Source organism: Deltaproteobacteria bacterium, from assembly GCA_016178705.1.
GTDB lineage: Bacteria > Desulfobacterota > Binatia > HRBIN30 > JACQVA1 > JACOST01.
The window spans coordinates 113880-575252 of record JACOST010000014.1 but is presented as its reverse complement, the minus strand read 5'-3'; the positions used below and the strand labels follow the sequence as shown (position 1 = coordinate 575252).

Here is a 461373-nt window from a genome sequence, read left to right as displayed (position 1 = left end):
ACGCGTCACCACGCTCACGCCGACCCAGAGCGCCGCGAGCACCGCCGGCAGTTCGAGCACGTCGATCGCAGAATAACTGCGCCCGCTGAGCGCAAAGAGTGGCATGGTGATGCTCATCTCGACCACGTGGGTGAACATCGTACGGGCTTGCTGCAGCGGGCCGAACTGATCGCTGACAAACACTATTGAACCGATCCAGACACCGATCTTCGGGATGAGGAGTGTCAATTCGAGAATGCCCTGCCACGGGAGCTGCATTCCCGGCGACAGCTGCCAGCCCAACCGTCGGGCGATGAGGAGAGGAAGACGGCGACCGACACGGCGCAACGCCCAGTGGACGAACGCGGCGCCAGCGAGAGCCGCGAGCGACACGAGCATTGCTCGCAAAAGTTCGGGACCGTCGATCGGCATGGTGAGTAACTGTTGCACGGTACTTCGATGCTGCGAATGGCCGGCGGTGTCACCGACGCCGGGAGCCGTTCAGGGCCCAACCAGCAGCATCGCGTGGCCGTCGGGATCGCGCACCATCAATCCCGAGCGAAATCCCAAGGCGGTCCCGGGGAGAGTTGTCAGACTCGGTGACACGAAGCCGACCTTGAGCCCGCGCAACACCTCAGCTGCCTTCTTCGGTTCGGCGGTGATTAGCCGGGTTTGCCAATGCGCGAGATCGTTGCCCCGCAGACCGTCCGGTATCGGCCGGCCGTCGCGCGGGGCCAGGTACTCGAGGAACTCGATGCCGGGACCGGTTGCCGCGCGCAGACTGGTGATCAGCAGCCGCGCTCCGAAGACATTGTTCAGGTGCTCTTGCTCCGTGCCGAAATTCTCGCTCGTGCCCGCGACCTGCAGTCCGAGCGCATCGCGATAGAATCGCAGGCTCGCCTCCGTATCCCCGACGACGATCGCCGTGTGATCGATCCCGAGGAACAGTTTGTCGGCCGCCGCCGCGTGCCATTTGGCGGCGCCCTTGTTGGGTGGGAAGTGCAAGATTTCGAGTGAGTGCCCATCGGGATCTTTGAAATAGAAAGCCTCGATGCCGCCGGCGTTTGGATTCCAGTCGGGCAGGCGTTGCGGTCCGCTCGACGCGTGCTCGACCTTGTTGTCGCGCAGCCAGCGGTACGCACGATCCATATCGCTGACGATGATCGCGATGTGTTGGAACCAACGGTCGTTGCTGCGCGAGTCGACCGGAACGGGCCGGCCACGCGGCGCGAGATACTCGGTCAGTTCGAGCCGTTCGTCGCCCAAGTGAAGCGTAACGACGCGCATCCGCAAGCCAAACACGCCTTCGAGATGCTCGTACGCTTCGCCGGCGACCTCTACATCGGACACCACCGCGAATCCCAGCACGCGCGAATAGAAGTCGAGCGAGCGATCGGCGTCGCGCACAGTCATGCCGACCGCATCCACCGCCGTGACCAATGGGGCCGCGAACGTCGACGGTGGCCGCGACGCATTCAGCGCCAGCGACCACCAGGCGACGACGGCGATCAGGAATCGGCGACGCATGACGAGAGGTCAACAAGGACGCGCTACGCCAGCGCCGTCGACGTGCGGCGCGCAGCCGACGGAGTCGTCGCCGGCGCGGAGAACACGCACCCGATCAGCCAGTCGAGCGACAGCGGGCCGGCGCCGTTGGTGGCGAGGAAGAGCAGCAGCGCGATGTAAAGGAACTCGGCGAGACCGAAGAGGCTGCCGAGCGAATCGATCTGCGACCACAACGCGGTGCGCAGCGCGACGGTCATCGTGATCATCAACGGCACCGCCGCGAACCGAGTCGCCAAGCCGAGCAGCAGCAGCGAGCCGCACACCAATTCGGTCGTCGACGCCAACATCGCTTGGAACGCCGGGGCCGGCAGCCCGAGTTCGGTGAAGTAGTCGGTGACCTTGGCGAGGTCATGGAGCTTGCCCCACCCCGATTGGGCGAACACGACGCCGACCGTGAGGCGCGCGACGGTCAGCGGCAACCACCTCAAGGCGTTGCCAATGCGATTCGCCAGCCGGTCGGCGAACGCGAGCAATTCAACAATGCGATTCATGATGAGTCTCCCTTCGCGGCCGCACGCAGCGGCGTCGTTCAGCACTTCGATGCTGACTGCGCACGAAGGTTTCGACCCCATCGCCTAGTCAGCCGGCTCGCGGCTGCAGCAGCTTCGCCACCAAGCCGGTCCAGCCGGTTTGGTGCGAGGCGCCGGTGCCGCGCCCGGTGTCGCCGTCGAAGTACTCGTGGAAGGGAACGTAGTCGCGGAAGTGCGGATCGTTCTGCAGCTTCTCGGCGCGCCCAAACACCGGCCGGCGGCCGTTGGCGTCGCGCAGAAAGATACGCGACAGGCGACGCGAGAGTTCGTCGGCAACTTCATTGATGGTGACGAAGTTCCCCGATCCGGTCGGACACTCCACCTTGAAATCATCGCTGTAGTAATAGTGAAACTTCCGCAGCGACTCGATGAGCAAGTAGTTCACCGGGAACCAGATCGGTCCGCGCCAGTTCGAGTTGCCGCCAAACAACCCCGAGGTTGACTCGGCCGGTTGGTAGCCGACCGAGAACGACTGACCGCCGAACGCGAGCGCGTACGGTTGGTCGCGATGCTGACGCGATAGTGAGCGGATGCCGTAGTCGGACAGAAACTCGGTTTCGTCTAGCATCCGTTTGAGCAAACACTTCATGCGGTGGCCACGCAGCAGCGAGAGCAGACGGCGGTCGCCGTGGCCGGGCTCCTGCCAACGCGACACCAGCCGCGCCAAATCCGGGCGGTAGTTCAGAAACCATTCGAGCCGCTTGCGGAACTCCGGTACCTTGTCGAGCAGCTCGGGATCGAGGGTCTCAACCGCAAACATCGGGATCAGACCAACCATCGAGCGCAGCCGCAATGGAATGAGCGTGTTGTCAGGGAGATTGAGTACGTCGTAGTAGAACTCATCCTGGTCGTCCCACAGATCGATGCCGCAGGCGTTGTTCATCGCCTCGGCGATTTGCAGAAAGTGCTCGAAGAATTTGGTGGCGATGTCTTCGTAGACGGGGTTGTGCTGCGCCAACTCGAGCGCGATGCGCATCAGATTGAGGCTGTACATCGCCATCCAGCTCGTGCCGTCCGACTGATTGATGTAGCCGCCGGTGGGCAGTGGCGCGCTGCGGTCGAAGACCCCGATGTTGTCGAGCCCGAGGAAGCCACCTTGAAAGATGTTGCGCCCGCCGGCGTCCTTGCGGTTCACCCACCACGTGAAGTTCAGCATCAACTTGTGAAAGACGCGTTCGAGGAAGCCGAGATCGCCGGCGTCACCGCGTTGCGTGCGGTCCATCTCGAAGACGCGCCACGTGGCCCACGCATGCACCGGCGGATTGACGTCGCCGAAGGCCCATTCGTATGCCGGCAGTTGGCCGTTGGGGTGCATGTACCACTCGCGCGTGAGCAACAGGAGTTGCGACTTGGCGAACTCCGGATCGACCAAGGCGAGCGAGATGCAATGGAACGCCAGGTCCCATGCGGCGTACCACGGGTACTCCCATTTGTCGGGCATCGAGATGATGTCGGCGTTGTTGAGATGCTGCCACTCGCTGTTGCGGCCGTGGCGACGCTCGGGCGGCGGCGCGGGTTGCGCCGGGTCGCCGGCCAGCCACACGGGCACATCGTAATAGAAGAACTGCTTGCTCCAGATCATTCCCGCAAACGCCTGGCGCTGAACACTGCGCGCATCCGCATCGGCGATGTCTTTCTGCAAGTCGGCGTAAAACTCATCGGCTTCGCGTTGTCGGTCGTCGAAGCACGCATCGAAGTCGTCGAAGGGGCGCGTCATCGGTTGCGCCGTCAAACGGACCCGGACCGACACCGCACCGCCCGCTGGCGCGGTCAAGGTGTAGTGAGCGGCGGCCTTGGTCCCGCGTTGCGCGGGATTCACTGCGGCCCGATCGCCGCCGACTACGCAGTCGTGAAAGGCGTCCTTGAAATGTCCAGCCGCGCCATTGCCACCGAACAGCCGCAGCGTGTTCGTTTCGTTGTCAGCGAACAACAGCTCTGGCGCGCCATCCGTATAGAGATAGTAGGTTCCAAGCTCCGCGTGGCGCGCCGCGGTCGTATTCTCTTGCACCAGACCAAGATCGGGCTTGGCGGAGACGCCATCCCACGTCCAGGCGTTGCGAAACCAGAGCTGCGGCAGCACGTGAATGTCCGCCGACTCCGGGCCGCGGTTGTGCGCGGTCACGCGCATCACCATGTCGTCGGGCCCGGCCTTGGCGTACTCGACGAACACATCGAAGTAACGATCGTCGTCGAAGACGCCGGTATCGATCAGCTCGAACTCCGGTTGATCTTTGCCGCGGCGGCGGTTCTCCTCCACCAGCCAGTGGTAGGGGAACTCGCGCTGCGGATACTTGTAGAGCAGCTTCAGATAGGAATGCGTCGGCGTGGCGTCGAGGTAGTAATAGAGTTCCTTCACGTCTTCGCCGTGGTTGCCCTCGCTGTTGGTCAAGCCGAACAGGCGCTCTTTCAAAATTGGATCGCGGCCATTCCATAGCGCCACGGCGAGGCACAGCCGCTGCTGGTTATCGCTGATACCGGCGATGCCGTCCTCGCCCCAGCGATAGGCGCGGCTGCGCGCGGCGTCGTGCGAGAGGTACTCCCAGGCGTTGCCGTGCGGGCTGTAGTCCTCGCGAACCGTGCCCCACTGGCGCTCGCTGAGGTACGGACCCCACTGCTTCCAACGGCGCTCGCCACGCGTGTCTTCGGCCAAGCGCTCGCGCTCGGCTAGCGCATTCGATGGCGGGCGGCGCGTTGTCGACGGGCGAGTGGTTTCAATGGTCTTCATGTTCGTGCCTCTCGTGTGCGGCTCATCACGGGCGGACTCCAGCAATGTTGAGCCGCATGCGATACAGAGCGCTGCGACCGCAGAGGTACAACGTCTTCGCGTCCTCATCGCCCCACGCCATGTTGTGCACGTGCTTCGGCGCAATGATGGTGCCGAGGTGCTTGCCGGCGGGCGACAGCACCCACAGTCCGCCCGGACCCGACACGTAGAGATTGCCCTGCTGATCGACCTTCACCCCGTCGAGCGCATCATCACCAGGAGCGCTGGTCATGTCGAAGAACACCTCGCCATTCGCCAGCGTACCGTCTGCCTTCACTTCGTAGCGCATGACCACCTTCTTCTGTTCATCCCAATCGGTGAGGTAGAAATACTTCTCATCGGGCGAGAAGGCGAGACCGTTGGGCCCCTTGAGATCTTTGCTGACCAGTTGCAGCTTGCCGTCGGCAATACGGAAGACGCCGCTGAACGGCAATTCCTTGCGTGGATCGTCGAAGAACTTTGGCAGCCCGAATGGCGGGTCGGTGAAGTACAGCGCGCCGTCGGACTTGTAGACGAGGTCGTTCGGACTGTTCAGCCGCTTGCCGTCGTAGCGATCCGCGAGCACGACGAGCTGGCCGTTCCTTTCGAGACGCGTGACGCGATGATTGCCGTGCTCGTTGATCGTCAGCCGCCCTTGCTTGTCGAGCGTGAGTCCATTCGATCCCGGCTGACCGTACTCGGCGATGTCGGCGCCGTCGTAGCCGCTGGGCTGGCGGAACACCGAGAGCTGTCCGTCCTTGCTGTACTTGTAGATGATGTTGCTGTTGGGATCGCTGAACAGCAGATACGCGCCGTCGCGCACCCAGATCGGACCTTCGGTGAATTTGAAGCCTTCGGCGAGTTTGAAGATCTTGGGATTGACACCGACGATGACATCGATCGCCGGATCGATGCGCACGACTTCGACATTGACTTCGCTCGGGATAATCGCCACCGGGCCGTGCGCGCCGGGATAGAATTCGAGCTTGGCGAAGCGCATGTAGATGAAGTTCGTCGGCGGATTGGACAACGGACCGTTGGCGCCGAACACGGCGAGTTGGATCTGTTGCCCGGGCCTCACGTTGCGGCCGACGACGAGACGGTTCGATGCGTTCCAGCCGCTGATGACGGATCCGCCCATCTGTCCAAGCGCGCGGGGCAACTCGCCATCGACCCACACTTCGGCATAGTCGTCCACGGAGGTCTCGAAGACGACGGTGGCGCCGGTTGGATTGTACTCACCGATCCGCTCGGGAACGGTGAGCTTGATCCGGTACCAGTTAAAGCACAGACGGCCGGCGCCGCGGCGCTCGCTCAGCGTGGTTGCGCCGATGGTCTCCCACTTGGAGTCGTCGAAATCCCCGCCACCGGCGTGCGGCGTGTAGTCGTAGGTTTTGATCGGGCTTCCCGTCGGCTGGCCGTCCGGCCCCGGCGCTTTGAAATCGACGTCGATGATCTTGGTGTCGCTGTAGCGCCACTCTCCGTTCACCAGCCTCGCGCCATCGACCGTCGCGAGATCGATGGTTGCGGCAGGCGATCCGGAAGGAACCGCAGCCGCATTCTGCGCGCGGACCGCGCCCGCACAGCCGACGACGATCGCCATGCCAAGCAACAAGCGATCACACGTCTTCATCTTCATCACCAATCCTTCTTGCTGTAGGGGCGACGCATGCGTCGCCCTCCGGCAACGCGCGGCGCAACGAGAAGAGGGCGAGGCATGCCTCGCCCCTACGCCGGATGCGACGCCAATCGCACATCAGCGAACCTTCACGACGTAGTACGTCAGCACACCCGGCACTTCACGGAACCAGTGCGGCGTCCCGTTGGGAACGATGATGACGTCGCCCTTCGCGATGTGGCGCGTGTCGCCGTCACGGATGCTGGCGCCGCGGATTTCGTCGGGCTCGGTGCTTTTGCCGTCGACGATGGTCCCGCCGGTTACGAACGTCGCGCCGCCGTCGAGCACGTAAATGATGTCGGTGTCCTTGGTGTGGATCTCGACCAGGCCCGGCTTGTCGCGGCGGCTGGCGTGCACCATGTAGTTACGGCCCGCGCCGTCGAACAACACGGCCCCCTTGGCGAAGGCTTGCGCCACCGCGTCTTTGTTGAAGAACGAAACTGCCGGCGGCACGCTCGCGCTAGCCGCCGTCATGAAACTCTTTGCAGCCGCAGCGCCGGCAATCGCCAGCTCCTCGTCCTGCGCGGCGCTGGCGGCGCCACTGACCCCGACGCCGCCGACGATCGCGCCGTCGACTTCGATCGGAATGCCCCCCTGCAGCGGCGTGAAGTCATTGAGCGCCGTCATCGCCGTCCGGCCCTTGTTGATGATGTCCTCGAAAACTTTCGTGGGCTTCTTGAATAGGACGGCGGTACGGGCCTTGCCGATGGAGATGTTGGCTCCGGCCGCAAAGGTACCGTCAAGCCGCGCCAACGCCATGAGGTTTCCGCCGTCGTCGACGACCGCGATCACACCGCCGGGCGCGTTGAGCTTCTTGGCCTCGGCCGTCGCGGCGGCGATGACCAAGTTGGCGCCATCCAGCGTGAGTCCCTTTCTCTCGATGATCTGCGCCGAAGCGCTCGCTCCGGCGATCAAGATCGTAAGCGGCAGCGCAATCAAGCGATATACGGACGACGTCATGGTCGCAATCCTCCGCCACCTTCGATGCATCCGGGGCCGCGGGGTTTCGCGCTACGTCGAGATGATGGATCGAGAACGTCCGAGCAGCGGCACAGACGCTCTCCGGAATTCGAGCGGTCTACCAATGGCAGACAACGTGATTTTGTTGTGTGATAGACGCTGCTTGCATCAACACAACGACCCGGTCAGAATGCGCCCGTTCAAGAACCATTCGTACGTATGGCCCACGAGCACTCCCCGCCACTGCGCGCGCTACACGTCGATCGCGCCCAACGCCCGATCACGATTGATGAGACGAATCGTCAGCCTGAATTGCCTCAGGATACGTTGGCGGCGCTGCTGGGCATCAGCCAAGCATTGAGTAAGCACCGCGATCGCGAAGGGCTCTTCGGGGCGATCGCTGAAGAGATGGAGGGGCTGCTGCCTGCCGAGCGGCTCATCGTCCTGGTTCCCGACTCGCAGGGAGCCGCAGTCAGCGTTTACGCCGTGCACGGTGTGGTGAAGTTGTTCGAGGGTGAGCGCATTCCGGAAGAATCGGTCGCGGCATGGGTTGTTCAGTACCGGCAGCCGATGGTGGTGTCGTCGCCGGAGCAAGTCCGCGAGAGTTTCCCGACGACTTACCAAAGGCTCGTCGAAGAGGGTATGCAGTCGCTTGTCGTCCTGCCGCTGCTGGTGCAGGACCGCTGCCTCGGTGCACTCGGATTTATGGCGCGCGCCACGGGGGCCTTTGAAAGCTGTCCCCAGCGTTTGCTCGACGAGATCGCAAACTCGGTGGCGATCGCGCTCGACAGCTGCCTTGCGTTTGAGCAGCTTGATCGCCTGGATCAGGAGCGCAAGGCGCTGCTCAAGGTCAACGCCGCCGTCGGCCGTCACCTCGAGCGGGACGAACTCTTCGGCGCCATGGCCGTGTGCTTGCGGGATTTGGTGCCGACCGAGCGCTTCGGCATTGAGCTTCCCATTGAGGGCGACCGACTCCAGGGGCATCTTCTCACACCGCGGAGCGCGCACGCAGAACCGACACATCCCACGGTGCTGCCGGCAGCTGGAACCGCCTGCGATTGGGTCCTGCGGCATCGTCAGTGGGTCGTGACCTCCTCGCGGGACGAACTGCGGGAACGCTTTCCCATCACGTTCCGGGTCATGAGCGAGGGGGGCATGGAATCGCTGTGCGCGATGCCGCTGGTGAGCGGCGAACGCTGCCCGGGCGTGCTCTTCTTCATGGCTGCGCGGAAAGGGGCCTACGAGGGCTTGCGCCGCGATTTTCTCGAACAGGTGGCTGGCGCTGTGGCGGTGGCTCTGGACGACTGTCTCGCACACGAGGAAGTCCGACAGCTGCGCGATCGGTTGGCGGCGGAGAATGTGTACCTGCAGGAGGAAATTCTGCAGGACCACAACTTTCGCGAGATTGTCGGCGGCAGTCAGCAACTGCGACAGGTGCTGTCGCTGGTCGAGACCGTAGCGCCGACGAGTTCGACGGTGCTGATTCTGGGCGAGACGGGGACCGGCAAAGAGCTCATCGCACGGGCGATCCACGATCGCAGCCCGAGACGCGAGCGGCCGCTGGTCAAAGTGAACTGCTCGGCGATCCCGGCGGGACTCGTGGAAAGCGAGCTGTTCGGTCACGTCAAAGGTGCGTTCACCGGCGCGATGACGGCGCGGAGTGGTCGCTTCGAGCTGGCGGACGGAGGGACCATCTTCCTAGACGAGATCGGGGAGCTGGCGCCGGAGACGCAAGTGAAGCTCCTGCGCGTGTTGCAAGAGCGCGAGTTCGAGCCGGTCGGTAGCAACCAGACGCGACGGGTGGATGTCCGTGTGATCGCAGCGACGAATCGTGACCTCCAGCAGGCGGTGGCGCAAGGTCGGTTCCGCTCAGATCTGTTCTTCCGTGTAAACGTGTTGCCGATCCGCGTGCCGGCGCTGCGCGAGCGCCGGGAGGACATTCCGCTCTTGGTGCATTTCTTCGTCGAGCGTTTCGCGCGGGAGATGACTAAGCACATCGACGGGGTATCGCAACGAGCCATGGAGCAACTGATGGCCTACGACTGGCCTGGTAACGTCCGCGAGCTGCAGAACATCATCGAGCGCAGCATGGTGTTGACGAGTGGACCCATGCTCGAACTCGGACCGGATTTTGTGGTCGCCGCTCCAAGCGATCAACGCTCAGCCCCCCAGTCACCCGCCGCCATCGCGCCGGACCCCAAGACATCTGAACTCCGTAGCCTCGACGAGGTAGGCAAGCAGCACATTCTGTCGATCCTCGAACGCTGCAGCTGGGTCATCGAAGGCCCGAACGGCGCCGCGCGCCTCCTCGGACTGCAGCCGAGCACATTGCGCAGCCGCCTCAAGAAGCTGGGGCTGCAGGCACCTTCCTCATCCACCCGCTGAGTCAAAACGGCTGTGGCCGGAATGGAGCATGCCAGCCGATTGCGGCGCCCATCGGATAGGGCGCTCTCCCCACAGCGCCTTCGCGTCCTTCGGGCCGCACGTGTCGAAGCCTTCGCTGAACCAGGCGTAGGGAGCGCCGCTCGCCTCGCGGCCCAACGCGCGAGCCTTGGCGACCAGCAAAGCTGCTAAGTCGGCATCAGCACTGACACCTGCGCCGCCGGCAGCACCTTACGACCCAAAAAGGGCGAGCCGCGAGACACGCCCGGCCTTAGACATGAATCTACACGCCCCCAAACCATTCGTAGCCTTGATCTTCCCAGTATCCGCCGCTGCGGTCTGGGAGGAAATTAACCTCGGTGAGGTACTTGACCATTTTGTAGCCGAGCTTCACCGCCGAGTAGAGGCGCAACGGCGCGCCGTGATCGGGATAAAGGTCGCCGCCGTTCATACCGTAAGCGAGAATGGTCTGCTTGTGGAGGGCGCTCTCGCGATCCCATGACGACCAATACCCGGCGTCAAACGAGCGGAACTCGACGTAACGCGCTCGGGGATCAACGCCGACCGCCTCGGCGATGTCGCAGAGGCGCACACCGTGCCACGAAGCGACCGCGGACCAGCCTTCCACGCAGTGGTGTCGAAGGCGCAGGTTCGTTCGTGTCATCCCGCGCAACTGGTCGAGCGACAACGCGACGGGGTTGGCAACCAGTCCGCCGATCTTCAGCACCCAATCATCTGGTGCGACCGGCATACTGGGAGAGATGAAGTAGCTTGGAAAGTCCTCATCCTCGGTCATGTCGGCCGCACTGGGTTCGGGAGCCAGGCGCTCTCGAGAAAACGCAAAGCGATCCACACGCTCGTTCCAGCGCCCCATGACGCGAAGAAAGGTCGATCGAGCTCTCAGCCCCTCAATCGCCGCGAGTACCGAGCCTGCGGCGATTGCGGTCACAACGGCGCGACGTGTGATCTGGCTAGCCACGGCGGCCTCCTGTCAGCATGTCGAGAATGGCGCGCGGGTGCAGCGCGACCATGACGAGGTGAGCGGCGGTGAACAGCACCAGGAGAACGAGCCCCATCAGATGGACGGCGCGCGCCCCGTCGTAGCCGCCGAATAGGGCTGCGAGCCAGTGGAGCTGCACGGGTTTGTAGATGGCCAAGCCCGAGAGCACCTCGACAAGTCCGAGCCCGATGGCGGAGCTGTACGCCAGGCGTTGCAGCCCGTTGTAGAAGTCGACCGCTGGCGGCTCGGCACGCAGCCGCAGATAGTATCCGATCATGCGCAACGCATTCCATGTATCGCGCTGCGGCAGGAAGGCACGCCGCCGCCACTCGCCGCGTGTACAGACGTAGAGCAGATAGATGACAGCATTTCCGACAAGCAACCAGGCGAGCGCGAAGTGCCAATGGCGGGCACTGCCCAGCCATCCACCGAAGCGCACCCAGGCCGGGGGCGGCACTTCTTGGAACGGATACCACTCGTACAACTCTCCGCGCGGTCCCAGCGCCGGATATGCCTTGAAGATTTGCAGGCCGCTCCCGGCCATGAAGATAAGTAGCGGAACGTTTGCCCAGTGCGCGAAACGAATCAGAAGTGGTTGGAGGCGCCCCCTCTTCCGGGCAGCTTGGTCGGTCATTGCCATTGAACCACCGTTTTCTCTGCCGTCGATCTTCGGCGGGGTTCGGACCACGCTCGAGTATGCTGCGCCTCGGCTGGCTTCGGGTTCTACCACTCTTCCGATTGCGCGGAAACGAAGTCGAGCGAGTCCTTCAGTGCCGGCAAGAGTCGGGCGACGTGCCTGACCCGCAAGCCGGCGGACACTGCTGCCTTCGCTATTTCTCCATCCCCATCGCTTTGCCACCACCCATCATCTTGCCGTCCATCATCATCATCTGACCGTCCTTCATGTGCATCTCTTTACCGTCCTTCATCATCACCTTCCCGTCCATCATGACCTTGGTGCCGTCGGACATCGTCATTTCCTTTTCCATCGCCCCGGCGACCTTACCGTCCTTCATCATCATCATCTTCCCGTCCTTCATCATGACGCCGTCCATACTGGCGGCCTGAAGCCCACCGGCTAGGAACAGAACGGATACGAGGGTTACGGCTACGAATGTGACAACGCGGTGCTTGGTCATTGGCAGATCCTCCGTTTGCAGTAGTGGTGGAGAGAACGAACCACGTAGGAACCTCCGGAGCGTGTGCGGGGCGGTGGTCCACGCCCGCCTTGGAGGTGCCGCGATGCCGTATTGTGCATTGACCGCTGGGCACCCGCCCCTACCTGAGCATTTGGTCGCTACGCTGTCTTCCGCATCGCCACAGTGCGGGGAGCTGGCGACATCTTCTCGTCGTAGAAGCGCCGAATGTTGCTTACGATCGCGTCAAGGCAGTCTTCAACCGCGAAGTGTCCGGAGTCGAGCCGGTGCATTTCGGCGTTGGGCAGGTCTTTCAGGTATGCATCTCCACCCTCGGGGGTGAAGAAGATGTCGTTCTGTCCCCAGAAGATCAGCGTCTTTGGCTGACGGTCGCGCAGGAACTTCTGCCAAGCTGGGTACAGATCGACGTTCGTCCGGTAGTCGTAGAAGAGGTCGAGCTGTACGCGGCGTGCGTTCGGACGCTCCATGAATCGGAAGTCCATGTTCCAGTTGTCGGGGCTGATCAGCTCAGGCCGCTGGTGCCCGTGGAGGTACACCATTTTGATGCCATCGAGTGCGAGAAACGGCATCAGCGGCTCTTCGGTTTCGGGACCGCGCTTCTTCCACAGGGCGTGACGGATCCCATCCCACGCCGACGTGAAGCCGACTTCGTAGGCGTTGGTGTTTTGCAGGACAAGCCACTCGGCCCATTCAGGATGGCGGCCGACGATCCGGAAGCCAATGGGGCCTCCGTAATCCTGCATGAAGAGGCCGAAGCGGTCGAAGCCAATCTGCGCTAGCAGGCCTTCCACGACCTCGGCGAGCTTGTCGAAGGTGTACGGGAATTGGGCCGGGTCGGGCATGTCGGTGTTGCCGAATCCCGGGTAGTCGGGCGAGATGACGTGGAACTTGTCGGCGAGAGCCGGGATCAGATTGCGGAACTGGTGCGAGGACGCCGGGAAACCTCCCAGCAGCACCAGCTTTGGAGAGTTGCGGTTTCCTGCCTCGCGGTAGAACACCGAAAGGCCATTTATGGTTGCTGTCCTGTGTTGAATCATAAGTTGCTCCTTTGTGCTGTGATGCCCGGACGCTGGAATAGTTTCATCAAGGGGCTTCGCAGCACCTTTTGTATGACCACGTCCTCGCATCGAGGGCGTTCGGGGCTCAACACAAAATCCTTGCTGACAAATTCCAGGTAGTTTCCGCCGTGACAACCCGGTACACCCTGGAACGCCCAAGCCATTGACGCAGACCGCATCGAGGGTCCGCGCGGGCTTTCCTTCAATAACATCGTCATCCAGTTCGTCGCCGAAGGAGACATTGCCCATCCGACCGACGCCGCATTCGTCAGGGATTTGTGCGGCTCGGGCACCGCGCAAGTGCTGTCGATGGTTGAAACCGTGGCCCGGACGGGTTCGACGGTACCAATCCTGGAGAGACAGGGACCGGCAAGGAGCTGAGCAACAGCAGCTCGGTCATCTTGTTAGCAAGATGCTCGCGAGCCTCGTCGCGAGCGAGGACCAGGCTCGCACCGTCTGCCGGGTCTGCGACTACGGAGTCTGTCCTGACGAGGTGTGCCCTGTCGCGCGTGCTCTTTCCTCCTGAAGGGGCGTTCACTGAGGCGAATGATCGAGAAGTTCGACCGCATCGCCGACCGACAGCGTGCCGCCGCGCAGCACGGAGCAATTGAGCGCGAGCGCGCCGCCGAACTCGCGGTGGATGTGCTTGAGCACCTCGACATCCTGATCGAGGGTGTCAGGGTCGAAGGTCGTCATGATGCAACGCTGCCGCAGATCCTGCACGCCGATGACGACAGTGCCCATGCGCAGGACGCGCCCTTCCCACCCGCGCTCGGCCAGACCCGGAACACCACCGACGACGATATTGGGACGCAGGCGGCGACGGTCGTAGCCGAACGCCGCGATCGCGCCGTCGGTGGCCACCAGGAGCGGCAAGATGTCGAAGCGTTCGGTGCCGTCGAAATGAACCAGCCGCGTCCCATCGCCCGCCGCCGCGACAACGTCGCGCGCGACTTCGGCGCTCCTCCACGGTCGCCCATCGACGAGTGGTTCGCCGTTGGCGTCGAGCCGCCCCTGATGACCGAGGAGCCCTGGTCGGTTGCGGGAGGTTACGGTGCGTCCCGACATGTCGTTACGCACCTGGACGACTCGATCGCCGCGGATGCCGTCGGCCTGAATCTCCGCGGTGCGCAGTGGTTCGCCGGCCATCGACTTCACCGGATAGCGCCAGAGTTCAGCAACCCACATGACTGCTCCTCACTGGACCGTTGGCGCCCGATAGCGCCGATCGCATTCCTGAATCGGAATGTCGTTGGCGCTCATGTCGCGGCGCCGCATGAGGCCGTCGCCGTCGAATTCCCAATGCTCGTTGCCGTGGGTGCGGAACCATTGATCGGTATCGGCGTCGCGCCACTCGTACTCGAAGCGCACGGAGATGCGGTTGCCGGTAAACGTCCACAATTCTTTCATCAGACGGTAGTCGAGCTCCTTGGTCCACTTGCGGTGCAAGAAGGATTTGATCGCCGCGCGCCCGACGAAAAATTCCGTGCGATTGCGCCACTGCGAATCTTCACTGTAGGCCCGCGCGACGACTTCCGGATCGCGTGTATTCCAGGCGTCCTCCGCCGCCTGCACCTTGGCGCGGGCCGTGGCGGCGGTGAACGGCGGACGAATTGGTGGTGGCATCTTCTTCACTCCTACGGTGGCGGCGCGCCGCGTATCGCGTGAGGCGTGAGCGGTCTCAAGCCGACGACTCTCGCGTCGCGAATGAAGGTCATGGGTATCAAGCAATCCCGATGACGACGGCGCGATCAACGACAGCGGTGCGGACAATTCATCGCCAGCGGCTTCCGTCAATCCTCGGATAGCAGCGACTGAATCTCGTGCTCAGTCTCGGCATAGGCGCCCTCACCAACGTGCACATGTCGGAGGATGCCTCGCTTGTCGATCAGATACCAAGTCGGCCAGGCGGTGGTCGCGTAGCGCTTCCAGGTGGTGAAGTCGCCATCGATCGCGATCGGATACTGAATGTCGTGATCGTGAAGGTAGCGCTCGACGTTCGCGACGTCGCGTTCGTAGGCGGTTTCCGGTGTGTGCACACCGATGACCGTCAACCCACGCTCAGCGTACTGCCGGTGCCACTCCTTCACGTGGGGCTCGACGTTACGGCAGTTGTAACAACCGAAGGTCCAGAAGTGGATCAGCGCCACGCGCCCCTTCAGTTCGGCGATGCTCTTGGGTGTCGAGTTGAGCCAACGGCTCGCCGCAATCTCGGGAGCCGGCATGCCGACATCCGCGGCGGCGGAAAGTGGAATGATCGCCGACATGAACACGGCTGCGATCACCACCATTCGCTGGAACACGTTTGCGCTCATCCTGCCAATTCGATCATGACCTGCAAACACGCATTCGCGTCCGCGAGTTCCCGCGCTCGGCGTTACTGTAGCGGGTAGGGACTCAGCACGAAGTCTTTGCTCACAAACGCCCGGTAGTCTGCGCCGTGACAGCCCGTACACACCGGCACGCCCAATCCATTGGCGAACGCTGACGTGCCGTAGCCCTCGTACCAATACCACCCTGACCCACCGGCACTGTCGGCCCGCGCCTTGATCTCGACCGCCCAGCCTTCGGGTTGCGTATCGTCACTCGATCCGTACAGTTCCTTGACCAGCGCTGCGCCCGTCGGGTGCGCGGCGTTCCCTGCGGCGAGGGATTGCAAGACGATGTCGTTCAAGAAGGTCCGCACGAATCCCCCGTGCGGTCCACCTGACGCATGAATCGACGACTCCGCCGTCCATTGCCGATACCTTCCGGCCTGCAGCCACGGCGGCAGGGCCGAGCCGGTTGGCGGAACGAGATCGTCGGGTCCGGTCGGTGTGGCGGTTGGAGTAGTCGTGGGCGACAGCGTTGGGCGCGTTGATGTCGGCGTTGGTGTCGGTGCGTTCAGCGGTGGGCAACTACTCAACGCGACGTCGACGGCTGCGATCAACTCGTCGACCGTGACGCTCTGGTCGCCGTCAACGTCGGCGTTGCGGCAGTTGCTGAGCGGACCACCGAGCGCGATGCCAACGCTGGTAATCAATTCGTCGACGGTCACGGCGTTGTCGTCATCGCAGTCGCCAATACAGCCCGCGGTGGCGGGACCCGGAACGAGAAGCAGCACGACGCCCAATGCGACGCAGACCAGCCACGACAGAACGGGCATGCGGGCGATGGGAACCGAGTACATATTCTTCACCGATCGGGATCTACTTGAACGCGTCAGCGCCGGCGCGGGCGATGTCTTCGTCGATTTGCGGCGTGTTGCCACTCACTCAATAGCACCAATCACTTTGCCGTCAGCAACACGTGCCCACGGTCGTCAACAACAGCAATCACCACCAATTGGTTCCTCGTTTTCGCGTCCGCCGCGACGGTCTCGCGATCGGATGCTTGCGCGGGCAGGAGGAGCGGTCACGAGGGGAGGCGACCTTGGATGGCGTCGTCGAGGGAGCGGCAGAGTTTGGGAAAAGCAGCGAGCAGAGCCTTGTCGTCGGTGACGAGCACCGTGTTGAGTGCGTCGGCCAGCGCCACAAATTCGCAATCGTAGGCGGAGCATTTGGAGCGGGTGACCAAGCCCAGCACGGCCTCGTCGGCCACTACGTGCTCACCGCCAAGCAGGGAGCTCGCGGCATGGCGCACCGCGCGTTCGGCCTCTGCGACCGACAGGCGGCCCGAGCGGATATAACCCGCCAGGACATTCCGGAACTCCGATCGCCACAGCAGCGGTGCCGCCCACTCCATATCGAGTCGGGCCAATGCCTCTGTCGCGCTCGCCCTGCGACCGGGCAGCCAATGGTAGGCGAGTACGTTGGTATCGACGACGATCACGCGCGACCTATACGCTTGAGCGCATCGATCTCGGCGGGCCGGGCTTTGAACTTGAGGGAATCTCGGAAGCGCTTCGCGTTGGCCAACATCGCCTCGACGTCGACGCGGCGAGAGGGTGCGACGGCTTCCTCCAGCACCGCGATCACTTCCTGATTGAGGCTCCGCTTGTGCCGCGAGGCGCGGGTCTTAAGGGCGCGATGCAACGAAGGAGACAATGCTTTGAGTGTAATGGCAGCCATAACGCAACCAATATGGTTGCCGCGCTTTGAAATGTCAAACTGTCAGCCACGCTGTTTTGCGTGAGCCGCGACGATCGCTTGCACCAGTTCCTCGGGCACATCGGCACTGGCTGAGTCGTCGGACGCCGTCGCGGCCGCTCGACCGAGCGCGATGGTCTCACGATAACTCTGCAGATACGCCACGCACTCCGGACACGCGGCGAGGTGCGCTTCGAAGGTGGCAAGCACCGGCGACGGCAGGTCGCCTTCGACGTAGTCGATGATGAGCTCAGTTAATTCCTTGCAAGTCATGATGCAGTTCCAGGGCAACGCTGCTTAGGTGCATCGGTGCGCAAGTAGTTACCATCTCGATCACCGTCGATACCCTTAGCGCGTCCAGGCCAGCCAACGCTGGAACAAGCGTTTGACGAACGGCGTCAGTCGCGTGCGGTTGTAGGCGTCGCCGAGTTTGCGGATGGCCTCGGCTTGGGTTGGATACGGATGAATCACGTTGGCGATGGTGCCGAGGCCGATCTTGCCGACGATCGCCAGGGTGATCTCGTTGATCATCTCTCCGGCATGCCGCGCCACCACCGTCGCGCCCAATATCTGGTCCGTGCCCTTCTTAACGTGAACCTTCGCAAACCCGTCCTCGTCCCCGTCGGCGACCGCGCGATCGACTTCGCGCAGCGGCATGATGAACGTGTCGACCGCAATCCCCCGCTGCGTCGCATCGCGCTCGTACATCCCGACATGCGCGATCTCCGGGTCGGTGTAGGTACACCACGGCATCACCAGACCGCTGAGCTTCTTGCGGCCGAAGAACAGCGTGTTCTGAATCACGATGCGGGCGGCAAAGTCCGCGGCGTGGGTGAACTTGGTGTCCATGCAGATGTCGCCGGCCGCGTAGATGCGTGGATTGGTGGTCTGTAAATTGTCGTTCACCTCGATGCCGCGCTTGCTGTATTTCACGCCCACGCCTTCGAGGTTGAGTCCCTCGACGTTGGGCGCGCGCCCGACGCCGACGAGGATCTCATCGACGGCCAAGGTCTCCGTGGTGTTGCCATTGGTGAGATGGAGGATCTTGTCGTTTCCCGCGCGGGTCACGCTCGCCAGCCCAGTGTTGAGCTTCACGTGAATGCCTTCGCGCTGGAAGGTGTCGGCGAGGATCTTGGCGGCGTCAGGATCTTCGCGGACGAGGAACTGCGGCGCCATCTCGATGATCGTGACCTCTGACCCCAAGCGCCGAAACGCTTGCGACAACTCGCAGCCGATGGGCCCGCCGCCAATCACCGCCAAGCGGCGCGGCAGCTCGGTCAGGTTGAATATCGTCTCGTTGGTGAGGAAACCGGTTGCGGCCAATCCCTCCACCGGTGGATGAACTGCGCGCGCGCCCGAAGCGATCACCGTTCGCTTGAAGCGCAGCGTCTTGCCATCGACTTCGACCGTGTCGGGGCCGCTGAAGCGAGCCTGGCCGAGGAAGACGTCGATGCCGAGTTCGCGCTGAAACCGGTCGACCGAATCGTGGTGGCTGATCTGCGCGCGCAGTTTGCGCATGCGCGCCATCACCGCGGCGAAGTCGGCCTGCGCGCCAGGAGGGACGGCGATGCCGAGCTGCGCCGCATCACGCAGCTCGCCGATGACCCGCGAGGAACGAATCACGCACTTCGAGGGCACGCAGCCGACGTTGAGGCAATCGCCACCAAGATGATGCCGTTCGATCAGCGCGACCTTGGCCCCGAGGGCGGCGGCGCCCGCCGCGGTCACCAATCCGGCGGTGCCGGCGCCGATCACCACGAGATTGTAGCGCGGCGCCGGTTCGGGGTTCGGTCGGTCGGCCGGGTGCACGTTGGCCACTAACGTCCGGTTGTGCGCATCCATCGGCGACACGGCGACCGGCTCGGGCATCGACTCGCTCATAGTTGTCCTCGCTTCAGCACGAGGTGATAGCGGTCCACTGCGTCAATCAGCAAACGGTCGGCATCGGCGTCGAGCGTGGGTCGATTCTGGACCATGTCGATTCGATGCCGCCCCTAGGGGCAGGTTTCACTGCGATCCCATGAAACGCGCACGCAAGCTCGGCATCTCAACCCGCGAACGACACTCAAACGCGCACAACGCGCAGAAGGAGATTACATATGGCAACACGTTCGAACACCGGCAAGGTACTCTTGGCTTCCGCCGTCGCGGGGATTCTGGCGCTGGGCGCCGTCGGCACGGTGCAAGCCGCCGAAGGCGAGGGCGCCAAAGTGAAATGCTACGGCGCCAACAAGTGCAAGGGTCAGGGCGGGTGCGCCGGCGCCGGTCATGCCTGCGCCGGCAAGAACGCCTGCAAGGGCCAAGGCTTCTCCGAGGTCGAGAGCAAGGACGCGTGTCTCAAGATGGAAGGCGGGCGGCTGACGCCAGACAAGGGCTGAGGTCGTGACGCGTGACTGGTGGTTGGTGACTGGTCGGGCACTTCGTGTCGCCACTCACCAACACCAGTCGCTCCGTCATCACGCGCCTCGACCAGTGAGGGAATGACCAACTTCTCCCACCTCGGCTTCGGCGTCGGCCTCCGGAGTGAACACTACGCCGACGTGTTGAGCGGTCCCACCCGCATCGATTGGTTCGAGGCGATCAGCGAGAACTACATGGATACCGGCGGCCGCCCGCTGCATGTGCTGGAGCAGGTTCGGCGCGATCATCCCGTCGCTTTGCACGGCGTCGCGCTCTCCATCGGCGGTACCGATCCGATCGACGCGCGATACCTGGGTAACCTGCGCAGGTTGATCGATCGCATCGAGCCGGCGCTGGTGACCGATCACTTGTGCTGGACCGGCGTCGATGGCCGCAGCCTCTACGACTTGCTGCCGCTGTCCTACACCGAGGAAGCGCTCGCGCATGTCGTGCGCCGCCTCAGCGCTGTGCAAGATGCGCTCGGCCGCCGCATCGCGCTCGAAAATCCGTCGACGTACATCGCCTATCGCCATTCGACGATCAGCGAGTGGGAGTTCCTCGCCGCTCTCGCCGAGCAAGCCGATTGCGGCATCTTGCTCGACGTCAACAACGTCTACGTCAGCGCCTACAATCTCGGTTTCGATCCGTTGCGCTATCTCGACGCGTTACCGCCCGAGCGCATTGCGCAGATTCATCTTGCCGGCTTCACCGACATGGGCACGTACCTGTTCGACACCCATAGCGCGCCCGTGAGTGATGACGTGTGGGCGCTGTACGCGCATGCCGTGCGACGCTTCGGCGCCGTGTCGACGCTGGTCGAGTGGGATGCCGAGATTCCTTCGTTCGACCGCTTGCGCGCCGAAGCGGAACGAGCCCGACTGATTGCGGAGACAACCAATGACCCTCACCGAGAGTTCGCCACCGACTTTGCACGAGGATCGGCGCTGCGCCTCGCTCCGCGAATTGCAGAGATCAATGGCGTCGCTGATCTTGCATCCCGAGCGGCTTGAGCACGAGGCGCCGGCGCTCGCGCTCGCCGCAGTGCCGCGCGGCACGATCACTGAGCGCCTGCACGTCTACCTCGACGGCTATCCGGCGCGCCTGCACGACGCCCTCGTCGAGACGTTTCCCGCAGTCGCTCACATGATCGGTCATGGGGCGATGACGCATCTGACGCGCCGGTACCTCGGCGCGCTGTCGCTGGAATCGTACAATCTCAACGATGCGGGCGCCGAGCTGCCGGCGTTTCTGCGCGCGGATGAATTGACGACACAACTTCCCTTCCTGGCGGATCTCGCGGAACTCGAATGGGACATCGCTTGTGCGTTCCACGCGCATGACGAGTCGCCGCTAGACCCCAGCGTGTTGACATCATGGACGCTCGACGACTGGGAAGGCGCGCGTCTGCGCTTCCAACCTTCCGTCGCCTTGGTGTGCTCGCCGTGGCCGATTCGTGAACTCTGGGAAGCGCGCGAAACCCCGATCGAAGCCATCGCGCTGGATGTGCACGATCGGCCAGATCGCGTGCTGGTGTACCGCACGGGTCTGGCCGAGTGCTGCGAGTCCGTGGATAGCGCCGAAGCCGCAGCGCTGGAATCGCTCTTGGACGGCCACACGCTCGCCGCCGTCACCGCGCATCTGGCCGCGCACGGCCACGATCCCGCCGCCGTCTCGGCATGGTTCACGCGCTGGATGAGCCAGGGAATGATCCGCGGCTGCGATCGCGGCGTGCGCGACGAGTAGAGCTGAGTTCATCGCGGTGCGCGAGGCTTGCGCATCGGGCGCAACATTGTGCTAACTCCCTTGCGCCGTGACCCGATTCGCCACCGCGATTGCAGCGCTGCGTCACTCTCGTCAGGGGACGCCATGACCGAAGCCGCACCCGACCGGCTGTCGCGTTTCTTCGCCTTCGTCATCGCCAAACGCTGGTGGGTGTTGGCGCTGTATGCAGTGCTGGTGCCGCCGAGCGCGTACTTCGCGGCGCAGGTCGGGCAGGACAACTCGATCGACCGACTCATCGTCGCCACCGACCCCGACTTCATCGCCACGCGGCAGTTCGAGCAGGTCTTCGGCTCCGGCGAGTTCGCGCTCCTCATCATCGAAGCCGACGACCCGTTGTCGCCCGCGGTGATCGCCCGAGTCGACGCCATCGAGCACGCGCTGCAACCGATCGCGCGCGTGCACGCCAACTCCGCACTCTCGGTGTTCCGCCGCGCCAAGGCCGGGTTCCAACCCACCTCCGAACAGATTGAAGCGTTCCGCCAATTCGCGACCGGCACGGATCTCTTTCGACATCAAGGATTGCTCGGCGATCACTATCTTGCCGTCGGGCTGGTGCTCGAAGTCAGCAGCGCCGAGGACCGCTTACAGACGCTCGCCGCCATCGAGCGAGCCATTGCGAGCGTTGGCCGCAACCCGGCTGGGCCAGCTGGGATGGATTTGCACGAACTCGGCCAGCCCTACGTCAACGTCTACCTCGACGAGACGCAACGCGGTGCTTGGAAATACTTCGTGCTCTTCGTCGCCTTCGTCATTGTGCTCAACATCTCGTCGTATCGCTCGCCGCGCACGCTCGCGGCGTTCCTCATCACGCTCGGCGTGTGTCTGGCCGTATCGCTGGGATACGTCGGGATCACCGGCGGCACGCTGACGATCGTCTCGCCGATGGTGCCGATGACCATTCTCGTCACCGCCACGGCGACGCTGGTGTACCTGCACTCGCGTTTCGTCGACCGGCCGGCGGAGCGCTCGGTCGCCGCGCACCAAGTGTTCGCGCTCACCAACAAATTCGTCGCCTGCACCGCATCGATCTTCGCCACTGCCGTTGGCTTCGCTGCATTGCTGGTCTCCGACATCCGACCGATTCGCGAGATGGGGGCCTGGGTAGCTGTGGGACTCGGGTTCACTTGGATCATCGTGTTCACGCTGTTTCCCGCGCTGCAGACCGTGCTCAAGACGCCGACGCAGCAGGAGCGGCGCGCCGCCGGTGCGTGGTTCATCCGTGTGGCGAACTGGTTGCCGCGTTTCACATATCGTTGGCGCTGGCCGCTGGTCGGATCGTCGCTGCTCTTGAGCGCGCTCGGCGCCATCGCGTTGTTCGGAGCGCCCGGGATCGTAGCGCCGCTGCGCATCCTCACCGATCCGGTCGAGTACATGGACCACGACTCGCCGCTGTATCGGGACATTCGCCGGCTCGGCAATGTGATCCCCGGCTTGTCGATCACCCAAGTGTGGTTGAAGGGTGGCGTCGGCAGCATGTCCGAACCAGCGGTGCTCAACGGCCTGCACGACTTTCAGCAAACGCTCGAACACGATCCGGACATCGGCGCGGCCGTCGGCCCGACCACGATTCTGCGCATCATCCGCTACATCGGCGGTGCCGGCGATGACTGGCCGACCAATGCCGAAGAGCTTAATCAGTTGGCCGGCGACCTCGAGGGTATGGCGTCAACCGAACCGATGCTGCAGCGCTTCGTGCAAGCTCATGGACTGTCGCAGGCGCAGCTCACCGTGATCTCGCGCACGGCGGAGCACGAAGGCTTTGAGCGTCTCGCCGTGTCCATCCGACGACACTGGGCCGACGCGGTCGCGCGCAATCCGGCGCTAAAGGAGTTGGAGCTGAAGACGGTCGGGCTAACGCCGTTGCACGCCAAGATGGCGCAAGGCTTGGTGCCGACGCTGGTGGAAAGCTTCGGGCTCACGGTGATGATCATCTTCGCCGCATTCCTCGTCGTGTTCCGCAACGGCGCGGCACGTCTGATGGCGATGATCCCGTCGATCTTCGCCATCCTGGTGATGTTCCTGGTCATGCGGCTGACCGGACTGACGCTCAACATCGCCACCATCCTGATCGCCTCGACCGTGCTCGGCACCTCCGAGAACGATCAGATTCATTTTTTCTACCACTTCCTCGAACGGCGACGTGACGGCACGGTAGAGCAGGCGCTGCAGCACACCTTGCTGATTGCCGGCCGCGCGATTTTCTTCGCCACGATGATCAACGCCGGCGGTTTCCTCGCATTCGGCCTCGCCGATCTACCGCCGATGCGCCAGTTCGGTGTACTCGCCGCTCTCGCCTTCGTGCTGTCGATGGTCGCCGACTTCACTGCCTTGCCAGCGGCGTTGTGGATCTTGTTTCGCGCCAAGCCCGATGCGGCAACGACGCCAAGCCGCACCGCCGAGGCACAGGCGCGCTCTGCACCTCGGCGGTGACTCGCGAAGAGACGACGGCGATTCCTCTCAACCTCCTGCCGGCGCGCAGGATGAGGCGGGTCCACACGCCGGCGCACCGGCATCAGCTAGGACTGTGTAGATTTCCCACGGCCGATTGTCCGGCCCGTCGACCCAGAACTTGTCCTGCAGCGCGTAGCAACAGGTGACGCCTGGTTCGTGGCGTAGCGCGAATCCGGCGCCGCCGAGACGCGCGGCTTCGGTGGCGACTTCGCCCGTCGATTCGACCTCGACCCCGACATGATTGAGCGTACCGGGTTCGCCCACACCTTCGATCAGCACGAGTTTGAGCGGTGGATCGGCGACCACGAAGTTCGCGTACTGCGGCCGCCGCTTCGCCGGCTCGACACCAAAGAGCTGGCGATAGAACGCGACCGCTTCATCGACGTTGCTCACGTTGAGCGCCAATTGCATACGAGACATTGCCATGACCTCCTTCTGAAGTGATTTGCTTGTATCGATACTCATCGATATTGCGCCTTACATCGATCCGTGTCAATATAGCCAGCATGAAAAATCGATCGGCTAGCACGCAATGCTGCCCGCCCGTTCTTCACGCGAAGTTGGCCGCCGATGACGCCGCTCAGTTGGCGCAGGCCTTCAAAGCCATCGCTGACCCGGCGCGATTGCGTTTGCTCAGCTTCATTGCCGCGCAACCGTCCGGCGAGGCCTGCGTCTGCCATCTCAACAAGCCGCTCGACCTCGCGCAGCCGACCGTGAGCCATCACTTGCGGGTGCTGTTCGAGGCCGGCCTGTTGGAACGCGAGCGGCGTGGCACGTGGGTGTACTACCGCATCGTTTCGAAGCGGCTGGCGGCGTTACGCGCCGCGCTGGCGCCGCCGGCACGCCGGAGCCGCGCGTGAGCGCAATCGAACCCACGACGTTGCCGACCGCATTGGTCTCTGCGCAATTGCCGAAACGCCTGAACGTGTTCGAGCGCTACCTCAGCGCTTGGGTCGCCCTCTGTATCCTCGCCGGCGTGACGTTAGGGAGATTCGCGCCGGGGATGGTGAGCGCGCTGCGCCAGCTCGAGTTCGGCCGCGGCAGCCAGGTCAACGTACCGATCGCGGTGCTGATCTGGCTCATGATCGTCCCCATGATGATGAAGGTGGACTTCACCGCGCTGCGCAACGTCGGCAAGCGCCCGCGCGGGCTGCTGGTGACGTTGTTCGTGAACTGGTTGGTGAAACCGTTCTCGATGGCGTTCATCGCGTGGCTATTCTTCCGTCACGTCTTTGCGGCGTGGATTCCGCCGGCCGAAGCGGCCCAGTACATCGCCGGCTGCATCATTCTGGCGGCGGCTCCGTGCACCGCCATGGTGTTCGTGTGGAGCCATCTCACCGACGGCGATCCCGCCTACACGCTGGTGCAGGTATCGCTCAACGATCTGATCATGCTGTTCCTGTTCGCCCCCATCGTCCGCTTCTTGGTGAGCGGGGCGTCCTCGCTCGCCGTTCCATTTCAGGTACTCTTCTATTCCGTGGTGGCGTTCATCGTCATTCCGTTGCTGCTGGGGATGGTGCTGCGCCGCGGGTTCACCCACCGGCACGGCGCCGACTGGTTCGAAACCGTGCTGTTGCCGCAACTGGCCCCGGTCACGGTGATCGCGTTGCTGGCGACGTTGGTGCTGATCTTCGCGTTCCAGGCGGACAATCTCTCCACCAAGTTCATCCACGTCGCGCTGATCGCCGTGCCGATTCTCCTACAGGTCTACTTCAACGCCTCGCTGGCGTACGGACTGATGCGGCTGCTGCGCGTGCCCTACGTGGTGGCGGCGCCCGGCGCGTTGATCGGTGCCAGCAACTTCTTCGAGTTGGCGGTGGCGACAGCCATCGTGCTGTTCGGAGCGGGTTCAGGCGCGGCACTCGCAACCGTGGTCGGGGTTCTGGTCGAAGTGCCGGTCATGCTGTCGGTGTGTTCGGTGTGCAACCGCACGCGCCATTGGTTCCCCACTGACGTCGGCTGAGGTCAAGGACTGTGAACAGGGAGGCCCTCGATGCGTTCGCTCGGCTGACTACTCGGGCAAACGGAAATTGAAATGGTGTGAGAAGGAACCGTTTCCCCGAGTAGCAGCCCCGAGTAGAAGCCGAAGGCTTCGTACCGAAGGGCTGCGTATCGAGGGGCTCCTTCTTGTGCATGCTGAGTTGGCGGACTGTCTTTGAGTCGTCGATGATCACGATAATCTTTGCTTGCGTGCACAACGCCGGGCGATCACAGATGGCGGCGGCGTTCTTCAACGCGTTGGCTGACACGTCGCAAGTCCGCGCCCTGTCCGCCGGCACCGAGCCGGCGGCGCACGTGCATCCGCAAGTCGTTCACGCCATGCGCGAGGTCGGCATCGATCTGTCGGACGCTGTGCCAACACAACTGACCGATGAGATCGCCGCGGGCGCGCAACGGCTCATCACCATGGGCTGCGGCGAAGCCTGCCCCCTTGTCCCCGGGCTTCGTCGCGACGATTGGACTCTCCCGGATCCGAAGGATCAACCCATCGAGCGCGTGCGCGAGATTCGCGACGAGATTCGGGTCCGCGTCCTTGCACTGCTCGCCGCGGAGGGATGGCTGGCCGAAACGCGCGCACGCTGACTCCTCAAGCAAGAATGCATCGGAAGTCGTCATTGCGAGGAGCGGAGCGACGAAGCAATCTCGCCAAGCATGGTGTCTCGTTCGACGAAACCTCCACCGTATTCTACGATCCGCTGTCGGGGAGCTGACTTTGAAACTCACGAGGCAAGGAGTGCTGGAAACTTGTCGCGGGAAGATCGACGCTCCGTCGAGCTATCCGCCCAAGGCGGCCGCACAAGCACATCACGTTCATTGCAGCCGGCGAATCGCCGGTGTTAGGATGACCGGGCATGCAGCGTTTGGAGCAATAGGCCGACCGGCCGAATACGTTAGGCTGCTCGACGCAGGTCCAATCAGATGCGAATCTTGACCTGGAACTGTAATCGGGGTCCTGCGGCCATGAAGCTCCCGCTCATTGCCCCGCTGAAGCCGACGATCAGCGTCCTCCAGGAATGTCCTCGGCCGAAAGAAGACGATCCGTGCACACTGTGGTTCGGCGATAACCCCCGGCAGGGCATCGCGGTCTCGGCGTCCTCCGGCTACCGTATTTCCACTGTTCCGGTCCGCGAAGTGCCCCGATATACTGTCCCGATACAAGTCACCGGCCCAACGTCCTTCCTGCTTCTGGCGGTCTGGGCAAAGACCGACCTTAACTTTCGCTACGTCAAGGGAATCATTCGTGGCGTCGAATGCTACGCCGACTTGATCGCGGCGCAACCGACGGTCATCGCTGGTGACTTCAACTCCAACAAGAAATGGGACTACAAGCGTCCTAGCCATTTGAACCATTCCGGCCTGGTGCGAAATCTTGCCGCACTGGGGCTTGTTAGTGCGTATCATCACTTCCACGGCGAGGAGCAGGGAGCAGAGTCGCGTCCCACGCTGCACATGCTAAAGAACCGCGGGCGACGCTATCACATCGACTACTGCTTTGTCCCGAAGTCGTGGACGGCGCACATCAACTCCGTCGATGTCGGCACGTACGAGGCATGGATCAAGTACAGTGATCATTGCCCCCTCGTGGTGGATCTGGCATTGCCGGAAGCGGACTAACCCGTCGTTGCAGCGGCGGCGCGTTTGCGCGCCGCTGAACTCCAATCGTCGCCGGTCCGTCACCACTTCTTGTCGCTGCCTGGCCACAGCGGGGCGATCAATTGAAACGGTAACGATAGCGTTCGCTCCATTAGCCCCAACAACTCTCGGCCGACGGCCGAGGGCGACAGTGGCGTCACCACTGGGTTGTTGATTGATCCGCTCACCGCGACCGGGATCGAGACCAACTGGCCGCCGAGGATACCGCTGATGACCGGGATACGGCTCACGCCCTCGCCGGAGTTCGTTAGCCGGGCCGAGGGGCTCCGTGCTAAAGGCCTACGGGAGGAAGGCAAGCATGGAGGTTCGCAAACCTCTGATCACAACGTCGCCGGGGCGATTGAGCGGAGCTCCCGTGTTCGCTGGTACGCGAGTCCCCGTGCAAACACTGATCGACTACCTTGAAGCCGGCGATTCCTTGGACGCGTTCTTGGACGACTTCACCAGCGTCTCTCGCGACCATGCGATTGCTGTCCTGGAAGTCGCCAAGTCCGCACTCCTCCTGTAATGCCTCGATGCGCGAATGCCGATTCGGTTCGAATGGGATCCGCGGAAGGAACGGCGCAATCTAGAGAGGCATGGGATCGGCTTCGACGAAGCGAGCACCGTGTTTGTCGACACGCTGTCGATCACGATCCCCGACCCGGAGCATTCGGACGACGAGGAGCGTTGGGTGATCATGGGCGTCTCGCATCGCCAGCGCCTGCTCGTCGTGGTACACATGGAAGACGATGAACAACAGATCGTCCGAATCATCAGCGCGCGTCCGGCGGACTCGGGCGAGCGGAGGGAATATGAAGAAGGCCGCCCTCGAAAAGGATGAGATGCGCGAGCACTACGACTTTTGTGGCGGGGTCCGCGGCAAGTACGTGCGGCGGTACGCCGAGGGAACAAACGTCGTCGTGCTGGATGCGGACGTGGCCAAGATGTTTCCCGACCGGGAGTCCGTCAACGAAGCCCTTCGCGCGGTCGGTCGTGTTGTGGAGATGCGCAATCAACGGCGAGGTCGACTCAAAGCTTCCACTCGACGCGCTTAAGGACGCCAGCGCTTGATGCCCCGCGTTGCCAGCCCGTCGCCACTTCATGTCGCTGGCCAGAGCTGTGCGATTAGTTGGAATGGCAACGTCCTCAGCGACTGCCAACGGCAAGCCGCGCCCGAGTGGCTCGCCGTCAGATTGAGCGGGCGGAACTGGTACGAGAGGTGAGGCGTGAGTCTCGACGTCACCGGCTTCGCATTGGTAGCGACCATCCTCACAATCAGCCCGGGTCAAGACACCTTCCTCGTCCTTCGCAACGCGACACTGGGAGGCTTCGCTGCGGGCATCGGTACGACCGCCGGTGTCTGCTCAGGGCTCTTCCTCCATGCCACGCTCTCCGCTCTCGGACTCTCAGCGATCATCATGAGTTCGGCCGAGGTCTTTTCGGCGGTAAAGTTCCTCGGAGCCACATACCTCATCTGGCTCGGCCTTCAGTCGTTGGTGCGAGTTCGACAACCGACCCGCTCGGGCGACGTGATCGCCGCCGATAGAGGCGACATCTCTACCAGCGTCGCCGCACGCCAGGGGTTCCTCTCCAACGCTCTCAATCCAAGGACTGCCGCGTTCTATCTGGCACTGCTCCCGCAGTTCGCGGTGTTCCCAGACAGCGTGCTGGTCGATTCGCTCGCGTTGGCTGGCGTCCATTTCGTCATCGCGTTCGCCTGGCTCACTCTCCTGGCTGCGGCCGCCCACCGCGGCCAACGGCTTCTGCGGAACACGCAGGTATCGCGAGCAATGGACTTCATCGCCGGAGTCGCACTGCTTGGCTTCGGCCTTCGCCTCGCGTTTGCGAGGCGGTAGCCGGATCTCTCGCGGAGGCCGCGTGTTCAATTCGAGCGAGACATCGCTGGTTCTCTTCGACCTGGGCGGAGTTGTATGCAAGTTCCTCCCGGAACGCCGACTGGAGCAGCTCTCGTTGGTGTCGAGGAAGCCGGCCACGCTGATCCGAGAGCTGCTCTGGGATTCCGGCTTCTCGAGGCGCTGCGATCGAGGCGATCTCAGCGCCGCGGAGATGCACCAGCGAGCGTGCGAGATCCTTGGGTGGACGGCCGACTACGCCGAGCTCCGACGCGTCTGGGCAGCCGCGTTCGAGCCAGATTCACGCGTGCTGGCCTTGGTCAATGGTCTCCGGCGGCATCGCAAGACTGGCCTACTCACCGACAATCCCCCTGTGATCAAAGACGCCCTCGGGCATGAACTCAGGGAAGTCGGACTTGCTTTCGACTACCTCGGCTTTTCCTGCGAGCTTCGAAGCCTCAAGCCCGACCCGATCATCTTCCGAACAGCGCTCGTGCGCGCCGAGTCAAAGCCCGAGGAGGTGTTGTTCATCGACGATGTCCAAGCGAACGTGGATGCAGCCAGAGCCATTGGCATCACTTCCTTTCTCTTCACCAACGCGCATGCCCTCGAAGCTGACTTGGCTCGCGTTGGCATCTTGGCCGATTCCTCGCAACGACGATTTCCGTCACGGCCAAACTGAGACACTACCCACGAAGGGACCTTCACCCAATGTCCGATCGAAATGCGAGTCGCACGGCGCTCGGAACCGCATACATGCGGGCCGCGCATCAGTTGCTTGATGCACCGCCGCAGATACTCGAAGATCCGCTCGCGGTGTTGCTGCTCGGACCGGCCGCCTTGGAGCGGATCACCAATGCGGCGAATAGCTACCAAACTCCCCAACGGCGCGCATTGCGCGCGCATGTCGTGCTGCGTTCTCGGTTCGCCGAGGACCGCCTCGCCGCCGCGGTTCTCCGCGGCGTGACGCAATACGTCGTCCTCGGTGCGGGCTTCGATACCTTCGCACTCAGGCAGCCCGCATGGGCGCGATCATTGAAGATTCTCGAAGTCGATCATCTAGGAACCCAAGACATGAAGCGCTCGCAGCTCGCTGCAGCCGGCCTCGCCATGCCGGAGAACGCAGACTTCGCCGACATCGACTTTGAACACGAGTCGTTGCGCGATGGCCTCCTCCGGTATCGCGTCTCGCTAGACGAGCCGACCTTCTTCTCCTGGCTCGGTGTGACGATGTATCTCAAAGAAGACGCCGTTGACGCGGTGCTCCGGTCTGTCGCGACGTTTCCGGCAGGCAGCGAGATCGTGCTGACATTCGCGCCGCCAGGCGACTCCCCTTCACCACTGGACCAGCGCGCCACCGACCTTGGCGAGCCCTGGGTGAGCTACTTCGAGCCTGATGCGATCGAAGCCAAACTACGCGACGCTGGCTTTTCCAACGTGGAGTTCCTTTCGCCAGCGGAGGCTGAGGCGCGCTACTTTCGGCAGCGCCCAAAGGATCTTCCAGTACCGAAGCGAACCAACCTCGTGTGTGCGGTGCTGTAGCCCCGGCATTACTTTTTCTCGCCACCTGGCCACAGCGGGGCGACCAATTGGAACGGCAACGATAGCGTTCGCTCCATGAGGCTCAACAACTCGCGACCCACGGCCGAGGGCGACAGTGGCGTCACCACCGGGTTGTTGATTGATCCGCTCACCGCCACCGGGATCGAGACCAACCGGTCACCTAGGATGTTGCGAATGACTGGGATCTGGCTCACGACCGAGTCGATCTTTCTCAGCGGCGCCACCAGCAGCGTGACATTGAGAGTCTGGTCGATGACGTTGATGGAGCCTTGGCCCACCATCTGCACCGTCGGACCATCGATGATCGCTTCCCGCAGCACCAAGCTACCACCCGCGAGATCACCGATCGCCTTGATGGACGCGTAGGGCAAGTCTTCTTTCGTCAACCCTGCTACCTCGCCAAACGATCCGGTGGCGACGCTGAGGGCAGAGAGCAGCTGCGCCCCACGCCCGACGCGCGCAACGCGTCCGTTGCGGGCGGTGAACTCGACGTGTCCATTGAGCGCGCGACCGAGCGCGCCGACTTCGGCCAGCGTGCCGCGCCCGCTGATCTTCGCACTGAGATCGAAGCGGCCCGTGAGGGCTCCCTTCTGACCGCCGAGACAGGTCACGGTCGAATCCAACTCCTGGCCCTTCGCCGCGGGTTGGAACGCCACGCTCAATTCAGACGCCGCGATCGCAATGGTGCCCGGCGTCGCGATGCCGCACAGCTTCCCTTCCGAGATTCGGATGGTCGGCCCGCTCGCGGCGAGCGTGACCGTGGCTCGCAGAGCATCCCAGGTGAAGCCGCTGTAGGTGAAGGAGTCGGCGGCCACGCGGACCCGTCCGCGCAATGGCGGCACTGGTAGCCGTGACGCGGCGCTCTCTCCGTCACCGTCGTGCGGCAGCAGCGGCGTGAGCTGATTCCAATCGAGCCGATCGCCGGTCACATCAAGATCGACGACGAAGTCTCGCGGCGATGGCATCACGCTGCCGTGAACGTCGAGATGGCTCGTCACCGGGGTGACGAGCGTTGCATCGATTGCGATGGTGCCGGCACTACCAGTGAGCGCGAGATGCGCCAGCCGCACGTCGTCCGCACCGGGGCCAGACACATCGCTCGCCTCGAGCTTGCCCGCCACCGTCGAGCGCATCGGGTCGTCGATGAGGATGCGGGCGCGAAAGTCGCCACCCAGCCAGCCGCCGAGTAGATGATGATCCGGCACCAATGAGTCGAGCGTCGCTTTGGTCACCTTACCTTTGAACTCGAAGTTCGCCTCATGCGCCGTGAGCAGCAGCGCGACCGAGGCATCCGACTCGGCGTCATGAACGACGAGGCGCTTGATGTGCAGCGCATCGGCGCTCGACATCAGGTCGACCTCGCCGCTGAGTCCGCGTTGCGCAGCGAATTTTCCCGAGGCGGATATGCTCGCGGTCCCCTCGCGCATGAAGCGGAGCGCGGACAGCGAAATCGGATAGCGCAGCGCGAGGCGTTCGCGCAACGGCGCCGAGTCGATCGCGAGTTGTTCCACGGCGCCGATCAAATCGACGCGCCAATCACTGGGTTCGTCGGCCGGCCCGGCGATGCTGAGCGAATCCGCCACGACGGTGCCGCTGATCGCTTCGGGATTCCACGGCACGTCGCGCAACCATCGGCTGGCGAACGAGAAGGCCTCTGCCAACACAACGCGCGACGGGCCGACCGTCGCGGCAATCGATGTGCGGGCGTTGCTCCAATCGAGGTGTGCGGAGACGTGTGACAGGGTCGACCCGCCAGTGGTCACCTGAAGGTCTGTCGCGGCAAGGCCGCCGGATGCATACGCGACGTTACCCCCCTCGATGCGCAGTGGCTCCTTCATTCCTTCCAGGCGAGCCGAGAGGCTGAGTGGCGCCACATCCACAGTTACCGCCACGTCGCGCGTGGTGCCGTTCAAGGCCAACTTCGCCGTGGCCGTGCCCTCGACGTTGCTCAGCCGATCCAACTCGCTCGTAAGCGCCGCATTGGCGACGAACCGCTTGAGCAGATCCGGAACTTCCGCCGCATCGGCCTCGACCGTCGCCTCAACGTGAAGCTCGGGTGTCGGTCCGACCAGACCGAGGCGCAGCGTTCCGTCGTGCACGCGCGCCTTGCCGTACCGCGCGATCAACCGCTCGCCACGCAGGACGCCATCGGCAAGCGCGACATCGCCGGACACATCGGTGAGTTCGAGCGCCGCTTTCGGGTTCTCGGCCTGCGGGACACGGACTTGGCCGTCGACCAGCGACCCATCGATCGTCAGCGCGTTCAAATTCATCAAGTCGGCGAATGACGGGCCCTGCGCCTGCAACTGGACACGCGGAACTTGCCCGCCGCTCAGCACACCGAAGATTTCGCGCGGAACTTCTGCCCCCGCCGCGAAAAAAGTTGTGACGGTGCGCGCCGCCGCCACGTCCACATCGCGGGCTTCCAATTGCACGCGGGCCAGCGGAGCCCCGGGATCGAACGAAACCTCACCTGACAGCTGCAGTCGAGGCTGCGCGAGTTGCAGGGTGTGCAACGAGAACGTGGTGGTGCTGTCATCGATCAGTAGCGAGGCGTTCACAGTCTCGCCGTTGATCACCAGACTCTCGTCGCCGCGGCGCAGTGTCAGCAGTGGAAGCGAGCCATCGATCTCCGCCTGCAGCACCGCACTCTCGTCAAAGGTGACGCGGGCGCTGAGACTTGCGTCGGAGTCTTCTACCTGCAGACCTAGCTCGGGCAGAAATTGCGCGACGAGTAGGTGCGGCCGCAAGTGACTCATTTCGATGTTCGCGTCACCCTCGAAATGTGCCGGCTCCATTTCGGCGTGCAGCGTCAGATGATCCCACAGACTCGAGCGGCAGGTCAGATCGAGGCGCAGCCGCTCAGGCGGTAGCTGCATCTGCAGCGCGACATCGGTGAAGAGCACGGCGCGCGCGTGGCTATCGAAGAGATGAACCGAGCCGCTCTCGACGACAACAACCAGCCCCGGCGCCCGCGCGGCCGCAGCCGACGAGAGCGCGGCCAGGGCACCCGCGGCGGCCGCTTGCAGTTGCGCGGGAGAATCCGTCATCGCGGGAGAAGCCGCTATCGATGCTCCGTCGGTTCCGTTCGCCCGCGGCAGCCGTATCGTGACGTCGCGGGCCGTGAGCGAGGCACGCACGGGCTGAAACTCGCCCCGCACGAGAGCAGCAAGGCGCGGATACACCGACACCGACTCGAACGTGGCGCCGAAGGAATCCGGGATCGCCACGCTCGCGTCAGTCAAGACCACATGCGGCAACGGCAAGAGCGACAGGCGCAGCGCCTCGATCTTCACCACGCCACCGAGCCGTTGCGACAGCTCGGTCACGATCCGAGCCTGCACCGAAGTAAGGGAAACGAAGTACGGTACGAGCAGCGCCGCCGCCAGCAGTAGCGTGAGGCCACTGGCGACGATTACCGCCAGTGTCTTCCAGCGACTCATCGCGCGACGACTTAGCACAGTTCGATTGTCGACCCTACGCGCGGACCCAGGGCCACGATCATCCGCCGATACTGGCCGGCCACGCCGGTTTCGGGTAGATCAAGCGTCGCAGTGGATCGACAGCTATCTCACGACGAAAGGACTCGCTGATGTCGCGCACACCAATTCTCATCACGTTGCTGATGATCACGCCACTCGCCTGTTCGTTCTCGGACAGTTCGAACAGCCTATCGCAATCGATTTCGAGCCCGATCACGAGCTCGTCCAGTTCGTCGCCAGGCGGGGCGGAGCGCTCCTATCAGGTCGACGTGCGTGACTACACGCAGGCCTTCGTCACCTCCGGTGGCGACGTCCGCAACTTCCAATCCGATCTCGGGCAGCTCGCCAAGAAGCACGGCGTTACCAACTGGGAAGAGAACATGTCCACCTACGTGGGTATCGGCGAAGGGCTCGGAAAGGCCAAGGTCAATCCGTCGCAGCTGAAAGCCTACCAGCGCAACCTCGGTGGCTCCGACCAGCGCAAGATGGACGCGATCCAGCAGGGGTACGATTCCACGCACTAGGGACCGAGAGCAGCGCGCGATGATCGCCCTCGGCACGCTGCTCGCGTTGGTGCTGACACCGCTGTCGACCGGGGCGGACACGGCGGCGTGCTTCGTCGACTACGTGTACGTCGAGGGCAACGAAGGCGGATCGAGCGGCGGGCACGCGGCGATTCGCTTCGGCGAAGAGACCTTCCACTTCCAACACGACCCTTCCAGTGTGTTGCGCCTGCATCGCGATGCATGGGCGGACTTTCTCTACGCATATGCGATGCTGGAGAATCGCGCCGTGCATGTCAGCCGCATCGCCGCGGCGGCGGACACCTGCGCGCTGCTGCGCGATCGCTTCAGCACCTACCATCTGATCCAAAGCCGGCAACTCGATTTGCTCGACGACGCCGGCAGCGATCGCGAGTTGTTGCAGACACTGCTCGCGCGCGACCGCGGTGAGCCCGACGGCACCGGCGTGCGACTGCCGGGCGCGGGGTTTTTCTTCGCTGAGCCAGTGATGGCTGCGACGCCCGCCATTCCGAGAGAGGCGTCATCTCCATTGGCTGCGCTGCGGAAACGCGTGCTGCAGGAATACGGCGCGCACTTCATTGAGCAACGGATGCGAGAAGTGCGGGATGAAATCGCGCAGCTCACACCGGACGAGCGCGACGAACCGACCGCCCCTCTCTCGGAAGCCTATCCGAGCAGCGCGTACGCGTTCTCGTCGCACTACCGCGATTTGATGACTGGATGGTTGGCGCTGCGCGCGCTCGACCAAGCCCTGCCGCTGCAACAGAATGCGTACTACGCACCGGCGCAGCCGGAGTTCCGCCTCGATGCGCGAGAGGTGGAAGCGCTGCATGTCTTCTCAGCACAACTGGCGACTGAAGTGACTCGGCTGCTGCGCTCGCAGCGTCCCGATTGGGGGTTCGCGTTACTCGTCGGCATGGCGCGTCTGGCGGCACTGCACGAGTCCGAGCAGCGTGGGCGCTTGGTCTTCCTCGACGCCTTTCCACGCGAGGCGACTGTGATCACGCACTCGGCGCTCGCGTCACGCCGCGACATCTTGCCGGACCTGCTCGCCGAAGCGCGTGAACAGTTGCAGCGCGCGCGCACACCGCTGGTCGCACCGAGCCGGATCGGCGAAGCCGAGTTCAACACACTAGAAGCCGCCGCCAATCGCTTTCTCGCACTGCACGAAGCGATCAACGAGGGGCAGGATCTGCGCGTGCATCCGGGTCTCCTCCTGCCGTCGCGCACCGTCAGGTGGTCCGACCTCACTCATCCGCACTCGAGCGAGGCGGAGTTGCGTGCAAGCCTGGAGCGAGCGAACGCCCGCGAGCAGGGCTACCGCGCCCAGCTCGCACAGATCTACGGCTACAACCTCGTCACGAGGAATTGCGTCTCGGAGATTTTCCGGGTCGTGAACCGCACATTGGAACCAAGCGAATCCGCGCAGCGTCTCGGCGGCTACGTTGACACCCACGCGTCGCTCAATTTCATTCCGTTCGTATCGGCGGCCGCGGTGAACAGCGCGTACCGCGTTGCGGAACGCGGCGAGATTGCGTCGTACCGGGGGACGCGCCTCGCCGAGATGTACCGGCACGAGAATGGACTCGCGGTTTACCTGCGCGAATCGACCACACTCACGTCGACCGTCTATCGCCAACGCCCGGAAGACTCGATCTTCTTGTTCTTCACTGACGACGCGGTCGCCACGCGCCCCATATTCGGTGCCCTGAATCTCGCCACCGGCGTGGCCGCGAGCGTCGCGGGCGTAGTAATGGCGCCGTTCGACCACGGGCACACGCTGGGCGCGGGACTGCGCGGCGTCCTCTTCAGTCTCCCCGAGCTGGCGTTCTTCAACGTACGGAAGGGCTCGTTCGACTACGTCCGCCGCGAGTACCGCCCGGCACTCGACGAGCCCGCAACCGTCGCCGAGATCGCACTACGCGATCCGCCGTAGCCGGCGACTTACTTCGGTGCCTTCAGATCGAGGCTGACTTTGCGCACCGGGATCCACTTGTCCAGCTCTGTTTCGACCTGGTCGGTGTTCTGCCAATGCAACAGCGTGGAGTTGAGACGCTCGCGCAGCGGCTCGTCGCCCTTGCGCACTGCCCAGGCGAGATACTCCTCCGTCAACATTCGGTAACGGCCAATCAGTTCAGGATCCTTCTTCTCGAAACCGCCGGTGACGCGCCAGATCGTCGGCGCGTCGTGGATGAAGACGTCGATGTCACCCGCGCGCAAGGCGGCGATGCCGGCCTCGGGTGAATCGAATCCACGCAGCGTGGCGTGCGCGAGCTTGCGCCGCACGTACAGCTCGCCAGTGGTGTCGGTGTGGTAACCCACGCGGGTGGCCGGTAGATCGAACGTAGCGTAGTCGCGGTAGCGGTTGTAATCGGCGCGACGAATCAGCGCCATCTGTCCGACGCGCAAGTACGGTTGCGTGAAGGTGACCAGTTTGCTGCGCTCTTCGGTAATCGACATGCCGGACATGATCACATCAATGCGACCATCGACGAGGGCGGGAATCAGCTCATCCCAAGTCAGCTCAACCAACGTCACCTTGATCTTGAGATCCGGCGCCAACATGTGCGCGAAATCGGCTTCCACGCCCTTGAGCTCCCCGTGGTCCTTGAACGCGAGCGGTGGATAGACAGGCGCGATGCCGACGCGCAGGTCGGTGGGAATGCCGTCCACCTTGGATGTCTCGTGATGGCATCCGGACACAACCGACAGCGCCACCAGCGCCATCCCAATCGTCGCCGCAAACCTTTTCATCGATTGGCCCCTCCGTCCGCTCTTTCTATATGTGTGGACGCCGACGGAATCCATACGTGAGGCGGGATCGGCTTTCGCTCAGACAGCCGCTTGATTTGCGGGCGACGCATGCGTCGCCGCTACAGGTCGCAAGAAACAAACCTTCAGTCAGGAAAGACGATGTCGCCGGTGTTGGCGTCTTCCATCGACTCGAGCACCGACGTGTCGTCCCAGATGGGAATGCCTTCGCGTTGGTAGAGTTCGCGTGAACGCTCGGTGACCGCGCCGACGCGGACGAGCGCCGGCATCATCAGGTCGCGGAAGGAGTGGAGATGGCCGGGAGGAATCTTCATTCGGATGCCGGCGGCGCCGGCCTCATGCAAGGCGGCGATGAAATCCTGCAAGTCGATGCCGCTGCGTTCGAGCACTTTGAGGAAGCCGGGATCGGCTTTGCGTTGCCCACTACCGTCAACGCCACCTTGGGCGTCGACCATGCCCTTGACCGCCGCGAATGCGAACTCCGCGACGTCTTCGCGATCGTCGGCATGCATGTCGGCGAGCGTCTGCTTGAGGTAGACGTTGCCGAACGCGACGTGGCGCGACTCGTCGCGGAGCACGTTTTCGGTCAGGCTGCGCAGCAGCTCGCACGACGTGTCCCGGCGCATGTTATGGAACGCGGCGAGCGCCAGGCCCTCGACGACCATGTTCATACCGACCATGATCTTGGCGTAGTGATTCGCCGCCAGCGTCGCGTCGATCAGTTCCTTGAGCCATGGCGACATCGGATACACGAGCGCGAGCTTGTTGATGTAGCGGTGGTAGACCTCGACGTGGCGCGCCTCGTCCATGGTCTGCGTTGCGCAGTAGAGCTTGGCGTCATAGTCGGGCACGGCATGAGTGAGAGCCGACGCTGTCATCAGCGCGCCTTGCTCACCGTGAAGGAATTGCGAGAGGAGCTGCGCGGTGGCGTGGGCCGCGAAGGTCTCGCGTTGCGTCTTCGATAGCCGCTGGAAGAAGGGCATGCGCAGGAAGAAGTTGCGCTCTTCGTCGATGATCGGCTTCGACGGATCGATCTCGATACTCCAGTCGAGCTGCTGCTCGGCGTCCCACTGCGCCTGTTTAGCCTTGCGGTAAAGGTTGTCGAGCTTCTCTTGCGAGATCGCGTAGTCGAACTGCCAGCACACTTCCATCGGCGCTTTGAAGCCGTCGATCTGCCGGGCGTCGGGGGTTTCCACGGTTTCATCGTTGATCATAGGCAGTCCTTCGTGGCCGAAATCGGTGCGGCCAAAATTGGTTACGCCTCCATTGCCAGACACGAAACGTACTTGGAGCTGACGCTATCGTCAACTGGGGTTCCATGAGCTTCCCTGTTCCCTGTAGGGGCGACGCATGCGTCGCCCCTACTCAGAGAAGATCGCGTGTTACAAACACTGGCGAGACACGACATGAGTTGCCCGGCGAATGCCCGACCATCCATCAACGTCAACAATCGTCGCTCGGCACTTCCAAACCAGCGTGCGACAGCGATATGGTACGCAACGATTCGGAAACGGAGGGACGATGGCGCGGAAAACTGGTTGCGGTCCACTGCTAGCTACAGCTCTGATCGCCGTGATGATGAGCGCAGGCTGCGCTCCCGAGGAGCACGAGGCGCGGACGCTCGATCCCGCTGCCCAGCGGATGACGTCGTCAGGAACGGTCGTGGGCTACGTCGGCCAATACGGCAATCACGCCTGGCTCGGGATTCCGTTTGCCGCGCCGCCGGTTGGTGCGCTGCGTTGGCGCGCGCCGCAGCCACCGCCGGCGTGGACGGGGACGCGCGAGGCGATCGAGTTCGGCTCGCCGTGTACCCAGTTCGCCAGCCCGCTCGGCGGCGTCAAGGGGCGCGCCGGTGAGCCGGTCGGCAGTGAGGACTGTCTCTATCTCAACGTGTACGCGCCGAAGATGGCGGAGACTAACGTGCCGAAGAACGACGCGCGCCTGCCGGTGATGGTGTGGATTCACGGCGGCGGCAATTCGATCGGCGAGGGCGGCTTCTACAACGGCGGTAACCTCGCGGCGACCCACAAGCTGGTCGTCGTCACCATCAACTATCGCCTCGGCCCGTTCGGCTGGTTCCGTCACCCGGCGCTGCGCGGCACCGGCACCAGCGATCTCGATCACTCGGGCAACTTCGGCACGCTCGATCTCGTGCGCGCGCTGCAATGGACGCGCGACAACGTGGCGGCGTTCGGCGGCGATCCGCACAACGTGACCATCTTCGGCGAATCGGCGGGCGGCACCAACGTCTTCACGCTGCTGCTGTCACCACAAGCGAACGGTTTGTTTCAACGTGCCATCGTCGAAAGCGGCGGCTTGGGCCTGAGTGATGTGATCGAGGCCGAGCACTTCAGCGACGATCCCGAGCCGGGCTCCGCGAACAGTTCCAACGAAGCGCTGCTGCGGCTGCTGATCGCCGGCGGCCAGGCCACCGATCGCGCGTCGGCCAAGGCCCGTCTGGCCGGAATGAGCGGCGCCGACGTCGAACACTACCTGCGCGGACAAACGAGCCTCAGCGTTCTCAAAGCGTATACGCCGGCGCGGGGCATGGGTATGATCGATATGCCCAAAGTCTTTCGCGACGGCGTCGTGCTGCCGGCCGACGATCCAATGCAGCGCTTCGCGCGCCCGAGTGGCTACAACCAAGTACCCGTGATCCTCGGCACCAATCGCGATGAAAACAAGCTGTTCATGTTCGGCGATCCGGCGCGCGTGCGACGGATCTTGTGGCTCATCCCGCGCCTGCGTGACGAGCAGCACTACGTCCTGACCGCCGAGTATCTCGCCAAAATGTGGAAGGCGACGGGCGCCGACGAGCCCGCGTGGCAGATGCGCAACACGCAAGGGCCGAGCGTGTTCGCCTATCGTTTCGATTGGGACGAAGAGCCGCACCTGCTCGGCGCCGACCTCTCGGTGATGCTCGGGGCCGCGCATGGCTTCGAGATTCCGTTCGTCTTTGGCCATTTCAATCTCGGCCGCGAAGGCAACCGACTCTTCACCACGGACAACGAGCCCGGTCGCCACACGCTCAGCGCGCAGATGATGTCGTACTGGGCTGAGTTTGCTTACCGCGGCGCGCCGGGGCGTGGGCGTGACGGTCAGCAGCCGTCGTGGGCCGCGTGGGACGACGGCAGCGCGACGAGCGCCAAGTTCATCGTCCTCGATACGCCAGCGGGCGGCGGCATTCACATGTCGTCGGATTTTGTCACGCAAGCGAGTGTGCTCGCCGCCGTCGATAGCGATCCGCGCCTGCCGACACAGAAGGACAAGTGCGGCATCTTCCGCGAGCTGGCGAATTGGTCGCGCGGCTTCACCAAGAAAGACTATCCCACCGCTGGCCAGCGCGGCTGCAAGGAGTTCCCGTTCGACGCGTATCCGTGGGAGAGCTGAGCCCGAGCAGCATGAATCGCTTCTCGCTCTATCTCCACATTCCGTACTGCCACGCGAAGTGTCCGTACTGCGACTTCAACTCGCACGCGGCGACCCGTTGGCCTGAAGCCGAGTACACTGATGCGTTGATTTGCGAGCTGGACCACTACGCGGCGCAGCCGGATTGGCAGGGGGAAGTCGGAACGATCTTCTTCGGCGGCGGCACGCCGTCGTTGTTTGCGCCCGAATCAATCGCACGCGTCCTGGCCGCCGTGCGGAGAATATGGCCCGCCGAGTTCCCTGGGTCTGCCGACTGCCCCCTGCCGACTGCCGACTGTCCCGAGATCACGCTCGAAGCCAATCCCGGCACCATCACGCTCGACAAGCTGCGCGGCTTTCGCGATGCAGGCGTTAATCGCATCAGCTTCGGTGTGCAGTCGTTCAACCCGCGGCATCTCAAAACGCTCGGCCGCATTCACGACGATCAGGAAGCCATCGCCGCGATTCATCTCGCCCACGCGGCGGGCTTCGACAACCTCAATCTCGATCTGATCTTCGCCGTCCCGGGCCAAACACTGGAAGAGTGGGAAAGCGACTTGCGTACGGCGATCGCCCTCGCGCCCGATCACATCTCGGCCTACAACCTGACCTTCGAAGAAGGCACCGCCTTCTACACCATGCGCGCCAAGAAGCAGCTCACTCAAGCGCCGGAGGAGATCGAGGTGGCGATGTTCATGCGAACCGAAGAGCTGCTCGGCGCCGCCGGTTACGCGCACTACGAAATCTCGAACTACGCACGCGCTGCGCGCGAGTGCCGCCACAATCTCAACTACTGGCGCGGCGGTGCCTACCTCGGCGTCGGCGCCGGTGCGCATTCGTTCTGCCACGTCCCGGTTCCGGGACGGCGGTGGAGCGATGAGAAGAGCCCGACCGGGTACATCCAGAAGGTGAACACGCACGGTCACGCGCGGGTCTACGCAGAAGCACTCGCGGACTCGCAAGCGCAAGGCGAATTTGTGTTTCTCAACTTGCGCCTGCGCGACGGCTTCGCAGCAAGCGCGTTCGCCGACCGCTTCGGCGTCGATTTTGTTTTGGCATTCCCGCACGCCGCCGAACTGCGACGCGACGGATTGCTGGAAGCGAACGCGTCGCGCTGGCACCTCAGCGAGCGCGGCCTGATGCTCGCCGACAGCGTCTTCGCGACGTTTCTGTAGTAGCTCGGAATCATTCGTAGCCGCAGGCTTCAGCCTGCGTCCGAAACGGCGCCGGAACAAGGCGCAGGCTAAAGCCTGCGGCTACGGCTTGAGCGGTGGCACTGCCGCGATTGGAAGGCCGTCCTTCACCAGCGCTTGGATGTACGCAGCCGCGCGCTCCTGGAAATCCCCAACTCCGTCGAACGTCTCGAACAGTACGCGCTTCATGTGCGTCTTGCCCTCGTTCAACGTGACCTTGAACTCAATGACGCCAACGGCTTGCGTATCGGCGGCGAGGGCCAGCTCGGCATCGATCGCGGTGATTCCGCTCTTGTGCTCCGCGGTCCACGCTTCGAACTGCTCGCGCGTGATTCCGCTCTCCGTCCAGAATTCGGTGAGCCCGTACGGCAGCTCGCGAAGACGTGTGGTCACGAAGTTCCGATCGAGGAACGCCAAGAGATTGCCCGCCTTGGGGCCGGAGTCGCGCGCCAACAATGCCAGATAGACCGCTTGGAACGCCTGCGGCTGCTCGATGGGCGTGAGCCGCGCCACGGCGAAGATGCATTGCTGTAGCGCGTCCTCGTCCCACGCGGCCGACTCCAACGCCAACGCCAAGCGATGGAGGAACGCGACTTGCGTCGGCCGCAGTCCACGGGCCGCGGACGGCAAGGTCTGCTGCAAGACGATCTTCTCGTCTTCGCTGGCGTAGAACTCGAGCCAGTGCGCGGCGGTTGCCACGCGCCGTTGGAGGTGCCGCAGCTCGACATCCGTCAGCGGTGCGCCTTTGCGCTTCGCCACCTCGCCTTCCAAATCGAGGAGGTGCGGGAGCTGAAGCAGGGCCAGCACCAATTGGAAGTTCGCTTCATAGAAGTCGCCTTCCGGTTGCACCTCCGAGAGGAGGTACGCGTGCTTCTCGTCCTCGGTCACTTTCGGATCGTGGTACGAGCGCCAGTGCGTGCGGTCGAAGTCGCTGAACAGTTTCGTGATGTTCTTTTCGTCTGCGGCGAAATTCACCGGCTGGTTGGGTTTCGTGCGGATCATCAGGAAACGCAACACCTCGGCGGGAAGCAGCGTCGCGACCTCTCGTGCGGACACGCCGACCCCGCGCGACGAACTCATCTTGGCGCCACCCACCAAAAAGAACTCGTACGGAATGTTCGTCGGCGGCGCCTGCCCGAAGATTTCGCGCAAGCACGCGGCGCCGACATCGCGTGAGCCGCCCTTGGTGTTGTGGTCCTTCCCCGCCCCCTCGATGGTGACACCGAGCACCTTCCACTTCGCCGTCCACTCCAACTTCCACGGCAGCTTGCCGCGTCCGTCGAACGGCGACACCTTTCCGCGGTATTCACATCCACGCGCCCAGGTGACCAGATCCGGTCTGCACGTGTAGACGACTTCGCCGCCTTCGTAGGCGGTCACTTCGGTGGTGCCAACGCGGCCGCAGCGTTCGCAGATGACTTGGAACGGATACCAATTCTCCGCGCGCTTGGAGCCGCTCACTTCGCGATAAATGCGGCGCACGACCGCGGCGTGCTGCAGGATCGTGTCGATGGCTTCATTGAATCGGCCCGAGCGGTAGACATCGCGCATGCGGTACTGCTCGGTCCGTACGCCGAGTTCCGCGAAGACCGCGAAGAATTCTCCGATGAAGTGCTCCGCCACATCGCTGGCGTGCGAACCCGGCGGTGCGGGCACGTTGCACAACGGTGCGCCGAGGAAGGGCGTGAAGTGCTCGGCCTGCCCGGCGGGAATCTCATCGAGTGGATCGTAGTCGTCGACACCGAACAAGTAGCGCGCGGGGACGCCATGCTCTTGCAGGGCGCGAAACACCGCGTCGTGAATGATCACGCCGCGTAAGGCGCCGACATGCACACGCCCCGACGGCGTCTTCGAATCATTGACGATCTGGGGTCCGCTGACCCGGCGCGCCACTTCCTCGGTCCAAAACATCACCAACTCCGCGCGTTCTCTGCTAGCGGAATCATCTGCGCTCCGCCAGCGCGAGGAAGAACGAAACCGCCGATTCACGCCGATGGGGATTTGGATAGAATTCAATCCGTAGGGTGGGCACTGCCCACCAGGACCGGACGGTGGGCAGTGCCCACCCTACTTCTGCCGCTGCTATCGGCGTCGATCGGCGGTTCCTGGCGCCAACCCTTCACGGCATTCCGATGATGGTCATGCCGCAGGTCTGCGGTGCGCCACCGATGTTGTGGCTGAGTGCAACGGTCGCGTTCTTCACCTGCCGCTTGTCGGCCTTGCCTTGGAGTTGCTTGTAGTTCTCGTACAGCATGCGCACGCCGGTGGCTCCGGTCGGATGGCCGAAGGTCTTCAGGCCGCCGTCGGTGTTAACCGGCAACTCGCCATCGAGCGCGAAGGTGCCGCTGGCGATGTGATCCTTCGCCGAACCCTTCTCGCACAGCCCGAGATCTTCATAAGTCAGTAACTCTGTGAGGGTGAAGCAGTCGTGCACCTGGGCGATGTCGATCTCCTTGAACGGATTGGCGATGCCGGCCTGCGCGTACGCTTGCTGCGCCGCGTAGACGGTCGGCTTCCAGCGCAGGAAATCGAACGACGGATCGCTTTGTGGATTGGGCGCGAGCGCAATGGCAACGGCTTTCACCAACACGTAGTCGTCACGGAAACGCTTGGCCAGCTCGCGCTTGGTGATCACCGCGACAGCCGCGCCGTCGGACTGCGCGCAGCAGTCGTACAACCCGAACGGCCACGAAATGATCGGCGCCTTCAACGCGTCCTCGACCGTGATCTCGCGCTTGAGCATCGACTTCGGCGCGAGCGTGCCATTGTGGTGGTTCTTCACGGCGATCTTGGCGAGGTCTTCGCGGCCGGCGCCATAGGTTTCGAAGTACTTCGCGGCGCACAGTGAAAACCAACCGGCCGGCGTCATCGGCAAGCCGCGGACGCCGGTGGTCACCGCGCTGGGGCCCGACACGCCACGGTCCTTCGGTTTGTCGAAGCCGACCACCAACACGGTGTCGTACATGCCGCAGGCGACCGAGAAGACGCCGTAGCGGAACGCGTCGGTGCCGGTGGCGCAGTAGTTCGTCACCATGCTGACCGGGCGTCCGAACAGCTTCAACGCGTCGGCCACTTCGGCCGTGCCTTTGTTCGGATACACCGCACCGCAGAAGACCGCTTCGATCTGTTCTTGCGGATTCTCGATGCCGGCGTCTTCGTAGGCTTCGAAGGCGGCTTCGACAATCATGTCCTCCGGCGACTTGTCCCAGTTCTCGCCGAACTTGCAACAGCCCATGCCGACGATGGCAACTTTGTCTCGGATCGCTTCGGGATTCATGGTTTCTCCTCCGGAACAGCTTACAACGGATTAAACGGATTGAACGGATTCCGATCTAGCCCAAAGCACGTTCCTCACTTTTTTCCCAATCCGTTTAATCCGTTCAATCCGTTGTAAACCCTCCGTCACGATCGCAGCGGCGTGCACTTCCAAAAGTAGTTGGGCGTGCCGCCATACTCGTGGATCTTACGGAAGGCGAACTCCACGGGCAACTCCAACTTCACTTCCTTCGGCGACGCGTCGGTCATCTGCAAGTAGACGCGCGCCCCGCCGTCGACCTCGGTCATGGTGACGATCAGCGGCGGATTGGGGCTGCCGGCGAAGAAATCGAAGGTGAACGACAGCAGCTTGCCGTGTTTGTCCGACAGCCGGACTTGCTCGAAGTCGTCCTTGGCGAAGCACTGGAAGCAAACCCGCTGAAACGGGAACTGCATGGTACCGCAGCGCCGGCACTTGTGGCCGCGAAAGCTGATGTCCTCGTCGCGATCCCGAAAATGCACCGTGGCGGACATGCCCTGGCCGCCGCGGCGATCGACATCCGAGGTCTGCAGATTGCGGAAGTTGAGATACGTATCGTAGTCGCTCAACTCAGCGCGGCGTTCCATGTGCCACTTCATCCCGCGTTTAGTCCACAAGCGCGCGACGTGCTCGGTGACGTTGATCGCCAGCGCTTCGGCCCCGTCGCCGTAGTTCGCGAGCAACAGGCGACTGCCGGGTTTGGATTGTTCCAGCGCCGCAACCAACAGCATTGGCGCGAACGCCGCACCGGTGTTGCCGAGCTTGCCGAACAGCAGGTCCTGCACTTGCGTCTTAGCCTCGAAGCCGGTCGCGCGCGCGACGCCGGCACAACTGCGAGCGTCGGGGCTGTAGAGCACCGCCTTGGAGAAGTCCTTCGCCGCGAGTCCGCTCTTCTGCAGCAGGCCGTTGATGGCATCGACCATGTTCGTGGTGTAGCCGTGCTCGACCACGAAGCGATCTTCCCACGACTTCACGAAGCGATCGCTCTCGGTCCGCCAGACGTCGATGATCTCGTCGGAGATGACGTGGTGATGCTCGACCGTCGCGGCCACATCGCCGGTGCCGATCAAGAAGGCGCCGGCGCCGTCGCCGAAACTCTTCTCCAATGCCGAACGGGGGGCAGCCACACGGCAATCGCTGGCGATCACCAGCACCGTGCGCGCGGAGCCCGCCTTCACCGAATCGATCGCCGCGCGCAGCGCACTCGTGCCGGCGCGCAGCGAGTCGGTCAGGTCGGCGGTGGCCACATCGCGGCGCAGGTCGAGCGCCTTGGCGATGACGCTCGCGGCTTGCTTCTCCTTGTATGGATACGATGTCGATGCGAACAACACACCGTCGACCGAGGCGCGATCGATGCCGTCGAGGCAGTTCATCGCCGCCGCGACCGCCATGGTGACGCAATCTTCGTCGAAGTTCGCGACCGCGCGCTCGCCGCCGCCCGGCCCAGCCTTGCGCCCACCACCACCAATCGCCCCGAGCTGCAAACGCAGCATCGGCACGTACGCTCCGTATGAAATGATCCCGACCATTTGATCCCCTAAGAACGACTTACCACCGAGGCACCGGGTTCACAGAGGGAAGACACTGAGCCGTGCGAATTCCAGCACATTTCTAGTCCGCCTCGGTGTCCTCTGTGCCTCGGTGGTGAAGTCCTATTTCTTCTGCTCCGCCCGCGCGCGCATCTGCGGGATGCCGATCGGTTGCAGATGTTCGAGGAACACGCCGTCGAAGTTGGCGGCGACTTCGCTCGCGCTCAGGCCGCCCGGCTTGTACATCATTGCCAGCGGCCGCGGTTGCTGAAACAGCGTGAAGGCGTAGCCGCGGCGGCCGAAGATCTGGCCGTTGACGTGTGCGGCCTTCTCGGACGCCAGATACGCGATCATCGGCGCATTCAGCGCGACGTTCATCTCGGGCGGCGGGTTGTCCTTGTCGATGCCGGGGATGGTGCCGGTCATACGGGTCATGCCCGCCGGCGCCATCGCGTTGACCGTCACGCCGTACTTCTCCATCTCGATCGCCCACACCAACGTGAGGCCCATGATGCCGGCCTTGGCGGCACCGTAGTTGGACTGGCCGAAATTGCCGCGCAGCCCAGCGCTCGATGTGATGTTGATCACGCGGCCGTAGTTCTGCTCTTTCATCAGTGGCAGCGCGTGGCGGCCGCAATTGAAGGTGCCTTTCAGATGCACCGCGATCACCGCGTCGAAGTCGTCCTCGGTCATCTTGGCGATCGAACGATCGCGCACGATGCCGGCGTTGTTGACCAAGATGTCGATGCGCCCGAACGTGTCGACCGCGGTCTTGATGATGTTGGCGGCGCCATTGAAGTCGGACACCGAGTCGTAGTTCGGCGCCGCGTCGCTACCGAGCGCTTTGATTTCCTTGACCACCTGCGCGGCCGGATCTTCGGCGCCGCCGCGACCGTCGATCTCACAGCCGACGTCGTTGACGACCACCTTCGCGCCTTCGCGCGCCAGTTCCAGCGCGATCGCTCTGCCGATCCCGCGCCCGGAACCAGTAACCACGGCAACCTTGCCCTGAAGCAACATCGAAGCGTCCTCCCGTTGAGCGTAAATTCTCGATGATGATGAAATGATGCCCGGATGAAAGTTGACTTGCGGTACCACTTCGCCATATTCGAGTCAATCAAGTGATTGAAATGTCGTGAGTCGTGCTCGTGACTCGTGACTTGGCGGACGTTCCGAGTACGAACTCGATTCACGATTCACGAATCACGACTCACGCCCATGGACTTCACGCCCTCTCCCACCCTCGAACGCACACGCGCGGAGTTTCGCGCGTGGTTGGACGACAACCTGCCGGACCGTCGCGCGTGGCAACGGATCGAAGCGAGTGACGACACCGCGGCGCGCATCGCCTTCTTGAAGGCATGGCAGCGGCGCGTCTACGAGGCGCGCTGGGTAGCAGTGCATTGGCCGTCGGCGCACGGCGGGCGCGACGCCACGCTGCTCGATCATCTCGTGGTGACCGAGGAGCTGCTCAAAGCCGAAGCCCCGCCGCTGATCAACGCCCATTCGATCAGCATCTCGGGTCCGACCCTCCTGACCTTCGGCACGTCCGCGCAGAAGGCGCGCTATCTCCCCACGCTGCTCAGCGGCGATGAGATTTGGTGTCTGGGATTTTCCGAACCCAACGCCGGCTCCGACCTCGCGTCGCTGCGGACGCGCGCCGTGCGCGACGGCGATCATTGGGTCCTCAACGGGCAGAAAGTGTGGACGACGTACGCCAATCAATCCGACTTCGGCCTGTTCCTCGTCCGTACCGATCCGAGCGCGCCGAACCACAAGGGCCTCAGTTGCCTGATCGTGCCGCTGCGTAGCGACGGCCTCACCATCCGCCCGCTGCGCGAGATGACCGGCGACAACGATTTCAACGAAGTGTTTCTCGACAACGTGCGTGTGCCCGCGAGCAACATTGTCGGCGAGGTCGACAAAGGCATGCAGGTGATCATGACCGCGCTCGGGCACGAGCGTGGCACGCTGCTGCTGGTGGATCGCGTCCGCATGCGCCGGCAGATCGAGCGGCTCCTGCAGCTGGTACGCCGCGTCGCCCACGGTTCGGATCGTACGATGCGGCAACAGGTCGCGCAGTACTACACCGAAGTCGAGATCATGCGGCTCCATTGCGTGCGAGTGATGAGCGATCTCGAACAAGGCCGGCCGCCGACTGACGTGTCGATTCTGAAGCTGTTCGGCAGCGAGTTGGCGCAGCGCCTCGACGACTTCGCGCTCGCCGTGCAAGGTCCGTACGCGCAGTTATGGAAAGGCGCGCCGCGCGTCATCGACGACGGCGATTGGCAACATGGCTGGCTGATGGCGCGCGCCCTCACCATCGCGTCGGGCACGTCGGAGGTGCAGCGCAACACCATCGCGCAGCGGATGCTGGGCTTGCCGCGCAGCGGGTAGGCTGGGTGGAGCACGCTCCACCCCTCAAGATCCAAGCCGCGCCAAGCGCGCCACACGTCTTCACGTCTTGAGGGCGGAGCGGTGCTCCGCCTTTAGCGCGGGCGCGTAACCCGTCCCGCCACCACCATCGCACTCGCCAGCAGCAGGGCGGCGAGCAGGAAGGGCGCGCCGGGTAAGTGCCACTCGCGGTGGCTGATCGCAGCGGCGAAGCTGGTGGTGAACAATCCCGGGCCGATCATGAACGCCACGCCTTGCAGGCCCGAGAGCGCGCCTTGCAGACGCCCTTGCTCTGAGCTGTCGACGTGACGCGTCATCAGTGACTGAGTCGCCGGGCCGGCGAGACCCCACAACGAAACCAGCGGTATCGCCACGCAGAACAGCGCACCGGTGGGGGCGAGCGCGTAGATGGTAAAGCCAACGACGCCGCACGCCAGACCCGCCAGTAAACTGCTTCGTTCTCCCAGCCGCGCAACGACCGGGCGCACCAGCCCGGCACCGACGACGGCACTGAACACGCCGACCACGGCCAACGTCAACCCGACCGTGCGCGCGTCCCAACCGTAGCGATAGTCGGTGTAGAGCACCCACATCGTCGGCTGCACCTCGTGCGCGACGCCGGAAAGAAACACCACGCCGGCCAGCCCGAACACGGATGCGTGCTGGCGCAACATCGTCAACGCGCCGACCGGATTCGCGCGTCGCCATTGGAAGCGCGCGCGTCGCTCCGCGGGCAGCGACTCGGGCAAGATGAAGAAGCCGTACGCCGCATTGGTCAGACTCAACGCCGCGGCGACCCAGAACGGCAAACGCGTCTCGATGCTGCCGAGCAGTCCGCCGACAGCTGGCCCCACTACGAAGCCCAACCCGAAGGCGGCGCTGAGCATGCCGAATCCGGCCGCGCGTTTTTCCGGCGGCGTGGTATCCGCGATGTACGCGCCGGCGGTACTGAAGGTCGCCGCGCAAATGCCGGAGATCACGCGGCCGACGAGCAACCAGCTCACCGAGGGCGCCAGCGCCATCACGATGTAGTCGAGACCCAACCCGAGATTGGAGATGAGGATCACCGGCCGCCGTCCGAAGCGATCGGAGAGCGCGCCCAACAGCGGCGAGAAGAGGAACTGCATCGCCGCGAACGCCGTAGCGAACACACCAAAGATCGTCGCGGCGCTGGCACTGTCGCCGCCTTCGAACGCCAGCACCAGTTTTGGCAACACCGGCACGATGATGCCCAGCGCCAGCATGTCGAGCACGACGGTAACGAAGATGAACGCCAGCGCCGCCTTGCGCGCACTGGCCGGCCTGCTGGCTTCGTCGTCGCTCACCGGACCATCTCGATCAGTCGCTCATCAACCATAACCGACGAAGCGGCCAAAAGGGTACGGTGGCGCGGTGCCTTGCACAAAGGGCCCGCAACAGTGGGCCTGTCATACCGGCGAAGGCCGGTATCCAGGCGGAGTGTGAGGCGCGATTCTGGATTCCGGCTTTCGCCGGAATGGCGAATGGGGAGGCCGCTCCCTTGTGCAAAACCAAAGGGAGTGGAACTCGCGCCCGCCCCCTTCGTTGCGAAGACCGTGCGTAGCGGTTTACGGGAAGCGTGCTGCCATGTTGCCGTTCTTGTCGACTTGCGGGTTGCTGCCCAAGAACGTCACCAGCGGCCCCGGCGCGAGTCCAACCGATTTGAACAGACCAGCACCGAAGTCCTTTGGTTTGGCGTTGTACACGACGTCGAAGGTAGTGGGATTGACGGCCGGACTCATGTCGGAGGGCAAGCTCGACACAATCGCCGCAGCGATCAGCGTGCCGCTGGGCAACTTCTGCGTCGCGATCGCGGTGGTCGGACAAGCGCCCGTACCGCCGACGATCACCGACTTGGCCGGGCTTGCGAACAGGCCCACGACCGGCGCTTCGAACGCAGCGCCACAACTGCCGTGCGCCGCGACTTGAGTGGTGTTCGCACCAAAACCACCATATGTCCCACCGACCGGCGTGACGCCGGATTCCGCTGCGGCGACAAACGGAGCGGGATATGGGGGGGGGATAGGAGGCCCGGGCGGGGACGAGTTGTTACCACAGGCTGCCGCCAACGAGAGCGATGATGCCTGTACAACCAGTGCGGTATCCGTAGCTGATACGGCGCCCGACTTGGCGGGAAAAACCAGGTAGCTGTAGAGCGAAGCGGTGTATCCCGGTGGAGTCACGCCCGCGCCGATACTGAGTCGGGTATCGACAGGGAAGTTTGCATAGGTAGCGCCGGCGCCGGGCCATGGTGGGGCACCACAGGTAGCGTCGCCTTCGCGCACGGCAGTTCTGGAAGCCAAGAGCGACGAGGTGACGAATATCCCGGTATCGTTCGATGTCGTGACCGGAGGTACGAGGCTCGAGTCGGTAGCCACGACGCCCGGAAACGCGATGATGGAGATGCCCAACGCGGTGGCGGCGGAGTAGGCCGAGATGGTCGTCTTGGCGTCGAATTCTTTGAACTTCGCGCCGGCCGGGAACGGTGACGGCGGCGCGGTCATGCCGCCGCCGATCCCCTCTTGCGCCCGGATGGCCCCACCGACCGGCGCGATGCCCGGCAGTGATCCCAACACCATGTCAAAGATCCCGGTGTCCGAAGTCGCCGGCGGTCCTCCGAGGGCCTTGTACCGAAAATAGATATGGATGTAGCAACTGCCCGGGCCACCGTCGTCGATGGTGATCGCCGGGTTGGCCTTCGTGGTGTCGAACTTGTCCCAAGTGCCGCCGGTGACGGGATTGAAGAGACTCTCGATCGCGACATCGGTGATCGTGCCGGTGAGCGAGTCGTACATGAAGATGCCCGTGTTGGGCGGCGCGGCCGTTACGGCCTTGGCGGCGAACGCGACCAGACTTCTAGCTGGACCGCAACCCGAGAGGCCTGCGTATCCCGCAATCGAAGCCTTCGCCTTGGTGCCAATGGCCGCGAAGGTCTTGCCCGCGAAAAAACTTCCGCCTGGAAATAGATCGCCCTTCGCAGCGATGTCCGTCCACAGGCCGGTGCTCGCGTCACGAAAGCCGAAGCCTTCGGCACGGGCCACTGTTGCCGTTGCCACGGCGATCAGCGTCGATAGAACGATCGATCGCAATCTCATAACCCCTCCCTTTCGTAGAAAGCTAATGGCTCCAGACAGTATCGACGGACCGAGGGTTGCTCGTCAAGGAAAAAAGCAGGCAGTTGCCGAGCGGTGCCTCGAAGAGGCGTCCTATCACTTCTCAGCTCGAGGCGGCCGGCGCGATCGATGGCGTAGGCGAATCCGGAACGAATCAATCACCGACCTCTGCGATGAGTTCGACTTCGAGACAGATATTCCACGGCAGTGAGGAGTAACCAACCGCGAGGCGTGCGTGCTGTCCGGCATCGCCGAAGACTTGCACCAGCAGATCAGAGGCGCCATTGATGGTCTTGGTGTGTTCGAGGAAATCCGGTGTCGCGTTCACAACACCGTTGACCTTCACGATGCGCCGAACCTTGTCCAAGCTACCCAACTCGTGCCGCAGCGTGGCTAACATCCCGAGGCCAGCAACTCGCGCCGCTTCGTAGCCGGCGTCCGCGTCGAGATCCTGACCGAGCCTCCCAAGTATCACTGAACCGTCGGCGCGAATGGGTGGATGACCGGTGAGAAACAGAAGATCACCGGTTCGGACCGCGTGCACGAAGGTTCCCGCTGGTGGCGGGATCGATGGCAGCTCGATGCCCAACTCACGGAGTCTGGCTTCTGCAGAGACGGTCGCTTTGAAATCGCTCATGCTGGCTCCTAACCTCAATCCGAAGAAAGAATGGAAACCGCCGATGCACGCCGATGAACGCCGACCCGGACTTCAGCGCGATTCATCGCCTGATCACCAAATGCATTGCGATGACGTTTGCGGATCTCTCCGGTTCTTGCGGATAGCTTTGATCGGCGTGTATCGGCGTCCATCGGCGGTTTCCATCTATTTTCGCTTTGGGGTAACGGGCTTGTGCGAGACCTGTCAGCTCCTTGATCGACACGGCATCAGTACCCCGGTGCCGGCTGCCAGAGATTGAAGTGCGTGCCCTGATCGTCTCCGCAGGCCGCGCTCCACCCACTCGGGCTCTCCTGTGGATCATCGGCATGGCCGCCGAGTTCGCGCACGCGCGCAACCGCCGCCTGAATGTCGGTCACCTTGAACCACACTTGCGGACTCGTTGCTGCGGCGGCATTCAGCCCGCCCGGCGGCGTGGTGTTGCTGATATGGGCGTAGCGGTCGTCCGCATCCGGCGCGAACTGCCAGCCGAACAATCCGCCGTAGAAGCGCTTGCCGCGCGCCACGTCGGTAACCGGGATTGTGAAGTAGCCGAGATCACCAGTCATCGTATTTTCCCTTTCGTCTGCGTTCGCGCCGAGTCCGCTCCGGTTCTCGTCGTTGGTTGCGTGTGGTCGAGCCGCGCACGGCGTCGCCTCGGAGCGGTCATCCGGTAGCTCTCCTGCGCATGCGTGGCAACTTCGTCCCAGTCGATCGTGATGTCGAGGCGCACGCCGATCCACCCCTTATGGCCGACGTAGGGCGGCACGAAGAATCGCTTCGGGTCGGCTCCGACAAGAATGCTCTGCACACCTGGCGGGGCTTTGCACCACATCGAGATCCGTCCGTCACCGTACTTCATCATCGCGAAGATCTTGTCACGCACTCTGAACGTGGGATCTCCCCACGCTTCCTTCTCGGTCGATTCCGGAAGGGCGAGACAGATCCTTCTGAGCCTGGGTAACGGATCGTCAGTCATAGGTCCCGAGGTATTGCGCGGTCGCGCAGCCCGTCGTTGCCTCTGTGCCTTCATCCGTTGCGTTCGGTCTCTCAGCTTTCATGTCGTGGGTCTTGTGCCCACGAATGCTCATTTCCCTGCCGCGGTGTGGCGTAGAGATGCGTCACACCGCGCGGCGCGTTCTGCCGGTGCCACAGACCCTTGGGGCAAACGAAGACGGAACCTGCACGCACGGAAGTGTGAACCGGCCCATCGTTGGTCAGGACAGTGACATCAACCTCGCCGTCGAGCGCGTGGAGCAACTCGTCGCCGCCGGGATGGCGTTCCCACGGCGATTGTCCCGAGAAGCGAAACAGACCGACGACACACTGGTTCAACGACGCGAGCTCTCGCCACGCTCGCTCGGGTAGATCGCTCAGCGCACCGTCGACGTCGTGAGCGACCAACGTTGGATCTTTCGCGCGTCGGCCCCTTCCGGCGCTTTGCCGCGGCGCCCGAACGCGGCCCTTGCCCCCAGGTTCGAGCCGTGGGTCTTCTGCCGCGGAAGCCTGTGTGCCTTCCCCCGGCGTCGCGAAGAGCATCGACACCGGCGAGCGCGGGCGCAACTGGTGCCACAAGCCCTGAGGACAGATGAAAACCGAGCCGGCGCGCACGGTCGAATGAATCGGCCCGCCGTCGGCCAGTGTGACCACGTCGGCCTCGCCGGCGAGAAAGTATAGGAGTTCGTCGCCGCCGGGATGACGCTCCCAATGCGAGGGCGTCGAGCCGCGCGACACGCCGATCGTGCACTGGTTCAACTGCGCCAGAAACCGCATCGTCATCTCGGGCAGATCGCTTAGTGCGGCAGCGACATCATGCGCCACGAACTTTGGTGCGGCGGCCAGTTCTTCTAGCCGGGCGTAGATGTCGTCCTCGGTCACCAAAGGTTTGCCGTAACTCGGCACCGCCGCGGCACCTTCGCCCGTGCCGTGCACCGTCGACAGCAGCTCCGCCTTGAGACGCGCCTTGAACGTCTCGCGGGGGAGATCGTGCAGCTCGCCCGCGATGCGCAGCAGCGACGCGATTCGCGGAGTCACCGCGGCGAGCGATGTATCGCTTTGGTTGGCCATAGTCGCCGTCACCGCGTCATCGAGTTGTTCGGACAAGCTCCGTTTAGCCATTCGTATCACCCAACTTCTCACCCATCGCCCAACTTGGTCCGCAGATTCTGCAGCCCACGAAATTGCAGCTGCTTGACTGCACCCTCGGTGCGCCCGAGGTCGGCGGCAATCTCGCGGATCGTTTTCTGCTCGGCGAACCGCATGACGATGACGCGGCGCTGATCCGATGGCAGCCCGTCGACCAGGCGGAAGAGCCGCGCACGGTGCTCGATGTCCTCCAGGCTGATCGGCTCAGGATCATCGAGACGGGGCAGCTCGCGCTCCCTGGCAGCACGTTGCGCACGCGCAAAATGATCGGCAATCGCGTTCGCGGCGATCCGGAAGAGCCATGCGGCGAACGGCACGCCGCGCCATTCGAAGCGCGCCAGATTCGCCAGCGCTTGGTGAAAGACGTCGGCGGTGAGGTCCTGCGCTTCATCGCGGTCGCGGACTCGGCGCACGACAAACGCGTACACCCGTTCAAAGTGGAGTTCGTACAGCTCGGCGAAGCAACCGGGATCGCGCTGCGCCGCCTCGATCAGCAACCGCTCGGCGGTTTCGCTTCCGACATCCTTCACAACGGACGCACGACGGGCCATCTCCACAACCTATACAACCGGCGAGGGGCAAGAAGGTTACGGTTGGGGACCCGGAAGTACGTACGCCGCCGGCGATCGATCGACCAGCCGGACTCGAACGGGTCGAATCCGAACCTCGCGACGATGATCCCAGTCGACGTAAGCCACGTCGTTCCAATCATTCCCGAACAGGCGTTTCAGATAGGATCTACATTCTCTCGGCGCCGGAAGTTGCAGCGGCCCGAAAGGCCGGCGGACCAACGGCAACAACTCGCCCTGAAGAAAGTAGCCGGCCGCCCACTTTTGCCGCAGGCTGCGATCGACGTAGTGAATGAATTCCGTCTCCGCCTCGGTGGCCATCGCGAACAGGTCGACAAAGGGATAGCGCCAGTGGCGTCCGGCGATCGCGATGCCGCTATTGGGGAACAACTTGTAACCGCCGGCGCTCGACTCGATCAACGTGTACCCGTAGGCATCGAACACGCTGCCAAGCGCGAGCAACCGCTGCACGTCCCGCTGGAAAAACTGGACGTCGGCGTCATCGTCCCACGGAATCAATCCGGCATGACGCACGGCGCCGAGCAGTGTACCCCCTTCCATCCAGTAGGCGATGTCGTGCGCGGTCAGGACCGTGTCCACGAGTTGGAGCGCGCGATAGTATCGGCCGGCGATGAGCGGGTCGATGCGGCGCAAATGGCGATCGGTGACGAACGGTAGCAACTGCGCGCTCACGGCGGTGAGCAATTTTGCCAGCGTGCGGTGACGCGTCGAATCGTGCGACAAGAACAGAATCGCCGCGTCACAGACTTGTTTCGCCCGGTAGAGCAAACGCTCCGGCATGATGAAGCCCATGCCATATCGCCTCCGTGGAGACCATATGCGATCAGCGACCGGCGCCCACTCGACCTCGCCTTGGTTGCGACATCCGACTCATCAGCAGTGGCGCAAAACTGATCTCAGGATTCGCCAAGCGCGGTATCATCCCGGAGAGCGGCGGGACCTGGTATCTGCCCCGCCCGGTCGGCTCCCACCACGTGTTGATGCAGCTGCTGTTGCTGTTTCGCTCGCACGACCTTCAGGAAGGCATCGCGTCATTCCTCGAGAAGCGCCCGGCGGTGTTTGCGGGACGCTGAGACGCAGGAACCCGCGAAGCGGCTACGCAGCGCGGCGCCCCGGGGGTCTTAAGATCTTGACGCGCTGAAGTCGCATGTGATTTGGGAGTCCACGCGTTTCTGATGCAGTCGTACATGCGGACGGTGAGGCGATCGAAGCCCGGAGGGATTCGAATGGCACTGGACCAGCGCGGATCGCAGGAAAGCGAAGTCAGCCAGATTCAGCGGCGCCTACAGACGGCCGCACTTCACAACGGCTCGGGTGGTTAGGTGCGACTGGAGTAACACGCACAACCGAAGCATTTCGAGCGAAGGGCTCCCTTGAAAATTCATGACGCCAAGGACCGAGACGCGCTGCCAAGACTGGGGCGCGCGCCGGATGACGGAGTGGTGGACGATTTACTGCATCGGTTGGGTCACGCGGTGATCCTCGTCGACGAGCGAGGACGCGTCGTGCGCATGAACCAGCGCGCCGCCGAGATCGTTGCGCAGGGCGACGGCCTCTTGATTCAGCACGGCGTGCTCCGAGGAGTGCGCCCAACGGACACGGCGGCGCTCCACCGACTCATCGGGGAATCCGTGCACAGCGAGCCCACCAATGGATGTGCGGCCGGCGTCGGCCTGCGGCTTGAGCGGCCATCGCGCCGCTGGCCGCTCACAGCCTTGGTGACGCCGCTCACCTCTCTGGGGTCCCCACCGAACGGTCACGCCGTCGCGGCCGTGTTCGTCAGTGACCCGGAACATTCTCCCGCTATCGATGTCGGCATGCTGCGCCAGTGGTTTGGTCTCACGCCAGCGGAGGCGCGGCTGGCGGTCGTTTTGGCGCAGGGGCACAGCCTCGCCGAGGGTCTCGATCGCCTCGGCGTCGGCGTCAACACCGCGCGCACCCAGCTCAAGGCGATCTTCGGCAAGACAGGAACGAAGCGCCAAGCAGAACTGGTTCGCCTGCTGCTGACGGCCCCGACACTTACGGCTCCTAGAGTCAGCAAAGAGCGACCGTAAGTTTTTCCGCCGAAGCCTCACCCATTTGGGTGATGACGGCTCCGGACGAGTGGTCCAAGCTGCGGCGCAAATGCACGTGGGGGATCTGCGTTGCAAAGTGACGGCGGTTTCGTTCCTGCCCCGCCAGGATGGGCCGCGCGCGACGTCGGGCCGCTGGCGAACCTCGAAGATCGAAAGGTCATCAACAAGACCGATTTCCGAGGCGAGGAGCGGATGCACTTGGGACGGAAGGGAGAACAAGGCTATGCAGAACTGGAAGGCAACTCGATTGGTGCACAACCGGCTCTTGATCTGTGCTGTTCTAGCCGCGAGCTGGATGGGAGTTCCACCTCACGCTGCGGCTGCAACCCCCACGCCTACCCTCACGCCCACTCTCACGCCTAGCGTCACGCCTACTGCTACAGGCCCCGTGCCCGCAGTCATCATTGGCAATTCGCAAGACAACTTTCAGGGCGATAGGGTGACGTTCCCTGTCCAAATGCAAGTTAAGGTAGACGCAAAGGGAGACGGGGTCCTTACGTCCCGTTGCCTAAAGGCGGGTACTACCCTCCGAGGTGTCGGAAAACAGGATTCAACAGTGTACTTCGTCGTCACCTCCTGTAGTCCCACTTTGGGCTTCATGGCTTGCGAACCCGGCAATACCGACGGTACGTGGTGGCTCGGCATCCCGTGCAAACCAATTCCGCACGACTGCAATGTCCTCTGCGATGAGAAGGATCTTCCTCCCGACGCCACTCATCCCAACGGCGCGCCGAACCCCCAAAACGACTTGCCGACTGGATCTACCATTCAAATTCAGCTTTCAGAGGTCGCAAAGAAGCTACCGAATAGGTATGGCTTCGCATACGGCACCTTAGTGGTTCCATTCAAGTTCCAATTGACCGGCGCGCATCAGTTGACTGGTTCGGCCACGCTAGGACCCTACTTGGGGTATCGGTTTGATGCTGAGAACTATGGCTTGGCGACGACGCTGGCGGTTTTCGGCGGGATATCCAACATCTCGGTCGCGAAAACCACAACAGATCCGGCTACGATGATGACCTCCACGTCAACGCAACAGATTGCCGGATTCGGCTATGGCGGGGCGTGTATGCTTGAAGTCAAAGGGGGGTTCCAGGCAGGTGCGGTACTTGGGTTCGACAGCGTTGGCAGTAACCAGGGCTTTCAGTACAACAACAAGCCTTGGCTTGCGCTAGAGTTGGGATACTCGTTTTCTCAATAGAATGCTCCAGCGGCAGCGTGGCGTCGGTTAGTCGTAGCGGTGTGACTAAAGACTGTATCCAGCCACGGAGTTCGCGGAGTCGGCGAGGAGTAGCGACCACGAGGCTCTGACGGCTGCAGGATACCCTCGTCGCTGGCCAGTATGGAGCCAGCCAAGGACTGTGAATGTCCCGGGCGCTTCTTGCGCGTTCGCGTCGCTGCGGCGGTGCCGATCGCAAAGGCTCAGAACCCCCCGCGACTCTCGTCGTCACTCTGAGTCGGTCGGGACTTGCACACCTGACTCCGCGGCGCGGGCTCGCACGTGTTCGGCTTTCTCCCGGCGGCCAAGCCTTTCGAGGACGCGAACCTGAGCGTGCCACGCCGGGGCGAATTTCGGATCGAGCTCGGTGGCGTGCTGATACTTCGCACTCGCTTCTTTGTCTCGGTGGAGATCTACCAGCGCCTCGCCCCACCAAAACCAGGGATTTGGCAATTTCGGATCGAGCTCGGCGGCGTGCTCGGACTTCGGGATCGCTTCGTCGTCTCGCTGCAGATGTACGAGGGCGATGCCCCAGTTGCTCCAGGGAATTGCGTCCTTCGGGTCGAGCTCAATGGCGTGCTGGTACTTCGCAATCGCTTCTTCGTCTCGCTGTAGATGTAACAGGGCGTTGCCCCACCCAGTCCAGGGAGGTGCGAATTTCGGGTCGAGCTCGATAGCGTGCTGGTACTTCGCAATCGCTTCTTCGTCTCGCCGTAGATCGAAAAGGTCGTTGCCCCGCCCATACCAGGGAAATGCGAATGTCGGATCGAGCTCGGTCGCGTGTTGATATAACTCGGTGGCTTTGCTTGGCTGCCCCTGATAGGCAAAGATGAGTCCTCGCAGACTAAGTGCACGAACCTGCTCCTCCGCGTCTCCGGCATTGAGCGCCTCGTCGAGGATCTGTTGGCACTCGTCGGAACCCCCCTCGGGGCAGAGGTACGAAGCCAGTACGTACGGCTGCATCCGGCGGACCACCACCTCGCCCGCCTCCTCGAAGAGTTTCGGTAACTCCTTCGCATCACCGTCGACGGTCACGCGTGGCTTGCCACGGACGTGCATTTGAAGGCGGACCTTCACTACCTCTCCCTTCTTCTCCGTAACGACGATGTCTCCGGTTACACGATCCTGCGGCGTACCGAACAGACTCCGAAGCGGTGACAAGACCGACTGCACGGTTGTACCGATCCCCGGAATCGGTACGCTTGCCGTCCCATCGTCTTCATGGAGGACAAATTCGCGCCTTCGCATAGGGGTACTGGCCTTACGGTTGATCTCCTGCACCCGCTCGGCCAGCCAACGTGCCAGGACTTCGCCGGAATAACCCAGCTTCTCGAGATCTTCGGGAACGGCGAGTGGCTCGATCAAGACAACGGGCCTGCGGGCTTCTACCCCGACGAACCAACAGAGGATGACGAAGATGATCAGCGCCGTCGCGGCCCGCGCAACGTTGAAGATCGCCTCGCCGACGCTGGACACGAGAGCCAGCCAACCCTTCTGCTCTTTCGCCGCGGTCGCACGTTCCGGGGCTAGCGCGTTGTCGGCGGACGACGCGTCAGCGGGTGGCCGGTGAACGCCTGTGAGCGCCAGCAGAAGCGCAACGCCCATTCCTACGAAGCCCCACTCAACGAGGGGGCGAGATGCAAGCGCGCCACCGGCGAGTAGCAATCCAGCCAACGCAAATGCTGCGGCGACAATTGCGGAGCCGCTAACCACGAAGAGACGCCCCGCGATAAGAACCAGCGCGATGCCGATCAGAAACCACTTGCATGACGCGGCGAGACTGAGCCCTGCTAGCACCGTCTCATTGAACGTCCCGGAGTCCAAGGCGGTGAAGACCATCTTGATGTGCTGGTTCTCCAACCAGTCAAAGGCACCGGCGCCGACTGAAGCCCCGAGGATGAGGACACTCAGAACCCGGCTCCACCGAGTGGTAGTGCTTCCTGCCACGAACCCTAGCGCGACAAGCAATGAGACGTAGAGTGGGATGACGAAGTACGTGTCCAGGATCAAGGAGATGCGTGCTCTGCCGATCGGCTGTCTGGCCGGGCTCAGGGCGACGCCGACATCATGGCTAGTCTCCGCAAACTCGAGCGCCATCCCCGGAAGATGAAAACCGCTGGGCAGGAGCGATTCTCGAGGGCTCGAAAGGTATGGAAGGGTCAGGACAAGGATGCCAACACCCGCCAGCGGAGCAGCAATCCGTACAAAGCGCGCCAATCGGCGCTCAAGGCTCGACATCCTGGAAGACCTCCCAGATGGAGGTGCTTCTATCTCCGAGTCCAGAGAACGTTGTCAAGTGATCGGACCCAAGGGCGTGACTTCTAAACTTCCACACAGCGACGCGCGGCACTTGTCACCATGTGTCAACGCAAGGACGTTTCTTCCGCGTCCATCGCTCTCGCGCAGGTGCTGAGCGCAGGGCGTTCGTCACCCACCGCCGCGACTCCGCCGGATCGATCACATCGTCGATCTCGAAGTGCGTGGCCATGTTCAGCCCTTTGCCGTGTTCGTAGGCGCGGGCGACCATGTGATCGAAGAGTTGCTTGCGCTCTTCGGGATCTTCGACCGCGGCGAGCTCTTTGCGGAAACCCAACTTCACTGCGCCTTCGAGGCCCATGCCGCCGAACTCGCCGGTGGGCCATGCCACGGTGAAGAGCGGTGCTTTGAAGCTGCCACCGGCCATCGCTTGCGCGCCGAGGCCATACCCTTTGCGCAGGATGATCGTGCAGAACGGCACGCTGACGCTCGCTCCGGTCACGAACATTCGACAGGCGTGCCGCACCAGCGCGGTCTTCTCGACCTCGGGGCCAACCATGATGCCGGGCGTGTCGCACAAGGACAGAATCGGAATGTCGAACGCATCGCAGAGCTGCATGAAACGCGCGGCTTTGTCCGCACCAGGACTGTCGATCGCGCCGGAGAGGTGCTTCGGATTGTTCGCGATCACGCCCACCGGCCGGCCCTCGATCCGAATCAACGCGGTGATCATGCCGAGACCGAAGTGCGGGCGCAGTTCCAGCATCGAGCCGGTGTCCGCCAGCGTCTCGATCACCTGCCGCACATCGTAGATGCGCAGGCGATTTTCCGGAATGACGCCGCGGAGAAGTCGCTGATCGGCGCACTCCGATTGCTTCAGCGATCCTTGGAAGTAGGAGAGATACTGCTTCGCCACACGCACTGCCTCCGCTTCGTCCTTCACCGCGATGTCGACGACACCGTTGGGCACTTGCACTGACATCGGGCCGATTTCATCGGGACGAAACACGCCGAGGCCACCGCCTTCGATCATCGCCGGGCCGCCCATGCCGATGTTGGAGTTCGCGGTCGCGATCACCACGTCGCAACAGCCGAGCAGCGCCGCGTTGCCAGCGAAGCATCGGCCCGAATTGATGCCGACGAGCGGCACCAGACCGCTGAGTCTTCCGAAGAGATGAAAGGCCATGCAATCGAGGCCCGCCACGCCGGGTGCATCGGTGTCGCCGGGTCGCCCGCCACCGCCCTCGGTGAAGAACACCACCGGAATGCGCAAGCGCTCGGCGAGCTCGAACATCCGGTCCTTCTTGCGGTGGTTCTGAAAACCCTGCGTGCCGGCCAGCACGGTGTAGTCGTACGACAGCACGGCGCACTGCGTCTTGGCCTCATCGAAGAGATCGCCGTTCACGCGGCCGACGCCGGCGACCAGTCCATCCGCCGGCGTGCGCTCGATTAGATCTTCGAGCGACCGCCGTTGCCGCTGCGCCGCAACTTGCAAGGCGCCGTACTCGACGAACGTCTCGGGATCACAGAGGTCAGTGATGTTCTCGCGCGCCGTGCGCTGGCCGGTCTTGCGCCGGCGGGCGACCGCATCGGCGCGCGCTCCGTCGAGCGTGATCGCATGGCGCTGCCGCACTTCGGCAAGATCGGGACGAATGTGATCGAGATCGATGGCGCCCTCGACGACGGACGAGTCCATTTCGAGTTCGCGCGCTTCGATGAACACCAACGGATGTCCCTCCGGCACCGTGTCGCCTGCCGCGACGGTGAGCCGCCGCACCACGCCGCTCGCCGGTGCCTGAACGACGTGCTCCATCTTCATCGCATTCATGATGAGGAGCGCCTGCCCTCGCTGCACCGCATCGCCTTCGCGGATCTCGAGACTCACAATGGTGCCCTGCATCGGGGCGTGGATTCCCACGCAGTCATCGAGGCCCGTCGTGTCGTATTTTCTGAGATCACCCTCACCCTGTCCCCTTCGACCCGGCTCAGGGCAGGCCTCTCCCCTCCGGGAGAGGGGACCTGATGATGTGGCGCCACTCGCTGAACCTGGAGTCTTTCCGTATGCGAGAACCGCGAGTGGATCGTTTGCGTCGACTTTGGCACCGGTGAGTGCGGCGCCGATGGAGCGGCGCCCTCCATCTTCCTCGCTCGCCGCCAGTTCGGCGATCTGGTCTTCGACGAATCGCGTATGAATGCGGTTGGCGACGAAGTCAGGGTGCGCCAGCAGCCGTTGCAAGAATGAGATGTTGGTACGGACGCCCTCGATACGCAGCTCACCGAGCGCGCGGGCAGTGCGCGTAACGGTGTCGGCAAAGTGCGGCGAGGTCGAGTGCCCGATCAACTTAGCGAGCAGCGAGTCGAAGTTGGGATTGGTTTGATAGCCAACGTAGCCGCAGGTGTCGGTGCGGACGCCGTGACCCGACGGCAACTCGAACTCCACCAACGTCCCGCTCGCCGGCCGCGAGACGCCGTCGGTCGTGAACGTCTCGGTGTTGATGCGCACTTGCACCGCGAAGCCGCGCGGCGCGGGAATGTCCGATTGGCGGAGACCGAGTTCGACAAGCGACTGGCCGGCGGCGATCTGCAACTGCATGCGAACGAGGTCGAGGCCGAATACTTCTTCGGTCACTGTGTGTTCGACCTGCAATCGCGGGTTGGCCTCGATGAAGGCGTATGCCGAGGTGTCCGGCGCGCCGGCATCGACGAGGAACTCGAACGTGCCGGCGTTGAGGTAACTCACCGATGCGGCCATGCGCACGGCGTCGGCGGTGAGGCGTGCGCGCAAATCGAGCGACAGGCTCGGGCACGGCGCGATTTCGACGAGCTTTTGGTGCCGCCGCTGAATGCTGCAGTCGCGTTCGCCCAAGTGGCTGATCGTGCCGGAACCATCGCCGACAATCTGCACCTCAATGTGGCGCGTACTCGGCATGAACCGCTCGACGTAGACATCGCCGTTGCCGAATGCCTGGCGCGCTTCCGATTGGCAGCGGGTGTATGCATTGTCGACTTCTTCGCCGCTTCGCACCACCCGCATGCCACGGCCGCCGCCACCGGCGACCGCCTTGATCATCATCGCGCCCCCCGCGCCCAGCGACGCGAGAAACCGCTTCGCTTCGTCGCGCGTGACCGCGCCCGCTGTGCCGCGCAATACGGGAACTCCGCAGCGCTCGGCCAGCGCCCGCGCTTGCGTCTTGTCGCCGAAGATCTCCAGCGTCTCCGGACGCGGCCCGACGAACGTGATTCCCACCGACGCCGCCCGTCGCGCGAATGCGGCGTTCTCACTCAGAAAACCATACCCCGGGTGGATCGCGTCGCAGCCGCACTGCTGGGCGATGGCAAGGATTTGTTCACCGTCGAGATAGGCGGCGACACCGACGCCGCTCAACGGACGCGCTTCGTCGGCTCGCTGCGCGTGCAGCGAGCGTGCGTCGTCCTCCGAGAAAATCGCGACCGTACGGACACCGAGCTCCGCCGCAGCGTGCATGATGCGCACCGCAATCTCGCCGCGGTTGGCCACCAGAAGGTTCTTCATGGCAATTTGCTTTCACAAACGTCGGGAAAAGAGAACACCCGCACGCGGCTCTGCAAAACGCCCGCAGCAATGGGTCCGTCATACCGGCGAAAGCCGCATCGAGACGGGGCGTGGGGCGTGACCATGGATTCCCTAAGTTCGCAGGAATGACGAGTGGGGAGGCCGCTCCATTTTTTGTGCGGAGCCCCGAGGTGGGGACTTCAAATTGACCGCTCTCTCACCGTCACATTGTTTGTATTCGCCGACGGCCTTTGCTACGTGGCTGCGCCTAGTTGCTCTTCCGATTGATTCCCATGGTCCGTCTCCGCCATCTGCTGCTAGCATTCGTCGCCGTCTGGTCGTGCGCCAGCTCCGTTGTGCACGCCGAGTCGGACGGCTTGGCGCTGGTCACCGACACCTGGGCGCGTTATCGCAGTGTGAAGACCGAGCGAGAGGAAAGCGAGATCCTCATCGTCAGCGCGCCGCAGGCCGCCGGTTTCTCGCGCGCCGAGACCGACGCCATGGTTCGGGATGCCCGCGCCGGGGTGATTCACAAGCGCGCCGTCCGGCACGTGTTGTACGCCCCTGACCACCACGACAAGATCCATCTACTGTTCTCGCTGCCTGCCGATGACGCCGGCCTCGGCTTTCTGGTCTGGCGCCAGACCGACAACACTCCCGACGACATGTGGCTGTTCATGCCCGGCTACCGCGCTGTGCGGCGCGTCCCGGTCAGCAGCAAACAACGGCTGGCGGGCACGGATCTGCTCTACGAAGACGTGCGCGAGTTGGCCGGCGAACGGACCGATCGGTTCGTCTACAAGACCGTTGGCACCGAGCCGGTTGACGGTCGCACCGCGGACATGGTTGTTGCCACACCGAAGGCGGACACTGAGAGCGCCTACGGCAGCCGGAAGGTCTGGATCGACAAGGAGTGGCTCTTTCCGCTCAAAGTGGAGTTCTACGACGCCGCCGGAAAGTTGTGGAAAGTGTTGCGCAACACCGAGGTCAATGAAGTAGCCCCAGGCGTCCGCCGCGCGGATTTGGCCGAGATGCGCGACGTGCAGCTCAACGAGTGCACGCTGTTGCTGGTGACCAAGCGGAGTGTTGGCAGCGAAATCCCGGCCCAGGTCTTCACCGAGGACTACTTGGTACATCCCGGCGCCGACTGATCGAATCTACAATCGAACCTGTAAAGGACTGCGAGCGTGTTTGGGCGTTTCTTTCGCATGCCGCGTCGTTTCTTGCGCGGCAGCTATGCACGGCTGACTCTGACGGTCCTCGCCCTTGCGTGTGGCGTCGCGCAGGTCACGGCCGACGACTTGGCCGGCCGCGAGACCTTGCGCGCGTTCGTCGAGATCATCGATACCGTGGCCGGACGCGCCGCTTTGCAAGTGAGTGCAGGTGAGGGCGCGCTGTTCGCGGAAGACGTCGCCAAGACCATCGCCGCGGTTCCGGGTGTCGAACTCGTCGTGCCGGTCGTCAGCAGCACCGCGTTCATGGCGGACGGCAGTGGCGAGCTGCTCACCGTGCAGGGGATGGACATCGCCAACAAGAAGGCTGCGGCGGTCTACGAGCTCAGCGACGAGGAGCGCGGGCTCGATGACCCGAAGCTCTTTCTCGCCGATGCCATCGTCATCCCGCACGCATTTGCCGATCGCCGCGGCATCAAGCTCGGCGACTCGTTCAACATTGACACACCCGGCGGCCAGCACCACGTCAGCGTGCGCGGCATGCTCGATCCCCACGGTCTGGCGCGCGTATACGGCGGCAATCTGTTGCTGATGGATTTGGGTAACGCCCAAGACATGTTCGGTCGCGCGGGATTCGTCAATCGCGTCGACGTTGTGGTCGAGCGCGATGGCGACGTGCAACGCGTGGCCGATGCGATTGCGGCCGTGCTTCCGCAAGGACTGCATGTGGAACGACCGAGTCAGCGCAAGGCCGATCTGCAAACCGTCATGCGCGCCTTCCAAGTGCTGCTGTGGGCGTTGGGCTTGTTGGGTCTTGTCGGATCGTTTCTGATCGCCTTCAATAGTCTGGCCACCTTGTTCGAAGGGCGAGCGTGGCAACTCGGTGTGCTGCGCGCGATTGGCGTGCGGCCGCGCGTGATGTGGCAGGAGCTGTTGAAGGAGAGCGTGCTGCTGGGCGCGGCGGGCGTGGTCGTCGGCATTCCGTTAGGGATCGGATTGGCGGTGATGCTCCTGCCCATGATCACCACCGCCGCGGCGTTGAACTCAAAGCTCGCCACGCCCCACGCACAGTTGATAGTCCAGCCCGCATCGCTCGCACTCGCCGCGGGGCTGGGGCTCGGCGCCGCGTTGTTGGCGGCGGCGCTGCCGGCGTGGCGCGCGACCCGAGTCGGGATGGCGCAGACGATGCGCGGGCGCGGCGTCGAGCAACAAGGGATCAGCGCGACGTCGCGCTGGGCCATCCGCGCGGCCGTGGCCGTCGCCATCGGTGTGACCGTCCTCCTGCAGTCCGCCACCGGCGTCGCGATTTGGGGACTGATCGCCACCGGATTGATCGCGGTGGGCACGTCGCTGGCGGCGCGACCGCTCCTCGATCTCATTCGCCGTCCATTGCTGACCGGATTTCGGTTGCTGGCAGGACCGACCGGCGAACTGGCGATCAAGAACATCACGCAGAATCCGCGTCGCGCCGCATTGACGGTAGCGATGCTCGGCGTCGGGCTCGCGGTCGTCTTCTGGCTGTGGATGGTGGCGCACAGTTTCCAGTCCTCGGTGGTCGACGCCGTCAGCGGGGCGATGCGCGCCGACCTCGTCGTCAGTTCCTCGCATATCGAATCGGGGTTCCTCGAAGCACCAGTTTCGGATGAACTCGTCAGCGAGCTCAAGCAGATCGCCGGGACCATCGAAGCCGTCGGCGAACGCGGCGCCGATTGGCAGTTCGGCGGTGGGCCGATCACCATCGACGCCTACGACCCGGCCTACTTCACGAGTCCAGAGTTCGGCCAGTGGCCTCTGATGGGACGCGGCCTGCCCGATCTCTGGCAGATCGTGGCGCGTGGAGAGGGCGCGGTAGTGTCGAGCAACTTCGCCCGCAACTTGCACGTGCAAGTCGGCGATACGATCACGCTCGACAGCCCCAGCGGTCCGCTGGCGCTGCAAGTGGTCGGAGTGGTCACGCACTTCGCGTCGCCGCGCGGCACCGTCGAAATGAGTCGCGATGTGTACAAGCGGATGTGGCGCGACGGCAAGATCACGCGGGCGTTTGTGCGCACCGACCCGAAGGCCGACATGGCGGCGGTGCGGGCGGCCATCGCACAGCGCTTGGGCCGCACGTACAACCTGCGGATTCTGTCGGCCGCGGAGATCGTCGAGTACTTCGCGTCGCAAGTCCGCCGCGGGTTTGCCGGCGTGTACATCCTCGCTGTGCTCGTCCTCTCGGTCGTCCTCGTCGGCATGGCGGATACGCTGGCGGCGGGTGTGATCGAGCGCACGCGCGAGATCGGCGCGGTGCGTGTCGTCGGCGTGCGCCGACGCTACGTCCGCCGCATGGTGCTGATGGAAGGGCTCGTGCTCGGGATTGTCGGGCTGGCGCTCGCCGCCGTCGCGGGGCTCGCGCTCGGTACCCTGTGGGTGGATGCCACGTTCCCGGCACTGCTCGGCTGGGTGCTCGAACTCCATGTGCCGTATGAACAGGCCGGCGTGGTCATACTGCTCACCGTCGCCGTCTGCGTGCTCGCGGCGTTGGCGCCGGCGCGCCGGGCCGCCGCGCTTGAGCCAGCGGTGGCGCTGCGATACGAGTGACCATCATGCCGCAGACCTCCGCCATCCTGCTCGAACGAGTGTGCAAACGCTACGGCACCGGTCCACAAGCCGTCGAGGCGTTGAGCGACGTGAGCCTGCGGGTGGCCCCTGAGGAGTTTCTCTCCATCATTGGCCCGAGCGGCTGCGGCAAGAGCACGCTGCTCAATCTGATCGCAGGGATCGATACCCCGACCAGCGGTCGCGTCTGGGTGGCGGGCCACGAGTTGGCGAAACTGTCCGACGACGCGCGCAGCGACTTGCGCTTGCAGCGCATTGGATTCGTGTTTCAGAGTTTCAATCTGTTTCCCACCTTCACCGCCGAAGAGAACGTCACGTGGCCGCTCGAATTCCTCGGCGTCCACTGGCGGGAAGCGCGCGAACGAGCCGACGCCACGCTGGCGGAAGTTGGTTTGGAGAACGGGACCCGCAAGCGGCGCCCGGCCCAGCTCTCCGGCGGCGAACAGCAACGCGTCGCCATCGCGCGGGCGCTGGTGACCAAGCCGCGCCTGCTGGTGGCCGACGAGCCCACCGGCAATCTCGACTCCCGCACCGGCCAATCTATCCTCGATCTCTTGCGCTTCCTCAACAAGGAAGAACATCTGAGCATCGTGCTGGTCACTCACAGCTCGGTGGCGGCCAGTTACGGGCATCGAATCGTGGAACTGCAAGACGGGCGCATCCTGCGCGAGAGCACGCCGAGCCTTGCCGCCGTGGCCGGCGTCTAGCGTCGGCTCCGTACATAGTCAGCTCCTTCCGAAGTTCGCGCCGGGTGCGGTAGTCACCGCGTGCGAGAGCCCGCGATGAACTGTCCGTCATGCAATCACGACAACCGCGCCGAGCGCCGCTTCTGCGCGGAATGCGGCGCGGGACAGGTTGTTAGGATGTTACGCTGTTAGGGTGTTCGGAAGAAAATGGCAGAAAGGTGCTGTGCGCTGCGCAGCGTGTGGGCGGGAGAACCCGGCAGCGGCGAAATTCTGCGATGGCCTTGGGCGCGCTGGCACTCGGGGTCGCGCTCGCCGAGCAACTGGGACAGCACTTTCTTTGATGCGGAGATCCACCGGCTGCGGGGAGAGATTTTGATTGCGCAGATCACACCGATCGCGAATAGGTTCCTTCGCCCCCTGGGAGAGGGGGTGGATGAGGGCTCCGTTGCGGCGGCGGTGCGCAGGAGCCTTCACCCCAGCCCTCTCCCAGAGGGAGAGGGGGTGGAACAGGAAGCGGAGCAGTGTTTCCAGCGCGCGCTCGATATCGCGCGTGCGCAGGAGGCCAAGACGTTCGAGCTGCGCGCCGCCACCAGCCTGGCGCGCCTCTGGCAGCGCCAGGGCAAACGCGACGCCGCCCGCGCGCTGCTCGCCCCGCTCTACGCCTGGTTCACGGAAGGCTTCGATACAAGCGACTTGCAGGACGCGAAGCGACTACTTGATGATCTCTCTTGACGAGCACGAATCACGAACACGAGTCACGACACTCAGTTCGAAAGCAAAGCCGCGGAGCACCGACTCAACGGCTCAGCACCAACGCGACGTATTGCGAGTGCCGCTGAACATCCGAATGCGCGCGCGCCGAGCGGGCGAACTCTCGCCAGTCTTCGTCGGTGAGCGCGCGCAGTAGTGGATTCTGCTGCAGCAGCAGGGCGCGACCCCAGGTCCGCTGGGCGAGTCCGGCGACGCACTTGAAGATCGTGCGCAGCGGCGCCGTGACATGCGATGACCAATCGAGACAGGCTTCGACGTTGAAACCATTCGTCCGCGCATTGTGCTGATACGCTTGGACCGAATCGAAATTGTCCCACTGCCACGTGCTGCCCACCAAACGGCGGGTCGCCTCGCTGCAGTGGTGGCGCGCCTCGTCGTTCTTCCACATGAAGTCGACGATCACGACGCGTGTTCCCGCATCCACCACCCGATTAAGCTGGCTCAGGAAGCGGGCGCGATCGGGGAAGTGGAACGCAGCCTCGAGGCAGAGGACGCGATCGAACGACCGCTCGGGGAAGTCGAGGTTCATCGCGTCGCCCTCGCGGTAACTCAGATTCGGCGTATTGCCGTAGAGGGTACGCGCGACGGCCATGTTTTCCGCCAGCAGGTCGATGCCGGTGACGTGCGTGTGCGGAGACGCGTTCGCCATCATGTACGAGCTGGTTCCGCGGCCACAGGCGACATCGAGCACGCGGCGACCGCCGCGGAGATCCAGCAGTGCAACGCTCTTCTTGACCAGGTTCATCTGCGCGGCCGGCAGGCGAAAGAACGGCGTCAGGATCAGCGGCGTCACCAGGAAGTTGAGCAGCGTGAGCGGCTTGCCGAACGGGTAGTAGCCGAGATTGAGCAACGGACCCCACCCAAAGGCGCGAAGAACCCGGAAGGTCACGTTCGACGCGTTGTACGCGGTGCCGATTGCCGGTTCGGATACTGTCCGGTTCACCGAGTGCGCGTGACCGATTTCTTCTGACACGTCTGGGCCTTTCAACCGGCCGCACCGGGCGCGCAAGAGTGCGGAGGCTTCGGCGTTCGTCCCCAATTCGTGTCCACGCAGAACTTCATGATGTTGCCGAAGTAGTGCTTCACCGACGGCGCGGCGATGCCGGTCGCGGCCAAGTCGGTCCCGGCCGCCGCGGTATCGAACGACGCGCGGTACGAAAAATACGGGAAGTATTGCTCGCCGGTCCGTAGCAGCGCCCGCCGCTTGCCCCAAAACATCGTGTACAACAGCGGCCGGGCGATGCGGTAGGAGATCTGCGGCGGAATCATCCACGGGTGGCGGACGCCAAAGAACGCCGCGCCCATCTCCAACAGCTCACCGATCGAACTGTGCTGCTCAGGACCGGCCGCGAGGTGATAACATTTTCCCACCGACTGCTCGCTTCTGCTGAGGGCTTCGAACGCCTCTACGACATAGTCGATCGGCACGACATCGACGATCCCCTGCCGGTCGGCGGGTACCACGACCACCAGGCCACTGGCCAGAATCTTCAGCGGCCAATACAAGACGCGGAAGTTCGATGTGTAGCCGGTCTTCGAGTCACCGACGACAACGCTGGGCCGGTAGATCGTGATCGGCAACCGACCTTGCGCCTCGCGGACGATCTGCTCGGCTTCCCACTTCGTTTGTTCGTAGGTGTTGTTGAACTGCGTGCGATCGAGCCGGTCCTCATACGCGCGGCCGGCGGTGGTACCCGCGACGAACGCGGTGCTGAAGTGATCGACGCGGCGCAAGCGACCGCGAGCCTGCAGCGCCTCGGCGAAGCGCAGCATGTGGCGCGTGCCCTCGACGTTGATGCGCCGCGCCTCGGACAACGGCGTATCGAACTTGACCGTAGCCGCACAGTGAATGATCCGGTCGACTTCGCCGAGAAGCCGGTCGCGCATCGCCGGTTCGAGTAGCAATTTGTCATCAACGATGTCGCCGGAAACCGCATGGCAGCGTTCAAGCGCGTCGGCGGGCAGTGGTCCGCGTTCCGGCGTAAGGAGCGTTTGCAGACGCTGATCGACCGGCACGCCGTTCTCGGGACGCAGCAGGCAATAGATCTTTGTCGCGACCTCCGTGCGCCGCAGCAGATTCCAGAGCACGTGACGACCCAAGAAACCACTGACACCAGTCAGCAGGATCGTCTCAGATGAAGACGACATGAACGAGCCGATATCTCACTTGGCCGCAACGCCCCGGCGCGACGCGATCAGAAGTCATATTCGATCCGGGTCCCGAGCCGATCCTCGTGTCGGATGCTGGTGAAATAGGAATCCTTGTTGTTGGTGTACGACGCCTTGCCCACGCCGGTCACCTGCCCGAGCAACGTCACCCACAGCGTTTGCCAGAGCCGGTACGAAACCTCGGGCTCCATCAACGCAAACTCGCCGTTGGCATCGTAGCCGCCGCGCAGGCGTCCGCGAAATCTTCCTCCGGCGTCGTAGCGCGCTTCGCCGGATATGAAGCTTTGAAAGAAGCGGCGCTCGCCTTTGTTGGTGACTTCTTCGCGGGCCGCGATGATCTGATCGTCGCGCAAGTAGTTCAGCACGAAACGCCAGTCGTCGAGCGCGTACTCGACCCCCCAGGCGTTGTGGAGGAAGTCGTCGCGATTCGGGTCGGGGCTATTGAAGTACACCGCCTCTCTCCGAAACAGCAGCCGATCGCCCCACGGATAGGATGCGCTCACGCCGCCGGCGCGCATGGTTGGAAAGGTATCGATGATCTGTGCTTTGAATGTCGGCACCCCGTTTTCGATGATGACGATCAGGGGGCCGGGAACGAATATCGCTTCCGTGTCGCGCCCAACGTAGCCGATCAGGCTCGCTTCGAGCGAACCGATGTGTGTGCCGACGCGCGCGCCCGCTTGGGTTTCGTTGAGCCGCACCGGCGGCTGGTTCTGCACTTCGACAACGTCGCTGCCTTGGATGATGTTCCACCGTCCCTGCGGCAATCGCGATGGCGTGCTGGCCAGTGGGACCACGACGAGTTCGGCAAACGCACTGCCGACGCTGTAGTGAACGGAGATGCCGTTGACACCTTGCTCGACGCGATGGAACGCGTCCGACTCGTCATGCGGCGTCATCAAGTTCGCCGGCCCGAGTTCGTCGAAGACGCTCCAGTTGACGAGCTGCTTGCCGACGCTGACGCGCACCTCGGGCATCGGCCGATAGTCGAGCAGAGCAGTAATCAATGAAAGGTACGGGCGGCGGCGAGTCGCATTGCGCAGTGAATAAGCGCCCGCGGTGTAGTCCGCATCGTCGGCCACCGCGCGTCCTTCAAATTGCCAGGTGAGGGTGGAACCGAATTGGCCGGTGCCGCGCGCCGTGGCGGCGAACAAATTCTCCCAGCGCTGCCCGAGCGTCGCGGAGTCCGGGTAACCGAAGGTGTCGTACTCAACGTGTCCGTTCAGCGTCGGTGCCGCCGCGACGACGGAACGGATGCCGAGCGCCAGCGACCCGATTGTCACGGCGAGAGCGATGGCGGCGCGCCATCCTCGGTTCCTCAAGGTGCTGATGGATTGGGCGCACACCGGCTCGATCACCGCGCCACCGGCACGCCGCCGATCGTGCCGCCGGACAATTCGTGTCTAGTGGTGAAGGTGCCGTGCTTCTCCAGCCGCAGGATGGCGCCGATGCCGGGTGCGAAGTAAATCTCGTCGGTCTCCATGTCGCCATTGAGGTTCGTGCTGCCGCCGAGATGCACGACCTGCGTATAGGTGCCAGCCGCTACGGTGATGGAGTCGACGATCTCGATGGGAGTAAAGGTGTCGGTTCGATCGATGAAGCCGATCGGCGTGTTGTCCCTCCGGACGGTACAGCGGCTGACCGTGGAGAACATCTCCTGAGCGATGAGGGGCATCCTCAGGCGCAAGAGGAGGGGATTGCATGTCGTACTCAGCCCCCGCAGTACGTCGCTCCCACCCACAAAGAATAGCTGCGTGATCGCATCGGAGTAGGACTGCGTTTCATGTTTCACGACCTTCTGACCATCGAGCTGCTGGTCGTCGAGCACGAAATTACCTAGGGTATCCAAGCTGGTTACTATCGTCGTCTCGATGGTCATCTTGCCCGCCGGATCAGTGATCTTGTACACGAGCTGATCGCCCACCCCGTGGGGCACGAACTCCGCCACGGTCCCGTCGAACAGCAACCCCACGGGGGTCGCGGTTGGCGTTTCGGTGGCCGTCGGTGATGGTGTCGGGGAGAGCGTGACGGTCGGTGTCGGCGTTGGGGTTTCCGTCGGCGACGGGGTCGAGGTGATCGTTCGCGTCGCTGTACTGGTCGGAGTGTCGGCGGGTGTCGGCGGAATTTCGCGCGGGAGCAGAAGAACGTCGGCGACGGTGAGGACGCCATCGCCGTTGGCGTCCAATCCACCGGGATCGGGCTGGCTGCCGAAGATCACATCAATCAGGGTCTCTTGACCTACAGTAGCCGCGAGAGCGGCGCCGGCCAACACCGCGGCGCAGATGCATGCGAGCAGCGCGAGGAACCATCGTGACGCAACGATGCGGCGCGGCCGGCGCGGCCAGGACAGTGTGCGAATCGAACGCATTCGGGCTCAGGTGGGGGCAGGTTTCTCCAACCGCAGGCGCAACTTGTATGGAACGGGTGCGAGACTGTCAATCCATCAATTTGCCAAGATTTGCCAAGATTTGCGATGATTCCGCGTCCCGCCCGCAGCGATCCCGCGCGGCCCGCGTTCGCCCTCACCGCGCGCGATTTCAGTGCGCCGAGAAATTGAAGATGGTGGCGATGTCACCAACCAGCATTTGGTCGATCGCCGGAGCACTGAGCACCAGACGGCCGCGCTTGCTGTCCTGCCAGTCCGTGCACGAGAAATTCTCGCCCTGAACGTCGAAGTTCAAAGTGTGCCCGAGTTCGTTGTTGGCGTTCAACACCAACGATCGCGAATGGCCCGTGGTCAACGCAAAGGGAAGGCGCATGGCCGGAGGACCTTCGTCACCGCAGGGCAGCGCCTGCTCGAAAGTGAACTCAATTGGCAATCCGTTCAGCTGCACGGCTGGATCGGGATTGGGGACGATGAACAGTTCGCCGGGCCCCGTGTCGCCAGTGCCGAATCCGGGAACCAACGAGCCGTTGCAAACCCCTGGATGCGGCCTCCCGCAATGGCCGTCGCCGCCATCGACATCGCAGTCGATATCGTGCTCGCACACGGCGCCGACCTTGCCGGCGGTGCACGTCGACGGCGCATGGGTGCACACGCCATCGTTGGTGGTCCCCGATGTATTGCAGTCGGTATCGACATCACACGCTTGCCCGACGGCGCCGGCGCTACACAGCGCGTATGGAAGTTCGACGGTCCCACGCTGCGCCGTGCACTGCGCGAGGGTGAAGCCATCGACGCCGACTTGTCCGAGATGATGGTCTACGTTCAGTGAAATGCCGATGTCCATACCGCCGTTGCAGCCCAGCACGCCCGCCGACATCACCGGCACAATCGGTTTGATGCAAAAGACAATCTGAGCCAAGTCGGAATTTACAAAGATGTAATCCGAGGCGCGGAGGACGTTGATCCGGGTAACTCCCTGAGCATCGGGCTGGCCGGCTTCAAGATCGAGGAATGCCGGTTCGGTCTGGCCGTTGGTTTGGCCTTGGAAACTTCCCAAGTCAATCGACAGCCCGCCGGCGATCTTTACCTTGAAAATACTCTTGGCCGGATCGAGGACGAAGTGGCGCACACCCAGCACGCCCAGCGTGTTGGTCGCCGTCGGCGTGGCGGTGACCGTCGGTGTGACCGTGGGCGACGCGGTGTCCGTCGGGGTGAGGGTCTCCGTCGGAGTGGGAGTGACGGTCGGTGTGAGGGTTTCGGTCGGCGTCAGCGTAACGGTTGGGGTGTCGGTAGTGGTGAACGTCGGCGTGGCGGTGGCGGTGTCAGTCGCGGTGGGCGTGGTTGTCGCCGTGTTCGAGGATGTTGAGGTAGCCGTCGCAGTGGCGGTGAGCGTCACCGTGCTCGAAGAAGTTGCGGTGGCGGTCGACGTGAGGGTGGCCGTCGATGACGGTGTAGTGGTCAAGGTCGGCGTGAGCGACACAGTGGGGCGTGGCGACAGCGTGCGGGTTTGTGTGGGAAGGCTGGTCGCGGTCGGCACGAGCGGGGTGTCGTCGCTACTGCCACAGCCGCTGACAGCGACGCATCCCGCCGCAACCAAGGCGGCAATGGCCATTGTTCTTGCGCGATTCATCGGTCCCCCTGCATCGGCCACCGCTCGTATGCTGATTGTGCGTCTAGTGCAAGACATCTCTTGGGGCAGACACGTGTTTCGTATGCACTCGAAACTAGTGTAGAGCCGCCCGGCCGTGTACCATCTGACCTGGAGGAATCAGCGACATGAGGAACCTCGTGCTGTTGCTGCTCGTCGTCATCGCACTCATCGCATGGACCCGGTGGCGTCACTCGCCGATCCAAGAGACGCACTCGCCGTCGGGTGGCCCGGTGCGTCAGGTAGAGCGTGAGCCCAGCGACATGATGGCCCGCGAAAACGCGCTGCCGCCACCGGGAGGGATCGGCCCGAAGGCGATGTTCGACAGCGTTGGCCAAGGCTTGCAAGGCTTGAAGAAGCCCGACGAGCGATAGGAGCGTGCGGCTCGGAAGTGGCGCTTCATGTCCGACCACCGCTCTCCAAAACACCCACGACTTGGAACCACGGCGGATCGGGATCGGGATTGCGCTCGATCCGCATTCCCAACTTGCGCATGACCGCCATCGACGCAGCGTTGTCGTGCGTCGTGGTCGCCACGATGCGATGCAGGCACAGATCATTCAGCGCGTATTCGATCAAGGCGCGGGTCGCTTCGGTGGCGTAGCCACGGCGTTGGTGCGCCGGCGAGATCGCGTAGTACAAACCGAACTCGGCGCGAAACGATCGTCGCGTCTCTTCGGCGACTCGCCACGATGGCAGTTGGCCGAACGGCGCCAGGCAGGGCACAAACCCGCACGCACCGACCAACTCGTTCGTATCCTTCACCACAACCGCCCGATCACCATACGGCGGCTGATTGAGTTGACCGAGTTGCTCGTAGTTCATGATCGACCATGTCAACCACTCTCGCCGCTCGTCGCGGGTTTGCACTCCTTCGGTGCCGAAGTCGGCGTCGCTCAGTTCGCGGTCGAGGATGCGATGAATGGCGTCCAAGTCGTCGGGCTCGAACGGGCGAATGACGAGTCGCGCGGTGCGAAGGAGCGGAACCCGCATGCCGGCGACCCTAGCACGAAGCGTCGCAGCGACGCGATTCAGGCACGTCAGAAGAGACGATTCAATCCGTTGAGCGCGGCGACGCGGTAGGCTTCGGCCATGGTCGGGTAGTTGAAGGTGGTATTGACGAAGTACCGGATCGTGTTCGCCTCGCCCTTCTGCGACATGATGGCCTGGCCAATGTGAATGATCTCCGACGCCTGATCGCCGAAGCAGTGCAGGCCGAGGATCTGCAGCGTCTCGCGATGGAACAGAATCTTCAGCATGCCGACGGTCTGCCCGGTGATCTGCGCGCGCGCCAGACTCTTGAAAAACGCGTGGCCGACTTCGTACGGCACCGAGCGTTCGGTGAGCTCGCGCTCGCTGCGACCGACTGAGCTGATCTCGGGCGTGGTGTAGATGCCGGTCGGAATCAGATCGATCAGGTGCTCACAGGTGCCGGTGAGCAGATGCGAGACGGCGAAGCGTCCCTGGTCGTACGCCGCGCTGGCGAGGGCGGGAAATCCGATGATGTCACCGACAGCATAGATGTGCGGCAGGGCGGTCTGGTAGTCGTGGTTCACCGGAATGTTGCCGCGCGAGTCAGGTATGATGCCGAGCCGATCGAGGCCCAGGCCGTCGGAATTTCCGGTGCGACCGTTGGCCCACAGCAGGATGTCGGTCTTGAGCTTCTTGCCCGACTTGAGATGCAGCACGACGCCGTCGTCTTCGCCTTCGACGCGTTCGTACTCCTCGTTGTGGCGGATCAACGCGCCTTGTTCACGCAAGTGATACGAGAGCGCGTCGATGATTTCGTCGTCGAGGAACTCGAGCAGCTTCTTGCGCGTATTGACCAGATTGAGTTTCACGCCCAGGGTGCGGAAGATCGAGGCGTACTCGCAACCGACGACACCGGCGCCGTAGATGGTGATCGACTGCGGCGTATCTTCAAGCCGCAGGATGGTCTCGCTGTCGAAGATGCGCGGATGGTGGAAATCGACGTCGGGCGGACGATACGGTCGCGAACCGGCGGCGATCACGAATGCGTCCCCTTCAAAGCGTTCGTGCGCGCTTTTGTCCTCTTCGACGTCGATGATGTGCGGATCGATGAACGATGCGCGCCCTTGCACGAGTCGGACACCGTTGCGCTCGTAGAATCCTTGACGGAGGTTGACCTGCTTGCTGATGACCGAGCTGGCGCTCTGCAGCAGCTGCGCGAACGTCAGTCGCGCCGGTTTGAGCAGCTCATGAAACAACGGCGCGTGGGTGAGATCCATCACTTGCCGCACCGCGTAGCGCAGCGCCTTGCTCGGGATCGTGCTCCAATGCGTGCAGCTGCCGCCGACCTCGGCTTGCCGATCAATCACCAAGACCGACTTGCCCTCCTTGGTCGCGCGCATCGCCGCGCCTTCCCCACCGGGTCCGCTGCCAATGACAACGAGGTCGTAGCGAGTTTGCATCGCGCGCAGTGTAGCAACAGCGGGGAAGGAATGCAGCGGCTGGTTCGCGGGGGAGTGCCAGTCCTTAGTTGGTGGGCGAATCGTGCAGCCAGACAACTAGCAGGCGAGGACGCACCGGTCCGTCGGCGCGCGTCTCACGCAGGCGGGCGATGTCGGCACTCACCACGACAACACTTCCTCATCACCCGAACGTCGCCACACGCGCAGGCCCGTGTGGGTCACTCGGACGACAGTACCCATCCGCCGCCGGCGTGTGTTGAGCCTGCGATGGCGCAGCATGCGACGAATGAAGGTTGCCGCCTCGTACTGCTCGACGGCGAGACATACCAAGCAATAGCGCGGATGGCAGCGCGCGGTCTGGCAGAAACGGAGGTCGCGAGTAAAGAAGGTCGCCGATCCCAACCGGCGCAACAGCGAAACGATCGCGTCGTCGGCCAGCCCTTGGTGGCCGAGGTCGTGCCCGATCTGTTGGACGCGGACGCGCCAGCTCCGCAGGAGTTGCCGCTGATTCTCCGGGATGTTCTCGTCTAGAACGATCACGAGCCCGTCATGCGACGGGCCGGCTGGTCGGCGTGGTGTACCAGCGCTTCGCGCGCTAAGCGCACTGCCTCGGCGATGGCGTCTTTGGTGATCGCGCTGCGCCACTCATCGACGATGGCCTCCCAGGCCATGCCACTCGCGACTTGTTCGAGTACATCAGCTACCAAGATGCGCGTCCCGCGAAAGGTCTGCTGCCCGTGGCAGATGTTCGGGTCTGCGACGACGTACCGCCCCAGGGATGTGGCTTTCATCGTCGTTAGTTTACTCCTGCGTTCCACCGTGTCGCAACCGTGCGAAGAGATCACACCGGTGCGCTGCCGACCTCGGCTTGCCGATCGATCACCAGGACCGACTTGCCCTCCTTGGTCGCGCGCATCGCCGCGCCCTCCCCACCGGGACCGCTGCCAATGACAACGAGGTCGTAGCGAGTTTGCATCGCGCGCAGTGTAGCAACCGCGCGGAAGAAATGCAGCGGCTGGTTCGGGGCGATTGTGCCCGTCTTTGCTGGCGGCGCGTTGGAGATTTGGCCGCGTGACGCGAGCGTGCTACTTGAGAACACATGCCGGATGGGCTTCGAACAGCTACGCAAGACCTACGCGAGATGCCGTCCTACCGGATCACAGAGGCGGCCCACTACCTTGGGATGCCGCTGGCGACGCTTCGGGCTTGGACGCTCGGTCAGCCCTATGCGACTAGAACCGGGCCACGACTGTTCGCGCCGCTCATCGGCATCGCGCAGAGGAAACCCCCGCTCTTGTCGTTTCTGAATCTGGTTGAGATCCACGTGCTGGATGCGATCCGGCGAGAGCACAAGTTGTCGCTGCAGAAGGTTCGCAAGGCGCTGCGCTATCTCCGTGAACAGTGTCCGTCCGCACACCCGTTGGCCGATCAGAAGTTCATGACGGACGGGTTGGATCTCTTCACCACCCGCTATGGCCAACTCATCAACATCTCGCGAGCCGGCCAGTTGGCGATGCGCGAACTGCTGGAAGCGCATCTTCGCCGCATCGAACGCGACCCGGCAGGTATTCCGATCAAGCTCTATCCTTTTACGCGTAGGCACGATGCGGACGAACCGAAGCGCATCGTAATTGATCCGACTGTATCGTTTGGTCGCCCGGTACTTGCAGGCACCGGCATTGCCACCGCGGTAGTCACCGAGCGGTACAAAGCGGGAGAGTCTGTGGACGACCTCGCGGAGGACTATGGTCGCGACCGGCTCGACATCGAAGAAGCGATTCGGTGCGAGCTCGAAGTCCAAGCCGCCTGAGCGAATCGTCTTCTTCGTCGATCGGTCGCTTGGAAGGAAACGAATTGCCGAAGCGCTGCGCGCGGCGGGCGCTCAGGTGCACGTGCACGACGATTTCTTCGCGGCCGATGCTCCCGATGAGGCGTGGTTACAGCACGCTGGTCGGGAGGGGTGGATCGTGTTGACCAAGGACCGCGCGATTCGCTGGCGCGCCGTCGAGTGCGCGGCACTGATGACCGCAGGAGTTGGCGCCTTCACGCTCACGAGCGGCAATCTTCAAGGCAAGGAGATGGCGGAGATCTTCGTCAAAGCGCTCGGGGCGATCCGCCGTTTCGCCGTCAAGCACGCCCCGCCTTTCATAGCCGCCGTTGCGAAGAGTGGCAGGGTCACGCCGTTGCTGAGCGGCAAGCAGTGGCATCGCCAACGGCAAGGCCGCTGAGAGTGGGCGCTGCATCATCTTGTCCGCGTGCGTGCTTCTTCCGCTGCGATCTTGAGATTCAGCTCCAGCAGCCGGCGTAGCAACTCCCGCCGGACGGTGGGGCTGATGGTGCGGCCGCCCGAGCGGGCCACCGTCGATGCGAACGGAAGGGAACAAAGAGGACATGGAGACCCCCGTCTCCCCCTACTCGTTGGGCTCAAGCAAGGCGGTAACTTTCCGCAGGCACTCAACAACCGAATCCACGCAGAGCACCCAGGCGGACCGAGGTCTATCCGGTGGGCTGGTAGTTTCGAACTCTCGGAAGGCCGCCGCCAAATCGGGCACGACTGGATGTGCAGCCGCAACTCGCAGCCGATGCAAACCGCGAAGCGGCACCACGATCGAATGGCCATCGTCCTGCGGGATCTTGCAGCTTCGCACGAAGAGTTCCTCCAGGAGGCGGATCTGCTTCCAGTCTTTGTCGTACGCTGCCTCGCCCAACGCTTTTCGCAGCGCCTTCACGCTAATCGACTCGATCACCCACGAGTAGGCGATCTTTGTTAGATCGAGAAGCTCGCGGAAGTCGTCGGTGAGCGGGCCGACTGTCAGGCGACAAAGGTCGCGCTCCTCGGGTTTAGCGGTCTCAAACAAACTCCCACCAAAGCGCGCCTCAAAGGCAACCTCGATATTGTGTTGAGCCGTCTCGAAGAGATCAATCACACCCGGCGAGTTCGGCGGATCCTGCTGCATCCTGGTTTGAAACATCTCCTCGCAGATTTCCCCGTTTGGTAGCGAAGAGAAAGACGCCCAGTATGACTGCTCGGCAACACTCAGCCGCCCAAGATCGGGCGCGAACGCGTTCACGAGTCCGTGCGAGTTGATCCCGACGTCGATCGTGTAGTCGCTGCCCGGAACGGACGCGCCGCCCCAATTCCTCATGTGGAAGGCGACGCGATAGCCCGGCGTAGTCAAGTATTTCCGGAGGACATCCGCGCGAAAGTACAGATACCCAAAGAGCGGGGGACGCGGAGGGCCATCACAGGCGAGTGGTGCCCTTCGTCCCTGCTCGTCGACGATGAAGAGAGGCGGCTGACCCTCCGCTGCATGCTGGCGGTCGAAGCACCACCAAGGGCTGCGCCCAACTCGAGGCGTCTCGTGCGGCCGAATGATGAGGTTGCGACGAAGGGTGGATCTCGCCTGCCACCATTGCGAGGGCCAACCGGCGGGAGCGTGCACCTTTGACGCGAGCCAGGTCCACTCGCCCACCTGTTCATCGTCGACGTCCTCGGCCCCAAGCTCTTGCCTCGTCACGGCGTTGGCAAAGCGGTCGGCACACAGACAGATCAGCAGTCCCATGCGGCGTGCCGCAAGGTAGTCGCGAAGAAAGTCGACATGCACAGTGACACTGGCCGTTGGGTCGTACCACGGGTGGGTGTCCACCTTGGTCTCTGCCACGACGAGCCCCTGAACGGGATGGTAGTACTCTGTGGCACCTCTGCGATCCAAAGAGTGATAGCGGACGAAGTCTTGCCTCAACTCCACGAGCAGTGACCCGTCAATCGGATGCTTCCTCGTTAAAGCCCACGCATGCACCGTGATTCCGCTGACGCACGCTGTCTCGGCGAAATCGAAGTCGGATGAAGTGCGCCAAGAAGGCCTTAGATCAAGGGATCTTTGGGACACACGCTCCGCAGCGGAGGAGAGTTCAGCAACCGGGACGAGGGCAGAGCGGATGAGCCACTCTTCGCTGACCCAGTCCGGTGACTCGATATCTCCGCTGCTCTCGTGCGAGAACCCATCCGTTGTGATCGTGCTGCCGAGCGTTGGATTGTTCGGGGCTTGATCCCGATCGGCGTAGTAGAACCAGTCACGGCTTCTTGGTGTCGCCATGGCGCCTTCCCGCGTCTTCCATCACCGAGCGAGGATGATGCGGACTCGACGTTCGACTTGAGCCATCGCGACACGAAGTGCAGCTGTCGTCCAGATGCCTCGAGGTCTTTCGCTGCTCAGTACTTCCGCATCACCGCCACCACCACGCCACGGATTGTGACGGCGGCGGAGCTGACGCGGATCGGCTTGAGCGTGTCGTTGGCGGGCTGCAGGCGGATGATGCCGCCTTTCTCCCGATGGAATCGTTTGACCGTCGCGGCGCCGTCAATGACGGCGACTACGGTTTCGCCGTTCTCCGGTACGTGGCGTTCTTCGACCACGATGTAGTCGCCGTCGAAGATGCCGTCGTTGATCATCGAGTTGCCCGCCACCCGGAGTACGAAAGTGTTCTGCTTGCGGACGAATTCTTCGGGTACCGCGATGGTATCTGCCGTCTCCAGCGCCTCGATCGGCTGACCGGCGGCCACCCGCCCGAGTAGCGGGAGCTCGACCGCGCGCCGTTTCTTCTGGCGCGACACCACTTCAATCGCACGGCTGAGATTCGCTTGCCGCGTGATCAGTCCCTTCTGTTCGAGGTTGGTGAGGTGCTTGTGGACCGTGGCGAGCGACGACAACCCGAACTGTGCGCCGATCTCTTCCAACGTCGGCGCGAACCCGTGGCCGGTGATGTATCCCTCGATGTAGTCGAACAACTGCTTCTGTCGCTTGGTGAGAATCATCTCCCCCACTCCTCGCAATCCGTGCCGCGACACTAGCGAAAGTTGGGCGAAGACTCAACTGGAATGCGGAGTGAGGAATTCGGAATGCGGAATGTGGATGCCGGCCCGGACGAATTGCGGAACGCAGAGTGTGGAATGCGGAATGTTTGAGGTCGGTCCGAAATTCCGCATTCCGAATTCCTCACTCCGCATTCAGTACAGTCTGGCTTCGCCTTCCGGCCGCGTCTTCCACCGCTTGTGAAACCAGATCCAGTGATCCGGGTGCTGGCGGACGATCGCTTCGAAGACCGCGGTGCAGCGCTGCGTCGTGACGCGGATGTCGGCTTCGCGATCTCCCGTGCGCGCCAGTTCGATCTCGGGCAACACGACGATACGATGACGCTCGCTGGTACCCTCGCGCACGATGAAGACCGGAATGATCGGCGCGCCGGTCAACATCGACAGGCGCGCTGGGCCGGCCGTCGTGCAGGCGGGCTTGCCGAAGAAGTCGACGAACACGCCGAAGCTGCGCACTTGGTTTTGATCAATCGGAATCGCCACCAGCGCACGCGCCTTGAGCCGTCGCAGCGCCTCCTTCGCGGCCGCCTTCTTCGGAATTGCTTGCGTGCCGGCACCGCCGCGCAGAACGCCGATCTCGCGATCAACCAACGCGTTGCGCATTCGGCGGTGAATCAACGTCACCGGTTGGCCGAGGAGTCCGCACGCATAGGCCAACAACTCCCAATTGCCGAAGTGCGCGGTCAAAATGATCGCGCCGCGCTCGCGGGCCGTGGCGACGACGGCATTCCAGCGCGCGGGATCTTCCGCCCGAACGTAGCGCGCCAACGTTGCCACGGTCAGGCGCGGCATGTGGGCGATCTCGAACGCCATGCGGCCGAGGTTGCGGCAGGTCGCGCGCAGAATGCGGCGATGTGCGGCCGGCGGCTGATCGGGGAACGCGAACGCCAAATTGATCAGGGCGATGCGCCGGTCACGCGCATCGAACAGATAGAAGAGCTGCCCCAGCGCCGCGCCTAGTTTCAAACTCCAGCGCCACGGCACTGCACCGCAGACCGCCAGCGCTGCGCGCATGATGGCATACTCGAAACGGTCCATCCCCGACGGTGTTGGCATTGACGGCGGGCGCGCCGGCGATGCGCGACTGGTATCAGCCGCAGCCGTTGGCCCAGCCGCGGCAGTGTTGCTCATAGTGGTGTGACGGACGGGTCGCAGACCCGCTTCGATACGCGATAGGCGAGGCGCGACTCAGCTGGCCGCCGGGGCGTGCGCGAGGCCGCCACCGAACTCCTGGCGCTCCTTTTCGAGCAGATCGTTGTACACCTGCCGATCAATCTCGCGATACTTCTCCAACGCCGCTTCGACGCGCTCGGAGCCGCCCTCGGTGGCCGCCAGCTCGTTGAGCTTGGCGCGAATCCAGGCGATGTGCCATTTCTCGTCGTGGGACACTTCCTTCAACACCGCCAGTGTCTCCGGATCGATGTCGGGGCGTGCCGCGTGTTCGACGTAGCGCTGATGCGAGCGTTCTTCGACCACCACGGTCAGGGCGAGGATATCGATGACGCTGCGCGGAACCGTCTTCAAGCCGATGCGTGACTGGTAGCCGTCGGCGATCGTCTTCGGTTCGCCGCCAAGATCCGTGATGCGCTTGGTCCATAGCCAAGCGTGGTGCGTTTCTTCCGCCAGGTGCAGCGACAGCTTCACCTGCGAGTCGGAGTCGTCGATGTGATTGATGAGCCGCATGAGCAGGTTGGCCCCGCGCAGCTCGGCGTCGCGATAGTAGCAAAACAGCTTGATCAGCCGTGGATCAGCACTCATCCCCGGGTCCTCCTCTCGCGTACTCTCTTACAAACCAGAGGGCGAGTACGCATATGGCAATTCCCGGTCGAGATCAAGGTCGGTGAGCGGTGCGGGCCACCAGCGCCGGTGCCACCACACCCATTCGGCTGGATTCTTACGGATCTGTTCTTCCAGCGCCTCGCTGATTATCGCCGTGAGATCGCGAATATCGGTCGGCACGTCGCCGCTATCCGGCACCGCAAAAGGCGGCAAGATCGTGATGCGATGTCCGCGCTGTGGCCGGCGTTGAATGAAGGCGGCGAACACCGGCAGCTTGCGCCGAACCGCTAACGAGGCCGCCGCAGCCGGCGTGTGCGCCGCCCGGCTGAAGAATGGTACGGATTCGGAAGCGGCCTTCGGTTCCTGATCGATCACGATCGCCAACAAGCCGTGGTTCTTGAGCACCCGGAGGAGATCCCGCGTGGCGTTCGGACTCTCGAGCAAGATGGTCTGCACGCCCTGCTGGCGGCGAAGATCGACGATGAGCTGATTGAGGCGCGGCTCGTAGGCGCGACGGGCGATGGTGGCCATCGGCAAGCCCTTCCACGCGAAATAGGCGGCCATCAATTCCCAATTGCCGACGTGGCCGGTGATGACGACCGCGCCGCGGCCTTGGTCGAGCACCGCTTGCGCGTGATCCCAGCCGTCGATCTCGATGTAGTCGCCGAACTGCGGGCGCAGCGTGTCGATCTGGGCGATCTCGCAAAAGCAGCGCGCAATGTTGATGAACGAGGCGCCCGCCAGCCGCACGCGTGACGCTTCCGAGAGCTGGTCACCGAACGCGATGCGCAAATGCTCCACGGCGAGCCGTCGCGGTTTGCGCAGCACTCGGAATAGCAACGCACCGGCACGTTCGGCCAGGTTGAGCGCAGCATCTGGACTCAGGCGGTTGACCCCCCACAGCATGAAGCGCGTTGGCCAATAGACCCCGGCATGCTTGATCCGACGGACTGCCCGCCGCAGCCGCGGCAATCGCTTAGAGAGACGACGAAGCGGATTCGTCATGACGATCCTGCCTTCGCTTTCTAGACCACGCCGGCGTGCAGCAGGTCGTGAATGTGCAGGATGCCAACCGGCCGGCGCGTGGTGTCGACGATGAAGAGCGACGTGATGCTGAAGCGCTCCATGATGGCGAGCGCCTCAGCAGCCAGCGCGGCGCCGTCGATGGTCAGCGGCGCACGATCGACCGTCTTGGGATTGCTGGTCATCAACTCGCGCGCGGTGAGCAGGCGGACGTCCGGGGCGCGCTCGAAGGCGCGACGGAGGTCGCCGTCGGTTACCATCCCGAGCAATCCCCCGGCGCCATCGACCACGCCGGTAACACCGAGCCGCTTGCTCGTAATCTCGATCACGGTTTCCTTGAACGGCGTATCGGCGACCACCGATGGAATCGTGTCGCCGCGATGCATGAGATCCTCAACCTTGAGCAGCTGACGGCCCAGCGCACCCGAGGGATGCAGATGCGCGAAGTCGCTCGCCTTGAAGCCGCGCCGTTCGAGCAGCGCCACCGCCAGCGCATCGCCGAGCGCGAGTTGCGCGGTCGTGCTCGCGGTCGGCGCCAACCCGAGTGGACAGGCTTCTTCCGGGACCGCGACATCGAGCACGACTTCGGCCGCCCGCGCCAGCGCCGAGCGTGGCTGGCCGGTGAAGACGATCAGCGGCAGCGCCATCCGCTTGAGAAACGGCAGCAACTGCACCAGTTCGGTCTCGCCGCTGTACGACAGCGCCACCACCACATCGCCGCGCGCCAGCATGCCCGAGTCACCGTGCAGCGCTTCGGCGGCGTGCATGAACAACGACGGAGTGCCGGTGCTCGCCAAGGTCGACGCAATCTTGCGCGCGATCAGCCCGGATTTGCCCATCCCGGTGACCACGACCTTGCCGCGGCAGCCTTGCAGCAGCATCAACGCGCGATCGAAGCGCTGATCCAAATGGTTGGCAACGGCGGCGATCCCCGCGGTTTCGATCGCGAGCACGCGCCGCGCGCGTTTCACATCTTCGCTCGCTTTGCCACGGCGCACTGCCGGCGGGCGTCGCGCTTTACGTGGTAGAGGCATCGCTTCGCCCAAACGTGGCCAGAGTGGAATGAATGGCTTGCAACTCGCGCAGCAGGGCCGGCAACTCGCTCAGACGATACGAGTTCGGGCCGTCGCTGAGTGCGCGATCGGGATCTTCGTGGGTTTCGAGAAACACGGCGTTGACCCCGACCGCAACGGCGGCGCGCGCCAGCGGGCGGATGAATTGGCGCTGCCCGCCCGACGCCGCCCCTTGTCCGCCCGGTAACTGCACACTGTGGCCGGCGTCGTAGACCACCGGGTATCCATGCTCCGCCATGACTGCCAGCGAGCGCATGTCGGCGACCAAGTTGTTGTAACCAAAGCTGGCGCCGCGTTCGGTGATTATCAGTTGCTGATTGCCGCTCGACGCGACTTTCTCCAGCAGCGGCCCGATGTCCCAGGGCGCGAGAAATTGCCCCTTCTTGATGTTCATCGGTTTGCCGGCGCGCGCCACCGCGAGCAGAAAATCCGTCTGCCGGCAGAGGAACGCAGGGGTCTGCAACAGATCGGCGACCTCTGCGACGGCGGCAATCTGCGGCGTTTCGTGGACATCGGTCACCACCGCCACGCCGATTTCGCGTTTGACCTCGGCAAGAATTTTCAAGCCCTCGTGCAATCCCGGGCCGCGGTACGACGACAGCGACGTGCGGTTGGCTTTGTCGAAAGACGATTTGAACACGAACGGCATGCCGAGTTTGTCAGTCATCGCTTTGATCGCCGCGGCGTGCCGCAGCGCACTGTCGCGACTCTCGATGACACACGGCCCGCCGAGATACGCGAGCGGCTGAGCGCCACCGATGCGTACGGAGCCGACGATGACTTCACGAGCCGGCATGCCTACCGCCACAAGGGCTGTGCACAAGAAGGCCCTCGATACAATCGCTACGCGATCTACTCGGGCAAATGGGTGTTGGGCCACCAGAGAAAAAACCGCTTCCCCGAGTAGCCGTCCTGAGTAGAAGCCGAAGGCTTCGTATCGAAGGGCGGCGTATCGAGGGGCGGCACCTACCCGGACACGAGAAATCGGGCGCAGACAACATCAGCGCGCTCACTGCACCGCGCGCACCGCCGTGAGCAGCGGTGTCCGCGTCGTTTCGGCTTTGTGCTGGACCGCGGCACGGATGAATCCCTTGAACAACGGATGGCAGTCGAACGGCCGCGACTTGAACTCGGGATGGAACTGGCAGCCGACGAACCACGGATGATCGGCCAACTCGATAATCTCCACGAGTGATTCGTCAGGCGACACGCCGCTGAGAATCAGACCGTGTTTGGCGAGCGTGTCGCGATACGCGTTGTTGAACTCGTATCGATGCCGATGGCGCTCGCTGATCTTGCGCTTGCCGTACAGGCGCGCCGCCAACGAGTGCTCGGCGAGCGTGCACGGATAGGCACCCAGCCGCATCGTGCCACCCTTCTTGGTCACCATGCGCTGCCCTTGCATGAGATCGATGACCGGGTGCGGTGTCTGCTCGTCGACCTCGGAGGAGTTCGCCCCCTTCAATCCGCAGACGTTGCGGGCGAACTCGATGACGGCCATCTGCAAGCCGAAGCAAATGCCGAAGAACGGCACGCGTTCCTCGCGGGCATAGCGCACCGCGGCGATCTTGCCTTCGGTGCCGCGCGGACCGAATCCCATCGGCACCAGCACCGCGTCGGCCCGCGTCAGCGCGTCGGGTAAGTCGTCGGCTTCGATCTTTTCCGAGTCGATGAAGTCAAGCTCGACCTTGCACTCGTTGGCGATGCCGCCGTGCGCCAACGCCTCGTTGAGGCTCTTGTACGAGTCGGTGAGATCGACGTACTTGCCGACCACGGCGACCCGCACGCGCGATTGTGGATGCTTCACCACCTGCACGATTTTTTGCCATTTCGCGAGATTGGGGGCACCGGTCCACATGTTGAGCTTCTCGATCAGGCAATCGTCGATACCTTCGTCATGCAGCGCCAGCGGCACCTCGTAGATGCACTCGACGTCGCGGGCGGTGATCACCGACTTCTCGTCGACGTTACAGAAGTGGGCGATCTTGCCCTTGATCTTCGGTTCAAGCTGGCGATCGGTGCGGCACAGCAAGATGTCGGGCTGGATACCGAGGCCGGTTAGCTCCTTGACGCTGTGCTGGGTCGGCTTGGTTTTCACTTCGCCGGCAGTCGAGATGAACGGCACCAGCGTGAGGTGAATGTAGAGCACGTTCTCGCGGCCGCGATCCCATTTGAATTCCCGGATGGCTTCGAGGAACGGCAAGCTCTCGATATCGCCGACCGTGCCGCCGATTTCGCCGATGAGGATGTCGCAGTCCTCCGCGGCTTCGAGGATGCGGCGCTTGATCTCGTCGGTGATGTGCGGGATCACCTGCACGGTGCCGCCGAGGTAATCGCCGCGGCGCTCGCGGCTGATCACCGCGTCGTACACTTGGCCGGTGGTGAAATTGTTCTTCTGACTCATCCGGACCGACAGAAAGCGCTCGTAGTGGCCGAGGTCGAGGTCGGTCTCGGCGCCGTCGTCGGTGACGAATACCTCGCCGTGCTGGAACGGACTCATCGTGCCGGGGTCGACATTGATGTAGGGGTCCATCTTGAGGATGGACACCTTCAGCCCGCGGCCTTCGAGCAATGCGCCGATCGATGCGGAGGCCAGTCCCTTGCCCAGGGACGAGACTACGCCGCCGGTTACGAAAATAAATTTGGTGCGCTTCGCCTCGATCGCCATGTCCCCCCTCCTTCGGTTACGCGCCCGCGCCGATCAGCGCCCGGGCGCGTTCCAGATCGCGCGCGGTGTCCACTTCAATGGATGCCGCCGCGACTTCCACCACCTTGATTCGAAACCCCCATTCGAGTGCCCGCAATTGTTCGAGCTGCTCGGCCTGCTCCAGCGGCGTCGGAGCCAGCCGGGCGAATGTCAGCAAGAAGTCGCGCCGGTAGACGTAGAGCCCGATGTGCTTGTGAGCGAGGACATCAGCCGGAGCGGCGCCGTCGCGCCAGTATGGCAGCGGACTGCGCGAGAAGTACAGCGCGAAGCCGTCGCGATCGGTCACCACCTTCACGACGTTCGGGTTGCGCAACTCCTCGTCGCCGCGGATCGCGGTTTTGATCGTGGCCATCGGCAGACCGCTCTCGGCGCGCAACGGCGCCACCGCCGCCGCCACCATCGTCGGATCGAGCAGCGGCAGATCGCCCTGCACGTTCACCACGATATCCGCGTCGAGATTGGCGACGACCTCCGCGATGCGGTCCGTACCGGTGCGATGCGCGGCGCTGGTCATCACCACCTCGCCGCCGAAGTGCGCGACCGCATCACGAATACGCGCATCGTCCGTCGCCACCAAGACACGATCGACGCCGGCGGCCCGCTGCGCGCGTTCGTACACGCGCTGAATCATTGGCTGGCCGTGAATATCCGCGAGTGGCTTACCGGGGAGACGTGTGGACTCGTAGCGTGCGGGTATGATTGCGACAACGCGCGAGCCCATAAAAGAAAACCCGTGGCTCGGAAGCGAACCACGGGCAGGAACTATAGCAAGCGCGAGCGGCAAGTCAAAGTTGCGTCCTGACTGGTCCTCGTGGCTCGTGTGTGGTCGTGTTGCAACGACCGGTAAGGGTCGGATAGTAGCTGCGGCGGAGCGGGGTGTTCGAGTGGCTTTCGGGGGAGGCGCAATCGCGGCATGAATCTTAACGAGCGCGACAAGCAGATCATCAAGGAGCACATCGATCGCGGCGAGTCGCTGCCACCGAAGTACAAGCTCATGCTGTTTGCCGACGCGCCGGAGGTGGAGCTGATCTGGCAGGGCAAGTCGAGCGAGGTCACCACCGTCGCGCTGCCGTTCCAGTCGATCGAGCAGATCGACGAGCCGCGCTCGGAAGACCTCACAGGCAAGACACTCGACCTGTTCACCGCCGACGCGCAAAGCGGCCGGCAATCGAGCGGCTGGACCAACAAGCTCATCTGGGGCGACAACAAGCTGGTGTTGGCGTCGCTCAAGAACGGCCCCTTGAGGCGCGAGATCGAAGCCGCCGGCGGCTTGAAGCTCATCTACATCGACCCGCCGTTCGACGTCGGCGCCGACTTCTCCATCGACATTGAGGTCGGCGATGAGACGCTAACGAAGGAGCCGAGCTTTATCGAGGAGCGCGCATATCGAGATACATGGGGTAAGAGCGGCGAGCGATACCTTCAATACATCTACGAGCGGCTCCGGATCATGCGAGACCTGCTAAGTGACGACGGAAGCATTTTTGTCCACATTGACTGGCATGTTCAGCCGATCGTCTGGTTGGCCCTAGATGAGCTCTTCAAGCCGGAGCATTTCCATAACAGCATTGTTTGGGGTTATCACCGGTTCGGAGTAGCGGCACAGAAGCAATTTACGAGGGCGCACGACACCGTCCTTTGGTTCTCAAAGTCCAACAAGTGGACATTCAATTTGGACGACGTTCGACTTCCGTACTCCGAAAAGACCAAGGCCAATTTCGTTGGTGGTATCGGTGGGTCGGGCTTTGGATCGGGTGAGCTCAACGAACTGGGGAAAATTCCGGAGGACTATTGGGTAATCGCTCCGGCCTATAAGTCCCTCAACGAAGTACTCCCATTTCCCACCCAGAAGCCTGAGGCATTGCTCGACCGGATCTTGAAGGCCTGTTCTAAGAGGGGGGATTTGGTCGCGGACTTCTTTTGCGGCTCAGGTACAACACTCGCGGTCGCGGAGAAGCTCGGCCGCAAGTGGATAGGATGTGATCTTGGACGCTTCGCGATTCACACGACGCGTAAGCGGATCATCGGCGTGCAGCGCGAGCTGAAGGCGGCGGGCCAGCCGTACCGCAGCGTCGAGATACTCAACCTCGGCAAGTACGAGCGCCAATACTTCGTAGGCATCGACGCAACCCTTCCCGAGGAGCAGCGCCGCGCGCAGACGATCCAGCGCGAGGAGCACTACCTGACGTTAATGCTGTCGGCGTACAAAGCCGAGCGGGTGTTCCAGACGCCGCCTTTCCACGGTCGGAAGGGTGCCACGATGGTGGTGGTCGGGCCGATCGACGCACCGGTGACGCTGGCGCAGGTCAACGAGGTCATCGCCGAGTGCCGGCGCAAGCAGATCAGCAAGGTGGATGTCCTCGGCTTCGAGTTCGAGATGGGCCTCACTCCCGCAGTGCAAGACGAAGCGCGCGCCAAGGGCATCGGCCTCAGCTTGAAGTTCATTCCCAAGGACGTCTTCGACAAGCGCGCCGTCGATCGCGGGCAGGTGGTGTTCTACGATGTCGCCTACGTCGAGGTGCTTCCAAAAGTGAAGGGCCTGAAGGCGACGGTCACGCTCAAGGACTTCGGCGTCTACTACCGGCAAGACGACTTGGATGCGCTCGGCGAGAAGCTCAAGGCCGGCGGCAGCAAGGTCACCGTCGAGAGCGGGCAAGTCGTCAAGATCAGCAAGGACAAGCAGGGGACGGTCAGCCGCGAGGTATTGACGAAGAAGTGGACCGACTGGATCGACTACTGGGCGGTGGACTTCGACTACGAGAACCGCCGCGAAATCATCCGGGTCGTCGAGGACGGGGCTGAGAAGGACATCTGGACCGGCAACTACATCTTCGAGAACGAGTGGCAGAGTTTCCGGACGCGCAAGAGCCGCACGCTGGAGTTCACCAGCGCCGAACACGAGTACTCGAAGAACAAGCGCTACAAGATCGCGGTAAAGGTCATCGACATCTTCGGCAACGACACGACCAAGGTCGTCGAGGTCAAGGTGTGACGACCTACTCCGAGCCGGACATCGAGCGCTTGATTAGCTGCGCCAAGATCATTTCCGATCCGCCGCGGAAGGAGATGCGCGTCGAACGCGGCAGCCGGCGCGACGACATGCGGCTGCGTTCGCAGGAGGGCGAGTTGGAGTTCTCGGTGTTCATGCGCGTCAACGAGGACTTCCCCGAGAATTTCTCGATCGGGCTGGAGTATCGCGCGCCCGATGAGCGCAGCAGTATCTGCTTGCTCCGATGCAACGGACCGCACGGGGAATTTGTCGGCGGGCCGGAGTCAGCGCACTTCCTCCATCACATTCACAAGGCTAAGCCGGAGAACATTGAGGCCGGGCTGCGGGCGGAACGCGGCGGAGAGCCGACCGATGCGTACGCCTCGTACTTGGAGGCCCTGCGGTACTTCCTCAAGGTCATCAACGTGACCAACACCGACGAGTATTTTCCGAACCTGCGGCAGCTGCCGCTCAACCCCGAATGGGAGGAGCGAAAGACATGAGCTATCTCGATCTCCTCAAGGAGCAGTTCAACCATCACGTCGCCTTTCGGGAGCGCCGGCCGGGTGTCCTGCAGTTGCTTGCCCCGCTGTACCACGAGGACGGCGACATGATGGAGATTTTTCTGGAGCCGAAGAACGGCACGCAAGAGCGAGTGCGCATATGCGATCACGGGATGACGCTGATGCGTTTGTCGTACGCGTTCGATTTGGACACGCCGAATAAGGAGCGCATCTTCCAGAAGATCCTGGCAGAGAATCACGTCGCCGAGGAAAACGGCAACCTGTTTGTCGAGACAAAACCCGAGAGCTTGTATCCCGCTGTCCTGCAGTTCGCGCAAACGGTGGCGAAGGTTTCCAACATGCAGCTCTACAAGCGGGAGGTTATCCAGAGCCTCTTCTACGAGTTGCTGGCCGAGTTCATCGAAGAATCACTGGTGAAGTATCGCCCGCGCCCCGGCGCGCTGCCGATCCCAAGTCGCGACGACCTAGAGGTCGACTTCGAGTTCGATATCAAGCCGCGCCCCATCTACTTGTTCGCCGTAAGAGACACAGCGAAGGCGAGGTTGGCCGCGATCTCGTGCCTGGAGTTTCAGCGCGCCAAGCTGCCGTTTAAGAGCTTCGTCGTGCACGAAGACTTCGAAGCGTTGACTAAGAAAGACCGCAGCCGAATCACCAGCGCGGGGGACAAGCAGTTCGTCTCCCTCGACGATTTCAAGAAGAACGCGGAACAGGTGTTGGAGCGCGAGGCGGCCTGATGGGCCTGCATCCCGACTTCCCGACCGATCCGCACGTCCTCCTCGACCCGAGCATCCGCTGGTATCCGGGCGAGGAGCTGTTCACAGAGGACGGCTACGCCACATTGCTGCCGCCGCTCGTGTACAAGGTGCGGCACGGCGTGAAGGCCTGGCGGGACACTGGGTATACGGGGGCCAGCGATACGACGCGGGCGTTGCTGTACCACTGGTTCAAAAGCGATCACCTTCTGCCGTTTGCTGATGGTACCTTACAGCCCTTCCGGTACTTCTTCGCGCAGCGCGAGGCGGTGGAGTCGGCCATCTGGCTGTATGAGGTCGAAGAGGCGCGCGATCCGTACGCGCTGATCAAGTTCGATTCGTCGGGTCGGGTGTCGAAGGGAATGTTCGCCGAGGACTGGACCCGCTACGTGATGAAGCTGGCTACCGGCGCCGGCAAGACGAAAGTGATGAGTCTGCTGATTGCCTGGGCGTACTTCCACAAGCGCTACGAGCGCGGATCGGACCTGAGCACGAACTTCCTGGTCATCGCCCCGAACATCATCGTGCTCGACCGGCTGCGCCAGGACTTCGACGGCCTGGGGATCTTCCACAAGGACCCGGTCCTGCCGGAGAATGGCTATGAAGGGCGTGATTGGCAGAACGACTTTCAGGTCACGTTGCATGTGCAAGATGAGATCGGTGTGGTGTCGGACACCGGCAACATCTTCCTGACGAATATCCACCGTCTGTACGAGAACACTTCGACGCCGTCGTTCGAGGACGACGACACGACCGACTACTTTCTCGGCCGCAAGCCGACGGGCAAGACGAATCAATCGCGCGTCGACGTGGGTCAGATCGTGCGGGATGTTCCGGATCTGATCGTGTTGAATGACGAAGCGCACCACATCCACGACCCGGAGATGGCGTGGTTCAAGAACATCGAGGATATCTCCAACCAGCTCCGTCTGAAGGACAGCAAGCTGTCGGCGCAGTTCGATCTCACTGCAACACCGAAGCACAGCAACGGCGCGATCTTCGTGCAGACGATCAGTGACTACCCGCTGGTGGAGGCCATCCGACAGGGTGTGGTGAAAACGCCGGTGCTGCCCGACGCGGCATCGCGGGCCAAGCTCAACGAACGGCAGAGCACCAAGTTCACCGAGCGGTACGAAGACTACCTGCATCTGGGCTATCTCGAGTGGCAGAAGGTGTCCGAGCAGCTTGCTCCGGCGGGCAAGAAATCCGTGCTCTTCGTGATGACTGACGACACGCGGAACTGCGACGAGGTCGGCGAATTTCTGGAAGCGCGCTATCACGACCTACAGGGCGCGGTGCTCGTCATCCACACCAAGAAGAACGGTGAGATCTCTGAGGCGGCCACTGGCAAGAGCCAAGAGGAGTTGGGAAAGCTCAGGGATCTCAGCCGGAAGATCGACGAGACAGACAACCCCTACAAGGCGATCGTCTCCGTCATGATGCTGCGCGAGGGGTGGGACGTGCAGAACGTCGTCGCGATGGTCGGCCTGCGGCCCTACAAAGCCGCCAGTCAGATTCTCCCGGAGCAGACGCTCGGCCGCGGGTTGCGGCGAATGTTTCGTGGGCAGCCGGTGGTCGAGAAGGTCAGCATCGTGGGAACCGATGCCTTCATGGATTTCGTGGAGTCGATCCGCAGCGAGGGCGTCGACCTCGAGTACGCGGAGATGGGCGAGCACAGCAAACCGAAGGCGCCCATTGTGGTCGAGGTGGATCGCGACAACGAGAAGAAAGACATCGCTCAGCTCGACATCGAACTGCCAGTGTTGGCGCCACGGATCTACCGCGAGTATCTCAACCTGGATGAGTTGGACCCGGATGCGCTGCCGCGACCGCACCTTCCCATCAAGGCGTTCTCCGAGAATGAGCAGCGGGAGATCGTGTTCAAGGATCTCAACATCGGCGCTGTGAGCCATACGACGGTGATGGACTCAGCATTCACCCCGTCGCATCAAAGTGCGGTCGGCTTCTTCGCCAGAGCGATCATGCGTGATATCCGCCTTGTCGGCGGATTTGATGTCCTCTTCGGCAAGCTCAAGCAGTTCATGCAGGCGCACCTCTTCGATCGAGCGGTCGACCTCGATGACCTGAACGTCTTGCGCAACCTGTCTGAGATCGAGGTCACGCGCGCGGTGATGGAGACCTTCAAGACCGCCGTAAACGCGCTCACGGTGCAGGACAAGGGCACGACAGAGATCAGAGACACGATCAAGCTGAGCAGAACCCGACCGTATGTGGTGAACGATCAGCCGTACGTGGTGCCGCGAAAATCGATCTTCAACAAAGTTGTGGCCGACAGGAGCGGATTCGAGTTGGAGTTCGCTGCCTTCCTGGACGGCTGCGACGACATCATCTCGTTCGTGAAGAACAACCGCAGCACGGCCTTTCGAATCGAATACCGGACAGCCGACGGGGGTATCGCGAACTACTACCCAGACTTCGTTGTGAAGGAGGCAGAGTCGGACATTTGGCTGATCGAGACGAAAGGGCGCGAAGATCTTGACGATCCACTGAAGTGGGCTCGCCTTTGCCAGTGGTGCGAAGACGCGACGGCGAAGGAGCAGACGCGCCGATTTCGGCCGCTCTTTGTCCGGCAAGAGACGTGGGAGCAGTACCGGCCGAAGACGTTCGAGCAGCTACGGGCTGCGTTCGTCGTCTGACGTCGCGACACAAGTCCATTGTGCCACGGACCTTTCGCGAAAGGACCGCCATCGCCATGTCATCTGCAGCCAGCAGATCTTGGTTACTGGTAAGATAGGAGCAGTGGCCGTTCCGCGTCGAGGCGCGCAGCGTGACTCAGCGAAACGCCGGCAACACCTCGCGGGCGAACAACTCGGTGGCGCCCAGGCGATCGACGCGGCCGAACATGCCGATGAAGTGAGTGACACCGATTGCGGTGTATTGCTTGATGCGCGCGATCACTTTTTCGGGCGTGCCGCTGATCGTGCTGTCGTCCAACTGATCGGCGGCGGCGCCGAGCCGCGCCGCGCGCTTGGCCAGGCGCTCTTGCAACCGCTGCTCGCTCGCTTCGATGAGAATGTTGCCGAACCAACTCTTCTCGATCGCGTCGAAATCACGACCGACCGCGCGGCAATGCGCGGCGAGGATCGGCAGTTTGGTCTGGAACTCCTTCACGCTGCCGCCGAAGTTCCAGCGGTCGGCGTACTGCGCCACGATGCGCAGCAACACCTTCTCGCCGCTGCCGCCGATCATGATCGGTGGATGCGGTTGCTGCACCGGCTTGGGATTGCACCAGGCTTTTTCAACCCTGTAGTGCCGACCCGCAAAGGTCGCGCGCTCTTCAGTCCACATCAGCTTGCAGATGTGCAGCGCTTCTTCGAGTTGCCGTAGGCGCGTGCCGATGGCGGGGAAGTCGTAGCCGTAGGCGGCATACTCCCGCTCATACCAACCGGCGCCCAATCCGAATTCCAGACGGCCGTTGCTGATGTGGTCGACGCTGGCGGCCATCTTCGCGATCAGCGGCGGATGGCGGTAGTTGTTGCAGCCGACCAGCGTGCCGAACCGAAGCGTCGAGGTCTCGCGAGCGAGCGCCGCCATCAACGTCCAGCACTCGAGCGAATCGTCCGACGGTGGCGTGATCACCCCATAGAAATGATCGTCGAGCCAGACCGAGTCGTAGCCCAGGCGTTCGGCCGCTTGCCAGTGGCGCGCGAGCGCCTCGAAGGTCGCGCCTTCGAGCGGGGTTTGGATACTGAAGCGGATGCGAGGCGTCGTCATGGCGTGTCCTCCTGGCGCGGTCGGGTGAGGTCTGTTACTCGGCGCCAAAGCGCTCGTCAATCAGGCGGCGAAAGCGTCGCCCGTAAATCAACTCGAAGGTGTCCGTCTTGTCGGGAAACAGTTGCAACACCTGCACGCGCAGCGCGCCAACCACGCGCTCCGCGTCGGCTCGGGACAACGGGTAGCCACGCACCGCAACAGTCGCAATGTCGACCAGCAGCCGCAGCCGACGCATCTTGTGCTGCTCGTCATTCGCCGCCGCCGCGGCATTGAACGCTTTCACCATTGGGCCGACACTTCAGTTCAGGCAGGATTTTCGACCGGATGAGATCGTGCCACGGACACTCGACACCGACAACCGCCCTGAGGCAGGCAAATGGTTTGACAGCGTGAGCGATTGCCGGTACGAAAATTGAGCTTCGCATGCCGGCTCACCGTGGTTGCCCCACCCGTTCATCTTCGACTCCGGTCACCTGACGCCCCGGGGCACAGCGCCCGCGGGACCGGATCAGCTCTGAGCGGCGAGCCGACAAGGAATCGCGATGATCGAATTACACGTCAAGCGTCACCCCGAGCGACGCATGCGCACGTAGGAGGACTTCCGTGGAAGGCTTGAGCATTCTCGACATGATCCAAACCGGGTGGCTCGCCACCTATCCGCTGATCATCTTCTCGCTCGTCACTGTCACCATCATCTTCGAGCGGCTGTGGTCGTTGCGTAACCTGATTTCCGGCAGCCTCACCCTGGCGAACAGTATTTGCCCGACGTTGGAGACGGGTGACTTCTCCAACGCGTTGACTGCGACGCGCGCCCAGGGTGGCTTGCCGACCGGGCGGATTTTTTCCGACGTCCTGGCGCGCCACCAGAAGGACTCGCTCGAATACCTCGCCGGACTCACCGAAGAGAAACGCTTCGAGGAACTCGAAGCGCTCAAGGGACCGCTGTGGGTGCTCGGCACGGTCGCCTCGAGCGCGCCGTTCATCGGACTGTTCGGCACGGTGGTCGGCATCATCAAAGCGTTCCACAACATGGCGCTGATGGGCAGCGGGGGATTCTCGGTGGTCGCGGCCGGCATCTCGGAAGCCCTGGTGGCCACCGCGCTCGGGTTGGGCGTCGCGATCATCGCAGTGGTCGCCTACAACTACTTCCAGACCCGCATTGAACGGATCGAGTCGGCGATGACGATCGCCTGCAATCGCGTGATCGACGCCATTCACCTCGGACGGCAGGTCAATGGCTCTCGGTAGCTTTCGGAAGCGGGCGAAGTCTCCGATCGTGGCGGAGATCAACATCACGCCACTCACCGACATCTTCCTGGTGCTGCTGATCATCTTCATGGTGACCAGCGCCGCGATGGTGGAATCCGGCGCCAAGATCTCGCTGCCGGAAGTCGATGCGACTACGTCGCAGCCGCGCGAGATCACCATCATGATCACGCCGAGTAACGATATCTACGTCAACAGCCAGCCCACGGCTTTCGACGACCTCGAACAAGTGCTGCGCGGTCTGGTCAGCGCGCGACCCGACATTCCCGTCGTGCTCGAAGGCGATCGCGAGGTGTTGTTTGGCAACGCCGTGAAGATCTTATCCACGGCGCAGAAAGCGGGCGCGCAACAGGTTGCGATCGCTGCGGAACGCCACGTCGCGCACTGACCGCTCGCGATGGCCGACGATTCTTCCAAACGACCGGACCCGGTGCGGTTCGATCCGTGGTCGGGCAAGCGGCTCAGTGGGCTGCGCTGGTTCGGCGTTTCCGCCGCGGTGCACGTCGGCCTGTTGATCGTTCTCGGCACGGTGACTCTCACGGTGATCAAGAAGGCCGAGCAAGTGAAGGTCACCGTGGTCGAAGACGTAGCGGGACCAGATGACTGGCAAGGCGCCGCGTCGCTGCAGGATCTGGAAGGCGTGCTCAACGTCCAGCGCGCGGTGCCGCAGCAGGCACGACCGCGCGGACCGGTGGTCCAGAACGTCAAGGCGCCCGAGATGCCGCGCCTAGCCGGCTTGGGACCCAAGCTCGGAGCCGGACCTACGATCGACACCGCGGCCACGACGCTGTCCTTCGGCTCGGGCGGAATCGGCGGCCTCGGCGGCGGCTTCGGCGACTACGTCGGCGGTCTGCGTAAGACGGGCCTCGACATCGCGCTCGTCATCGACACGACCGACAGCATGCAGTTCGTCATCGACGATGTGAAGCAAAGGCTCACGCAACTGGTCACCACGATGCAGAAGATGGTGCCCACGGCGCGCATCGGCATCGTCGTCTACCGCGACAAGGGTGACGACTACGTGGTGAAGTGGAGCGACCTCAGCTTCCGCACCGACAAGCTGCGCGAGTTCCTCTCTCACGTAACCGCCGAAGGCGGCGGCGATTGGGAAGAGGCCGTCAAAGAAGGCATGGACGCCGCCGTGAAGGAACTCAGTTGGCGCAAGCAGTCGAAGAAGATCATCGTGCTCGTCGGCGGCTCGCCGCCGCATCCGGAAGACGTCGAGGATGTCCGCGACCTGGTGCGCAAGTGGCGTAAGGACGGAGGCTATGTCAGCACCGTCGACGTCACCCGGCGGATGCACGAAGAGTTTGATCACCAGATGTGGCGCTCGCTGCACGGCAAGGAGCCGTTCCAACCGTCGCCAATGCCGGAATTCTACAAACAGGTGTCGCAAGTCTTCGGCGACATCGCGGCCGATGGTGGCGGTGAGTTGATCCAACTCGACCAGCAGAAGGCGTTGATGAAGGAAGTCGTCGTCCTCACCTTCGGCTCGCGCTGGAAGGTCGAGATGGCCAAATTCCTCGGCGAGCTGTCGTGAACCGGTTACGTAACGGAGTGGCGCGCGCGACAGTCGCGTTTCTCCTCTTCGCCGCCGTCGGCCGAGCAGCAACTCAATCAACGCCGGCCGACTTGCGGGCGCGCGCCAAGCAGATCGCGAGCGACATCAGCGCGCAACAGGCCGCCAACCGGTTCGACGCGCGCGCCCAGCAAGCCGCCATTCAGCAACTCGGCCAGCTCGGTTTAGGCTTCATCGATCTCAGCGACAAAGCCGTGCGCGCCGGCGCCGAAGCGCGCGAGAAGGAGACGCTCCTCGGGGTCTACGAGGCGGTGAGCGCCCCCCTCGATCGCATCTACGACAGCAACAGCGGCAAGCTGGAACGACTGGCCAAGAACATCATGGACCAGGACGGCGATCTCGATGCCCTGTACGAGTCGACCGAGTGGAAGGAGTCGCAAGCGGTCGCCGCGCAAGCGCTCTACTTCCTCAACTGGCTGCACTACTACGGCGCGCGGCTCTACACCGGTGAGCCGCGCAAAGAGCTGCTGGAGAAGGCCGAGCGCGGGTTCTCGGAATTTGCGGTCGGCGATCGCCGCAGCGAACTCATCACCGAGAGTTTGCTCGGCCGCGGGCTGTGCCACTTGGAACTCGGTAACTATGATTGGGCTATCCGCGATTTTCAGATCGTCGTCGACGACAAGGATGCCTCCGCCGAACGCCGCGGTAAGGCGCGCCTCGGCATGCTCGACGCCTCGTTTCGCAGCGGCAAGTTTCCGGAGACGATCCGGCTCGCGGACACTTTGCTCGCGGCCGACTCGGCCGATGCGTCGCTGATCCGTTACTACCGCGTGCGGGCGCTGCTGGGCGCCGCCAAGACGGGCGGATCGCAAGCCGGACACTATCGGCAAGAGGCGCTGGCGGCGATGGATCAACTGCGCCGCGCCGGCCCGGGATGGCAAGAGAAGGTCGACGGCTTGATGCAGGCAGAGGAGAAGCCGGAAGACTTCAGCGCCAACGCCAACAGCCCAGCCGCCAAATGGAGCGTCGCTCGCCTCCTCATGCAGAAGAACGACTACAAAGCGGCGCGACCGCTGCTCGAAGCAATCGTCGCCAGCAGCGATGCCGACTCGAAACGCGTCGAACAGGAAGCGCACTACCTGCTGGGACTCTGTGTCTTTCAAGCCGGCGACTATCAAGCGGCGGCGACGCAGTTCGCGGCGGCGCTGGCAAAAGGCGACCCAGCCTACGGCGCCGACGCCGCCTATCTGCGCTTCAAGGCGCTCGAAGCGCTCGCCGCCAAGAGCCCGGAGGCCGACACCCAAAGCTACGAAGACGCGATGCGGACGTACTTGTCGCGTTACGGCGATCATCACAATGCCTACGAGGCACGCTATCGACTCGGCGAATGGCTGCAGGCGCACAAACAATTCGGCGTCGCGCTCGATGCCTACCAGCGCGTCAGTGGCGATCCGGGCTTCGAATTGCGGGCGCGCTTCGGCTCGCTGCAGTGCCGCTTCGAGATCTTGCAGGGCGGCGACGAGAAGAAACCGACCGGGGCTGAGCGCGACGCGGTCATCGCCGCCATCGGCCAAGACCTTGCCCAGTTCACCCAGGCCTCGACCGCGTACGAGCGCAGCGGCGACAAGAGCGTCCCACTGCCGGAGCTGCGCGCGAAGGCGGCGGTGATGAACGCCGTCTACGCGAGTCTGGCCGCTGAGCCGCGCGACGATCAGGCGCTCGCCGGCTTGGCCGACTTCGAGAAGAAGTATCCCGATGAGTCGGATCTGTTCCCGCAGGTGGTGCGCCTGCGCTTGGGCGCGATGCAACGGCTCGGCCGCTTTACCGACGCGGAAGCCGAGATCCGCCAGCACGGCACGGTCCTGCGGGCCGACGGCAAGAATGAGGCGATCGAGGCGTTGGCCACCGCCTTCATCAAGGAAGGGACACGACGCAAGGCGAAGGGCGATGCGCAGGCGTGGCCCGCGGCACAACAGGTCGCGCTGCGGCTCTACGAGCTGCTGCCGACCGAGTCCGAGGGCGGCAACAAGACCAAGCTCACACTCGCGCGCCTCTACGAAGGTGCCGACGAGCTGGAGAAGGCCAACGCGTTGTATCAAGAGGTACTGAGCGCAGACCCGAACTCGCTGGCCGCGTTACGCGGGCTCTCTCACATTGCCGAGGGGCAGAAGAACCTCAACGCCGCACTCGGCTACTGGCAACGGTTTCTCAAGGTCGCGCGAGCGGGCGACGTGCCGTGGTACGAAGCATCGTACGAAACCGCGCGCCTGACACTGGCGACCGGGAAGAAGGACAAATCGTGCGAGCAGCTCACCGCGCTGAAGCCCGCAATGCCGGGTCTGAGCGACGCGGAGCTGAGAAACAAACTCAGTGATCTGTACAAGAAGGCGTGTAACTAGAAGACGATCTATCGCGGGTGGCCCGCGACGGGGGGATCGAAGGCACGCTGGGCAGCGGCGGTGTGCCGCTGCCCAGCGATCGGTGAGAGTTACTTCATCTCTCCGCCGGCAGGCTTGTCTGCCTTTGGTGTCTTCTTGCCACCCTTCTTGTGGCCGCCCTTCTTGCCACCCTTGTGGCTCTTGCCCTTGGCAGGCTGGTCGGCAGTCGTGCCTTCGGCCTGAGCCATGGCGGCGAGCGGAGCGCCCGCGAGTAGCAGGGCGGCAAGAGCAATCGTAATCATGCGCTTCATAGGTCTCCTCCAGTGGTTGTAGTTACGGTTCCTTGTTACCAACTCTTTAGTGCCGTCGCTCGACCCAACGTCGAACGCAACGGGGCTTCAAATAGTAAAAACCCAACCCGTTGTAAACGGGTCTGGCGGCGGTTTCTACGGCGGCCCGCGGCCACAGAAGCTGGCGGCCACCGCCGCTCCGCTCACTCCAGGCGAAGCACCGCTCACTTCAGAGTCGGAAGCGGTCAACCTTTTTGAGATCATGGCCAGGGAACGCAGCGGTTACGACGGTCTAACGACACACCAGCCCAGAAGTTGCGGTCTTTCCAAAACTGATCGTCGGCATCGGCCACGTACCTCGGCACTCCAGCGCACTCGTGCCGGCTTCAGTTGGCGTCCACACCTGGCAGTTGAACGCCCGCCTGCACCAACCGCGCGAAGAAGGTGGCCAACGCGGGAGGCATCGCGACTTCCTCGTCGATCGTGGAATCAGGCATCGATTCAAACTGTAGGATATTCAGCTCGGCGTACTTGGCCCGGACCCGTGGGGTCAGCAGTCCGAGCCGTTTGAGGTTCGGAACGATCTTCGAGAACAGCATCTGGCGGAAGCCGATCATGAACGGGGTCGACAGCGACCAAGGTAGCCACACCTTGGGATCGAGCCCGATGCGGTCCCACACCTCTTCCATCAGCAGCCGATCGCGCATCAGCACGGTCGCCTCGATGACGAACTCCTCGCGCTCGCGCAGTTCGGTCGACGACAGCTCCTTCGTGTAGAGGTCTTGCAGCGACAGCACACCGAAGGCGACATGACGCGCCTCATCGCGCATCACTGCGGACGTGATCTGCTGGATCAGCGGCTCGTCCGCTTGGGTGAACTTCATCAGGCCAAATGCCGCCAAGGCGAGGCCCTCGACCATGATCTGCATGCCGAGATAGATCATGTCCCAGCGCGAATCGCCGATGATCTGATTCAGCAACGTGCGCAAGTGCGGATTGACGGCGTAGCTGAGCCCCATCTTTTCGGTCAGGTAGCGGCGATACACCTCGACGTGGCGGGCTTCGTCGGCCACTTGATTGGCGGCGTAAAACTTCGCCTCGATCCACGGAACCGTGTTGACGATCTCGGCGGTGGCCAGCAGCGCGCCTTGTTCGCCGTGCATGAACTGCGACAACATCCACGCGTTCATGTGATGATTCATCCGCCGCCGCGCGCGCGTGTCGAGCTTCTGTGGCGGTTGCAGGATCGCGTCCATGACGTCGTGGTCCTGGACGGTCTCGCGCTCGGGATCGACGTCGATGGACCAGTCGATATCGGTCGACGCGTTCCACTGCATCTGCTTGCCCTTCTCGTACAGGCGCATCAGCTCATCGTGACGCGTTTTGTATTCCCAATTGAACAGCGACGGGAATGCCGTCGCGACGCGCTCTTCGGGGCCGATGGCGGGTAGCTCGATGTCATGATGCATGGTGGTCACACAATCTCCGTCGTCTAGCTTGCAGCAGCCTGGGCGTGTCGATGCAGATCGAAGCGCTGCCCCAAGAATGAATCGATGGCCGCATTGGAGTGGCGATTGTAGTCCCCGCGCCAATCAATCTGGAATGCGTGCGGGGCACCGTCGAGGACCAGCAGCTCGACTTCCCGACCGGCGGCGCGCAATGCCTCGGCCATTCGTTGCGATTCGCGATGCGAGACAACTTGGTCCCCGGTCCCATGAATGAGCAAGGTCGGCGCGGTCGCATGCGTGGCATGCAACACCGGTGAGGCCAGGGCTGCCCACTCGGGCTCGGCATGCCGCGGGCCGAGAAACCCGGCGATAGCGTCGGGTCCGTCCGTTACCAGCCGACGACGCAGATCGAATGGCCCGTAGTGCGCGATGACGCCGCGCACGTCCTCCGACACCGCGCGCAACGCAACCGGGAGATCCGGTGCAAGCTGCGGCAACCCGCGCGCGACGTGAGCGAGCATGACCAGATGGGCGCCTGCCGACATGCCGAGCAGCACGAGACGGCTTGGGTCGACGTTGAACTGCGCCGCTTCGGCCCGCACAAAGCGTAGACCCCGACGCACATCATCGAGTGCTGCGGGAAACGGGTGCAGCGGTGCCAAGCGATACGAAATCGAGATCGTGGCGATGCCGCGACGCGCAAAATGGAGGCCGTAGCCGGCCGCCTGGCTCGGGTCGCCGTTCGCCCAACCACCGCCGTGGACGACGACAACGGCCGGCGTCGGTGCATCAACGCGCAGCGGGCGATAGAAATCGTAGCGCAGCGGCACGCCGGCTACTTCGTCGTACACGACGTCTTCACGGAGCTCATGATGCTCCGACGCTCGCGGAATGCCCGGCACTTGCCGCGGAAAGCGCGCCTCGCTCATCGATTCGTCTCCTGCGCCCGCCCGCTGTCACCGTGGCGCTTGATCAGTTTGTGCAGCTCGTCAATTTCGCGCTGCAACGAGTGGTTCCGGCGCCCGATGCTGGCGATGTACAGAAACAGGAGCACCCAGATCGCCGTGTATGCCGCAAACAGGAACGGAAAATTTGTCATGGTCTCGATCCGATCAGCGTTCGTGCTCGGCGAGGAGTTGCTGGTGCAGCACCTCAACCTCGTCGTGCAGGCGCGCGCTTTCGTTGCGCACCCATAGCAGCCAGCCGAGCAGCGCCGCAAACGCGAGGAAGCTGACCAGCAACGTCGCCTGCATGCGCGGATCTTCAAGCCCGGAGCCGCCCTCGCGGGTGACCAAGACCGCCGGATGGATGGTGCGCCACCAGTACACGGCGCGATTGATGATCGGAATGTCGATCGAGCCGACAATGCCGAGCACGGCGGCATAGCGCGCGGCTTGGTCACTGGTCGCGGAAAATTCGCGCAGCATGAGATACGCCGCATAAATCAGCCACAGAATCAGTGCCGACGTGAGGCGCGCATCCCAGGTCCACCAGGTCCCCCAGATCGGCCGCGCCCAGATCGTGCCGGTCACCAGCATTAGGGTGCAAAACATCATGCCGACTTCCGCCGCCGAGTGCGCCAAGCGATCCCAGAAGCGCGTCCCTCGCCACAAGAACAACGCGCTCGCCAGCGCCACGAGACCGAAGGCGACAAAAGTCAGGATGGCCAACGGCACGTGGAAGTAGAAGATGCGTTGCACGATCCCCTGCACCTTGTCGCTGGGCACGTAAACAAAAACCATATAAAGCGCGAGCAGCATCGTCACCCCGCTGAGGGGCGCGAGCACTACATCGGCAAGCCGGCGTCCGGTCGACATCATCACCTCAGACGAACGTCATTCTTCGACAGCATATTCAAACAGCAACCAGCCGACAACCAGGAAGACCAGATCAAAGCCGAGCAGCAGATGCAGCCACTGGCTGACGTCGCCAAGAGTCTTGCCGGCCAGAATGCGGTCGCTCGCTTTGACCCCCGCGATCAACACGGGGACTGCGAGCGGCAGCAGCAGCAGCGGCAGCATGACCTCGCGCGCGCGGGTGCGCACGGCTATCGCCGCGAACAGACTGCCCACCGCCGCGAAGCCGATCAGGCCGAGCAGCACCACCGCCGCCAAGCGGAGCAACGCCAAAGTCAGCGGCAGATTGAAAAACAGGACGAAGATCGGTCCCACGATCAGTTGTGCCGCCACCATGAAGAGCACATTGCCGGCGACCTTGGCGAGATAGATCGTGCCGCGATCGACCGGCGCGAGCAGCAAACCGTGTAAGCACTCGTTCTCGCGCTCGGTGAGGAACGAGCGATTGATCCCCAGCACGCCGGCGAAGATCACCACCACCCACAACACCGCCGGGGCCGCCTCGCCGCGCAGCTCGCTCATAGGATCGAAGGCAAAACTCAGGATCAACAGCGTCAGCAATCCGAGCATCAGCAGCGACGCCAAGGTTTCCTTGGTGCGAAACTCGATCTGCAGATCCTTCCAGAGCAGCGCGAACACGGGACGGCACACTCACGCGGCGGCCGCGTGCGGCCGCGGATGAATAGCGGCGAGAAAGGTGCGTTCGAACGCGTCCCCATCATCGGCCGACACCGCCCCGTCCCACACCAACGCGCCGCGCGCGAGGATGATAGCCCGGTGACAGATCGCGAGGCCCTGACTGATGTCGTGAGTGGTCATCAATACCGCAGCACCGCGGGCATGGGCGGCGCTGAGCACCGCGCGCAGTGTTGCGCTGGCATCGACATCGAGCCCGGTGAACGGCTCGTCGAGCATGAGCAGATCGGGTTCGTGCAGCAGCGCGCGCGCCAGCGCGCAGCGTTGTTCGAGGCCACGCGACAGCGTGCGCACGGGCCGGTTGGCCCAGCCGATCAAGCCCACCTGATCCAACAGCGCGTCGACGCGACGCACCGCGTCGGGTACGGCAAACAGGCGCGCGTAGAAGAGCAGGTTCTCGATGGGCGTCAGATCGGGGTAGAGGAAACTCTGGTGCGACAGAAACCCTATGCGACGCCGGATCGCCGCGGCGCCATCACGCCCATCGTTTGCGAAGATCTTCACCGACCCCGCCGATGGCCGAAGCAGCGTCGCGCACAGGCGCAGCAGCGTCGACTTGCCCGCTCCGTTGGGACCGAACAGCGCGACGGCTTCACCAGGTTCGAGCCGAAAATCCACGCGCCGCAGCGCCGGCACGCCGCCGAAGGTTTTGCTCAAGCCGCGCGCGTCGATCGCCGGCACCGTCATAGCGCCGGGCTTATCGGAAGCAGTTCGAAAAGGAAAGGATGCGGTTCGTGCACGCTCTTTGGAAGCATTGCGACCATTTGTACTGAGCGACCGGGCAGCTATAGTGCGCCGGCTGATATTCACAGATGGCGCCTGACAGTCGGCGCCCCAAGGTCGGAGCGAGATGAAATCAATCACTGACATCGGACCAACCACCACACTGTGTGCCGTCATCGGCAATCCGGTCGCGCACTCGATGTCGCCCGCGATTCACAACCGGGCGTTCGCCGAGTTGGGCCTCGACTACGTCTACGTGGCGTTTCGCGTGGAAAATGTCGGCGGCGCGGTGGCGGGTATGCGCGCGCTCGAAAACTTTCGCGGCATGAGCGTCACCATCCCGCACAAAGTATCGATCATCAAACACCTCGACGAAGTCGCCGACGTCGACCGCGGGATTGGTTCAGTGAACACCGTGGTCAACGACGGCGGACGGCTCAAAGGTTTTGGCAGCGATGGTCCCGGGGCGCTCCAGGCGATCAGCGCTGCCGGAGTCAAGCTGGCCGGGAAGAACGTGACGATTCTCGGGTCGGGTGGCGCCGCGCGCGCCATCGCGTTCACTCTCGCAGCCAAGGCAAAGCCCGCTGGGCTCTTCTTGCTCGGGGTCATCGAACCCGAATTGAAGGCGCTCACTCGCGACATCGTGCGCAAGACCGGCGCGCGGGCGACCTGCGCGCTGCTCGAACCGAAAACGCTGGCGGCGCGGCTGGCCGACAGTCAGGTGCTCATCCACTGCACCCCGGTGGGGATGCACCCCAAGACCAAGGAGAGCGTCGTCCCCAAGTCGTTGCTGCACGACGACCTCGCGGTGATGGACATCGTCTACAACCCGCTCAAGACCAAACTCCTCGCCGACGCCGAGGCGCGGGGGCTCAAGACGATCTCCGGGATGGAGATGTTCGTCAATCAGGCCGTGATTCAGTTCGAACTGTGGACCGGCAAAACTGCTCCCCGTGCGATCATGCGCGACGTGGTGCTCGAACACCTGGGAGTCAAATCGAGGCAACGATGAATCTGGTGCTCATCGGATACCGGGGAACCGGTAAGTCAACGGTGGCTGGGCTGCTCGCCAAGACACTCGCGATGGAAGTGGTGAGCCTGGACCAAGAGATCGTCCGCCATGCCGGCTGCGCCATCCCCGAAATTGTCGCGGAACACGGCTGGCCGCACTTTCGCGACATCGAGTCGGAAATCACCAAGCGGTTTTCCGAGCGCGACAACATTATCATCGACGCCGGCGGTGGAGTGATTCTGCGCGCAGAGAACGTGAAGAATTTGCGGCGCAATGGCACTCTATTCTGGCTGCGAGCTTCGGTGCCCGCCATCGTCGCCCGCATCGAAGGCGGAACCCAGCGTCCCGCGCTCACCGCCGGTAAGTCGTTCACCGAAGAAGTTGAGGACGTGCTACGCGAACGCACACCGCTGTACGAGGCCGCCGCCCACCATCAGGTCGACACCGACTCTCTCAGCTCGGATCAAGTAGCCGCTGAGATCGCCCTCCTCTACAGGCGGTAGGCTGACTGCGCATCACTACCGGCGACGGCTCGGGCCAACGTCTCTCAGTAGTTTTCGACGAAGTTCTCCACCACGATGGCGCGCACGCGCTCGGTGAGTTCGTCGCGGGCGTGCACCGAGAGTCCGGTGACCTCGATCGGGGCCGCGAGGACGATCTTCATGCGACCGCCGGGACGGATGATGGCGTGGTGCTTGGGCAAGAACTTGTGCGCCCCGCTCACCGACATCGGGATGATGGGCAACCCGGTCTGAATCGCGAGAATCGCACCACCCTTCTTGAACGTGTGGACCTTGCCATCAGGGCTACGTGTACCTTCGGCGTAGAACAGGATGCAGAAGCCTTCGTTGATGCGCTCGCGCGCTTTGCGGCTGATGATGGCGATGGCCTGCTCGGGTTTGCTGCGGTCGATGATGATGTGATCGCTCAACGCCAGCGCCTGTCCGAAGACCGGGAAGCGTAACAACTCCTTCTTCGCCACGAAGCGGATCTTGGCCGGCACGCAAGCGAGGGTCGCCCAGATGTCGAAGTTGCTCAGATGATTGGAGATGATCACGTACGAGCGCCGCGGGTCCGCGTGTTCGAGGCCTTCGACGTCGACCGTGATGCCACACAGCACCAGAATCCAGCGGCACCAGATCGGCGCGATCACGTCGGCGAGCCACGGCTTGCGCAACAGGAGGATCAGCGCGGCACACAGTAGCCCCCAAAAGATCGTGATGAAAAAGATCCCGATCGCGGCGCCGAGGCCCCAGAGAAAATACAGCGGAGTCTTGAACGGTCCGGATGCGGTGGCTTCGGCAGCGGTCATACGCAGTGCGTGCCGGTGCTGCCCATTGCGTGCAGACACCGGCGTGACGGAGTTCCCTAACCTACCGACCACCCTCGCCGCAATGACCCCGTGTGCCGATCAGCACGCGGCCAAGTCGTCGAGCGCGCCGTTGCGAAAAGCGAGCGGCATGTGAGAACTGCTGCGCGCGTGGCCGATGCGACCGAGCGGATCGATGACGATCACGCCGACCGGAGCCGGAACGCGCGCCATCAGACGCGTCACCGCTTCGTGCGCGGCCGCCATAGGAGCGCGGCCGTCCGCGAGTAGGTCCACGGCCATCCTTGCCAACCCGATGCGAATGATGGCTTCGCCAACTCCGGTGGCCGACGCCGCGCCGAGACGATCATCCGCGTACGTTCCCGCCCCGATCACCGCGCTGTCGCCGATCCGACCCGGTCGCTTGCAGAACATCCCGCCGGTCGAAGTCGCCGCCGCCACATGGCCGGCTCGATCAACGGCGACGGCACCGACGGTGTTGCCCGTATTCGCGGTTTCAGTCGCGCGTTGTTGCCAGCGTCGACGTTGCCGCTCGGTGATCAAGAATGCGGGCGGGCAGAGCGCCAGTCCACGCTCACGCGCCAATGCGATCGCCGCATCGCCAACGAGAAACACGATGTCGCCGGTCGCCATCACCGCGCGCGCCAACCCGATCGGATTGCGCACTTCACTGACGACGGCGCACGCGCCGGCGGCGAGCGTCGCACCGTCCATGATCGACGCATCCGTCTCCACGGTCCCCGCCGAAGTGAGCACCGACCCAACGCCAGCGTTGAAAGCGGAATCGTCTTCCAGCACGACCACCGCGGCCGTCACCGCGTCGAGCGCTGTGCCGCCACCATCGAGGACCTGCCAGCCCGCACGGGTCGCAGCCGCGCAGCCCGCGGCACACGCGCCAGCATCGTCCGGGGCCACCACGCCCGCGCCGCCATGAACAATGAGTGCGGGTCGCATTACTCGGCAGTGATCTGTTCGGCGAATTGGTGATGCATACATGCGTGCTGAGTTGCTAGCGGTGGCGGAGAGCCTTGTCGTATTCTCGAAACCGGGCGCGACGCTGCCAAATAAAATCTACCGGTTACCAACACGTTGCGATGCTGTGCTGGGCGCAGATAGAGTCACAATGACCGCCGTTGACCTCGGCGGGTCACCGCATCGCGGGCGGGGTTTGTTCGAGCACCACCTGTTCCGCCAGCAAAGTCATGGTCGAGCGCGGAACTATGCGGAGCGCATTCGCACGCGCCCAGTTGAACCATCCCGAAATCACCGACGGCTGCTGACCCAGCGCGTCGAACGCGAGTGCGACCACGTTCACGGCCGGCTCGCCAGTACCGCGCTCTTCACCGGCGACTTCGCGGAACTCCGACTCGGTCGGTCCCGGTTCAAGCACCAGTACGTCGACGCCGGTGCCGCGCAGTTCAGCCCACAGCGCTTCGCCGAACAGTTGATCAAACGCTTTGGTGGCGGCATAGAGCGCGTGGCGCGGCAACGGCTGGCGTCCGGCGATCGAACCGGTGACGATCATCGCACCGCGTCCGCGCTCGCGCATCGCCGGCAACAGCCGGCTCGCCAACACTACCGGCGCGACGCAGTTCACTTGCACCATCGCGCGCAAGCGTTCGGTGTCTTGCTTGTCGAAGCGGCCGGCGTACCCGAAGCCGGCGTTGTTGATGAACACGTCGATCTGCAGATCCTTGATGGCATCGAGTAACTGGTCGGTGCCGTGCGGATCGACGAGGTCGGCGGCGACCACACGCGTCGCGACGTGGTATTGCTGCTCCAGCTCCGTTGCCAATGTCCGCAAGCGATCTTCGCGCCGGGCAGTGAGCACGCACGACAGGCCCTCTTGGGCAAGCGCGCGCGCGAACTCGGCGCCGATCCCAGCCGAGGCACCGGTGATCAGCGCCCAGTCGCCGTAACGCTCGCGCAGCGATTGGCGCGGGCGGCCGAATCGATCGCGTTCGCGCCACAGCGCACTGGTCAGCACGCCGAATGGAACCAGCGACAGCAGACCGGTGAGCCAGCCGCGCGCGCCGCCGACGTACACGACGTTCCACACCAACATCCCGAACGCGACTTGGCCGGCGTACACGGCCGCCCACGGCCACATCCAGGCGCGCATGCGCCAGAAGCCGAACGCGCCGGCGGCGTAGATCGCCCAGTGCAGCGGCTCCGTCACCTTCGCCCACCGCCCGCGCAACAGGATGCCGAACCACGCCTCGGCATCCTGCGCCGCCGGCTTGACGAAGAAGTCCCACGGAATGTGGATCACCGCCAAGTACGCGCAAAACAGCATCAGCGCGTTCATCCACCACGGCCGCTGCTTCAGTCGTTCACGCCACCACTGTGCCATGAGCACTTCCTCCGTGTTGCGTTTGCGTTCGGAACCGAGGCCCCACCCTTAGCACACTGAGGGCAGCGGGAAAGTCCCGCCCTCCGACGGGCGCCAAGCGGCAAGGCCGGGGCTTTGGCGGGTTGACTCAACCCAGTTCCTATGCAACGCTTCATCCGGATTGACGGATTGAATGAGCAGCGCCACCCCCGACATCATCGGCTGGATGAATGCCCTCGCCGACGCCACTCGCGCGCGCACGTTGCGGCTGGTCGAACAGTACGAGCTGACCGTCGCCGACTTGTGCGCGGTGCTGCAGTTGCCACAGTCGACGGTGAGTCGCCATTTGAAGCTGCTCGCCGACGAGGGCTGGGTGAGCGCGCGTCCGGAAGGCACCAGCCGACTCTACCGCATGGATGTCGACGACCTCGAACCGGCGGCACGACGGTTGTGGAATCTCCTGCGCGAACAGACGGCATCGACCCGGGTCGCGGCGCACGACGCGCAGCGGCTGGCAACGATCTTGTCGGCACGGCAGACGCGCTCGCAGGCGTTCTTCAGCTCCGCCGCCGGGCAGTGGGATCATCTACGCCGCGAGATGTTCGGCGATCGCTTCGATCTCACGGCGCTCGCTGGGCTGCTCGAAGACACCTGGGTGCTCGGTGATCTCGGCTGCGGCACCGGGCAGGTCTCGGTGGCGGTAGCACCGTTCGTACGTCAGGTGATCGCCGTCGACAGCTCGCGCGCGATGCTCAAGGCGGCGCGCCAGCGGCTCGGAATGTTTCCGCACGTGGACATCCGCCACGGCGATCTCGAAGCGTTGCCGATCGACGATGCGACACTTGATGCCGCGGTGACGTGCTTGGTCCTGCATCACGTAGCCGATCCGCCGGCTGTGTTGCGCGCCGCGGCACGGACGCTGCGCCCCGGTGGACGATTGCTGGTCATCGACATGTTGGCGCACGAGCGGCGCGAGTATCAACAACAGATGGGACACGTGTGGCTGGGCTTTGAGCCGGCGCAAATCAGTGACTGGTTGCGCGATAGCGGATTCGAGCGCACTCGTGTCCAACCGCTACCACCGGCGCCGCAGGCCAAGGGCCCGGCGTTGTTTGCCGCCAGCGCGCGGCGTGTACCCCGCAACGGACATTCCAAACAGAGGAGGATTCACGATGAGTAAGAGCGCACAACTAAAGGCCGTGGTGCCCGCGAGCGAACGGCCCCGTTTCAAGGTGAAGGATCTGACCTTGGCCGAGCTCGGCCGCAAGGAGATCCGTTTGGCCGAGCAGGAGATGCCCGGTCTGATGGCGCTACGCGCTCAGCACGCGGCCACCCAACCGCTGCGCGGCGCGAAGATCATGGGCTCGCTGCACATGACCGTGCAGACCGCGGTGCTGATCGAAACGCTGATCGATCTTGGCGCCGACGTGCGCTGGGTCTCGTGCAACATCTTCAGCACGCAGGACACCGCCGCCGCCGCGGTGGCCGTCGGCCGCACCGGCACCGTGAGCAACCCGCAAGGCACTGCTGTGTTTGCCTGGAAGGGCGAGACGCTCGAAGAGTACTGGTGGTGTACCAACGAGGCGTTGGTGTGGCCCGACGGCTCGGGCCCCGATCTCATTGTCGATGACGGTGGCGACGCGACGCTGCTCGTGCACAAGGGTCTGGAGTTCGAGAAGGCCGGACGCGTGCCTGATTTCGATCTGAAGAACGATGCGGAAGAGTGGGGCATCATCCTCGACCTCGTGCGTCGCTTGCAGAAGGAAGCGCCGGGTCAGTGGCAGCGCGTCACCCCGAACATCCGCGGCGTGAGCGAAGAGACGACAACCGGCGTCCATCGCCTCTACGAAATGGCCAAGAATACGACGTTGCTGTTCCCGGCGATCAACGTCAACGACTCGGTCACCAAGAGCAAGTTCGACAACATCTACGGCTGCCGTCATTCGCTCATCGACGGACTCAACCGCGCCAGCGACGTCATGCTCGGCGGCAAGGTCGCCGTCGTTTGCGGCTTCGGTGAAGTGGGCAAAGGCTGCGCCGAATCGCTGCGCGGCCAGGGCTGTCGTGTCATCGTTACCGAGATCGATCCGATCTGCGCGCTGCAGGCGGCGATGCAAGGCTACCAAGTCGCCACGCTCGAAGACTTCGTCAGCACGGCGGACATCTTTGTCACCACCACGGGCAATTTCGGGATCATCACCGCCGAGCACATGACGCGGATGAAGGACAAGGCGATCGTCGGCAACATCGGCCACTTCGACAACGAGATCGACATGGCCGGGCTGGCGAAGGTCCGGGGAATCAAGCGCATCAACATCAAGCCGCAGTACGACGAGTGGGTGTTCCCCGACAACCATTCGGTGCTCGTGCTCGCCGAAGGCCGCCTGCTCAATCTCGGCTGCGCCACCGGACACCCGTCGTTCGTGATGAGCGCGTCATTCACCAACCAGGTGCTGGCGCAGCTCGAGTTGTGGCAGCGGGCGAAGGAATACGAGCGCAAGGTCTACATGCTGCCGAAGCGGCTCGACGAAGAAGTTGCCCGCCTGCACCTGGCCAAGCTGGGCGTGAAACTGACCACACTCACGCCGAAGCAAGCCGAGTACATCGGCGTGCCGATCGACGGACCGTACAAGCCCGAGCACTATCGCTACTAAGGGACCAAGGCACCCCTCGATACGCCGGCCTTCGATACGAAGCCTTCGGCGTCTACTCAGGCCGGCTACTCGGGGAAACGGTTAGCTCTTCGAGGCTCCCAAAATCCGTTTGCCCGAGTAGATCGCGTAGCGATCGCATCGAGGGCCGCCTCAACGCGGCGGGAATTGGGTCAACATTTCGCGTACGGCTTGGTTGACGCGCTCGCCTTGATTCTCCGCCTGATTCGGATTGACTGCCGCCTGCGCGTAGGCGCGCCAGATCATGCGCTTGCTGGCGGGATCGACGATGTCGAGGAACAGCGTGCCTTCTTGATAGCCGATCACGTACGCGTCTTGCGGACTGTCGGAACCACCGCTCTGGCGATACCAGTAGTAATCTTGAAACGTCTTCACGGTCGTCTCGCGCACACGGATGCGATAGCCGATGAGAAAATTGGCGCCGCCCGGACGCTTGATGTAGCCCTTCGCCGCCAACTGATTCTCCACCGCTGTGCGGATGCGCCAATCCGCCATCTCGGTCTGCCCCTTCGGTACCACCGGCGACTCGGTGGCGGCCGGTAGCCAATCGTAGGTGCGATAGGTCGAGAAACTCGCCGACGGATCGTACTCGACCTTGACGGGAATGGTAGTCGAGCACGCGGCGAGTGCGACGAACGTGAGCGCGGCGAATCGTTGGCCCATCCGCTGCACGGGTCGCCTGCGCCGAAGCGGGACCATCTTCATCGCGTTTTTCTAGCGCACCCGAGCGACGGCGTCACGTGGTCGCCTAGGGCCTCTTTCATCGAAGGACTCGTTTGCGTCTCCGCTGCTTTCCGCTAAGTATCGCCGCCGTGAGTTGGGACGAGCGAACAATCGAACGCCAAGACCAGAAGGGTCCATCAACCTTCTTCTCTGCATCGCTACGGCTCTGCGTCTGTGCGGTGGGCATCTCCCTTGTGTTCCACGGAGTCGCCGCCGCCGAGTTGGCGACACACGGGATGGTGGTGTCGGAGCACGCGCTGGCGTCGGCGGCGGGGGTCGAGATTCTGCAGAAGGGCGGCAACGCGATTGATGCGGCAGCGGCAACGGCGTTGGCGGTCGGGGTGACGAACCCGACCTCCTGCGGCATCGGCGGCGGCGGCTTTTTGCTCGCGTATTTCCCTGGCACGCAGCGCGCGGTGGCGCTCGACTATCGCGAACGCGCTCCGGCGGCGGCCACGCGCGAGATGTTCATCCGTGACGGCAAAGCGGATCCAGCGCTGAGCCGCAGTGGTGGATTGGCGATTGCGGTGCCGGGCGAAGTCGCCGGTCTGACCCACGCCGTCCGTCGCTACGGCCGGTTGCCGTTTGCAACCGTGATCGCACCGGCCGTACGTTTGGCGCGCGACGGTTTTCCGATCGGCGCGCACTTGGCCGAATCGATCGCGCACAATCGCGACGTGATCCAAACCTTCCCCGCGCTCGCTGCGGTGCTGCTGCATCCCGATGGCTCGCCGCGCGCCGCTGGTGAGCCGTTAAAGCAACCGGCGCTGGCGCATACGTTGGAGAACATTGCCGAACAGGGGCCGGATGCGTTCTACCGCGGCGCCGTCGCCGCAGACATCGTCGATGCGACCCGCACGGCCGGCGGCATTCTCACCGTCGAAGACCTTGCGCAGTACCGCCCGACGGCGCGCACGCCGCTGCGCGGCGGCTACCGTGGCCATGAAGTGCTCACCATGCCGCCGCCCAGTTCCGGTGGCGGCGTGTTGCTGGAGATTCTCAACATCATCGCGCGTGACGACCTCGTTGCGCTGGGCCACAATTCGCCGACGACGTTGCACCTGCTGGTGGAAGCCATGAAGCACGCGTTCGCCGATCGCGCGGAAGTCTACGGCGATCCCGACTTCGTGTCGGTGCCGTTGCCGCGCCTGCTGTCGCTGCGTTACGCGACGGCGGTACGCGACAGCATCAGCACACGCACGACCTTCGATCGCGACTTCTACGGTGCCGCCGAGCCGTCGCGCGACGCCGGTACCTCGCACCTGTCGGTGATCGACGCCGACGGCAATGCAGTGGCCGTGACGACGACGGTCAACACCGCCTTCGGCTCGATGGTGCTGGCGCCGCAGAGCGGCGTGATCCTCAACAACGAGATGGATGACTTCGCCGCGCAGCCAGGTGTGCCGAATGTGTTCGGTTTGATCGGTGCGGCCGCCAACGCGGTGGCGCCGCACAAGCGGCCGCTGAGCAGCATGACGCCGACGATCGTGCTCGATCACAACCGCGCGATGTTGATTGCCGGCGGCTCGGGCGGACCGGTCATCATCACCGCGACGTTGCAGACGCTGCTCAACGTCGTCGACTTTGACTTCGACGTGAACGCGGCAGTGGCGGCGTCGCGGGTACACGATCAGTGGGTGCCGGAAGTGTTGGCGGTCGAGCCGGGCATCGATGTCATGACGCGCACGGCGTTGGAACGTCTCGGGCATCATGTGCGCGAAGTCCCGAACTTGGCAGCGGTTCAGGCCGTGCGCGTGACCGCCGGCGGCTACACCGGCGCGGCCGATCCGCGCAAGGGCGGCGCGGCGCAGGGGTGGTAGCGCATGCTGGAACACTTCAAACGGGCGCTCGGGTCGTTCTGGTTCAAGGCCGGCCTGAGCACGGCGCTGCTCGCACTCCTGATGTACAAGACCGACGTCAGAGAGTTGGCCGGAGTGGTCCGCCGAGCACAACCCGGGTGGGTGCTGCTGGCGTTCGCTGGCTACCTGAGCAGCCAGATACTGAGCGTGCAGCGCTGGCGCATGCTGGCGCGGCCGCTCGGCTTCGACGAACCGTTCAGCCGCTACTTCACCTGCTACTTCAGCGGCATGTATCTCAATCTGTTTGCGCCAAGCACGGTGGCGGGCGATGTCGCGCGGGCGATCTTCCTCGCCGGCGGACAAAAGCGCCGGACGCTGGCGTTCACGTCAGTGATCGCCGACCGCGGACTCGGCTTCATCGCGCTCATTTGGGTAGGGGCCATCGCGATCGTGTTGCAGCCTTCGTATAGGATTCCAGCCCCACTGTACTATGGCGCGTGGATCGTGCCGCCGGGCACGTTAGCGGCCTGGCTGTGGGGTCCGCCACTGCTGGTGCGCTCGCTTCCGCCATCGAACAAGTGGCGGATACTAGTCGAGCAAGAGATCGCCGCCTATTGGAATGACTGGCAACTGCTGGTGCGAACGACTCTGCTGGCGATGGTGTTCCACGTGATCCAAGTCGCGACCCAAGTCGTATTGGCGTGGGCCTTGAACATTCAGGCGCCGGCGTCCTTCTTCTTCATCTTCGTGCCGGTGGTGAACACGCTCGGGATGATCCCGATCAGCTTCAGCGGGGTTGGCATCCGTGAATACGGCTATTCAGTTGCGCTCGCGAGCGTCGGCGTCGACCACGAAATGGCCGTCGCCCTCGGTTTGCTGTCGAGCGTGGTCGTGCTGGCCACCGGGGTGTCGTCCGCGCTGGTGTTCTTGACCAACAGTGCGCCGCGAGTCGTTCCAGCGGAAGAGTGAGTTCGTGGATCGTGTCCGGAGGTGAAACTCGCGACGATTCGCGAACACGTCCACGACTCACCCATTGAACGGATTGGCGAGGACGATGGTCTCTTGGCGGCGGACGCCGACGCCGATCATCATCATCGGCGTGTTGGTCAGCTCTTCGAGGCGGCGGATGTAGCGCTCGGCGTTCTCGGGAAGGTCGGCGCGTTGGCGCGCGTTGCTGAGCGGTTGCTGCCAGCCGGGGAGGTCCTCGTAGATTGGGACAACGCCGCGCAAGACGGCGGCGCTCGCGGGCATCTCGTCGATGCGCTTGCCGTTGAAGTCGTAGGCCACACACACCTTGATCGGATCGATCCCGGTGAGCACGTCGATCTTGGTGAGCGCCATGCCGTTCATGCCGTTGAGGCGCGCGGCGTGGCGGACGACCACCGCGTCGAACCAGCCGCAGCGGCGCGGGCGACCGGTGGTGGCGCCGAACTCATCGCCGTCCTGTCGCAGCTTGGTGCCGAGCGCGTCGTGCAACTCGGTCGGAAACGGCCCGGCGCCGACGCGTGTGGTGTAGGCTTTGGTGATCCCCACCACGCTGGAGATGCGGCGCGGCGCGATGCCCGCGCCGGTGCAGGCGGCGCCGGCAATGGTGTTCGAGGACGTGACGTAGGGATACGTGCCGTGGTCAACGTCGAGCATCGTCCCTTGTCCGCCTTCGAGCAAGATGCGTTTGCCCTGCGCGAGGGAGCGATCAAGGTACAGGCTGGCGTCGATGACGTGGACGGCGATGCGATCGCGCATCGCGCGGTACTGATTGTAGATCGTATCGAAGTCGAGCCGCTTCTCTTTGAGGATGGCGTCGAGGTAGATGTTGCGCTCGTCCATGGCGCGGCGCAGGGCGTCTTCGAACACGTCCTCGTCGAGGAAATCGGCGACGCGGATGCCGATGCGCGCCATCTTGTCTTCATACGTTGGACCGATGCCGCGACCCGTCGTGCCGATACGGCCCTCGCCGCGGACGCGCTCGCGGGCCTGATCGATGGCGCGATGAAACGGCATGATCAGATGCGCACGGTCGCTGATCTTGAGCATCTGGTCGTCGACGAGGTAGCCACGCTTGCGCAGCGCATCGAACTCCTTGAGCAACTCTTCGGGATCGATGACGACGCCGTTGCCGATGACGCACACGGTGCCGTCGTGCAGTACGCCGGACGGGATCAGGTGGAGGACGGTCTTCTCGTCGCCCACCACCACCGTGTGGCCGGCGTTGTTGCCGCCTTGATAGCGCACGACGACATCGGCGTGCTCGGCCAATATGTCGACGACTTTTCCTTTTCCTTCATCGCCCCATTGGGCACCGACAACAACGACAGCAGGCATGACTTGGGCCTCACACGCGCGCGGATGTCCGCCAACGCTACAACGTGATCAACTGCGCCGTCACGATCGGCGGCAGAGTGCGGAGTTTGGCGAGTACGGTGGGTGTCACCGGCTCGTCGATATGGAACAGTGAGATCGCCAAGCCGCCGACTTTCTCGCGGCCGAGTTCGATGCTGGCAATGTTGATCTTTTCCTCGCCGAGTAATGTGCCGATGGCGCCGACGACGCCGGGCACATCGCGATTGGTCGACATGAGAATGTACCCCTCGGGCACGGCTTCGAGATAGAAGTCGTTGATGCGCACCAAGCGCACGACACGGCGGCCGAAGATGACGCCCGCCACCGTGCTGTCGCCTTGGCTCGTGACCACGCGCACGGTGACCTGGTTGACGTAGCCTTTGGCCTGACTGGTCTTCGACTCAACGACCTTGATGCCGCGATCGCGCGCGATCGCGGCAGCGTTGACGTAATTGACCTCGCCCTTTTCGAGCACGCGGTTGAGCAGCCCGCGTAGTACGGCGAGCGTGACAGACTTCACGTCCTGGTCGGCGACCTCGCCGGCGTACTCGATCTGCACCTCGCGCGGGGCGCCGCTGAGGAGTTGCCCCTGCAAGGTGCCGAGCTTCTCGGCGAGCGTGAGATACGGCGTGAGGATTTCGAGCAACTCGGGACTCATCGACGGGACGTTGACCGCGTTCTGGATGACCCCGTCGCTGAGATAGTTGACGAGCTGCTCGGCGATGGCGATGGCGACGTTGACCTGCGCCTCGCTGGTGGCGGCGCCGAGGTGTGGCGTGCAGATGACCTGTGCGAGCTTGAGCAACGGATGATCCGGTGGCGGCGGCTCTTCGGCAAACACGTCGAGTGCAGCGCCGGCGACTTTACCGCCTTCGATCGCTGTCGCGAGTGCGGCCTCATCAACAATGCCGCCGCGCGCGCAGTTGATGAGCCGAACGCCCTTCTTCATCTTGTTGAAGGCGGCGGTGCTGACGAGGTTGCGGGTGTCGGCATTGAGCGGCGTGTGAATGCTGATGAAGTCGGCGCGCGCCCACAGTTCGTCGAGGGTTACCAACTCCACGCCGAGGCGCGCGGCGGCTTCGGGAGCGATGAAGGGATCGAAGGCGATGACCTTCATGTGCAAGCCCTGCGCACGATCGGCGACCAGGCCGCCGATGTTGCCGATGCCGACGATGCCGAGGGTCTTGTTGGAGAGTTCGGTGCCCATGAAGCGGCCCTTCTCCCATTTGCCGGCTTTCATCGATGCCGTGGCTTGCGGGATCGAACGGGCGAGCGACAGCAGCATGCTGATGGCGTGCTCGGCGGTGGTGACGTTGTTACCGCCGGGCGTGTTCATGACCACGACGCCTTGCTTCGTAGCGGCCTCGACGTCGACGTTGTCCACGCCGATGCCGGCGCGGCCGACGACTCGCAGATTTTTGGCGGCGGCGAGCACGGCCGCGGTGACTTTGGTTTCGCTGCGGATGATCAGGCCGTGGTAGTCGGGAATCTTGGCGACAAGCTCGGCGGGCGTGAGCCCCGGCTTGTGATCGACTTCGATGCCGGGGGCAGCGCGCAGGATATCCATCCCTTCGGCGGCGAGTTTGTCGGACACCAGTACGCGCTGCATGGCCGCTTCACTCTAGCTGCGCGGAGGCAGCGCTTCCATGAGCACCGCTTGCGCAGCGGCGACACCCCGGCCGAGTTCGAGCGGGTGGCCGAAGTGGCGTAACGCCATCTCGAAGGCGGCGATGGCGGTGATGATATCGAACGCGCCGGTGTGACCAAGGTGGCCGATGCGAACGATCTTGCCCTTCAGTTGATCTTGGCCGCCCATGAACGTGACGCCCATCCGATCGCGCAAGTAGCCGACCAGCTTACCGCCGTCGACATCGTCGGGAACGAAGATCGAGGTGAGCGCCGGGCTGGGTGCATCGGGAGCAACCAGTCGGAGGTTCAACGCGGTGGCGGCCGCGCGGGTCGCCGCAGCGAGACGGGCGTGGCGCGCGAAGACGTTAGGCAGCCCCTCTTCTAGCATGATCGCAAGCGCTTCGCGCAATCCAGTGATCAATGAGATCGCCGGCGTCCATGCGGTGGTGTCCTTGGCCAGGTTGTCGCGTTCGCGCGCGAAGTCGAAGTAGAAACGCGGCAGCTTGGCTTCCTTGGTGCGCTGCCAGGCGCGTTCGCTCAACGCGGCGAAGGCGAGACCGGGCGGCAGCATGAGCGCCTTCTGCGATCCCGTGATCAGCACGTCGACGCCCCAGCGATCCATTGGGACATCGAACACCCCGACCGCCGTGATGCCGTCGACGATCAGCAGCGCGTCGCTCTGCCGCGTCAGCTTGGCGATCTCTTCGGTCGGATGCAGCGCGCCCGTGGAGGTCTCGCTGGCTTGCATCAAGACGCCGCGGATTGAGCGGTGCTCGGCAAGTGCCTGGCGGACGGACTCGACATGGGCGCTGCGACCCCATTCCACTCTGAGCTCGCGGGCCTTCAATCCGTACGTCGTCGCGATCTTGGTCCAGCGCTCGCCGAACTTGCCACCGTTGATGACGAGCACTTCGTCGCCGGGCGAAAACAGGTTGGTGACCGAGCCTTCCATCGCGCCGGTGCCGGAGGCGGCGAGGATCAGCACGTCCTGCGCGGTCTGGAACACCGACTTCAAGTCGCGTTTGGCGTCGGCGAAGATGCTGCTGAACTGAGGTGTGCGGTGGTGGATTATGGGCTGAGCCATCGCCAACAACACGCGGGGCGGCACGGGCGTCGGCCCGGGGGCAATCAGGTAGTTCTTGATCACTGGAGTACCTCGTGTGGCCAAAAAAAGGCCTGAACCTCAACAGCCAGAGGCCCAGGCGAACGGCCAACTGACGGGACGCACTTCCTCGTGGTTACTTCCACGCGCGCCAGTCGTGCAACCCGAAAAATCCGCTGCGTCGCTTAGCCTATCGCTGGTGGCCGTGTCAATGTTGTCAGCCCGCGACCGTTGGTGTTCGCGTCGACGGGCGTGGAACTAGCGTGCATTGCCATTGTGAACCAGCGTCATGAATTCCTGCCGGGTCTCCTGATGATTGCGGAATACCCCGAGCATGGCGCTGGTAACGACGATGGAGTTCTGCTTTTCGACCCCGCGCATGCGCATGCAGAGATGCTCGGCGTGCAACACGACCGCGACGCCGAGCGGATCGAGAGTATCCATAAGCGTGTTCGCGATCTGGGTGGTCATCCGTTCCTGCACCTGCAGCCGGCGCGAATAAACGTCGACCAAGCGGGCGAGTTTGCTGATGCCGACGATGCGGTGCTGGGGGATGTAGGCGACGTGAGCTTTGCCGAAGAACGGCAGGATGTGGTGCTCGCAGAGGGAGAAGAAGTCAAGATCGCGCAGCACAATCATCTCTTGGTAGTCTTCGGTGAACAACGCGTCGTTGATGACCTCTTTGGGGTCTTGCGAGTAGCCGCGGGTGAGGAACTCGAGCGACCGGGCCACACGTTGCGGCGTCTTCGCCAGTCCCTCACGCTCGGGATCCTCCCCGAGGTGGCGGAGCATCTCGCGCACCAATGGCTCGATTGCGGGCCGGTCTGGGCTGCGGCTCATGGTCGGACGATCTTAGTGGAAATCCGGATCGTCGCAAGTAGCGACGGCAGCTGGCGGAAACTAGCGGCGCTTGGCGACCGCCTTCACCTTCTGGTACTTGCGGTAGTCGTACCCGGTAGCCATCGCCATCAGGAGCGCTTCCATGCCACCTTCGCGTTCACGTCGCAGGATGCGCAGCCGATCGTAGAAATCCTGGAAGTCTTTGTTGATGCGCTGGCGTTCATCGACTGGATTGAGAAAGAAGTCGCGCAGCCGCGTAACCGTGAAACGGAAAGCGGCGAAGCGCAGCTCGTTGGGGAATGCGTCCCACTCTGCGAGTGACAGCGTGCGCAGCGCCTCGTAGCCACCGATGAGAGCTTCGAACCGCTTGATGGAGTAACCGGGGCCAGTCTCGAAGCAAAGGGAGTTCACAGCGGTGGCAAGGTCGAAGACAAACTTGCCGCGGCAGGCCGCCTCAAAATCGAGCACGCCGACCACCTTCTCACCCTTGAACATGAGATTATCAGCAAACAGGTCACCGTGAATGATCCCTTTCGGCAACTTGCCTTCCAGGTAGTGATGCAAGTACTCGATCTCGTCATCGAGGGTGCGCGTAATTTTCTTGAAGTAGTGCGGCAGCCGCCCGCGCACATCGAGATAAATCTCGGCGACGCGGTCAAACCCGAAGCGGTTCTCGATCCCCTTCTTGTAGGCTTTGCCGAAGAGATGGAGGTCGGCGAGCACGCGGCCGATGTTTTCCAACTGGGCTAGCGAGACATCCTCCGGATCGATAAAGCGGCCGTCAATGTGGCGATACACCGAAAGAGACTTGCCGCCCCAGTCGCGATAGTGCCGGTTGTTGCGATCAGCGAGGGGTACCGGGCAGGGGAAGCCGTGCTTACGGAGGAACACGAGCAGGTCTTGCTCGCGCTTGACGTCGATCTCGCTCTTCACCTCGTCGATCTTGACGACGTACTTCCCTTTGGCCGTCTCGACGAGGTAGTGCGTGTTCACGGATCCCTGACGGATCTCGCGCACCGAGGTCGCCTTGGGAAGGCCGTAGGTGGCGATGATCTCGCCGATCTCTCGCTTACTTAGCACTGTGTAGACCGCCATAAGTCCAGCGTGGGCTTCGCGTTCTGACGCAGGCGCGAACCCGCACGATTTTATAACAGAATCACCGTGCCTATAGCCCCTTTCGGCAAAAATTGTCAAGAAACTTTTTCAGTACGACCAGCAATGGTGTCCGATAATTTTTGAGTTACGAGAGCTTCGAGTCGGAGTTCCGCACCAGCGTGTCAACGAGCGCTTTGACTTCCTCGGCTGCCTTCGAGGCGGCGGCCTGATCGCGCATCGCCATCGGGGTTCGTCGCCTCAAAACATCTTCCGCATCGAGCGCCATCTCCGCTTGTACGGCATAGACGGCCTCTCCCCTCGTATACGGCATTCCTGCGACGAGCGGATGGGAAAGATCGGCCCGTTCTTGCATCAGCGCCATGACTTCAGGAGCCCTTTCGCCGTAGCGCTGCTCCAGCCGATCCGCTTCGACGCGCCAGCGCCCATTCTTGTGTGCGGTACCACCCGCGAGCGGAACCTTGTGATGGCGTCGCCGCCGACGAGTGGGTTTGCCCCCGAGCTGGCCAATAATGTGATCGGTGACGGTCGCTGCGACGGCTCGAAAGGTAGTCAGCTTCCCCCCCGCGAGCGTGACCAATCCCGATGGGCTGCTCAGGATGCGCTCCTCGCGCGAGACCGCGGAGGGATTGCGAGCATCTTCAGGGGCCACCAGCGGTCGCAGCCCGGCAAAGCTCCCGACGACATCGCTGCGGACCAATCGGGCATGTGGATAAAATGCATTGACTGCTTCGAGCAGATACTCAACGTCTTCGGGGTCAACCGACACGGTGTCGGGTGATCCGGTGAAGTCCGTATCGGTAGTTCCGATTAGCGTACGATCGTCCCACGGAATGACGAACAAAATCCGACCATCGCGCGGCGCGCGCAGGACGACGGCGAAGCGATTGTCGACCCGCGACCGTGGTACGACGATATGCGCGCCTTTGGTGAGCCGCAGGCAAGGCACCACCGCCGGATTATCGAGCCGGCGAACCTCATCGACCCATGGACCGGTCGCGTTGACCACCACGCGTGCATGGATGGTGTAGCGACCGGCGCCTCGCTCGTCTCGGATCTCGGCTCCCGTGATTCGCCCTCCGTCTTTCACGAGTTCGAGTAGTCGGACGTAGTTGGCTACCACTGCCCCGGCTCCGCTCGCGCCCAGAATCGTTTCGAGCGTCAGCCTGGCGTCGTCGGTGGCGCAGTCATAGTAGAGTTCGGCGCCTTTCAGCTGGGCTTGCTGCAGGCCTGGTTCCAACTCGGCCACCCGCTTGGGCGACAGCAGGCGGTGCATCCTAATGTTGCGAAAGGCGGCGAGCAGATCGTAGACCCACATGCCGACTTCGAGGCGGAAGATTCCGACCGGGTCCCCACGATAGACTGGAAACAGAAAAGGGATCGGTTTGACGAGGTGGGGCGCTACGTAGCGGCGCAGGCGATCACGTTCGAGGCAGGCCTCGCGTACCAGGCGAAAGTCCCCCAACTCCAGATAGCGCAATCCGCCGTGGATCAGCTTCGAGGATCGGCTGCTGGTCCCGCTCGCGAAGTCGCCCTTTTCGATGAGCGCGACCCGGAGGCCGCGCAGTGCAGCGTCGCGCGCGATGCCCGCGCCGTTGATCCCGCCACCGATCACCAGCAGGTCAAACTCTTCGCTGCCGAGCCGCGCCAAATTGTTACGGCGCACCGCCGGTGAGAGTGTGGTTGGTCCGCGTCGCGTGGGATCGAGCTGAGGCACGCATCTACTCCTGATCGCTGTAACGTTCCTCGGTCCACGGATCGCCGTGGGTATGGTAGCCGCGCGATTCCCAGAAACCGCGTCGATTCTCCGTGGCGAACTCGATCGCGCGGACCCATTTCGCGCTCTACCAGGCGTAGAGCTTCGGCACCACCAGCCGCAGTGGCCAGCCATGCTCTGGAGTGAGATTGTGGCCGTCGTGTCGATGGGCGAAGATTACGGCGGGATCGAGAAACTCGTCCAGAGTCAGGTTGGTGGTGTAGCCGCCATCGCAATGGACGAGAACGAACTGACCCTCAGGCTTGCGATCGACCGCTGCGACCAGATCGCGTGCCAGCACTCCGTCCCATCGGTTATCGAGCCGCGACCAGGTGGTGACGCAATGGAAATCGGTCAGGACAGAACTCTGAGGCAACGCCCGAAACTGTTCGAACGAGAACCGCAACGGCGACCGCACTTCGCCGAAGACGCGAAAGTCCCAGGTCGCCGCGTCGACTCGCGGTGTCGGACCGTAGCTCAAGACCGGCCATTTCTGGGTAACCGATTGCCCGGGCGGCACACGTGGGCGTTCGGCCGTTGGGTTCGTGCGAGTCACTGGCAATCGATTGTAACCGAAATCCGTCTGCTGTCACGCACAAGTCGCGCGACTATTGGATGCCGAGCAACTTGTGCGTCTGTGGCAGCACTCGCACCCGCGCGTGGTGTTGGCGCGCAATGGCAAACAATCGAGTCAGCGTTGATCCGTCGATCTCCGGTCGATGCGCGGCGTCCATGATCGGCTGCAGATACATCGGTACGTCGCCGTGGGCGGCGACCAATGCTGCGGCGCGCGCGATATCGGCATCGCTGGTGGTTCGATCCACCAAGACCTTTACGTAGATCTCCTTGCCATCGGCAACGCGAAGAAACTCCTCGTGCTCGTCCCAAAACGCCGCCTCGCCGGTGTTGCTCGGCGGTTTTATATCCATGCTAATGATGCCGATCCACGGCAGGACCAGCGCGAGCTTTTCGGGCAGCACGCCGTTGGTCTCCAACAGTATCGGTACCGGAAAACGTGCGTGGCTCAGGAAGGCGGCGAGAAATTCGGCTTGCACCAACGGTTCGCCGCCAGTGACGGCGATGGCATCAATGGGCCCCTCACTCTCCAGAAACGCACTCGTGTAACCGACCAGCTCGCGACGGCTGATGGGGTTCGACACACGTCTGGGCTCCTGCCCAGCGCGACAGATCGTGCAATGTGAGGTTCGCACCAAGCTGTCGGGCGTGTCGCAGTAGCGGCAGCGCAGATTGCAAATCGCCAAGCGAACGAACAGGTGGCGTTCGCCAACGTGCGATCCTTCGCCTTGGAAGGATGCAAAGATCTCAGAGAGGTAGCCGTGATCCACGAAGTGCTGCTCGCCGCGGTGCCCGTTCCTACCACACGCTCTGAACCCGAGCTAGGCAATCGGCGGTGCCGAGCCGACGAGTGCGATCTTGATGTCCATCACGTTGGTGCTGGTCGGCCCGGGCTGGAACAGATCGCCGAGGGCGGCGAAGAAGCGGTAGCTGTCGTGCGCCGCGAGCGCATCCGACGGGTCGCAGCCGCGGGTGCGCGCTCGTGCGCTCGTCGAGCCGTCGACGAATGCACCGGCCGCATCGGTCGGACCATCAACACCGTCGGTGCCGGCGCTCAAGAGGACGATATCACTCCCGGCGAGTTGCGCGGAGCAGGCTAACGCGAACTCTTGATTGCGGCCTCCACGTCCAGGGTTGGGGCCGAGGCTTACAGTCGTCTCGCCGCCGGCAAGGAAGCATGTCGGCAGCAGCCGCGGGACGCGCGTGATCCAGGCTGCGAATGTGCGCGCCGCCGCGGTCGTGTCGCCTGACAACGGCTCGTCTGCCACGATGGGTTCGTAGCCCGCTGCGTATGCCGCAGCGGCCGCGGCACGCAGCGCTCCGGCGTTTGACCCAATCACGACATTGCTGACGGCGCCTAGTTCGGCGGCTCCGGGCTTGAGCGTCTCATCCAATTCTCCGCGTTGGCCGGCCTCGATCCGGTCCAGCACCGTCGATGGTAACGACGCCGACAGCCCGTAGCGCTGCACGATCTGGTACACGTCGGCAAACGTGGTCGGATCGGCAGCGGTAGGCCCCGATCCGATATCCGCGGGATCGTCGCCAATCACGTCGGACAGAATCAGCGCAACCAGCGGACGCCCGTGGGCGAGGCGCACCAAGCCACCACCCTTCACCTGCGAGAGATGTTTGCGAACCGTGTTGAATTCTTGAATCGAGGCGCCGCACGCCAGCAGCGCCGCAGTGGTGGCGATCTTGTCGTCGAGCGTTACCGGTGGCGTCGGTTGCACCATCAAGCTCGACGCGCCGCCGCTGATCAGTGCGAGAACCGCCGCATTGGGATGACTTGCGAGCAGCGTCATCAATCGGCGTGTTGCGCGTTCGCCGTCCACGCTTGGCAACGGGTGGCCCCCTTCGAGGCAGTTTATCTCGGCGATTGGCCGGAGCCCGGCGCGCGGCGCGATCGCGACTCCGCTGGCGAGGTCAGATCCGAGAGTCGCCGCGGCGGACTCGGCCATAGGGATCGCGGCCTTGCCGACGGCGGCGATGAGGGTGAGGCCGCTCCACGAGGTCGAGGTGTCGCTGATCACTACGCGCGGGCCATCGCGCAGCAGACGCTGCGCCACCAACGCCGCAGGATCGACGGCGCGCACGGAGGCGGCGAACAGGCGCGCCAGCAACTGGCGGATATGAGGGGTGGCGTCTGGCATATCGCCGCAGAGGCGATAAGCGCGGGTGAAGGGGCTAGCTGTTTTCCTCGTCGACGTCGGTGGCGCTGAGTTTCCGATAGGTGCGCTCGTCGTCGAAGCGACGCGCTTGCTTCAGTTCCTTCTCGCGGTCCGATTGGCAGCTCACGCACAAGCGGGTGAAGGGTAGGGCTTCGAGGCGGCCTGCGGCGATTTCGCTTTCGCAGCTCTCGCACATGCCATAGCTGCCATCCTCGATGCGCTCCAACGCCTCTTGAATCGCTTGCAGCTTGCCGCGTTCGCGGTCGCTGAGGAGGAAGCTGATCTCGCGATCGCGCTCTTCGCTCGCCAGATCGTACGTATCCATGCCGTCGTCTTTGGCGCCCTCGCGGCCTTGCTTGAGGTCGTTGTCGATCTCGCGCATCACCTGCCGCCGCATCTCCAGCAGCTTCTCGCGCACGTTCTTCAGCAGTGCTTTTCTCATGGGCCTCTAAGGGGGCGGGAATTTAGAGGCAATCCCCTGCACTGTCAACTGGGGTCGCGCGGCAACCCTCAAGATCATAGATTGTCGCGTCGACAATCGTTGTGTCCACGATGGCGCCAGGGGTGTCGGCTCCGTCGAGATAGACGACCCCGTCGATGTCGGGTGCCTGCGCCGGCGAACGACCGTACCAGCGGCCGGCGGTATTCGTCCCGCACACCAACACCGGCTGCACGGAGCCGACGCGCTCGCGGTTGAGCGCGGCAGCAACACCAGCCTGGGCGGTCATCAGCCGGTGGTAGCGCTGCTGTTTCACGCGAGCGGAAACTTGTTGGTCGAGGGTCGCGGCCTCGGTGCCCTCTTCGCGCGAGTAGCGGAAGACGCCGACGTTGTCGAAGCGCGCCGCGGGGATGAACGCTTCCAACTCGGCGAAGTCAGCGTCGGTCTCACCGGGGAAGCCGACGATGAACGAGGTCCGCAGCGCCAGCCCCGGCACGCGCGCACGCATGCGGCTGACCAGCCGCCGCACGGCGTCGCCGCTGCGTTCGCGCCGCATACGCGTGAGCATCGTATCGCTGATGTGCTGCAGCGGCATGTCGATGTAGCGGCATATCTTCGGCTCGTTGGCGATGGTGTCGAGCAACTCGTCGGTGACGTAGCGCGGATAGGTGTACAGCAGCCGAATCCAACGGAGCCCGTCGATCGCGGCCAGCCGTTGCAACAACGAACTCAGCGATGAGCCGTCGCGCCGATCCTTGCCATAGGCCGTGAGATCCTGCGCAATGAGATTCAGTTCGACCACACCATCGCGGACCAGCGCCTCGGCCTCGGCGATCACACCGTCGAGCGTTTTGCTCTCGTGTCGACCGCGGATCTTGGGAATGATGCAGAAACTGCAGCGATGGTCGCAACCCTCGGAGATCTTGAGGTAGGCGCTGAAGAAGTGTCCGGTGCGCGCGCGCGGCACATCGATGCTCGGTAGCAGATGGGCCGCATGGCGGTAGGCGCTGAGATCAGCGGTGCCCGGAGCGTCGAGCAACTCGGGCAACCGCGTGAAATCACCGGTGCCTAAGAAGCCGTCGACTTCCGGCAGCGCTTGCGCCAACTCTGACCCGTAGCGCTGCACTAGACAGCCGGTGACGATGAGCCGCTTGCCCGGCGCTGATTGCTTGAGCTGTGCCAATTCGAGGATGGCTTCGATCGATTCCTTCTTGGCCTCGCCGATAAACCCGCAGGTGTTGACGACCAACACATCGGCGTCGGCAGGATCGAGGACGATCTCGGCGCCGGCGCGCGCCGCCAGGCCGAGCATTTGCTCGCTGTCGACGAGATTCTTGGGGCAGCCCAGGCTCTGCAGGTATATGCGCCGTGCCATGTGAAGAGTGGCAGTGTAGAGGCTCGCCCCGCCCGAGGCAATGGGCGATGCCGGTCGACTTACGCTCCGTCGCTCCCGACTGCTATAGCGAGCGCGTGGTCGACAAAGTGCTAGCACGCGCTGCGCAGCTCGCTCTTCTCGGCTTCGGCATCGTTACCGCTGCCTTTGCGCTTCCCGTCTTCGACGTATGGGCGCGACTAATCATTGCCAACGCGGCCCTCGCTGCTATTGGCCTGGCCGCACTTGATGACGATCGCCGCGCACGACTGCGTCCGACGCTCACCGGCACTGTACTCGGCGTGATCAGCGCTGCGGCGTTGTATGGTGGCGCGTGGGTGATCAGTCGAGTGCCTGCGGCGGCGGCGCAGACGCATCAGTTCGTTGCGTGGACCGCCGGTCATTCCGTTGGCTTCGTCGCGGCGACGCTGCCGATCGCGGTACTCGGTGAAGAGCTGTTCTGGCGCGCGGCTCTGATAGACCCGCTGCGGCAGCGCCTACCGTTGCTGACTTCGGTCGCGGCGAGCACAGTTGTCTACGCCCTCGCGCACATCGCGTCAGGGACTTGGCTCCTACCGTTCGCGGCCTTCGGTGCCGGGCTGGTCTGGGCCCTGTTGTTTGCGGCGACCGGCAACCTCACCGCTTCAGTGGTCTCTCATCTCGTCTTCGATGTGCTGGTGATTCTCGTCGCACCGCTGGCGTGAGCGGAGATCGTAGATATCGCCGCCGGCGTGCAGAATCTTACTCGCAAGTTCGTCGGGCCTCGAGAAATACGCGGAGTGACTTGCATCGATCGACAATACTTTCCGGCACGGCATTGCCGTGTACATCTGCCGCTGCAGCGCGGGTGACACCGCTCGATCTTGCAGGAGTTCGATGTAGACCCGTGGAATGCGTCCGAAGCGTTGGGCCGTTGTCCGCATCGGTGTGTTTGTCGGACCACTCGGTTCGGGAGTAAGCAGCGCGTGGGCGAGCGCCACGTCGTCCTCGGAACAATCGGCGTAGAGCGTCGCCTTGAAGGCGTCACGCCGTAGCATGTCCCAGCCCGCGTCCTGATCGACGTCGAGGTTGGGCATGATGAGCGAATCAGTGTCCGCGAACGCGAGCGGAAGAATCGTCTCACCATCGCCAATGAGGAACGCCGCCAGGTACACCAGCGAGCGAATCTTCTCGGGGCGCTCTTCCGCCGCTTGCGTGATCGCCAGCCCGCCGCGACTGTGGCCGACCAGCACGACCGGCTCGTCTGCCGCGTCGAGGACTCGGCCGATTGCCTCGACGTAGTCGGCCATCGACACGTCACCCGGCGGTGTTCGATCGCGCCCGTGGCTGGGCAAGTCGAGGGCGACGACCGTGTGGCCCGCCTGTTCGAGTCGCGGCACGATCTTGTACCAACACCACGCGCCATGCCACGAGCCGTGAACCAAAACATATGTGCTCATCAAGAGACCTCCTTTTCGAGTTCGATTTGTCCGTACAACACTCGACGTGGGCGCAACGTGAAATCGCAACCGGAACGTCGGTTCGCGTTTCACATCGCCCCCTACTGGAGTGTTACAAGGGGCAAGATGAATCCGCCGTCGTCATTCGCTGAATTCGCCGAGCGCCATCGATCGGACATTCTGCGTTATCTGGTACGAATGCTCGGCAACGAGCCCGACGCACAGGATGCGTGTCAGGATGCGTTCCTGCGGGCGCAGCGGGCGTTTGCCAACTTGGCACCCGACTCGAATGTGCGCGCGTGGCTGTATCGCATCGCGACTAACGGCGCGCTCAACGCCATGCGCCGGCGGTCACGGCTCGCCGCGCGGGCGGTTGAGGTCGACCTTGACACGCTGCCGGCAAGCGTCAGTGTGTCCGCCGATCAGCGTCAGGAGCTGCGCGCGGTGGCGGACGCCGTACGGTTACTGCCACCGCGCCAGCGCGCGGCGCTGATGCTGCGGCAGTTCCACGATATGAATTACAGCGAGATTGCCGCCGCCGTCGGCGGCAACGAGGCGACCGCACGCGCCAACGTCTACCAGGCGATCAAGAAACTGCGCGCGGTGCTCGGAGGTACACAATGAAATCTCATGATGATGAACTGATCGCGATGCTGATCGATGACGCGAAGCCGTCGGTCGCTTTGCAACGCTGGCTCGACAGCGATCGCGGACGGCGGAAGTTGGCCGAGTATCAACGCGTGCTCAGCGGGCTTCAGCGTTTGTATAGCAATGTCGCCGGCGCCATGGCTCCTCGCGCGGCCTACTACGATTCCATCACCACACCGATCGGCCGCGTGTTCGTCGCCACCATCGAAGGCGGGTTGGTGCGCGTGTCGTTCCGTCGGAGCGAATCGGCGTTCGCCAGTGATCTACGCCAGGAGCTCGGGACAGAGGTAATGAAGTCCGCCTCAAAGACGAAGGCGGTTGTGCATCAGATCCGGGACTACTTCGCCGGTCGTCGGACCGCATTCGATGTGCAAACCGATCTCAGCCACGTCACTCCGTTTCAGCGGCGGGTATTGCTCGCGACCGCGCAAATCCCGCGGGGCCGCGTGGTGTCGTACGGCGACATTGCCAAGCGAATCGGCCGCCCGCGTGGCAGCCGCGCCGTCGGCCAAGCGCTCGGTCACAACCCGATCCCGATCGTCATCCCATGCCATCGCATCATTGCGACCGACGGCAAACTCGGGGGCTACACCGGCGGTCTGACGATCAAGAGGAAGCTGCTGCGACTGGAAGGAGCGTTGGCGGCGAATGCGTGAGATGGATCGAAACGCTGGCGCGCCGGTGCGTCACAACCCGAATCGCTTCATCATCCGGTACAGCGTTGTGCGGTCGATGCCGAGGGCGCGGGCGGCTTCGTTGCGTTGGCCGTTTGCACTATTGAGCGCCGCGCGGATGCGCGCGGCGGCGGTGTGATCGAGGGCGTGGTGCAGGCTGCCGTCCCGAGTTGACTCGGCGGGCCCACCGCGGTGCTCCAGCAGGAGGTCTTCCGGCGTGATGACTTCGGTGCGCGCGAGTACGACGGCGCGCTCGATGGCGTTCTCCAGCTCGCGGACGTTGCCGGGCCACGGATGGGTGTTCAGGGTCTCCTCTGATTCGGACGCAAGGGTCAGCGCGCGCCCCGCTTCGGCGGCATGGCGATCGAGGAAGTGGCGCGCCAGCGGCAGGATGTCCTCGCGACGCTCGCGCAGGGGCGCAAGCTGGATCGGGATCACGTTGAGGCGGAAGTACAAATCTTCGCGGAAGCGGCCGGCCGCAATCTCATCGCGCAAGACGCGGTTGGTGGCGGCGACGACACGCACGTCGATGGTGCGCGGCTGCGTGCCGCCGACGGGTAGCACCTCGCCGTCTTGCAGCACGCGCAGCAACTTGGCTTGAAAATCTGGCGCGGTCTCGCCGATTTCATCGAGGAACAGCGTGCCGCCGGTGGCCCGCTCGAAGCACCCGATGCGCGCCGCCGCGGCGCCGGTAAACGCACCCTTCTCGTGTCCGAACAGCTCGCTCTCTAACACTCCTTCAGCGAACGCCTTGCAGTTCACGGGCACGAACGGGCGGCCGACACGATCGCTCCAATAGTGCAGCAGGCGGGCGATCAGTTCCTTGCCCGTGCCACTCTCGCCTTGAATCAACACCGTCGCCCGACTCGGCGCGACGCGGCGCACGAGATCGAGCACATCCTTACTGCGAGAACTCTCGGCGACCATCGCGGCCGGCGCGTAGCGGCTGGCCACCTCTTGTCGGAGGTAGCGGTTCTCGCGCTCGAGGCGCGTTAGGTCGAGGGCGCGGGCGACGATCGCGCGCAACTCATCGTTGTCGAACGGTTTCGTCACGTAGTCGAACGCCCCGTCGCGCATCGCGGCGACCGCTGACGGCACGCTGCCGTGCGCCGTGACGAGAATCACCGGCAGTGCCGGCTGGCGCGCATGCAACTGCCGTAGCAGCTCGATCCCGTCCATCTGCGGCATCTTCCAATCGGTGACGACCAAGTCAGCGGGTCGCGCCTCCAAGGCTTTCAGCGCTGCGGCTCCGTCGCTGCACGTTTCGCACTCGTACCCGGCGCGCCCCAGCGCCATGGCGATCACCGTCGCCATGCGCGTTTCGTCATCGACGATCAGAATGCGGGGCTTCATGCTGCCAGCGCGGCATCGCGCGCGATCGGTAGCGAAATGGTGAAGCGCGCGCCGCCACCGTCACGCTCGCCGACTTCGATGCGGCCGCCGTGCGCTGCGACGATCTGGCGCGCGATCGCTAGCCCGAGCCCGGTGCCACGTGTGCGGGTGGTGAAGAACGGTTCGAAGATTTGCTCGCGCAAATCCGCCGGCACGCCAGGGCCGGAGTCGGTCACGTCGATGGCGATGGTACCCTCAGTGGTGCGCGCGCGCAGCGCAACCTCACCGCCGGGTGATACGGCCTCGCTGGCGTTGGCGAGCAAGCCGAGCAGCACCTGACTGAGCAGGTCGGGATCAGCCTGCACGGCGGGCATCCCCGATTGATCGTCACGTTCGACGCGAATCCGTTTCGCCGCCAACTCTTCGCCAGCGAGCAGCAGGGCGCGATCGAGCAGCTCCGACACGCCGACGGCGCGCGGGCGCACGTGCAGCGGCCGCGCGAAGGCAAGCAGCGACGTGATCACGTTGTTCAATCGGTCCACCTCGGCGATGATGAACGAGCAGGCCCGTCGCCCTTCGTCATCCGTGCCGATTGCCGAATCTCGGCCGTCCGCCGACTCGGGGGCGACTACCGACTCGGCGAGTCCCTGTGCTGCCGAGCGGATCACGCCGAGCGGGTTGCGTACTTCGTGCGCGATGGCCGCCGCGAGCTGTCCGAGGGCCGCCAGCTTCTCGCTTTGCGCCAGCCGTGCGCGGGTTGCGTTGAGCATCTCCAACTGTGATTGGATCACGATCGCCGCGCGATGGTCGCGCCGCCGACTCGCAGCCAACAATCCGACGAGGTAGCCGAGCAGTGCGAAGGTCAGTCCGAAGTACGCGCCGACCAGCAGCGTCGCGTCGTGCCCGTTGATCGCGAAGCTGACGCCCAGTTGCGTGAGGAAGACCGCATCGAACAGGCCCGTGGCGAGCCCTGCCAATGCACCCCACCAGCGCCAGTGCGCGCTGCGAGTCCATGCGGGCGCATGTGCGGACGGCGTGAGGTCGTTCATGTCGTGGTCGTTCATGTCGTCGATACGAGCAACTCCAATGCCGCATTCTTCCGCAGTCGGCGTCTACGAAGCAAGCGGTCGCCAAGCGATTGCGCGCGGTCGACGTTGCGCTCGCGCAACGTGTCGTTGCCGCGGCACCACGGCGCCGCGAGCAGTAGAGGTCAGAATCCATCCCCGTGTCATCTGTTCGTCGTCGCTTGCTGGCGGCACGGGGTTTGGAATGTGACTCGACCAAATCTCAAACGCGGACCGGACTCCGGCCGCAACGAAAGGAGTGCAGTATGAATTGGAAACGACTTGGATTGATGGTGGTGTTGGCTGACTTCGTCGCGCTCACCGCCTACGCGGTGTACTACCACGGGTACCTCGCGTTTTTTGATCTGCACGCAACCAACGCGATCGGCGTGCAGGTCTTCACCGACCTGATCATCGCGCTCGGATTGTTCTCGCTGTGGATGGTGCGCGACGCCCGCGAGCACGGGATTTCCCCAGTGCCCTATCTGTTGCTGATCCTCACCCTCGGCAGCATCGGTGCGCTGGCGTACCTCATACGGCGCTTTAGAGACGAACCAGCGAGCACGACGGTCGACGCGCGGAGCCACCTGGCGGTCAGCGGTGCCAGCCGTCGCGCCTGACCCTACCCGTGCTCCACAACACGTCCTCATTGTGCGGCCAATCCTCCTGGGCTACGGCTGTTCGGTAGCCCACAGGAGGATGCCGCATGCCACGCCTTCGCCAAGTACCGCGCAGCGACGCAGCACCCGAAGTCATCGAAATGTACAACCTGTTGTTCGGCGACCGCGACCCGGTCGCGCAACCGGGGACGGCGACGGGGACGCCGGGCGACTGGTGGACTGTGTTCGCGCTGGTTCCCGATGTGTTCCGGCACGCGGTCGCGGGCTTCGGGTTGTATCGCAGCCCGCAGCGCACGCTCGATCCGCAACTGCGCGAACTGGGACAGACTCGCGCCGGCTTCACGCGCGGCAGTCAGTTCGTGTTTTCCCAGCACTGCAAGTCGTGTCGCGCGGTGGGGCTGAGCGAAGAGAAGATCGCGGCGATCCCGGCGTGGCAGACGGCTGACATCTTCACTCCGGTCGAACGAGCCGTGCTCGCCTACACCGACGAACTGGTGCTGCAAGGTGGCCGCGTGCAGGACGCAACGTTCGATCGACTGAAGGCCGTGCTCTCCGACGAACAGATCCTCGAGTTCACGTACATCACCTGCACCTACGAGATGCACGCGACGATGTGTCGCGCGCTGCGCCTCGAGTACGACGACGTCGCCGAACGAATCACTGAGATCGCGGCGCCGAGTGGCGGTGCCGCGCGCGACATCATGCGCGACATCAGCCGCCCCAGCGACAAAGAGTGAGACCTTCTACGACGGAGCCTGCCAGCGCTGCAGTTTGAACGTCGCGCGATCGTGGATGTAGATCTCGCGGCCACGCATCGCACCGGCGACGATCGTCGCCCAGTCGGGGGCCAAGAACGGCACCATCGCGCCATCGACGATCACGAGGTCGGCTTCGCTGCATCCGTACGCGAGCGCGGCCACGTCGCCTTCGAAGACGCAGACGGCGTGTCCGATATACGCGAAGCCCATGAGCATGCCGATGAAGGGAATAGCCTTCGGAAGATCGCGCTGAAGCGCGCTCAGTTCGGTATACGCGATCGCCACGATGGTTCGCTTGGGTTCGGGTGCGATCATCTTCTTGATCCCGGCGACTTGTGTTTCCGGCATCGAACCAGGGGGCGGGCACGGCTGCATCATGAGGAGACGGCCCGGCGTGACGATCACCACGTTGCGACCGGCCGCTGGCCGTTCGTTGTCGGCGGCAGTAGCACGCGCCTGCGCGAACACCGCGGCGAGATTCGCGCCCGCTTCCACGCTCGGCATACGCGGCTCGAACAGCGACGCGCCTTCGCCCCGCTCGCCGCCAAGGCGTTGCAGTAGTCGTTTGAGCAGGGTCATTCCGCTTCCCCGATATCTAACTACACTCGGACAGGAGGCGAAAGCGATCTTTCGCGCCGGTCACTGGAAAAATGCTTGACGGCCGCCGACCTTCCTTGCTATCGGCTGTGACACATTAACCTGTCATGGTTTGTTCGTAGCGACCTGAATTTTCACGGCCCGGTTGATTCCGGGTCGAACGGGGGGAACTCATGGACCTGCGCAAAACCTTTCGCCGTCTCGCCTTGGGTGTGATCTCGCTGGCGATGCTATGGGGTGCGCCCGCGCGCGCCACGCACATCGTGCCGACCGCGATCACGTTCACGCTCTTGCACGCGGATTGCGCCGGCGGAACCGGCAACTTTGACTTGTACGTCAACAGCACTTTGGTGGCGGCGGCGGTGCCGACGACGCAAGGTTGCGCGTGCAACTCCAGCCCGCTGGTGGTGACGTTGAGCGACGCGACGACGTTGGCGGCGTTCGATCCGACGATGTGCAACGGCTTCCACGTCGATGTTCATGGCTTCGTCGCCCTCGCGTTTGCGCGCGTGACCGTATCCACTTCCGGTGCGCCGGCGGATCAGTGCATTTTCGACGGCAGTCCGTCGAATCCCAACCCCACCTGCGCCAGCCGGGATCTCTGCAGCGGGCCGTCGTTTACGTTTGGCCCGCTATCGGCGGGGAGTTCAGATCCCGACGCCGACGGGAAAGTCACCGGCATCGGCGACGACTGCGACAATTGCCCCGCGGTTGCCAACTCCGACCAGGCGGACAGCGACGGTGACGGTGTCGGCGACGCCTGTGACAACTGCCCAGGCCTGTCCAATTCCGACCAGGCCGACGGCGATGGCGACGGCATTGGCGACGTGTGCGATCCGTGCACCGGCCCCGATTCTGATGGCGACGGTCTCTGCGACGCCAGCGACAATTGCCCCTTCACCTTCAATCCCGACCAAGCCGACACCGATGGCGACGGGGTTGGCGACGCGTGCGATTTCTGCGCTGGACCGGGCGCGAACGACAGTGACGGCGACGGCTTGTGCGACGGGGCTGACAATTGTCCGTCTGCCTATAATCCCGACCAGGCCGACACCGATGGTGACGGGGTCGCCGATGCGTGCGACAACTGCCCCGACATTGCAAATGCCGACCAAGCCGACAGCGATTTCGACGGCATCGGGGATGTGTGCGATCCGTGCGTCGGTTCCGATTCTGACGGTGACGGCATTTGCGACGACTCCGACAATTGTCCGTTTGCCTACAACCCGGACCAAGCCGACAGCGACGGCGATGGGTTTGGCGACGCGTGCGATTTTTGCGCTGGCCCCGGCACCAGTGATCCCGATGGCGACGGTGTCTGCGATCCGGGCGACAACTGCCCGTTTGTAGCCAACGCCGACCAGACCGACAGTGACGGCGATGGTCTCGGCGATGCGTGCGATCCGTGCCCCGGCGCTGCCGGCGACGGCGCGGTGATCGGCAACGGTACGGTGACCCTCGGCGTCAATTGCGCCGGTCATCTCAACGTTCCTTTTACCCCTGACCCGCTCGCTATCGGCTTCATGGGACTGCGCTACGTACCGACCGGCGCCGCGTCGACCGAACCCGGCTGTCAGTGTGAAGGCTGGGGCGCGGCGGACGTGACCACCGCGATCACAGGCTCCGCCAACCGCGATGTCGGCGGCGTGACCAACATCTCCGTGCTGAGCTTCAGCGCCTCGGCCACTACGGCGGTCTCGAAGGTTAGGATCGGCTCGACCTTCGAGGTCACCCACGATTATCATCCGTCCGGGACGACGGCTGATCTGTACGAAGTCTTGGTGAGCATCAAGAACATCAGCGCCAACCCGGAACACGTGCTCTATCGCCGGGTGATGGACTGGGACATCTACCCGACGCCCTTCAACGAATACGTCACCATCAACAACGGCTCCGCGGCGGATCTGTTCCGCACCGACACCAACGGCTTCAACAGCGGCGATCCGTTCTCGTTTTCCAGCTACCAGCCGGGTCCCGTGACCGACGCTGGCCCGGCTGATCACGGTGCGCTGTTCGATTTCGATTTCGGCATGCTGGCCCCGGGCGCCACCAAGCAGTTCAAGACGTTCTACGGCGCCGCCGCGACCGAAGTCGCGGCGCTCGCGGACGTCACCTCGGTGGGCGCCGAGGCTTTCTCGTTCGGTCAGCCGAATGTTCCGGGTGGACCCGATCTCGGCATTCCCAACACGTTCATTTTCGCCTTCGCTGGCGTCGGCGGCAATCCGGTCTTCTGCGGCGACGGACACGTTGATACGGGTGAAGAGTGCGACGACGGCAACAACATCGATGGCGACTGTTGCTCGGCGCGTTGCAAGTTCGAAGACACCGCTACCTCATGCACCGCCGACCAGGATGCGTGCACGCTCGATCACTGCGATGGCGCCGGCGCCTGCGTCGTTGGCGATCCTGTGAAGGTTGACGATGGTAACGCGTGTACGAAGGATACGTGTGACCCAGTCACGGGTCAGGTGAGCCATACGCCAGTCGACAACGGCACTGCTTGCGATGATGGTAGCGCCTGTACCCAGACCGACACCTGTCAGGAGGGTCAATGCACCGGCAGCAACCCAGTGACGTGTTCGGCGAGCGACCAATGTCACGTCGCGGGCACGTGCGATCCGAGCACCGGCGTGTGCTCGAATCCGGCGAGACCCGACGGTAGCGCGTGCAACGACGGCAGCGCGTGCACCCAGACCGATACCTGTCAGGCGGGTAGCTGTAGCGGCAGCAATCCGGTGACCTGTTCGGCGAGCGACCAATGTCACGTCGCGGGCACGTGCGATTCGAGCACCGGCGTGTGCTCGAATCCGGCGAAACCCGACGGCAGCGCGTGCAGTGACGGCAGCGCGTGCACCCAGACCGATACCTGTCAGGCGGGGAGCTGCACCGGCAGCAATCCGGTGACCTGTTCGGCGAGCGATCAATGTCACGTCGCGGGCACGTGCGACGCGAGCACCGGCGCGTGTTCGAATCCCGCGAAGCCGGACGGCAGCGCGTGCAACGACGGTAGTGCGTGTACTCAGACCGATACCTGTCAGGCGGGGACTTGCACGGGCAGCAACCCGGTAACGTGTTCGGCGAGCGATCAGTGCCACGTCGCCGGTGTGTGCGATCCGAGTACCGGTGCGTGTTCGAATCCCGCGAAACCCGATGGCAGCGCGTGTGATGATGGCAACGTCTGCACGACGCCCGATGTCTGCCAGCAGGGTTCCTGTGTCGGCGGCGCGGCGCTTAGCTGCGACGACGGCAATCCATGCACCGACGATCAGTGCACGGCGACCGGTTGTGTGCACAGCAACAACACCGCTCCGTGTGACGACGGCTTCGCCTGCACCACCAACGACACGTGCAGTAACGGTTCATGCGTCGGCGGCACGCTGCTCAGTTGCGACGACGGCAATCCCTGCACCGACGATCAGTGCACAGCGACCGGCTGTGCGCACAGCAACAACACCGCCCCGTGTGACGACGGTGTCGCCTGCACGATCAACGACACGTGCAGCAACGGTTCGTGCATCGGCGGCACGCTGCTCAGTTGCGATGACGGCAATCCCTGCACCGACGACTCGTGCGGCCCGACTGGCTGCGTGCACACCAACAACACTGCGCCGTGTACCGTGAGCGGCGAAGACGATGGCGACGATCACGAAGGCGGGCAATGCCACGCTTCGGGTGAACCCGACCAACACTTCGGATTCTTCGGCGGCGAGCACCACACCGGCGACCATCACGGCGACGGCGGCCATGATGACGGGGATGATGACGACGACGGCGGCGTCGGCATCTGCAGCGAGGGTGTCTGCGTTCCGGTTTGCACGCGGGAGAGCTGCAGCGATCATGACGCCTGCACCATCGATGCGTGCGATGCGGCGGGCGCCTGCACACACACGCCGGTCAGCGTCGACGATCAAAACGCCTGCACTCGCGATACCTGCGACCGTGAAGAGGGTGTGCGACACAAGCCAATCGACATCGACGATCACAACCGCTGCACCGTCGACGCCTGCGATCCGCTCAACGGGGTCAGTCACACACCGGTCCCGGTTGACGACGGCAACGCCTGCACGGTTGATTCCTGTGATCCAAGGAGGGGTGTGCGACACGAGTCGGTAAATGTTGACGACCACAACCGTTGCACCGCCGATGCGTGCGATCCGCTGACCGGATCCGTCACCCACACGCCGATCCCCGGATGTCGGCGCTGAGACCAACAAGCAAGGAGCGCCCATGAGAACGTTACGAATCGGAATTGTCGCGATCACCTGGTGCTTGCTGGTGCATATCCCAACGGCCGGCGCGCAGGGCGTCGATGGCTGCTCGTTGAACTGCGACGCCAGTCACGCGGCCTGCGTGCGCGCCGCCGGCTCGAGCTCGGATGAAGCCACGGCGAAGAAGCAGTCGGATTGTGGCGAGCACCACGTCCGGTGCCTGCAGGGTTGCGAGCGGATGAAGCAGCCCGACGCGGGTGCCCAGCAGCCGCACTAGGCGCCCACGTTCGGCGCCTTTTCTCGAAAGTCTCGGCCGCATGGGGCGCAGCTCCGCGTCGCCTGCGGCCGTATCGCTGGTTGGAGGCGGGTCGACTCTGCGGCGATTTGCATCCGCTTCGCTGGCTCACTGAAGATGTCAAGGTCAGCACGGTCTGACAGAACCCATGACGGCGACGATCGAGGATGTGCAGGTGGCCAACGCTCGCCTGCAGGCGGCGTTCGCGCAAGAGGAGTATCAAGGGTTGCGTCTGGCCACGCGCGTGCGCCTGATCGTTATCGCGGTGATCTCCGTGTGGATCACCGTCGAGAACCCGTATCCCGAAGTGCTCTTCTTCTTTGCGATGGTGGCTGGGTTCGCCCTCCTCGGCGTGGCGCCGTTGGCATTGCGGCGCGCCGGGCTCGATGCGCCGTGGCAGCGTTACCTCTTTCCGCTGCTCGACATGACGCTCTTGACGATTACGGTGATGGTGCCGAATCCGCTGAGCCAGCAGCCCGCTCTGCCACCCCCGTTGCGACTCCGCCTCGGTAACGAGCTCTACTATTTTGTGTTCCTCACGGCGTCGATGCTCACCTATTCGCCGCGCGTGGTGCTGTGGTCCGGTGTGTGTGCGGCCGTCGGCTGGTCGGTGGCGACAGGGTGGGTCGTGGCGCTTCCCGACACCTTCGCCATCGTGCGCCGATCGCAGTGGTCGAAGCTGACTCACGAACAGACGGTAGCGACGCTGCTCGATCCGCATTTCGTTCACCTCGGCATCTGGGGTCGGCAGGTCGTGCTGATGCTGGTGGTTGCCGGCAGCTTGGCAGCCATAGTATGGCGCGTCCGGCGCTTGGTGCTCCGGCAAATCGAAGCGGAACGGGCGCGCAGCAACCTGTCGCGCTACTTCTCGCCGAACATGGTCGAGGAACTCGCCGGCTCGGACGAACCGCTGCGCGTGACGCGTACGCAATCGGTGGCGGTCATGTTCGTCGACATCGCCGGCTTCACCGCGCTGAGCGCGAACCAGCCGCCGGCCGCGGTTATCAGTCTGCTGCGCGAGTTTCATCGTCTGATTGTGCGCGCCGTATTCGATCACGGCGGCACTTTGGATAAGTTCCTCGGTGATGGCGCGCTCGTCACCTTCGGAACGCCGCGCGTCGGCGCCCACGATGCGAGCAATGCGTTGCGCTGCGCCCGCGCCATCCTGCAGGCCATCGCGACGTGGAACGGCACGCGCGCGGAACGTGGGGAGGCGCCCATCCGCATCGGCATGGGCGTGCACTACGGCCCGGTCGTCCTCGGTGATATTGGCGACGAACAGCACCTCGAATTCGCTGTCATCGGCGACACCGTCAACGTCGCCAGTCGGCTGCAAGAGCTGACGCGCAGCCTCGGAACCGACGCGATCGTGAGCCAAGACCTGATCGATGCCGTGAAGTCAGACGCCGAACCCGCAGACCTCACCGGGCTCACCGAGATTGGGCCGCAGGCAATCCGCGGGCGCGAAGGCACGCTACGAGTGTGGGCCGTTGGCGCTTCGCGTGCCGTCTTGTTTCCTTGAATGATCCGCTGTCATTCGCGGAATGAATTCCAAAGCAATCGTCCGCGCTGTCAGCATCGACGGCCTGCTAGCGAGCGGCTAGAGGAGCCGACGGAACTCATCGACGGTCAGACCGGCGTCGCGGGCAATGCCGCCCATTGTGAACGCGTTCACTGGATTGTGGGCGGGATGTTGGAATGGGCATGCCGCCGGTCATGACGACGTGCTTTCCTTGCCGCGCCACGCGAAACCCTGCCTTCTCGAGTGCTCTCACGGCATCGATGCGGTTGACGCCCGCGAGCTTCGGCACGTCTTAGACGACCTCAACCTCGCGCACGTCCGCATCGCGGACCAGTTCGTCACGGACGATCAAGTATTCGGTGATCGCATCGCGAATGTTGGTGATCGCTTCCGCTTCCGTCGCTCCTTGCGACCAACAGCCGGGCAAGCCGGGCACTGAGACGCTATAGCCTTCGGGTGTCCGTTCGAGCGCGATCTTGTATTTCATGCGCGGATACTCCTCACAGCAATGTAATCGAGCCCGCTCCGTTCTGCGAGCGCTATCCGATCTGGCCGGCTGCAGGGCGATACTGAAGACGCCGCCGTCCGAGTCCGCTACACCCCGGCACGGCGCACCAGCCCCAGCCTCGGGCAGCGGTCGGTATCCAAGCTACCCGAGAATCCGCTCGTGGAATCGAACCGACCGCGACGCGTCCCACGGTCAGGTCAAGGTGGCTGAGGGAATCTCGAATCACGATCTCGCTCGCGGGTACTGGCTAGCGCCCAGCGGCTGAGCGGCCGGCGCACCGACGCTCACGAGCAGCGGTGAAGCCGGACCGATCGAGGCGCTTGTTAGCCCTCCACCTTCCCATCATTCGCGGTCCCGTCATCAGGGATCGATGCCACCATGCTGCTCGGGAAGATCGTCAACCCACGCGGCAATCAACTCAGCAAGAACCGGCACCGGACAGCCGAAGGTGATCCGTTCATGGGGGAGCCAGGAACTCTGAATCGCGACAACCCAGTATGCCATCGGTGGCCCAAATCTGAATCCCAAGATCGGTCCGCCGCTCATGCCCTTGATGCTGCCGATCTGGAGATCCGGATGCAGCTGTCCGATGAAGCGAGGCAACCGTGTGGGCCTGCCTGGGGGCGCCTGTTCGAGCCGCTTCAACGGAATCATCGTCGGTGAAACCACTCCCAGTACATATACCTCACCGCACGAGCTTTCGATCCTCGATGTGATGAATTCATCCGGGAAACCGATCATGGCGTAACCGTCAAATTCGATCGTGTGCTGGTTTATCCAGTTCTCCTCGAAGATCGCCTTAACTCCGTTTCTTGCAAGCAGGCGAGCATAGTACGGCCGCAGGGAGATTAGCCCGAAATCTAGGCCTTCCTCGTCGTCATCGATGTAGAATCGTGGCTCGTTCACGAAGTCGAACGGTATCGGCTCCACCGTCACGCATTCCGAGCCGAACGTATCTGCAAGCGCCGCGCTGATCACTCGGACCTTGCCTTGCTTGAGCAACTTGTCCCAGTCCTTCAACGTATGACCGGCAGTCAGAAACGCGCCAACGCCGCGAACGCAAATTATGGTCCCGGGGCAAGCGAAGAACCGCGGCTCCCCAGTTGGGCCGGACTCGTTGCACTCCTGATAGGTGACACACAGCGCCACCAAGTGTCGGCAGAGGAACTCCAGCGCTGTCGACGACCGCTCTGACCCTTCCATGGTGTCTTCCGATCTCAGCAGTGGGCTAACTGTCGTGGCGATGAGCTGCGCCCCTCGTTGGCGTCGGTCTCCATCGTCTTGTTATGTTCGTTTGTCGCTACGCCGCTTTGGATCCACCACGCGAAGGCCGCCTGCCTGCTCGTCGTATGCAATCAGTGTGGGTCGTCCAACGACTCGTCCTTCACAGATCTCCTCCGCGAGGCTGGCACCCAGCTGGTTGGCGTCGTACGCGGCTACGAAGTCCAGGAACGCTACGATGACGTCATGAAACTGTTCCTCGGTCAAAGAGTCCTGAATGAGCAGCTTGAATTGAACGCTGCCGGCTGCCTCAGCTACTACCGACAGTGCGAACGAGTAGTCGCCCTTCAGGATCTTGCCACCGGTCGTGACCCTCCGCGGGTTGACTTTGCGCTCCCTGCTGAGAAGGGTTCTCCACAACCATGACATGCCGGACTTCAGCAGGTGGTAGTGGTCTTTCCCCGCCTCCTTCAGGAAGGCATCAAAGTATGACCTCGCAAGGAGGACGAAGACCGCGGTTGACAGGAGCAATTCAACTCCCGATTGAGGGCCGCGCGCGGGACGGGATTCGACTCGCACGTGCAGCCCCTGGTCATCTACCGCGTTCCGAAAGCCGACGCCGATCTCCGCGGGAATGCTCTCGTCGTAGCTGACCGTAATCTGTGGAAGAGAATCGTTCATACGATGCGTAGCTCAGAGAACATAACCTTGAATTGGCCCGCGGGGCCCGACCCACAAGTTGCGCGAGCTTCGCGGGCTAATAGCTCAGTGACCATTGTGCCGTCCTCATACTGCGGCTGGGTCTGCCCCGTCCAGCGCCTTCGCTGTTCGTCTACTTGCCCACGGCGACGCGATAAGCCGCGAGGCTCGCGGGCTATCGGCCGAAGCGCTCCCCCGCGAGGAGGTGGGTCCGCCGGACCTCGATGCTGCGGCCGCTGCGGTTGAGGACGTGCGGTGCTCACAGACCGAGCACTAACCGCAGTCCTTCTTCTACTGCCGCGAGTTTCGGCGCGGCCAGCGTTCCCACGCGGTTGAGTAGTGCTTGCTTGTCGATCGTCGCCACCTGCGACACGTTCACGACGGAGTTCTTTGACAGACCGGTGTCTCGGCGACGACAGAGAACATTGCCAGGGGCCGCGGCGAGATCAAGGTTGGAAGTGATCGCTGCTACGATCACTGTGCGGATCGGGCTGTCGTTGAAGCTGTTGGTTTGCAAGATCACGACCGGACGGCGAAAGCCTGGTGCCGACCCAAACGGCTGACCCAGTGCCGCCCACCAGATCTCGCCTTTGCGCATCACCACTTCTCGCGTAGCGCGCGCGCCTGGAGCTCTGTCAGCACCGCATCGAGCCCTTGCGCCGTGCGCCCGTATACCGCGTCGAGTGATTCGCTCACGCTCTTCCCGCGATGCTTGGTCACAAACTCCTCGATCGCTTGGGAGTAGACGCGGCTGCGCGACACGCGCAGGCGTTTCGCCACCAGTTCGGCTTCTTCGAACACCCGATCGGGTACGGAAATAGCAACCTTCATGCGGAAAGTATGACCGAGTATGACCAACTGGTCAACTTGCTGCGTCGCTCCGGCGATACGCCGCCGCATCGATTCCGTACTCGGCGAGCTTGAGTTGGAGATGTTGTCGATACATGCCGATCTCTTCGGCGGCCTTCGAGATGTTGCCCTGATGCCGTGTGAGCGCGGCGATGATGAAGTCGCGCTCGAAGCGCTCGACGACGTGCTGCTTCGCGTCTTTGAAACTGAGCGCGCCATCGCCAGAGGCGTCGGGCACCACGGCCGCGCCGGGGTTCAATGACGCGGGCAAGTCGGCGAGTTGAATCTCTGCTCCGGACGCCAGTGCGACGGCGTGCTCGATGGCGTGCGCCAGCTCGCGGACGTTGCCGGTCCATTGGTGTGTGAGCAACGCGCGCGACGCCTCGGGCGCCAACGTCTTCGGCTCTCGTCGTAGGCGGGTGGTGGTGGCGATGAGAAAATGGTCGATGAGTAGCGGCAGATCCTCCGGCCGCTCGCGCAACGATGGCAGATCGATGGTGACCACCTTCAGCCGATAGTAGAGGTCTTCGCGGAAGCTGCCGTTTTTCACGTTCGCTTCCAGGTCCTGATTGGTCGCGGCGATGATGCGCACATCGACCTTGAGCGTTTGGTTGCCGCCGACGCGTTCGAACTCGCGCTCTTGCAACACGCGCAGGATCTTCGCCTGGGTTTCGGACGGCATGTCGCCAATCTCGTCGAGGAACAGCGTGCCGCCGTCGGCGATCTCGAACTTGCCTTCACGGGCCGTGATCGCCCCGGTGAACGCCCCCTTCTCGTGGCCGAACAATTCGCTCTCGACCAACTCGCGGGAGAACGCCGCGCAGTTGACCTTGATCAGCGGCTTGGTGCGCCGCGGGCTGTGAAAGTGCAAGGCATTGGCCACCAGCTCCTTGCCCGTGCCGCTCGGCCCGCGCACGAGCACAGTGAGGTCGGTATCGGCGACCTTGCGGATGACGTCGAACACGCGCTGCATCGCGGCGCTCTTGCCGATGATGTTCTCGAACCGATAAACATCGGCGGCGTTTTCTTGAAACAGACGCAGATCGCGGCGCAGCGCCAGGCCCTCGAAGACGCGCGCGACCACCAACTCCAGCTCGTCGTTGTCGAACGGTTTGGGAATGTAATCGGCCGCGCCGAGCTTCATCGCCTCGACCGCGATCTTCTCCGAGCCGTACGCCGTGATCATGATCACCGCCGTCTGCGGCGTGTGCTGCTTGATCCAGCGCAGCAGATCGATGCCGCTGAGCTTCTTCATGCTCAGGTCGGTGATCACCAAATGATAGACGCTCTCTCCGAGCTTCGCGACCGCGTCTTCGGCCGATAGCGCGGTGTCGACCGTGTAGCCGCGACCGGTGAGCAGGCGCTGAATCGCGATCCCGATGGTGCGCTCGTCGTCGACGACGAGAATGGCCCCCTTCATGCGTCTAGTCCCGTGTCTCTAGTCTCTAGCCCGGAGTCCCGAGGCAGCGTGATGGTGAACGTCATCCCATCGCTGTTGGCGTTGGCCGCGATGCTGCCGCGGTGCGCTTCGATTGTGCGTTTCGCGATGGCGAGCCCGAGCCCGGTGCCTTGGGGTTTGAGCGAGAAGAACGGCTCGAAGAGGCGCGCCAGCGCCTCGGGTGGAACGCCCGGACCGGTGTCGCTCACCTGCAACGTCGCGCTGCCGTTGTGGCGGGTCACCACGAGCGAGAGCCGCTTGGCGTTGGTGTTCTCGTCGGCGAGCGCGTCGCGCGCGTTTTCGATGAGGTTGATCAAAACCTGGCGCAGCTTCTCGCGATCGGCTTGCGCCGTGATGCCAGCGGGCGCGTCGATCGCGACGGTGATGCCCGCGGCTTCGAGCCGCGGACGCAACGCGTCGACGGTGGTGCGCGCCAACTCGCCGAGGTCCACCGGCGCAAACTGAAACTCTTCGCGCCGCGCGAAGCGCAGCAGCGCGGCGACCTGGCGCTCGACGCGATCCAACTCGGTCAGAATCAAGCCAGCATGGTCGGCGTTGAGCGGAGAGGCCGGCTCCTCGGCGAGCTGCTGCGCCAGACTGCGAGCGGCGGTAACCGGATTGCGAATTTCGTGCGCTACGCGCGCAGCCAATTCGCCGATCGCTGCGAGTCTTTCGCTGTGTGCCAGCGACCGTTCGACCGATACGACCCGTGCGAGCAACTCGGCGCCATCGAGGATCAACGCCAGTTGATCGGTGAAGGCTTCGATCGTCTGCACATCTTCCGCGCTGAAGGTCGCCGCCAGCAGACTCGTGCTGATGAACAAGGTGCCCCACGCGTGGCGGCCGCCGACGATGGGCGCAACCCCAACGATGCCGGCATCGCTGACCACGCCTTGCAAGGCAACCGGCAACTCGCGCAGCTCGTAGCCCACGAGTGCGCGGTCGGGCAAGACGCCGGTATCGGCACTCCTCGGCCACTCGCGCGCGATCGCCGCGACATTGATCGCCCCCTGCTCAAACACGTCGCCGTTGTCCAGGACGATGGCGACCCCGCGCAGTGGCATGACACGCTCGACCTCGACCAAGGCGCGCCGGCAGCATCTCGCGGCCCCTAACTCGGGCGACAGCGTGTGCAGAAAATTCTGCAACTCTTCTCGCCGACGGCGTCGGCGGCGGAAGATCAGATGATCGACGGCTCCGCGCAACCACGTGTGCCCGGGAACCAGCAGCAGAACGAGCGCGGCGGTGAACGCAAAATTCACCAGGGGGCGAAACGCTTCGAGTGCGGGAGCGGCCGCGGCTATCATGACGCCATGACTGAGTACGCCGGCGATCAGCAGCATCGCCGCGGTGATCACGAAGCCGCGCACCACTTCGCCGAGAATGCGCACCGCCAGTGGAGCGACGAATCCGATCCCGGCGATCATGTCGAGCGCGACGTTCGACGGCGTCGGCTCCCACAGTTGCGGCGGTGTCTGCCAACCGCGGAGCGCGAGCAGCACCAACCAGCTCAGCATGCTCAGCAACCCGCCGCCAAGAAACCACGCATCCGCTCGTCGCGGCATCCATACGCCGCTCCATGAACCCCATCCCCCCGGACGCGCCAGGCGCACGACCGTGAGGAGAATGCTGCTCAGCATCACCACCTGGTAAACGATGCGCAACGCCGCATACAGCGCCGCGTACTGCGGCAGGAGCTGTACCTGGGAGGGCCCGATGCAGAAAATATCCAGCGCGCTGATCAGCACCAGCGAGCCGTAGTTCACCGCCAACCACGCGCGGCTCGGCAGTCGTTCCGGCGTGGGAAAAAAGTAGGCCATGTGCCGCGCTAGGGCGACCACGGCAAAGATAATCCAATCGTTCCAGACGAAGAGAGCGATGACTCCGGTCAGATGTTGCCGTTCGATCTCGATTGGAATGAGGCAGATGAGCGAGAGCTGCAGGTAGTTGATGGCGACCGCAGTGCCGACCCACGGGAGCATCCGGAAGAAACGGCTCTGCGGCTGACGGGTGCGGACGAAGCGCCAACTGTTTTGCGCGACGATGACCCAGATCAACGCTGGCACGAAATGCACGCCCGCGGCCACAATCTGGAACGCGCTTGGACCGGTCATTCTGCGCCTCTGACGATCACGATCATCGCACTGTCGCCTCGCTTTGACACCATCGCATCAGCCGTGCGGCCACCGCAAGCGCAGTGCCATCGCGGCTGCGGTCTCCTCCGCCGACACCCGACGTGGCGCGTCGCCTTCTGCGTTATGCAACCGTGCAGTCTCGTTTACGCACCCAAAGCGTCGGGACGGATTGCTGCCGTGGCGACACGCGGTGGCACAGAGCGTGCGGAATGATCGGGGCAGGAGGTGTCAGCATGGATCACGGATCTGCCGATCTCGGGAGATTGGAATGGCGCCGCGCGTGGCGCGCCTTGCGCGGCCTGATTGCCGATTCCGGACGCACCGATCTGGCCATCGAAGTCATCGACGCGTTGGCCGGCGGCAGCTTCGAGCGCGTTTTCCAGAAGTTTCACGCCGACCCGGAAGGGCGCCGATTGTTGGCTGAGCGTCCTTCGCTGCTCGCTACGCTGATGAATCGAGACGCGCTGCAGGAGTTGCCCGCTGGTTCGTTCGGGCGCGCGTATGTGGACTTCATGCAAGCCGCCAACCTGCGCGCTGACGGCTTGGCCGAGGCTGAAGCGATCGTAGTACAACGACACGGGCTGCGCCCCGCCCCCGACGCCGACCATGACTTCTTCGCGCAACGTGGTCGCGACATGCACGATCTCTGGCACGTGCTGACCGGTTACGGAATGGACGAAGCCGGCGAGGCGGCGCTTCTCGCGTTCAACCTCGGTCAGGTCCCCAGCCTCGGGATCGCGTTGATCCTCGGTGCGAGCGCAGTCATTGGCCCCAACGATCTGCGCGGCTCGTGGCCGCGCTACCTGTTCCGCGCCTGGCGCCGTGGACGGCACGCGGTACCGCTGATGCTCGTGCCGTACGAACGATTGCTGGCGCAGCCGCTTGAAGACGTGCGACGGTTGCTGCGCATCCAACCGGCTCGCGAAGCCCATCCCGACGGTATCCTCGTGGGTAACCGCTCGCCGACCACGCAACAGTGGATGCTGGCCGCCGTCCGCTGACGCGGGCTCGCTGCGGGTTTGTACATAGATCCTCATCAACCCGCACCCTTCGAGACGGCGCGGAGAAGATGGGCCTCCTCAGCGTGAGCGGATGAAATTATGTTGAAGAAACAAGACCCACCCGCTCGCCCTGAGGAGTCGCCCTATTTTGGCGGCGTTTCCGAAGGGCGCCCGCTGGGGTTTGTGCGCAAACCCATTGACGCGCTTACCGCCGTCGTCGTCATGCGGCGACCGCAGTCGCACGCGGGTGGCTGACTCCGTCTCGTGGCTTGCGTTCGAGAGGGAGCGAGAGCTCGCAGCGCGGCACACCTCCTGCTCAATGCCGGCCGAGAGGAGGGATTTGCCATGCATCGACTCACATCCATGTTGCCGGCCACGACCGTACTTATCGTGATGTGGTGCACTGCCGGGTGCGCGAGTTGGAAGCGGTTTGCCTACGAAGGATTCGGACGCGATGCGTGGCAAAAGCCGGATGAGGTCATTGCCGCCCTCGCTATCCACCCGGGCGAGCAGATCGCGGACATCGGCTCCGGCGGCGGCTACTTTACCTTCCGCTTCGCGCAGGTGGTCGGGTCGAGCGGCAAAGTGTACGCCGTCGACATCGATCAGGACATGACCGACTACGTTGCAGCACGGGCGCGCGACGAGGGACTGGCCAATGTCGACGTGATTCTCGCGCGCGTTGGCGATCCGCTGCTGCCGGCGGCGGGGGTCGACCTCATCTTCACGTCGAATACGTATCACCACATCGAGAATCGCGTCGCCTACTTCGCCAATGCGCGCAAGTACCTTCATCGCGATGGGCGCGTGGCGGTTGTCGAGTTGGCGGGCAAGAGTTGGTTCTCAAAATGGTTCGGGCACTACACCCCGAGCGAAACGATCCGGCGCGAGATGGAGGCGGCCGGGTATCACCTCGAACACGAGTTTTCCTTCTTGCCGCGGCAACACTTTCTGGTGTTCTCGGTTGCGGTGAGGTAAAGCGCGGACCAAAGCGATCCAGGTACCAAAGCGATCCAGGTTATGGGGGACGAACGACTGCCGTTGCGCAGCATCGCGGTTTACAGCCTGCCGATGCTGGGCATCGGTTACATGTTCGGTCTGGTGAACTTCTACCTGCTGAAGTTCTCCACCGATGTATTGCTGGTCGCGCCGGCGACGATGGGATTGATCTTCGGCATTTCCAGGCTGTGGGACGCGTTCTTCGATTTGCCCGCAGGTTATCTCAGCGATCGCACGGTCACGCGGCTCGGGCGCCGCCGCCCGTGGCTGCTCGCATCGGTGGTGCCGATCAGCGTGGTGTTTCTCGCATTGTGGAGTCCGCCGGATGGCCTGAGCGGAACCGCGCTCACGCTGTGGATGGCCGCCGGCGTCATCTTGTTCTACTCGGCGCAGACCATCTTCAATGTGCCGCACAGTTCGCTCGGGGCCGAACTCACCGTCGTCTATCACGAGCGCACGCGGGTCTTCGCGGCGCGGCTGATCGCAGACACCGGGGGAGTGTTTCTCGCGCTGGTCGGGATCTTTCTCTTGGAACGGTCGAGCGCACCACGCGCGATGGCCTATCGTCTCAGCCTCATCGCTGCGGTGGTGACCGCCGGGCTGATCCTGTTCTCGATCGCACAGCAACGGGAACGCGCAGAGTATCAAGGGCGCGGCAGCACCAATCCCTACACCGCGTTCGCCGACGTCTGGCGCAACCCACACGCGCGGCTGCTGTTGGCGACGTTCTTCATCGAGCTCCTCGGCGTCGCTTCGCTGTCAACGCTGATTCCCTACGTCTCCGAGTACATCCTGCACACCCCCGGCTACACGTCGTACTACTTGCTCGGCTATCTCTTGCCGTTCGCCGTCTCGATCCCGGTCTGGATTCCGCTCTCGCGTCGGTTCGGCAAACGCAACGCGTGGGTGGCGTCGATGGTGGTGAAGGGGCTCGCCTTCGGTTCGTGTTTCTTCCTCGGCGAAGGAGATTGGCTGCAAATCATCGCCGTCGTCACCGTCGTCGGTGTCGCCGACGGCTGTGGCCGGACGATCGCACCCTCGTTGCAAGCCGATGTGATCGACTACGACGAATATCGGACGGGGCAACGCAAGGAGGGCGCGTACTTTGCCGCGTGGAATCTGGCGGCGAAAGGCGCCATGGCGGTCGCCGTCGTCCTCACCGGGTTTGTGTTGCAAGCCTCGGGCTTTCGCCCCAACGCCGAGCAGACCGAGACGACCAAGCTGGCGCTGCGGGTGTTGATGGCGATCTTCCCGCTGGTGTTCTACGCCATCGCGGCCGTCATCGGCAGCCGCTTTCGTCTCAACGAATCCGAACACGCCGAGATCCGCGCCGCGCTGGCAGCCGGCGTGTCGTAGACGCCGAAGCGTCAGGCCTCGACTTGCACCCCACGCCAGAAGGCGACGTAGCCGGTGATCTGCTGGGCTGCGTCCTTCGGGATCGGGTAGAACCACGCCGCGTCCTTGTTGGTCTGGTCGTTGACGACGACATCGTAGTAACTCGCCGTCCCCTTCCAACTGCACACGGTGTGGGTTTCACTCGGCTTGAGATAGGCGGGATTCACCGCGTCGATCGGAAAGTACTGATTGCCTTCGACGACCACGCAGCGATCACTCTCGGCGAGCACTGCACCGTTCCAAATTGCCCGTGGCATTGTGCACCTCCGTAACTGCCTACTGCCCTCTGCCTACTGTCTACCGTCCCATCGGATGCTGTTTGAAGAACTCCCAAATTCGCGCCGTCGCCTCCGTCGGCCAACGGTGCATGAAGTCACCTTCGCAGTACTCGACCACCGCACCGTCGCGGCACTCGCGATGCCACTCGCAGCCGTTGCTGGAGTGGTCGCGGCATTGATTCACAGCGATCCAGGCATCACGCGCCTGGTGCGCGTCGGCGAGCGGAATGCGCTCGTCTTGCCGTCCATGATGAATGAGCACCGGCACCCCGCGCGGCGGCTTGCACTCGATTGGAATGCGCCCGCCACTCACCGGCGCGATCGCGGCGATACGATCACTCATCACGCAGCCGAGCAGGTGGCTGAAGTATGCGCCGTTGGAAAAACCGGTGCTGAACACACGAGCGCGATCGATGCAGTAGGTCTGTTCGAGCTGGTCGAGCAAACGTGTGGTGAATTTCAGATCGCGATTGCCGTCGATCGAACGAATCTCCCAACCGTTCCCCTCGAACTTTTGCTCCCCGCGTTGGAGCACGACTGGCAAGCCGTCGGGATAGACCGTGATGAACCCCTCCCGCTGGGCGATGTCGCGGAAGCCGGACACACTCCACACGCCACCGCCACTGTGGCCGAGGCCGTGGAAGTCGAGCAGCAGCGGCGTTGGGACGTGCGCCTGAACGCGCGCCGGCACGTCGAGAATGTACGCGCGCTTGACGCCGTCGATCTCGATGGTGCGCTCCAAGTGTTCGCCGGTCTCGATCGTCGTCGCAGTGCATCCCGCGCTCGGTCGGGGCGGGACGTCCCCCGCGTATGAGAACGTTGCAGCGAGCACCAGGGCAAGCGCGATCATCACTGGCGTGAGCCGAGGCATGCTGCGGCTATGACATGCACGGTTAGTTGGTTCAAGACGGCCGCTTGCGCGGCCAGCTTGCACCCACTGGGGTGGCACAGGCATCTTGCCTGTGATGCACCGGCTGGAAGCCGGTGCCACCAACATCAAGAAGGAGGGGGACCCGCTGCATGACTACCCCAGTGCGCTTCGGATTGTTCGTGCCCCAGGAAATCGCCGACGCCGGACTGCTGCGCGAGATCGCGCAGACCGCCGAGCGCTGCGGCTATCATTCGCTGTGGGTGTACGATCATCTTTTCAACTACCCAACGCCGGGCAATCGCGTGGTGCTGGAAGCCTTCACGACGATGAGCCTGCTTGCGGCGTGGACGCAAACGATTCGCATCGGCGCGCTGGTGCTGTGCGACGGCTACCGCAATCCGGCACTGACGGCGAAGATGACGGCGACGCTCGATGCGCTCAGCGGCGGACGGATCGAGTTCGGCTACGGCGCCGGCTGGCACGAAGGGGAGTACCGCGGTTACGGTTACGACTTCCCGCCGGTCGCGACGCGGATCGCGATGATGGAGGAGGCGCTAACGATCATCACGCGCTTGTGGCAAGGCGGTCCCGCCACCTTTGAAGGCAAGCACTACCGGATCAGCGACGCCATCTGTGAGCCGAAGCCGATGCAGCAGCCGCGCCCGCCTATCACCATCGGCGGTGGTGGCGAGAAGTTGCTGCTGCGCGCGGTCGCGCGCCATGCCGACATTTGGAACTACTTTCCCGGCCCGCTTCCCGAGTACGAACGCAAGCTCGCGGTGCTCAAGGATCACTGCGCAACGGTCGGCCGTGATCCCGCGACGCTGCAACAGTCGTTACTCGTCCCAACGATCACCGCCGCGTGGGAAAAGGAAGTGCGCGATCAACTCGAAGGCGCCAAGCAGCGCGGCCTGCTGTGGGCGCAGGGCAACGCCTTGGTGCAAGGCACACCCGACATCGTCGTGCCGCGCTTCCGCGACTACATTCGCCGTGGCGTGTCGCTGTTCATCCTCGCCTTGCCCAACGCGCGCGACCTTAAGCAGATCGAGTTCATCGCCGAAGCGGTGATGGCAGACCTCATGTAGGCTCGAAGATCGAGGGCGCCCGGCTCACAACGCAACGAGCACGCCTTCACTCGCCGCGAGGGTGAGAGACGCGAGCGCCGCCATGCCCAGCGAACGAGCGGGATCGGTGGACAGCTCAATCCTACCTGAGGCAAACGGCAACGTAACCGTGCGCGCGTCGGACGCGAAATTCAGCGCGATCAGTCGCCGCTCGCCGGCGTGCTCGCGCAGGTAAACGAAGGTGTCGTTCGCGCTGTCGAGCGCGCGGTAGCTGCCGTGCGTCAGGGCTGGAGTGCGCTTGCGATACCAAATGAGCCGACGATAGAAACTCATCACGGACCGCGGATCGTTGCCTTCGACCGCGACGTTGAGCTGATCGTGTTCCGCTGCCAGCGGCAGCCACGCATCGCTCGCGGTGGTAAATCCCGCCCGCTGCGAACGGTCCCAGTGCATCGGAGTGCGGCAGGGATCGCGACCAACCGCTGGGAAGCGTTTGCCGACCGGATCGCAGACGCGTTCGAGCGGGATGACGCCGTCGCGCATGCCGAGTTCCTCACCGTAGTACATGAACGGCGTGCCGCGCAGGGTCAGCAACATCAGCGCGGCAACCTTGGCGCGCGCCTCACCGGCGATGGGATCGTCGAAGCGTGAACGATGCCGGGGTACATCGTGGTTCGAGAGCGTGTAGGTTGGCTGCGCGGCCGCCGGCCACACGCGCTCGATTTCGTCGATGCGTTCGCGAAAGCTGGCCGCGTCCCACGGCGTCCACAGAAAGCGGAAGTTGAACCCGAGCGGAAGCTCGTCGTGTCCGTTGCCCTGATAAGCGGCGATGCGGACCGGATCGTATAGCCCCACCTCGCCGACCATCGCGCGGTGGCCGTAGCGGTCGAGGATGCGGCGCCAGCTCTGAATGATGTCGTGCACCTCGGGTTGATCCTCGTCGTACCGGTGCACCTGGCCGCCGTAGTGAATGATCGGATGCTCTTGATCCGGCTCAGGCTTCGGATTCGAGCGCAGCGTCGCATCCTTCACCATCTTGTGAATCACGTCGACGCGAAACCCGTCGACGCCGCGATCGAGCCAGAATTTGATGACGTTCTCGATGGCGTCACGTACCGCCGGGTTGCGATAGTTGAGATCCGGCTGCTCGACGAGGAACGAGTGCAGGTAATATTGCCCGGTGGTCTCGTCGAGTTCCCACGCCGGTCCGCCGAACACGCTGACCCAGTTGTTCGGCGGCCCGCCGTCGGGCGCCGCATCGCGCCAGATGTACCACTCGCGCTTCGGGTTGGTGCGCGAGCTACGCGACTCGCGGAACCAGGCATGCAAGTGCGAGGTGTGGTTGGGAACGAGGTCGAGGATGACGCGAATGTTGCGCTGGTGCGCTGCCGCGATCAGCGTGTCGAGATCGCCGAGCGTGCCGAACACCGGATCGACGGCGCAGTAGTCGCTGACGTCGTAGCCGAAGTCGAACATCGGCGATGGGTTGATCGGCGTCAGCCACAACGCGTCGACGCCGAGCGAGTGCGGCGTGCCGTCGTTGAGATAGTCGAGCCGCTGCGTGATACCAGCGAGGTCGCCAATGCCGTCGCCGTTGCTATCCTGAAAGCTGCGGACGTAGATCTCGTAGAAGACGGCGGTACGCCACCACTCCAATTCGGAATGCGGAGTGCGGAGTGCGGAATGATCAGGCTCACGGCTTTGGCTCATGTCGGCTCACTCCTCTATTCCGCATTCCGAATTCCACATTCCGCATTGGCTACTCTTTGACGCGGTCGACACACCCCTTGAACTCGCGGTGCCAGTTGGTGACAGTGCCGAACTGTTTCAAGTAGGCGTCGAGGCCCATCAAGGCGCGATCAAGGAAGACGCGATGGCCCGGGGCTTTGAAGATGCGCGCTTCGAAACCGATGCTGGCGATCTCCATGCCCTTCTCGACGGAGTTGAAGGTCCGCGGATCGTACGGGCGATCGATCATCACCGGCTCGAAGACGATGTACATGATGCGCACCATCGGCTTGGGGTCGTCGCCCTTATCGAGGAAGCCGAGGCGCACGAAGCAGTTCGCCATGGCGGCTTCGTCGCGGGCGAGAATCGCGCGCGCCAGGTCGTGATAACCCTTGCGGATCGGTTCAGGAAAGATGCGGATCGAGCCGAAGTCGAGGATTGCCAGCTTCGGATGGAAGGTGACGAGGTAGTTGCCCGGGTGCGGATCGGTGTGCAGCATGCCGAACTCGAACACCTGCCGCCACATGGTGCGGAAGTATTTCAGCGCCACCCAATCCTTGAGCGATTGTTCGACGCCGGGACCGAGGATGTCGGCAAATGGGTAGCCTTCGATGCGGCTCATCGTCAGCACGCGTCGCGACGAGAAGTCGGGATAGACCTGCGGGATGATGATCTCATCGTCGTCGCGGAACATCCGCTGGAACAGCGCGATGTTCTTCGCTTCGTTGATGTAGTCGAGTTCCTCGTGCAGCCGCTCTTCGAGTTCCTGGTAGACTTCAGAGGGATCGATCTTCTGGCGCATGACATCGCGGCCGAGCAGCGCGAAGGTCTTGAGCAGCGCCTTGATGTTCTGCAGATCCTCGTTCACGGTCGCCTCGACGCCGGGGTACTGCACCTTGACCACGACATCTTCGCCGTTGGGCAAGCGCGCGGCGTGCACCTGCCCCAGCGACGCGGCGGCGAACGCCTGCTCCTCGAAGTGCGCGAACACTTTCTCCGGCGGCCTTCCCAGTTCGCGCTTCACCTGCTCGCGAATCAGCGCGTAGTCCATCGGCGGCACGCGCGACTGCACCACCGACAACACTTCGAGCGCTTGCGGCGGCAGGATGTCGTCGCGCATCGACAACATCTGCACCAGCTTCATGAACGCGCCCTTGAGTTCCTTGGAACCCTCGACGACCTTGACCGCGCTTTTGATGTGCGTATCGAGCATGCCTTGCTGCCGCTTGTCGGCCGAACGGAACGGCCACTTGAGCGCTTCGAGCATGTATGACGAGCCAACCGAGGTCGCCATTTCGCCGACCTTGAGCACACGCTTGGCGCGCCCGCGCGTGAGGGTGTTGCTGGTCTTGCGCTCTTTGAGTGCTGCCATTGCCGAGTCCGACGCTGGCGGCAGCATGGCGATTCGATTGCGACGGCGCAAGCGTCATCGAGCACTCAGGTGCCGTCATCGAAAGAAGGAGGCGGGCGGGCCGCCCGCCCTACCGCGGATGTGGAATTCAAACGAATCCGGATAGCGCGGGCGGCCCGCCCGCGTCTTCGCGGAAAGAGACGCGGTTGACCCGCGACCGCGCTCTGAGCGATGGTCACCACACGAAGGGAAACCATATGGCGATGTTCGACGACTTCCGCGACAAGGTAGTGCTGGTGACGGGTGCGTCGAGTGGGATCGGGCGCGAGACCGCGTTGGCGTTTGGCGCCGGCGGTGCGCACGTGGCGCTGGTGGCGCGGCGGCGCGAGGCGCTCGAGGAAGTCCAGCGCGCGATCGTTGCTAGAGGCGGCAAGGCGCTCGTAGCGCCGGCCGACGTTACCAAGCCCAGCGCTGTGCGTGCGTGCATCAAGACCGTACTGGGGCGCTTCAAGCGCATCGATGTCGTCGTCAACAACGCGGGAGTGTTGATCGCGTCGCCGGTGGTGGATTTGAAAGCGGCGGATCTCGCCGCGATGCTGAAGGTAAATCTCTTCGGCGCACTCGCCGTGATGCAGGAGGCGGTGAAGGTGATGCAGCGCCAAGGCGACGGTTGCATCGTCAATGTCGCTTCGCTCGCCGGCCGCCGCGGCGTGACACCGCTGGGCGGCTACTGCGCGAGCAAGTTCGCGCTGGTCGGGCTCACCGAGGCGTTACGGACCGAACTGCGCGGCAGCAACGTGCATGTCGCTCTCGTGATGCCCGGAGTCATCGACACGCCGATGGCGCACGGTTTCGCTGAGGACGCGCAACTCAGTAACATGTGGCCGACTGCCCTCAACATGCCGCCGGCATGGGTGGTGTGGGCGATTTTTGCCGCCGCGCGCTTCCGCTTGGTGGAAGTTTCCGTGCCGCCGGGCGCGGCGACGTTGGAGAAACTGGCCGCATTGATGCCCGGCGTTGCCGACTCGGTAATCCACTGGGGCACGCAGGCGACGCAGTGGGTCAGCAGTCTGTTGCAGAGCGAGCGAAAGGAATGAGGCGGCGTTGCAATCGGTGATCGGGGAAAAGGGCGCACAGCCGTGCGCCCCTACGGTATCGGCGCCGTCGCTGTAGGGGCGCACGGCTGTGCGCCCGTCAGACGGACTACATTCGCTCGATGATCGTACCCGTTCCCAAACCGCCGCCGCAGCACATCGCGATCAGCGCGTAGCGTCGATTAGTGCGTTCCAGTTCGTGCAAGGCGGTGGTGATCAGCCGCGCGCCGGTGCTGCCGGTGGGATGGCCGAGCGCGATCGCGCCGCCGCTCGGGTTCACGCGCTCCGGATTCGGCTCGACCTCCTTCATCCACGCCAGCACGACCGAGGCGAACGCTTCGTTCACTTCGAACGTATCGATGTCGTGCATCGACAATCCTGTCTGCTTCAACACTTTGCGCGTCGCCGGGATCGGTCCCTTCAACATGGTGACCGGATCGACGCCAACCAGCGTCGTGGTCAGGATGCGCGCGCGTGGTTTGAGTCCGAGCCGCTTCGCCGCCGCGGGCGATGCCAACAATACCGCGGCGGCGCCGTCGGAGACTTGCGACGACGTGCCCGCCGTGTGAATACCGCCGGCCTCGACCGCATTCAGCGCCGCCAACTTCTCCATCGAGGTTTGGCGCAAGCCTTCGTCGCGCTTGACCACGCGCGTCTCGCCGGTCGGGTTGCCGCTCTCGTCGAGCACGGGCGCTTCGATCGGCGCGATCTCGCGATCGAACCGCCCTTCCATCCACGCCTGATTGGCGAGCGTCTGGCTGCGCAGGCCGAAGCGGTCGGTGTCTTCTCGGGTGATGCCGTACTCCTTGGCGATCATCTCGGCGCCTTTGAACTGCGACGCGTACGCGTAGTGCGTCGCGTAGCTCGGCGGCAGCGGCGATCCGCCTTTGGTCATGTTGGAGCCGAGCGGCACGCGGGTCATCATCTCAACGCCGCAGGCGAGCACGACGTCTTCGATGCCGGCGCCGATCATCCCGGCGGCGAGGCTAGTCGCCTGCTGGCTCGATCCGCACTGACTGTCGACGGTGGTGGCGGCGATCTCCATCGGGAAACCTTGCGACAGCCAGGCGACGCGCGCGATATTGAACGACTGCTCGCCGACTTGCGACACACAGCCACCGACGAGTTGGCCGACTTCTTTGGGATCGATCTTGGCGCGTTCGACACAAGCGCGCTGCACGGCACCGAGTAAGTCCGCCGGATGCAACCCAGCGAATCCGCCCTTGCGTTTCCCGATCGCGCTGCGCGCGGCTTCGATGATGTAGACCTCTTGCATGGACATCTCCTTCAGTCAGTGGTGCGCGCCAGCTTGGCAGAAGCGCCGTGTTGACGGAAGCCTCTGCGGGCGCCGCTTCAGTGCACCAACTTCTCCGCCAGTGCGTCGCAGAACTCGGTGGTGGTGGCGGTGCCGCCTTGATCGCGCGTCCGGATCTGTCGCTCGGCATAGAGTTGTTCGATCGCCACTATCAAGCGGCGCGCGGCGTCGCCGTAGCCCAGGTAGCCGAGCATCATCGATGCCGACAGCAGTGTCGCGGTCGGATTGATCGCGTTCTGGCCGGCGAGGTCGGGAGCGGTGCCGTGCGCCGGCTCGAAGTAGGCGTATGTATCCCCGTAGCAAGCGCTCGGCGCCAGGCCGAGGCCGCCGATCAGGCCGGCCGCGGCGTCGGACAGCACGTCGCCGTACAGATTCGGCAGCAGCACCACATCGAGCGCGGTCGGCTCGGCCACCAGCCGGCGCGCGAAGTCGTCGACGATGTAGCTCTCGAACTCGATGTCGGGATACTGCTTGGCGACGCGTTCAGCCACGGCGCGAAACAAGCCGTCGCTGCGCGGCAGCATGTTGTGCTTGGTGGCGCAGGTGACGCGGCCGGGACGGCCGAGGCTCTTGCGCCGCCGCGCCAGCTCGCAGGCGAAACGCGCCACTCGCTCGCTGCCGCGCTCGGTGATGACTTTCAGCGCGAACGCCCCTGGGGCCATCTCGGTCACCGCGCGGCGTGAGGTGACGCTCTGCAGCTTCAGCGGCGCGAGATCCGTCACGTCGCCCTCGACGCCGACGTAGAGGTCTTCGAGATTCTCGCGCACGATGACGAAGTCGATCCCCGCCGGCCGCGCCAACGGACTCTCGAAGCCGACGCAGTAGCGGATCGGCCGCACGTTGGCGTACGTCTGTTTACCCCAACGCAGATAGAACAGCGCCGCCGCGCTCGCCCCGCTGGTGGCGCCGAAGAGCGTGGCGTCGGCAGTGTCGATGATCGCCCGCGCCGCGGGCGGAAACGCCGAACCGTGCGCCGCCATGCCGGTATCGCCGACTGGCGGGTAGACCCATTCGAGGTCGATCCCAAGTTTGTCGATCAGGGTGAGACTGGGCCGCACCGCCTCGGGCGCGGCACCGTCGCCTTCGATCACCGCAACACGCTTCATGATTGCGTCCCGACCTGCATGCGAGTGGCCCAGCTCTCCGGGCACGAAGGTGTTCGAGGCATGCCGGCATTGTTAACACATTGCTTCGCCCTCCAAAAATGCGTCCGCCGTCCGTCTCGCATTCCGGATGCTCGCAGCTTCCCGCGCGGTGACGTTCGGGCTAGGATGAGAGCGTGGACATACTAGTCCGCATCAAGCGCTTGGTGGTAGCCGGTCGCGTGGAGTTTACAGCCAAGGCTGAGGCGGAACGTCTGCGCGATGGTCTCAGCGTCGAGGATGTGCTGGAGTCGATTCTGAATGCGAGTGCGATCAAGAAGGCCATTCGCTCACGCTCGCCACGTCGTTGGGCACCAAGCGAACGACTCTACGTTATCGAGAGTCCAACGTACGATGGCACGTGGGTCTACACGAAGGGTACCATCCGCCGCAAAAGTGGTACAGAGGTGTTCTATGTCTTCATCTCCTCGAAGCTCGCAGAGTAGAGGGCGCGGAGCGTGCCCGACATGCGGCGCACACCAAGTGCGCGCGGTGACCGAGAACGTGACGCTTCGGGTCAACGGGCGAGGGCATACGTTCGAAGCCGTTGCGCACGAACGTTGCGCGAAGTGCGGCGAGCGAATCTTCGGCCTCGATGCGAGCCGGCAGTTTGATGCAGCGATTCTGCCGCGCCGCCGTCGCGCGGTTGCGGTGCGTTAGGATCGTCCGCGCTGCGGACCCTACGCTTGCTTCACGAATGCTGAGTCGCTTTGCGGGCCCTAGGGCAGCCAGGGACGGCTGCCTCCACCAGGAACGAAGATCGCTCGCAAATTGACTTTGCTCCTACCACGTCGTTGGCCACTGCGGATGCCAGGGGCGCTCGCGCTCGAAGGCGCGCGCGGCTTGCAGCACGAGATCATCGCGGTGGCGCGGACCGACGATCTGCATGCCCATCGGCAGCTTAGTACGCGACACGCCGACGCGTACGGTGGCGGCGGGATGCCACGACAGGTTGAACGGAATGGTGAATGCGGCGACCCCGGCGAGGATCTGTTTGCGCCCTTCAGTCTCGTTGGGGAACGGCCCGGCCGCCGGCGGGGCATCGTACGGGACAGTGGGGGTTACCAGCAGATCGAAGTGATCGAAGATCTTGGCGCACCAGTTGTTGAGCTGCATGCGCAACTGCGCTGCCTTGCCCCAGACTTCCGGTGTCATCTGCCAGCCCATCTTCACGCCGGCGAGAAACGTGCGCCCGAACTTGTCTTCCTGCTCCGGCAAGAGGTGATGCAAGTGAGAGGCGGCCTCGAAGGTACCCAGCAGTCCCCACTCGCGTCCGAGCTGCGGTGGGCCACCTTTGATTTGTTCGACGCGGTGACCGAGTTGCTCGAACACTTTCACGTTCGCCTCGACGGCGGCGGCAACGTCGGACTGCACGACCGCGTAGCTCAGGTCGGGCGAGTAGGCGATGCGGAGTTTCTTCGGCAACGGCTGGCGCACGGTGTCGAGGTAGGAGATCCCGGGATGCGGCAAGCTGTTCGGATCGCACGCTGACGCGCCGACGACTTGGTCCATGAACAGCGCGCCATCTTCGACGGTCTTAGTCGTCGGACCAAACACCGACGTGTCTTGATAGCGCCACTCGGGGAACGGCCCCATCGGAATGCGGCCGAAGGAAGTCTTCAACCCGAAGCAGCCGGTGAAGCTGGCGGGGATGCGGATCGAGCCGCCACCGTCGCTCGAAGTTACCAACGGAAGCACGTTGGCCGCCATCGCCGCGGCGGAGCCGCCGCTGGAGCCGCCAGGTGTGCGTTCCAAATTCCACGGCGAGCGCGTGACACCGTAGACGAGGTTCTTGGTGATGGCGGTGTAGCCGAACTCGGGCGCGTTGGTCTTGCCGACGACGATGGCTCCCGCGGCCTTCAGTCGCGCGACCTGAGTCGAGTCGTGCTTCGCGAGGTTGTCGCGATACGGCAGCGAGCCCATCGACGTGACCAGACCGGCGGCGTCTTCGAGGTCTTTGACGCCGAGCGGGATGCCTTCGAGCGGCCGCGCTTCGCCGCGCGCGACGCGCTCCTCGGCGGCCTTGGCGTCGCGCAGCAGCGCGTCACGATCGCGCATGACGACGACAGCGTTGAGATCCTTGTTGGTCGCATCGATGCGGGCGAGCACCGCCTGCATCAGCTCAACCGGCGATGCTTTGCGCGCGCGCAGCGTGGTGGTCAGTTCGATCAGCGTCTGCCCGAGCAGTTCGTGCATGGTGCCTCCGTGTCGATGCTTTCCCGTACTACGTTTGGGTGTCACACGGCAACGGAGGATGGGCGGGCTGGTCGCGCGGCTGCACGTCTTATCGCTTCGCCGCCAACGTCGCGGGCCAGACGTGGTCGCGGACGCGGCGGTATTGGAACTCGTCGTCGATCTCGCCCCAGAGTAGATCAGGGACCAGGCAGACTTTAACCGGGCGGTGGTGAAGGAGGGGTACCAGCGTCGTGTCGTATTCCAAGCGGCCGTGCTCGTGGGTGGCAACGAAAGTTTCGAACGCGTTGCGCATGAGTGCGGCGAGCGGCTGCGAGATGCGAGCGATGCAGACGAACTCGCCGATGACCGAGTTGAGTTCGGACCGAATTTTGGAGACGCCGTGCAGCGTGCCGTCAACGGCATCGACCCAGACCTCGTCGGTCGCCTGCGTGAACCCGGACGCCAAGATGACGTCGGGAGCGGGATGCGCGAGCAGCGCATCAAGCGCGCGCGGCTCGTAGAACAGATCGCTTTCGAGCAAGAGAAAGTCCCCATCGATTGAATCGAGCGCGAGCGCCAGCGAGGCCATCGTGCCGGTGGTCGCATACGCCGAGTTCTCGACGACCTGGATACCGCGGCCGGCAGCGAAGCGATGGTAGGCCTCGGCCTGAAATCCAGCGACGATGACGATGCGGTCGACACCGCACCTGCGCAGGAGCCTCACCGAGCGCTCAATCAGGCTCTGGCCGCCGATCTCGATGAAGCCCTTGGGCTGATCCGCATGAATGCTGCGCAGCCGCGCGCCGAGCCCGGCGGCGAGAATGATCGCGCTGCGCGTGAGCATCAACTTCTCGTAGCGCCTTTGCAGGTACTCGTACAAGCCGCAGGGTCCAGCTTCGCGATCGAGTGACGCGTGCCGGCGTGCCGTGCTAGAGCGCGCGTCGATGATCGCGGCACCTCTCGACCTTCGATCCGATCTGTGGCGATGGACGCGGCGCTATCGGCCGATCGGTGGCCGGGCAAACGGGTGGCCGGCGTCGACAGCGATGCCGAGCACCCTTGACGTACTGCCGATCTGTTCACCGCGCGGTCACGCTGTCAGACCCCTGATGATCCACCGCAGTTGCAGTACGGAGATCGCGTGAAGCCGATCATCTTCATCCACACCAACGCCCCCCAACTCGTCGCCGCCACGGTGGGCGCGTACTCGCTGACCTCGCAATCGCGTCATCCCGAATCGTTCGAGGTGCGGCTGCTGCGTTTGGAAGACACGCCGCATCTCCACCGCCGCGAGGGCGAGCGATTCGTTGCCGATGGACATCTGTTGACGTGGCGCAACCGCGACGCGCAGTCGCACAGTCTGCTGCGCATGATGGTTCCGCAGATTCTCGGTTTCCACGGCCGCGCGTTGGTGCTCGATCCGGACGCATTTGCCCTTGGCGATGTGGCCGAGCTGCTGGTGTCCGATATGTGCGGCAAAGCCATCGTCTGCCGCACCAGACCCGGCCACTACGGCGGCGCCCGCTGGCACTACGCCTCGAGCGTGATGCTGTTGGATTGCGGCCAGCTGACCCATTGGCGCTGGGACGAACGGATCGATGCGATCTTCCGCCGCGAGATGGATCCGTATCCGTGGCTGTTTCTCATGCACGAGCCGCCCGATAGCATCGGGGCGTTGGCGGAGGAGTGGAATCACTTCGATACGCTCACGGCATCCACCAAACTTCTGCACAACACCGAGCGGTCAACGCAGCCGTGGAAAACGGGGTTGCCGATCGACTACGGGCTCGACTGGATTGGCGCGCAGCGGCTGCGGCGGCCGGCCATGCGAGTGCGGTTGCGCGCTTTGGCGAGGCGACTCATCAACCCGCCCGCGGCCCCGCCGCAAGTTTACCAACCACATCCCGATCCACGGCAGGAGAGGCTCTTCTTTCAGCTTCTGCGCGAATGCATCAACTGTGGCGTGGTGAGCGAAGAGTTCCTTTCGGAACAGATTCGCCAGCAGTACTTGCGTGCGGATGCCTTCGAACTGCTCGCGCGAGCCGGGGCATAGGAGAGAGCCCCTCGATACGCTGGCCCTCGATACGAAGCCTGCGGCTTCTACTCGAGCCGGCTACTCGGGGAAACGTCTTCGTTTGCTTTGCGCGCGTTAGCCGGCTGCCGCCGCGCCGGGTGCGGGCGGATGGAACATCTTGACCGGCGGCGGCGCGTCGAGTGGCGGGTGCGGGTCCTTCAGCAAGCGCTGCGCTTCCTCACGATCCTGCGCCGTCATTGCCTGCGTGGTGGTGCAGAACTCGACCAAGATGCCATTGGGATCGACCGCGTAGATCGACGTACACCAACCGTGATCGATCTCGCTCACCGTGTGACCGTGCGCGAGCCAGCGCTGCTTGCGCGCTTCGATGTCGCCGAGGTCTGTCGCGCGGAAGGCGAGATGATTCACCCAGATCGGGAGATTCTGCCCCGTCGAGATCGCCGGGCTCCAGTCTTTCAAAGTGTCATCGTGCAGATCCCAGAATGCGATGTACTCGTCTTTGCCGGTCTCATAGAAGAGATGCTTGGCCCAGCCGCCGGCATCGGTGGCGCCGATCGCGACCTTTACGAGTTCGAAGCCCATGGCTTCGGTGTAGAATTTGTGGGTGGCGTGCAAATCACGCGTGGCGAACGCCGTATGATGGAATCCCATGGGTATCCTCCTTGCCGCGTATCGGCCACTAGTCTGGCACGGCCGAGGCCCGGCTTGCAAGAATCTCCGCAGAGAAGGCCGGATCAATGCCCGTTGAGATGGGCGCGAACGATGTCGGCCGGGACCGCGCCGGCGGCCAGTCGCCGCGCTGGTTGCACGCGCATCAGATGAAAGACGAACACGGCGAAGGCAAAGCCAGCGGAGACGACGGCGAGTGTCGGCACCGGTCCGGGGTCGCGGTCGAGGTTGGTCATTTGCGTGGCCACCAGCGCGAGCGCGACTAGACAGATGACGATCGCGCCGAGCGCGGCGCGCCACGCGTCGAACACGATGCCGCGCTGGCCGCGATCGAGGAAGCGGTGCAACTCGCGCGGCGAGAAGTGGTCGAGGAACCAGCCCGTGTCTTCGTCGACCACCCGTCCGCGCGGCGGCGGCAATTTCTGTCCGGTGAGCGGATCGTTGATGGTCTCGCCCTGCGCGTGCTTGGCGATGCCGTCGAGAATCGCCCGGTGCATCTTCTCGTCGATCGGGAAGCGCCACGCGATGAAGAACGCCAGCACGGAGCACGCGGCCGGCGTCAGCGCGAAGATCGCTTTGATCGCGAACACCACGACTGGCGTTTGCACCGCGTTCGGCACGTAGCCGATCGACCCGAGCACCGCGATTGGAATCGCCGCGCTCGGGATGGCGACGAATTTTGGCAGCATCGCCCAGAAGGCCGAGTACTGCGCTTCGCGCCGCTTGCCGGTGTGCAGTTCGTCGTAGTCGATCACGTCGGCCTGAATCGCGGGGCCGAGAAAGAGACCCGCGCCGAAGCTCGAGCCCGACCACGAGATCAGAATCAGCAGCGGGATGGTGTCGCCTTCGCCGAGGAAGAACATCGCCGCGCCACCGGTGGTCCCCATCACGAAGCTGGCCAGCCAGGTCGCGCGCTTGCCGAACTTGCGCGCCAACATCACCCACAGCGGTAAGCAGAGAAAGCCGGTGAAGAAGTATGCCGCAAGAAAGATCGCCAACCACCGCTCCGGATTGGCCGGCCGAATCACGTAAGCGTTGAAAAACGGCATGAGCGTCCCCGGGATCGCGCCGGTGATGCTGCCGACCACGTAGGTGAGCAAGAGAATGCGAAAGGGGCGATTGCGCAGTGCCCGTCGAACACCTGGCACGAACGGATTCGGTTCGCGGGCGGTGAAGTCGGGCCGCTCGCGCACGGTGACGACCAGAATGCCAACCAGCACCACCAGCAAGACGGCGAATACGACACCGAGCAGGCCGAACGCGTGCCGCTCGCTCATGCCGCGGGCAATCAAGATGCCGGGCGCTACCGACGCGATGATCGTGCCGAGGATGGTAAAGCCCTCGCGCACGCCGAAGAGCCGCGAGCGCTCGTGGTAGTCGAGCGTCAATTCGGGGCCCAACGCGTAGTGTGGCAGCGCGTACGCGGTGTGGAACACCGAGTAGAGGATGAACGTGACCCCAAACCACAACGCCGCGGAGTTTTTCGTCAGGGTCTCGGGCGGCGTGAAGAGCAACCAGAACGCGACCGCGCATAGCGGCGCCATGATTGCCATGTACGGGCGGCGGCGACCGAAGCGGGTCTGGCTGCGATCGGAGAGCCAACCGAAGAGCGGGTCACTCAGCGCATCGAGCGCGCGGGCGATGGCAATCGCGATGGCAAGCGAACCGAGCGGCACCAGCACCACATCGGCGTAGAACTTCGGCATGTGGATGAGGATCGGAATCAGCATCGCGGCGCCGGCGAAGTTGGGCGCGCCATACGCCAGCTTGATTCCGAAGGGAACGTGTTCGCTCTTCGGCTTCGCGCTATTCGGCTTCGGATTCGACATGAAACGAGGGGAGGCTGCGAGAGCCCAGGCTTTACCGTTCGCACCGAGGCGATGCAAGCGAAGAATTGGAGAATCAGTCGCGTGCGCGCCGATGCGCATGCACCGTTGCGGCCGATGCCACTGCGGATCAGCGCGCGCTACCCTGGCAGGTGGTACAGGGCGCGCGCGTTGAGACCGAAGATCTGCGCGCGCTGCGTCGATGTCAGGCCCGCCGTGGCTTGCTGCAGTTCGTCGACCACGCCGGGAAACTTCGCGTCGGGGTGCGGATAGTCGCTCGCCCAGATGATGCGCTCCGCGCCGACGAGCGGATGCTCGGCGGTGAAGCGCAGCGTCGTTTCATCCGGATCAAACGAAATGTAGCACTGGCGACGGAAGTACTCCGACGGCTTCATCTTCAGCCACGGCACGTCCCAGCGGAAAATTTCGAAGTGATGGTCGAGTCGTTCGAGCAGCGAGACGATCCAGCCGCCGTTGGCCTCGAGGAACAACACGGTGAGCTGCGGAAAACGTTCGAGGATGCCGCCGGCGCAGAACAGCGCGACGCACTCCATCATGTCGAACGGATTGGCGAGCGCCTGACTGAAGAAGATGTTGCCGAGGTTGCGCACCGGATCGGCGCTGCCGCTCTTGCCGTAGTCGACGCCCTTGGCGCGCATCTCCGCGTAGCCAAGCGCGCGGCAGGCGCCCGGCATATCCGGCGCGAGGAACGGGTGCAGGCCGACCGGCATCTGCAACTCTTGGCAGGTCTGCCACAACGGATCGTAGAGCGGATCGTTGAGCTTGCGGCCATCAATGGCAGGGTTCGGGCGGATGAACACGCCCACATGCCCCAACTCCTTCGCGCGCCGAATGGTGCGGACGGCCCGTTCCATGTCCTGGGTCGGCACCACGGCGACGCCGAAGAACCGCTGCGGTGCGTAGGCGCAGAATTCGGTCAGCCATTCGTTGTAAGCGTTGGCCTGGACCTCCGCGAACTCCGTGTCCGGCAACGACGGCAGACTCAGCAGCAGGGTGGGGTACAGCACCGATTGCGTAATGCCGTCGCGATCGAGGTCGGGGAGGCGCGGCGCCGGTGCAAACGCCCCCGGACGTACTTCGCTGTACTTCATCTTGCCGGTCAGCGCGCGGTTGCGGTCTTCCATACTCATGCCGGCCGTGCCGGCGAGCGCGAGGCCGCCGGCGGCGCGCGTGTGGCCGTTGAAGTGCAGCCACTCGCTGCCATCCGCGCGCACCTCGATATGCCAAATGCGATCACGAAATTTGGCCGGCGCGAAGCGCAGCATGCCATCGGGATGCTCGAGAACATGCCCATCGGCATCGACAACGGAAGACGGAAGCGCGTGAGTCATCGAGAAACCTCCTGGGAGCCGGTGCTTGAACTAACGGACGTTAACATACAAAAGGTCGGTGGCGCGGAGCAAGCGGAATACGTGGAACGAACAGGTCACGAGGGAATGTCGCCGCCGAGTCATTCTGAGCCGCAGGCGAAGAATCTCAGCGCGCTGTTGCATCGCTTGTCCGCCGAGCACGGCGAACGTGCGGCAGTGGTAGGCGAGCACGGCACGCTCAGCTTCGCCGCCTTGGATCGCGCCACCGACGCCTGGGCCGCGGCGTTCGCGGCGGCGGGTTGCGGACGCGGCGCGCATATTGGATTGCTCGCCGGCAACAGCCCCGACTGGCTCGCGGTCGCGTTCGGCGTCTGGCGTGCCGGGGCGACGTTGGTGCCGATCTCGACGTTCGTTACCGCGCGCGAACTTGAGACGATTCTCGATCACGCCGATGTCGATCTGCTGGTCGTGCAGCCGCAACTGCGCTCGCACGACTATCTGGCGATGCTGCGGTCGTTGCCACCGCTGCCCCGCTTGCGCGCGGTGCTGCGCATCGATGAGGCGAGGGCGACGCATGCGTCGCCCCTACAAGGAGAGATCGACTCTGAGTCCGTCGCATGCATCCTCTACACTTCGGGGACAACCGGGCAGCCCAAGGGCGTCATGCTGAGTCATCGCGCGCTGCTCGCCACCGTGCTGCCAACCGCGGAGCGCACCGGGTTGACGCGCGACGATGCGCTGCTGTCGACCTTGCCGCTGTTCTGGGTCGCCGGCCTGGCGATTCGCGCACTGCCGACGTTGGCAACCGGCTGCGCGCTGATCGTGATGGAAACGTACACCGTTGATGGTCTGATCGCCGCGTTGCAGCAACACCGGCCGAGCGCGCTCCACCTGCGCCCGCCGCAGGTCGGCCAGTTGCTGGCGCACGGTGACTGCGCGCCGTCCCTGCTGAGTCAGGTGCGTCGCGGCGGCGGTCGGGTCGAGTGGTTCGCCGGGCATCTCGCTGCCGATGCGCGCTTCATCACCGGCTACGGCATGACCGAGATGGCCGGCTACGTTACCGCACTGAGTTGGCAAGACGCGGCTGCGGAGCGCCAGACGCAACTCGGCGCAGCTCTGCCGGGTGTTGAGCTTCGCATCATTGGCGGCCAGAGTTCTTCAGATGATGCGGCCGGCGAGATCGCGGTGCGTGGTCCGGGCCTGTTCAGCGGCTACTACAAACAACCCGCGGGTACCGGGCTCGATCCGGACGGTTGGTTCCTCACCGGTGATCTCGGGCGCATCGATGGCAACGGCACGCTGCACTTCATTGGTCGCAGCAAAGACTTGCTTCGCGTCAAGGGCATCAATGTGTCACCCGTCGAGGTCGAAAACGTGTTGAGCGCGCATCCTGCCGTCGAGGCGGTGTACGTGGTCGGCCTGCCGATAGACGGATTGGAGCACGACGTTGTCGCGATGATTGTGTCGAAGCCCGGCGCAGCGGCGAGCGAAACCGATCTGCGTGCGCTCGCTCGCGAGGCGCTGTCGCATTACAAGTGGCCCGAGCGCTACCTGTTCATCGAGCGCAGCGACGTGCCGCTGGGTGGCACCTCGAAGCCGCAACGCGCGGCGCTAGCCGCGTTGGCGGCTGGACGGATCGCCAAGCGCGTCGTGCCATTGAAAGCGAAACGGGGGGCGGTGCCGATCGTCGCATCGCCCGACGTTGCGCGGCGCCGTTCGATTCGGTTGGCGAACTACGACTACACGCAGACCGGCGTGTACTTCATCACGATCTGCGCTCACGAGCGAAGGCATTGGTTCGGAGAAATCCTTGACGGTCAAACTGGCCTCAGCGCGTACGGCGTCGTCGTCGAGGAGTGTTGGGACGCAATTCCACAGCACGCGCACCACGTGGAGTTGGACGCCTTTGTGGTGATGCCAAACCATGTGCACGGTATCTTCGCCATTTCCGGTGTAGGGGCGACGCATGCGTCGCCCTCCTGGCCTGATCCCGCACCCCACCGCCGGGCGACGCATGCGTCGCCCCTACACCGGAAGGCTAGCGGCCCGATCTCGCGTTCGGTGGGAGCGATCGTGGGCTCCTTCAAAGCTGCGGTCACAAAACGCATCAACGCGACTCGCACCACGCCCCGCGCGCTCGTCTGGCAACACAACTACTACGAACATGTCATCCGCACCGACGACGAGCTGAATCGCATCCGCGACTACATCGCAACCAATTCGCAGCGCTGGTCGCTCGATCCGGAGAATCCGCAGCGCGTTGGTGAAGACGAGTTCGACCGCTGGCTTGCTACTCTCACTAGCCGCGAGAGTCCGGCGTAAGAGCGCCAGCGTGCCGCCCACTTGGGTTTGCTCGACTCGATGAACCTGTGTTAGCCGCCCAGCATCAAGTGAGGTAGAGCCGGAGGAACTGACCATGGCGATCGCAACTAAACAGCACTCACCTGCACCGGCACCAAACGCGAGCGCGTTCCTCGACCTCTACGCCCACGAGCGGCCTGAGCCGGCGAAGCCAGTCGTGGAGTTCATCGATGAGCTGAAGGCGCTGGTGCGCGCCTACCCGATCGATGCGGCGCTCGCCGAAGCGCTAAGGTACGGCACCGCCTCGCGCGAGGCGATGCAGCGCTGGATCAAGGACTACTACCAATTCATCCGCATGGACGCGCAGGGCACCGCGGCGATGATCGCGCGCTGCCGCCGCCGCGGACTGTTCCTCGCCTTGAGCCAGCTCGTCAATCGCAAGACTGGCTTTCACCAAGTGACCACGCCGCCGCTGCAACTCTTCCTGCGCTTCGCCGCGGCGTTCGGCCTCACGCCGGCCGATCTCGAAGCCCACTACGCTTGTCCGGAAACTATGCAGGCGACCTACACGCGGCTGCAGTTCCAATTCTCCAGTTTCGAGGAAGGCTACGTGGTCAGCGCGCTCGCCGCGGAAGGGGCGCTGCTCGATGTCGTGCGCGACGAACGCCCCTGGCTGTGCCAGCGCGGCATCGCCGAGTACCTCAAGCGCGCCTACAAGCTCACCGAGGATGCGGTGGCGTACTGGCGCGCGTACGAGGACTTCCGCGGCTTCGTCGGTGAACCGGTGTGGGAGATCGTCAGCGAGTTTGCGGCCGACGCGTCACAGCAGGAACTCCTGCGCACCACCTTGCGGCACTGGTTGCTGATCTATCAGAACATGCGCACGGCCTGGAGTCAGATGATCGCGGGCACGTACTCGCTTCCCGACTTTGTGTGGCCGCCGCCGGGATCGTCGTTCAAGACCGGCGACGATCAGAGCTACTACGAACTCGAAGCGGAACTCGGCGAATTCTGCCTCGCGCTGCCGCGCCCTGCCGAGACGGCCTTCGGCTTGCTGCTCTCCGGCCGCGCGTCGATCGACGCGACCAAGGAGCTGGTAAAGGATTTCATCCACATGGACGCCACGCGCAACATCGCGGGCCAATTCACCCGCCTGTCCGAGGGACGCGCCTTGCGCGCGATTGCGCAAGCGTTCGCCACCGAGTCGGGTGGCTATCTCACGCGCAACCACATGGAGATCTGGGCCGACTTCTGCGAGCAAGCGCTCGGGCTCACGCGCGCCGACTTGTTTCAGTGGGATCCGCCGACGGAGACCATCGCCGGCGGCTATGTGACGAAGTGGTTTCTGGTGCACGGTTCGCCGGAGGAGGCGATCGCCGCGTTCCATCTCGGTCCGCCGACCAAGGTGAAGGAGCAGATGGGCAAGCGCGCGTTAGGGCTGGGCCAAGGCGGTGCCGCCGGCGAGGGGCTGCTGCTGCCAAAGCCCGGGAAGCATCCGCTAACGGCAGCCTTCGAACGCCTCGGCGTCGATCCCGATCTCGCCGACTATTTTTTCAAGTTGCACCGGGAGATCGAACCGTTCGAGCAAGACGAAGGCTGGGAGTATGTGTCCGAGGTTCTCGTCACCGGCCATCAGCGCTGGCTGTTCAAACGTGCGTACATCACCAAGATTCTTTCCGAACGCCGCAAGGACGAAGGGCTGCTGAAGCGGATGAAGCGGCTGTCGGGTCTGTCCTGAACGGACGGCGCGATCTCAGGTGAACTGCGCCACGCCCGCGCGCATCTGCCGCATGAACTCGGCCGCCGAAAAGCGTGCACTGCGCGCGGCGAGAATCTCGCGAAACGCGTCCTGTCGCGCGGGTTCGCGCAACACGGCGTCGATCTTGTCCACGGCTTCGTCGGGCGTGTCATAGCGCAGCTCCGCGCTGTCGCCGATGATCTCGACCTGCCCGCCGTTATTGGGGACAAACACGATGCATCCGGCCGTCACCATCTCAGCGACGGCGATGCCGAAGCGCTCGCGCGCCATCCCGTGAATGCCGTAGCGATGGGTGGCGATGAGTTGCGCGAGCGCCGGACGCGGCAGATCCAGATCGAGGGATACCCACGGTCTGTGCTGCGCGCACAGGCGTTGCACGAGTTGAAAATAGTTCTGATTGCCGGGCACGCCCGCAATGTGCAAGTGCACGTCGTGGCCGCGCTGGCGCACAGCGGCCAGAATGGCAACGATCATCTCCAGCCGCTTCACGGGAGCGATGCGGCCGACGCAGACAAAACCCATCTTGCGCTGCTCCCATGGAACCCGCGGAAAACTGTCCGCCACCGGCGGATACAGCGTCGTCGGCTCGATGCCATGCGCCGCCTTGACCAGTCGTCCGGTCCAATCGGAGTTTGCGAAGGTGAGATTCTCCCGCATGCGCGCCATCGAGAATCCCGATCCTATCCCCGCGAGGCGAAGGTACCACCGCATGAAGATTGGCGAGCGATGGTACCAACGAGGTGACGGCCCGTCGGCCGGCTCGCTCACGCGTGGCACCCGTGGCACGTTTGGCGCGTTTGGCACGTTTGGATTGATGCGCGGATCGTGAAAGCGCGGGTAGTGGATGTATTGAATGCCGCGACCACCGAAGTCCGCCTCGTTTTGCAGGCCGATCATCACATCGTAGTTGCCGCGCAAGCGCTGCGCGTGGCGCAGCAGGTGAATGTACTGCCACAGATCGAAACGCCGCGTCAGGTTGCCGATCAGTGGCGCGACCGCCTGCGATCTGATGTCGGTCGACCGCAATGTGGTCCCGTAGTGACGATTGATGGCGGCGATATTCACCGGCTTCGCGGCGAGCACATCGACGTGGTGATCGTCGCGGAGCGCTTGCACGGTCCACGCGGCCACGCTTCGTCCCCCGCCGGGCGGATTGAAGTCGGGTCGCACCACCAAGATCCGCTTCATGTTGGCACGCTCCCTACTCGATCCCGCCGCACGGGAGAAGGGCGAACGGTCGCCATCTAGACCCTGACGCCACAGTGTCCTATGGATGCACTCTTGGAGCGGAGCGTGAGCCGCGCATGGAAGTGAAGACGTATCTCATTACCGGCGGTGCCGGCTTCATCGGCAGCCATCTCGCCGATGCGTTGCTCACGGCCGGGCATCGCGTCTTGGTACTCGATGATCTCTCGACCGGTAGCCGCCGCAACCTGGCTCATCTGGACCAGCACGCCAATTTCGAGTGCGTGATCGATTCGGTGCTCAACCGCGCGCGCTTGGCAGAACTGATCGGGCGTGCCGATGCGGTGTTTCATCTCGCCGCCGCGGTTGGGGTGCGCTTGATCGTCGAGAGCCCCGTGCGCACGATCGAGACCAACGTGAAGGGAACCGAGATCGTGCTGGAGCTGGCGAGCACGGCGGGCACACCGGTACTCATCACCTCGTCGTCGGAAGTGTACGGCAAAGGGGCGCGTGTCCCGTTTCGTGAAGACGACGATCTCGTGCTCGGCAACACCAAGACCGGACGCTGGTCGTATGCGTGCAGCAAAGCCCTCGATGAATTTCTCGCGCTCGCCTACGTGCGCGAGAAGCATTTGCCGGCGATTGTTGTGCGGCTGTTCAACACGGCCGGGCCGCGGCAGACCGGACAGTACGGCATGGTGTTGCCGACGTTCGTTCGGCAGGCGTTGGCGGGTCGCCCGATCACGGTGTACGGCGATGGCACGCAGCGCCGCTGCTTCGGCTACGTCGGCGATGTCGTCGGTGCGCTACTACAACTCATCGACTGCCGCGAGGCGATCGGCGGCGTGTTCAACATCGGCAGCGACGAGGAGGTCACCATCGGCGAGTTGGCGAGCCGCGTGAAGGCACTGACCGGCAGCGCCTCGGAGATCGTGCGCATTCCTTACGAGCAGGCATGGGACGAGCAGTTCGAAGACATGCAGCGGCGGATTCCTGATCTTACGCGCATCCGCGATCTCATCGGGTTCCGACCGGTAACGCGATTGACCGAGATCATCACCCGCGTGATCGAGCACGAACAACGGCTGGGTTAGAAACGAAGGCGATCCTGGCCGCATGTTTTCCAAGGGCTATGCGAGAACCCCGTTCGTCATTCCGGCGAAAGCCGGAATCCAGATCCGTCTCCACGTCCCAGCCTGGATACCGGCTTTCGCCGGTATGACGGACCCACGGACTTGATGTCTTGTGCAAGGCCTCGGGCAGCGGACTGCGAGCATCGCCAGTAAACACGGTGGCTGATGACGGATCGCTCACAGGTGGTGTGCATCGCGCTGGATGCTGCGGATGGCGAACTCATCCGCCGCTGGGCTGCCGCCGGACGGCTGCCGACGTTTCAGCGCTTGCTGAGTGACGCGGCGTGGGGCCACACGTCCGCGCCGCGTGGTCTGTTCGTCGGGGCCGTCTGGCCGTCGTTCTTCACCGGCCAATCACCGGCACGCCACGGCCGCTACTGCTATCAGCAGCTACGGCCCGGAACGTACCACGCGTATCGCTTCGCGCCGCCGCATCTCCGGGCGAAGCCGTTTTGGCTCGCGCTCAGTCGGGTGGGAAAACGAGTCGGCATCATCGATGTGCCCAAGGCGACGTGTGGTGCGCCCCTCAACGGCATCCACGTGACCGATTGGGGTACGCACGATGCGGAGGGCGGCGGCCTGCGCACATGGCCGCGATCGTTGGGGCCGGAACTCACCGCGCGCTTCGGTGTCGAGCCCGTCGGCTCGTGCGACTTACACGCGCGCGACGCCGCGGGCGCGCGCGGATTGCGCGACGCGCTGCTGACCCGCATCGAGGGCAAGTTAGCGCTGACGACTTATCTGCTCGGACAAGGACCCTGGGACTTGTTCCTGACCGTCTTCAGCGAAGCCCACTGCGCTGGGCATCAGCTCTGGCACCTGCACGATCCGACGCACCCGCAGTACAACCCGGCGATTGCGCAGGCTTTGGGCGATCCGCTTGAAACGATCTACTGCGCCCTCGATGCGGCAGTGGGCCGGCTACTCGCTCAGATCGATCGCGATGCGACGGTGATGGTGCTCACCAGTCATGGCATGAGCACGCACTGCGACGGGACGCTCTTGCTCGACGAAGTCCTGCGGCGGCTCGAGCCGGTGCCTCATATTCGCGCCCGGCAATCTTTTCCGACGCAGTTCCTGCCGCTGATTCGGCGCGGTTGGCAGGGCGCGCCGCAGTCGGTCCGGCGCGCTCTGGCGCCGTTGCGCCGCGGTGTGCATCGATGGCTTGAGGCAACGGTGCTTGACGGCACACGGCGCGCGTTCCAAGTCCCCAACAACGACTTGGTGAGCGGAATTCGAGTCAATGTCGTCGGCCGCGAGCCGCGCGGCTTGGTTCAACGCGGGGCGGAGTACGACGCGTTCTGCGACGAGTTGACCCGCGAGCTGCTGGCGTTGATCAATCCCGTCACCGGGCAACCGGCGGTCCGCGCCGTCGTGCGCACCGACGATCTCTACCGCGGGCCGCAGCGCGATCGCTTGCCAGACTTGCTGGTCGAGTGGGACCGCACCGCTCCGATTCGATCGCTGCACTCTGCCCGCGTCGGGACGGTTCAGGGCACGCCCATTTCGCCGCGGACCGGCGATCACGTTGCCGAAGGACTGTTCTTCGCGCGCGGTCCGTTCATACGCCCAGGGCTGTTGGCGCACTCGGTTTCGACTATGGACTTCGCGCCGACCATTGCCGCGCTGCTTGGTGTGACCCTGCCGGACGTCGACGGCTCTCCGATCGCTGCGCTGCTACGTCCAGAGCACAAACCATGACGAAGAGTCGCGCGACGAGGGGATCCGATAGCCTGCGGTGGTTCACGATCGCAACCGTGGTGGTGGCGATCGCGTGGCTCTCGTTTGCGCTCGTCGTGGTGCCGTCGTTGATCGTGAGCGCCTATCACGAGCGCGGGCCGCGCATGCTGCGCGGGATCATCTCGGGGCAAGCGCTGTTTAACGTCGATCACTACCTGGCGCTGTGGACGCAGGTTGCGTGGAGGGTCTTTGGCGCGCTGCTGGTGATGGCGGGCACGAGCTGGACGGTGAGCCGGCCGCGAGTGCAGCAGATGCTCGACGCGCACGTGGCGCGGCTGGTTGCGTCCGATCCAATGCGCGATCCGGCGATGAGCCCGCCCCGGCTGCGGCTCGTCAATGCGATCATCGCGATCGTGGTCGGTGGCGCACTGTTAGCGCTCGCTTTCAACATCGAGCTGTGGCCATTTTCGCCGTACGCGATGTACGCCGAGTTGCGCACGCGGTCCATGCGGTTTCCGCGACTTGTCGGTGTCATTGCCGGGGATCCTTCGTCCGAGCTGCCGTTGTACGCGTCTGAGTACTTGCAGCCGTTCGATCAGCAGCGTTTGCACGAGGGACTCGAACGGTTGCTGCGTAACGCGCGACGCGATCAACTACTCCCCACCGCGCTCGCGGACGTGCTGGCCCGCTATGCCGCATTGCGCGACGCCGGCCGACACGATGGTCCGGCGCTACAGGCGATCCGCTTGTATCAGATGCGTTGGGAACTGGACCCGCTAGCGGCCACGCTGGCCGAGCCGTCGCAGCGGGAATTGCTCCTCGAAGTGCGCGCGACGCCGCCCGGCTGACGATGACGCCCCTCGCGCAGCTCTGGCAACGGTTTTGGTTCCGCCCCACGTCGCCGGCGAACCTCGGCATGTGTCGCGTCTGCTTCTTCGGCGCGGCGTTCGTCTACTATTGCACGCAAGATTTCAGCGCGTGGGCATCGGTGTCCCCAGTGTTTTGGGACCCGATCGTCGCGTTTCGATTTCTCAATCTCCGGGTGACGTCGAGTGGTACTCTCATCGTCCTTCAGACCGTATGGAAGGTCGCGCTCGCGTTGAGCTGCGTCGGCCTGGCGACGCGCGTTGGCACGGCGACCGCGTTCGTGCTCGGCGGATACCTGCTCGGGCTGCCGCACAACTTTGGCAAGATTCATCACTACGATGCGCTGCTGCTGATCGTCCTCGGGATCATGGCGGTGGCGCGCTGCGGCGATGCGTGGTCACTGGATCGGTTGTGGTCAAAGCGCGATGGCGTCGTGCCGAGTGGAGAGTATTGGTGGCCTGTGCGTTTGGTCTGGCTGATGATGAGTTTGGTCTTCTTCGCCTCCGGGGTTGCCAAGCTGCGGACCTCGGGTTTGGCGTGGATCTTCTCCGACAATCTCGCCATCACGTTGGTACAGAATCAGTACCATCGAGCGCACAGCGATCCGCTGGTCTCATGGGGCCTGGCCTTGGCGCGGCACGCGCAGTGGTGTCGAGCGTTGGCGGCGCTCACTGTGCTGAGCGAATTGAGTGCGCCGCTCGCAGTGGTGAGCGGCTGGGCTCGCGCGGTCGTTGTTCCCGCCCTGTTCGCGATCCAGGTCGGCATCCGCGTCGTGCTCGGTCCGAGCTTTGATCAGTTTATGATCTGCTACGTCTTCTGGGTGCCCTGGAGTCGTTTACTCCGCATCAGCGCGTCGAGTCGCTGACCATGGTGTCGCCGTTCGTCTCGGTGATCGTGCCCGTGTTTCGCCACGCCGAGTGCCTGGAGCAGTGCCTGATCGCGCTTGAACGACAGAGCTATCGCGGCGATCGCTTCGAAGTGATCGTGGTCGACAATGGGGACAATGGCGTCAGCGGCGGCTTGGCGGCGATGCTGCGCCGATACCCGCACGCGGCGCTGACGATGGAGCGCCGGGCCGGTTCGTATGCGGCGCGCAATACGGGGGTGGCGGCGGCGCAGGGCGCGGTGCTGGCGTTCACCGACGCTGACTGCGTGCCCGCGGACGATTGGATCGCGCGCGGTGTGGCGGCGCTGCTTCGCGACGAGCGAAACGGAGTGGTCGGTGGCGCGGTCGAGTTCGCGTTTCGTGATCCTCTGCGCCCGAGCATGGCGGAACTGTACGACAGCCTCAGTTTTCTGCAGCAACAGGCGAACGTGACCGAACGCCACTTCGCGGTCGGCGCCAATCTCTTCACCACCCGTGCGGTGTTCGATCAGGTAGGTGGCTTTGATGCGCGGTTGACCTCCAGCGGCGATGTCGATTTTGGGCAGCGGGTCTTCGCTGCCGGCTATCGTCTCGACTACGCCGCCGATGCGGTCGTCGTGCATCCGGCGCGTTGGTCGCTGCGTGAGCTGCGTCACAAGGTTGCGCGCGTCGCCGGCGGCGAGCTGACGTTACAACGCCGGCGCGGCTATCGCGGACAAGACTTCGCGATCGATCTGATCAAGGATTGTCTCGCGCCGCTTCGCGTCGTGCCGGCCGCCTACCGCGATCCGCGCTTGCGCGGGCGCCGGCAGCGGCTGCAGTTCGTCGCCGCGGGGTTGTGGGTGCGCTACGTGCGCGTGGGAGAGCGGCTGCGTGTCTGGTGTGGCGGCGCGCCGCGCCGCTGAACCGCGACAGAATCCACCCGATCAGACCGAGTTGGTTTAGGACGACTTGCCGGCCCGATAGAAGCGGCCGACCGTCCAGTAGTAGTACCCACGGCCGGCGACTTCGAGCCAGCGCGTGACGATCGCCAACGTCCAGAACGGTAGACTTACCGCAAACGGTGCGCCGAACATGGCGCGGAAGTTCTGCCAGTCCCGCCAGGTTCCGACGACATTCGGTAGCGGTACGAAACGCCGCACGCTCAGGCTGCCTTCCTTCACGTCCGTCATCATCGAACCGCAAGCCTTGGCGAAGCGCTCCAACAGAAACGAGCGCAGGGTGTAGCTCTTCAAATGCTCGACGGCGACGGCAGGGTCGGCAATGACGACGTACCCGGCGCGGCAGATGCGGCGCACCAAGTCGGCATCCGCACCGCGCGGGAATTCGCCGTCGAAGAGCCCGACGCGTTCGAACACGGCGCGCGGCACGCTCATGTTGCCGGTCACCAAGCGCTCCCAGCCGGCGAGGTGCTCGATTCGCTGCAGCCGCTCGTACTCGTCGCGATAGTGCGCGGCGTAGAACTTGTCGCAGAAGCTGGGCGCCGCCGTGATCAGCGGTCCACCGACCACGCCGACGCGGGGATCGGCGTAGTGTGCGACATGCGTGCGCAGCCAATGTGCCGGCGGGATGCAGTCATCGTCGGTGAATACCACCAGGTCGCCGCCGCACATTGAAATGGAATTGTTGCGTGCGATGGTGGAACCGGTGTTGATGTCCTGACGCAGGCAGCGGACGTGAGGGAACTCACGCTGTACCATGTCGCCGGTGCCGTCGGTGGAGGCATCGTCGACCACGATCACTTCGAAGTCGGGATGATCCTGACGCGTCACCGCGGCGAGACACCGGCGCAGCGAGTCGCGGCGGTTGTACGTCGGAATGATGATCGAGCAGCGCATCAGCGATGCGCCGCTGGCGCGGCGTCCACTCGCTGAGCATGACAGCCCGCGTCGTTTGCCACGGTGCTTGGGTAAGGGAACGTGCGCACGTGTGTCAAGTGCGGCGCCGGTCTTCTCGACCCGATCGCGATAGCCGTGCTACAGGCTCACCATCATGCAGCGGGCTCGATGGTGCCAGCGATGACCGGTCGCGCGCGCGTCCTGTTCATCGGTCTCGACGGAGTGGAGAAAGATCTTCTCCGACTGTGGGCGGATGCGGGCGTGCTGCCCACGTTTCGGCGGCTGCTCGATACCAGCGCGTGGGGCCTCTCGGCCGCGCCGCTCGGCATCCACACCACCGCCGTGTGGGAATCGTTCTCCACCGGCGTTTCGCCGGCGCGGCACGCGCGCCATGGTGAGCGGCAGATCCGCCCCGGCACCTACGACACCTACCGCTTCCTGCCCACCGATCTGCAAGCGGAGGCGTTCTGGAACGTCCTCAGCCGCGCCGGTCGCCGCTCGGCGGTGATCGATATCCCGTACGTCCCGTTGGCGCACGACTTCAATGGTGTCCACGTGCTCGATTGGATGGCGCACGCGGCCAACACCGGCTTCTGCACGTGGCCGCCGACGCTGGCCGCCGAGTTGCGGCGGCGATTCGGCTTGGAACCCGTCGGACTGTGCGATCATCGACGTTTGCAGAGCGCCGCCGACTTTCGCGCGCTGCGCGACGCATTGATCACCCGGGTGGCAACCAAGACTGCGCTCTCGCGTCACCTGCTCGAACGTGAGCGATGGGATCTCTTCCTCACCGTGCTCACCGAAGGCCACTGCATGGGCCATCAGAGCTGGCACATCCACGATCCGCATCATCCGCGACACGATGCCGAACTCGCGCGCGCACTCGGCGATCCGCTGCGGGATGTCTATCGCGCCCTGGATGCCGCGGTGAATGAGCACCTCACATTGGCCGGGCCCGACGCGACGGTGATCGTGCTCGCCAGCCACGGGATGGGCCCGTACTACAACGGCGCCCACTTGATGGACGCGATTCTGTATCGCCTCGGACACTCGCCGACTCTTCCCGAACTGCCGCGAACCTGGGCGGCCCTGCGTCGCGGCTGGCGCCAGCTCCCACTACCCGCCCGCGTGCGGCTGGTGCGCGCGCAGAAGTGGCTGGTGGATCGTCTGTGGCCGCCGCTCGATCGTCGCGCGGCGTGTTTCAACATGCCCAACGGAGAAGTGTGGAGCGGCCTGCGCGTAAACCTCGCAGGGCGTGAGCCGCACGGACGCGTTCAGCCGGGCGCGGAGTACGAAGCTTTCTGCGATATGCTCAGTCGCGACCTGTGCGCGCTCGTCAACGTCGACACCGATCAGCCCGCAGTGCTGAGCGTGCGCCGCACTGCCGAACTGTATGACGGGACGCATCTGATTGACCTGCCCGATCTCTTGGTGGAGTGGAACTGCACGGCGCCGCTCACCACCGTCTACTCAGCGAAGACCGGCAGCGTCACCGTGCCCTTCGTGCACCAACGCTCGGGCCACCACACCAGCGAAGGAATGTTCTTCGCCGTCGGTCCAGGCATCCGGCCGGGGCAAACGTCGCAGACGGTGTCGGTGATGGATTTCGCGCCGACGATTGCGACGCTGCTCGATGTGCCACTGCCGAATGTGGACGGCACGCCGATCGCCGCGCTGACCGAGTCAATGCCGGGCGCGCGGCAGCGCACGGCGTAGAACATCTTCCACGTCGCGCGTCAGCCGCCGCACATCGAAGCGCGCGGCGACCTCCGAGCGTGCGGCCGTGCCTAACCGAGTGGCGAGCGCCCGATCGCCGAGCACTCGGTGCAGTGCTGCGGCCAGTCCTGCCCGATCGCCGGGCGGCACGATGAGCGCGGTATGCTCGTGCGCGAGAATCTCGCGTACGCCGCCGCCGCCGTACGCCACCACGGGCACGCCCGCGGCGCCGGCCTCGATGAGGACACGCCCGAACGGTTCCTCGAAGCTGGCGTGAACGAGCACATCGATCGCCGCGAACACGGCGGCGACATCCGCTTGATGGGCGACGAGGTGGACCTGTGCGCGCAACCCCGACTGCGCGATCAACGTGTGCAACTCGCGTTCGTAGGCGGCGGCGTCGTCGAAGATGTCGCCGCCGACGAGGACGAAGTGGGCCGCGGGAACATTGCGCAAGAGATCGGCGGCCGCCGCGATGACGTCGCGTTGCCCCTTCCACGGTTGCAAGCGCGCGACCTGACCCACCAGCGGTGCCTGCGGTGGCACGCCCCACGCCGCGCGCAGGCGTATCGCCGCCTGGCGATGCTCGTGTTCGTCAATCTGCTCGCCTTGTCGCACGCCTTGCGGAATGACCCGCACGCGTTGCCGGTTCGGCAGCACGCGCGCGGCCGCTTGTGACACGGCGATCGTGGCCGCCGCCAGCGCACTCATCGCGCGCACGTACAGGCCGGGACGTAGGATGTCGTGGACGTGCCAGATCAACGGCCGCCGCGTCAGCCGTGCGGCAAGCGCGGCATACGCGCTCGCGCGCACCGTGTTGCTGTAGACCAGCGCGATGTCGTGCGCGCGGACGATTCGCATCACCGCGGCGGTGCCACGCCGCAGCGCCGCCGCGCCGGCCAGGGTGCCGCGCAGCTGCACCAACGGCAGCTCGTGAACCGTCACGCCCAGGGCGCGCGCGGACTCTGCCAGCGCGCCCGGTTGGGTTGCCAGATGCGGGACGAATTGCGCGCGTTCGATCAACTCGCAGCACAGCAAGAGCCCGACTTGGGCGCCGCCGAGTGCCGGCGCATGATCGACGAAAAGAATACGGTGTGCAGCCACGCGCGAAACCCGGCGTGCTCTTTACGTCGTTCGCCGCGAATGTGAAAGGCGGCGACACGTGTCCGCATCACCGGTCGTGCGACTATCGGCCGCGCCGCCGGTCATGCTATCGCCAGCCGCGATGCAAGTGATCTACTCGTTCGGCAGCGCCGTCGGCGCCTCGGGCTTGGGTACCGACGCGCTGCACGAAGCGCGGGCGTTGCACCAACACGGGGCGCTGCGACGGCTGCTGTGCGGCTTCAGTCGCGCCACCGATGTCCCGGCCGCGGCTATTCGCGCGCTCGGCCTGCGCGACCGCGCGCTGCGCAAACTCGCTTCCTACGATCGCAGCGAGAGACTGTTGCACCTGCAGAACCTCCAGTTCGATCGTTGGGCAAGTCGCCGCATGGAGCCGGCTGACGTGTTCGTCGTGTGGAACACCTGGGGCCTGCAGTCGCTACAGCACGCCAAGCGGATGGGTCTCCGCACCGCCGTGCTGCGCTACTCCACCGATCCGCGCCACAGCACCGCCGTGCTCGCCGCCGAGCACGCACGCTGGGGGTTTCCGTACCGACCGCCGGCGGTGCGGCTGCGCCGCAAGGTGGCGGAGTTGGAAACGGCCGACGCAATCCTGGTGAGCGGCGCGTACGCGAAGTCGACATACGTGCAGCAGGGTGTCGCCGGCGCAAAGGTCGTGGCGCTCGCGGGCAGCGGCGCCGACCCCCGTGTCTACGTGCCAGCCGCGTGTCAGGGCCAGCAACCATTTAGGATACTGTTCGTCGGCGCCATCAATTTGGGCAAAGGGGTGCCGTACTTGTTGGATGCGTGGCGCCGCCTGCAATGGCGCGACGCCGAGTTGGTGTTGGTCGGCGCGGTCGGTCCGCAGATCCGTGCGTTGCTGACGCGCGATGGCGTGCCGGAGAATTTCCACATGCCGGGCTACGTTCCGCACCCGATCGCGCTCTATCAAAGCGCCGACGTGTTCGTGCTGCCGACTTTGGATGAAGGCAGTCCCAAAGTGATCTATGAAGCGATGGCCTGCGGTCTTCCCGTGATCACAACGCCAGCGGCGGGTTCGGAAGTGCGCGACGGCATCGAGGGCTTCGTGGTGCCGGTGCGTGACGCCGAGGCGATCGCCGCACGACTCGAACTGCTGCGCACCGACGAACGATTGCGCGGCGAGATGGGGCGCGCGGCTCGTGCCCGCGCCGAGCGCTGTAGCTGGGACACCCATGGCGACGAGTTCGTGGCCGCGTTGGCGGCGCTGTAGCGCATGACGAACGCGAGCGTATGACGAACGCATTGACCGAGAGGTTGAAGTCTTTGCGAGTCGTATTGCTGCTCGCGCTAGCGGTGGGCGCGTATTTCCGCCTGTCGCACCTCGATCGGAAAGTCTATTGGAACGATGAAGCGGGCGGCACCTCGCGGTGGATCGCCGGCTTCACCACGGAGGAAGTCAGCGACGAGTTGGCGGCACGCGGGCCGGTCTCGGTCAACGACCTCGCGCGCTACCAACGCGTCAATCTGGACAAAGGCTTGCTCGACACGCTGCGGGTGGTCGCGTCGCGCGAACCGCACCACGCGCCGTTGTATGCGATGCTCGCCTGGATCTGGGCGCACGCGGTCGGCGATTCCGTGCGCGCGCTGCGGGCGCTGTCGGCCCTGATCAGCTTCCTGCAGTTCCCGGCGCTGTGGTGGTTGTGCCGCGAGTTGTTTCCGCAGCGGCGGAGCACCGCGATCGTGGCGCTGGCGTTGCTCGCCGTTTCACCGCTGCAGGTGCTCTACGCGCAGGAAGCTCGCGCGTACAGTCTGTGGGCGCTAGCGATTCTCCTCTCGAGCGCCGCGCTGCTGCGTGCCTTGCGCGTCGGCAGTCCGTGGGCGTGGCGCGTCTACGCCGGCACGCTCGTCCTGGGTTGGTATGTCCATCTGCTGTTCGGCTTGGTGGCGATCGGGCACGTGTTGTTCGCGGTCGTTTCGGCCGGATGGCGTGACCGCACACTGCGGACGCTCCTGCGCGCACAGGTGATCGGCGCGCTGGCGATGACGCCATGGTTCGTGGTTCTTCTGGTGCGGTACCACAACGCGGTGGGGATGATGGCGTGGGTGGGACGCGAAACGGGGTTCGTCGTCTGGACCAAGTCGGTCATCTTGAACCTCACGTGCATCGTGTTCGATGCGCGGGTTGATCGCGAGCACGCGATGGGTCTCGCGGCGGTGTTGGCGCTGGCGCTGCTGGTCTTCGCGCTCGGGTCGCTGTGGCGTAACGGTCCGCGCCGGGCGTGGTGGTTCGTCGTCGCGCTCAGCGCGCCGACGGTGCTCGCGCTCGGTGTGCCCGATATCGTGACGAGCGGCGCGCGTCTGAGCACCGCGCGCTATGCAATGCCGGCGTATTTCGCGGTGCACCTCGCGCTCGCGCAGTTGTTGGCGTCAGGAATGAGTGACGCCACACGCGCGCTGCACGCGCGCGCATGGGCCGGAATCACCGCCGCGGTGCTGCTGGCCGGCGTCGTGTCGTGTGCGCGTAGCTGGACGGCGACGACGTGCTGGATCAAGGCGCTCGGCTTCTACAATCGGGAAGTCGCCCGCATCATCGAGCAAAGTCCACACTCGCTGCTGCTGACCGACGCGACCGGTCTGTTGCTTTCATTGAGTCACAGCGTGCGATCCGACTTCCGCGTGTGGTACGTGGCGCCGCCGGTGCCGGCGATTCCCGACGGCTATGGCGATGTGTTTGTCTTGTCGCCGTCCGACGTGTTACGCGCGGCACTCGAAGCGCACGCAGGCTGGCAAATGGAACCGGTGCACGAACCGGGGCGGCTATGGCGACTGCGCCGCGTGCCGACCAGCCGATGAGCGCGACGCGCGCGCGCCCGGGTATCGTACTGAGGTTGCTGGCGCTGATGGTGCTCGGCGTCTGCTTCCGCTTCAGCAATCTCGATCGCCGCGTCTATCGCTACGACGAAGCGTTCACCAAGCTGTGGCTGTGTGCTCACAGCGCCGAGGACGTGCGCGCAGCATTGGCGCTGAACCGCCCGCTGCCGATCGAGATGCTGGCCGAGTACAAGCACGCTCGGCCCGGCGTCCGCTGGCGCGATGTCTTCGATGTGTTCGCGCGCACGGAACCACATCAAGCGCCGTCGTACGTGACCTTGTTGTGGGCGTGGGTCCAGGTCACCGGCGATTCGGTGGAGTCCTTGCGTGCGCTCTCCGCCACCATCAGCGTGCTGGCGCTGCCGCTGGCCGTCTGGCTGGGATGGGAACTGTTTGGTCAGTGGCCCAGCGCGTTGTTGATGGGGGCGCTTGTCGCCGTATCGCCGATCCACGTCGTGTACGCGCAGGAAGCGCGTGTCTATAGTTTGTGGGACGTCAGCATCCTGCTCTCCAGCGCGGTGTTGTTGCGAGCGGTGCGACGCCCCACCTCGTGGAATTGGTCGCTCTACGCGGTGGTCGTTGGCGTCGGTCTATGGATTCATTTGCCGTCCGCGTTGGTGGTGCTCGGGCACGGGTTGTACGTTTACGGCAGTGCGCGTGAGCGGCAGACCGCAGAGGGCAAGATCGCCCCGGCACTCATGCGGCGCTATCTGAGCGCGGTCCTCGCTGGCGTTCTCCTCTGCACGCCGTGGTTGGTGAATCTCATCCAACAATGGGCCGTGGCCATGGAGCAGATGCGTTGGGTGGGCCAGCCGACGGCCTTCCTACCCTACATCAAGACCATCGCGTTGAACTTCGCGTGCGTGGTGTTCGACGCGCGGTTGCGCGACGACAATACGTTCTACTACCTCAGCGTGCCGATCAACCTATTCATGAGCGTGGGACTGTGGTGGCTGGTGCGCCGCACGCCGCGTCGGGTATGGCTGTTCGTGGTGACATTGATCGGCCCGTCGCTCGCGGTGTTCGGACTACCGGACCTCGTGCTCGGCGGCGTGCGCTTGAGCGTCGCGCGCTACCTGTTCCCCTGTTACATCGGATTGCAACTGGCGCTCGCGCACTGGCTGGCGACGCAGATGGAGAGCGAAGCGCGGCGCCGGTGGCAAGCGGTGGTCGCCGTCGTCCTCGCGGCCGGCATCGTGTCCGACGCGGCGTTCTGCCGCGCCGAGACGTGGTGGACGAAGAGCTTCAGCCGCTACAACTGGGAAGTCGCCCACATCATTGAACAAGCCGCGCACAGCGCCCAGCGGCCGCTGGTGATCAGCGACGAGGCGGTCGGCATCTTGTCACTGAGCTACGCGATCGACGCCGGCATCGACGTGCTGGTCGTTCGCGCCGGCGATGTCCCCCGCGTGCCGCCCGAATACGCCGATGTCTTCGTCTTCGCGCCCCAGCCGAATTTGCAGCGCGTCATGGCGGAGCAACACTGGCACCTCGATCCGGCTTACGAGCGGGGCCAACTGTGGCGGCTGACGCGCGGAGCCGCTTGAACGGCTGACCGACGCAGGTGTATGAGGCGAGCGTGAATGAGATGGCGTTGACGCGCTCACATTGGCGCGGGTTGGGGATTCTGTTGCTACACCGAACTCCAAGTTAGGCACGTCAGATGGGATGGTTCGTACTCATCGTTGCCGTAGTTGGAATAGCTCCGGTCTTCGTCATGATGCTTTGGGCGTTCGGCAAAGAGGTCGTGATACTGCATAAGGAGGAATTGGCGCTGCAGCGGAGGACCCGGGAAGTAGAAGACCGACTGTTCGAGTGCTTCATACAGGATCCGAACAAGAGAGTTCTTTCGCGGGGCAAGGCGGCCGTGTTGATTGGTATGTCAAGCGCGATGGCTGCCTGGCCGTTCGCTTTGATCGGCTGGGCTTTGGCGAGGCACGTAGGGGCTACGATTGGCGCCGTCCTCGTGATCCCCCCCAGCATCTATGGGTATGCGCAGATTCGGCGTCTTCCAAGGAGAGTTGAACGTGCTCGCAGGATCAGTCAAGGAGCGAGTACTGTACGTCATGCCTAACAAGCGGACCTGGCAGCGCGGCTGACCGGCAGCGGTTGAGCGACGCCCAACGGACGACTCCCGAGGATACAGAGACACGACAGAGATCGGCACGGATCGAAGGACCACGTCGATGAACCAAGTTCACATTCGCGATGCACGTCCGAGCGATCGCGGTGCGATCGAGGCGGTCACGCTGTCTGCCTACCAGGAGTACGCCACCTTGATGTCGGCGCATTGGGAAGGCTACCGGCAGAACATCGTAGCGACTCTTGCGGCCGTCGAGCCCGCAGCGCAACTCGTTGCGGAATGCGCGGGCGAGATCGTCGGCGCGGTCCTGCTCTATCCGCCGGGAGCTGTGATCGCCGCCCCAGGGAGCGCAACCTTCACTCTGACCGCGCCGGAGGTGCGTCTGTTGGCTGTCGCACCCGCGGCGCGCGGACGAGCGGTTGGCGCCGCGTTGATGAACGAGTGCGTGCGGCGCGCGCGGCGGTCCGGCGCGACGGCGATGACGCTGCATACGACCGATGTCATGCAGGCCGCTGTCCGGATCTACGAGCGGATGGGTTTTCTGCGCGCTCCCGAGCTGGATTTCAGCCCAGCTCCCGGTGCGACCGTCAACGGCTATCGTCTGAGCCTGGAGGCGACCCTTCCATGAAAAAGTTAGAGGTGGTTCCAATTGGATCACAACACCCATCGTCTCGATCGCGCGCCGTCGTCGCCGCGGTGCTGGCCCTCTCTGTTTTCGCGTGTGGGACGGACGACGATGCCGGCGCGCCGCCGCGACCTGTCGCGGTGCTGAGCGCATTCCCAGCCGAGTTGGCGCCGCTAGTCGTGCAAGCCACCATCAGCAAGAAGATCACGATCGATGGCCGGGTCTTTCGGATTGGGCGGCTCGGTGGTGTTCCGGTGGTGCTCGCGCTCACCGGCGTCGGGCTGGTGAACGCGGGTAACACTACGCGCACGCTCCTCGACAACTTCGACGTAGCGGGAATCGTCGTCTCGGCGGTTGCCGGCAGCACGCTGCGAATCGGCGATGTCGTCGTGCCGACGACGTGGAGGTTCAAGGGCGCTGCCACTGCTTACCCAGCCACGCCGAAGTGGCTCGACATGGCCAACGCGATCGCCGTTTCAGGCACCGTGTCTTTCGAGCACTGTCTCATCGTGCCGGACGTCTCCCCGGATGTTCCTGTGTGTCTGCTCCACCAGCCGGCGATCACGGTGGGGGGTGTCGGCGAGAGCAGCGACACATTCGGAAGCGTCCCCCAACCCTGCCAACTCGGCGGCGGCGACATCTTGGGTTGCGATGACGAATTGGATGCGCCCACCGCGGCCGCGAGCAACGGCAGCGTGCGGGGAGCCGCTGCGGCGGTCGCGGCTGACGCGCCAATCGCCAAGGACATGGAGACCGCCGCGATCGCCCGCGAGGTCGCGGCGCATGGCGTTCCGTTCATCGCCTTCCGTGCCGTGTCGGACGGGGCCGGCGATCCGCTCAATCTGCCGCCATTCCCGATTCAGTTCGCCGTCTACTACAAGCTGGCGGCGCACAACGCGGCCGCTGCAACGGTCGCGTTTCTTGAGCGCCTGAAGCCCTGAGACAACAAGAACGGATTTACCGCAGGGCACGCCGAGAACGCCGAGCCAACTCTACTCTCTGCGATCTCCGCGTTCTCGGCGGTGAGTCTTCTGTCACATTCGGGCTAGCTGACAGCCGTGCCCAACGGCTCGCGCGATAGTAGTTCGAGACAACACAACATCGCCCGCCCATTGTGATACGGCGATTTCCACGGGCCGGCTTTGTCACCCGAAACTCTTCCGTTCGGTAGGATGTCGGCGTGCCAGTCGCCGTGTCGCCAATCGACTTGGTGACGCACGACCCAGTCGAGCGTACGTGTGAAGCTCTCCCAGTAGCGCGCGTCGTCGGTCAGGCGATGCATGCGCAGCGTGGCGACCAGCGCTTCCGCTTGCGCCCACCAGATCTTCAGGCGGCGATCGGCGGCACTGCCGAGCGGACCGCTGGCGAAGAAACCGCCGTGTTCGCGATCGCCGCCGTAGGCGAGCGAGTACGCCACGATGCGCTCGTAGATCGGCAGCAAGCGCGCCTGCGATTCGCCGATTGCGTCTACCGCGTCCATCAGCAGCCAGACGTTCTCAAGATCATGGCCGTAAATCACGCGCGCCGTCGCGGGTGCGAGGAGCGGCGTCCAGTCGCGTTGGTGTTGATCGGTACACGCGCCATTCGGACGCACCACGGCTTCGCTCAGTAGCGAGATGAGCTCGACGAGACGCTGCCGCGCCAGTTCATCGCCCGTGAGCAGAAGGTAGCGCGTGTAGGTTTCCAAGATGTGAAGGTGCGCGTTCAGCGATTTCACCGATGGCGGCACGCCCATCATCGTTGTGGGCCGCGCGCTCGCGGTTGGCGTCCAATCGCGTTCGAACGATTCGATGTAGCCCGCATGCATCGGATCGGGCGCGTACTCCTCCATCAACGCGAACGTGCGCTGCGCCAACTCGGTCGCGGATGCGTCACCGGACGTGAGCGCGTACTCGACGAGTGCGTAGAGTGCGTAGCTCTGGCTGATGACATGTTTGTCTGTGTGGGTGGCAACGCGACCGGTCGCGTCAACTTCCCAATAGAAGCCGCCGTCGCGCTCGTCCCACAGCCGATCGCGCAGAAGCTCAAACCCGTGTGCCGCCGCCGCGAGATGTCCCTCGTTTCCGTACGGCGAACGGGCCAGCCGCGCGAAGAACCACATCGTGCGCGCTTGCGTGATCGCACGTTTGGGAGCCGGTCCCTTCCAGCGGCCACGGCGGTCGTGGTGCAGGCGATAGCCGCCATGCTCTCGGTCCAACGTCTGCGGATACCAGAACGGCACGATATTGGTCGTGAGGATGCGCTCGATCGTGACGCGAATCTCCGCGACGCTCGACAGCGCGCTGTTGGTGGGACCGGGTTGGCGCCTGAGTCGCGCGAAGAAGCGCGGCCAATTGCACATTGCGTCACGCATCGCGTTCCGGTGCGTCTTGGCTCGCGCGATGGACGCGCAGCAGGGCGCGGTAGCCGCCGAGTGTGCGCGGGCGCAGGGTCGTGAGGTCGCGCAGCAATTGGCTCGCGCGCTGCGCCAGCGTCGGGTGTGGCGCGAGACCCATTTCGCGCCGCAGGCGGTCGCTGAAATAGTCGACCGTGGCTTGCGCCCGCACGCGGCGGGTGAGGAAGCGCGCGATCACCGTCGGACTGAGCAGTTGCAGCAGATCGAGATTCACCCGACGGCCGCTGAGTTGGGCATGAAACAGCTCACATAACCGCGTCGCGTCGGCGCGCTCACCCGCGTTGCAGATGCGCCCGAAGTGGGCAACCCCGGCTTGCGCCGGGCTGTCGGGATTGAACGAAACGAGAATGATCCACGTTGCGAACAGCGGGACCGCCAACCCGCTGCGCTGCGCGTGACTCGCGACATCCGCGATGACCCAGCGCGCCGGCTGGACGCTCCACCAGGCGGCGATGTCGCTGAGATCCTTCACTGCGGTGGCGGGATTGAAGTTGTCGCGCAACACGTGATGCGCGGCGAGGACGATGGCGTCGGGGGGTGCGGCGACATGGATGCCGATGCCGAACAGCGCCGCGGGTTCGGCGCGCGCAATGATCGCCTCTGCCGTCAGCGCCGGCGGCGGTCGCGTGCCCAAGCGCCAGTGCAGGTCGATCTCGACGCCGTCGGCGTCCTTCAGCACGAGAAAGTGATTGCCGGAGAACGCGCCCTCGTAGGGACGCTGATCGAGGTAGGCGATGTAGTCGTGCAGCCGATCGACGGTGGGCGTGAAGCCGATCGCCTCCAGCGCATCGCAGCTGCGCTCGATGTCGGCACTGCGAATGAGCACGTCGATATCGCTCACCATGCGTTGCCCGGCGCCGCGATAAAGACCGGCGATGGCCCCGATGCCCTTGAACGCGACGGCCGGCACCGCGGCGTGCGCGAGCTGCGCCAGCGCGGTTGCCGCGCGATGGGCGACCAATGTGGCGTGCGCCGCGGCTGCCGCGCTCTGCTCGCGCAACGCGCGCTGCGCCGGTGCGTCGAGCGGCAGGGCGCGCGCGCTCACTTGTTGGCGCAACTCGGGTGTGACGCGCCACGCGTGCGCCAAGCGCACGATTTGTGGCCAGCGGCCCGACTCGGAGAGATCCGTCGCCGTGCGCTGGATCGCGTCGGGGTTACCAAACAGCAGCGTCACGAGCTGATGCGCCAGCGTCGACACCGTCACTCCTCCGGCGGATGGCAGTAGATTTCGCGCACGCGACCGGCGATCAGCGGGTCCGGCGGCTCGAAGATTTCGTTGCTCACTGTGACCCAGGCGTGGCCGCGCAGGCGATCGGCGGGATCAATACCGGGCTCGACACCGAAGTGAATGCGCAGCGTGCGCTCGCGCGTGGGAAGAAAGCGATAGAGCGTCAACGCCCGCATGTAGCAGGTGCTGCGATTGCGCAGCAGCGACAGATTCAGCCACGGCTGACGCAGGCGGGCGATACGCTGCGCAGCGCGGTGGATGTCGGGCGCGTCCGGCCGCGCGCCGGCGCGCAACCGGTCGAGCAGGAGCGGCAACGGCATGCGCTCCATCTGGCGCGGGAGCCGCCACAAGAACACCCCGATGTGCAACGCCAAGGTCGTGTCGCCCGGCTCCTTGGCGAGGTTGCGCAGACGCTGCACGATGCCGTGCGGCGTCCATTTTGAGGCGAGGCGTGTCGCTACCATCGCGCGCGCTCCGCTGGGTTCCAATAGGTGCGGACGAAGCCGAGGCGCTGCGCCAGCGTCTTCACGAATCGGCCGCGCCGCACCAGCGCATGGTCATCGTCGCCACCGCGACACGCGGCGAGACCCAGCCGCAGAATCTCAGCCCATGCGTGTACCTCGTGGCGCAGCGACCACGGCGCCTGCGCGCGCCAGTGCCACAAGAACTGACCGTAACCTTTGCCGTAGCTGAGCTGCTGGTGCCAGTAGGCCGACCAAGTCGTACGATGGCGGTGCAGGACGACCGCATGCGGCACGTAGTGAAACGCACCGGGTTGGTCGCGACACAGGCGGGTGTGGAGGTCGCAGGCATCGTACGCCGTGTAGCGCGGATCGAAACCGCCAACCGCGCCTAGCGCCGCGCGTCGATACAGCACGTTGCCGCTCGGCGCGAAGGGAAACCGCGGATGCTGCAAGTGGCGTTCGGTATCGAGGCCGGCGCTGAGATCGACGAAGCGCGCGGCGGGTGTAGTCGATTGATGCCCCAGCACCGCGCCCGCGGCGCCGAGCGCGGGCGGCACCCCCTCGATCGGCCGCACCGCGTCAAGCAGGAGCCGCAGCCAGGCGCGCGAGGGAATGCAATCCGCGTCCGTGAACGCGATCCACTCGCCGCGCGCGGCCTGCCACCCGGTGTTGCGCGCCGCCGGCGCGCCGCGATTGGCCTGCAGGCACACCGTGACGGCGAAGCCGCGCGCGATCGCCGCCGTGGCGTCACGCGAGCCGTCGTCGACGACAATGATCTCGTAGTCCGATCGCGCCAGACTCTGCGTGGTGAGCGCGTGCAAACAATCGCTGAGTGTCTGCGCGCCATTGCAAACGGGGATCACCACGGAGATTGGCGGTGTCATGGCGTGTGTCGCGGATCACGCTGATACACTCGGTGGCGGCGATAGTGGAAGAACCCTCGCCAGAAGTTCCACCCCCAGCGCCAGCCGTACGTCGCGAACTCAGCATCCGCGGCCGATCCGGTGCCCAGTTGCCACGCGACCTGTGACCATGCGGCCAGCGCGAGCTTGGCCGCGAGACCACGCGTCACGCCGATCCGTTGCGCTGCGCCCCAGCGCAGCGATTCAGGATAGCGCGCGTACAATTCGGCGGCGCCCTCGCCGTAACTCCACGCCTGCCGCCACAGCGCCGCATCGCTCTGGCGATTGCGATGAAACAGCACGGCTTTCGCTTGATAGATGCCGGGAACTGGAAACGCATGCCGCAAGCGGTGACAGAAGTCGAGATCTTCTGCGGTCCGCATGTCATCGGCCCACCCGTCGATCGCCAACGCAGAGCGGCGGCGCACCGCCAGGTTCAAAGAGGCGGCAAACGGCAGGATCGGCCGATTGATCGTGTGCTCGGCGTCATACATGTTGGCGCGAGCGCTGTAGCGCTCGGCTGCGGTTTCGGGACGAAAGCTGAGCGTGCGGCCGGCGACCAAATGCACCTCCGAGTTCGCAAATGGCGCAACGATCTCGGCGAGCCAGCGCCGCGTCGGCAGCGTGTCGGCATCGAGGTGCGCGATAACATCGCCGCGCGCATGATGCAGCCCGCGATTGCGCGCGGCACCGGGGTTGCGCTTGGGCTCCTCGATCAGCGTGACCGCGAACTGACCGACGATCTCGCGCGTGGCATCGGTCGACCCGTTGTCAACGATGACGATCTCGGGCGGATCGGGCAGTCCCAGTTGTGTCACCAGCGCGCGCAGCATGTCGCCAATCGTTTCCGCCCCGTTGAGGACCGGGACCACGACGCTCACCGATGGCCGCTCGTTCATTGCAACGCCGCGGCGAGCGCGCTGAGCGCCGCCGGCTCGTGATAGACATCTTCGCCGAGTTCGAAGCGCACACCGCGCAGCCGCCGCGCGGTCGGCACCACAATACCGAGAATCTGCGCCGCGATGCCGCGATCACTTGGGATCACAGTTTGGCGCAAGAGTCCGTCCAATACCTCGTCGGCGCTCAGCGGCACAACACGGCTGCCGCGCCGCGCTGGGTCGCGCACAATCTGTACGAAGTGCGTCGGCTGGGCGCTGCCAACGGTGCCGTTGGACCAAATGGATTCGATGCGAACTTTGCGTTTCTCTGTTTCCGCCGAGTAGCGAGGCAGGGTGCTGAGGTCACCGACTTCCGGAAACCAGCGGCGCGCGTGCGGGTGCAGGTTGAGCGTGTGAACGAGGGCGGCGGCGTGGGGCTGCCCGGCGGATGTCAGGCGCAGCAACAGCTTGTCGTCGCCGAGCGCGCGCCAGCCGCTGCGGATCAGCGCCGCGGTCAGGGTCGTCTTGCCGCCGCCCGACGGCGCGCACAGCAGCGCGCAGCAATCGTTGCGGACGACCGCCCCCGCATGCATCGGAGCCCAGCCCAACTGACGCCAACTCGTGGTTAGCACGAGACCGACCAGATCTTCGACGTCGTACGGTACAGTTCCGTTGGCCGTCGGTGGTACTGCGATTGTCCAGCGGTGATTGATGGCATCGAACCAACACGATGACCCCGATCGACTGGTTGCGTAGAGACCGCGCTCGCTGCTGTCGACGTGCATGCGTCCACACACCAGCAGAGTGCCCGTCACCATTGCCGCGGGGGCGTGTGCCGCGGCGAGCGTCAGATCGACGCGCAGGTGTGGTGCCTCCCACAGGACGTTGTTGAGTGCGAGCGAGTCGGCGACCTTCGCGCGCAGCGCGGAGGGGGACCCTGCAACGATCACCTCGAGCGGGCCACAGAAGAAGGTGTCGCTCACCGCTGTCCCCGTCATATGGTGAAACGGTGAAGCCGGCGCGCGATCACTCCGCGAGCGGCAACGTGGGATCGAAGGCGCTGACGACGATGCGCTGCAGCGGTTCGCGGTGCTTTTCGATCGTCGGTGTCGCCCACGTGCCCTCGAAGGCGCCGCCGTTGAGTGACACGGGCTGCGTCGCAACGGTCACCAGGCGATCGCTGATCAACACGTCGACGAGTCGCAGGATTGCGTCGGCGTCGGCCGAGCCCGCTCCCCAGCTTTCGGATTGCGTGCGCACGTGATCGAGCGTCACGCCGGTCTCGAATAACTGCACGATGGCCCAACCCGAGGCGTTGACGGAGTAAAAGTACTTGGTCTCCAGATCGAGCAGCACGGCTTCCCGTTCGAGCACGGTCACCACGACGTCCGGTCGCAGCATCAGCGGCTGATCTGTCGGTTGCGTACCACTCATCGATTGAATCTCGTCTCCAGAGAAGCGCGCCCTCGCTGCTGACGTATCGCTGCGACCGTGGTGGTGTCAAATCACGTGACGCCGCCACCGAGAGCCGATATGAGGAGCGGCACGGATTGCCAAACCCATGCGTGTCGTTCACGTGTACAAGACCTACCCGCCGGTGCGCGGCGGGATTGAGGGTCACATCGATCTGCTGACGCGGCTGCTGGCCCAACGTGGGGTCGCGCCTGAGGTGTTGTGCGTGCGCGAGCCGGGAACGCCGGCGCGCGAAGAGCGGCAGGGTGTGCGCGTGCGGCGCTGCCCCAGTCTGCTGACGCTGGCCTCGACGCCGCTGCCGCCGACGTTGCCGTGGGCGCTGCGTCACAGCGCCGCGGATCTCGTGCATCTGCACTTTCCATGGCCACCGGGTGAAGTGGCGTGGCTGCTCGGCGGCCGCGCGCGGCCGCTGGTTGTCACCGTCCACTGCGAAGCGGTGCGGCAGGCGCGGCTGGCGATGTGGCTGGCGCCGTTGACGCAACGTGTGTTGGCGGCGGCGGGGCGCATCGTGGTGACCGGCGCGTTCATGCGCGACGCGGTGGCGCTCGCGGCGCATCGCGACCGAGTTCGCGTGATCCCGTTGGGCGTCGACCTCGAACACTTCAGTCCCGATCCAACGATCGCCGACCCGCTACCGCGCATCGCGCGTCCACGCGTGGTGTTCGTCGGCCGATTGCGGCACTACAAAGGACTGCCGGTGCTGGCGGCGGCGCTGGCGCGACTGCCGCAAGCGCAACTGGTGGTGGTGGGCGAGGGCTCCGAACGCGGCAGGTTCGAGGCTGCGCTGCGGACCCACGGCTGTCGTGATCGCGCCTACCTGCTCGGCGATGTCTCCGATGACCAGTTGCTGCGCATCCTGCGGACGGCGGATGCGGCCGTGTTGCCGTCGACCTCGCGCGCAGAAGCCTTCGGCGTGTCGATCGCCGAAGCGCAGGCGTGCGGTGTGCCGGCGGTGACGACCGAGGTCGGGACGGGTACAGCGCAGGCGGTCGTCGATGGTGTCTCCGGTCGTGTCGTGTCGCCCAATGATCCGGCTGCGCTGGCAAACGGATTGGCGTGGTGCCTCGATCCGGTTGCGGCGCCAACGCGTCGTGCGGCCGCGCGTGCCTATGCGGAGCAGGCGTTGAGCGCGCACCAGATGACGGCTGCCGTTCACCGACTCTACGACGAATTGCTGGTGCCGGCATGACTCCCGTCGCTCCGACGACCATCTGCCTCGATGCGCGTACGGTCGGGCCGCATTTTCCCGGGATCGGTCGCTACACCATCAATTTGGCGCGCGCGCTCCCACCGTTGTTGGGCGAGCACGAACGACTGTTGCTGTTGCGTGATCCGATCGCCGAGTCAGTGGAAGATTGGACGGCGGGCGATCCGGAGCGTCGCAGCGTGGTTGATGTGTCGGTGTCCCCGTTTGCGTTGCGCCAGCAGTGGGTGATCCCACAGCGATTGCGTGCGCTGGGTGCCGGCCTCTACCACAGCCCCTACTATCTCATGCCGGCGCGCCCGGGGGTGCCGAGCGTGGTGACGATCCACGATCTCATTCCGCTCCGTCATCCGCATCTCTTCACGCCACTGCAGCGCGGCCTCTTTACCGTGAGTGTGCGCCTGGCGGTGCGCGCCGCGCGCGTGGTCATCGCCGTCTCGGCGGCGACGGCGCGTGATCTCGAACAGCGATTGCGGGTGTCGCCGCAACGAATCGCTGTGATTGCCGAAGCGGCTGACCCGATCTTTCGTCCGCAGCCGGCCGATGCGGTCAACGCTCTGCGCGCGCGCTTGGCACTGCCGGAACGCTACGCGCTTTACGTGGGGTCGAACAAGCCGCACAAGAACTTGCAGCGATTGGTCGAGGTGTGGGCGCGGCTGCGTTCGTATGGCGTGCCGCTGGTCATCGCCGGCGCGTGGGACGCGCGTTATCCAGAGGCAAAGCGGCGCGCCGCGGCGCTGGGGTTGGGCGACGCGGTTCGCTTCATTGGTCCGGTGGACGAAGCGAATCTCGCGGCGTTGTACAGCGGCGCGATGCTATTCGTCTTCCCGTCGTTGGATGAAGGATTTGGTCTGCCGGTCATCGAGGCAATGGCCTGTGGCGTGCCGGTCGCCTGTTCCGACGCGAGCAGTCTCTCCGAACTGGCGGATCAGGCGGCGCTGACCTTCGCGGCCGACGATTCGGATGCGATGGCGGATGCGCTCGACGCGCTGCTGCGCGATCCGGATCGGCGTGTCGAGATGCGCCGGCGTGGATTGGCGCGGGCGGCGCAATACTCGTGGCGCAGCACGGCGGCCGCCACCCTCGAGGTGTATCGCCGCGCGCTCACCGGCCCGAACGCTTCACGGTAAGCCCTTGCTCCCCGCGGCCGCGGCGAGGGCGCCCAGCGCACACACCAGCAGCGCCAAGAGGATCGGTGCTTCGTCTGGCCCAACGGTCGGAAGCAACAATGCCGCGAGGCCGCACGCTGCCGCCGCCGCCCACAACGTGGCGACCGCCGCCGCCGGATGCATGCCGCGCCGCACCAGTCGATGGCTGATGTGCCGTCGATCGCCAACCCACGGCGGGTGTCCGACGCGCAGGCGGATCAGCACGACCAGCCCCAGATCCAACACCGCCACGCCGAGCACGAACAGCGGCGTGAACACCGCCAGTAACGGGACATGAGCGCCGCGCGTGTACACGCCCATCACCGACAGCGCCGACAGCAGGAAGCCGATCAACATCGATCCGGTGTCGCCAAGAAAAATGCGGGCGCGCGGCCAATTGAACGGCAGAAAGCCGAGACAGGCGCCAGCGAGCGCCGCGGCCACGACCGCGACCGTGTGTTCGCCCGAGCGCAAATTGATGGCGGCCAACGCGGCCGCGGCAATCGCGCCGAGCCCGACGCACAACCCGTTCATGTTGTCGAGAAAGTTGAGCGCGTTGGTGATCCCCACCACCCACAACGCGGTCAGCACGATCACCGGAAGTGGTGGCCAGTGTAGAAACAGATCGAGTCGAACACCGAGCAGTGCGAGGGCGACGCCTGCTGCACCGGCGGCTGCGCCTTGCCAGAGGAACTTGTGCCGAGGAGTGAGCCCACGCAGGTCATCGAGCAACCCGGCCAGCAGAACAATGAGCGCGCCCACCGCCAGCGCCGACAACCCCGGAACATGGGCGGTGCCGCCATCCCCCAGCACCCACGCAACGCCGACTCCGGTTCCCGCCGCGACCGCCAGACCGCCAAGCATCGGAGTCGCGACGCCGTGCGCTTTGTAACCCGCCGGACGATCAAGCAAGTTGAATCGACGGGCGGCCCACACGAGAGCCGGCGTGGTGAACAATGTCACTAGTATCGCCAAGCCCCCGGCGGTCAAAAGATCGCCGAGATCAACCGGATCAACCGCTATCCCCCCGTCGCCCATTGAAGGGGGCGTTATAGGATACTGAGGGGCGCGCCGTACAGGGTGGCGGGGCGAGAATTTTTGCCTTTGACATGGGCCGGGCGATTCTGGTACTTACTGTCGCCGGGAATCGGTAGCACCCGCGGTGGCCGCACGTTTTGGCCGAGAGGGAGGTTGTGATGCGTCGCACAACAGGCATGGTATGTGGGTTGGCTCTAGCAGTGGCAGTGATCCTGCCCTCCGGTGGAGCCTCAGCCATTTCCGGGATTCAGGTCAGTAAGACGATCAGTACGAATGGCACCTGCGGCCCATCCTCCAACCCCCTCAACGTGATTTCCGGAACCGACGTGACATACTGCTACACCGTCACCAACAACGACTCGTGCCCGATCACCGTGACAGCAATTCAGGACGATCAGCTCGGCGCTATCGGGGGCGTGCCGCTGAACGGCCTGCCGGCCGGCTCGGCGCATACATTTACGATGACCGACATGGGAGCTAACACCGACATTACCAACACCGTGGTAGTGACCGCTAACAATAGTTCCTGCGGGTCCTCAACGTTCACGCGTACCGACACGGCCGTGCTGACCATCTGTGGCGACGGCGACCTCGATCCGGGCGAAGCCTGCGATGACGGCAACAACGTCAGTGGCGACGGCTGCACGGCGGATTGCACCGCGATCGAAGAGGGCTTCACCTGCCCGACCCCTGGCACTCTCTGTGACGACGGTGACGGGATCGACCCGCCCACTGAAGATGGTGTGAACGCCGACAACGACGGCAACGACGACGGCATCCCCGATCGGCAGCAGCCGGCGGTCACTTCGCTCCCATCGGCAACGGGGCGCGGCTATCTGACCTTGGTGACCGGCGATGGCACGGTGACCAACGGCTGTCACAATACCCTGGTGGCAGCGTTCCTGGAGACGGATCTCGGCACTGACCTGATGAATGACTATCCGTTTGGTCTGCTCGGGTTCACGCTGCCGGCTCCGTGTGTTGGCCCGATCAAGATTACGATTATCTACCACTCGCATCCGGGTCCGTTGACGACGCCGACGTATCGCAAGTTCGGTCAGGAGCCGCCCTATACCGGCGCGGCGGGTACGAACCACTTCTACTCACTGCCGAGCGCGATGTTCGGAACCACCACCGTTGACGGCACGGCGCTAGCCTCGGTGATGTTCGTCTTGCGTGACGGCAAGCTCGGCGACGACGTGGGCCCGACCACTGGCGACGGTATGATCATCGATCAGGGTGGCCCGGCATTCGCGGCGGGCGCCGCCCCGGTGGCTTCGACGTGGGGCTTGATCGGTATGAGTTTGCTGCTGGCGGCAGTGGCGTTTGTCACGCTCCGTCGGCGGACGGCGTAATCGCACCAGCAGATCTCGCCGCGGTCGCTTGACCGGGGTGAGGCAGACGATCACAAAGGGGCGCAGCATGCTGCGCCCCTTTGCTTTTGGCATCGCGCGATCGCGCCGTCGGTTTCCCTCCCTCGGTCCTTCACAGTTACGAGCCGCCATATGCCATCGAAGCTGAACGCGGCGGCGGGCGCCTTGGCCGAGACCACGGTCGCAGCGGCACTGGTGGCCGTGCCGTTCTTCTTCAACCTCCATTCCGAGCGGATCTTCGAAGAAGATAAAATCCCGCTGCTGCGCTCGCTCGCGGTCATCACACTGGTCGCTCTACTGATCTGGTGGGGTGAGGGAGGCCGCAGCGAAGGGCGCCGCAACGAAGGGCCGGTGTGGAGATTGCCGCTGGTGAAGCCGGCGCTGCTGGTGGTCGCGGCGTACGGGCTGGCGACGCTTTGCAGTGTCGCCCCATGGACCTCGTTCTGGGGCGGGTATACGCGCATGCACGGAGCCTACTCGCAGGGCGCATATGTGATCCTGTTCGCGGCGATCGTTCTGCTGTTCCGCACGCGCGAACAGATTGACCGGTTGGTGACGGTGGCGATTCTCGCCAGCGTCGCGCCGGTGGTGTACGGGCTGATTCAGCATCTGGATCGCGATCCGGTCAAGTGGGGCAGTGATGTGGCGCAGCGGATTCATGCGGGCGCTGGTAACGCGATCTTCTATGGCGCCTTCATGATCATGGTCGTCCCCCTCACCCTGGCGCGCGTGATCGCCACGCCGCGCGAAGTGGCCACACACCGACTCGCGGCGGCCGTGCGCGGCGCGGGATATCTGGGTTTGCTCGCGTGTCAATTGCTGGCGATCGTTTTCGCGCAGAGCCGCGGCCCAATCATTGGGCTGGCGGTTGGTCTGATGAGTTTCTTCTTGCTGCTGGCGAGCGAGCGCCGCGCCCGTTCCCTGACGATCGCGGTGACGGTGGCGGCTGCGGCCGGCGCCGTATTTTTGATCACGCTCAATCTGCCGCGCAGTCCGCTGGCCGCCCTACGGGCCACACAATACTTTGGCCGGCTCAGCCGCGTGTTCGAGACAGAGACGGGGACCGGTCGCGTCCGCACGCTGATCTGGGAGGGAGCGACCGAGATGCTCGCGGCGAATCCGGCGCGGGCGCTGCTCGGCTACGGTCCCGAAACGATGTATGTCGCCTATCCGCCGTACTATCCGACCGATCTGGCCTACTACGAAAGCCGGCAGAAATTGCCGGACCGCGCGCACAACGAAACCTTCGATGCGCTGCTCACCACCGGCGCCATCGGTCTCGCCGCTCAACTCACGTTGCTGCTGGCGGTGTGCGTGTGCGTGTTGTGTCAACTGGGTATTCTGCGCACGAGCGCCCAGCGCCGTGCCTGGCTCGCGGTCACGCTCGCCGGTGGGATGGTGGGTGCGCTCTTGCCGTACGCAATCGAGCGGAGCTGGCGCTTCGTGGGGATCGGTCTGCCGGCCGGCATCATTGGCGGGGTGTTTCTCTATCTGATCGTCTACGCCATTCGACAACGCGAGCCTGCGCCACCGCGGAATCACTTTCATCTCGTGTTGATCGCGCTGCTCGCCGCCGTGTTGGGGCACTTCGCTGAGAGCCAACTCGGCATCGCGGTGGCGCCGACCCGGCTCTATTTCTGGACCTTCGCAGCGCTCGCGGTGGCGATTCGATTTGCTCAGATGCCGGATGGTGACGATGCGGAGGCCGCGAGCACCACCGCGCTCAATCTCGGCGTGGCGGTCGGGCTCCTTTTGATCGTCGTGACGTTCGATTTCTACACCGACCGCGTGGCACGCAGTCCCAATCTCGGAGTGACCGCGTGGCTATTCGCCTCCGTGTGGCTCTTTGGCGCCATGCATTGCGCAGACCGGTGGCGTGCGGTGGCGTACTACGCGGCGATCAGCGTCGCCGTGTGGCTGCCGTTCGCGGTGTTGTATCGCTGGTGGATCGACAGCAAGCCGCTCGGCATCGGCGCGCTGACGCTCGACCAGATGCGGGCGGTAGCGATGCAGGAAGCCAACCTCGTCACTGTCCTATACGTCGCGGGGTGTCTGGTTCTCTCGCTGTCGGTAGTCGTCGCGCTGTGGCGGGCCCCGCACGCGGCGCCGTTTGCACGCCGGCCCGCGTGGCTGGCGATCGCGTACCCGGTTTTCCTTGCCGTCGCGGTCGGGGTAGTTGCGCGCACCAACCTTGACGTGACGCGTGCCGACGTACTGGCGAAGCAAGCCGACTACTTCGATCGCAAGACCAAGCTGGCGGCGGCGCGCTGGATGTACGAGGAGGCGCTGCGCTTGCAGCCGCACCAAGATCGCTACGGGCTCAAGCTCGCGCATGTGCTGCGTGCGCAAGCGCTCAAGGCCAGCAAGGCGCAGCAAGCGCTGCAACGTGATACCGCGTTGGCGCAAGCGATCGCCGTGCTCGAACGGGCGCGCGCCACCAATCCGCTGGATGCGGATCATCTACGCAATCTGGGGCGCATGCATCGCGCCTGGGCCGACGCGGTCGATGAGCCCAACGTCAAACAACGCCACCGCGAGATCGCTGATGGCTTTTACGAGCAAGCCGTCACGCTCAATCCGCGCAGTGCGACGCTGTGGGATGAGTGGGCGCTGCTGTCGATCACGCGGCGCGATCTGGACAAGGCGTTGACTGCCCTTGAACGCTCACTCGAGATCGATGGGAATTATGCGACCACCTCCCGCATGCGTGGCGACATCTTTCTGGACAAGGGTTTGCTCGAACAATCGCTCGCCGACTACGACCGCGCCGCCGACTTGGATCCGGAATCGACCGATGCGCTGAGCAGCAAGGCCCTGGTCCTCGCTCGGCTCGGGCGGACCGCCGAAGCCATCGACGTCAATCAGCAGGTGCTAGCGATTCGACCGCGGGACATGACCAGTCATCGCAATCTCGCCGTGCTCTACGACCAGATGGGCGAACTCACGCTGGCGCTCGCCGAGGCCGAGGCCGCGCTGGCGCTCGCAAAGAATAACGACAAACAACCGCTCGAAGAGTTCATCGCCACGGTGCGGGCGAAACTAGCCGGCACCTCGCCGTGAGCTTCAGGTCGCGGGAGTATCCGGGGTGAGGCCGTGCTGTTTGCAGTAGGCGGCAATGTGTTCCAGGAAGCGCGGGCCGAGGTCGGCGAGTTTGCGGGCGCCGACGCCGCGCACGCGCAACATCGCGTCGGGCGATCCCGGCCGCAGCCGCGCCATGTCGCGCAGCGTCGCGTCGCTGAAGACCACGTACGCCGGCACGCCTCGTTCATTGGCGAGGTCGCGCCGCAGTGCACGCAGGCTGTCGAAGAGCCCGGCGTCGACGCCTTCCCATGACGTTTGCTCGACCCGTGTCTTGCTGACGCCGCTCGCCTTGGGTTGCACCAACCGCACCGTCTGCTGTCCGCGCATCACCTGCCACGACGCCGCATTCAAGCGCAGCACCGGCCGCTCGTCGTCGCTGCGTTCGAGCAAGCCGGCATCGAGGAGTTGATAGAGCATGCTGGTGAGCGCCTTGCGTCCGCTGCCCTTGAGCAAGCCGTACGTGCTGAGCTGCTCGTGCCCCCAGCGCCGCACGCGCTCAGTGTCGGCACCGAGCAACACATCGACGACATGTTCCGCGCCGAAGCGTTCGCCGGTGCGCGCCACACACGAGAGCATCTTCTGCGCGGTGACGGTCGCGTCGGCGATGCCTTCGACTTCTTCGAGGCAGACATCGCAGGCGCCGCAATTCGCTGGTGCGTACACCTGCCCAAAATACTCCGACAGTCCGCGGTGGCGGCACTGCATCGCGGTGCAGAAGCGTCGCATGTGGCCGAGCAGCGCCGTGGCCGCGGCGATCACCGCGGCTGGGGCGTTAGCTTCGGCGGCGCTTTTCTCGATCAGCGACTCCCAGCGGATGACGTCGGCCGCCGAGTAGAACAATACGCACTCGGCTTCGAGCCCGTCGCGTCCGGCGCGCCCTGTTTCCTGTTGATAGTGTTCGACCGACTTCGGCATGGTGGCGTGGATGACGCAGCGCACGTCACTGCGGTCGATGCCCATGCCGAACGCCACGGTGGCGGCGATGACGTCGAGCGACTCTTTGGCGAACGCGTCTTGTGTGCGCCGTCGCTCTCCAGCCTCCATGCCGGCGTGGTACGCCGCCGCTCTGAGCCCCTGCGCGCGTAACGCGGTCGCCATCGCCTCGGTATCGCGGCGGCTGAGGCAGTACACGATGGCCGCCTGGCCGGCGTGCCGGCGCAACGTGTCGATCACCTGCGCGCGCACGTCGACGCGCGGCACGACGCGATAGACCAAGTTCGCTCGATCGAAGACGCCGACCAGCACGGTCGGATCGCGCAGCTGCAGTTGGGCGATGATGTCGGCGCGCACCTGCTCGGTAGCGGTGGCCGTGTAGGCATGGACGCTGGCGTTGGGGAAACGCTGCTTGAGGCACGCCAGCTCGCGATACTCCGGCCGGAAGTCGTGTCCCCACTGGCTGATGCAGTGCGCTTCGTCGATCGCGAACGCGCGCACCGGCAGTTGTTCCATCACCCAGAGAAAGCGCGGCGACAGCAACCGCTCGGGGGCGACGAACACCACGCGGTGGCGTCCGGCGACGATCTGCTGTTCGATCTCGCGTTGCTCGTCGGGTGCGATGCCGCTGTGCAGCGCCGTGGCCGCGTAGCCGCAGGTCCGCAGCGCATCGACTTGATCTTTCATCAACGCGATGAGGGGCGAGACCACGACGTCGGTGCGTTGCGCGATCGCCGGCGGCACTTGGTAGCACAGCGACTTGCCGCCGCCGGTGGGCATCACCACCAACGAGTCGCGTTGATCGAGCCCGGCGCGGATGGCGTCTTCTTGCAGCGGCCGCAAAGTCTCGAAGCCCCAGTAGTGGCGCACGGTCTCGATGATGCGGGTCAGCGGCCATGGCGTGGCGTCGTGCGGAAGGCTCATCGATCAACCTTGATCGTAGGAAGCATTCAACGCAGAGACGTGGAGTCGCAGAGCAGGAAGAGCCCAAGGCGGATCGTTGGTGTGCGAATGCATGGTCATTCTTCCCGATGCAGAGAGGGACTGTGTATCAGTCCATCGAGAATGCGGTTCGGTGTTCTCGGCGCATGATCCGCTCACGTTCCTCCTCTGTGCCTCTGCGGTGAGATCTCTCCCATCACATCCGGAAGTGCAACGCGGTGCGAGTTGTGCGATGAGTCCATAGCAGAAGACCGACACCCTCTGAACCCTGTGATGCGCATGAAACTCGTTGTCCTCGACGGCTACACGTTGAACCCCGGCGACAATCCGTGGGATACGCTCGCGGGCTTGGGCGAGTTGACGGTGTACGATCGCACGCCGAGTGATCAGATCATCGCGCGGGCCGGCACTGCTGAGGTCGTGCTCACCAACAAGACGCTGCTGACGGCGGAGACGCTGGCGCAGTTGCGACGCTTGCGATTCATCGCGGTGCTGGCGACCGGCTACAACGTGGTCGATACGGTCGCCGCGCGCGCCCGCGGCATCGCGGTGTCGAACGTGCCGGAGTACGGCACCGACTCGGTGGCGCAGCATGTGTTCGCGCTGCTGTTGGAGCTGTGCCACCGCGTCGGCGATCATGCCGCCGCGGTTCGCGCCGGCGCGTGGTCGGCGGTTCCGGACTTCTGTTTCTGGCACGCGCCGCCGATCGAGTTGGCGGGACTAACGATGGGGATCGTCGGCTTTGGCCGCATCGGGCGGCGCGTCGGCGAGCTGGCGCACGCGTTCGGTATGCGAGTGATCGCCGCCGGCGGCACTCGGCGTGACGCGCCGGCGTATTCGTCGTTCGCGTGGCGTGAGATTCCCGAGTTGTTCGCCGAGGCGGACGTAGTGACCTTGCACTGCCCGCTGACCGCTGACAACGCACGCTTCGTAAACGCCGAGCTGCTGCGGCGTATGAAGCCGAGCGCGTTCCTGCTCAACACCGCACGCGGCCTGTTGGTTGACGAGAACGCGCTCGCCGCCGCGCTCAATGTCGGGCATCTCGCCGGGGCGGGCGTCGACGTCGTATCGAGCGAACCGATGCGGCCGGACAATCCGTTGCAGCACGCGCGGCGCTGTCTGATCACGCCGCACATGGCGTGGGGCAGCCTCGCCGCGCGACAGCGGTTGATGGCCGCGACCGTCGATAACGTGCGCGCCTTCCTCGCCGGCCGGCCGATCAACGTGGTGAACTAGCGCCAACGACGCCGAGCGTCGCGCCGGTTTGTTGCGCCGGGTGCGCGGTGGTGAAGTCGCCGTAGAGTTCGAGTCGCGCTGTTCCTGTAGGGGCGCTGCTTGCTGCGCCCCTCCCACCGGGCCGAGCAAGCACGGCCCCTACGGGACACCCCGCCTCCGCTTCCTCACGGTTCCAGGCAGTGGAGCGTGGCGGAACCCATGTTGCGGCAACTGATGTCGTCGCGCTGATCGATCCCGCTGCTGCGCAGGACGACCGAAGCGGGACCGACCGGTGTGGTCGTGCCGGTGACGCTGGCGTTTAGGCCGCGATGCGTGGCGACGAACGTGTAGCCACCGGCGGCGCGCTTCAGTAAGAGCGCAAAGCCGCCGGTCCAGCGGCAGCGCACGTTCATGCTCGACCCCATCGGCGAGCAACCGGTCACCGGAATCGTGACGTTGAAGGCCGCGCTATCGCGAACCTGCACGGTCAGCGTGTTGCTCAGCACTGCCGTGCGCATCGAGACGCCCGCCGCCGCGTCGCGCACCGTGCCGCGCACGATGGTCGCACCGGTGTCCTTGGCGCTGGCGGCGTCGCGGACGATGTGAACGTGCATCAGCGTGAGCGACCCATCGGCGTTGTTGCAATAGCCGTCGTGGTCCGTATCGCCGCCGGGCGTGCACACTCCCGCCTGGCAGGTGTCGAGGCCGAGTTCCGCGCATGCCTGTCCACTGTTGCAAGTGGCGCCTTCGTCGGTCGGGGTAAACGCGCAGCGGCCGGTAGCGCGGTCGCAGGTGCCGCTGGTGCAGATGATGGCGCTGTCGTTGCAATCGCTGTCCGCCGTACAGGGACCGACGGCGATGTCGGCAACTGCGTTCCCGACGACGATGGTGCTCGCGGTGGCGTTGGTAGCGGTGTCGATCACGCTCACGTGATTGGACGCGCTCGCGTAGAGCCAGCGCCCGCTCGGATGCGCGGCCCCAACCGTGTCGAAGTCGATGGCGGCGGCACTCCAGGTAAGTCCGTACGTCGTGGCGCTGTATTCAAACATCTGGGGCGCACTCTGCCCCCCAGGGAACGGACAATAGGGAGGACCACGCAGACACAATTCCACCGCCGTCACATAGAGCGACTGGCTGTTTGGACTGGTCACGATACTGGTCGGGAATTGCATGAAGTGGAGCCCGTCGTTCCCCCCGGGGAAGGCGGGCGGCACATTCACTGCATCGGTGACGGTGTTGCTTGCCGTGTCGATGACAGCCACTTTGGCATACGGCGTACCGACAAAGGCGCGCCCTCCATCGGGCCGAATGGCGATGAACGTGGGGGAGGAGAAAGGGATCGTCACCGTAACGGTGTCGCTGTTGGTATCGATCACGGATATTGTGTTGCTGAACAGGTTGCCCACGTAGACGCGGCTTCCATTGGGAAGCGCGGCGAGGCCCAGCGGGCTCATGCCCACTGGTAGCGCATTTGTCACCGTGTCACTCGCGGTGTCGATTACAGAGACGGTGTTGTCGCCGCGATTGTTCACGTAGACGCGCGAGCCGTCGGAGAGTGCCGTGACGCCCGCGGGATTGATCCCAACGGGGACCGTTGCGATGACCGAATTGCTCGCGGTGCTCACTACGGTGAGACTTCCCGGGCTGACGCCATCGCCGCGGTTCGCCACGTAGACCTGCGCGCCATCAGGAGAGACCGCCAGCGCCCCCGGGCTCGAACCGACGGGGATGGTGGCGGTCACCGTGTTCGTACTGGTGTCGATGACCGAGATGGTGTTGTCGCCGCTGTTCGAGACGTACGCCATCACCGTCGCGTGTGCGCTCTGTGCGGAAATCACCAGGGCGAACACCGATACTGCAACGACTCGCGTCAACGCTCGCATCGTCCACCTCTCTCGGACACGGATAAATTGTCCGTAACTTGTTATGGATGTTGGCATGCTGCGGGTCGGTTTGACAAGGGACAAAGTCGGCGGGCGAGCCGCCCGCCCTACCGGACTCGAACGAAGATGACACGGAGGCCCGGCCGCGACAGGTGCGCGCTAGTCGGTAGCGAGGGCGTCCCCGCCCGCGTTCGCGGTGGGGTCGTCATACCGGCGAATGCCGGTATCCAGGCGGGGGGTACTGGTTTCGATCCTGGATTTCGCCGGAATGACGAGCGGAGAGATCGGTCTCCATTTGGACAGGACTGCCCGTGCGGAGCGTTTGCGCCGACCGCGCCGCTGATCTATACAAACCGGGTCTGTGCTCGCTGATCAAACCCACCACCATCACGGTGGCGCCGAGTGGCGCCCCGTAAACGGCAACTCGATCCTGGCGGCGTAGCCGCCAATCACGACGGCCAAAGGAGAGGCCAAGGAGTCCTAATGGGCAGCAAACTTTTTGTCGGCAATCTGGCGTTCACCACCACGACGATGGAACTCAAGGAGTTTTTCGGTCAGGTGGGCACCTGCGAGTCCGCGACGGTCATCACCGACCGCGCCACTGGGCGTTCGCGCGGCTTCGGGTTCGTAGAGATGAGCACCGGAGAAGAAGCGGCGCGTGCGGTTGCCGAACTCAATAGCCGCGACCTGCAAGGCCGCAGCATCAACGTCAGCGAAGCGCGCGAGCGCGCTCCCCGCAGCTTTGGCGGCCCCGGTGGGGGCGGTGGCGGTGGTGGTGGCGGCGGTGGCGACTTCGGATCGCATTTCGCGGCCGGCGAACCGCCGCAGTTCCGCAAAGGCGGCGGCAGCCGCCGCGGCCTGCGCGGCAAAAAACGCAGCATCGCCTAAGCACCAGTTGAAAACCCCGCTCATGCTTCGAGACGCTCCTGACGGAACTCCTCAGCACGAGCGGGTTTGGAATGTGCACAGGGTTTTTCTCCGATCACCCTGAGCACCGGCCCGTGTCCCACGGGTATGTTGGGCCAATGAACCGCCTCTCATCCCGGCGGTTGAAACCGCGGCAACAAGAGCACCAAGCCCACCTGCGTGGGCCCCCCGCTCCTCCAGGCACAGATCGCAGTTGGGGGAGCCGCCGCAGGGCGGCTTGGTGCCTTTCGTTGACGCGAATTTATTCACCGGGTTAGTTCCACGTTCATTGGCAGGAGGCGCGGAGCGCCGTCTCGAAGGGCCAGAGCTTTTTCAACGGGCGGCTAACGCGACGCTTGCTCACTCGACCTCGTCGAGTGAGATCCCCAGCTTGGTCATCATTCCTTCGAAGCGCTGGCGCAGACGCGCCAGCTCCCCTTCGAGGGTATCGATGCGGGCCGCGAGCCCTGGCGCCGCGCTGCTCGACGACCCGCTCGTCTCGGGTGCCGCCGGCGCATCGAGCGGGTGCAAGCTGGGACTGAGCAACTGGACGTAGCGCTCGGCGCGCGCGCCCGGTGTGGGATCGAGCCGCTGCACCATCCCGCGCTCGATCAATTTACTCAGCAACGCCAGCAACTGCTCTTGCGAATCGATCGGACTCATCCGACTCGCGCGCGTGCGCAATTCGCCCGGCATCTGCGGCCCGCGCATCAACAGTTCGGCGAGCACGGCGAGCTCCGGGTATTCCAGGCCGAGCGTCTCTTTGCCGTTGTGGCGATAGCGTTCGACGCGGCTGAACACTTTGCGCACGAGGTACTTCTGTTCGAGTCGATACAACGCCTCGGCGACATCGTCTTCGGTGAGCACGAGTACCGGATCGCGGTTCGACTTCTGATTGGCGCCGTTGGTCGCCGCGTTGAGCGACAGCGGATACTGGTCGGGCGTGGTCAGCGCTTTCTCGATCAATACGCCGAACAGCCGCGCTTCGTGCGCGTCCATCTGCACGCTGATGCTCATGCCGACACGCGCCGCGTGGCTGTGCGGTAGTGCTCGCGCAGCTCGTGCATGCCGCGGAACATTTCGGGCACATCGATCGGGGCATCGAACGGCTCGCCGCGCAGCTCACGATAAGCGCGCTCGACGTTGAACAGCAACCGCTCCGGCTCGGTCCAGTCCGCGTAGGGGCCGAGATCGATACGTTTCGCCGCGTCCAGTGCCGACCGCCCGTCGTTGAAGTGCCGCTGCGACTCCGCGCGCACGTAGACGAGGTAGGCCTTCATCTCCGTCGGCCCTTCGATGCCGCACAGCGGTCCATGGCCGGGCACGATGACCGTGGGCGTGAGGGCGATGAGACGATCAAGCGCCGCGATCCATTTCGCGTAGGTGCCGTCCCAGCCGATCGGCGTGCAGCGGCGGAACAGCACGTCGCCGCAGAAGACCACGCGCTGCTCGGGCAGGTAGGCGATGACGTCGCCGGCGGTGTGCGCTGGGCCGACGTAGATCAGTTGCAGCGCGATGCCATCGAGGTTGAGGTCGAGTCGCTCGTCCATCAGCGTGGTCGGCGGAGTCAGCTCGATGCCGGTGAAGTCCCACGCCGCGAGCGCTTGCGCGAGCCCCGCAACGGCGGGGTTGCTGCTGCTCGCGGCGCCGCGCAGGATCTGCATCGCCTCGGGTTGCTCTTTGCCGAACGACGCGGCGCACAGTCGATGTCCGATGATCTCGGCGCCACGGAACAGTTGATTGCCCCAGCAGTGATCGCCGTTGTGGTGCGTGTTGACTACACGCCGCGCCGGCGCTTTCCACACGCGCGCGTACTGCGCGATCAGTTCGCGCGTGTGCGGCAGGTCCCAGAACGTATCGACGACCACGCCGCCGCCGCGATTGATGAATCCCGAGTTGCTGGTGCCGAGCCCACGATCTTCTTGCAGGCAGGCGTAGATGTCAGTGGTGATCTCGCGTAGCTCCATGCGCGGCCTATAGCTGAAGTGGGCGGGAAGAGTCGACCGGTGGTGCGGTCGCGCGGGGGTAGCTTACCCTCGATGCCGGGCTGATGTCGCGGCTTGTATCCTCTGTGTTTGAGTTGGCCTTCGCTTGCCTGCTATACGCACACTGCGTATGGTAGCAATTCATGCTCTTCATCGAGGCACCCGCCTTCACGCGCAACTTGCCATCGTACCTGACCGACGACGAGTACCGGCGGCTGCAAGCGATCTTGATGGCCAACCCAGAGGCGGGCGTAGTCATGCCGCAGACCGGCGGCTTCCGCAAATGTCGCTGGCCAGATCCACGCAGAGGAAAAGGAACACGTGGAGGACTGCGGATCATCTACTACTGGTTCCCAGATGACTCGCAGATTTGGCTGATGACAATCTACGGGAAGAACGAGATCGAGGATCTCACGGCCGCGCAGAAGCGCGCCCTGAAGATCGCGATAGACACGGAACGGCGGGCGCGGGCCATCCGGCCTCGGCCGATGCGCAGAAGGATGAGGTAACCATCATGGGACGCAAGAAGCGGAATCTGTTCGACGAGTTGATGACTGGCGTGGGTGCCATGCGCGCTCACCGCGAGGGCAAGGTGACGTTGCGTACCCACCAGATCGAGGCGAAGCCCCTCCCACGTGTCAGCGCCGCACTGGTCCGCGACACCAGGGAGAGGCTGAACATGTCGCAGCGCGTGTTCGCATGGAAGTTGCGAATCAACCCTCGCACCCTCGAGCGATGGGAGCATGGACGCAGCGCGCCCAACGAGCAAGCCGCCGCGCTGATCCTTCTGGTCCGTCGGTTTCCCGATACGCTCGATCGGTTAGATCGTATCGCTGCGCCGCCGCGATCCCGTCACGCGGCCTAAACGCTGCGGTTGAGTCGCGGTACGGACTGTCAGGTCCGACCGCTGATTCGGTAGCTAGACCGCATGCAAGAAGCCCTGCCCTTGTCACTTCACTACTCCCGTAAGTTGAAGCAAGCGATACCCAGCCCAACACCCTGCGGGGACCGTGATGAGAAAAAGCCCGAACCAGAACCCGAGCTTCAGAAGCAGCGGTCCGAATCGCGGGCTGAGGTCCGGCATCGGAAGGCGAACAGCTACCTCTACCAACCACCCCAAGGCGTAGAGCGCGTTGATCCCGACCGGAGCTGCCATCAACGCAATGGGCTCCACCGCATCCTCTCCGGGTTGCAGATGGCCGCTGGTGGTGATCGCCCAAAAGAAGACCGCGAAGCAGAGGGCTCCGTATGTACCAACTACAAGGTTGAAAGGGATGCGGCGAACCTCCCACCACGCAACGACTCTCCACGGTGTGGCCGGAAGCTCTGGGCTAGCGAACAGCCACTTCGTAAATCTCCTCATGGCCTTCGCTCACTGCGTTTTTTGTCTGCCAAAGTACGCCGCTCACCTGCGCGAACCTCAGAGGCTCAACGTTTCGGTGTACAGCTTGTAGATCTCGGCGACGCGCTGGTCGATCTCTTCGGGCTTCCACGATGTCGTCGCGATTGGCGGGTGGACCACCACCTCGACCGTCGCGGGTCGTACGACCATGGCGTGTTTGGGCATCGCGTCGAGCGCGTTGCGAAACACGATCGGGACGATCGGCGCCTTGGCGGCCATGGCGAGATGAAACGCGCCCTTCTTGAATCGCCCGAGGTGCGGGGTCGAGCTGCGCGTGCCCTCGGGAGCGATGGCGAGGGACAGCCCTTGCCGCAGCGCTTCGACCGCCGGCTGCAACGCCTGGATCGCCTTCTCGCGATCGAAGCGATCGATGAACACGGTGCCGGCGAGCGCGAACGCTGGCCCGAAGATCGGATTGCGCCGCACTTCCTGTTTGGCGATGCCCACCATGTCGCGCCGCAGCAATTTACAGAGCAGCAACACGTCGAGGCCGCTCTGATGATTGAAGATGAACACGGCGGGCCGGTGCGACCACAGATGCTCCTCGCCGGTGACGTGTAGATCGACGCCCGCCAGCGCCGTGCCGACTTCACCCCATACCGTGGTGGCGATGTTGATCGCGCGGCGCCACCCGCCGTCGAGCGCCGCGGTCGGCAGACCGAGCAGGAACGACGGCAACAGGCTGCCGACGGCGAGCGTCGTGCGCACCACCTCGGTCACGCCCGGCGTGCCGCGGCTGTGGAAGCGGCGCATCGGCCAACCACGCCGCCCCGCGATGTGCGCGAGCCGCGAGTTCGGATTGGTCGGACGCGGATAGCGCACGATGTCAAGCAGCGGGAGATCTTCGTCGCTGTCGGTGTAGAAATAACTCTTCGCCAGTGACAGGCGACGCTTCTTCGCGAACCCGCGCACGGCTTGCGCCTTGCCTTCGCCGTAGCAGGCCGGGGGCACGATCTCGCCGCTGAACTTTCCGTCGCGTACTTCGAGTTGCGTGCAGAGGACATCGCGAATGCCGAGGTCGCGCGCCAGCGGATCGATCTGATAGCGCGTCGCCGCCGACACCACGGCCACTGTGTGTCCCTTGCGCAGGTGCGCTTCGACCAGCGCGCGCGACTCGGGGTAGATGTTCGGCGCCAGCCGTTGAGTGAAGACGCGCTCGCCGATTGCCGCGAACTCGCCTTCCGACCGTCCCGTCAGCATCCCGGCCGTGCCGGCAACGAAGCCCGAAAAACCGATCTGTCCCAGCTGAAAGCGGACCGTCGCCGCCGCGGCCTCGGCGATGTCGGCGGGACTCATCGAGCCGTTCATCACGCCGTCGCGCAAGAACTCCACGGCGGAGAATCCCGCGATCAGCGTGCGATCGACATCGAAGAAGGCGCCGATGCGCGGACCCGACGGCCCGTCGTCGATCTCACGCGTTAGGGTGGCGTGTACGGTCATCGCTTGTTCAGCTAGCACAGTCCGAAGTCCAAGGTCCACGAGCAGGGCCAGTTGAAACTGCGGCCGTGGACTTTGGGCTGGGGTCCGATCTAAGACAGCGCCGTGGCGGATACCGAACCTAGCTGGCCGGTTGCCGACGGTCGTCCGGTTGTGTTTCTGATCGACGCGGCGAGTGCGCTCGAACAGCGCTTGCTCGACGAGTGGATCGCGTGCCAACGTCCGGCCGACGTGCCGGCGCATGCGACCGAGCAGATTCCGATCCCGCCGTCGCGCAGTGGCCGCCGGCAGCGCGTGCTCGATCCGCGACTCGAAGCCCGTCTCGCTACCGGTGACGATCCGTTGCTCGCGCCGCTGCGTGTCTCCTGGCAACCGGCGCAGCGCGACGGGGTGCGCGCGGTCCGGCTGTCCGACCTGCTCACCTTCGGCGACCCGCGAGATCCCGGGCGGCTGCGGCAGGTGTGGACGTTGCAACGCCATCCCGATCGCTGCTGCATCGTCGCGGGCGAGCCGGCGCCGGCGTCGGAGTTGCGCGAACGCTGGCGCCGCGCCGGCGGCACCGACAAAGCCCAGACCACCGGCTTGCCCGAGTTTGTGGCGCGGCAAGCGGCACTCGCGCTCGAGCGCGCCGAGCGACGGCTGCGGGGCGCGCGCTACAAAGTGCCGCGGCTGGTGCACGAAGACATTCTCGCGCGCCCCGCGTTTCGCGGCGGCATCGGACAGCTCGCGCGCGAGCTCGGCCGCGACGAAGCCGCGGTCGCGCGCGATGCCTCGCGCTACCTGCGCGAGATCGCTGCCAGCCACAGCCCCTACGTCATCGACCTGGTCGCGCACGTCATTCACTACATGTACACGCGCGGCTACGGCGAAGCGCTGCACTACGATCCGACGCAGTTGGAACGGATCGCCACGCTGGCGCAACGCCATCCTGTGGTGTTCTTGCCCTCGCACAAGTCGAACCTCGATCATCTCGTGTTGCAATACGCGTTGCACGAGAACGGCCATCCGCCCAATCACACCGCCGGCGGCATCAACATGAACTTCTTTCCGATGGGTCCGTTGATGCGACGCAGTGGCGTGTTCTTTATCCGGCGGACGTTCAAGGACAACGCGGTCTACAAGTTCGTCCTGCGCCAGTACATCGACTACCTGATCGAGAAACGCTTTCCGCTCGAGTGGTACATCGAAGGCGGGCGCTCGCGTTCGGGCAAGTTGCTGCCACCGCGCTTCGGAATGCTGGCGTATGTGGTTGACGCCTATCGCCGCGCCAAGAGCGACGACGTGATCCTGATACCGGTGTCGATCGCCTACGATCAGATTCAGGACGTGAGCGAGTACGTCGCCGAGCAGCGCGGCGCCGCCAAGCAACGCGAGAATTTCGGCTGGTTCCTCGGAGTCCTGCGGCGATTGCGGCGCCGCTACGGCAACATTCACATTCGCTTCGGCGAGCCGCTCTCGCTCGCGCACACCCTCGGCCCGGCGGATCCCTCCGCCGCGCCGAATGCCGATGAGCCGAATCTGGCGCTGCAGAAGTTGGCCTTCGAAGTCGCGGTGCGCATCAATCACGAGACGCCGATCACGCCGACCTCGCTGGTAACGATGGCGCTGCTCGGTACGCTGGATCGCGCGCTCACCGCCGACGAGACGGTGGCCGCGCTGCGCAATCTCGTCGCCTATGTGCGCCGGCGCAACCTGCCGACCACCGGCGAGCTCGCTCTCGACACCACCGCCGGCGTGCAGCATGCGCTCGACGCGTTAGTCGCGAGCGGCATCGTGTCGTGCTTCGCCGAGGGCCCCGAGGCGGTCTACTGCATCGGCCCCGATCAGCACCTGACGGCGGCGTACTATCGCAACACGATCATTCACTTCTTCCTCAACGGCGCGATCGCTGAACTGGCGCTCCTGAGAGCCGCCGAACTGTGTTCGCCTCCGGCTGCACTCACGGAGGGCGACGCATGCGTCGCCCCTACGACGGATACCATGCAAGGCACCGCCGCGTTTTGGGACGAAGCGATGCGGTTGCGCGACCTCCTCAAATTCGAATTCTTCTTTGCCGACAAGGAAACGTTTCGCACCGAACTGTGCGCCGAACTGACCCTGCACGACGCCGATTGGGAAACCCGGTTGACCGGCGGCGTGGCGGAGATTCACACGCTACTGCGCCGCATCCGTCCGTTCACCTCCCATCGTGTGCTGCGGCCGTTTCTCGAAGCCTATCGCGTAGTGGCCGACGCGCTGGCGCAGAAGGCGCCCGACGCGAAGTTCGACGAGAAGGCATTCCTCGCGCAGTGTCTGGCGCGCGGCAAACAATATCGTTTGCAGCGCCGCATTCGCAGCACCGAGTCGGTGGCGAAGGCGCTGTTCGAAACCGCGTTGCGCGTGGCACGCAACCGCAATCTGGTCGACCCCAACGCACCCGATGTCGCCACCCGTCGGCGCGCCTTCGCCGACGAGCTGCGCGACGCCATCCGCCGCGTCGACGCCATCGGTACGCTCGCCGCGAGCCGCTTGGCGGGCTTGATCGAGTGAGGGCGCTCAGCAGCGCGCCGTGCGCGGCAGCATCAATGGCTGCCGTTCGGGTGGATAGGACCCGCGCACCATCAAGTAGTCGTCACCGTTGAGCAGATGCGCCTCGGGCTGCAGCTCGGCGGCGAGACGGTCGGGCGTGAAATGGGTCTCGACGCGTTGGAAGCGTAGCGGGATGCGCTCAACGATCTCGAACAGCGGCGGCAGTGCTCGGCCGACCAGATCGAACAGGCGCAGCGTCGTGCCCTCGCTCTCGAATGAAACGATCAGGTCAAGATCCGCTGCGTAGTACAACGACCGCCGCGCTTCGTTGAACAGAAACACTGCGTACTCTCTCACCACTCCGAGGCGATGCGAGATCGGCGTGCGCTCGCGCAGTAGTGTGTGGATGAGTGCGAGGTCGTCAGCGCAGCCGTAGTCGAGCACGCGTAGCCTGTTGCGCCCGAGGTTGTGCGACCACGCGCCGATGAAGCGGTGTTCCGGCACGACGCGAAAACCAAACGGCTCGTACAACTCCGGTTGCGCGGTGCTGAGCTGGAGTGTCTGGTAGCGTGCGTCAGCCCAGCGCAGGGCATCTTCCATCACCGCGCGATAGTACCCGCGCCGGCGAAAGTGCGGGTGCGTCGCGACGGCGTGAATGCCCCCCACGTGAACTTCGCGCCCAGCGAGGACGAGTGGCAAGTCGAGCACGCCGACATGCGCGAGCAGTCGCTCGCCGTCGAACAAACAGAACGGCGTCGTGACCTCCTCCCAGCGCATGCCGAGCTGCCGCGCGGTGCGGCTCTGCAGCGGCAGCTCCGCCCCGGGAAACGCGAGGTCGAGCAGCTCGAAGACGCGATCGTACAGCGTTGGGTCGTCGACGTAGGAATATCGCAAGCAGCGGACGCTCATGGCCGCTCGTCTCCTACTCGATCATCGGTCGGCGCGGAAGGCTCGATCCATGATCGTGGCCAACGCAGATGGGGTTGCTGGTGAGTTGCTCATTCAAAGCGCGCGGCGTAGGTTGCGCGCCATGACAGACGAACTTGCGACGCTCGACGCCACCGCGCAGGCGCAGTTGATCCGTTCTGAGCAGGCGACGCCGCTCGAGTTGCTTGATGCCGCCATCGCCCGCATCGAAAAAATCAATCCGCAGCTCAACGCGGTCATCATCCCGTTGTTCGAACAAGCGCGCGCGCGAGCCAAATCCGGCAACCTGCCTGACGGTCCCTTTCGCGGCGTTCCGTTTTTACTCAAGGACCTTGACGTGTTCTCCACCGGCGATCCGTTTCACGCCGGCACGCGCTTCCTGAAGGATCTGCGCTGGACCGCGCCGCACGATTCGTTTCTAGTCGAAAAATTTCGCGCGGCGGGTTTCGTCGTCGTCGGCAAGGCGAATACGCCGGAGTTCGGCTTGACCATCACCACCGAGCCGGCCAGCTACGGTCCGACGCGCAATCCGTGGAACCTCGACCACTCGACCGGTGGCTCCAGCGGTGGCTCGGCGGCCGCGGTCGCCGCGGGTCTCGTGCCCGCCGCCCATGCGAGTGACGGCGGCGGTTCGATTCGCATCCCCGCCAGCGAGTGTGGCCTCGTCGGTCTCAAGCCATCGCGCGGTCGCGTCTCGCTCGGGCCGGAACACGGCGAGTACTGGCACGGGTTGGTGATCTCGCACGCGGTGACGCGTTCGGTGCGTGACTGCGCCGCGATTCTCGACGCGATTGCCGGCGCCATGCCCGGCGATCCCTACACCGCACCGCCGCCGGCGCGCCCGTATGCAGCGGAAGTCGGCGCGGCGCCCGGCCGTCTGCGCATCGGCATGATGACGCAGACGCCCAACAACGCGACGCCGCTGCACCCGGACTGTCTCGCCGCGGCGCAGGAGACCGCGAAACTACTCGAGTCGCTCGGGCACACGGTCGAGCTGTCACATCCAACCGCGATCGACGAGAGCGACACCACCACGCAGCACTTCGGGACCTTGGTGACGAGTTGGGTAGCGACCAGCCTCGATGCGTGGAGCGAAACGATCGGCCGGACGCTTGGCTCAAACGACGTCGAACCCGGCACGTGGACGTTCGCCGAACTGGGGCGTTCGGTTTCCGCGGCGCAGTATCTCCGCGCGATTGACGAGCTGCACGGCTACACCCGTCGCATGGCGAACTGGTGGGCGAGCGGCTTCGATCTGTTGCTGACGCCGACGCTCGGCGAGCCGCCGCCGAAGCTGGGCGAGCTGGTCGCGACGGCGGAGGAGCCGCTGGCGGGTATGGCGCGGAGCATGTCGCTGATTCCGTTTACGCCGCCGTTCAACATCACGGGGCAGCCGGCGATGTCGTTGCCTTTGCACTGGAGCCGCGACGGCTTGCCGATCGGCCTGCAATTCATCGCGGCCTATGGACGCGACGATCTGCTCATCCGCATCGCCGCGCAACTCGAGCACGCGCGCCCGTGGGCGAACCGTCGCCCGCCTGTACACGCGTGATCGGGAGACACCAGCGTCTTATCTGCAAACACCCTGCTCGATCAGGTCCGCAACTTCGTTGCGCGCGAGACCCAACACGGCAGTGAGCACGTCCTCGGTGTGCTGACCCAGCAGCGGCGCCGCGCGCCACTCAGCGATCGTCGCTGGCGCATGGATACACGCCGTGCGGCACGGCGTCCTCGACCGCATTGCCGTGCCGCACGGGTCGGGGTCTCAGGATGAGCGGGAAAATGTCGTGGCAGATTGGCTCTTCCCCTCAACCACTAAGAGACACCCCTGCTGCCCCCGAAGACGCCTCGCGCTACGACGCGTGCGGGTCGGGGCGACTTTCCTTCCTGCCTTGCCTAGGGGCGGATTTCGCCGCGCTTGACATGCAAGCATTTACTTGCATATAATCCGTCCTCCATGCGCGACACCGACCTGCTGTTCAAGGCGCTGGCCGACCCCGGGCGGCGCAAGCTGCTCGACCGGCTGCACGCCAACGACGGACAGACGCTGGGCGAGCTGTGCGCGTACCTGGACATGACGCGCCAGGGGGTGACGCAGCACCTGGCGCTGCTCGAGGCGGCCAACCTGGTGGCGGTGCAGTGGCGCGGGCGTGAGAAGCTGCACTTCCTCAACCCGGTGCCGCTGCAGAAGATCTACGATCGCTGGATCAGCAAGTTCGAGAAGCCGCGCCTGAAAGCGCTGAGCGGCCTGAAGCGGCGCCTGGAGGGCGCCGGCAAGTAACCCCTATAGACAGGAGAGGACAATGAGCAACAAACCCCGCAGCACCTTTGTTTACGTCACCTTCATCCGCACTACCCAGGCCAAACTGTGGTCGGCGCTGACCGACCCGGAGTTCATTGAGGAATACTGGTTCAACATGCATGTAGAGTGCGACTGGAAGGTCGGCTCGCCCTGGAAGCTGCGGTACGCCGACGGGCGCATCGCCGACTCGGGCGAGATCCTCGAATCCGACCCGCCACGGCGCCTGGTTATCAAGTGGCGCAACGAGTGGAACCCGGAGATGGCGGCCGAGGGCGACACGCGCTGCACCATGGAGCTGGAGCCCGCGGGCAGCGCTGTGAAGCTGTCGATCACCCACGAGATAGAGCGCGCGGACTCCAAATTCATCGGCGCCGTGTCCGGCGGCTGGCCGAAAATCCTGTCCAACCTCAAGTCGCTGCTGGAAACGGGAGAGCTGGCCATAGTGGATAGGTGAACTACGAGCAGTTGGCGGACTAACGGGTCGAACGGCGCGAAAGCGCGCCATAGAGAGGAGCTTTTCATGTGTCCTGTTTGCCTTGCGACCGGCGCCGCGATTGTAGCGGCCAGCGCCACGATAACAGGTGGTCTTGCGGCGCTCGTCTTGAGGGTGACTCGGCGGGGCAAGCGCTCCGACCACAACCCAGGGGATCGAAGGAGATTGGTACGATGAGCAACATCACGAATCACCGGATCGTTTCGCACGAGGAGTGGATCGCGGAGCGCAAGGCGCTGCTGGCGAAAGAGAAGGAGTTCAATCGGCTGCGCGATGAGCTCAGCGCGCGGCGGCGCGACCTTCCGTGGGAAAGCGTGACGAAGAAGTACGTGTTCGATGGCCCCAGTGGAGCCGAGACCCTCGAGCAGCTCTTCGACGGGCGTTCGCAGCTCGTCGTGTACCACGCGATGTTCGATCCGAAGACCGTGACGGCGAAGACGCCGTACACCAAGGACGCACCGTGCTCAATGTGCTCGTTCTGGATGGACAACTTCGAGCGCGGCGTCGTTCACCTCGCGCATCGAGACGTGACGCTCATTGCCGCCTCACGCGCTTCGGTGGAGAAGCTGGAGGCCTACAAGAAGCGCATGGGCTGGACGTTCAAATGGGTCTCGGTCGGCGACGGCGATTTCAACCGCGACTACGGCGTAACGCTCATCGCCGAGGAGATTGCGAACGGGCAGGGTGAGTACAACTACGCCCGCACGGGCATTCCGATCGCCGAGTTGCCCGGCATCAGCGTCTTCTACAGGGACCCCGCGGCAGGGCACGTGTGTCACACGTACTCAACCTACGCGCGCGGCCTCGATATGCTCAACGTGGCCTACCACTACCTCGACATCGTCCCGAAGGGGCGCGACGAAGAGAACACGCGCGGTGGCAACCGCTGGGTCCGACGACGTGACGAGTACGCCGACGCCAAAGCTACATCGTGCCACTAAAGACTACACGCGATTGAACTTCAGAGATACGGAGCGATCAGGGCAAAGGTAATTTTTGGCAACCGTTCGGCTTTCGAGTGCGGCGGGCTGAACGGGAAAGAATTCGGAAATTTTACCGTGATGTCTTGGGCTGCAAAATCACGGAGGGAGTTCGACGACAAGGATGACTTTCGAATAGGAGACGGCTTTCGGCGTCAAGGTGCTCGATGTACCGGACCTCCACCTCTACTTTCGGGCTCCAGGAGGACAAGTGTTCCGGCTGGCCGGAATCAACCAGGACCTCACCAAATGTGAGGGGAACGGTTGACCGAGTGGTGGACGGCGACTAGGGAAGTACCGCTCATGCTGAGGAGCGCCGACAGGCGCGTCTCGAAGCATGCGGCGTCTACAACGGGTTGTTAGCGGCAGACGCCGGTTTCAACCAGCTCTGCCACATCTTCACGCGTGAGACCTAGCACGCCAGTGAGCACCTCCTCGGCGTGTTGACCCAGCAGCGGCGCCGCGCCGGCGCTCGCAAGTTGCGTGCGGCTCATGCGAAGCGGATTGCCGCTGTGACGTTCGGCGCCGATCTCGGGATGCTGCACGGTGACGATGGCGCCGCGTTCCGTTAGATGCGCGTCGGCGCGCACGTCGTCGGGGCTCATCACGGGCATCGCCGAGACGCCCGCGGCTTGCAACGTCGCCGCGACGTCTTCGGCGTTCCGCGTCCGCATCCAGTCGGCTATCCGCGCGTCAATCTGTGGGCGTGCGGCGAGTCGTCCCGCCAAGTGGTCGAGTTGCGGCTCGTGGGGCCAACCCAGGCAGCGCGCGAACCGCTGCCATCCATCATCATCGACGACCGCGATCGCCACCCAGCGATCGTCGCCGGTGCAGGGATACACACCGTGCGGTACGGCGTACTCGACCGCGTTGCCGCGCGGCCCGGGCGGGTCGCCGGTGCATGGAGTCTGCAAGTAGAACTCGCCGAGCAGATAGGCGCCGCCCTCGATCTGCGCGAGGTCGATGAACTGGCCCTCACCGGTGCGGCGCCGGTGTTCGAGCGCGGCGAGCACGGCGACGACGCCGAGCTTGCTGACGACGTGATCGGGATGATTGAGCGCGCTGCCGGCGGGGTAGGGCGCATCGGAATAGTTCCACAGGCAATTGATGCCGGCGAACGCGGCGTTGATGGGGCCGAACGACTGGGTTTGTCCGAGCGGCCCACCTTGCCCGTAGCCTTGCGATGACAGATAGATCACATCGGGGCGCACACGCCGCACGTCGTCGTAGTCGAGTCCCCAGGCGCGCATGACGCCGCCCCGGTTGTTCTCGGCAACGATGTCGGCGTGCGCACATAGCTGCGACGCAAGTGCGCGCCCGCGCGCGGTGCTGAGATCGAGGCAGACGCTGCGCTGGCCGCGGCACTCGTCGTTGAACGTGAACGCGCGGTTGACGGCGCCGGGTTCGAGCGTCACCTCGCGCAGCGGATCGAGTTTGGCGCGCGACTCCACTTTGATGACGTCGGCGCCGAGTTCGGCGAGCAGCCAGCACATCTCCGGCACCACCGCGACGACGCCGAAGTGGACGACCCGCATGCCGGCGAGCGGCGCGCGTGTCGTCGCCGTGTCCGTCGCGTCAGATGTCCGCGCCGCAAATCCATCGGTATCGTTCTCGCCCGGTTGGGGGGCCGGTCGACGCAGCACGGTTGGCGTTGCTGAGAACCGCATTGGCGCCGATGCGAACGGTGCGTCGCCGAGGTGCGGGAAGTGGGTCGCTTGAAAGAATTTGCGCGCGCGTACCTGCGCTTCGGCGACGAATTCGTCGGGCGTATTGATCGGCGCGACCGGCAGACCGAGTCGGCGACCTTCCGCGACCACTTCGGCGCGCGGACGCTGGCGCAAAATGTCGGCGGCGATTGCGCGGATCGCCTCAAACATCAACAGACGATAGAGGTACCCCTGCCACGCTGGCTCAGCGAGTGATTCGGGACGACCGAGCAACTCGACCAACGCCTGCCATTGCCGGTTCGTGCCGGCGAGGATGCGCACGTGCCCGTCGGCGGTGGGCAAGACGAGATAGGTACCGTCGGCGTTGCGCGGTGGCGCGGGCGCCAGCATCGGGTACACGCGGTTGTAGTCCGCCAGCGTGACCGACCACGGCGTGATGCCGTTGAGCCCGGCTTCCTGCACCGATACCTCGACGGTCTGGCCGACGCCGTGGCGCGCGCGATCGAGCAGCGCAGTGAGCGCGCCCACCACGGCGAACACCGACGCGCAATCGTGCGCCAGATGACCGGGGAGCCAACAGGGCGGCCGATCGAGGAAGCCGCAGCTGAACAGCGCGCCCGATGCCGCGAAGGCCGTCAGCGGTTCGAGGCGCCACGCCGCCCGCGGACCGGACAACCCGAAGTCGGCGAGGGCAACATGAATCAGGTGCGGATGACGGGTGCGAACCGTCGCCGGCATCAGGTCATGCGATCGTTGCCCGTCGGGGCCGAAGTTCTCAATCAACACATCGGCTCGATCGCACAGATCGGCAAAGCGCTGCTGCCCATCGCGGCTGTGCAGATCGATAACCGCGCCGCGCTTGTTGGCATGGCGATAGAGGAATGACAACGAGCGATCAGGCGCGGCGAGGTTGCCGGCAAAGGGCGGCCGCAGGCGGTCCGCGTCGCCGCCCGGCGGCTCGATCTTGATGACGTCGGCGCCCAAGTCGGCCAGCAACCGTCCCGCGAGTGCGCCACGCAGATCGGTGAGATCGAGGACACGCACGTGCGCGACCGGCGGAGTCGACATGGGCGCACTCTACGTCGCGTCGATGGCGCGCGGCAAGGAGGAGAGGTCGGCGTCACCCGGTCTTGCACCGAAGATGCGAGGAGAGGGTCCGTCATACCGGCGAAAGCCGGTATCCAGGCGGGGGCGCGGGGGTCAAACCTGGATTCGCCGGAATGACGAGTGGGGAGATCGCTCCATTCTCTTGTACAGAGTTGCGTCACCCCTTGCCCTTATTCCATTCACTTCAGTACAGTACGCCACCAATGGCCAAAACTCGGACAGGGCTGACCGCCGCGCTGCTACTGTGCGTCGTGGTTTCAGCGGCGCGCGCGGCTGACGTTGCCCAGTCAACGCCCGATCCGGAGGCTCGCGCGCTCTTGGCTCCCATCGTCGTCACCGCCACGCGGATTCCGCAGCCGCTCGCCGAGGTGCCGGCGTCGGTGAGCGTCGTCGAGCAGCCCGACATTCAAGACGCGCGGCCGACGGTGAATCTTGACGAATCGCTCGATCGTGTGCCCGGAGTCCTCGTGCAGAACAGCGGCAACTTTGCGCAGGACGCGCGCATCCAGATCCGTGGCTTCGGCACCCGAGCGGCATTCGGCGTGCGCGAGATCAAGGTGCTGCTCGACGGGTTGCCGGAGACCTTGCCCGATGGCCAGACCGAACTCGACGATGTCGATCTCGGCGCCGTGCATCGTATCGAAGTCCTGCGCGGACCGGCGTCGTCGTTGTACGGCAACGCTTCGGGCGGTGTGATTCAGCTTTTCACCGAAGACGGCCCCAACACACCGACCGCCTCGGCGCGGTTGACCGGCGGTTCGTTCGGCTTGCAGAAGTATCAGATCAAAGGTGGTGGTCGCGCCGGCAACGCGCGACTGTTCGTCAGCGCGTCGTACCTGGGGCTCGATGGGTTTCGCAACCACAGCGATACCGAGAGTACGATCGTCAATGCGAAGCTGCGGTACGATCTCAACGAGTCCACTGAGATCACGACGCTGATCAGCGCGGTCGACTCGCCGATTGCCGACGACCCTGGGGGGCTCACACGCGCGCAAGCCAACGCCAATCCGAAACAGGCGCGCGACCTCAACGTGCGCCTCGACGCCGGCGAGGCGGTGCAGCAGGGCCGCATCGGATGGGTGGCGACCCATCACCACGGCGTGCACGAGGTGTCGGCCTATACCTATCTGCTCTATCGCGACTTCGACAACAATCTCCCCATCGCCCCGGCCACTGGCGACGGGCACGTGAGCTTCCATCGCTTCAGCCCCGGCGGCGGCGTGCGCTACGTGAACCGCGCACAAGTTTTCGATGTCGCCCAAACCTTCAGCCTGGGTGTCGACGTCCAGTATCAAGACGACGAACGCCGCCGCGCCAAGAACGTGAACGGCACCGGAGGCGCGCTCAGCCTCCAGCAACGCGAGCAAGTGACGGGAGTCGGTCCGTACCTGCGCGAAGCCGTGACGTTGTTCGACGATTGGGAGGTCAGCGCCGGCGTGCGCTACGACACGATCAACTTTTCGGTCGACGTGAACTACCCGAGCAACAGCGACGCCTCGGGGTCGCAGACGTTCGATCACTGGAGTCCGGCCGGCGGCGTGCGCTACTCGGCGACTCAGTGGCTCTCGCTGTACGGCAACATCAGCACCGCGTTTCAAGTGCCGACCACCACCGAGTTGGCGAACCCGAGCGGGCCGGGGTTCAACCCCAACGTTGAGCCGCAGACGGCGACCACGTATGAACTCGGCGCGCATCTCGATTGGGCGCCGGGCGTGCGCGCCGGCTTGGCCGGATTCTGGAGCGACATCGACAACGAGTTGATTCCATTCGAGACGCCGTCCGGACGCACCGGGTTTCAAAGTGTGGGCAGTTCGCGGCGTAAGGGCATTGAAGGCGATTGGCAAGTCGCGTTGCTGCCCTCGGTGCGCCTGAGCGGCGCGGTCACGCTGATCGATGCGGAGTTCCGCGACTATACCGTCCGTAAGGTTTCGTTCAACGGCAACGACGAGCCGGGCATCCCGCGCTGGCAGGTCTATCAGGAGCTGGCCTATCGCGATCACGGACTGTTCGCTGCCATCGAGGCCTTCGAAGTCGACGGCTACTTCGTCAACGACGCCAACACCGCGCGCAGCCCGTCCTACGCGCTCGTCAATGCACGCGCGGAATACGACTATCCGCTCGGTGCGATAACGATCGCGCCGTTCGTCGGGCTGAACAACCTCCTCGACGCGACCTACGACGGCACCGTGCGACTCAACGCGCTGGGCGGGCGCTACTTCGAACCGGCGCCGGGCTTCAACGTGTTCGGTGGCGTGTTGCTGAGCGCGCAGTTGTAGCGACATCGCGGAATGAATTCCCCGGCTGAGTCGAAGAAAGTCCCCTGAAGGGGACTCTAGCAAGACGTTTCCAGTCGGCTTCAGCCGACTTTGATCGACTGAGCCAGGGAATTCATTCCCTGGCTCTGGCTCACGCTTGCGCGCCCCGACGGCCATTCTACGGATGTTCGATGAGCAGATAGATCGCTAAGTCGCGCCGCCCGGCGTCGGTGAAGGGGAACACCGGCATCGGCGGCTGCGGCGTGCGCAGGTAGTTCATCAGCGACTCGATCGTATACTTGCGGCTGAGGTTGGCCAGCGGACGATAGGTCTCTCCGGCCTTGCCCGCGACGTGACACGAATCGCAGCCGCTCGCGTCCCACAGGGCGCTCGCGTGTGAGGTCGCCCTGTCGCGTGTCGGTTGATCGATCCCAGCGAGTGGATCACCTGTGGGTGCAACGGCAACCGCCATCGTCGGTGCAGAGGCCGCGATCACGGTGCTACCGAATGCGATCCGATAGATCGAACCGGTGAAGTCGTCGGATACATAGAGGGCCCCGTCGGGGCCGACGGCTACATCGACCGGACGGCCGGACACGTCTTCGTTCCGCTCGAAGCCCGCCGCGAACGGCTCTTCGCTGATCGCGCCGTCGCCATCAAACAGCAGCGCCACGACTTGATAGCCGCTCTTGTGCGAACGGTTCCACGAGCCGTGCTCGGCGACGAACGCGGCGCCGCGATAGCGCTCGGGAAAGGTACTGCCGGTGTAGAAGGTCATGCCGAGCGGCGCGGTGTGCGCGCCGAAGCCGTGCGCCGGTGGAATCGACTTCGCGATCAGATCGTCGTGCCCCTTGCCATAGTCGGGATCGGGCACGCGATCGCCGTTGGCGTAGGGCCAACCGTAGAAGCCGCCCTCGACGATGCGATTGAACTCGCACGGCGGGAAATCATCGCCGAGCAAATCGCGGCCATTGTCGGTGGCGTAGAGCGCGCCGGTGCCGGGTTGCCAATCGAAGCCGACGGCATTGCGCAGACCGGTCGCGTAGATCTGCTCGCCGCTGCCGTCGAGGTGATAGCGCACAATTGCGGCGCGGCGCGGCTCCTCCTCGATGCAAACGTTGCAATCCGATCCGATCGACACGTACAGCCAGCCGTCGGGACCGATGCCCAGCGTCCGCGTGAAGTGATTGCCGCCGCCGGGGATACTTTTGATGATGCGCTCGGGTGCGCCGCTGATTTGGCGCGTAGCGGGATCGAAGCGTACGCGCAGCACCGCATCGGTCTCGGCGACGTAGAGCCAGCCGTCGTGCAGCGCCAGACCGTGCGGGCGGTTGAGGTTGTCGAGCAGGACGCGTTGCCCATCGGCGACACCGTCGTTGTTGGCATCATGTTCGAGCAAAAAGACCTTCCCGCCGCGCGACGTGCTGACCAGCAGGTCGCCGGCCGGGGTGAAGCGCAGCATCCGCGCGTTGTCGATGCCGGTGGCGAAGGTGTTGATCGCGAAGCCGGGCGGGAGTTGGATGCGGCTCTGCAGCGTGGCGGGCGCCATCGGCGCACCAGAGAAGCCGGGAAAATTGACGGTCAACCCATGCGGGAAGTACCAGACGAACGCGCCGCAGCCGATCGCGACCACGACCACGATGGTGATCAGCGCGACCTTGAGCAGTCGGCGCACGCTGGGGATTTGCATCGCGCCATTCATGCGCGATTGGCGTGATTGGATCAAGCGTGGAACGCTGAGATGAGACTCTACGTGGTCCGCTCGCGTGACGCGGGAGAATCGGTGATGATGCGGCGATGGCTCAACCGATGATGCAACCCGTCACGAGCGCGGCGTCTTCACGCGCACTCTATGGCTGGTTCATCGCCGGGGCGGCCGCCTGGTTCATGGCGTGGGGCATGCAGAACGTGTTGTTCTCGTGGCTGGTGGTGGGCGAGCTGCACGCCGATGCGCATTGGGTGGGGACCACGCAGACCTGCATGATGTTGCCGGGGCTGGTGCTGCTGCTCTTCGGTGGCGCGACCGCCGATCGCCACGATCGGCGCCGGCTGCTGCTGCGTGTGCATCTGCTAGCGGCGGTGCTGGCGCTCGCCCTCGCGTCGATCGTTGCTGCCGGCGGCCTCTCGTTCTCGGTCTTGATCGTCTACGCGCTGTGCGTCGGCAGTCTGCCGGCGTTCGCGCTGCCGGCGCGCGACTCGCTGCTGTCGGAAGTGGCGGGGAACAATCTGATGCGGGCCGTGACCGGTATGACGATGATCCAGTTCGTCGCGCAAGCACTTGGCGCGCTCGTTGGCGGTACCGCGCGCTGGTACGGCAGCGCGCCGGCGCTGGTGGTCCAGGCCGCGATCGTGCTGATCGGGCTGCTGCCGCTGTTGCAGTTGCCGGCTGCGGCAGCGTCGGCGGTGCGGCCGCCGGTCGCGACACTCCGCGAGATTCGCGAGGGACTGCGCGAGGTGTGGCATTCAGAGCGCCTGCGTCCGCCGGTGTTGCTGGTGGTCTGGAACGGGCTGTTATTCATCGGCCCGTTCTTCGTCGTCTTCCCGCTGCTGGTGCGCGATTTCTATCATGGCGACATCGGGCAACTTGGGTTGGTGAACATGACCTTCCCGCTCGGCACGATCGTCGGCTCGCTGACATTGCTGCTGCGCGGCGGAGTGCGCCACAAAGGTCGCGCCTTGCTGTGGTCGCTGTTCGGCGGCGGGCTCTGTTTGGCCGTGACGGCGATCGGGTTACCGTTCTGGGGATTCCTGATGGCGATCTTCGCGTGGGGCCTGTGCGGCGCGGTGGCGTTCAACACCAGCCGCACGCTGGTGCAAGAAGCCGCGCCCGCCAGCCACCGGGCGCGCGTGTTGTCGGTCTACCAACTCGGCTTCATGGGCACCGCGCCGCTCGGCGCGCTCGAATCGGGTTTCGCGGCCGATCTGTTCGGGCCACTCGTCGCGTGCGCGCTCTCCGGTGTCACGATGCTCGTTGTCGTGCTGATCGCGCGCAGCGTCTCGCGCATCCCCAATATGGAGTGAGATGGCGCCGGTTATGAGTAGCGAATCCAGTCTCGGTGCGCTGGATTCGTGCCCCCCCCCTACAGTAGGTGGATGGTTTGTCGCCGCACTCGCGTTTGGGGCGCCGGTACACTACCGATCTTCCCTATTGAGCACCCGCGGAATCCTCTCGCGTTCTACTTTCGGGTTCATCCACATGTGACGTTTGCAGTACCTTGATCCGGATTTCGTCTCCCACTTGGAGGCGACGATCGATCCACTCCAGAAGAACGTTCGCTCCGTCGGGATCGCGCACGAGGCCGCCGACGTTTAACGTAAGCTCCTGCTTCAACTTGCCATCAGTCCCACAGCCTGTATTCGCGTCTGAACATCTCCTCTCGGTCAACGTCGCCATCACCGACATAGCGCTTTGGTGTTCCACCCCCGCTGTGCAGAGTAGTTCACCATTGAGTTTCACCTCGAATGCCGTGACCGATCCATCTTCGTTCATGAGATTTCGTACCTTGCTAGTGTTCGAGACGCCGACACATCCGGCGGCGAGGAGCGCTGTCCCGATCAGCACGGTCCAAATACTCCAATTGCGCAGAGCCAGTGTCTTTATCGCTTCCCGCTCAATACGGCGCGGTAGTACTTTCCCATTTCCATGCTGAATTCGAATTGCAGGCGGGCAACAGTAACTGCCTCGAGCACCTGGCCTCACACCGGCAAGCCGTACTCTGTGCATGCCTAGTCACAAGAGAAGAGCGCATCACAGCGCGGCCGACCGTCAACATCATTGGCGAGAACGCGCTCGGAGCGCAATCGGCAGACGCCCAGGGACGCGGAACAGCGATGGGCCCCACTCGACGCGTTGCGAGAGCAAGCGCAAGCCGCGAAAGCGCTCGACCAATCCGCCGATGGCGACTTGCGCTTCGAGTCGTGCCAAGTGCGCGCCCAAACAAAAGTGCGCACCGCCACCGAAGGCGAGGTGTTCGTTAGGCGTCCGCTCGATGTCGAAGCGGTCGGGGTCCGGGAACTGTGCGGGATCACGATTGGCGGCGGCGATCATGGCGAAGACCCGGCTGTCCTTCGGGATCGTCTTGCCGCCCATCTCAACGTCCTCGTGGGTCACGCGCACGGTCAGCACGATCGGGCCGTCGTAACGCAAGCATTCCTCCACCGCGCTGGCGACTAGTTCGGGTCGCGCGTGCAGCTTGGCCAACTCGTCGGGGTGTTGGATCAACGCGCGCACGCCGTTGCCGATCAGTCCGATGGTGGTCTCGAAGCCGGCGATCAACAGCCCGATCGATTGCGCGATCAACTCGTCACCGCTCAGCCGATCGCCGGCTTCTTCGGCGCGGATCAGCTCGGAGAGAATGTCATCGGTGAGATTGCGACGGCGCGCCGCAATCAGGGTGATGAAGTATTCGCGCAGCGCGGTGGCGGCAGCGATCGCGCGATCGATCACATCAGGCGGCGCGAGGCCGGCGGCCAGGCTGTAGGTGGCCTGCCCAGTCCACACGGTGAAGCGATCGCGGTCGGCGAGCGGCACGCCCATCATCTCGCAGATGACCGTCGACGGAACCGGCAACGCCAAATCCGCGATCACGTCCATCTCGCCGCGCGCGGCCACGGCGTCGAGCTGGCGTGCGACGATCGCGCGCACCTGCGGGCGGAGGTTTTCGATCGCCCGCGGCGTGAAGGCGCGACTCATCAGCCGCCGCAAGCGCGTATGATCGGGCGGGTCCTGTTGCAAGATGAACTGTCCGGGTCCGCTGACGATGTTGATTGAAGGTCCCGGCAGATCCCCGGCCGTTGTGCGCACCCCCGCCGGCGCTTGGTGGAGCATCCGCCAGATGTCGTCGTAGCGCGTCAGGCGCCAGCCGACGGGCGTTTCATTGACCGGGTCGAGCGCGCGCAGCCGGTGCAAGCGAGGGTGAGGATCGTCGCGGAATTCGGGATCAAGCGGATTGCAGCCGAGCCAGGGATCGTCGGCCTCGGTGGTCGTTGCGTGCAACTCCATGGCGTCCTCCTCTGTTGCGGATGGACCGATGGTAGCTGGATGTCGGCGTTCCCGAAAGGACGTCGGCTACGTTCTCGCGACAACTCGGTTGAATCCTGCGGGCGAGTCAGTTCACCCTGTGGCGCATGATGGCGAGCAGTCGCTGCAGCATCAGTCCCGCTTCATCGTGGAGTTGTTCGAACCGCTCCGCCGTCCAGCCGTCTTGCGGCATAGGCTGCAGCGTGTCTGGGTCGGCGAACGTATAGTGGCGGACATCCTTCTCGACTGCCGCGCGTACGCTGGCGAGCCAGGCGTCGGCAGCGGCGGCGGCCGCCACGTCCTCCACGGTGCCGTCAGCACGCGCTTCGCGGGCGAGCCGGTCGATGGTCACTAGATACTTGGCGTCGTCGATCCCTTCGCGGCTCAACTCCCATTGGACGGTGGGAATCGGCTGGCCGTCAACGCCGAGAAAACCGTCCTTGACGTGCAGTGCGCCTTCGCCACGACCACCCAGGTTTTGGGGAAAGCGCTTCGGCTGCATCGGATAGGTCCACGGCAACATCGCCTGCACGTGATTCGCCCAGACGAAATAGCCAAAGAGAAAGCGAGTGAAGTAGGTACCGTTGCCCATCATCGTGGTGTTGGCATAGATCCCGAGCTTGGCGTGCGCCTGCTCCGCCATGGCGTACAGGGTGGGGTCGAACTTGCGGTAGGCGACGATCCACAAGTCCAGGTCGCCCATCGCCGCCCGTACCGACTCGGGCGTGCAGGTCAGCCCCGTTGCTGCCCCCGCCTCCTTCATTGCGTGTGTCAGATCGCGTGCGAGGCGTTGGCGCGTATCGGGCGCATCGCTCCACGAGATGCCGGTCCGCAAGCTCGGCTCCTCCACCGGAATGAACACGATGCCTGGCAGCCGCTCTTCGCGAAATCGTTGCGTGTAGTAGGTCGCGATCGCCCGGGCCATCGACCCGTGGCGCACCGCATCGTATCGCCGGTAGTTCTCCGCGCGATCGAGCTTGTTGGTTTTCAGCAGATTCACCGGCGCGTAAATCATCGGTTGCATGAAATCGTAGCGGTGGTAGAGCCGCATCGCGAGTTCGAGATCTTGCAAGTACGGATGCCCGTCACGCTCCTCGTACGCCTTTCCGGACCACAGACTGACCGAGCTCATCCCATGCGCCCGCTGGTCGCGAAAGATGATGTCGGCGTGCTGCGCGATCGTCGCGGCACGCGCGGGCCGTACCTGTGCGATCGCCCGTAGCGTGTTGAGCGACGCGGTGCCGTAGAGAATGTCCGGCTCATCGAGCGTGATGGGGATGACCTCGACGCTCAGCGAGATCTCGGCGCCACCACCGCCGTGTTGGAACGTCGCTGTCCCGCGATAGTGGCCGCCAGGTTGATCTGCCGGCACATGGACGGTGATCCAGTAGGGTCGCGTATGTCCTTCCGCTATGTCGATCGGGGCCGCCACTTCGAGTGTCTTCGGAACAACGGCGAAGAGATCTGGGCGCTCCTGGGCGAGTTGCGCGCCGTAGTAACGCACCATCCGGACCACGACCTGCGATGCCGGCAGCACGTGGCCGTCGTCGTCACGCAAATCCGAAACCCCCACCTCCATCTTCGACAGCGAGCGTAGCGCATGGACGGCAACTTGGACCGGTTCGTATTCGTCGCGCGTTACTTGGAGCGACAGTGTCGAGTCGACGTTCTCCCGACGCGGCACGGACCTCTCGTACACCGGTTCGAGCGTCGGGCGTTGAAAGGCGACGAAGCCGCTCCGCTCTTCATCGGCGTTCGCGCGGAACGGTTGGACGGGCTCTGGATCGTGCCATGCGATCCATGTCGTTCGCGGCAATTGCACGCGCCGATACCAACGCAGCGCCGTGCGCCGCTCACGCCACAGGATCACGCCCCCCGCCGCAACCACCGCGGCTAGGACCATGACCCAGAGCGCACGATGATGAGAGAAGTTCACTTGCTGCCGCATCGGTACGACTGTGCCGGTGGATGTGATAGGCGCGATATCGTCGGCGTGCAACTCGCGGTGACGGCTTGAATCGCCGGCCCAGTTCGCCTACGTGTGCAGCGATGAGCCACGCAATCGACGCGAAGAGGATTTCTCCGGAAGCCGCCGCCGCGCTGGTTAAGTCAGGCAACTGGGTCGACTACGGATTCTGGATGGGTCAGCCCGATCTGTTCGATCAAGCGCTGGCCGAGCGCGCGCCTGAGCTGCGCGGTGTGAAGATCCGCACGGCATTCAGTATGCGGCCGCGGGCCGTGCTCGATGTTGATCTTACCGGCGAGCACTTTCTCTGGTTCAACTGGCACTTCTCGGGTTATGACCGCAAACAGCATGACGCCGGCCGTTGCAATTACATCCCGATGAATTTTGGCGAAGCGCCGGACTACTATCGACGCTTCATCGATCCGATCGACGTCGTCTGCCTCAAGACCACGCCGATGGATGCCAACGGATATTTCAATTTCGGCGGCGCGGTGTCGTATCACAAGGCGATCACCGAGCGCGCGAAAATCCTCATCATCGAGACCTGCGAAGCGATGCCGTACGTCTACGGCGCCGAGGAAGGGGTGCACATCGACGATGTGCACTACGTGATCGAAGGCAACCCGCATCCGATTCCCGAGCTGCCCAACGCGCCGACCACCGAAGTCGATCGCAAGGTGGGCGCGCTGATCGCGGCAGAGGTGGAACACGGCGCGTGCTTGCAGATCGGCATCGGCGGCATGCCCAACGCCGTCTGCGCATCATTGAAGGAAGCGGGCGTGCGCGACATGGGCATTCACACCGAAATGCTGGTCGACGGCATGATCGACCTCTACGAAGCCGGACTGGTCACTGGCGCGCGCAAGCAGACGCAGCGCGAGCAGATGGTGTTCACGTTCGCGGCCGGGTCGCGTAAGCAGTACGACTTCATTCACCGCAATCCCGCTGCGCAAAGCTATCCAGTCGATCAAACCAATCTGCCGCAGAACATCATGCGCAACGACAAAGTCGTCTCGATCAACAACACGACGCAGATCGACTTGCAGGGCCAGGCCGCGTCGGAGTCCGACGGTTATCGCCACCTCACCGGCACCGGCGGGCAATTGCAGTTCGTGCGCGGTGCCTATCAATCGCACGGCGGCAAGTCGTTCATGTGTCTGTCGTCGGTGTACGAACGCCACGGCAAGCGCGCCAGCCGCATCGTGCCAGCGCTGACACCGGGTAACATCGTCACCACGCCGCGCACCGACGTGATGTACGTCGTCACCGAGTACGGCATCGTCAACCTCAAGGCCAAGTCGGTCGCCGAGCGCGCCAAGGCGCTGATCTCGATCGCCCATCCCGACTTCCGCGAGTCGCTCGAACGCGAGGCGCGCGAACGCAACATCATTCCGAAGGGGGTGTGGTGAAGCGTGAGTCGTGACTCGTGAGTCGTGAATCGTGAATGGTTGGAGGCCGATCGGCACAACTCTCGGACTTCCTTCCCGAGTCACGATTCACGAATCCCGAGTCACGACCGCAGCCGCCGCGCGAATCCGTTGAGCAACAAGAGCAACGTCGCGGACACAAAGAACACGGCGCGCAAGCCGGCGTGGGCGGCGACGAAGCCGCCGCTGATCGGCCCGAGCAGGTTACCGATCATGATGGCGCTGGAACTCAGTCCCATCATCGCGCCGCGGCGTTCCGCCGGACTGCCGGCGGTGATGACGCCCAGCAGTGCGGGCAGAATGCCGGCGACGAACGCGCCGTAGGCGAGGCGTAACACGAACAGTTGCGCGACCCCGGTCACCATCCCCTGAAGGAAGAGCAGCAGCGCGGAGCCAAGCAGCGCCACCGTCAACGCGCCGTGAAAGCCGCGGCGATCGCCGCGGCGTCCCCACCACGGCGCGGCGATCAGCGCGGTGATGCCGGTGGCGGCGAACAGCGCACCGGTGGTCGTGGAGAGGAGCCGCCCCTCGACCCCGAGGCGTTCGACGAACAAGACGAACACGGGTTGGAGCATGGTCACCAACATTTGCGAGGCGCCGAGCGCCAGTAGCGCCTGCCGCAGATCGGGGCGCTGCCACGCCAGAGTAATGTTGTCGCGTACGCGCACGTGCGCCACCACGGGCGACCCGTGCTGCCGCGGCTCTATCAACGTCAGCGCCGCCACCAACCCGCCAACCGCCGTCAATGCGGCGACGACAAAGAAGATCGCCCGATAGCCAATCAGATCGGCCAGCGCCCCGCCGAGCAACGGGCCGAGTAGTCCGGACGCGGGAATCACCGACTGCAATAGGCCGAGTGCGTAGCCGCGATGCTCGTCGGGCGCGGTGACAGACATCAATGCCATGCCGGCGGCGAGAAATCCCGACACGCTACCGAGCGCCAATCGCCACATGAACAGTGACACGACGCTGGTCGATAGTGCCGCGCCGATGTAGCAGATCGAGCTGCCGAAGAGTGCGCGCACCACCATCAGCTTCTGTCCGTGGCGATCGCCGAGTGCGCCCCAAATTGGCGTGGCGAGAAACGACACCATGAACGGCGCCGACAGCACCAGGCCGCTCCAGCGCGTCACGTCAGCTTCATCGGTGATGCCGAGCTGGCGGACGTAGAGCGGAATGAACGGGAGAATCAACGAGAGTCCGGTGAACGCCGCGAACTCGATTGCCCACAGCACGTACAGATTGCGTCGCCACGATTCCCGAGCCGCCACGAAACCCCTCTCGCAAGTGCTGCAGAGCCCGGTCGTGCTTAACAAGCGTCGTCGGCTACGGCAATGCAACGGTGGGCGGGCGCACGTGGTGCACCGACTGTTGCGCGCGACGCGCGCAGCAATGGGCCGTCATGCCGGCGAAAGCCGGTATCCAGGCAGGGCGTGGGGTGCGATCCTGGATTCCGGCTTGCGCCGGAATGACGACTGGAGAGGGCGCGGAACCGCGTATGGACATCGTCAATATTTCTCCTGTTCGATCGAGGGTAGGCTGTGCTATCGAAGATCCATGCTGCGGTTTCGACCATGGGTGCTGGTAGTGCTGGTGCTGATTCTCGGCGCCGTTGCACGCGCCGAGCAGTTCAGTGACCGCGCCGCGCTGCAAGCGCTGGTACGCAGCGCCGACGCAGTCGCGCTCAGTCGATGTGACCGCGGAGTGAGCAGTTGGAGTGGCGATCCACCGATCATCGTGACCCGGCAGCAATGCCGTGTCGTGCGCGCGTTCAAGGGTCAACCGGCGGAGCAGATCAGCGTGCAGACGCTCGGTGGGCAGGTTGGCGACGTCAGCATGAGCGCGTCGGCGGGGGCAGCCATCGCACCCGACACCGACGCGGTGCTGCTGCTGCGCCGCAGCGAGTTCGGCGCGTACTATGTGGTCAACGGCGGCGCGGCCGGCGCACTGTCCGTCGCGGGGGGCTACACGGCCCCGACCGTCGATGGCCGCTCGTTCGACGACTTCGCGCGCTGGGTCGAAGAGGTCGGCACACCATGATTCGTGCGATGACGCGCGCTGGTTGGTTCGCACCATCAACACGACGCATGTTGATCGCGTTGCTCGCGACCGCGGCGATGGCTGGTGACGCGCAGGCGTACGTCTTGATTCGCGTGACAGCGACCAGCCCGCCGCAACATTGGCCCAGCGCTGCTCAGCCGGTGCTGATGCAGCTGAACGACCAAATCGGTCCGGCGCTCCCGAACGTCGCCGCCGGCAGTGATCCGCGCGCCGCGGTGACGCGCGCGCTCGGCAAGTGGCCGGCGGCGTCGGCGTTTCGTTTCGCGGAAGGCAGCACTGCGGTCACGTCCGCAGGGGCCGACGGTATCAATCTCATCTCATTCGCCGACACGCCGGCGAATCGGCAGGCCTTCGAGATGGCCGGCGGCAATGGGGTGGTCGGCCTGACCCTCAGTTTCTTTCGCGCCGGGGGGGAGATCACCGAAGCCGATGTGATCTTCAATCCGGCGCTGCAGTTCAGCACGACGGTGGACACCGACACGGCGCTGCGTGCGGCGAGTCAGTTTGACGTGGAAGCGGTGGCGACGCACGAGTTGGGGCATGTCATCGGGCTGCATCACAGCGGCGTCGAGTCGGCCACGATGTGGTCGCTCACCTCGGTGCTGCAGCGGCAACTCGACAGTGACGACATCGCCGGCGCGCGCGTGCTGTACCCGAATGACGGCGCGTCGGGCCGCATCGCCGGGCGGGTGACGGTGAACGGTGGCTCGGCGTTCGGTGCGCAGGTCGTCGCGGTGGATCAACGCGGTGTTGTTGTCGCGAGCGCGCTGACCTTGCCCGACGGCACCTACGCGATCGAGCAGCTGGCGCCGAGCACCTACGACGTGTACGTCGAGCCGCTCGATGGTCCGCACAGCTCCGTGCCCAACGTTCCGTGCATACGAGTCGGCAATCTCAGCGGCGGCGGTATCTACAGTGGCGCGACACTGACCACCGATTTTCCGACGCGGTTCACCGACAACCTGGTAGTGAGTGCCGGCGCCACGGCGGCGCTCGACTTCGCGCTTCCCTCAGGCGCGCCGCCGGTGAATCCCGCCGAGATCGGTACCGCCACGATCGAGTCGGGCGGGTCGCTGATCGCCTCCATCGCGTCGCATCCGATCGCGGTCATGCCGGGCGACTCGTTGATCCTGGTGGTCGCCGGTACCAACCTCGATCAAGTGACAGCCGGCGACGTCGATTTGGGGCCGGACATCAGCCTGGATGCGGAGAGCTTTCAAATCGTGACGTTCAGTTGTAACAGCGCGCCGCTGCCGGCGTTCCTGGCCGGGATCACCGTGGCGCAGAGCGCCGCCGGCGGCGGACATTCAATCGTGCTACGCACGGGCAGCGAACGCGTGGTACTGACGGGTGCGTTGCGGGTGCAGACGCCGGAACTTCCCACCCCGACCCCGTCGGTGACACCGACGCCGACCGTCACGTCGACACTGACCGCGACGCCGACGCGGACTGCCACCCGAACCATCGGGCCGTCGTCGACGCCGGGCGCGTGCGTCGGCGATTGCGATGCGAGCGGCGACGTGACCGTCGACGAGCTGGTGCGCGGCGTCAACATCGCGCTGGGCATCGCACCGCTGAGCGACTGTCCGCTGTTCGATACCGACCACAGCGACGACGTCACGGTCGACGAGTTGGTGCGCGCAGTGAACGCGGCACTCAGCCAATGCTGAAACGCAATGAGCGGTGTTGGCGAGCGGATCGTCGTTCAAATCTTCTCTGAGCAGCACAACCGCACCAACTCGCGAACGCCGGAGGAGCTGGTGTCTTCGAGATGATGGATGAGGTCGATGGCCTTCTCCATCTTCTCCTTGCGCAGCGTGTAGCGGGTCTCGCGTCGGAACTTGTCCTCGACGGCCTTGCGGCGTTCATCGTAGGTGCGACCGGCGGCGCCGAACGGTACTTCTTGTTCGGCGTCGAACGAGCGGCCGTCTTCCATCTCGATGCGGACACGGGCGCCGAACGACATGCGGAAATTGGTGAGGTCGGCGGTGCTCAGGTCGAGTTCGTACTGCTCGCCCTCCGGCGTGGTCGCGACCTTGAGCAACGAGCGGTCGCGCATGCGCTGAGTCATCACGTCGTCTTGGGTGAGGTGAACCTTGGCGGCGAGCTCCCACACCGCGGGATCCTTGATGCGTTCGCGGGTGAGTTGGCGCGGGCCGAGGTCTTTGTCGATCAGGGCGACCGCGGCGTTGTAGCCAACCGAGAAGTTGAGTGTCTGCGCCAGCGTCTCGGGGCCTTTCAGATGAGGGGCCGACAGCGCGTCCATGGCCAGTGTCAATGGCGTGGCCCCGATGTGAATTGCTTTGACTTTGCGCGCGTCGATTGGGTTCTGCCGCACCATCATGAGAATGCAGTCGACGAAGGTGTCGATGTACGCACAGCCGGGGTAGATCTTGTAACAGAGAGTGTCGGTGAGCCAGACGCGTCCGAAGCCTTGATACGCGCCCATCAACGGCGTGCGCGCGAAGACGCTGACGAAGCCCTGCGGATGCTCCAGGATGTCGGGGATGCCGCGCACACCGCTGGCGGCCAACTCCGCCGCCTGCACGCCGAGCGGCGCCGACATCGAAGCCAGCAGCACTTTCGCATCCGAGCCAAAGAAGCCCGGCGCCAGCGGGTAGGGTGGCTGCAGCAAGGCGATGCCGATGGCGCCGAGGATCTGCTCCTTGTCGAGTCCCATCAGTTTGCAGGTGGCGATGGCGCTGCCGACCACGTGATTGAACGTCCACAGCTGACCGTTGAGCGGACCGATGAGCACCGAGGCGCCGACGCGTCCCTCAACCTCGTTCGCCAATGCTTGCGCCAGCAGCAGGTCCTTACCGCTCACCCCAATCTTCTCCGCCACCGCCAGCGCGCTCAGCACCGCGGAGTGCCCCGTGTGGCCGGCGAACAGGTAGTCGTCGTAGTCGAGCGCCATACTCAAGGCGGCATTGCCGAAGATGGCGTGACCGACCGCGGCGCGCTCGCCCGACGGCATCAGCGTGGCCTCCTTGCCGTTGGCCCACTCCTTCACCGCACGGCTCACTAGGCGGCCGGCTTCGGAGAAGTGACCGGCGTGGACCGAGGCGATCACGCTGAGCAGTTGGTTCTTGCACTCCTCCACCACGCGGCGCGGCAGATCTTCGAACCGCGTCTGCGCAACCCATTCTGCCATGCGCGCGGTGGCGCCACTTCCATCCATCAATGATGCCTCCTGAGTATCAGTCGAGGTCGACTCTATACCGAATAACCGCCCCCCGACGCCAGCGCGCACGCCGAGGTCGGGTCTAAATTCAGGCGCTTCAAGGTGGCGCGGGCTTGCTGGAACACTCCTGCAACTTGCATGCACCACTGCAGATTGCATGAAGCAAGTCCCGCCATCTAGTTGTACGGCGATCGTCTTCGGCCGTTCTGGATGGCGGCATGATTGTCGCTGACAAGTGACTTGACCAATGGGCAAGCACGTGGTTCTGTGCGCCGAGAGTCGAACCGGAGGTAGGCAGGATGCGTCGAGTTGTAGCGATTCTCGCAATAGGAATCGCGCCAGTGTTGAGTGCAGCGATGATGGGCTGCGGGGGGTCGAGTTCGCCCGACACAAATCAGCAGGTGCGAAACGCTGCGGAGGTTCAAGGGCTCAAGGGCAATCCGACGCTGAAGCAGCCAGCTCTGACGACGTCGCAGCAAGAGATTATCCAGTTGCGCGTCGAACTCGGGCGCAACTTGTTCTTCGATCACGCCATGAGCGGCGTGCAGCACACCAGCTGCGGTACCTGTCATCACGCCGCCTTCCAGTTCTCCGATGCCCGCAACATCGCCCGCGGTACCTTTTGCGACCTCAACGCGACGGCCACGCAGATCACCTGCCACGATGCCCCGACGCCGGGGCAAGACGGGAACGTCGTTGGACCGGATCGCAAGTCACCGCTCAACAGCCGCAACTCGCCGCTGCTGATCAACAACGCGCTCTTTCCCGGCTTGATGTGGAACGGGCGGTTCCGTTTCGTCGACGAGAGCGGCACCGACGTCAACAAACTCGATGCGTCACTCGGATTCCAGTTCCCGGCCCCAGAGAAGCGCTTGAACGTGCGCTCGCTGCTGACGGGGCAAGCCCACATTCCGGTCACCGAGGCTGTCGAGATGACCGGTGACTTCCCGCACACCGGTCAACCGTTCGAGGATCCCGACGAGCGCAACCCAGAGGTCCGCCTTGGTATCGCCAATCGCATCAGCGATCTGGCCGGGTATCGGCCGCTGTTCGAAGAGGCGTACGCGCCCGGCACCCAGATCTTTCCCGGCGATCCGCAGGTTCGAGCTGGGGACGACATTCCCTACCTCGCGATCGCCGATGCGGCCGGACACTTCATGGAAACGCTGGTGTTCACCGATGCGCCGTGGGACCATTTTCTGAAGGGTGACGACCACGCCATCAGCGCGGCGGCCAAGCGCGGGGCACTGACCTTTCTGACGACCGGCAAGTGCTCGACGTGTCACGCGGGCGATCTCTTCAGCGATTTCGACAACTACAACATCGGCGTACCACAAGTTGGACCCGGCACCGCGCAGTCCGACCTCAGCGACCCGGCCTACCGCGGTCTGCGAACGTGGGATTTCGGTCTCGAAGAAATCAACGCGAGCAGCAACGACCGCTTCAAGTTCCGCACTCCGCCGCTTCGTGGTGTCGCTCTCAGCTCGCCGTACATGCACAACGGAGCGTACACCACGCTCGAGGACGCGATTCGCCATCACGCGGATCCCGAGGCGGCGTACGCCAACTACAACATCACGCAGATCGAGCCGGATATGCAGGCGGCCGACGGCTTGAAGCCGATGGGCCCCGTGTTCGATCGCCGCAATCCGGTGGTGCTTGGGCGAGGTGCGGGTCAACAACGCATCGATCTCACCGAGGCGCAGATCGCCGACCTCGTCGAGTTCCTCAAGAGTCTGACGGACCCGCTGATGAAGGATACGGCATCGCTCGCTCCCAAAACAGTTCCGAGTGGGTTGCCCGTCGATGTCGCGGGGCCGCGCCGGTTTCCCGTGTACGATTGATCCGTCGAGTCGCGTCCGCATTGACTGCCCTGGTTGGGGCGTTGAGCCTCGTCGGGACTGTTAGCGCACTAGCGACCGAGGTTCCGCCGGCGAGTTTTCGCACCGCAACGAACGTGCTCATCGGCGGTCTCCCCGCGGCCGTCACCGCTGCGGATCTCAACAACGATCACCACAGCGACATCGCGATCGCGAACTTCAGCACCAACTCGGCGACGGTGTTACTCGGTGATGGCACGGGCGCGTTGACCAAACTTGGCGACTTCCTCAGCGGCGGTCAGCCGCTTGGTGTTGCTGCCGGCTTGTTTGACGGCGACGTTAATCCGGATCTCATCCTGACGCAGCGAGAGTCCGACAGTATGTGGTTCTTGCGCGGCCGCGGCGATGGATCGTTTGATGCGCCGCGTGCCGTTGCGTCCGGACACGATCCATCAGCCGTTGTCGCCGTCGACTTCAACGGCGACGGCAAGCTCGATGCGGTACAGACTCTGTCATCAGAACTCGGCGGCCGCGTGAACGTGATCTATGGCAATGGTGACGGGACGTTCGCTCCGCCGGTCGGCGCCCGCACCTCCGGCGGCAGTCTCGCCGTGGCGATCGCCGATTTCAACGGCGATCGGTTGCTCGATGCGGCCGCCGCGAACGGCGCCAGTCGCAGCGTCTCGGTTTTGCTCGGACGCAGCGATGGTTCACTCGCACCGAAGATTGACTCGCCGGCCGGCAACGGCCCGGCCGCCATCGACGCGGGCGATGTGGACGAAGATGGCAACCCCGACGTGATCGTCGCCAATGCGACGGAAGACTCGATGAGCTTGTCGCTGGGGCTCGGTGACGGGAACCTGGGCTCGCCGCAGTTTTTCGCCGTCGGCCACGCGCCGTTCGGAATCGCGCTCGCCGACATGAACGGCGACGGCCATCTCGACGCCGTGGTGTCGAACAGCAAGAGTAGCAGCGTCAGTCTGTTCATCGGTGACGGGCATGGTGGCTTTCCGTCGGTGCGGCACTTCATCGCGGATGCGACGCCCGTGCGCTTGGTGGTCGCGGATCTCGACGAAGATGGTCTGCCTGATGTCGTGACGGTCAATGACGGCGTAGCGAAACCGACCGCCAGCATCTTGCTCAGCCACGGTGAGACACTCGAGGCGGTCGAGCAACTGCCGTCTACCACGGATGCCGGTGCCGTCGCCGTTGCCGACGTGGACAACGACGGGCTGGCGGACGTGGCGGTGACTCACGGCGTTGCGCGCGTCGTGGGTTTGTACCTCGCCCGCCCCAGCGGCGGTTTTGCCGCGCCGATTGCGCTTGATCCACACGGGCGCCCGATCAATGTGATCGTTGCCGATATCAACAACGATGGGTGGCCGGACGCAGTGACGGCGAATGACAGCAGCAAGGATCTGTCGCTCCTGCTCAACCACCGAGGTCTGTTTGCCGACGCGGTGTCAATCAACATCGGCGGGATCACGCCGGCCGCAGTCACTGCGGGCGACTTCGACGGCGACGGTGTACTCGATCTCGCGGTTTCGCAGCCCAGCGCGAACCGTATCGCTGTTCTGCGCGGCCGCGGCGACGGAACCTTCGATGCCTTTGCGACGACCGCGGTTCAGATGAACCCGACCGCGTTGATAAGCGCCGACTTCAACCATGACGGCGTTGATGATCTCGCGGTGATCAACAGTGGAACCGGCAGCGTGTCGATCCTGCTCGGCCAGCGCGGCGCCGGTTTGGCACCGATGACCGCCGTGCAGGTCGGCGATCAACCGGTAGCCGTCACCGTGCTGGATGCCAATGATGACGGACGCGACGATCTCGCCGTCGTCCTCGCCGGCGGGAGTCTGCGGCTGTTGCTCGGCGATGGACAGGGCGCGTTCGCTCCAGGGGTGCTGCTGCAAGCCGGCATGACGCTCACTGGTGTCGCGGCCCGCGACGTCAACGGAGATCAGCGCGCGGATTTGCTCGTAAGCGATAAGGACAGCCACGCGGTCTTGGTGTGGTTGAGTCATGGCGACGGAAGCTTCAGCGATGCCACGAGCATCCGCGTGTCGCCTGGCCCGCTCGGCGTCGCGGCGGCCGATTTTGACGGCGATGGCGACTATGATGTCGCGGCGAGCGGGACCCATCCGGCGGTGGCAACGAATCTGATCAACAGCGGCGTGCGCCGCGGCGATGGCAATGGTGACGGGCGTCTCGGAGCCGCCGACATGGTGGCCCTGGCGAGTATCGAAGGGATTGCGCGCGGCGTCCGCGTCGAGAAGACCAATCGCGCCGATCTCGATGCCAACGGTGACGGTCTCGTGAATACTCAGGACACGATTGCGACGACGCATCGAATCTTTGGACGAGGGAGTCAGTGATGCCGCGCAGGCATTCAAGCTGGCGCGTAGCGACAACCGTGGCGATGGTCCTGTTGTCGACCGTACCTGCTCTCGCGGCAGAGGTGAGCTTCCGCTCGGCATTGACGCAGCCGCTCAATGCCGAGCCCTCTACGATGGCGGTCGGCGATCTCAACAACGACCGCGCCCTCGACGTGGTAGTCGTCAATATCCTCGATCGCACGATCAGTGTGTTTCTGGGCTCACCCGCGGGTGGGCTCATCAGCATGGGTGACTTTCCCGCTGGCGGCACCGGGCATGGCATCGTCATCGTCGATCTTGATGGCGACACGATTCCGGACATCATCCTCAGCGAGGAAGAGTCGGAGCACCTGTGGTTCCTGCACGGTAACGGCGATGGTTCGGTGAGCGACCCGGTCCGGATCAATTCAGGGCACGACCCGCTCGGGCTGGCGGTAGGCGATCTCGATGGAGATGGCGTTGCCGATCTGGCGGTGGCGCTGTCCGACGAGGCCGGTGGGCGAATCAGTTTCTTACACGGCCACGCTGACGCGACATTTGATGCGCCACAGGTAATTGATCTCGATCGCGGGAGCACCGCCGTGATCATCGCCGACTTCAACGGCGATACGGCCAACGACATCGCGGTATCGAGCAACGACCCGGGCACGGTTTCGATTCTGCTCAACCAGGGGCACGGCAGTTTCGCAAACCCCGTCCGCTACCCGGTGAGCGCAGGTAGCGGGCCGTTGCAGCTCGGTGATGCCGACGAAGACGGCATCATGGATCTGATTGTAGGTAACACTGGCGATGACACCGTGGGAGTGCTGCGCGGCCGCGGCGATGGGACCTTTGAGACCGCGGTGCTGTTTCCGACTGGCGGCAGCGTGCTCGACGATCTCACCCTGGCCGATGTCAACGGCGATAACCATTTGGACGTCGTGACCGCCAATCGCCGCGCGCAGAGCGTGAGCGTGTTGCTGGGAGTTGGGGACGGAACGTTTGATCTGCCGCGCGGATTCATCAGCGACGTCAGCCCGGTCGCGGTTGCGGCGTTCGATCTCACTGGCGACGGTGTGCCTGACCTGCTCAGCGCCAACAGCGGCCCGGGCGGTGGCGATTTTCCCAGTTTTGCCGTGCTCCCTGGCGATGGTCACGGCAACTTCGCGGCTATCGAACAGTTGCCGGCTCCGCGCGCCAGTGCGGCGATGGTGATCGGTGATTTCAACGAGGACGCCTTGGCTGATGCCGTCGTCTCGTCGCCAGAAAAAAACGGCGTGACGTTCTTCTTCGGAGCCAGCGGTCAGCCACGGGCGTCGGAATTCATGGCGACGGACTCGACTCCCGGCGCGCTCGCGGCGGCTGATTTCGATGGCGACGATCATCTCGATCTGGTGAGCGCGAATACCACGCCCGACGTGTCGATTCTGTTCGGCACCGGTGGCGGGTTTGAAGCACCCGGTCATCTCGCGCTCGGGGCGGTAGCGAGCGCACTTGCGGTCGGTGATTTTGATCTCGATGGAGATCTGGATTTGGTTGTGACGGAGCCGGGTACGCCGCCGCAACTCGCGGTGGTCCGCAACAACGGCGATCGAACTTTTGTTGCGCTGGCGCCGATGCAATTGAGCGGGCGCCCCTCGGCGCTCGTCGTCGGGGATTTCGACGGCGACGGCCGATCCGACATTGCCGTTGGCGATCTGAGCAATGGTCGCGTGGCGCTGTTTAGTGGTACCGGCAACAACTCATTTGTGGCGCGCCAACCGATCGAGCTCGGCGCGAGCCCAGGCGCGTTGGTGGTGACCGATATCGACGTTGACGGCGACGATGATCTCGTTGTGCTGACGAGCGGTCAGTCCGGTCTCCGTGTGCTCACCAATGATGGCACGGGTCACTTCACCGTCGGTTCGCCTCGAAGTGTAGGCGCGTTGCCGAGCGCACTGATTGCCCGCGATCTCAATGGCGACGGTGCGCCCGATCTCTTGATCGCGGATCAAACCGGAGACAGCGTGACGGTGCTGGTCAACGCCGGCCACGGCTTTCTGCAAACCGGCCCCGCGCCGCTTGCCGCCGTGCGTCCCAGCACGATCGGTAGCGGCGACTTCGACGGCGACGGTCGGCCCGATTGCTTTGTGGCTGGCGTCACGGCGTGTCGGTTGACGAACTCGACTCCACAAGCGAGCGTGCGTCGCGGCGATGGCAACGGTGATGGTCGCATCAATGCCGCAGACCTCGTGGCGCTAGTCCGCGAGTTGAGCGACGGTGACGGGGTCCGCGCAGACGACGTGAGCCGCGGTACGTACGCCGGTGCTCCCGGGGTCGATGCTGATGGCGACGGCGTCATCACGCGCCGCGATGCTCGCGCGATCATCGCGCGCATGGTCAACCGTGTCGTGACGCCGGACGGCGCATCGTCGTCACCGTGAACCAGCGACCTGTCACTTCAGAGTTGACCTAGGCCTATCGTTTCCGTACCGTTCACCGCTATGGCGCATCGCAACAGCTTCCGTGCGCCCTCGTATCTCAACTCTGACTTCTTCTCGCACAATCTGATCGGAAACGACGAACCATGAACCTGGGCTATCGTTGGTGGCGCGGTGCCGGTGGTGTGCTGGTTGGTCTGCTGATCACTGCTTCGTTGGTGGGTTGCGACTCCGACAACGACAACCGGCCACCCTCGACGGCGACGGCTACCGCTACTGTGGTTGCGACGCTTACCCGCACGCTCCTCGCGACACCGACCGCGACGTCGATCGCGACGACCACGACGACGCCGACGTCATCCGCCACCGCCAGCGTCACGGCGACACACACCAACACCGCCACCGCGACGGGCACGACCACCTCGACCAGCACGGCGACGCCGACCGCCACGAATACTGACACGCCAACCGCCACCGCGACCGCAACCGATACACCGACTGCCACCGCGACTGACACCCCAACATCGACAGCGACCGCGACCGACACGACCACGGCGAGCCCGACCGCAACGGTCAGCGGGCCGTTCATCACCACGTTGGTCGGCACCGGCCTCGCCGGCCTCAACGGCGACGGCCTGCCGGGCATCAACACCGATCTCTACCTGCCGCAGGACGTGACGGTTGGGCCGGACGGCAACCTCTACATTCTGGACTGGAACAATCACCGCATTCGCCGCGTGGTGAACAGGCTGATCGAAACCGTGGCCGGTAGCGGCGAGTTGGGCGACGCACAAGACGGGCCGGCGCTCGACGTGAACTTCAACCACCCGACCAACGTCGCCTTCGACCCGCAGGGACGCATGGTCATCGCCGCCTGGCACAACAGCGAGGTGAAGCGACTCGACTTCACCACCGGCCTGGTCACCAACCTGGCCGGCACCGGCGCGCGCGCGTTCGGCGGCGATGGCGGGCCCGGAAATCAGGCGAAGCTCGATCTGCCGAGTTCCGTGGCGGTCTATCCTAACGGCAACATCCTCATCTCGGATCAGGCGAACTTCCGCATTCGCATGCTCGACACCGCCGGCACGATCACCACGATCGCCGGCACCGGCGCCGCCGGCTACTTCGGCGACGGCGATCTGGCGAGCGCCGCGCAACTGAATTCGCCGAAGGGCCAATCGGCGGCGCCGGCAGGGCGTATCGTGCTCGACAGTCGCAACCGCATCATCATCGCGGACACCGGCAACCACTGCATCCGCATGATCGACGAGAACGGGATGATCAGCACCGTCGCCGGCACCGGCACCGCGGGGTACAGCGGCGACGGCGGCCCGGCGACGGTGGCGAAGCTGAACACTCCGAGCGACGTCGCTGTCGCTGACGACGGCACGCTCTACATCGCTGACACCATGAACAGCGTGGTGCGGATGGTGACGCCCGCTGGGATCATCTCGACCTTCGCCGGCACCGGCGACGGCGGGTTTGGCGGTGACGGCGGGCCGGCGATCCAGGCCAAGCTCGATCGACCGTACGGCATCACCGTGGGCCCCGACGGCGTCGTCTACGTGGCCGACACCCATAATCATCGCGTCCGTCGCATCACCCCGACGTTGCCGGCGGACTACGATCCCAACGGCGGCGGCGACAACACCCAGGTGACGATCATTCCGTGTACCGATGTGGTCGGTAGCATCTGCACGTATACCGGCACCGGCGAGTTGGGCTTCAATGGCGACGGGCTCGATCGCTTGCAGACGACGCTGTACTGGCCCTTCGACATCGAGTTTACGCCACGCGGACACCGCTACGTGGTCGACTGGAACAACCACAAGGTTCGCGAAATCCTCGCCGACGACACCTTCACGACCGTCATGGGCTCCGACTTCGTCGGCGACGGTCCGCCGGATTTGAGCGACCTCACCGATCCCGGCGCGCCACCACTCACCGTGAACCTCAATCACCCGGTGGATCTGCAGGAGTTCCCCAACGGCGATCTGGTGGTGATGTCGTGGCACAATCACAAGATCCGCGTGCTCAACCGGCAGACCAATCGGGTCAGGGTGCAGGTCGGCCGCGGCTTCGGATTCACCGGCGACGACGGACCGGCGAAGAGCGCGCTGCTCAATCAACCGCCGCACTCCACCTTCGATCAGCACGGCAACCTCTTCGTCATCGATCAGCGCAACCAGCGCATCCGGGTGATCTACGACTTCGCCACCAAGCAGGGGGACGGCGTCATCACCACCGTGGTCGGGACCGGCGTGGCCGGGTTCAACGGCGACGGTGCGGCACTCCAGACGCAGGTGAAGTTCCCCGCCGGGCCAAACCCAGAGCCGTCGGGGAGTCTGGCGTTCGCGCCGAATGGCGCGTTGTATTTCAGCGATACGCTCAACCATCGCATCCGTCGCGTCGACTTCCAGAGCGCGGATTTCAAAACCGCGACCGTGACCACGATCGCGGGCACGGGCATGCCCGGCTACAACGGCGACGGGATCGCCGGGATCAACGCGCAACTGAACCAACCCGAGGACTTGGAGATTGGTCCAGATGGCAATCTCTATTTCGCCGACACCAACAACAATCGCGTTCGCATGATCGATCTGACGACTACAGGGATGATCAGCACGATCGCCGGCACCGGCGAAGCTACGTACAGCGGCGACGGCGGTCCGGCGAGCGCCGCGGCCTTGTGGCGTCCGTTCGGCGTCGCCTTCGACAAGTTCGGCGATCTCTACATCTCCGACACATTCAACGGCCGCATCCGCAAGGTCAGCCGCGGCGGCGGCCCGTCGCCGATCTTCCCCGCCGACTATCGCGCCAACTTCGCGCTCGTGCGCGACTGCCGCTTCAGCGCGGCGCACGGTGGCGTCAGCATTCGCGTCTACACCAACGCAGTGGCGACGCAGCCGTATCTCGACAACGCCAATCCGCTCCCGCTCGGCAGCGTCGTCGTCAAGGAAGAGTTCAGCGGTACGGACTGCAACGACGACAGCAAGCTGGTGCAATGGCGCGTGATGCGCAAAGAGGCGCCGGGCTTCGATCCGGACGACGCCGATTGGCACTGGCAGCGCGTGTCGAAGGAGCGCGCGGTCATCTTCGACACTAAGGACACCTGCATCGGTTGCCATCGCGTGGCGGACTGCCTGGCGCGCGATTACATGTGTACGGTCGACACTCCCAACTCAACGCCGACGGAAGTCGGCACGCCGCCGACGGCGACCGTAACCGGCACGCCGCCCACGGCGACTCCGACACCAACTGGGCCGCTGCCGACGGCGACGCCGATTCCATTCCCGGTCGCCCGGGTGCAACCGATACTCACCGAACTGCCCGCCGCGCTGTTGTCAATCACCGGCACGGCGGCGAACGATGTGTACGCGGTCGGCGCTGATGGCCACGACGACATGGGGCCGACCGTACTCCACTACAACGGCCAGTTCTGGCGACGACTCAATACCGGCGTGAGCACCGGCACGCTGTGGTGGATCAGTGTCACGCCCATCATTGATGAGCACGGCACGGGCGCTTTCTACCTCGCCGGCGAGAACGGCGTGATTCTGCGCTACGAGCCGGCCACCGGCACATTCACGCGCCAGACCACTCCGGGCACCGAGACGCTCTTCGGTGTTTGGGGTTCGGATGATCACCACATTTGGGCGGTGGGCGGCGATCTCGCGGAGCCGGATCAGGGCGGCGTTGTCTGGTTCTACGACGGTGCGACGTGGGCGGTGGATGCCAACATCGAAAAAGCACGCCTGCAAGGCATCCCGACGCTGTACAAAGTGTGGGGCCGCAGCGAGACCGATCTCTACGTCGTCGGACGACTCGGCTTGGTGTTCCACTTCGACGGGATTCATTGGTCGCAGGTGCCCGTCGACCTCAGCGGTGCGGCTGCCGAAGACGTGCCGTTGTTCACCATTCACGGCAATGCCACGGAGGTGATCGCCAGCGGTGGCTTCCTCAGTGGCGTGCTCGAGGAACTCATCGGCGGTGCGTTCGCCAATCGCGCGATTCCCGGGACACCGCAGATGAACGGTGTATTCCTCCGCGCCGACGGCACCGCCGTCGCCGTGGGCGTGACCGGTGCGGTCGCGTTCCGCAATCCGTCGGGCTGGCGCTTGCAACGTCCCGCATTGAATACCTCGCTCGACTTCCACTCCACGTGGATCGATCCTGACGGCGGCGTGTGGGCGGTTGGCGGTGATCTCACCACGTCGCTCAATCAAGGGATGATCGCGTATGGCGGCCCGGCCGCGATCGGGACTGATATCTTAACTGGTGGACAATGCGCCCCCGGCACCAGTGGTGGACCGAGCACGGTGAGTTACACGCACGACATCGTGCCGCTGTTCGCACAGACCGGATGTCTCGGTCTGAGTTGCCACGGCGGCAGCTTTCCGACTTCCGGCTACGATCTGCGCACCTACGAAACCAGTTTCGGTCCGGGATCGGAAGCCACTAGCCTCGGCCTCTGCAACATCGTGCCGGGCAATCTCGACGCGAGCTACGTGATTGAGAAGCTCACCGCGCCGCGAATGGGCGCCCTGATGCCCGACGGCCGGCCGCCGCTGACGAGCAGTCAGCTCGCACTCATTCGCACCTGGATTCTCGAAGGTGCGCAGAACGACGCGGCGCCCGCGCCGACGCCGACTCCCGCGCCGCCGCCGATGGTGACGCAAACGCCGGCCGCGGCGTGCAGTGTGTCGGGCGTCATCTGCACGGTTGCGGGCAATGGGCTGGCGCAGTTCAACGGCGATGGGAAACCAGCGCTGCAGACCTCATTCTACTTTCCTCTTGAAGTCACGTTCGATGGAGCCGCCCGGCCGCTGATCGTCGATTTCAACAACCTGCGCATCCGCCGCCTCGACACCGACGGCACGATCGAAACCATCATGGGCACCGGCTTTGAGAATTTTCCCGCTGATGGCGCCCTCGCCATCGATACGCCGCTGCATCACGCTAGCGACATCGAGTTCGACACCGCGGGCAATCTCTATGTCGCCGGCGACCATGTGCCGGTCGTCTTCCGCGTCGGCATCGACAATCGAGTCTTCACCGTCGCTGGAACGATGGACCCGGGCTACGACGGCGACGGCGGTCCGGCTCGACTCGCAAAGCTGACGACGCCGTTCGCCGTGCTACCCACCAACGATGGCGGCTTCTACATCAGCGATGTCGACGCGCACGTGATCCGCTACGTCGATTCCACCGGCACCATCCGCACCGTGGCCGGCACGGGTTCGTTCGGTTACGCCGGCGACGGCGCCGCCGCCTTGGCCGCAACGCTCAAGAGCCCAACTCGTATGCGACGCGACGGCGCGGGCAATCTGTATTTCTGCGACACCAATAGCCATGTCATCCGCCGCATTGATCTGGCGGGTGTGATCACGACCGTGGCCGGCACCGGCGTGATGGGCTACTCGGGCGACCACGGTCCAGCCACCGCGGCGCGCTTCAACACGCCGTACGATCTGCGCCTCGCTCCCAATGGTGACCTGTACGTTGCCGACACCGGCAACAATGTGATCCGGCGGATCGACCACAACGGCGTCGCGACCACCGTCGTCGGTATCGGCATCGGTGGTTTCGCCGGCGATCTCGGCGATGCGCGCAACGCGCGACTCAATCGGCCCTCCGCGCTGACCTTCGACGCGGACGGCGCGTTGTGGATTTCCGACACGTCGAATCAGCGCGTACGTCGCGTCACGAATTTCCTGAGCACACAGCCGTAGGGCACGGCGGGTTTTGGTGTCGGGCGGCTTTGCTGGAAGGCCCTCGATACATTCGCTTCGCTCACTACTCGGGCAAACGGATATTGGGAGAACGTGAAAACATCCGCTTCCCCGAGTAGCCGCCTTGAGTAGAAGCCGAAGGCTTCGTATCGAAGGGCGGCATATCGAGGGGCTCCTTCTTGTGTCCAGCCTGTCAGCCATGGCCACCGAACACCAGAAGGTCGACAGCTTGATCGGCTAGTCCGGCAGATCCGGTAGCATATCGTCCGGCGTGAGAATCAGTCGCAGCCGCTGACTGACGCTGACACCGTTCATGTCGGTCAGAGTTACGATGAGATTTCCTTCGGTGCCGTCGGGTGCACCGACTGCGCCGATCGGATACGACACGCGTCCGCGCGGGTAGCCGTTGTCGGGATCGGGATCGAGGAACACCGACGATTCGAGATCGGGAATAATCACGTCGGTGGCGGTTTCCAATCGCGTGGCGACGTTGACCACCGGGCCGAAGTCGACGCAACGCGCTTCGAGGTTGAAGCGGACGTCGCCTCCGTTCTGTGTTGCGCCGGCGACACGCAGCTTGTCGCAGTTCCGCAGTCGGCCGAAGCTCTTGCGGTTGCGGCCGAGTGAAAGCAGCGCGCCCTGCGGACATCCCGCGTCGGCTTCCGCCACGCGCGGTGGCGGCTCGGCACCGCAACACGTCGTCGTTAAGGGAGCCAGGTCGTGATCGCAGCCGATCTCCGGATCGCAGACCGGGATCGTACACTGATCGAGCGGATAGACTTGGAGGGTCACCGTGCTGCTGGCTGACTTCGGCGGCGCGCCCTCGTCGGTCACGTTGATGCCGAGATAAAACGGCCCGAGCTGATCCGCGCGCGGCGTCCAGGTCAACACGCCGGTGAGTTCGTCGAGCTGCGCGCCGTCGGGCAAGTCATTTGTGGTGTAGTGCAGTGGCGTGCCCTCGGGGTCGCGCGCGCGTATCGGCAGGCGAACGTCGTAAGCCGGATACGTGCGATAGACGTCGGGTGCGGTGACCACCGGCGGCGAGTTGATCGGCGTCAGCGTCGGTGTGGCGGTGGCGGTTGGTGTCGGCGTGGGGGTGTCAGTTGGTGTCGGTGTATCCGACGGCGTCGGCGTCGCGGTCGCCGTCGGTTCGGCCGGGCATTGCGACAAAGCGGTATTCACGGCGGTGATGAGTTCGTCGACGCTGACCGCGCTGTCCATGTCCCGATCGAAGCTTGGACAGTCAGCGAGCGGAACGGTCGCGAGCGCGATGTTGACGCCCAGCACCAATTCCTCCACGGTCACCGTGCCGCTGTGATCGCAGTCGCCGAGACAGACGGCGCTCGCAACGCGCAGCGACAGCATCACCACCAACCCCACAGCGAGCGCGAGACGATTCATAAACGGCGACCCGAGTAGCACGAACGCACGACTACCGCACCACAAGGATAGAGACGCGGCAGCTCAGAACGTCCACTCCACCTGGCCGGTGTAGATCACGTCGGCGCGCAGGCCGTCGTTGTTGAGCGGGAACTGGAAGGTGCCGGCGAGGACGAATTGGCCGAAGGGGTTGAGCTTGAAGCCCACGGCCGACTGAATCACGTTGTCGTTGGTCTGATCGGAATTGGTATCGTGGAAGCCGAGGAAGTCGCTGTTGAGCGTCAGCCAGGTGAACGCCATCAGGTCGGCGCCGGCGATCCATTGCGCTTGGCTGACGTCTTCCTCACTGCGAAACGCGTAGCCGAGATTGAGGTGCGGTGAGAGGCGACCGAACGGTTTCGAGGCGATCAACCACGGGGTGAAGGTGGGATCGTGGAAGCCGAGGAAGTCGTCGGCATTGCCGGTGGGCAACGTGAGCACGCCGGCGACAGCGAGATCAGCGAATTGTGTATCGGCAAAGTGCCACTTGCCGCGCAGAAACAAATCGCCGGTGCCCCATGCGGTCGCGGAAAATCCGTCGCCGGCGCAGTGAAAAGGTGTGCTGCACACGCCCGCGCCGCCGCCAACGGTCACGCCGCGTTGGTTGGTGGCGAATTGACCCGTGCCGTTGCCTGTCCCCCCGCTGGGTGGGTCGACGATCTGTGCCGCGGCGGTCGCTTGCATATGGATGCGATTGATCGACAACGCCATGCTCATGTCCACCGAGTCGGCGAGGCCGATGGCCGCGGTGAGGAAGACCTGATCGAGCGTGAGACCTAAGTTGAGGTGCGTCTCCAGCCGATCGTCGGCGAACTTGGCGCGCTCGGATTGCGACAGGTTGAGCCGGTTCAGGTACGCATCGGAGAACGCGCGCTGGTTGGATTGGAGATTGTCGAGCGGTTGGCCTTCGAAACTGTCGAAGTCGATGTGGGTGTACGCCATGCTGACGATGCCGGCGCCGCGCCCCAGCGTTTGCGCGCGCTCGGCGACGCCGGACCCAAGACTCTGGTCGCTGCGCACGAAGGTGTCGATCTCTGGATCCCAGGCGAAGCGGAAGGCGCCGCTGGCCGACGGGATCGGCGCTTGCGACCGCGCCACGGCGAGCGCGCTCGACAACGGTTGCAAGCGATCGGCGAGCAACACACGCTGCGCATCGTTCGCCGAGAATCGGTTGACGCTGGTGTTGAGACTGCCGCCGAAGAGGCTGGGCAGGCGCTGATCGAGCGGGATGCCCTGCGCCGGGCGGCTCACGAGGAGCACCCAACTGCCGAGCAACACTACGCCGATCGCTGCGTTCAGCGCCCGCCCGCGATTTTCCACGCACCGTCCTCGCGGACCAGAGTCTTGGTCAAGTGGACTTCCAGCCGCGCCGGTTTGCCGGTGGCCTTGTCGATGAAGCGATCCCGCCGCGTAAACGATACGGTCACCCCGGTGTCGGTCGGCGTGATGGTCACGTCCTCCACCGCCACCGTCAACTGATCGGCGTTGTCGAGATAGGCGCGCAACCCGTCGCGTTGGCGCGCGGAGAAGGTCACGTACATTTTGGCCAGCGCGTCCACATCCTTCTGCTCGTGGGCACGACGATAGGCTTCGAGGAACTGGTGGACTTCAGCGTCAGTGTCCGTCGGCTCTTGCGCGTGGGCGACGCCCCAGAACGAATCCGATCGGCTCTGCGGCCCGAGCTTCGCGCCACGCGACTTGGTGCGCGCACCGGATGCGGTTCGCTTTGGTGTCGGCACAGCCGACTCATCCGCGAGGCCTTCCGCCTGCAACAACAAGCGATACGCGTTAACGGTGGTGTTGGTCTCGGCCTCTATCGATTCCTTCTCGGACGGTGACACGTCGATGGTCAAGCGTCGCAAGATGTTGAGCACCAGCTTCTTCTCGAGATCAAAAAATTCCGCCATCTGACCCTGTACGCTATCGGAACCTTGGTGGACACCGCTGGCGGCGTCGACGATGCTGGCGTCGATGCGGATGGTCTCGCCGATCACCGCGAACGTGCCGGTGAGCAGCTTGCTGATGCCGAGTTGACGCGCGGTGCGCAGGTCGTCGAGTCCCTCGGCGCGTTTGCGATCGATCAGATCGGGCGAGAGCACGCGCAACACGCGCACCTTGGTCAGCTCGGTGTCGAGCGCGGCGCGCAACGCTTGGCCGATCCATTCGTGCTCGGCGTCGCGCCGCAAGTTGCGGAACTCCATCACCGCGATGGCGTTCGGGATCAGCGTGGCGACCGGCTCGTTGAGTGGCCGGACGGTCGACGGTGGTGGAGCCGGTTCCGCCGCTTCGGCGCTGTGTGTCACGGCGGCGAACGCGAGATCGGTGCCCTCGCTCTTGTGATACGGATGCTGGCGCCCTTCGGTGAGGCGCGGGACGTGGCTGGCCACGTAGCCGAAGAGTTCCGACACTGACAGCAAGCCATCGCCGTCGGCGTCGGCATCGCCGCTCAACCCTTGGAGGAGCGAGTAGGTGAACGCGCCGTGCGCCAACTCCGGCGTCTCCGTCGAGTCCTCGCCCGGTTTGGTGGCGGCGAGCAGAAACAACCCTTCGGCGAGCGACACCTGGACGGCGAGATCGTCGGCTGACGCCACCGCGCGCGCCGACGCCAAACGCAACGCGCCGGAGTGACAGGTGTCGAGCATGACCACGACGCGCCGCACGTTGCGGCGCAGCACCCGGATCATCTCGTCGAAGTCCGACATGCGCAAACCGTCGGTGAGCAAGTTGGAACCGTTGGCAGGGTAGGGGAGAAAGTAATACGTGCCGGTGGCCCGGTCTTGCGCGCCATGGCCGGCGAGAAAGATGGCGGCGACATCATCTGGCCCGGCTTGCCCGAGGAAGCGCTCGATGCCGCCGAGAATGCTTTCGCGCGTAACCTCTTCGTTGGTGAGCACTAGCGTCTTCGCTTCGCGATAAATCGGGCCACGACCCTGCTGTTCCAGCGCGGCGGCCATCGCGCGCGCATCGGCATCGGCAAACTGCAAGGCGATGTCCGCCTCCTTGTATCGGCTGACACCGATGGCGAGCAACCACAAGGTCGGCCGATTGGCTGCGGGCGTATTCTCCACCGGCGCCGCGTCGCCTCGCCGCTCGCGCGTCGGCACGCTCACGCCGCGCCACCACAAGGCGACAACCACGCTCGCAACAACGCAGCTGCTCACTACCAATTTTCGCCGCCGCGCGGTCATACGCATAGGACAATAATACGGCGGGAACCCATTGTTCCACCACCGATGGTGTCCGCGATTGATTTCCCCAGCCATAGAGATGTCGCAACACCGCGTTTTGCTGCTGTAGGTGTCTTCGCGGACGCATCCCTGGACCGCTGGGCGGACGGATGCAATAAAGTTTCGAGTCGCCGCATCCCTGCGATCAAGAGGCGGCAGTTGGCCAACAGGGATGCCATGAGGAGCCGGTGTGGACGCGCGCAGCGAAGCGCAGACAGTTCGGGAGCTGATTAGCCAATGCCTAACGGGAGATCCCGAAGCGCAGCGGCGTTTTCAGCAGACCTACGGCGAGTTGATATACGGCTACCCGCTGCGCGTCTACCGCACGCCGCCCGAGGAGGCCGGTGACTTCTATGTGTTCGCATTCGATCAGGGCCGCATCTTTCGCCGCGTCCGCACCTTCGAAGGCCGTGCGCCCTTTCGGGCCTACCTGTTGGGCTTCGTGCTCGACGATCTGGTGTTGGAATGGAAGCGCGGCCAACACCACATCGACAGCATCTCGATTGAAGACTTGGGCGAGCTTGCCGATCCAGCCGCGGGTGATGCGAGTAGCGCGAGCGATGGTACGATGAACCGCGACGCGTTGAGCCACTTGCTGGCCGACGTGGAGCCAGCGAAGGCCGTGGTGCTGAAACTGCTCTACGTCGAGGACTCGGATCTCGGTGCCAGCGAGGTCGGCTACATCGCCGAGGTCTCCGGCCGCAGCGTTCCGGATGTCTTGAACGCGGTCGAAGGGTTGCGCGGCCGGGTGCGCGAGCGTGAAGCTGCACTGAAACATCTCGAAGACTCGCTCGACGCCGTGCAAGCCTGGATCGATCTCTATGAACGCCGCCGCCAACGCATCGCCAGCGATCTCGCAGCGATCGCGCCGAACGCACCTGCGGCGACCCGCTTGCAAGAGGAGCAGCGTGAAGTCGTTCGCAAGATCGAGCGCCGCCGCAAGCAACAGGCGAAGCTGGTCGTGCAGACGAAGCGGCGGAAGGTAACGACGCCGTACAAGGAGATCGCCGACGTGCTGCACACCACTGTTGGCAACATCGGATCGCAGATCGCGCGGCTGCGTCAGGAACTCAAAGAAAAAGGTTGGCGCAGCGAGGAAGTCCACGATGGCCAGTGACGCACGCCGCGAACCGTGCCCCACTGACGAGCTGCTCGCCGCGTATCTGACGAGCAGTCTAGCCGACGTTGAGCGACGGACTGTCGATTGCCACGTGCGCGTGTGTGACCAATGCGTGCAAACGCTCACGACCGCGCAGCGCCGCCTCAGCCTGGCCGATGAAGTCGCAGCGCCGGTGCCCGCCGCCGTTCGCGAGCGAGTCGAGGGAGTCAAGCACGCGCCGCGTCTGCAGCCTACGGCGCGCGGTTGGCTGGATGCGGTTGGCGAGTACGTCACGCAGTGGCTGCGCTGGCCGGTGTTGGTGCCGGTGGCGGTCGCGGTGGTCGCGTTGCTGGTCGTGGTCCGGAGTGACTGGCGTTCGCCGGTGCCGCGCGACGGAGCGCGTGCGGTGCAAACCTCGAACGTCCTCCGTGTCGCAGCGGCGCAAGCCGAGGTTCACGCGCGACCCGCGATGCAGCAACCGGTGATCGCGACGCTGCAACGCGGCGCGCAAGTGACCGTCGCTGACGAGTCAGGTGACTGGTACTTGGTGGTGTTGCCCGACGGCACACGCGGCTGGATCGATCGCCGCGCCTTTGAATAGCGAAGCACCAGCGAGTAGGGTCTGAACTACGGAACGATGACGAAGCACCACACGCGTTCAATTGGCAGCTCGTCCCCGAGGAGTGTGCGAGCCGCGCTCGTGCTGGCCGCGACCCTGAGTGTGTGGGTGTTGCCGCGCCCGCTGCAAGCGACGTCGATCGACTGCGGTGTGCCGATCAGCAAGCAGCTCGCCACGGGTGAAACAGACGAGTTCGAGTTTCTCGCCGCCGCCGGCGATGTGGTGTCGATCGACGCACTCGATGTCTCCGGAACGATCGGCTTCCTCCACATGCAACTCATCGGGCCACCGGGCGGCGGCGAGGACTCAGGCGACGACGTCGTGCTAGTGGACACGTGCAGCGGTCGCATCGATCGGACTATCCCAGTCACCGGTACATATCACCTTGAAGTAGACGACTGCGTGGAAAATGAAGGCGAGGACGAAGCGGGCGAGTACACGGTCACGCTGAGTGGCGTCAACCCCGATAGGCATGGCGCGCTCAGTTGCGGCGCGCCACTGTCCTGCGCCCTACCCACTCGCGAAGCCAGCCTTGCGGTGACCGGTGAAGTCGATACCTACACGTTCCCCGCGCAGGCGGGTGAGTCCGTTGCGTTGTCAATCACCACGCCAAATGTCGGGCTCGGGCTGCTGGAAGTGCGCGTGTACGATTCGACCGGGGCGCTGGTTGATGACTCGTGCGGCGGCACCATCGAGGTGAGGCCGGCCCGCAGCGGCACGTACACGGTGCTGGTGAACGCCTGCGTCAGCCCGGGTACCGGACGCTACACGCTGGTGTGGACGCCATCGACTTGCCCCGTCTCTTGCACGGGCGATTGCGACAGCAGCGGCGACGTCACCGTGGAGGAGTTGATCACCGGCGTCAACATCGACCTCGGCCTTGTCTCGCTGGAAGAGTGCTCGAGTTTCGATCGTGACAACAGCGGTGATGTGACGATCGATGAATTGATCGCGGCGATCGACTACGCGCTCACCACCTGCCCCGCGGCGCTCTCCCAATAGCATCGGCGCGCGAGTTGACAAGCGCGCCTCCCCCGGTGTTCAAGTACGCCCGACACTTCTATGGGAGAACAGGCTATGGCAGTCGATCAAGCGAAGCTCGACGCGTTCATGGGGAAGTTCGTCACGGATGCCGGCGCTGCACTAAGTGCGGCGCTGGTAGTGCTGGGCGAGAAGCTCGGTCTCTACAAGGCGATGGCGCGTGCGGGACCGCTCACGCCTGCGGAACTCGCCGGGCGCACGCACACCGACGAACGTTACGTGCGTGAGTGGTTGTGCGCGCAAGCCGCAAGTGGCTACGTCAACTACGACGCGGCAACCGGGCGCTTCACGTTGCCCGACGAGCAAGCCCTCGCGCTGGCTGATGACACCAGCGCGGCATACCTGCTCGGGATGTTCGACATCATTACCTCGCTGTTCAAGGATGAGCCGACCATTGCTGACGCGTTCCGCACCGGTCGCGGCGTCGGCTGGCATGAGCACGATCCGGTGTTGTTCCATGGCACCGAGCGATTCTTCCGTGCCGGGTATTCCGCCAACTTGATCAGCTCGTGGATTCCCGCACTCGATGGCGTCGACGCCAAACTCAAGGCGGGCGCGCGGATGGCTGACGTCGGCTGCGGTCACGGGGCGTCGACCGTGATCATGGCGCAAGCGTATCCCAAGTCGCAGTTCGTCGGGTTCGACTATCATCCGGCGTCAATCGACGCGGCGCGCAAACGCGCGGCCGCAGCGGGCGTGTCGGATCGCGTGACGTTCGAGGTCGGCGCGGCAAAGGAGTATCCCGGCACCTACGACTTCGTGACGTTTTTCGATTGCCTGCACGATATGGGCGATCCGGTTGGGGCCGCCGCGCATGTCTACAAATCGCTGGCGCGCGACGGTACGTGGATGGTCGTCGAACCGTTCGCCGGTGATCGCGTGGAAGACAATCTCAATCCGGTGGGTCGTATCTTCTACTCCGCGTCGTGTTTCATCTGCACGCCGGCGTCGAAAGCGCAGGAAGTCGGTCTCGCGCTAGGCGCGCAGGCTGGAGAAGCGCGACTGCGCGAGGTGATCACTGCGGGCGGTTTCACCCACTTCCGCCGGGCCACCGCCACGCCGTTCAATCTCGTGCTCGAAGCGCGACCGTAGCGGCACAGTGCACCACTCTGGATACGCGAATGCGCCGTGAGCGCGCCTCGCGGCGCGTGACAGAAGCACGTTGATGACCCGCAAGCGTGTCGGCATTCTGATCTTTCCCAACGTCGAAGTCCTCGACTTCTGTGGACCGTTCGAAGTGTTCTCCGTCACTCGTCTCGACGAAGAACGGCGGCGTGAAGAGCACTCGCCGTTTGAAGTGATGCTGATCGCGGAGTCACTCGAGACGGTGGTGGCCACCGGTGGCCTGCGCGTGCAACCTGACCATACTATCGAGACCGCACCGCCGCTCGACGTTCTCGTAGTGCCCGGCGGTTGGGGGACGCGCGCGGAGATCAAAAACCAGCGGCTGCTGCGGTTCATTGCGGAGCGCGGCCGCGCGGTCGAAACGCTGACCTCGGTGTGTACCGGCGCGATGCTGCTCGGCCAAGCCGGGTTGCTCGACGGCCGCCATGCCACCACGCACTGGCGCTCGCTCGATTGGATGCGCGAGTCCTTTCCGTCGGTCACGGTTGAAGCCGGCCAACATGTCGTTGAAGACGGTCACATCCTCACATCCGCCGGCATCTCCGCGGGCATCGACATGGCGTTGCGTGTGGTGACGCGCTACTTCGGCGATGCGGTCGGTCGCGCCACCGCGCGCCAAATGGAGTATCCCTACCCCGACGATAACCGTCGGCGCGTGTAGCCTGCGCGGCCGGAGCAATGATGCGGCCCGGTGGCTACGCGACGTGGTGGCGTTCGGTCTCTTCGTGCGGCGGTTCGACGCTGCCGATGATGCTCCAGCGGTTTCGATACATCGCGTAACGCCCGCGGTACGGCTTGCCGGCGCCGTGCAGGCTGAAGGTCGGCCCGGAGATGGTGGCGGCCGGAATCACGAAGACCTCATCCGCGGCTCGCCGGCGCTTGGCGATGCAGACGAATACGTCGCAGTAGCGTTTGCTCCAGCGTCCGTGCCGATGGAAGTTGAAGTTCCAGCTCTTGTAGTCGTAGGCGTAGCGTTTGCCGGCGACGGTAACCGTGTGGGCATAGCGGCCGGGAAACGCGATGCGGAGCGCAACGCGCACGGCACCGTTGACGAGCAGATCGTAGCCGTCGGCGCGCCGGACTTCCTGTACTTCCATGCCCATGCGCCGGAGTCTGGCGGTGGTCCCCGCGCGCGCCAGTTGATGCTTGTACTGTCTATTCATGTACCGGGTCGCACGAAACAGCCGGGCCTCTGCCCTGGCTCCTCCCTCACCCCAGCACAAAAATTTTCCGCATCCGCACCGTCAGGGGATCTGCGACCGTGCACAAACTATAGCGGCCGGTATGTGTGGTCGCAATGGAGAAAACAGTGTGCGCGCGGTTTTCTTACGGCGCCGACGCGCCTGGCAAGTGACGTGCGATGAACAACCGGTCGCGCTCCGCATCGAACGGGCCGCGCCAGTATTGATGATGACACGCCGGTGCGGGTTCCTCGACGAAGAAGCCGCCGTCGGCTGCGACAATGGCCCGATAGCGCGCGCGCTGCGGTCCCTGCGCGCGCTCGCTTTCCGCGCCGATGTCTTGCACCCAGTCGCCATCGGCGTGCCACGTGTTCTTGTCGGCGTCGTAGACCCACGACCGCGCGTTGTAGGAGATGACCCGTTCGCTGCCTTCCGGCGCCTGATGCACTTCAGTGCGCCGCACCTGAATCTGCCGCACGCGATACGACCAACACGGGAGTTGGTCGTCGTCGGGCATGGCGCTTCCCGGCAGCAGCGCTTTCAGATTCCAGCGAAACTCCGCTTCGAAGTGCCGCCGATCGCTGGGCGCCAGCGGCAGGCGCGCGAGGCGTTGCATGATCGCCTCGTGCTGCTCCGGATCGGTCTGTAACGCGAGCCGCAGGGTCTCAATGGCTTCGTTGGTGTTGCCGGTCTCGGCGCACAGATCGGCCAGGGTCAGCAGGCGTTTCATCTCCGCGCTCTTGCCGCGCGCCTCGGGGGGCGCGTCGCGGAAGGCGTGATCGATCAGCCAGTGCTCCTCGTGCAGCGCCGTCTCGCTGTCGTGTTGCAGCAGCGCACTATCAAGTTCCGCGCTGTGCTTCTGCCAGGCCGTGCTGCAGCCCGCGAGCAGGATCGAAACGAGGAATACCAGCCGTCGCATGACGACGGACTATATCTACTTGCGGCGTCCACGGAAACGCCCGCCAGCCGTCGATTCGCTTTTCCCGCTTTGACCCTGGCGGCGGAGCGCGTGTGAAATCTCGTGACAAGGACTCCGCGAGCGGTGTATATGCTCGCGACGACACCATGGGCACGGTGAGCGAATTCCGGCCGCGCCGGCCGGGAGTGAAGAGTCCAGCCGCGAATCGCGGGCGGTTTGTCACCTGCGCGCAGTGCGGCGAACGTCACCCGGTTATCCGCCTCGCCGGCGGCACGCAACGCTGCGTGACGGCATTCGCCGACGAGCGAAATTGGTTCTGCCGCAACCGTGGTTGCCGCGCCGCTTGGCTCAAGCGCACGCAGCGCGCCGACTGAGAGCGACGGCGTCAGCCGCCGCGCGTGTGCATTTCGAGATGCGGATCCTTTGAAAGTTCGTCGGGATGTGCGAGCGGTCGCCGTTGCGTCAGGCCCAGGCGTTCCTCGGCACCGCGATCGCTTCGTCCCTGCCACGTCGAAACGATCAGGGCTTTGATCTCGTCGGCCGGCGCCCCGCGGCGCAGCGCGCCGCGAAGATCGGTTCCGCTGCGAGCGTAGAGGCAGAGGTACCACATGCCATCCGCCGTCAGCCGGCTGCGATCGCAGGTGCTGCAAAATGGCGCGGTCGTCGATGAAATGATCCCAAACACCGTACCGTCGGCGAAGCGAAAACGATCAGCCGGCGCCGCCGCGTCCGCCTCGCTGGTGTCGGCCATCGGTTCGATGCGACCGTAGTGGCGTCCCAACTTCTCCAGCATCGCTTGGCGCGAAAGCACCTTGTCGGTCGACCAATCGGTGGCACCGCCGACATCCATGTATTCAATGAAGCGCAGTTCGGCACCGATGCCCTTGCTGTATTCGAGGAGATCGATCAGTTCATCATCGTTGAAGCCGCGAATCGCCACGCAGTCGAGTTTGAGTCCGCCGAGCCCGGCCCGTCGGGCCGCCTCGATGCCGTCCAACACTTGCGGCAACGCATCGCGGCGGGTCAGCGCGATGAAACGATCGCGCTTCAACGTATCGATGCTGACCGTGAGGCGATGCAGCCCGGCGTCACGCAAGCCCTGTGCGACATCGCCGAGGAGAATGCCGTTGGTGGTAAGCGCTAAGTCGCGGAGCGCGGGCTTGCTCGCGAGAAGCCGGACGAGCACCGGAAGGTCGCGGCGCAGCAGCGGCTCACCGCCGGTGAGTCGGATCTTGTCGACACCGAGATCGATGAAGCAGTCCACCAATGTGCTGATCTCTTCGAACGTCAGCATGTCCGCGCGCGGGAGCCAGACGTAGTGCTCCTCGGGCATGCAATACTGGCAGCGCAGGTTGCATCGATCGGTGACCGACAGTCGCAGGTTGCGCAGCGGCCGGCCAAAGGTGTCCGTGTACCTCACGCGTTTACTATGCCTGTTTCACAATGCTACGGAAACTAGCCGAAGGACGCGCCATGACATTGAACCCGCAACAGCTTGGTCTTGCTCATCACGCCCGTACATCTCCCGGCAAGCCGGCGCTGTGGATGGGAGACCGCACGCTGACCTACCTGGAGTTCAACGCCCGCGTGAATCGGCTGGCGCGCGCCTTACAGCGTGTCGGTGTGGGCAAAGGTGACGCCGTCGGGGCGGCGCTGCACAATGGCTTCGAGTGGTTCGAGCTGCTCAACGCCGCGGCCAAGCTCGGCGCTCAACTTGTACCGATCGGGTATCGGCTGAAGGGGCCGGAGATCGCTTACATGCTCGCCGACTCGCGCGCGCGCCTGCTCGTCGGCGCGTTCGATCTGTACGATGAGATCGCACGCGCGTTTGACGAGATTGGTTGGCCCGACGAGCGGCAGTGGGTGGTAGGCGCGGACACTCGAGGCCGGTCGTACGAGGCGCTACTCGCGGCGGAGTCTGACGCCGAACCAGACGGCGGTTTTGTCGGCGGTGGCTACAATGTGCTGATCTACACCTCGGGTACAACAGGGCGTCCCAAGGGTATCGAGCGGCCCGTCGATCCTGCCACCGGTCATCTCATGCTGCTCGGTATCGCCCAGCTCTGGGGTTTTGATGCCGACTCGGTGCACCTCGTCACCGGGCCGCTCTACCACACCGCGCCGTCGAGCTACGGCCAAGTGCATCTGCTGGTCGGCGCGACCGTGGTGGTGATGCCGCGCTTCGACGCGGCGGAGGCGCTACGACTGATCGCGCGCCATCGCGCCACCGACACCTTCATGGTGCCGACGCACTTCAGCCGCATTCTCCAACTCGACGAACGTGAGCGACGCTGTCACGATCTCTCGTCGCTCAAGCAAGTGCTGCACTCGGCTGCGCCCTGTCCGGTACCGGTAAAGAAGCACATCATCGAGGTATTTCCACCCGGGGTGATCACCGAGTTCTACGGCGCATCGGAGAGCGGCTTTACAAAGATCACGGCGGAGGAATGGCTGCGCAAGCCAGGCAGTGTCGGCAAACCGTGGCCGGGCCACGAGATTCGGATCCTCGATGAGCAGGGACAACAGTGCGCAACGGGTGAGATCGGGCTGATCTACGTGAAGAGCCCGCGCCTGGATTTTCGCTACCGTGATGCTGCGGAGAAGAATCGCGCGGCGTTTCGTGACGGCTTCTTCAGCGCCGGTGACCTCGGCTATCTCGACGGCGACGGCTATCTCTACATCGCCGATCGGCGCACTGATCTGATCATTTGCGGTGGTGCCAACGTGTATCCCGCCGAAGTCGAGAGTGTGCTGATGGCGCATCCAAAAGTAGCCGATGTCGCCGTCATCGGCGTGCCCGACGACGACCTGGGCAAGGCGGTGCTGGCGGTGATCGAGCTGCGCTCGGGCGAGCGGGCAACCGCCGACGAACTGATCGCGTTCGCGCGTCGCGATCTCGCGCACTACAAGTGTCCGCGCCGCGTAGAGTTCGTCGCGCAGCTCCCGCGCGAGCCACACGGCAAGGTGCGCAAGCACGAACTCATTGAGCACTACAGCGCGGGCAGATGACGCGCAGGTCGGCTATGGACAGGGCAAAGGAAATCCGGTAACCGACAGACCTTCGTCATCCTTCCACGCACGCTGGCGTAGCTCAGTCGGTAGAGCAGCTGATTCGTAATCAGCAGGTCCGCGGTTCGAATCCGCGCGCCAGCTTTCCTCGCGCTTCAAACAGCCGATTGGCCCGCGACGTCGATGACTACGGCGTCGCGAAGGGCCGCAGCCGAACACCGAGACGCTGCAGTATCGGCACCTACGAATCCTTGACTTCAGAGATGAGATGCCATCTCTTCTGAGGCAATGTCTCGGAATGTTGTGGAAGGACTGCGTGAGTGGAAGCGGCGCGCAGCGCGCGAGCGTATCGTGGGCGAAGCCGCTCGGCTTGTGGCCGGGCAAGAACCGGCCAGCACAAACCGTCGACCAGATCGCCCTCGCCGCCGGGTTCGTTGGGAACCTGGACGCTGCCATCGTATGCCGGCGTCGAAACCGCGATCGCGGAGATCGCCGGAGCGCCGACCCAGAGCCACGCCCATCACATTCCGATGGTAGACCCCGTGTCTGGTCCTCGCGGCTGTGCCGCTGCGCCACCAATGTCCACATTGATCGTGGCCTTGGTGGCACAGGGGTCCCTACTTATCGAATGAAGCCGTCCGGCTAAAAGGGCGTGTCTTAGAATTGTCCGGTGTCGACCCACTTTGCCGAGATCATACTCCACCAGTCGGTCGCCAGCCCCTCAGTCACGTAGCGGTAGGACATCCATCCATAGCCAGAGTTTGCCCACGTGGGGCCCCACGAGTTTCGGATTAACAAGGCGCCTTTGTCCTTGCCGATCATCAGGTTGTCGTCGTAGCCGGCGACCACGTTGGCGTGCCCGCCGCGGTAGCCCACCGTTGGAAACGCGACGAGTCCGCCCGGAAGCGGGTGGTCGTACTCGGCGTAGACAGGGAATCCGAACATGCAGGGGAAACCCCCTGCGATGAAGGCTTTGATGTTGGCGAGAACCTGGGCCGCGGGGGTCGCATTCGGGTCCAGTCGAAAGTACTTGACCGCTTGGTAGTTTGCGCCGAAGGCGTAGCAGAAGGCTGGCGGCTCCACGTCGTACCGTGGGTTCGAAGCGGCCGGGTTCCCATCATAGGGCCAATAGCGCTCTGGGGGAGCTCCGAACAGCACTAAGGCTTCCATTGCTGTGCGCAGGTACGCCCCCGTGTCGCCCGTGACGCCGAGTAGATTGCGCTCGGCCTTATAGACGAACAACCGAGAGGCGTCGATGTAGCTACCGCTCGCCCGTCGCTCGAAGTATTCCAGTAGCCCGACTGCGGCATTGGCGGTGCATGAGCCAAGATGTCCTTGGTCCTCGATGGGCGAAAACCATGCGCGCAGGTCAACCTGCGCTGGCGGCGCGGCCGCCTTGGCGGTCCCGGCTCCCTTTGCCGCCGTCGATGCCCCAACGCTTGCCGCGAGGGTCGTTCGACCCAGGAGCGATCCAATTTCAGCGTGCTCTTGGCTGTAGTCGGTTGGCTTGGGAACATCAGGAAGCCAACCTAGTCCATGTTGCGTTTCCATAAGCAACTCCTTTCGTTTGCGTAGTGCGGAGTGTGCCCCGACTTCAGCAGGCGATCGACGTCACGGCTTCGGCTTCATCTCTTGGCTCTGGATGTTTGCAATCGCTGCGTCATAAGCCTCCTTCGTGCTGGTGTAGTCTTTTGAGTTCTTATCCGCGATCGACGCCAGCTTGGCGTTCAGGTCGTCTGCCTTACGGCGGTAGGCCAAGTCATTGAACAGCCTGAGACCTTCAACGATCTCAGTGATCGGCTTCGAACTGTTGTCGGCTATATTGAAAAACCGGTTCAGTTGATCGGCAGACGCCGCTAGCGGCGTGAACGTCTTGAATTCATCACGGGGCGTCCCATCTAGGCTCAGCACAACGTACGGTACATCGCCATTGTATTCCTGGCCGCTCGTCTTACTGACAAGCTGGCCTGTGACGGACAAAGTGTAGTCGTTCCGCAAGGCACGGCCTTCCGGCGTGTCCAGCGTCGCCAACGCGAACCCACCAGGTGTCGGAGGGACTCCCGGATGAAACAGATTGATCTCCCGCGTGTCCGCCAAGACGATCCCGGCATTGAACACCGCGTGGACAAGCTTCCCAGTGATTTTGGTCAGCGTGCCCGCGGCCACCAAGTAGCCGCTGTAGGGTGCAAACAAGGGGAACCCGGCTGCCTCCGTGAATATCTGTCCCAAAGCATCAAAGACATCTTGGTCAAAGGTGTTGAAGCCTACCTCAACCGTGAGCGAGTACGATCCCTCAGTCACGGCGGGAGAATAGCAGACGAGCGGGCTACCCAAATCCGGGGCGGGAACCGTCGACAAATGAGTATGGTTGCTTAGCTTTCGTGACTGGAAATTGACAGCTCGAGGCGCCGCTCCGGTCTGGAGGAACCCCTTCATCGACGATGCAACCAGCATGGATTTGTCTGATGCGAACAGACCAGAAGATGGGTACGCCCCAGTATACACATGGCGGATTTCAATCGTGAGAGGCTTGTTGAGACCAATCGGCGTGAAGGGTATCGGCGCCTCGCCCTCAAGCGTTCGGATCAGTGGCCTCGTATCTCGAGCTACTGGTCCTGCTCCCGAGAGAATTTCGCCCACGGTGAACAGACCATCGGGTCGCGACAGATATAGAGCCATTGGTTTCTCCTTGATTGGCGGGTAAACTAGCTCTCTCCTTTTGTCCGCGTCAATTAATGATTTCCCTTAAGACCCCTCTTCCACGCCGCGGGCATCACCGCCTACATCGAGAACGGTGGCACCCTTGAGCACGCGCAGCAGATCGCGGCGCACGAGTCACCGCTAACAATGAAACTCCACGCCGAACGACCGACCAGATCAGCCTCGCGGCGACAAACCAAACCAGATCCGGGCTCATCACCGGGGCAGGTCAACTGCACTCGATTTGAAGGTGAGGTGCAGGCGCTGTAAGCTCCGACATGGTCTGGACCGCGCGCCCAATCGATCTGGTCGACAAGAAGGAGGATGGCTTTGCCAACTACGCGAGCCTCTTTCCGACAGAGTGGATCAACCGCCACTCGGCGCGCTCGCTGTGGATTGAAGCGTATCGCGTCCCGTATCCACCCGTGCCGGACGCGCCGGACAATCCACGCAGTGCCGATCTCGGGAACGTCTGCGCCACTTTCATTCGCTCTGTCTTGACCTACCAGTCGGTCCGTACTCCCGTAGTTGATATTTCCACCCCCGAGGCATTGCCTGAGATCCAAATGCATCCACCGCAGATGCAGATTCCGCATTTTATGGACGATTGGGTACCGAAGACGCCGAAACCTGAGGTGCGCCCCGAGAACCCTGATGTCGTCGTTGGCAACCCTTCCGGAGGATTTGTTCTTGTCATGCACAACGTGCAAGTCGTCAATCACCGCTCGAATTTGGGCACGTTTGTGATTTTGGCGACTCCCCATCACACCAAGGAGGCCCCGGGGAACGAAGATTTGTCGAAGGAGCGCCTGAAGACCACGGCGGGACTGCTGGGAGCGGTTATGGGGCGAAACGCGATTTACGAACCATTGTTCAGCTTCCAGCTCAATCTTGACGGAACCCCGGTCGACGTGGGTTCGGTTGTCTTCGAAAATCCCGCAAACTTTAGAGCGCCGAACCTGACGGAGGGAGGTCTTGCACTCGTTGAGGTTGCCGCGGCTTATCTCTCGCGTTTGCCTGCCGAAACGCGGGACCGTGCCGAGCTGTCACTTCGATGGCTTTACGAGGCGATGACTGACAAAATGGGCATATTCGCATTTGTGAAATACTGGATAGCCATCGAGACACTGACGATGGTAGATACCACGAACATCTCTCCTGTAGTTCGGCGGTTGGCGTTTGCATACAACTGCTCTGAGGCCGCGGCGAAATCGCGGTTCCTGATCGGACGCCTTGCAAATCTCAGAGGGGAAATTGTTCACAAGGGTCGCACTTTGGCGATCGGGCAAGATCTGCTTTCGTATATCGAGGCGGTCTATGTAGATGTACTTGCCCAAGTCTTGGGTTTGACATCGGGACGGATGGTCGAACGCGCGCTGAAAACATGTGGCCGAACCGCACTCGAACTGATGCAGGCCGCGACCCCGATAGCTCGCAGGCGGCTGCAAGTACGTGCAAACGCAACCCGGATTCGAGAACAATTCGGTGCACGAATCGCGACGGATGACGGGGTGTGAGTTCACCAGTGCGACCAAGTTCGGATCCTCTTCCCAGAATTCCCGGTACGTGCGCTTGCATGATTGTGCGTCGTTAGCTCTACACACTTTCGTGCGTGGGGCACCTTGATGCGGCCACGTACCATCTACGCTAACCCCCGTAGCGCTGAGCCGCGTCTTCAACCGACAACGTGCTGTGCACAATACTCTCCCTGGAAGACGCCTTCGCGCCCGAATGCGTGGACTGTCGATGAGGGTAGACCTGCAAACCCTATCCGGCGAAATAGAGGCGCCTTGCCCTACGGGCAGTCTTGTCGTTCAGATCGAAATAGGGCTTCGTCCAATCGCCGTTCTCAATCAAAAAACCCCGCTTCATGTCCACTGGCTTGGCCTTTGGATTCCTGTCCAGGAAAATTTTGACGGCTTCTCGAAACGCGTAGTGCGAATAGAGTCGCATATATTCGCCGAGATAGATATCGGCGACTCGTGTGTTGCCCTTGATCACCAGCATATTCTCGTCGTTCGTCTTCGTGCTCGCCGCACTGAAATTCGCTGAGCCAGTGATGACAGTCGGATTGTCCGACAACGGATCGACCAACATGAACTTCAAGTGGACCCATATGACGTTCGTTGCGTGGGTGACCCCCCGGTCGCCCTCGGCAAGCCATTGGTCGAAGCCGTTCAGCGGAATTTTGTTGCCGATGGCGATCACGACGTTCGGTAGAGCCTGGATTTTGCGAACGGCGGCGATTTGCGCGTCCTTGTTCGCTCCGTTCCATTCCTTTTCCATCAGTCCGACGCGAAGGATGTCGTCCTTCTTGCTGTAGACGTTTTGAAAAACGTCGTTCATGCCGAACGCAAACGTCATGAATAGGGCGTCTTTGGCTGCACTCGCGAGCTCGCCGTACCAATCGAGTGCGTCGATATTGGCTCGCGGCGAAAATACTGGCGCCATGCCTTCCACAAAATCAGTCGCGGGCGCAGGCGTTTGCTCGATCGTCCAATTTTTGTAATCGCTCACGCGAATGCCGGTCTCGGGATCGGTCGCGAGCATGTCGAAGAATTCGAGATACTTAGCCGCTATGTCTGCGTTCTCGACGACATGCGCACAATTCGCGTGGCCGAACAGCCCGTTCCCCGTGAGATTGGTCGATCCGAGCAGAACTGCGATGGGCTTGTTGTTCTTGGTCAGCACGAGAAACTTGTTGTGCATGAGCGTGCCGTTGGTGCGCGGCTTGCACAGCGATTTGATTTTGGCATCCGCTATGGCCTTTTCGTTTTTCGTGTGCGGACCTGATGCATTGTCGATGTCGTCGAAGACTACCTTAACGTCGGCGCCGCGCTTCTTCGCTTCGCCCAGTTCGTCAAGTACCGTCGGCCACTGGAATTCGTAGTAGGCGCCCTTCAGCCCGAAGCTATCGTCCTTGGCGCGCCGAATGAACGCGATGATGCCTTCGATCAAGCCCCGCGACAGCCAGTCATAGGCGGCCTGTCCAGCCTTGTCGGGAGGCCTGTTTTGGAAGCGGCGGGCGTATTCCTGCGTTGCCACCGAGCCTCGGTTGAAAAGGATCGTGTGCTCTTCGCCTTCGATACCCTCGGTTTTCACCGTGACGTCGACGGATACACCCTTCTTCAACGCGTCCGGAGCACCGTACATGGCTGTGACGGTGTACATATAGGTGTAGCCGGGCTTGGCGCTATAGTCCGACCACTGGAACGACTGGAACGGATGAAAGAGGCTCGAATATTGGACCCCGGGGACGGGGTTCGGCTCGACGCTTTCGAACGTCTTCGTGCCGCTCATCCAATAGCTCTCACTCTCCGTCTTGTCTGTTCGCTTGATCCCGAAGCCGCGCAGTCCGGCGCGCTTCGCGTCTGTGACGTTCAATCCGAGCATAACCACGTAAGAGCCGGCGACGGCATTCACCGTCAAACCGTTTTCCGAGACGCGCTTGCGCATGATTGTCCCCCCGGGGAATGGTTGCGTTGATTCCGACTTACTTGAGGCGATATTACCGGAGTTTCAGGGGTGAAGGGAAGATCAAGGGGAATAGAGTCTTGTCAGAAAATCGCGATTCCTGGAACGCAGGGGTACACTGCGTGTTGCCGGTGGTGATGGCCCCCGAGTCGGCATTCGTCAGCCTAGCGATCGCAGGTGATTGCCGATGAGGAGAGATCGCTCTCTGAGAACTCCCTCGCGTGCGAAGAGCGCAAAAGTCTGGTGTCAGTGGTGGTGACAGTTGGGCATCGAAAATCGCCGCAAATCGCAGAAAGCCACTGAAAGCCGCCTTGGTGCGAAGTGCAGATAGGACAAGGAAAGTCCGCGATAAGCTTGCATTCCCTACTAATCCCTTTTCGGCATTCGTAATCAGCAGGTCCGCGGTTCGAATCCGCGCGCCAGCTTTCGTTCTCACCGACGTGAGGGAGTTGTCCGCTAGGCCTCCTCGACCAAGAACGTTGTTTTCGCTGTTTTGTAGCCGGCTTGTAGCCAAGTCGCAAAGTCGGGCGGCGATGATCGCTGCTGATACTGCCGCGTGTTGCTTGCGGCGCGTGTCGCGTCAGGCCACTTTGCAGAGTAGATGCCACTCTGGCACAACGAGGGCAGAGGGCAACAATGACTGTGGAACACCGTGACGTGATCATCGTAGGCGCTGGCCTGTCCGGAGTCGGGGCCGGTGTCCACTTGCATGAGCAGTGTCCGGGGAAGAGTTACCTCATCCTCGAAGGTCGCCCGTCCATGGGTGGCACCTGGGATCTCTTCCGCTATCCAGGTGTCCGTTCCGACAGCGACATGCATACGCTGGGCTACCGCTTCAAACCCTGGCGCGAGGCGAAGGCGATCGCCGACGGTTCCTCGATCCTTAAGTACGTGAAGGAAACCGCCGCCGAGTACGATGTCGACGAGCATATCCGCTACCAGCACCTGGCGACGAAGGCCGTCTGGTCGAGCGAGGATGCCACCTGGAGCGTCGAGGCGCTGCGCAAGGACACTGGTGACACCGTCCACTTCACCTGCAATTTCCTTTTCATGTGCTCGGGCTACTACAGCTATCGGCACGGCTACACACCCGAGTTCGACGGTATCGAGCGCTTCAAGGGGACCCTCGTCCATCCCCAGCAGTGGCCGGAGGATCTCGACTACAAAGGCAAGCAGGTGGTCGTCATCGGCTCCGGCGCGACGGCGATGACGCTCGTACCCGCGATGGCGAAGGACGTTGGCCACATCGTCATGCTACAGCGCTCACCGACCTATGTTGTGTCGCGTCCGGACAAGGACGTGATCGCGAACGCGTTGCGCGCCGTGCTGCCCGACCGGTGGGCCTATGCGATCACGCGCTGGAAGAACGTCGCGATGCAACAGTTCCTCTATCGCCGCACGCGCACGCATCCCGACAAGGTCAAAGCCAAGCTCCTCGACATGGTGAGGAAGGAACTCGGGCCAGACTACGACGTCGAGACCCACTTCACGCCCAGCTACAATCCGTGGGACCAACGCCTCTGCCTGGTGCCGAATAGCGATCTGTTCGAAGCCATCCGTTCGGGCAAGGCGTCGGTCGTCACCGATCAGATCGAGCGCGTCACCGAGACGGGCATCACGCTCGCATCCGGCAAGCAGCTCGACGCCGACATCATCGTCACGGCGACGGGCCTTAACCTGGTTGTGCTCGGGGAGATGCAGTTCGCCGTCGACGGCGTCCCCGTCGATTTCGCGCAGACGTGGACGTACAAAGGCATGATGTATTCCGGTGTACCGAACATGGTCTCCACGTTCGGCTACATCAACGCCTCATGGACGCTGCGGGCGGACCTGACCTCTGAGTACGTGTGCCGGCTCATCAACCACATGGACGAGACCGGCACGCGCCAGGTGGTGCCGTGCCTCCGCGCCGCGGACCAACATATGCCGGCGCGCCCCTGGATCGACTCGTTTTCGTCGGGCTACATGCAGCGCATGATGCACCGCTTCCCGAAGCAGGGCGACCATGAGCCGTGGATCAACCCACAGAACTACGCGCGCGACAAGAAGATGATCCGCCTCGGCGCGCTCGAAGACGGCGCGCTCATTTTCAGCAAACGAGTAGCGCCGGCGACGTCTGCCGCTGCGCCGGGTGGGGAGATCCGCGATCGCGGGTCGCGGCCGCGCCTGAATCCGCAATCGCGGAGGTCCTCACCCCTCGCTTCGACCCCTCGTCCCCGATGATCCCCGTCCCCGACTCGGCGGTGCGCTGACCATGGCGGTGATCCGTCTCTCGCTCGACCTCTGGGTCGCCGATGGGGCCAGGGCAACCGGCCCGCATTTGTCGATCAGGGACTGCGCTCTATCACAGGCGAGCCCACGACGAGACCCAACTGCCCACGCACCACAGGCAGACGGCCGGCAGAGAAGGCGCCGACGAAGCGCCAAGACGAGGAGTTGTCATGACAGCCGAGAGTTCGGACGCGCCCGCAGACGGGAGCGCTGGTCAAACCTCGACGACGGACGCGCCGACTGCTGCGCACTCACTCGACGCGTGGCGCTTGGTGCGAACGATGCTCGATGACATGACGGCAATGGTGCAGGCCGAGGCCGAGACGGAACTCGAGTTGGTCGAAGGGCTCCTGGTGCTTGGCCGCGTCACCGCATTGTGCGTTGAGCTATCGCTCGATGTGGATGTCGAGGCTCCGTGGTTCTTCAGCATGAACACCGAGGGCGGTATGTCGGCGGACCCAATCCGGATGGCGCGTATCACCTGGCGACGATCGATGGCCACCACCGCTACCGCATAAGTGGTAGTCGCGGCACGGTGGCGTATCTCGGTTTCCAGGTGCTCGCCGGTACGGGACTGACGCCGCGCCGCATGGTCACCTACGTGTCCGATCACGACCTCAAGGTCGCCGATGACGCTACGTTCAGCTTCGTGCTCTCGACGGCACGCCCTCCGGACGACGAGCTGGCAGACGCGCCGTGGATCGCTATCCCCAACGACGCGTCAGCGATCCTCGTGCGCCAGTACATCGCCGATCCCTCCAGCGAACGCCGGCCACTCTAGCGATCGAATCGCTCGACCCGCCGGGACCACCGGCCCAACCGACCGACGCCATGCTCGCCGAGCAGTTGACCGCAATGGCATGGACCATCTGGAAGCTCATGACCTTGCACCAGGCGATCAAACCCGAACTGTTGGATCGGCCCAACGACCTCGTTACCGCGGAAGCGGCCGAGCTCGGTGCCGCGAACACCACGCCCGACAACCTCTACATGATCGGGACGTTCCGCCTCGAGAAGGATGAGGCACTCGTGCTCGACATCGATCCACCCGTCACGCGATATTGGAGCATCACCGTGGAGAACATCTGGCACGAGTGCATCGATGTCCGGCGCCGTCGGAGCTCGCTCACCAACGCGACGGCCGTGCCTGAAACCGACGGCTCGGTACGGGTGGTGGTCGCCGCCGCTGATCCCAGGTCGGGCAACTGGCTTGACACCGGCGGGCGTCACCGCGGGTTCATCCTGCTTCGATGGCTCGACAATCCCGTCGCGCCGGCTGTGAAAGTAGCTGTCATCTCGCGAAAGGACGGATGACCATGGGTGCCTACCGCTTCAACCGCGACCAACTCGTCGCGGACGCGATGAACGCAACGGGACTCGAGGACTTCGGCGAGGCCACGTGGGAAGAGGGACTCGACCGTCTGCTCGACGATCTCGTCTCCGAAGCGCGGCTCAACGAACTTGGTGTGGCCATCGTCGCGAGTGAGGTCGTCGACTACCTCACCATCCGCTTGGGCATCACCGCGTTCCGCAAGCAGCATCCGAGCGTCGGCTCCAAGCCGATTACCCGGCCGATCGTCATCATCAGACCGCCGCGCAGGATCGGGTTCGGGGTTCTCTCCGAACCAGTCCGTTGAGCGCTCGGCGACGTAGCGGGAGACTGCGGCGGGCGCACGACCAGTGGCGCAAGAAATATACTGGACGAATCGACATCGCACCCGTACCATCACCTCCATGCCTTGCAGCACTCGCCGCTCCCGTTACGATCGACACACCTCCCGGGCGCTTCTGATCTGCGCGATTATCGTGCTGTCTTGCGTTGCGCCGGCTGCGGCCGTGTGTCCGCCCGCGGCGCGTGCGGCGTGCCGGATCGGCGGCACCAACCTGCTCACCATCTTCAACGACAGCAATGACGCGCGTGACCGGCTCACTTGGAGCTGGCTCCGCGGGCCCGCCGCTCCGCAGGCGGACTTCGGCGATCCGACGGCCACCACCGCGTACTCGCTGTGTGTCTACGACACGTCCGGTCTTGTGCTCTCGGCGGAGGTCGCTGCGGGCGGCACGTGCAACACGGCGCCATGCTGGCGCGCCATCGGGACCACGGGATTTCTCTATCGCGACGGCGCTGGGACTTCAGCGGGAGTTCAGGTGATGCGCTTGTCCGGCAGCACCCACGCTGCCGCGAGCGTCTCGGTCATCGCTCGAGGAATGAACCTCCCCGATCTTGCCACCCCGCTCTCCGCCCCGATCACGGTGCAACTCGGCCAGAGCCCCGGATCGATTTGCTTCGAAAGTGTATTCGATGCCGCCACGATTGCGCGCAATGACGGCACTCAGATGCGCGCGCGCTCCTTGGTCACCGCCGCCACGTCGATGCCAATGTTGCCCAGCACCGGCTGCGGTGATCCGCTCATGATGTACACGCCCGGTGTGTCGACCGCGGCTTCGTTGATGCATGACGGTCTCGCGCGCACGTTTCGCGTTTACTTGCCGCCATCGTATCCAACAACGAACGATACCCCCGTGCCGATTGTGTTCTTGCTACACGGCGGTTTTGGCAGCGGGGCGCAGGTGGAGAATAGTTCGCGCCTGCTCGAGGTCGCCGCCGATCAGGGGTTCGTCGTGGTGTCGCCCGACGGGGTCAACAGCCCGCAAAACATCCGCACTTGGAACGCCGGCGGTTGCTGCGGCTTTGCCGCCAGCAGCGGGGTCGACGACGTCGGATTCGTCGCGGCGATACTCGATCAACTGGAGGCGACGTTGTGTGTCGATCGGCGGCGGGTGTACGCCGCGGGCATGTCGAACGGAGCGATGTTGAGCGACCGACTGGCGTGCGATCTCGCCGATCGCATCCGCGCGGCCGCGGCGGTTTCCGGCAGCCACACGGCCGATCCATGCACACCCGCGCGCCCGGTGCCGATCCTGCACATTCACGGGACCGGCGACCAGAACGTTCCCTACGACGGCGGACTTGGCTGCGGCCCGGCGGGCGTGCCGTTCGCATCGATGCCGGACACCATCGACGGGTGGATGGCGCGCGACGGTTGCTCGGGGCGATCGACCACCGCGCTGACCCAGGGCGACGGGACGTGCGTGAAGCAAGGAACCTGCGCCGGGGCGTCCGACGTCGAGCTGTGCACGATTCCCAACGGTGGCCATCAGTGGCCCGGCGGCCTGCCGCCGGCGATCAGCGGTGTCGGCAACTGCCCGTTCGGCTACCAGAGCCAAAGTTTTTCCGCCAGCGTCGTGCTGTGGGATTTCTTTAGCCAGCACCCGCCGCGCTAGGCCCGGGCGTAACGTCCTCGGCGCATCGGGTGCGTCCCGGCATCGGTCGTCCTAGTTGACTGAATGACTCATTCAGTTTAGAAGGTCGCGCATGGCACGGAAACGACCGGAAGATCGCGTCGACCGGCTGGTGGAATGCGCCGCGCGCGTGTTCACCGAACGCGGCTATAAGCGCACGCAGATGGCCGATGTGGCGCGCGCCATGGGGGTCGCGCCCGGAACGCTGTATCTCTACGTCGAAAGTAAAGAGGCGCTGTTCGACTTGGTGGTGCAGCGCGCGTTTCTCGATCAACCGGCCGCGCCGCTCCCCCAGTTGCCGATCGGGATGCCGGCGCCTGGCCAGACCCTGCGCCACGTGCGCGAACGCTTCGCGCGCGAGGCCCGGCTCCCAGCGCTCCAGGCTGCGTACGCGCGTACTCGCGCCGACGAGCCGCGCATCGAGTTGGAGCGCGTGATACGCGAACTCTACGCCGTGGTTGCGCGCAACCGTCGCGGCAACCAGTTGCTGGAGCGTTCCGCGCTCGATCACCCGGCGCTGGCGCAGTTGTATTTCAAGCGGATGCGGCGGACGCTGATTGAGCGGCTCACCCAATATCTGGAACGCCGCATCCGTCACGGGGCGTTCCGTCCCGTACCGGACACGGCCACCGCCGCGCGTCTCATCCTCGAGATCGTCGCGTGGTTTGCCATGCACCGCCACGGCGATCGCGATCCCGTCATCCTCGACGAGCGGCTGGCCGAGGACACGGTCGTCGCCGTGCTCGTCAACGCATTTGTGAAAGAGGAGAAGCAGTATGCAATCGGTCACGGCTCGCGGCGGGCAGATCGTCGGAGTTGAGGGCGCGCGCACGCGCGAGTTTCCGTGGGTCGCAGGCGTGGCGCTGGTCACCTTCCTGCTGCACGGGCTGACTAGCGGCGGCTACGGTTACTTTCGCGATGAGTTCTACTACCTCGCCTGCAGCGATCGCTTGGCGGCCGGATACGTGGATCATCCGCCGCTGTCGATCTGGCTGCTGGCGGGTTCGCGCTGGCTGCTGGGTGATTCGCTCCTGGCCTTGCACTTCCTGCCCGCTTTGGCGACGGCACTGCTGGTGTTGGTGACCGGCCACCTCACGCGCGTGCTCGGCGGGGGACGCTGGGCGCAAGCTCTCGCCGCCGTGGCGGCCGCGGTTGCGCCCGTCTACCTCGTGGTCGGCAACTTCTATTCGATGAACGCATTCGAACCGTTGCTGTGGACGGTCGGTGCACTCATCGTTGTGCACCTCATACATACCGACGACGCGAGATGGTGGCTCGCGCTCGGACTGGTGATTGGCCTCGGACTCGAGAACAAACATTCGATGTTGTTCTTCGGCCTGGGGCTGAGCGTCGCGGTCGTGGCGACGCCGCTGCGCCGGCACCTCTTTCGTCGCTGGGTTTGGCTGGGCGCGCTCGTGGCGCTGGTGTTGTTTCTCCCGAATCTTCTGTGGCAGTTCCGTTATGGATTTCCCACGCTCGAGTTCATGCGCAACGCGCAGCTATTCAAGAACGCGCCGTTGTCGCTGACACAGTTCGTCGGTCAACAGATTCTCATGGTGCATCCGGTGACGCTGCCGCTCTGGCTCGCGGGGTTGTGCTGGTACTTCGCGACATCGGCGGGGCGCCGCTATCGCGCCCTGGGATGGATCTATGTGGTCGTGTTCGCGCTGCTCGTGCTGCAACGAGGTAAGGCGTACTACCTGGCGCCCGCCTATCCGCCGCTGCTGGCGGCCGGAGCGATTGCCTTCGCGACATGGACGGACCGGCGTGCGCGCTGGCTGCGGTCGGCGTACCTGGCGCTGCTGCTCGCCGGCGGCTTTGTGCTGGCGCCGCTTGGGCTGCCGATCTTGCCGGCGGACACGCTCGTCGGTTACGCGCGCGCGCTCGGGGTACAAGAGGGCGTTAAGGCAGAGACCAATGAGCTGGGCCAACTCCCGCAACACTTCGCCGACATGTTTGGTTGGAGCGAGATGGTCGACACCGTCGCGGACGTCTACAACCGTCTGCCCGCGGACGATCGTGCCCGTTGTGCCATCTACGCGCAAAACTACGGTGAAGCGGGCGCGATCGATTTCCTCGGCCGAACCCACGGACTGCCGCACGCGCTATCGGGCCACAACAACTATTGGCTGTGGGGGCCGGGCAATGTCACCGGCGAGGTGGTGATCGTGGTGGGCGGATCGGCTGCCGATCTCGCCGGTTTCTGCGAGACGGTCGAACAAGTTGCCGTCACCCATTGTCGCTACTGCATGCCGTTCGAGAACAATCGCCCGATCTTCCTCTGCCGCAATCACCAGGGTCGTTTGCAGCAGATCTGGGCGCAGCTCAAGCGGTACATCTAACTCGCCGCAACCAGGCCAACGCTGCGATGCCGCGAGGTCGATCGATTCACCGGTGCGGTGGCACGAACTCGGCCTCCCACTCCTCCTTCGTCTCACTCTCGGCGATGCCGAAGCCGGGGAGGCCTTGCAGGGTGCGCACGCAACTGTTCCACCGCAGAATCGGATCGTCGTTCCCGGACGGTCGGAGGTGCTCGGCCTCGGCGTAGTGCGCGAGCGCTTGATCGAACAGCGGCAGAACCGATCGCAGCGGCATCTTCAAAGTCAGCTGCGCCTTCCCTTGCCGCTCGAACGCCAACCCGGTGTAGAAGGCGCGCGCGTATGGGTCGCGCAGCCGGGCGAAGATCTGCTCGGCTTCAGCGAACCGTTTGCTGGTCGACGCGTCGAACTGGTCGGTGAGCCCGAGACCCAAGGTGCGCAGCGCGAGTTGGTTGTCGGCGTCGATCGCGAGCACGTCGCGGCAGATGCTTTCGGCTTCAGCCGGCTGGTTCAGTTCGCGATACTTGTCTGCCTTCTGGAGAGCCGCATCGATGCCGCTCGGAAGGATACGTTTGAGCGCGCGGTCCATAAGATCTCCCTTCAGGCGGCAGCTACTGCTGTCCCGTCAGCCATCGCACGAGTCGCCGCACCGGGTCGTAGAAGTCATCGACGACCCGCTCCTTGAGCGGGATGATGGCGTTGTCGGTGATGTGAATCGACTCCGGGCACACTTCGGTGCAGCACTTGGTGATGTTGCAGTAGCCGATGCCGCCTTGGTCCTTGATGTACGCGGTGCGTGATGTGACATCGAGCGGATGCATTTCGAGGCTCGCCATCCGTACCAGGAATCGTGGTCCAGCGAAGCTGTCCTTCTTGTCGTGGTCGCGTAGCACGTGGCAGACGTCTTGGCAGAGGAAGCACTCGATGCATTTACGGAACTCTTGAACGCGGTCGATGTCGAATTGGTGCATGCGCCAGGTGCCGTCAGCTTCGGGTGGCCGTGGGTTGAAGGGCGGGATGCGTTTGTTGACCTCGTAGTTCCAAGAGACATCGCACACGAGGTCCTTGATCACCGGGAACGCCTTCATCGGGGCTACGGTGATCGGCGTGCCGGCGGGAAACTGATCCATGCGTGTCATGCACATCAGCTTCGGTTTACCGTTCACCTCGGCGCTGCAGGAACCGCAACGGCCGGCCTTACAATTCCAGCGGCAAGCGAGATCGGTCGCCTGATGGGCCTGGACGAAATGAATGGCGTCGAGTACCACCATCCCTTCGTGCAGCGGCACGGCGTAGTCCTGAAACGCGCCGCTGTCCCGGTCGCCGCGAAAGATTTTGAGGTGCGCTTCTTCCATCGCCCCGCCTGTCCTTCTTTCCGCCGCCGCGCCGCTTACGCCTCGCCGGCCAGCACTGGTTTCAGTTCGTCCGGTACTTGCGGCAACGGCTCTTGCACGACGGCCATCGTCTCGCCTTGCCGGCGCACGATCACGTTGACCGCGCCGAAGCGCTTGTCGGATTCCGGATACTCGACTCGCGTATGCGCCCCACGGCTCTCGCGCCGCTCGATCGCCGCGCGGGTCACCGCTTCGCTCACGGTCAGCAGGTTGTCTAGATCGAGCGTTGTGTGCCAGCCCGGATTGTATTGACGATGACCGGGAACGCGAACGCGTGCAGCGCGCGCGCGCAGCTTCTCGATCTCGGCGAGCGCGTGCTTGAGATCATCCTCACTGCGGGCGATGCCGACGTACGTGCCCATCATTTCTTGTAGGGCTTCTTGGACGGCGTAGGGGTTCTCCTCGCCGGCGCGCTCGAAGGGAACCACCAATTCGGCGGCGATCGCCTCCACCTGGTCGGTCCGCACCTGCGGTTCACCGGTTCGTGCCTTTGCGTACGCCGCCGCGCTCGCTCCGGCGCGGCGGCCGAACACGAGCAGGTCGCTGAGCGAGTTGCCGCCGAGTCGGTTGGCGCCGTGGAGCCCACCAGCCACTTCGCCGGCGGCGAACAGACCTGGAACGGTGGCCGCCTGGGTCTCGGGGTGCACGCGGATACCGCCCATCATGTAGTGCGTGGTCGGCCCCACCTCCATCGCTTGCTGCGTGATGTCCACGTCTGCCAGCTCGTGGAATTGCTGGAACATGCTGGGAAGCTTTTTGCGGATCTCCTCGGGCGTGCGCCGCGACGCGATGTCGAGAAACGCGCCGCCGTGCGGGCTGCCGCGGCCCTCCCGAACCTCCTGAGTGATGGCGCGTGCTACCACATCACGCGTCAGCAGTTCCGGCGGTCGACGCACTTCGGCTTTGCGACCAGCGATGACGTCGGCCACCCAGCGGTTGGCTTCCTCTTCGGTGTCGGCGAAGTCTTTGCGGAACATCTCCGGGATGTAGCGGAACATGAAACGCTCGCCCTTCGAGTTCTTGAGCACGCCACCCTCGCCGCGCACGCCTTCGGTCACCAAGATGCCGCGCACGCTCAGTGGCCACACCATGCCAGTCGGATGAAACTGCACGAACTCCATATCGATCAGATCGGCACCCGCACCGTAGGCCAAGGCGTGACCGTCGCCGGTGTACTCCCACGAATTGCTGTTGATCTTGTAGGTGCGCCCAATGCCACCGGTGGCGAGGACCACCGCCTTGGCGCGCAGCACGAGGAAACGCCCGGTGTCGCGCCGATACGCGAACGCGCCGCTGATGCGGTCGCCGTCTTTCAGCAAGCGCGCCACGGTGCATTCCATGTAGACATCGAGGCTGCGCTGCTGGACGGTCTTGTCCTGCAAGGTGCGGATCATCTCGAGGCCGGTGCGGTCGCCGACGTGGGCCAAACGGGGATACTGATGACCGCCGAAGTTGCGTTGCAGGATGCGTCCGTCCGATGTCCGATCAAACAGCGCGCCCCAGGCCTCGAGTTCGTTCACTCGCGCCGGCGCTTCCTGCGCGAGCAACTGCGCCATGCGCCAATTGTTGAGCAGCTTGCCGCCGCGCATGGTGTCGCGAAAGTGGACCTGCCAGCTGTCGCGCGCATCGGTGTTGGCGAGCGCGGCTGCCACCCCGCCTTCGGCCATCACTGTGTGCGCCTTGCCCAGCAGCGATTTGCAGAGGAGTCCCACCGATGCGCCTTGAGTCGCGGCCTCGATGGCGGCGCGCAACCCGGCACCGCCGGCGCCGACGACCAGGATGTCGTACGAATGAGTTTCAAAGCGATCCATGTAGTCCTTGTCGTTGAGACGGTAGCGATCTGGTGACTCGCCCGTCAATTGGTTACAGCAGGCGCAGATCCTTGATCACGCCCGACGCCACCAAGCGGATGTAAAGGTCCGAGCCGCAGACCGTGACGAAGCTGGCCCAGGCGAACACCATGTGCCGTTCGTTGAGCAGGCTCGCGACTCTCCAGCCCTGGTGCCGCGCGCGATTGAGGGCGCACGACGAAAAACAATCGAGATTGCCCCCGACGAGGTGACGCAACGAGTGACACGAAAAACTATACAGCGTGAGCGCGGTGGTATTGGCGAGAATGACCACGGTGCCGACACCGATGCCAAAGGCGCCGTCGAAGATCGTGGCGTTGACGACATCGTGCCACAGGAAGATCAAGTAAAAGGCGGTGAGGTAGAAGAGGTAGCGGTGGAGATTCTGGAGGATCAGCGGGAAAGCGGTCTCGCCGCGATAGCCGGCGCCGCGGAACTCGGAGACGGCGCACGCGGGCGGATCGAGCAAGTAGGAGCGGTAGTACGCCTTGCGGTAGTAGTAGCAAGTGGCGCGGAAGAGGACGGGTGGAATCAGAATGATGAAGGAAGGTGGAAACGGGAACCACGGAGCGGTGATCAGCGGCGAATACAGCGGCGAGAGGTAGCCGCCGATCTGGTAGTTGCTCCCCTGGTAGGCGGCCCAATTGGCGTAGGTGATCAGCACCCCGAGCATCAGACCTTGCCCGAGCGGCGCAGCCCACCACTTATCTCGCCGTTCGGTGGCGGCGAAGCCGGTGCGACGAAGTTCTCCGGACTGGGCAAGCATCACTACCTCCCCCGTTCTTTCGATACGGCGCGCACCATAGTGCAACCGTCGTTACCAGAGCAAGAGTGAAATTACACGCGTAGCGGAAGGGTGGAGGACCCTCCGCCCTCGAGAGGTGTGGGCGCCCTGGCGCGGCTTGGATCTTTTCCGCGAAGCCTACATGGGGCGTGCACAGTCTGCGTGCCCTGCAAAGACTTGCGGTGCGGCTGCAGGTTGCTGCAGCCAAATCACCGAGTTGATGCCATGGGAATCCGCTGCGCGGCGCGCGCACTGCTTCGATTTGCGCGCCGCAGACTGCGGCATGACGGTTGCGAGACTGCGCGCTCATGATGCGCGTCCTCGGTTGAGCCAAAGGCGGATACGCCAGCATCGCGACCAAGGAGGGAAGAGACCATGCAGACAACCAACGGAGGAGACACGATGGACGTTCGGTGCAGCACGCGACCTTGGAGGCTGACCTGGGTATTGCTCGGTGTGCTCTTCGCCCCGTTCGGATCGTTACACTCAATCCGTCCCGCATCCGCGCAGATTACGTTTGGAACGTTGAGCAACTTCGACGTCTTCAATGATACGGGCGGCGAGTGCCACGGCTTCGAGATCGAACTTGATGGGGTGTCGAGTCCGGACGTCGCGTACACGTTCGGCGACCCCTACGAACGCTATGGCAATCCCAAGCTGGTGGATTTTGCCGGCGGCGTCTACGTGCGTTACGAGAGCGCGTACGATCCGGCTACGCAGACGTTCACCCAGACCACCCCGATGGCGCCGAGTGTGATCGCGCCAACGGATGGTCACGCGTGCTGGAATGGCGGGTCGGCGGACTACCTGACCAGCGGCTGCGAGCACTTCGGGTTGCAACTCAACTTGAATCCCACCGCTACGATCTATCGCTGGTTGATCGCCGATCCGTCCACCCCGGGCGCGCTGCAACCCTCGGGTACCAAGGTGAGCATTCCGGCGCCGATCTGGAACGTGCTGCCTCCCCCTCCCGGGGCGGTGGATCAAGTAAATCCGGTGGTGGTCGCGGTCATCCAACCCGATCCGCCGGCGCCAGGACGCGAATTCGGCGATGCGCTGTGGGTCAAAGTCTTCAAAACTGAATCGCCGAACGCCGCCGAGCTCAATCATCTGGTCACCGACGATCCCGCTGTGCCGCAAGATCAGAGCGAGACCGAAGTGGAGTGGTCGCTCTTGCAATCGAGCACGGGGAAGGTCGCCCAGTTGGAGAACCAGGCGCAGATCGGTGACGGCAACGAGTCGGTCACTCGCCGTTACGAGATCTACCAGTACATCGGCGTGTACGACGCCGAAACTCACGAAGCGCGACCGGTCAGCGACGTGACCCCGGATGCGGCGGACCTCGGCAACTACATCGGCGCCCAAATGGCCGCGATCAATCTCGCGCCCGTCGCTGACCCGACGCCAACCGACACGCCGGTTGAAGTACCGACCGACACGCCAACCAATACGCCGATGCCAACCGACACCGCGACGAACACGCCGCTGCCGACCGAGACGCCGACGAACACACCGATGCCGACCGCTACCGCAACCAGCACGCCGGTGCCGACTGATACCCCAACGTTGGCTCCAACCGAGACCGCGACGACCGCGCCAACCAACACGCCATCACTGACCGCGACACCGACGCGCCAACCGCGCGTGACGCGGACGCCGCAACCAACTCGAACGCCGAAGCGGGAGCGCACCAAAATGAGAACTCGAGGTGCGGATGATTGACAGCGCGCGCCGCCTCGATCTCCATCGAGAGATCCCGCGATCGTCGCGGCCGTTGCTGCGGTACACGATCGTCGGCGCCACCGCCCCCGCCGCGGTTGCAACTCGCGGCGAGCGCGTCCATGCTCTCGTGCATGCCGCAGAACGCACCACAGCGTGCCGTCCTCGTCGCAGTGCAGTTGCCCGGGGTGAGCGACGCCGAGCACGCTTCCTCGCTGGCCGAACTGGGGCGCCTGGCAAAGACGCTCGGGCTCGCGGTGATCGCTCGCGTCACTCAGAAGCGCTCGTCGCTAGCCACGGCGGCTGTCGTTGGCGAAGGGAAGCTCAAGGAGCTGGCGCGCCTCACCGGCGGCAGCGGTGTCGTGCCCTCAGGCGTTCCTGCGCATCGCGCGCGCACCGCTGAGCCCGAGTCCGCGGACGTCGATGACGCGGATGAAGTAGACGAAGCGAACGACGCACCGTCGGCTGAGCAGCTCGCGAGTGTCGTGCTCATCGACCACGACATCGCGCCGTCGCAAGCGCGCAATCTCGAACGCGCCACAGGCGCCGAGGTGCTCGATCGCACGGCCGTGATTCTCGCCATCTTCCAGCGCCACGCCCGCAGCCGCGAGGCGGTGTTGCAGGTGGAGATCGCGCGCTTGGCTTACATGGCACCGCGGCTGCGCGAGAGTGGCGGCGGCAAGGACCGGCAGGGCGGCGGCATCGGCGCCAAGGGCGCGGGTGAGTCGCATCTCGAACTCGACCGCCGCAAGGTGCGTGATCGCATCGCCGAGCTGCGCCGCGAACTCGCCGCCATCGAGAAAGACGCGGCCACGCGTCGCCGCCGCCGCGCGGCGCAACCGACGGTCGCTATCGTCGGCTACACCAACGCCGGCAAGTCGTCCTTGATGCGTGCGCTCACCAGGAGCGATCTGCTCGTCGCTGATCAACTGTTCGCGACCCTCGACACCACCGTGCGCGCGCTGCAGCCGGAGACCAAGCCGCGCATCTTGGTCAGCGACACGGTCGGGTTCATCAAGAAGCTGCCGCACGACCTGGTCGCGTCGTTCCGGTCGACGCTGGACGAGGCGCGCGAGGCGGCGCTACTGATCCAGGTGGTCGACGCCGCCGACCCGGCTTTCCCGGCTCAGATCGAAGTGACCGCACAAGTGTTGGCCGAGATCGAGGCCGCCGATGCGCCGCGTCTGCTGGTGCTCAACAAGATCGACAAGCTGGAGGAAGAGCGGCGCGCCGCGTTGGCGCAGGCGTATCCGCAGGCGCTGCTGCTGTCAGCGAAGTCGCCCGCCGATGTCGCCGGGCTGCGCGAGCGCATTGTCGAGTTCTTCGAACGCGAGATGGTCGAAGACGAAATCCTGGTTCCCTACGCGCGGCAGCGCGTGGTGAGCGACATCCACGCGAGCTGCCGCGTGCTTGCCGAGGCTTACGATCAGGACGGCACGCGGCTGCGAGTGCGGGCGCGCCCCGACGTGATGGCGCGCCTGCGCGCCGCGCTGTGAGATCTTCCTACTGCCCTGTCTCTTATGGCACTTGCCACCACTCGCGGGTGTACTCGACGACCATGTTGTCATCGGTGACCAGTGGCAGCGCTTGTGTGCGGGCGAGGATATCCGCGCAGCTCTCGAACCAGCTGTCATCGCTGCGATCGGGATCTTCGAGCTGAAGCACCTGCTGCATGCGCTCGGCATCCGCCGCGCGGGTGAGGTCGAACACCGGCATGCCGTCGATCGCGTACTCCGTCAGCGCGGCCTGCCAACGTTCGCGATCGATCTGCAGAGGCGCATCGCTGACGGCCATGAAGTTGACGATGCGGAAGCCATTCGGAAACGTCGCGCAGGCTGTCTTCTGCACCTGCGGCGAGCCGGTCGTGTTGTAGTAGAAGAGGCCACCCGCCTTGAGGTGCGTGCGCACCAGTTGCAGGAACTCCACTGAGAGCAGCTCGGTCGCATGCGCGCGCCAGTGGTAGGTCATGTTGAACACCACCGCATCGAAGTGCCGCTCCGGATGCGCCATCAGCCAGCGCCGGCCGTCGTCGATGACGATGTCGACCTTCGGGTTCGCCAGCAGGCTGCTTACCTCCGCATGATCACGGATCAAGTTGACGTACCCGGGGTTGATCTCGACGACGGTGAGCCGCTCGACGCGCGGATTGTTGGCGACGACTTGCGCCCACGATCCAGTGCCGAGGCCGATCATCAGCACCTCGCGCGGGGCCGAGTGCAGGGCGGCCAATGCGTACGCCCGAATGATCAGGTTGCGATCGTGCGTCACCAGATCCGTGTTGAACCCGCCATCGTACACACCGCCGCCGAAGACGGTGCCGTTCTCCGCCACGGTGATGACCCCGCTGCGATTCTCCGCCACCTGCGCGAGATGGGCATTGGGAGCGTAGCGCGTCTTGAACAAGAGTTTCTCATAGAGCTGGTCGAACAGCGCCGGCGCCGCGCCAACCAGCGTCACACCGACACCTGCGATCGCCAGACTCCACCGTACCGCCGAGCGCACGTTGAGACGCGCCGCAAGCAACAGCAACCCAGCCGAGCCGACGCCGACGAGCGCGATCATCAGCGACGCGTGCGCGAGCGACAAACGATCGAGTAGAACGAAGCCGGTGAGCAGCGAGCCGCTGGCCGAGCCGACAATGTTGGCGAGGTAGATGTAGGACAGCCGCTGTCCGACGCGATCGGTCGGCCGGATCCCAAAGTGACTGACGAGCGGCAGCACGGTGCCGAGCAATCCGGCAACGATGGCCACTGCGGGAAGCGTCCAGACGAAGGGCCCGCGTTGAACCGTCCATGCGATGAACGGCACGAGCAAAAACCCCAGTGCGTTGGCGAACAGTATCAGCAACGCCGGCACGCGCAGTTGCGCTGAATCGGTGCGCCCGGTTCGCTCGGTGCAGTAGACGCTGACGGCTAACGATCCGACGGCGAGGCCGAGCAGATAGAAGGCGAGCACGACGCCGAAGCTGGGCGCGCTGCCGCCGGTGACGAAGCCGTAGACGCGAAACCACAGAATCTCCCACGACAGCGCGACGTAGCCGCTGAGTGCGGCGGTGGCCAACGCTAGCGCGAAGCTCACGACGCCCTCCGCGCGACGAGATACGCGAGCAGCACGCTGCCGCCGACGAGCGCGTTGGTCGCTGCGGCGATGACTACTGTCCCACTCTGACCGAACTGTCCAAGGAGATAGACGGCTGTAACGAACGACGCCATCGCTGAGCCCAGCGTGTTAACGAAGTAGAGCATGCCCACCGAGCGCCCGACATTGCGCAGGCGACGCACCGCGTGTGTGGTCAGCAACGGCAGCGTCGCGCCCATGAGAGCGGTCGGGATGAGTAGCAGCAGGAAGCTGGCGGCGAAGGTTGCGGGTCGCGACGCGCCTGCGGTGAAACCTCCGATCCAGCGAAACAGCGGCAGTGAGCAGAGCCCAAAGATTCCGATTGCGATCTCGATCATCCCGAACCACACCACCGGCTGTCGCCGCGGACTTGTCGACAGCGCGCCGCCGGCCAAGCTACCTAGCCCGAGCCCGAGCATGAAGGCGGTGACGACGATCGTGGTGGATTGAATGTCGACACCGTAGATGGCGCACAAACTCCGTTGCCACACGACCTGATAGGTCAGCGCGGCAAAACCCGAGAGCACGAACACCGCGCACAGCAGTGAGAGCGGGAGTGTGGCCTCGACGTGTTCCACGCCGCGCGGGGCGAGCGTTCCACTGTGGTCCGACATGCGTGAGGTCTCTCGTAACCTCTAGCGTGTTTGGCCAGCTGCTGGAAAACGTTTCGGCCGCCCTTCGAGGTCCTGCCCCACGAACCTCCAGCGCCGCTGCTGCAGGCGGGACGCCTGCGCCACAGGTCAGCGCAATTGCGGCTCGCTCTCCTTGCGATGTCGCCGTCTCGGCTGCCCCTTGAGGGGCACGTACACCACCCGCGAAAGCGTACCGACCGGATACAAGGTTTCGGCGCTAGTGACGCAGTACAGGCTTCCAGGTTGTGCCCACGGCCAAGATGACCGCGATATCTTGAAAACCCGCAGTTGCGGGGTACGCGTTGTCGCTGTACTCACAGAACACTTCTTCGTGAGCTCAGAAGCAACGTCCACAGGCGATAGTCTTTGAATTTGTCCGTCGTCCTTTTGAGGCAACCTTACTCTACGCTCCGGCGTCTCGCGCGTCGATGCTGTGTAGTGTGCTGTGACGGTCGGTGTCGACACGGCTACGTGGCTGCACACACAGCCGCATCCGTACTTGAACTCAGGCGCTGGCGATCACATGAATCAACGCGTGCGTTTAGTAGGTAGCTGCGAGTGAAATAATGTGCGTCGCTCGACTTGGCAGAGTCCTGATAGTCCTTTACACGTCCCGCCGCTGTTTATTCAGGAGGGGAACGTGGAACGTACGGGGCTTCGCGCAAGGTTGCTTTCGCACTTTTTCGTAGGGTTCAGTTTGCTGTTTGCGGCGCGCGCGGTGGAGGCCGGCTGCTGCCGGATCATCCGCATCGATCCCGAGACGCCAACCCCGGTCGTACGGGTGTGCGAACCTGATGCTGCCGGCGCCTGCGGCACGGTACTGTTCGAAGGTTCGCTCGCGCTCGGCGAATCGCGCACGGTCTGCGCAACCGGGGTCACCATCGGATACCAAGATGTCGACGCCACCACCGGCATCTACGGGCCGCGCACCGACGCTCGCTGCGACGCCGCCGACGTGGAGTTGTGAGCGTGGCGACAGAACGTTCACAACGGATTGAACGGATTCAACGGATTCGGAAAGCGGGTGGTCGGCCAATGAACGGGATGGGTCGGACCGGGAGAGCGGCGTTGCTCGGTCTAGTGGCCGTGCTCGCTACCGCGGGGTCGGCCGGTGCGGTCACCTATCAATTCAGTACGCCGATTGCCGGCGACAGTGTGCCGGTCAGCCTGACGCTCACCGACAGCGCCGCCAACACGGTCGACATCACTGTCTCGATTGCGGCTGGCACCGGCGACCTGCTCGGGATGTTTGGCAATGTCCTCACGCAAAGCCTGGTCGCGCAGATGTCGCTCACCGATATTTCGGGCAATGTCACGCAGTGGCAGTTCGCCGCCAATCAGGTGTGGAAGGTCGGCGCGGGCAACGTCATGACGCCGGTGCGAAATTGGGACTGGGGCGTGCGCTTCGGCGAAAACGGATGTGCGCAAGGCGCCGTACTGGCGGCGCACTACCGTTTGAGTGCACCAGGGCTCAGCGTCACCCAACTCACCGGAGCGGCAAATCAAGGGTGGGTGTTCGGCGTGCGCATTCAGAACACCAACGGCTCCGAGGGCTCCGCCAAGATCGGCCTCGCGGCCGGCACGCTGCCGGTCGGGGCAACTCCAACCGCAATCGCCACGCTCACGTCCACCACAGTAGCGACCGCAACGCTGACGCACACACCGACCCAAACGGTTACGCAAACGGCGACCAGCACGCTAACCGCAACGCGTTCATCGACGGTAACCGCGAGCCCGAGCAACACACCCACAGCGACGGTCACGCTCACTCAGACGCTCACCGTAACGCCGTCGTCGACGCTGACCGCAAGCCCGAGCGACACGCCCACGGCGACAGCAACGCCGACCGCCAGCGCCACGCCGTCACCGACAGACACAGCGAGCGCGACGCCCACATCGACGCCAACCGCGACTGACACGCCCACAACCACGCCATCGGAGACCGCGACCGACACGCCGACGTTGACGCATACGCCGACGCACACCGAGACGCCGAGCGCGACACCAACGTCGACTCCGACCGAGACTGGCACCGCGACTCCCAGCGACACACCGACGGAAACTCCGACGTCGACCAGCACAGCAACGGCTACCCTAACTGACACCGCGACCGAGACGCCGACGTTGACGCACACGCCGACGCCGACCGTGACCGACACACCTACGCACACCGAGACGCCGACGCTCACCGAGACTTCGACTCACACCGTCACGGCGACTGCGACCGACACGGGCACGCCGACGCACACTCACACGCCGACGCCCATCGCAACCGATACGGCTAGTGCAAGTCCCACCGCTAGCGCCACCGAGACCCCAAGCCCGACGAGTGTGCCGACTGCAACCGACACGCCGACGATCACCCCGACCAGCACGGCGACGGTCACCGATACGCCAACGCGCACGTTCACGCCGCTGCCGATTCCGACCGCCTCGCCCACCGCTACGCCGACGCCAACTGCAACACCGCCGCTGTGCGCGTATCGCGATCGCATCCTCGCCGACGGGGCCACGCTGTACTATCGCCTCGGCGAGAGCAGCGGGACCGTCGCGATTGACGCAGCGAACCACCAGAACGGCGTCTACAACAGCACCACGAGTCTCACCTTTGGATTGACGGGCGCGCTCGGCGCGGACAGCGACACGACGGTGCGCTCGAGCGGCGGCTACGTCACTATCGCAAGCACTGGCGGCTTCGCCAACGTGGGCGCCAACTCCCGCATGACGTGGGAAGGGTGGTATCAATGGACGGCGCCCGATAGCCAGCGGCCGCTGTTCAACCGCTGGCAGCCGTTTGGTCACCAGTTCCTGCTGCTCGCCAACTATCCGAACGCGGGTGACGCGAGCTGCTACGTGAACCTCGCCGGCAGCAACCACCACGCCACCTTCCCGAATGCGAACGACGGCGCGTGGCATCACTTGGTGTGTCGCTACGACGGCGCGCCCGGTGGGATTGGGCTGGCGATTTTCGTCGACGGCCAGCCGGGCGCCAGCGATGCCACCACCGGCGTACCTGAAGGCGGCGCCGGCAACGCGCAGCTCTTCGGCTGCAGCGACGGCAACGTCGGGTCGCGACCGACGAGCAGCGCACAGTTCGCCGCCGACGAGGCGGCTACTACCCGAGCGCGTTGTCGGACCAGGCCATCGCCGCGCACTACCAGAGCGGCCTGGAGGGCTGCGGTCCGACCCGCACACCGACGCTCACTCGCACGCCGACCGCGACGCTCACCCGCACCCTCACCGCGACCGCCACGCAGACGCCGACGCCCACGCTGACGCGCACGATGGTGCCGACGCCGACCGCGGCGCCCGGCATCCTCGATCCTGGGCAGGTCACGGCCTGGCCCGCCACCAGTGGTCAAGTGCCGGTCACCGGCAGTGCCGGCGGAGCGCCACCCAACGCGCAGATTGCGATCACCAACCAACGCACGGGCGACACCGTCGTGGTGATCGCCAACGCCGACGGCAGCTTCAGTATGGCGATCGTGGCGCAGATCGACGATCGCCTCACGTTCAGCATCAACAACGGCGCGCCAACGGTGGTGGCGGTGCTGCCACCGGACCCGAGTCTGGTGGCACCGGCAATTGATCGCAGCGTGGCGACGACGGCGTTCGATGCCACCACGTTCCTCTACACCGGGCCGCTGGCGATTCAGTCCGGCGTCGCCCCCGGTACGATCGTCGCGGCGCAAGCCGCAGTGATCCGCGGAGCCGTGATCGATCGCAACGGCGCGCCGCTGACGGGCGTGCAGGTCAGCGTCCTCAATCATCCGGAGTACGGCGTCACCTACAGTCGCCTCGACGGCGCCTTCGATCTCGCCGTCAACGGCGGCGCCGCACTCGTCCTCGAATACAGCAAGGCGGGCACGCTGGCGGCGCAGCGTTCCATCGAGCCGGCGCAACAAGCGTTCAGCTTCGCGCCGGCGGTGGCGCTGATTGCGCCCGATCTGCAAGTGACGGCGGTGCAGCTCACCACCGACGCGCCGCCGCAAGTGGCGGCCGGCAGCATGGTGAGCGACGCCGCCGGCACGCGGCAAGCGGTGGCCTTGGTACCCGCCGGCACCACGGCCGCGCTGGTGTTCGCCAACGGCAGCACGAGTGCGGCGACCAGCTTGAATGTCCGGCTGACGGAATACACCGTCGGCGTCACCGGTCCGCAAGCAATGCCGGCCGCGCTGCCGCCCAGCAGTGCGTACACCTACGCCTTCGAGCTGAGCGCCGACGAAGCGTTCGCCACCGGCGCCGCGCGTGTGCAGTTGAGTCAGCCGCTGCCCGTCTACATCGACAACTTCCTCGGCTTCCCGGTGGGGATGGACGTGCCGGTGGGAAGCTACGATCGCACGCAAGCCGCGTGGCTGCCGGCCGACAACGGCCGCGTGCTGCGCGTGATCAGCGTCAGCGGCGGCGTGGCGCAACTCGACGTCACCGGCGACGGCATCGCCGACGATGACGCGACCCTGGCGAGCTTCGGCATCACGCTCAGCGAGCGCCAGCAAGTGGCGCTGCGCTTTGGGGCCGGGCAAAGTTTCTGGCGCGTGGCGCTAACCTACTTCTCGCGCTGGGATTGCAACTGGCCGGGCGGCGCGCCGCTCGACGCCGGGCCGCCGAATGTGCCGCTGCCCAGCGGTGTCGACGAGCGCACGCATCTCGACGATGCGGATAGTGCGGGCGATCTGGTGGTGCAGAATCAGGCGCTGCGGCAACGTGTGGCGCTCACCGGCATGCCGTTCACGCTGACGTATGAAAGTGATCGCCAACTCGATCGCACCACGCTCAACAGTCTCGCGATTCCGTTGAGTGGCGCGAGCGTGCCGGCGTCGCTCACCGGGATTGACCTCGTCATCCACGTCGCCGGGCGCGAGTTCCGCCAGAGCTTCCCGCCGGCGCCGAATCAGTCGACCACGTTTACCTGGGACGGGCGCGATGCCTACGGGCGGTTGGTGCAAGGCCGGCAGCCGGTCAGCGTCGACGTGCAGTTCGTCTACCCGCGCGTGTATCAAGCCCCGGCGATCGATCGGCAGGCGTTCGCGCAGATCTCGGGGGTGCCGCTCAGCGGAGTGATCACCCCGCGCGGCGGGATCATCAGCGCGCGGCGCTTCGACGGCCTGCTCGGCGGCTGGGACGCGAAGGAAGAAGGGCTGGGCGGCTGGAGCCTCGATGTGCAGCGCAGCTACGATCCGGTCAGCGGGGCGATGAGTGGCGGTGACGGCACGCAGCAGACGCGCGAGCAAGTCGATGCGGTGATCAGCACCGTCGCCGGCGGCCCGATCAACGTCGGAGAGGGCCTCGCGCACGAAGGCGATGCGGCCACCAGCGTACGGCTGAGTGATCCGCGTGGAATCACGGTGGCGGCCGACGGCACGGTGTACTTCCTCGACGCGTCGCTCAACCGAGTGTTCCGCATCAGTCCCGATGGGCGGATGTGGACGGTGGCGGGCGGCGGACCAGTGGCGGGCGACATCGATCCGACCACCGGGCAGGCGCCGTTGGCGCTGCGCGTCGACCTCGGCAGTGTGAACGGCCTCAACAACCCCGAGGGGCTGGCGCTGGGGCCGGATCACGCGCTGTATCTCACCGGCGAGTTTCGCGTGCGCCGCATCGATCTGATCACCAGCGTGGTGACGCGCGTGGCGGGCAGCAACGACCGCACGCAGGTGTGCGGCCGCAACGAGAGCGGGACGCAGTGCGGCGATGGCGGACCGGCGACGCTGGCGCGACTGCGCGGCCCGTCGGGGATCGCGGTTACCGCCGATGGGACGATCTACCTGGCCGACAGCAGCCGAGTGCGAGTGATCGGTGCCGACGGGATCATCCGCACCATCGCCGGCGGCGGCGGGAACGGCAGCGACGGCATCCCGGCGGCGCAGTCGACCTTCTTCAACCCCGACATGGACGTGGTGGCGGCGGCCGACGGCACGCTGTATGTGGCCAGTGGCTTTCAGCAGGTGCGGCGCATTGCGCCCGACGGCAAGGTGTACACGGTGGCGGGCACCGGCAACCAGGGCGACAGCGGTGATGGACTCAGCGCGCTGCAGGCGCAGTTCATTGCCCCGCGCGGGTTGGCGCTCACTCCCGACGGGCGCTTGGTCATCGTCGACAGCAATGCGAACAAGGTGCGCGTGCTCAGCACGGACGGGATCATCACGGCGGTCGCCGGCGGCGGCAGCACGTTGGGCGATCTCGGGCCGGCACCGGCGGCGCCGCGTGACGGGCGCGAGTTCTACGTCTTCAGCAGCCGCGGCAAGCATCTACGGACCGTCGATGCATTGTTGAATGTACGGCTCTACGAATTCGGCTATGATGCGGCGGGACGGTTGAGCACGGTGACCGATCGCGACAACACTCTCACGACTATCGAACGCGACAGCGGCGGTGCGATCACGGCGGTCGTGAGCCCGTACGGCCAGCGCAGCACCGTGACGCTGGATAGCAACGGGTATCTAGCGAGCCTCACCAACCCCAACAACGAGACGACCGGCTTCGCGTACTCGACGAAGGGACTGCTCGAAAGCGTGACCGACGCGCGGGACAACGCGACCAACTTCACGTACGATGCGACGGGTCGGTTGATCCAGAAGGCCGACCCGGCGGGCGGCAGCGACGGACTCGCGCGCACGGAACTCAGCAATGGGTACCAAGTGACGCACACCACCGGCGAAGGCGTGGCGATGGGTTACAAGGTGGAGTTCCTCAACACCGGCGATCGGCGGATGACGACGCTGCTGCCCGACGGTACGGCGCAGACGACGCTGAACAAGATCGACGGCACGACACAAGTGACGCAACCCGACGGCATCTCGCAAGCCAGCGCCGACGCCGGTGACCCGAGATTCGGCATGCAGAGCCCCATCACCAAGAGCGAGACCATCACCACGCCGGGTGGTCTCACCGCCAACCTCACCAGCGGGCGCACGGTGACGCTGGCCAACGCGGCCGATCCATCGAGTCTGACGAATCAGACCGACACGGTCGTCGTGAACGGCCGCACGATCACGCGCAGCTACAACGCGGCGACGCGCACGATCACCGACACCACGCCGCAAGGTCGAGTCAGTCGCACCGTCCTCGACGGCGAAGGGCGGCCCGTGCAAGTGCAGACAGGCAACCTCACACCGGTGCAACTCGCCTACGATACGCAAGGCCGCATCAACGGCATGGCGCGCGGCGTGCGCACCAACACGCTCGCGTACGACACTGCGGGCAACCTCGCTTCAATCACCGACCCGTTGTCGCGCACAGTGGCGTTTGCGTACGACGACGCCGGCCGCGTGGCAACGCAGACGCTCCCCGACACGCGCATCATCGGCTTCGGTTACGACGCCGACGGCAACGTGAGTTCCATCACGCCGCCAGGGCGACCCGCACATCAATTCGACTACACCACCACGAACCTCCAGTCCGCGTATCTCCCTCCGCCCCTAACCCCCAACCCCCTAACCCCCAACACCCTGTATGAGTACGATCGCGATCAGCGCCTCACCCGCATCACGCGCCCCGATGGGCAGCAGGTCAACCTCGACTACCACCCGCTGACGCACCAACTCGCCAAGCTCCGGCTGCCGAGCGGACAGCTCACCTACGTTTACGACGTGGGCACCGGCACCTTGCAGCAAGCGATCGCGCCCGACGGTGGCACGGTGAGCTACCTCTACGACGGCTCACTGCCGGTGAGTGAAGACTGGGCGGGGACAGTCAGCGGCAGCGTCGAGCGCAACTACGACAGCAGTTTCCGCGTCAGCACGCAGAGCGTGAACGGAAGCAACAGCGTCCTCTTCAGCTACGACAACGACGATCTACTCACCAACGCGGGTGCGATGACATTCGGTCGCGATGCGACCAACGGGTTACTCAGCGGCAGCACACTCGGCAGCGTGAGCGACACGCTCGGCTACAACAGCTTCGGCGAAGCCACGAGCTACAGCGCAACGTTCGGCGGCTCACCGCTGTACGCCGTCACCTACACCCGCGACGACTTGGGTCGTATTGCAGCGAAGACGGAGACCATCCAAGGCGTCACAAGCACCTTCGAATACGGCTACGATGCGGCGGGGCGCCTCATCGATGTCGCCACCAACGCCACGCCGACCGCCCACTACGACTACGACGCCAACAGCAACCGCATCGGTGGCTTCAGTACGCAATGCGCGAGTCTCACCTCGACGTACGACGACCAAGATCGACTCCTCACTGCCAACTGCCCGCTGCCTACTGCCTACTCGTATACTGCCAACGGTGAACTCCTCACCAAGACCGACACCACAGGTACGACGACCTACGCCTACGATGTGCTAGGGAACCTTCGTCGCGTTGATCTTCCCGACGGCAGAGTGATCGAGTACGTGGTCGACGGTAGCAACCGCCGCGTCGGCAAGAAGATCAACGGCATCCTCACGCAGGGCTTCCTCTACGACAGTCAACTGCGCATCGTTGCCGAACTCGACGGTAGCGGCGCGATCGTCAGTCGCTTCGTCTACGGGACGAAGACGAATGTGCCAGAGTACATGATCCGCGGCGGCGCAACGTATCGCATCGTCACCGATCAACTCGGTTCACCGCGCGTCGTCCTCGATGCGAGTACAGGCACAATCGCGCAGCACATCGACCGCGACGAATTCGGGAACGTCTCGGCCGACACCACGCCGGGCTTCCAGCCGTTTGGATTTGCCGGCGGACTCTACGACCGCGACACGAAGCTCGTGCGCTTCGGTGCGCGGGACTACGATGCCCAGACCGGTCGATGGACCGCCAAGGATCCGATCGAGTTCAGGGGCCGAAGCTTCAACCTCTACGCCTATGTCAGGAATGACGCGGTCAACTTCTTGGACCCTTCCGGAATGTCCTTTGGGCTGTCAGACACGACCGTTGCCGTGGGGCTCAACAGCCTGCTGTCAGGCATCAGTACCGCCTACTCCACCGGCTCCTTCAAGCAAGCATTTGCTGCGGCTCTTCTGACGGCTGTGACTGGAGGTGCCACAAGCGGGCTTCTGAATGTAGTTGCGGCCGAAGGTCCTGGCGTTGGTACGGCGGCCGCCTACCTCGGCGCTGCCATCATAGCCCCCGCGTATCTGGCGACCGTTCGGAGCATACTCCTTCAAGAATGGTTCGAAGGCCCGGTCGCAGGACCCAACGTCGGGGACGCATCACTGTCCGGAACGTTTGCGGCCACCTCCGCTCTCCTCACGCTAGGAGAAGGCCTCGGAACCAAGTTGGGTGTGGGAGCGGTCGCTGCAGGATTGAATTTGCTGATTCAGATTCAACTGCAGAGTCAGATCCCCGGTCACCCGTGGGCCATCAGCAGTTATCGGTAATTGCCAATGGGACGCCACGTTCAGGGATGGTCTTCGCGTTTTCGCGCTGGCTTCGTTCAGGTATCAACCTTGGTTGTCGTTAATCTCGCCACGGTAGTCGTTGGCCTGTGTGTGTACCGCTCCGTGATCTCTTCGGATCTTGCCTCCGACCCACCCCCGGGGTGGGAGTACTCTCTTGAGCAGTGGTGCCGTCTGGCCATACTACTAATCGTGGCCATTGGGCCTGTACTCATCACCTTGTATGTCGCGGCGTGGACATGGAGGAGGTGTCTAATAGCCCTCGGCCGCGTGACGGGCGCGAGTTCTACGTCTTCAGCAGCCGCGGCAAGCATCTACGGACCGTCGATGCATTGTTGAATGTACGGCTCTACGAATTCGGCTATGATGCGGCGGGACGGTTGAGCACGGTGACCGATCGCGACAACAATTCTACAACAATCGAGCGGGACGCCGATGGCGATGTCATCGCGATCGTCAGTCCGCACGGCCAACGATCAACCGTCACGCTCGACGCCAACGGCTACTTGCAGACCCTGACCAATCCGAACAACGAGACGACGACGTTTGCGTACTCGGCGAAGGGTCTACTCGAACGCGTCACCGACGCGCGCACCAACCAGACGACGTTCGGCTACGACGCGCAGGGTCGGCTGATCCAGAAAGCCGATCCGGCGGGCGGCAGCGACGGACTCGCGCGCGCCGAATTGACCAACGGCTATCAAGTCACGCACACCACCGGCGAAGGCGTGGCGACGGGATACAAGGTGGAGTTCCTCAGCACCGGCGATCGGCGGATGACGACACTGCTGCCCGACGGCACGGCGCAGACGACGCTGAACAAGATCGACGGCACGACACAGGTGACGCAACCCGACGGCATCACGCAAGCCAGCGCCGACGCCGGTGACCCGAGATTCGGCATGCAGTCGCCGATCACCAAGAGCGAGACCATCACCACGCCGGGCGGTCTCACCGCCAACCTCACCAGCGGGCGCACGGTGACGCTGGCCAACGCAGCGGACCCCTCGAGTCTGACGAATCAGACCGACACCGTCGTCGTGAACGGCCGCACCATCACGCGCAGCTACAACGTGGCGACGCGCACGATCACCGACACCACGCCACAAGGCCGCGTCAGCCGCACGGTGCTCGACGGCGAAGGGCGACCGATCCAAGTGCAGACGGGCAACCTCACCGCAACCCAACTCAGCTACGATACGCAGGGCCGCATCAACGGCATGGCGCGTGGGACGCGCACCAACACACTCGCGTACGACACGGCGGGCAATCTCGCGTCGCTCACCGATCCGCTGTCACGCACGGTGACGTTTGCGTATGATGCGGCGGGGAGAGTGACGACGCAGACGCTGCCCGACACGCGCGCGATCAGCTTCAGCTATGACGCGAACAGCAACGTGAGTTCCATCACACCGCCGGCCCGCCCGGCACATCAATTCGACTACACCACCACGAACCTCCAGTCCGCGTATCTCCCTCCGCCCCTAACCCCCAACCCCCTAACCCCTAACACCCTGTATGAGTACGATCGCGATCAGCGCCTCACGCGCATTACGCGACCCGACGGGCAGCAGGTGAACCTCGACTACCACCCGCTGACGCACCAACTCGCCAAGCTGCGGCTGCCGAGCGGACAGCTCACCTACGTCTACGACGTGGGCACCGGCAACTTGCAACAAGCCATCGCGCCCGACGGCGGCACGGTGAGCTACGGCTACGACGGCACGCTGCCCGAGAGTGAAACCTGGAGCGGCGGCATCGCCGGCAGCGTCGAGCGCAGCTACGACACCAGTTTTCGCGTCGCGACGCAGAGCGTGAACGGGAGCAACAGCGTCCTCTTCAGCTACGACAACGACGACCTGCTCACCAACGCCGGCGCCATGACGTTCGGTCGCGATGCGACCAACGGCCTCATCACAGGCAGCACGCTCGGCAGCGTGAGCGACACGCTCGGCTACAACACCTTCGGCGAAGCGACGAGCTATAGCGCGACCTTCATCAGCGCACCGCTGTACGCCGTCACCTACACCCGCGACGACTTGGGTCGCATCGCGTCGAAGACGGAAACGATCGACGGCGTGACGACGACGTTCGCCTACGGCTACGATCAAGCCGGCCGCCTCACCGATGTCACGACGAACGCCACGCCGACCGCGCACTACGACTACGACGGCAACTCGAATCGCATCGGCGGTTTCACTTCCCAAGGCACGATCACCGGTGCGCAATACGACAATCAGGACCGCCTGCTGGCTTTCAACTTGGGACTTGGAGCTTTGAGCTACTCGTATTCCCCCAACGGCGAACTGCAGTCGAAGACCGACACCACCGGCACCACAACCTACCAATACGACGTCCTCGGCAACCTCAAGCAGGTCGTGCCGTCCGACGGTCGCGTGATCGAGTACGTGATCGACGGCACCAACCGCCGCATCGGCAAGAAGGTCAACGGCACGCTCGTGCAAGGCTTCCTCTACGACGGCCAGTTGCGCGTAGTCGCGGAGCTCGACGGCAGCGGCAATGTCGTGAACCGCTTCGTATATGGGACGAAAGTCAATGTGCCGGAATACATGGTGCATGGCGGCGTCACCTACCGAATCGTCACCGACCAGCTCGGCTCACCACGGCTCATCGTCAACACGGCTACGGGCGTCGTCGCTCAGCGCGTCGACTACGACGAGTTCGGCAACGTGTTGGTTGACACGGCCGCTGGGTTCCAGCCCTTCGGCTTCGCTGGTGGTCTATACGACAGCGACACGAAGCTCGTGCGCTTCGGTGCGCGTGACTACGACGCCCAAACCGGGCGATGGACGGCGAAAGACCTGATTGGGTTCCGGGGACGGGGGCTGAATCTATATGGCTATGTCTTGAACGATGCGGTCAACGCCATCGATCCAGGCGGGAGGGTCGCCGATTCACTCGCTGTGACGCTCGGCAACATTTCTCTCGAGAACGTGCTCGTTGGCACCGCCCTGACCGGCACGGCAATCACTATTCTGAACCAGGCCAAGGACCACAACGATGATCTCATCGAGACTGTCGGCGTGCCGGAGGAACCATTTCCCCAGGTGGGGCCTCCAGAGGAGCCGGGAGAGTTCTTGAGGGCCTGCTTAGGGATCGCCCTTCAGAAGTTCCAAGCAAAGCACAACCCCTTCCGGCTCGCACTGGACATTGCCACGTGCTTCGGCCTTGCCGGGTCTCACTAGCCGGACGCGGCGACACCCAGGGATTTCGCGGTGACGCGTTAGGACGATGCGGAGAGACTTCGATGGGTATCATTGCGAGGGTCCGCGCCCAGATTCTTTGGAATAGAGGGCTTAAACGGTTCTACGACCGAAACTGCGACGAGGCCGTGCGACTCTTGGAGGAGGCATGTCGTTTGGACCCGAAATACTATCAGGACGACGTAATGCACTACTCCATTTTGGGTCGGAGCTATCTGGCGTCCGACCGCACTGATCTGGCCATGACTGCATTGACAAAGGCGTATGAACTCTTCCGCCACGGGGAGCAATCGCGCTGGGGGGACTTCCAGCGCGAGCAATTCGTAACCACGCTGAAGGCCTTCGCCAACGCCTTACACCGATGCGGTCAGTTCGAGCGTGCCAAAGAAGTCGCGCGAGAAGTCACCGAGTACACGGCCACGACACAGGTCAAGACCTACTAGAGGAGCAGGGGCGTTCCTACTCACATCCATCGAGATGGGGTCAAACCTGAAAAGTTGTAGTCGGGACAGCGAGCGCTGCCGCCGGTGATCTCGTGGTGCAGAACCAGGCCGTGCGCCAACGCGTGGCGCTCACCGGCACGCCGTTCACGCTGACGTATGAGAGCGATCGCCAGCTCGATCGCGCTACGCTCAACAGTCTCGCCATTCCATTGAGCGGCGCGAGCGTGCCGGCGTCGCTCACCGGGATCGACCTCGTCATCCACGCCGCGGGGTGCGGGCCGACATCCAAGAGAGCGGTGTCCCCTTGAAAACCCGCAGTTGCGGGGCGCGCGTTGTCGCTGTACTCACAGGGCGATGAAGATTGCGATCATTGGAGCGGGAGCGGCCGGCCTGTCGGCGGCCTACGATCTGGCTGGCGCGGGACACGCGGTGACGGTGTACGAAGCCGCGCCCAACGTTGGCGGGTTGGCGTCGGGGTTCAAGGAGCCGCACTGGGACTGGACGATCGAGCGCTTTTACCATCACTGGTTTCAGACCGACAAAGCCGTCCTCGGATTGATCGATGAAATCGGCGCCAAGGATCGCGTGCGCTTCGTCGATACCGTCACCGCGGTGTACGATCGGGGTCAGTTCTTCGCGTTCGATTCGATGGCGGCGCAACTCAAGTTTCCCGGGCTGTCGCTGTTCGACAAACTGCGCGCCGGCCCCGCCGGGCTCTACTTGCGACTGACGAAAAATTGGAAGGCCCTGGAGAAGACAACCGCGCACGAGTGGCTGAGCCGATGGACGGGCAAGGGGGCGTACCACAAGCTGGCCGAGCCGATGTTGGTCGGCAAATTCGGCGAAGAATACTACCGCGACGTCAACATGGCGTGGTTCTGGGCGCGGGTGCACTCGCGCACGAAATTCCTCGGGACATTTGTCGGCGGCTTTCAGGCGTTCTTCGATGCGCTCGCTGATGCCGTGCGCGCGCGCGGTGTGGCCATCGAGTTGAGCGCCGCGGTGCGCTCGATCGCGCCGCGCGTCGGTGGTGGGTTGACGGTGCAAGCGCCCAGCGGCCCGATCGACTACGACCTGTGCCTGGCCACCACGTCGCCGCGATTGATGGAGCGGCTGACGCCGGCGTTGCCGGACGCGTACCTCGGGCAGCTCCGCGGACTGAAGTCGATGGGCGCGGTGGTGTTGATCCTCACGCTTGATCGGCAACTCAACGAGTCGGGCATCTATTGGCACAACTTGCCCAAGGGTGAGGGCTTTCCGTTCCTGGCGCTGTGCGAGCACACCAACTTCATGTCGCCGGAGCATTTCGGCGGTGATCGCATCGTCTACTGCGGCGACTATCTGGTGCCGGAGCACGAGTACTTCCGGCTGTCGCATGAGGAAATTTTGGAACGTTTTCTGCCGGCGCTGTCGCGCTTCAATCCCAACTTCGACCGTTCGTGGGTCAAGAAGACCTGGCTGTTCCGCGAGACCTACGCCCAGCCGGTGCCGCCGTTGAATCACTCGCGCAACATTCCGGATATTCGTACGCCGATTCCAGGGCTGTACTTCGCCTCGATGTCGCAGGTGTATCCGTGGGATCGGGGAACTAACTACGCTGTGGAGATCGGACGCCGCACGGCGAAGATGATGATGGGCGACCAGTAGTCAGCTCAACGCTCGTCTCTTCCCCGCCAGCTCTGCAGCACGCGCAGATAGTTGCCGCGCTCGACCGCGCTCGGATTGGGGCAGTGCTCCAAGCTCATGCTGCCGCGCATTTGCGCCAGCGACGTGTATTCGTGCTCTTCCATCCACGCGCGCATGGCATCGTGCACCGCGCGCAGATGCTCCGGTCCATGGAGCAGCAGCGCGGAGACCATCTGCACCGCGTGGGCGCCAGCCATCACCGCTTTGATCGCGTCGGGTGCGGTGTGGACGCCGCCGGTCACGGCGAGCGACATGCGCACGCGCCCGGCGAGAATCGCCAGCCAGCGCAGCCGTACGAGCAACTCGTACGGTTCGGAGAGATGGAGTCGCGGCACGACTTCCAACTCTTCGATGTCGATATCGGGGTGATAGAAGCGATTGAACAGCACCAAGCCGTTGGTGCCGATCCGATCGAGCGCGTGGGCGAGGTGCGGGATCGCGGAGAAGAATTGCGCGAGTTTGACCGCCAGCGGAATTCCGACCTCCGCCTTCACCGTGCGCACAATGTCCAGCACGCGCTGCTCGACACGGTCGCCGGTCTCCGTCGGGTCGGTGGGCACGTGATAGATGTTGAGTTCGAGCGCGTCGGCACCCGCTTGCTCGATCAAGCGGGCGTATTCGAGCCAGCCCGAGGCCGAGTGGCCGTTGAGCGAAGCAATCACCGGCACCGCCACGGTTTCTTTGATGCGCTGGATCTGACGCAGGTAGCGTTCGGGACCGAGCGCAAACTCATCCGGGCGCGGGAAGTACGACAGCGCCTCCGCGTACGACTCGGCGGGATCTTCCGTGAAACGCAGGAAGCCGAGTTGGTCCTGCTCGATCTGCTCTTCGAACAGCGAGTGCATGACGATCGCGGCCGCCCCGGCGTCTTCCAAGCGCTTCACCATGTCGAGGTCGTCCACTAAGGGCGATGCGCCCGGCATCAGCGGGTGCGGCAGCTTTAGGCCGAGATAGGTAGTGGAGAGATCCATGGCGCTACCTCATTCATCACTTGTCACTCGTCACCGAAATCGCCGCGAGCCGCTCGTACATCGCGAACCGCCGCCGCACGTCCGCCTGCGCTGCGGCGAGCAACTCGCGGAAGCGGGCCGGATCTTGTTGCTCGACCATGCGGAACCGCGTCTCGTTGCCGGTGTAATCGGCTAACGGGATGCGCGGCGCCGCCGAGTCGAGCTGCAATGGAGGCTCGCCGGCGGCCGCGCGGCGCGGATCGTAGCGATAGAGCGGCCACGCCCCGCTGTTGACGGCGAGCTTCTGCTGCTCGGCGCCGAACGCCAGGTCGTACCCGTGCGCGATGCAGTGGCTGTAGGCAATGATGAGCGACGAGCCCGGGTACGATTCCGCCTCTTGGAACGCGCGCACGGTCTGCAAATCCTTGGCGCCGAAGGCGATGCGCGCGACGTACACATTGCCGTAGGACATCGCCATCATCCCGAGGTCTTTCTTCGCGGCGGCCTTGCCGGCGGCGGCGAACTTGGCGACCGCGCCCAAGGGCGTCGCTTTGGATTGCTGCCCGCCGGTGTTCGAGTACACCTCGGTGTCGAGAACGAGCACGTTGACCTTGCGTCCCTGCGCCAGCACGTGATCGAGACCACCGAAGCCGATATCGTACGCCCAGCCGTCGCCGCCGACGATCCACACGCTCTTGCTGACCAAGTAGTTGGCCAGCGATTCCAGCCGTCGCGCGGCGGGATCGCCGACGCCGGCGAGGCGCTGCCGCAACTCCGCGACCCGCTGCCGCTGCGCGCTGATGCCGGCCTCGCTGCTCTGATCGGCGCTCAAGAGGCCGTGGGTGAGCGCATCGCCAACTTGTGACGCGAGCCCTGTGAGCAGTCGGCGCGCGTGCTCGTGGTGCTGATCAATGGCGAGGCGAAACCCAAAGCCGAACTCGGCGTTGTCCTCGAACAGCGAGTTGGACCACGCAGGGCCCCGGCCTTCGCGGTTGGTGGTGTAGGGCGTGGTCGGCAGATTGCCGCCATAGATCGAGCTGCAGCCAGTGGCGTTGGCGATCAGCAGCCGATCGCCGACGAGTTGGGTGAGCAGTTTGATGTACGGTGTCTCGCCGCAGCCGGAGCAAGCGCCGGAGTACTCGAAGAGCGGTTCGCAAAACTGGGCCTGCTTCACGTCGACGCGGACGGTCGTGCGATCGACCTCGGGGAGGTCGAGGAAGAACGCGTAGTTCGCCCGCTCGGCGTCACGCAGCGGTGCCTGCGGGCACATGTCGATCGCCTTGTGCTTCGGGTTCGATTTGTCCTTCGCCGGACACACGGCCACGCACAGGCTGCACCCGGTGCAATCTTCCGGCGCAACTTGGATGGTGTACTGCCGGTCTTTGTACTCGTTGCCGCGGTAGGGCGTGACCTTGAAGCTCGCCGGCGCGTGTTCCAGCGGCTCCGGCGCGTAGACTTTAGCGCGGATCGCCGCGTGCGGGCACACCATCGCGCACTTGTTGCACTGAATGCAGATGACCGGATCCCACACGGGCATGTCGAGCGCGATGTTGCGCTTCTCCCATTGCGCCGTGCCGGTGGGCCACGTGCCGTCGACGGGAAACGCACTGACCGGCAGCAGATCGCCTTTGTTCGCCAGCATCACCGCCGTGACGCGCTGCACGAAATCCGGCGCGGCCTCCGCCACGATGGGCGGCCGGCCCCGGGTTGCGGTGACGCGGTCGGGGACGGCTACTTCGCAGAGGTGCGCGAGCGTGTGGTCGACGGCGGCGAAGTTCTTGCGCACGATCGCTTCGCCCTTTTTCTCGTAGGTCTTTTGTATGGTCCGTTTGATGTGGGCGATAGCCTCGTCGCGTGGCAGCACGCCGGAGATGGCGAAGAAACACGTCTGCATCACCGTATTGATGCGGCGGCCCATGCCGGTGTCGCGCGCGACTTTGTAGGCGTCGACGACGTAGAACTTGAGCTGCTTGTCGATGATCTGCTGCTGCACCTCGCGCGGCAACTGGTCCCAGACCTCGTTCGCCCCGAAGGCGGCGTTGAGCAGAAACACCGCGCCGGGTGCGGCCGTATCGAGCACGTCGTACTTGTCCAGAAAGCCGAACTGATGGCAGGCGACGAAGCTGGCGCGGGTGATCAGGTAGGTAGAACGAATCGGCCGCGGGCCAAAGCGCAGATGCGAAATCGTCATCGCGCCAGCTTTCTTCGAATCGTAGACGAAGTAGCCCTGCGCAAAGTGGTCGGTCTCTTCGCCGATGATCTTGATCGAGTTCTTGTTGGCGCCGACGGTGCCGTCCGAGCCAAGGCCGAAGAACACCGCGCGAACGACGTCGTCCGGCTCGATGTCGAAGCTGGCATCGATGGACAACGAAGTGTGCGTCACGTCGTCGGTGATGCCAACCGTGAAGTGACGCTTGGGCTGCGCACGCGTCAGCTCGTCGAAGACCGCCCGCACCATTGCCGGCGTGAATTCCTTCGAGGCCAGCCCGTACCGCCCGCCGATGACCAGCGGATCGGCTGTGAGCGATGAGAGGCCGGCATCGCGCGCTTCATGCAGCGCCGCAACGACATCGAGATAGAGCGGCTCACCAAGCGCACCGGGCTCTTTGGTGCGGTCGAGCACGGCGATCGTGTGCACAGAGGCGGGCAGGGCGTGAATGAACGCGGCAAGCGCGAACGGGCGATACAGCCGCACCTTCAGCACGCCGACGCGTTCGCCGCGCGCGACTAGCCAGTCGACGGTTTCCTGCACGGTCTCGGCGCCCGAGCCCATCAACACGATCACGCGCTCGGGCTCGGGGTGTCCGGCGTAGTTGAACAGGTGATACTGGCGGCCGGTGACTGCCGCGAAACGATCCATGGTCTCCTGCACGATGCCGGGGCAGGCGTCGTAGAACCGGTTGCCCGCCTCGCGCGCCTGGAAAAACGTGTCGGCATTCTGCGCGCTGCCGCGCAGTACCGGATGATCGGGTGTCAGTGCACGCTGGCGGTGGGCGACAACGAGATCCTCGTCGATCATCACCCGCAAGTCGTCGTCGCTCAGTGGCGTGATCTTCGTCAACTCATGCGAGGTGCGAAAGCCGTCGAAGAAGTGCAAGAAGGGCACGCGGGCGCGCAGTGTGGCGGCGTGGGCGATGCAGGCGAAGTCGTGCGCTTCTTGCACCGAGCCGGAGCACAGCAGCGCGAAGCCGGTTTGGCGGCAGGCCATGACGTCGGAATGATCGCCGAAGATCGACAGCGCGTGGGTGGCAAGCGTGCGCGCTGACACGTGCAGACAGCAGGCGGTCAGCTCGCCGGCGATCTTGTAGAGGTTGGGGATCATCAACAGCAGGCCCTGTGACGCGGTAAACGTCGTCGTTAGCGCGCCAGCCTGCAGCGCGCCGTGGACCGTGCCGGCAGCGCCGCCTTCGGATTGCATCTCGGTGATCAGTGGCACCGTGCCCCACAGGTTGGTGCGGCCGTGAGCCGACCACTCGTCGGCCAATTCGCCCATCGTCGACGACGGCGTGATCGGATAGATCGCGATGACCTCGCTGAGGCGATGCGCCACCAAGGCCGTGGCTTCGTTGCCGTCGAGCGTTACCATTGGGCTTGTGGACATGGGCAGACCTTCACCGAACTCTGTTGGTGGAAGCCGGTGCGGCAATCGTGCCGGTGTGAAGGCGGGCGGCGGAGACGGGTTCGACCGCAACGTTTCGCAGCTTTGGGATGCCTGTACTGCTCGCAGCTTCTCACGCGCGGGAACAGTGTCGCGGCGCAGGGTCCTTGAATCGTGGCTCGCAACCTGCAAGTTCGACGTTGGCCTACATCGTTGCCAGCCGCAACCGGTCGGCGTCGGATGGTGCCGAGTTAGGAGGGGATGATGCTGAGCGATCGATCCATTGCTGTTACTGTCGGACTGCTGCTGCTCGCGTGCGGCTTCGGTGCGGCGCGCGCTGCTGAAGCCGGTGAGTCGGCCAAGAAAATCGATGGTGCCCAACTCTATCGACGGCAATGCGCACCGTGCCACGGCGTGAGCGGCAAAGGCGACGGGCCGGACGCGACCATTTTCGCCGCCCCGCCGCGTGATCTGCGCGAGGGGTTTCTGCAAAAGTACACGAGCGAGGAACTCGTCCGTCGCGTGCTCGATGGCCGGGCGCTGGACCTCGCGCTTGATCCACCCGCGCTGCGGGCGCAGGCGGCGGCGGTGGAGGATCTCGTCGCCTATCTCAAGCGCTTGCCGTCGATCGACTGGCGCGCGATCGAACCGGGATGGGAGTTGTATGTCGACCGCTGCGAGATGTGTCACGGTCCGGCCGGCCAGGCGGGCGCGATGTTGCCGCCAGGGGTGAAACCGCCGCGCGATCTCGCTGATCCGGCGTATCAGCGGTCGCTCACCAATGACGCGCTCACGATCGCAGTGCGGCACGGACGCAAGCACATGCCGGCGCTCGTCCCGCGCCTGTCGCAAGCCGACGCCCAGTCGATCACGAAGTTCGTCCGGCTCCTGTCACCCGGCTTCGCGCTCTACGAGCGGTACTGCGCCAACTGTCACGGTGAAGAGGGCCGCGGTGTGCCCGCCGTCGGCGATGCGATCCGAGTGCCGAGCGTGCTCTTCGATCGCAGCTATTTCGCGCACCGCGACTCCGAGCAATTGCGCACCGCGGTCTGGCACATGCTGGCCGAGCAGAAGCCGGTGATGCCACACTTCCGCTATGGCCTCACTGAGGCCGAGGCGACGGCGATCGTGGAGTATCTGAAGACCAGCGAGAAGTGACCAGCCCCCACTACGGGTGGTGCGGTGCCCGTTCGATCAGTCAATTCAAGATTTCGCCAAGATTTCGAGCACTCGCTCGGAGGGGCGGGCGATGACTGCTTGTTTGCCGCGGATGATCACCGGGCGCTCCATCAGCTCGGGGTGATCGAGCAAGAGGGCGATGACCTGCTCGCGCGATTGATAGCGCTGCTCGTCGAGGCCGAGCTCTTTGAAGCGCTTGTCCTTGCGCACCAGCGCGGCTGGTTCTCCACCGAGCAGCCCGAGGATGCGAGTGAGAGTGGCCCGATCGAGCGGTTGCTTGAGGTACTCGATGACGTCGCACGCGACGCCGCGCTCGCGCAGGATGTCCAGCGCGCCGCGCGACTTCCCTCACCCAGGGTTGTGGTAGACGAGCACGCGTTCCATGGTGCTCGCTAGCTAGCGAAATGCGTGGCCGTCCGCAACGCTCGCGAGCTGAGACGGCTGGGTCTCACACGGTGTTGTGCGCATTCGGCAAGCGCTCCGCGGCGGCGATTGACATCGGGCGAGCACGGTAGAGGTCGGCGCACTGGCGGCACAGGCCATCGGTGGGTTGCCAATCGGCAAAGTCCTGCGCGATGCACGCGACGACCTCGTTGGGCAGATCTTCCGGTGCGGGTTCGGGGGTGTAAGTGGAGAAGCGGCACAGTGGGCAACGTCCGCCGGCGACCAAACCGCGCGCGGCACCGCGCGCGTGCGGCGTAAGCGCGAACGCAACCAGATCCGCATGCGAGCAGGTGGTGCTATCGAAGAAGTGCTCGAACGTTTCGTCTGCCTCGGCGTCGCCGAGACCCGGGAACGCTGCAACGAAACCGCGGTGCGCAACCGCCTTCGCATCGGGGCTGGCGACGCCGCGGCGGTGGAGGCGGCCAGCGATGCTGACGTTCCACAAAGCCCGGTAGCGATCGCGGAGCAGTCGCTCGTACGATGGGCCACCATCGACACTCGGCAGGGTTGGCTCGTAGCCGAACGCCGCGTCGGCCATGTCTGCGACGTGCAGCAGCTCGAAGCGCAACAGCGTGAGCAACGCGACTGGATCGTCGAACGACACAACGCGCAGGCGGATGAGGACCGTGCGCTCACAGATGCTGCCGTCACTCGCGACCAGCAGGTCCGCGCCTTCGTCGGAAGGCAGCGCGGCGCGAGTCACGAAGCAGCGTACGCACGTCTGCGCCAAGATCGGCAATTCGCCGAGCGCAGCGTCGATCGGTCCGCCCAGTTCGAGTTGCGCGAACCAGCGCTGGTGAAATTGTTGGAACGTCTGCTCGCGTTTGGCTTCGTTGGTGATGAGGTAGAGCCGATCGCGCTCGCGCCGGAACGGGCGCTCGGCGCTGTGGCCGGCGATCCGGCGCAGCACCGCTTCTTCGATCAGCGAGGGTTCGGCGACGATCGGCAACGTGGTCATGCGATCCCAGCGCCCGCCGGGCAGGTGCCGTCGGCCGCGGCTTCGCAACCCATTGGGGTGGCGATTGTTGCGGGGTCGGGCCGCAACGGTAGGCCGGGCGTGCCGAGCGTGATGTCGCACCGCCGGCAGTCACCCTCAACCAGCGCGTGCAGGAGATCGGCCAGGGCGCGGTACAGGCCGCTGGATGTGGCGCGCGCCAGTCGGGTCGCGAATGCCGGCACGAAGCGTCCGACGTGATCGTGCAGAAACAACTCGGTGGCGCCCGCGGTGGCCGCGCGCATCTCCTGGTCATCGTGCGCAATCGCGTAGGCTTCCTTGCACGCCAAGAACGACAAGAACTCACACTCGCAACTCACGTGATCGACGCGCTCGTGCGCGTCGGCCCGCATCGCTAGGCCGAAGGCGTGCAGGAAGCCGGCGAGGTCGGCCATCTCTTGCGGCTGTTGGAACAGGGCTTCGCTACCGTACTCGGTTTCGTACGCCGGCACCTCGCCGCGCGCCGTGTGACCGAAGAGGCGGCGGTAGTCGCCGGCGAGCGCGGCGAGGTTTCCGTCGAGCTGCGCGAGCGCCGCGGCAAGTTCTGCGAGCGTTGGCCGACTGGTAGGGGCGACGCATGCGTCGCCCTCCGATCCAGCCAAGCTGAGGTCGAGTCGACGTGCGGCGTCGGCCAAAGCGCTCGCTGCGTCGGTGGTCGTCAACCGCGTGATCGTCTCGCGCGTGGGTGGTTGGAAGCCGAGCGCGAGCGCGGAGTAGAGCGTCGCGCGGCAGAGCGCAAGTTCGGCCGCTTCCGCGCCCTCATCGCAAGCGTCGCTCACAGGGCGAGGGAGAACAGATTCAGATGGAGTTCGCATGCTGGCCTCCGCGGATATGCAGCGGCTCTTCGACGGTGGTGCGGAAGAGTTCCCGGCCGTCTTGTCCGAATGCGATCACCGTGTCGTTGTAGATCGTGACGGGTTTACCGCGCAGCGCGCCTTCGTAGATCTTCGGCCCTTCTTCGACTTCGTAGCGGAAGATGATCCGGTTCGAGCGGCGGAAGAGCTGCAGCACCGCGAGCAGTTCGCGATCCGGGTTGCTGTAGCGCTCGATGGCCTGATCGACGCCGGGGCCGAACATCTGGCGCAGGTAGGGACGCGGTACCCAGCGTGGTGGAATGTAGTATCCGTTCGGCTCGGTGCCGAACTGCGGATAGAGCGGGAGTGCGACCTTGGCGACGTGCACCAGGTAGTAGAGCGGGTGCTGCCGATCTTCCGCCCAGGTACCTTCGGGATTCATCTTCACCAAGCCCTGCATCCGGATCTGGCCGATGCACGCCGCCATGCAGCGAGTTTCCATCGGCTGGCCCTCGCTCTCGGGATCCTTCCCTTCGACGCGCGGGTAGCAGGCGATGCACTTCTCCGAGGTGCGAGTGTTGCCGCGGTACATGGTTTTCTTGTACGGGCAGGCTTCGACGCACTTGCGATAGCCGCGGCACTCGCTCTGATCGATCAATACGATGCCGTCCTCAGGCCGTTTGTAGATCGCTTTGCGCGGGCATGCGGCGAGACACGCCGGGTAGCTGCAGTGGTTGCAGATCCGCGCGAGGTAGAAGAACCACGTCTTGTGGACGGGCAACTCGACGCCGGTTGGGTTGTACTGCATCGGCTTGCCGCGCTCGCCGACGGGGTTGTCTTCGTAGATGTTGGGTGAGTTCCACTCTTCGTCGGTGGGCAAGTAGCCGAGCACGCGGGCGCTGTCGGGGGTGAGGTTTTTCTGTCCGGCTTCGAAGATCGTCTGACCTTGATACTCGCCGTAGGGTGCGTGCGGATTGTCAGCGGGCGCATCTGTTAAAGGCTGCCAGCGCTGTCCTCCGGGGTTGGCCTTTTCGAGCAGTTCGAGGATGCGCGCGTCCCAGAACTGCGGGTAGCCGCCGTAGGGTTTGGTCTCGACGTTGGCCCACCACATGTGCTCCTGACCTTTGTTGAAGGTCCAGGTCGACTTGCAGGCCATCGTGCAGCTCTGGCAGGCGATGCAGCGGTTGATGTTGAAGACGAATGCGAACTGACGCTGCGGGAACGCGGCGTCGTACGGGTACTCCATGTCGCGTCCGAGTTGCCAGTTGTGGACTTTGGGCATGGTCGTCTCACTCCTCTCCGATCAACTCCCTCTGGGAGAGGGAGTTGCAGTGTCCGCATCGCGATCCACCAACCGCACTCGGCCCCAGATGGCGATGCACTCGTCGACGATCGCCACGATGGCGTCGTGGCCGAGCGCTTGATAGGCGCCGTGGGCACCGCCGTAGAACGGGTTGCGGAACATCCACAGAATTTGGTCGCGGCGATGGCCGAAGCGGGCGAACTCTTCGGCGAACGCGTAGGCCATGTCGCGCACTTCCTCCGGTCCGGCCGGTAGCACTACGCCACGCAGCTCGTGGGGATCAGTGGGATCAGGATCGTTGAAGGGCATGGTTACTCCAAATGCGGAATGCGGAATGCGGAGTGCGGAATGCGGAATGTCAGAGACGGTTGATGCCTTCATTCCGCATTCCGCATTGGTCACGTTTTCACCAACTCTCCGCTGATGTAGAGTTTCATGAACTCGCTCTCGTTGTCGGGGGTAAAGCCGGTGGTGGCGGGTTTCCAGATGCCCTTGCCGCCGAGGCCGCCGTCTTCGGCTTTGGTGACGCGCACGAGGGTTTCCTTGGGCACGGTGTTGACGGCATGGTTGTCGGCTTCGCCGCCAAAGATGAAGCCCATGAACACCTTGGCCTTGTGAAAGAGCGTGTCGGTCTGGTGCATCGGCATGTGCCAGTTGCGGGTAACAGACTGCTGCGAGCCGTAGCGTAGGTTGGATTGATAGCCGGTGTTCTCCGATAGCGCGCGGCCGTCGGGCCGGGTCTCGTGCGCCTTCACGCTGCGTTCGGTTGCGATGAACGGCGCGTGTTTCATCATCACGCAGTTGTACGGATAGGCGTGGTTGTACTTCACGCGCAGCATGCAGCGCGAGACGCGGTAAAACGGATCGCTGGGCTTGGCGCCGAGGTACGGACGGTCGGCGGGATTGGCGTCGACGTAGACGTAGTCGCCGTCGTTGATGCCCAAATCGCGCGCCGCCGCCGGGTTGATGTGGAGTTGATGCTCGCCGACGCTCGGCGCGCGTTTGTCGAGGCGATACGGATCGCCGAAGTTGGAATCGTAGAGCATGTGCCAGTCGACATTCGACCAACTGCTGTGGACGCGGTGGCGCGACTTCGGGGTCAGGCAATAGAAGTGGAACCCCTTCTCCCACAGGAAGTTCTTGGTCGTCTTCACCTTGGTCCACGGCATCTTGATGTTGCGGATGGTGCGGTCGTCCCAGTGCTCGGCCTTCTCCGAGATGCCGTAGTCTTCGGGCCGCACGAGAGGGTTGGTGCTGACGATCACGTTCGGCAGGTAGGGCGTGGCTTCGGGTCCTTCGCGGTGGACGATGAAGTTCTCGCCGTACTCGATCGCTTCGGGTACGTCGGCATACGCGTGCATGCGACCGGTGTCGGTGTGGAACGGCTCGCTGTCGTGGACCTGTTCGTAGAACGGAATGCGCGGGTAAGTGCGGAAGTTCATCAACGCGCCGCCCGGCGGCCCGTACTTGCCGGCCATGATGTCAGCGAGCTGATAGCCGACGGTGGTGGTGCTGGTATCGAGCAACCGCTGAATGTAGATCCCGCGCTGCGCGGGTGCGGCGAACGCAAAGTAGTCGTCGAAACGTTTGTCGCCGGTGACCTTCGCCATCGCGTTGGCGATGCCGGCAAGGATCATGAGGTCGTCCTTGCTGTCGAACACCGGCGGGATGCCGCCCTGCCAAATTTGCAGAAATGGATTCGAGCAGCTCGCAGTGATTTCGAGGCCCTCGAATTCGAGCCACGAGTTGGCCGGCAACGCGAAGTCGGCATACTCGATCGAGGCGGTCATCTGAATGTCGATCGAGACGATCAACTCGACGTTGGGGTTGACGTTCTTGATCATGCCGTACGCCCACTTCGCGTTGTTGATCAGGTTGACGTTGCTGAACAGCAGCGCCTTGGTGGGCGTCGGCATGTGGGTCTCGCCGGTGAAATTCTTGCGGCCGAACTTCGGCGTGTTGACGATCAGCGCCTGATCGCCATGATTCCAGTACGCGGGCTCTTCGTCCTTGGTGTAGGCGTGCGCCTTGATCACCTTGCCGGGCGCGTGGGGGTCGAGATTGATCTCGAATGGATCTTCGGCGATCCAGCCTTTGAAGCCTGGGCCGGTCCACGGCGAGCCTTGGAACAACGCCGCCTTGTAGTTGCCCGCCCAGGTGTGACAGCCGGCGCCGGGCTGGCCGATGTTGCCCGTGAGCATCAGCGGCAGGTACGCCGCGCGATTCATCTCGGTGGCGTGGAACCAGTGATTGATACCCTCACCTTGATGAATGGCCACCGGCTTCATCGTCGCGATGTCTTCGGCGAGTTGCTCGACCAGGTTCTGCGGCGCGTGGGTAATCTCGCACACGGTCTTGATGTCGTAGTCCTTGAGATGAATCTGGTAGAGCGACCACAACGTCGCGACCTCAACCGTCTTGCCGTCGGCGAGCTTCAGCTTGAACGAGCCCGCGAGAACAGGGTCGATGCCGTGGGTCGTCATCGTGTCGCCGACCTCGTCGCGCGTGATCGCGCGCGGAGCGTTGGTCTTCGCGTCCCACACGACGTAGTCGCCGAGTGTGTCGTGCTGCTCTGGCTTGAGCCCCTGGATCTTCATCGATGGCCCGTCGGGTGACAGGGTCGATTGGTAGCCCGGAAACACTTCGTGCGCGCGCACGCGCTTGAGGGTGTCCTTGCGCACCAGCAGCGGGAAATCGGTGAAGCGTTTGACGAATGATTCGTCGTAGTGCCGTTTCTCGATCATCAGCCGGGTGATGCCGAGCCACAGCGCGGCATCGGTCTGCGGGCGGATGGGAATCCAGTAGTCGGCTTTGGTCGACGGCGGACCGTACTCGGGCGCGATGACGACGATCTTGGCGCCGCGCTCCATGCACTCGATGAACCAGTGCGAGTCGGTGAGTTTATTCTCGACCAAGTTCTTGCCGTCCATGACGATGAGCTTGGACGAGCGCAGGTCGTTGAAGTCGCAGTCCGAGGCTTGCAGCCCGTGCACCCACGGATGCCCGGGGGCCTGGTCGCCGTGCCACGTGTAGTTGGAGAAGTTGCGGCCGGCGCGCGCCTGCTCGTGGTCGACGCCGCGGATCTTGGCGTCGAGCAGCGCCATCGAGTTGTTGAGGCGATACATCCCGTACTTGCCGATGACGCCGAGCAGCCCCATGCCGCCGCGCATCTTGAACGTGCGCGTGCCGGCGCCGCCCATCGCCTTCACCATCTCGGGCTGGTAGCCCTGGGCGAGGAGCCGCTTGGCGCCGGCATCGCCGCTGTAGCTCGTGGCGATGGCGTTGAGGGCGCGTGCAATGCAGTCAAAGGCGTCTTCCCACGCGATCTGCACGAACTCGTCTTGCCCGCGCGCATCAAAGAGATACTTCGACTTCAGCTCCGGGGTCAGCTCGGGGAAGCCGGCATCGCACCACGCTTTCCAGCCGCGTCGTACGATCGGATGGCGCAAGCGATAGGGACCGTAGAGCACACGGTGGAACGTGTAACCCTTGGCGCACTGGCGCGGGTTCCAGTTCACGCTGGCGTGATTGCCGTAGAGGTCGGCGTACTTTTGGTAATCGTAGGTCGCGCCGAGGCGGGTGACGATGCCGTTGCGCGTATACGCGCGCACGCGGCAGGCGTGGGTGTCGTTGGGGGAGCACACCCAATCGAACGAGGCGTCGTAGCTGTACTGATCGCGGTAGATCTTCTCCCAGCCGCGCGCGACCGCGCCGGCCAGTGGGTTCTGATCTGGATCGGCAGCGGCCAGCAGCCGCAATGGGATGCCGGCCGCCGCGGCCGTGCCTGTGCCGATGCCGAGCCAGCGCAGAAAGTCACGCCGGGTCAGATCGAAGAAAGATTGGTCGCTCATCGCGGACCCTCCATTGCGGGTTCCCTCTCCCCGAGAGACTGTCGATGTGTTCTGAGGCGTAGGGGTGATGCATGCATCGCCCTCCGTCTTCTCCGCAGTGACCACGTTGATTCGCGGGCGACGCATGCGTCGCCCCTACAAGGAACGGGAACTCTGCTGGAAAACGGCACAGCGACCGAGTTCATCTACGGTCTCCCGAGGGGGAGGGGAAGAAGCCAAGTCGCATCATCGCCATCCTCACGGGTCGATCTTCAGTTCCTGCCAGATGGTCACCGATTTCTTGCCGTCGCGATCGCCGGCGGCGCCGTTCCACACGGCGAAGGCGACCGGAACACTCGACCCCGGTTGCAGGGTTACCGCGCCTTCACCTTTGGCGACGAGTTCGCGGCGGAAAATCACGCGATACGAATCGGTGCCGTAAACCCCCGTGGCGCTCACCGCTTGATTCATCTCCGGTCGTGCACGTAAGGTTCCGAAACCTTGCGCGACGAGATCCTCGGCGGCGCTGGTGCGCAGCGGGTTCGCGACGATGTTGCCCGCGCCCCACGCGGTGACGAAGGTCGGATTGAAATCGAGCGTCAATGCGTGCCGGGACGGCTGTTCGAGTGGCGACTTCGATACGTTGGGGTACGAGTCGATGCCGAGGTTGGGGTACACCTTCTCGAGATCTTGGAAAGCCGGTTCGAGGTCGGCTTGCCGCTCCGACTTCCACATCCAAATGTTGACGAACTGATTCTTCTGCCCCATGGCGAAGAACGGCGGATCGGGCGTCCCCGACAATTCGATCGCGGCGGCATCGCGGAAATCCTGCGGCCGCATCGCGGTGGCATCATGCGTCGCATCCGTCCACACCAGTTGCAGCGCGATCTCCGTGCCGTCGTGCAGCGCGCGCACTGAGAGTTCCTCCGGCCGATCGTAGCGCCACCACAGCGGCATGAGATGGAGGTTGACCACGGGGGTGCGCGCCCACACGCCGGCGTCGGGATGATCGGGCAACGCAGCGACCCGGGTGACCGGAATTGTGAACCGTCGCATCTCGGCGCGGGCGCGTTGATCGTCGCTCGACAGGGAGCGGATGAAATGCGTCAGGTGCCACGCATCTGGTCCGTAGGCCCACTCGCTCATCGGCATCGGCGTGCCCGGCATGCCGGCGACGATGCGCCGATAGAGGTCCTGCGGTTCGGGGCTGCCGTTGAAGACACCGGTGGTGAGATCGCGCGGACGAATCGGATAGTCGGCTTCGTCGCGCTGATCGGTTGCGCCGTCGCCGTGGCCGCTGGCACCATGACACGACGCGCAGCCGTCGCGGAACAACTCGGCCGCGCGCGCCTTCGCTTGGTCATCGTAGGCCGGTTCGGTCGGTACGGAGATCAGCCCGCTGCCCTGGCTACCTTCGCTTGCCGGTTCGCTGGCGGGTTTGACGACGAGGGGAGATTCCGCGAGCGATTTGACGTAGGCGACCAGCGCCCAGCGCGTGTCTTCCGGTAGGTAGCCCCACGCCGGCATGGCCGAACCCGGCATGCCGCGCGAAATGGTGCGGAACAGATCGTCGTCGGTCGGCACGCCGTCCCAGGTCGAGACCAAGCGAAACTTGCCGGTGCGGAAGTTGCGCGGTCGCGGATACAGCAGATACGCCGCCGGTCCATCGCCGCGCCCGTCGGCGCCATGGCACGGCGTGCATTGCTTCTCGAATACCTGCTTGCCGAGCGCGAGCGCCTCGGGCGTGGTTGGCGCGGCTCCGGCGGCAGCCACCGCCGCCATTGCCACAATCGCCACGATGCCGGCCGCGAAGGCGACGGGCTTCATGTCACACCGCGAGTTCGGCGCCGGCGAGCCGGGCCGCTCGCGTGTCGACCTCGCCCTGCTCGGTGACACTCAACAGGCGCGCGGCCATCGGAAACAGGATGCGATCCTCTTTGGCGATGTGATCGCGCAGGAGGTGAATGATCTCCGCGACATTTGCGCGCTGGCGGTTGTGGTCGTCTCCGCGTACCGCTGCGGCGAGATCGCGGAGCAAGTCGCCGAACGCCACGTGCTCCGCATTCATCACCGCCAACGGGCCCTGGACGAGGCTGAGGTGGCGCGCCAACACCGGAAACAGCGCGCGCTCTTCGAGGGCGAAGTGCTGCGTAACCTCGTGTGCGAGATACGCACTGAACTCGGCGAAGTCGCCGCCGTCGGTGCTGGCAGACTCGATCGCGGCGAGGCGCCCGAGCACATCGCGATGTTGGCGGCTGAGCCGCTCCATGGTCGCATTCATTCGGCTCTCCTTCCGCGTGCTGAGTGGAGCTAACCCCGTGCCACTACTTCGGCCGCATCGGCACAGCGCCCATCACCGCCAGATGACGCCTGCCATTCCCGACTCTGGGAGGCTGCGAGGACTCAATGATGCGAATCATGCAAATCGGCGCCGCGGAGGCGCGCGCATCGCTCGCCGGCGCGCATCAGGAGTTTGCATGACCAATGTCAGTGCCGCTGCGGCATGCGGAGTTATGAACAGTGTCGGCGTGAAGGAGGGTCGGTCAGATGGACCCAATTGTGATGATGGGCCTCGGATTAGCGTCGGCGCTGCTGACATGTCTAGCCATTCTATATTCGATGCGAGACGCGACGTGGTCGGCGCCGCGAGTTGTGTCCGAGTCGGTGTGGTGCCCGCTGCACCGCCGCCAGGTTGCAGTGGACTTTCTCGAACGGGTGACAACCGGGATGTCCTCCCGTTCAGTGCAGAATTGCCCGCTGCGCGGCGTCGAAGGCTGCGGCGAAGCGTGTTCCGAGACCTCGCCGAGCGGCGCGGCCTATCGCAGCGCTTCGTAAACTTCGAAGATCAGGCCAACTGCGCCGTCAGGTCGACCGTCAATCGATGCGTGCCGACTTGGCGACCTTCCACCGAGAAGTCGCCTTGCACGTCGCCACCTGGGCCGAACGAGCCGTCGTTGTCCGTCCCCTCGCCCCCGGTGTTGCCGAGCGGCCGCGTTGGCCTTGATGGGACAGACAATGATCCCACCACAGAGGCACGGAGACGCGGAGAGGAGGACCGAGCGAGGAATCAGGAAGGAGAGCTCCAAAATTCATTATGGATGGACTTACGCACGGAGCTCCGATCGTTGTCTCTGCGGCTTCCTCTGCGTCTCGGCGTTCTCTGTGGTGAAGTTTCTCTTGTCTCATCAAGGTTAGCTTCGGGAAGGCCACGTCGACCGGGATCGGCACCCGGCCCGACTGCGTGGCGAGGCCGAAGGTGAATTCATACGCGGAGAAATTGTTCGCGTCGATGATCACGCCGCGGTCTTGCAGCTCCTGCAGCGAGAGCGGGCGCGAGGTGACCGAGGTGACCAAGTTGAGCAAGTCGAGATTGATACGGTCGAGCACGGTGATCGGCACGAAGGCGCGAGCAGCGGGCAGAATGTCGTGACCTTAATCGTCGGTGAGGCGCAAGTGATCGACGACGTACGGCCCCGGCTGCGCGAGCGGCGGCGTGACGAGCGGCTGCCCCGGCGCGACGGGGTCCAACTCGATTGATCCGGCTTCCGCGCCGCTCCCCGAACCCTGATCCCCGCTCCCGAGAGCGTGCCGCGCACCAGCACGGTGCGATTGCCGAAGACGGTGGTCGGATCGGTGATCGTAACGCCGCTGGCATTCACGAGATGCGTGGGAATCTGGAAGCTCGTGCTGATCGGCCCTTGCAACCGCGGGATGCCCTCGGCGACGCGCAACTGCGCGTCCTGCGCGCCAGCGATCTTCACTACACCCGCGCCGATCTCCGTCTGCGCGGAGACACCGGCAGAGAGCCCAAGGAGGAGCAGCGTTGCCGCGGCAACGCATCGTAGCTCTCGGTGTGTCGGTCGTTTCGTCACTGCTCCTCGCTCGCCACTATCAATAGCCAACACTCAAGCCTGATCCTGTGGCAGCTTCCGAAGTTGGTTGACACGATTCTCCGAGCCGGATGATTGCGCTCCCTGGTCGCCATGCTTCGTCGAGCGATACGTTTTGACCTTTGTCCTGAACATTAGTCGGCCGCAGTACTGGCATACCTGCGACTGCCCATCGACGATGAATTCCTTGTTTCCACATTCTCTGCTGCAGACCGCGTAGGCAATAGGAAGATCTCGAGGGAACACGACGCTACGAACTCGGGGGTATCTATCCAATGGATACGCGCTGAACCTTTTTTTTCTCATAGGGTCCCCTTTGTTCTGTCGTTCCGTGCCTAACCCCAGCTACGGAAGCGCCGGAATCAGAAATGGTACGAGTATCCACCATGGAAATTTCCCTGGTGCAGGGACGGTCCACTCACCGGCGTCATCCGAAAACTCAAGGTCCTCGCTTCCCGGTAGCAAGTTACCCTTTTCATCCCAACGGTTGTCGCTACTCTCATCGTCCCAGTGTCCACCTTGAGGACCTTGGCCCCGGTCGACGCCAGCGCCGTGAGATCGGTCGTCCCAGGTCACTCGCCTCCCGCGCGGACACTCCCAGTATCCATCGGGATTCCACCCTGGCTTCTTGCCCCCGATGTTTTCCGGAAGGCTTGGCCACCGTACCGGAGGAGTTTTCCCCGGCTTGCGTTCAAGCCCGCTCGGGTCCTGCCAATTCAGCGGATCGTCGATTACGTAGCCGTACAGATTCGCATCCCCGCCCCCGAACCCAATCGGGTCTTTCGCTGTCCACCTGCCCGTCTCGGCGTCGTAGTCGCGGGCGCCGAAGCGAACGAGCTTGGTGTCGCGGTCGTAGAGACCACCGGCGAAGCCGAACGGTTGGAGGCCGGGGTTGGTGTCGCTCAGTACATTGCCGAACTCGTCGTAGTCCATCTGCTGCGCGATGCTGCCGTCGGACACGTTGACGACCAGCCGCGGGCTGCCGAGATGATCGCTCACGATGCGATACGTCACGCCGCCCTTCACCAGGTAGTCGGGCACGTTGCCCTTGCTGCCGTAGACGAAGCGGCTCACCACGCTGCCGTCGGCATCGAGCTCGGCGATCGGGTTGAGGTGGTTCTGATACAGCACGGAGTACGAGGTTGTTGGAGCCTGCCCTGAACTTGTCGAAGGGGTGCTAGGCTGTTGGCTGCTAGGGTCGGAAATCGTCTCGGCCTTTGCGGTGATTCGTCCGCGGTTGTCGCGCAGAGCGCATTGCACACGGAAGAGCGCGCTGCTGGCGCTGGAGCTGTCGGTCTCGCCGAAGGCGTTGCGGGTGTTCGGGTTCGTCCCCGCGGGCGTGGTGTCGGTCGGCCCGCTCTGGTACAAGCGGTGCCCACGCAGGGGCGGAGGTAACGTATGATTGCCCTCACAATCGGCAATGATGGTTCGATCAAGCTGCCAACCGAGATTCGCCGCCACTTCCCACGCACCAGTCAACTGGTCGTGTGGACCGACGGCGATGTGATCGTGCTGAAGCGCCTGCAACCCTTGAAACCCTCCGAGATTGTCGCCCGAGCTCCCGCCAAGGGGCCGTCGCTGGCAGAAATCGACACCGAGGTGCAGCGGGTGCGCACCGCCAAACGCCGGCGTCGTGGCTAGCGAGCTCGTCGTACTCGACACCAACGTCAGCGTGTCGGCGCTGCTGTGGTCCGGCCTTCCCCATCGCCTGCTGCGCCGTGCCGAGGTCGGCGCGCTGCGACTGGTGGTGAGCCCATCGATGCTCGACGAGTTGCGCGATGTCTTGGCGCGCCCCAAGTTCACCGCTCGCCTGGCAGGGCTGCACACGTCGGCAGGCGAGGTACTGGAAGCGTACGCGGCAGTCACCACCATCATCGCGGAGCCACCGTGCGTGCCGGTGATCGCGGCCGATCCCGACGATGATCGCGTCCTGGCCTGTGCGCTCGCAGCGAGTGCGACGTGGATCATCTCGGGCGATCCGCACCTCCTTGCGCTCCAACAATATCGGGGCACTCGCATCGTCACCCCACGGCAATTCTGGGCCACGACCGCTCGCCGTCGCCAATCGCTTCGCAAACATCGCGAGCGTCGGTGACGCCGTTGGCGTCGCAGGTGCACGCGGTTGTCGCCGCCAGCCCATTGACGAAAGCGCCAGCCGGGGACGTTCGTGAGCTGCCTGGCACCGTGCTCCGCCTCGTTCCGCCCAGCGCGGTCTACTGCAGCGCTTCGTAAACTTCGAAGATCAAACCGAACCCGCGCGCGTCGCCGGCGAGGCCTTGCTGCATCTGATTCATCACGTAGGCAAACCCGAGGCGGGCGTCGGGGTCGGCAAACGCGACCGATCCGCCGGCGCCGGGATGTCCGAATGCGCGTGGGTTAGGACCAAACGGAATCATTGGCTGGGTGAGAAAGAAGCCGAGGCCGAAGCGCGTTTGTAGCGGTGCGAGCACGGCGTCGGTGCCGAACGCCTGCTCGGTGTTGGCGCGCGTGATCGCCTCCGTGCTGAGGATGTGAACCCCATCGAGGTCGCCGCCACACGCGAGCGTACCGTAGACGCGGGCTAACCCGCGCGCATCGCCGTGGCCGTTGGCTGCCGGGATTTCCGCCGCGCGCCACGCGCGGGTGTTGACCTTGGCTGCGCCGAGCGGCGGATTGCCGAACACCTTCGCCGTCAATGATTCCGGCTTCTCGGTGACGGCGGCGAACAAATTGGGCGCGCCCTTCGGTGGCGGCGGCGCCGCAATCATTTCGGCGCAGCGCGTGTCGTGCCGCTCGTCCAAACCGATGTGAAAGTCAACGCCCAATGGTTTCGCGACTTCGTCGCGGAAGTAGGTGCCGAGTGAGCGGCCATCGATACGGCGCACCAGTTCACCGACGAGATAGCCGAAGGTCAGTGCGTGATAGCCGTGCTGCGTGCCGGGCTCCCACCACGGCTGCTGCGCGGCGAGCGCCGCGGTCATGAAGTTCCAATCGTAGAGCTTCTCCGCTGGAATGCGCGTCGAGATCGCCGCGAGGCCGGCTTGGTGCGAGAGCAGATAGCGCACCGGCAGCGTCGCCTTGCCGGCCTGCGCGAAATCCGGCCAGTACTGCGCAACCGGCGCGTCCAGATCCAGCTTCCCGGCTTCGATCAAACGATTCGCGCAGATCGCCGTCATCCCCTTGGTCGTGGAGTAGACGTTGACGATGGTGTCGCGTTGCCACGGCCGCGTGCGCGCGGCGTCGGCGTATCCACCCCACAGATCGACTACGGGTCGCCCATCGAGCGTGACGGCGAGCGCCGCGCCAACTTCCCCGTTGGCAAAGTTCCGTTCGAACGCCTCGCGCACCCGCGTGAAGCGCGGCTCGTATTCCCCTTCGACTCGCCCCTCGTTCGCCATCGCTACTCCTGACTCGCGGCGGGTCTTAGCGCGGCCGCGAGCGAAGCGCCACACCATGAGCGGGTCGTCTTGCCGAGTGCGTTGCAACCGCGACGAAGGATCAATAGAAGAGAGTAGCCCTTATCCATCGCTCACCGTACGGAGAGACGTCATGATCCACCTCGTGTTCTGCTTGCGGCGCATGCCGCACCTGACCCGCGAAGAGTTTCAACGTTATTGGCGCGAGACTCATGCGCCGCTGGTGCGCCAACACGCCACGGCACTGGGGATTCGGCGCTACGTGCAGGCGCACGCGATCGATCATCCGGTCGCGGCCGGCGCGCAGGCCAGCCGCGGGGCGCCGGAACCGTACGATGGAGTCGCGGAGTTGTGGTTCGATGGTGAGGCGTTGCTACGCGCAACGCACACGCCCGCTGGTGCCGAAGCGGGTCGCGCCCTGCTCGAAGACGAGCGCCGCTTCATCGATCTGTCGCACTCTCCAATTTTCTTCACCGAAGACTACGAGGTGATTTCGTAGCCATGCGCGTGCTGATGGCCGCATCGGAGGCGGTGCCGCTGGCGAAGACCGGCGGACTCGCCGACGTGATCGGGGCGTTGCCCGCGGTGCTAACGACACTGGGGGTCGAGGTGAGCGTGGTGCTGCCGGCCTACCGAGCGATCGATCGCGACAAGTTCCCGCTGCGGCCGACCGGATGGTCGGTGAGCGTGCCGATCTCCAGCCGCACGATTGAGACCGCCGTGCTCACCACCGAACTGCCGAGTGGCGTGCAGGTCTATCTGCCAGGCGCGGATGCGTATTTCGATCGCGACGAGTTGTACGGTACACCGGCCGGCGACTTCAGCGACAACGCCGAGCGCTTCGCGTTCTTCGCGCGCGCCGTGCTCGCGATCGCCGAACGCCTGGGGCCGCCGCAAATCCTCCATTGTCACGATTGGCAGACCGCGCTGGTGCCGGCATTTCTGCGCGCTGACGCCGCGCGCTACCCAACCCTCGCTGCAGTGAAGACCGTGCTCACCATCCACAATCTCGCCTACCAGGGCGTGTTCTGGGGCGAGGATTGGCATTTGCTGAATCTCGACCGGCGCTACTTCAATCCCGAGCAGATCGAGTTTTACAACCAGATCAACTACCTCAAAGGTGGCATCGTGTTCGCCGATGCCGTCACGACCGTGAGTCGCACGTACGCGGAAGAGATCCAGACGCCGGCATTCGGCCATCGACTCGACGGGGTGCTGCGTGCGCGCCACGCGGTGCTCACCGGGATTCTCAACGGGGTGGACTACGACGAGTGGAATCCCGCGACCGATCCGCACATCGCCGCACGTTACTCGGCTGGCAGTTTCGCCGGCAAAGCGCGCTGCAAGGCGGACCTGCAGAGCGTCTTCGGCCTGCCGGTCGATGCGAAGCTGCCGCTGTTCGGCATCGTCTCGCGCCTGGCGGATCAGAAGGGGTTCGATCTGTTGGCCGCGACACTACCGCGCTTGCTGGCGCAGCCGGTGCAACTCGTCGTGCTCGGCACCGGCGACGTTCGCTACCAGGCGGTGCTCAGTGAGCTGGCGGATCGATTCGCCGATCGCGTTGCGGTGCGGTTCACCTTCGACAACGCCCTGGCGCACAAGATCGAGGCGGGCGCCGATTTCTTCCTCATGCCGTCGCGCTACGAGCCGTGCGGGCTCAATCAGATCTACAGCCTCCGCTACGGGACCATTCCAATCGTGCACGCGACCGGTGGATTGCAGGACACGATCACGCAGTTCGACGGCGAGCAGGGTAACGGGTTCAAGTTTCGCGAGTACACGCCGGCGGCGCTGCTCGATTGCATCAACTCGGCGCTCGTCTACTATCGGCGTCCGGCGAAATGGCGCCTGGTGCGGCGCAATGCGATGGCCGCCGATTTTTCGTGGCAGCGCAGCGCGCAGCAGTATGTGGAGTTGTACGAGAGGTTAGTCGCGTGATTGGAGTAAACGACACCAACATTGGGCGCTTGATCTTGGTGCGCCACGGCGAGAGCGAGGGCAACCGCGATCGCCGCTTCACGCACAGCACCGAGGTGCCGTTGACCGAACGTGGCCGCGAGCAAGCTCGTACTGTGGCGGCCACGATCCGCAAACGGTTCGCGCCGGCGTGCGTCGTTGCGAGCCCGTTTGCTCGTGCGCGCGAGACCGGCGAGATCATCGCCGCCGCGCTGGCTCTGCCGCTGGAGATCGAGCCCGATGTATGCGAGCAACACCTCGGCGCGTTGATGGGCCAGCCGTACGATACCGTGCGCGACGATCCGAGCTTCGATCCGACGCGTCGCTGGGAGTGGCGGCCGCCGGGCGGTGAGTCGCTGCTCGAAGTGCAGGCGCGCGTCGGGCCAGTGCTCGATCGGCTCGCGAGATCTCAGAGCGGCGGCGACGTGGTTGTCGTCGCGCATGCCGGTGTGCTGATGGCGGCGTGGGCGTACGTTGCGCGCTCGTGGGACGCGGCGCCGGTTGCGCCGGCAATTCCCAACGCCGGCATCGTCTTGGTGGAACACAACAATGGCGCGTACCGGCTACCGGTACGCATTGAGGAGGCCTGATCATGATCCAAGTGTTCGAACATCCGCTATCGCCGTACGCGCAGAAGGTGAAACTCGCGCTGTACGAGAAGAACGTCCCATTCGAGTCGGTGCTGCCCAACATTCTCGCCGGCGGCGACGCCGCCTTCGCGGCGGCGAATCCGCGCTTGGAAGTCCCGGCGCTGGTGGATGGCGATGTGAAGGTCTTCGATTCGACCATTATCCTCGAATACATCGAGGACAAGTGGCCGAAGCCGGCGATGCTGCCGGCCGCTGCAGCCGACCGTGCGCGGGTGCGCATGCTCGAAGAACTGTGCGACACCTACTACGAAGCGATCAATTGGGCGCTGGCCGAGATCCGCGTGTTCGAACGCGCCACCGGCGCGCTCGCCGATCAGTTGGTCGCGCGGGCGGGCCGGCAGATCGCCGGCATTAATGCGCGCTTGGAACGCGAGTTGGGCAATCGGCCGTACTTCAACGGCGAGCAGTTCGGGTGGGGCGATCTGTCGGTGTGGCCGTACGTGACCGGCGCGACCGGCAACGGCTTTCCGCCGGCGGCGGGTTCGGCGCTGGCGCGCTGGCACGAACGCACGAGCGCGCGCGACAGCGCGCAGAAGTGTACCGCCGCGGTGATGGAGATCCTGCCGACGTTTCAAGATCTCAAGCCGATCATCGATTCGGGGGCCTTCGTGCGCGAGTACCGCGACCATCGCCTCGAATGGATGATGCGCAGCGGTGGTGCGCAGATCGTCCTCGACGGCATGGCGAAGAAGAACATCCGCTTCTCGGTCGAGTTCAGCTGAGATTCCTCTTGATCAAACGATTGACCTGCTTTAGATGAGAGGGGCGACAGCGCGGGAGGACGCAGCGATGAAAGCCGACGATCTCATTCTAGTCAGCGTGGACGATCACGTGGTCGAACCGGCGAACATGTTCGCCCAGCACCTGCCGGCGCAGTACAAAGCCCAGGGCCCGCGGGTTGTGCGCAAGAAGGACGGCAGCGACGTCTGGGTGTGGCAGGGCGAGCAGATTCCCAACATCGGCCTCAACGCCGTCGTCGGGCGGCCGCCGGAAGAGTACGGCATGGAGCCGACGTCGTTTGATCAGCTCCGCCCCGGTACCTACAACATCCACGAGCGTATCCACGACATGAACGTGAACGGCGTGCTCGCCTCGATGTGCTTCCCGTCGTTTCCCGGTTTGTGTGGCGCGCTGTTCTTTCGTCAAGCGGATCGCAACCTGTCGCACGTGGTGCTGCAAGCCTACAATGACTGGCACATCGATGAGTGGTGCGGCACCTATCCCGGCCGCTTCATCCCGCTCGCGTTGCTGCCGTTCTGGGATCCGCAGTTGATGGCCGCCGAAGTGCGGCGTGTGGCGAAGAAAGGCTGCCACGCGGTCAGCTTCACCGAGAGCCCCGACGCTCTCGGCTTGCCGAGCTTCCACAATCCGCACTGGGATCCGTTCTGGAAGGCGTGTGCGGAGGAAGGCACGGTCATCTGCATCCACATCGGCTCGGGGGCTGGGATGAAGTTTTCATCGATGGATGCGCCGGTCGACGTGATGATCACGGTGCAACCGATCGCGTGCGTCAACGCCGCGGCGGATTTGCTGTGGTCGCGCGTGCTGAAGGATTTTCCCGGCATCAAGATCGCGATGTCGGAAGGCGGCATCGGTTGGATTCCGTACTTCCTCGAACGCGCCGACTACGTCCACGAACATCATCACAAGTGGACGCACCAAGACTTTCGCGGCAAGAAGCCGAGCGAAGTGTGGCGCGAACACGTCATCACGTGTTTCATCGACGATCCCGTCGGAGTGAAGAACCGACACGGGGTTGGCGTCGACACGATGACTTGGGAGTGCGACTACCCACACTCCGACACCACGTGGCCACACTCGCCGGAAATTCTGATGCGTAGTTGCGACGGCGTGTCGGATGCCGAGATCAACAAGATCACGCACGAGAACGCGCTGCGGTTTTTCATGGCGGACCCGTTCAAGCACCGGCCGAAGGCGAAGTGCACGGTGAAGGCGTTGCGCGCCGAGTCGCCCAACGTCGATCTGTCGGTGAAGTCGCAAGGCGGCAAGCCGCCGATTGCCGGCGAACTGCGGCCGGTCACCACGCAAGACGTGATGGCGCAGCTCGCGACAGTTTACAGCACGGTTCCCGAGTGAACCGGCGACTCCGCTGCAAGCGCACTCGCCGCGAACAGGACCAGCACGATCCAAATCAGATCCGACACCAGCAAGTGAAAGATCTGGACGGCGATCGGTGCCAGCAACGACACGTTGAGAACGCCGACGACGATCTGCGCCAAGTAGAGCCAGACGAGTCCACGCGCGAGCATTGCGCTGATCGCGGTGCGCCGAGCCGTTGTCACTGTTAGCGTGGCAAACAGTACGCACAGACCGACGGCGATGGCGAGCGCTGGATGCCACACCCGCAGCCGAACGAAGAGATGCGCCGTGCTGGAGAACGTCTGCGCCTCTGCCTCGGCCAAGCTGGCCGCGGGAAACAGCGTATCGCCGAGCGCGGTCACCGCGCCGCTCACGCCGAGGACCAGCGTTCCCAGCAGCGCGATCGTGAGCATGACCAGCACGCCGCCTTGCGCGCGCAGTCGCACCGCGCCTCCGCCCGATGCCCACCACGCGGTCAGCGTGAGCGACCCGACGAGCAGAAACGTGTTCATCAAATGCCCGGCGACCCAGAAGCCGCGCGCCAGGGACGCGTTGTGCGCGACGTATTCCAGTAGGACGAGTCCCGCGCCGATGAGCGCCTCGCTGACGATGAAGAATCCGGAGAGCGCCGCACCGAGTCGTACCGGATGGCGGCGTGGAAACCCGCGCCACGCGCCGATGACGAGGGCGGCGATCAACACCAACGCGACGCCGCTGCTGAGCCGATGCCCGAACTCGATCAGCGTCGCGATCGCCGGGCTGCGCGGGACTACTTCGCCGTTGCACAACGGCCAGTGACTGCCACACCCCGCGCCCGATCCGCTCGCGCGCACAAACGCGCCCCACAGGATCACCAGCACGTTGAACGCGAGCGTGATCCACGCCAGCTTGGCGTACCGCGACAACCCCATCGTCTCGCTGTCGCTACTGCGCGTGCTGGTAGGTTCCGACCAACTCGGCGCGCGCGACGACATGGCCCTTCATCGCCGCCTCGAGCTGCGCCTTGGTCGCTGTGTCCAAACCGCCTAGCACGGTGTCGAGCGCGTAGAGTTTGTGGAAGTACCGATGCCGGCCGATTGGCGGGCAGGGACCACCGTAGCCGGTGCGCTTCCAATCGTTGAGACCTTGCTTCGTTCCCACGGGCAGATCGTTCGCGGTCACACCTTGCGGCAGTCCGCTAGCCGATGCCGGGATGTTGTACAGGACCCAGTGCACCCAGGTCATCTTTGGCGCGGCTGGATCCGGCGCATCGGGATCGTCGACGATGAGTGCGAGGCTGCGTGCACCCGCCGGCACGCCGCTCCAGGTCAATGACGGCGAGACATCGTTGCCGTCGCAGGTGTGAATCCGCGGAATCTCTCCGCCGTTGGTGAACGCGGAAGACGTGAGCGAGAGAGCCATATCTGCCTCCTGGGGATCGGTAGCGGTAGCTGCATGCGTCGTAAGGCCGACGACCAGCGTCAGGATTGCAAGCCGCGTACGACAGCGGGTTACGGTCATGGGGCTTTGCACAAGAAATCCCGGCAGTGAATTCGTCATACCGGCGAAAGCCGGTATCCATGGGGGCATGGGGCTTGAGCCTGGATTCCGGCTTTCGCCGGAATGACGCGTGGAGATATCGCTCCATTTCTGAGGTAAAGCGCGGTCACGGGCACCTCCGACGAGTCATCAACCAAGGCGACTCACCACTTCCAGTACCGCCCTTGAATTTTGCGAACGTGTTCCAGGATCGCCGTCGCGCGGCTGGCTGGGGCCGAATGGATCTCGCCACCACCAGCGCCGAGTTCGTCCAGTACCGTGGCGGAGGAGTTGCGGATGGCGGTGAGATCGTAACCACCTTCGAGGATCGCCGCGCAGCGCCCCTTGGCGTAGCGGCGGGCGATATCAAGGAGCGAGCGAGTCATCAGATCGAAGCCGGCCTCAGTGACCGCCAAGCCGCCGAGCGGATCGCGTGCGTGCGCATCGAAGCCGGCGGAAATCAGCACGAACTCTGGTTCGAACTGGTGTGCGATCGGTTCGATCACGGTGGTGAACGCCTCGGCGAACTCGGCGTCAGCGCAGCCGGCAGGGAAGGGGATATTCACCGTGAAGCCTTCACCCTCGCTGCGACCGCACTCGTCCATCGCGCCGGTGCCGGGATAAAATGGATACTGGTGCGTGGAGACGTAGAGGACACCCGGATCGCGCTCGAACATATGCTGCGTGCCGTTGCCGTGATGCAGATCCCAATCCATCACCAGCACGCGCGACAGACCGTGGACGCGGCGCAGGTACTCGGCCCCGATGGCGACGTTGTTGAATATGCAGAAACCCATCGCCCGCGTGCGCTCGGCGTGATGCCCCGGCGGACGGACGAAGGCGAAACCGTTGTGTACGCTGCCGGCCATGATCGCATCGAGCAGCGCGAGAAATCCACCCGCCGCCAGACAGGCGGTCTGGTACGATTGCGGCGACACCGGCGTATCGGCATCGAAGGCGAAGTGGGCGAGGTGTTGGGTCTTGGCGACGTCCTCCACGAACGCGCCGTCGTGTACCAGCGCCAGCTCCTCGCCGGTGGCCGCGCGCGGCGCGATCGCGTGAAATCGGTCGCGCTGTTCGCCGAGCATCTGCAACAACACGGCGATGCGCTCACGCCGTTCGGGATGGCCGCGGCCGGTGTCGTGATCGAGGTAGCGCGGATCGACAACGATCCCGGTCTCCGTCATGCCGACCTTCTACCAAAGCGGATAGATTGTCTCCAGTTCGTCGCGGACTGCTTGCGCAGCGGAAATCCGAAGCCACTATCTGGAACCGGCTGAACGCCGGCGGCTACAGTGGCGTCCGCGTGCGCGTCGGGCGCCGGGTTGAGGTTGGTGTAGCGCTCGGCGTGCGGGTGGCCGTTGATGTGCGGGTGCGCGTGGCGGTTGGCGTTCGGGTCGGGCGGCGCGTCCACGTCGGGGTGAGTGTGATGGTCGGGCGGCGCGTGCGCGTCGCCGTACGCGTCGGTGACGCGCTCCGCGTCCGCGTTGGCGTCCGTGTCGGTGTGGGGACACGTGTAGTCGTCGCCGTCGCGCTGGGTAGTGGACCGAGGCTCACGCTCGTTGGCAAGAGGTGCTGCAGGTCGGATCCGCTCTCGTCATCCAACCAGTGGTCGCTGCCGAACCCGTAGTTGGCGATCGTGGCGGGTTGCGCGTCGAGCGCTGAACCTACGCCGTCTTGCACCCGCACCGCGAGTTGCCACGGCAGCGTACCGTCGCCGTAGGCGGGGATGTCGACTTCGCCGATCCAGGTATTGTTGGTATCGTTGCCGAGCGTCGTCTGCCAGCCTTCGCCGGGAGCAACAACCGTTGCCGTTACTTCGTTGAACGGAGCAATACGGCCAAGGGTCACTTGCGGTGAACTACCCGCAGGCATCGGCTTCGAGAAATGCAGGGTCAGACGCAAACGGCCCGGTTGCAATTGGCCGGCAAGGTTCGCTACCGACAACGTGCGGCCGTTCACCGCGTCACTCCATCCGGCTTGATAGACGACCGCGTCGAACGCCGCGCCGGCGCTCTGCTGGCGCGCTTCCACATCCACGAGGTACGGTGGGCCGACACTCCAATCGAGCAGCGCACGTGCGCCGTTCCAGCTCTCGCGATTGATCGGATCAATTTGGTTCTCCGGCACGTAGAAGCAGCACGACGCCGGGCGTAACTCCCACACGAAGGCAGCGACCGTATGATCAACACCGTAGGCGTGATCGACCGAGGTGCCCGTCGCGATGTACAGGCCTACCCCCGGCTCGGGTGTGTAGTGAACGCCATTGGTCGCTGAAAGACGCTGCGCCAGCATTGCACCCAATTGCGCCTGCGTATTCGCATCCGCCGACGGACTCGTGCCAAAATCCCACGGATAGAGGACGAGCTGGCTGTAGTTGTGGAAGTCGACGCGGGAGATGAAATTGTGCGCCGGGTTCGCGGTCAGTGCAGCGATCGCTTGCACTTCCAATTCCGACAGCGGACTCGGGCCGCGATAGAGTTGGAAGTCGCCGGGGTCATCGCTGGCGCCCTGATCGTCGAACGTCGTCGGGCACGGGCGATCGCTCGCGAGGCGCCACATGAAGTTGTAGTTGCGATTGAGGTCGACCCCGACACCGCTGCCGCAGCTCGCGGTCCTGATCGGTCGCCGATTCTTGCGCCAGTACCGGACGCTATCGCCGGCCGAATTCGCCGAGCGCTGGCTGTAGGCGAGGCCGTCGGGATTGACGATCGGCACGATCCAGATCTCGGCATGATCGACGAAGTACCGAACGCTGTCGTCGGTCGCGTAGTCATCGAGCAACCGATGCGCGAAATACATCGGCGGCTCGACCGAGATCCACTCGCGCGCATGGTGGCAGCCGGTGAAGAGCACGTCGGGCTTGTTCGGATCGTCGACCGTCACGTCACGGCTGATCTTGAGCGCCCAGATCTCGCGGCCTTCATACGTCGGCCCCAGGCTGCTCAGCGATGCGATACCGGGATAGCGCGCAGCGAGATCCTGCAGTTCCGCCGCCACTTCCGCGTACGAATGAAACTGCCCGTCGAGGCTGGCCGCGCTGCCAATCGTCAATGCTGATCCTTCCAGCTCCGGGAAGAACCGGCGCCCGGCGGTGTCGAACCGGTCGACCGGCAACATGGCGACGATACGCAACCCATGCTGGCGGTATCGCTGTCGCAGATAGATGTGCCGGTGGTGTCGTGGAACGATGTCGAGGTAGGCGAGATAGCGGTCGTTGCGGGCGACGACGTTCTCGTGGTCCGCGAGGAGGTACTGCGCCGCATCGACAGGGCCGGCAGCGAGATCGAACACGAGAATGCGCGCCCGATGGTCGTTCGCCGCCGCGTTCGATTGATAGTGCGGCATGATTCGCACCGCAGTCGCGGCGCCTCTGCGCTGCGCGTGCTGCCACTCGCTCACGGAATTGAACAACACATCTCCCGCAATACCAGCAGCAGCCAAACGCTCGTACGCCGCCGGTGACAGCGCCACCACGACGTGATCGCCATCGGTGTGCCACAGCGTCAGATTGAGCGGACCGCCCTGTTCTTCGAGCGCTTGTTGCACGCGCGCCAACTGCGCCCGCGAAGTCGCCAGGCGCACGACGCGTGCAATCCGTTCGCGGCGCGTGAGCCGATCCCGCACGGCCGCGAAGCGCCGCAGTAGCTCAGGCCGGCGCGCGCCGTCAGTCGTCGCGAGCGCGTGCTCCCACACGTCCAATGTACCGGGTGCGTCACTCGCGACCAGCGCATCGAGCGCCTGGGTGAACGTTGCGTCCGTTCGATTGCCCAGTTGCTCCTTCAACGTCGCCAGGCGGTTCGCCCGCAGCCGCTCGTCGGCGACGTACGATTGCGCGAAGACGCCCGGCGCAATCGACAGCGCCAGGACGAGAAGCCAAATTGACCGCATCGCCGGAGAACTCACAGCGGCCATTGTAGGGGCAACGATGGCTCGGGTAAACCGATTTCCCGATGGCATCCAATGTTTCGGGCGCGTGCTCCGCGCCGCGTCCTGTGCTACGCAAGCGCCGGGATGCGACGCGAGTCTCATGGCTAGCGAGGCGGGGGCTGACGAAGCGGCGGTGGCGGCGCCCGCGGAAGTGCGGACGATGGCCGGCGCCAAGCGCTTGCTCGCGCAAGGGCACGCCGAACTGACGCAGCGGCACGGACTCGCTGTGGACCTGCGTGACTGCGCCACCATCGGCTCTAACGGTGCCGCCGCCCTCTTGAGTCTGAAGACCGTCGCCGAGCAGGCCGGGCTCAGCTTCTCACTGCGCGGCGTGTCACCCGCCCAACTCGAAGAACTCAGCCATCTGCCGGCACCTCACATGCACGGCGAAGGCGCCGAACACCATTCCTCGTTGTTCGTGTTCCTCGGTTCGATTGCCGAAGACGTGGCCGAGCAGTGCGTCGACTTCATCTCTCTCATTGCGGATACGGCGTACTGGAGCGCCTGCCGATTGCTGCGGCGGGGACCGTGGCGTCCCGGGCAATTCGTGCGGGAATCGATCGCGATCGGCAACGAAGGCTTGCCGATCGTCGCCGTCGTATCGCTCCTGGTCGGACTGGTCACCGCCTTTCAAGCCGCCGATCAGTTGCGCCAGTTCGGCGCCAGCATCTTCATCGCGAATCTGGTCGGCCTCGGCGTGCTGCGTGAGATGGGACCGCTGATCACCGCGATCCTGATCGCCGGCCGCAGCGGTTCGGCAATGGCCGCCGAGCTCGGCACCATGGCGGTCGAGGAAGAAATCGACGCGTTGCGCGTGATGGGCATCGACCCGGTGCCGTATCTCGTCGTGCCGAAGGCGTTTGCCACGGTGGTTGGCGTACCGGCGCTGACCATGCTCGCCAACTGCTTCGGCGTGCTCGGCGGCTTCCTGATTGCGGTCGGCTACCTCGATCTCTCGCCCGATGCGTTCTACGCCCAACTCACCAGCGCGCTGGTGCCGTGGGACTTGATGACGGGCATGATTAAGAGCGTGCTGTTCGCTATCGTGATCGTCAGCGTCGGCTGCCACTTCGGCTTGCGCTTGCGCGGCGGCGCCGAGGACGTGGGCCGCGCGGCCACCAACGCAGTGGTGGCGTCGTTGTTCCTCATCATCTTGGTCGACGGCATCTACGTGACAATCGAGACGCTCGTGAGATGACGAAGGAAGCACTGATCGAAGCCGAGAACGTGGTCGTCGAATTCGGCGAACACCGCGTGTTGCACGGCTTGACGCTGACGATCCACGCCGGCGAAGTGGTCTGCCTGATTGGCGGCAGCGGCAGCGGAAAAACCACCAGCTTGCGCGCCATGCTCGGACTAGTGACGCCGACCCGCGGCACGATCCGGGTCTTGGGCGTCGATCTCATGCACGCCGACGAGGCCGAGCGGACAAAAGTGGCGCGGCAGATGGGAATGCTGTTCCAGCACAGCGCGCTGCTGGGCGGGCTCACCACCGAAGAGAACGTGGCGTTGCCGCTGACGCAGCGTGGCGATCTGACGCCCGACATGATCCGTAGCTTGGCGCGCACGCGCCTCGCGCAGGTCGGCCTCGGCGATGCCGTCACCAACTATCCGCGCGAACTCTCCGGCGGCATGCAGAAGCGCGCCGCGTTGGCGCGCGCGGTGGTCCACGAACCACGGTTGGTGTTCTGCGACGAGCCGTCGTCGGGCCTCGATCCGGCCACCGTGGTGGCGATCGACGAACTGATGGTGCGGCTGCGCGACGACATCGGCGCCGCGCTCGTCGTCGTCACGCACCATCCCGCCAGCGTCAAGCGCATCGCCGATCGGGTCGTCTTGCTGCGCAACGGCACCGTCGCAGCCGACGGCAGCGTCGCCGCGGTGCGCGCGCTCGGCGATCCGTGGATCGACGGGTTCTTCAGCGAAGATGTCGCGCCGCCAAGCCACGGCTTGAACATGGCGGAAGCGTTGGGCCTGGTGGCGGCGCGTGGAGCGGCCGCATGAGAACGCGCGCGCAGACCGCTCGACTCGGCCTCTTCATCGCCATCGCCTTCGGCTTGCTGCTGATCGCCTTGGTGATCATCTCGGGCCGGGCATTTCTCCAGCAGCGCGACTATTACACGACGGTCTTCAGCGAAACCGTATCGGGGCTCGAAGTCGGCGCCGCGGTGAAGATGCTCGGCGTGCGCGTCGGGCGCATCGACTCCTTCCGCGTGCGCACCGACGGCGTCGACAAGGTCGCGGTCGAACTCAGCCTCGATCACGGCACGCCCATTCGAAAGAACGCGCGCGCCTCACTGTCGGGATCGGGCATCACCGGGTTGATGTTTGTCGAGATCACCGGCGGCACTGCTGACGCCGAACTCGTCCCGCCGGGCGGCGAGATTCCCGGTGGATCTTCCGTGCTCAGTACGATCACCGGCAAGGCCGAAGACATCGCGCTCAAGGCCGATGAAGTACTCAACCGCATCCTCAACCTCACCGAGGCGAAGAGCGTCGGCAATCTCAAACAATCGCTCGAAAACATCGAGTCGGCGACCGGCAAGCTCAAGGACGTGCTCGAAAACCTCGACACTGCGATGCCGGCATTCGTCAAAGCCAGCGAGCGGCTCAACCCGCTGATGACAGATCTCGGCGATGCGGCGGTCGCGATCCGCAATGCCAGTGGCGCGGTGACGTCGGTGGCCGGCGACACTCACAAGGTGGTCGTCAACCTGCAAACGCTCACCCGCGCGGACGGCCCGATTCAGACCGCTGTCGATCAGCTTGGCCGCACGCTGCAGACGGCCAATACGATGTTGGGTGGCGAGCATGCCGAGCAGATGTCGGCGGAAGTCCGCACGGCGCTGCGCAGCTTCACCGACACGATGAATCAACTCACGTTGGTACTCAGCGCGTCGGGCCAGGATGTGCGGCGCATCTCGAATAGCTTGCGGGCGACGGCGGAGAATCTCGAAGAATTTGCCCGCGCCATTCGCGAGAATCCGTCACTGTTGATTCGTCCCACCGAGCAGGAGGAATAGATGAGGCGCGCGCTGCGGGGAGTGAGCGGGCTCGTGATCGTGCTGGTCGGGTGCAGCTTGAGTGCGCCGCAGGTCCGCTACTTCGAGATCCGACCAACCGCAGCAGCGAAGAAGGAGGGGGCGCAACTGCCGTCGATCCTGGTGCCCGACTTCAGTTGCATCGCGGCATACGATCATCTGCGCTTGGTGATCCGCAAGTCACCGGTGGAAGTCGTCTCGAGTCGCAACTTGCAATGGACCACGACACCCGGGCGCATGCTGGCGCAGGGCTTGCGCTCCCGCCTCGAAGCCACCGGCCGCTTCGAAACCGTGCGGCGCGAGGCCAACCCGCGGCCGCCGTACGTCATCGAAGCCTTGGTGCAAACCATCGAGTTAAGCACCGAGCAAGCGGCGACCGCGCGTTTGGCGCTGCACCTCAATGTGCGGCGCAGCGCCGACGGCTCCGTGATCGGCGAGGAATTCGTCGATGAGAGCCGCACGGTGACTGGGCGCGACCAGGCCGATGGCATTCTGGCCTTGCGCGACCTCTACTCGCAGATCCTCGACGGCGTCAGCGACAATATTATTGCGGTGATCGAACGGGACCTGCAGCGGCCGGCTGCGCATGCCGAGCGCTAGCCCGGCCACTAGCCCAATGATAGTCCGTACCGAGCAACCGTAATCTATGTTACGCTCGCCAGCGTGACGGCCAGGAACGCGGAAGAACCTGAGCCCGCGCCCCTCGCGTCGCGGGAGCTGTTGGCTGAACGCGCACGGATCGTGTTCGGCATCATTTTGGTGTCCAATCTGGTCTTCGCGTTTGCCAACGCGGCGTTTCGCGAGCCGGATATTCCCGCTCTCTATCTGTTGAAGGCAGGGCAAATCGCCGTCGTCACCGGGGCGTGGCTGGCGCTACGACGACGGGTCGCGGCTGGCCACGCGGTCACCGTATTGGTTCTCAGTCTGAGCGCGATCGCTGTGCTCACCGCCGCGTCGGGAGCGATGTCGCATGACGTCGCCATCTACCGCCTGCTCAGCATCGGCGCGATGATGACGACAGCGGCGGTCCTCCCGTGGGGATGGCGTGCGCAACTCGAGTTGGTCTTTGTGGCGGCGCTCGCCGCGCTGGGTAACCTGTGGCTGGTGAACGGCACCGTCGCATCGCTGGTGGACTACTCCGGCATCGCCATGATCGTCACTTTCGGTGCATCGGTCTACGTCTCATTCGCGTTCGAACAGCAGCGCATGGCATTGGCCCGAAACGAGGCCGCGCGCGCCGGCAACCAGCGGCTGTTTCGGTCGCTGATCGAACACGTCACCGATGTCATCGCCACCCTCGGTATCGATGGTACGATTCGCTATGTCAGTCCGTCGATCGAGCCGATGCTCGGCTACCGTCCTGACGCACTGGTGGGCCGCAGTGCGCTTGATTTCATCCCCGCGGACGAAGTGGCGCGGGCGAGGACCGCACTGGCGGCGGTGTTGGCGCAGCCCAGGGTTCCAAGGCAGATCGAGCTGCGGATGCAGCATGCGGACGGCTCGCGGCGCGCGCTCGAAGGGATGGCGCAACTGCTCGTCGACGTTCCGGATGGTCCTTGGGTGGTCGCGAATCTCCGCGACCTCACCGCGCGCAAGCGCGCCGAGCAGAAGACGGTCGTGCTGCTGGACGTGGCCAAGACTGTCGCGGCGACACTCGATCGTCGCGAACTGCTCGACCGGGTGCACACCCTGACCTCGGCCGCGCTGTCGTGTGATGCGGCGGCAACCTTCTATCTGGATACCCAGCGCAATGTCTTCCGGATGATCGCCCAACGCGGCATTCTTCCCGAGCACCTGCCGCTTGCGGAGGAGATGGAATTTCCGCCCGGCGTGCCGTTCGGCGGTCGCGTGACTCGCGGTGAGACGCTGGTGCTCAACGGCGACTTGCCGGACGATCTGCGCGTCCGCTTTCCCCGTATCAGCGCGCTCATCGCGGCGCCGTTGATGGTGCGCGGGCGCCACCTTGGCGTGTTCCTCGCCATCGATCGAACCATCGGCCGGCGCTTCGATGCCGAAGATGCTGATCTGTGCGGCGGCATCGCGCAACAGCTCGCGGTCGCGATGGAAGGAGCCGATCTCTTCGCAGCGCAGCGCGAGGAAGCGGAAGTTGCCGGCGCGCTGGCGGGCATCGGCCAAGAACTCATCGCGGCGCTCGATACGCCGGTACTCCTGGATCGACTGTGTCGCCTCACCGCTGAAGCGCTCGGCTGCGATTGTTGCTACGTGAATCTCAAACACCCAGACCAGCCCCTTTTCATCCCGACCGCGCACTATGGCGATGCGCCGGAACAATGGGAGACGCTGCGGTTGGTGCGCCTGCCGGAAGTGGCGATAGCCGCCATTCACGCGCAATTGCGCAGCGACGGCATGATCGAGTTCGCCTCGAACGACGCCGGACCCGACCACCTCGCCGCGCAGTTGCCCGCGCAAGCCGGGCTCACGCAGAACCTGCTGCAGGCGCTGCGGCGCGGTGACGAAACCATCGGCTTTCTCCACGCCGCCTATCGCGGCCGCACTGAGCCATTCACCGCGCGACAGCATCGCATCGCTCGGGGCATTGCGCACATCGCGTCGTTGGCATTGGAGAACGCGCGCCTGGTGGAAGAATTGGACCGGGCGAATCGCTTCAAGTCGGACTTCCTCGCCAGCATGTCGCACGAACTGCGCAGCCCGCTGAACGTCATCATCGGCTACGGGACGCTGTTGATCGAGCAGGCGTTTGGTCCGCTCAGCGGCGAACAAGTCGAAACCATTCAACGGCTCGACAAGAGCGCGCGCGAGCTGCTCGACCTGGTGAGTGCGACACTCGATCTCAGCCGCTTCGACGCTCAGAACGTGCCGCTGGCGCTCGGCACGGTCGACATCGCGGCCCTCGCCGACGAGTTGGCGCGCGAGAGTCAGGTGCCGCCCGACAAGCCGTCGCTGCGGTTGCAATGGGATGTCGCCAGCGGTCTGCCGGTCCTGTACACCGATGCGCTCAAGCTCAAGATGGTGCTGAAAAACTTGATCGGCAACGCGCTCAAGTTCACCGAACAAGGGACCGTGTGGGTCCGCGCTGGGGCGCTCGCCGATGGCGTCGCCTTCGAAGTGAGCGATACCGGCATCGGCATTCCGCCAGCAGCACGCGAGCACATCTTCGAGCCGTTTCGCCAGGCGGACGGGGCAACGAATGGGCGCTATGGCGGCGCCGGGTTGGGCTTGTACATCGTCCGCCGGTTGCTCACCGCGCTGGGCGGCACCATCGAGGTCGAGAGTGAGGTCGGGCGCGGCTCGACGTTTCGCGTCTCGTTGCCCGCAACCGCCCGCGACGCTGCGGATGATCGGGGGCCGATATGACGCCGCGACTATGGGTGGCTCCCGACTGACTCCAGGGCCGCCGACGTGTATAAGCTGCACGCTCATGGCGCCAAAGCGAACGGGTTTACGTAAGACAACTGTGGCGGCTCTTGTCCTCTTGCCGCCGATCATCGGGCTCGTGATCTACAACAGTTTCCAAGTCAGCGACTACCAGTGCACGGTCTGCATCGAATTCGAAGGACAGTCGATGTGTCGGACCGTCACCGGCCAGACCGAAGCCGAAGGGGTGCAATCGGCCACCACCAACGTCTGCGCCTTGCTCACCTCCGGGATGACGAACTCGATCCACTGCTCGCGCACGCCGCCGAAGAAGGCCGAGTGCATACGATTGGTGGGCGGTGAATCCGACCGGCCCAAAATGGGAAAGTTTTAGCCTGTTCCTGCCTAGCACCGCCCGCCAAGACTTGGTAAAGCTGGCGCGTCTGCCCAGCCCTGTCCTTCCTGTACGGAGAGAATCTGAATGTCCAAAGTCATGCTCATCAACGTCACCCACGCCGAAGAGAACCGCGTGGCGATCATCGAAAACGGTACCCTCGAATCGTTCGAGATCGAATCCTTCAGCCGCGAACACCTCAAAGGCAACATCTATAAGGGGACCATCCATCGCGTGCATGCGGCGCTCGATGCGGCCTTCGTCGACATCGGCGGCGAGCGCGATGCGTTCCTGCCGCTCGGCGAAGTCTGCTTTCGCAATCTGCCTGACGATGCGCAGGGGGAGGGCAACGGCCGCCGCCGCACTATCACCGATCTGTTCAAGCCCGGACAAGAGGTGATGGTGCAGATCGTCAAGGAAGAATTCGCGACCAAACCCCCTACGGTCAGCACCTTCTACTCGTTGCCGGGCCGCTACCTGGTCTTGCTGCCGGGTTCCGAAGACGCCGGGATCTCGCGCAAGATCGAGGGCGAAGACCGCATCAAGTTGCGCCAAGCCATCGCCAATCTGAATCCACCGCCCGGCTGCGGCATCATCGTGCGCACCGCCGCGGGATACGATCAGGATTCCGACGAGCTGGCGCGCGACCTCAGCTACCTGCGCGGCCTGTGGGATACTATCCAACAAAGCGCCACCGACAAGCGCGCGCCCGCGCTGGTGTATCGCGAGCACGATCTGGTGCTGCGCAACATCCGCGACTACTTCACGCCCGACATCAACGAGATCTTCGTCGACAACGAGGAAGTCTACCAGCGCGCCCTCGACTTCTTGCAACACGCCATGCCGGCGCAGGCGCACGCGCTGCACCTCTACGAAGGCGATCAGCCGATCTTCTCGCGCTTCAACGTCGAAGGGCAGATCGAATCGATCTACAAGCGCCGCGTCTCGCTGAAGTCGGGTGGCAGCATTGTCATCGACGGCACCGAGGCGCTCACCGCCATCGACGTCAACTCCGGCGGCTCGGTGCGCGGCGGCAATCAAGAAGACACCGCGTTCAAAACCAACCGCGAGGCGGCGCTGGAGATCGCGCGCCAACTGCGTCTGCGCGACCTCGGCGGGCTGGTCGTGATCGACTTCATCGACATGCGCGCCGCGCAGGCCGCGCAAGAGATCGAGAAGACGCTGCGCGACGCCCTGCACCCGGATAAGGCGAAGCATGAGATCGGCCGCATCTCGCGCTTCGGCTTGCTCGAAGTCTCGCGCCAGCGCCTGCGCCCGGCCGCGGCCGCGGCTACCTATACTGCTTGCCCGATGTGCGAAGGCCACGGCTTGGTGCGCACGCCCGAGTCGGCCGCACTCGTGGCGTTGCGGAAACTGCACAACCGCGTATCGCAGGGTGATCTGGCCGGGCTGAAGGTGACGTTGCCGCGCGACGCCGCGGTGTACCTCCTGAATCAGAAGCGGGTCGACATTGCCCAGTTGGAAACCCGCTACGGCATGCGCATCCAGGTTGCGTTGAGTGAGAAGCTGATGCCGCACCAGTCCGAGTTCGAGGAGCGGCGCCGCCCCGCGACGCCCGCGCCCGAGGCCGTCGCCCCAGGTCACGTTGCGCCGGCAGCCGTCGTCGCGACCAATGGCGAAGCGCCGGTGGCTGCGGCGGCGAAGCCCGCCGGTGCGCCGGCGACCGCAACCGGCGCCGCGTCTGAGAACGGCCAACGCCGCCGACGCCGCGGTCGCGGCCGGCGCCGTGGCCGCGGCAAGCAAGCAGCGGCGGCGATCGGCGAGACGTTTGCCGCGCTTGGCGCACAGATTGCGCTCGCGTCGGAGCCGGGTTCCGTCGGGACCGCGCGGGTGGATCAGTTGCACCGCGAGTCAGTGGCCGATGAGAATCGTCCGCGGATCGAGGCGGAGTCGCCGCGCGCACACTTCGCTCTTGAACCGCCGTCGCCAATGGTCGCACGAGTTGAGGAGCCTGGCACCGTTGACGCGCCGGAAACCGCGGCGCCAGGGAAGCGTTCACGCGGCGGTCGGCGAAGCACCACCGCTCGCGCCCGTCCGGCCACGCGTGCGAAGGCGAATAGCGCGACCAAGCCAGCCGCCGCATCAAGCGCAAAGCCGAAGCGCTCCCCGAGCCGGCCAGCAAACAGTGGCGCCACCCGCCGCCGCGCGAAGCCCGCACCGACCGAGTCGTAGCGACGCTTCGGGGTACGGGTCGTTTGTCGATCGAGTTTCAGGTGGGGGCAGCCGTCTCTGGCTGACGGTCACTCCGCCGCTCAATGGCTGACCCCGCTTGTGGGCCGCGGACCGGCTCTGACGGCGGCCTTGCAGGTCGATCTCGCATCGAGGGCACCCCTCATAGCTCCTTGAACCCGTGACGCGTTCGGATGTATGAGGCACGCATGAGTGCACCGGTATTGACACGCGAAGTCTGGCGCCAGTTGCCGGATTCGTTGATGCGCTCAATTCAAGGTTAGACGCCTGCGCCACGAAGGGTAGATGAGCTGACGTGAACCCGCCAGAAAGGACCCTCCCCAGCAATCCCCTCACCTTCATCCAGGCATGCGTTCGCGCTCGCCGGATCTTGTGGACCTATCACGTGAACCTCCGCCTCAAAGGTCGCTTCGTGTCGCGTCAGATCATTCTCGATGCCGTGGACTCTTACGAGATCGTCGAATCGTATCCGGACGATAAGTACCTGCCGAGCTACCTGGTGCTGGCGCGACTCGCCGGTGATGCGATTCACGTGTTGTTTGCGACCGACTGTCGAGGAGGATAATGTGAGAGTCGTCAGCGCCTGCCGACCAAGTCGGGACGAGTGGGATGACGATCTGAAGACAAGGAGAACGTCACAATGAAGTGCACAGTTTGCGGAGCAAGAATGACCCGGGTCGTGAGCGATCTTCCCTTCAAGACGACCGACCGCGCGATTGTCATTCTTAGGAGCCTTCCCGTGCTTCAGTGCGGGAATTGCACCGAGTACCTCATCGAGGACGCTGTGTTGAGCCGGGTCGACGAGATTCTCGCCACCGTCGGTGGTGCGGCTGAACTCGAAGTCATCCGCTATGCCGCGTGAGGTCGCGCCGAACTCATCAGTGGAGCCGGCCACCTCGTCGAGCGAAAAGCCAAAGCGCGCACCGCGACGGCCAGCAAACAGCGGCGCCACCCGCCGCCGCGCGAAACCCGCACCGACCGAGTGAGCACATGACGAACGTCAAGAGGAGGTACGACTACGGCAAGTGCCACGCCTGCGGCGAGACGATGCAGGCCAGACGAATCGAGCAGGACTTTTGGATCAACGGAAAGTTGCTCGTAGTCGACGGCGTTCCGGCCGGCGTGTGCCCGCAGTGCGGCGAGCGGGTGGTGAAGGGCGATATCGGGCGCCGCCTTGCGACGCTTACTCGCGATGTCGCCGCGGTGCGTCGGGCGCGAACGATGAAGGTTCCGGTCCTCCGGCTCGGGTACAAGGTAGCGTGAGGCCGCGACGCATCGTCTAGGACTGATCATCGGGTGCCCACGCCGGCCTCGGGCTCTTTCGACTTCCTCGGCGGCGGAGCCGGACGCGACGGCGGTGTCGCTTCAGCCGGCCGAACGAAGAGCTTCAGCGGCGCGCGTCTTTTCAGCGTGGCCGCTGAAGCGGATGTCCAGCAAGCCACCAGCTTGTCGCCTGAAGCGTCTGATTCGCGCTCTCACCTTTGCATCTGTGGATTTTGTCGACTCGGCCCTACGTGGGCTTGGCGCTCCTCCCCGAATGAAGCCGAGCCCCACCATACGCCAACATCGATGCACCCACTATCGAGAACGCGACGTACGGAGCCCACGGGAAGTCGCGGACGCTGGTCCCATCCACGGTGTAATCAAGTCGCCAAGGACGCTTGTCGATCCGGGATCCTACAGCGAGATTACGATCGAGTGCCTGGTCGTTGGACGCTGCCCTATACACGGTCCGTGTACCGGAATCCGCGATCAGCTCGTAGGTTGTGACGCACCGATTGTTGTACGGCTCAACACAGTGGGTCTCGGCCGATACGATTTCACCGGCAACCACAAGGCAGGCACGCCCAGCGAGTCCGAAGACATGAAAGAGAAGAATCCCCCCGCCCCATGCCACCAACGCCCAGGAGAATCCCCGGGGCGGGAGAAGGCCGCGGGCGAACAACAAGAAGCCACTGAAGAGAACCAGAGCGACGGCTGTGAAGGAAAACTGATACATGGCCTTGGAGCGCCGCTCTCACAACGCCGAACATGTATTCGGCCGGTCTGTGTAGCGCGGCCAACGTTGCAGGGCTCGCAACGTAGCACCGGCAGCGCGCGGGGCGCAAACCACCGGAAACCTCTTCGGCCGAAAGCCCTTGGGTTGGCAATACGATGAAGCCGACCCCGTGCGATGCCGGTCTGCGTAGCGCCGCCACCGCGGGTTGTGCGGCAGTGACCAGCTCCTCGCTCCGACATCGATCCACCGGACTGCGCACCGCACCCACTCCGCGACCTACTAGGGGCGTAGATGTATATCATCGCGGTACTGACGTCCCGATGACCGAGCAACTCTTGTGCAGTGCGAATGTCAGAACGGTTTTCGAGCAGGTGCGCCCCATCTAGCGGGGGCAGTCATTGAAACTTTATCGCCCGACCAGTCCCGACTGCACCGCCAGCGCGGGCGCGCGGATGACTGGCGAGTGCGTTGCACCAAACACGCTCGATCGCAGCAGTGAAGCTTACGGATGCTCCATTCCGCTTGCGCGTTTTTCCGCCGCCGCCAACGTCAGGCGCACGGCGGCGGGCTTCACTTCGACCAAGCGTAAGCCGATGGGCAGACTCACGGCGTCGCGGCCGATCTTGACTTGCTGCTCGCCGGGTTGGGCGTCGCGGAGATCGAGGGCGACGTGGACGCGGTCGGGGCTCAGTAAGCGAATCAGTTCGCGCGAGCCGCGCACGCGCAACAGCACGTCGTTGTTCGACACGCTCTGGATGCGCAGGTCCGACGAGAGATTCTGATAGACCAGCGACGCGGAGATCGCGACTTCGGCGTTCTTCGGACCTACCAGCACTGCCCACACGAGCACGACCACGCCGGCCGCCGCCAGCTTGCGGCGCCAGTCGTGTCGAACCACTGCCGTCCAGCCGCCGTCGGTAACGGCATCCGGTTGCGGCGCCTCGGTGTGTTGCCGCAACCACGCCAGCAGCTCCGCCGCATTGGCCACCGCTTGCAGCGTGCCGCCGACTGCGACCATCACCTGACCGCGTTCTTCCGACACGACGATCGCCAGCGCATCGGACAGCTCGGTGATGCCGACTGCTGCGCGATGCCTTGTGCCGTAGCGAACCGGCAACGAGGTCGCTTCCGATAGCGGCAGCAGGCAACAGGCGTCGAGGACGAGGCCGCCGCGAATGCGGACCGCGCCGTCGTGCAGCGGCGCGCCCGGATGAAAAATCGCTGCCAGCAGCTCGCCACTCACGTCGGCGTTCAGCCGAATTCCGGAGCGGCGCACGCGCGCGGCGACGTTGTCCAGTCGCTCAATCACCATCAACGCGCCAACGCGCTCGCTCGCCAGAACGAAAGCTGAGTCGGCGAGCGCGCTCAGGGCGGGTTGGGCAAGCGCGCGGCGCGATCCGAACGGCCACACCGGTCGATTGAACTGCTCCAACACGTCGCGGATTTCGGTTTGGAAGATCACGATCACCGACAACAGCACGGCGGCCCACATGCCGCCGAGGACCCACGAGGTGACGAACAGGCCGAGACTCTGCGCGGTGAGATAACTCAGCCCCAACACCACCAAGCCGCCGAGAGCGCGCGCCGCGCGCGTACCGTGGAAGCGTTGGTAGCCGTAGTAGATCGCCGTGGTCATGATCGCGATGTCGGCGGCATCACGCCAGCCGAAGTCGACGAACAAGTCGCGCAGATAAGCGCCCATGGCATCCACCCTTATCCGCGCATCGGCGCGCCGTCCAGCATGCGGGTGGGGGGGCAGTGGCGCATCTTGCAAACAATCCGATCACCCATCGTGCCGATCAGCCCATCGTGTCATTCTGAGCCGAAGGCGAAGAATCTCTCTTTTCGCCGCGCAGTCACAGAGAGATCCTTCGCCTTTGGCTCAGGATGACAAATCCTCCGCATGTCTCGAAGCTGATCCCGGCGCGGCACGCCCACCTCTTGTCAAGCTTGCCCGCGCCGGGCTAAGGGAAGCGCACATCACATCCTTCCGGAGATGACTCGCGGAGACTGACTCGCATGCCGACTGCTCACTACGTGGAATTCGACTCGCTGCTGCGACCGGATCAGGTGGACCTACTGCTCGACATCGTCCGCACGCACGCGCCGTACCCGACCTACGGTGAAGGCCGCCGGCAGGAAGGCTTCGGCGCCGGCATTCCGCAACGCTACGACGCCGCGCGCAACTTCGTGCGGACGCGTGCGGGACACGACGATGTGCGCACGCTGGCCTCGCGCACCAACTACTTCCGCGAAACCTTTGCCTACGCCGAGCCGCTGTTCCCCGCCATCGCGTTCTTCCAGCAGTTGCCACAGTTCATCGAGGCCGCCCGTCACGTCACCGGCAGACGCATCGTGCGGCCGGCGATTGTCTACCTCAACATCCTCGTGCCCGGGCAAGAGTTGGCGGTGCACACCGACGTGCCCGAGTTCCGCGGTGCTAATCGGACGTGGGCTCCTGAATGGTTGCTGGTAGCGATGCACCACTCGGGCCTGTTTCAGCGTTGGCGGCGATACATCGCAACGGGAGTCAGTTGGTACCACGACTGCAAAGGGGGAGAGTTCATCTACTATCCCGACGGCCGCGAGCAGCCGCCGCGACGACTCAGCGTGCGCCGCAACACCGCGATCGTGCTCGATACCGATTCGGTCTTTCACGGCGTTGATGCCGTGGCGACGCACGATACGCGTTTGCCGATGGTCGAGCCTGGCGTCCGACTGCACCGCGACGACGATGCCCGGTGGAGCATCCGCCGCGACGACACGGTGCGCGCGGTGTACGACTGGGACGATCTGCGGCTGTCGATTTCCTGGAAGGCGTGGTGCTACGCGGACGAGGACGAAGCGCGCATCAACGACGACGGTCGCGACGACCTCACGCTCGAGCAGGTGCTCGCGTCGTTCGTCGACGACTTGCGTGAGCGTGGCCGCATCAGCGCACGTCCCGACGACGATGCGCTCGCGCGCTTGATTTTGGATGAGTACATTCGATTTCCGGAAGCGTGAAGCGCCGTCCAGCAGGGTTTCTCCGTGAGGGTTCCGCAGATGAAATGGCCCCTCGATACGCCGCCCTTCGGTACGAAGCCTTCGGCTTCCACTCAGTGCGGCTACTCGGGGAGGCGGTTCTTTTCAGGGGGTCCACCACCCGTTTGCCCGAGTAGATCGCCAAGCGATCGTATCGAGGGCCTGCTTGCGCTGACTCTCGCACTAGAACTCACGGCAGTGGGTCCGTCATACCGGCGAACGCCGGTATCCAGGCGGGGGGTGTGGGGACATGAGCCTGGATTCCGGCTTTCGCCGGAATGACGAGAGGGGAGTCCGCTCACTTGTGCAAAGCTCACTGTGAGAGAGCGAGTGATTGGTTGAGAAGGAGCATTGCATGAAGTTCACCTGGTTCAACTTGATGCCGTGGCCGTATCTGCCCGACGACTTCCGCGAGAAGTACCGCTCGGTGTGGGTCGACATCCCCAGCTCGCTCTACGATCCGGAGAAAGGGCATCACCTCTACCATACCTACCTCGATCAACTGGAGTACGCGGAAGAACTCGGCTTCGACGGTCTCGGCGTCAACGAACACCACGCCAACGGCTACGGGTTGATGCCATCGCCCAACATCATGGCGGCGACGTTGAGCCGGCGCACGTCGCGCGCGGCGTTGGTCGATCTCGGCAACAGCATCGCGCTGTACAATCCGCCGCTGCGGGTGGCGGAAGAGTTCGCCATGCTCGATGTGCTATCGGGCGGCCGCCTCATCGGCGGTTTTCCCGTCGGCACCTCGATGGACACCAACTACTGCTACGGCCAAATCCCCGCGCTCACACGCGACAAGTATCGCGAAGCGCACGAGCTCATCATCAAGGCGTGGGCCGCCAATGAACCGTTTGCCTTCAACGGTGAGTATACCAAGCTGCGCTACGTCAACTGTTGGCCGAAGCCGATTCAGAAGCCGCACCCGCCGATCTTCATCCCCGGCGGCGGCTCGCTCGAAACCTACGACTTCTGTCTCGACCACGACTACAACTACTCGTACCTCAGCTTCACCGGCTACGTGCGCGGCAAGGAGTTGATGGACGGCTACTGGAATCGTGTCGCCGCGCGCGGCAAGGACGAGTCGCCCTATCGCGCCGGCTTCGCGCAGATCGTCTGCGTCGGCGAGACCGACGCCGAAGCCGAGCAGCTCTACGCCGAGCCGATCAAGTACTTCTTTAACCGCTGCTTGCACGTGTTTCCCGGCTTCGCCGATGCGCCCGGGTATCGCACGATCAAGACCATCAAGGCCGGCGTGCTGTCGCAGCTCAGCGCCGTGCGTCAACTGATGTTCGCGACCCTGGACTGGAAGACGCTGGTCGACGATCGCTACATCATTGCAGGCGGGCCCGACACAGTCTGCCAGCAGATGGAAGAGATGATTCGCTCGCTGCGCGTGGGCCACGTCTTCTGCCTCCTGCACATGGGCAACATGCGGGATGAGGTCACGCGGCACTCGACGAAACTGTTCGCCGAGAAGGTGATGCCCAAGCTGCGCAACATGTGGCCGGAATACGCCAACGATGATCGCTTCTGGATCAAGCCGCTCGCCGGTCGCCGTGAGCCGCAGAAGAGTCTCGGTGGCGCTAGCCTCAGCGGCCAGAGCGTCACCGGTCTCAGGGGATCTCGCTAATGGCCATGCAATCGCGCGTGATCAAACCGGCCGGCGGCCGGACGAGTATTCAAGTCCACGAGGGCGGCCGTGGGGAACCGCTGGTGTTTCTCCACGGCGCGGGTGGACTGCTACCCAACGACACCGCCTTCCTCGACGGCTTGATGGAACACTTCCGCGTCTACGTGCCGATGTTGCCGGGCTACGACGAGTCCGAGGGTGACGACGCGTTGCGCGACATGCTCGACCTGACATTGCACACCTTCGACGTGATCGATGCGCTCGGCCTGCGGCGTCCGCTGTTGGTGGGACACAGCCTGGGCGGCATGATTGCCGCCGAGATGGCGGCGGTGTGCCCGCATGATGTCGACCGGTTGGTGTTGGTCTCCCCGGCGGGGCTGTGGCTCGCGGATCACGAGATTCCCGATCTGTTCGCGATGATGCCGTTCGACATCCCGCGCCTGCTGTTTCACGACGCCGACCTCGGCGTGCGGCTGCTGACCGCCGGCGCCAATTTCGAGGATCTCACGGCGCTGGGTGAGTTCATGGTGCAGAACGCGCGTCGCCTCGGCATGGCCGGGAAGCTGCTCTTCCCGATTCCCGACCGCGGCTTGCACCGGCGCTTGTACCGCCTGAAGGCAAAGACGTTGCTGTTGTGGGGCGCGTCCGACGCGCTCATTCCGCCGGTGTACGCCGATGAGTTCCGACGCTTGATCCCGCACGCGCAACTGCACACCATCGCCGAGGCCGGGCACATGGTGATGTACGAGAAGCCAGCGGCCTTCGTCGACGCGATCAAGAAGTTTTCCGGATCGTAATCGATCGTTCGGATCTGAAGGAGGGCGCATGAACACCACGGCGGACATTCAAGCACTCGAACGACGCGCGGCGACGCTGCGCCGCCACATCGTCACCGTCGCCGGATCGTACTTCGCGCATCTCGGCGGGGCGATGTCGTGCGCCGACATTATGGCCGCGCTGTTCTTTCATTACCTGCAGCTCGAAGACGGGGCGCGGAAGCGCGACCGCTTCCTGATGAGCAAGGGCCACGCGGTCACCGCGCTGCACGCGTGCATGGTCGAGCTGGGCAAGATCGATGCGTCGGAACTCGCCAATTCGGGCAAGTCCGGCAGCCGGCTCGCCGGCCATCCGACCCACAAGGCGCCGGGGGTCGAGTTCGCGACCGGCTCGCTCGGCCACGCGTTGTCGGTCGGCGTCGGCATCGCCATCGCCGAAGCGCTCGACCAATCAGGTTCCCGCACGGTGGTGTTGCTCGGCGACGGCGAGTTACAAGAGGGCACCGTGTGGGAGGCTGCGCTTTCAGCGCCGCGTTTTCCCACCGAGAACCTGATCGCGATCGTCGACTACAATCGCTTCCAAGCCGGCGGAGCGGTCGATCGCATCATGCCGCTCGATCCGCTCGCCGACAAATGGCGGGCGTTCCGCTGGAACGCGATCGAGATCGACGGTCACAGCATGCGCGCAATCGTCGAGGCCCTGGCCACCGTCCCGGCCCGCTCCGGGCCGACCGTCATCATCGCCAACACGGTGAAGGGCAAAGGGGTGCCCGGCATCGAAGGCACGCCACGCGCGCACTACACGTGGCTGAGCGACGAAGAGGTCGAGCGCACGCTCAGCGCGCTTGGTTGATTGCGGAGTGCCGAATGCGGAATGGGGAATGCGGAATGCGGAATTTGGGATACTGAATTTGGAATGCGGAGTGAATGGCTAGCCTTGAGTTGCAGCGTCGGACCAGAGTGTTTGCGCTGCGCGTGATCGATCTCGTGAAAGAGTTGCCGGTGGGCCGAACGGGCGATGTGATCGGTAGACGACTGTTGCGGTGTGGCACCTCTGTCGGCGCGAACTACCGCGCGGCCTGTCGCGCACGGTCGAGGGCTGATTTTGTGGCGAAGATGGGAGTCGTTGAGGAAGAAGCGCACGAGTCGATCTATTGGATGGAGCTACTCGTCGAATCACGACTGGCACGACCGGAACGCGTTGCCACGCTGCTCACCGAGGCCAACGAACTGGTCGCCATGACCGTCTCGTCGATCAAGACCGCTAGACAAAACAAACGACGCGCATGATCACCATTCAAACATTCCGCATTCCGAACTCCGCATTCCGCATTCCGAGTTCCCCAATCCGCAATCGTAGGAGGTGTCCATGAGCGGGTACGTCGCAGCCATGTCGTCGGCCGATGTGTTGGTAGAACTGGCGGAGCACAACCCCCACGTGGTGTTGGTGACGCAGGACTTCGGACCGGTCGGCGCGTTCACCGAACGCTTCCCCACGCGCCACTTTGATGTCGGCATCAGCGAAGAGAACCTCGTCGGGGTCGCAGCCGGGCTGGCGCACGCCGGCAAGCTGCCGTTCGTGATCGCGATGGCGCCGTTCGTCTCCATGCGCGGCTTCGAACAGATTCGCGACGACTGCGCGTACAACCGCAACAACGTGAAGATCCTCGCCCCGTTCGCGGGTCTCGAAGCCGGGCCGTGGGGCGCCACGCACCACGCGATGGAAGACATCGCTCTGCTGCGGACGATCCCGGGGCTGACCATCCTGTCGCCCGCCGATGCGAACGAGGCCACCCGTGCCGTGCGCGCGGCCGCAGCCAGCGATGGTCCGGTTTACGTGCGCCTCGGTTTCCTCGGCTCGATCGACGGCTACGATGCGCCGTTTCGCATCGGCGAAGTGGTGACGATGCGCGAGGGCAAAGACCTGACTCTCATCGCCACCGGCGCGCCAGTCGCGTCTGCGCTGGCGGCGCATGACCTGCTCAAAACCGACGGCATCAGTGCGCGCGTGCTCAACGTGCACACGCTCAAACCGCTCGATCGCACGGCGATCGAACGCGCCGCGCGCGAGACCGGGCGGCTAGTTACCGCCGAAGAACACTCGGTGATCGGCGGCCTCGGTGGCGCGGTCGCCGAGGTGATCGCCGAGTTGGGTGTCGGCCGCTTGCGGCGGGTGGGCGTGCGCGATGTATTTTGCACGGAAGTCGAACCCTATCCCGATCTCTTGCGCATTCACGGCATCGACGCCGACGGCATCGTGCGAGCGGCACGCGAGCTGCTCGCATAGGGCGCCCGGTTATCAACATCGCATTCGAGCCGCATGGCCACACCGCTGCGAGTGTTGCTGATCGAAGATAACGAAGACGACGCCAGCCTCTTGTTATACGAGCTGCGGCGCGGCGGCTATGATGCGACGGCGGCCCGCGTGGAAACTGCGGAGGCGTTGCGAACCGCGTTCACGGCTGAATCGTGGGATCTCGTCACCTGCGATTGGGTGATGCCACAGCTCAGCGCGCCCGCTGCCTTGCAATTGCTCGGGGAACTGCAGTGCGAGGTGCCGATCATCATCGTCTCCGGTGAGGTTGGCGAGGAATTCGCGGTCGGTGCCATGAAGGCCGGCGCACACGACTTCATCAGCAAGCACCGGTTGGCGCGACTGGTGCCCGCCGTGCAGCGCGAGCTGCACGAGGCCGAGGTGCGCCGGGCGCATCGGCGCGCCGAGGCCGCCTTACGCGAGAGCGAGCAACGCTTCCGCCTGATGGCCGATACCGCGCCGGTAATGATCTGGGTCACCGGCTCAGATGGGCGCTGCATCTATCTGAATCAGCGGTGGACGGAATTCACTGGCCGCCCGCTAGAGGCAGAACTCGGCGAAGGCTGGCTCACGGCCGTTCATCCCGACGACCGTGAGCGTCTACTGAAAGCCTCCGTCGACGCCTTCAATGAGCGGCGGAGCTTCACGGTCGAATACCGCGCGTGCCGCGCCGACAGCACCTATCGCTGGCTGCTGACCTCGGGGACTCCGCGCCTCGAGGCCGACGGTACGCTCAGCGGTTTCATCGGTTCGGCAGTCGATATCACCGAGCGCAAATCCGGCGAGAGCGACCTCAAGCGCTCGCAAGAGCAACTGCGGGCACTCTCCGGGCGACTCCAGCACGTGCGTGACGACGAGAGCGCCCGCATCGCGCGCGAGCTACACGACGAACTGGGGCAGGCACTCACCGCCTTGAAGATCGACCTGGCGTTGCTGCGCCGTGGTCTGCCGCCGGCATCCGAAACCGACGACGTGCGCACTCGAATCGACGCGATGGGACGTCACATCGATTCGACCATTCACGCGATTCGTCGCATCGCCAGCGACTTGCGACCGGGAGTCCTCGACGACCTCGGCTTGCCCGCCGCCATCGAGTGGCAAGCGCGAGAGTTCCAAGCGCGCACCGGCATTCGCTGCGTGCTGGAGATGAATCCGGGATGCAACCAGGTACCACAGCTGGCCGCCACAGCATTGTTCCGCATCTTTCAAGAAACGTTGACCAACGTGGCCCGGCACGCGAGCGCCACGCACGTCCGCGTGGTGCTCCGCGACGAGGCGGGGCGCGTTTACCTGAATGTGGCCGACGATGGCATCGGGATTAGTGATGCCGCGCGGCTTGATCCCAACGCGCTCGGCCTGCTCGGCATGCGCGAGCGCGCGCTGCACCTCGGTGGCGACGTCACCATCCACGGTGTGCCCGAGCGCGGCACCATCGTGATCGCGACCATCCCGCATGCCGAAGACGAGTCGGAAGGCCCAGCGCCCGCCACGAAGTAGGCGCGCACCGATCTCACTCGCAGCGCGACCCTGCACGCTTTCGTGAACGGTGCTGCTTTGCTCGGCAGCGTAGCGCCTTGCTGCTTCTGATGTGAGCATGGCGTAGCTACTGTGTTCGCCCTGTCGCACATTTCTTATCGAGCTGACGCAGCTCACACCCTAGGGGCAATGCCGCGTCTATCCTTACTCACAGTTGGGATATTACGTACGTGAACTGTCATCATTAGGAATCAACGGGGCGCGCCGCCGACCTGAAACGGATGAAGGAGCCGTGGCGCAGGGCTTGCACTTGCTGGCGATCGTCATGACTCGTAGAGCGGTGACCGAATCAATCACAGTTGGACGTGGGCTCGAACATGAGCCCGACTTGCTTCTTCCGGTGCAACTGCTCGCGCGGCGCGGCGAAGTGGCCACCGGGGAGCGTGCACTCATGCTCGCAGTGCTCGAAGACGCGATCCATTGCTTCCAGAAATATCGCTTCGTCTACAATCGCGGACAGCGACGGCTGGCGATCGACGCCGACGAGTGGATCTGGCATCGCGATCAGAGCGAACCGTTTTCCTTCGAGAACCTCTGTCATGCGTTGGACCTCGATCCGGATTTCCTCCGCCAGGGTCTGCGGCAATGGGAGCGCCGACAAGCCCGGCGGGTGCTCACACATCCAGCGTTACACGAGCATGAGCAGCGCCCTCGACTACTTCGACCCGCAGTCCGTGGAGGGTGACCGCCTTTACGTCAGCCAGCATCTCATGGCGAGTGAGGTCGATCGGTTCGCCGCGTAACTCCGCCGTCAGCTGAGGGAGGTGAGAAGTGTTGTCCGTCGCCGTGACGTGGACCCCGCACGCGCGGAGGAGCAGGCCCTCGGCGTCCTTGTAGAAGATGAGTTCGTCGAGCAAGCGCATCAGGAGGAGGTCGAGCGCGTCTGCGCTCAGCGACACCGTGCGGCTGACCAGCGGGCGAACGGAATCGAGTGAGGCCACCATCACATTCGCCGTCGCGTCGGCCGCGGCGGCGAAGAGTTCGTCGAGGTCGCGTCCCCACGCGTGGAACGTGACGTCGCTGGTGACGCCGTCTTCGACGTACTCGTAGGGCATGCGAGCGTTCAGCCTTTGACGTTGCCGATCGGCGTGAAGCGGACCACCCCGTGGCTCAGGCCCGCGCGCTCGGTGGCCTCGACCACGGCGTCGATGTCTTTGTAAGCGCCGCCGGCTTCCTCGGCGAGGCCGGCATACGACGCCGTGCGCACGTAGATGCCGCGCGCCTCCATGCTGCGCTGCAGCTCGCGGCCGTGGTACGACTTCTTCGCTTTCGTTCGGCTCATGGTGCGGCCGCTGCCGTGCGCGGTGCTGAAAAATGTGTCGGCGCCGCTTGCCAGGCCGGTCAGTAAGTACGACCCCGTTTCCATGCTCCCACCGATGATCACCGGTTGCCCGGTCTGCTGATACTCGGGCGGCAAGCCGGCCATGCCGGGTCCGAACGCGCGCGTCGCCCCTTTGCGATGCACCAGCAGCTGTCGCCGCGTGCCGTCGACGACGTGGTCTTCAAGCTTGGCGGTGTTGTGCGCCACGTCGTACACCATGCGCAGGCCGAGATCGTTCGGGTCACGACCGAACACGTGGCCGAACACTTCGCGGATGCGGTGGAGGATCACCTGGCGATTGGCGAACGACATGTTGGCGGCACACTGCATGGCTGCGAAGTACCGCTGCCCTTCGTCCGACATGAATGGGGCGCACGCGAGTTCGCGATCGATGATTTCCAATCCGTACTTCGTCTTCATCGCGTGCAAGAAGATCTGCAGGTAGTCGCTCGCTACCTGGTGACCGAAGCCGCGGCTGCCGCAATGAAACATGACCGCGATCTGATTCGGCTGTGTGATCCCGAGCTGTGCGGCCAGCGGCGCGTCGACGACGTGTTCCGGCCGCGCGACCTGAATCTCCAAGTAGTGATTGCCCGATCCGAGGGTGCCGATCTGCTGATAGCCGCGCTCGATGGCGCGCGGGCTGACACAGGAGGCATCGGCGCCGCGTAAGCAGCCATGCTCTTCGGTGCGCGCGAGATCATCGGCGGTGCCGTACCCGTTGCGCACGCACCAGCCGGCACCGCGCTCGAGCACCTCGGCGAATTCCGACTGCGACAGTTTCACGAACCCGCGGCAACCGACACCGGTCGGCACGCGCTCGTAGAGTAAGTCGATCAGCGTGCGCGGTTTCGGCTGCACCTCTTCGAGCGTGAGGTCGGTCAGCACCAACCGCATGCCGCAATTGATGTCGAAGCCGATGCCGCCGGGCGAGATCACGCCGGTTGCGGGATCCATCGCGGCGACGCCACCGATGGGGAACCCATAGCCCCAGTGCGCATCGGGCATGACGAAGCTGGCGCCGACGATGCCGGGGAGTGTGGCGACGTTCGCCGCCTGCGTGAACACCTGGTCGTCCATCGCGTGCAGCAACGCTTCGGTGGCGCAGATGCGTACCGGCACACGCATCCCCGGCCGCAGCGTCAGCGGCACCTCCCACACACTGTCCGCAATGCGTCGGATACTTTTGGGGACGGCCACGGTCTGTGTCGTGGCACTCGCCGGGCCGCGGAGCAAGCGCCGCCGCGATGATCCTCCGGACGCCGATAGGAGCGCTAGCGCTTGGTCGCGGCGCGGCGGGAGGACTTGTGAGTAGGGATCGTCAACACCGGACACGCGGCCGTGCGCACGACGCGCTCGGCAACGCTGCCGAGCAGCATGTGCGACAGGCCGGTGCGGCCGTGGGTGGCCATCACGATCAGATCGATCTTGCGTTTGTGCGCGGTGTCGGCGATCGCCTGCGCGGGCAAGCCGGTTTCGAGCAGCGTGTCGAACTTCACGCGCCGCTTCGCCAGCGCCCCCGCCAACCGATCCAAATCGGCGCGAGCGCGGCGGCGCTGGTCGTCGAGTAACAGCCCCAAGCTTTCGCCGGCGTAGTAGATGACTTCGACGACGAACAGAACCAACAGTGAGGCTTTGAACGTGCGACTCAATTCGATCGCGTAGTCGAGTCCAGCCAGCGAGGGCTCAGAGAAGTCGACCGGGACCAGAATCTGTTTGATCGTCATTGCTGTCCTCCAAGAAGCCTAGCGCGCACGGGCCGGCGGTGCGTCGTCACGTTGCCAGGTGGCGATCAGGCTGCCATCGTCATCCGACCAGTGGTACGCGGCACGACCGCGGAACGCTTTCTTCAACTCGTGCACGATCCGATGCGCGAGCTTCTGCGAAGTGGTGAGCACTTCCAGGACGGCGCCCTCGCGTGCGACCGAAATCACGCGACGCTCCGGCTGGGTGACGCGGGCGCGCGCATCGACGTTGCGGATGCGCTGTCGCAAGGTGGTCTCGTTGGCCAGCGCGTACGCGCCGCGGATCAGCACGCGTCCGAAATACTGCCCGGCTTCGACTTGCTGGCAGCCGGGGCACACCGTCCACGCGGCGCGATCGAAGAGCGCCATGGTGGCCTTGTGATTGCGCCGCCACGTGCGGTGCGCGTAGATCGCCCCACAGCGTTGACATACGGTCGGATCCGCCAACGGCGCAGCCTTGACCGCGCCGCGCGGCGTCTTGTCCGGGCGCGTACCCTGCCGGTTCAAGCTGCGGATCAGTCCTTTTCCCTTCGGCATCGCTCTGGTGTCCCCTCTGGACGTTACGCCGCGTGCGGTTGCGCGTGCGTGCGCCACGGCGGCACGCGTCTGAGTGCGTGGAGCGTCTGCTCGATCGATTCCCGCGTGCCCCAATCGCTCCAATGAATATCGTCGACGCGGACGGCGACGAGATGTTCGGTGATGCGGGCCAAGACCTGAGTCGAGAAGTTCCATGGCGCCAGCGCGCGGTACCCTGCGGCGAGGTCGTGAGGACTTTCTGTCGCTGCGCGCAAGCGGGCGGTTTCGCATGGCGCGGCCTGCTCAATCAGTTCCAGCATGCGATCGACTCGGAAGACCAGGACAAACGAGTTCCACAGCGCGCCGTTCTCGATCAGCTTCCTGGCAGACTCGGCCGTCGGCTTCTCCTGAAATGCCGCCACCCGGAACGCGTTCGCCACACCACGCACGCGCGTCGATGGCATGATGTAGCCGAGCCCGGGTTCGGCCCGGTCGGGACGGATTCCCAGCACGGCGACTTTGCGCGGATGCGCTCTGACAATCTGCGCGGCGTGCTCAACGTGGGCGGCAAAGGCTCGGTTGTCGCCGACATAGTGGTCGCTCGGCATCATCGCCACGATGGTGGTCCGATCACGCTGTGCGAGCTGGCGTAAGGCGAACAGCAACCCGGGGCCGGTATCACGACCACAGGGCTGCACAAAGATGTTGTGCGGCGGCACGCCGCGCAACTGTTCGCCGACGATCGGCAGATGATCGTGATTGATAACGACCACGGTTCGCGCCGGCGGTACTATGTGACGCGCGCGCTCCACTGTCTCTTCTAACAACGAGCGCTCGCCGAGCAGTCGGCAATACTGCTTGGGAATGGGCGCGCCGGTCAGCTCGCGCGTTAGCTCTTGCAGCCGCGTGCCGTCCCCGCCCGCCAATACCAACACGTGTAACAACTCGGTTGCGCGCATGGTCGCCGCTTCTGCCGCGGCGCTCAGGCCGCGGTCGCGAGACTGGTCGATTCGCGGGGTTCGCAAATGCTTCCCAGCGTACGGGCCACCTCGTCGGCACTGATTTGCCGTTTGGCCTTGCCGCTGCGCTCGCGCACACCTTCCAGTGCGATGTCGCTGAGCGACAACAGGCCGACGAGGCGACCATCTGAGTCGACGATGGGCAGGCGCCGAATGCCGTGCGTCTGCATCAATCGTTCTGCCACGGCTAGGGTGTCGCTTGGCCGGCAGATGTGGACCACATTGCTCATCGCCTTCCACACTTCGAGGCCAGTGAGCGGCGCGCCTTGGGTGTATGCCGCCATGCAGATGTCCCGGTCCGTCAGCATGCCGACCAAGCGCCCGTCTTCGACTATCGGGACGCAGCCGCAATCGTGGTCCCACATGATCTTGGCGGCGGTGTTGAGTGTGTCGCGAGGGGTACAGGTGTTGACCGGTCGTTTCATGATTTGTTCGACCTTCATCGTGTCCTCCCGTCGTGGCGCGTGCGCTCTCGCCTGCACTGTCGCAAATGCCCTGCCAGCGGCGTGCGGTGCGGTGGACGACCGCTACGAGGATTCGATCGCCGCGTCCTTCCAAGTTGTGAGAAGTGCGCTCGTGTCGAACAGCGAACCCTGATGTGACAATAGATCGGTGGGCGAATCTGGGAGGGCGAGCCTTCCGGCGAGCCGCTGGCGCGGTGATGGTGCGGCGGCTCGGCGGGAGCCTCGCCCTCCCAAAACCTCATTTCTCAATGACGGTAAGAATGGCACGTTGGAACCCTCCCCGACCGCGCAACTGGTGCGGGCAAACTGCGACCCCACCACCCATGTTCTGTCACCTCTGGGTTAACTACAAGCGGGTGGGGCAACAAGCTGACCGAGCAGGGTCTGCAGCTCGCCGTAGTCGAGCGGCTTGCGCAGGAGCGATACGAAGCCCCGCGCTTCGATGCGCGCTTGGAGGTTCGGAGTGGGATAGCCGGTCACCATGATGATGGGGATCGCGGGGTACTGCGCGTGAAAGGTCTCCGCGAACGTCAGTCCATCAGTCCCGGGCATGTCGTAGTCGGTCACCACCGCGCGGATTTCTCCGAGCGTTGGCAGCGGCGGCAGTTCGTGGACGCCACTGAACTCTACTACATGGTAGCCGTCGTCGCGCAGGTTCTCGGCCAGCGCACCGCGGAACCCCTCGTCGTCGTCCATGAGCAGAACCATTGTGGGTCTATGTGAAGGGTCCTCGGATCCGCAGCTCGACATGAAAAACCGTTCCCTGCGGTTCTGCGGGAGCAAATCCAATGCCCCCACCGTGCGCGATGACAATTTGCCTTACAATCGGCAGCCCGAGGCCGCTGCCCTGTGGCTTGGTCGTCTCAAATAGGCGAAACGCTTCCACCGTTTCGGGAATGCCAGGCCCGGTGTCGGCGACCGAAATGCGCACCCGGTCGGCGTCGAGCGGAGTGACGACGATCCGGATACGGCCGGGCCCGTGATCGATGGCCTCAATGGCGTTCTTCACCAAGTTCTCGAACACGCGGTGGAGCTTCTCTTCGTCTGCCGTGATCGAGGGTACGGCAGCGGGCACATCGAGGGTGATGGCGATCGCGCGGGCGGAGGCCAGGGGCTGCCACATTTCGATCACCGCGGCAAGGAAGCGCGGCAAGTTGACGGGTTTCAGATCGAGGCGCTGCTCGCGCGAAAACTCCATGAACTCTTTGACCAGTCCGTCGAGCCGATGGACCTCGGCGACGATACGCTCGGCTGGTTTCAGGATCGAACTGAGCGGCTGCTGTCCGTCCCGTTGGGCGCGACGCAGGATGAGCTGCGCTTGCATCGACACGCCCGCCAGCGGATTGCCGAGATCGTGGACGATCTGGGCGGTAATGGCCCCAATGTCCGCCAGCCGATCGCGTTGCCGCGCCTGCTTCTGCAGTTCCTGCATCATCGCCTCGCTGCGCTTGCGCTCGCTGATGTCGCGCGCGATGGCCGAGGCCCCGATCACCGTGCCGTGCGCGTCCTTGATCGGCGAGATGGTCACCGACACGGCAATCGTCTTGCCGCCCTTGCGCACGCGAACAGTCTCATAGTGATCGATGACTTCGCCGCGGCGGATACGGTCGAGGAACCGTGGCATTTCGTCCTGGCGTTCGGGGGGCACGATGATCGCGATCGAACGGCCGCGCACTTCGTCGGCGGAGTAGCCGTACATTTTCTCGGCGCCGGCGTTCCAACTGACGATGGTGCCGTTGGATGTCTTACTGATGATGGCATCGTCCGACGACTCGACGATGGCGGCCAGCTCACGTAGCTGCTTCTCGGCCTCCTTGCGTGCGCTGATGTCGCGAACGGTTCCGGTGAAGATCCGCCGGCTGCTCAGTTGCGTTTCGCTGACGGCGAGATCCATGGGAAAGATCGTGCCGTCCTTGCGCAATCCCATCACCTCGCGGCCGATGCCGATGATCTTCCTCGACCCGGTTCGACGATACGCGGTCAGGTAGTCGTCGTGCTCGTCGTCGTACGGCGCCGGCATGAGCAGCTTGATGTTGCGCCCGATCACCTCGGCGGCGGCGTAGCCGAACAGCCGTTCGGCCGCGGGATTGAAGGATTCGACCAACCCGAGTTCGTCGATGGTCACGATGCCGTCGACGGTGGTATCCAAGATCGCCCGGGCGCGCGCTTCGCTTTCGCGCAACGCGTTCTCCGCCCGTTCGCGCTCGACGATTTGCTGACGTAGACGAGCGGTGGCCGACGTGGCCTTCGTGTCCGGCATAGATGCTCAGCTAGCACGGCGCCGGGGGGCTTTGCACGGGAAGCCCGGGGCACCCTGCGACGAGGCAACTTTCCCACGGCAAGGAAAGTTTCGCATTTCGCACTGGCAAAATGTGGAACGTTCCGCCGCGCTTCACGCCGTGCGGCCGTCAATCCTACTGCTCCGAATGCGGCATCCACATTGCTCCCGAGCTTTCCGCAGGTTGGCATCGATGCATGAGCACCGTCTTCGAATGACAGCGGGCGGGGTGCTCCAAGCGGTGAAAGGCGCAAGCGGCATGAAGTCAAACATCGGAACGCGGTTCGCACGACTGTTTCTGACGCTGGCGCTGCCGCTGATCTACTCAGTCACCGCTGCGGCAGCAGTGTTCAACACTGACGGGGCCACTCACAATGCGACCACCGGCGGCTGGGATCTGCCGACGAGCCTCGGCTCGGGCTATGACAACTGCCTCTTTTGCCACAAACCTGGCGGCATCGCTTCCGACACGTCGAGCTATCTCTTGGGCGGACACAAAAACATGTCGAGGCCGGCCGACGGGGCCAAATGGACAATGCCCGGCGTTGACACCACCCATCCGTATTTAGGGGATTCGACCCAAGCTTCAGTCGGCACCGATGGATCCTTTCTCTCACTCTGGATACAGGAACTTTACCCCACGATGCCCGTCGACTGGACGACCGGCATCGGCGCTGCTCCCAGCTCGGTAACGACGGGCTACTGCGCCAAGGACCCAAGCGGAGCGGTCGGCTCAGATGATCTTCCAGACCTGGCCGCATGCCCAGATTGCGAGTCTCCGGTAATGGGGAATGGCAACGCCGGCTATCCTTTGAACTATCCGACCCAAGCCATTTGCGAAGCCGCAAAGAAGCCGTCCACCGGTGCGACCGGCTACGTATGGATCGCGTCGACCACCCAACCGCTCTACTGGATCTACGGCGGCGCGGGTCTTGAAGGCGGTCCGCCGATGATCGAGCGCGGCAGCCAACCCTATAAGTGTGGTCGTTGCCATACGACCGGGTGGACGGCCAATCACACGGCGGACGACATCAGCACCAAACACCCTCAGAGTGATTTCCCGACCGTGGACTTCAAAACCCTGACGGCAGTCGGCAGCGGCACCTTACTTCTCAGACCCTCCACAGCGGGAGACTCCGCCACCGACGTTTCGTCCTGGGACCAGTGGGGCATTCAGTGCTCGCGGTGCCACGTTGCGGCAGACGGTCACCATTCGACGTGGCCGACAGCCTCGACGACTGGCGGCGACATCATTGCCGCTTGCATGACGTGCCACCGAATGGAAAGCGACACGGCCCCGAGGGCAAACGCAAATCAGAACGGCTACGCGGCCAATACCAACGCGGCGACACCGTTTACCAACAAGCAACAGCAGCCTGACGGGTTCGCGCATCATCCCGACGGACCCGAGTTCCTCAACAGCCCGCACGCGAAGTTCTCAGGGACATGGGGCCAATTGGGTTGCCCACCGTACGCCATCAATGGGTATGGCGGCAGCATCACGCCATACGCCCCCGGCGCGCCGACCGAGTGCAGCCCGGGCACGATGAATCTAAATGGTGTGACGAACTCGTTGTACGCCAGCAAATTCGCGCAGGCCGCGAAGATCGACTTGAAGGGAATTTCTGACCGCGCGGCTGGTTCCTGCGTTACCTGCCACGACGCTCACGAGCCTCTGAACGAGAACGTAGCGGGCATGAGCAAGAGCGTGAAAGTGGCGTGCACGGATTGCCATTCCAGTTCAACCGCTACCATCAGTCCGCAGGTCGACCCTTCGCACATCAATCACGTGGCCGGACCGGGCACGCCGTTGCAGGATGCTGCCACCGATCCGTCGAGCGCCTGCTCCACCTGCCATCAGCCTCCTGGCATCAGGCACGTGTGGAGGATAAACACCGACCCGTCCTACTCCATCTATGGCGACTACACATACGCCTACCCTGTGAACGGTGCGAGTGCGGCGGCGTCCGCCAAGAATGTAAACCTCTCCAACACCGCTCCTGACGACACCTATGCTGATGCTGTCTGGATCGACCTCGACAACGCCTGCGGGCAGTGCCACGGCGGCGGAGTGTCGCGCGATGACGTCACGACCACCGGATCCATCACGGCGGGATCCACCGACGGGGCGACCATCAATCCCCTCACGGTTGCAGATGCCACCGGCTTCGCTTCCGGCAAAGAGGTTGAGATCGCCGGAGCCGGCGTGGCGGGAGCCGACTTCAAGACCATCATCGCCAAGGTATCGGGGACGACGGTATATCTGACCTACCCGGCGGTCACGACGGTTTCCGGCGCAGCGGTCACCGTAAAGGGAAACCCCACGGCGAACGGTGCACCGTATTTCACCAAGGCGCGCTTGGCCGCGGCGGCCACCGGTATACATGCCGCACCAACGGCTCTGCCAACAGCGACACCAACGCCGACACAGACGCCAACGCCGACTGCAACACCGACCGCAAGTTCCACCGCGACGGCGACGGCGACCCTCACCGGTACGAGTACTCCGACTGAGTCGCCGACGCCAACTCAATCTCTCACAGCCACCATCACAGCAACACTCACACAAACTCCCGTCCCTTGTGTCGGCAACTGCAACGGAGACGCTGAAGTAACAGTCGAGGAACTCATCACTATGGTCAATATTGCCCTCGGCCTCACTCCGCTTTCGACCTGTCCCGAAGGTGACGCGGGCAGAGACGGAGAGATCACCGTAGAGGAAATCATTGCGGCGGTGAACATCGCCTTAACTGCGTGTCCCTAGCTTGATCCTGGGACAAGACGCTACGCACTGACCACCGTCTTGATGTTGGTGAACTCCTTGATCCCATACGCGCCCAGCTCGCGCCCATAGCCCGACTTCTTCACGCCGCCGAAGGGCAGGCGCGGGTCGGACTTCACCATCTCGTTGATGCACACGAGGCCAGCCTCCAGTCGCCGCGCAAGTCGCTGCGCGCGCTCGACATCGCGAGTCCACAGACTGGCGCCCAACCCGAAGCGAGTATCGTTAGCGAGGCGCACGGCATCGTCCGCGTCGCGCGCAACAATTACGCTCGCCACCGGGCCGAACACTTCCTCATCGTAAGCCGGCTTTCCTTTACGGACGCGTGCCAACACCGTCGGCGGATAGAAGCAGCCGGTGCGGCTGAGGCGTGTGCCGCCAGTCAATAGCGTGGCGCCGCGGCGCAGCGACTGACGGACCTGCCGGTCTACCTCGTCGACTAGGTCGGGACGCGCCAGCGGGCCGACTTGCGTCGTTTCATCCAGCGGATCGCCGACACGCAGCGCCGCCATCGCCGCGGTGAACCGATCGGTGAACTCTCCGGCAACGGCACGCTCGACGATGAAACGTTTGGCCGCGATGCAGCTCTGACCCGAGTTGATCGTGCGCGCCTGTACGGCGCTGGCGCAGCAGCGATCGAGGTCGGCGTCGCGCAGCACGATGAACGGATCCGATCCGCCCAGTTCCAGCACCACCTTCTTGAGATGCGTGCCCGCCGCCGTGGCCACCTCAACACCCGCCGCTTCACTGCCGGTGAGTGTCACGGCGGCGATGCGCAGGTCGGCAATGACCCGGGCGACGCGGCGGGACTCGATCAACAGCGTCTGGAACGTACCCTTCGGCAAGCCGGCGCGACGGAACACCGCCGCGATGGCGAGCGCACACTGCGGCACGTTCGACGCGTGTTTGAGTACGCCGACGTTGCCGGCCATCAGCGCCGGCGCCGCGAAGCGGAATACTTGCCAGAAGGGGAAATTCCACGGCATGACCGCCAGCACTACGCCGAGTGGATCGAACTCGACGATGCTGCGCGCGGCGTCGGTCACGATCGGCTCGTCGGCAAGTAGCCGCGGCGCTTCACTCGCGAAGTATTCGCAGGCCCAAGCGCACTTCTCGACCTCCGCAGTTGCTTGCGTGATGGGCTTGCCCATTTCGAGCGTGATCAACCGCGCAAAACGGGACGCATCGCTGCGCAAGATCGCCGCCACCCGCTGCATCAGCCGGCCGCGCTCCGCGATTGGAACGTCGCGCCACTGCCGGAAGCTGCGTTGCGCGGAGACCAGTGCCGCGTCGATTTGCGCGGACGTGTGCGGAGCGAAGCGTTTGAACACGACGCCGGTTGCCGGGTTGAACGACTGGATCGCCATGCTGAGGATTCTCCCAAACCCGCGCGCCGCCCGCCAGTCCCAGTCGGGCGCGATCCCGCGCGACACTCACGCAGTAGCCCGCGACCATAGCTTGGCCACTTCGAACCACGCCACGCTGGCGACCCCCGCGGCCAGGCACAGCGCCCAGTCGCCGAGTCGCAGCGGTGCGAACTGAAATAGATCACGCAAACCCGGAACGGTGAGCACCAGAATCATCAGCGCGAGCGCCGCGCCGCCGACCCACCACAGCACGCGATTCGGTGACTGCGCGACCTGCACGATCGTGCGTGACCACGACCGGTTGATCAGAATCAAGCCGAGGTTGGCGACGATCAGCGTGGCGAACATCAGCGCGCGCGCCGCCCGCTCGCCCCGGTCGTGGCGCAACGCCCAGCCAAAGACCAGCAGCACCGTGACCAGGATGCCGAGCCCTTGCAACAAACCGCGCCCGATCATTTTGCGGGTGAACATCAGTTCATGCTGGTTGCGCGGCGGACGGGTCATGATGTCGACCTCTTCCTGCTCGGCCTCGAAGCCGAGCGAGCACGCCGGGTCGATGATCAGTTCGAGAAAGACGAGATGCACCGGCAGCAAGACTAACGGCCACTTGAGCAGCAGCGGCACCAGGGCGGCGCCCGCGATCGGGATGTGGACCGCGAAGATGTATGCCATCGCCCGCTTGAGGTTGTCGTAGATACGCCGACCCATTCGGACCGACTCGACAAGGGACGAGAAGTCGTCGTCGAGCAACACAATGGCCGCAGCCTCGCGGGCGACGTCGGTACCGTGCCCGCCCATCGCGATCCCGATGTGCGCGGCCTTGAGCGCCGGCGCGTCATTGACTCCATCGCCGGTCATCGCGACGACCGCACCGGTTGCCTTGAGCGCGTTGACGAGGCGCAGCTTCTGTTCCGGCACGATACGCGCGAACACGTTCACGTGCGGAATACGTCGTGCCAGCTCCGCCTCGTCGAGCGCCTGCAGCTCAGCGCCGGTCAACACCGTTTGCCACTCCGCCAGCCCGATCTGGCGGGCGATGTTCTGCGCCGTGCCGGGGTAGTCGCCGGTCAGCATGACGACGCGAATGCCGGCGTCGTAGCACTCGCGAATCGCGCGCGGCACCGTGGCGCGCACCGGATCGGCCAACCCGACGAGTCCGAGAAACTCGAAGTCAAAGTCGTGCTGTTGCTCGGGCAAGGTCGTCTGACGGAAGTAGGCGCGCGCGACGCCGAGCACGCGCAGGCCGTCCTCGGCAAGACCGGTGACCTTGTGTGCGATCGCGACCGCCTGCGCCGCGTTCACGTGGCAGAGGTCGACGATTGCTTCGGGGGCGCCCTTGGCCGCGATGACGTACTCCGTAGCGTCGGGCGCACGCCACACGTGCGAGAGCGCGAGCAACTCGTTGGAGAGCGGATACTCGCGCACCAATTGCCAGTCGCCGTGCAGATGCTCGGTGTCGGCGAGGGCGTCGCCGGCGAAGCGCTTGAGCGCCAACTCGGTGGGGTCGAACGGATCGCGTTGACTCGCCAGCAACATGAACTCGGCGAGCGCATGAAACGGCTCGGGAACCTGTTGCCGGCCGTCGACGAGTTCGACGGCCTCTTCATCCGCGACCAAACGAGTCACCGACATCTGATTGAGCGTGAGCGTGCCGGTCTTGTCGACACACAGCACGGTCACCGCGCCGAGCGCTTCGATGGCTTGCGCGCGCCGCGTCAGCACGCGGCGCTTCGACATGCGCCACGCGCCGAGTGCGAAGAATACCGCCAGCACGACGGGAAATTCTTCCGGTGTCATCGAGATCGCCAATGAGATGCCGACCAGCGAGGCCCGCAGCCAACCGCCGATGGTCAGTGCGTAGAGCAGGCTCACCACCACGCACAAACCGATCCCCAGCACGGCGAAGATGCGAACGATGCGCTTCATCTCCGCGCGCAACAGGGTGTCACCCGATTCGAGGCTCTGAAGGCGGCGGCCGACTTTGCCGATCTCGGTCTGCATGCCCGTCTGCTCAGCCCGAGCGATGCCGTGGCCACGTGTGACCAGCGTGCCGGAGTAGACGAGGTCCGGTTCGTCGCCAGGTTCAAACGTTGCCGCCTCAGTGTGCGCCGACTTGCGCACTGGGAGTGACTCCCCTGTCAGCAGAGATTCGTCGACCCAGAGGTGGGTCGCCGATAGCAGCGCCGCATCGGCCGGCACGCGGTCGCCCTCCGACAGGATCAAGAGGTCGCCCCGCACCACCTCGCGGCCCGGGATGCGCTGCGGCTGAGCATCGCGAATGACGAGTGCGCGCGGGCTGGTCAGATCGCGCAAGGCTTCGAGCGCGCGCTCGGTCTTGTGCTCCTGGTAGAGTTCGATGGCGATGACGAGGCATACGCCGACCAGCAGCATGAGCGCCTCGCCGAGCGTGCCGAGCGCGAGATAGATGGCGCCAGTCGCGAGCAGCAGGAGCAACATCGGCTCGCGCAATACGCCCGCCACCATCGCCACCGCGCTGCGCCGATTTTGCGCCGGGATCTCGTTGAAGCCATCGGCCTCCAAGCGGCGGGCGGCTTCGGCCTGCGTCAGACCCGACAGCGATTGCGCATCGATCGGTGGTTGGAGCGCCGCGTGAACGGTCATCGTCGTTGGCGGCTACTGCGCGCAGCCATGCGCGAGCCGCGGCGACACCCACAGCCCGTCTGCAACTTTCACGTAGCGCGTGTCGAGAAACTGCACCATCGGTGCGAGATAGTCGCGCGTGCGATAACCCCACACGTCGCCGGAGAGATCGATCGACACGACGGCATCGGTGGTCGGCAAGCTCGCCAACACGTCCGGTTGGCCGACCTCGGCGACCCACGGCAGCATGAACAGATAGCGCGACACCGGCGGCATGCCGGTGAAGACGTGCATCAGCGGATCGGCCGGGTAGTAGGCGAGAGCGACGTCGTCGCGGTCACAGCGCCAGCGGGTGATCGTCCCGGCTCGCTGCTCGTAGTCGCCGAAGTTGTGGGCGTAACTCAAGCGGTCGACATGGGTGAGGCTCACGCGGAGATCGCTCGCGACCACCCACAGCAGCATCGCCGCGACCACCAGGCGCGTCACCGCGAGGACGCCGCGAGTCGCGGCCCGCGGCGCGGCCGCGTCGCGTCGCCACTCGCCCGAGACCAACCCGCCCGCGGCAAACAACGCCACGAGCACGAACGCGTTGGCGCGGAAGCGCTCGTCGCCGATGCCGGCGAGGAGCAGCGCCGCAAACAGGTAAAGATAGATCGCGGCGGTCACGCGCCGGCGCTGTACCAGCATCGCGCTCGCGCCGATCACCGCCAGCCGCAACAGCAAGCCGGTGAAGATCCAGCGGTCCGGTTCGATCAGGCGCGGCAACGCCAGCGAGACATTGCGCCACCGCGCATCGAACACATCGAGTCCGGTCGCTGCAACTTGCGCGGTGCGCCACAGCGGAAACGGATCGACGCGGGTATACTTCGCATACACCTCTGCGTTGAAACGTAGGACGTCGTGGGTGAACGCACCCAGCGCGCCGCTGCCCCACAGGTAGCCCGCGGTTAGCGCCATCGCGGCGGCCACCGCGACGCCGATGCGCAGGCTGAAGCGGGCGCCCGCAGTCAGCGCGAGCACCGCGAGGCTGAGCAGCACGGGATACACCGCGAGTGGATCGGAGAGTATCGCGATGATCGCGCCGACGCTGAGTGCCGCGCGGTGGCGGCGATCGGGGCGTAGAGAGCCGCTCGCGATCGCCACCGTCAGCGTGCCGACCAGCAGCAACGCCGCCGCGGTGAAGTTGTGGTACAGAACCATGTTGCTGAGATTGGCCGGCGACAGCGCTCGCCACACGACGGCGGCGATGCCGATCGCGATTGGGAACGGCGTCAGCCACATCGCGGTGCCAAACGCAGCCAGTTGAAACAGCAACTGCGAGAGCCGCCATGCCAGCAGCGATGGCCCGCACAACGCGGCGACTAGTGCGCTCCAATAGTACGCGAATGGGAAGTGGTGTGAGAAGATGTCGCGGTACAGCACCCAGCCGCGCGCGATCAGCATGCCGGCGGCGAGATTGTCGCCCTCATCGATCGAGTCGCGTCCATAGAGATGGATGCAGCCGATGGCACCGGCAATGACCAGCAGCAACGCGCCAAGCCGGCGGCGGGGCGGCGGGGTCATTTAGAACCCGAAGCAAAAGATGTCGGGATGCGCGGCAGCGTACGTGCGTCCGAAATCGAGCTGCGCCATGCTTTGCGCATGGATTTCGAACAACGGCTCGCCCGTGGCGACGACGTCGCCTACCGTGCGCAGCAGCCGCACCCCGGCCGCGGCGTGGGCGGGCGCGCCGGCGCGTTTGGCGACCCGTGCGATTTCCCAGCAGTCGATCGCGCGAATGTGGCCGTCGCCAGCCGCCGTCACCGTGTGGCGGTACGGCGCCTCGGGCGGGAACTCACGCGCGCCTTGCGCCGCCACGATGCGATCGAGCGCCTGTTCGGCCGCGCCGGAATCCAGGGCCTGCTGCGCCGCGCGATAGCCGCCCGCAGGCGGCACGCTGCCGACCATCTCCAAAATGCGCGCCGCGAGATAGAGTGACTTCTCGCGCAAGTCGGTCGGCGCGCCGGGTGTGCGGCGCAACACCGCGAGCACGTCGAGTGCTTCGAGCCGCGGCCCGATGCCCCAGCCGATCGGTCCGTGCGCCTCAGTAATCACCACCTCGAGTCGCAGATTGATCTCCTTCGCCACCGCGCGAAAGAGTTCCTCCAAGCGCTCTGCCGCCGGCATGGATCGAATCTTCGCCGTCCGACCGACGGGAATGTCGATCAGGGCATGTGTCGCGCCCGCGGTCTTCTTCTTCGACAAGATCGAGGCCACCATTTGCACCTCGGTGTCGATCTCCATCGGCCGCTCGACGGTGATGAGGATGTCGTCGGCTGGTGCGAGATCGAGCGCGCCCCCCCACGTGATGCACGCGCCGGCTTGCTCAACCACTTGATGGATGCGTGCCGGTGAAAGCGCGACCTCAGCGAGCACGCCCATCGTATCGGCCGTACCGGCGGGGCTGGTGATCGCGCGCGACGACGTCTTCGGCACCGTCAAACCGAGCGCAGCCAGAATCGGCACCACCACCATCGTGGTGCGGTGCCCGGGCACACCGCCGATGCAGTGCTTGTCGACGATCGGCCCGGGGCCGAAGTCGAGCGTGGTGCCGGCGGCGATCATCGCCCGCGTCAGGTCAACGGTCTCGCTGAGGTCGAGCGTCTGCAACGCGCAGGCGAGCACGAACATCGACAGCTCGACCTTCGAGTAGCGGTGTTGAACGACGTCGGTGAGAATCGCGTCGAACGCCGCGCGGTCGAGCCGCTTGCCGCGCAACTTGCGACGCACGAAGTCGACGCTGCGCGGGGCCGGCGCAATGGTAGCGCGCACGGCGGCGCCGTCGGGCAGACCGAGATCGCGGAAGGTCACGTCCGACAAGCCGATCTCGTCGTGCGCCACCAGCGCATCGCGGCAGAAGTTGAGGATGCCGGTGACTTCACGCGGCGGTCCGCCGGCGGGATCATCGCCGACGACATGCACACGATCGAGCGGTTGCAAGCCGAGATTACCGGCGCGTACGGCCGCTTCGTGAATGAACACCACGTGCTCACTCAGCGTGTCAATCTGCAGATGCTTGAGTCGGAACATGGCTGGTGGCTTATGGCTGATCGTCGACTGCAAATCCACAGACCAGGGCGCGCTGCGATCAGCGAGCGGCCAGCGCGGCGGCCAACAGCGGTGCCGTCGCGATGCGATTGGTCGGGTGCGGCACGGTGTCGCACGAGACGATCCGGCGTACCCCGGCCGCGCGAATCCGCGCCAGTGCGCCGGGCGTGAAGATCGCGTGCACGACGATCGCGTCGACGGTGCGAATACCGGCGCGCCGCAGCGCCCGCGCGGCGACGGCGAGCGTGGCGCCGCTGCTGGCGATGTCGTCGACAATCACCGCCCTCGTGGTCGCGGGCAATGGCGGAAAGTGAATGCGGACCGAACGATCGGCCAGTCGTTGCTTGGAGCCGAAGACCCACGGCCGGTGCGCGGCACGCCCGATTGCCCGCACCCACGGCTCCGATTCGCTGTCCGGTCCGACGATCAGGATGTCGCCCTCGGCCCGCCGTAGCCACTCGGCCAATACCGGCGCGGCGGAGAGAGCGCGCGCGCCGCGACCGAAGGTCTCCGCGAGGTGCCGCGTCCGGTGCAAGTGCGGCTCAACGGTGAGCACGCGATCGAACGCACGCCGCAGCAGCGAGCCGATCACGCGTTGCGAGATCGGTTCGCCGGCACGGAAGACGGCGTCTTGGCGCATGTACGGCAAGTACGGCGCCACCAACGTTACGGTGTGTGCGCCGCTGCGGCGCAAGGCGTCGGCGGCGAGCACGGTCTCGATTAGTTTCGTGTTCGGATCGAACAGCGATCGCACCAGCACGGCATGGCGTGCAACCGGCGCGGCGACGCGCACCAGCGTCTCGCCGTCGGGAAAGCGGTGAACCTCGACAAGCGCCGGAGGCGCCGTGCCCAGGTGGGTGGCGAGGTCGCGCGCGCCGCGGGCGCTGTCGGCAAATGTGTGCAATCGGAGCCGCATCACCGCTCGTGGCGATAGCATCCGCTGCGACACCGAACAACGGAGCGATCGCGTCCAGAAGCTTTACAACGGATTGCGCGGATTACACGGATTGCTCTCGGCGCGTGCCTCCGCGCTCGGATTTCTTTCGGAGCGAGGTGAGTGTGGTATGAGAGTGTCCGCCATGACGTTCCCGACTGCCGACGAACTGATCGTTTCCACACTCGGCCCATGCACTGTCCCGTGCGCGCTGCTCGGCAGCGGAATGCCCTTTGTGGACGAAGCCCATCGAGTGTTGCTCTCGGCGGACGTGGCGGACTTGGAGCCCTACCTGCGATCCGGGCAATCACCGCCGGCGTTCGAACCGGCTGGACCGCGGCGGCAAGTGTTCTTCGATCCCAAAGCACTGACCTGCGGCATCGTCACCTGCGGTGGCTTGTGCCCGGGGATCAACAACGTCATTCGCGCGATCGTGTTGACCCTCACCTACAGTTTCGGCGTCGGGCGCGTCCTCGGCTTTCGCTACGGCTACGCCGGCCTGGCGCGTAACGCGCAAGAGCCGCTGTCGTTGATGCCAGCAATGGTGGACCGCATTCACGAGTTCGGCGGCACCGTGCTGGGATCGTCGCGCGGACCGCAAGCAGTCAGCGACATGGTTGACACGCTGGTGCGGCGGCGCATCGGAATTCTCTTCGTCATCGGCGGTGATGGCTCCCTGAAGGGCGCGGCGGCGCTGAGTGCGGAGATCGCGCGTCGCGGCGAGCGCATCGGTGTGATCGGGATTCCGAAGACCATCGACAACGACATTCAATGGATCACGCGCAGCTTCGGCTTCGCCACCGCGGTGGAGGCCGCGCGTATGGTCATCAACGGCGCGCATCAAGAAGCGCTCGGGGCATGGAACGGCGTCGGCCTGGTGAAGTTGATGGGTCGGCAGGCCGGCTTCATTGCGGCGCATGCCACGCTGGCGAGCTGCGACGTCAACTTCTGCCTGGTGCCGGAAGCACCGTTCGCGCTGGATGGCGAGGCGGGAGTGCTTCAGGCCCTGGAGCGCCGGCTCGAGCGGAAACACCATGCCGTCATCGTGGTCGCCGAAGGCGCGGGGCAAGAGCTCATTCACGAGCCGGGTGGCGCGCATGACGCCTCGGGCAATGTGAAGCTCAAAGACGTTGGGCCGTTTCTCAGGGAACGAATCGCGCAGCACTTCGCCGCGCGCGGCGCCGAGGTCACCGTCCGCTATCTCGATCCGAGCTACAGCATTCGCAGCCAGCCGGCGAACTCGATGGACGCGGAATTCTGTCTCGCGCTCGGCCAACACGCGGTGCACGCGGGCATGAGCGGCCGCACGAACATGATGGTCGGCTTCTGGAATCAGCAACTGACGCATGTGCCGATTCCGCTCGCGGTGGCCAGCCGGCGGCAACTCGATCCGGACGGGCCGATTTGGCAGCGCGTCCTCGAAACCACGGGACAGTCCGCGTTTTCAGCCGCCGCCGGCGAGCCGGTTTCGTCCTAATATTGATTTATCGCTCAACGTTGACAATGTATTGATCAGCGATAGTATCGACCACAAAGCAGGCCACGGCGGACACAACCGAGCGCGCCAGGCGCGCGCCCGCGGTGGCGATGTGGGAGGTTGCCGATGATCGCAGAACACACGAACGGTGCACGACGCGCCGGGGCGTCTCCGGTTGCGAGCGGTTTCGCGCTGCAGGACGTCGATGAGCCCAACTTGTTGCGCGAGATGTTTCCGTACGACGCGCCACCACGCATCGTGCTCGACGGCTCGACGGAACCGCTCGACCCCGCGCCGGCGTTCTACATCACCGACACGACCTTCCGTGATGGCCAACAGGCGCGGCCGCCCTACACCGTGCGGCAGATCCTTGATCTCTATCGCATGCTCCATCGCCTCGGCGGGCCGAACGGAATCATCCGCCAAGCGGAGTTCTTTCTCTACTCCGACGTCGACCGCGCGGCGGTCGAGCAGTGTCTGGCGCTCGGGTATAGCTTTCCGGAGGTGACAGGATGGATTCGCGCGGTGGCGTCGGATTTTCGCCTGGTCAAGGAGATGGGGCTCGAAGAGACGGGCATTCTCACTTCGTGCTCCGACTACCACATCTTCCGCAAGCTGAAGAAGACGCGGCGCGAGGCGCTTGATGACTACCTGCGCATCGTGCAAGCCGCGCTCGATGCCGGCGTGCGCATTCGCTGCCATCTCGAAGATGCGACGCGGGCGGACTTTTACGGCTTCGTCGCACCATTTGTGTGCGAGCTGATGCGGCTGAGCGAGGCGAGCGGCATGCCGATCAAAATCCGCGTCTGCGACACGCTCGGTTTCGGCGTGCCGCTGCCCGGCGTGGCCCTGCCGCGCAGCGTCCCCAAGCTGATTCAGGGATTGCGGCGCGAGTGCGGTGTGCCGTCCGACTGTCTCGAGTGGCACGGGCACAACGACTTCCACAAGGTGCTCGCCAACGCGTCGGCCGCGTGGCTGTACGGCTGCATGTACGCGAACGGCACCCTGCTTGGCCTCGGCGAGCGCACCGGCAATCCGCCAGTCGAGGGGCTGGTGATGGAGTACATTTCGCTCACCGGCGACGCGAACGGCATGGACACGTCCGTTATCACTGAGATTGGCGAGTACTTCGAACGCGAACTGAACTATCGCATTCCGCCGAGCTATCCGTTCGTCGGGCGCGACTTCAACGTCACCCGCGCCGGGATTCACGCCGACGGGTTGCTGAAGGACGAAGAGATCTACAACGTCTTCGACACCACCGCCGTGCTCGGCCGGCCGCCGCGTGTAGCCATCGACAAAACCTCCGGCACCGCCGGCGTGTCGTGGTGGATCAACTCGTACTTCCATATCCCGGCGACGGCGCGAGTGGACAAGAAGTCCGATGCGGTGAAGCACATCACCGAGTGGGTCGACGACCAGTACCGGCACGAGCGTACGACGTCGATCTCCGACGAAGAGCTGCTGGCGCAGGTGCGCGTGCACCTTCCCAGCTTGGTGGGGAACGAGTCTGCGGTTGCTGGGACACGCGTGGTGTCTCACGACTCGGCGCTTCTCTGAGCGGTTCCTTCACGCTCGCCGGCAGTGGGGTTCTGGTCGGACCCGCAGCGCGCTATGATGCCGCGCCATGAAGACGATCGATCTGCGCAGCGACACGGTCACCAAGCCGACGCCGGCGATGCGTGCGGCCATGGCCGGCGCCGAAGTCGGCGACGACGTCTACGGCGAAGATCCCACCGTCAACGAGCTGCAACGGGTCGCGGCGCAACGGCTCGGCAAGGAAGCCGCGATCTTCGTGCCGTCGGGCACGATGGCGAATCAACTCGCGATCCGCGCGCTGACCCATCACGGCGAGGTGATGCTGGCGAGCGACGGCGCGCACATTCTGAAATACGAGTCGGGCGCCGCCGCCGCGCTGGCCGGTGTGCAGACCCGGAGCATTGGAAGCGGCGGTGTGTTCGACGCCGACGACGTTCACGCCGGTGTCAGTCCTGGCGATCATCACTATGCGCCGACGACGGTGGTGGCGATCGAGAACACCCACAATACCGCCGGTGGTCGGGTGTTCCCCTTCGAGCAACTCCAACGCGTGGTCGCGGCCGCGCGCGCACACGGCTTGAAGTTGCACCTCGACGGTGCGCGCCTGTTCAACGCCGTGGTGGCCAGCGGCATCCCCGCGGCGACATGGGCCGAACCGTTCGACACGGTGTCGTTCTGTTTGTCGAAGGGTCTCGGCGCGCCGATCGGCTCGCTGGTGTGCGGTTCGGCCGAGGTCATCGACCGCGTCCATCGCTTCCGCAAAATGTACGGCGGCGGCATGCGGCAAGCGGGCATTCTCGCCGCGGCGGGGTTGTACGCGCTCGAACATCATGTCGACCGACTCGCCGACGATCACCGCAACGCGCGCCGCTTGGCGGACGGGCTGACGCGGCTCGGGCTCGTCGTCGATCCGGCGCCGGAAACCAATATCGTGCTCTTCCACGTCAACAACACGATGGAGTTCCTGCGCTCGATCAGCGTTCGGCAGCTCTTGATGAATCCAGTTAGTGCGCAGGTGTTCCGCGCGGTGACCCATCTCGACGTGTCGACCGCCGACATCGACGAGGCGCTCACCCGCATCGGCGACGCGCTCAAGAAATAGCCGCGCCCAACAACTGCCTCGCTGCTTCTTTCGACAATCGCGCGGCTGCTGCGCGAATCTCCGGGGTCACCCAGCGCGGGAACGTGGTGGTGACGACGCGGTGTTTGCCGCTCGCGGTATGCTGTTCACGAATCGCGGCCAGTTGCGCCGGCTTGAACTGCGACGCCAACCGCACCAATGCCGGCCACAGCCGGCGGTGCACGTAGGTGATCTTGCCGCCGATCAGGCGGCAGACCAGCACATCAGGTGAGTCGCGCACCGCACAGGTCGCGTTGTGGATGGCGTTGCCGCGTGGATGCCCCCACCAACTGCCGCGAATCGGTTCGCCGGCGATTGCCTGCGCCAGATTCGGCACCGGCCCGCGCGCCGATTCGAGGACGACGCCGTGTTCGGCGACGAAGGCTAGCGCGTCGATACTTGCCGCTCGCGCCATTGGCGCACGATTGCTTCCGCGTCGAGCAGCCCAAGACTCGTCGGCGGTCCGGACACCGTCGTACGGTTGACCTTGGCGATTTCCCGGTTGAGCGCAGCGATGCGAGCACGCACGTCGGCTTCGCGGGTGAGCGTCCACAGCTTCTCGATCTCGCGCTCGACCTTCACTCTAATCGCCATCGCAGCAGGGACATCGGAGACCTTCTCGCGTCGGACAAGATCCTTCAGCCACCACATCGGATCGTGCGGACCATCGAGTCCGGGGATCGGTTTTCCCTTTCCCGACAAATTGTCGAACTGCCCGTCTTGCTGCGCTGCCCGGACCTGTTGTTCGATCCACGACTCCCACGTTTGCCCGGCAGGTTTGCGCTGGGTCATACGGCTCTCCTGACGCCTTGATTCTTCGTCAACCGGTGCGGTTCCCGTACAACTGCTCGCGCAGATCGATGCCGATGCGCGTGCCGTCGAGGCGCAGATGGCGCGGGTTGTAGTCGGGGTGACGAACGGACAGGGCGATGGCGGACGGTTCGATGTCGGGCGGCGTGGCAAAGCCCGCGACGCCGGCGTCGGTGGTCTGCAAGCGGGCGATGACGTTGTCCGCATGCGTGTGGACGATCACCTCGGCGTTCTTGATCGGTGGCTGCTCGCCGGATTGATCCGCGTCGTTGTCGAGCACGGTGACCCGCGCGGTGCGGCCGTCGGGCGCCGGTGCGACTTCCACCGCGAGATCGCGCAGCCAAATCATCGGCTCGCCGGTCACCGTCTTCATGCCGATGCGTTCGAGATGCCGCGCGGGGTTGGCGCGCAAGCTCACGTCCTGCGCCGCCATGCCGTGATCGCTGGTGAAGACGAACAGGGTCGAATCGACCAGGCCTTTCGCTTCCAGCATGTCGAGAACATGCCCGAGGCGCGTGTCGGTCTCGGCGATCGCGGTGCGCAGACCGCTACCGTGCGGGCCGTAGTCGTGGCCGGCGCCGTCGGTCAGCGCGAACTCGTGCGCAACCAGCACAGGCAGTGGGTGCGACGGGTCGTCGAAGAGCACAAAGAGCTGGGCCATGCCGCGCGTGTCGAGCACGGCTTCGCGCTGCACCCCTTCGTGGCCGTCGGCGAGGTAGCGTGGATGAATCGCCGCGCCGAACTCCGCCGTGAGCGCCTTCATGCGATCGCGCGGACCGACGATGCGTCGCTCCAGCGCGGCGTGATCGGCGCCACGTCCCTGCGGCTCATGGATGTTCGCCGTGAATGCCGCGGGACCGAGCACGCGATGAAACGCCTCGTACAGCGTCTCGACGCCGTCGCCGAGATAGCGTTCGGTTTGCACGCCCTGGCCTTGCGGCGCGAGCGGTTGCCGCGCGGCGCGGTCGTAGTAACTCGGGTTCACGATGTCGTGATGGCCGCAGTATGCGCCGGTGAAGATGGTGCTGTGGCTCGGCCAGGTGATCGACGGAAAGTTCACCGTCGAGCCGTAGACGAAGCGCGCGCTGCGATCGAGGAGCCGGCGCAGATTAGTGATGATTGCATCGTTGGTGTCGAGCAGGTGGCGCAGCTCGCTGTTGCTCAGGCCGTCGAAGATGACGAAGTAGACCCGTTCGGGTTTGGCGCTCGTATCGACGATCTCGTCGAGCACGCGCCCATCCTGTCGTTTGAGATACACGTCGGCCGCAACACCGCGCTCGCCCGCCGTGCGGCCGGTACCGTCCTTGCCGTCGATCAACGGAAAACGCATCAGTCGGCAAACCGTCGGGGCGATGTCGACGTGGCGCGGCGCGGACTCGTAGAGCCCGGGCTTGATGCCGGGCCCGGCGAACGCCAGCGGCGCACGCGACTGCACGATGTCGAGTGCGCCGTGCTGACCGGCTTGGAGTCCGAACGCGTAAGCCTTCGCGCTGACCACGATGTCCGGCGCGTTGGGGCTGTCGAACAGTTGCGCGATGCGTTCGTACGCGTACGGATAACTGACCTGCGACGGTTCGATGAACGCATGGTTGACGTCTTCGGTCGGATGTCCCGATGCGGCGGCGGCGGATAGTTCCTCCGCACACGTCGCGATCGGCGTGTGGCGCTGATCGGCAATCGGGTTGTTGCCGATCTGCTCGATCACCTTGTACTCGAAATGTCCGTTGGCGAGCAGACGCTGAAAGCGGATCATGCCGCGCTGCGCCCAGACTTCATACGCGTCGCCGCGGCAGGTGATGGCCAGGTCCATGTGCTCGTGCACGTGGGGATCGGTGAGCAACGCGAGAATCGCGCGATCGCCCGACTCGTCTTGGTTCGGATCCAGCCCCTGCCCACCCGATCGCTCCGGCCCGCAGACACGCTCCATGCACGCTCCTCTTTCTGGCTTTCCTTTAATCTCACTCCGAGGAAAGGAATTCAACGCAAAGTCGGCGGAGACTCAAGAAGGCCCTCGATACGCTCGCTTCGCGATCTACTCGGGCAAACGGACATTGGGCTCCTCAAGAAAGGAACCGCTTCCCCGAGTAGTCGCACTGAGGAGACGCCGCAGGCTTCGTATCGAAGGGCGGCGTATCGAGGGGCGGCGAGTCTTTGTGCGCCCGCGCCTTTACTCGCCTTCCTGCCCTGTGCTTGAAGGGACACGGATGGACTATCGCGGAAAAGTCGCGCTGATCACCGGCGCGTCGTCGGGCATCGGCAAGCAGATCGCCCTCGACTTCGCGCGCCGTGGCGCGCATGTGGTGCTCGCCGCGCGACGCGCGGCACTCTTGGAAGAGGTCGCCGTGCAGTGCCGCGCGGTCGGTGTCGAGGTGGAGTCATGCGTCGGTGATCTCGCCGAGCGAGCGTTCGCCGAAGCGGTCGTGGCGCGCGCCGTCGAACGATTCGGTCGGCTCGACATCCTGGTCAACAACGCCGGCATTCCCAAGCACAAGCAATTCTTCGATGTGACGCCCGAAGACATTGACTACACGATGCGGGTGAACTTTCTCGCACCGGCGTATCTCACAGTCGCCGCGCTGCCGGCGATGCTGCGCCAGGGCGAAGGCTACATCATCAACATCTCGTCGGGCGCGGGGAAGATCCCGCCGCCGCGCGAAACCGTCTATGCCGCCTCAAAGTTCGCGCTCACTGGATTCACCGAAGGCTTGTGGCTCGATCTCGTCGGCTCGAACATTCATCCGGCTGTCATTCACGTCGGCCCGATCGACACCGAGATTTGGGACAAAGCCGCGTCCGAAGCACCGGTGCGCTATCGCGGCAAGAAATATCCGCCGAGCCTGATCTCCGACGCGGTCTTCGAGTGCATCGAAAAGAAGCGCCACGAGATGACCGTACCCAAATCACTGCGCTGGGTGTTCTTGTTCAAAGCCTTGCTGCCCGGTCTGTTCCGCAAGGGCGCCGCGCGCTGGGACCCGGTGCCGGCGACGACCATCGCCGCCGCGCGCGACAAGGCCAAGGCACGCCCGCGGTGAATGTGTCGCTCAGCGTGTCGAGATGCCGCCGTCGACCGGCAACACGGCACCGGTGATGTAAGCGCCGGCGCGCGAAGCGAGGAAGATCGCGGTGCCGGCCATGTCTTCCGGTTCGCCGATACGACCCAGCGGGCACGACGCAACGATGGCGTCGCGAAAGCGATCGAGCGTCACTGCCATCATCTTGCTTTCGAACGGACCGGGCGCGATTGCGTTCACCGTAATGCCATCGCTGGCCAGCTTCATCGCCAACGCGCGCGTCAGGTGATGCACGGCAGCCTTGCTGGCCGAGTACGCGTAGGTCTCCAGTAGCGGGACTTTCAATCCGTCGATCGACCCGATGTTGATGACGCGCGCCGGATCGCCGGGCCGCGCGCCCTGCTTGAGCTGCGGCAGCAAGGCGCGCGTAAGATGAAAGACACCCTTCACGTTGAGCGCCAACACCTTGTCCCACGCCGAATCCGGAAACTCCTCCAACGGCGCGCCCCAGTTGGCGCCGGCGTTGTTCACCAAGATGTGCACGGCAGACTCGCGCGCGGCGATCGCTTGCGCCAGGCGATTGCACTCCGCCTCGGTCGAGAGATCGGCGGCAATTGCCACGCAGGGGCCGTGTGGCGACAACTCGGCGACCACTTTGTCGCAATCCGCTTGCTTGCGCGACGCGATGTACACTTTCGCGCCGTGTTCGACGAAGCCGCGCGCGATCATCAGCCCGATACCACGTGAACCGCCGGTGACGACGGCCACTTTGCCTTGAATCGAAAATAGATCGTTCACCAGGTCCCCTCCTCGAACATCGCATCGAGTCTCTTGGCTCGCCGCCGCAGGAACTCGCGTTGCTCCGGATGCGTAAGAATGTAGAGGTCCTTGCGCTCGATCGCGCGCACGACGCGGCGGGCGACTTCTTCGGGCGCGATGGTGCCGCCCTTCATTGCGCCGTCTGGCACATCGACCGGTGCGCCGTTCTCCAGCAGGGGTTGCTCGCCCGGGTTGCGCAGCTCGGTGGGACGCATGCGCACCGAGTTCTGATTGATATTGGTGGCGACGATCATCGGGCACAGCACGCTGACGCCGATGCCGCGCGGCTTGAGCTCGCGCTGCAGCGCTTCGGTCAACCCGACCACCGCGAATTTCGAAGCGCAGTAGATGCCCAGCCATTGCATGCCGACCAACCCCGCCATCGACGCGGTGTTGACGATGTGGCCGCCGGTGCCTTGCGCGATCAGCCGAGGCACAAAGGTTTCGACGCCGTGCACCACGCCCCAGAAGTTCACGTTCATCGTGAACTCCCAGTCCTGATGCGTCGACTCGCAGATCTCACCAAAGGTGGCGACGCCGGCGTTGTTGCAGACGATGTGGACCGCACCGAAGCGCTGCGTCGTCGCCTCGGCCAGTGCCTGCACGCTGGCGAGCTTGGTCACATCGGTTCGGACTCCGAGCACCGCGGCCCCGGCGGTGGTCAGCTCGGTGGTCGCCCGCTGCAGCGCTGCCTCGTCGAGATCGGCCAGCACCAGCTTCGCGCCGCGCGCGGCAAACGCTCGCGCCATGGTGAGGCCAATCCCGCCGGCGCCACCGGTGATGACCGCCACTCGGTCCTTGAACGCATCCATGCATATCTCCTTTGGGGTCGTTGCCTGCGTGAGTTCGCGCGCCGGCTCCGAGTAGCACCGACGATGGACTTTGCACAAGTAGGCCCTCGATACGATCGCTTCGCGATCTACTCGGGCAAACGGGTATTGAATTCGCCGAGAAAGAAACCGCTTCCCCGAGTAGCGGCACTGAGTAGCCGCCGAAGGTCGCGTATCGAAGGGCTGCGTATCGAGGGGCCACTGATGCTGGCCGAACATCCGACGAAGAAGTTTTTCCTTGCTGACGGCTTTGCTGCTGTGCTAATTGCGGCCACCGACTTGGTCGAGCAGTGCCGAACACATCGCCATCAACGAAGCAATTCCGCGTTCACGCTGCTTGGCAGGCGCGCGCGGGGCTCTGAGGGGGGCGCGACGGGTCCGCGCTACGGTGCGGACCCGTCGCGAGAGTCACCGGCCAGGCACGAACGCCAACAACTCTCCGATGTCTCGCGTCATGATTGGACTTGTCGCCGACTTTCCCGAGCGGCGCGGCATCGCCGTCAACGTTGGGGCGCGGCGCCTGGCGATCTTCCGGGTTGGCACCGACGTCTTTGCAATCGACAACGTCTGCCCGCATCGCGGCTTTCCCCTGCATGACGGCTTGATCAATGATGGCCGCGTGTCCTGTCGCACGCACGGCTCATGTTTCAACTTGCAAACCGGTGCCGTCGAGCGCGGCCCCGCTACGCGCGGCGTCGCCGTCTACGCCGCCGCTATCGTCGGGGACCACGTCGAAGTCGAGATCCCCGACTGAGCGCCGGATCCCTTTCCGATTGTTCTGGCGCGCGCCGACGATAGTGATTGCGTCTTCCGGTGCAGAGGCCGGTTCAGCGCAGAAGCAACGCGGCCGAACGGAGTTCACCACGAAGACACGAAGGGCACGAAGGAAGAGTCCTGGTGGGTGCAGGCGTCCCTGCCTGCACGGCGGGCGAGCCGCCCGCCCTACCGAATCAGATGAAGGCCGCGGGAATCAGCGAGGGTGTCTTCGTCGGAGTCGGCGTGATCGTTGGTGTGGAGGTGGGCGTGCCCCCTGATCGAGTCGCCGTCGCCGTGACGGTTGGAGGCGACGCCGGAGGGGTGGGCGTCGGGGTACATATAGTCGGCGGCGTTCCGGTCGGGGCGTAGGCGGCCTTGTTGTTCGACTCGTCGCTCTCGTCGACTTCGTTGAGGGAATCGGCGAACACGTCGAGCCTGGGAAATTCGCTTCCGTGCGGGAACGTCATGCATGAGGAACCGCCGGCCGCGAGCCCGTTCACCGTCAAGACGGTCGAGACCGGAGGTCCGACCGAAACATGGAACGACCCGGCCGCGGCATTGCCAAAATTGGTGACGCACACCCGCACATCGCGCGGAAGAGCCAACCAATCACTGAACGAAACGATGCAACCGTAAAAGGAGAACAAGCCAACTTGGCTCGCCACGAGGTCGGGGCACGGTCCAGCGCACACCGGCGTTCGCAGCGGGGTGGCACCCGGCGTGTTGGTCACTTTGCCCGGAGGCGTCGGCGTAGTGGTCGCTTCGCACATGCAGCACGGGCCGCAGGTATCGCCCGGGCAGAACGCGAAGATGATCCCTGCGCAGGTAGGTGAAGGCGTCGGACCCTTCGGTGTCGGTGTCAACGTCGGGTTCGGGATACATTGGCCGCACGCCGAGGCGTAGCAGCCTTCACGAATTGTAGGACACGATTGGCAGTCATCGCTGTGATACGGCGTGCCGGTCGGAGCGCAGGTGGGCGTTGGAGTCGGCGAGTCCGTGGGCGCTGCGGTGTTGCTCGGCGTTGCGGATACGGTCGGGGTCGGCGCGCTCATCGTTGGCGACGCGGTCGGCAGTAACGTCGGCGAGGGCGTCGGCAGCGCACCGCTGCCACTGCCGCCGCAACCGACGAGGAGCGCGAATAGTGCGGTCGCAAGCACATGCCGCGAGCGCAGCAACCGGCTTCGGGAAATCCACGAAGCCGTCATGCAACTCCCATTGACGCGAGCGATATCTTGGTTGGTGTGGGAGTAGCCCGTGGCGTGGCGGGCGGCTGTACAGTCGGAGTGGGCTCGCGGATGCAGAGACAGTCGCCGAGCCCGAAAGGTCGGACCTGATTTGGCGGGCACTGCGGGCACGCGATGCATTCGCATCGGGTATCCGCCCCGCAGTCGGGGCTGCTGCTGGGATACGTACAGCTGGCGAAGGACCCAGCCGGGCACGGCGTACGGGTGTGCGTCACCGTGGCGGTGGGTGTCCTCGTTGACGTACCCATCGGCGTGCAAGTGATGCCGCCAAAACACGGGACTCCCAGTGTCACCGTTGGCGTTGGTGTTGCGGAGTGTGTCGGCCGCGTGGTGAACGTCGGCGTCGCCGTACAGGGTGCGTCGCCAACGCATGTTCGCGCGCGGAGATCGGCAATCGCGACATCGACGGGATAGTTTGGAAACGAAATCGTGCGCGCGACTGTGATCGTCTCCGTATCGATGACGGACACGGAGCGCGACGCCTCGTTCGCCACGTATGCCAGCGTCCCATCCGATGTGAGGGCGATCCCGCGCGGATAGATTCCCACACCAACGGAGCCGATGACGGACCCGGCCGACGGATCAATGATCGAGACAAATCCAACCGGGGCGTCCGTCACGTACACCCGTGCACTGTTTGCACTGACCGCGACACCCTGTGGCAACGCGACGCCGAAGTCGATCTTCGAGCCGATAGCGAAGCTGGTCGGGTCGACAAACGACAAGGCATCGGCGAACGGGTGGTGGGTGCTGACATAGAGCCGCGCGCCATCCGGTGACGCGGCCACAACACCACTGGGTAAACCGATCGAGTGGTCGGCCCGCCCGAGGGTTTCAACGTCCACCACGGACAAGCAGGTGGATCGCGAGTTCGTCACGTACACAGATGCGCCGCCCGGTGCGACCGCCAAACTACTCGGTTCACCGCCCACGGCGACGATGCCGCGAATAGCATTGCTTCCGACGTCAATCACATCGACGACCCCGGCGACCTCGCTGGCGACGTAGACGGTTCGCGCGTCGGGGCTGATCGCAATCCCGGCCGGCCACCGGTCGACGCGAATGTCGCGAATCACGCTGTTACTGGCTGTATCGATGACCGACACCAGATCATCGAGCGGACGCGTCACGTAGGCAAAGCGCCCATCTGGTGTAATCGCGATGTGGAACGGCGCGCGGCCGACGACGGTGTTGCGGACAATCGCGTTGGTCGCCAAGTCGATGACCGACACCGAGTCGCCACCGTAGTTGGTAACGTAGGCGAAACGGCCGATGAGCGGGGTCTGCGTGGGCGTCGGCGTTGGAGTGATCGACGGTCGTGGCGTCTTGCTCGGTGTCGGAGTGACGCTGGCCGTAGGCGATCGTGTCGGTCGCGGAGTCGACGACGGCGTCGGCGTTTGTGTCGGCCGGCGCGTGAACGACGGAGTCGATGTCGCGGTCGGCTTGCGTGTGTGCGTGATCGTGGGCGTCGTTGTCGGCGTCTGAGTCGGCTTGAGGGTGCGTGTCGCCGTCGGCGTCACGGTCACCGTGGCGGTACTGCTCGTGGTAGGCGAAGACGGCATGCTTTGAGAGACCACGAACGTCCGGCTGCCCACATCGATGTAGAGGCGAAAAGACTGTCCGTCGTTGAACCCGAGCGAGTAGCATACGACGCCATTGCCGCAGCCTTGTTCCAAGACGTATCCATACCGAACCCGAGCCTCCCAACAGCAATCCGCGGGGGCGATGACATTGGTACACGCAGATCCGCCTGTGCCTGGAACAGAAGCCATCTCAGGGTTCAGACCCGTCACGCACAACGCCGGTGTGTGCGTGGCGGTAGGCGTGGCTGTCGGTGTCGGAACCGTCGGTGTCGGAGTTGCCGTGGGGTTCTGGATACACTGTCCGCACCCGGAGGCGTAGCATCCCTCGCGAATTGTCGGGCACGGACGGCAGTCATCGCTGTGATACGGCGTGCCGGTCGGCGCGCAGGTTGACGTCGGAGTCGGCGTCGCACTCGGAGTGTTCGTCGCCTCACAGATGCAGCAGGCGTTGCCGATGCGCGAGCACGTCGTCACGCCGTCGGGACAGAATTGAAAAACGGTTTGGCTGCAGGTCGGCGACACGGTCGGCGTCATCGGAGTGATTGTGGGCGTAAACGTCGCGACCGGGGCGCGCGTGACGCTTCCGGGGTGCGTTTGCGTCGGCGTTGGGCTGGGTCCGAAGCCGCACGCGCACTTTCCCGGCGTTGCGCTGAGAAAGTAGCCGGGCGGACAGGGCGGGCAGACCAGACACGCGCACGCAGGAGGGCCACTGCACGCGCATCCACGGAATTGATCGGGCGGGCAGAGTGTCGGAGTACGGGTCGCTGTTATGGTTGAGGTGGCGTTGAGGGCGGCCGTTGCTGTAACGCTTCGCGTTGGTGTCGCCGTCGGTAGCGGTGTGCACGGCGTGCCCTGGTTCGCGAAGCAGGGGGTCAGTGTTTGTGTCGGCGTCGGTGTATCGGTTGGTGTCAGCGTCAGCGTCGGTGTGAGCGTCGGGGTACGTGTGCGCGTCGGCCGGTGGGTGAAGGTGGGCCTCGGGGTGCAAACGGCACCGCCGTCGCACGGGGTGGGCGAGCGGAGATCCGCAATGGCCACGTCGGCGGGATTGCTCAGCCCTTCGATGGTCGACGCCACGGTTCCGTGCACGGTGTCGAGCACGATCACTGTGCTCGCCGCTTGATCGGCCACGTACGCCAGCGCCGTGTCGGGTGTGAACGCGATGCCACGTAGGGCGTCGCCCGCCGCGATGGATTCTTTCAAGTGCAGGGTGTCCGGCTCGACGACCGAGACGGACCCGGACGGAACATCGGTGACAAAGACGGCCGTGCCGTCGGCCGTGACGCGCACGGCCGCGGGCTGCGCCGTGCCGAAGTCGACGTGATCGACAAACATCAACGCGGCGGTGTCGAATGACCAGAGGCTGCCGAGTTGAGCAGAGGTACTGCCGACGTAAGCGGTTGCGCCGTCGGGTGCCACGGCCACCGCGCCCGTTCGTGCTGACACTGGCAGCGAGCGTTGCAGCGTGAGCCGCTCGTCGAGATCGACGATGTGAAGCGTTGGTGTCTCGCGGTCGGTCACGTACAGGATGTCTCCGTCAGGTGCCACGGCGACGTCATCCGGTAGTCCCCCAACACAGACGGCCGCCTGCACTATTCCGGCCTGCACATTGATGGCTGCGACCGTTCCGAAGATCGATTCGCTGACGTATGCGGTGGCGCCGTCGGGGCTGATACCGATACCGCTCGGTCGGAACACGCGGACATTCGCGACCACTGAGTTGTTGAGCGTCGCGATGATGGTGACCAGATCGTCGAGTGGCCGCGTCACCAAGGCAAAGCGCCCGTCGGGCGTCGTCGCTACGCGGAACGGTGCGCGGCCGACCGTGACGTCGGTGACGATCGTGTTGGTCGCCGTATCGATCACGGTGACAGAGTCACCACCGTAGTTGGTGATGTACGCAAAGCGACCGACGAGTGGTGTCCGAGTGATCGTCGGTGTCGGCGCTGTCGGTGTGATGGTCGGCGTCGGCGCCGTTGCAGTTGGCGTGGGGGTCCGGGTGTTTGTCGCCCCACATAGGCAACATGGCCCGCAGCTCGTCGCACCGAGGCAGTCAGGGTGGACGGTCTCTACGCACGTTTGGAGGATCTCGATCGGCGGCTTGCACTCGCGGTTCCTGCAGAAGCCCGAACGGCCGCAGGCGGTGATGTGGTTCACGCCGTTGGGCTTCAGCGTGAGATCGAAGGCGAGTTGATGGTAGGAACTCGGTTGGTCGGAGACATAAGCTTGGTAGAAGCAAGCGGCTTCGCTGCACACGCTGATCGACGTATCCGGTGCGAACGCGGTGTAGGTGCCGGTGACGTGGATCTTCAACTCGTCCGTCGAGACTGGAAGCGGATCGAGGCGCGGTGCAATTGCTCCACAATCCGGCGTGCTCGTACTTGTGATCGTTGGCGTCGGCGTGGGTGTACGAGTCGCCTCACAGACGCAGCAGAGGTCGCCGTTGCGCGGGCACGTCGTCACTCCGTCGGGACAGAACTGGAAGACCGTTTGGCCGCAAGTCGGCGAAGGGGTCGGAGTGCTCGTGGGCGTCACGGCCGGAGTTGTGGGCGACGGAGTCGGGGTCAACGTTGGCAAGCTGGCAACCTGAGCGATTTCCAGAGGAGCCCCGTTCACATCGCGTCGGGTACACGCTTTCTGGACGGCGCCGCAGGAGTTGTACAAGCACACTTCCACGTGGTTGATCTGATTCGGCAGCAGCGTGCACGTGGCGCTGAAGCGGAGGTTGAACTCGCGGTCGACCTGGCACCTACCCTCACTCGAAATGATGATGGATCGGGCTCCGGTTAAGTGCGCGAATCCAGTGATGGTCTGCTGCAGAAGATCGGTGGGGGAGATCACTGGATCAACGAGCGGAGGCGCCGCCACTCCGCACGAGGTGAGGGTCGGTGTCTGCGAGGACGTGGGTGTCGGCGTAACGGTGGCCGTCGACGTAACCGAAGCTGTCGGTGTGCCGCTCGCGGTCGGTGACTGCGTCGGCGGGGGCGTTGGTGTTGCGGTCAGTTCTTTGGTGGCGGTTGGGACGAGCGTCGGGCTCGCGGTTGGATGCGCAGCGCCTTCGCTACTGCCGCCGCAGCCGATGAGGAGCACGGATAGTGCGCTCGCAATCAAGTGCCTCCTGCGCGGAAGCCGGAAAACTTGCAAGACTCTCATGCGACCTCTGGCGGCTGGGTTGGTGTGGGCGTTCGTGTGAATGTTGCGCTGGTCTGAAGTATGTCCAGCGGTGCGCCGTTGACGTCAGTGGTCGTGCACCGAGAGCAGACGAGCGGAAACACCTCTGTAATGCATGCGCGCACGTGGTTGAGCACGCCTGGCTGAAGCGGGACTTGGACCGCAAACCGATACCCCTGCGGGGGAACGCTCGGCAGACCGCTCGGACCGCAGCCTGCTTCACTGCAGATGGTCAAGTACGGCGCGAAGCCCGAAGCGTCGATGGTCCCTGCGACCCGTTGCGTCAACGCGTTGGTCGGCGATGTGACGGGATCAACATGAGGAGGGTTGCAGACCGCGGGTGGCGTAGGTTGCGGCCGAACATGCGTGCCGAGACTCGCCTCCGTGGGCCCGATCCCTTGAGCGCTCACGGTGGCGACGATGCCGGCCTCGTAGGAGTAGCGAAGGTAACGAAAAATGGCGCTCAGATGAATGTCGATGGTGGCGCTGGCGTTCGGATCGAGGTCGCCGAGTAAGCACGTCACGCTATCGTATCCGTTGCAACTTCCCTGGCTGGTCTCAACGGCGACTCGTGGGAACGATCCTTCCTCGTAGAATTCGATTTTGTCGATCATCGTCACATCGGCCAGACGGTCGGCGCTGCGGTTCATGACAACGATTCGGTAGTCCAGCTCAGAGTCGTCAAAGAGCCGGCTGTCGTCGGCACTGAGCTGCACTCGGAGATCGGTGCCGCACGACACCGACGCGCCGCCAAAGCACAGCGTCGCCGTTGCGGTGGGTGATGGGGTGGGCGTTGCCGTGGGGTTCGGGATGCACTGCCCGCACGCCGAGGCGTAGCATCCCTCGCGAATCGTCGGGCACGGTTGGCAGTGGTCGCTGGAGTAGGGCGTGCCTGTGGGTGCGCATGTCGGCGTCGGTGTCGGCTTGGCGATCAGTTCCACGCATACGCAGGCGCCGGGTGAAACGGGGTGTGGGCGGCACTCGCCCGGAACAGTGCCACCGAGCAAACACCGAGCGCCGCATGGGCAGCCATCGCCGGCCGTCGCGGTTGGTGCTGCTGTCGTGGCCGTCGGTGTCGCGCTCTCACTCCGCACCGGTGGGGTCATGATCGGTGTAGCGATCGATGTGAGACTGGGTCTCGGCGTCGGCTGCTCGCAGCGACAGCATCGGTTGTCACACACGAGCACCGCGCCTCCACACTCCGTTGGCTGTCGCGAAGGACAGCGCGCGACCGTGGCAGTCACGGTCGGTGACGCGGTCGGCATCGGAGTCAGCGACGGGGGTGGTGTTACAGACGCACTAGCGGTCGCCGTCGGCGCGTCGTGCCCTCCGCTAGCGCCGCCGCAGGCGGCGAGCGCCGCGAGCAGCGCGGCCATCGCGATCATTCGCGACATCCCTGCTCGATCTCGGCACAACCTGGCGAGGCGCATCCGCTCTCCTCCGCGACTCCCGCTGCCCATCCGCTTTCTGCGGCCAGAATATTCAGACTTATCTCGTTCGCTTCTAAAACAATTCCTGTTGTGCTGTCAAGCGCAAATGCCAATCGAGTAGTGCCTCGGTTTGAAGGCAACCGAAGTCGTCATTGCGAGGAACGGAGTGACGAAGCAATCTCGTTGCGTGGAGGCAGCCCTACTCGCGAGCGCGATACCCCGAGCATCGAGATTGCTTCGCCCTTGGGGCTCGCAATGACCGAGGCGTCTGGTCGCGGTGCAGACTTGAAACTGAGATTGTCGCCAATTGACGGACGCGTTGTTTGGGTCGAGTGCGGCTGCGGACTTACGCCCGCCGAGCGAATTCTCGCGGTGTGTTCGTCACCAGCGTATCGACGCCCGCCGCGCTGAGCTGCGCGAAGACATGCGCCGCGTTCGCCGTGTCGGCGTCGAGCGTCCACGCCAACACCTTGGTGCTGTGCGCGTGAAAGAAAGCGACGACGTCCACCCCGTCGTGTATCGCCCGCAGCAGCGTCGGGTAGTGCAGCATGACCTCGTCGAGTCGCGGCACTGTCGCCTGCAACGCCCCGAGCCGGACCATGACGTAGTCCCGCACCGGCATCATCGGCACGGTCGCGAGCGGATGATCGTCCCAGTATTCATACGCGCCGCGCTGGCGCGGGAACGGTACCTCGGTCGGGCGGTTCTCCCAATGATGAAAGTAGAGCAGTGGATCAAACCCCAATTGCAGTGACGGCGCGGCGGCGCGCAGCGCGCGCAGGTTCCAATCGATCATGCTGCCAACGATCACGCGCTCGCCGAGTGGCGCAACCAGATCCGCCACGCGCTGAATCTCGGCGGGCGTCAACGCGCCTTCGTCTTTGAGGTCCACTTGCAGCAACGCGCCGGAGTCGGCGATGCGCTGCACCGCCTGCGACAACGTCGGCAATGCCTCGGCGTGCACCTGCGCGGCGGTGAGCGCGCGCACGGAGCGGCCGTCGGCAAGCTGGCGATCGTGGGACAGCAACGCGTCGGCATCGGCGAGCAGCCGCACGTCGATCTCGATCCGCTGCGCACCGGCCGCCAGCGCCGCGTCGATACCGGCCACGGTGTTGGGCGGCTCGTGTCGGGTCGCGCGCGCCATGTGCCAGACGAGTTGCATGGCGCAGGATGCAGGGTTGGAAAGGCAAAAGTCAAAAGGCAAAAGACAGTAGGCAGTAGACAGTGGGCAGTAGGCAGAGACAAGAAACTACAAGGAAGACGTTCGGAAATTCCGGAGTTCATCGATGGTGGGGAGCGACGGGATCGCTCCCAGCTTCGTGCAGGCGAGGCTTCCCGCGACGACAGCGGCGCGCAGCGCTGCATCGTCCGACTCGCCGCGCCACAACGCGGCCGCCAGTGCGCCGACGAACGCGTCGCCGGCGGCGGTCGTGTCCACGACCGCGACGGGCGGTGCGGGAACGTGCCGCGGCGAATCGCCGGCAGTGAACACCGCGCCCTGTGCGCCCAATGTCACGACAACATGCGGGGTCAGTCGACCGAGCGCAGCCGCCGCAGCCATTGCCTCGTCGATCGAAGAGACCGGCTGCCTGAGCCGTTGCGCCGCCTCGATCTCGTTGACGATCAACCAGCTCACCGCGCGCCGGAGTTCGTCATCGAAAGACGCGGCCGGGGCAGCGTTCAGGATCACCGGAATACCGAGCGCAGTCGCGCGTGCGATTGCCGCCGCGTTGGTATCGAGCGGAATCTCGAGCTGCAAGACGAGTACGGCCGCTCGCTCCCAAACTGCGGCGGCGCTGTCGATGTCCGCGGGCGACAGACGCGCGTTCGCGCCCGACGCGACCGCAATCGAGTTTTGTCCGGCGGCGTCGATGACAATCTGTCCCGTCCCCGTCGCCGCATCGGCATCCGTTCGCACGTGCGTGATGTCGACGCCGGCGCGCGTGAGTTCCGCGCGCGCCATCGCGCCAAACATGTCGTCGCCGACGCGACCAATCATTGCAACCGGCGCGCCCATGCGCGCCGACGCCACCGCTTGGTTCGCGCCCTTGCCGCCCGCCGCGGTGTGAAACGTTCCGCCGATCACCGTCTCACCCGGTGCCGGGAGGCGCGGCACGCGCGTGACCAGATCGACGTTGAGACTGCCGATGACGAGAATTTGGCTGATGGCTGATGGCATATGGTCTACTGCTCGAAGTGCGCCTTCACTGAACGATCGGCCATCAGCCATCTGCCATCGGCAATCGGCGGTCATTCCAAACTCATCAACCGCTGTAGCAGAAACTCGACGAACGCCGGCGCATCGACGCGGGTGGCGACCTCGAACTCCAGCGCATTCGGTTCTTCCATGAGACGGAAGATCCCATCGACGATCGCCGGCCGCAACCGCAGTCGCTCCATGGTGACGAACGAACGCTCGAACACCACTGCCAGCGTCAAGGGATCGTGCAAGAACGCCACGGTGGTCGGATCGAAGGCTCGCGACTCGCCAAAGAACTGTGCATGAATAGGAGCCCACACATCGATGGCGTCACATACCGTTTGCACCAGCCGTGAACGCGAGGCGCGTAGACGCGCCAGCTCGGCGGTAGCGAAGAACACGCGAAAGGTCACGTCGAGCGGGACCAGCGTCGTCGGGATACCGGCGGCGAGCACCAACTGAGCGGCTTCGGCGTCGCTGCCGAGATTGTATTCGAGCTGCGGCACATCGAGCGCGCGGCCGATCGAGCCGCCCATCACGGTCAGGTGGGGAATCGCCGCGATCACCGCCGGCTCTTTCATGATCGCGACGGCGAGATTCGATAAGGGCCCGATCGTCACCACCTGCGGCCGTTCGCGCAGCACGGTGTCGATGAACAAATCGACACCGTGCACGGGCGATAGCGGCAGCGACTCGTCGTCACCGACGATCGCGCGCCCTTCATGCCCCAGCCACAGGAAGTTGCGCTGGCGGAGAATGGGTTCGCGCACGCCGGCGGCGATTGGAACGTTCGCGCGCTCACCGAGCGTGAAGAGTTTCTTCGCGATGCGCGCGCGCAGCGTAACATCGCCCGAAACAGTCGTCACCGCCCGCGCGTCGAGTTCCGGCGACGCCAGCAACAGCGCAATCGCAATCGCGTCGTCAACGTCGGTGCCGACATCGGTATCGAGCACGATGGGAATCGCAAGGGTGCTTCTGATCATCGTTGTTCCGCCTAGCACGCAGCGGCCCCCGAAATCGAGGCGAGCGAATTTAGAACGCGCCGGTTGACCTTGACCCTCGTACCGCAGCCACCTAGGGTCGCCCGGTGCCAACCTCGCGGGTTCGAGTTCTACTGGCCATGTTCGCGCTCTTGCTCGCACTCGATGGGGGCCGGTCGTGGTACGCGCGCTTCGCGTCGGCAAAGCCGCCGCAATCGCAATCGCCCGATCGCGCCGACGCGCGCGCGATCGCATGGCCGCCGGGAAGTGATTTGAAAGACGACGCGCCGATTGGCGCACGTGTTTACGCGCAACACTGCGCCGTGTGTCACGGACCCGACGGTCGCGGCGACGGCCCCGCCGCCGTCGCTCTTCATCCTCGCCCGCGCGATTTCACGGGCGGCGTCTTCAAACTCAAATCGACTGCGAGCAATGAGCCGCCGGCATTCGACGACGTGCGCGACGCGATCACACGCGGCATGCCGGGGAGCGCAATGCCGGAGTGGCAAGACATTCTATCGGCAGACGACGTCACCGCCGTTGCTGAATACGTGCGCGATCTCGGTCCGCATCGCGCATGGGGCAACCCGCCGCACGCGGCTGAGCCGTTGTTGGTGCCGGCGTCGGCCGATCCAGCTCTTCAAGGACGCGAACTCTATGGCGCGCTCAGCTGCGGCGCGTGTCACGGCATCCAAGGACGAGGCGACGGCGCGGCAGCGAGGGAATTGAAGGACACGTGGGGTCAGCCCGATCCGCCGCGCGATCTCAGTGCGCCGTGGACCTTCAGTGGTGGTGACAGCGCGGAGGCACTGTACGCGCGCATCGCCTTCGGTATGGGCGGCACCCCGATGCCGGGCTACGCGGAGGTTGCCGAGCCGGCGCAGATTGCCGCGGTCGTCGCCTATGTCCGCTCCCTCGCCCGCACCCCACCGTGGGAACCCAACGGCACGTTCGACGACGGCGTGCGCGCGCCGGATCCCGTGGTGCGCGGCGAGTACCTCGTCGAGAGCAGCATGTGCGGTCTCTGCCACAGTCCGGTCGACGCCGCCGGCATCACGCTCGCCACGCACTACCTCGCTGGCGGCATGAAGATCACCGCTGATGCGCACGGCGTGTTCTTCGCCGGCAACCTCACCTCCGACAACGACACTGGCCTCGGCAGCTGGACGGTCGAACAGATCGCGGATGCGATCCGCAGTGGGCACACGCGCGGGCGGCGGCTCAATTTGTGGAGCATGCCGTGGCAGATCTTCGGCACGCTTACTGATGCCGATGCTAACGCCATCGCCAGTTACCTGAAGACCGTACCGCCGGTGCGCAATCGTGTACCGGCGGCGCTACATTTTGGATTGCTCGAAACCGTGGCGCGCAAGCTGCGCGCGCCGCGGCCGGCAGCGATCCCCGAACGACTTACACGATCGCCCGGGAATTTCGGGGAGGAGGAGCCGTCAGCGACGATCGCGCTGGATTTGCCACTGCGAGTCATGGAGTGGCTGCAGGCCGTCATCCTCGTTGGCGGCCTCATTATGTTCGTCGCGGTGCGAGCGCCAAAGCACGGCCGGCGGCGACGGCGGCGCTGGCCGGCCGTTGCCTTCGCGCTGGTGGTGGTTGCGCTGGTTGGCATCGGCGTCACGATCGCACGTTTGCCCGCCCTCGATATGCTGTCGGCGGAGCCGCTGATACGCACCTTCAACGCGGCCCTGCCGATGCCAGTCGAGGCGAGCGTCTCCCGCAATACGGTCGCCGTGCTCCAGCGCGGACGCTATCTGTACGGTGTGGCCTCGTGCGCCTATTGCCACAGCAGCGACGGTAGCGGCGGCAAGAAGACCAGCGCAACAACATTCGGCACCATTTGGATGCCTAACCTCACGCCGCACGAGACCGGCGTGGGCGAGTGGTCCGACGTGGCGCTGTTGCGCGCACTGGTGAGCGGAGTCGGGCGCGAAGGCGCGGCCTTTCACTGGCAAGCGATGCCGTGGACGCAGTTCTCGAACTACAGCGTCGAGGATCAACACGCACTGCTCGCCTACCTGCGCGCGTTGCCACCGGTCGAGAACGGGATTCCGGCCGCGGTGTCACCAAAGCCCAACGACTGCGCCGCCTACACCTTTTGGGTACGCGACAGCGATGACACGCCGGGATGTCATTAGACGACGTGAGTAGACGACGTGAGTAGGCGACGTGACGAGACGAAGTCCGTCGGCGAAGTCGACAGCCAAAGGTCGACGGTTTAGAGTGCCCCGCAGCGGAACCCGAATGGCGAAACTCGATCGAGACGAATCTGTGCGCCGTGGCGAGGCGTTGCTAGATGAGTGGCACGTGGGCGCGGACGCCGACGCCGGCGCACTCCGCGCGCACGTCCATCGTGACCCCAGCGCCGATGTCGCCATCGCCGCCCGCCTGGGAGCGCAACCGCACGACGCGAGCGTCGCACTGCTGCACGAGATCGAAGTCCGCAGCGCGGACAAGCTCGTGCACAAGGAAGTGAAGCGCGCGCTCTATCGCCTCGAGCAACGCGGCATCGCGCGGCCCGCCGAGATCACGGCAGCGGCACCCGCCCCGCTGCTTGGCCCGCAGATCGAAGGCTATCTTTCCCCGATCGACGGGCGAGGCGATCAGTTGGTGTGGTTGGTGCGGCCGCTGCCCGGCGGCGGCATCGCCCACTTGCTCGCGGTCATCAACGACCCCGAGGGCATGCGCGACACCGCGCTCCATCACACCACGCGCAAAGCGCTGCGTAGCGCGCGGCAAGATCTGGAGACCAAGCACGAGATCCGCCTCGTCGACGCCGACTGGCGCTACTGTGATTTCTTGATGGACCGCGCCTTTCAGTGGGCGGGACAGCGCGGCACCGCCATCGAGGGTGACTACCCCGGCTTGCGGGCACAGTTGGTGCGCACGCCGGCGCCGGGTGATCTACCCGCATTGATCTGGTCCAAACTCGACGCCACGGCCATCGCTGCCGAACCCACGCTGCTCGCCACGTCACCCACGCTGCTCGAAGAGAAGGAATTTCGCACCTGGTTCTTCGACGTCGAGACGTTGAAGCCGTACCTCGACGAGATGCTACAGGTGAAGGACAGCCCCATCGTGCTCAGCCCGGCGCAACAGCAGGAGCGCTTCCGCACCACCATTGACCATGCGCTCGAAGAACTCTTCGGCGGCGAGCGGCAGGCGAGTTACGCGCGCCGGCTGCTGCTGATGGCGTACGTGTTCGCGGCCACGCAACGACTCGATGCGGCACGGCGCGCGTGCGCCGTCGCCGTCGCGCTTGAGCAGAGCACGCACGGCGGGCGCGACGTTCCACTGTGCGAACAACTCGTGCGCACCAGTCTCGCCGCCTTCCTTCAGATGGCCGCTGAACAAGAGCAGGAACAGGTGCGCTCATCGCTGATCATGACGCCGCAACAGGCGGCGGCACAGGCGGCCCAGCAACGGCGGCGCTAGCCGCCCGACGATGATCCTATCTCTTGCGTGCGTCGGACAACGGCGCGGCAGTTCCACGATACGAGCCGAGGCAGAATGCGCCGTAGAGCGCTGACGCCAGTTCCAGCAAGGCAATGACGGCCGCGCTGGCGATGAATTGCGAATGAGCGTCCGCCGTGCCGGTCGGCAAATGGCCGATGTTGTCCGGCGACACCATCACGTAGTGATGATACACGCCGAAGAGAAGGGCGCCGAGCATGGAGAAGAAGAACGTCCAGATGCCCAGCCACGCGTAGCGCGTCCAACTGAGCGCCGCCCCGACGATGGGGCCGACGAGGATCACGATGTAGACGAAAGCGTTCTTTGCGGGCGGCAACGCGATCGCGAGCTGATCGTGCGCGCCGCCGTGCCAGGCGGCCGCGGCGAAATGGATTGCCACAAGCCCCGTGAAAACCATCTTCATCAGGAGTTCCTCTCTCACGCTCCTCGCGCGCTCTCCCATCCCTCAAACCGGCCGGTCGCGCGTTCGACCTACTTGGAACACCGACAGCCGTCACACAGCAGGGAACTGCCGCGGTTCTCGGCCACGCACGCGTTCTTCGCCTTGAGACGGGCGTCAACATCGGAGAGCGCGTAGATGGTCCCGCTCCACGACAACGTTACGGCAGCCTGACCCAAGAAGTTCGGGGTCGGGGACAAGGCCGGACTCGTTGGCCCGCAGGAACATTTGAAGTATCCGAACTGGACCGGCGCGGCAGTCTGCGCCACAGCCATCCCAGCGAGCGCGAGTGTCAAGGTCAGCGTACAAGCGAGGCGCATCATCGCAGCTTCCTACCATACGATCAGGCTCAGAGCCTAGATCGCGCACTGTTGTAATCCCCGCTGTTCGCATTTGTGCGGCCGGCCGCGAACCAATGTGCGGTCAGCCCGAGGCTACCGTGGCATGTGGCTTGCCTCTCTTCCTTTCCAGATCGCTGTGGAGGGGAGAGTCAGATGCAATTGATCGCAACCGGGAAGTGGTCGAAGGCAAAGAAGCGGTGGATGATGGTGGTGGCCCTGAAGCGGCCCGCAGGCGTACCGTCGCTCCGGTCGGCGAGTAGCGCCAAGCGTCCGACTCGTCCCCCTCAGTCGTAGGTGGCGCAGCAGTAGGTGGCGATGGAGCATTGAGAGCTGAAGGTCGCGCCGCAACAATCCGCGCCTGCGACCCTCAACTTTGAACGTTCGATCGCGTCAAGCCTGGTCCCCCCAGAACCGCCCGGCGAGGTCCTCGTCCTCCCTACTCGCCGGGCGGACCGCTCTTCTGCCCGGCCTCTGTCGCCGGCAACACGACTTTCGGATCGACTGCAAACACGAGAAACGCATCGCCCACCGAATCGATCAAGTGCGCGGTGCCGTGGGCGTTGGCCTCGCGCAACCAACGGTACGTTGCAACGTCGTACACGCCGACGAGCTCGGAGGCGCGCACCACCACGAGGCCGGCGCGCGGCTCGTAGCGCGCGTCGAGGAAGTACGTTCCGGGCTGCTGACGCTCCTCCCACCGCCACAACTCGAAACGCGCTTGGTCCCAATCGAGATTCGAATCCGCCAAGTAGCGATACGCGTTCACACGCGAGCCAATGAGTTGATTGAAGTACGACAGATAGTGCGGGCAATTCCACGCCGCTTCAATGACCGCGAGCACGCCGAGAGCGGTCGCGAGCTGGCGCCAGCGTCGCGGGCGCCCATGATCCCACGCCGCGCCTGCTAACAGCGCGGTGAACGGAAACACCGGCAAGAGGTAGCGCAGTCCCACTTGCGAGTTCAGGCCATAACTCATCTCGATTGCGAACCACGCAATCGGCGCCAGCCACACCAGGTCGGTGTAGCGGCGATGCCACCGCCACGGTCGCGCGAGCACGAGTAGCAGGAACGGCAGTGGTGTCTTGAGTGCGGTCGCGATCAGATAGAACGACGGCAGTCCGTGCTCACTGAGCGTGCCGAGCAAGTACACCGCGCCGCCGGCGGTGCGATCTTGATCCTGTTGCAGCACCTGGTCGAGGCCGGTGAGATACTCGTACGGCAGTGGCAACGCGACGCCGCCGATCCAGCCGCGCAGCGCCTGCATCACGCGGCTCGCGCACGCCAACTCGTTTAAGTTCGTTAGTGGATGCTGAAACGCGAAGCCGGCACTCAGCACCACCGTCGCAACCAGGCCCGTCAGCACGACGGCGCTGAGAGCCGCCTGCGCCACGCGGATTTTCGATTCGATCGGTTCCGCTGTCAGCGTCCGAATCCCCACCATGATCAGGGCCAGCGGCGCCAACGCCGCGGCCGAGTACTTGGTCAGCAGCGCGAACCCGCAGGCGAGGCCGGCGAGCAGGATGCGTTCGATGGTCGGGTCGAGTAGTCCGCGCGCCAGCGCATAGACCGCGGCGAGGACAGCAAAGGTGGCTGCCGCGTCGGTGGTCGCCGCGGCGGCGTGTCCGAGCAACGTCGGCAGAAACGCGATCAACAATGTCGCGCCCAGCGCGCCGCTCGGCCCGTACACTTCGAGCCCCCAGGCGAAGACGAGGACACCGATGCCGAGATAGAAGAGCGCGGTAACCAGGCGACCGCCGTACACCGGCAGATTGTCCACGATGTAGCTGCGCTCGCGCGTGTGCAGCGCTGTCAACGACAGCGCGCGCTCGGCGAGGCGGCGATCGAGCCCCAACCAGTTACCGATCCGCTCGGGCAGCGCGGCCAGCGCCAGCACCGGTAACTTCGACGCTTCGAACGGGCCCGGCCGAACGAAGTTGCCGTCAAAGACAATGCGATGACCGAAGGCGTAGCTGTAGGGTTCGTCGTCGGTGAGACTCGTGCGAAATATCGTGATCCCAATCAATAGGCTGCCAAGCCCGACTACAGCACTGGCCCAACGGCGGGCGTGGGCTCGACTCATGAGGCGCGAACGCCGGCGCGGCTCAGGCGGCCTCTCCCGCGTCGTCGGGCGGACCGTAGAGCCGCACCGGCACGATTTGACGGCAGGTAGGACACGAAAATTGTTTGATCACGGGATAGTTGATGACGCTGTCGGCGATCCGCCGCAAGTACGCATCCCGCGCCACCACACAACACGACTGCAACTCATCTGCCATGGGAGACTCCGCGCGCGCGATCCTGCCGACAATCCGGATCGGAATCAAGCCAAGGTGGGAGCGGCCCTCCCTACTTCCGTTGGAAGCGATCGACGGCGCGATTGTGCTCGGCCAGGGTAGTGGAGAACTGATGCGTGCCATCGCCGCGGGCGACGAAGTAAAGGGAGTCGACGGCAGCCGGTTGCAGTACCGCGGCGAGCGCGGCGCGTCCCGGATTGCAAATCGGACCCGGCGGTAAGCCTGGGATGGTGTACGTGTTGTAGCGAGTCGGCTGGCGCAGCTGGGCCTTGGTCAGATTGCCGTCGAAGGCCTCGATGCCGTAGATCACTGTCGGATCCGACTGCAAAGGCCAGTGCGAACGCAAGCGATTGAGAAACACGGCGGCCACCAGCGCCCGCTCACTCGGCGCGCCGGTTTCCTTCTCGACGATCGATGCCAGCGTCACCCAGGCTTGGACCGTCAGGTCGCGCTGGCGCCGCAGCGCATCCAACTCGCTCGCCACCGCGCGGAACCGCGCGACCATGCGCCGAATGATCTCTGCGGGCGCGTCGCTCCATTGCGCTGCGTAGGTGTTGGGGAACAAGTAGCCCTCCACCCCGCTCGCCGGCAGATCCAAATCGGCGAGCAAGTTGGGGTCGTGCGCCGCGAGCATGAACGCATCAACGCCACCGAAACCTTGCGCGGCCCAGATCGCCGCGATCTGCTCGGCCGTGCTGCCTTCGGGTATGGTGACGCGATGGAGCGCCGCCAGCGGGGAGCGCAGCAGGTCGAGTACCTCGATCGGCGTCAGCGCGCGCTCGAAGCGATAGTCGCCGGGACGCACCTGACGATCGAGCGCGTTCACCCGCGCCCACAGCGAGAGCAGCCAGCCATGGCGCAGGATGCCGGCCGCTTGCAGGCGGTTGGCCACCGTGCGGAAGTGGTCACCGGGCGTCACACTCACCACCACCCCAGCCACCGGCAGCGGCTGTGACCGGTGCAGCTCGCGCCACGCAAGCTGAGCCGCTCCCGCCACAACACCCGCGGCCATGACTAGCAGCACCACGATGCTCACCAACAGTTTGCGCACGGCGGTCAAGATAGCGGAGAAGGTCGGGGCAACGCCACGTTTACCCCGGATTGATCATCACCGGCGGCGCAGCGGTCGCGTTGAAGACGCGAGCAGAGACGGGTTACCCATCGAGCAGCGCTAGCCCGCGGGCAAACTTCGACGCCGGCGACAGACGCAGTCCGAATCGTGCCCGGAGCAAGCGCGCGATGCGCGCTACGTCACGGCGCGATCCGGCTTTCGCTTCGATCTCGACCTCGTCGTAGGTTTCTCGCCGGCCAGTCGGCACCGCTAGGCGTACGTGATCGAGCGCCAACTCAGCGAGGGCTTGCTCGCCATGCTGCGGAAGGACATCGAAGAGACGCCGGTGAATGTCGGTGACGAGAATCGGCCGCAAGCCGTGCCGCCCGATCAACGCGCCGAGCCGCGCGCGCAGCGGCCCGGCCGACACGACGAACGGGAATCGCGGGGCGGCGGTTAGGGGAACGGTCAACTCGGGGCGCTCGTGAATCATCCCACGAACGCGCCCCACCCACTTCGCTGTCATCTCCCAACGCCGTCCCCGCCGGCGCAAGCGCAACGCCACGCGGTGATGGGCGAGCGTCAGCTTTGGTGTGTCCAAGTAGAGCGAGTGCAGCCGTGCAGCGCGCCGCGGGCGCAAGCGGTACGACCCAAGGTGGTCAAGCCGCGCAATGAGGTCGAGAGCGACCTCGGACGGTACGAGGAGCTTGGCTTCGATCTCCACAGGCACTCGCGCGGCGGCCACACATCACGCTCGCGACATCTCACGTTCGCGACATCGGCGCTTGCCATTGCCAAAACTGAATCAGCACACCGTGCGCGCTGCGCGGCGAGATGAACGCGGTCTGGCGGCCAGCGCCGAAGTCTGTGCGGTCGACGATACGTACGCCATCGGTTTCGAGCTGGGCGAGCAACGGGTCGAGCCGGTCGACATCGATCGAAAGATGATGAAAGCCTTCGCCGCGCTTGGCGAGAAAGCGCGCAACGAATCCGGACTGCTCCCCCTTGGCCGGCTCGATCAGTTCGATCTTGTAACCATTGAGCCGAAGGTTGCACAACGCGAAGCTACGGTCGTAACCCCCGTGCTTGGCGCCGCGACGCTTGACCGGAAAGTAGCGGCGAAAGAATGCGAGCGCAGCGTCGATGTCATGTACCGCGATCGCCGTGTGATCGACCCGCATCGTGACCGCCTCGCCCGAGCGCAGCCGCAGCATGGCGTGGTTGGGGCGCTCGGGCACCTCGATGTGCGGCACCTGCCAAAACTGGATGAGCGTGCCGTGCGCGCTGCGCGGCGAGATGAACGCTGTCAGGTCGCCGTCACCGGCGTTGAAGCGATCGACGATGCGCAACCCGTCGGCTTCCATCCGCTGTAGCAGCGGGGCGAGGTCGCGCACTTCGAGCGACAGGTGGTGCAGGCCCTCGCCGCGTTTGTCGATGAAGCGCCGCACGAAACTGTCGGGACGTGTGGCTTCGATCAACTCGATCTTGAAGTCGCCGACGTAGAAATCGCACCAATTGAAATCGGGCGTATAGCCGGGACGCTTGTCGACCCCCATCGCGATCGGCAAGCAGCGGCGAAAGAAATCCAGCGCTGCGTCGATATCGCGGACGGCGATCGAAACGTGGTCGACTCGCATCGCCCGTCGCCTACTGAATCCGCAGCACGACTTTTCCGAAATGCACGCTGGCATACACCACTCGGTGGGCTTCGGCGGCGCGCTCGAGCGGCAGCACCCGATCAATCACCGGCCGGATGCGGCCGGCCTTGAGCGCCTCACCGAATCGTTGCCCGAACGTGCGGACGATGACGGCCTTCTCGTCGACCGGGCGAGTCCGCAACGTCGAACCGATCACGCGCAAGCGTTTGAGCATCACCATCGCGAGATTCACTTCCGTGCGCGCGCCGCCGGTGAGGCCGATGATCACCAAGCGACCATCGAGCGCGAGGGAGGTGAGATTGGACGCGAGATAGCTGGCGCCGATGGAATCGAGCACGACGTTGACCCCCTTGCCGTCCGTGGCTTCCTGCACCGCAGCCGCGAAGTCCCCGCTGCGGTAGTTGATCGCGACATCGGCGCCGTGCTCGCGACAGCGCTGACACTTCTCGTCGCTGCCCGCGGTTACGATGACCCGCAGCCCCGCTTCTTTGCACAGCGTGATCGCTGCGGTGCCGACACCGCTGCCGCCGCCGTGGACGAGCACGCTGCCACCCGCCGGGGGCTCGCCCAACATGAAGATGTTGAGAAACGCGGTGAGAAACACTTCCGGCAGGGCCGCCGCTTCGACATCGGACAGCGCCGCCGGCACATGCAGTGCTGAACCGGCGTGCACCACCGCTTCAGCCGCGTAGCCACCACCCGGCAGCAGCGCCATCACCCGGTCACCTGCTTGCCAACCGCTGACGTTGGCGCCGACTTCGAGCACGCGACCGGCGCATTCCAAACCGAGAATCGGCGACGAGCCCAATGGCGGCGGGTACATACCTTGGCGTTGCAACAAGTCGGCGCGATTCACTGCCGTCGCGCTCACGCGGATGCGCAGGTCGGCGGGTCCCATCGCCGGCGCTTCAGCCTCGCCGATGCGCAGAACGTCCTCGTCTCCGGGTTGCTCGATGACAATGGCTCGCATGCTTGGTGTCTATCTCACCGCCGCCGGGCGTTGGCAACCACGGCAAAACTGTCGTGGCGAAGCACCTTGCGAAGCGTCTGGCCAAACGTCTTGCATTTCCGCCCGCCGTCACGCTATGCGGGAGATCAGCTATGGCGGACATGAACACCAACCCGCGCGAACGCTTCGTCGAGTTGTCGCGGGCACCGGACGATCGCATCGATGTCGCCGAAGGCGCGTTGCTGATTGCCGCGGAAGCCTATCCCAACCTCGATATCGCGGCGTATCTGCAGCGGCTCGATGCGTTGGCGCAGGAAGCGCGCGAGTTCATCGGCGCAACCCCGTCCGGCCCGCAGTACGTCGAGCGGCTCAATCAGTTTCTGTTCGTGCACAAGCGCTTCGTCGGCAATCAGAAGCATTACTACGATCGTCGCAACAGCTTTCTCAACGAAGTCCTCGACCGCCACACCGGGATCCCGCTCACGCTGTCGCTCGTCTACATGGAGGTGGCGCGGCGGCTCGGCCTGCCGGTGCGTGGCGTCGGCTTTCCCGGGCACTTTCTCGCCAAATACGATGGCGAAGAGGAGATCATCATCGACGCCTTCTTCGGCCAAGTGCTCAGCGAGCGGGAGTGCCACGAACGCTTGCAGAGCGTGCTCGGCCCCGACGCGCCGTTCGATCGCCGCTACCTGCGCGCCGCCACGCCGCGCGAAATCCTCGTGCGCATGTTGGGCAACCTGAAGCAGGTGCACATCAACGCGCACGAATTCGAGGCCGCGCTCTCATCGTGCGAGCGTATTCTCCTGCTCGCGCCCAACGCGCCGCAGGAGCTGCGCGATCGCGGGCTGATCTACCAAAAGCTGGAGTGTTTCGGTCCGGCGCTCGCCGATCTCGAACGCTTTCTGAAACTCGCCCCCAACGATGAAACCGCCGACACCATCCGCGAGAACCTCATCGGCCTGCGTCGCCAAGCCGCGCAAGTTCATTGAGTGGAGTTGAAAGTCGAAACCTGAAAGTTCAAAGCCAGATGCTGGCCTTCGGCTTTGAACTTTCGACTTTCAGCTTGCAACTCTGCCCATGACCACCGTCGCGGCCGGTGTGATCGTGCGAGCCGGCGCAGTGCTCGCGTGTCAGCGTCGCGCCGACGGCCATCATCCGCTCCAGTGGGAGTTCCCCGGCGGCAAGGCGGAACCGGGCGAATCGATCGCCGCCTGTTTGCAGCGCGAACTGCGCGAGGAACTCGGCATCGACGCCGAGATTGCCCGCGAGTTGTGGTTCACTGAGCATACCTACCCCGGTCGTGAGCCGATCGGGTTGCACTTCCTGCTGGTGTCGGCGTATCGCGGCGTGGAGACGAATCGGGCGTTCGCCCAAATCCGCTGGCTGCCGGTCCATGCGTTGGCGGCGTTGGCGGCGCTCGACTTCCTCGCCGGCGACCGCGAGTTCATCGCCCGCCTTGCGCGTGGTGAGATCAGCTTGACTGCGTGAGCGTGCTCTCCATCGCGATCCTTCCGATCGGTTTGCTGTACCGTGTTTTAGAATCACGATGACGGACTCCTGCCAAATTTCTCTCTCCTTCGAGAGGCTTCGGCAAAATGAAGGCCCTCGATACGATTGCTGCGCGATCTACTCGGGCAAACGGCTGCCGAAATGGTACGAGAGAGAAACCGTTTCCCCGAGTAGCAGGACCGAGTAGAAGCCGAAGGCTTCGTATCGAGGGCCGCGTATCGAGGGGCTCCACTTCCGGAAAAGCCGCGCGTCCTTGACGAAACCCGGGCGCTGATGAAGAAGTGTCGTCACCCTGTCCGCGAAGGAGATTCCCATGCCCGTCGATCTCAGCGCTGTCGGCAAGCAACTTGCCCCCACCACGTTCACGTACGGAGAGAAGGACGTCATGCTCTACGCGCTCGGCGTCGGCGCCGGCACGGACGAGTTGCCGTTCACCTACGAACGCGATCTGAAAGTGTTGCCGACCTTCGGCGTGATCCCCGCGTTTCCCGCGCTCTTCGCCATGGGCAACGTGATGCAAGTCAACCCGATGATGGTGCTGCACGGCGAGCAGCGCATCGAGTTGTTCGCGCCCATCCCGACACGCGGCACGTTGACATCGACGCCGACGATCAAGGGTATCTACGACAAGATCAAAGGCGCGCTCATCGTCGTCGACGCCGACACGGTCGATGCGAAGGGCACGCTGCTCTTCCGCAACACCTTCAGCACCTTCGCCCGCGGCGAAGGCGGGTTCGGCGGCGATCGCGGACCCAGTGGTCCGAAGAACGTACCGCCGCAACGCCCGCCCGACGCCGTGGTGGAGATGAAGACGTTGCCGCAGCAAGCGCTGATCTATCGCTTGTCCGGCGACATGAATCCGCTGCACGCCGATCCCGACTTTGCAAAGATGGGTGGTTACGATCGCCCGATCTTGCACGGGCTGTGCACCTTCGGCCACGTCGGCCGCGCCGTGCTGCAGACCTACTGCGGCAACGACCCGGCGAAGTTCCAAGCCTTCGACGTTCGCTTCTCCGGCGTGGTCTTCCCCGGCGAAACCATCGTCACCGAGATGTGGAAGGAGAACGCGACCACCATCATCGTCCAAGCCCGCACCAAAGAGCGCGGCGAGGTGGCGATCTCCGCCGCGGCGGCGACGGTTGTGGGGTGAGGGGCGACCCCCTGCATTCACGGCGGAGGGGACCGGAGCGTGCCGGTATCGCCGCGCCAGGAGTTCCCTCCTCTGCGAACACTTCCGTGAGCGGAGGAGGGTCAGGGAGGAGTTTGTCCGAATTCGTGGGCACATTGTCATTGCCGCCAATCGCGCGCGACGCCATAGTGGGCGTATGACACGGCGGCAAGCGGGCAAGAGAACACAAACGCAGAACGCGACTCGGCGCGTGGCGTTGGTCGCGTTTCCCGGTGTGCAGATCCTCGATGTCACCGGGCCGCTCGAGGTCTTCGATCAAGCGGCGCGCTGTTTGCGCGAGCGCGGCAGGCGTACCGATGCTGCGTATACGATCGAGTTGTTGGCGAGTAAGTCGGGGCCAATCACCGCGTCGTCCGGGGTGCGACTGGTTGCCGATCGCAGGCTGCGCGAAGTGTGTGGCATCGACACGCTGCTGGTCGCCGGCGGAACCGGCACGGCGGCGGCAATTCGAGACGCCGCACTCGTGCGCTGGTTGCAACTTATGGGGCCACGCGTGCGCCGCATCGGCTCGGTGTGCTCCGGCGCATTCATACTCGCCGAGGCAGGCCTGCTCGACGGCCGCCGCGCGACCACCCACTGGGCGTGGTGCAAGGAGCTGGCGCAACGGTACCCGCGCGTCACGGTCGATCCCGACCCGATCTTCGTGCGCGACGGCAACATCTACACGTCGGCCGGCGTCACCGCGGGGATGGACCTCGCGCTGGCGCTTGTCGAAGAAGATCACGGACGCGAGCTGGCGTTGCGGGTGGCGCGCCAACTTGTACTGTTCCTGCGGCGGCCCGGCGGGCAGTCGCAGTTCAGCGCGCAATTGGCCGTGCAAGCCGCCGACCGCGAGCCGCTGCGCGAATTGCAAGCGTGGATCGCCGATCATCTCAATCGGGATCTGTCTGTGGAAGCCTTGGCCGATCGAGTCGCCATGAGTCCGCGCAACTTCGCGCGCGTGTTCACGCGCGAGGTCGGTGTGACGCCGGCGCGCTTTGTCGAGCAGGCACGCGTCGAAGCCGCGCGGCGACGCCTCGAAGAGTCGGCGCACGGGGTCGACGCGATCGCGTCTCAGTGCGGGTTTGGCACCGCCGAATCGATGCGACGCGCCTTCTTGCGCCGGCTGCGGGTCGCACCCAGCGCCTATCGCCACCGCTTTGCGAGTGTGTCACCGCCGAGTCTGTCACTACATTGAAGCGCCATGCACAAGCAGTGGCCCCTCGATACGCAGCCCTCGATACGAAGCCTTGGGCTTCTACTCGGTCTGCTACTCGGGGAAACGGTTGCTTCTTCACGGCCACACAATCTGATTGCCTGAGTAACGCCGCATTGAAGGGAGAAGACGATGTCGCTCACCACGGGGATTCTACTGTTCAACGACGCCGAGGAACTCGACTGGGCTGGGCCGTGGGAAGTGTTCACGGCCGCCACCATGGTGAACGCAGGCGACCGCGTAGTCACCATCGCCGAGACCATGGCGCCGATACGATGCGCGAAAGGACTGCGGGTGCTGCCCGATCACAGCTTCGCCGATGCCCCAGCCCTGGATGTCGTGCTGGTGCCCGGCGGTCACGGCACGTTGCGCGAAGTGACGAACCCGGTGCTGCTCGGATGGCTGCGCAAAACGGCGGCGCGCTGCACCTGGGTGACGAGCGTGTGTACCGGCGCGCAGTTGTTGGCCGAGGCCGGGATCGCCAAGGGCAAACGGGTCACGACCCACTGGAGCTTCATCGAGGTGCTGCGAGCACGCGGCGATGTGACAGTGGTCGAGCGCGTCCGCTACGTGCGCGACGGCAACGTCGTGACCTCAGCCGGCGTTTCGGCGGGCATCGACATGGCGCTGTGGCTGGTCGGCCAGATCCACGGCGTTGATGTCGCCAGGCTGATTCAAAAAGGCATCGAGTACGACCCCGCGCCCCCGTACGCAGCCGACGCGTGAGCCGGCACAGGCAAGATGTCTGTGCCACCATCCGACGATTCACGACTCACGAACACGAGTCACGACCTCAGATGTTGTACTCGATCATCGGCTTCTTCGGTTTGTGGCTTTCGACGTAGCGGCGGACGCGCGGCAGGGCGAGTCCGAGACGACGCTCGACGAGATAGACGATCGCCAGCACGCCGGTGGCGACGGTGGCGGGAAACACCGAGCCGAAGCGGCGATCCGGACTAGTGAAGACCATCTGCACGGCAATGAAGAACATGAAGAAGCCGAACAGCCGGCGCATCAACGGCACTGGAATGCGATCGACGACAAAGGCACCGGCGTAGGCGCCGACGACGAAGCCGACGCAGATGAGGCCGACAACCGAGAAGTCGATGTACCCCCGCCGGTAGTATTCGAGCGCGGCAAAGATCCCAACCGGCGGGATCAACACGCCGAGCGACGTGCCTTGGGCTTGGTGGGGCGTGAAGTCGAACAGAAATATCAGCGCCGGCACCAGGAAGATGCCTCCGCCCAAGCCGAGAATCCCGCTGAGCGTGCCGACGACCAAACCAAGTAGAACGAGCGTCATACCGCCTCCCCTGCTCACGTTGGTGTTGATGCGATGATCGATGGAATGCGTTCGGCGATCTCTTCCGCGGTCCATCGCCCGCGCGTCGAACGGATCGGCGGACCCATCGCGGTCGTCACCGTAGCGATCTCGCCGCGCGCCACGCGGAACACTTGACCGGTGACTCCCGCGGCCGCGTCGGACGCCAGGAACACCACTAATGGCGCCACCGTCGCCGGGTCGAGCGCATCGTCCTGATCGTTGGCGAGGTACTGCGCCGACATCCGCGTGCGCGCGAGAGGCGACAGCGCGTTGCAGATGATGCCGGCGTCCTTCCCTTCGACCGCCGCCACGCCGGTGAGGCTGATGATCCCGCCCTTCGCGGACGCATAGTTCGCGGTCCCGGCAGACGGCGCGTAGTAGGCGCGGCCCGATGTGGTGTTGATGATCCGCCCGCCGCGGCCGGCCGCGCGCATGGCGCGCATGGCGGCACGGGTGCAGAGGAAGGTGCCACGCAGGTGCACCGCCAGCACGTCGTCAAAGTCGGCGTCGCCCATCGCTTCGATCGGACGGCTGCGCACGATGCCGGCGTTGTTGACGACGATGTCGATACGTTGAAACAGCGCCAGCGTCGAATCGACGAGCCGTTGCACGGCGGCCGGATCCGCCACCGAATCGGTGTTGGCAATCGCGTGGCCGCCGGCGCGGCGAATCTCGTTGACGACCGCGCCCGCACTTTGATCGCCGGGCGCGCTGCCATCGAGCCGGACTCCCAGATCGTTGACCACCACGCACGCACCGGCGCCCGCCAACGCTAACGCGTACGCGCGACCGAGCCCGCGCCCGCCGCCGGTCACGATCGCTACTTTGTCGTCGAGGCGAATCATTTGCTTATCGCGCTCATACGCTACTGCCGATCGGGGCGCGGCGGAAGCGCAGGACGGCGAATCCCACGAAGAAAACAGTGGCGAACGAGATCGCTATTCCGATGCGATGACTCGCTGGTGCGTATTGCATCACGATGCGATGAGCGCCCGCGTCGACGAGTACGCCACGCGCGAATCCGTTGACGCGCACGATTGCCGTCGGGGCGCCATCCACTGTGGCCTGCCACCCGGGATAGTACGTGTCGGTCACGACCACCACTCCCAGCGTCTGCATCTCAGCGAGCAACTCGATGCGCTCGGGGAGATACGACTCGATGCGCACGCTGCCCCCCATCGCCGCAGGCAGGCCGACGGGTAGCGCGTCGCTTCCAATCGCAACTTCGGCGCTCGGATCGTCGGCGTTGAGCAAATGAGTCACGGCCGCGTCGGCCGTGGCGACGACGCGCACAGCGCGCGGAACGAATGCGCGCGGAACCCGCGGCGCGACTTCGTAGACAAAGGCGTCGCGCGCATCGGTCGGTATCTGACGCAACACCAGGCCCGGCCGATCCAACGGCTTTGGACTGGTAACATACGCCACGTTGAAGGCACCGAGCAGCACTGCGGCGCGTTCGCGCGGCGCCTGTTCGAGCAACGCTTCGAGGCGCTCGTGGTCGCGCAGATTGATCGCGGCCGGCACGTTGACGTTGCCGATCAGATGAAAGCCGGCGTTCTGCATCAGCAACAGGTTCTGCTCTTGCACGAAGCTGTCGGGAAACGCGGGCACATCGGGACGACCGACGCCGTCGCTGTAGATGCGCAGCGGGTCAGCCCCGTGCGCCATCGCCGCGAGTGCGCGCGGCGGCCGGCGCACGTCATTCCACGCCATCGCCGGTAGCAACGCCGCATTGACGCGATACAAATCGGCGGCGACGAGGACGACGAACGCTACACCGGCAACCGCCGGTTGCGTGCGCGCAACCAACGCAGTGGCAGCAACCAGGCCGAACAACATGCCGAGCACGTTCAGATCGCTGGCAAGCAACACCGCCGGCAGCGTGATCGTGCCGGCAACAACGCGACCAATGATCAGCGCGCCGATGGCACAACTCGCGGCGACGACCGCCACGCCGCGAGCACGCGATGGCGCCTGCAGAACCCCCTCCAGCCCCCGCGCCACGGCGACCGCTAGCGCCAGGTGAACGACGAGGAGAAATTTCTCGGGGTAACGGAGCATGCGCAATGGTGCGACGTGTTCGATCACCCACAGATACCCCGGCAGATATTGTCCCAGCGCCAACAACAGGCACGCGATCGTGATGCCGCCCCACCACGCGCGCTGGAAGCGTGACAAACGGGCGAAGGCTGCGGGCAGTAGCGCCAGCACCGCGCCAGCATAGAGCGTGAGCAGCCACGGCGCGCGCGCGAAATCGCCTTCCCACAAGGCAGCGGTCTCGTGAAATTGCCCACCAGCATCGACGTAGTGACGCGGCAGCGCGAACGCCAACACGCCGAGCGGATGCAGCGAGTAGTCGACCACCCCTTCGACGTTGAGTCCGCCCAAGCGCGATGAATGCAGCAGGTACTCCGCAAGCGGGACGAGCTGCACCGCGCACAACCCGAGCGCGACGACGTTCGCGGCAGTCAGCGCCGCCATCGACGTGCTCCAGCGCGGACCGGGTCCGCTGTGCGAACGGTCGATCGCGCGGGCCAGCACCAACAGGTTTGCGAACACCACGAACTCCGGCATCGCGCCGAGCACCGCAACCGCGAACGCGATGCTCAATCCCGCTAGCGCGGCGGCGGTGCGACGCTCACACCACACTTCGAACGCAAGAATGATCCACGGGATCCATATCGCGGACTGCAAACCGTTGAGCAAGTTGTCCAACGCCACCAGCGTTCCGCCGAAGCCGAACACCAGCCCACCGAGTGTTGCCGCCGGCAGCGACAGGTTGCGGAAGCGCAGGAGCGCAAACATTCCACTCGCCGCGATCAGGTGGTGAAGGGCGATACTGACGTTGAACCCGAATGGTTCGCGCAGCGACCGGAGCAACCAATTGATCGGATAGTAGACGCCGGTCTCGATATCCGCAGCGAAGGGTTTGCCGAGCACCGCAAACGGATCCCACAGCGGCGGCCAACTGAACGCCGCCAGCGTGCGCGCGGCGTGATCGATGGTGAGAAAGAGTGTGTACGCGTCGCGGAACACCACCACACGATCGCCGAACAGCTGATCGCGATAGAAGAAGACCGTGTACGTGATCAAGCCGAGCACGAGCGTGAGCGAACGGCGACGACGCATCACGCGAGGCCCAGCCGCACAAACTGATCGTCGGGCGCGTCGATCTCCTGGAGCGCGACACGCAGGTGCTCCGCCGCGTCCTTCTCGCGCGCTGAACCGGCCAGGTTGCGCGCTTCGCGCGGATCGTCGCGAAGATCAAACAGCAGATTGCCGGCGAACTCGGAGTACGCCCAAAACGGGAGGAAGTCGCCGTCGACGAATGGCTGGCGGATGACCGGCACGCTCGTACCCGGCATGTGGTCGAGAACGGCGCGCTGGTCGAGCAATGGCAGGCGCAGCTTGGGCAGGTTCGGCACGGGCATCGTCGACCAGCGATTCGACCACATGCTGAGCGGCGCGTTGGCGCTCACCGGCGCGCGCGCGTACTTGGTCGCGCCGTCGATCAGATGGATCTCGCGCCCCCACACGCCGGACAGTACGCGGTCGCGCACCGAGTGCACCTCGCCACGGATCAATGGGATCAACGAGCGACCATGGGTCCGATGACTGACAGGCGCGCCGAAGAGATCGGCGAGCGTCGCGAACAGATCAACGCTGGTGGTCAGCGCCGTCTGGGTCCCCGACTCGATCCCCGGCCACGCAATCATCAGCGGGATGTGCCCGAGCGGTTGGTAGATCGGCACGCCCGGTTTGCCCCAGATGTCCTTCTCGCCAAGGAAGTGGCCATGATCGGTGCAAACAATCACGGCGCAGTCGGCCCACAGATGATTGCGGTCGATGGCGTCGAGCACGCGGCCGAACCATCGGTCGATCATCGTCAGCTTGCCACCGTAGCAGGCGCGCACTTGCCGCGCCTGCGCGGGCGTGAGCACGCCCTTCTCGATGGCGCCACGCACGTACGGCGGCCAAATCAGATGCGGCCCTTGCCACGCGGTGTCATACATCGACGCATACGGTTCCGGAGTATCGAACGGCTCGTGCGGATCGAATTCATCGACGAACAACAGGAAGCGGTCGTGAAAGCGGGCATGGTCATCGAGCCACCGCGCCGCGGCCGTCATCGTGCGCGGACCGGGAAAATCGGCTTCGTCACGAAAGTAGCCGCGCGAGTTGTCGTAGTGCGTATGGCCACGGCCGAACGACGGTGCGCCGACCCAACTCGGATCGGGCCGCGTCTTCCAGGGATCGCTCTCATGACCGCGCTGGTAGTCCCACGCGGCAAAGTCGCAGTGGTAGTTCTCACCGCCGGTTTCGAACAGATGTGGATGGTCGGTTACCAGCACCGTGGTCACGTCCGCGGCGCGCAACGATGCCGTTAGCGGCTGTTCCCAAATCTCGATCGAGCCCCACGGCTTCCATGGGAAGTCGAGTGCGCCGCACAGAATGTCGTGCCGCGCCGGCATGCATGGCAGCGAGCCGGCGTAGTGCTCATCAAAACGAACCGCGCGGCGCGCGAAGCGGTCGAGATTCGGCGTGTCGAACTCCGTGCCGCCGTAGGCGCCGAGCAGGTGGCGATTGAGGCTGTCGAGCAACATCACAATCGCGCGCTTGGGGGCGCTGGGGGTCGTCGGATCCATTTGGCGGGTTCCCTCTGCAAGCAAATCCATAGCACACACCGGCGCGACATGATGAAAAGCGTTTCCGAGCGCCCGCCTGTGCCTGCTACACTACCGCCGTGTCTCTTGAGTCCGACACGCCACCGCCGCGGCACAAGCCGAGCATTGAGCTCACCCGGCCGCAACGCATCGCACACCGGCGCGGCGGTACGTTCATCCTGATCGCGGCTCTGCTCGGCGTTGGCGTTGCGGCATGGTGGCTGATGAAACCGGCGCCCCCGCCACCAGCCGCCGAGTCGGCGACTGAACAGCCATTGCCCCATGTGGAGCCGGGGCGCTTTACCGCTGCCGTGACACACTTCGCCGGCGACGCCGGCAATCAGCAGGCGCAGTTGATCGTCAACGCGTTGCTCGGCGTCGGCGACGGTCGCGCCGTGCAGTTCGACCGTACGATTGGAGTTGACGATGGCGCACCGGTGGCCGATCACGACACCGCCCGCAAACTGCTCGCGCAGTCGGGCGCCTCGGTACTCATTTGGGGCGCGCTGTCGACGCGCGAAGGCGAAATGTCGCCAGACCTCTACTGGACGCTCGCTGCCGAGCTGCAAGATGGCGGGCGCTGGGGACGCTATCAACCGCCGGAGACGCTCCACCTGCCATTGATTGGAGCGAGCGACCTCGCCGATCTGCTGCGCCTGCTGGTGATCACGCAAGCCGCGGAGTTCCACGCGAACGAGGGTGCAATGGACGACGCGTTTCCCGCGATCCTCGACCGCGTGCGGGCGTTCGCCTACGGCAGCCGACAACGACCCGGCATGAGCAAGCGGGCGCGCATCGACGTGCAGTTCGTCCTCGCGTACGTGTTGGCCGCGTACGGCGAACAGACCCAGCAGACGAAGCTGGTGCAGGAGGCGGTGACGCTGTACCGCGAGTTGTTGGCCGGACGCCCGGCAGATGCCGAACCGCTGCGTTGGGCCATGCTCCAGAACAACCTGGCGAACGCGCTGTGGATGGTCGGCGAACACGAAAGTGAATTGCCGGTACAACGGGCCAATCTCGAGCGCGCCCTGGCCGTCCTGCAGAGCGCGCTGCTCGATGTGAGTCGCGAGCGCACCCCGCTGGCGTGGGCAATGATCGAGAGCAATCTCGGCATCGTGTTGACGTCGCTGGGCGTGCGACAAGTGGGACCGAACCGGCTCGAAGCCGCGGCCGCGGCCTTTCGCGATGCGCTGCAAGAGCGGACACGTGCGCAGGTGCCGTTTGCGTTCGCCCTCACGCAGACGAAACTTGGTGACGCGTTGCGTGAACTGGGCACGCGCACCAAGCAGGCGGCGGTGGTTTGTCGCGCGGTCGACAGCCATCTGGAAGCGTGGCAAGCGCTGACCGCGGCGGGAAAGCCGCCAGCGACGCGGGTAACGGCAGCGGCCGACGCTGTCGCGCGCGACTTCGCCGTGATGAAGGAATCGTTCCCGGCGCGCGACGCGGAGAACTGTCGCGCCGTCCACTCCGCTGGCTTACAGCAGCTGGAGCGAGGCGCTGCGACATGATCCGCGCGCTGCGACTGCTCGCGGCGTTCGTCATTGTCGGCGGCGCGTTCGTCCTCATCCGGACGTATTCGGCGTATCAGAGCGTCGCGGTCAGCGAACCAATGGAGGTCGTGGTCAGGCGCATCACCTCGCTGCAGTATCAAGTCGACGGCTTTGGGCGCCTGTTGCAGGGCGCGCGCAACGCGCGCGACAACTCGCGCACGCCCAAGGAACGGCTGCAACGGCTCTACACGATCGAGGAGGGGTACGTCAAAGCCGCCCACGGCTTGGTCGAGGCCATCGACGACCCGAAGACCACCATCGCTCTGCAGAGCATCTTTCGGCCCGGCGACAAGATGCCCACACAGCTGAAGGAGCTGCGGGATTGGTTGTCAACCGAGCAGGGCGAGGAGCATCCGCTGCTCTCCATCGATCAGGGCGTCGATCGCAAACTCGCCGCGTTGACCACGCACTTCGCCATGTACCGAGAGTGCCTGCGGATCGGAAAACGCGACTTCGGTTACTTGCGCACCGACATCGACGGCTGCATCGGCGCCCGGCAGAAGGGCTTGGAGCCACTCCCGTGACACCAGCGGCACAACCGCCGCGATGCGTGAGCTGGTTCAGCAATTGCGACTATGCTTGACGGCGATGCGACGGCGCCCGGCCTGGGCGCAGCCAGGCGAGTGCTGGCGATCCTCCTCGTCGTCGGTCTGCTCTTTCTGTTCAGCCGAATGTACAGCGGCTACCAACACGCCGCATTCGACCAGATCCAAAAGACGATTGAGGAGATCGCACCGTTGCGCGACCAACTCAGCGGCCTTGCGAGCACCGTGCGCAACGCCCAGTACGCGCGCGAGCATGCCGCCAGCCCGCGCGCGCGTTTGCAGAGCCTATATGAAGCCGAGCGCCAGTACCTGCAGAGCGCACAACGCATCGGAGTGAGCATAGGTGACATGCAGTCGACCGGTGCCTATCGTCGCGTGTTTCAGCCAGAGGACGCCGCGTCAAAGAACTTGACGGCGCTGCGCGAGTGGCTCGACAGCGAGCGCGCCGAGGATCACCCGTTGCTGCCTGCCCACGACCAGATCGACCGCAAACTCGCGATCCTCGCCGCGCATCTCGCCATGTACGACGAGTGTCTGCGCTTCGAGGCGATCGAGTTCCGGCGGATTCGCACGGCGATCAACGCCTGCGTCGAGGGCAAGGCGCGCAGCCTGGACTCGTTGCCGTGAGTCGAGTGATAGCGTCGCGTGTGTTGAGTCGATTCTTCGCCATCTGCGCGCTGGCCTGGTGTTCGGCGTGCCACAGTGCCCCGCCATCGTACTATCCGCTCACCGAAGGCATGACGTGGGAATATCAGGTCACCGTCCGCCAGCGATCACCGGAAGGCGCGACCCAGCCGCCCAAGGTCGACATCGCAGTGGTCACCAACTTGGCTCCCCAGACACTGATGGGCGTGCGCGTGACGCCGCAACGTACTGACATGGCAGGTTTGCTGCGCACGATGTTTCTGATCGAAGATGCGACCGGAGTGCGCATCTTCGCGCTGCAAGCGATGGATGCAGCCAAGCCGGAGGTCCAAGACGAGACGTCGTACGTTCTGAGGTATCCCGTAGGGGCGGGGTCCGCGTGGGCCGACAGCGCAACGACGATGCTGATGAAAGAGACCGTGTCGCTGCCGCAGACCTCGCGCATCGAGAGTGTCAACGAAACCGTCACCGTACTCGCCGGCACGTTCGCCAATTGCGTGCGCGTCACCAGTTCGGGTTCCACCGCTAAGCGGTTCAAGGATCTGGTCGGGGTCGCGCAGATTCAAGTCGAAGCCGACGCCTGGTACGCGCCCGATGTGGGGCTGATCAAGGCGATGCAACGTGAGAGCAGCAACCGCCCCGTCCTCGGCTCTGGCGACATGACCTTCGAGCTCAAGGCATTCAAGCCCAGGCGCTCCTGAGCAGCCGTCCGGTCTTTCTCGCACCACAAACATAATATTGTGCCCGAGTTCGGGCAAATTTCTTGAATTCCCTAGGGCAACGTGGTCTTCTTGCGCCATGGAAGCCGCCGCCGACTTGGACGAACTAGTCGCGCACCTCGAACGCACGACGCGCATGAACCCGACTGAGGCACGCCGGTTGGTGGCGGAGGTGGTGACGTACTTCTCCGACACGATCGAGCGCTTCGTGCGGCGACGCCATCAGGAACTCCAAGTCGAGCAGTACAAGAACGACGAGATCTTCGAGCGCATCGCGGCCGAGCTGTGTGCGCGCCGCTTCGCCGCGCCACCGCTGTCGGCGCGCCAAATTCGCCGCCTGATCTACGGCTAGACCAAAGGGGGCACCATGTGTGGCATCGTTGGCTACGTTGGCAAACAAGACGCGACACCGATCTTAATCGCCGGCCTGCATCGGCTCGAATACCGCGGCTACGACTCGGCCGGGGTAGCCGTCATCGGCCGCTCTGGTCTCAAGGTGCACAAGGCGGCGGGGAAGATCCGCCAACTCGAAGACACGCTGCCGAAGCGAGTGAAGGGCACCGTCGGCATTGGTCACACCCGGTGGGCGACGCACGGTGAGCCGAACGATGTCAACGCGCATCCACACTCGGACTGTACTGGGCAGATCGCGGTTGTGCACAACGGCATCATCGAAAACGCCGCCGAGCTGCGCACCCAGCTCGAAGCCAAGGGCCACGTGTTCCACTCCGACACGGACACGGAGGTGCTCGCGCATCTGATCGAAGCGATGGGCGACGGGGACCTCCACCGCGCCGTGTGCCAAGCACTCGCGGCCATCGAAGGCACCTACGGCATCGCCGTGGTCGATGCGCGCCATCCCGATCGCATCGTCACGGCACGTAACGGTAGTCCGGTAGTGATTGGGCTCGGCGAGCACGAGATGTTCGTCGCCTCGGACGTGGCCGCGCTGGTGCGGCACACGCAACAGGTGGTGTACTTGGACGATCGCGAAGTGGCTACGGTCGACGCCGACGGCTATCACACCAGCACCCTCGACGACCGGCCGACGCAGAAGAGTCCCGCCACCGTGCAATGGGGCTACGAGGCTTACGATCGCGGTCCGCACGCACACTTCCTGCTGAAGGAAATCATGGAACAACCTGAAGCGTGCGAGCGGACGCTCAAGGGTCGGCTCGATACGCAGTTTCAAACCGCTCGCCTCGGCGGCTTGAATCTGACCGCGCGTGATCTCCTCGATATCCGCCGGATCAAGATCCTCGGTTGCGGCTCGGCGTACTACGCTGGCATCGGCGGCGCGCACCTCATCGAGCGGCTCGCGCGCGTGCCGGCGGACGCCGAGGCCGCCTCGGAATTCCGCTACCGCAATCCCGTCATCGAAAATGACACGCTCTACATCGCCGTGAGTCAATCCGGGGAAACCGCCGACACCCTGGCAGCTGTGCGCGAGGTGCAGCGCAAGGGCGGCCGCGTACTCGGCGTCGTCAACGCGGTCGGCAGCACCATTGCGCGCGAGTGCGATGGCGGCATTTACATTCACGCCGGTCCTGAAATCTCCGTGGCCTCGACCAAGACCTTCGTCTGCACGCTGGTGGCGTTCTCACTGTTGGCACTGCATCTCGGACGGATTCGCGATCTGTCGCCGTCCGACGGCAAGCGACTGGTCGACGCACTGCATCGGCTACCTGAACAACTGCGCGAAATTCTCCGCGACAGCGATCGCATCAAATCCATCGCGCTCAAGTATGCGCAACGGAAAAACATGTTCTTCATCGGCCGCGCGAGTGGATACCCCGTGGCGCTGGAAGGGGCGCAGAAGTTGAAGGAGATTTCCTACATTCACGCCGAGGCCTATCCAGCGTCGGAGCTGAAGCATGGGCCGCTCGCGCTGATCAGTCCCGAAACACCGACGGTGATCGTGTTGCCACGCGACGAGCTGTATGAGAAGTCGCTGTCGTCACTCGAGGAGATCCGCGCCCGCCGCGGGCCGCTGATCGCCGTCACCCATCCGGGTGATGAAGGTCTACCGACTAAAGTCGACGATCTGCTGGTGGTCCCGTCCACCGAGACAGCGCTCAATCCGATCCTGTTGACGATTCCGTTGCAGCTCTTCGCCTATCACTGCGCCGTGGCGCTCGGGCGCGACATCGATCAGCCGCGCAACCTGGCAAAGAGTGTCACGGTGGAGTGAGGGCGTGATCCGTGCTCGGGGCTCGTGACTCGTGCTCGTGGTTCGTGCTCGGAACCCGCGTCAGTTGCCACCGTACTTGTCGTCGGCTTGGTTGACGAAATGTTCGACCAGGCGCTGCTCGGCGGCGCGGTACGCAATAGTACGCAGCATGTCTTGCGTCTGCTGTGCGAGCGGGATCGCGGCGAGATAGCCGACGAGCTGTGCCGGGGAGAGTTCATCGATGGCGTGCTCCATCGTGCTCATCACTTCGGGCGGCAGTTCCGGGACGGGGACGTGCCCCGCGATCTCCAGCGCAGCGGAAAAGCGTTCAGCAAAGTGCCGCTTGGCGTCGGCTTGCTCCTCTGGAGTACATTCGACGTGCAGCTTCACCGCCGCTCTTTCGAACAGGCGGTCGAAGGCAGCCAGTAGCGCGTCCTTGCCGGTCATCGTTCCTCCAGTCGTCTCACCCTGCGAGACTGCCGGTGTAGTTAATCAGCAATTGCTGTGTCGGCAAGGTGCCTCATGCATTCGGAGTGAATTCCGCGTTGACTTGCTGCCCGGCTGTTCGTAAAGTGCGCCGCACATGCACCGTTCGTCGCGTCGCTCGCCCGGACTGCTTCGCGTTGCCTGCGCGCAGCTGTGCTTGGTGGTGATACTGACCTTGTCGCACGTGAGCGCCGCGCAAACCCTCTACAAGTGGACCGACGACCAAGGCGTGGTCCATTTCTCCGATTTCCCGCCATCGGGTGGCCAGAAGTATGAAGAGCGCGGCACACCGCTGGGTGAACCCGGGGCCGCCGCCAACGCCGCACCAGCCAACGCCGCGAGCGACGCTCCAGCAGCACCCGTGGCCGCAGGGGCGGCTCCAGACGCCGGGCCCGCGGTAGCGGCGCGGGTGATCCTCGTCTCTCACAACACGATCCCGCGCAGCACCGACGCGCGCCATTTGATCGGCGTGGTCAAGAATGTGGGCGGGCGTCCCGCCGGCCGCGTCGCCGTCACCGCGCACATCGCCGATTCAACTGGCCGCGAGTGCGCGCGTGAGGAAATCGAGGTCGTTCCCAACACGCTCCCGCCGGGTGAGTCAGGAAACTTCGACGCGACCCTGAGCAACAGCTGCTTCGGCGATGGTGGAACCGTCGATCCCGAACCGCACTGCAATTGACCCCCTAAAATTTCACGCCTGGGCAACGCCCCATTTTTTGGCGAGTTGCGCTCCGACGTATGGGGGACGACGGGCGCCGGTTCCCCTCGGAATTTTACAGGAGGGAAACCAACGTCGTCAGCACCATCAGCAGCATCAGAAGCATCCCGACCAGGAATGCGATGGTTCGGTGCGGCTGCTGCTGGCGGATGTAGAAGATGCTGTGGAGCACGCGCGCGGCGCAGAAGCCCCAAAAGTAGACGCGTGTCATGAACATCGACGGCTGCGTGAGTGCGTAGAACAACGCGGCGCCAAAGAAGGGAAGAATGTTCTCCAGGTCGTTGCGGTGAGCCCGCCGCGCGCGCTCGATGTCCGCGTCCGCCGCGGTCACCGGCGGTAACCCCTGTAACGCAAAATCTTCGGGGGTGGCGTAGTGACCGCGCTGAATCCGCATCAAGCTCGTGTAGCCACCCACCGCCGCCATCTTCAACACCAAGATCAGATACACCACACCAAGCACCGACAACGCCGGGTAGTGAGTCAGCAAAGTATCCATCGGGCCTCCCTATTGGTGCGGCTCTTCTATCACTGACGGTGCGGCGCCGTACAGGCGCTGGTACTGGCGATAGCCGCCGATCACTTTCTTCACGTAGTCGCGAGTCTCGCGGAAGCTGATCGACTCGACGAACTCGTCGCGGTCTTGAGCGCCGAAACGCCGCGCCCACTTCTCGACCGCGGGCTCACCGCCATTGTACGCCGCCAGCGCTTTCAACGGATCGCCGTGAAACTGCGCGAGCAATTGGACCAGGTAGCGCGTGCCGAGTGCAATGTTGCGCTGCGGGTCACGGAGCTGCTCGGTGCTGATCGGCGCGCCGGCAACTCGCTCGGCGGTGCGCGGCAGTAACTGCATCAATCCCCAAGCGTCGGCGGGCGATCGCGCATCGGGGTCGTACAGACTCTCTTGCCGGATCAGCGCGGCCACCAACAGCGGATCGATCGGAGAACTCGTCGCGTTCTCGCGCGCGGCGCGTTGCACGTCGTCCCAAAATCCGAGCGGACAAAAGACTCGCTGGCGGGCCGCGGCATCCAAGCCGGCCTGATTGCCGAGGCGGCGCGCCAGGCGAAGTGCGGCCCCGTCGCCATCCACAGCGCGGTACCACCGCAGTAGTTTGCGGAGTTCGGCGGTGTTGCCGCGCTGCTCGGATTCGTACGCGTTCAGTTCGCGACGGGCCAGCGACGGTAAGGCCGCGGCGCGCAGCTCAACCGCACGACCGAGGTGGTAGTCCACCGACGATACAGGAAGCGCCGCATCGGCCGGTGGCACAACGGCGCTCGGTGACGCCGACACGACGCCGAGCCGTTGCTCGGCCCACATCGCGTAGTAGCTCGTTGGGGCATCGCTCGCGAGTCGTTGATACAGTGCGCGAGCCGCCGCGCTCCGCCCTTGGTGATCGAGCGCGCGCGCCTGCCAATAGAGTGCGTCGGCACAATCCTCAGTATTCCCGCAGCGCGCGAGCGCCGCAAAACTGTTGGCCGCGGCGGCCCAATCGGCGCGGCCATACTGAATCCAGCCGATGCGCCAGCGTGCTTCGCGTGCCAGCTTGTCCCGCGGGGCGATGCGCGCCAGTTCGCGGTAGCTCGCTATCGCGCGGTCGGCGCGACCGGCCTTCTCGTGAATGCGGCCGATCGCGTAGAGCGACTCCGTGGCTTTCTCCGCGCGCGCATAGCGGCGCCGTAGGTTGGCGAAGGCCGCCAGTGCCTCCTCATCGCGATCGCGATTCCACAAAATAGACGCGATGCGGAACTCCGTCGCGGCAGCGGTCGTCCCCGACTCGCCACGAGCCGCGATGCGCAGCGCCGCGATCGTGTCGTCCACCCGCCCCAGCCCGAGCAACGCCTGCGCGTCGAGATGCAGCAGTTCGTCGCGCTCGCTCTCGTTCGCGTGCGTGAGTTGCTGGCGCACTAGCGGTTCAGCCGTCGCGAAATCGTGCTCGCCCACCAGCACCCGAATCTCGTCGATCAGCTCGGTATCACCCGGCGCGAGCGCGGGATTACTCGCACGCAGCTGCAGCAGCTCCGCCTTGGCTTGCACGCCGACCGGCTCGCCCGACGCCTCGCGGCGCAGTCGCTGCAAACCCGCGGCGGCAGCCGCCACGTCGCCAGCGGCGATCTGCACGCGCGCCAATTCCAGGGCAGCCGGCTGGGCGATGGTGCGCTCACGCGCGCCGGTCGCGGCGGCTAGAGCGGCGCGCGCGGCAACCAGATCGCCACGCGTCAGCTCGACGCGCCCGAGTTCGAGCGCGCCCGCATCGCGATTGACGCTGCGCGGTTGCTCGTTCAGCAAACGGCGCAACGGCGGTGCCGCTTCGGCGGGATGACCGCTACGCGCAAGGGCGACTCCGAGGTAGTACCACTGATAGTCGATCAGCTCCGGATACGTGCGTGACAACGCCTCGAAGCGTGGAGCCGCGTCGGCAAATCGCTCTTGCTCGATCAGGGCGACCGCTTCGGCGAAGGCTGCGCGGCGCTCGGGTGGCGGGCCTGATGGTTCCGGTCGCGGTAGCGGTACGACCTGCGGTGCGCGGCAGCCCGCGCTCCACGCCGCACCAATCGCCACCACCACTACCCACCATCGCATGCCGACGTGGGTAGCACATTCGCGGCACGTCCCAAACGCGCAATTGACAACCCGCACCGCATCGGCCAACACAGCCACATGACCGCCGCGCTTGTGCTTGCTTCGGCCTCGCCGCGCCGGCGCGAGTTGCTCGCGCAGCTCGGCGTGCCGTTCGAGGTGCTGCCCAGCGAGGTACCGGAGGAGCCGCTGGCGGGCGAATCGCCCGAGGCGTTTGCCGCTCGGGTTGCGCGAGAGAAAGCCGACGAGGTTGCCGCACAACGGCCTGCCGCGTGGGTGCTAGCCGCCGACACGGTCGTCACCATTGAGGGGCGCATTCTTGGCAAGCCGGCCGATGCCATCGATGCTCGTCGCATGCTCCGCGAACTGAGCGGCCGCACCCACCGTGTGCTGACGGCCGTCACGCTCCGGTCACCCAGCCGCCAGCGCAGTGAAGACTTACTGTGCGCGACCGCAGTCACCATGCGTCCGCTCAGCGATCGGGAGATTGAACAGTATCTGGATTCGGGTGAGCCCTTCGACAAAGCGGGAGGCTACGGCATTCAAGGACGAGCGTCACCGTTTATCGCGGCCGTCAACGGTTCCTACACCAACGTTGTCGGTCTACCGCTCGACGAAGTGCGCGCCCTGCTCGAACGGCACGACTTGCTAGCTACCCGCCCCGACTCTCCGGCATGATCGATGTCGCCGACAACCTCGCAGGTGTGCGGGAGCGGGTTGCCCGTGCGGAAGAGCGTGCCGGGCGCCCGCTGGGCAGCGTGAAGATCATCGCTGTGTCGAAGACCAAACCCGCAGCCCTGGTCAGCGAGGCGATCCGCGCGGGTGTCACCACCGTTGGCGAAAACTACGTCCAAGAGGCGGCCGGCAAGATCGACGCGGTTGGCCGCACCAACGCCAGTTGGCACTTGATCGGCCACCTGCAGCGCAACAAGGTCACGCGCGCGGTTGAGCTGTTCGACGTGATTCAAACGATCGACAGCCTGGCGTTGGTGGACGCACTCGACCGGCAGGGAGTGAAACGCGCGAAGCCCGTGCGCATCCTGATCGAGGTCAACACCGGCGGCGAGGCCAGCAAGAGCGGTGTGGCACCGGAGCGAGCCGCGGAACTCGTCGCGCAACTCAGCGCCCGCACGCACCTGCGAGTCGAAGGGCTGATGACGGTGCCCCCACCGGTGTCGGCAGCCGCGGATGTGCGGCCGTACTTCGTCATGTTGCGGCGCCTGCGCGAGCAGCTCGCGCCCAGCGTACCGACCATCAGCGAACTGTCGATGGGTATGAGCGAAGACTTTGAGGTCGCGATCGAAGAGGGCGCCACGATGGTTCGCATCGGCCGCGCCATCTTTGGAGTGCGAGAAGGATAACCAACCATGGCCACGAAACGTCGAACCAAGGCACCGGCGCGTCGCGTGATCGGCTTCATCGGCGGCGGCAACATGGCGACCGCGATGATCCGCGGCCTGATCGCCGCCGGGCTCTATCGCGCCGACGAAATGCAGGCGAGCGACGTCGATGCGACCAAACGCGTCGAGCTGAAGCGTCGCCTACGAGTCACCGCAACCGAAGACAATCGTGCGGTCGTGCACGACGCCAAGGTGATCCTGCTCGCGGTCAAGCCGCAGATCATGGACGAGGTGCTCGCCGGGTTACGAGACGAGGTGGCCGGCAACAAGCTGTTCATCTCGATTGCTGCGGGCGTGCCGACGGCGCGGATCGAGCGGGGCCTCGGCCCCGAAGCTCGCGTGGTGCGAGTAATGCCCAACACACCGGCGCTGTTGGGCAAGGGCATGTCGGTGATCGTGCGCGGCGCGCGCGCGACGGTGGCGGATGAACGCCTGGCGGTAAAGCTCTTCCGCGCTGTCGGCCGTGCGGTCGCCGTGCCGGACGAAAGGTTGATCGACGCCGTCACCGGCCTCAGCGGCAGCGGTCCCGCGTACGTGTATCTGTTTGCCGAGGCGTTGATCGCTGGCGGCGTCGCCGCGGGGTTGCCGGCACAACTGGCCGCTGAGCTGACCTACCAAACACTCCACGGGGCGACGGCGATGCTGCAAGAGACAAACGAGACCCCGGAGCGCTTGCGCGCGCAGGTCACGTCTCCGGGCGGCACCACACTGGCGGGGCTGACGGAACTCGATCAGCGCGGGTTCAAGGAAGCGGTGGCGGCCGCTGTCACCGCCGCAACCAATCGATCAAGAGAATTGGGACGCGGCTGAAACCGTCTTGTGATGCACCCCGGTCCACGCTAAACGATCCGACAATCGCATGTTCATCATCGCAAACTTTCTCGCGGCACTGGCGCAGGTCTTAAACATGGTGCTGTGGCTCTACATGTGGATACTGATCGCCCGCGCCATCCTCTCGTGGGTCAATCCCGATCCCGGCAATCCCATCGTCCGCTTCTTGTACACCGCGACGGAGCCCGTGCTGTACCGGGTTCGCCGTGCGATCCCATTCTTCGGCGGCGGGATCGACTTCTCGCCATTCATCGTTTTGCTTGGAATCTATTTCCTGCAGTTTTTCCTGGTCCAGAGCCTCTTCGATTTAGCGCACTCGCTGCGATGATCGCTGCCTATCTGTCGCTGGCGGCGGACGGCGTACGGCTGCAAGTGCGGGTGCAACCGCGGGCGTCTCACAACCGGCTGGTTGGTCTCCACGGCGACGCGCTCAAGCTGCAAGTGACCGCTCCGCCGGTCGAGGGCGAAGCCAACGCAGCGGTGGTTCGACTACTCGCCAGCTTGGTGGGCGTGCCGCAATCGGCCGTGCAAGTGGTCGGAGGGGCCAAGAGTCGCGACAAGCTAGTCGAGATTCGCACCGCCGATTCCACGCGGATTGCAACCCGCGTCGCTGAACTCCTGGCACGCTGCAAAAGCGCGTCTCGTTGACAACCGGATGACCGCTGGTTAACGTCATCGGGCAGCGGAGAACTTGATGCCGATCTACGAGTACCAGTGCGCAAAGTGTGGGCCCTTCGAGCGGATTCAGAAGTTCAGCGACGCCACGCTCAAGCGCTGCCCGACGTGCAAAGGGAAGGTGTCGAAGCTGATCTCCAACACCTCCTTTCAATTGAAGGGCAGCGGGTGGTACGTCACCGATTACGCCCGCAAGGATTCGGGCGGGTCGAAAACCAACGGTGGAGCGGAGACCAAGGCCGCGTCAGATTCCGGCAAGACCGAGCCCAGCAGCAAGACCGAAAGCAGCGGCAAGGTTGAAGGCCCCAGCAAAGGCGCCAGCGACACCAAGCCGTCCAAAGAGGCCAGCGCCGCCTGACAGGCGGTGAGCAGCCGTCGCGGCGAGCGCCGCGACGGCATTCCAACTACGAGCGAGATCCGCGCGCCTTTAGGCGACGGGCGAGGAGTGAGACGGGGTGGTCACGCGCCGCTCGAGTTGAGCAACCCGCTTGCGCAGCTTGTCGACTTCGGTCCGCGACGCCACGTCAAGCCGACGCACCATCGGGTTGAGCGCTTTCTCAGCACGCTCGGTAGCAGTGGCAACCAACTGTTCGCCACGTTTCTCGACCTCGGCGCGGGTTCGATCGACCCGCTTGCGCAGATCGTTGGCGGCCCGCTCGAACTCATGAGTGAAGTTTCGCATCGCTTTGCGCGGTGCCGCCGGCAACAGCTCAACCGCCTGGTCCCAGGCCCGCCGTGCCGCCTTCTCCACGTCGTGGCGAACCGTCGCCAACTGCTTCGGCAGCCCCGGCAGCCCGCTCTTCGGTGTCTTCTTCGTCGTTGTCATCGTGTATCTCCTTTCGTGCATCCTATTTAACACAGTGCGTCAATTTGTCAATGCGGCGCGTCATCACACCCGCCGTCGAGGCGAGCAGAGGACATCGCGACCTGCCTCTCGGGTCGCCCATCAGGGCCGCAGCGCATTTCTTTCTTGCCCTGCTAGAGGGATTCTGGTACGCACGACCGAACTCGCAACACGACGAAACTGTACGGAAGTCGCGGCCCATGATCCTCGATTTTTTGCTCGGCATGTTCTCCAACGATCTCGCGATCGACTTGGGAACGGCTAACACGCTCATCTATGTGAAGAGCGAAGGGATTGTTTCGAACGAGCCCTCGGTGGTGGCGGTGCAGAAGGATGCCCGCGGCGGACGCCGAGTGTTGGCAGTGGGCGCCGAAGCCAAGAAGATGCTCGGCCGCACGCCGGGATCGATCGTCGCCATCCGTCCGCTCAAAGACGGGGTCATCGCCGACTTCGAAATCACCGAGGCGATGCTGCGCTACTTCATCCAGAAGATCCACAACCGCAAGGCGTTGGTACGCCCGCGCATCATTATCTGCGTGCCGTTTGGCATCACCGAGGTGGAAAAACGTGCGGTGAAGGAGTCGGCCGAGTCGGCCGGTGCCCGCGAAGTCTACTTGATCGAAGAACCGATGGCCGCCGCGATCGGGGCCGGCCTGCCGATCACCGAGCCGACCGGCAACATGATCGTCGATATCGGCGGCGGAACGACCGAAGTCGCCGTCATCTCCCTCAAGGGCGTGGTGTTCTCCAAGTCCGTCCGCGTCGGTGGCGACAAGATGGACGAAGCGATCGTGCAGTACATCAAGCGCAAGTACAACTTGCTGATCGGTGAGCGAACCGCCGAGTTGATCAAGATCACCATCGGCTCCGCCTATCCCGGCAACGAGATTCAAACCATGGAGATCAAGGGTCGCGACCTGGTCGCCGGCGTGCCGAAGACCGTGGAAGTCTCCGACGAAGAGATTCGCGACTCGCTGCTGGAACCGATCAATCAGATCGTCGACGCCGTCCGCATCGCCCTCGAGCGCACGCCGCCCGAGTTGGCGTCGGACATCGTTGACAAGGGTATCGTGCTGGCCGGCGGCGGCGCGTTGCTCCGCAACTTGGATGTGTTGTTGCGAGAAGAGACCGGGCTACCCGTGGTGTTGGCCGACGACCCGTTGACTGCGGTCGTCATGGGCGCCGGCAAGGTACTCGACGAACTGTCGCTGCTGAAGGACGTCACCATACAATAAGGCGCGGGGACGCTAGCGCCCCGCACGCTGCCCCATGCTGGAGTTCGTCCGGAGAAATCGGATCATCCTGACCTCCGGGTTTCTGTTGCTGTTTTCCCTGTTGCTGGTTTCAACCAGCGTGCGCGCACCGCGCCGCCGCGACCCGCTGACCGCCCTCCTGCTCGAAGCCATGCGCCCGCTCCAAGTCGGCGTCAGCGACGCCGGCAGCGCTCTCACCGCAGTCTGGAACCACTACGTCGAGTTGGTCGGCGTGCGCGCCGAAAATGAGGCGCTGCGCGCACGGGTGCGCGAACTGGAACAGCACGCCAACCGTTTGGGCGAGATCGAGGAATCGAACCAGCACCTCAAGGAGCTGCTCGGCTTCCGCTCGACACTCGACGGGCAGACCGTCAATGCGCAGATCTCCGGCCGTGACCCCGGCGCGCTATTCCAGAGCCTGACGATTGACAAGGGTGAACACGACGGAGTCAGCAAAGGTTTCGCCGTGTTGTCACCCGACGGCGTCGTCGGCCAGGTGGTTGCCACCAGCGCCCATGCTGCGCGGGTGCTGCTGGTCACCGATCACAACAGCGGCGTCGACGCGGTAGTCCAGCGTAGCCGCGCGCGCGGTATCGTCGCCGGCGCACTGGCGGACGGCTGTGTGATGAAGTATCTGCAACGCGGGGAGGACGTGGCGGTGGGCGATCGTGTCACCACATCGGGTCTCGATGGAATTTTTCCCAAAGGCGTCTTGATCGGCGAGGTGACCAAGGTGTCGCGCAACCATCGCGGCCTGCTGCAATTGGCCGAAGTCCGGCCGAGCGCCGCGCTTGAGCGCCTCGAAGACGTCTTGGTGGTCGCTCCCGGCGCGCACGTCAACGAGCCGACCAACGGTGACTCTTAAGATGCGCACCGTGCTGATCTTCGGTGCAGCCACCGTCGCCGCTCTGGTGCTCCAGACGACAGTGTGGCATTGGCTGCCGCTCGGCGGCGCGATCCCGGACCTGCTGCTCATCCTCTGCGTCTATCTCGGCCTCCACCAACATACGGTCGGCGGCGCGCTCGGCGCTTTTTTTCTCGGTTACGCGCAAGACAGTTTTTCCGGCGGCGCCGTCGGGCTCAACGCGTTTGCGATGTCACTCGTGTTCGCGCTCGTCTACCTGACCTCGCGCCACCTATGGGTCGACAACGCGATTTCGAAAGTCGTGCTCGTCTTTCTCGCTTCGGTCGTCAAGACAATGGTGGTCGTCGGCCTGATTGCGGTCTTTCTCTCCACTGCCGGCATTTGGTCGACCCTCGCGCGCCACCTGATGATCGAAGCCGCGGTGGCGGCGGCGCTGAGCCCGCCGGTGTTTGCGATGCTGGCCTCCACGCGCCACGTCACCGAAGCGGAGGACGACGCATGATCCCGCTGGCGCAACGCGAGACGCCCGTGGCGCTGCGCCGCCGCCTCGCGGTCTTCCTCATCGCCACCATTGTCGGATTGCTCGGCCTCGTCAGTCGCCTGTGGATCCTGCAAGTCATCGAAGGCGAGGAGAAGCGTGTTCTGTCCGAAAACAATCGCATCCGCCTGCACCGCGTTCACGCCACCCGCGGCACCGTGCTCGACCGCAATGGCCAAGTCGTCGTCGACAGCCGCCCGTCGTTCGACGCCGTGCTGGTTCCCGAGGACACGAGCAACCTCGCCGTCACGGTTGAGAACCTGGCGCAACTGCTGCAACAGAGTTCGGCCGAGACGCAGTCCATCCTGCACCAAGCCAAAGGCCGTCCCGCGTTTCAGGAAGTCGTCGTCAAGCGGGACGTCAACTGGAACGACATGGTCGCGCTCGAAACCCATCAGCTCGATCTGCCCGGCGTCAGTCTCACCATCACGCCCCGGCGCAGCTATCCGCTCGGCGCCACGCTGTCACAGCTGCTCGGCTACGTCAGCGAAGTGAGTGAGAAGGAACTCGCGGCCGACCCGCGCTATCGCATGGGTGATCTGATCGGCAAGACCGGACTCGAGCGTGGTTGGGAATCGGCGCTGCGCGGAGTCGATGGCGGCCAGCAAATCGAAGTCGATGCGGTCGGACGCAAACTGCGCGTGTTGCGCGAAGTCGAAGAGGTGCCCGGAAACACGGTGACGTTGACGGTCGACCTCGAAGTGCAAGCGGCGGCGGAACGCGCGCTGGGCGAGCGCGACGGCTCGATCGTCGCCCTCGATCCCACCAGCGGCGAGATCCTCGCGTACGTCAACCATCCCTCCTATGACCCCAACGTTTTCGCGCACGGAGTGAGTGCCGACGAATGGCAGCGGCTGATGAAGGACCCGCACCATCCGCTGACGCACCGTGCGATTCAGGGCCAGTATCCACCCGGCTCGACATTCAAGTTCATCATGGCCACCGCCGCGATCGAGGAAGGCGTGATCAACCCGTTCACCCGTATCCACTGCGGCGGCGGTGTGCAGTTCGGCGGTCACTACTTCCGCTGCTGGAAGAAGGGGGGGCACGGCGCGCTCGATCTCCACGAAGCGCTGGTGCAATCGTGCGACGTATTCTTCTATCAACTCGCGCAGCGCATGCAGATCGACACCATCGCGCGCTACGCGCGCGCCTTCGGCCTCGGCATGCCGACCGGGATCGCGCTCGAACACGAGAAGACCGGCACGATTCCGGATGTCGCGTGGAAGAAAAAGCGTTTCCATCAGCCCTGGTACGCCGGCGAAACCCTCTCGGTCGCCATCGGACAAGGCTACGTCACTGCCACTCCGTTGCAGATGGCCAACGCCATCGCGACCATGGCGACCGGCTCGCGTTTTCGCCCCCACTTCGTCAAGCAAGTCGCGACCCCTGACGGCGAAGTGATCGAGCGCCTCGGGCCCGAGCGCACGCATCAGCTCAAAGTGCGCGAGACCACGTTGAAGCTGGTGCGCGATGCCTTGCGCGATGTCGTGCAAAGCGATCGCGGTACCGGCAAGAAGGCGCGCCTCAAGACGGTCGAGGTCGCCGGCAAGACTGGCACCTCGCAGGTGGTGAAGCTCGGGGAGGTGCGCCTCAAGGCTGCACAGATTCCGTGGCAGAGCCGCGACCACGCGTGGTTCGTCGCTTACGCGCCGGCCGACAACCCGGAGATCGCGGTCGCCGCCATCGTCGAGCACGCCGACGGCGGTGGCGGTGCGATCGCTGCACCGGCCGTTCACGACGTCCTCGACACCTACTTCCGGCTGCGCGAGGCGCGCGGCAAGGCCAACTATGCTCAAAATAGATCGCCGGCTGATCGTCCACTTTGATTGGACGTTGCTGCTGATCGTGCTGCTGATCATCGGCTGCGGCGTCACCACCGTGTTGAGCGCGACCCACTCGGCGGCGCGGCCGGTGAGTAGCTCCGTCGTGCGGCAACTCGCCTGGGCCGGCGTCGGACTGCTGGCGATGCTCGCCGCGCTCAGTTTCGACTATCGCCGGTTGGAGAGCTGGGCGTACGTGATCTACGCCGGCGCGCTGCTCCTCCTCATCCTCGTGCCAGTGCTCGGCGCCGTGGGCGGTGGCTCGCGCCGCTGGCTCATTCTCGGCCCGGCGTCGCTGCAACCGTCCGAGTTCATCAAGCTCGCACTCGTGGTAGCGCTCGCGCGCTGGCTGCATCGGATGACGGGCGATCAGCCGCTGCCGATTCGCGCGCTGATCGTACCCCTCGCGCTGTTCCTGCCGGCGGGATTGCTCATCCTTAGGCAACCCGATCTTGGCACCGCGATGGTGCTCGGATTGACGGTGGCGAGTCTGGTGCTGCTCGCCGGCTTCCGGGTGCGCTATGTCTTGATCGCGCTGGCCGTGATCGCGCCGGCCCTGCCGTTCGTGTGGTCGCACCTCAAGCCGTATCAGAAGCAACGGCTGACGACGTTCCTCGATCCGATGGCCGACCCACTCGGTGCCGGCTATCACGTCATCCAATCGGAGATCGCGATCGGCTCGGGGCAGGTGTGGGGCAAGGGCTTCCTGCACGGCACGCAGAGCAAGTTGAACTTCCTCCCCGAGCAGCACACCGACTTCATCTTCTCGGTATTCGCGGAAGAGTGGGGGTTCATCGGCGCGATGGTGATGCTCACACTGTACCTGGCGTTGCTGTTGCGCTGCTTCATGGTCGCGACGCGCGCGAAGGACGCGTTTGGCACGCTGCTGGCGTTCGGCATCACCGCCACGATCTTCTGGCAAGTGCTGATCAACCTCGGCATGGCCACCGGCTCACTCCCCGTGGTCGGTATCACGCTGCCATTCGTCAGTTATGGTGGTTCTTCGCTGCTCGCACTGATGATCGGCATCGGTCTCTTGATGAACATCGGCATGCGACGCTTCACGTTCTGAACGGGGCGACTGGAGTTTCGGTTTCCGTCGGACCAGCACGAATTGACACCCCGCCGCTCTTGCCTTAGCGTGACGGCGATGTTTGGAATTGGGGTTCCGGAGCTGCTGGTCATTCTGGTCGTGGCGCTGATCGTCTTGGGTCCGCAGCGCTTACCCGAGGTGGCGCAGGCGCTCGGCAAGGCGCTCGCCGAGTTGCGTAAGGCGACCAGTGGCGTCTCGGACGAATTGCGCAACGCGCGCATCATGATCGAAGAAGAGGCGCGCAACATCACGCGACCGGCAGCGCCGAAGCCAAATCAGATTCAACCGCCTGAAACGATCGCGTCGAAGAGCGAGAAGGCTCCCGAGGACCCCAAGCCGCCCGCATCGGCGTGATCGTTGCGCCGCTGGTCGCCCGCCCCCTGTCGCGCCGCTCGATGATCGACGTTAAGATGCCGCTCACCGCGCACCTCGAAGAGTTGCGCTGGCGACTCATCAAGGCATTGGTGGCGATCGGCCTCGCGTTCGCTGTCTGTTACTACTTTGCGGAGATCCTGTTCGCGTTCTTGACCGAACCACTGCTGGCGATCAATGCCGACATTGGCGACGGACGCTCGGTGCAACTGATCGGGACCGGTGTCGCGGAAGCCTTCTTCACCAAGTTGAAGGTCTGCTTCCTGGCGGGGACGTTCGTGGCGAGTCCAGTGCTGCTCTATCAACTCTGGCAATTCACCGCGCCGGGCCTGTACGACAAAGAGAAGCGCTACGCCAAGCCGTTCGTATTTTTCGGAACGCTCTTCTTCGTCGCCGGCGCCGCGTTTTGTTACTACTTGGTGCTGCCGGTCGGCTACCGGTTCTTCGTTGCGGAGTACGGCACCATCCGCGTCGATCCGCAAATTCGCATCAGCGAGTACCTGACGTTCACCGCTCGGATGCTGCTCGCGTTCGGGGCGACCTTCGAGATGCCAGTGGTCACGTTCTTCCTGGCGCGGATCGGCGTCGTCACCGCAGCGATGATGCTAAGGGCTACGCGCTACGCCATTCTGGTGATCTTCATTGTCGCGGCGATCCTGACGCCAGGACCCGACGTTGCGTCGCAGTTGCTGATGGCGACGCCGCTGCTGGTCTTGTACTTCCTCAGCATCGGGGTCGCGCACGTCTTCGGCAAACCGCGCCAGGCCGCGCCTGCCGGCGAATAGCAGCGAGTAGCCGATGGACCCCGGCACGATCGTCAATTGCGCCGCGTACGCCGACGGACGCCGCCTAGCCAACGTTGCGATCGGCGATATTCCCACCGTCCTCGAGAGTGACGCGCAGTTTATCTGGGTGGGGTTGTACGAACCCGACGAGCCGCTGCTGCGCCAGGTGCAGCAGGTGTTCGGTTTGCACGACTTGGCGGTGGAAGATGCGCTACGGGCGCATCAGCGGCCGAAGCTGGAGGAGTACGGCGACGGGCTCTTTGTCGTGTTGCGAACCGCGCAGCTGCACGAGCGCCAGATCGATTTCGGCGAGACCCACATCTTCGTCGGGCCGCGTTGGATCGTCTCTGTGCGTCACGGCGCCTCGGATTCGTATGCCGACGTGCGGGCGCGCTGCGAGAGTACGCCGAACCTGCTGCGCAAAGGCACCGGCTTCGTGCTCTACGCCCTGACCGATTTCGTCGTCGATCACTACTTTCCAATCGTCGATGCGCTCGAAGAGGAGCTCGAGCGGCTCGAAGAAGAGATCTTCGGTGGTAGTTTCACGCGCGCCACCACCGAGCGCATCTATGAGCTCAAGCGCGATCTGGTGTCGCTCAAGCGCGCGGTGTCGCCGCTGCTCGAAGTCTGCAATCGCCTCGTGCGCTTCGACATGATGCTGATTCCCGACGACGTGCGGCTCTACTTTCGCGACGTCTACGATCACGTGGTGCGGACCAACGAGACCGTCGACAATTTGCGCGAGCTGCTCACCACCGCGCTCGAAGCCAATCTCTCGCTCATCTCGGTGCGGCAGAACGAAGTCATGAAGAAGCTCGGAGCCTGGGCCGCCATCCTCGCCGTGCCGACAATGATCGCCGGCATCTACGGGATGAACTTCGAGTTCATGCCCGAACTGCACTGGCAATACGGCTACGGCCTCGCCGTCGGCGTGATGGCGGCCGCGTGCGGCTGGCTCTACGTCTCGTTTAAGCGGTCCGGCTGGCTCTGAACGCGAGCCGCTCTGCCCCGGTATTGCGCCAGCGTTGGCGCTCGGGTATTTACTGAACTGACTGGTCAGTCTTGGAAATGCGCTCACCGACTACAGCCGTGGCCTTGACCATATCCCCGCGCGGCCGACCCCCGACCGCTGGACTGCGCGGGAGCATCTTGCGCGCGGCGGAGCAGGTGTTCGCCCTGCACGACTACCACGAAGTGCTGATGGACGATGTCGCCCGTGCCTGCGGCGTCGCCAAGGGGACTCTCTATCGATATTTTCCCGGCAAGCGCGAGCTGTATCTCGCGATGATGTTTGAGGGGATCGAGCGGCTGCGCGATGAATTGCGGGTCGCTGTCGGGGTCGCGGAGCAGCCGGCGCGAAAGGTCGAGCGAGCGGTCCGCTGCATCCTCGGGTATTTTTGGGACCGGCGTTTCTTCTTTGCCCTGATCAACCGCAACGAACACAAGCCGGACGACCCTGATTTTCGCGAGTGGCTACGGCGGCGGACGGAACTGTCGCGCCTCATTCAGCGCGCGCTCGAAGAGGCCATGAGCGCGGGCCACGTGCGTCGCGTCGACCCGCGAATCGCGACCGAGATGCTGATGGGCATGTTGCGCGGCGCCAACCGCTACCGCACGGCCCATGACACGCTCGACACTATGGTCGCCGCGGTTCTGGACGTATTTCTGTTCGGGGTCGGCACACCGGCAGGCCGGCGGCTGGTCGGAACGCCGGTGAGCCGGCGGCTGGTATTGAATGGCCGCGGGCGAAAGAAATGAATGCGTCCGGGTGCTGACATCGCCGCGCTGCTGATCGCCGCGCTCGCCTCGCGCGCCGTCGCGGACGGCCTGCCTACGAAGACGCTGCCGGAGTGTGTCGCGATTGCGGTGGAAAATCATCCGAGCTTGAAAGCTGCAAATGCCTCCGTGCAGGCTGGCGGTCAGCGGGTGCGCGAAGCCGCCGCGAACTATCTGCCACAGATCAGCGGCAACTATACCGCCAATCGCCGTCAGTCCAGTCCCGCCGTGCGTACCGGCTCGCAGACCAGCGGCCTCGGGACCCAGGCGCCGACGTTCAATTTTTACAACACCGGCTTCAGTTTCACTCAGATGATCTTCGACTTCGGGCAGACGCTCAACACGATTCGCGCCGCGCAGGCGAGCGAGCGGTCACTCGAAGCCGATTGGTCAACGCAGCAAGACACGGTCGTCCTCAACCTCAAGCAAGCGTACTTCAATGTACTCGCCGCCCGCCGCCTGCTCGCGGTCGCGGACGAAACCGTGCGGCAGAACGGCAAACACGTCGAGCAGGCGGAAGGCCGCTTCACCGTCGGCTTGGCGGCGAAATTCGACGTCACCCAGGCGCAGGTTCAACTGGCGAACGCCGAGCTGAACCAGGTGGGCGCGCGCAACAACGTCGCCATCGCGCGTGAGACGCTGCGCAACGCGCTCGGCCTCATCGGCCCGCTCGACTTCGATATCGTCGACAACTTCGACCTCCAGACGGTCAGCGTCAGCGAGGATCAGGCGCTGGCCATGGCATACGACAAACGGCCCGAGCTGCAGAGCATTCACGCCCAGGAACTCTCCACAGCCGAAAAAATCAAGTCGTTGCAAAAGAGCTATCTGCCCAACATCACTGGCAACGGGAACTACCAATGGTCGGGTAGCGAGTACCCACTGCAATCGAACTGGAACGTCGGCGCGGCGCTCAACCTGTCGATTTTCAACGGCGGGTTGACGACGGCGCAGATCGGCGAACAGCAGGCCACGCTCGCCAACCTCAAGTTCAACGAGGACGGCTTGCGGCAGAACATCGCCCTCGAAGTGCGCCAGGCCACGCTCAATCTCCAACAGGCGTCCGAGAGCATTCGGGTGTCGGACAAGGGACTGCAGCAGGCCCGCGAGAATCTCGATCTGGCGGAGGGCCGTTACAACACCGGGGTTGGCAACATCATCGAACTGACTGACGCGCAAGCCTCGTTGACAACAGCCGAGGCCAACCACGTGCAGTCCCTGTACAACTACCAGACCACGGTCGCGGCGCTGGAGAAGGCCACCGCCCAACCGTTGGCGGCGGAGTGAGGTCGTGCGCATGCGTTCTTGGACTCGACGAGTATTCTTCGGGCTGGCGGCACTGGCCATCCTCGGCTTGGCGGCGCTGGTCTGGCAGCGGCTGGGTCTGGCGCGCCAATCCGACAGCGCGCAGCGCCCGCTGCCGCTCGTCCAAGTGGCCGCGCCGCTGCAACTGACGATGGAGCGCAAACTGCTCCTGACGGCCGATGTGCTGCCACTGCAGCAGGCCGATCTGATGGCGAAAGTGGCCGGCTATCTCGACGCCATCTATGTCGACCGCGGCGACCGGGTTCGTGCCGGACAACTGCTGGCGATCATCCGCGAACCCGAACTCGAGCACCAACTGCAGCGCGCCCAAGCCAACTACGACCACGCCAAGATCACCTTCGAGCGTCTCGATGCGCTGTTCGCGCAGGGTCTCATCGCCAAGCAGGAACTGGACGACGCGCACAGCCGCTTTTCGATTGCGAAGCGGGAGCTGGAGTTGCAGCAAACCTACGCCGAGTACGCCAAGATCATTGCGCCCTTTGACGGCTACGTCACCCAGCGACACGTCGATCCCGGCGCCCTCATTCCACAGGTCAACAGCGGGTCGTCGAGTGCCAACATCCTGCTGACGGTGATGGACATCTCGCGGGTAAAGGTGCTGATCAACGTACCGGAGCGTGATATCGCCAGCGTGCACGTCGGCGATGCCGTGTCGCTCACGGTCGACGCGTATCCGGATCAGACGTTCCGCGGTCAAGTGAGCCGCTTTGGGCCGGCGCTCGATCGCGGCAGCCGCACGCTGCTGGTCGAGGTCGACGCGGCGAACGACGATCTGGCGCTCAAGCCAGGCATGTTCGCGCGCGTGCTGCTCATCCTCGAACGACGCCCCGATGTGTTGGCGGTCCCGAGTGAAGCGTTGTTGGTCAACGAGTTGGGTAGCTACCTCTATGTCGTCAACGCGGCCACCGACGGTGCTGCCGACTCCACCGTGCGCAAGGTGGCGGTGAGCACCGGCATCGAAGACGGCGGCCAAGTCGAAATCTTGGCCGGCCTCGCCCCGAGCAGCCGCATCGTGCGCAGCGGCAAAGAACTTTTGCACGACGGCAGCGTCGTACGCGTCGCCGCCGATGGCAACTCGCCGCGGGTCGCGACAGAGCACTGAACCATGTGGCTCACCCTGTTAGCCTTCCGTAACGCGATCGCGATCCTCATGCTGTCGCTGGCGATCGTGGTGCTCGGATGGGTCTCGCTGCAGCGGCTACCGGTCGATCTGTTCCCCCATATCAATCTCCCGATCGTCCAAGTCGGCACCGTCTACAAAGGCGCCGGCGTCAAGGACATGGAGAAGAGCGTCACGTACCCGATCGAAAAGGCCGTGAGCTCGGTCAGCGGCGTCGAACACGTCGAGTCACGCTCGAAGCAAGGCATCTCGGTGGTGCAGGTGTGGTTCAACTGGGGTGCGAACGTCGATGCCGGAGAAGTCGAGGTCATCCAAAAGATCCAGGGCATCATCGGTGCCCTCCCCACCGGCGTGCAGCAGCCGTTCGTGGTCAAATTCGATCTCTCGAACATTCCCGTGTTGCTGGTCACGCTCACCGGCGAGGGCTATGACGAGAAGCAACTCTACGACATCGCCTACAACGTGGTGGAGCCGCAGCTCGAACATCTGCCGCACGTCGCCGCGGCCAGCGTCGAAGGCGGCAAGATCCGCCAGATCACCATCAACCTCGATCGCGACCAGCTGCAGGCGAAGGGCATCAACATTCAGGATGTCGTGAGCGCGGTTGCCGACGCCAACCTGATCCTCGCCTCCGGTGACCTCAAGACCGGCTCACTCGACTACAACGTCTTCACCAACAACCAGTTCGACATCGTCAAGCCGATGGAGGACATCGTCGTGCAGACGGTTGCTGGCGTGCCAATTCATCTCAAGGACCTCGGCACGGTCACCGACTCGTACGCAACGCAGACGTCGATCGTGCGCATGAACGGGCAGCGCGCGGTCTACCTGCGCATCAACAAACAGCCGGGTAGCAACACCATCGAAGTGATCGATGCGGTCAAGCGCGCGCTACCCAACCTGTACAATCTTCCCAAGGGGTTGCAGCTCGGCACCTTCTTCGACCAGTCGATCTACATCCGCCAGTCGATCGAGGCGCTGGTGCACGAGGCGTTGCAAGGTTCCGGGCTAGCCTTTCTCGTTATTCTGATCTTCCTGCAGAGCTTCACCTCGACCTTCATCATCTCGCTGGCGATTCCGCTGTCGGTGTTGATGACCTTCATCTTCATGTACTTCGGCGACCAATCGCTGAACGTGTTCACGCTCGGCGGCCTCGCGCTCGCGGTCGGACGGTTGGTCGACGACTCGATTGTCGAACTGGAGAACATCAACCGCCACCTGGCGATGGGTAAGTCGCGCAAGCAAGCCGCGCTCGACGCCGCGCGCGAGGTGGCGATGCCGATTCTGGCGTCGACGGTGACCACCATCGTCGTCTTCTTCCCGGTGGTGTTCCTCGTCGGTGCGGCCAAGCTGTTGTTCGTGCCGCTGACGCTGACCATCTCGATGGCGCTGGTGGCGTCCTTTTGGATCTCGCGCACCGTGACGCCGCTCCTGTGTGCGCGCCTGATGCGCGCGCACGACGAGCGACCGCGCGGCCGCCTGGCGCGCGCCGGGGCCGCGTTCTTCGACGGCATCGACGACCGTTACCAAACCGTGCTTGCCTGGGCGCTCCATCATCGCGCGACCGTCATCTTCACCACGGTGGCGATCTTCGCCGGGAGCTTGTTGCTGCTGCCGGTTATCGGCACCGAGTTCTTTCCGGTCACCGATGAAAGTCAGTTCCGCATGATCGTCAAAGCTCCGGTGGGCACGCGCGTCGAGGACACCGATCGTTTGGTCGAGCGCATCGAAGCGGCGGTGAAGGACAGCATTCCCGCCGGCTACCACAAGGCGACGGTGTCGAGCATCGGTTTGCCGTCGACCACCGCCTCGATTTACAGTCCCAACACGGGGCCACACTCCTCGAACATTCAAATCGAGCTGGTCGATCCGCAGGCGCGCGATCAAAGTACAGAAGAGATCGTCGCGAATCTGCGGGCCAAAGTAGCGAGCCAATTTCCCGGGGTGGCGATTTACTTCGATCCCGGCGGGATCGTAAAACGCATCCTGAATTTCGGCTCGGCCGCTCCAGTGGACGTCGAGGTGCTGGGATACGATCTGCACGCCGCGCGCGATCTGACGCAGCAGTTGCGCGGCGTCATGGCGAACATGAACGGGTTGGCCGACATTCAAGTCACTCGCGAGGAGGACTATCCGGAACTCGATGTCGTCGTCGATCGCGAGAAGGCCGCGCTGCTCGGTCTGTCGGAGCGCCAAATCGCCACGTCCGTGTTGTTCTCGCTGTCGAGCAACGTATCGAGCGGTCCGTCGTTGTTCACCGACCCGATCACCGGCAATGAGTACAACATCGTGGCGCAACTCGCCGACCGGTTCCGTGACGATCCGTCCGATTTGGAGAACTTGGTGATCCGCGCCGATCACAGCACTCCCATTCTACTCAAGAGCGTGGCGTCGGTGCAGCGCGGTTCGGGTCCGGTCGAACTGGATCGCAAGTACGAGCAACGCATCGTGCACCTCACCGCCAATCCCGCCGGGCGCGACCTCGGCAGCTTGTCGGAGGAGCTCGACCGCAGCTTCGACCAACTCAAACTCCCCGCCGGGTTCGAAGTGCACCTCGGCGGCCAGACCAAGCAGCAGCGCGAAGCCTTTCAGAGCTTGCGCTTCAGCATGCTGGTGGCGCTGATGTTGGTGTACATGGTGCTGGCGGCGCAATTCCGGTCGTTGCTCGATCCGCTCATCATCATGTTCTCCGTGCCGCTGGGTTTGACCGGCGTGCTGTGGGCGCTGTTTCTCTCCCACACCACGCTGTCGACGACGTCGTTCATGGGTGTGATCATGATGGTGGGGATCGTCGTCAGTAACGGAGTGCTGCTGGTGGACTACACCAACGTGTTGCGGCGCCGCGGAATGGAGTTACACGAGGCGGTGATCACCGGCGGCCGCACACGCTTGCGGCCGATCCTGATGACGACGCTGACGACGATCTTCGGCCTGCTGCCGATGGCGCTGGGGTGGGCGGTGGGCAGCGAGACCAACGCGCCACTCGCGCGCGCCGTGCTCGGTGGGCTCAGCGTGTCCACCGTGTTGACGTTGGTGTTCGTGCCGACGCTCTACACCGTCATCGAGGAGCGCTTTCATCGCGAGATCCGCGCTGAGGAGGATTGAGTCGGTCGCATGATGCCCAAGGTCCGCAATGTGGTGGTCGCAGCGCTCGTCGTATTGATTGCGGTGGCGAGCTATGCCTACTGGCGCCACGGCGACGAGAACGGCAAGGGCGAGTACGTTACTGACGCGCTCGAACGCGGTACCGTCGCTGCGACGGTGACGGCGACCGGCACGCTTAATCCTGTGAGCACGGTCCAAGTGGGCACCTACGTGTCGGGACCGATTCAAGCCCTCTACGCCGACTACAACTCGCCCGTGGCCAAGGGCCAGCTGGTGGCGAAGATCGATCCGGCCGCATTCCTCGTGAAGGTGCAGCAGGCCGACGCGAATCTCGCCAACGCCCGGGCTAGAGTCGACAAGGACCGCGCCGATCTGGTGTTGAAGAAGCTCACGCTCGAACGCAACCGGGAGTTGCTCACAAAGAATCTGATCTCACAGAATGACCTGGACACGGCGAAGAGCAACTACGATCAGGCCGCGGCGCAGATCGCGCTGGATCAAGCCGCAGTCAAGCAAACCGAAGCGGCGCTTCAGGAGGCGCGCATCAATCTCAACTACACCGACATCAAATCGCCCGTCGACGGCGTGGTGGTCTCGCGTAACGTTGACGTCGGGCAGACCGTAGCGGCCAGCTTTCAAACCCCGACGCTGTTCTTGATCGCGCAAGACCTCACCAAGATGCAAGTCGACACCAACGTCAGCGAGTCGGACATTGGCACCGTGCGTGAGAATCAAGCCGCCTCGTTCACCGTCGATGCGTACCCGGGTAAGGCGTTTCACGGCACCGTGGCGCAGATTCGCAACGCCCCGATCGCCGTGCAGAACGTCGTGACCTACGATGTGGTGATCGCCGTCAGCAATCCCGATTTGGAACTCAAACCCGGCATGACTGCCACGGTCACGATCACCACCGCGCAACGCGACGACGTGTTGTTGGTCCCGTTGAGGGCGCTGCGTTTCCGACCCGACCGCAAGCCGGGCGCCGCCGCGGAGACGCCCACGGCGCGGGAATCGGCTCATCAAGGTCCATTGGTCGTGTGGGAACTCCAACCAGACCGCACGCTGCGGAAAGTCGAGGTCCAAACCGGCGTACGCAATGATCAGTACGCGGAGCTCATCTCCGGTGATCTTCATCAAGGAGACCAATTGGCGGTGGCCTTCCGTCGCAGCGCTCCAAAAGTACAAGTGCAACCCCCGTCCTTCGGTGGCGGTCGCCGCTTCTAGCCGCCGCGATGAGTCACTCCCTGATCGAGGTTCGTGACCTCTGGAAGGTCTACCAATTGGGGGACGTCGAAGTGCAAGCGCTGCGCGGCGTCTCGCTCGCCATTGCGTCCGGCGAAATCGTTGCTGTGATGGGCGCATCGGGATCAGGCAAGTCGACGTTCATGAACATCGTCGGTTGCCTCGATCGCCCGACGCGCGGCACGTACCACCTGAACGGAACCGATGTCTCGACGTTGAGCTCCGACGACCGCGCCACCATCCGCAATCACCAGATCGGTTTCGTGTTTCAAAACTTCAACCTCATTCCTCGTACCAGCGCGATCGAGAACGTCGAGCTACCGCTGTTCTACAGCGATGTGCCCATCGCCGAGCAACGGCAACGGGCGCGCGAGGCGCTGGTGACGGTCGGACTCGGTGGGCGCGAGCAGCACTTGCCGAATCAGCTTTCCGGCGGTCAGCAGCAACGCGTCGCCATCGCGCGGGCGTTGGTGAATCAGCCGTCGCTGCTACTCGCCGACGAGCCGACCGGGAACTTGGATACGCAGACGAGCATCGAGATCCTCGACATCTTCCAGCGACTCAATCGCGAACACGGCATCACTGTGGTGTTAGTCACCCACGAACCCGACATCGCGACGTACACGCAACGAGTGATCACGTTTCGCGACGGCCAGGTCGTATCCGACGCGCGGCAGCCATCGGCGGTTGCGACTGACGGCGGCGCGGAGGCGTCGGCATGAAGCTCTTCCGTATGACCATGCGCACCGCCTTGCGCGCCCTGCGACGCAACAAGATGCGCTCCGGCCTTACGATGTTGGGGATCATCATCGGCGTCGCCGCGGTCATCACCATGGTGAGCATCGGCCAGGGAGCGGATGCGGCGGTACAAAAGCAGATCCTCAGCCTGGGCACCAATCTCCTGATGATCGTCCCTGGCGCGACCACTGCTTCCGGTGTGCGTTCCGGATGGGGTGGCGTGTCGACGCTTACTGTTGGCGACGCGGAGGCTATCCTCAAAGAGTGTCAGACCGTGGCCAACGTGACGTACATCAAGCGGCAGGTGGTGCAGGCGGTCTACGGAGACCAGAACTGGTCAACGGTTGCGCAAGGATCGACGCCGTCGTTTCAAAAGGTGCGGGCGTGGGGAGCCGCCGCCGGCAGTTTCTACACCGAACGCGACGAAGAGACGGCCAACCGCGTCGTGCTGCTCGGCCAAACCGTCGCCGATCATCTCTTCGGGCCGGGTGAAGACCCGGTCGGAGCGCTCGTGCGCATCAAGGACGTACCGTTCCGCGTGGTCGGCGTCCTCGAAGCGAAAGGGCAAACCGCTTGGGGGCAAGACCAGGACGATGTGATCGTCATGCCGTTTTCGACGGCGGTGCGGCGCGTGCTCGGCACGCAGTTCGTCGGTAGCGTCGACATGGTCTTCGCCTCGACGGTCTCGACCGACGAGCTTGTCGAAGCGACCAATCAGATCACCACTCTGCTGCACGACCGCCATCACGTTCAGCCGAATCAAGAAAACGATTTCACGGTACGCAATCTCAACGACGTGGCGAAGGCCTCCGAAAGCGCCAGCCAAGTGATGACCAGTCTGTTGCTCAGCGTGGCGTCGATCTCACTGTTGGTGGGCGGTATCGGGATCATGAACATCCTGCTGGTGTCGGTGACCGAGCGCACGCGTGAAATCGGAATCCGCATGGCGGTCGGCGCGAAAGCGCGGCACATCCTGCTGCAGTTCCTGGTCGAAGCGGTCACGCTCAGCATGGTCGGCGGCGTCGCCGGGGCGTTGCTGGGAGTCGCGGGCGCGCAATTGATCTCGTACTTCGCCGCGTGGCCGACCCTGCTGTCGCCGGTTGCGGTGTTTGGCTCCGTGCTCTTCTCCGGCGCCGTCGGAGTGTTCTTCGGGTTCTATCCTGCCCGCAAGGCCGCCCGCCTCGATCCGATCGCCGCGCTACGCTACGAGTGACGCGACTCGTCCTTCCGTTGTTTTGCGACCAGCGAACGTAGTAAGGCGGTGCGCACCTGATGACGACCACCGCCGCCACCGCTGATGTTCCTTCCGCCAAGAGCCGGCGCGTGCTTGTTGCGCTGCTGCTCGCTGTGCAAGTGATCGGCGCCGTGTATGTCGTGGCGATTCATGCCGGGCCGTTGTGGCGCGATCGTTGGGTGCAAGACGACGCCTATGTCAGCTTCCGCTACGCCAAGAACTTCGTCGCGGGGCACGGCATCGTCTATAACGTCGGGCAGTACGTCGAGGGCTACACCAATTTTCTGTGGACCATGTTCTCGGCGATCCCAATGGCGATGGGCGCGGACGATCCGTTGCCGTTCATGCACCTGCTCAGCATGCTGCTGTGGCTTGCGTCGTACGGGCTGCTTATGTCGCTCGGCGTGCGGCTGTTTCGCGCGGGGGTGTGGATCGCGCCGCTCGCGCTGGTGCCGCTGACGTACCACTACTCGTTCAACTTGTGGTTTCTCTCGGGCATGGAGACGCCGCTGGTCTCCTTCCTGACCATCGCCGTGCTCTACGCCTTCTCCTTCGATCCCAAGACGCATCCGTCGGCGCTGCTGTGGGCCAGTCTGGCGGCGGTGTTGCTGACGATGACGCGGCCCGACGGCGTCGTGACGCTCGCCGCGCTCGCGGTTGCCGGCGTCTTGCTCTACTGGCATCCGCTGCTGATCGAGAAGCGCTGGCGGCGCTACTTGCTCGTGCCGGCGTTACCCGTGCTGCTGATCTACCTGCCGTTCAACGCGTGGCGCATCGCCTACTACGGCTCCTTCTATCCCAACACCTACTACACCAAGGTCGCGTACCTCACCTTCTACGGGCGCGGCGCGAGATACTTGCTGACTTACCTCAGAGCGTATCCGTTTCTCCCGTACCTCGGCTTTGCGATTGTTGGCGCGTGGCTGGCGCCGGCGGGGATCGTGCGGCGATTCCTGTGGGGCTCGCTGCTGATGAGCGCGTTCGTCTTCTTTTACGTCGTGCGACTTGGCGGCGACTTCATGGAGTGGCGCTTCGTCACGCCGGTGACCGGCGTGCTCTATCCGGCGATCGTCATCGGCGCCTCGGTGGTGGCGCACCGGTTGTGGACGGCGTTTCGTGGGCGCCGGCCTGCCGATGGGGCGAATCTCGGGGTCGCAAATCTCGGCGTCGCCAATCTTGGCATCGACGGTTGGCTCGTCGGCTTGGCCGTGGGCGCGGCGCTTACCATCGCCACCGCGAATTGTATGGAGACTGCTAAGGAGGCGCGCGTTCCTGGACAGGAAAGCATCGGCTTGCTGCGACGCTACTGCGATCCGACCATTATGGACTGGGGCACCAGCGGGAAAGTGTTGCAGGAAGTCCTGCCGCGCGATGCGGTCATCGCCACGACCTCGGCCGGCATTATTCCTTTCTACTGCGATCGCCACTGTCTCGATCTCCACGGCCTCACCGATCCGGAGATCGCGCACAGCCCGGTCGATCCCGAGAATCGCGGGCGCATGGGGCATGAACACTCGCTCGACGACTTCGACAAGTTGCGCGCGCGCGGCGTCGATGTCTTCCTCTTTTTTGCCGAGCCGCATCACTTGGCACGCGCCCACACGTCGCCGTCCAAGACCGGCGAAGAGAGCGTCAGTGTCCGCTTGCCGGATGGTCGCTATACCGAGATCGCGATCCTCAACACCGAGCGCGTCGACGTGGCTGCGCTCCGCAAAGATCCGCGGCTGGTGTTTTACGGCGACGTTGGAATATCCGCGCGCCACAACCTCTACACCCTGGACGAGAAGTATCGCTCCTACCAGATCGTCGATGCGGTCGACATCGAGGACGAAGCCTCGGAGCGCGAGCATGCGTTCGAGGAACCGCACGCTGCCGACCAGCCCTACTCCCACAACTATCACGAGAAGATCCTGCGCTACCGTCCGCCGTTGTCGGACATCATCCTGGTCGATCACGGACGCCGGACGCCGTACCAGTTGCGCTGGTCGGCGCGCAACATCAGCGCGAGTCGCGATCTGGTGGTGGTGATTCGCTACGATCACACCGGCAGCGGCATCTATGAGTTGGAAGTCAACGGCCACAAAGTCGACGACGTGTTCAACATGCCGGCGGGCGACGACTCGTGGGATGAAGCGCTGCTGACCGTGCCCGCCGCGTTGCTGATTGAGGGGCACAATGACTTCCGTTTGATTCGCACCGATCAAACCGACAGCAACGCTGAGCTGTACTACATCTGGCACTTGCAGCCGCCCGCGGATGGCGCATCGTGACGTGGATGCGCGCGCCGCGCGGTTGAGCGAACTGGCGCGGCTGTTTCTCCGCCTCGGCGCCACCGCGTTCGGCGGCCCCGCGGCGCACATCGCGATGATGGAGGACGAAGTCGTCCGCCGCCGCGGCTGGCTGTCGCGAACTCAATTCCTCGATCTCCTCGGCGCCACCAACCTCATCCCCGGCCCCAACTCGACCGAGATGGCAATCCACGTCGGCTATCTGCGGGCCGGCTGGGCTGGGTTGGTGGTGGCGGGCGTATGCTTCATCGTGCCGGCGGCGTTGGTGGTGGCGGTGATCGCCGCCGTCTATGTGCGGTTGGGAACGCTGCCGCAGGCCGCGGCGCTGTTGTACGGCATGAAGCCCGTGGTGATCGCGATAGTGCTGCACGCGCTGTGGGGACTGGGTCGGACGGCGATCAAATCGATGCGGCTCGCAGCGATCGGCGTCGCGGCCGTCGCGCTTACCGCCGCCGGTGTGGACGAACTGCTCGTCCTGGCACTGGCGGGCGCAGCGTCGATGGTGACGAAGCGGTCAATCAATGGCAGTGGCGGTGGCGCACCGGCAGTCGTCGCGCTGCCACTGGCCGCTACCACGGCCGCCGCGCCGTTCGGGTTGTGGGCGCTCGGTTTGTTCTTCCTCAAAGTCGGCTCGGTGTTATTCGGCAGCGGCTACGTGCTGCTGGCGTTCCTACGCGCCGATCTGGTCGTACGCTGGGGCTGGCTCACCGAAGCGCAACTGCTCGACGCGACGGCTGTGGGGCAAGTGACGCCCGGGCCGGTGTTCACCACCGCGACCTTCATCGGGTACGTATTGGCGGGACCACTCGGTGCGCTGATCGCCACCGTCGGCATCTTTCTTCCCGCGTTCTTCTTTGTCGCGGTCAGCGGTCCACTGATTCCGCGCCTGCGCCAGTCGCCGACGGCCGCTGCGCTGCTCGACGGCGTCAACGTCGGCTCGCTCGCGCTCATGGCGGCGGTGACGTGGTACCTCGGGCGAACCGCCGTGATCGATCTGCCGACCGCGGCGCTAGCGGTCACGAGTCTCCTGCTGCTCGGATGGCGGCGCGTCAGTTCCGCGTGGCTGGTGCTTGGCGGCGCGGTGGTCGGCCTGGTATTGCGCTGAGCAAAGCCAATAGGGGATCGCGATGGAAACCACATTCACGAAGATATTCGGGCTGCGCCATCCGATCATGCAGTCGCAGATGGGCGGCGTGTCGTCGCCTGAGTTGGTGGCGGCGGTGTCGAACGCGGGCGGGATGGGCATGCTCGCCGCCGGCGGCGTTCCGCCAGAGTTACTGCGCGCGCAGATCGAACAAGTGCGTGCGCTCACTGACAAGCCGTTCGGGGTCAATCTGCTGTTGCCGGTTTTGCAGCCGGGGCAGGCCGAGGTGTGCATTGAAGCCCGCGTGCCACTGCTGTCGTTGTTCTGGGGCGATCCGGCGCCTTACGTCGAATCCGCCCATCGGGCGGGGATGAAGGTGATCGTGCAAGTGGGTTCGGTTCGAGAGGCGCAGGCTGCGGTCGACGCGGGCGCGGACCTGATCGAAGCGCAGGGCGTCGAGGCCGGGGGGCACGTGCGCGGCGGCATCACGACGATGGTGTTTACACCGTTGGTTGTCGATGCCGTGCGGCCGGTGCCGGTGATTGCGGCCGGCGGTATCGCCGACGGCCGTGGCGTGGCCGCGGTGCTGGCCTTGGGCGCCGCCGGCGCCGCGCTTGGTACGCGTTTTCTTGCGTCCGAAGAATCCGGCGCGCTCCCCGAGTACAAGCAGCGCGTTGTCCGCGCCTCGGCGGACGACACGGTTCATACGACGCTGTTCGACTTCGGCTGGCCAAACGCCCCGCACCGCGCGCTGCGCAACAGCGTCATCGATGAATGGGAACGAGCGGGACGCCCGCCGAGCGGGGAGCGCCCACACGAGGGCGAAATCATCGGCGAGTTGCGCCTGGGTGAGCTGAAGATCCCGGTGCCGCGCTATGCCTCAATGCCGGCGGGAACCGGTTTCACTGGCGAGGTCGAGAAGACCGTGCTCTACGCCGGGCAGTCGTGCGGACTGATCCGCGACGTGCGGCCGGCGGCCGACATCGTTGCGCAGATTGCGCGCGAAGCCGAAGAAACTTTGCGCGCGCTCACGCGGCCACACTGATCTCGCCACGCGCCAGGCGGGCAATGAACTCGGGGTCGCAAGTCTTCTGCTGCTCGGATGGCGGCGCGTCGGTTCCGTTCGACTGGTGCTTGGCGGTGCGGCGGTCGGCCTCGTAGGTCACTGAGTGCTACTCGGGGTTCTTCGCTCTCACTACCTCCCCAAGACCCTTTGCCCGAGTAGATCGCGCAGCGATCGTGTCGAGGGCCCTTTTCTGCGAAGCCTTTGCACCCCGCACCAGGTTTAGTAGAGAACGTGCGTGTCGACCCTCCCACTCGCTGGCCTTCGCATTTTGGATCTTGGGACGCGCATCGCCGCGCCGTTTGCGGCGACGTTGCTCGGCGACTTCGGCGCCGAGGTCATCAAGGTCGAACTCCCCGGCAGCGGCGACTTCATGCGCAGCATCGGCCCGTTCGTCGGCGACTACTCGCTGTGGTGGGCGGTCGAAGGGCGCAACAAGAAATCGATCACGCTCGATCTGCGCACGCCGCGCGGGCAAGCGCTGCTGAAACAGTTGATCGCCGTGTCGGATGTCGCGGTGGAGAATTTCCAGCCCGGCACGCTCGAAGGGTGGAACCTCGGCTTCGACACCCTGCGCGCAATCAATCCCAACCTCATTCTCGCGCGCGCATCGGTGTACGGGCAGAGCGGACCGTATCGCGATCGGCCCGGGCTCGATCGCAATGGCATCGGCTTCGGCGGTTTGCTCTACCTCACCGGCTATCGCGACCGTCCACCGGTCCGCCCAGGCGTCATCATTTCGGACTACCTCACCGCCGTGTTTAACGCGTTTGCGATCATGATGGCGCTCTATCATCGCGACGTGCACCGCGGCGGCGGCCAGTCGATCGATGTGGCGCTGTACGAATCGATCTTCCGCATCCTCGAACACACGATGACCAGCTACGATCGCCTCGGGGTCGTGCGCGAGCGCGAAGGCAATCGCCTGCGCAACTCCGCGCCGCTCGACAACTGGGAGACCAAAGACGGCGAGTTCGTCTGCATCGTCGCCGCCGGCGACGGCCTGTTCCCGCGCCTCGCGCGCGCGCTGGGTCGCGAAGATCTGCTCACCGATGCTCGCTTCGGTTCGCTCAGTGCGCGGGTGGCGCATGCGGACGAGATCAACGGTATCGTCGGCGAGTGGGTGAAACGACACACCGCCGCCGAGATCGAAGCGATCCTGATCCCCGCCCAGGTGCCGGTGACGCGCGCCTACTCGATTGCCGATATCGCGGCCGACCCGCACTACGCGGCGCGCGAGGACATCGTGACGGTCGACGATCCGACCATCGGTCCGCTGCGCATGCAGGCGGTGTATCCGCGTCTCTCGGAAACCCCTGGACGCATCGCGCGCGGCGCGCCAAAGTTGGGTGAACACAATCACGAAGTCTACGCCGACCTGCTTGGATTGAGCGACGGCGAGATTGCCGCGCTGCGGGCGGACGGAGTCATCTGATTGCGGATTTCGGATTGTAGATTGCCGACTGGGGGAATGCGGAATGTTGCGGAATGCGGATTGCGGAATGGAGAGTTCGGATATGGAGGCGAAATGAATAGCGATCCGGTTCTTGCGGCGGTGGCGCGGCGCGCTTTGGAGTTCGTTGCCGACGGGATGGTGGTGGGGTTGGGTACCGGGCGCGCGGCGACGGCGTTTGTCGAAGCGCTCGGTGAACGGGTACAGCAAGGGCTCCTGCGAGTGACTGGTGTGCCGACGTCGAAGGCGACGGCGGCGGTGGCGCAGCGGTATGGCATTACGCTGGTCGGGTTGGGCGATGTCGAGGGGATCGACGTCACCATCGACGGCGCTGACGAAGTCGATCCGCAACTCAATCTGATCAAGGGCTACGGCGGTGCGCTGGTGCCGGAGAAGATCGTCGCGGCGGCGTCGCGCTTGGAAGTCATTCTGGTGGGCGCCGAGAAGCTGGTGCCGGTGCTCGGCCAGCGCGGCAAGCTGCCGGTCGAAGTGATCCCGTTCGCGGCGCCGTTCTGCGCGCGTCAATTGGCAAAGCTCGGATGCCGTCCGCACGTGCGCATCAACAGCGGCCAGCCGTTCGTCAGCGACAGCGGCAATCACATTCTGGACTGCGCGATCGAACCGCTGCTCGATCCGCACCGAATCGAACGTGACATCCGCGCCATCCCCGGCGTCGTCGGAACCGGACTGTTCCTCGATATGACGGATTGTGTGTTGGTGGGCGAAGGCAGCGGTGTGCGAGAATTGCGGCGTGAGTAGCGGTGCTGCATCGCGGCGCCAATGCCGCGTCTCGCCTTTCTCATCCATGACGCGCTTGCTAGTCGGCACCGTGATGGTGGCGGCGTGTCCTGCTGTCGCGGTTGCCAGCGGTGCGGTCGACGCTGGCCACGACAGCGTGATCGCGCCGGTGTTGATCGCGCTGGTGGTCTTGCTGCTGGTGGCGAAGCTCGGTGGCGATTTGTTCGAGCGCCTCGGCCAGCCAGCCGTGCTCGGCGAGCTGCTGTTCGGGGTCGTGCTCGGCAATCTGGGCCTGATTGGATTCGAGCGACTCGATCATTTGAAGGACGACTTCGCTATCGAGTTGCTGGCCGAGCTTGGCGTCATCTTGTTGCTGTTCGAAGTCGGGCTCGAGTCCAATCTGCGAGAGATGTTGTCGGTCGGGTTGTCGTCGCTGTTGGTGGCGGTGCTCGGCGTGGTAGTGCCGATGATTCTCGGGCTGGGGGTCAGCGAATGGTTTCGGCCCGGCGCTTCGTTTTACTTCCACTTGTTTGTCGGTGCCACGCTGTCAGCGACTAGTGTTGGGATCACCGCGCGCGTGCTGCAAGATCTCGGACGCAGCCAGACGCGGGAAGCGCGGATCGTGCTCGGTGCGGCGGTCATCGATGACGTGTTGGCGTTGGTCGTGCTGGCCACGGTCACCGGACTCATCACCGCCGCGGCCGGCGGCGGCGCCGGCGTGTCGGTCGGGATGGTGGCGCTGATCGTGGGCAAGGCGTTTGGTTTCGTCGCCGGTTCGGTGGCGATCGGATATGTCGCATCACCGGTTGTGCTGCGACTGGCAGCGCGCTTCCGCGTGCGCGGGATGCTGCTGACCACCTCGCTCCTGATGTGCTTCCTACTCGCCTATCTCGCGCATCAGGTTGGGTTGGCGCCGATCGTCGGCGCGTTTGCCGCCGGTTTGATCATCGATGACCATGCCGAGGCCTTCCGCGCGCACGGCGGCACGACGTTGCACGAGACCCTCAGTCCGTTGGTGACATTCTTGGTGCCGCTGTTCTTCGTGCGCATGGGTTTGCTGGTCGATCTGCAGGGGATGGGGAACTTCCACGTCGTGGAATTCGCCGCGGTGCTGACGGCGGCGGCGCTCATCGGCAAGCAAGTGTGCGCCCTCGGTGTACGCGAGCGCGGGATCAACCGGTTGGCGGTCGGCATTGGAATGATTCCGCGCGGCGAAGTCGGGCTGATCTTCGGCAACATCGGCGCGGCCATGTTGATCGACGGCAAGCCAGTGATTGATCCCGAAGAGTTTTCGTCCATCGTCATCATGGTGATGATCACCACGCTGGTGACGCCGCCGCTGCTGCGGTGGTCGTTCGCGCGTGGCAAGTCGTAGCGGCAGAAGGAATTCACCGCCGAGACGCCGAGACGCGGAGGGGGCTTTGCGCACAAAGTCGAAGAGCGCGACCGGCCGACGCGGCAAATGAATTTGCGCGCTAGGCGGAACACCAAGTCGCCCTCCGGCGACTCCTCGCCCCGCCCGAAAGCATCGGCGGTGGCAGGGTGGGAGCCTGCGAAGGCAGGTTTGGCGCTGTTTGTATCGCGCGGTTTCAACCGCTGCCGACGGCGGGCAGCGGCTCGTACCGGATTTGTCCAAAGCCGGACGCAGAGAGGACCACTGCGGAGAACACGAAGGAGGAACTGTCATGCTTCTCGACCGATTCGCCCCCGACCCGCATTTCATCGAGCGCCATCGCATCGAGGTGCACACCACTCCCCAGATCGCATACCGCGCTATCTGGACCACCGACTTCGGCTCCTCGTCGTTGATCAAGGGACTACTCTGGATCCGGTCGCTGCCGAGCCTGCTCTTCCGTCGTGACCCAACCCCGAGACCGCGGCAGTCCTTCACTCTGCAGACCATCATCGACAACGGCTTCGCATTGCTTGCCGAAGAGCCCGGACGCGAGGTCGTCCTGGGAGTCGTCGGACGATTCTGGCGACCCACTGGTAACGTCGAACCGTTTCGCTCCGAGTACTTCAGCGACCCGCTCCCACCCGGGTTGGCGAAAGCAGTGTGGAACTTCACGGTCGATCAAACCGCACCCGGGCAACCCGTGATCGTCTCGACAGAGACGCGGGTGGTGTGCGCGGACGTCGCGAGCCAGCGCAAGTTCGCCGTCTACTGGAGCCTGATCCGACCCTTCAGCGGCTTGATCCGCATCATCATGCTGCGCGCGATCCAACGCGCCTGTGTCAGTGCCAACTAGTGCCGTCAGGTTTTCGCTTGGCCAGTGCGTTCGGTAGGGGCGCTGCTTGCTGCGCCCTCCTTCAGTGCGCTTCTGCGCGACCGCAGCCGGACAGGTCGACGCACCTCAACGTTAGTCACCGCCAGCGGTGCGCGCGGCGCTAACGAGCACCTCCACCACCCTAGCCCGCCGTTGCCGGAAATGGCAACAGAGGAGGGAACTCGGTACTGTCCGGTCGGACAGTACCGGGAACTCGGATCCCCTCCTTTGCGAGCGCGGTGGCTGACGAGGTTCGGATACCCTCCTCTGCGAGCATCTCCGCGAGCGGAGGTTAGGGAGGAGGCCTCTTCTCCCGGTCCGCGTCGGCATCTACATCGGTCTCACGCCTCGGTGCCACTGCCGACACACTAGAGAGGCACCGCGCGTGCCGCCTGACGAACGCATCGACGCGCGCCCACTGGTCGTACAGCCACGTAATCTGCGCCGCCCGGTCGCGTGGGATTGCAGCGAACGGTACGCGCCAGAAGCGCACGCGGATCACTTGCCCGACGAGCGAGCCGCTGAGCAGCGCGCCTATCGTGGCCGCACCTTCGAATCCGACGTGCGCACAAAACACGGCGTCGGCGTTCTGATTGCCTTCGAGCAAAGCCAACGGCCCGCCTAGCCGCGGCGGCAAGATGTTTCGAAAGGTGCGGGCGCGGGCCGCGAGTTCGGTCTGCCCGCTTTGCTCCAGCCGCGCGATGGCTCGATCGTGCTTCGCCGCCGTGAAACGCGTGCCCTCTGGATAGATGAGCACGCCTTCGCGCGCTCCGAGATGCTCCATGAGCCGCCGCACTTCGGCGATCTCGTGTGCGCTCTCGCCCGATCCGCGGCGGACGAAGTAGTTGGGCAACCGATTGCCGACCACGTCGAGGCACGGGTCCCACAGCAGCTCGCGCTTGAGCACGTAGCGTAGTGCATAGCCGTGTCGATCCGACAGAATGACGGCGGGGAGCAGCGTGTCGCCCATGCTCGCGTGGCGGATGAACAGGATGATCGGTCCGTCGCCGATGTCGGCGTCGCCTTCCACTTCGGTGCGCATGCTGAAGATGCGCTCGGCGCCCCAATAGAGTGTGCGCGCCCACCAGCGTTGCAGCGCGAGATGACGAGCGAGGTAGCGCCCGCGGTCGCGTACCGCCGATACGAGTTGCGCCAGCCAGAAGGCGAAGCTGACGACGATGCCGATGACTTCACAGCACAGATAGAACGTTGCAAAGCTGAGGCAGCGTACCAGCACCCATGGACTGCCGCGCGCCAGATCGACGACGGCCAGCGGGATGATCAGCAGCGGAAACGCCGCGAGCAAGACGACGCAGAGGCCGAGGTAGAACGGGATCGAAACAATCCGGCGGCGCCAGGTGGCGAACATCGACGCCTCAGGCCGCTCACCACGCCCACAGTTCGCGCAACTCGACGGGGCGATGTTCGCGGATGGATTGCTCGGCGGCGGCGCCGACCGCGACGGCGCGCGCACCGTCCACCACGCTGACGGCGGGTGTGCCGCCGGCGCGGATCGCGGCGATGAAACCGACGTGTTCGAAGTAAGTCGATCCGTGATGCGCCCCGGCGCCTTGAACGCGCGGATCGACCTCGAATGCCAGCGTCGTCTGCGGTGCGCCATTGCGGTGCGTGTGGACCAGGCGGTGCGCGGGGATGAACGCCTCGATCTTGCCGCGATCGCCGGTCGCCGCGATCTCGACTTCGTTGGTGGAGTTCTCGGCGAACATGCACAGGTCGAGCAGCGCGCGGGTGCCGCTATCATAGTCGACGATGACGTAGGCGTTGTCGATGATGTCGGGCATCTCGCCGTCGTAGCGTTCGTCGCGATGGTTCACGCTGTGCGCGCCGGAGGCGTAGACGCGCAGCGGCCGCTGGCGCGTGATGAGATTCATCAGATCGAAGAAGTGGCAACACTTCTCCACCAGCGTGCCGCCGGTGTTGCGGTTGAAACGATTCCAATCGTCCACCTTGGTCAAGAACGGGAAGCGATGCTCGCGGATCGCCAGCATGCGCAGCTGGCCGACCGCATCGGCGTGGACCTCCTCGATCAGGCGCGCGACCGCGCGCATGTAGCGATACTCCATCCCGACCCAGACGACGCCGGGATGCGCGCCGGCGGCGTCGACGATGCGCTGGCAGTGCTCGACCGTCGTGCACAGCGGCTTCTCGACCAGCACGTGCTTGCGGGTGCGGAAGACGTCTTGCAGTACGTCGTAGTGAGTGAAGTTCGGCGTCGCGATAACTACCGCGTCGATCGGTGCGCGCTGCAACAGATCGCGGTAGTCGGCGTACACCTCGACGCAGTCGCCGGCGATTGAACGGCCCCAGCCACGGCTGGTCTCGTTGCTGTCGGCGATCGCGGTGACCGTCGCATCGGGGATCAAGCCGATGTTCAGAATGTGTTCGCAGCCCATCATGCCGGTGCCGATGATGCCGAAGCGGATGGGTTCTTGCGTACTCTGTGTGGTCATCACGGCTCGCATCCTACCAGAACGATTCGACGGCAGCACAGGTGGTCTCGCATATGGCTGATGGCGTATGGCATATGGTTGGACGGTCGCGATGTTCGGTCTGCTCATGAACAACAATCAGCCATTGGCGATCAGCCATCAGCCAGTCGAAATCGCTTGGTTCTGTCCGCTCTGCGACGACGACTACGAATATCTCGGTGTACCCGATGCGGCGTTGCGCAGCTCGTTCCCACATTGCCGCGACATTCTGTTGCGGGCCGAAGCGAATGGCTTCGACAACATTCTATGTCCGTCCGGCTATGCATTGGGCATCGACAGCGTCGCGTTCGCCAGCGCGGTCGCGCCGCTGACCTCGCGGATTCGCCTGCTGGTGGCAGTGCGATGCGGGAAAATGTTTCCGCCGCAACTGGCGCGGCAACTGGCGACGCTCGACCGCCTGCTCGACGGGCGGTTGACGATCAACATCATTTCGAGCGATCTGCCCGGCGCACCGTTGCCGTCGGCGCCGCGCTATCAGCGCACGCACGAGTGCATGCAGATTTTGCGCGCGTTGTTAAATGGCGAGCCGGTGTGTCACCGCGGGGAGTTCTATCAACTCGAGATCGACCCACCAGCGGTACGCACCGTGTCGGGGCGATCGCCGCTGTTCTATTTTGGCGGACTCTCAGACGATGCGCGGGCGGTGGCGGCGGAAGAGGCGGACGTCTTTCTGATGTGGCCGGAACCACTGTCCCAACTCCGTACGCTGCTCGACGATATGCGGGCGCGCGCCGCGCGGGTTGGCCGCAGCGTGCAGTTTGGCTATCGGGTCCACATGATTGTGCGCGAGACCGAAGCCGAGGCACGCGCCTATGCGCGCCGGCTGGTCAGCCGCCTGGACGATCGTATCGGCGAGGAGATTCGCCGGCGCTCGCTCGATCACGCGTCGGTGGGGGTGCGCACGCAGGCGATGATGCGCGAGCAGGCAGACAACGAGGGCTTCGTTGAAGATCACCTCTGGACCGGCATCGGCCGCGCCCGCAGCGGCTGCGGCGCCGCGTTGGTGGGCGATCCCGACCAAGTGTTGCGGAAGCTGCGGGTCTACATCGACTTGGGAATTAGCGGGTTCATTCTCTCCGGCTATCCGCACGCGTCCGAATGCGACTACGTGGGGCGCTACATCCTCCCGCAGTTGCGCACGGGAACACGCTCGGGCGCGACGTAACTCGGGAGGGGTGACGTCACAACAAGCCGTACACGGTCAGTCGGTGGAAACCGCCGACGTACACCTTCCCGTTGGCGATCGTTGGCACCGTGAACTTCACCGCACCGCCTGCCCAGTCACGCCGGCGTGCGGCTTGGTCGCTGCTATACAGCTCGTGCGAGACGTCGCTGGCGTCGTACGCCCGCAGCACCGCGGGCAGTCTGCGCCCGAAATTGCTTACCTCGAGTGCCCAGACGATGGCGTTGCTGTTGCCGTTCGCTGAAACCGACGGTGTGGCGCTGGGGTATCCAAAGCCGTCGGGGGATTGGGCCACCGGTGTGCTCGACAGCATCCCACTGATGAGCTGGAACGCTTTGAGCGAATCGCCGGTGCCGATGTAGTACACCATACCGTTCCAATAGGCTGGCGTACTCCAAGTACC

At 64.3% G+C, this 461373-nt stretch carries 390 protein-coding genes, 1 tRNA gene and 3 pseudogenes (2 of these 394 running past the window's edge); 191 read left to right on the top strand and 203 right to left on the bottom strand.

Annotation, left to right across the window (positions count from 1 at the left end):
* The 6 genes from HYR72_10650 to HYR72_10625 form a co-directional block, all read right to left on the bottom strand.
* Nucleotides 1-429 carry the 5' portion of a mechanosensitive ion channel gene (locus HYR72_10650; GenBank protein MBI1815428.1) on the bottom strand. It extends 1155 nt beyond the left edge of the window, so the window shows 429 of its 1584 coding nt (coding positions 1-429); it begins with the start codon at nt 427-429; its stop codon lies beyond the left edge, outside the window.
* Between the two features lie 51 nt (nt 430-480).
* Nucleotides 481-1506: a VOC family protein gene (locus tag HYR72_10645; protein ID MBI1815427.1), complete on the bottom strand. Its 1026-nt coding sequence runs from the start codon at nt 1504-1506 to the stop codon at nt 481-483.
* Between the two features lie 23 nt (nt 1507-1529).
* Nucleotides 1530-2036, bottom strand: a complete 507-nt coding sequence (locus tag HYR72_10640; GenBank protein ID MBI1815426.1) for a DoxX family protein — start codon at nt 2034-2036, stop codon at nt 1530-1532.
* Nucleotides 2037-2124: 88 nt separating this feature from the next.
* Nucleotides 2125-4800 (bottom strand): glucosidase, encoded by a 2676-nt coding sequence (locus HYR72_10635; GenBank protein ID MBI1815425.1) that lies wholly within the window; start codon nt 4798-4800, stop codon nt 2125-2127.
* Nucleotides 4801-4825: 25 nt separating this feature from the next.
* On the bottom strand, nt 4826-5818 hold the full coding sequence (locus HYR72_10630) for an SMP-30/gluconolactonase/LRE family protein (protein ID MBI1815424.1): 993 nt from the start codon (nt 5816-5818) through the stop codon (nt 4826-4828).
* A gap of 756 nt (nt 5819-6574) precedes the next feature.
* Nucleotides 6575-7456: a heme-binding protein gene (locus tag HYR72_10625; protein MBI1815423.1), complete on the bottom strand. Its 882-nt coding sequence runs from the start codon at nt 7454-7456 to the stop codon at nt 6575-6577.
* Between the two features lie 219 nt (nt 7457-7675).
* Here HYR72_10625 and HYR72_10620 point away from each other — a divergent pair, with 219 nt between their 5' ends.
* Nucleotides 7676-9841, top strand: coding sequence for a sigma 54-interacting transcriptional regulator (locus HYR72_10620; GenBank protein ID MBI1815422.1), 2166 nt, complete (start codon nt 7676-7678; stop codon nt 9839-9841).
* A gap of 280 nt (nt 9842-10121) precedes the next feature.
* Here HYR72_10620 and HYR72_10615 read toward each other — a convergent pair whose 3' ends face one another.
* The 12 genes from HYR72_10615 to HYR72_10560 all read right to left on the bottom strand — a co-directional run bounded on the left by HYR72_10615 (nt 10122) and on the right by HYR72_10560 (nt 19001).
* Nucleotides 10122-10712: a molybdopterin-dependent oxidoreductase gene (locus HYR72_10615; GenBank protein MBI1815421.1), complete on the bottom strand. Its 591-nt coding sequence runs from the start codon at nt 10710-10712 to the stop codon at nt 10122-10124.
* A 97-nt stretch (nt 10713-10809) separates the two neighbouring features.
* Nucleotides 10810-11472, bottom strand: a complete 663-nt coding sequence (locus HYR72_10610) for a cytochrome b/b6 domain-containing protein (protein ID MBI1815420.1) — start codon at nt 11470-11472, stop codon at nt 10810-10812.
* A 196-nt stretch (nt 11473-11668) separates the two neighbouring features.
* Nucleotides 11669-11977, bottom strand: a complete 309-nt coding sequence (locus HYR72_10605) for a hypothetical protein (protein ID MBI1815419.1) — start codon at nt 11975-11977, stop codon at nt 11669-11671.
* Between the two features lie 158 nt (nt 11978-12135).
* Complete coding sequence (locus HYR72_10600) at nt 12136-13032, bottom strand: alpha/beta hydrolase (protein ID MBI1815418.1); 897 nt, start codon at nt 13030-13032, stop codon at nt 12136-12138.
* A 555-nt stretch (nt 13033-13587) separates the two neighbouring features.
* Nucleotides 13588-14241, bottom strand: coding sequence for an MOSC N-terminal beta barrel domain-containing protein (locus HYR72_10595; GenBank protein ID MBI1815417.1), 654 nt, complete (start codon nt 14239-14241; stop codon nt 13588-13590).
* Between the two features lie 9 nt (nt 14242-14250).
* Nucleotides 14251-14679: a nuclear transport factor 2 family protein gene (locus tag HYR72_10590; protein ID MBI1815416.1), complete on the bottom strand. Its 429-nt coding sequence runs from the start codon at nt 14677-14679 to the stop codon at nt 14251-14253.
* Nucleotides 14680-14846: 167 nt separating this feature from the next.
* Nucleotides 14847-15356, bottom strand: a complete 510-nt coding sequence (locus HYR72_10585; protein MBI1815415.1) for a redoxin domain-containing protein — start codon at nt 15354-15356, stop codon at nt 14847-14849.
* 74 nt (nt 15357-15430) lie between these two features.
* Entirely contained in the window at nt 15431-16231 is an 801-nt protein-coding gene (locus tag HYR72_10580) for a hypothetical protein (protein MBI1815414.1), read from the bottom strand.
* 215 nt (nt 16232-16446) lie between these two features.
* Nucleotides 16447-16863: a type II toxin-antitoxin system VapC family toxin gene (locus HYR72_10575; protein MBI1815413.1), complete on the bottom strand. Its 417-nt coding sequence runs from the start codon at nt 16861-16863 to the stop codon at nt 16447-16449.
* The gene (locus HYR72_10570; GenBank protein ID MBI1815412.1) at nt 16860-17102 is read right to left on the bottom strand and encodes a hypothetical protein; all 243 of its coding nucleotides are present in this window, start codon (nt 17100-17102) and stop codon (nt 16860-16862) included. Before HYR72_10570 ends, HYR72_10575 begins: the two co-directional genes overlap by 4 nt.
* A gap of 42 nt (nt 17103-17144) precedes the next feature.
* The gene (locus HYR72_10565) at nt 17145-17393 is read right to left on the bottom strand and encodes a zf-HC2 domain-containing protein (GenBank protein MBI1815411.1); all 249 of its coding nucleotides are present in this window, start codon (nt 17391-17393) and stop codon (nt 17145-17147) included.
* 75 nt (nt 17394-17468) lie between these two features.
* Nucleotides 17469-19001, bottom strand: coding sequence for a mercuric reductase (locus HYR72_10560; protein MBI1815410.1), 1533 nt, complete (start codon nt 18999-19001; stop codon nt 17469-17471).
* 218 nt (nt 19002-19219) lie between these two features.
* Here HYR72_10560 and HYR72_10555 point away from each other — a divergent pair, with 218 nt between their 5' ends.
* The 4 genes from HYR72_10555 (at nt 19220) to HYR72_10540 (ending at nt 23732) form a co-directional block, all read left to right on the top strand.
* Entirely contained in the window at nt 19220-19498 is a 279-nt protein-coding gene (locus tag HYR72_10555; protein ID MBI1815409.1) for a hypothetical protein, read from the top strand.
* Nucleotides 19499-19600: 102 nt separating this feature from the next.
* Complete coding sequence (locus tag HYR72_10550; protein MBI1815408.1) at nt 19601-20530, top strand: DUF692 domain-containing protein; 930 nt, start codon at nt 19601-19603, stop codon at nt 20528-20530.
* The gene (locus HYR72_10545) at nt 20496-21263 is read left to right on the top strand and encodes a putative DNA-binding domain-containing protein (GenBank protein MBI1815407.1); all 768 of its coding nucleotides are present in this window, start codon (nt 20496-20498) and stop codon (nt 21261-21263) included. Before HYR72_10550 ends, HYR72_10545 begins: the two co-directional genes overlap by 35 nt.
* 123 nt (nt 21264-21386) lie before the next feature.
* A complete protein-coding gene (locus tag HYR72_10540) occupies nt 21387-23732 on the top strand; it encodes an MMPL family transporter (protein MBI1815406.1) in 2346 nt (781 codons plus the stop codon).
* A gap of 27 nt (nt 23733-23759) precedes the next feature.
* Here the strand turns inward: HYR72_10540 and HYR72_10535 are convergent, their stop codons facing one another.
* On the bottom strand, nt 23760-24173 hold the full coding sequence (locus HYR72_10535) for a VOC family protein (GenBank protein ID MBI1815405.1): 414 nt from the start codon (nt 24171-24173) through the stop codon (nt 23760-23762).
* An 86-nt stretch (nt 24174-24259) separates the two neighbouring features.
* On the opposite strand from HYR72_10535, the gene HYR72_10530 reads away from it, so the two are divergent.
* The 4 genes from HYR72_10530 to HYR72_10515 all read left to right on the top strand — a co-directional run bounded on the left by HYR72_10530 (nt 24260) and on the right by HYR72_10515 (nt 27368).
* Complete coding sequence (locus HYR72_10530; protein MBI1815404.1) at nt 24260-24613, top strand: helix-turn-helix transcriptional regulator; 354 nt, start codon at nt 24260-24262, stop codon at nt 24611-24613.
* 20 nt (nt 24614-24633) lie between these two features.
* Nucleotides 24634-25716 (top strand): ACR3 family arsenite efflux transporter, encoded by a 1083-nt coding sequence (gene arsB, locus HYR72_10525; protein MBI1815403.1) that lies wholly within the window; start codon nt 24634-24636, stop codon nt 25714-25716.
* A 203-nt stretch (nt 25717-25919) separates the two neighbouring features.
* Entirely contained in the window at nt 25920-26336 is a 417-nt protein-coding gene (locus HYR72_10520; protein MBI1815402.1) for an arsenate reductase ArsC, read from the top strand.
* 378 nt (nt 26337-26714) lie between these two features.
* Nucleotides 26715-27368 carry an endonuclease/exonuclease/phosphatase family protein gene (locus HYR72_10515; protein ID MBI1815401.1) on the top strand — a complete coding sequence of 218 codons (654 nt, stop codon included), beginning with the start codon at nt 26715-26717 and terminating at the stop codon, nt 27366-27368.
* 59 nt (nt 27369-27427) lie between these two features.
* On the opposite strand, the gene HYR72_10510 is transcribed toward HYR72_10515, so the two are convergent.
* A complete protein-coding gene (locus HYR72_10510; GenBank protein MBI1815400.1) occupies nt 27428-27637 on the bottom strand; it encodes a hypothetical protein in 210 nt (69 codons plus the stop codon).
* A gap of 68 nt (nt 27638-27705) precedes the next feature.
* On the opposite strand from HYR72_10510, the gene HYR72_10505 reads away from it, so the two are divergent.
* The 6 genes from HYR72_10505 to HYR72_10480 all read left to right on the top strand — a co-directional run bounded on the left by HYR72_10505 (nt 27706) and on the right by HYR72_10480 (nt 30784).
* Nucleotides 27706-27915: a DUF433 domain-containing protein gene (locus tag HYR72_10505; protein MBI1815399.1), complete on the top strand. Its 210-nt coding sequence runs from the start codon at nt 27706-27708 to the stop codon at nt 27913-27915.
* A gap of 21 nt (nt 27916-27936) precedes the next feature.
* Complete coding sequence (locus HYR72_10500) at nt 27937-28230, top strand: BrnT family toxin (protein MBI1815398.1); 294 nt, start codon at nt 27937-27939, stop codon at nt 28228-28230.
* The gene (locus tag HYR72_10495; GenBank protein MBI1815397.1) at nt 28202-28444 is read left to right on the top strand and encodes a hypothetical protein; all 243 of its coding nucleotides are present in this window, start codon (nt 28202-28204) and stop codon (nt 28442-28444) included. The genes HYR72_10500 and HYR72_10495 overlap by 29 nt, the downstream gene beginning before the upstream one ends.
* 171 nt (nt 28445-28615) lie before the next feature.
* Complete coding sequence (locus tag HYR72_10490) at nt 28616-29245, top strand: LysE family translocator (GenBank protein ID MBI1815396.1); 630 nt, start codon at nt 28616-28618, stop codon at nt 29243-29245.
* 304 nt (nt 29246-29549) lie between these two features.
* Nucleotides 29550-29924, top strand: a complete 375-nt coding sequence (locus HYR72_10485) for an HAD-IA family hydrolase (GenBank protein ID MBI1815395.1) — start codon at nt 29550-29552, stop codon at nt 29922-29924.
* Nucleotides 29925-29953: 29 nt separating this feature from the next.
* Nucleotides 29954-30784 carry a class I SAM-dependent methyltransferase gene (locus HYR72_10480; protein MBI1815394.1) on the top strand — a complete coding sequence of 277 codons (831 nt, stop codon included), beginning with the start codon at nt 29954-29956 and terminating at the stop codon, nt 30782-30784.
* Between the two features lie 8 nt (nt 30785-30792).
* Here the strand turns inward: HYR72_10480 and HYR72_10475 are convergent, their stop codons facing one another.
* Nucleotides 30793-34248, bottom strand: coding sequence for an AsmA-like C-terminal domain-containing protein (locus HYR72_10475; protein ID MBI1815393.1), 3456 nt, complete (start codon nt 34246-34248; stop codon nt 30793-30795).
* A 149-nt stretch (nt 34249-34397) separates the two neighbouring features.
* Between HYR72_10475 and HYR72_10470 the strand changes: the two genes are divergently transcribed.
* Nucleotides 34398-34811 (top strand): putative lipoprotein, encoded by a 414-nt coding sequence (locus HYR72_10470; GenBank protein MBI1815392.1) that lies wholly within the window; start codon nt 34398-34400, stop codon nt 34809-34811.
* 19 nt (nt 34812-34830) lie between these two features.
* The gene (locus HYR72_10465) at nt 34831-36747 is read left to right on the top strand and encodes a hypothetical protein (GenBank protein MBI1815391.1); all 1917 of its coding nucleotides are present in this window, start codon (nt 34831-34833) and stop codon (nt 36745-36747) included.
* Nucleotides 36748-36755: 8 nt separating this feature from the next.
* Here HYR72_10465 and HYR72_10460 read toward each other — a convergent pair whose 3' ends face one another.
* Nucleotides 36756-37565 carry a transporter substrate-binding domain-containing protein gene (locus tag HYR72_10460; GenBank protein MBI1815390.1) on the bottom strand — a complete coding sequence of 270 codons (810 nt, stop codon included), beginning with the start codon at nt 37563-37565 and terminating at the stop codon, nt 36756-36758.
* A 143-nt stretch (nt 37566-37708) separates the two neighbouring features.
* Nucleotides 37709-38797 carry a ferritin-like domain-containing protein gene (locus HYR72_10455; protein ID MBI1815389.1) on the bottom strand — a complete coding sequence of 363 codons (1089 nt, stop codon included), beginning with the start codon at nt 38795-38797 and terminating at the stop codon, nt 37709-37711.
* A 307-nt stretch (nt 38798-39104) separates the two neighbouring features.
* Here HYR72_10455 and HYR72_10450 point away from each other — a divergent pair, with 307 nt between their 5' ends.
* Together HYR72_10450 and hemW are read left to right on the top strand one after the other, a co-directional pair.
* On the top strand, nt 39105-40973 hold the full coding sequence (locus HYR72_10450; protein MBI1815388.1) for a carboxylesterase family protein: 1869 nt from the start codon (nt 39105-39107) through the stop codon (nt 40971-40973).
* Between the two features lie 11 nt (nt 40974-40984).
* Nucleotides 40985-42166, top strand: coding sequence for a radical SAM family heme chaperone HemW (gene hemW / locus HYR72_10445; protein MBI1815387.1), 1182 nt, complete (start codon nt 40985-40987; stop codon nt 42164-42166).
* Between the two features lie 81 nt (nt 42167-42247).
* On the opposite strand, the gene lysS is transcribed toward hemW, so the two are convergent.
* From lysS to HYR72_10425, 4 genes are all read right to left on the bottom strand, one after another.
* Nucleotides 42248-44095, bottom strand: coding sequence for a lysine--tRNA ligase (lysS, locus tag HYR72_10440; protein MBI1815386.1), 1848 nt, complete (start codon nt 44093-44095; stop codon nt 42248-42250).
* A gap of 208 nt (nt 44096-44303) precedes the next feature.
* Nucleotides 44304-45461, bottom strand: a complete 1158-nt coding sequence (locus HYR72_10435; GenBank protein MBI1815385.1) for an acetyl-CoA acetyltransferase — start codon at nt 45459-45461, stop codon at nt 44304-44306.
* Between the two features lie 125 nt (nt 45462-45586).
* A complete protein-coding gene (locus HYR72_10430) occupies nt 45587-46978 on the bottom strand; it encodes a 3-hydroxy-3-methylglutaryl CoA synthase (GenBank protein MBI1815384.1) in 1392 nt (463 codons plus the stop codon).
* Nucleotides 46979-47131: 153 nt separating this feature from the next.
* Nucleotides 47132-48028: an SDR family NAD(P)-dependent oxidoreductase gene (locus HYR72_10425; protein MBI1815383.1), complete on the bottom strand. Its 897-nt coding sequence runs from the start codon at nt 48026-48028 to the stop codon at nt 47132-47134.
* Nucleotides 48029-48226: 198 nt separating this feature from the next.
* Between HYR72_10425 and HYR72_10420 the strand changes: the two genes are divergently transcribed.
* On the top strand, nt 48227-49405 hold the full coding sequence (locus HYR72_10420; protein MBI1815382.1) for an acyl-CoA dehydrogenase family protein: 1179 nt from the start codon (nt 48227-48229) through the stop codon (nt 49403-49405).
* A 92-nt stretch (nt 49406-49497) separates the two neighbouring features.
* Here HYR72_10420 and HYR72_10415 read toward each other — a convergent pair whose 3' ends face one another.
* From HYR72_10415 to HYR72_10380, 8 genes are all read right to left on the bottom strand, one after another.
* Entirely contained in the window at nt 49498-50646 is a 1149-nt protein-coding gene (locus HYR72_10415) for a TCR/Tet family MFS transporter (GenBank protein MBI1815381.1), read from the bottom strand.
* A gap of 342 nt (nt 50647-50988) precedes the next feature.
* Nucleotides 50989-52515 carry a hypothetical protein gene (locus tag HYR72_10410; GenBank protein ID MBI1815380.1) on the bottom strand — a complete coding sequence of 509 codons (1527 nt, stop codon included), beginning with the start codon at nt 52513-52515 and terminating at the stop codon, nt 50989-50991.
* 172 nt (nt 52516-52687) lie between these two features.
* Nucleotides 52688-53170 (bottom strand): RidA family protein, encoded by a 483-nt coding sequence (locus HYR72_10405; protein MBI1815379.1) that lies wholly within the window; start codon nt 53168-53170, stop codon nt 52688-52690.
* 248 nt (nt 53171-53418) lie between these two features.
* Nucleotides 53419-53757 (bottom strand): VOC family protein, encoded by a 339-nt coding sequence (locus HYR72_10400; protein ID MBI1815378.1) that lies wholly within the window; start codon nt 53755-53757, stop codon nt 53419-53421.
* Nucleotides 53754-54167: an MmcQ/YjbR family DNA-binding protein gene (locus HYR72_10395; GenBank protein MBI1815377.1), complete on the bottom strand. Its 414-nt coding sequence runs from the start codon at nt 54165-54167 to the stop codon at nt 53754-53756. The genes HYR72_10400 and HYR72_10395 overlap by 4 nt, the downstream gene beginning before the upstream one ends.
* 71 nt (nt 54168-54238) lie before the next feature.
* Complete coding sequence (locus tag HYR72_10390; protein MBI1815376.1) at nt 54239-55306, bottom strand: cupin domain-containing protein; 1068 nt, start codon at nt 55304-55306, stop codon at nt 54239-54241.
* Nucleotides 55307-55323: 17 nt separating this feature from the next.
* The gene (locus HYR72_10385) at nt 55324-55884 is read right to left on the bottom strand and encodes a sigma-70 family RNA polymerase sigma factor (protein MBI1815375.1); all 561 of its coding nucleotides are present in this window, start codon (nt 55882-55884) and stop codon (nt 55324-55326) included.
* Between the two features lie 36 nt (nt 55885-55920).
* Nucleotides 55921-56715, bottom strand: a complete 795-nt coding sequence (locus HYR72_10380) for a LicD family protein (GenBank protein MBI1815374.1) — start codon at nt 56713-56715, stop codon at nt 55921-55923.
* Between the two features lie 650 nt (nt 56716-57365).
* On the opposite strand from HYR72_10380, the gene HYR72_10375 reads away from it, so the two are divergent.
* Nucleotides 57366-57977 (top strand): helix-turn-helix transcriptional regulator, encoded by a 612-nt coding sequence (locus HYR72_10375; protein ID MBI1815373.1) that lies wholly within the window; start codon nt 57366-57368, stop codon nt 57975-57977.
* A gap of 577 nt (nt 57978-58554) precedes the next feature.
* Nucleotides 58555-59199, top strand: coding sequence for a hypothetical protein (locus tag HYR72_10370; protein ID MBI1815372.1), 645 nt, complete (start codon nt 58555-58557; stop codon nt 59197-59199).
* 246 nt (nt 59200-59445) lie between these two features.
* On the opposite strand, the gene HYR72_10365 is transcribed toward HYR72_10370, so the two are convergent.
* Together HYR72_10365 and HYR72_10360 are read right to left on the bottom strand one after the other, a co-directional pair.
* Nucleotides 59446-60582 carry a tetratricopeptide repeat protein gene (locus tag HYR72_10365; protein MBI1815371.1) on the bottom strand — a complete coding sequence of 379 codons (1137 nt, stop codon included), beginning with the start codon at nt 60580-60582 and terminating at the stop codon, nt 59446-59448.
* A 988-nt stretch (nt 60583-61570) separates the two neighbouring features.
* Nucleotides 61571-65005 (bottom strand): carbamoyl-phosphate synthase large subunit, encoded by a 3435-nt coding sequence (locus tag HYR72_10360; protein MBI1815370.1) that lies wholly within the window; start codon nt 65003-65005, stop codon nt 61571-61573.
* A 293-nt stretch (nt 65006-65298) separates the two neighbouring features.
* Between HYR72_10360 and HYR72_10355 the strand changes: the two genes are divergently transcribed.
* The 4 genes from HYR72_10355 (at nt 65299) to HYR72_10340 (ending at nt 70193) form a co-directional block, all read left to right on the top strand.
* Nucleotides 65299-66156: an outer membrane lipoprotein-sorting protein gene (locus HYR72_10355; protein ID MBI1815369.1), complete on the top strand. Its 858-nt coding sequence runs from the start codon at nt 65299-65301 to the stop codon at nt 66154-66156.
* Between the two features lie 36 nt (nt 66157-66192).
* A complete protein-coding gene (locus HYR72_10350) occupies nt 66193-68757 on the top strand; it encodes an ABC transporter permease (GenBank protein ID MBI1815368.1) in 2565 nt (854 codons plus the stop codon).
* Between the two features lie 5 nt (nt 68758-68762).
* Nucleotides 68763-69482 carry an ABC transporter ATP-binding protein gene (locus HYR72_10345; GenBank protein MBI1815367.1) on the top strand — a complete coding sequence of 240 codons (720 nt, stop codon included), beginning with the start codon at nt 68763-68765 and terminating at the stop codon, nt 69480-69482.
* Nucleotides 69483-69962: 480 nt separating this feature from the next.
* Nucleotides 69963-70193 (top strand): hypothetical protein, encoded by a 231-nt coding sequence (locus tag HYR72_10340; GenBank protein ID MBI1815366.1) that lies wholly within the window; start codon nt 69963-69965, stop codon nt 70191-70193.
* A gap of 64 nt (nt 70194-70257) precedes the next feature.
* Here HYR72_10340 and HYR72_10335 read toward each other — a convergent pair whose 3' ends face one another.
* The 5 genes from HYR72_10335 to HYR72_10315 form a co-directional block, all read right to left on the bottom strand.
* The gene (locus HYR72_10335) at nt 70258-71205 is read right to left on the bottom strand and encodes a class I SAM-dependent methyltransferase (GenBank protein ID MBI1815365.1); all 948 of its coding nucleotides are present in this window, start codon (nt 71203-71205) and stop codon (nt 70258-70260) included.
* An 11-nt stretch (nt 71206-71216) separates the two neighbouring features.
* A complete protein-coding gene (locus HYR72_10330) occupies nt 71217-72380 on the bottom strand; it encodes an SDR family oxidoreductase (GenBank protein ID MBI1815364.1) in 1164 nt (387 codons plus the stop codon).
* Nucleotides 72381-72427: 47 nt separating this feature from the next.
* On the bottom strand, nt 72428-73684 hold the full coding sequence (locus HYR72_10325) for a hypothetical protein (protein ID MBI1815363.1): 1257 nt from the start codon (nt 73682-73684) through the stop codon (nt 72428-72430).
* Between the two features lie 71 nt (nt 73685-73755).
* On the bottom strand, nt 73756-74769 hold the full coding sequence (locus HYR72_10320; protein ID MBI1815362.1) for a hypothetical protein: 1014 nt from the start codon (nt 74767-74769) through the stop codon (nt 73756-73758).
* Between the two features lie 169 nt (nt 74770-74938).
* Nucleotides 74939-76417: a hypothetical protein gene (locus HYR72_10315; GenBank protein MBI1815361.1), complete on the bottom strand. Its 1479-nt coding sequence runs from the start codon at nt 76415-76417 to the stop codon at nt 74939-74941.
* A 146-nt stretch (nt 76418-76563) separates the two neighbouring features.
* On the opposite strand from HYR72_10315, the gene HYR72_10310 reads away from it, so the two are divergent.
* On the top strand, nt 76564-76809 hold the full coding sequence (locus tag HYR72_10310; GenBank protein MBI1815360.1) for a hypothetical protein: 246 nt from the start codon (nt 76564-76566) through the stop codon (nt 76807-76809).
* 25 nt (nt 76810-76834) lie between these two features.
* Here HYR72_10310 and HYR72_10305 read toward each other — a convergent pair whose 3' ends face one another.
* The 5 genes from HYR72_10305 to HYR72_10285 form a co-directional block, all read right to left on the bottom strand.
* Nucleotides 76835-77428 carry a GNAT family N-acetyltransferase gene (locus tag HYR72_10305; GenBank protein ID MBI1815359.1) on the bottom strand — a complete coding sequence of 198 codons (594 nt, stop codon included), beginning with the start codon at nt 77426-77428 and terminating at the stop codon, nt 76835-76837.
* Between the two features lie 47 nt (nt 77429-77475).
* The gene (gene sthA / locus HYR72_10300) at nt 77476-78867 is read right to left on the bottom strand and encodes a Si-specific NAD(P)(+) transhydrogenase (protein MBI1815358.1); all 1392 of its coding nucleotides are present in this window, start codon (nt 78865-78867) and stop codon (nt 77476-77478) included.
* A gap of 159 nt (nt 78868-79026) precedes the next feature.
* Nucleotides 79027-79407 carry a hypothetical protein gene (locus HYR72_10295; protein MBI1815357.1) on the bottom strand — a complete coding sequence of 127 codons (381 nt, stop codon included), beginning with the start codon at nt 79405-79407 and terminating at the stop codon, nt 79027-79029.
* The gene (locus tag HYR72_10290; GenBank protein ID MBI1815356.1) at nt 79404-79658 is read right to left on the bottom strand and encodes a DUF433 domain-containing protein; all 255 of its coding nucleotides are present in this window, start codon (nt 79656-79658) and stop codon (nt 79404-79406) included. Before HYR72_10290 ends, HYR72_10295 begins: the two co-directional genes overlap by 4 nt.
* A 50-nt stretch (nt 79659-79708) precedes the next feature.
* On the bottom strand, nt 79709-79843 hold the full coding sequence (locus HYR72_10285; protein MBI1815355.1) for an FAD-dependent oxidoreductase: 135 nt from the start codon (nt 79841-79843) through the stop codon (nt 79709-79711).
* Nucleotides 79844-79966: 123 nt separating this feature from the next.
* Here HYR72_10285 and HYR72_10280 point away from each other — a divergent pair, with 123 nt between their 5' ends.
* Together HYR72_10280 and HYR72_10275 are read left to right on the top strand one after the other, a co-directional pair.
* Entirely contained in the window at nt 79967-80677 is a 711-nt protein-coding gene (locus HYR72_10280; protein MBI1815354.1) for a DUF433 domain-containing protein, read from the top strand.
* Nucleotides 80613-81095 (top strand): hypothetical protein, encoded by a 483-nt coding sequence (locus HYR72_10275; GenBank protein MBI1815353.1) that lies wholly within the window; start codon nt 80613-80615, stop codon nt 81093-81095. Before HYR72_10280 ends, HYR72_10275 begins: the two co-directional genes overlap by 65 nt.
* Before the next feature lie 183 nt (nt 81096-81278).
* Here the strand turns inward: HYR72_10275 and HYR72_10270 are convergent, their stop codons facing one another.
* The 9 genes from HYR72_10270 to kdsB form a co-directional block, all read right to left on the bottom strand.
* The gene (locus HYR72_10270) at nt 81279-82964 is read right to left on the bottom strand and encodes a hypothetical protein (protein ID MBI1815352.1); all 1686 of its coding nucleotides are present in this window, start codon (nt 82962-82964) and stop codon (nt 81279-81281) included.
* 116 nt (nt 82965-83080) lie between these two features.
* Nucleotides 83081-83683, bottom strand: a complete 603-nt coding sequence (lexA, locus tag HYR72_10265; GenBank protein MBI1815351.1) for a transcriptional repressor LexA — start codon at nt 83681-83683, stop codon at nt 83081-83083.
* 192 nt (nt 83684-83875) lie between these two features.
* On the bottom strand, nt 83876-84754 hold the full coding sequence (locus HYR72_10260; protein MBI1815350.1) for a lysophospholipid acyltransferase family protein: 879 nt from the start codon (nt 84752-84754) through the stop codon (nt 83876-83878).
* A 174-nt stretch (nt 84755-84928) separates the two neighbouring features.
* Nucleotides 84929-85498 (bottom strand): ferritin-like domain-containing protein, encoded by a 570-nt coding sequence (locus tag HYR72_10255; protein ID MBI1815349.1) that lies wholly within the window; start codon nt 85496-85498, stop codon nt 84929-84931.
* A 27-nt stretch (nt 85499-85525) separates the two neighbouring features.
* Nucleotides 85526-86524, bottom strand: a complete 999-nt coding sequence (locus tag HYR72_10250; protein MBI1815348.1) for a lysophospholipid acyltransferase family protein — start codon at nt 86522-86524, stop codon at nt 85526-85528.
* A gap of 20 nt (nt 86525-86544) precedes the next feature.
* Complete coding sequence (locus HYR72_10245) at nt 86545-87576, bottom strand: KpsF/GutQ family sugar-phosphate isomerase (GenBank protein MBI1815347.1); 1032 nt, start codon at nt 87574-87576, stop codon at nt 86545-86547.
* Complete coding sequence (gene kdsA, locus HYR72_10240) at nt 87560-88411, bottom strand: 3-deoxy-8-phosphooctulonate synthase (protein MBI1815346.1); 852 nt, start codon at nt 88409-88411, stop codon at nt 87560-87562. The genes HYR72_10245 and kdsA overlap by 17 nt, the downstream gene beginning before the upstream one ends.
* A 213-nt stretch (nt 88412-88624) precedes the next feature.
* On the bottom strand, nt 88625-90283 hold the full coding sequence (locus HYR72_10235) for a CTP synthase (GenBank protein MBI1815345.1): 1659 nt from the start codon (nt 90281-90283) through the stop codon (nt 88625-88627).
* Nucleotides 90284-90299: 16 nt separating this feature from the next.
* The gene (gene kdsB / locus HYR72_10230; protein ID MBI1815344.1) at nt 90300-91043 is read right to left on the bottom strand and encodes a 3-deoxy-manno-octulosonate cytidylyltransferase; all 744 of its coding nucleotides are present in this window, start codon (nt 91041-91043) and stop codon (nt 90300-90302) included.
* 192 nt (nt 91044-91235) lie between these two features.
* On the opposite strand from kdsB, the gene HYR72_10225 reads away from it, so the two are divergent.
* Genes HYR72_10225 through HYR72_10210 form a run of 4 tightly spaced genes read left to right on the top strand, consistent with a single transcriptional unit; the run spans nt 91236 to nt 97244 of the window.
* On the top strand, nt 91236-93314 hold the full coding sequence (locus HYR72_10225; protein ID MBI1815343.1) for a site-specific DNA-methyltransferase: 2079 nt from the start codon (nt 91236-91238) through the stop codon (nt 93312-93314).
* Entirely contained in the window at nt 93311-93814 is a 504-nt protein-coding gene (locus HYR72_10220) for a hypothetical protein (protein ID MBI1815342.1), read from the top strand. Before HYR72_10225 ends, HYR72_10220 begins: the two co-directional genes overlap by 4 nt.
* A complete protein-coding gene (locus HYR72_10215) occupies nt 93811-94569 on the top strand; it encodes a DUF1828 domain-containing protein (GenBank protein ID MBI1815341.1) in 759 nt (252 codons plus the stop codon). Before HYR72_10220 ends, HYR72_10215 begins: the two co-directional genes overlap by 4 nt.
* Entirely contained in the window at nt 94569-97244 is a 2676-nt protein-coding gene (locus tag HYR72_10210; protein ID MBI1815340.1) for a DEAD/DEAH box helicase family protein, read from the top strand. The genes HYR72_10215 and HYR72_10210 overlap by 1 nt, the downstream gene beginning before the upstream one ends.
* A 136-nt stretch (nt 97245-97380) precedes the next feature.
* Here the strand turns inward: HYR72_10210 and HYR72_10205 are convergent, their stop codons facing one another.
* Together HYR72_10205 and HYR72_10200 are read right to left on the bottom strand one after the other, a co-directional pair.
* Nucleotides 97381-98322: an LLM class F420-dependent oxidoreductase gene (locus HYR72_10205; GenBank protein ID MBI1815339.1), complete on the bottom strand. Its 942-nt coding sequence runs from the start codon at nt 98320-98322 to the stop codon at nt 97381-97383.
* Nucleotides 98323-98356: 34 nt separating this feature from the next.
* A complete protein-coding gene (locus HYR72_10200; protein MBI1815338.1) occupies nt 98357-98608 on the bottom strand; it encodes a hypothetical protein in 252 nt (83 codons plus the stop codon).
* 341 nt (nt 98609-98949) lie between these two features.
* Between HYR72_10200 and HYR72_10195 the strand changes: the two genes are divergently transcribed.
* Genes HYR72_10195 through HYR72_10180 form a run of 4 tightly spaced genes read left to right on the top strand, consistent with a single transcriptional unit; the run spans nt 98950 to nt 103506 of the window.
* Nucleotides 98950-99570: a MotA/TolQ/ExbB proton channel family protein gene (locus HYR72_10195; protein ID MBI1815337.1), complete on the top strand. Its 621-nt coding sequence runs from the start codon at nt 98950-98952 to the stop codon at nt 99568-99570.
* Nucleotides 99557-99976 carry a biopolymer transporter ExbD gene (locus HYR72_10190; GenBank protein MBI1815336.1) on the top strand — a complete coding sequence of 140 codons (420 nt, stop codon included), beginning with the start codon at nt 99557-99559 and terminating at the stop codon, nt 99974-99976. Before HYR72_10195 ends, HYR72_10190 begins: the two co-directional genes overlap by 14 nt.
* Before the next feature lie 9 nt (nt 99977-99985).
* Nucleotides 99986-101128 (top strand): VWA domain-containing protein, encoded by a 1143-nt coding sequence (locus HYR72_10185; GenBank protein MBI1815335.1) that lies wholly within the window; start codon nt 99986-99988, stop codon nt 101126-101128.
* Nucleotides 101125-103506, top strand: coding sequence for a tetratricopeptide repeat protein (locus tag HYR72_10180; GenBank protein ID MBI1815334.1), 2382 nt, complete (start codon nt 101125-101127; stop codon nt 103504-103506). Before HYR72_10185 ends, HYR72_10180 begins: the two co-directional genes overlap by 4 nt.
* An 89-nt stretch (nt 103507-103595) precedes the next feature.
* On the opposite strand, the gene HYR72_10175 is transcribed toward HYR72_10180, so the two are convergent.
* The 7 genes from HYR72_10175 to ccmA all read right to left on the bottom strand — a co-directional run bounded on the left by HYR72_10175 (nt 103596) and on the right by ccmA (nt 108462).
* Entirely contained in the window at nt 103596-103796 is a 201-nt protein-coding gene (locus tag HYR72_10175; protein MBI1815333.1) for a hypothetical protein, read from the bottom strand.
* A gap of 365 nt (nt 103797-104161) precedes the next feature.
* Nucleotides 104162-105253, bottom strand: a complete 1092-nt coding sequence (locus HYR72_10170) for a ferritin-like domain-containing protein (protein MBI1815332.1) — start codon at nt 105251-105253, stop codon at nt 104162-104164.
* A 14-nt stretch (nt 105254-105267) separates the two neighbouring features.
* Nucleotides 105268-106152 carry an alpha/beta hydrolase gene (locus tag HYR72_10165; GenBank protein ID MBI1815331.1) on the bottom strand — a complete coding sequence of 295 codons (885 nt, stop codon included), beginning with the start codon at nt 106150-106152 and terminating at the stop codon, nt 105268-105270.
* On the bottom strand, nt 106149-106322 hold the full coding sequence (locus HYR72_10160) for a CcmD family protein (protein MBI1815330.1): 174 nt from the start codon (nt 106320-106322) through the stop codon (nt 106149-106151). The genes HYR72_10165 and HYR72_10160 overlap by 4 nt, the downstream gene beginning before the upstream one ends.
* Nucleotides 106323-106335: 13 nt before the next feature.
* On the bottom strand, nt 106336-107043 hold the full coding sequence (gene ccsA, locus HYR72_10155; protein ID MBI1815329.1) for a cytochrome c biogenesis protein CcsA: 708 nt from the start codon (nt 107041-107043) through the stop codon (nt 106336-106338).
* Nucleotides 107044-107058: 15 nt separating this feature from the next.
* The gene (locus tag HYR72_10150) at nt 107059-107718 is read right to left on the bottom strand and encodes a heme exporter protein CcmB (GenBank protein MBI1815328.1); all 660 of its coding nucleotides are present in this window, start codon (nt 107716-107718) and stop codon (nt 107059-107061) included.
* Between the two features lie 12 nt (nt 107719-107730).
* Complete coding sequence (gene ccmA / locus HYR72_10145; GenBank protein ID MBI1815327.1) at nt 107731-108462, bottom strand: heme ABC exporter ATP-binding protein CcmA; 732 nt, start codon at nt 108460-108462, stop codon at nt 107731-107733.
* Nucleotides 108463-108625: 163 nt separating this feature from the next.
* On the opposite strand from ccmA, the gene HYR72_10140 reads away from it, so the two are divergent.
* A complete protein-coding gene (locus HYR72_10140) occupies nt 108626-109510 on the top strand; it encodes a shikimate dehydrogenase (GenBank protein ID MBI1815326.1) in 885 nt (294 codons plus the stop codon).
* Complete coding sequence (locus HYR72_10135; GenBank protein MBI1815325.1) at nt 109507-110013, top strand: shikimate kinase; 507 nt, start codon at nt 109507-109509, stop codon at nt 110011-110013. The genes HYR72_10140 and HYR72_10135 overlap by 4 nt, the downstream gene beginning before the upstream one ends.
* A gap of 44 nt (nt 110014-110057) precedes the next feature.
* Here the strand turns inward: HYR72_10135 and HYR72_10130 are convergent, their stop codons facing one another.
* From HYR72_10130 to HYR72_10120, 3 genes are all read right to left on the bottom strand, one after another.
* Nucleotides 110058-110822 (bottom strand): 1-acyl-sn-glycerol-3-phosphate acyltransferase, encoded by a 765-nt coding sequence (locus tag HYR72_10130; protein ID MBI1815324.1) that lies wholly within the window; start codon nt 110820-110822, stop codon nt 110058-110060.
* A 99-nt stretch (nt 110823-110921) separates the two neighbouring features.
* Entirely contained in the window at nt 110922-111794 is an 873-nt protein-coding gene (locus HYR72_10125; protein ID MBI1815323.1) for an isoaspartyl peptidase/L-asparaginase, read from the bottom strand.
* A 193-nt stretch (nt 111795-111987) separates the two neighbouring features.
* Nucleotides 111988-113193, bottom strand: coding sequence for an SDR family oxidoreductase (locus HYR72_10120; GenBank protein ID MBI1815322.1), 1206 nt, complete (start codon nt 113191-113193; stop codon nt 111988-111990).
* Nucleotides 113194-113365: 172 nt separating this feature from the next.
* Between HYR72_10120 and HYR72_10115 the strand changes: the two genes are divergently transcribed.
* Nucleotides 113366-114352, top strand: a complete 987-nt coding sequence (locus HYR72_10115) for a metalloregulator ArsR/SmtB family transcription factor (GenBank protein MBI1815321.1) — start codon at nt 113366-113368, stop codon at nt 114350-114352.
* A complete protein-coding gene (locus HYR72_10110) occupies nt 114345-115826 on the top strand; it encodes an adenosylhomocysteinase (protein ID MBI1815320.1) in 1482 nt (493 codons plus the stop codon). Before HYR72_10115 ends, HYR72_10110 begins: the two co-directional genes overlap by 8 nt.
* A gap of 150 nt (nt 115827-115976) precedes the next feature.
* Here HYR72_10110 and HYR72_10105 read toward each other — a convergent pair whose 3' ends face one another.
* Nucleotides 115977-116549: a DUF4136 domain-containing protein gene (locus tag HYR72_10105; protein ID MBI1815319.1), complete on the bottom strand. Its 573-nt coding sequence runs from the start codon at nt 116547-116549 to the stop codon at nt 115977-115979.
* A 107-nt stretch (nt 116550-116656) separates the two neighbouring features.
* On the opposite strand from HYR72_10105, the gene ggt reads away from it, so the two are divergent.
* Both ggt and HYR72_10095 read left to right on the top strand, forming a co-directional pair.
* The gene (gene ggt / locus HYR72_10100) at nt 116657-118387 is read left to right on the top strand and encodes a gamma-glutamyltransferase (protein MBI1815318.1); all 1731 of its coding nucleotides are present in this window, start codon (nt 116657-116659) and stop codon (nt 118385-118387) included.
* Between the two features lie 3 nt (nt 118388-118390).
* The gene (locus tag HYR72_10095) at nt 118391-119335 is read left to right on the top strand and encodes a flippase-like domain-containing protein (protein ID MBI1815317.1); all 945 of its coding nucleotides are present in this window, start codon (nt 118391-118393) and stop codon (nt 119333-119335) included.
* A 57-nt stretch (nt 119336-119392) separates the two neighbouring features.
* Here the strand turns inward: HYR72_10095 and HYR72_10090 are convergent, their stop codons facing one another.
* The 11 genes and pseudogenes from HYR72_10090 to rimO all read right to left on the bottom strand — a co-directional run bounded on the left by HYR72_10090 (nt 119393) and on the right by rimO (nt 131704).
* The gene (locus tag HYR72_10090; protein MBI1815316.1) at nt 119393-120688 is read right to left on the bottom strand and encodes an adenylosuccinate synthase; all 1296 of its coding nucleotides are present in this window, start codon (nt 120686-120688) and stop codon (nt 119393-119395) included.
* A gap of 37 nt (nt 120689-120725) precedes the next feature.
* Entirely contained in the window at nt 120726-122315 is a 1590-nt protein-coding gene (locus HYR72_10085; protein MBI1815315.1) for a phosphoglycerate dehydrogenase, read from the bottom strand.
* Between the two features lie 12 nt (nt 122316-122327).
* Nucleotides 122328-123482 (bottom strand): alanine--glyoxylate aminotransferase family protein, encoded by a 1155-nt coding sequence (locus HYR72_10080; protein ID MBI1815314.1) that lies wholly within the window; start codon nt 123480-123482, stop codon nt 122328-122330.
* 213 nt (nt 123483-123695) lie between these two features.
* On the bottom strand, nt 123696-124277 hold the full coding sequence (gene folE, locus HYR72_10075; protein MBI1815313.1) for a GTP cyclohydrolase I FolE: 582 nt from the start codon (nt 124275-124277) through the stop codon (nt 123696-123698).
* Between the two features lie 60 nt (nt 124278-124337).
* Nucleotides 124338-125372: a homoserine kinase gene (locus tag HYR72_10070; GenBank protein MBI1815312.1), complete on the bottom strand. Its 1035-nt coding sequence runs from the start codon at nt 125370-125372 to the stop codon at nt 124338-124340.
* Between the two features lie 145 nt (nt 125373-125517).
* Nucleotides 125518-127107 (bottom strand): glycerol-3-phosphate dehydrogenase/oxidase, encoded by a 1590-nt coding sequence (locus tag HYR72_10065; protein MBI1815311.1) that lies wholly within the window; start codon nt 127105-127107, stop codon nt 125518-125520.
* Between the two features lie 4 nt (nt 127108-127111).
* Nucleotides 127112-127708 (bottom strand): annotated as a pseudogene (locus HYR72_10060) (sulfite oxidase-like oxidoreductase).
* A gap of 46 nt (nt 127709-127754) precedes the next feature.
* Nucleotides 127755-128492, bottom strand: coding sequence for a 7-carboxy-7-deazaguanine synthase QueE (locus HYR72_10055; protein ID MBI1815310.1), 738 nt, complete (start codon nt 128490-128492; stop codon nt 127755-127757).
* A gap of 51 nt (nt 128493-128543) precedes the next feature.
* A complete protein-coding gene (locus HYR72_10050) occupies nt 128544-129872 on the bottom strand; it encodes a DUF4147 domain-containing protein (GenBank protein ID MBI1815309.1) in 1329 nt (442 codons plus the stop codon).
* 34 nt (nt 129873-129906) lie between these two features.
* Entirely contained in the window at nt 129907-130332 is a 426-nt protein-coding gene (locus HYR72_10045; GenBank protein ID MBI1815308.1) for a TraR/DksA family transcriptional regulator, read from the bottom strand.
* Between the two features lie 22 nt (nt 130333-130354).
* Nucleotides 130355-131704, bottom strand: a complete 1350-nt coding sequence (gene rimO, locus HYR72_10040) for a 30S ribosomal protein S12 methylthiotransferase RimO (GenBank protein MBI1815307.1) — start codon at nt 131702-131704, stop codon at nt 130355-130357.
* A gap of 47 nt (nt 131705-131751) precedes the next feature.
* Between rimO and HYR72_10035 the strand changes: the two genes are divergently transcribed.
* A complete protein-coding gene (locus HYR72_10035; GenBank protein MBI1815306.1) occupies nt 131752-132405 on the top strand; it encodes a CPBP family intramembrane metalloprotease in 654 nt (217 codons plus the stop codon).
* Here HYR72_10035 and HYR72_10030 read toward each other — a convergent pair.
* Complete coding sequence (locus HYR72_10030; GenBank protein ID MBI1815305.1) at nt 132346-133140, bottom strand: alpha/beta fold hydrolase; 795 nt, start codon at nt 133138-133140, stop codon at nt 132346-132348. The two genes, HYR72_10035 and HYR72_10030, sit on opposite strands and share 60 nt — an antisense overlap.
* Nucleotides 133141-133197: 57 nt before the next feature.
* Between HYR72_10030 and HYR72_10025 the strand changes: the two genes are divergently transcribed.
* Entirely contained in the window at nt 133198-133764 is a 567-nt protein-coding gene (locus HYR72_10025) for an RNA polymerase sigma factor (GenBank protein MBI1815304.1), read from the top strand.
* Nucleotides 133761-134444, top strand: coding sequence for a methylated-DNA--[protein]-cysteine S-methyltransferase (locus HYR72_10020; protein ID MBI1815303.1), 684 nt, complete (start codon nt 133761-133763; stop codon nt 134442-134444). Before HYR72_10025 ends, HYR72_10020 begins: the two co-directional genes overlap by 4 nt.
* 30 nt (nt 134445-134474) lie before the next feature.
* Here HYR72_10020 and HYR72_10015 read toward each other — a convergent pair whose 3' ends face one another.
* The gene (locus HYR72_10015; GenBank protein ID MBI1815302.1) at nt 134475-135815 is read right to left on the bottom strand and encodes a sigma-54-dependent Fis family transcriptional regulator; all 1341 of its coding nucleotides are present in this window, start codon (nt 135813-135815) and stop codon (nt 134475-134477) included.
* Nucleotides 135812-136858 carry a hypothetical protein gene (locus HYR72_10010; protein ID MBI1815301.1) on the bottom strand — a complete coding sequence of 349 codons (1047 nt, stop codon included), beginning with the start codon at nt 136856-136858 and terminating at the stop codon, nt 135812-135814. The genes HYR72_10015 and HYR72_10010 overlap by 4 nt, the downstream gene beginning before the upstream one ends.
* 266 nt (nt 136859-137124) lie before the next feature.
* On the opposite strand from HYR72_10010, the gene HYR72_10005 reads away from it, so the two are divergent.
* Both HYR72_10005 and HYR72_10000 read left to right on the top strand, forming a co-directional pair.
* Nucleotides 137125-137478: a DUF2834 domain-containing protein gene (locus HYR72_10005; protein MBI1815300.1), complete on the top strand. Its 354-nt coding sequence runs from the start codon at nt 137125-137127 to the stop codon at nt 137476-137478.
* An 86-nt stretch (nt 137479-137564) separates the two neighbouring features.
* Nucleotides 137565-138215: a carboxymuconolactone decarboxylase family protein gene (locus tag HYR72_10000; protein ID MBI1815299.1), complete on the top strand. Its 651-nt coding sequence runs from the start codon at nt 137565-137567 to the stop codon at nt 138213-138215.
* A 6-nt stretch (nt 138216-138221) separates the two neighbouring features.
* Here HYR72_10000 and HYR72_09995 read toward each other — a convergent pair whose 3' ends face one another.
* Complete coding sequence (locus HYR72_09995; protein MBI1815298.1) at nt 138222-138815, bottom strand: hypothetical protein; 594 nt, start codon at nt 138813-138815, stop codon at nt 138222-138224.
* Between the two features lie 245 nt (nt 138816-139060).
* Between HYR72_09995 and HYR72_09990 the strand changes: the two genes are divergently transcribed.
* From HYR72_09990 to HYR72_09980, 3 genes are all read left to right on the top strand, one after another.
* Complete coding sequence (locus HYR72_09990) at nt 139061-143038, top strand: thrombospondin type 3 repeat-containing protein (protein ID MBI1815297.1); 3978 nt, start codon at nt 139061-139063, stop codon at nt 143036-143038.
* A gap of 22 nt (nt 143039-143060) precedes the next feature.
* Nucleotides 143061-143318, top strand: a complete 258-nt coding sequence (locus tag HYR72_09985; protein MBI1815296.1) for a hypothetical protein — start codon at nt 143061-143063, stop codon at nt 143316-143318.
* Nucleotides 143319-143484: 166 nt separating this feature from the next.
* Entirely contained in the window at nt 143485-144858 is a 1374-nt protein-coding gene (locus HYR72_09980; protein ID MBI1815295.1) for an adenylate/guanylate cyclase domain-containing protein, read from the top strand.
* Nucleotides 144859-145150: 292 nt separating this feature from the next.
* Here the strand turns inward: HYR72_09980 and HYR72_09975 are convergent, their stop codons facing one another.
* The 7 genes from HYR72_09975 to HYR72_09945 all read right to left on the bottom strand — a co-directional run bounded on the left by HYR72_09975 (nt 145151) and on the right by HYR72_09945 (nt 151687).
* A complete protein-coding gene (locus HYR72_09975; protein MBI1815294.1) occupies nt 145151-145345 on the bottom strand; it encodes a type II toxin-antitoxin system HicB family antitoxin in 195 nt (64 codons plus the stop codon).
* A 381-nt stretch (nt 145346-145726) separates the two neighbouring features.
* On the bottom strand, nt 145727-146386 hold the full coding sequence (locus HYR72_09970) for a hypothetical protein (protein MBI1815293.1): 660 nt from the start codon (nt 146384-146386) through the stop codon (nt 145727-145729).
* Between the two features lie 264 nt (nt 146387-146650).
* Nucleotides 146651-147268 carry a hypothetical protein gene (locus tag HYR72_09965; GenBank protein ID MBI1815292.1) on the bottom strand — a complete coding sequence of 206 codons (618 nt, stop codon included), beginning with the start codon at nt 147266-147268 and terminating at the stop codon, nt 146651-146653.
* 277 nt (nt 147269-147545) lie between these two features.
* Nucleotides 147546-147884, bottom strand: coding sequence for a type II toxin-antitoxin system PemK/MazF family toxin (locus HYR72_09960; protein MBI1815291.1), 339 nt, complete (start codon nt 147882-147884; stop codon nt 147546-147548).
* The gene (locus tag HYR72_09955) at nt 147884-148117 is read right to left on the bottom strand and encodes a hypothetical protein (GenBank protein MBI1815290.1); all 234 of its coding nucleotides are present in this window, start codon (nt 148115-148117) and stop codon (nt 147884-147886) included. Before HYR72_09955 ends, HYR72_09960 begins: the two co-directional genes overlap by 1 nt.
* A gap of 31 nt (nt 148118-148148) precedes the next feature.
* The gene (locus tag HYR72_09950) at nt 148149-149555 is read right to left on the bottom strand and encodes a sigma-54-dependent Fis family transcriptional regulator (GenBank protein ID MBI1815289.1); all 1407 of its coding nucleotides are present in this window, start codon (nt 149553-149555) and stop codon (nt 148149-148151) included.
* On the bottom strand, nt 149552-151687 hold the full coding sequence (locus HYR72_09945; GenBank protein MBI1815288.1) for a GHKL domain-containing protein: 2136 nt from the start codon (nt 151685-151687) through the stop codon (nt 149552-149554). The genes HYR72_09950 and HYR72_09945 overlap by 4 nt, the downstream gene beginning before the upstream one ends.
* Nucleotides 151688-151941: 254 nt before the next feature.
* Between HYR72_09945 and HYR72_09940 the strand changes: the two genes are divergently transcribed.
* From HYR72_09940 to HYR72_09930, 3 genes are all read left to right on the top strand, one after another.
* A complete protein-coding gene (locus HYR72_09940; GenBank protein MBI1815287.1) occupies nt 151942-152709 on the top strand; it encodes a hypothetical protein in 768 nt (255 codons plus the stop codon).
* A 345-nt stretch (nt 152710-153054) separates the two neighbouring features.
* Nucleotides 153055-153687, top strand: a complete 633-nt coding sequence (locus tag HYR72_09935) for a class I SAM-dependent methyltransferase (GenBank protein ID MBI1815286.1) — start codon at nt 153055-153057, stop codon at nt 153685-153687.
* Nucleotides 153688-153729: 42 nt separating this feature from the next.
* A complete protein-coding gene (locus HYR72_09930; protein MBI1815285.1) occupies nt 153730-155064 on the top strand; it encodes an MFS transporter in 1335 nt (444 codons plus the stop codon).
* Between the two features lie 11 nt (nt 155065-155075).
* Here the strand turns inward: HYR72_09930 and HYR72_09925 are convergent, their stop codons facing one another.
* Nucleotides 155076-155360 (bottom strand): DUF427 domain-containing protein, encoded by a 285-nt coding sequence (locus tag HYR72_09925; protein MBI1815284.1) that lies wholly within the window; start codon nt 155358-155360, stop codon nt 155076-155078.
* Nucleotides 155361-155400: 40 nt separating this feature from the next.
* Complete coding sequence (locus HYR72_09920; protein ID MBI1815283.1) at nt 155401-156252, bottom strand: hypothetical protein; 852 nt, start codon at nt 156250-156252, stop codon at nt 155401-155403.
* 149 nt (nt 156253-156401) lie between these two features.
* On the opposite strand from HYR72_09920, the gene HYR72_09915 reads away from it, so the two are divergent.
* Complete coding sequence (locus HYR72_09915; protein MBI1815282.1) at nt 156402-157337, top strand: TIGR03560 family F420-dependent LLM class oxidoreductase; 936 nt, start codon at nt 156402-156404, stop codon at nt 157335-157337.
* A 24-nt stretch (nt 157338-157361) separates the two neighbouring features.
* On the opposite strand, the gene HYR72_09910 is transcribed toward HYR72_09915, so the two are convergent.
* Together HYR72_09910 and HYR72_09905 are read right to left on the bottom strand one after the other, a co-directional pair.
* Complete coding sequence (locus HYR72_09910; GenBank protein ID MBI1815281.1) at nt 157362-159026, bottom strand: DUF3459 domain-containing protein; 1665 nt, start codon at nt 159024-159026, stop codon at nt 157362-157364.
* Nucleotides 159027-159075: 49 nt separating this feature from the next.
* Nucleotides 159076-160416, bottom strand: coding sequence for an AarF/ABC1/UbiB kinase family protein (locus HYR72_09905; protein MBI1815280.1), 1341 nt, complete (start codon nt 160414-160416; stop codon nt 159076-159078).
* A gap of 236 nt (nt 160417-160652) precedes the next feature.
* Between HYR72_09905 and HYR72_09900 the strand changes: the two genes are divergently transcribed.
* Nucleotides 160653-161492, top strand: coding sequence for an SDR family oxidoreductase (locus tag HYR72_09900; protein ID MBI1815279.1), 840 nt, complete (start codon nt 160653-160655; stop codon nt 161490-161492).
* Nucleotides 161493-161598: 106 nt separating this feature from the next.
* Here HYR72_09900 and HYR72_09895 read toward each other — a convergent pair whose 3' ends face one another.
* The gene (locus tag HYR72_09895) at nt 161599-162765 is read right to left on the bottom strand and encodes a steroid 3-ketoacyl-CoA thiolase (GenBank protein ID MBI1815278.1); all 1167 of its coding nucleotides are present in this window, start codon (nt 162763-162765) and stop codon (nt 161599-161601) included.
* Between the two features lie 77 nt (nt 162766-162842).
* Nucleotides 162843-163910 carry an isocitrate/isopropylmalate dehydrogenase family protein gene (locus tag HYR72_09890; GenBank protein MBI1815277.1) on the bottom strand — a complete coding sequence of 356 codons (1068 nt, stop codon included), beginning with the start codon at nt 163908-163910 and terminating at the stop codon, nt 162843-162845.
* A gap of 173 nt (nt 163911-164083) precedes the next feature.
* Here HYR72_09890 and HYR72_09885 point away from each other — a divergent pair, with 173 nt between their 5' ends.
* Both HYR72_09885 and HYR72_09880 read left to right on the top strand, forming a co-directional pair.
* On the top strand, nt 164084-164392 hold the full coding sequence (locus tag HYR72_09885; GenBank protein ID MBI1815276.1) for a hypothetical protein: 309 nt from the start codon (nt 164084-164086) through the stop codon (nt 164390-164392).
* A 37-nt stretch (nt 164393-164429) separates the two neighbouring features.
* A complete protein-coding gene (locus HYR72_09880) occupies nt 164430-164606 on the top strand; it encodes a hypothetical protein (GenBank protein ID MBI1815275.1) in 177 nt (58 codons plus the stop codon).
* 123 nt (nt 164607-164729) lie between these two features.
* Here the strand turns inward: HYR72_09880 and HYR72_09875 are convergent, their stop codons facing one another.
* Both HYR72_09875 and HYR72_09870 read right to left on the bottom strand, forming a co-directional pair.
* On the bottom strand, nt 164730-166142 hold the full coding sequence (locus HYR72_09875; GenBank protein MBI1815274.1) for an amidase: 1413 nt from the start codon (nt 166140-166142) through the stop codon (nt 164730-164732).
* Nucleotides 166143-166230: 88 nt separating this feature from the next.
* On the bottom strand, nt 166231-166965 hold the full coding sequence (locus HYR72_09870) for a phosphocholine cytidylyltransferase family protein (protein MBI1815273.1): 735 nt from the start codon (nt 166963-166965) through the stop codon (nt 166231-166233).
* Nucleotides 166966-167262: 297 nt separating this feature from the next.
* Here HYR72_09870 and HYR72_09865 point away from each other — a divergent pair, with 297 nt between their 5' ends.
* On the top strand, nt 167263-168174 hold the full coding sequence (locus HYR72_09865; GenBank protein ID MBI1815272.1) for a hypothetical protein: 912 nt from the start codon (nt 167263-167265) through the stop codon (nt 168172-168174).
* A 96-nt stretch (nt 168175-168270) separates the two neighbouring features.
* On the opposite strand, the gene HYR72_09860 is transcribed toward HYR72_09865, so the two are convergent.
* The 3 genes from HYR72_09860 to HYR72_09850 form a co-directional block, all read right to left on the bottom strand.
* A complete protein-coding gene (locus tag HYR72_09860; GenBank protein MBI1815271.1) occupies nt 168271-168807 on the bottom strand; it encodes a VOC family protein in 537 nt (178 codons plus the stop codon).
* An 83-nt stretch (nt 168808-168890) separates the two neighbouring features.
* Nucleotides 168891-170654 carry an MFS transporter gene (locus tag HYR72_09855; protein ID MBI1815270.1) on the bottom strand — a complete coding sequence of 588 codons (1764 nt, stop codon included), beginning with the start codon at nt 170652-170654 and terminating at the stop codon, nt 168891-168893.
* A 137-nt stretch (nt 170655-170791) separates the two neighbouring features.
* Entirely contained in the window at nt 170792-172003 is a 1212-nt protein-coding gene (locus tag HYR72_09850; protein MBI1815269.1) for an amidohydrolase, read from the bottom strand.
* A gap of 105 nt (nt 172004-172108) precedes the next feature.
* Here HYR72_09850 and HYR72_09845 point away from each other — a divergent pair, with 105 nt between their 5' ends.
* Nucleotides 172109-174304 (top strand): AMP-binding protein, encoded by a 2196-nt coding sequence (locus HYR72_09845; GenBank protein MBI1815268.1) that lies wholly within the window; start codon nt 172109-172111, stop codon nt 174302-174304.
* A gap of 94 nt (nt 174305-174398) precedes the next feature.
* Nucleotides 174399-176021: a hypothetical protein gene (locus tag HYR72_09840; GenBank protein ID MBI1815267.1), complete on the top strand. Its 1623-nt coding sequence runs from the start codon at nt 174399-174401 to the stop codon at nt 176019-176021.
* A gap of 15 nt (nt 176022-176036) precedes the next feature.
* On the opposite strand, the gene HYR72_09835 is transcribed toward HYR72_09840, so the two are convergent.
* Entirely contained in the window at nt 176037-177230 is a 1194-nt protein-coding gene (locus HYR72_09835) for a glycosyltransferase family 4 protein (protein ID MBI1815266.1), read from the bottom strand.
* A 116-nt stretch (nt 177231-177346) separates the two neighbouring features.
* Here HYR72_09835 and HYR72_09830 point away from each other — a divergent pair, with 116 nt between their 5' ends.
* The 5 genes from HYR72_09830 to HYR72_09810 all read left to right on the top strand — a co-directional run bounded on the left by HYR72_09830 (nt 177347) and on the right by HYR72_09810 (nt 182677).
* On the top strand, nt 177347-178321 hold the full coding sequence (locus HYR72_09830; GenBank protein MBI1815265.1) for a GDP-mannose 4,6-dehydratase: 975 nt from the start codon (nt 177347-177349) through the stop codon (nt 178319-178321).
* A 204-nt stretch (nt 178322-178525) separates the two neighbouring features.
* Complete coding sequence (locus HYR72_09825; GenBank protein ID MBI1815264.1) at nt 178526-180061, top strand: alkaline phosphatase family protein; 1536 nt, start codon at nt 178526-178528, stop codon at nt 180059-180061.
* The gene (locus tag HYR72_09820) at nt 180058-180888 is read left to right on the top strand and encodes a hypothetical protein (GenBank protein ID MBI1815263.1); all 831 of its coding nucleotides are present in this window, start codon (nt 180058-180060) and stop codon (nt 180886-180888) included. The genes HYR72_09825 and HYR72_09820 overlap by 4 nt, the downstream gene beginning before the upstream one ends.
* Nucleotides 180889-180890: 2 nt before the next feature.
* Nucleotides 180891-181772, top strand: coding sequence for a hypothetical protein (locus tag HYR72_09815; GenBank protein MBI1815262.1), 882 nt, complete (start codon nt 180891-180893; stop codon nt 181770-181772).
* 2 nt (nt 181773-181774) lie between these two features.
* Entirely contained in the window at nt 181775-182677 is a 903-nt protein-coding gene (locus HYR72_09810; protein ID MBI1815261.1) for a glycosyltransferase, read from the top strand.
* 36 nt (nt 182678-182713) lie between these two features.
* On the opposite strand, the gene HYR72_09805 is transcribed toward HYR72_09810, so the two are convergent.
* Entirely contained in the window at nt 182714-183610 is an 897-nt protein-coding gene (locus HYR72_09805; GenBank protein ID MBI1815260.1) for a glycosyltransferase family 2 protein, read from the bottom strand.
* A gap of 180 nt (nt 183611-183790) precedes the next feature.
* Between HYR72_09805 and HYR72_09800 the strand changes: the two genes are divergently transcribed.
* Nucleotides 183791-185326, top strand: a complete 1536-nt coding sequence (locus tag HYR72_09800; GenBank protein ID MBI1815259.1) for an alkaline phosphatase family protein — start codon at nt 183791-183793, stop codon at nt 185324-185326.
* On the opposite strand, the gene HYR72_09795 is transcribed toward HYR72_09800, so the two are convergent.
* Nucleotides 185294-186430, bottom strand: a complete 1137-nt coding sequence (locus tag HYR72_09795) for a glycosyltransferase family 4 protein (GenBank protein MBI1815258.1) — start codon at nt 186428-186430, stop codon at nt 185294-185296. The genes HYR72_09800 and HYR72_09795 overlap by 33 nt on opposite strands.
* 58 nt (nt 186431-186488) lie before the next feature.
* Between HYR72_09795 and HYR72_09790 the strand changes: the two genes are divergently transcribed.
* The 5 genes from HYR72_09790 (at nt 186489) to HYR72_09770 (ending at nt 192929) form a co-directional block, all read left to right on the top strand.
* The gene (locus tag HYR72_09790) at nt 186489-187679 is read left to right on the top strand and encodes a glycosyltransferase family 4 protein (GenBank protein MBI1815257.1); all 1191 of its coding nucleotides are present in this window, start codon (nt 186489-186491) and stop codon (nt 187677-187679) included.
* 20 nt (nt 187680-187699) lie between these two features.
* Nucleotides 187700-189262: a glycosyltransferase family 39 protein gene (locus tag HYR72_09785; protein MBI1815256.1), complete on the top strand. Its 1563-nt coding sequence runs from the start codon at nt 187700-187702 to the stop codon at nt 189260-189262.
* On the top strand, nt 189229-190827 hold the full coding sequence (locus HYR72_09780; protein ID MBI1815255.1) for a glycosyltransferase family 39 protein: 1599 nt from the start codon (nt 189229-189231) through the stop codon (nt 190825-190827). Before HYR72_09785 ends, HYR72_09780 begins: the two co-directional genes overlap by 34 nt.
* Before the next feature lie 639 nt (nt 190828-191466).
* Nucleotides 191467-191991 (top strand): GNAT family N-acetyltransferase, encoded by a 525-nt coding sequence (locus HYR72_09775; protein MBI1815254.1) that lies wholly within the window; start codon nt 191467-191469, stop codon nt 191989-191991.
* Nucleotides 191988-192929 (top strand): 5'-methylthioadenosine/S-adenosylhomocysteine nucleosidase, encoded by a 942-nt coding sequence (locus tag HYR72_09770; GenBank protein ID MBI1815253.1) that lies wholly within the window; start codon nt 191988-191990, stop codon nt 192927-192929. Before HYR72_09775 ends, HYR72_09770 begins: the two co-directional genes overlap by 4 nt.
* A 104-nt stretch (nt 192930-193033) precedes the next feature.
* Here the strand turns inward: HYR72_09770 and HYR72_09765 are convergent, their stop codons facing one another.
* Genes HYR72_09765 through HYR72_09735 form a run of 7 tightly spaced genes read right to left on the bottom strand, consistent with a single transcriptional unit; the run spans nt 193034 to nt 199289 of the window.
* On the bottom strand, nt 193034-194341 hold the full coding sequence (locus HYR72_09765; protein ID MBI1815252.1) for an AGE family epimerase/isomerase: 1308 nt from the start codon (nt 194339-194341) through the stop codon (nt 193034-193036).
* Nucleotides 194334-195581 (bottom strand): nucleotidyltransferase family protein, encoded by a 1248-nt coding sequence (locus HYR72_09760; protein MBI1815251.1) that lies wholly within the window; start codon nt 195579-195581, stop codon nt 194334-194336. Before HYR72_09760 ends, HYR72_09765 begins: the two co-directional genes overlap by 8 nt.
* A 2-nt stretch (nt 195582-195583) precedes the next feature.
* Nucleotides 195584-196075 carry a lasso peptide biosynthesis B2 protein gene (locus tag HYR72_09755; GenBank protein ID MBI1815250.1) on the bottom strand — a complete coding sequence of 164 codons (492 nt, stop codon included), beginning with the start codon at nt 196073-196075 and terminating at the stop codon, nt 195584-195586.
* The gene (locus tag HYR72_09750) at nt 196069-196959 is read right to left on the bottom strand and encodes a glycosyltransferase (GenBank protein MBI1815249.1); all 891 of its coding nucleotides are present in this window, start codon (nt 196957-196959) and stop codon (nt 196069-196071) included. The genes HYR72_09755 and HYR72_09750 overlap by 7 nt, the downstream gene beginning before the upstream one ends.
* Nucleotides 196956-197858, bottom strand: a complete 903-nt coding sequence (locus HYR72_09745) for a glycosyltransferase (protein ID MBI1815248.1) — start codon at nt 197856-197858, stop codon at nt 196956-196958. Before HYR72_09745 ends, HYR72_09750 begins: the two co-directional genes overlap by 4 nt.
* A 14-nt stretch (nt 197859-197872) precedes the next feature.
* Nucleotides 197873-198838 (bottom strand): hypothetical protein, encoded by a 966-nt coding sequence (locus tag HYR72_09740; protein ID MBI1815247.1) that lies wholly within the window; start codon nt 198836-198838, stop codon nt 197873-197875.
* A gap of 43 nt (nt 198839-198881) precedes the next feature.
* Entirely contained in the window at nt 198882-199289 is a 408-nt protein-coding gene (locus HYR72_09735) for a hypothetical protein (protein ID MBI1815246.1), read from the bottom strand.
* Nucleotides 199290-199416: 127 nt separating this feature from the next.
* Between HYR72_09735 and HYR72_09730 the strand changes: the two genes are divergently transcribed.
* Nucleotides 199417-200517 carry a glycosyltransferase gene (locus HYR72_09730; GenBank protein MBI1815245.1) on the top strand — a complete coding sequence of 367 codons (1101 nt, stop codon included), beginning with the start codon at nt 199417-199419 and terminating at the stop codon, nt 200515-200517.
* On the top strand, nt 200514-201662 hold the full coding sequence (locus HYR72_09725) for a glycosyltransferase family 4 protein (protein ID MBI1815244.1): 1149 nt from the start codon (nt 200514-200516) through the stop codon (nt 201660-201662). Before HYR72_09730 ends, HYR72_09725 begins: the two co-directional genes overlap by 4 nt.
* Here HYR72_09725 and HYR72_09720 read toward each other — a convergent pair.
* On the bottom strand, nt 201654-202718 hold the full coding sequence (locus HYR72_09720; GenBank protein MBI1815243.1) for an undecaprenyl/decaprenyl-phosphate alpha-N-acetylglucosaminyl 1-phosphate transferase: 1065 nt from the start codon (nt 202716-202718) through the stop codon (nt 201654-201656). The two genes, HYR72_09725 and HYR72_09720, sit on opposite strands and share 9 nt — an antisense overlap.
* 158 nt (nt 202719-202876) lie before the next feature.
* On the opposite strand from HYR72_09720, the gene HYR72_09715 reads away from it, so the two are divergent.
* On the top strand, nt 202877-204073 hold the full coding sequence (locus tag HYR72_09715; GenBank protein ID MBI1815242.1) for a hypothetical protein: 1197 nt from the start codon (nt 202877-202879) through the stop codon (nt 204071-204073).
* 150 nt (nt 204074-204223) lie between these two features.
* Entirely contained in the window at nt 204224-207151 is a 2928-nt protein-coding gene (locus tag HYR72_09710; protein ID MBI1815241.1) for an O-antigen ligase family protein, read from the top strand.
* 3 nt (nt 207152-207154) lie between these two features.
* Here HYR72_09710 and recQ read toward each other — a convergent pair whose 3' ends face one another.
* Entirely contained in the window at nt 207155-209029 is a 1875-nt protein-coding gene (gene recQ, locus HYR72_09705) for a DNA helicase RecQ (protein MBI1815240.1), read from the bottom strand.
* 297 nt (nt 209030-209326) lie between these two features.
* Between recQ and HYR72_09700 the strand changes: the two genes are divergently transcribed.
* A complete protein-coding gene (locus tag HYR72_09700) occupies nt 209327-210283 on the top strand; it encodes a D-2-hydroxyacid dehydrogenase (protein ID MBI1815239.1) in 957 nt (318 codons plus the stop codon).
* A gap of 164 nt (nt 210284-210447) precedes the next feature.
* Here the strand turns inward: HYR72_09700 and HYR72_09695 are convergent, their stop codons facing one another.
* Complete coding sequence (locus HYR72_09695) at nt 210448-212145, bottom strand: YncE family protein (protein ID MBI1815238.1); 1698 nt, start codon at nt 212143-212145, stop codon at nt 210448-210450.
* 483 nt (nt 212146-212628) lie between these two features.
* Between HYR72_09695 and HYR72_09690 the strand changes: the two genes are divergently transcribed.
* A complete protein-coding gene (locus HYR72_09690; GenBank protein ID MBI1815237.1) occupies nt 212629-213033 on the top strand; it encodes an RNA-binding protein in 405 nt (134 codons plus the stop codon).
* 378 nt (nt 213034-213411) lie between these two features.
* Here the strand turns inward: HYR72_09690 and HYR72_09685 are convergent, their stop codons facing one another.
* Complete coding sequence (locus tag HYR72_09685; GenBank protein MBI1815236.1) at nt 213412-214068, bottom strand: DUF480 domain-containing protein; 657 nt, start codon at nt 214066-214068, stop codon at nt 213412-213414.
* Nucleotides 214065-215018 (bottom strand): MBL fold metallo-hydrolase, encoded by a 954-nt coding sequence (locus HYR72_09680; GenBank protein MBI1815235.1) that lies wholly within the window; start codon nt 215016-215018, stop codon nt 214065-214067. The genes HYR72_09685 and HYR72_09680 overlap by 4 nt, the downstream gene beginning before the upstream one ends.
* A 532-nt stretch (nt 215019-215550) precedes the next feature.
* On the opposite strand from HYR72_09680, the gene HYR72_09675 reads away from it, so the two are divergent.
* Nucleotides 215551-215901 (top strand): helix-turn-helix domain-containing protein, encoded by a 351-nt coding sequence (locus tag HYR72_09675; GenBank protein ID MBI1815234.1) that lies wholly within the window; start codon nt 215551-215553, stop codon nt 215899-215901.
* A gap of 555 nt (nt 215902-216456) precedes the next feature.
* On the opposite strand, the gene HYR72_09670 is transcribed toward HYR72_09675, so the two are convergent.
* The gene (locus tag HYR72_09670) at nt 216457-217878 is read right to left on the bottom strand and encodes an HAD-IB family hydrolase (protein ID MBI1815233.1); all 1422 of its coding nucleotides are present in this window, start codon (nt 217876-217878) and stop codon (nt 216457-216459) included.
* A 102-nt stretch (nt 217879-217980) separates the two neighbouring features.
* On the opposite strand from HYR72_09670, the gene HYR72_09665 reads away from it, so the two are divergent.
* Nucleotides 217981-220404, top strand: a complete 2424-nt coding sequence (locus HYR72_09665) for a glycerol-3-phosphate 1-O-acyltransferase (protein ID MBI1815232.1) — start codon at nt 217981-217983, stop codon at nt 220402-220404.
* A 6-nt stretch (nt 220405-220410) separates the two neighbouring features.
* Here HYR72_09665 and HYR72_09660 read toward each other — a convergent pair whose 3' ends face one another.
* Nucleotides 220411-221292: a GNAT family N-acetyltransferase gene (locus HYR72_09660; protein ID MBI1815231.1), complete on the bottom strand. Its 882-nt coding sequence runs from the start codon at nt 221290-221292 to the stop codon at nt 220411-220413.
* A gap of 121 nt (nt 221293-221413) precedes the next feature.
* Between HYR72_09660 and HYR72_09655 the strand changes: the two genes are divergently transcribed.
* The 4 genes from HYR72_09655 (at nt 221414) to HYR72_09640 (ending at nt 225046) form a co-directional block, all read left to right on the top strand.
* Nucleotides 221414-222862 carry an amidase gene (locus tag HYR72_09655; GenBank protein ID MBI1815230.1) on the top strand — a complete coding sequence of 483 codons (1449 nt, stop codon included), beginning with the start codon at nt 221414-221416 and terminating at the stop codon, nt 222860-222862.
* A gap of 405 nt (nt 222863-223267) precedes the next feature.
* Nucleotides 223268-223591 (top strand): helix-turn-helix transcriptional regulator, encoded by a 324-nt coding sequence (locus tag HYR72_09650; GenBank protein ID MBI1815229.1) that lies wholly within the window; start codon nt 223268-223270, stop codon nt 223589-223591.
* Between the two features lie 22 nt (nt 223592-223613).
* Nucleotides 223614-224066 (top strand): SRPBCC family protein, encoded by a 453-nt coding sequence (locus HYR72_09645; GenBank protein ID MBI1815228.1) that lies wholly within the window; start codon nt 223614-223616, stop codon nt 224064-224066.
* 221 nt (nt 224067-224287) lie between these two features.
* Nucleotides 224288-225046 (top strand): DUF899 domain-containing protein, encoded by a 759-nt coding sequence (locus HYR72_09640; protein ID MBI1815227.1) that lies wholly within the window; start codon nt 224288-224290, stop codon nt 225044-225046.
* A gap of 398 nt (nt 225047-225444) precedes the next feature.
* On the opposite strand, the gene HYR72_09635 is transcribed toward HYR72_09640, so the two are convergent.
* Nucleotides 225445-227820 carry a CoA transferase gene (locus HYR72_09635; GenBank protein MBI1815226.1) on the bottom strand — a complete coding sequence of 792 codons (2376 nt, stop codon included), beginning with the start codon at nt 227818-227820 and terminating at the stop codon, nt 225445-225447.
* Nucleotides 227821-228062: 242 nt separating this feature from the next.
* Here HYR72_09635 and HYR72_09630 point away from each other — a divergent pair, with 242 nt between their 5' ends.
* Nucleotides 228063-230135 carry a TonB-dependent receptor gene (locus HYR72_09630; protein MBI1815225.1) on the top strand — a complete coding sequence of 691 codons (2073 nt, stop codon included), beginning with the start codon at nt 228063-228065 and terminating at the stop codon, nt 230133-230135.
* Nucleotides 230136-230292: 157 nt separating this feature from the next.
* Here the strand turns inward: HYR72_09630 and HYR72_09625 are convergent, their stop codons facing one another.
* The gene (locus HYR72_09625; GenBank protein ID MBI1815224.1) at nt 230293-231804 is read right to left on the bottom strand and encodes a sorbosone dehydrogenase family protein; all 1512 of its coding nucleotides are present in this window, start codon (nt 231802-231804) and stop codon (nt 230293-230295) included.
* Nucleotides 231805-231911: 107 nt separating this feature from the next.
* Here HYR72_09625 and HYR72_09620 point away from each other — a divergent pair, with 107 nt between their 5' ends.
* Nucleotides 231912-233135, top strand: a complete 1224-nt coding sequence (locus HYR72_09620; protein ID MBI1815223.1) for an MFS transporter — start codon at nt 231912-231914, stop codon at nt 233133-233135.
* Nucleotides 233136-233886: 751 nt separating this feature from the next.
* Here the strand turns inward: HYR72_09620 and HYR72_09615 are convergent.
* Nucleotides 233887-235116, bottom strand: a complete 1230-nt coding sequence (locus HYR72_09615; protein ID MBI1815222.1) for a cytochrome P450 — start codon at nt 235114-235116, stop codon at nt 233887-233889.
* A gap of 106 nt (nt 235117-235222) precedes the next feature.
* A complete protein-coding gene (locus tag HYR72_09610) occupies nt 235223-237070 on the bottom strand; it encodes a hypothetical protein (GenBank protein MBI1815221.1) in 1848 nt (615 codons plus the stop codon).
* Between the two features lie 113 nt (nt 237071-237183).
* Between HYR72_09610 and HYR72_09605 the strand changes: the two genes are divergently transcribed.
* Nucleotides 237184-238509, top strand: a complete 1326-nt coding sequence (locus HYR72_09605) for a 4-hydroxybutyrate CoA-transferase (protein ID MBI1815220.1) — start codon at nt 237184-237186, stop codon at nt 238507-238509.
* 101 nt (nt 238510-238610) lie between these two features.
* On the opposite strand, the gene HYR72_09600 is transcribed toward HYR72_09605, so the two are convergent.
* Nucleotides 238611-239798 carry an MFS transporter gene (locus tag HYR72_09600; protein MBI1815219.1) on the bottom strand — a complete coding sequence of 396 codons (1188 nt, stop codon included), beginning with the start codon at nt 239796-239798 and terminating at the stop codon, nt 238611-238613.
* Nucleotides 239799-240084: 286 nt separating this feature from the next.
* Between HYR72_09600 and HYR72_09595 the strand changes: the two genes are divergently transcribed.
* Nucleotides 240085-240567 (top strand): hypothetical protein, encoded by a 483-nt coding sequence (locus tag HYR72_09595; protein MBI1815218.1) that lies wholly within the window; start codon nt 240085-240087, stop codon nt 240565-240567.
* Nucleotides 240568-240575: 8 nt separating this feature from the next.
* The gene (locus HYR72_09590) at nt 240576-242258 is read left to right on the top strand and encodes a matrixin family metalloprotease (GenBank protein MBI1815217.1); all 1683 of its coding nucleotides are present in this window, start codon (nt 240576-240578) and stop codon (nt 242256-242258) included.
* Nucleotides 242259-242293: 35 nt separating this feature from the next.
* On the opposite strand, the gene HYR72_09585 is transcribed toward HYR72_09590, so the two are convergent.
* The gene (locus HYR72_09585; GenBank protein ID MBI1815216.1) at nt 242294-243769 is read right to left on the bottom strand and encodes an MmgE/PrpD family protein; all 1476 of its coding nucleotides are present in this window, start codon (nt 243767-243769) and stop codon (nt 242294-242296) included.
* 404 nt (nt 243770-244173) lie between these two features.
* Between HYR72_09585 and HYR72_09580 the strand changes: the two genes are divergently transcribed.
* The 4 genes from HYR72_09580 (at nt 244174) to HYR72_09565 (ending at nt 256098) form a co-directional block, all read left to right on the top strand.
* Nucleotides 244174-245616: a hypothetical protein gene (locus tag HYR72_09580; GenBank protein ID MBI1815215.1), complete on the top strand. Its 1443-nt coding sequence runs from the start codon at nt 244174-244176 to the stop codon at nt 245614-245616.
* A gap of 20 nt (nt 245617-245636) precedes the next feature.
* Complete coding sequence (locus HYR72_09575; protein ID MBI1815214.1) at nt 245637-247967, top strand: VCBS repeat-containing protein; 2331 nt, start codon at nt 245637-245639, stop codon at nt 247965-247967.
* Nucleotides 247967-250369 carry a VCBS repeat-containing protein gene (locus HYR72_09570; protein MBI1815213.1) on the top strand — a complete coding sequence of 801 codons (2403 nt, stop codon included), beginning with the start codon at nt 247967-247969 and terminating at the stop codon, nt 250367-250369. The genes HYR72_09575 and HYR72_09570 overlap by 1 nt, the downstream gene beginning before the upstream one ends.
* A 143-nt stretch (nt 250370-250512) precedes the next feature.
* Nucleotides 250513-256098, top strand: a complete 5586-nt coding sequence (locus HYR72_09565) for a cytochrome P460 family protein (protein MBI1815212.1) — start codon at nt 250513-250515, stop codon at nt 256096-256098.
* Nucleotides 256099-256335: 237 nt separating this feature from the next.
* Here HYR72_09565 and HYR72_09560 read toward each other — a convergent pair whose 3' ends face one another.
* From HYR72_09560 to HYR72_09550, 3 genes are all read right to left on the bottom strand, one after another.
* Complete coding sequence (locus HYR72_09560; GenBank protein MBI1815211.1) at nt 256336-257499, bottom strand: hypothetical protein; 1164 nt, start codon at nt 257497-257499, stop codon at nt 256336-256338.
* A 63-nt stretch (nt 257500-257562) separates the two neighbouring features.
* Nucleotides 257563-258837: a hypothetical protein gene (locus tag HYR72_09555; GenBank protein MBI1815210.1), complete on the bottom strand. Its 1275-nt coding sequence runs from the start codon at nt 258835-258837 to the stop codon at nt 257563-257565.
* On the bottom strand, nt 258813-260711 hold the full coding sequence (locus tag HYR72_09550) for a caspase family protein (GenBank protein ID MBI1815209.1): 1899 nt from the start codon (nt 260709-260711) through the stop codon (nt 258813-258815). Before HYR72_09550 ends, HYR72_09555 begins: the two co-directional genes overlap by 25 nt.
* A gap of 223 nt (nt 260712-260934) precedes the next feature.
* On the opposite strand from HYR72_09550, the gene HYR72_09545 reads away from it, so the two are divergent.
* From HYR72_09545 to HYR72_09525, 5 genes are all read left to right on the top strand, one after another.
* Nucleotides 260935-261861, top strand: coding sequence for a hypothetical protein (locus HYR72_09545; GenBank protein MBI1815208.1), 927 nt, complete (start codon nt 260935-260937; stop codon nt 261859-261861).
* The gene (locus HYR72_09540) at nt 261851-262444 is read left to right on the top strand and encodes an SH3 domain-containing protein (protein ID MBI1815207.1); all 594 of its coding nucleotides are present in this window, start codon (nt 261851-261853) and stop codon (nt 262442-262444) included. Before HYR72_09545 ends, HYR72_09540 begins: the two co-directional genes overlap by 11 nt.
* An 84-nt stretch (nt 262445-262528) precedes the next feature.
* Nucleotides 262529-263464, top strand: coding sequence for a hypothetical protein (locus HYR72_09535; GenBank protein ID MBI1815206.1), 936 nt, complete (start codon nt 262529-262531; stop codon nt 263462-263464).
* A gap of 75 nt (nt 263465-263539) precedes the next feature.
* The gene (locus tag HYR72_09530; protein MBI1815205.1) at nt 263540-264595 is read left to right on the top strand and encodes a class I SAM-dependent methyltransferase; all 1056 of its coding nucleotides are present in this window, start codon (nt 263540-263542) and stop codon (nt 264593-264595) included.
* A gap of 73 nt (nt 264596-264668) precedes the next feature.
* Nucleotides 264669-265289 (top strand): DJ-1/PfpI family protein, encoded by a 621-nt coding sequence (locus HYR72_09525; GenBank protein ID MBI1815204.1) that lies wholly within the window; start codon nt 264669-264671, stop codon nt 265287-265289.
* A gap of 34 nt (nt 265290-265323) precedes the next feature.
* Here HYR72_09525 and HYR72_09520 read toward each other — a convergent pair whose 3' ends face one another.
* Together HYR72_09520 and HYR72_09515 are read right to left on the bottom strand one after the other, a co-directional pair.
* Complete coding sequence (locus HYR72_09520; GenBank protein MBI1815203.1) at nt 265324-265791, bottom strand: hypothetical protein; 468 nt, start codon at nt 265789-265791, stop codon at nt 265324-265326.
* A gap of 163 nt (nt 265792-265954) precedes the next feature.
* Nucleotides 265955-266728: a hypothetical protein gene (locus tag HYR72_09515; protein ID MBI1815202.1), complete on the bottom strand. Its 774-nt coding sequence runs from the start codon at nt 266726-266728 to the stop codon at nt 265955-265957.
* Nucleotides 266729-266820: 92 nt separating this feature from the next.
* On the opposite strand from HYR72_09515, the gene HYR72_09510 reads away from it, so the two are divergent.
* Nucleotides 266821-267102 carry a hypothetical protein gene (locus HYR72_09510; GenBank protein MBI1815201.1) on the top strand — a complete coding sequence of 94 codons (282 nt, stop codon included), beginning with the start codon at nt 266821-266823 and terminating at the stop codon, nt 267100-267102.
* A gap of 11 nt (nt 267103-267113) precedes the next feature.
* Here the strand turns inward: HYR72_09510 and moaA are convergent, their stop codons facing one another.
* Nucleotides 267114-268148: a GTP 3',8-cyclase MoaA gene (gene moaA / locus HYR72_09505; protein MBI1815200.1), complete on the bottom strand. Its 1035-nt coding sequence runs from the start codon at nt 268146-268148 to the stop codon at nt 267114-267116.
* Between the two features lie 53 nt (nt 268149-268201).
* Between moaA and HYR72_09500 the strand changes: the two genes are divergently transcribed.
* Together HYR72_09500 and HYR72_09495 are read left to right on the top strand one after the other, a co-directional pair.
* Complete coding sequence (locus HYR72_09500; protein ID MBI1815199.1) at nt 268202-269737, top strand: AMP-binding protein; 1536 nt, start codon at nt 268202-268204, stop codon at nt 269735-269737.
* 71 nt (nt 269738-269808) lie between these two features.
* Nucleotides 269809-269881: transfer RNA gene (locus tag HYR72_09495), tRNA-Thr, on the top strand.
* Between the two features lie 513 nt (nt 269882-270394).
* On the opposite strand, the gene HYR72_09490 is transcribed toward HYR72_09495, so the two are convergent.
* Together HYR72_09490 and HYR72_09485 are read right to left on the bottom strand one after the other, a co-directional pair.
* Entirely contained in the window at nt 270395-271288 is an 894-nt protein-coding gene (locus tag HYR72_09490) for a cysteine protease (protein MBI1815198.1), read from the bottom strand.
* Nucleotides 271289-271348: 60 nt separating this feature from the next.
* Nucleotides 271349-272416, bottom strand: coding sequence for a hypothetical protein (locus HYR72_09485; GenBank protein MBI1815197.1), 1068 nt, complete (start codon nt 272414-272416; stop codon nt 271349-271351).
* Nucleotides 272417-272715: 299 nt separating this feature from the next.
* On the opposite strand from HYR72_09485, the gene HYR72_09480 reads away from it, so the two are divergent.
* Entirely contained in the window at nt 272716-273954 is a 1239-nt protein-coding gene (locus HYR72_09480) for a hypothetical protein (protein MBI1815196.1), read from the top strand.
* Nucleotides 273955-274204: 250 nt separating this feature from the next.
* On the opposite strand, the gene HYR72_09475 is transcribed toward HYR72_09480, so the two are convergent.
* A complete protein-coding gene (locus HYR72_09475; GenBank protein ID MBI1815195.1) occupies nt 274205-275893 on the bottom strand; it encodes a hypothetical protein in 1689 nt (562 codons plus the stop codon).
* Between the two features lie 654 nt (nt 275894-276547).
* Between HYR72_09475 and HYR72_09470 the strand changes: the two genes are divergently transcribed.
* From HYR72_09470 to HYR72_09445, 6 genes and pseudogenes are all read left to right on the top strand, one after another.
* A complete protein-coding gene (locus tag HYR72_09470; protein ID MBI1815194.1) occupies nt 276548-278134 on the top strand; it encodes an NAD(P)/FAD-dependent oxidoreductase in 1587 nt (528 codons plus the stop codon).
* A gap of 218 nt (nt 278135-278352) precedes the next feature.
* Nucleotides 278353-279496, top strand: a pseudogene (locus tag HYR72_09465) (DUF1214 domain-containing protein).
* A 2-nt stretch (nt 279497-279498) separates the two neighbouring features.
* On the top strand, nt 279499-279819 hold the full coding sequence (locus HYR72_09460; protein MBI1815193.1) for a hypothetical protein: 321 nt from the start codon (nt 279499-279501) through the stop codon (nt 279817-279819).
* A 169-nt stretch (nt 279820-279988) separates the two neighbouring features.
* Nucleotides 279989-281467 carry a hypothetical protein gene (locus HYR72_09455; GenBank protein ID MBI1815192.1) on the top strand — a complete coding sequence of 493 codons (1479 nt, stop codon included), beginning with the start codon at nt 279989-279991 and terminating at the stop codon, nt 281465-281467.
* A 91-nt stretch (nt 281468-281558) separates the two neighbouring features.
* Nucleotides 281559-282305, top strand: coding sequence for a TetR/AcrR family transcriptional regulator (locus tag HYR72_09450; GenBank protein MBI1815191.1), 747 nt, complete (start codon nt 281559-281561; stop codon nt 282303-282305).
* Nucleotides 282262-283827, top strand: a complete 1566-nt coding sequence (locus tag HYR72_09445; GenBank protein MBI1815190.1) for a glycosyltransferase family 39 protein — start codon at nt 282262-282264, stop codon at nt 283825-283827. Before HYR72_09450 ends, HYR72_09445 begins: the two co-directional genes overlap by 44 nt.
* Nucleotides 283828-283873: 46 nt before the next feature.
* On the opposite strand, the gene HYR72_09440 is transcribed toward HYR72_09445, so the two are convergent.
* From HYR72_09440 to HYR72_09425, 4 genes are read right to left on the bottom strand one after another with little or no spacing between them, the layout of a single operon-like run.
* Nucleotides 283874-284392 (bottom strand): hypothetical protein, encoded by a 519-nt coding sequence (locus HYR72_09440; GenBank protein ID MBI1815189.1) that lies wholly within the window; start codon nt 284390-284392, stop codon nt 283874-283876.
* A 22-nt stretch (nt 284393-284414) separates the two neighbouring features.
* Nucleotides 284415-285158, bottom strand: a complete 744-nt coding sequence (locus tag HYR72_09435; protein MBI1815188.1) for a succinate dehydrogenase/fumarate reductase iron-sulfur subunit — start codon at nt 285156-285158, stop codon at nt 284415-284417.
* Nucleotides 285159-285193: 35 nt separating this feature from the next.
* Nucleotides 285194-287008, bottom strand: coding sequence for a fumarate reductase/succinate dehydrogenase flavoprotein subunit (locus tag HYR72_09430; protein MBI1815187.1), 1815 nt, complete (start codon nt 287006-287008; stop codon nt 285194-285196).
* Nucleotides 287009-287060: 52 nt separating this feature from the next.
* Nucleotides 287061-287813, bottom strand: coding sequence for a succinate dehydrogenase (locus HYR72_09425; protein MBI1815186.1), 753 nt, complete (start codon nt 287811-287813; stop codon nt 287061-287063).
* A gap of 420 nt (nt 287814-288233) precedes the next feature.
* Between HYR72_09425 and HYR72_09420 the strand changes: the two genes are divergently transcribed.
* The gene (locus tag HYR72_09420; GenBank protein MBI1815185.1) at nt 288234-289553 is read left to right on the top strand and encodes a PEP-CTERM sorting domain-containing protein; all 1320 of its coding nucleotides are present in this window, start codon (nt 288234-288236) and stop codon (nt 289551-289553) included.
* Between the two features lie 131 nt (nt 289554-289684).
* Nucleotides 289685-291046, top strand: coding sequence for a GTPase HflX (gene hflX / locus HYR72_09415; protein MBI1815184.1), 1362 nt, complete (start codon nt 289685-289687; stop codon nt 291044-291046).
* Between the two features lie 22 nt (nt 291047-291068).
* Here hflX and HYR72_09410 read toward each other — a convergent pair whose 3' ends face one another.
* Together HYR72_09410 and HYR72_09405 are read right to left on the bottom strand one after the other, a co-directional pair.
* Nucleotides 291069-292628: a fused MFS/spermidine synthase gene (locus HYR72_09410; protein MBI1815183.1), complete on the bottom strand. Its 1560-nt coding sequence runs from the start codon at nt 292626-292628 to the stop codon at nt 291069-291071.
* Nucleotides 292625-293281, bottom strand: coding sequence for a fused MFS/spermidine synthase (locus HYR72_09405; protein ID MBI1815182.1), 657 nt, complete (start codon nt 293279-293281; stop codon nt 292625-292627). Before HYR72_09405 ends, HYR72_09410 begins: the two co-directional genes overlap by 4 nt.
* A gap of 658 nt (nt 293282-293939) precedes the next feature.
* Here HYR72_09405 and HYR72_09400 point away from each other — a divergent pair.
* The 6 genes from HYR72_09400 (at nt 293940) to HYR72_09375 (ending at nt 307939) form a co-directional block, all read left to right on the top strand.
* Nucleotides 293940-294266: a hypothetical protein gene (locus HYR72_09400; GenBank protein ID MBI1815181.1), complete on the top strand. Its 327-nt coding sequence runs from the start codon at nt 293940-293942 to the stop codon at nt 294264-294266.
* Between the two features lie 2161 nt (nt 294267-296427).
* Complete coding sequence (locus tag HYR72_09395) at nt 296428-302607, top strand: hypothetical protein (GenBank protein ID MBI1815180.1); 6180 nt, start codon at nt 296428-296430, stop codon at nt 302605-302607.
* Nucleotides 302608-302873: 266 nt separating this feature from the next.
* Nucleotides 302874-305831, top strand: coding sequence for an RHS repeat-associated core domain-containing protein (locus HYR72_09390; protein ID MBI1815179.1), 2958 nt, complete (start codon nt 302874-302876; stop codon nt 305829-305831).
* A gap of 260 nt (nt 305832-306091) precedes the next feature.
* The gene (locus tag HYR72_09385) at nt 306092-306292 is read left to right on the top strand and encodes a hypothetical protein (GenBank protein ID MBI1815178.1); all 201 of its coding nucleotides are present in this window, start codon (nt 306092-306094) and stop codon (nt 306290-306292) included.
* Nucleotides 306293-306387: 95 nt separating this feature from the next.
* On the top strand, nt 306388-306600 hold the full coding sequence (locus HYR72_09380) for a hypothetical protein (GenBank protein ID MBI1815177.1): 213 nt from the start codon (nt 306388-306390) through the stop codon (nt 306598-306600).
* 46 nt (nt 306601-306646) lie between these two features.
* On the top strand, nt 306647-307939 hold the full coding sequence (locus HYR72_09375) for an NAD(P)/FAD-dependent oxidoreductase (GenBank protein ID MBI1815176.1): 1293 nt from the start codon (nt 306647-306649) through the stop codon (nt 307937-307939).
* A 5-nt stretch (nt 307940-307944) separates the two neighbouring features.
* On the opposite strand, the gene HYR72_09370 is transcribed toward HYR72_09375, so the two are convergent.
* The gene (locus HYR72_09370) at nt 307945-308949 is read right to left on the bottom strand and encodes a dihydroorotate dehydrogenase-like protein (protein MBI1815175.1); all 1005 of its coding nucleotides are present in this window, start codon (nt 308947-308949) and stop codon (nt 307945-307947) included.
* Nucleotides 308950-308965: 16 nt separating this feature from the next.
* Nucleotides 308966-312529, bottom strand: coding sequence for a pyruvate:ferredoxin (flavodoxin) oxidoreductase (nifJ, locus tag HYR72_09365; GenBank protein MBI1815174.1), 3564 nt, complete (start codon nt 312527-312529; stop codon nt 308966-308968).
* 258 nt (nt 312530-312787) lie between these two features.
* On the opposite strand from nifJ, the gene HYR72_09360 reads away from it, so the two are divergent.
* On the top strand, nt 312788-313684 hold the full coding sequence (locus HYR72_09360) for a c-type cytochrome (protein ID MBI1815173.1): 897 nt from the start codon (nt 312788-312790) through the stop codon (nt 313682-313684).
* 45 nt (nt 313685-313729) lie between these two features.
* On the opposite strand, the gene HYR72_09355 is transcribed toward HYR72_09360, so the two are convergent.
* From HYR72_09355 to HYR72_09320, 8 genes are all read right to left on the bottom strand, one after another.
* Nucleotides 313730-313915 carry a hypothetical protein gene (locus tag HYR72_09355; GenBank protein MBI1815172.1) on the bottom strand — a complete coding sequence of 62 codons (186 nt, stop codon included), beginning with the start codon at nt 313913-313915 and terminating at the stop codon, nt 313730-313732.
* Nucleotides 313916-314153: 238 nt separating this feature from the next.
* Nucleotides 314154-315107 carry a hypothetical protein gene (locus HYR72_09350; GenBank protein MBI1815171.1) on the bottom strand — a complete coding sequence of 318 codons (954 nt, stop codon included), beginning with the start codon at nt 315105-315107 and terminating at the stop codon, nt 314154-314156.
* Nucleotides 315104-315958: a molecular chaperone TorD family protein gene (locus HYR72_09345; protein ID MBI1815170.1), complete on the bottom strand. Its 855-nt coding sequence runs from the start codon at nt 315956-315958 to the stop codon at nt 315104-315106. Before HYR72_09345 ends, HYR72_09350 begins: the two co-directional genes overlap by 4 nt.
* A complete protein-coding gene (locus tag HYR72_09340; protein MBI1815169.1) occupies nt 315942-317219 on the bottom strand; it encodes a nitrate oxidoreductase subunit beta in 1278 nt (425 codons plus the stop codon). Before HYR72_09340 ends, HYR72_09345 begins: the two co-directional genes overlap by 17 nt.
* Before the next feature lie 21 nt (nt 317220-317240).
* Entirely contained in the window at nt 317241-317549 is a 309-nt protein-coding gene (locus HYR72_09335) for a hypothetical protein (protein ID MBI1815168.1), read from the bottom strand.
* 89 nt (nt 317550-317638) lie between these two features.
* Entirely contained in the window at nt 317639-321091 is a 3453-nt protein-coding gene (locus tag HYR72_09330) for a molybdopterin-dependent oxidoreductase (GenBank protein MBI1815167.1), read from the bottom strand.
* A 237-nt stretch (nt 321092-321328) separates the two neighbouring features.
* Entirely contained in the window at nt 321329-322897 is a 1569-nt protein-coding gene (locus HYR72_09325) for a c-type cytochrome (protein MBI1815166.1), read from the bottom strand.
* A gap of 1 nt (nt 322898) precedes the next feature.
* Complete coding sequence (locus HYR72_09320) at nt 322899-323351, bottom strand: hemerythrin domain-containing protein (GenBank protein MBI1815165.1); 453 nt, start codon at nt 323349-323351, stop codon at nt 322899-322901.
* Nucleotides 323352-323617: 266 nt separating this feature from the next.
* On the opposite strand from HYR72_09320, the gene HYR72_09315 reads away from it, so the two are divergent.
* Nucleotides 323618-323905: a hypothetical protein gene (locus HYR72_09315; GenBank protein ID MBI1815164.1), complete on the top strand. Its 288-nt coding sequence runs from the start codon at nt 323618-323620 to the stop codon at nt 323903-323905.
* Nucleotides 323906-323915: 10 nt separating this feature from the next.
* Here HYR72_09315 and HYR72_09310 read toward each other — a convergent pair whose 3' ends face one another.
* Nucleotides 323916-324086, bottom strand: coding sequence for a hypothetical protein (locus HYR72_09310; GenBank protein MBI1815163.1), 171 nt, complete (start codon nt 324084-324086; stop codon nt 323916-323918).
* A gap of 682 nt (nt 324087-324768) precedes the next feature.
* On the opposite strand from HYR72_09310, the gene HYR72_09305 reads away from it, so the two are divergent.
* Nucleotides 324769-324915: a hypothetical protein gene (locus tag HYR72_09305; GenBank protein ID MBI1815162.1), complete on the top strand. Its 147-nt coding sequence runs from the start codon at nt 324769-324771 to the stop codon at nt 324913-324915.
* A gap of 390 nt (nt 324916-325305) precedes the next feature.
* Here HYR72_09305 and HYR72_09300 read toward each other — a convergent pair whose 3' ends face one another.
* Nucleotides 325306-326721 (bottom strand): RHS repeat-associated core domain-containing protein, encoded by a 1416-nt coding sequence (locus HYR72_09300; GenBank protein ID MBI1815161.1) that lies wholly within the window; start codon nt 326719-326721, stop codon nt 325306-325308.
* On the opposite strand from HYR72_09300, the gene HYR72_09295 reads away from it, so the two are divergent.
* Nucleotides 326633-327055 carry a putative toxin-antitoxin system toxin component, PIN family gene (locus HYR72_09295; protein ID MBI1815160.1) on the top strand — a complete coding sequence of 141 codons (423 nt, stop codon included), beginning with the start codon at nt 326633-326635 and terminating at the stop codon, nt 327053-327055. The genes HYR72_09300 and HYR72_09295 overlap by 89 nt on opposite strands.
* A gap of 118 nt (nt 327056-327173) precedes the next feature.
* Here HYR72_09295 and HYR72_09290 read toward each other — a convergent pair whose 3' ends face one another.
* On the bottom strand, nt 327174-328337 hold the full coding sequence (locus HYR72_09290; GenBank protein ID MBI1815159.1) for a beta-lactamase family protein: 1164 nt from the start codon (nt 328335-328337) through the stop codon (nt 327174-327176).
* A 151-nt stretch (nt 328338-328488) separates the two neighbouring features.
* Between HYR72_09290 and HYR72_09285 the strand changes: the two genes are divergently transcribed.
* The 5 genes from HYR72_09285 to HYR72_09265 all read left to right on the top strand — a co-directional run bounded on the left by HYR72_09285 (nt 328489) and on the right by HYR72_09265 (nt 333058).
* Complete coding sequence (locus HYR72_09285; GenBank protein ID MBI1815158.1) at nt 328489-328854, top strand: EthD domain-containing protein; 366 nt, start codon at nt 328489-328491, stop codon at nt 328852-328854.
* Between the two features lie 2 nt (nt 328855-328856).
* Nucleotides 328857-330293: a glycogen synthase GlgA gene (gene glgA / locus HYR72_09280; GenBank protein ID MBI1815157.1), complete on the top strand. Its 1437-nt coding sequence runs from the start codon at nt 328857-328859 to the stop codon at nt 330291-330293.
* Nucleotides 330290-330901 (top strand): histidine phosphatase family protein, encoded by a 612-nt coding sequence (locus HYR72_09275; GenBank protein ID MBI1815156.1) that lies wholly within the window; start codon nt 330290-330292, stop codon nt 330899-330901. The genes glgA and HYR72_09275 overlap by 4 nt, the downstream gene beginning before the upstream one ends.
* A 2-nt stretch (nt 330902-330903) precedes the next feature.
* The gene (locus HYR72_09270; GenBank protein ID MBI1815155.1) at nt 330904-331683 is read left to right on the top strand and encodes a glutathione S-transferase family protein; all 780 of its coding nucleotides are present in this window, start codon (nt 330904-330906) and stop codon (nt 331681-331683) included.
* 67 nt (nt 331684-331750) lie between these two features.
* The gene (locus HYR72_09265) at nt 331751-333058 is read left to right on the top strand and encodes an amidohydrolase (protein ID MBI1815154.1); all 1308 of its coding nucleotides are present in this window, start codon (nt 331751-331753) and stop codon (nt 333056-333058) included.
* Here HYR72_09265 and HYR72_09260 read toward each other — a convergent pair.
* The 4 genes from HYR72_09260 to HYR72_09245 all read right to left on the bottom strand — a co-directional run bounded on the left by HYR72_09260 (nt 333037) and on the right by HYR72_09245 (nt 338470).
* Nucleotides 333037-333972 (bottom strand): COX15/CtaA family protein, encoded by a 936-nt coding sequence (locus HYR72_09260; GenBank protein ID MBI1815153.1) that lies wholly within the window; start codon nt 333970-333972, stop codon nt 333037-333039. The two genes, HYR72_09265 and HYR72_09260, sit on opposite strands and share 22 nt — an antisense overlap.
* A gap of 13 nt (nt 333973-333985) precedes the next feature.
* A complete protein-coding gene (locus tag HYR72_09255; GenBank protein MBI1815152.1) occupies nt 333986-334462 on the bottom strand; it encodes a YbhB/YbcL family Raf kinase inhibitor-like protein in 477 nt (158 codons plus the stop codon).
* Between the two features lie 281 nt (nt 334463-334743).
* Complete coding sequence (locus HYR72_09250) at nt 334744-335766, bottom strand: histone deacetylase (GenBank protein ID MBI1815151.1); 1023 nt, start codon at nt 335764-335766, stop codon at nt 334744-334746.
* 103 nt (nt 335767-335869) lie between these two features.
* Entirely contained in the window at nt 335870-338470 is a 2601-nt protein-coding gene (locus HYR72_09245; GenBank protein MBI1815150.1) for a zinc carboxypeptidase, read from the bottom strand.
* 139 nt (nt 338471-338609) lie between these two features.
* Here HYR72_09245 and HYR72_09240 point away from each other — a divergent pair, with 139 nt between their 5' ends.
* From HYR72_09240 to HYR72_09195, 10 genes and pseudogenes are all read left to right on the top strand, one after another.
* Nucleotides 338610-339707: an MlaE family lipid ABC transporter permease subunit gene (locus HYR72_09240; GenBank protein MBI1815149.1), complete on the top strand. Its 1098-nt coding sequence runs from the start codon at nt 338610-338612 to the stop codon at nt 339705-339707.
* Entirely contained in the window at nt 339704-340513 is an 810-nt protein-coding gene (locus HYR72_09235) for an ATP-binding cassette domain-containing protein (protein ID MBI1815148.1), read from the top strand. The genes HYR72_09240 and HYR72_09235 overlap by 4 nt, the downstream gene beginning before the upstream one ends.
* The gene (locus tag HYR72_09230) at nt 340510-341532 is read left to right on the top strand and encodes an MCE family protein (protein ID MBI1815147.1); all 1023 of its coding nucleotides are present in this window, start codon (nt 340510-340512) and stop codon (nt 341530-341532) included. Before HYR72_09235 ends, HYR72_09230 begins: the two co-directional genes overlap by 4 nt.
* Nucleotides 341533-342150 carry a membrane integrity-associated transporter subunit PqiC gene (locus HYR72_09225; GenBank protein MBI1815146.1) on the top strand — a complete coding sequence of 206 codons (618 nt, stop codon included), beginning with the start codon at nt 341533-341535 and terminating at the stop codon, nt 342148-342150.
* A 120-nt stretch (nt 342151-342270) separates the two neighbouring features.
* The gene (locus HYR72_09220) at nt 342271-344886 is read left to right on the top strand and encodes a PAS domain S-box protein (GenBank protein MBI1815145.1); all 2616 of its coding nucleotides are present in this window, start codon (nt 342271-342273) and stop codon (nt 344884-344886) included.
* A 100-nt stretch (nt 344887-344986) separates the two neighbouring features.
* Entirely contained in the window at nt 344987-345280 is a 294-nt protein-coding gene (locus HYR72_09215; protein ID MBI1815144.1) for a hypothetical protein, read from the top strand.
* A gap of 87 nt (nt 345281-345367) precedes the next feature.
* A complete protein-coding gene (locus HYR72_09210) occupies nt 345368-347473 on the top strand; it encodes an Rne/Rng family ribonuclease (protein ID MBI1815143.1) in 2106 nt (701 codons plus the stop codon).
* 313 nt (nt 347474-347786) lie between these two features.
* Nucleotides 347787-348135, top strand: a pseudogene (locus HYR72_09205) (DUF4258 domain-containing protein).
* Entirely contained in the window at nt 348132-348353 is a 222-nt protein-coding gene (locus tag HYR72_09200) for a YgiT-type zinc finger protein (protein MBI1815142.1), read from the top strand. The pseudogene HYR72_09205 and the gene HYR72_09200 overlap by 4 nt, the downstream one beginning before the upstream one ends.
* A gap of 128 nt (nt 348354-348481) precedes the next feature.
* On the top strand, nt 348482-348754 hold the full coding sequence (locus HYR72_09195; GenBank protein ID MBI1815141.1) for a YgiT-type zinc finger protein: 273 nt from the start codon (nt 348482-348484) through the stop codon (nt 348752-348754).
* A gap of 1238 nt (nt 348755-349992) precedes the next feature.
* Here HYR72_09195 and HYR72_09190 read toward each other — a convergent pair.
* Entirely contained in the window at nt 349993-351192 is a 1200-nt protein-coding gene (locus HYR72_09190; protein ID MBI1815140.1) for a diadenylate cyclase, read from the bottom strand.
* Between the two features lie 317 nt (nt 351193-351509).
* Here HYR72_09190 and HYR72_09185 point away from each other — a divergent pair, with 317 nt between their 5' ends.
* The 7 genes from HYR72_09185 to HYR72_09155 all read left to right on the top strand — a co-directional run bounded on the left by HYR72_09185 (nt 351510) and on the right by HYR72_09155 (nt 358737).
* Complete coding sequence (locus HYR72_09185; GenBank protein ID MBI1815139.1) at nt 351510-352496, top strand: hypothetical protein; 987 nt, start codon at nt 351510-351512, stop codon at nt 352494-352496.
* Between the two features lie 373 nt (nt 352497-352869).
* Nucleotides 352870-354150, top strand: coding sequence for an LLM class flavin-dependent oxidoreductase (locus HYR72_09180; protein ID MBI1815138.1), 1281 nt, complete (start codon nt 352870-352872; stop codon nt 354148-354150).
* Entirely contained in the window at nt 354150-354947 is a 798-nt protein-coding gene (locus HYR72_09175; GenBank protein ID MBI1815137.1) for an alpha/beta fold hydrolase, read from the top strand. The genes HYR72_09180 and HYR72_09175 overlap by 1 nt, the downstream gene beginning before the upstream one ends.
* Before the next feature lie 28 nt (nt 354948-354975).
* Complete coding sequence (locus HYR72_09170) at nt 354976-355779, top strand: transketolase (protein MBI1815136.1); 804 nt, start codon at nt 354976-354978, stop codon at nt 355777-355779.
* A 74-nt stretch (nt 355780-355853) separates the two neighbouring features.
* Nucleotides 355854-356216 (top strand): four helix bundle protein, encoded by a 363-nt coding sequence (locus tag HYR72_09165; protein MBI1815135.1) that lies wholly within the window; start codon nt 355854-355856, stop codon nt 356214-356216.
* 79 nt (nt 356217-356295) lie between these two features.
* Complete coding sequence (locus tag HYR72_09160; GenBank protein ID MBI1815134.1) at nt 356296-357213, top strand: transketolase family protein; 918 nt, start codon at nt 356296-356298, stop codon at nt 357211-357213.
* Between the two features lie 33 nt (nt 357214-357246).
* Nucleotides 357247-358737: a PAS domain S-box protein gene (locus tag HYR72_09155; GenBank protein ID MBI1815133.1), complete on the top strand. Its 1491-nt coding sequence runs from the start codon at nt 357247-357249 to the stop codon at nt 358735-358737.
* A gap of 328 nt (nt 358738-359065) precedes the next feature.
* Here the strand turns inward: HYR72_09155 and HYR72_09150 are convergent, their stop codons facing one another.
* The 9 genes from HYR72_09150 to HYR72_09110 form a co-directional block, all read right to left on the bottom strand.
* The gene (locus HYR72_09150) at nt 359066-359317 is read right to left on the bottom strand and encodes a hypothetical protein (protein MBI1815132.1); all 252 of its coding nucleotides are present in this window, start codon (nt 359315-359317) and stop codon (nt 359066-359068) included.
* A gap of 73 nt (nt 359318-359390) precedes the next feature.
* Nucleotides 359391-359831, bottom strand: a complete 441-nt coding sequence (locus HYR72_09145) for an archease (protein MBI1815131.1) — start codon at nt 359829-359831, stop codon at nt 359391-359393.
* Between the two features lie 8 nt (nt 359832-359839).
* Complete coding sequence (locus tag HYR72_09140; protein MBI1815130.1) at nt 359840-361297, bottom strand: RtcB family protein; 1458 nt, start codon at nt 361295-361297, stop codon at nt 359840-359842.
* 74 nt (nt 361298-361371) lie between these two features.
* A complete protein-coding gene (locus HYR72_09135; protein ID MBI1815129.1) occupies nt 361372-361824 on the bottom strand; it encodes a universal stress protein in 453 nt (150 codons plus the stop codon).
* A gap of 18 nt (nt 361825-361842) precedes the next feature.
* The gene (locus HYR72_09130) at nt 361843-362379 is read right to left on the bottom strand and encodes a hypothetical protein (GenBank protein ID MBI1815128.1); all 537 of its coding nucleotides are present in this window, start codon (nt 362377-362379) and stop codon (nt 361843-361845) included.
* Between the two features lie 23 nt (nt 362380-362402).
* Nucleotides 362403-363317 carry an NTP transferase domain-containing protein gene (locus HYR72_09125; protein ID MBI1815127.1) on the bottom strand — a complete coding sequence of 305 codons (915 nt, stop codon included), beginning with the start codon at nt 363315-363317 and terminating at the stop codon, nt 362403-362405.
* A gap of 23 nt (nt 363318-363340) precedes the next feature.
* A complete protein-coding gene (locus HYR72_09120; protein MBI1815126.1) occupies nt 363341-363820 on the bottom strand; it encodes a CBS domain-containing protein in 480 nt (159 codons plus the stop codon).
* 363 nt (nt 363821-364183) lie between these two features.
* Nucleotides 364184-364537, bottom strand: coding sequence for a response regulator (locus HYR72_09115; protein ID MBI1815125.1), 354 nt, complete (start codon nt 364535-364537; stop codon nt 364184-364186).
* A gap of 19 nt (nt 364538-364556) precedes the next feature.
* Entirely contained in the window at nt 364557-366101 is a 1545-nt protein-coding gene (locus HYR72_09110) for a PAS domain S-box protein (protein MBI1815124.1), read from the bottom strand.
* Between the two features lie 277 nt (nt 366102-366378).
* Here HYR72_09110 and HYR72_09105 point away from each other — a divergent pair, with 277 nt between their 5' ends.
* Entirely contained in the window at nt 366379-368883 is a 2505-nt protein-coding gene (locus tag HYR72_09105) for a hypothetical protein (protein MBI1815123.1), read from the top strand.
* A 20-nt stretch (nt 368884-368903) separates the two neighbouring features.
* On the opposite strand, the gene HYR72_09100 is transcribed toward HYR72_09105, so the two are convergent.
* From HYR72_09100 to HYR72_09080, 5 genes are all read right to left on the bottom strand, one after another.
* A complete protein-coding gene (locus HYR72_09100) occupies nt 368904-370268 on the bottom strand; it encodes an NAD-dependent succinate-semialdehyde dehydrogenase (protein MBI1815122.1) in 1365 nt (454 codons plus the stop codon).
* Between the two features lie 66 nt (nt 370269-370334).
* On the bottom strand, nt 370335-372890 hold the full coding sequence (locus HYR72_09095) for a cation-translocating P-type ATPase (protein ID MBI1815121.1): 2556 nt from the start codon (nt 372888-372890) through the stop codon (nt 370335-370337).
* A 12-nt stretch (nt 372891-372902) separates the two neighbouring features.
* Nucleotides 372903-374432 carry a hypothetical protein gene (locus tag HYR72_09090; GenBank protein ID MBI1815120.1) on the bottom strand — a complete coding sequence of 510 codons (1530 nt, stop codon included), beginning with the start codon at nt 374430-374432 and terminating at the stop codon, nt 372903-372905.
* Nucleotides 374433-375938: a thymidine phosphorylase family protein gene (locus HYR72_09085; protein ID MBI1815119.1), complete on the bottom strand. Its 1506-nt coding sequence runs from the start codon at nt 375936-375938 to the stop codon at nt 374433-374435. It abuts the gene before it with no gap.
* 58 nt (nt 375939-375996) lie between these two features.
* Nucleotides 375997-376872: a ribose-phosphate diphosphokinase gene (locus tag HYR72_09080; GenBank protein MBI1815118.1), complete on the bottom strand. Its 876-nt coding sequence runs from the start codon at nt 376870-376872 to the stop codon at nt 375997-375999.
* Between the two features lie 163 nt (nt 376873-377035).
* On the opposite strand from HYR72_09080, the gene HYR72_09075 reads away from it, so the two are divergent.
* The 3 genes from HYR72_09075 (at nt 377036) to ltaE (ending at nt 381008) form a co-directional block, all read left to right on the top strand.
* Nucleotides 377036-378367, top strand: a complete 1332-nt coding sequence (locus tag HYR72_09075; GenBank protein MBI1815117.1) for an ATP-dependent 6-phosphofructokinase — start codon at nt 377036-377038, stop codon at nt 378365-378367.
* 126 nt (nt 378368-378493) lie between these two features.
* Nucleotides 378494-379927 carry a 2-isopropylmalate synthase gene (locus HYR72_09070; protein MBI1815116.1) on the top strand — a complete coding sequence of 478 codons (1434 nt, stop codon included), beginning with the start codon at nt 378494-378496 and terminating at the stop codon, nt 379925-379927.
* 67 nt (nt 379928-379994) lie between these two features.
* Nucleotides 379995-381008 carry a low-specificity L-threonine aldolase gene (ltaE, locus tag HYR72_09065; GenBank protein MBI1815115.1) on the top strand — a complete coding sequence of 338 codons (1014 nt, stop codon included), beginning with the start codon at nt 379995-379997 and terminating at the stop codon, nt 381006-381008.
* Here ltaE and HYR72_09060 read toward each other — a convergent pair.
* Genes HYR72_09060 through HYR72_09050 form a run of 3 tightly spaced genes read right to left on the bottom strand, consistent with a single transcriptional unit; the run spans nt 380998 to nt 383763 of the window.
* The gene (locus HYR72_09060; GenBank protein MBI1815114.1) at nt 380998-381441 is read right to left on the bottom strand and encodes a hypothetical protein; all 444 of its coding nucleotides are present in this window, start codon (nt 381439-381441) and stop codon (nt 380998-381000) included. The two genes, ltaE and HYR72_09060, sit on opposite strands and share 11 nt — an antisense overlap.
* Nucleotides 381411-381818, bottom strand: a complete 408-nt coding sequence (locus HYR72_09055; protein MBI1815113.1) for a DUF1992 domain-containing protein — start codon at nt 381816-381818, stop codon at nt 381411-381413. Before HYR72_09055 ends, HYR72_09060 begins: the two co-directional genes overlap by 31 nt.
* A 28-nt stretch (nt 381819-381846) precedes the next feature.
* On the bottom strand, nt 381847-383763 hold the full coding sequence (locus HYR72_09050) for an alkaline phosphatase family protein (GenBank protein ID MBI1815112.1): 1917 nt from the start codon (nt 383761-383763) through the stop codon (nt 381847-381849).
* A 277-nt stretch (nt 383764-384040) separates the two neighbouring features.
* Between HYR72_09050 and HYR72_09045 the strand changes: the two genes are divergently transcribed.
* Entirely contained in the window at nt 384041-384868 is an 828-nt protein-coding gene (locus HYR72_09045) for an SDR family NAD(P)-dependent oxidoreductase (GenBank protein MBI1815111.1), read from the top strand.
* A 9-nt stretch (nt 384869-384877) separates the two neighbouring features.
* Here HYR72_09045 and HYR72_09040 read toward each other — a convergent pair whose 3' ends face one another.
* Both HYR72_09040 and HYR72_09035 read right to left on the bottom strand, forming a co-directional pair.
* Nucleotides 384878-385645: a glucose 1-dehydrogenase gene (locus HYR72_09040; GenBank protein MBI1815110.1), complete on the bottom strand. Its 768-nt coding sequence runs from the start codon at nt 385643-385645 to the stop codon at nt 384878-384880.
* Nucleotides 385642-386478 (bottom strand): SDR family NAD(P)-dependent oxidoreductase, encoded by an 837-nt coding sequence (locus HYR72_09035; protein ID MBI1815109.1) that lies wholly within the window; start codon nt 386476-386478, stop codon nt 385642-385644. The genes HYR72_09040 and HYR72_09035 overlap by 4 nt, the downstream gene beginning before the upstream one ends.
* Nucleotides 386479-386950: 472 nt before the next feature.
* On the opposite strand from HYR72_09035, the gene HYR72_09030 reads away from it, so the two are divergent.
* Complete coding sequence (locus tag HYR72_09030; GenBank protein MBI1815108.1) at nt 386951-387250, top strand: Rieske (2Fe-2S) protein; 300 nt, start codon at nt 386951-386953, stop codon at nt 387248-387250.
* 196 nt (nt 387251-387446) lie between these two features.
* Here HYR72_09030 and HYR72_09025 read toward each other — a convergent pair whose 3' ends face one another.
* From HYR72_09025 to HYR72_09000, 6 genes are all read right to left on the bottom strand, one after another.
* On the bottom strand, nt 387447-388457 hold the full coding sequence (locus HYR72_09025; protein MBI1815107.1) for a hypothetical protein: 1011 nt from the start codon (nt 388455-388457) through the stop codon (nt 387447-387449).
* Nucleotides 388454-393187, bottom strand: coding sequence for a beta-propeller fold lactonase family protein (locus HYR72_09020; GenBank protein MBI1815106.1), 4734 nt, complete (start codon nt 393185-393187; stop codon nt 388454-388456). The genes HYR72_09025 and HYR72_09020 overlap by 4 nt, the downstream gene beginning before the upstream one ends.
* Nucleotides 393188-393225: 38 nt before the next feature.
* Nucleotides 393226-394641 (bottom strand): hypothetical protein, encoded by a 1416-nt coding sequence (locus HYR72_09015; protein ID MBI1815105.1) that lies wholly within the window; start codon nt 394639-394641, stop codon nt 393226-393228.
* Between the two features lie 382 nt (nt 394642-395023).
* Entirely contained in the window at nt 395024-395839 is an 816-nt protein-coding gene (locus HYR72_09010; GenBank protein ID MBI1815104.1) for a glycerophosphodiester phosphodiesterase, read from the bottom strand.
* A gap of 87 nt (nt 395840-395926) precedes the next feature.
* Nucleotides 395927-396856, bottom strand: coding sequence for a ribokinase (rbsK, locus tag HYR72_09005; GenBank protein MBI1815103.1), 930 nt, complete (start codon nt 396854-396856; stop codon nt 395927-395929).
* 71 nt (nt 396857-396927) lie between these two features.
* Nucleotides 396928-397860 (bottom strand): nucleoside hydrolase, encoded by a 933-nt coding sequence (locus HYR72_09000; GenBank protein ID MBI1815102.1) that lies wholly within the window; start codon nt 397858-397860, stop codon nt 396928-396930.
* Between the two features lie 137 nt (nt 397861-397997).
* Between HYR72_09000 and HYR72_08995 the strand changes: the two genes are divergently transcribed.
* Together HYR72_08995 and HYR72_08990 are read left to right on the top strand one after the other, a co-directional pair.
* Nucleotides 397998-400007 carry a c-type cytochrome gene (locus HYR72_08995; protein ID MBI1815101.1) on the top strand — a complete coding sequence of 670 codons (2010 nt, stop codon included), beginning with the start codon at nt 397998-398000 and terminating at the stop codon, nt 400005-400007.
* Nucleotides 400008-400113: 106 nt separating this feature from the next.
* Nucleotides 400114-401304, top strand: a complete 1191-nt coding sequence (locus HYR72_08990; GenBank protein MBI1815100.1) for a hypothetical protein — start codon at nt 400114-400116, stop codon at nt 401302-401304.
* A gap of 16 nt (nt 401305-401320) precedes the next feature.
* On the opposite strand, the gene HYR72_08985 is transcribed toward HYR72_08990, so the two are convergent.
* From HYR72_08985 to HYR72_08950, 8 genes are all read right to left on the bottom strand, one after another.
* The gene (locus tag HYR72_08985; protein MBI1815099.1) at nt 401321-401746 is read right to left on the bottom strand and encodes a hypothetical protein; all 426 of its coding nucleotides are present in this window, start codon (nt 401744-401746) and stop codon (nt 401321-401323) included.
* Between the two features lie 68 nt (nt 401747-401814).
* Nucleotides 401815-402105, bottom strand: a complete 291-nt coding sequence (locus tag HYR72_08980; protein MBI1815098.1) for a hypothetical protein — start codon at nt 402103-402105, stop codon at nt 401815-401817.
* Nucleotides 402106-402559: 454 nt separating this feature from the next.
* Entirely contained in the window at nt 402560-404203 is a 1644-nt protein-coding gene (locus HYR72_08975; GenBank protein ID MBI1815097.1) for a glycosyltransferase family 39 protein, read from the bottom strand.
* Nucleotides 404204-404225: 22 nt separating this feature from the next.
* Nucleotides 404226-404399, bottom strand: a complete 174-nt coding sequence (locus HYR72_08970; protein ID MBI1815096.1) for a hypothetical protein — start codon at nt 404397-404399, stop codon at nt 404226-404228.
* Nucleotides 404400-404469: 70 nt separating this feature from the next.
* On the bottom strand, nt 404470-405468 hold the full coding sequence (gene mltG, locus HYR72_08965; GenBank protein MBI1815095.1) for an endolytic transglycosylase MltG: 999 nt from the start codon (nt 405466-405468) through the stop codon (nt 404470-404472).
* Between the two features lie 103 nt (nt 405469-405571).
* The gene (locus tag HYR72_08960) at nt 405572-406213 is read right to left on the bottom strand and encodes a CYTH domain-containing protein (protein MBI1815094.1); all 642 of its coding nucleotides are present in this window, start codon (nt 406211-406213) and stop codon (nt 405572-405574) included.
* A gap of 19 nt (nt 406214-406232) precedes the next feature.
* A complete protein-coding gene (locus tag HYR72_08955; GenBank protein MBI1815093.1) occupies nt 406233-407105 on the bottom strand; it encodes a VOC family protein in 873 nt (290 codons plus the stop codon).
* Between the two features lie 10 nt (nt 407106-407115).
* The gene (locus HYR72_08950) at nt 407116-408096 is read right to left on the bottom strand and encodes an NAD(P)H-quinone oxidoreductase (GenBank protein ID MBI1815092.1); all 981 of its coding nucleotides are present in this window, start codon (nt 408094-408096) and stop codon (nt 407116-407118) included.
* Nucleotides 408097-408227: 131 nt separating this feature from the next.
* Between HYR72_08950 and HYR72_08945 the strand changes: the two genes are divergently transcribed.
* From HYR72_08945 to HYR72_08925, 5 genes are all read left to right on the top strand, one after another.
* On the top strand, nt 408228-409064 hold the full coding sequence (locus HYR72_08945; GenBank protein MBI1815091.1) for a tetratricopeptide repeat protein: 837 nt from the start codon (nt 408228-408230) through the stop codon (nt 409062-409064).
* Nucleotides 409065-409152: 88 nt separating this feature from the next.
* Nucleotides 409153-409563, top strand: a complete 411-nt coding sequence (locus tag HYR72_08940) for an NUDIX domain-containing protein (protein MBI1815090.1) — start codon at nt 409153-409155, stop codon at nt 409561-409563.
* Between the two features lie 334 nt (nt 409564-409897).
* The gene (locus HYR72_08935) at nt 409898-410734 is read left to right on the top strand and encodes a MaoC family dehydratase N-terminal domain-containing protein (GenBank protein ID MBI1815089.1); all 837 of its coding nucleotides are present in this window, start codon (nt 409898-409900) and stop codon (nt 410732-410734) included.
* 175 nt (nt 410735-410909) lie between these two features.
* On the top strand, nt 410910-411950 hold the full coding sequence (locus HYR72_08930; GenBank protein MBI1815088.1) for a GlxA family transcriptional regulator: 1041 nt from the start codon (nt 410910-410912) through the stop codon (nt 411948-411950).
* A gap of 150 nt (nt 411951-412100) precedes the next feature.
* Complete coding sequence (locus HYR72_08925; GenBank protein MBI1815087.1) at nt 412101-412694, top strand: DJ-1/PfpI family protein; 594 nt, start codon at nt 412101-412103, stop codon at nt 412692-412694.
* Nucleotides 412695-412761: 67 nt separating this feature from the next.
* Here the strand turns inward: HYR72_08925 and HYR72_08920 are convergent, their stop codons facing one another.
* Genes HYR72_08920 through HYR72_08905 form a run of 4 tightly spaced genes read right to left on the bottom strand, consistent with a single transcriptional unit; the run spans nt 412762 to nt 417938 of the window.
* Entirely contained in the window at nt 412762-413271 is a 510-nt protein-coding gene (locus HYR72_08920) for a sulfite exporter TauE/SafE family protein (GenBank protein ID MBI1815086.1), read from the bottom strand.
* A gap of 14 nt (nt 413272-413285) precedes the next feature.
* Nucleotides 413286-414137, bottom strand: coding sequence for an SDR family NAD(P)-dependent oxidoreductase (locus HYR72_08915; GenBank protein ID MBI1815085.1), 852 nt, complete (start codon nt 414135-414137; stop codon nt 413286-413288).
* Nucleotides 414138-414150: 13 nt separating this feature from the next.
* Nucleotides 414151-416424, bottom strand: coding sequence for a YfhO family protein (locus tag HYR72_08910; protein ID MBI1815084.1), 2274 nt, complete (start codon nt 416422-416424; stop codon nt 414151-414153).
* Nucleotides 416421-417938 (bottom strand): sulfatase, encoded by a 1518-nt coding sequence (locus HYR72_08905; GenBank protein ID MBI1815083.1) that lies wholly within the window; start codon nt 417936-417938, stop codon nt 416421-416423. Before HYR72_08905 ends, HYR72_08910 begins: the two co-directional genes overlap by 4 nt.
* 98 nt (nt 417939-418036) lie before the next feature.
* Here HYR72_08905 and HYR72_08900 point away from each other — a divergent pair, with 98 nt between their 5' ends.
* The 6 genes from HYR72_08900 to glmS all read left to right on the top strand — a co-directional run bounded on the left by HYR72_08900 (nt 418037) and on the right by glmS (nt 423606).
* On the top strand, nt 418037-419464 hold the full coding sequence (locus tag HYR72_08900; protein MBI1815082.1) for a hypothetical protein: 1428 nt from the start codon (nt 418037-418039) through the stop codon (nt 419462-419464).
* The gene (locus tag HYR72_08895) at nt 419461-420030 is read left to right on the top strand and encodes a hypothetical protein (protein ID MBI1815081.1); all 570 of its coding nucleotides are present in this window, start codon (nt 419461-419463) and stop codon (nt 420028-420030) included. The genes HYR72_08900 and HYR72_08895 overlap by 4 nt, the downstream gene beginning before the upstream one ends.
* A 51-nt stretch (nt 420031-420081) precedes the next feature.
* Nucleotides 420082-420678: a hypothetical protein gene (locus HYR72_08890; GenBank protein ID MBI1815080.1), complete on the top strand. Its 597-nt coding sequence runs from the start codon at nt 420082-420084 to the stop codon at nt 420676-420678.
* On the top strand, nt 420675-421397 hold the full coding sequence (locus HYR72_08885; protein MBI1815079.1) for a hypothetical protein: 723 nt from the start codon (nt 420675-420677) through the stop codon (nt 421395-421397). Before HYR72_08890 ends, HYR72_08885 begins: the two co-directional genes overlap by 4 nt.
* A gap of 97 nt (nt 421398-421494) precedes the next feature.
* Nucleotides 421495-421767, top strand: coding sequence for a hypothetical protein (locus HYR72_08880; GenBank protein MBI1815078.1), 273 nt, complete (start codon nt 421495-421497; stop codon nt 421765-421767).
* Nucleotides 421768-421782: 15 nt separating this feature from the next.
* The gene (glmS, locus tag HYR72_08875; GenBank protein ID MBI1815077.1) at nt 421783-423606 is read left to right on the top strand and encodes a glutamine--fructose-6-phosphate transaminase (isomerizing); all 1824 of its coding nucleotides are present in this window, start codon (nt 421783-421785) and stop codon (nt 423604-423606) included.
* A 60-nt stretch (nt 423607-423666) separates the two neighbouring features.
* Here glmS and HYR72_08870 read toward each other — a convergent pair whose 3' ends face one another.
* Nucleotides 423667-424032 carry a hypothetical protein gene (locus HYR72_08870; GenBank protein MBI1815076.1) on the bottom strand — a complete coding sequence of 122 codons (366 nt, stop codon included), beginning with the start codon at nt 424030-424032 and terminating at the stop codon, nt 423667-423669.
* Between the two features lie 199 nt (nt 424033-424231).
* On the opposite strand from HYR72_08870, the gene HYR72_08865 reads away from it, so the two are divergent.
* The gene (locus HYR72_08865; GenBank protein MBI1815075.1) at nt 424232-424750 is read left to right on the top strand and encodes a DUF4124 domain-containing protein; all 519 of its coding nucleotides are present in this window, start codon (nt 424232-424234) and stop codon (nt 424748-424750) included.
* A gap of 94 nt (nt 424751-424844) precedes the next feature.
* Here the strand turns inward: HYR72_08865 and HYR72_08860 are convergent, their stop codons facing one another.
* Together HYR72_08860 and HYR72_08855 are read right to left on the bottom strand one after the other, a co-directional pair.
* The gene (locus tag HYR72_08860; protein MBI1815074.1) at nt 424845-425285 is read right to left on the bottom strand and encodes an MAPEG family protein; all 441 of its coding nucleotides are present in this window, start codon (nt 425283-425285) and stop codon (nt 424845-424847) included.
* Between the two features lie 9 nt (nt 425286-425294).
* Nucleotides 425295-427367 carry a transglycosylase SLT domain-containing protein gene (locus tag HYR72_08855; GenBank protein ID MBI1815073.1) on the bottom strand — a complete coding sequence of 691 codons (2073 nt, stop codon included), beginning with the start codon at nt 427365-427367 and terminating at the stop codon, nt 425295-425297.
* Nucleotides 427368-427445: 78 nt separating this feature from the next.
* Here HYR72_08855 and maf point away from each other — a divergent pair, with 78 nt between their 5' ends.
* The 6 genes from maf to HYR72_08825 are packed head-to-tail and all read left to right on the top strand — an operon-like array spanning nt 427446 to nt 430628.
* Nucleotides 427446-428042, top strand: a complete 597-nt coding sequence (gene maf / locus HYR72_08850; GenBank protein MBI1815072.1) for a septum formation inhibitor Maf — start codon at nt 427446-427448, stop codon at nt 428040-428042.
* Nucleotides 428039-428725 (top strand): YggS family pyridoxal phosphate-dependent enzyme, encoded by a 687-nt coding sequence (locus HYR72_08845; protein MBI1815071.1) that lies wholly within the window; start codon nt 428039-428041, stop codon nt 428723-428725. Before maf ends, HYR72_08845 begins: the two co-directional genes overlap by 4 nt.
* A gap of 6 nt (nt 428726-428731) precedes the next feature.
* The gene (locus HYR72_08840; protein ID MBI1815070.1) at nt 428732-429574 is read left to right on the top strand and encodes a pyrroline-5-carboxylate reductase; all 843 of its coding nucleotides are present in this window, start codon (nt 428732-428734) and stop codon (nt 429572-429574) included.
* A gap of 49 nt (nt 429575-429623) precedes the next feature.
* A complete protein-coding gene (locus tag HYR72_08835) occupies nt 429624-429923 on the top strand; it encodes a YggT family protein (protein MBI1815069.1) in 300 nt (99 codons plus the stop codon).
* The gene (locus HYR72_08830; protein MBI1815068.1) at nt 429920-430243 is read left to right on the top strand and encodes a YggU family protein; all 324 of its coding nucleotides are present in this window, start codon (nt 429920-429922) and stop codon (nt 430241-430243) included. The genes HYR72_08835 and HYR72_08830 overlap by 4 nt, the downstream gene beginning before the upstream one ends.
* A gap of 46 nt (nt 430244-430289) precedes the next feature.
* Nucleotides 430290-430628: a zinc ribbon domain-containing protein gene (locus HYR72_08825; GenBank protein MBI1815067.1), complete on the top strand. Its 339-nt coding sequence runs from the start codon at nt 430290-430292 to the stop codon at nt 430626-430628.
* 69 nt (nt 430629-430697) lie between these two features.
* Here the strand turns inward: HYR72_08825 and HYR72_08820 are convergent, their stop codons facing one another.
* On the bottom strand, nt 430698-431096 hold the full coding sequence (locus HYR72_08820) for a hypothetical protein (GenBank protein MBI1815066.1): 399 nt from the start codon (nt 431094-431096) through the stop codon (nt 430698-430700).
* Nucleotides 431097-431338: 242 nt separating this feature from the next.
* On the opposite strand from HYR72_08820, the gene HYR72_08815 reads away from it, so the two are divergent.
* The 18 genes from HYR72_08815 to HYR72_08730 all read left to right on the top strand — a co-directional run bounded on the left by HYR72_08815 (nt 431339) and on the right by HYR72_08730 (nt 452801).
* Nucleotides 431339-432349 carry a rod shape-determining protein gene (locus HYR72_08815; protein MBI1815065.1) on the top strand — a complete coding sequence of 337 codons (1011 nt, stop codon included), beginning with the start codon at nt 431339-431341 and terminating at the stop codon, nt 432347-432349.
* Between the two features lie 34 nt (nt 432350-432383).
* Nucleotides 432384-433232, top strand: coding sequence for a rod shape-determining protein MreC (gene mreC / locus HYR72_08810; GenBank protein ID MBI1815064.1), 849 nt, complete (start codon nt 432384-432386; stop codon nt 433230-433232).
* 1 nt (nt 433233) lies between these two features.
* Nucleotides 433234-433734 (top strand): rod shape-determining protein MreD, encoded by a 501-nt coding sequence (gene mreD, locus HYR72_08805; protein MBI1815063.1) that lies wholly within the window; start codon nt 433234-433236, stop codon nt 433732-433734.
* Nucleotides 433731-435599: a penicillin-binding protein 2 gene (mrdA, locus tag HYR72_08800; GenBank protein MBI1815062.1), complete on the top strand. Its 1869-nt coding sequence runs from the start codon at nt 433731-433733 to the stop codon at nt 435597-435599. Before mreD ends, mrdA begins: the two co-directional genes overlap by 4 nt.
* Nucleotides 435562-436665 carry a rod shape-determining protein RodA gene (gene rodA, locus HYR72_08795; GenBank protein ID MBI1815061.1) on the top strand — a complete coding sequence of 368 codons (1104 nt, stop codon included), beginning with the start codon at nt 435562-435564 and terminating at the stop codon, nt 436663-436665. The genes mrdA and rodA overlap by 38 nt, the downstream gene beginning before the upstream one ends.
* A 78-nt stretch (nt 436666-436743) precedes the next feature.
* Nucleotides 436744-437040, top strand: a complete 297-nt coding sequence (tatB, locus tag HYR72_08790; GenBank protein MBI1815060.1) for a twin-arginine translocase subunit TatB — start codon at nt 436744-436746, stop codon at nt 437038-437040.
* Between the two features lie 41 nt (nt 437041-437081).
* Nucleotides 437082-437843: a twin-arginine translocase subunit TatC gene (tatC, locus tag HYR72_08785; GenBank protein MBI1815059.1), complete on the top strand. Its 762-nt coding sequence runs from the start codon at nt 437082-437084 to the stop codon at nt 437841-437843.
* A gap of 13 nt (nt 437844-437856) precedes the next feature.
* On the top strand, nt 437857-438834 hold the full coding sequence (corA, locus tag HYR72_08780) for a magnesium/cobalt transporter CorA (protein ID MBI1815058.1): 978 nt from the start codon (nt 437857-437859) through the stop codon (nt 438832-438834).
* A 98-nt stretch (nt 438835-438932) separates the two neighbouring features.
* The gene (locus HYR72_08775; GenBank protein MBI1815057.1) at nt 438933-439601 is read left to right on the top strand and encodes a TetR/AcrR family transcriptional regulator; all 669 of its coding nucleotides are present in this window, start codon (nt 438933-438935) and stop codon (nt 439599-439601) included.
* Nucleotides 439602-440906 carry a TolC family protein gene (locus tag HYR72_08770; protein ID MBI1815056.1) on the top strand — a complete coding sequence of 435 codons (1305 nt, stop codon included), beginning with the start codon at nt 439602-439604 and terminating at the stop codon, nt 440904-440906. It abuts the gene before it with no gap.
* Between the two features lie 10 nt (nt 440907-440916).
* Nucleotides 440917-442047 (top strand): efflux RND transporter periplasmic adaptor subunit, encoded by a 1131-nt coding sequence (locus HYR72_08765; protein MBI1815055.1) that lies wholly within the window; start codon nt 440917-440919, stop codon nt 442045-442047.
* A 3-nt stretch (nt 442048-442050) separates the two neighbouring features.
* The gene (locus tag HYR72_08760) at nt 442051-445170 is read left to right on the top strand and encodes an efflux RND transporter permease subunit (protein ID MBI1815054.1); all 3120 of its coding nucleotides are present in this window, start codon (nt 442051-442053) and stop codon (nt 445168-445170) included.
* A 33-nt stretch (nt 445171-445203) separates the two neighbouring features.
* Complete coding sequence (locus HYR72_08755) at nt 445204-446394, top strand: efflux RND transporter periplasmic adaptor subunit (protein MBI1815053.1); 1191 nt, start codon at nt 445204-445206, stop codon at nt 446392-446394.
* 8 nt (nt 446395-446402) lie between these two features.
* Nucleotides 446403-447134: an ABC transporter ATP-binding protein gene (locus tag HYR72_08750; GenBank protein ID MBI1815052.1), complete on the top strand. Its 732-nt coding sequence runs from the start codon at nt 446403-446405 to the stop codon at nt 447132-447134.
* On the top strand, nt 447131-448363 hold the full coding sequence (locus tag HYR72_08745; protein MBI1815051.1) for an ABC transporter permease: 1233 nt from the start codon (nt 447131-447133) through the stop codon (nt 448361-448363). The genes HYR72_08750 and HYR72_08745 overlap by 4 nt, the downstream gene beginning before the upstream one ends.
* Nucleotides 448364-448422: 59 nt before the next feature.
* Nucleotides 448423-450654 (top strand): hypothetical protein, encoded by a 2232-nt coding sequence (locus HYR72_08740; GenBank protein MBI1815050.1) that lies wholly within the window; start codon nt 448423-448425, stop codon nt 450652-450654.
* Nucleotides 450641-451777 (top strand): chromate efflux transporter, encoded by a 1137-nt coding sequence (gene chrA / locus HYR72_08735; GenBank protein MBI1815049.1) that lies wholly within the window; start codon nt 450641-450643, stop codon nt 451775-451777. Before HYR72_08740 ends, chrA begins: the two co-directional genes overlap by 14 nt.
* A 22-nt stretch (nt 451778-451799) precedes the next feature.
* Nucleotides 451800-452801, top strand: a complete 1002-nt coding sequence (locus HYR72_08730) for a nitronate monooxygenase (protein MBI1815048.1) — start codon at nt 451800-451802, stop codon at nt 452799-452801.
* On the opposite strand, the gene HYR72_08725 is transcribed toward HYR72_08730, so the two are convergent.
* A complete protein-coding gene (locus HYR72_08725) occupies nt 452785-452922 on the bottom strand; it encodes a hypothetical protein (protein ID MBI1815047.1) in 138 nt (45 codons plus the stop codon). The genes HYR72_08730 and HYR72_08725 overlap by 17 nt on opposite strands.
* Nucleotides 452923-453057: 135 nt before the next feature.
* On the opposite strand from HYR72_08725, the gene HYR72_08720 reads away from it, so the two are divergent.
* The 4 genes from HYR72_08720 (at nt 453058) to HYR72_08705 (ending at nt 457259) form a co-directional block, all read left to right on the top strand.
* Entirely contained in the window at nt 453058-454254 is a 1197-nt protein-coding gene (locus HYR72_08720; GenBank protein ID MBI1815046.1) for a CoA transferase, read from the top strand.
* 93 nt (nt 454255-454347) lie between these two features.
* On the top strand, nt 454348-455031 hold the full coding sequence (gene rpiA / locus HYR72_08715) for a ribose-5-phosphate isomerase RpiA (GenBank protein MBI1815045.1): 684 nt from the start codon (nt 454348-454350) through the stop codon (nt 455029-455031).
* Nucleotides 455032-455167: 136 nt separating this feature from the next.
* Nucleotides 455168-456385, top strand: coding sequence for a cation:proton antiporter (locus tag HYR72_08710; protein ID MBI1815044.1), 1218 nt, complete (start codon nt 455168-455170; stop codon nt 456383-456385).
* 310 nt (nt 456386-456695) lie between these two features.
* The gene (locus HYR72_08705) at nt 456696-457259 is read left to right on the top strand and encodes a hypothetical protein (GenBank protein MBI1815043.1); all 564 of its coding nucleotides are present in this window, start codon (nt 456696-456698) and stop codon (nt 457257-457259) included.
* 310 nt (nt 457260-457569) lie between these two features.
* On the opposite strand, the gene HYR72_08700 is transcribed toward HYR72_08705, so the two are convergent.
* Both HYR72_08700 and HYR72_08695 read right to left on the bottom strand, forming a co-directional pair.
* Nucleotides 457570-458646, bottom strand: coding sequence for a lysophospholipid acyltransferase family protein (locus tag HYR72_08700; protein ID MBI1815042.1), 1077 nt, complete (start codon nt 458644-458646; stop codon nt 457570-457572).
* A gap of 16 nt (nt 458647-458662) precedes the next feature.
* A complete protein-coding gene (locus HYR72_08695; protein ID MBI1815041.1) occupies nt 458663-459748 on the bottom strand; it encodes a Gfo/Idh/MocA family oxidoreductase in 1086 nt (361 codons plus the stop codon).
* Between the two features lie 106 nt (nt 459749-459854).
* Between HYR72_08695 and HYR72_08690 the strand changes: the two genes are divergently transcribed.
* On the top strand, nt 459855-460952 hold the full coding sequence (locus HYR72_08690) for an LLM class flavin-dependent oxidoreductase (GenBank protein MBI1815040.1): 1098 nt from the start codon (nt 459855-459857) through the stop codon (nt 460950-460952).
* 16 nt (nt 460953-460968) lie between these two features.
* Here the strand turns inward: HYR72_08690 and HYR72_08685 are convergent, their stop codons facing one another.
* Nucleotides 460969-461373, bottom strand: the 3' end of a protein-coding gene (locus HYR72_08685) for a pyrrolo-quinoline quinone (protein ID MBI1815039.1). Its footprint extends 1140 nt past the window's final position; 405 of the gene's 1545 nt are visible here — the last part of the coding sequence; its start codon lies beyond the right edge, outside the window; it ends in the stop codon at nt 460969-460971.

Coding starts and splice junctions, on each gene's coding strand:
- HYR72_10645 (MBI1815427.1), bottom strand. CDS start 1,506: ATGCGTCGCCGATTCCTGATCGCCGTCGTCGCCTGGTGGTCGCTGGCG.
- HYR72_10640 (MBI1815426.1), bottom strand. CDS start 2,036: ATGAATCGCATTGTTGAATTGCTCGCGTTCGCCGACCGGCTGGCGAAT.
- HYR72_10635 (MBI1815425.1), bottom strand. CDS start 4,800: ATGAAGACCATTGAAACCACTCGCCCGTCGACAACGCGCCGCCCGCCA.
- HYR72_10630 (MBI1815424.1), bottom strand. CDS start 5,818: ATGCGCTTCGCCAAGCTCGAATTCTATCCCGGCGCGCACGGCCCGGTG.
- HYR72_10625 (MBI1815423.1), bottom strand. CDS start 7,456: ATGACGTCGTCCGTATATCGCTTGATTGCGCTGCCGCTTACGATCTTG.
- HYR72_10620 (MBI1815422.1), top strand. CDS start 7,676: ATGGCCCACGAGCACTCCCCGCCACTGCGCGCGCTACACGTCGATCGC.
- HYR72_10615 (MBI1815421.1), bottom strand. CDS start 10,712: ATGGGGCGCTGGAACGAGCGTGTGGATCGCTTTGCGTTTTCTCGAGAG.
- HYR72_10610 (MBI1815420.1), bottom strand. CDS start 11,472: ATGACCGACCAAGCTGCCCGGAAGAGGGGGCGCCTCCAACCACTTCTG.
- HYR72_10605 (MBI1815419.1), bottom strand. CDS start 11,977: ATGACCAAGCACCGCGTTGTCACATTCGTAGCCGTAACCCTCGTATCC.
- HYR72_10600 (MBI1815418.1), bottom strand. CDS start 13,032: ATGATTCAACACAGGACAGCAACCATAAATGGCCTTTCGGTGTTCTAC.
- HYR72_10595 (MBI1815417.1), bottom strand. CDS start 14,241: ATGTGGGTTGCTGAACTCTGGCGCTATCCGGTGAAGTCGATGGCCGGC.
- HYR72_10590 (MBI1815416.1), bottom strand. CDS start 14,679: ATGCCACCACCAATTCGTCCGCCGTTCACCGCCGCCACGGCCCGCGCC.
- HYR72_10570 (MBI1815412.1), bottom strand. CDS start 17,102: ATGGCTGCCATTACACTCAAAGCATTGTCTCCTTCGTTGCATCGCGCC.
- HYR72_10565 (MBI1815411.1), bottom strand. CDS start 17,393: ATGACTTGCAAGGAATTAACTGAGCTCATCATCGACTACGTCGAAGGC.
- HYR72_10560 (MBI1815410.1), bottom strand. CDS start 19,001: ATGAGCGAGTCGATGCCCGAGCCGGTCGCCGTGTCGCCGATGGATGCG.
- HYR72_10555 (MBI1815409.1), top strand. CDS start 19,220: ATGGCAACACGTTCGAACACCGGCAAGGTACTCTTGGCTTCCGCCGTC.
- HYR72_10550 (MBI1815408.1), top strand. CDS start 19,601: ATGACCAACTTCTCCCACCTCGGCTTCGGCGTCGGCCTCCGGAGTGAA.
- HYR72_10545 (MBI1815407.1), top strand. CDS start 20,496: ATGGCGTCGCTGATCTTGCATCCCGAGCGGCTTGAGCACGAGGCGCCG.
- HYR72_10540 (MBI1815406.1), top strand. CDS start 21,387: ATGACCGAAGCCGCACCCGACCGGCTGTCGCGTTTCTTCGCCTTCGTC.
- HYR72_10535 (MBI1815405.1), bottom strand. CDS start 24,173: ATGTCTCGTATGCAATTGGCGCTCAACGTGAGCAACGTCGATGAAGCG.
- HYR72_10530 (MBI1815404.1), top strand. CDS start 24,260: ATGAAAAATCGATCGGCTAGCACGCAATGCTGCCCGCCCGTTCTTCAC.
- HYR72_10520 (MBI1815402.1), top strand. CDS start 25,920: ATGATCACGATAATCTTTGCTTGCGTGCACAACGCCGGGCGATCACAG.
- HYR72_10515 (MBI1815401.1), top strand. CDS start 26,715: ATGAAGCTCCCGCTCATTGCCCCGCTGAAGCCGACGATCAGCGTCCTC.
- HYR72_10505 (MBI1815399.1), top strand. CDS start 27,706: ATGGAGGTTCGCAAACCTCTGATCACAACGTCGCCGGGGCGATTGAGC.
- HYR72_10495 (MBI1815397.1), top strand. CDS start 28,202: ATGAAGAAGGCCGCCCTCGAAAAGGATGAGATGCGCGAGCACTACGAC.
- HYR72_10480 (MBI1815394.1), top strand. CDS start 29,954: ATGTCCGATCGAAATGCGAGTCGCACGGCGCTCGGAACCGCATACATG.
- HYR72_10475 (MBI1815393.1), bottom strand. CDS start 34,248: ATGAGTCGCTGGAAGACACTGGCGGTAATCGTCGCCAGTGGCCTCACG.
- HYR72_10470 (MBI1815392.1), top strand. CDS start 34,398: ATGTCGCGCACACCAATTCTCATCACGTTGCTGATGATCACGCCACTC.
- HYR72_10465 (MBI1815391.1), top strand. CDS start 34,831: ATGATCGCCCTCGGCACGCTGCTCGCGTTGGTGCTGACACCGCTGTCG.
- HYR72_10460 (MBI1815390.1), bottom strand. CDS start 37,565: ATGAAAAGGTTTGCGGCGACGATTGGGATGGCGCTGGTGGCGCTGTCG.
- HYR72_10455 (MBI1815389.1), bottom strand. CDS start 38,797: ATGATCAACGATGAAACCGTGGAAACCCCCGACGCCCGGCAGATCGAC.
- HYR72_10450 (MBI1815388.1), top strand. CDS start 39,105: ATGGCGCGGAAAACTGGTTGCGGTCCACTGCTAGCTACAGCTCTGATC.
- hemW (MBI1815387.1), top strand. CDS start 40,985: ATGAATCGCTTCTCGCTCTATCTCCACATTCCGTACTGCCACGCGAAG.
- lysS (MBI1815386.1), bottom strand. CDS start 44,095: ATGTTTTGGACCGAGGAAGTGGCGCGCCGGGTCAGCGGACCCCAGATC.
- HYR72_10435 (MBI1815385.1), bottom strand. CDS start 45,461: ATGAATCCCGAAGCGATCCGAGACAAAGTTGCCATCGTCGGCATGGGC.
- HYR72_10425 (MBI1815383.1), bottom strand. CDS start 48,028: ATGTTGCTTCAGGGCAAGGTTGCCGTGGTTACTGGTTCCGGGCGCGGG.
- HYR72_10420 (MBI1815382.1), top strand. CDS start 48,227: ATGGACTTCACGCCCTCTCCCACCCTCGAACGCACACGCGCGGAGTTT.
- HYR72_10415 (MBI1815381.1), bottom strand. CDS start 50,646: ATGCTGGCGCTGGGCATCATCGTGCCGGTGTTGCCAAAACTGGTGCTG.
- HYR72_10410 (MBI1815380.1), bottom strand. CDS start 52,515: ATGAGATTGCGATCGATCGTTCTATCGACGCTGATCGCCGTGGCAACG.
- HYR72_10405 (MBI1815379.1), bottom strand. CDS start 53,170: ATGAGCGATTTCAAAGCGACCGTCTCTGCAGAAGCCAGACTCCGTGAG.
- HYR72_10400 (MBI1815378.1), bottom strand. CDS start 53,757: ATGACTGGTGATCTCGGCTACTTCACAATCCCGGTTACCGACGTGGCG.
- HYR72_10395 (MBI1815377.1), bottom strand. CDS start 54,167: ATGACTGACGATCCGTTACCCAGGCTCAGAAGGATCTGTCTCGCCCTT.
- HYR72_10390 (MBI1815376.1), bottom strand. CDS start 55,306: ATGGCTAAACGGAGCTTGTCCGAACAACTCGATGACGCGGTGACGGCG.
- HYR72_10385 (MBI1815375.1), bottom strand. CDS start 55,884: ATGGCCCGTCGTGCGTCCGTTGTGAAGGATGTCGGAAGCGAAACCGCC.
- HYR72_10380 (MBI1815374.1), bottom strand. CDS start 56,715: ATGGGCTTCATCATGCCGGAGCGTTTGCTCTACCGGGCGAAACAAGTC.
- HYR72_10360 (MBI1815370.1), bottom strand. CDS start 65,005: ATGAAGAACCTTCTGGTGGCCAACCGCGGCGAGATTGCGGTGCGCATC.
- HYR72_10355 (MBI1815369.1), top strand. CDS start 65,299: ATGGTCCGTCTCCGCCATCTGCTGCTAGCATTCGTCGCCGTCTGGTCG.
- HYR72_10345 (MBI1815367.1), top strand. CDS start 68,763: ATGCCGCAGACCTCCGCCATCCTGCTCGAACGAGTGTGCAAACGCTAC.
- HYR72_10330 (MBI1815364.1), bottom strand. CDS start 72,380: ATGTCGTCTTCATCTGAGACGATCCTGCTGACTGGTGTCAGTGGTTTC.
- HYR72_10320 (MBI1815362.1), bottom strand. CDS start 74,769: ATGCGTTCGATTCGCACACTGTCCTGGCCGCGCCGGCCGCGCCGCATC.
- HYR72_10315 (MBI1815361.1), bottom strand. CDS start 76,417: ATGAATCGCGCAAGAACAATGGCCATTGCCGCCTTGGTTGCGGCGGGA.
- HYR72_10310 (MBI1815360.1), top strand. CDS start 76,564: ATGAGGAACCTCGTGCTGTTGCTGCTCGTCGTCATCGCACTCATCGCA.
- HYR72_10305 (MBI1815359.1), bottom strand. CDS start 77,428: ATGCGGGTTCCGCTCCTTCGCACCGCGCGACTCGTCATTCGCCCGTTC.
- sthA (MBI1815358.1), bottom strand. CDS start 78,867: ATGCAAACTCGCTACGACCTCGTTGTCATTGGCAGCGGACCCGGTGGG.
- HYR72_10290 (MBI1815356.1), bottom strand. CDS start 79,658: ATGAAAGCCACATCCCTGGGGCGGTACGTCGTCGCAGACCCGAACATC.
- HYR72_10285 (MBI1815355.1), bottom strand. CDS start 79,843: ATGCAAACTCGCTACGACCTCGTTGTCATTGGCAGCGGTCCCGGTGGG.
- HYR72_10280 (MBI1815354.1), top strand. CDS start 79,967: ATGCCGGATGGGCTTCGAACAGCTACGCAAGACCTACGCGAGATGCCG.
- HYR72_10275 (MBI1815353.1), top strand. CDS start 80,613: ATGGTCGCGACCGGCTCGACATCGAAGAAGCGATTCGGTGCGAGCTCG.
- HYR72_10270 (MBI1815352.1), bottom strand. CDS start 82,964: ATGGCGACACCAAGAAGCCGTGACTGGTTCTACTACGCCGATCGGGAT.
- lexA (MBI1815351.1), bottom strand. CDS start 83,683: ATGATTCTCACCAAGCGACAGAAGCAGTTGTTCGACTACATCGAGGGA.
- HYR72_10260 (MBI1815350.1), bottom strand. CDS start 84,754: ATGCGCGCAGCGCTGGCGGTCTGCGGTGCAGTGCCGTGGCGCTGGAGT.
- HYR72_10255 (MBI1815349.1), bottom strand. CDS start 85,498: ATGAGTGCTGATCCACGGCTGATCAAGCTGTTTTGCTACTATCGCGAC.
- HYR72_10250 (MBI1815348.1), bottom strand. CDS start 86,524: ATGACGAATCCGCTTCGTCGTCTCTCTAAGCGATTGCCGCGGCTGCGG.
- HYR72_10245 (MBI1815347.1), bottom strand. CDS start 87,576: ATGCCTCTACCACGTAAAGCGCGACGCCCGCCGGCAGTGCGCCGTGGC.
- kdsA (MBI1815346.1), bottom strand. CDS start 88,411: ATGCCGGCTCGTGAAGTCATCGTCGGCTCCGTACGCATCGGTGGCGCT.
- HYR72_10235 (MBI1815345.1), bottom strand. CDS start 90,283: ATGGCGATCGAGGCGAAGCGCACCAAATTTATTTTCGTAACCGGCGGC.
- kdsB (MBI1815344.1), bottom strand. CDS start 91,043: ATGGGCTCGCGCGTTGTCGCAATCATACCCGCACGCTACGAGTCCACA.
- HYR72_10225 (MBI1815343.1), top strand. CDS start 91,236: ATGAATCTTAACGAGCGCGACAAGCAGATCATCAAGGAGCACATCGAT.
- HYR72_10215 (MBI1815341.1), top strand. CDS start 93,811: ATGAGCTATCTCGATCTCCTCAAGGAGCAGTTCAACCATCACGTCGCC.
- HYR72_10210 (MBI1815340.1), top strand. CDS start 94,569: ATGGGCCTGCATCCCGACTTCCCGACCGATCCGCACGTCCTCCTCGAC.
- HYR72_10205 (MBI1815339.1), bottom strand. CDS start 98,322: ATGACGACGCCTCGCATCCGCTTCAGTATCCAAACCCCGCTCGAAGGC.
- HYR72_10200 (MBI1815338.1), bottom strand. CDS start 98,608: ATGGTGAAAGCGTTCAATGCCGCGGCGGCGGCGAATGACGAGCAGCAC.
- HYR72_10195 (MBI1815337.1), top strand. CDS start 98,950: ATGATCCAAACCGGGTGGCTCGCCACCTATCCGCTGATCATCTTCTCG.
- HYR72_10190 (MBI1815336.1), top strand. CDS start 99,557: ATGGCTCTCGGTAGCTTTCGGAAGCGGGCGAAGTCTCCGATCGTGGCG.
- HYR72_10185 (MBI1815335.1), top strand. CDS start 99,986: ATGGCCGACGATTCTTCCAAACGACCGGACCCGGTGCGGTTCGATCCG.
- HYR72_10175 (MBI1815333.1), bottom strand. CDS start 103,796: ATGAAGCGCATGATTACGATTGCTCTTGCCGCCCTGCTACTCGCGGGC.
- HYR72_10165 (MBI1815331.1), bottom strand. CDS start 106,152: ATGAGCGAGGCGCGCTTTCCGCGGCAAGTGCCGGGCATTCCGCGAGCG.
- HYR72_10160 (MBI1815330.1), bottom strand. CDS start 106,322: ATGACAAATTTTCCGTTCCTGTTTGCGGCATACACGGCGATCTGGGTG.
- ccsA (MBI1815329.1), bottom strand. CDS start 107,043: ATGATGTCGACCGGACGCCGGCTTGCCGATGTAGTGCTCGCGCCCCTC.
- ccmA (MBI1815327.1), bottom strand. CDS start 108,462: ATGACGGTGCCGGCGATCGACGCGCGCGGCTTGAGCAAAACCTTCGGC.
- HYR72_10140 (MBI1815326.1), top strand. CDS start 108,626: ATGAAATCAATCACTGACATCGGACCAACCACCACACTGTGTGCCGTC.
- HYR72_10135 (MBI1815325.1), top strand. CDS start 109,507: ATGAATCTGGTGCTCATCGGATACCGGGGAACCGGTAAGTCAACGGTG.
- HYR72_10130 (MBI1815324.1), bottom strand. CDS start 110,822: ATGACCGCTGCCGAAGCCACCGCATCCGGACCGTTCAAGACTCCGCTG.
- HYR72_10125 (MBI1815323.1), bottom strand. CDS start 111,794: ATGCGACCCGCACTCATTGTTCATGGCGGCGCGGGCGTGGTGGCCCCG.
- HYR72_10120 (MBI1815322.1), bottom strand. CDS start 113,193: ATGGCACAGTGGTGGCGTGAACGACTGAAGCAGCGGCCGTGGTGGATG.
- HYR72_10115 (MBI1815321.1), top strand. CDS start 113,366: ATGAGCAGCGCCACCCCCGACATCATCGGCTGGATGAATGCCCTCGCC.
- HYR72_10110 (MBI1815320.1), top strand. CDS start 114,345: ATGAGTAAGAGCGCACAACTAAAGGCCGTGGTGCCCGCGAGCGAACGG.
- HYR72_10105 (MBI1815319.1), bottom strand. CDS start 116,549: ATGAAGATGGTCCCGCTTCGGCGCAGGCGACCCGTGCAGCGGATGGGC.
- HYR72_10095 (MBI1815317.1), top strand. CDS start 118,391: ATGCTGGAACACTTCAAACGGGCGCTCGGGTCGTTCTGGTTCAAGGCC.
- HYR72_10090 (MBI1815316.1), bottom strand. CDS start 120,688: ATGCCTGCTGTCGTTGTTGTCGGTGCCCAATGGGGCGATGAAGGAAAA.
- HYR72_10085 (MBI1815315.1), bottom strand. CDS start 122,315: ATGCAGCGCGTACTGGTGTCCGACAAACTCGCCGCCGAAGGGATGGAT.
- folE (MBI1815313.1), bottom strand. CDS start 124,277: ATGAGCCGCAGCCCAGACCGGCCCGCAATCGAGCCATTGGTGCGCGAG.
- HYR72_10070 (MBI1815312.1), bottom strand. CDS start 125,372: ATGGCGGTCTACACAGTGCTAAGTAAGCGAGAGATCGGCGAGATCATC.
- HYR72_10050 (MBI1815309.1), bottom strand. CDS start 129,872: ATGCCAGACGCCACCCCTCATATCCGCCAGTTGCTGGCGCGCCTGTTC.
- HYR72_10045 (MBI1815308.1), bottom strand. CDS start 130,332: ATGAGAAAAGCACTGCTGAAGAACGTGCGCGAGAAGCTGCTGGAGATG.
- rimO (MBI1815307.1), bottom strand. CDS start 131,704: ATGGCACGGCGCATATACCTGCAGAGCCTGGGCTGCCCCAAGAATCTC.
- HYR72_10035 (MBI1815306.1), top strand. CDS start 131,752: ATGCCGGTCGACTTACGCTCCGTCGCTCCCGACTGCTATAGCGAGCGC.
- HYR72_10030 (MBI1815305.1), bottom strand. CDS start 133,140: ATGAGCACATATGTTTTGGTTCACGGCTCGTGGCATGGCGCGTGGTGT.
- HYR72_10020 (MBI1815303.1), top strand. CDS start 133,761: ATGAAATCTCATGATGATGAACTGATCGCGATGCTGATCGATGACGCG.
- HYR72_10015 (MBI1815302.1), bottom strand. CDS start 135,815: ATGAAGCCCCGCATTCTGATCGTCGATGACGAAACGCGCATGGCGACG.
- HYR72_10010 (MBI1815301.1), bottom strand. CDS start 136,858: ATGAACGACCACGACATGAACGACCTCACGCCGTCCGCACATGCGCCC.
- HYR72_10005 (MBI1815300.1), top strand. CDS start 137,125: ATGAATTGGAAACGACTTGGATTGATGGTGGTGTTGGCTGACTTCGTC.
- HYR72_10000 (MBI1815299.1), top strand. CDS start 137,565: ATGCCACGCCTTCGCCAAGTACCGCGCAGCGACGCAGCACCCGAAGTC.
- HYR72_09995 (MBI1815298.1), bottom strand. CDS start 138,815: ATGACCCTGCTCAAACGACTACTGCAACGCCTTGGCGGCGAGCGGGGC.
- HYR72_09990 (MBI1815297.1), top strand. CDS start 139,061: ATGCTATGGGGTGCGCCCGCGCGCGCCACGCACATCGTGCCGACCGCG.
- HYR72_09985 (MBI1815296.1), top strand. CDS start 143,061: ATGAGAACGTTACGAATCGGAATTGTCGCGATCACCTGGTGCTTGCTG.
- HYR72_09980 (MBI1815295.1), top strand. CDS start 143,485: ATGACGGCGACGATCGAGGATGTGCAGGTGGCCAACGCTCGCCTGCAG.
- HYR72_09975 (MBI1815294.1), bottom strand. CDS start 145,345: ATGAAATACAAGATCGCGCTCGAACGGACACCCGAAGGCTATAGCGTC.
- HYR72_09965 (MBI1815292.1), bottom strand. CDS start 147,268: ATGAACGATTCTCTTCCACAGATTACGGTCAGCTACGACGAGAGCATT.
- HYR72_09960 (MBI1815291.1), bottom strand. CDS start 147,884: ATGCGCAAAGGCGAGATCTGGTGGGCGGCACTGGGTCAGCCGTTTGGG.
- HYR72_09955 (MBI1815290.1), bottom strand. CDS start 148,117: ATGAAGGTTGCTATTTCCGTACCCGATCGGGTGTTCGAAGAAGCCGAA.
- HYR72_09950 (MBI1815289.1), bottom strand. CDS start 149,555: ATGAAGGGGGCCATTCTCGTCGTCGACGACGAGCGCACCATCGGGATC.
- HYR72_09945 (MBI1815288.1), bottom strand. CDS start 151,687: ATGACCGGTCCAAGCGCGTTCCAGATTGTGGCCGCGGGCGTGCATTTC.
- HYR72_09940 (MBI1815287.1), top strand. CDS start 151,942: ATGGATCACGGATCTGCCGATCTCGGGAGATTGGAATGGCGCCGCGCG.
- HYR72_09935 (MBI1815286.1), top strand. CDS start 153,055: ATGCATCGACTCACATCCATGTTGCCGGCCACGACCGTACTTATCGTG.
- HYR72_09930 (MBI1815285.1), top strand. CDS start 153,730: ATGGGGGACGAACGACTGCCGTTGCGCAGCATCGCGGTTTACAGCCTG.
- HYR72_09925 (MBI1815284.1), bottom strand. CDS start 155,360: ATGCCACGGGCAATTTGGAACGGTGCAGTGCTCGCCGAGAGTGATCGC.
- HYR72_09920 (MBI1815283.1), bottom strand. CDS start 156,252: ATGCCTCGGCTCACGCCAGTGATGATCGCGCTTGCCCTGGTGCTCGCT.
- HYR72_09915 (MBI1815282.1), top strand. CDS start 156,402: ATGACTACCCCAGTGCGCTTCGGATTGTTCGTGCCCCAGGAAATCGCC.
- HYR72_09910 (MBI1815281.1), bottom strand. CDS start 159,026: ATGAGCCAAAGCCGTGAGCCTGATCATTCCGCACTCCGCACTCCGCAT.
- HYR72_09905 (MBI1815280.1), bottom strand. CDS start 160,416: ATGGCAGCACTCAAAGAGCGCAAGACCAGCAACACCCTCACGCGCGGG.
- HYR72_09900 (MBI1815279.1), top strand. CDS start 160,653: ATGGCGATGTTCGACGACTTCCGCGACAAGGTAGTGCTGGTGACGGGT.
- HYR72_09895 (MBI1815278.1), bottom strand. CDS start 162,765: ATGCAAGAGGTCTACATCATCGAAGCCGCGCGCAGCGCGATCGGGAAA.
- HYR72_09890 (MBI1815277.1), bottom strand. CDS start 163,910: ATGAAGCGTGTTGCGGTGATCGAAGGCGACGGTGCCGCGCCCGAGGCG.
- HYR72_09875 (MBI1815274.1), bottom strand. CDS start 166,142: ATGCACGAACTGCTCGGGCAGACGCTGATCGAACTGACCACCACGCTG.
- HYR72_09870 (MBI1815273.1), bottom strand. CDS start 166,965: ATGCTCACGCGCAGCGCGATCATTCTCGCCGCCGGGCTCGGCGCGCGG.
- HYR72_09860 (MBI1815271.1), bottom strand. CDS start 168,807: ATGGGATTCCATCATACGGCGTTCGCCACGCGTGATTTGCACGCCACC.
- HYR72_09855 (MBI1815270.1), bottom strand. CDS start 170,654: ATGTCGAATCCGAAGCCGAATAGCGCGAAGCCGAAGAGCGAACACGTT.
- HYR72_09850 (MBI1815269.1), bottom strand. CDS start 172,003: ATGACTCACGCGCTTCCGTCTTCCGTTGTCGATGCCGATGGGCATGTT.
- HYR72_09845 (MBI1815268.1), top strand. CDS start 172,109: ATGTCGCCGCCGAGTCATTCTGAGCCGCAGGCGAAGAATCTCAGCGCG.
- HYR72_09840 (MBI1815267.1), top strand. CDS start 174,399: ATGGCGATCGCAACTAAACAGCACTCACCTGCACCGGCACCAAACGCG.
- HYR72_09835 (MBI1815266.1), bottom strand. CDS start 177,230: ATGAAGCGGATCTTGGTGGTGCGACCCGACTTCAATCCGCCCGGCGGG.
- HYR72_09830 (MBI1815265.1), top strand. CDS start 177,347: ATGGAAGTGAAGACGTATCTCATTACCGGCGGTGCCGGCTTCATCGGC.
- HYR72_09825 (MBI1815264.1), top strand. CDS start 178,526: ATGACGGATCGCTCACAGGTGGTGTGCATCGCGCTGGATGCTGCGGAT.
- HYR72_09820 (MBI1815263.1), top strand. CDS start 180,058: ATGACGAAGAGTCGCGCGACGAGGGGATCCGATAGCCTGCGGTGGTTC.
- HYR72_09815 (MBI1815262.1), top strand. CDS start 180,891: ATGACGCCCCTCGCGCAGCTCTGGCAACGGTTTTGGTTCCGCCCCACG.
- HYR72_09810 (MBI1815261.1), top strand. CDS start 181,775: ATGGTGTCGCCGTTCGTCTCGGTGATCGTGCCCGTGTTTCGCCACGCC.
- HYR72_09805 (MBI1815260.1), bottom strand. CDS start 183,610: ATGCGCTGCTCGATCATCATTCCGACGTACAACCGCCGCGACTCGCTG.
- HYR72_09800 (MBI1815259.1), top strand. CDS start 183,791: ATGACCGGTCGCGCGCGCGTCCTGTTCATCGGTCTCGACGGAGTGGAG.
- HYR72_09785 (MBI1815256.1), top strand. CDS start 187,700: ATGACGAACGCATTGACCGAGAGGTTGAAGTCTTTGCGAGTCGTATTG.
- HYR72_09780 (MBI1815255.1), top strand. CDS start 189,229: ATGGCGACTGCGCCGCGTGCCGACCAGCCGATGAGCGCGACGCGCGCG.
- HYR72_09775 (MBI1815254.1), top strand. CDS start 191,467: ATGAACCAAGTTCACATTCGCGATGCACGTCCGAGCGATCGCGGTGCG.
- HYR72_09770 (MBI1815253.1), top strand. CDS start 191,988: ATGAAAAAGTTAGAGGTGGTTCCAATTGGATCACAACACCCATCGTCT.
- HYR72_09765 (MBI1815252.1), bottom strand. CDS start 194,341: ATGCGTGACGCAATGTGCAATTGGCCGCGCTTCTTCGCGCGACTCAGG.
- HYR72_09755 (MBI1815250.1), bottom strand. CDS start 196,075: ATGGTAGCGACACGCCTCGCCTCAAAATGGACGCCGCACGGCATCGTG.
- HYR72_09750 (MBI1815249.1), bottom strand. CDS start 196,959: ATGACACCGCCAATCTCCGTGGTGATCCCCGTTTGCAATGGCGCGCAG.
- HYR72_09735 (MBI1815246.1), bottom strand. CDS start 199,289: ATGAGTGGTACGCAACCGACAGATCAGCCGCTGATGCTGCGACCGGAC.
- HYR72_09730 (MBI1815245.1), top strand. CDS start 199,417: ATGCGTGTCGTTCACGTGTACAAGACCTACCCGCCGGTGCGCGGCGGG.
- HYR72_09725 (MBI1815244.1), top strand. CDS start 200,514: ATGACTCCCGTCGCTCCGACGACCATCTGCCTCGATGCGCGTACGGTC.
- HYR72_09720 (MBI1815243.1), bottom strand. CDS start 202,718: ATGGGCGACGGGGGGATAGCGGTTGATCCGGTTGATCTCGGCGATCTT.
- HYR72_09715 (MBI1815242.1), top strand. CDS start 202,877: ATGCGTCGCACAACAGGCATGGTATGTGGGTTGGCTCTAGCAGTGGCA.
- HYR72_09710 (MBI1815241.1), top strand. CDS start 204,224: ATGCCATCGAAGCTGAACGCGGCGGCGGGCGCCTTGGCCGAGACCACG.
- recQ (MBI1815240.1), bottom strand. CDS start 209,029: ATGAGCCTTCCGCACGACGCCACGCCATGGCCGCTGACCCGCATCATC.
- HYR72_09700 (MBI1815239.1), top strand. CDS start 209,327: ATGAAACTCGTTGTCCTCGACGGCTACACGTTGAACCCCGGCGACAAT.
- HYR72_09695 (MBI1815238.1), bottom strand. CDS start 212,145: ATGCGAGCGTTGACGCGAGTCGTTGCAGTATCGGTGTTCGCCCTGGTG.
- HYR72_09690 (MBI1815237.1), top strand. CDS start 212,629: ATGGGCAGCAAACTTTTTGTCGGCAATCTGGCGTTCACCACCACGACG.
- HYR72_09685 (MBI1815236.1), bottom strand. CDS start 214,068: ATGAGCATCAGCGTGCAGATGGACGCGCACGAAGCGCGGCTGTTCGGC.
- HYR72_09680 (MBI1815235.1), bottom strand. CDS start 215,018: ATGGAGCTACGCGAGATCACCACTGACATCTACGCCTGCCTGCAAGAA.
- HYR72_09675 (MBI1815234.1), top strand. CDS start 215,551: ATGGGACGCAAGAAGCGGAATCTGTTCGACGAGTTGATGACTGGCGTG.
- HYR72_09670 (MBI1815233.1), bottom strand. CDS start 217,878: ATGACCGTACACGCCACCCTAACGCGTGAGATCGACGACGGGCCGTCG.
- HYR72_09660 (MBI1815231.1), bottom strand. CDS start 221,292: ATGAGCGTCCGCTGCTTGCGATATTCCTACGTCGACGACCCAACGCTG.
- HYR72_09655 (MBI1815230.1), top strand. CDS start 221,414: ATGACAGACGAACTTGCGACGCTCGACGCCACCGCGCAGGCGCAGTTG.
- HYR72_09650 (MBI1815229.1), top strand. CDS start 223,268: ATGCGCGACACCGACCTGCTGTTCAAGGCGCTGGCCGACCCCGGGCGG.
- HYR72_09645 (MBI1815228.1), top strand. CDS start 223,614: ATGAGCAACAAACCCCGCAGCACCTTTGTTTACGTCACCTTCATCCGC.
- HYR72_09635 (MBI1815226.1), bottom strand. CDS start 227,820: ATGTCGACTCCGCCGGTCGCGCACGTGCGTGTCCTCGATCTCACCGAT.
- HYR72_09630 (MBI1815225.1), top strand. CDS start 228,063: ATGGCCAAAACTCGGACAGGGCTGACCGCCGCGCTGCTACTGTGCGTC.
- HYR72_09625 (MBI1815224.1), bottom strand. CDS start 231,804: ATGCAAATCCCCAGCGTGCGCCGACTGCTCAAGGTCGCGCTGATCACC.
- HYR72_09620 (MBI1815223.1), top strand. CDS start 231,912: ATGGCTCAACCGATGATGCAACCCGTCACGAGCGCGGCGTCTTCACGC.
- HYR72_09615 (MBI1815222.1), bottom strand. CDS start 235,116: ATGGAGTTGCACGCAACGACCACCGAGGCCGACGATCCCTGGCTCGGC.
- HYR72_09605 (MBI1815220.1), top strand. CDS start 237,184: ATGAGCCACGCAATCGACGCGAAGAGGATTTCTCCGGAAGCCGCCGCC.
- HYR72_09595 (MBI1815218.1), top strand. CDS start 240,085: ATGCTGCGGTTTCGACCATGGGTGCTGGTAGTGCTGGTGCTGATTCTC.
- HYR72_09590 (MBI1815217.1), top strand. CDS start 240,576: ATGACGCGCGCTGGTTGGTTCGCACCATCAACACGACGCATGTTGATC.
- HYR72_09585 (MBI1815216.1), bottom strand. CDS start 243,769: ATGGATGGAAGTGGCGCCACCGCGCGCATGGCAGAATGGGTTGCGCAG.
- HYR72_09570 (MBI1815213.1), top strand. CDS start 247,967: ATGCCGCGCAGGCATTCAAGCTGGCGCGTAGCGACAACCGTGGCGATG.
- HYR72_09565 (MBI1815212.1), top strand. CDS start 250,513: ATGAACCTGGGCTATCGTTGGTGGCGCGGTGCCGGTGGTGTGCTGGTT.
- HYR72_09560 (MBI1815211.1), bottom strand. CDS start 257,499: ATGAATCGTCTCGCGCTCGCTGTGGGGTTGGTGGTGATGCTGTCGCTG.
- HYR72_09550 (MBI1815209.1), bottom strand. CDS start 260,711: ATGCGTATGACCGCGCGGCGGCGAAAATTGGTAGTGAGCAGCTGCGTT.
- HYR72_09540 (MBI1815207.1), top strand. CDS start 261,851: ATGGCCAGTGACGCACGCCGCGAACCGTGCCCCACTGACGAGCTGCTC.
- HYR72_09530 (MBI1815205.1), top strand. CDS start 263,540: ATGGCAGTCGATCAAGCGAAGCTCGACGCGTTCATGGGGAAGTTCGTC.
- HYR72_09525 (MBI1815204.1), top strand. CDS start 264,669: ATGACCCGCAAGCGTGTCGGCATTCTGATCTTTCCCAACGTCGAAGTC.
- HYR72_09520 (MBI1815203.1), bottom strand. CDS start 265,791: ATGAATAGACAGTACAAGCATCAACTGGCGCGCGCGGGGACCACCGCC.
- HYR72_09515 (MBI1815202.1), bottom strand. CDS start 266,728: ATGCGACGGCTGGTATTCCTCGTTTCGATCCTGCTCGCGGGCTGCAGC.
- HYR72_09500 (MBI1815199.1), top strand. CDS start 268,202: ATGACATTGAACCCGCAACAGCTTGGTCTTGCTCATCACGCCCGTACA.
- HYR72_09490 (MBI1815198.1), bottom strand. CDS start 271,288: ATGGAAACGCAACATGGACTAGGTTGGCTTCCTGATGTTCCCAAGCCA.
- HYR72_09485 (MBI1815197.1), bottom strand. CDS start 272,416: ATGGCTCTATATCTGTCGCGACCCGATGGTCTGTTCACCGTGGGCGAA.
- HYR72_09480 (MBI1815196.1), top strand. CDS start 272,716: ATGGTCTGGACCGCGCGCCCAATCGATCTGGTCGACAAGAAGGAGGAT.
- HYR72_09475 (MBI1815195.1), bottom strand. CDS start 275,893: ATGCGCAAGCGCGTCTCGGAAAACGGTTTGACGGTGAATGCCGTCGCC.
- HYR72_09470 (MBI1815194.1), top strand. CDS start 276,548: ATGACTGTGGAACACCGTGACGTGATCATCGTAGGCGCTGGCCTGTCC.
- HYR72_09460 (MBI1815193.1), top strand. CDS start 279,499: ATGGGTGCCTACCGCTTCAACCGCGACCAACTCGTCGCGGACGCGATG.
- HYR72_09450 (MBI1815191.1), top strand. CDS start 281,559: ATGGCACGGAAACGACCGGAAGATCGCGTCGACCGGCTGGTGGAATGC.
- HYR72_09445 (MBI1815190.1), top strand. CDS start 282,262: ATGCAATCGGTCACGGCTCGCGGCGGGCAGATCGTCGGAGTTGAGGGC.
- HYR72_09440 (MBI1815189.1), bottom strand. CDS start 284,392: ATGGACCGCGCGCTCAAACGTATCCTTCCGAGCGGCATCGATGCGGCT.
- HYR72_09435 (MBI1815188.1), bottom strand. CDS start 285,158: ATGGAAGAAGCGCACCTCAAAATCTTTCGCGGCGACCGGGACAGCGGC.
- HYR72_09430 (MBI1815187.1), bottom strand. CDS start 287,008: ATGGATCGCTTTGAAACTCATTCGTACGACATCCTGGTCGTCGGCGCC.
- HYR72_09425 (MBI1815186.1), bottom strand. CDS start 287,813: ATGCTTGCCCAGTCCGGAGAACTTCGTCGCACCGGCTTCGCCGCCACC.
- HYR72_09420 (MBI1815185.1), top strand. CDS start 288,234: ATGGACGTTCGGTGCAGCACGCGACCTTGGAGGCTGACCTGGGTATTG.
- hflX (MBI1815184.1), top strand. CDS start 289,685: ATGCCGCAGAACGCACCACAGCGTGCCGTCCTCGTCGCAGTGCAGTTG.
- HYR72_09405 (MBI1815182.1), bottom strand. CDS start 293,281: ATGTCGGACCACAGTGGAACGCTCGCCCCGCGCGGCGTGGAACACGTC.
- HYR72_09385 (MBI1815178.1), top strand. CDS start 306,092: ATGACTGCATTGACAAAGGCGTATGAACTCTTCCGCCACGGGGAGCAA.
- HYR72_09375 (MBI1815176.1), top strand. CDS start 306,647: ATGAAGATTGCGATCATTGGAGCGGGAGCGGCCGGCCTGTCGGCGGCC.
- HYR72_09370 (MBI1815175.1), bottom strand. CDS start 308,949: ATGGATCTCTCCACTACCTATCTCGGCCTAAAGCTGCCGCACCCGCTG.
- nifJ (MBI1815174.1), bottom strand. CDS start 312,529: ATGTCCACAAGCCCAATGGTAACGCTCGACGGCAACGAAGCCACGGCC.
- HYR72_09360 (MBI1815173.1), top strand. CDS start 312,788: ATGATGCTGAGCGATCGATCCATTGCTGTTACTGTCGGACTGCTGCTG.
- HYR72_09350 (MBI1815171.1), bottom strand. CDS start 315,107: ATGACCACGTTGCCGATCGTCGCCGAACCCTCGCTGATCGAAGAAGCG.
- HYR72_09345 (MBI1815170.1), bottom strand. CDS start 315,958: ATGCGAACTCCATCTGAATCTGTTCTCCCTCGCCCTGTGAGCGACGCT.
- HYR72_09340 (MBI1815169.1), bottom strand. CDS start 317,219: ATGCCCAAAGTCCACAACTGGCAACTCGGACGCGACATGGAGTACCCG.
- HYR72_09335 (MBI1815168.1), bottom strand. CDS start 317,549: ATGCCCTTCAACGATCCTGATCCCACTGATCCCCACGAGCTGCGTGGC.
- HYR72_09330 (MBI1815167.1), bottom strand. CDS start 321,091: ATGAGCGACCAATCTTTCTTCGATCTGACCCGGCGTGACTTTCTGCGC.
- HYR72_09325 (MBI1815166.1), bottom strand. CDS start 322,897: ATGAAGCCCGTCGCCTTCGCGGCCGGCATCGTGGCGATTGTGGCAATG.
- HYR72_09320 (MBI1815165.1), bottom strand. CDS start 323,351: ATGAATGCGACCATGGAGCGGCTCAGCCGCCAACATCGCGATGTGCTC.
- HYR72_09315 (MBI1815164.1), top strand. CDS start 323,618: ATGGACCCAATTGTGATGATGGGCCTCGGATTAGCGTCGGCGCTGCTG.
- HYR72_09290 (MBI1815159.1), bottom strand. CDS start 328,337: ATGGCGAACGAGGGGCGAGTCGAAGGGGAATACGAGCCGCGCTTCACG.
- HYR72_09285 (MBI1815158.1), top strand. CDS start 328,489: ATGATCCACCTCGTGTTCTGCTTGCGGCGCATGCCGCACCTGACCCGC.
- glgA (MBI1815157.1), top strand. CDS start 328,857: ATGCGCGTGCTGATGGCCGCATCGGAGGCGGTGCCGCTGGCGAAGACC.
- HYR72_09270 (MBI1815155.1), top strand. CDS start 330,904: ATGATCCAAGTGTTCGAACATCCGCTATCGCCGTACGCGCAGAAGGTG.
- HYR72_09265 (MBI1815154.1), top strand. CDS start 331,751: ATGAAAGCCGACGATCTCATTCTAGTCAGCGTGGACGATCACGTGGTC.
- HYR72_09260 (MBI1815153.1), bottom strand. CDS start 333,972: ATGGGGTTGTCGCGGTACGCCAAGCTGGCGTGGATCACGCTCGCGTTC.
- HYR72_09255 (MBI1815152.1), bottom strand. CDS start 334,462: ATGGCTCTCTCGCTCACGTCTTCCGCGTTCACCAACGGCGGAGAGATT.
- HYR72_09250 (MBI1815151.1), bottom strand. CDS start 335,766: ATGACGGAGACCGGGATCGTTGTCGATCCGCGCTACCTCGATCACGAC.
- HYR72_09245 (MBI1815150.1), bottom strand. CDS start 338,470: ATGCGGTCAATTTGGCTTCTCGTCCTGGCGCTGTCGATTGCGCCGGGC.
- HYR72_09240 (MBI1815149.1), top strand. CDS start 338,610: ATGGCTAGCGAGGCGGGGGCTGACGAAGCGGCGGTGGCGGCGCCCGCG.
- HYR72_09235 (MBI1815148.1), top strand. CDS start 339,704: ATGACGAAGGAAGCACTGATCGAAGCCGAGAACGTGGTCGTCGAATTC.
- HYR72_09230 (MBI1815147.1), top strand. CDS start 340,510: ATGAGAACGCGCGCGCAGACCGCTCGACTCGGCCTCTTCATCGCCATC.
- HYR72_09225 (MBI1815146.1), top strand. CDS start 341,533: ATGAGGCGCGCGCTGCGGGGAGTGAGCGGGCTCGTGATCGTGCTGGTC.
- HYR72_09210 (MBI1815143.1), top strand. CDS start 345,368: ATGTCCAAAGTCATGCTCATCAACGTCACCCACGCCGAAGAGAACCGC.
- HYR72_09200 (MBI1815142.1), top strand. CDS start 348,132: ATGAAGTGCACAGTTTGCGGAGCAAGAATGACCCGGGTCGTGAGCGAT.
- HYR72_09195 (MBI1815141.1), top strand. CDS start 348,482: ATGACGAACGTCAAGAGGAGGTACGACTACGGCAAGTGCCACGCCTGC.
- HYR72_09190 (MBI1815140.1), bottom strand. CDS start 351,192: ATGGGCGCTTATCTGCGCGACTTGTTCGTCGACTTCGGCTGGCGTGAT.
- HYR72_09185 (MBI1815139.1), top strand. CDS start 351,510: ATGCCGACTGCTCACTACGTGGAATTCGACTCGCTGCTGCGACCGGAT.
- HYR72_09180 (MBI1815138.1), top strand. CDS start 352,870: ATGAAGTTCACCTGGTTCAACTTGATGCCGTGGCCGTATCTGCCCGAC.
- HYR72_09175 (MBI1815137.1), top strand. CDS start 354,150: ATGGCCATGCAATCGCGCGTGATCAAACCGGCCGGCGGCCGGACGAGT.
- HYR72_09170 (MBI1815136.1), top strand. CDS start 354,976: ATGAACACCACGGCGGACATTCAAGCACTCGAACGACGCGCGGCGACG.
- HYR72_09165 (MBI1815135.1), top strand. CDS start 355,854: ATGGCTAGCCTTGAGTTGCAGCGTCGGACCAGAGTGTTTGCGCTGCGC.
- HYR72_09160 (MBI1815134.1), top strand. CDS start 356,296: ATGAGCGGGTACGTCGCAGCCATGTCGTCGGCCGATGTGTTGGTAGAA.
- HYR72_09155 (MBI1815133.1), top strand. CDS start 357,247: ATGGCCACACCGCTGCGAGTGTTGCTGATCGAAGATAACGAAGACGAC.
- HYR72_09150 (MBI1815132.1), bottom strand. CDS start 359,317: ATGACAGAGGTTCTCGAAGGAAAACGGTTCGCTCTGATCGCGATGCCA.
- HYR72_09145 (MBI1815131.1), bottom strand. CDS start 359,831: ATGCCCTACGAGTACGTCGAAGACGGCGTCACCAGCGACGTCACGTTC.
- HYR72_09135 (MBI1815129.1), bottom strand. CDS start 361,824: ATGACGATCAAACAGATTCTGGTCCCGGTCGACTTCTCTGAGCCCTCG.
- HYR72_09130 (MBI1815128.1), bottom strand. CDS start 362,379: ATGCCGAAGGGAAAAGGACTGATCCGCAGCTTGAACCGGCAGGGTACG.
- HYR72_09125 (MBI1815127.1), bottom strand. CDS start 363,317: ATGCGCGCAACCGAGTTGTTACACGTGTTGGTATTGGCGGGCGGGGAC.
- HYR72_09120 (MBI1815126.1), bottom strand. CDS start 363,820: ATGAAGGTCGAACAAATCATGAAACGACCGGTCAACACCTGTACCCCT.
- HYR72_09115 (MBI1815125.1), bottom strand. CDS start 364,537: ATGGACGACGACGAGGGGTTCCGCGGTGCGCTGGCCGAGAACCTGCGC.
- HYR72_09110 (MBI1815124.1), bottom strand. CDS start 366,101: ATGCCGGACACGAAGGCCACGTCGGCCACCGCTCGTCTACGTCAGCAA.
- HYR72_09105 (MBI1815123.1), top strand. CDS start 366,379: ATGAAGTCAAACATCGGAACGCGGTTCGCACGACTGTTTCTGACGCTG.
- HYR72_09100 (MBI1815122.1), bottom strand. CDS start 370,268: ATGGCGATCCAGTCGTTCAACCCGGCAACCGGCGTCGTGTTCAAACGC.
- HYR72_09095 (MBI1815121.1), bottom strand. CDS start 372,890: ATGACCGTTCACGCGGCGCTCCAACCACCGATCGATGCGCAATCGCTG.
- HYR72_09090 (MBI1815120.1), bottom strand. CDS start 374,432: ATGACCCCGCCGCCCCGCCGCCGGCTTGGCGCGTTGCTGCTGGTCATT.
- HYR72_09085 (MBI1815119.1), bottom strand. CDS start 375,938: ATGTTCCGACTCAAGCATCTGCAGATTGACACGCTGAGTGAGCACGTG.
- HYR72_09080 (MBI1815118.1), bottom strand. CDS start 376,872: ATGCGGCTCCGATTGCACACATTTGCCGACAGCGCCCGCGGCGCGCGC.
- HYR72_09075 (MBI1815117.1), top strand. CDS start 377,036: ATGACGTTCCCGACTGCCGACGAACTGATCGTTTCCACACTCGGCCCA.
- HYR72_09070 (MBI1815116.1), top strand. CDS start 378,494: ATGATCGCAGAACACACGAACGGTGCACGACGCGCCGGGGCGTCTCCG.
- ltaE (MBI1815115.1), top strand. CDS start 379,995: ATGAAGACGATCGATCTGCGCAGCGACACGGTCACCAAGCCGACGCCG.
- HYR72_09060 (MBI1815114.1), bottom strand. CDS start 381,441: ATGGCGCGAGCGGCAAGTATCGACGCGCTAGCCTTCGTCGCCGAACAC.
- HYR72_09055 (MBI1815113.1), bottom strand. CDS start 381,818: ATGACCCAGCGCAAACCTGCCGGGCAAACGTGGGAGTCGTGGATCGAA.
- HYR72_09050 (MBI1815112.1), bottom strand. CDS start 383,763: ATGGAGCGTGTCTGCGGGCCGGAGCGATCGGGTGGGCAGGGGCTGGAT.
- HYR72_09045 (MBI1815111.1), top strand. CDS start 384,041: ATGGACTATCGCGGAAAAGTCGCGCTGATCACCGGCGCGTCGTCGGGC.
- HYR72_09035 (MBI1815109.1), bottom strand. CDS start 386,478: ATGGATGCGTTCAAGGACCGAGTGGCGGTCATCACCGGTGGCGCCGGC.
- HYR72_09030 (MBI1815108.1), top strand. CDS start 386,951: ATGATTGGACTTGTCGCCGACTTTCCCGAGCGGCGCGGCATCGCCGTC.
- HYR72_09025 (MBI1815107.1), bottom strand. CDS start 388,457: ATGACGGCTTCGTGGATTTCCCGAAGCCGGTTGCTGCGCTCGCGGCAT.
- HYR72_09015 (MBI1815105.1), bottom strand. CDS start 394,641: ATGTCGCGAATGATCGCGATGGCCGCGCTGCTCGCGGCGCTCGCCGCC.
- HYR72_09010 (MBI1815104.1), bottom strand. CDS start 395,839: ATGCAACTCGTCTGGCACATGGCGCGCGCGACCCGACACGAGCCGCCC.
- rbsK (MBI1815103.1), bottom strand. CDS start 396,856: ATGCCATCAGCCATCAGCCAAATTCTCGTCATCGGCAGTCTCAACGTC.
- HYR72_09000 (MBI1815102.1), bottom strand. CDS start 397,860: ATGATCAGAAGCACCCTTGCGATTCCCATCGTGCTCGATACCGATGTC.
- HYR72_08995 (MBI1815101.1), top strand. CDS start 397,998: ATGTTCGCGCTCTTGCTCGCACTCGATGGGGGCCGGTCGTGGTACGCG.
- HYR72_08990 (MBI1815100.1), top strand. CDS start 400,114: ATGGCGAAACTCGATCGAGACGAATCTGTGCGCCGTGGCGAGGCGTTG.
- HYR72_08985 (MBI1815099.1), bottom strand. CDS start 401,746: ATGAAGATGGTTTTCACGGGGCTTGTGGCAATCCATTTCGCCGCGGCC.
- HYR72_08980 (MBI1815098.1), bottom strand. CDS start 402,105: ATGATGCGCCTCGCTTGTACGCTGACCTTGACACTCGCGCTCGCTGGG.
- HYR72_08975 (MBI1815097.1), bottom strand. CDS start 404,203: ATGAGTCGAGCCCACGCCCGCCGTTGGGCCAGTGCTGTAGTCGGGCTT.
- HYR72_08970 (MBI1815096.1), bottom strand. CDS start 404,399: ATGGCAGATGAGTTGCAGTCGTGTTGTGTGGTGGCGCGGGATGCGTAC.
- HYR72_08955 (MBI1815093.1), bottom strand. CDS start 407,105: ATGCGAGTCGACCACGTTTCGATCGCCGTCCGCGATATCGACGCAGCG.
- HYR72_08950 (MBI1815092.1), bottom strand. CDS start 408,096: ATGCGAGCCATTGTCATCGAGCAACCCGGAGACGAGGACGTTCTGCGC.
- HYR72_08945 (MBI1815091.1), top strand. CDS start 408,228: ATGGCGGACATGAACACCAACCCGCGCGAACGCTTCGTCGAGTTGTCG.
- HYR72_08940 (MBI1815090.1), top strand. CDS start 409,153: ATGACCACCGTCGCGGCCGGTGTGATCGTGCGAGCCGGCGCAGTGCTC.
- HYR72_08935 (MBI1815089.1), top strand. CDS start 409,898: ATGCCCGTCGATCTCAGCGCTGTCGGCAAGCAACTTGCCCCCACCACG.
- HYR72_08930 (MBI1815088.1), top strand. CDS start 410,910: ATGACACGGCGGCAAGCGGGCAAGAGAACACAAACGCAGAACGCGACT.
- HYR72_08925 (MBI1815087.1), top strand. CDS start 412,101: ATGTCGCTCACCACGGGGATTCTACTGTTCAACGACGCCGAGGAACTC.
- HYR72_08920 (MBI1815086.1), bottom strand. CDS start 413,271: ATGACGCTCGTTCTACTTGGTTTGGTCGTCGGCACGCTCAGCGGGATT.
- HYR72_08915 (MBI1815085.1), bottom strand. CDS start 414,137: ATGATTCGCCTCGACGACAAAGTAGCGATCGTGACCGGCGGCGGGCGC.
- HYR72_08905 (MBI1815083.1), bottom strand. CDS start 417,938: ATGGATCCGACGACCCCCAGCGCCCCCAAGCGCGCGATTGTGATGTTG.
- HYR72_08895 (MBI1815081.1), top strand. CDS start 419,461: ATGATCCGCGCGCTGCGACTGCTCGCGGCGTTCGTCATTGTCGGCGGC.
- HYR72_08890 (MBI1815080.1), top strand. CDS start 420,082: ATGCTTGACGGCGATGCGACGGCGCCCGGCCTGGGCGCAGCCAGGCGA.
- HYR72_08880 (MBI1815078.1), top strand. CDS start 421,495: ATGGAAGCCGCCGCCGACTTGGACGAACTAGTCGCGCACCTCGAACGC.
- glmS (MBI1815077.1), top strand. CDS start 421,783: ATGTGTGGCATCGTTGGCTACGTTGGCAAACAAGACGCGACACCGATC.
- HYR72_08870 (MBI1815076.1), bottom strand. CDS start 424,032: ATGACCGGCAAGGACGCGCTACTGGCTGCCTTCGACCGCCTGTTCGAA.
- HYR72_08860 (MBI1815074.1), bottom strand. CDS start 425,285: ATGGATACTTTGCTGACTCACTACCCGGCGTTGTCGGTGCTTGGTGTG.
- HYR72_08855 (MBI1815073.1), bottom strand. CDS start 427,367: ATGCGATGGTGGGTAGTGGTGGTGGCGATTGGTGCGGCGTGGAGCGCG.
- maf (MBI1815072.1), top strand. CDS start 427,446: ATGACCGCCGCGCTTGTGCTTGCTTCGGCCTCGCCGCGCCGGCGCGAG.
- HYR72_08845 (MBI1815071.1), top strand. CDS start 428,039: ATGATCGATGTCGCCGACAACCTCGCAGGTGTGCGGGAGCGGGTTGCC.
- HYR72_08840 (MBI1815070.1), top strand. CDS start 428,732: ATGGCCACGAAACGTCGAACCAAGGCACCGGCGCGTCGCGTGATCGGC.
- HYR72_08835 (MBI1815069.1), top strand. CDS start 429,624: ATGTTCATCATCGCAAACTTTCTCGCGGCACTGGCGCAGGTCTTAAAC.
- HYR72_08830 (MBI1815068.1), top strand. CDS start 429,920: ATGATCGCTGCCTATCTGTCGCTGGCGGCGGACGGCGTACGGCTGCAA.
- HYR72_08825 (MBI1815067.1), top strand. CDS start 430,290: ATGCCGATCTACGAGTACCAGTGCGCAAAGTGTGGGCCCTTCGAGCGG.
- HYR72_08820 (MBI1815066.1), bottom strand. CDS start 431,096: ATGACAACGACGAAGAAGACACCGAAGAGCGGGCTGCCGGGGCTGCCG.
- HYR72_08815 (MBI1815065.1), top strand. CDS start 431,339: ATGTTCTCCAACGATCTCGCGATCGACTTGGGAACGGCTAACACGCTC.
- mreC (MBI1815064.1), top strand. CDS start 432,384: ATGCTGGAGTTCGTCCGGAGAAATCGGATCATCCTGACCTCCGGGTTT.
- mreD (MBI1815063.1), top strand. CDS start 433,234: ATGCGCACCGTGCTGATCTTCGGTGCAGCCACCGTCGCCGCTCTGGTG.
- mrdA (MBI1815062.1), top strand. CDS start 433,731: ATGATCCCGCTGGCGCAACGCGAGACGCCCGTGGCGCTGCGCCGCCGC.
- rodA (MBI1815061.1), top strand. CDS start 435,562: ATGCTCAAAATAGATCGCCGGCTGATCGTCCACTTTGATTGGACGTTG.
- tatB (MBI1815060.1), top strand. CDS start 436,744: ATGTTTGGAATTGGGGTTCCGGAGCTGCTGGTCATTCTGGTCGTGGCG.
- tatC (MBI1815059.1), top strand. CDS start 437,082: ATGATCGACGTTAAGATGCCGCTCACCGCGCACCTCGAAGAGTTGCGC.
- corA (MBI1815058.1), top strand. CDS start 437,857: ATGGACCCCGGCACGATCGTCAATTGCGCCGCGTACGCCGACGGACGC.
- HYR72_08770 (MBI1815056.1), top strand. CDS start 439,602: ATGCGTCCGGGTGCTGACATCGCCGCGCTGCTGATCGCCGCGCTCGCC.
- HYR72_08765 (MBI1815055.1), top strand. CDS start 440,917: ATGCGTTCTTGGACTCGACGAGTATTCTTCGGGCTGGCGGCACTGGCC.
- HYR72_08760 (MBI1815054.1), top strand. CDS start 442,051: ATGTGGCTCACCCTGTTAGCCTTCCGTAACGCGATCGCGATCCTCATG.
- HYR72_08750 (MBI1815052.1), top strand. CDS start 446,403: ATGAGTCACTCCCTGATCGAGGTTCGTGACCTCTGGAAGGTCTACCAA.
- HYR72_08745 (MBI1815051.1), top strand. CDS start 447,131: ATGAAGCTCTTCCGTATGACCATGCGCACCGCCTTGCGCGCCCTGCGA.
- HYR72_08740 (MBI1815050.1), top strand. CDS start 448,423: ATGACGACCACCGCCGCCACCGCTGATGTTCCTTCCGCCAAGAGCCGG.
- chrA (MBI1815049.1), top strand. CDS start 450,641: ATGGCGCATCGTGACGTGGATGCGCGCGCCGCGCGGTTGAGCGAACTG.
- HYR72_08730 (MBI1815048.1), top strand. CDS start 451,800: ATGGAAACCACATTCACGAAGATATTCGGGCTGCGCCATCCGATCATG.
- rpiA (MBI1815045.1), top strand. CDS start 454,348: ATGAATAGCGATCCGGTTCTTGCGGCGGTGGCGCGGCGCGCTTTGGAG.
- HYR72_08705 (MBI1815043.1), top strand. CDS start 456,696: ATGCTTCTCGACCGATTCGCCCCCGACCCGCATTTCATCGAGCGCCAT.
- HYR72_08700 (MBI1815042.1), bottom strand. CDS start 458,646: ATGTTCGCCACCTGGCGCCGCCGGATTGTTTCGATCCCGTTCTACCTC.
- HYR72_08695 (MBI1815041.1), bottom strand. CDS start 459,748: ATGACCACACAGAGTACGCAAGAACCCATCCGCTTCGGCATCATCGGC.
- HYR72_08690 (MBI1815040.1), top strand. CDS start 459,855: ATGAACAACAATCAGCCATTGGCGATCAGCCATCAGCCAGTCGAAATC.